General features: G+C 70.2%; 355 protein-coding genes, 16 pseudogenes and 2 riboswitches (1 of these 373 only partly in view). Of the genes and pseudogenes, 198 read left to right on the top strand and 173 right to left on the bottom strand.

The features are described 5' to 3' along the window. Nucleotides 1–146 precede the first annotated feature (146 nt). The 10 genes from ACFY9I_RS07850 (at nt 147) to ACFY9I_RS07805 (ending at nt 10430) form a co-directional block, all read left to right on the top strand. Entirely contained in the window at nt 147–755 is a 609-nt protein-coding gene (locus ACFY9I_RS07850) for a CDP-alcohol phosphatidyltransferase family protein (protein WP_390998043.1), read from the top strand. 114 nt (nt 756–869) lie between these two features. Then, a complete protein-coding gene (locus tag ACFY9I_RS07845) occupies nt 870–3365 on the top strand; it encodes a sugar phosphate nucleotidyltransferase (protein WP_390998040.1) in 2496 nt (831 codons plus the stop codon). Between the two features lie 101 nt (nt 3366–3466). Next, a complete protein-coding gene (locus ACFY9I_RS07840) occupies nt 3467–4372 on the top strand; it encodes a DUF881 domain-containing protein (protein WP_390998037.1) in 906 nt (301 codons plus the stop codon). Beyond that, nucleotides 4369–4701 carry a small basic family protein gene (locus ACFY9I_RS07835; protein WP_009343209.1) on the top strand — a complete coding sequence of 111 codons (333 nt, stop codon included), beginning with the start codon at nt 4369–4371 and terminating at the stop codon, nt 4699–4701. The genes ACFY9I_RS07840 and ACFY9I_RS07835 overlap by 4 nt, the downstream gene beginning before the upstream one ends. A 5-nt stretch (nt 4702–4706) precedes the next feature. After that, on the top strand, nt 4707–5582 hold the full coding sequence (locus tag ACFY9I_RS07830; RefSeq protein ID WP_390998035.1) for a DUF881 domain-containing protein: 876 nt from the start codon (nt 4707–4709) through the stop codon (nt 5580–5582). Nucleotides 5583–5643: 61 nt separating this feature from the next. Further along, nucleotides 5644–6615, top strand: a complete 972-nt coding sequence (locus tag ACFY9I_RS07825; protein WP_390998032.1) for an FHA domain-containing protein — start codon at nt 5644–5646, stop codon at nt 6613–6615. Nucleotides 6616–6658: 43 nt separating this feature from the next. Beyond that, the gene (locus ACFY9I_RS07820; RefSeq protein WP_390998029.1) at nt 6659–7414 is read left to right on the top strand and encodes a MerR family transcriptional regulator; all 756 of its coding nucleotides are present in this window, start codon (nt 6659–6661) and stop codon (nt 7412–7414) included. An 83-nt stretch (nt 7415–7497) separates the two neighbouring features. Then, entirely contained in the window at nt 7498–7971 is a 474-nt protein-coding gene (locus tag ACFY9I_RS07815; protein WP_005475662.1) for a bifunctional nuclease family protein, read from the top strand. A 464-nt stretch (nt 7972–8435) separates the two neighbouring features. After that, nucleotides 8436–8963 (top strand): MerR family transcriptional regulator, encoded by a 528-nt coding sequence (locus ACFY9I_RS07810; RefSeq protein WP_390998124.1) that lies wholly within the window; start codon nt 8436–8438, stop codon nt 8961–8963. Nucleotides 8964–9080: 117 nt separating this feature from the next. After that, nucleotides 9081–10430: a DNA polymerase IV gene (locus ACFY9I_RS07805; RefSeq protein WP_390998026.1), complete on the top strand. Its 1350-nt coding sequence runs from the start codon at nt 9081–9083 to the stop codon at nt 10428–10430. A gap of 137 nt (nt 10431–10567) precedes the next feature. On the opposite strand, the gene ACFY9I_RS07800 is transcribed toward ACFY9I_RS07805, so the two are convergent. Further along, complete coding sequence (locus ACFY9I_RS07800) at nt 10568–10936, bottom strand: PRC-barrel domain-containing protein (RefSeq protein WP_390998023.1); 369 nt, start codon at nt 10934–10936, stop codon at nt 10568–10570. Nucleotides 10937–11060: 124 nt separating this feature from the next. Next, nucleotides 11061–11157: riboswitch (glycine riboswitch) on the top strand. Nucleotides 11158–11329: 172 nt separating this feature from the next. Between ACFY9I_RS07800 and gcvP the strand changes: the two genes are divergently transcribed. Continuing rightward, complete coding sequence (gene gcvP / locus ACFY9I_RS07795; protein ID WP_390998021.1) at nt 11330–14215, top strand: aminomethyl-transferring glycine dehydrogenase; 2886 nt, start codon at nt 11330–11332, stop codon at nt 14213–14215. 116 nt (nt 14216–14331) lie between these two features. Here the strand turns inward: gcvP and ACFY9I_RS07790 are convergent, their stop codons facing one another. Both ACFY9I_RS07790 and ACFY9I_RS07785 read right to left on the bottom strand, forming a co-directional pair. Continuing rightward, entirely contained in the window at nt 14332–14538 is a 207-nt protein-coding gene (locus ACFY9I_RS07790) for a DUF5999 family protein (protein WP_390998018.1), read from the bottom strand. A gap of 400 nt (nt 14539–14938) precedes the next feature. Beyond that, nucleotides 14939–15523: a hypothetical protein gene (locus tag ACFY9I_RS07785; RefSeq protein ID WP_390998017.1), complete on the bottom strand. Its 585-nt coding sequence runs from the start codon at nt 15521–15523 to the stop codon at nt 14939–14941. A 571-nt stretch (nt 15524–16094) separates the two neighbouring features. Here ACFY9I_RS07785 and ACFY9I_RS07780 point away from each other — a divergent pair. Further along, the gene (locus tag ACFY9I_RS07780) at nt 16095–17609 is read left to right on the top strand and encodes a glutamate--cysteine ligase (protein ID WP_390998015.1); all 1515 of its coding nucleotides are present in this window, start codon (nt 16095–16097) and stop codon (nt 17607–17609) included. Between the two features lie 101 nt (nt 17610–17710). Further along, nucleotides 17711–18511 (top strand): type II CAAX prenyl endopeptidase Rce1 family protein, encoded by an 801-nt coding sequence (locus tag ACFY9I_RS07775; RefSeq protein WP_390998013.1) that lies wholly within the window; start codon nt 17711–17713, stop codon nt 18509–18511. On the opposite strand, the gene ACFY9I_RS07770 is transcribed toward ACFY9I_RS07775, so the two are convergent. From ACFY9I_RS07770 to ACFY9I_RS07755, 4 genes and pseudogenes are all read right to left on the bottom strand, one after another. After that, complete coding sequence (locus ACFY9I_RS07770) at nt 18501–19361, bottom strand: PhzF family phenazine biosynthesis isomerase (RefSeq protein ID WP_390998012.1); 861 nt, start codon at nt 19359–19361, stop codon at nt 18501–18503. The genes ACFY9I_RS07775 and ACFY9I_RS07770 overlap by 11 nt on opposite strands. Before the next feature lie 396 nt (nt 19362–19757). Beyond that, complete coding sequence (locus tag ACFY9I_RS07765; protein ID WP_390998011.1) at nt 19758–20537, bottom strand: SDR family oxidoreductase; 780 nt, start codon at nt 20535–20537, stop codon at nt 19758–19760. Between the two features lie 141 nt (nt 20538–20678). Then, complete coding sequence (locus tag ACFY9I_RS07760; RefSeq protein ID WP_390998010.1) at nt 20679–21275, bottom strand: hypothetical protein; 597 nt, start codon at nt 21273–21275, stop codon at nt 20679–20681. A 357-nt stretch (nt 21276–21632) separates the two neighbouring features. Continuing rightward, nucleotides 21633–22235, bottom strand: a pseudogene (locus tag ACFY9I_RS07755) (transposase); the annotation flags it as partial. Between the two features lie 439 nt (nt 22236–22674). Between ACFY9I_RS07755 and ACFY9I_RS07750 the strand changes: the two are divergent. Next, the gene (locus ACFY9I_RS07750) at nt 22675–23058 is read left to right on the top strand and encodes a hypothetical protein (protein ID WP_390998009.1); all 384 of its coding nucleotides are present in this window, start codon (nt 22675–22677) and stop codon (nt 23056–23058) included. A 762-nt stretch (nt 23059–23820) separates the two neighbouring features. Here ACFY9I_RS07750 and ACFY9I_RS07745 read toward each other — a convergent pair. Beyond that, nucleotides 23821–24186, bottom strand: coding sequence for a nuclear transport factor 2 family protein (locus tag ACFY9I_RS07745; RefSeq protein WP_390998007.1), 366 nt, complete (start codon nt 24184–24186; stop codon nt 23821–23823). 70 nt (nt 24187–24256) lie between these two features. Between ACFY9I_RS07745 and ACFY9I_RS07740 the strand changes: the two genes are divergently transcribed. Next, complete coding sequence (locus ACFY9I_RS07740; protein ID WP_390998005.1) at nt 24257–25132, top strand: LysR substrate-binding domain-containing protein; 876 nt, start codon at nt 24257–24259, stop codon at nt 25130–25132. Between the two features lie 14 nt (nt 25133–25146). Here the strand turns inward: ACFY9I_RS07740 and ACFY9I_RS07735 are convergent, their stop codons facing one another. Then, entirely contained in the window at nt 25147–26754 is a 1608-nt protein-coding gene (locus ACFY9I_RS07735; protein ID WP_390998003.1) for an ISAzo13 family transposase, read from the bottom strand. Between the two features lie 212 nt (nt 26755–26966). On the opposite strand from ACFY9I_RS07735, the gene ACFY9I_RS07730 reads away from it, so the two are divergent. Next, entirely contained in the window at nt 26967–27422 is a 456-nt protein-coding gene (locus ACFY9I_RS07730; RefSeq protein ID WP_390998002.1) for an SUKH-3 domain-containing protein, read from the top strand. A 358-nt stretch (nt 27423–27780) separates the two neighbouring features. Here the strand turns inward: ACFY9I_RS07730 and ACFY9I_RS07725 are convergent, their stop codons facing one another. The 6 genes and pseudogenes from ACFY9I_RS07725 to ACFY9I_RS07700 all read right to left on the bottom strand — a co-directional run bounded on the left by ACFY9I_RS07725 (nt 27781) and on the right by ACFY9I_RS07700 (nt 31611). Next, nucleotides 27781–28275: a GNAT family N-acetyltransferase gene (locus ACFY9I_RS07725; RefSeq protein WP_390997999.1), complete on the bottom strand. Its 495-nt coding sequence runs from the start codon at nt 28273–28275 to the stop codon at nt 27781–27783. A 537-nt stretch (nt 28276–28812) separates the two neighbouring features. Further along, nucleotides 28813–29463 carry an HAD-IA family hydrolase gene (locus ACFY9I_RS07720; protein ID WP_390997997.1) on the bottom strand — a complete coding sequence of 217 codons (651 nt, stop codon included), beginning with the start codon at nt 29461–29463 and terminating at the stop codon, nt 28813–28815. Between the two features lie 767 nt (nt 29464–30230). Next, complete coding sequence (locus tag ACFY9I_RS07715; protein ID WP_390997994.1) at nt 30231–30434, bottom strand: hypothetical protein; 204 nt, start codon at nt 30432–30434, stop codon at nt 30231–30233. A gap of 229 nt (nt 30435–30663) precedes the next feature. Continuing rightward, entirely contained in the window at nt 30664–30936 is a 273-nt protein-coding gene (locus ACFY9I_RS07710; RefSeq protein ID WP_390997992.1) for a hypothetical protein, read from the bottom strand. Nucleotides 30937–30956: 20 nt separating this feature from the next. Further along, nucleotides 30957–31279 (bottom strand): annotated as a pseudogene (locus ACFY9I_RS07705) (helix-turn-helix domain-containing protein). Further along, on the bottom strand, nt 31276–31611 hold the full coding sequence (locus ACFY9I_RS07700) for a type II toxin-antitoxin system RelE/ParE family toxin (protein WP_390997989.1): 336 nt from the start codon (nt 31609–31611) through the stop codon (nt 31276–31278). The pseudogene ACFY9I_RS07705 and the gene ACFY9I_RS07700 overlap by 4 nt, the downstream one beginning before the upstream one ends. Nucleotides 31612–31846: 235 nt before the next feature. On the opposite strand from ACFY9I_RS07700, the gene ACFY9I_RS07695 reads away from it, so the two are divergent. Further along, entirely contained in the window at nt 31847–32716 is an 870-nt protein-coding gene (locus tag ACFY9I_RS07695; protein ID WP_254875131.1) for a triacylglycerol lipase, read from the top strand. A gap of 94 nt (nt 32717–32810) precedes the next feature. On the opposite strand, the pseudogene ACFY9I_RS07690 reads toward ACFY9I_RS07695, so the two are convergent. Both ACFY9I_RS07690 and ACFY9I_RS07685 read right to left on the bottom strand, forming a co-directional pair. Beyond that, nucleotides 32811–32900: pseudogene (locus ACFY9I_RS07690) on the bottom strand (RidA family protein); the annotation flags it as partial. 37 nt (nt 32901–32937) lie between these two features. Continuing rightward, nucleotides 32938–34224 (bottom strand): ISAs1 family transposase, encoded by a 1287-nt coding sequence (locus tag ACFY9I_RS07685; protein ID WP_390997987.1) that lies wholly within the window; start codon nt 34222–34224, stop codon nt 32938–32940. Between the two features lie 484 nt (nt 34225–34708). On the opposite strand from ACFY9I_RS07685, the gene ACFY9I_RS07680 reads away from it, so the two are divergent. Beyond that, a complete protein-coding gene (locus ACFY9I_RS07680) occupies nt 34709–35599 on the top strand; it encodes a phosphotransferase (protein WP_390998122.1) in 891 nt (296 codons plus the stop codon). Nucleotides 35600–35709: 110 nt separating this feature from the next. Here ACFY9I_RS07680 and ACFY9I_RS07675 read toward each other — a convergent pair. The 3 genes and pseudogenes from ACFY9I_RS07675 to ACFY9I_RS07665 form a co-directional block, all read right to left on the bottom strand. Continuing rightward, nucleotides 35710–36943, bottom strand: a pseudogene (locus ACFY9I_RS07675) (IS3 family transposase). 752 nt (nt 36944–37695) lie between these two features. Next, a pseudogene (locus ACFY9I_RS07670) lies at nt 37696–38094 on the bottom strand (integrase); the annotation flags it as partial. A 50-nt stretch (nt 38095–38144) separates the two neighbouring features. Continuing rightward, nucleotides 38145–38666 carry a TnsA-like heteromeric transposase endonuclease subunit gene (locus ACFY9I_RS07665; RefSeq protein WP_390997984.1) on the bottom strand — a complete coding sequence of 174 codons (522 nt, stop codon included), beginning with the start codon at nt 38664–38666 and terminating at the stop codon, nt 38145–38147. Nucleotides 38667–38862: 196 nt separating this feature from the next. On the opposite strand from ACFY9I_RS07665, the gene ACFY9I_RS07660 reads away from it, so the two are divergent. Further along, nucleotides 38863–39222 (top strand): hypothetical protein, encoded by a 360-nt coding sequence (locus ACFY9I_RS07660; RefSeq protein ID WP_390997981.1) that lies wholly within the window; start codon nt 38863–38865, stop codon nt 39220–39222. 846 nt (nt 39223–40068) lie between these two features. On the opposite strand, the gene ACFY9I_RS07655 is transcribed toward ACFY9I_RS07660, so the two are convergent. Genes ACFY9I_RS07655 through ACFY9I_RS07645 form a run of 3 tightly spaced genes read right to left on the bottom strand, consistent with a single transcriptional unit; the run spans nt 40069 to nt 43804 of the window. Continuing rightward, nucleotides 40069–41088, bottom strand: a complete 1020-nt coding sequence (locus tag ACFY9I_RS07655; protein WP_390997979.1) for an AAA family ATPase — start codon at nt 41086–41088, stop codon at nt 40069–40071. Further along, complete coding sequence (locus ACFY9I_RS07650) at nt 41085–43145, bottom strand: Mu transposase C-terminal domain-containing protein (RefSeq protein WP_390997976.1); 2061 nt, start codon at nt 43143–43145, stop codon at nt 41085–41087. Before ACFY9I_RS07650 ends, ACFY9I_RS07655 begins: the two co-directional genes overlap by 4 nt. Beyond that, nucleotides 43133–43804, bottom strand: a complete 672-nt coding sequence (locus ACFY9I_RS07645; RefSeq protein ID WP_390997974.1) for a TnsA-like heteromeric transposase endonuclease subunit — start codon at nt 43802–43804, stop codon at nt 43133–43135. The genes ACFY9I_RS07650 and ACFY9I_RS07645 overlap by 13 nt, the downstream gene beginning before the upstream one ends. Nucleotides 43805–44081: 277 nt before the next feature. Here ACFY9I_RS07645 and ACFY9I_RS07640 point away from each other — a divergent pair, with 277 nt between their 5' ends. Next, nucleotides 44082–44720 (top strand): helix-turn-helix transcriptional regulator, encoded by a 639-nt coding sequence (locus ACFY9I_RS07640; RefSeq protein WP_390997971.1) that lies wholly within the window; start codon nt 44082–44084, stop codon nt 44718–44720. A gap of 116 nt (nt 44721–44836) precedes the next feature. Here the strand turns inward: ACFY9I_RS07640 and ACFY9I_RS07635 are convergent, their stop codons facing one another. Beyond that, nucleotides 44837–45265, bottom strand: coding sequence for an SRPBCC family protein (locus ACFY9I_RS07635; protein ID WP_390997969.1), 429 nt, complete (start codon nt 45263–45265; stop codon nt 44837–44839). Between the two features lie 235 nt (nt 45266–45500). On the opposite strand from ACFY9I_RS07635, the gene ACFY9I_RS07630 reads away from it, so the two are divergent. Together ACFY9I_RS07630 and ACFY9I_RS07625 are read left to right on the top strand one after the other, a co-directional pair. After that, the gene (locus ACFY9I_RS07630; RefSeq protein ID WP_390997967.1) at nt 45501–46046 is read left to right on the top strand and encodes a Clp protease N-terminal domain-containing protein; all 546 of its coding nucleotides are present in this window, start codon (nt 45501–45503) and stop codon (nt 46044–46046) included. Between the two features lie 60 nt (nt 46047–46106). Then, complete coding sequence (locus ACFY9I_RS07625; protein ID WP_390997965.1) at nt 46107–47117, top strand: EamA family transporter; 1011 nt, start codon at nt 46107–46109, stop codon at nt 47115–47117. Between the two features lie 161 nt (nt 47118–47278). On the opposite strand, the gene ACFY9I_RS07620 is transcribed toward ACFY9I_RS07625, so the two are convergent. After that, nucleotides 47279–47971, bottom strand: coding sequence for a pyridoxamine 5'-phosphate oxidase family protein (locus ACFY9I_RS07620; protein ID WP_390997962.1), 693 nt, complete (start codon nt 47969–47971; stop codon nt 47279–47281). A gap of 35 nt (nt 47972–48006) precedes the next feature. Here ACFY9I_RS07620 and ACFY9I_RS07615 point away from each other — a divergent pair, with 35 nt between their 5' ends. Further along, entirely contained in the window at nt 48007–49338 is a 1332-nt protein-coding gene (locus ACFY9I_RS07615) for an aminotransferase class I/II-fold pyridoxal phosphate-dependent enzyme (RefSeq protein WP_390997960.1), read from the top strand. 9 nt (nt 49339–49347) lie between these two features. On the opposite strand, the gene ACFY9I_RS07610 is transcribed toward ACFY9I_RS07615, so the two are convergent. Beyond that, nucleotides 49348–49557, bottom strand: a complete 210-nt coding sequence (locus ACFY9I_RS07610; protein WP_390997957.1) for a hypothetical protein — start codon at nt 49555–49557, stop codon at nt 49348–49350. Between the two features lie 38 nt (nt 49558–49595). Here ACFY9I_RS07610 and ACFY9I_RS07605 point away from each other — a divergent pair, with 38 nt between their 5' ends. Continuing rightward, nucleotides 49596–50501 carry a LysR substrate-binding domain-containing protein gene (locus ACFY9I_RS07605; RefSeq protein WP_390997954.1) on the top strand — a complete coding sequence of 302 codons (906 nt, stop codon included), beginning with the start codon at nt 49596–49598 and terminating at the stop codon, nt 50499–50501. A gap of 60 nt (nt 50502–50561) precedes the next feature. On the opposite strand, the gene ACFY9I_RS07600 is transcribed toward ACFY9I_RS07605, so the two are convergent. Then, nucleotides 50562–51029 carry a pyridoxamine 5'-phosphate oxidase family protein gene (locus ACFY9I_RS07600; RefSeq protein ID WP_390997952.1) on the bottom strand — a complete coding sequence of 156 codons (468 nt, stop codon included), beginning with the start codon at nt 51027–51029 and terminating at the stop codon, nt 50562–50564. Between the two features lie 106 nt (nt 51030–51135). Here ACFY9I_RS07600 and ACFY9I_RS07595 point away from each other — a divergent pair, with 106 nt between their 5' ends. After that, a complete protein-coding gene (locus tag ACFY9I_RS07595) occupies nt 51136–51870 on the top strand; it encodes an isochorismatase family protein (RefSeq protein ID WP_390997950.1) in 735 nt (244 codons plus the stop codon). A gap of 6 nt (nt 51871–51876) precedes the next feature. On the opposite strand, the gene ACFY9I_RS07590 is transcribed toward ACFY9I_RS07595, so the two are convergent. The 6 genes from ACFY9I_RS07590 to ACFY9I_RS07565 form a co-directional block, all read right to left on the bottom strand. Continuing rightward, on the bottom strand, nt 51877–52377 hold the full coding sequence (locus ACFY9I_RS07590; RefSeq protein WP_390997948.1) for a Rieske 2Fe-2S domain-containing protein: 501 nt from the start codon (nt 52375–52377) through the stop codon (nt 51877–51879). 300 nt (nt 52378–52677) lie between these two features. Then, nucleotides 52678–55125, bottom strand: coding sequence for a SpoIIE family protein phosphatase (locus ACFY9I_RS07585; protein ID WP_390997946.1), 2448 nt, complete (start codon nt 55123–55125; stop codon nt 52678–52680). 254 nt (nt 55126–55379) lie between these two features. Then, entirely contained in the window at nt 55380–56891 is a 1512-nt protein-coding gene (locus tag ACFY9I_RS07580; protein WP_390997945.1) for a family 43 glycosylhydrolase, read from the bottom strand. A gap of 43 nt (nt 56892–56934) precedes the next feature. Then, nucleotides 56935–57063, bottom strand: a complete 129-nt coding sequence (locus ACFY9I_RS07575) for a hypothetical protein (protein WP_390997942.1) — start codon at nt 57061–57063, stop codon at nt 56935–56937. A gap of 432 nt (nt 57064–57495) precedes the next feature. After that, a complete protein-coding gene (locus ACFY9I_RS07570; RefSeq protein WP_390997939.1) occupies nt 57496–59727 on the bottom strand; it encodes an alpha-L-fucosidase in 2232 nt (743 codons plus the stop codon). Nucleotides 59728–59987: 260 nt separating this feature from the next. Beyond that, nucleotides 59988–61094: a ricin-type beta-trefoil lectin domain protein gene (locus ACFY9I_RS07565; protein ID WP_390997937.1), complete on the bottom strand. Its 1107-nt coding sequence runs from the start codon at nt 61092–61094 to the stop codon at nt 59988–59990. 788 nt (nt 61095–61882) lie between these two features. Here ACFY9I_RS07565 and ACFY9I_RS07560 point away from each other — a divergent pair. The 7 genes from ACFY9I_RS07560 (at nt 61883) to ACFY9I_RS07530 (ending at nt 68021) form a co-directional block, all read left to right on the top strand. Next, on the top strand, nt 61883–62653 hold the full coding sequence (locus tag ACFY9I_RS07560; protein WP_390997935.1) for a HipA family kinase: 771 nt from the start codon (nt 61883–61885) through the stop codon (nt 62651–62653). Continuing rightward, the gene (locus tag ACFY9I_RS07555; RefSeq protein WP_390997933.1) at nt 62650–63060 is read left to right on the top strand and encodes a DUF3037 domain-containing protein; all 411 of its coding nucleotides are present in this window, start codon (nt 62650–62652) and stop codon (nt 63058–63060) included. Before ACFY9I_RS07560 ends, ACFY9I_RS07555 begins: the two co-directional genes overlap by 4 nt. A 145-nt stretch (nt 63061–63205) precedes the next feature. Continuing rightward, on the top strand, nt 63206–63967 hold the full coding sequence (gene fabG / locus ACFY9I_RS07550) for a 3-oxoacyl-ACP reductase FabG (RefSeq protein ID WP_215451095.1): 762 nt from the start codon (nt 63206–63208) through the stop codon (nt 63965–63967). A 10-nt stretch (nt 63968–63977) separates the two neighbouring features. Next, nucleotides 63978–64745: a glucose 1-dehydrogenase gene (locus ACFY9I_RS07545; protein ID WP_390997930.1), complete on the top strand. Its 768-nt coding sequence runs from the start codon at nt 63978–63980 to the stop codon at nt 64743–64745. Between the two features lie 188 nt (nt 64746–64933). Further along, nucleotides 64934–66514: an ABC transporter substrate-binding protein gene (locus tag ACFY9I_RS07540; RefSeq protein WP_390997927.1), complete on the top strand. Its 1581-nt coding sequence runs from the start codon at nt 64934–64936 to the stop codon at nt 66512–66514. Between the two features lie 139 nt (nt 66515–66653). Beyond that, on the top strand, nt 66654–67337 hold the full coding sequence (locus ACFY9I_RS07535; protein WP_390997924.1) for a uracil-DNA glycosylase: 684 nt from the start codon (nt 66654–66656) through the stop codon (nt 67335–67337). Between the two features lie 162 nt (nt 67338–67499). Continuing rightward, entirely contained in the window at nt 67500–68021 is a 522-nt protein-coding gene (locus ACFY9I_RS07530) for a hypothetical protein (RefSeq protein WP_390997922.1), read from the top strand. 97 nt (nt 68022–68118) lie between these two features. On the opposite strand, the gene ACFY9I_RS07525 is transcribed toward ACFY9I_RS07530, so the two are convergent. Then, on the bottom strand, nt 68119–68619 hold the full coding sequence (locus ACFY9I_RS07525) for a hypothetical protein (RefSeq protein ID WP_390997919.1): 501 nt from the start codon (nt 68617–68619) through the stop codon (nt 68119–68121). A 661-nt stretch (nt 68620–69280) separates the two neighbouring features. Continuing rightward, nucleotides 69281–69793 (bottom strand): DUF664 domain-containing protein, encoded by a 513-nt coding sequence (locus ACFY9I_RS07520; RefSeq protein WP_390998119.1) that lies wholly within the window; start codon nt 69791–69793, stop codon nt 69281–69283. A 73-nt stretch (nt 69794–69866) separates the two neighbouring features. Here ACFY9I_RS07520 and ACFY9I_RS07515 point away from each other — a divergent pair, with 73 nt between their 5' ends. After that, the gene (locus ACFY9I_RS07515; RefSeq protein ID WP_390997916.1) at nt 69867–70775 is read left to right on the top strand and encodes a Gfo/Idh/MocA family oxidoreductase; all 909 of its coding nucleotides are present in this window, start codon (nt 69867–69869) and stop codon (nt 70773–70775) included. Here ACFY9I_RS07515 and lnt read toward each other — a convergent pair. Both lnt and ACFY9I_RS07505 read right to left on the bottom strand, forming a co-directional pair. Then, the gene (lnt, locus tag ACFY9I_RS07510) at nt 70696–72261 is read right to left on the bottom strand and encodes an apolipoprotein N-acyltransferase (RefSeq protein ID WP_390997914.1); all 1566 of its coding nucleotides are present in this window, start codon (nt 72259–72261) and stop codon (nt 70696–70698) included. The genes ACFY9I_RS07515 and lnt overlap by 80 nt on opposite strands. Before the next feature lie 118 nt (nt 72262–72379). Then, nucleotides 72380–72874, bottom strand: a complete 495-nt coding sequence (locus tag ACFY9I_RS07505) for a nuclear transport factor 2 family protein (RefSeq protein WP_390997911.1) — start codon at nt 72872–72874, stop codon at nt 72380–72382. 239 nt (nt 72875–73113) lie between these two features. Here ACFY9I_RS07505 and ACFY9I_RS07500 point away from each other — a divergent pair, with 239 nt between their 5' ends. Further along, nucleotides 73114–73737 carry a DUF4291 family protein gene (locus tag ACFY9I_RS07500; RefSeq protein WP_390997909.1) on the top strand — a complete coding sequence of 208 codons (624 nt, stop codon included), beginning with the start codon at nt 73114–73116 and terminating at the stop codon, nt 73735–73737. Between the two features lie 69 nt (nt 73738–73806). Here the strand turns inward: ACFY9I_RS07500 and ACFY9I_RS07495 are convergent, their stop codons facing one another. After that, complete coding sequence (locus ACFY9I_RS07495) at nt 73807–74775, bottom strand: expansin EXLX1 family cellulose-binding protein (protein WP_390997907.1); 969 nt, start codon at nt 74773–74775, stop codon at nt 73807–73809. A 247-nt stretch (nt 74776–75022) separates the two neighbouring features. Between ACFY9I_RS07495 and ACFY9I_RS07490 the strand changes: the two genes are divergently transcribed. Next, on the top strand, nt 75023–75763 hold the full coding sequence (locus ACFY9I_RS07490; RefSeq protein WP_390997904.1) for an SDR family oxidoreductase: 741 nt from the start codon (nt 75023–75025) through the stop codon (nt 75761–75763). A gap of 3 nt (nt 75764–75766) precedes the next feature. On the opposite strand, the gene ACFY9I_RS07485 is transcribed toward ACFY9I_RS07490, so the two are convergent. The 7 genes and pseudogenes from ACFY9I_RS07485 to ACFY9I_RS07455 form a co-directional block, all read right to left on the bottom strand. Beyond that, the gene (locus tag ACFY9I_RS07485) at nt 75767–76357 is read right to left on the bottom strand and encodes an AAA family ATPase (protein ID WP_390997901.1); all 591 of its coding nucleotides are present in this window, start codon (nt 76355–76357) and stop codon (nt 75767–75769) included. Next, nucleotides 76354–76533: a hypothetical protein gene (locus tag ACFY9I_RS07480; protein ID WP_390997899.1), complete on the bottom strand. Its 180-nt coding sequence runs from the start codon at nt 76531–76533 to the stop codon at nt 76354–76356. The genes ACFY9I_RS07485 and ACFY9I_RS07480 overlap by 4 nt, the downstream gene beginning before the upstream one ends. 136 nt (nt 76534–76669) lie before the next feature. Next, nucleotides 76670–76801, bottom strand: a pseudogene (locus ACFY9I_RS07475) (undecaprenyl-diphosphatase); the annotation flags it as partial. After that, nucleotides 76792–77334 (bottom strand): hypothetical protein, encoded by a 543-nt coding sequence (locus ACFY9I_RS07470; RefSeq protein WP_390997897.1) that lies wholly within the window; start codon nt 77332–77334, stop codon nt 76792–76794. The gene ACFY9I_RS07470 and the pseudogene ACFY9I_RS07475, both read right to left, overlap by 10 nt. A gap of 849 nt (nt 77335–78183) precedes the next feature. Further along, nucleotides 78184–78471, bottom strand: coding sequence for a hypothetical protein (locus ACFY9I_RS07465; protein ID WP_390997894.1), 288 nt, complete (start codon nt 78469–78471; stop codon nt 78184–78186). Between the two features lie 43 nt (nt 78472–78514). Next, nucleotides 78515–79078 carry a helix-turn-helix domain-containing protein gene (locus ACFY9I_RS07460; RefSeq protein ID WP_390998116.1) on the bottom strand — a complete coding sequence of 188 codons (564 nt, stop codon included), beginning with the start codon at nt 79076–79078 and terminating at the stop codon, nt 78515–78517. Between the two features lie 425 nt (nt 79079–79503). After that, nucleotides 79504–80379, bottom strand: a complete 876-nt coding sequence (locus tag ACFY9I_RS07455) for an undecaprenyl-diphosphate phosphatase (protein WP_390997891.1) — start codon at nt 80377–80379, stop codon at nt 79504–79506. A gap of 488 nt (nt 80380–80867) precedes the next feature. Here ACFY9I_RS07455 and ACFY9I_RS07450 point away from each other — a divergent pair, with 488 nt between their 5' ends. From ACFY9I_RS07450 to ACFY9I_RS07440, 3 genes are read left to right on the top strand one after another with little or no spacing between them, the layout of a single operon-like run. Continuing rightward, the gene (locus tag ACFY9I_RS07450) at nt 80868–82100 is read left to right on the top strand and encodes a Gfo/Idh/MocA family oxidoreductase (RefSeq protein WP_390997888.1); all 1233 of its coding nucleotides are present in this window, start codon (nt 80868–80870) and stop codon (nt 82098–82100) included. Continuing rightward, on the top strand, nt 82097–83032 hold the full coding sequence (locus ACFY9I_RS07445; protein ID WP_390997885.1) for a DUF6807 family protein: 936 nt from the start codon (nt 82097–82099) through the stop codon (nt 83030–83032). Before ACFY9I_RS07450 ends, ACFY9I_RS07445 begins: the two co-directional genes overlap by 4 nt. Further along, the gene (locus ACFY9I_RS07440; protein WP_390997883.1) at nt 83026–83739 is read left to right on the top strand and encodes a cupin domain-containing protein; all 714 of its coding nucleotides are present in this window, start codon (nt 83026–83028) and stop codon (nt 83737–83739) included. The genes ACFY9I_RS07445 and ACFY9I_RS07440 overlap by 7 nt, the downstream gene beginning before the upstream one ends. A gap of 158 nt (nt 83740–83897) precedes the next feature. On the opposite strand, the gene ACFY9I_RS07435 is transcribed toward ACFY9I_RS07440, so the two are convergent. After that, nucleotides 83898–84365 (bottom strand): winged helix-turn-helix transcriptional regulator, encoded by a 468-nt coding sequence (locus ACFY9I_RS07435; protein ID WP_390997880.1) that lies wholly within the window; start codon nt 84363–84365, stop codon nt 83898–83900. A 91-nt stretch (nt 84366–84456) separates the two neighbouring features. On the opposite strand from ACFY9I_RS07435, the gene ACFY9I_RS07430 reads away from it, so the two are divergent. Beyond that, nucleotides 84457–85626 (top strand): acetyl-CoA C-acyltransferase, encoded by a 1170-nt coding sequence (locus ACFY9I_RS07430; RefSeq protein ID WP_390997878.1) that lies wholly within the window; start codon nt 84457–84459, stop codon nt 85624–85626. Nucleotides 85627–85770: 144 nt separating this feature from the next. Here the strand turns inward: ACFY9I_RS07430 and ACFY9I_RS07425 are convergent, their stop codons facing one another. Further along, complete coding sequence (locus tag ACFY9I_RS07425) at nt 85771–86553, bottom strand: VTT domain-containing protein (RefSeq protein WP_390997876.1); 783 nt, start codon at nt 86551–86553, stop codon at nt 85771–85773. A 513-nt stretch (nt 86554–87066) separates the two neighbouring features. Here ACFY9I_RS07425 and tuf point away from each other — a divergent pair. Next, complete coding sequence (gene tuf / locus ACFY9I_RS07420; RefSeq protein WP_390997873.1) at nt 87067–88236, top strand: elongation factor Tu; 1170 nt, start codon at nt 87067–87069, stop codon at nt 88234–88236. Nucleotides 88237–88349: 113 nt separating this feature from the next. Beyond that, a complete protein-coding gene (locus ACFY9I_RS07415; protein WP_390997871.1) occupies nt 88350–89195 on the top strand; it encodes a fused MFS/spermidine synthase in 846 nt (281 codons plus the stop codon). On the opposite strand, the gene ACFY9I_RS07410 is transcribed toward ACFY9I_RS07415, so the two are convergent. Beyond that, nucleotides 89157–90527: an MFS transporter gene (locus ACFY9I_RS07410; protein WP_390997869.1), complete on the bottom strand. Its 1371-nt coding sequence runs from the start codon at nt 90525–90527 to the stop codon at nt 89157–89159. The two genes, ACFY9I_RS07415 and ACFY9I_RS07410, sit on opposite strands and share 39 nt — an antisense overlap. Before the next feature lie 133 nt (nt 90528–90660). Further along, nucleotides 90661–91725, bottom strand: a complete 1065-nt coding sequence (locus tag ACFY9I_RS07405; RefSeq protein ID WP_390997866.1) for a hypothetical protein — start codon at nt 91723–91725, stop codon at nt 90661–90663. Nucleotides 91726–92043: 318 nt separating this feature from the next. Between ACFY9I_RS07405 and ACFY9I_RS07400 the strand changes: the two genes are divergently transcribed. Beyond that, a complete protein-coding gene (locus ACFY9I_RS07400) occupies nt 92044–92481 on the top strand; it encodes a DUF4442 domain-containing protein (protein WP_390998114.1) in 438 nt (145 codons plus the stop codon). A 541-nt stretch (nt 92482–93022) separates the two neighbouring features. Next, complete coding sequence (locus tag ACFY9I_RS07395) at nt 93023–93673, top strand: VTT domain-containing protein (protein WP_390997863.1); 651 nt, start codon at nt 93023–93025, stop codon at nt 93671–93673. Nucleotides 93674–93763: 90 nt separating this feature from the next. Here ACFY9I_RS07395 and ACFY9I_RS07390 read toward each other — a convergent pair whose 3' ends face one another. Next, complete coding sequence (locus ACFY9I_RS07390) at nt 93764–94306, bottom strand: DapH/DapD/GlmU-related protein (protein ID WP_390998111.1); 543 nt, start codon at nt 94304–94306, stop codon at nt 93764–93766. A gap of 150 nt (nt 94307–94456) precedes the next feature. Between ACFY9I_RS07390 and ACFY9I_RS07385 the strand changes: the two genes are divergently transcribed. Further along, the gene (locus ACFY9I_RS07385; RefSeq protein WP_390997861.1) at nt 94457–95203 is read left to right on the top strand and encodes a DapH/DapD/GlmU-related protein; all 747 of its coding nucleotides are present in this window, start codon (nt 94457–94459) and stop codon (nt 95201–95203) included. Between the two features lie 56 nt (nt 95204–95259). On the opposite strand, the pseudogene ACFY9I_RS07380 reads toward ACFY9I_RS07385, so the two are convergent. Then, a pseudogene (locus ACFY9I_RS07380) lies at nt 95260–95457 on the bottom strand (hypothetical protein); the annotation flags it as partial. A 69-nt stretch (nt 95458–95526) separates the two neighbouring features. Then, nucleotides 95527–96087, bottom strand: a complete 561-nt coding sequence (locus ACFY9I_RS07375) for an NAD(P)H-dependent oxidoreductase (RefSeq protein ID WP_390997859.1) — start codon at nt 96085–96087, stop codon at nt 95527–95529. Between the two features lie 118 nt (nt 96088–96205). On the opposite strand from ACFY9I_RS07375, the gene ACFY9I_RS07370 reads away from it, so the two are divergent. The 3 genes from ACFY9I_RS07370 to ACFY9I_RS07360 all read left to right on the top strand — a co-directional run bounded on the left by ACFY9I_RS07370 (nt 96206) and on the right by ACFY9I_RS07360 (nt 99617). Next, nucleotides 96206–96919, top strand: a complete 714-nt coding sequence (locus ACFY9I_RS07370; protein WP_390997856.1) for a TetR family transcriptional regulator — start codon at nt 96206–96208, stop codon at nt 96917–96919. 116 nt (nt 96920–97035) lie between these two features. Then, nucleotides 97036–98043 carry an AAA family ATPase gene (locus ACFY9I_RS07365; RefSeq protein ID WP_390997854.1) on the top strand — a complete coding sequence of 336 codons (1008 nt, stop codon included), beginning with the start codon at nt 97036–97038 and terminating at the stop codon, nt 98041–98043. Continuing rightward, the gene (locus tag ACFY9I_RS07360; RefSeq protein WP_390997851.1) at nt 98040–99617 is read left to right on the top strand and encodes a VWA domain-containing protein; all 1578 of its coding nucleotides are present in this window, start codon (nt 98040–98042) and stop codon (nt 99615–99617) included. Before ACFY9I_RS07365 ends, ACFY9I_RS07360 begins: the two co-directional genes overlap by 4 nt. A 21-nt stretch (nt 99618–99638) precedes the next feature. Here ACFY9I_RS07360 and ACFY9I_RS07355 read toward each other — a convergent pair whose 3' ends face one another. Continuing rightward, the gene (locus ACFY9I_RS07355; RefSeq protein WP_390997849.1) at nt 99639–100007 is read right to left on the bottom strand and encodes a VOC family protein; all 369 of its coding nucleotides are present in this window, start codon (nt 100005–100007) and stop codon (nt 99639–99641) included. A gap of 78 nt (nt 100008–100085) precedes the next feature. Between ACFY9I_RS07355 and ACFY9I_RS07350 the strand changes: the two genes are divergently transcribed. Continuing rightward, nucleotides 100086–101090, top strand: a complete 1005-nt coding sequence (locus ACFY9I_RS07350) for a universal stress protein (RefSeq protein WP_390997847.1) — start codon at nt 100086–100088, stop codon at nt 101088–101090. 32 nt (nt 101091–101122) lie between these two features. On the opposite strand, the gene ACFY9I_RS07345 is transcribed toward ACFY9I_RS07350, so the two are convergent. The 3 genes and pseudogenes from ACFY9I_RS07345 to ACFY9I_RS07335 all read right to left on the bottom strand — a co-directional run bounded on the left by ACFY9I_RS07345 (nt 101123) and on the right by ACFY9I_RS07335 (nt 102870). After that, on the bottom strand, nt 101123–102100 hold the full coding sequence (locus tag ACFY9I_RS07345) for a hypothetical protein (RefSeq protein WP_390998132.1): 978 nt from the start codon (nt 102098–102100) through the stop codon (nt 101123–101125). A gap of 16 nt (nt 102101–102116) precedes the next feature. Further along, nucleotides 102117–102350: pseudogene (locus ACFY9I_RS07340) on the bottom strand (FxsC protein); the annotation flags it as partial. A gap of 112 nt (nt 102351–102462) precedes the next feature. Beyond that, nucleotides 102463–102870, bottom strand: a complete 408-nt coding sequence (locus ACFY9I_RS07335; RefSeq protein ID WP_390997845.1) for a CoA-binding protein — start codon at nt 102868–102870, stop codon at nt 102463–102465. Nucleotides 102871–103138: 268 nt separating this feature from the next. Between ACFY9I_RS07335 and ACFY9I_RS07330 the strand changes: the two genes are divergently transcribed. The 9 genes from ACFY9I_RS07330 (at nt 103139) to ACFY9I_RS07290 (ending at nt 114132) form a co-directional block, all read left to right on the top strand. Continuing rightward, nucleotides 103139–103900, top strand: a complete 762-nt coding sequence (locus tag ACFY9I_RS07330; protein WP_390997843.1) for a hypothetical protein — start codon at nt 103139–103141, stop codon at nt 103898–103900. Continuing rightward, on the top strand, nt 103897–104451 hold the full coding sequence (locus tag ACFY9I_RS07325) for a histidine phosphatase family protein (RefSeq protein WP_390997841.1): 555 nt from the start codon (nt 103897–103899) through the stop codon (nt 104449–104451). The genes ACFY9I_RS07330 and ACFY9I_RS07325 overlap by 4 nt, the downstream gene beginning before the upstream one ends. Before the next feature lie 59 nt (nt 104452–104510). Then, complete coding sequence (locus tag ACFY9I_RS07320) at nt 104511–105137, top strand: YigZ family protein (protein WP_390997839.1); 627 nt, start codon at nt 104511–104513, stop codon at nt 105135–105137. 207 nt (nt 105138–105344) lie between these two features. Continuing rightward, entirely contained in the window at nt 105345–106508 is a 1164-nt protein-coding gene (locus tag ACFY9I_RS07315; RefSeq protein WP_390997837.1) for an exonuclease SbcCD subunit D C-terminal domain-containing protein, read from the top strand. Between the two features lie 52 nt (nt 106509–106560). Further along, on the top strand, nt 106561–109560 hold the full coding sequence (locus tag ACFY9I_RS07310; RefSeq protein WP_390997834.1) for an AAA family ATPase: 3000 nt from the start codon (nt 106561–106563) through the stop codon (nt 109558–109560). A gap of 1051 nt (nt 109561–110611) precedes the next feature. Continuing rightward, nucleotides 110612–110791, top strand: coding sequence for a hypothetical protein (locus tag ACFY9I_RS07305; protein ID WP_390997832.1), 180 nt, complete (start codon nt 110612–110614; stop codon nt 110789–110791). A 137-nt stretch (nt 110792–110928) separates the two neighbouring features. Continuing rightward, entirely contained in the window at nt 110929–112056 is a 1128-nt protein-coding gene (locus ACFY9I_RS07300; protein WP_390997829.1) for a pyridoxal-phosphate dependent enzyme, read from the top strand. A gap of 41 nt (nt 112057–112097) precedes the next feature. Next, nucleotides 112098–113345 carry an MFS transporter gene (locus ACFY9I_RS07295; protein WP_390998109.1) on the top strand — a complete coding sequence of 416 codons (1248 nt, stop codon included), beginning with the start codon at nt 112098–112100 and terminating at the stop codon, nt 113343–113345. 262 nt (nt 113346–113607) lie between these two features. Continuing rightward, nucleotides 113608–114132, top strand: a complete 525-nt coding sequence (locus tag ACFY9I_RS07290) for an Imm21 family immunity protein (protein WP_390997826.1) — start codon at nt 113608–113610, stop codon at nt 114130–114132. Between the two features lie 54 nt (nt 114133–114186). Here the strand turns inward: ACFY9I_RS07290 and ACFY9I_RS07285 are convergent, their stop codons facing one another. Beyond that, complete coding sequence (locus ACFY9I_RS07285) at nt 114187–115878, bottom strand: DUF885 family protein (protein ID WP_390997824.1); 1692 nt, start codon at nt 115876–115878, stop codon at nt 114187–114189. Nucleotides 115879–116147: 269 nt separating this feature from the next. Continuing rightward, entirely contained in the window at nt 116148–116639 is a 492-nt protein-coding gene (locus ACFY9I_RS07280; RefSeq protein WP_390997821.1) for an Lrp/AsnC ligand binding domain-containing protein, read from the bottom strand. Between the two features lie 60 nt (nt 116640–116699). Between ACFY9I_RS07280 and ACFY9I_RS07275 the strand changes: the two genes are divergently transcribed. Then, a complete protein-coding gene (locus ACFY9I_RS07275; protein WP_390997818.1) occupies nt 116700–117926 on the top strand; it encodes a PLP-dependent transferase in 1227 nt (408 codons plus the stop codon). Between the two features lie 356 nt (nt 117927–118282). Here ACFY9I_RS07275 and ACFY9I_RS07270 read toward each other — a convergent pair whose 3' ends face one another. From ACFY9I_RS07270 to ACFY9I_RS07250, 5 genes are all read right to left on the bottom strand, one after another. Beyond that, nucleotides 118283–119602 carry a GNAT family N-acetyltransferase gene (locus ACFY9I_RS07270; protein WP_390997816.1) on the bottom strand — a complete coding sequence of 440 codons (1320 nt, stop codon included), beginning with the start codon at nt 119600–119602 and terminating at the stop codon, nt 118283–118285. 135 nt (nt 119603–119737) lie between these two features. Beyond that, nucleotides 119738–122428 carry a DUF6493 family protein gene (locus ACFY9I_RS07265; protein ID WP_390997813.1) on the bottom strand — a complete coding sequence of 897 codons (2691 nt, stop codon included), beginning with the start codon at nt 122426–122428 and terminating at the stop codon, nt 119738–119740. Further along, nucleotides 122425–123897 (bottom strand): SWIM zinc finger family protein, encoded by a 1473-nt coding sequence (locus tag ACFY9I_RS07260; protein ID WP_390997810.1) that lies wholly within the window; start codon nt 123895–123897, stop codon nt 122425–122427. Before ACFY9I_RS07260 ends, ACFY9I_RS07265 begins: the two co-directional genes overlap by 4 nt. A 115-nt stretch (nt 123898–124012) precedes the next feature. Continuing rightward, nucleotides 124013–125608, bottom strand: coding sequence for an alkaline phosphatase D family protein (locus ACFY9I_RS07255; RefSeq protein ID WP_390997808.1), 1596 nt, complete (start codon nt 125606–125608; stop codon nt 124013–124015). Nucleotides 125609–126171: 563 nt separating this feature from the next. Then, the gene (locus ACFY9I_RS07250; protein ID WP_390997806.1) at nt 126172–127635 is read right to left on the bottom strand and encodes an aminotransferase class I/II-fold pyridoxal phosphate-dependent enzyme; all 1464 of its coding nucleotides are present in this window, start codon (nt 127633–127635) and stop codon (nt 126172–126174) included. Between ACFY9I_RS07250 and ACFY9I_RS07245 the strand changes: the two are divergent. Then, a pseudogene (locus ACFY9I_RS07245) lies at nt 127626–128471 on the top strand (EamA family transporter); the annotation flags it as partial. The gene ACFY9I_RS07250 and the pseudogene ACFY9I_RS07245 overlap by 10 nt on opposite strands. 87 nt (nt 128472–128558) lie before the next feature. Here ACFY9I_RS07245 and ACFY9I_RS07240 read toward each other — a convergent pair. Then, entirely contained in the window at nt 128559–129392 is an 834-nt protein-coding gene (locus tag ACFY9I_RS07240) for an alpha/beta fold hydrolase (protein ID WP_390997803.1), read from the bottom strand. A gap of 160 nt (nt 129393–129552) precedes the next feature. Here ACFY9I_RS07240 and ACFY9I_RS07235 point away from each other — a divergent pair, with 160 nt between their 5' ends. Next, entirely contained in the window at nt 129553–130437 is an 885-nt protein-coding gene (locus tag ACFY9I_RS07235; RefSeq protein WP_390997801.1) for an RNA polymerase sigma-70 factor, read from the top strand. A 125-nt stretch (nt 130438–130562) separates the two neighbouring features. Next, entirely contained in the window at nt 130563–131324 is a 762-nt protein-coding gene (locus ACFY9I_RS07230; RefSeq protein ID WP_390997798.1) for a GntR family transcriptional regulator, read from the top strand. A 587-nt stretch (nt 131325–131911) separates the two neighbouring features. Here ACFY9I_RS07230 and ACFY9I_RS07225 read toward each other — a convergent pair. After that, complete coding sequence (locus ACFY9I_RS07225; protein WP_390997795.1) at nt 131912–133069, bottom strand: ROK family protein; 1158 nt, start codon at nt 133067–133069, stop codon at nt 131912–131914. A gap of 258 nt (nt 133070–133327) precedes the next feature. On the opposite strand from ACFY9I_RS07225, the gene ACFY9I_RS07220 reads away from it, so the two are divergent. Further along, nucleotides 133328–133765, top strand: coding sequence for a hypothetical protein (locus tag ACFY9I_RS07220; protein WP_390997792.1), 438 nt, complete (start codon nt 133328–133330; stop codon nt 133763–133765). Between the two features lie 47 nt (nt 133766–133812). Here ACFY9I_RS07220 and mug read toward each other — a convergent pair whose 3' ends face one another. Beyond that, nucleotides 133813–134310, bottom strand: a complete 498-nt coding sequence (mug, locus tag ACFY9I_RS07215; protein WP_390997790.1) for a G/U mismatch-specific DNA glycosylase — start codon at nt 134308–134310, stop codon at nt 133813–133815. A gap of 44 nt (nt 134311–134354) precedes the next feature. Continuing rightward, nucleotides 134355–135797 (bottom strand): adenylosuccinate lyase, encoded by a 1443-nt coding sequence (gene purB / locus ACFY9I_RS07210; protein WP_390997788.1) that lies wholly within the window; start codon nt 135795–135797, stop codon nt 134355–134357. A 453-nt stretch (nt 135798–136250) separates the two neighbouring features. On the opposite strand from purB, the gene ACFY9I_RS07205 reads away from it, so the two are divergent. Continuing rightward, the gene (locus ACFY9I_RS07205) at nt 136251–136418 is read left to right on the top strand and encodes a hypothetical protein (protein WP_390997785.1); all 168 of its coding nucleotides are present in this window, start codon (nt 136251–136253) and stop codon (nt 136416–136418) included. 439 nt (nt 136419–136857) lie between these two features. On the opposite strand, the gene ACFY9I_RS07200 is transcribed toward ACFY9I_RS07205, so the two are convergent. The 7 genes from ACFY9I_RS07200 to ACFY9I_RS07170 form a co-directional block, all read right to left on the bottom strand. Next, nucleotides 136858–137625: an anti-sigma factor domain-containing protein gene (locus ACFY9I_RS07200; RefSeq protein ID WP_390997782.1), complete on the bottom strand. Its 768-nt coding sequence runs from the start codon at nt 137623–137625 to the stop codon at nt 136858–136860. Then, nucleotides 137622–138206: an ECF RNA polymerase sigma factor SigK gene (sigK, locus tag ACFY9I_RS07195; protein ID WP_390997780.1), complete on the bottom strand. Its 585-nt coding sequence runs from the start codon at nt 138204–138206 to the stop codon at nt 137622–137624. Before sigK ends, ACFY9I_RS07200 begins: the two co-directional genes overlap by 4 nt. A 155-nt stretch (nt 138207–138361) precedes the next feature. Further along, entirely contained in the window at nt 138362–139432 is a 1071-nt protein-coding gene (gene sbnA, locus ACFY9I_RS07190; RefSeq protein WP_390997777.1) for a 2,3-diaminopropionate biosynthesis protein SbnA, read from the bottom strand. 70 nt (nt 139433–139502) lie between these two features. Continuing rightward, the gene (sbnB, locus tag ACFY9I_RS07185; protein WP_390997774.1) at nt 139503–140573 is read right to left on the bottom strand and encodes a 2,3-diaminopropionate biosynthesis protein SbnB; all 1071 of its coding nucleotides are present in this window, start codon (nt 140571–140573) and stop codon (nt 139503–139505) included. Continuing rightward, the gene (locus tag ACFY9I_RS07180) at nt 140570–141577 is read right to left on the bottom strand and encodes a TauD/TfdA family dioxygenase (protein ID WP_390997772.1); all 1008 of its coding nucleotides are present in this window, start codon (nt 141575–141577) and stop codon (nt 140570–140572) included. The genes sbnB and ACFY9I_RS07180 overlap by 4 nt, the downstream gene beginning before the upstream one ends. 10 nt (nt 141578–141587) lie before the next feature. Further along, nucleotides 141588–144182 (bottom strand): amino acid adenylation domain-containing protein, encoded by a 2595-nt coding sequence (locus tag ACFY9I_RS07175; RefSeq protein ID WP_390997770.1) that lies wholly within the window; start codon nt 144180–144182, stop codon nt 141588–141590. A gap of 8 nt (nt 144183–144190) precedes the next feature. After that, entirely contained in the window at nt 144191–146746 is a 2556-nt protein-coding gene (locus ACFY9I_RS07170; protein WP_390997767.1) for a Pls/PosA family non-ribosomal peptide synthetase, read from the bottom strand. Between the two features lie 467 nt (nt 146747–147213). On the opposite strand from ACFY9I_RS07170, the gene ACFY9I_RS07165 reads away from it, so the two are divergent. Next, nucleotides 147214–147702, top strand: coding sequence for a 4'-phosphopantetheinyl transferase superfamily protein (locus ACFY9I_RS07165; protein WP_390997764.1), 489 nt, complete (start codon nt 147214–147216; stop codon nt 147700–147702). 154 nt (nt 147703–147856) lie between these two features. Here the strand turns inward: ACFY9I_RS07165 and ACFY9I_RS07160 are convergent, their stop codons facing one another. From ACFY9I_RS07160 to ACFY9I_RS07145, 4 genes are all read right to left on the bottom strand, one after another. Beyond that, complete coding sequence (locus ACFY9I_RS07160; RefSeq protein ID WP_390997761.1) at nt 147857–148639, bottom strand: GDSL-type esterase/lipase family protein; 783 nt, start codon at nt 148637–148639, stop codon at nt 147857–147859. A 198-nt stretch (nt 148640–148837) separates the two neighbouring features. Further along, complete coding sequence (locus ACFY9I_RS07155) at nt 148838–149854, bottom strand: CNNM domain-containing protein (RefSeq protein ID WP_390997758.1); 1017 nt, start codon at nt 149852–149854, stop codon at nt 148838–148840. Continuing rightward, nucleotides 149851–151188: a CNNM domain-containing protein gene (locus ACFY9I_RS07150; RefSeq protein WP_390997756.1), complete on the bottom strand. Its 1338-nt coding sequence runs from the start codon at nt 151186–151188 to the stop codon at nt 149851–149853. Before ACFY9I_RS07150 ends, ACFY9I_RS07155 begins: the two co-directional genes overlap by 4 nt. A gap of 393 nt (nt 151189–151581) precedes the next feature. Continuing rightward, entirely contained in the window at nt 151582–152001 is a 420-nt protein-coding gene (locus tag ACFY9I_RS07145; protein ID WP_390997753.1) for a GNAT family N-acetyltransferase, read from the bottom strand. Nucleotides 152002–152536: 535 nt separating this feature from the next. Between ACFY9I_RS07145 and ACFY9I_RS07140 the strand changes: the two genes are divergently transcribed. The 9 genes from ACFY9I_RS07140 (at nt 152537) to ACFY9I_RS07100 (ending at nt 169684) form a co-directional block, all read left to right on the top strand. Then, on the top strand, nt 152537–156199 hold the full coding sequence (locus tag ACFY9I_RS07140; RefSeq protein WP_390998106.1) for a LamG-like jellyroll fold domain-containing protein: 3663 nt from the start codon (nt 152537–152539) through the stop codon (nt 156197–156199). Nucleotides 156200–156402: 203 nt separating this feature from the next. After that, entirely contained in the window at nt 156403–162807 is a 6405-nt protein-coding gene (locus ACFY9I_RS07135; protein ID WP_390998103.1) for an RHS repeat-associated core domain-containing protein, read from the top strand. Nucleotides 162808–162814: 7 nt separating this feature from the next. Continuing rightward, nucleotides 162815–163279: a hypothetical protein gene (locus tag ACFY9I_RS07130; RefSeq protein ID WP_390997751.1), complete on the top strand. Its 465-nt coding sequence runs from the start codon at nt 162815–162817 to the stop codon at nt 163277–163279. A gap of 224 nt (nt 163280–163503) precedes the next feature. Continuing rightward, nucleotides 163504–164673: an MFS transporter gene (locus tag ACFY9I_RS07125; protein WP_390997748.1), complete on the top strand. Its 1170-nt coding sequence runs from the start codon at nt 163504–163506 to the stop codon at nt 164671–164673. Between the two features lie 36 nt (nt 164674–164709). Beyond that, a complete protein-coding gene (locus tag ACFY9I_RS07120) occupies nt 164710–165120 on the top strand; it encodes a hypothetical protein (RefSeq protein ID WP_390997745.1) in 411 nt (136 codons plus the stop codon). After that, on the top strand, nt 165117–166334 hold the full coding sequence (locus ACFY9I_RS07115) for an ATP-grasp domain-containing protein (protein ID WP_390997742.1): 1218 nt from the start codon (nt 165117–165119) through the stop codon (nt 166332–166334). Before ACFY9I_RS07120 ends, ACFY9I_RS07115 begins: the two co-directional genes overlap by 4 nt. A gap of 34 nt (nt 166335–166368) precedes the next feature. Beyond that, entirely contained in the window at nt 166369–167532 is a 1164-nt protein-coding gene (locus tag ACFY9I_RS07110) for an ATP-grasp domain-containing protein (protein ID WP_390997740.1), read from the top strand. 2 nt (nt 167533–167534) lie between these two features. Beyond that, nucleotides 167535–168479, top strand: coding sequence for a dTMP kinase (locus ACFY9I_RS07105; RefSeq protein WP_390997737.1), 945 nt, complete (start codon nt 167535–167537; stop codon nt 168477–168479). Further along, nucleotides 168476–169684, top strand: coding sequence for a hypothetical protein (locus ACFY9I_RS07100; RefSeq protein ID WP_390997736.1), 1209 nt, complete (start codon nt 168476–168478; stop codon nt 169682–169684). The genes ACFY9I_RS07105 and ACFY9I_RS07100 overlap by 4 nt, the downstream gene beginning before the upstream one ends. A 33-nt stretch (nt 169685–169717) precedes the next feature. Here ACFY9I_RS07100 and ACFY9I_RS07095 read toward each other — a convergent pair whose 3' ends face one another. Next, the gene (locus ACFY9I_RS07095) at nt 169718–170188 is read right to left on the bottom strand and encodes an NUDIX domain-containing protein (protein WP_390997733.1); all 471 of its coding nucleotides are present in this window, start codon (nt 170186–170188) and stop codon (nt 169718–169720) included. A 109-nt stretch (nt 170189–170297) separates the two neighbouring features. Here ACFY9I_RS07095 and ACFY9I_RS07090 point away from each other — a divergent pair, with 109 nt between their 5' ends. Next, nucleotides 170298–171056 (top strand): methyltransferase domain-containing protein, encoded by a 759-nt coding sequence (locus tag ACFY9I_RS07090; protein WP_390997731.1) that lies wholly within the window; start codon nt 170298–170300, stop codon nt 171054–171056. A 141-nt stretch (nt 171057–171197) separates the two neighbouring features. Here ACFY9I_RS07090 and ACFY9I_RS07085 read toward each other — a convergent pair whose 3' ends face one another. From ACFY9I_RS07085 to ACFY9I_RS07035, 11 genes are all read right to left on the bottom strand, one after another. Then, the gene (locus ACFY9I_RS07085; protein ID WP_390997728.1) at nt 171198–172349 is read right to left on the bottom strand and encodes an SRPBCC family protein; all 1152 of its coding nucleotides are present in this window, start codon (nt 172347–172349) and stop codon (nt 171198–171200) included. Beyond that, a complete protein-coding gene (locus ACFY9I_RS07080) occupies nt 172346–173032 on the bottom strand; it encodes a flavin reductase (protein WP_390997725.1) in 687 nt (228 codons plus the stop codon). Before ACFY9I_RS07080 ends, ACFY9I_RS07085 begins: the two co-directional genes overlap by 4 nt. Then, nucleotides 173016–174260: an aminotransferase class I/II-fold pyridoxal phosphate-dependent enzyme gene (locus ACFY9I_RS07075; protein ID WP_390997722.1), complete on the bottom strand. Its 1245-nt coding sequence runs from the start codon at nt 174258–174260 to the stop codon at nt 173016–173018. The genes ACFY9I_RS07080 and ACFY9I_RS07075 overlap by 17 nt, the downstream gene beginning before the upstream one ends. A 1-nt stretch (nt 174261) precedes the next feature. Then, nucleotides 174262–175992, bottom strand: a complete 1731-nt coding sequence (locus ACFY9I_RS07070; RefSeq protein ID WP_390997719.1) for an adenosylcobalamin-dependent ribonucleoside-diphosphate reductase — start codon at nt 175990–175992, stop codon at nt 174262–174264. After that, the gene (locus ACFY9I_RS07065) at nt 175989–176876 is read right to left on the bottom strand and encodes a hypothetical protein (protein ID WP_390997717.1); all 888 of its coding nucleotides are present in this window, start codon (nt 176874–176876) and stop codon (nt 175989–175991) included. The genes ACFY9I_RS07070 and ACFY9I_RS07065 overlap by 4 nt, the downstream gene beginning before the upstream one ends. A gap of 72 nt (nt 176877–176948) precedes the next feature. After that, entirely contained in the window at nt 176949–177965 is a 1017-nt protein-coding gene (locus tag ACFY9I_RS07060; RefSeq protein WP_390997714.1) for a polyprenyl synthetase family protein, read from the bottom strand. Nucleotides 177966–178013: 48 nt separating this feature from the next. After that, on the bottom strand, nt 178014–179198 hold the full coding sequence (locus tag ACFY9I_RS07055; RefSeq protein ID WP_390997712.1) for an argininosuccinate synthase-related protein: 1185 nt from the start codon (nt 179196–179198) through the stop codon (nt 178014–178016). Between the two features lie 126 nt (nt 179199–179324). After that, complete coding sequence (locus ACFY9I_RS07050; RefSeq protein ID WP_390997709.1) at nt 179325–180293, bottom strand: amidinotransferase; 969 nt, start codon at nt 180291–180293, stop codon at nt 179325–179327. A 241-nt stretch (nt 180294–180534) separates the two neighbouring features. After that, entirely contained in the window at nt 180535–181218 is a 684-nt protein-coding gene (locus ACFY9I_RS07045) for a YqcI/YcgG family protein (RefSeq protein WP_390997706.1), read from the bottom strand. A 990-nt stretch (nt 181219–182208) separates the two neighbouring features. Continuing rightward, nucleotides 182209–184779 carry an FtsX-like permease family protein gene (locus ACFY9I_RS07040; protein WP_390997703.1) on the bottom strand — a complete coding sequence of 857 codons (2571 nt, stop codon included), beginning with the start codon at nt 184777–184779 and terminating at the stop codon, nt 182209–182211. Between the two features lie 4 nt (nt 184780–184783). Beyond that, complete coding sequence (locus tag ACFY9I_RS07035; RefSeq protein ID WP_390997701.1) at nt 184784–185692, bottom strand: ATP-binding cassette domain-containing protein; 909 nt, start codon at nt 185690–185692, stop codon at nt 184784–184786. Nucleotides 185693–185914: 222 nt separating this feature from the next. Here ACFY9I_RS07035 and ACFY9I_RS07030 point away from each other — a divergent pair, with 222 nt between their 5' ends. Together ACFY9I_RS07030 and ACFY9I_RS07025 are read left to right on the top strand one after the other, a co-directional pair. Beyond that, complete coding sequence (locus ACFY9I_RS07030; protein ID WP_390997699.1) at nt 185915–186154, top strand: toxin-antitoxin system HicB family antitoxin; 240 nt, start codon at nt 185915–185917, stop codon at nt 186152–186154. A gap of 4 nt (nt 186155–186158) precedes the next feature. Continuing rightward, nucleotides 186159–186533, top strand: coding sequence for a fic family toxin-antitoxin system, toxin component (locus tag ACFY9I_RS07025; RefSeq protein WP_390997697.1), 375 nt, complete (start codon nt 186159–186161; stop codon nt 186531–186533). A 25-nt stretch (nt 186534–186558) separates the two neighbouring features. On the opposite strand, the gene ACFY9I_RS07020 is transcribed toward ACFY9I_RS07025, so the two are convergent. Then, the gene (locus tag ACFY9I_RS07020; protein WP_390997695.1) at nt 186559–187227 is read right to left on the bottom strand and encodes a methyltransferase domain-containing protein; all 669 of its coding nucleotides are present in this window, start codon (nt 187225–187227) and stop codon (nt 186559–186561) included. 128 nt (nt 187228–187355) lie between these two features. Next, a complete protein-coding gene (locus ACFY9I_RS07015) occupies nt 187356–188042 on the bottom strand; it encodes an alpha/beta fold hydrolase (RefSeq protein WP_390997693.1) in 687 nt (228 codons plus the stop codon). A gap of 169 nt (nt 188043–188211) precedes the next feature. Here ACFY9I_RS07015 and ACFY9I_RS07010 point away from each other — a divergent pair, with 169 nt between their 5' ends. Next, complete coding sequence (locus ACFY9I_RS07010; RefSeq protein WP_390997690.1) at nt 188212–190368, top strand: LuxR C-terminal-related transcriptional regulator; 2157 nt, start codon at nt 188212–188214, stop codon at nt 190366–190368. Nucleotides 190369–190406: 38 nt separating this feature from the next. Here ACFY9I_RS07010 and ACFY9I_RS07005 read toward each other — a convergent pair whose 3' ends face one another. The 4 genes from ACFY9I_RS07005 to bioB form a co-directional block, all read right to left on the bottom strand. Continuing rightward, nucleotides 190407–191141 carry a dienelactone hydrolase family protein gene (locus ACFY9I_RS07005; protein WP_390997687.1) on the bottom strand — a complete coding sequence of 245 codons (735 nt, stop codon included), beginning with the start codon at nt 191139–191141 and terminating at the stop codon, nt 190407–190409. Nucleotides 191142–191327: 186 nt separating this feature from the next. After that, entirely contained in the window at nt 191328–192053 is a 726-nt protein-coding gene (bioD, locus tag ACFY9I_RS07000) for a dethiobiotin synthase (protein WP_390998101.1), read from the bottom strand. Between the two features lie 30 nt (nt 192054–192083). Further along, nucleotides 192084–193373, bottom strand: a complete 1290-nt coding sequence (locus ACFY9I_RS06995; protein WP_390997685.1) for an adenosylmethionine--8-amino-7-oxononanoate transaminase — start codon at nt 193371–193373, stop codon at nt 192084–192086. Then, nucleotides 193366–194586: a biotin synthase BioB gene (gene bioB / locus ACFY9I_RS06990; RefSeq protein ID WP_390997682.1), complete on the bottom strand. Its 1221-nt coding sequence runs from the start codon at nt 194584–194586 to the stop codon at nt 193366–193368. Before bioB ends, ACFY9I_RS06995 begins: the two co-directional genes overlap by 8 nt. A gap of 203 nt (nt 194587–194789) precedes the next feature. On the opposite strand from bioB, the gene ACFY9I_RS06985 reads away from it, so the two are divergent. Continuing rightward, a complete protein-coding gene (locus ACFY9I_RS06985; protein WP_390997680.1) occupies nt 194790–195917 on the top strand; it encodes an aminotransferase class I/II-fold pyridoxal phosphate-dependent enzyme in 1128 nt (375 codons plus the stop codon). 57 nt (nt 195918–195974) lie between these two features. Here ACFY9I_RS06985 and ACFY9I_RS06980 read toward each other — a convergent pair whose 3' ends face one another. Beyond that, nucleotides 195975–196199: a DUF397 domain-containing protein gene (locus tag ACFY9I_RS06980; RefSeq protein WP_390997678.1), complete on the bottom strand. Its 225-nt coding sequence runs from the start codon at nt 196197–196199 to the stop codon at nt 195975–195977. A gap of 9 nt (nt 196200–196208) precedes the next feature. Continuing rightward, nucleotides 196209–197069: a Scr1 family TA system antitoxin-like transcriptional regulator gene (locus tag ACFY9I_RS06975; RefSeq protein WP_390997675.1), complete on the bottom strand. Its 861-nt coding sequence runs from the start codon at nt 197067–197069 to the stop codon at nt 196209–196211. A gap of 246 nt (nt 197070–197315) precedes the next feature. Here ACFY9I_RS06975 and ACFY9I_RS06970 point away from each other — a divergent pair, with 246 nt between their 5' ends. Beyond that, a complete protein-coding gene (locus ACFY9I_RS06970) occupies nt 197316–197774 on the top strand; it encodes an ATP-binding protein (RefSeq protein ID WP_390997672.1) in 459 nt (152 codons plus the stop codon). Here ACFY9I_RS06970 and ACFY9I_RS06965 read toward each other — a convergent pair. The 4 genes from ACFY9I_RS06965 to ACFY9I_RS06950 form a co-directional block, all read right to left on the bottom strand. Beyond that, on the bottom strand, nt 197746–198321 hold the full coding sequence (locus ACFY9I_RS06965; protein WP_390997670.1) for a DUF6328 family protein: 576 nt from the start codon (nt 198319–198321) through the stop codon (nt 197746–197748). The two genes, ACFY9I_RS06970 and ACFY9I_RS06965, sit on opposite strands and share 29 nt — an antisense overlap. 162 nt (nt 198322–198483) lie before the next feature. Then, nucleotides 198484–198957 carry an NlpC/P60 family protein gene (locus tag ACFY9I_RS06960; RefSeq protein ID WP_390997668.1) on the bottom strand — a complete coding sequence of 158 codons (474 nt, stop codon included), beginning with the start codon at nt 198955–198957 and terminating at the stop codon, nt 198484–198486. 3 nt (nt 198958–198960) lie between these two features. Beyond that, a riboswitch (cyclic di-AMP (ydaO/yuaA leader) is annotated at nt 198961–199172 on the bottom strand. A gap of 354 nt (nt 199173–199526) precedes the next feature. Then, nucleotides 199527–199844, bottom strand: coding sequence for a hypothetical protein (locus ACFY9I_RS06955; RefSeq protein ID WP_390997665.1), 318 nt, complete (start codon nt 199842–199844; stop codon nt 199527–199529). 7 nt (nt 199845–199851) lie between these two features. Next, complete coding sequence (locus ACFY9I_RS06950) at nt 199852–200493, bottom strand: ATP-dependent Clp protease proteolytic subunit (RefSeq protein ID WP_390997663.1); 642 nt, start codon at nt 200491–200493, stop codon at nt 199852–199854. 291 nt (nt 200494–200784) lie between these two features. On the opposite strand from ACFY9I_RS06950, the gene ACFY9I_RS06945 reads away from it, so the two are divergent. After that, a complete protein-coding gene (locus tag ACFY9I_RS06945) occupies nt 200785–201063 on the top strand; it encodes a type II toxin-antitoxin system prevent-host-death family antitoxin (RefSeq protein WP_390997661.1) in 279 nt (92 codons plus the stop codon). Nucleotides 201064–201280: 217 nt separating this feature from the next. Here ACFY9I_RS06945 and ACFY9I_RS06940 read toward each other — a convergent pair. Continuing rightward, nucleotides 201281–201745 (bottom strand): annotated as a pseudogene (locus tag ACFY9I_RS06940) (ABC transporter permease); the annotation flags it as partial. Nucleotides 201746–201810: 65 nt separating this feature from the next. On the opposite strand from ACFY9I_RS06940, the gene ACFY9I_RS06935 reads away from it, so the two are divergent. From ACFY9I_RS06935 to ACFY9I_RS06900, 8 genes are all read left to right on the top strand, one after another. Continuing rightward, a complete protein-coding gene (locus ACFY9I_RS06935) occupies nt 201811–201975 on the top strand; it encodes a hypothetical protein (protein ID WP_390997658.1) in 165 nt (54 codons plus the stop codon). Nucleotides 201976–202270: 295 nt separating this feature from the next. Beyond that, nucleotides 202271–202573 (top strand): urease subunit gamma, encoded by a 303-nt coding sequence (locus ACFY9I_RS06930; RefSeq protein WP_048819736.1) that lies wholly within the window; start codon nt 202271–202273, stop codon nt 202571–202573. Nucleotides 202574–202583: 10 nt separating this feature from the next. After that, entirely contained in the window at nt 202584–202895 is a 312-nt protein-coding gene (locus tag ACFY9I_RS06925) for an urease subunit beta (protein WP_390997656.1), read from the top strand. Then, a complete protein-coding gene (locus tag ACFY9I_RS06920; RefSeq protein ID WP_390997653.1) occupies nt 202888–204609 on the top strand; it encodes an urease subunit alpha in 1722 nt (573 codons plus the stop codon). Before ACFY9I_RS06925 ends, ACFY9I_RS06920 begins: the two co-directional genes overlap by 8 nt. Nucleotides 204610–204711: 102 nt before the next feature. After that, complete coding sequence (locus ACFY9I_RS06915) at nt 204712–205389, top strand: urease accessory UreF family protein (protein WP_390997651.1); 678 nt, start codon at nt 204712–204714, stop codon at nt 205387–205389. A gap of 299 nt (nt 205390–205688) precedes the next feature. Beyond that, nucleotides 205689–206375 (top strand): urease accessory protein UreG, encoded by a 687-nt coding sequence (gene ureG / locus ACFY9I_RS06910; protein WP_390997648.1) that lies wholly within the window; start codon nt 205689–205691, stop codon nt 206373–206375. Nucleotides 206376–206686: 311 nt separating this feature from the next. Next, complete coding sequence (locus ACFY9I_RS06905) at nt 206687–207454, top strand: urease accessory protein UreD (RefSeq protein WP_390998098.1); 768 nt, start codon at nt 206687–206689, stop codon at nt 207452–207454. Between the two features lie 173 nt (nt 207455–207627). Further along, nucleotides 207628–209217: an alpha/beta fold hydrolase gene (locus ACFY9I_RS06900; protein ID WP_390997645.1), complete on the top strand. Its 1590-nt coding sequence runs from the start codon at nt 207628–207630 to the stop codon at nt 209215–209217. A gap of 102 nt (nt 209218–209319) precedes the next feature. On the opposite strand, the gene ACFY9I_RS06895 is transcribed toward ACFY9I_RS06900, so the two are convergent. The 3 genes from ACFY9I_RS06895 to ACFY9I_RS06885 form a co-directional block, all read right to left on the bottom strand. Beyond that, nucleotides 209320–210345, bottom strand: a complete 1026-nt coding sequence (locus ACFY9I_RS06895; protein ID WP_390998095.1) for an NAD(P)H-binding protein — start codon at nt 210343–210345, stop codon at nt 209320–209322. 76 nt (nt 210346–210421) lie between these two features. Further along, complete coding sequence (locus tag ACFY9I_RS06890; protein WP_390997643.1) at nt 210422–211144, bottom strand: 1-acyl-sn-glycerol-3-phosphate acyltransferase; 723 nt, start codon at nt 211142–211144, stop codon at nt 210422–210424. 158 nt (nt 211145–211302) lie between these two features. Then, nucleotides 211303–211614, bottom strand: coding sequence for a hypothetical protein (locus ACFY9I_RS06885; RefSeq protein WP_390997640.1), 312 nt, complete (start codon nt 211612–211614; stop codon nt 211303–211305). A 520-nt stretch (nt 211615–212134) separates the two neighbouring features. On the opposite strand from ACFY9I_RS06885, the gene ACFY9I_RS06880 reads away from it, so the two are divergent. Further along, the gene (locus tag ACFY9I_RS06880; RefSeq protein ID WP_390997638.1) at nt 212135–212707 is read left to right on the top strand and encodes a sigma-70 family RNA polymerase sigma factor; all 573 of its coding nucleotides are present in this window, start codon (nt 212135–212137) and stop codon (nt 212705–212707) included. Then, on the top strand, nt 212691–213731 hold the full coding sequence (locus tag ACFY9I_RS06875; protein WP_390997636.1) for a hypothetical protein: 1041 nt from the start codon (nt 212691–212693) through the stop codon (nt 213729–213731). The genes ACFY9I_RS06880 and ACFY9I_RS06875 overlap by 17 nt, the downstream gene beginning before the upstream one ends. 247 nt (nt 213732–213978) lie before the next feature. On the opposite strand, the gene rocD is transcribed toward ACFY9I_RS06875, so the two are convergent. From rocD to ACFY9I_RS06860, 3 genes are all read right to left on the bottom strand, one after another. Further along, nucleotides 213979–215202, bottom strand: coding sequence for an ornithine--oxo-acid transaminase (gene rocD, locus ACFY9I_RS06870; RefSeq protein WP_390997633.1), 1224 nt, complete (start codon nt 215200–215202; stop codon nt 213979–213981). Then, nucleotides 215199–216029, bottom strand: a complete 831-nt coding sequence (ddaH, locus tag ACFY9I_RS06865) for a dimethylargininase (RefSeq protein WP_390997630.1) — start codon at nt 216027–216029, stop codon at nt 215199–215201. The genes rocD and ddaH overlap by 4 nt, the downstream gene beginning before the upstream one ends. Nucleotides 216030–216151: 122 nt before the next feature. Then, nucleotides 216152–216643, bottom strand: a complete 492-nt coding sequence (locus tag ACFY9I_RS06860) for an AsnC family transcriptional regulator (RefSeq protein WP_390997628.1) — start codon at nt 216641–216643, stop codon at nt 216152–216154. A gap of 91 nt (nt 216644–216734) precedes the next feature. Here ACFY9I_RS06860 and ACFY9I_RS06855 point away from each other — a divergent pair, with 91 nt between their 5' ends. The 4 genes from ACFY9I_RS06855 (at nt 216735) to ACFY9I_RS06840 (ending at nt 220997) form a co-directional block, all read left to right on the top strand. After that, the gene (locus ACFY9I_RS06855) at nt 216735–217499 is read left to right on the top strand and encodes a LytTR family transcriptional regulator DNA-binding domain-containing protein (RefSeq protein WP_390997625.1); all 765 of its coding nucleotides are present in this window, start codon (nt 216735–216737) and stop codon (nt 217497–217499) included. A 9-nt stretch (nt 217500–217508) separates the two neighbouring features. Continuing rightward, the gene (locus ACFY9I_RS06850) at nt 217509–217868 is read left to right on the top strand and encodes a hypothetical protein (protein WP_390997622.1); all 360 of its coding nucleotides are present in this window, start codon (nt 217509–217511) and stop codon (nt 217866–217868) included. Nucleotides 217869–217925: 57 nt separating this feature from the next. Next, the gene (locus ACFY9I_RS06845) at nt 217926–219671 is read left to right on the top strand and encodes a cation acetate symporter (protein WP_390997619.1); all 1746 of its coding nucleotides are present in this window, start codon (nt 217926–217928) and stop codon (nt 219669–219671) included. A gap of 93 nt (nt 219672–219764) precedes the next feature. Continuing rightward, on the top strand, nt 219765–220997 hold the full coding sequence (locus ACFY9I_RS06840; protein ID WP_390997617.1) for a histidine kinase: 1233 nt from the start codon (nt 219765–219767) through the stop codon (nt 220995–220997). A gap of 19 nt (nt 220998–221016) precedes the next feature. Here ACFY9I_RS06840 and ACFY9I_RS06835 read toward each other — a convergent pair whose 3' ends face one another. The 7 genes from ACFY9I_RS06835 to ACFY9I_RS06805 all read right to left on the bottom strand — a co-directional run bounded on the left by ACFY9I_RS06835 (nt 221017) and on the right by ACFY9I_RS06805 (nt 229275). After that, nucleotides 221017–221172: a hypothetical protein gene (locus ACFY9I_RS06835; protein ID WP_390997614.1), complete on the bottom strand. Its 156-nt coding sequence runs from the start codon at nt 221170–221172 to the stop codon at nt 221017–221019. 14 nt (nt 221173–221186) lie between these two features. Continuing rightward, nucleotides 221187–223097, bottom strand: coding sequence for a protein kinase (locus ACFY9I_RS06830; protein ID WP_390997611.1), 1911 nt, complete (start codon nt 223095–223097; stop codon nt 221187–221189). Nucleotides 223098–223131: 34 nt separating this feature from the next. Continuing rightward, nucleotides 223132–224709 carry a DUF6777 domain-containing protein gene (locus ACFY9I_RS06825; protein WP_390997608.1) on the bottom strand — a complete coding sequence of 526 codons (1578 nt, stop codon included), beginning with the start codon at nt 224707–224709 and terminating at the stop codon, nt 223132–223134. A 157-nt stretch (nt 224710–224866) separates the two neighbouring features. After that, a complete protein-coding gene (locus tag ACFY9I_RS06820; protein WP_390997605.1) occupies nt 224867–225811 on the bottom strand; it encodes a cytochrome c oxidase assembly protein in 945 nt (314 codons plus the stop codon). Between the two features lie 186 nt (nt 225812–225997). After that, on the bottom strand, nt 225998–227023 hold the full coding sequence (locus ACFY9I_RS06815; protein ID WP_390997602.1) for an ATP-dependent 6-phosphofructokinase: 1026 nt from the start codon (nt 227021–227023) through the stop codon (nt 225998–226000). A gap of 246 nt (nt 227024–227269) precedes the next feature. Further along, nucleotides 227270–227998 carry a type 1 glutamine amidotransferase gene (locus ACFY9I_RS06810; RefSeq protein ID WP_390997600.1) on the bottom strand — a complete coding sequence of 243 codons (729 nt, stop codon included), beginning with the start codon at nt 227996–227998 and terminating at the stop codon, nt 227270–227272. 38 nt (nt 227999–228036) lie between these two features. After that, nucleotides 228037–229275, bottom strand: a complete 1239-nt coding sequence (locus ACFY9I_RS06805; protein WP_390997597.1) for a MurT ligase domain-containing protein — start codon at nt 229273–229275, stop codon at nt 228037–228039. Nucleotides 229276–229427: 152 nt separating this feature from the next. Between ACFY9I_RS06805 and def the strand changes: the two genes are divergently transcribed. Then, nucleotides 229428–229967 (top strand): peptide deformylase, encoded by a 540-nt coding sequence (gene def, locus ACFY9I_RS06800; protein WP_390997594.1) that lies wholly within the window; start codon nt 229428–229430, stop codon nt 229965–229967. A 139-nt stretch (nt 229968–230106) separates the two neighbouring features. On the opposite strand, the gene ACFY9I_RS06795 is transcribed toward def, so the two are convergent. Further along, nucleotides 230107–230751 carry a TetR family transcriptional regulator gene (locus tag ACFY9I_RS06795; protein ID WP_390997591.1) on the bottom strand — a complete coding sequence of 215 codons (645 nt, stop codon included), beginning with the start codon at nt 230749–230751 and terminating at the stop codon, nt 230107–230109. Nucleotides 230752–230923: 172 nt separating this feature from the next. On the opposite strand from ACFY9I_RS06795, the gene ACFY9I_RS06790 reads away from it, so the two are divergent. Beyond that, the gene (locus tag ACFY9I_RS06790; RefSeq protein ID WP_390997589.1) at nt 230924–232150 is read left to right on the top strand and encodes an acyl-CoA dehydrogenase family protein; all 1227 of its coding nucleotides are present in this window, start codon (nt 230924–230926) and stop codon (nt 232148–232150) included. A 123-nt stretch (nt 232151–232273) separates the two neighbouring features. Further along, the gene (locus ACFY9I_RS06785) at nt 232274–232936 is read left to right on the top strand and encodes a transcriptional regulator (RefSeq protein ID WP_390997586.1); all 663 of its coding nucleotides are present in this window, start codon (nt 232274–232276) and stop codon (nt 232934–232936) included. A gap of 87 nt (nt 232937–233023) precedes the next feature. Here ACFY9I_RS06785 and ACFY9I_RS06780 read toward each other — a convergent pair whose 3' ends face one another. The 5 genes from ACFY9I_RS06780 to ACFY9I_RS06760 form a co-directional block, all read right to left on the bottom strand. Then, nucleotides 233024–233260, bottom strand: coding sequence for a DUF6213 family protein (locus tag ACFY9I_RS06780; RefSeq protein WP_390997584.1), 237 nt, complete (start codon nt 233258–233260; stop codon nt 233024–233026). A 25-nt stretch (nt 233261–233285) separates the two neighbouring features. Further along, the gene (locus ACFY9I_RS06775; RefSeq protein WP_390997581.1) at nt 233286–234671 is read right to left on the bottom strand and encodes an NADP-dependent succinic semialdehyde dehydrogenase; all 1386 of its coding nucleotides are present in this window, start codon (nt 234669–234671) and stop codon (nt 233286–233288) included. 66 nt (nt 234672–234737) lie between these two features. Next, nucleotides 234738–235205, bottom strand: a complete 468-nt coding sequence (locus ACFY9I_RS06770) for an NUDIX domain-containing protein (RefSeq protein ID WP_390997579.1) — start codon at nt 235203–235205, stop codon at nt 234738–234740. Next, nucleotides 235202–236740: an ATP-dependent DNA ligase gene (locus tag ACFY9I_RS06765; protein ID WP_390997576.1), complete on the bottom strand. Its 1539-nt coding sequence runs from the start codon at nt 236738–236740 to the stop codon at nt 235202–235204. Before ACFY9I_RS06765 ends, ACFY9I_RS06770 begins: the two co-directional genes overlap by 4 nt. Before the next feature lie 143 nt (nt 236741–236883). Continuing rightward, on the bottom strand, nt 236884–237813 hold the full coding sequence (locus ACFY9I_RS06760) for an FAD-dependent oxidoreductase (protein ID WP_390997574.1): 930 nt from the start codon (nt 237811–237813) through the stop codon (nt 236884–236886). A 78-nt stretch (nt 237814–237891) separates the two neighbouring features. On the opposite strand from ACFY9I_RS06760, the gene ACFY9I_RS06755 reads away from it, so the two are divergent. From ACFY9I_RS06755 to ACFY9I_RS06735, 5 genes are all read left to right on the top strand, one after another. Next, nucleotides 237892–238515: a cupin domain-containing protein gene (locus ACFY9I_RS06755; RefSeq protein ID WP_390997572.1), complete on the top strand. Its 624-nt coding sequence runs from the start codon at nt 237892–237894 to the stop codon at nt 238513–238515. A gap of 113 nt (nt 238516–238628) precedes the next feature. Then, on the top strand, nt 238629–239606 hold the full coding sequence (locus ACFY9I_RS06750) for a zinc-binding dehydrogenase (RefSeq protein ID WP_390997569.1): 978 nt from the start codon (nt 238629–238631) through the stop codon (nt 239604–239606). Next, nucleotides 239603–240784: an acyl-CoA dehydrogenase family protein gene (locus ACFY9I_RS06745; protein WP_390997567.1), complete on the top strand. Its 1182-nt coding sequence runs from the start codon at nt 239603–239605 to the stop codon at nt 240782–240784. Before ACFY9I_RS06750 ends, ACFY9I_RS06745 begins: the two co-directional genes overlap by 4 nt. Next, the gene (locus ACFY9I_RS06740) at nt 240781–241875 is read left to right on the top strand and encodes an acyl-CoA dehydrogenase family protein (protein WP_390997565.1); all 1095 of its coding nucleotides are present in this window, start codon (nt 240781–240783) and stop codon (nt 241873–241875) included. Before ACFY9I_RS06745 ends, ACFY9I_RS06740 begins: the two co-directional genes overlap by 4 nt. A gap of 213 nt (nt 241876–242088) precedes the next feature. Next, nucleotides 242089–242283 carry a hypothetical protein gene (locus tag ACFY9I_RS06735; RefSeq protein WP_390997562.1) on the top strand — a complete coding sequence of 65 codons (195 nt, stop codon included), beginning with the start codon at nt 242089–242091 and terminating at the stop codon, nt 242281–242283. Nucleotides 242284–242319: 36 nt separating this feature from the next. Here the strand turns inward: ACFY9I_RS06735 and ACFY9I_RS06730 are convergent, their stop codons facing one another. Next, entirely contained in the window at nt 242320–243492 is a 1173-nt protein-coding gene (locus ACFY9I_RS06730) for a phosphodiester glycosidase family protein (protein ID WP_390998092.1), read from the bottom strand. A gap of 114 nt (nt 243493–243606) precedes the next feature. Beyond that, nucleotides 243607–243741: pseudogene (locus tag ACFY9I_RS06725) on the bottom strand (DUF779 domain-containing protein); the annotation flags it as partial. A gap of 40 nt (nt 243742–243781) precedes the next feature. Here ACFY9I_RS06725 and ACFY9I_RS06720 point away from each other — a divergent pair. After that, nucleotides 243782–245410, top strand: a complete 1629-nt coding sequence (locus ACFY9I_RS06720; protein ID WP_390997560.1) for a recombinase family protein — start codon at nt 243782–243784, stop codon at nt 245408–245410. Here the strand turns inward: ACFY9I_RS06720 and ACFY9I_RS06715 are convergent. The 4 genes from ACFY9I_RS06715 to ACFY9I_RS06700 are packed head-to-tail and all read right to left on the bottom strand — an operon-like array spanning nt 245346 to nt 247154. Beyond that, entirely contained in the window at nt 245346–245882 is a 537-nt protein-coding gene (locus ACFY9I_RS06715; RefSeq protein WP_390997558.1) for a hypothetical protein, read from the bottom strand. The genes ACFY9I_RS06720 and ACFY9I_RS06715 overlap by 65 nt on opposite strands. Further along, nucleotides 245879–246349: a hypothetical protein gene (locus ACFY9I_RS06710; protein WP_390997555.1), complete on the bottom strand. Its 471-nt coding sequence runs from the start codon at nt 246347–246349 to the stop codon at nt 245879–245881. The genes ACFY9I_RS06715 and ACFY9I_RS06710 overlap by 4 nt, the downstream gene beginning before the upstream one ends. Before the next feature lie 18 nt (nt 246350–246367). Then, the gene (locus ACFY9I_RS06705) at nt 246368–247081 is read right to left on the bottom strand and encodes an NAD-dependent epimerase/dehydratase family protein (protein ID WP_390998089.1); all 714 of its coding nucleotides are present in this window, start codon (nt 247079–247081) and stop codon (nt 246368–246370) included. Then, nucleotides 247023–247154 carry a hypothetical protein gene (locus ACFY9I_RS06700; RefSeq protein ID WP_390998129.1) on the bottom strand — a complete coding sequence of 44 codons (132 nt, stop codon included), beginning with the start codon at nt 247152–247154 and terminating at the stop codon, nt 247023–247025. The genes ACFY9I_RS06705 and ACFY9I_RS06700 overlap by 59 nt, the downstream gene beginning before the upstream one ends. 153 nt (nt 247155–247307) lie before the next feature. Between ACFY9I_RS06700 and ACFY9I_RS06695 the strand changes: the two genes are divergently transcribed. The 3 genes from ACFY9I_RS06695 (at nt 247308) to ACFY9I_RS06685 (ending at nt 249334) form a co-directional block, all read left to right on the top strand. Next, nucleotides 247308–248561: a helix-turn-helix domain-containing protein gene (locus ACFY9I_RS06695; RefSeq protein WP_390997553.1), complete on the top strand. Its 1254-nt coding sequence runs from the start codon at nt 247308–247310 to the stop codon at nt 248559–248561. An 84-nt stretch (nt 248562–248645) separates the two neighbouring features. Continuing rightward, nucleotides 248646–249134: a hypothetical protein gene (locus tag ACFY9I_RS06690; protein WP_390997550.1), complete on the top strand. Its 489-nt coding sequence runs from the start codon at nt 248646–248648 to the stop codon at nt 249132–249134. Beyond that, nucleotides 249131–249334: a hypothetical protein gene (locus ACFY9I_RS06685; protein ID WP_390997548.1), complete on the top strand. Its 204-nt coding sequence runs from the start codon at nt 249131–249133 to the stop codon at nt 249332–249334. The genes ACFY9I_RS06690 and ACFY9I_RS06685 overlap by 4 nt, the downstream gene beginning before the upstream one ends. Nucleotides 249335–249634: 300 nt before the next feature. Here the strand turns inward: ACFY9I_RS06685 and ACFY9I_RS06680 are convergent, their stop codons facing one another. Continuing rightward, nucleotides 249635–249970 (bottom strand): helix-turn-helix domain-containing protein, encoded by a 336-nt coding sequence (locus ACFY9I_RS06680; protein ID WP_390997546.1) that lies wholly within the window; start codon nt 249968–249970, stop codon nt 249635–249637. A 130-nt stretch (nt 249971–250100) separates the two neighbouring features. On the opposite strand from ACFY9I_RS06680, the gene ACFY9I_RS06675 reads away from it, so the two are divergent. After that, a complete protein-coding gene (locus ACFY9I_RS06675; RefSeq protein WP_390998126.1) occupies nt 250101–250334 on the top strand; it encodes a hypothetical protein in 234 nt (77 codons plus the stop codon). A gap of 15 nt (nt 250335–250349) precedes the next feature. On the opposite strand, the pseudogene ACFY9I_RS06670 reads toward ACFY9I_RS06675, so the two are convergent. The 3 genes and pseudogenes from ACFY9I_RS06670 to ACFY9I_RS06660 all read right to left on the bottom strand — a co-directional run. Next, nucleotides 250350–250595 (bottom strand): annotated as a pseudogene (locus tag ACFY9I_RS06670) (DUF779 domain-containing protein); the annotation flags it as partial. A gap of 47 nt (nt 250596–250642) precedes the next feature. Further along, a complete protein-coding gene (locus ACFY9I_RS06665) occupies nt 250643–252118 on the bottom strand; it encodes an alginate lyase family protein (protein WP_390998086.1) in 1476 nt (491 codons plus the stop codon). A gap of 194 nt (nt 252119–252312) precedes the next feature. Next, nucleotides 252313–254367, bottom strand: a complete 2055-nt coding sequence (locus tag ACFY9I_RS06660) for a pectinesterase family protein (RefSeq protein WP_390997544.1) — start codon at nt 254365–254367, stop codon at nt 252313–252315. Between the two features lie 394 nt (nt 254368–254761). Between ACFY9I_RS06660 and ACFY9I_RS06655 the strand changes: the two genes are divergently transcribed. From ACFY9I_RS06655 to ACFY9I_RS06635, 5 genes are all read left to right on the top strand, one after another. Beyond that, the gene (locus ACFY9I_RS06655; RefSeq protein WP_390997541.1) at nt 254762–255772 is read left to right on the top strand and encodes a substrate-binding domain-containing protein; all 1011 of its coding nucleotides are present in this window, start codon (nt 254762–254764) and stop codon (nt 255770–255772) included. 300 nt (nt 255773–256072) lie between these two features. After that, nucleotides 256073–258616, top strand: a complete 2544-nt coding sequence (locus tag ACFY9I_RS06650) for a nitrate- and nitrite sensing domain-containing protein (RefSeq protein ID WP_390997538.1) — start codon at nt 256073–256075, stop codon at nt 258614–258616. Between the two features lie 45 nt (nt 258617–258661). Then, on the top strand, nt 258662–259090 hold the full coding sequence (locus ACFY9I_RS06645) for a roadblock/LC7 domain-containing protein (RefSeq protein ID WP_020114533.1): 429 nt from the start codon (nt 258662–258664) through the stop codon (nt 259088–259090). Between the two features lies 1 nt (nt 259091). Next, a complete protein-coding gene (locus ACFY9I_RS06640; protein WP_390997535.1) occupies nt 259092–259448 on the top strand; it encodes a DUF742 domain-containing protein in 357 nt (118 codons plus the stop codon). Continuing rightward, nucleotides 259435–260016: an ATP/GTP-binding protein gene (locus ACFY9I_RS06635; RefSeq protein WP_390997532.1), complete on the top strand. Its 582-nt coding sequence runs from the start codon at nt 259435–259437 to the stop codon at nt 260014–260016. Before ACFY9I_RS06640 ends, ACFY9I_RS06635 begins: the two co-directional genes overlap by 14 nt. A gap of 37 nt (nt 260017–260053) precedes the next feature. Here the strand turns inward: ACFY9I_RS06635 and ACFY9I_RS06630 are convergent, their stop codons facing one another. The 4 genes from ACFY9I_RS06630 to ACFY9I_RS06615 all read right to left on the bottom strand — a co-directional run bounded on the left by ACFY9I_RS06630 (nt 260054) and on the right by ACFY9I_RS06615 (nt 264992). Then, a complete protein-coding gene (locus ACFY9I_RS06630) occupies nt 260054–260659 on the bottom strand; it encodes a TetR family transcriptional regulator C-terminal domain-containing protein (RefSeq protein ID WP_390997529.1) in 606 nt (201 codons plus the stop codon). Nucleotides 260660–260688: 29 nt separating this feature from the next. Continuing rightward, a complete protein-coding gene (locus tag ACFY9I_RS06625) occupies nt 260689–262749 on the bottom strand; it encodes a discoidin domain-containing protein (RefSeq protein ID WP_390997527.1) in 2061 nt (686 codons plus the stop codon). Between the two features lie 280 nt (nt 262750–263029). Further along, a complete protein-coding gene (locus ACFY9I_RS06620) occupies nt 263030–264145 on the bottom strand; it encodes a substrate-binding domain-containing protein (protein ID WP_390997524.1) in 1116 nt (371 codons plus the stop codon). 400 nt (nt 264146–264545) lie between these two features. Continuing rightward, nucleotides 264546–264992: an anthrone oxygenase family protein gene (locus ACFY9I_RS06615; protein WP_390997521.1), complete on the bottom strand. Its 447-nt coding sequence runs from the start codon at nt 264990–264992 to the stop codon at nt 264546–264548. Nucleotides 264993–265082: 90 nt separating this feature from the next. Between ACFY9I_RS06615 and ACFY9I_RS06610 the strand changes: the two genes are divergently transcribed. After that, complete coding sequence (locus tag ACFY9I_RS06610; RefSeq protein WP_390997518.1) at nt 265083–265661, top strand: WHG domain-containing protein; 579 nt, start codon at nt 265083–265085, stop codon at nt 265659–265661. Between the two features lie 31 nt (nt 265662–265692). On the opposite strand, the gene ACFY9I_RS06605 is transcribed toward ACFY9I_RS06610, so the two are convergent. Further along, complete coding sequence (locus ACFY9I_RS06605; protein ID WP_390997515.1) at nt 265693–266721, bottom strand: substrate-binding domain-containing protein; 1029 nt, start codon at nt 266719–266721, stop codon at nt 265693–265695. A gap of 302 nt (nt 266722–267023) precedes the next feature. Between ACFY9I_RS06605 and ACFY9I_RS06600 the strand changes: the two genes are divergently transcribed. The 4 genes from ACFY9I_RS06600 to ACFY9I_RS06585 all read left to right on the top strand — a co-directional run bounded on the left by ACFY9I_RS06600 (nt 267024) and on the right by ACFY9I_RS06585 (nt 272433). Then, the gene (locus tag ACFY9I_RS06600; protein ID WP_390997513.1) at nt 267024–268340 is read left to right on the top strand and encodes an extracellular solute-binding protein; all 1317 of its coding nucleotides are present in this window, start codon (nt 267024–267026) and stop codon (nt 268338–268340) included. A gap of 51 nt (nt 268341–268391) precedes the next feature. Beyond that, nucleotides 268392–269354 (top strand): ABC transporter permease subunit, encoded by a 963-nt coding sequence (locus ACFY9I_RS06595; protein ID WP_390997510.1) that lies wholly within the window; start codon nt 268392–268394, stop codon nt 269352–269354. 58 nt (nt 269355–269412) lie between these two features. Continuing rightward, a complete protein-coding gene (locus ACFY9I_RS06590) occupies nt 269413–270234 on the top strand; it encodes an ABC transporter permease subunit (RefSeq protein ID WP_390997507.1) in 822 nt (273 codons plus the stop codon). Nucleotides 270235–270345: 111 nt separating this feature from the next. Further along, nucleotides 270346–272433, top strand: coding sequence for a beta-L-arabinofuranosidase domain-containing protein (locus ACFY9I_RS06585; protein WP_390997505.1), 2088 nt, complete (start codon nt 270346–270348; stop codon nt 272431–272433). 133 nt (nt 272434–272566) lie between these two features. On the opposite strand, the gene ACFY9I_RS06580 is transcribed toward ACFY9I_RS06585, so the two are convergent. After that, nucleotides 272567–272941 carry a hypothetical protein gene (locus ACFY9I_RS06580; RefSeq protein WP_390997503.1) on the bottom strand — a complete coding sequence of 125 codons (375 nt, stop codon included), beginning with the start codon at nt 272939–272941 and terminating at the stop codon, nt 272567–272569. A gap of 126 nt (nt 272942–273067) precedes the next feature. Between ACFY9I_RS06580 and ACFY9I_RS06575 the strand changes: the two genes are divergently transcribed. From ACFY9I_RS06575 to ACFY9I_RS06565, 3 genes are all read left to right on the top strand, one after another. Then, a complete protein-coding gene (locus ACFY9I_RS06575; RefSeq protein WP_390997500.1) occupies nt 273068–273496 on the top strand; it encodes an Ig-like domain-containing protein in 429 nt (142 codons plus the stop codon). Between the two features lie 50 nt (nt 273497–273546). Next, nucleotides 273547–275718, top strand: a complete 2172-nt coding sequence (locus tag ACFY9I_RS06570; protein WP_390997498.1) for a beta-L-arabinofuranosidase domain-containing protein — start codon at nt 273547–273549, stop codon at nt 275716–275718. A 131-nt stretch (nt 275719–275849) separates the two neighbouring features. Beyond that, nucleotides 275850–277523 (top strand): cellulase family glycosylhydrolase, encoded by a 1674-nt coding sequence (locus tag ACFY9I_RS06565; protein WP_390997495.1) that lies wholly within the window; start codon nt 275850–275852, stop codon nt 277521–277523. A 68-nt stretch (nt 277524–277591) separates the two neighbouring features. Here ACFY9I_RS06565 and ACFY9I_RS06560 read toward each other — a convergent pair whose 3' ends face one another. Next, on the bottom strand, nt 277592–280735 hold the full coding sequence (locus tag ACFY9I_RS06560; protein WP_390998083.1) for a glycoside hydrolase: 3144 nt from the start codon (nt 280733–280735) through the stop codon (nt 277592–277594). 219 nt (nt 280736–280954) lie between these two features. On the opposite strand from ACFY9I_RS06560, the gene ACFY9I_RS06555 reads away from it, so the two are divergent. From ACFY9I_RS06555 to ACFY9I_RS06545, 3 genes are all read left to right on the top strand, one after another. Further along, the gene (locus tag ACFY9I_RS06555) at nt 280955–281956 is read left to right on the top strand and encodes a polysaccharide lyase family 1 protein (protein ID WP_390997493.1); all 1002 of its coding nucleotides are present in this window, start codon (nt 280955–280957) and stop codon (nt 281954–281956) included. A 34-nt stretch (nt 281957–281990) separates the two neighbouring features. Further along, entirely contained in the window at nt 281991–282599 is a 609-nt protein-coding gene (locus ACFY9I_RS06550) for a hypothetical protein (RefSeq protein WP_390997491.1), read from the top strand. A 110-nt stretch (nt 282600–282709) separates the two neighbouring features. Continuing rightward, a complete protein-coding gene (locus tag ACFY9I_RS06545) occupies nt 282710–284440 on the top strand; it encodes a hypothetical protein (RefSeq protein ID WP_390997488.1) in 1731 nt (576 codons plus the stop codon). Nucleotides 284441–284571: 131 nt separating this feature from the next. On the opposite strand, the gene ACFY9I_RS06540 is transcribed toward ACFY9I_RS06545, so the two are convergent. The 6 genes from ACFY9I_RS06540 to ACFY9I_RS06515 form a co-directional block, all read right to left on the bottom strand. Then, nucleotides 284572–285213 (bottom strand): cutinase family protein, encoded by a 642-nt coding sequence (locus tag ACFY9I_RS06540; RefSeq protein ID WP_390997485.1) that lies wholly within the window; start codon nt 285211–285213, stop codon nt 284572–284574. Between the two features lie 151 nt (nt 285214–285364). Continuing rightward, nucleotides 285365–286594 (bottom strand): helix-turn-helix domain-containing protein, encoded by a 1230-nt coding sequence (locus ACFY9I_RS06535; RefSeq protein WP_390997482.1) that lies wholly within the window; start codon nt 286592–286594, stop codon nt 285365–285367. Nucleotides 286595–286716: 122 nt separating this feature from the next. Further along, entirely contained in the window at nt 286717–287748 is a 1032-nt protein-coding gene (locus ACFY9I_RS06530) for an alpha/beta hydrolase-fold protein (RefSeq protein ID WP_390997479.1), read from the bottom strand. A 15-nt stretch (nt 287749–287763) separates the two neighbouring features. Next, nucleotides 287764–292185, bottom strand: a complete 4422-nt coding sequence (locus ACFY9I_RS06525) for a beta-ketoacyl synthase N-terminal-like domain-containing protein (protein WP_390998080.1) — start codon at nt 292183–292185, stop codon at nt 287764–287766. Nucleotides 292186–292232: 47 nt separating this feature from the next. Further along, complete coding sequence (locus tag ACFY9I_RS06520; RefSeq protein WP_390997476.1) at nt 292233–293984, bottom strand: AMP-binding protein; 1752 nt, start codon at nt 293982–293984, stop codon at nt 292233–292235. A gap of 56 nt (nt 293985–294040) precedes the next feature. Then, nucleotides 294041–295543 carry a carboxyl transferase domain-containing protein gene (locus tag ACFY9I_RS06515; protein WP_390998078.1) on the bottom strand — a complete coding sequence of 501 codons (1503 nt, stop codon included), beginning with the start codon at nt 295541–295543 and terminating at the stop codon, nt 294041–294043. A gap of 441 nt (nt 295544–295984) precedes the next feature. Between ACFY9I_RS06515 and ACFY9I_RS06510 the strand changes: the two genes are divergently transcribed. Then, nucleotides 295985–296656: an expansin EXLX1 family cellulose-binding protein gene (locus ACFY9I_RS06510; RefSeq protein ID WP_390997473.1), complete on the top strand. Its 672-nt coding sequence runs from the start codon at nt 295985–295987 to the stop codon at nt 296654–296656. A 123-nt stretch (nt 296657–296779) separates the two neighbouring features. Next, on the top strand, nt 296780–297301 hold the full coding sequence (locus ACFY9I_RS06505; RefSeq protein ID WP_390997471.1) for a hypothetical protein: 522 nt from the start codon (nt 296780–296782) through the stop codon (nt 297299–297301). Nucleotides 297302–297329: 28 nt separating this feature from the next. Here ACFY9I_RS06505 and ACFY9I_RS06500 read toward each other — a convergent pair whose 3' ends face one another. After that, a complete protein-coding gene (locus ACFY9I_RS06500) occupies nt 297330–298433 on the bottom strand; it encodes an SGNH/GDSL hydrolase family protein (RefSeq protein ID WP_390998075.1) in 1104 nt (367 codons plus the stop codon). A gap of 322 nt (nt 298434–298755) precedes the next feature. On the opposite strand from ACFY9I_RS06500, the gene ACFY9I_RS06495 reads away from it, so the two are divergent. From ACFY9I_RS06495 to ACFY9I_RS06480, 4 genes and pseudogenes are all read left to right on the top strand, one after another. Beyond that, entirely contained in the window at nt 298756–299409 is a 654-nt protein-coding gene (locus tag ACFY9I_RS06495) for a DUF6629 family protein (RefSeq protein ID WP_390998072.1), read from the top strand. 362 nt (nt 299410–299771) lie between these two features. Next, nucleotides 299772–300287, top strand: a complete 516-nt coding sequence (locus ACFY9I_RS06490; RefSeq protein ID WP_390997468.1) for a hypothetical protein — start codon at nt 299772–299774, stop codon at nt 300285–300287. Between the two features lie 282 nt (nt 300288–300569). Then, nucleotides 300570–302632: pseudogene (locus ACFY9I_RS06485) on the top strand (glycoside hydrolase family 127 protein); the annotation flags it as partial. 142 nt (nt 302633–302774) lie between these two features. Continuing rightward, the gene (locus ACFY9I_RS06480) at nt 302775–303299 is read left to right on the top strand and encodes a MarR family transcriptional regulator (RefSeq protein ID WP_390997465.1); all 525 of its coding nucleotides are present in this window, start codon (nt 302775–302777) and stop codon (nt 303297–303299) included. 45 nt (nt 303300–303344) lie between these two features. Here ACFY9I_RS06480 and ACFY9I_RS06475 read toward each other — a convergent pair whose 3' ends face one another. Next, a complete protein-coding gene (locus ACFY9I_RS06475; RefSeq protein ID WP_390997463.1) occupies nt 303345–304094 on the bottom strand; it encodes a DUF4142 domain-containing protein in 750 nt (249 codons plus the stop codon). A 270-nt stretch (nt 304095–304364) separates the two neighbouring features. Here ACFY9I_RS06475 and ACFY9I_RS06470 point away from each other — a divergent pair, with 270 nt between their 5' ends. The 5 genes from ACFY9I_RS06470 (at nt 304365) to ACFY9I_RS06450 (ending at nt 312583) form a co-directional block, all read left to right on the top strand. After that, complete coding sequence (locus ACFY9I_RS06470) at nt 304365–305336, top strand: cyclase family protein (RefSeq protein ID WP_390997460.1); 972 nt, start codon at nt 304365–304367, stop codon at nt 305334–305336. 122 nt (nt 305337–305458) lie between these two features. Then, nucleotides 305459–308542: a SpoIIE family protein phosphatase gene (locus tag ACFY9I_RS06465; protein WP_390997457.1), complete on the top strand. Its 3084-nt coding sequence runs from the start codon at nt 305459–305461 to the stop codon at nt 308540–308542. A gap of 140 nt (nt 308543–308682) precedes the next feature. Beyond that, a complete protein-coding gene (locus ACFY9I_RS06460) occupies nt 308683–310236 on the top strand; it encodes an ATP-binding cassette domain-containing protein (protein ID WP_390997454.1) in 1554 nt (517 codons plus the stop codon). Then, nucleotides 310233–311345, top strand: coding sequence for an ABC transporter permease (locus ACFY9I_RS06455; RefSeq protein WP_390997452.1), 1113 nt, complete (start codon nt 310233–310235; stop codon nt 311343–311345). The genes ACFY9I_RS06460 and ACFY9I_RS06455 overlap by 4 nt, the downstream gene beginning before the upstream one ends. A 68-nt stretch (nt 311346–311413) precedes the next feature. Further along, nucleotides 311414–312583 (top strand): substrate-binding domain-containing protein, encoded by a 1170-nt coding sequence (locus ACFY9I_RS06450; protein WP_390998070.1) that lies wholly within the window; start codon nt 311414–311416, stop codon nt 312581–312583. A 73-nt stretch (nt 312584–312656) separates the two neighbouring features. Here the strand turns inward: ACFY9I_RS06450 and ACFY9I_RS06445 are convergent, their stop codons facing one another. Next, on the bottom strand, nt 312657–313889 hold the full coding sequence (locus tag ACFY9I_RS06445) for a SpoIIE family protein phosphatase (protein ID WP_390997449.1): 1233 nt from the start codon (nt 313887–313889) through the stop codon (nt 312657–312659). Nucleotides 313890–314255: 366 nt separating this feature from the next. On the opposite strand from ACFY9I_RS06445, the gene ACFY9I_RS06440 reads away from it, so the two are divergent. Both ACFY9I_RS06440 and ACFY9I_RS06435 read left to right on the top strand, forming a co-directional pair. Then, nucleotides 314256–314405 carry a hypothetical protein gene (locus ACFY9I_RS06440; protein ID WP_390997446.1) on the top strand — a complete coding sequence of 50 codons (150 nt, stop codon included), beginning with the start codon at nt 314256–314258 and terminating at the stop codon, nt 314403–314405. A gap of 314 nt (nt 314406–314719) precedes the next feature. Further along, nucleotides 314720–315115: a GNAT family N-acetyltransferase gene (locus tag ACFY9I_RS06435; RefSeq protein WP_390997444.1), complete on the top strand. Its 396-nt coding sequence runs from the start codon at nt 314720–314722 to the stop codon at nt 315113–315115. Between the two features lie 76 nt (nt 315116–315191). On the opposite strand, the gene ACFY9I_RS06430 is transcribed toward ACFY9I_RS06435, so the two are convergent. Then, complete coding sequence (locus tag ACFY9I_RS06430; RefSeq protein WP_390997441.1) at nt 315192–316874, bottom strand: PucR family transcriptional regulator ligand-binding domain-containing protein; 1683 nt, start codon at nt 316872–316874, stop codon at nt 315192–315194. A 253-nt stretch (nt 316875–317127) separates the two neighbouring features. On the opposite strand from ACFY9I_RS06430, the gene ACFY9I_RS06425 reads away from it, so the two are divergent. The 4 genes from ACFY9I_RS06425 (at nt 317128) to ACFY9I_RS06410 (ending at nt 323866) form a co-directional block, all read left to right on the top strand. Continuing rightward, nucleotides 317128–318393 (top strand): aminotransferase class III-fold pyridoxal phosphate-dependent enzyme, encoded by a 1266-nt coding sequence (locus tag ACFY9I_RS06425; RefSeq protein WP_390997438.1) that lies wholly within the window; start codon nt 317128–317130, stop codon nt 318391–318393. A gap of 26 nt (nt 318394–318419) precedes the next feature. Further along, on the top strand, nt 318420–321299 hold the full coding sequence (locus tag ACFY9I_RS06420) for an FAD-linked oxidase C-terminal domain-containing protein (protein ID WP_390998068.1): 2880 nt from the start codon (nt 318420–318422) through the stop codon (nt 321297–321299). After that, nucleotides 321296–322735: an aldehyde dehydrogenase family protein gene (locus tag ACFY9I_RS06415; RefSeq protein WP_390997436.1), complete on the top strand. Its 1440-nt coding sequence runs from the start codon at nt 321296–321298 to the stop codon at nt 322733–322735. Before ACFY9I_RS06420 ends, ACFY9I_RS06415 begins: the two co-directional genes overlap by 4 nt. A 159-nt stretch (nt 322736–322894) precedes the next feature. After that, nucleotides 322895–323866 (top strand): TIGR03557 family F420-dependent LLM class oxidoreductase, encoded by a 972-nt coding sequence (locus ACFY9I_RS06410; RefSeq protein ID WP_390997433.1) that lies wholly within the window; start codon nt 322895–322897, stop codon nt 323864–323866. A 194-nt stretch (nt 323867–324060) separates the two neighbouring features. On the opposite strand, the gene ACFY9I_RS06405 is transcribed toward ACFY9I_RS06410, so the two are convergent. After that, nucleotides 324061–324990 carry a sugar phosphate nucleotidyltransferase gene (locus ACFY9I_RS06405; protein WP_390997430.1) on the bottom strand — a complete coding sequence of 310 codons (930 nt, stop codon included), beginning with the start codon at nt 324988–324990 and terminating at the stop codon, nt 324061–324063. A 208-nt stretch (nt 324991–325198) separates the two neighbouring features. On the opposite strand from ACFY9I_RS06405, the gene ACFY9I_RS06400 reads away from it, so the two are divergent. Then, nucleotides 325199–325684: a VOC family protein gene (locus tag ACFY9I_RS06400; protein WP_390997427.1), complete on the top strand. Its 486-nt coding sequence runs from the start codon at nt 325199–325201 to the stop codon at nt 325682–325684. 159 nt (nt 325685–325843) lie between these two features. Here the strand turns inward: ACFY9I_RS06400 and ACFY9I_RS06395 are convergent, their stop codons facing one another. The 3 genes from ACFY9I_RS06395 to ACFY9I_RS06385 form a co-directional block, all read right to left on the bottom strand. Beyond that, the gene (locus tag ACFY9I_RS06395) at nt 325844–328045 is read right to left on the bottom strand and encodes a cytochrome P450 (RefSeq protein WP_390997424.1); all 2202 of its coding nucleotides are present in this window, start codon (nt 328043–328045) and stop codon (nt 325844–325846) included. Nucleotides 328046–328175: 130 nt separating this feature from the next. Then, nucleotides 328176–329258, bottom strand: coding sequence for an alcohol dehydrogenase catalytic domain-containing protein (locus tag ACFY9I_RS06390; protein ID WP_390997421.1), 1083 nt, complete (start codon nt 329256–329258; stop codon nt 328176–328178). A gap of 196 nt (nt 329259–329454) precedes the next feature. After that, nucleotides 329455–331674 carry a sulfatase-like hydrolase/transferase gene (locus tag ACFY9I_RS06385; RefSeq protein ID WP_390997419.1) on the bottom strand — a complete coding sequence of 740 codons (2220 nt, stop codon included), beginning with the start codon at nt 331672–331674 and terminating at the stop codon, nt 329455–329457. Between the two features lie 815 nt (nt 331675–332489). Here ACFY9I_RS06385 and ACFY9I_RS06380 point away from each other — a divergent pair. From ACFY9I_RS06380 to ACFY9I_RS06325, 12 genes are all read left to right on the top strand, one after another. Beyond that, nucleotides 332490–333938, top strand: coding sequence for an aldehyde dehydrogenase family protein (locus ACFY9I_RS06380; protein ID WP_390997416.1), 1449 nt, complete (start codon nt 332490–332492; stop codon nt 333936–333938). A 4-nt stretch (nt 333939–333942) separates the two neighbouring features. Continuing rightward, entirely contained in the window at nt 333943–335142 is a 1200-nt protein-coding gene (locus ACFY9I_RS06375; RefSeq protein ID WP_390997413.1) for a helix-turn-helix domain-containing protein, read from the top strand. Between the two features lie 234 nt (nt 335143–335376). After that, complete coding sequence (locus tag ACFY9I_RS06370) at nt 335377–336399, top strand: alcohol dehydrogenase catalytic domain-containing protein (RefSeq protein ID WP_390997410.1); 1023 nt, start codon at nt 335377–335379, stop codon at nt 336397–336399. Beyond that, nucleotides 336396–337775, top strand: coding sequence for an amidohydrolase family protein (locus ACFY9I_RS06365; protein WP_390997408.1), 1380 nt, complete (start codon nt 336396–336398; stop codon nt 337773–337775). The genes ACFY9I_RS06370 and ACFY9I_RS06365 overlap by 4 nt, the downstream gene beginning before the upstream one ends. Before the next feature lie 622 nt (nt 337776–338397). Further along, on the top strand, nt 338398–339489 hold the full coding sequence (locus ACFY9I_RS06360; protein WP_390997405.1) for a BMP family ABC transporter substrate-binding protein: 1092 nt from the start codon (nt 338398–338400) through the stop codon (nt 339487–339489). Between the two features lie 294 nt (nt 339490–339783). Next, nucleotides 339784–340077, top strand: a complete 294-nt coding sequence (locus ACFY9I_RS06355) for a hypothetical protein (protein WP_390997403.1) — start codon at nt 339784–339786, stop codon at nt 340075–340077. Between the two features lie 234 nt (nt 340078–340311). Beyond that, nucleotides 340312–341403 carry a BMP family ABC transporter substrate-binding protein gene (locus ACFY9I_RS06350; RefSeq protein ID WP_390997400.1) on the top strand — a complete coding sequence of 364 codons (1092 nt, stop codon included), beginning with the start codon at nt 340312–340314 and terminating at the stop codon, nt 341401–341403. Between the two features lie 29 nt (nt 341404–341432). Further along, nucleotides 341433–342989, top strand: coding sequence for an ATP-binding cassette domain-containing protein (locus tag ACFY9I_RS06345; protein ID WP_390997398.1), 1557 nt, complete (start codon nt 341433–341435; stop codon nt 342987–342989). Further along, nucleotides 342986–344164 carry an ABC transporter permease gene (locus tag ACFY9I_RS06340; protein ID WP_390997395.1) on the top strand — a complete coding sequence of 393 codons (1179 nt, stop codon included), beginning with the start codon at nt 342986–342988 and terminating at the stop codon, nt 344162–344164. The genes ACFY9I_RS06345 and ACFY9I_RS06340 overlap by 4 nt, the downstream gene beginning before the upstream one ends. After that, the gene (locus ACFY9I_RS06335; RefSeq protein WP_390997392.1) at nt 344161–345075 is read left to right on the top strand and encodes an ABC transporter permease; all 915 of its coding nucleotides are present in this window, start codon (nt 344161–344163) and stop codon (nt 345073–345075) included. The genes ACFY9I_RS06340 and ACFY9I_RS06335 overlap by 4 nt, the downstream gene beginning before the upstream one ends. Nucleotides 345076–345355: 280 nt before the next feature. Beyond that, complete coding sequence (locus tag ACFY9I_RS06330) at nt 345356–346237, top strand: SUMF1/EgtB/PvdO family nonheme iron enzyme (RefSeq protein WP_390997390.1); 882 nt, start codon at nt 345356–345358, stop codon at nt 346235–346237. An 85-nt stretch (nt 346238–346322) separates the two neighbouring features. Then, nucleotides 346323–347291 (top strand): bifunctional riboflavin kinase/FAD synthetase, encoded by a 969-nt coding sequence (locus ACFY9I_RS06325; RefSeq protein WP_390998066.1) that lies wholly within the window; start codon nt 346323–346325, stop codon nt 347289–347291. A gap of 136 nt (nt 347292–347427) precedes the next feature. Here the strand turns inward: ACFY9I_RS06325 and ACFY9I_RS06320 are convergent, their stop codons facing one another. Continuing rightward, the gene (locus ACFY9I_RS06320; protein WP_390997388.1) at nt 347428–348462 is read right to left on the bottom strand and encodes an aldo/keto reductase; all 1035 of its coding nucleotides are present in this window, start codon (nt 348460–348462) and stop codon (nt 347428–347430) included. A gap of 186 nt (nt 348463–348648) precedes the next feature. On the opposite strand from ACFY9I_RS06320, the gene ACFY9I_RS06315 reads away from it, so the two are divergent. From ACFY9I_RS06315 to ACFY9I_RS06290, 6 genes are all read left to right on the top strand, one after another. Then, nucleotides 348649–349101, top strand: coding sequence for a VOC family protein (locus ACFY9I_RS06315; protein ID WP_390997385.1), 453 nt, complete (start codon nt 348649–348651; stop codon nt 349099–349101). Next, entirely contained in the window at nt 349086–349481 is a 396-nt protein-coding gene (locus ACFY9I_RS06310) for a nuclear transport factor 2 family protein (RefSeq protein ID WP_390997382.1), read from the top strand. The genes ACFY9I_RS06315 and ACFY9I_RS06310 overlap by 16 nt, the downstream gene beginning before the upstream one ends. Nucleotides 349482–349628: 147 nt before the next feature. Next, nucleotides 349629–350489 carry a fumarylacetoacetate hydrolase family protein gene (locus tag ACFY9I_RS06305; RefSeq protein ID WP_390997379.1) on the top strand — a complete coding sequence of 287 codons (861 nt, stop codon included), beginning with the start codon at nt 349629–349631 and terminating at the stop codon, nt 350487–350489. Nucleotides 350490–350516: 27 nt separating this feature from the next. Next, nucleotides 350517–351680 (top strand): amidohydrolase family protein, encoded by a 1164-nt coding sequence (locus ACFY9I_RS06300; protein ID WP_390997376.1) that lies wholly within the window; start codon nt 350517–350519, stop codon nt 351678–351680. 25 nt (nt 351681–351705) lie between these two features. Continuing rightward, nucleotides 351706–352479, top strand: coding sequence for an aldolase/citrate lyase family protein (locus tag ACFY9I_RS06295; protein WP_390997374.1), 774 nt, complete (start codon nt 351706–351708; stop codon nt 352477–352479). Then, on the top strand, nt 352476–352832 hold the full coding sequence (locus tag ACFY9I_RS06290; RefSeq protein ID WP_390997371.1) for a cupin domain-containing protein: 357 nt from the start codon (nt 352476–352478) through the stop codon (nt 352830–352832). The genes ACFY9I_RS06295 and ACFY9I_RS06290 overlap by 4 nt, the downstream gene beginning before the upstream one ends. 124 nt (nt 352833–352956) lie before the next feature. On the opposite strand, the gene ACFY9I_RS06285 is transcribed toward ACFY9I_RS06290, so the two are convergent. The 3 genes from ACFY9I_RS06285 to fdxA all read right to left on the bottom strand — a co-directional run bounded on the left by ACFY9I_RS06285 (nt 352957) and on the right by fdxA (nt 355370). Further along, nucleotides 352957–353757: an IclR family transcriptional regulator C-terminal domain-containing protein gene (locus tag ACFY9I_RS06285; RefSeq protein WP_390997368.1), complete on the bottom strand. Its 801-nt coding sequence runs from the start codon at nt 353755–353757 to the stop codon at nt 352957–352959. A gap of 273 nt (nt 353758–354030) precedes the next feature. After that, the gene (locus ACFY9I_RS06280; RefSeq protein ID WP_390997366.1) at nt 354031–355041 is read right to left on the bottom strand and encodes an FAD-dependent oxidoreductase; all 1011 of its coding nucleotides are present in this window, start codon (nt 355039–355041) and stop codon (nt 354031–354033) included. After that, nucleotides 355038–355370, bottom strand: coding sequence for a ferredoxin (gene fdxA, locus ACFY9I_RS06275; RefSeq protein ID WP_390997363.1), 333 nt, complete (start codon nt 355368–355370; stop codon nt 355038–355040). Before fdxA ends, ACFY9I_RS06280 begins: the two co-directional genes overlap by 4 nt. A gap of 192 nt (nt 355371–355562) precedes the next feature. On the opposite strand from fdxA, the gene ACFY9I_RS06270 reads away from it, so the two are divergent. The 6 genes from ACFY9I_RS06270 (at nt 355563) to ACFY9I_RS06245 (ending at nt 361472) form a co-directional block, all read left to right on the top strand. Next, complete coding sequence (locus tag ACFY9I_RS06270; RefSeq protein ID WP_390997360.1) at nt 355563–356915, top strand: SRPBCC family protein; 1353 nt, start codon at nt 355563–355565, stop codon at nt 356913–356915. Further along, on the top strand, nt 356912–357439 hold the full coding sequence (locus tag ACFY9I_RS06265) for an aromatic-ring-hydroxylating dioxygenase subunit beta (RefSeq protein WP_390997358.1): 528 nt from the start codon (nt 356912–356914) through the stop codon (nt 357437–357439). Before ACFY9I_RS06270 ends, ACFY9I_RS06265 begins: the two co-directional genes overlap by 4 nt. 21 nt (nt 357440–357460) lie before the next feature. After that, complete coding sequence (locus ACFY9I_RS06260; RefSeq protein WP_390997356.1) at nt 357461–358672, top strand: Dabb family protein; 1212 nt, start codon at nt 357461–357463, stop codon at nt 358670–358672. Beyond that, a complete protein-coding gene (locus ACFY9I_RS06255) occupies nt 358669–359829 on the top strand; it encodes a hypothetical protein (protein ID WP_390997354.1) in 1161 nt (386 codons plus the stop codon). Before ACFY9I_RS06260 ends, ACFY9I_RS06255 begins: the two co-directional genes overlap by 4 nt. 219 nt (nt 359830–360048) lie before the next feature. Next, complete coding sequence (locus ACFY9I_RS06250; protein WP_390997351.1) at nt 360049–360825, top strand: 3-oxoacid CoA-transferase subunit A; 777 nt, start codon at nt 360049–360051, stop codon at nt 360823–360825. After that, nucleotides 360825–361472, top strand: coding sequence for a 3-oxoacid CoA-transferase subunit B (locus tag ACFY9I_RS06245; RefSeq protein WP_390997348.1), 648 nt, complete (start codon nt 360825–360827; stop codon nt 361470–361472). Before ACFY9I_RS06250 ends, ACFY9I_RS06245 begins: the two co-directional genes overlap by 1 nt. A 286-nt stretch (nt 361473–361758) precedes the next feature. On the opposite strand, the gene ACFY9I_RS06240 is transcribed toward ACFY9I_RS06245, so the two are convergent. After that, nucleotides 361759–362832, bottom strand: a complete 1074-nt coding sequence (locus ACFY9I_RS06240; RefSeq protein WP_390997345.1) for a TauD/TfdA family dioxygenase — start codon at nt 362830–362832, stop codon at nt 361759–361761. Between the two features lie 113 nt (nt 362833–362945). Continuing rightward, a complete protein-coding gene (locus ACFY9I_RS06235; RefSeq protein WP_020277398.1) occupies nt 362946–363086 on the bottom strand; it encodes a hypothetical protein in 141 nt (46 codons plus the stop codon). 291 nt (nt 363087–363377) lie between these two features. On the opposite strand from ACFY9I_RS06235, the gene ACFY9I_RS06230 reads away from it, so the two are divergent. Beyond that, complete coding sequence (locus ACFY9I_RS06230; RefSeq protein ID WP_390997343.1) at nt 363378–365300, top strand: ATP-binding cassette domain-containing protein; 1923 nt, start codon at nt 363378–363380, stop codon at nt 365298–365300. Nucleotides 365301–365638: 338 nt separating this feature from the next. Further along, the gene (locus ACFY9I_RS06225; protein ID WP_390997340.1) at nt 365639–366688 is read left to right on the top strand and encodes a substrate-binding domain-containing protein; all 1050 of its coding nucleotides are present in this window, start codon (nt 365639–365641) and stop codon (nt 366686–366688) included. Nucleotides 366689–366880: 192 nt separating this feature from the next. Here ACFY9I_RS06225 and ACFY9I_RS06220 read toward each other — a convergent pair whose 3' ends face one another. Continuing rightward, a complete protein-coding gene (locus ACFY9I_RS06220; protein WP_390998064.1) occupies nt 366881–367516 on the bottom strand; it encodes a VTT domain-containing protein in 636 nt (211 codons plus the stop codon). 485 nt (nt 367517–368001) lie between these two features. Between ACFY9I_RS06220 and ACFY9I_RS06215 the strand changes: the two genes are divergently transcribed. From ACFY9I_RS06215 to ACFY9I_RS06185, 7 genes are all read left to right on the top strand, one after another. Next, on the top strand, nt 368002–370326 hold the full coding sequence (locus tag ACFY9I_RS06215; RefSeq protein WP_390997338.1) for an FdhF/YdeP family oxidoreductase: 2325 nt from the start codon (nt 368002–368004) through the stop codon (nt 370324–370326). A 711-nt stretch (nt 370327–371037) separates the two neighbouring features. Continuing rightward, on the top strand, nt 371038–372792 hold the full coding sequence (locus ACFY9I_RS06210; protein ID WP_390997335.1) for a BCCT family transporter: 1755 nt from the start codon (nt 371038–371040) through the stop codon (nt 372790–372792). A gap of 224 nt (nt 372793–373016) precedes the next feature. Further along, nucleotides 373017–374105, top strand: coding sequence for an S-(hydroxymethyl)mycothiol dehydrogenase (locus ACFY9I_RS06205; RefSeq protein ID WP_390997333.1), 1089 nt, complete (start codon nt 373017–373019; stop codon nt 374103–374105). Next, entirely contained in the window at nt 374105–374734 is a 630-nt protein-coding gene (locus ACFY9I_RS06200; RefSeq protein ID WP_390997330.1) for an MBL fold metallo-hydrolase, read from the top strand. Before ACFY9I_RS06205 ends, ACFY9I_RS06200 begins: the two co-directional genes overlap by 1 nt. A 216-nt stretch (nt 374735–374950) precedes the next feature. Further along, nucleotides 374951–375313 (top strand): bifunctional 3-phenylpropionate/cinnamic acid dioxygenase ferredoxin subunit, encoded by a 363-nt coding sequence (locus ACFY9I_RS06195; RefSeq protein ID WP_390997327.1) that lies wholly within the window; start codon nt 374951–374953, stop codon nt 375311–375313. Next, nucleotides 375310–376473, top strand: coding sequence for an FAD-dependent oxidoreductase (locus ACFY9I_RS06190; protein ID WP_390997325.1), 1164 nt, complete (start codon nt 375310–375312; stop codon nt 376471–376473). Before ACFY9I_RS06195 ends, ACFY9I_RS06190 begins: the two co-directional genes overlap by 4 nt. A gap of 184 nt (nt 376474–376657) precedes the next feature. Beyond that, a complete protein-coding gene (locus ACFY9I_RS06185; RefSeq protein ID WP_390997322.1) occupies nt 376658–377788 on the top strand; it encodes an SRPBCC family protein in 1131 nt (376 codons plus the stop codon). Nucleotide 377789: 1 nt separating this feature from the next. On the opposite strand, the gene ACFY9I_RS06180 is transcribed toward ACFY9I_RS06185, so the two are convergent. Continuing rightward, nucleotides 377790–378536: an IclR family transcriptional regulator C-terminal domain-containing protein gene (locus ACFY9I_RS06180; protein WP_390998061.1), complete on the bottom strand. Its 747-nt coding sequence runs from the start codon at nt 378534–378536 to the stop codon at nt 377790–377792. 201 nt (nt 378537–378737) lie between these two features. Here ACFY9I_RS06180 and betA point away from each other — a divergent pair, with 201 nt between their 5' ends. Together betA and ACFY9I_RS06170 are read left to right on the top strand one after the other, a co-directional pair. Then, entirely contained in the window at nt 378738–380408 is a 1671-nt protein-coding gene (gene betA, locus ACFY9I_RS06175; RefSeq protein WP_390997319.1) for a choline dehydrogenase, read from the top strand. Between the two features lie 3 nt (nt 380409–380411). Then, the gene (locus tag ACFY9I_RS06170) at nt 380412–381248 is read left to right on the top strand and encodes a 5,10-methylenetetrahydrofolate reductase (protein ID WP_390997316.1); all 837 of its coding nucleotides are present in this window, start codon (nt 380412–380414) and stop codon (nt 381246–381248) included. Nucleotides 381249–381322: 74 nt separating this feature from the next. Here ACFY9I_RS06170 and purU (ACFY9I_RS06165) read toward each other — a convergent pair whose 3' ends face one another. Further along, a complete protein-coding gene (purU, locus tag ACFY9I_RS06165) occupies nt 381323–382195 on the bottom strand; it encodes a formyltetrahydrofolate deformylase (protein WP_390997314.1) in 873 nt (290 codons plus the stop codon). Nucleotides 382196–382413: 218 nt separating this feature from the next. Between purU (ACFY9I_RS06165) and ACFY9I_RS06160 the strand changes: the two genes are divergently transcribed. Genes ACFY9I_RS06160 through ACFY9I_RS06145 form a run of 4 tightly spaced genes read left to right on the top strand, consistent with a single transcriptional unit; the run spans nt 382414 to nt 388001 of the window. Beyond that, nucleotides 382414–383883 carry an aldehyde dehydrogenase family protein gene (locus ACFY9I_RS06160; RefSeq protein WP_390997311.1) on the top strand — a complete coding sequence of 490 codons (1470 nt, stop codon included), beginning with the start codon at nt 382414–382416 and terminating at the stop codon, nt 383881–383883. 20 nt (nt 383884–383903) lie between these two features. Continuing rightward, on the top strand, nt 383904–384992 hold the full coding sequence (locus ACFY9I_RS06155; RefSeq protein ID WP_390997308.1) for a betaine/proline/choline family ABC transporter ATP-binding protein: 1089 nt from the start codon (nt 383904–383906) through the stop codon (nt 384990–384992). Next, the gene (locus tag ACFY9I_RS06150) at nt 384992–387010 is read left to right on the top strand and encodes an ABC transporter permease subunit (protein WP_390997305.1); all 2019 of its coding nucleotides are present in this window, start codon (nt 384992–384994) and stop codon (nt 387008–387010) included. The genes ACFY9I_RS06155 and ACFY9I_RS06150 overlap by 1 nt, the downstream gene beginning before the upstream one ends. A gap of 13 nt (nt 387011–387023) precedes the next feature. Further along, nucleotides 387024–388001 carry a glycine betaine ABC transporter substrate-binding protein gene (locus tag ACFY9I_RS06145; protein WP_390997304.1) on the top strand — a complete coding sequence of 326 codons (978 nt, stop codon included), beginning with the start codon at nt 387024–387026 and terminating at the stop codon, nt 387999–388001. Nucleotides 388002–388352: 351 nt separating this feature from the next. Here ACFY9I_RS06145 and ACFY9I_RS06140 read toward each other — a convergent pair whose 3' ends face one another. Next, nucleotides 388353–388835, bottom strand: coding sequence for a hypothetical protein (locus ACFY9I_RS06140; protein WP_390997302.1), 483 nt, complete (start codon nt 388833–388835; stop codon nt 388353–388355). 295 nt (nt 388836–389130) lie between these two features. Between ACFY9I_RS06140 and ACFY9I_RS06135 the strand changes: the two are divergent. The 7 genes and pseudogenes from ACFY9I_RS06135 to folP form a co-directional block, all read left to right on the top strand. Beyond that, a pseudogene (locus tag ACFY9I_RS06135) lies at nt 389131–389406 on the top strand (ABC transporter permease subunit); the annotation flags it as partial. A gap of 171 nt (nt 389407–389577) precedes the next feature. Continuing rightward, nucleotides 389578–392016, top strand: a complete 2439-nt coding sequence (locus tag ACFY9I_RS06130) for an FAD-dependent oxidoreductase (RefSeq protein WP_390997300.1) — start codon at nt 389578–389580, stop codon at nt 392014–392016. 37 nt (nt 392017–392053) lie between these two features. Beyond that, on the top strand, nt 392054–392914 hold the full coding sequence (locus ACFY9I_RS06125; protein WP_390997297.1) for a bifunctional methylenetetrahydrofolate dehydrogenase/methenyltetrahydrofolate cyclohydrolase: 861 nt from the start codon (nt 392054–392056) through the stop codon (nt 392912–392914). A 70-nt stretch (nt 392915–392984) separates the two neighbouring features. Next, a complete protein-coding gene (locus tag ACFY9I_RS06120) occupies nt 392985–394217 on the top strand; it encodes a sarcosine oxidase subunit beta family protein (RefSeq protein ID WP_390997295.1) in 1233 nt (410 codons plus the stop codon). Between the two features lie 11 nt (nt 394218–394228). After that, a complete protein-coding gene (locus ACFY9I_RS06115) occupies nt 394229–397495 on the top strand; it encodes a sarcosine oxidase subunit delta family protein (protein ID WP_390997292.1) in 3267 nt (1088 codons plus the stop codon). Then, nucleotides 397488–398090 (top strand): sarcosine oxidase subunit gamma family protein, encoded by a 603-nt coding sequence (locus ACFY9I_RS06110; protein ID WP_390997289.1) that lies wholly within the window; start codon nt 397488–397490, stop codon nt 398088–398090. The genes ACFY9I_RS06115 and ACFY9I_RS06110 overlap by 8 nt, the downstream gene beginning before the upstream one ends. Before the next feature lie 198 nt (nt 398091–398288). Further along, nucleotides 398289–399116 carry a dihydropteroate synthase gene (gene folP / locus ACFY9I_RS06105; RefSeq protein WP_390998058.1) on the top strand — a complete coding sequence of 276 codons (828 nt, stop codon included), beginning with the start codon at nt 398289–398291 and terminating at the stop codon, nt 399114–399116. A 24-nt stretch (nt 399117–399140) separates the two neighbouring features. Here folP and ACFY9I_RS06100 read toward each other — a convergent pair whose 3' ends face one another. After that, nucleotides 399141–399965: an IclR family transcriptional regulator C-terminal domain-containing protein gene (locus tag ACFY9I_RS06100; protein ID WP_390997286.1), complete on the bottom strand. Its 825-nt coding sequence runs from the start codon at nt 399963–399965 to the stop codon at nt 399141–399143. A 102-nt stretch (nt 399966–400067) separates the two neighbouring features. Then, complete coding sequence (purU, locus tag ACFY9I_RS06095; protein ID WP_390997283.1) at nt 400068–400940, bottom strand: formyltetrahydrofolate deformylase; 873 nt, start codon at nt 400938–400940, stop codon at nt 400068–400070. Between the two features lie 450 nt (nt 400941–401390). On the opposite strand from purU (ACFY9I_RS06095), the gene solA reads away from it, so the two are divergent. From solA to fdhD, 6 genes are all read left to right on the top strand, one after another. Beyond that, nucleotides 401391–402539 (top strand): N-methyl-L-tryptophan oxidase, encoded by a 1149-nt coding sequence (gene solA / locus ACFY9I_RS06090; RefSeq protein WP_390997281.1) that lies wholly within the window; start codon nt 401391–401393, stop codon nt 402537–402539. Nucleotides 402540–402559: 20 nt separating this feature from the next. Continuing rightward, nucleotides 402560–403693, top strand: a complete 1134-nt coding sequence (locus tag ACFY9I_RS06085; protein ID WP_390997278.1) for an SRPBCC family protein — start codon at nt 402560–402562, stop codon at nt 403691–403693. A gap of 215 nt (nt 403694–403908) precedes the next feature. Next, a complete protein-coding gene (locus tag ACFY9I_RS06080; RefSeq protein ID WP_390997275.1) occupies nt 403909–405090 on the top strand; it encodes an FAD-dependent oxidoreductase in 1182 nt (393 codons plus the stop codon). A 268-nt stretch (nt 405091–405358) separates the two neighbouring features. Next, nucleotides 405359–406621: a serine hydroxymethyltransferase gene (glyA, locus tag ACFY9I_RS06075; protein WP_390997272.1), complete on the top strand. Its 1263-nt coding sequence runs from the start codon at nt 405359–405361 to the stop codon at nt 406619–406621. 67 nt (nt 406622–406688) lie between these two features. After that, nucleotides 406689–408071, top strand: coding sequence for an L-serine ammonia-lyase (locus tag ACFY9I_RS06070; protein WP_390997270.1), 1383 nt, complete (start codon nt 406689–406691; stop codon nt 408069–408071). A gap of 153 nt (nt 408072–408224) precedes the next feature. Then, on the top strand, nt 408225–409079 hold the full coding sequence (fdhD, locus tag ACFY9I_RS06065; protein ID WP_390997268.1) for a formate dehydrogenase accessory sulfurtransferase FdhD: 855 nt from the start codon (nt 408225–408227) through the stop codon (nt 409077–409079). 576 nt (nt 409080–409655) lie between these two features. Here fdhD and ACFY9I_RS06060 read toward each other — a convergent pair. The 4 genes and pseudogenes from ACFY9I_RS06060 to ACFY9I_RS06045 all read right to left on the bottom strand — a co-directional run bounded on the left by ACFY9I_RS06060 (nt 409656) and on the right by ACFY9I_RS06045 (nt 411769). Then, the gene (locus ACFY9I_RS06060; RefSeq protein ID WP_390997266.1) at nt 409656–410381 is read right to left on the bottom strand and encodes an FCD domain-containing protein; all 726 of its coding nucleotides are present in this window, start codon (nt 410379–410381) and stop codon (nt 409656–409658) included. Further along, nucleotides 410372–410667, bottom strand: a pseudogene (locus tag ACFY9I_RS06055) (aldo/keto reductase); the annotation flags it as partial. The gene ACFY9I_RS06060 and the pseudogene ACFY9I_RS06055, both read right to left, overlap by 10 nt. Further along, nucleotides 410633–410856 (bottom strand): annotated as a pseudogene (locus ACFY9I_RS06050) (Zn-dependent alcohol dehydrogenase); the annotation flags it as partial. The pseudogenes ACFY9I_RS06055 and ACFY9I_RS06050, both read right to left, overlap by 35 nt. A gap of 31 nt (nt 410857–410887) precedes the next feature. Then, nucleotides 410888–411769 carry a LysR substrate-binding domain-containing protein gene (locus ACFY9I_RS06045; RefSeq protein ID WP_390997263.1) on the bottom strand — a complete coding sequence of 294 codons (882 nt, stop codon included), beginning with the start codon at nt 411767–411769 and terminating at the stop codon, nt 410888–410890. 71 nt (nt 411770–411840) lie between these two features. On the opposite strand from ACFY9I_RS06045, the gene ACFY9I_RS06040 reads away from it, so the two are divergent. Genes ACFY9I_RS06040 through ACFY9I_RS06030 form a run of 3 tightly spaced genes read left to right on the top strand, consistent with a single transcriptional unit; the run spans nt 411841 to nt 414409 of the window. After that, nucleotides 411841–413046: an acetyl-CoA C-acyltransferase gene (locus ACFY9I_RS06040; protein ID WP_390997261.1), complete on the top strand. Its 1206-nt coding sequence runs from the start codon at nt 411841–411843 to the stop codon at nt 413044–413046. Beyond that, nucleotides 413043–413738, top strand: a complete 696-nt coding sequence (locus ACFY9I_RS06035; RefSeq protein WP_390997258.1) for a 3-oxoacid CoA-transferase subunit A — start codon at nt 413043–413045, stop codon at nt 413736–413738. The genes ACFY9I_RS06040 and ACFY9I_RS06035 overlap by 4 nt, the downstream gene beginning before the upstream one ends. Further along, the gene (locus ACFY9I_RS06030) at nt 413735–414409 is read left to right on the top strand and encodes a 3-oxoacid CoA-transferase subunit B (RefSeq protein ID WP_390997255.1); all 675 of its coding nucleotides are present in this window, start codon (nt 413735–413737) and stop codon (nt 414407–414409) included. The genes ACFY9I_RS06035 and ACFY9I_RS06030 overlap by 4 nt, the downstream gene beginning before the upstream one ends. A gap of 105 nt (nt 414410–414514) precedes the next feature. On the opposite strand, the gene ACFY9I_RS06025 is transcribed toward ACFY9I_RS06030, so the two are convergent. Continuing rightward, nucleotides 414515–417403: an RICIN domain-containing protein gene (locus ACFY9I_RS06025; protein WP_390997252.1), complete on the bottom strand. Its 2889-nt coding sequence runs from the start codon at nt 417401–417403 to the stop codon at nt 414515–414517. 674 nt (nt 417404–418077) lie between these two features. Next, entirely contained in the window at nt 418078–419553 is a 1476-nt protein-coding gene (locus ACFY9I_RS06020; protein ID WP_390997249.1) for a non-reducing end alpha-L-arabinofuranosidase family hydrolase, read from the bottom strand. An 868-nt stretch (nt 419554–420421) separates the two neighbouring features. On the opposite strand from ACFY9I_RS06020, the gene ACFY9I_RS06015 reads away from it, so the two are divergent. Next, nucleotides 420422–421852: an endo-1,4-beta-xylanase gene (locus ACFY9I_RS06015; RefSeq protein WP_390997246.1), complete on the top strand. Its 1431-nt coding sequence runs from the start codon at nt 420422–420424 to the stop codon at nt 421850–421852. A 100-nt stretch (nt 421853–421952) separates the two neighbouring features. Continuing rightward, nucleotides 421953–423254 carry an RICIN domain-containing protein gene (locus ACFY9I_RS06010; RefSeq protein WP_390998056.1) on the top strand — a complete coding sequence of 434 codons (1302 nt, stop codon included), beginning with the start codon at nt 421953–421955 and terminating at the stop codon, nt 423252–423254. Nucleotides 423255–423537: 283 nt separating this feature from the next. Here the strand turns inward: ACFY9I_RS06010 and ACFY9I_RS06005 are convergent, their stop codons facing one another. Further along, the gene (locus tag ACFY9I_RS06005; RefSeq protein ID WP_390997244.1) at nt 423538–424758 is read right to left on the bottom strand and encodes a metallophosphoesterase; all 1221 of its coding nucleotides are present in this window, start codon (nt 424756–424758) and stop codon (nt 423538–423540) included. A 189-nt stretch (nt 424759–424947) separates the two neighbouring features. Continuing rightward, nucleotides 424948–425768, bottom strand: partial view of an LPXTG cell wall anchor domain-containing protein gene (locus ACFY9I_RS06000; protein ID WP_390997241.1) — the final stretch only. 1507 nt of this gene lie beyond the right edge of the window; only the last 821 of its 2328 coding nucleotides appear in the window; the start codon falls outside the window, past its right edge; its stop codon occupies nt 424948–424950.

The raw sequence follows: 425768 nt of genomic DNA, 5'->3' as shown, positions 1-425768 counted from the left end.
TGGTACTGCAGGGGGGACCCTGTGGGAGAGTAGGACGCCGCCGAACAAATTGTGTGAGAGCCCCTGCCGGGTTACCGGCAGGGGCTTTTTGCGTTGAGGTAGGGTCAGGGAGCATCGTTGGCTCATTTCCCACAGGAGGCTCCCGGGTGGAGGTCCAGGAGACCCGTGTCCAGACGGACCGGGTCCTCACCATCCCGAACATCCTCAGCATGGCGCGGCTCGTTGGCGTGCCCGTCTTCCTGTGGTTGGTTCTCTGGCCCGAGTTCGGCGGCCCCAAGGCCGACGGCTGGGCGCTCCTGGTGCTCGCTCTCAGCGGCGTCAGTGACTATCTGGACGGCAAGCTGGCGCGACGCTGGAACCAGATCAGCAGCCTTGGCCGGCTCCTGGATCCCGCGGCTGACAGGCTGTACATTCTGTCGACTTTGGTGGGCCTCACCTGGCGCGAGATTCTGCCACTTTGGTTGACCGCTGCACTTCTCCTGCGGGAACTGGTTCTCCTGGTGATGGTGGGCATCCTCCGGCGGCACGGCTATCCGCCCCCGCAGGTGAACTTCCTCGGGAAGGCGGCTACCTTCAACTTGATGTACGCCTTCCCGTTGCTGTTGCTCAGTGACGGAAGTGGATGGATCTCGTCACTCGCTGCTATTTTCGGATGGGCGTTCGCCGGATGGGGTACAACCCTGTACTGGTGGGCAGGGATCCTCTACGTGGTTCAGGTCCGCCGTCTTGTCAGTGCGGACGCCATGGCCGATTGAGCCCGCTCGATTGGGCAGCCCTGGTGGCTCGATGGCCCGCGTGAGAAAAGTGCGGGACAATCCGGACGGGTGAAGTCGGCTAGACCGTGTCTCTTCAAGGAGGACGCTTCCGACATGAAGGCCGTCGTGATGGCCGGAGGTGAAGGCACCCGCCTTCGCCCCATGACCTCGAGCATGCCCAAGCCGCTCCTGCCCGTGGCGAACCGCCCGATCATGGAGCACGTACTGAGGCTGCTCAAAAGGCATGGGCTCAACGAGACCGTCGTTACTGTCCAGTTCCTGGCATCACTCGTCAAGAACTATTTCGGTGACGGCGAGGAGCTCGGGATGGAGCTCACCTATGCCAATGAGGAGAAGCCACTCGGTACTGCCGGGAGCGTGAAGAACGCCGAGGAAGCGCTGAAGGACGATGCGTTCCTCGTCATCTCCGGTGATGCCCTCACTGACTTCGACCTCACCGAGCTCATCAATTTCCACAAGGAAAAGGGTGCGCTGGTCACCGTCTGTCTGACGCGGGTGCCGAATCCTCTGGAATTCGGCATCACGATCGTGGACGAGGGAGGCAAGGTCGAGCGGTTCCTGGAGAAGCCCACCTGGGGCCAGGTCTTCTCCGACACCGTCAACACGGGCATCTATGTGATGGAGCCCGAGGTCTTCGACTATGTCGAGGCCGATGTTCCCGTCGACTGGTCCGGAGATGTCTTCCCGCAGTTGATGAAGGAGGGCAAGCCGGTCTACGGCTATGTCGCCGAGGGCTACTGGGAGGACGTCGGTACGCACGAGAGCTATGTGAAGGCCCAGGCCGATGTCCTGGAGGGCAAGGTCGATGTAGAGATCGACGGCTTCGAGCTCTCGCCCGGCGTATGGATCGCCGAAGGCGCCGAGGTGCACCCCGACGCCGTGCTGCGCGGGCCGCTGTACATCGGTGACTACGCCAAGGTCGAGGCCGGCGCCGAGATCCGCGAGCACACCGTCGTGGGCTCGAATGTCGTCGTGAAGAGCGGGGCCTTTCTGCACAAGGCCGTGGTCCACGACAACGTCTACATCGGGCAGCACAGCAATCTGCGCGGCTGCGTGGTCGGCAAGAACACCGACATCATGCGCGCCGCGCGGATCGAGGACGGCGCAGTGATCGGCGACGAGTGCCTCGTCGGCGAAGAATCGATCATCCAGGGGAACGTGCGCGTGTACCCCTTCAAGACGATCGAGGCCGGTGCTTTCGTCAACACCTCGGTGATCTGGGAGTCCCGAGGGCAGGCGCACCTGTTCGGTGCCCGCGGAGTCTCCGGCATCCTGAATGTGGAGATCACTCCCGAGCTGGCCGTGAGGCTGGCGGGGGCGTACGCCACGACGCTCAAGAAGGGCTCCACGGTCACCACCGCCCGTGACCACTCCCGAGGCGCCCGTGCGCTGAAGCGGGCGGTCATCTCGGCGCTCCAGGCCAGCGCCATCGACGTACGGGACCTGGAGAACGTACCGCTGCCGGTGGCGCGCCAGCAGACGGCGCGAGGCAGTGCCGGCGGGATCATGATCCGGACGACGCCGGGAGTTCCGGACTCGGTCGACATCATGTTCTTCGACGGACAGGGCGCCGACCTGTCGCAGGCGAGCCAGCGGAAGCTGGACCGGGTGTTCGCGCGGCAGGAGTACCGGCGGGCGTTCCCCGGCGAGATCGGCGATCTGCACTTCCCTGCGAGTGTGTTCGACTCATACACCGGGTCGTTGCTGAGGAACGTCGACACGACCGGCATCGCCGAGTCGGGGCTCAAGGTCGTCGTGGACGCGTCCAACGGCAGTGCGGGACTGGTGCTGCCGAGTCTGCTGGGCAAGCTGGGCGTGGACTCGTTGACGATCAACCCCGGCCTCGACGAGTCGAGGCCTACGGAAACGGGCGACATGCGGCGCTCGGGGCTGGTGCGGCTCGGCGAGATCGTGGCGTCCTCGCGGGCGGCCTTCGGGGTGCGCTTCGACCCGGTCGGCGAGCGGCTGTCGCTGGTCGACGAGAAGGGGCGGATCGTCGAGGACGACCGGGCCCTGCTGGTCATGCTCGACCTGGTGGCCGCGGAGCGGCGGAGCGGGCGGGTGGCACTGCCGGTGACCACCACGCGGATCGGCGAGCAGGTCGCGGCCTACCACGGCACTCAGGTCGAGTGGACGACCACCTCGCCGGACGACCTCACACGGGTCGGCGGGGACGAGACGACCATCTTCGGCGGTGACGGGCGCGGTGGCTTCATCGTGCCGGAGTTCAGCAGCGTCTTCGACGGCACGGCGGCCTTCGTACGGCTCATCGGACTGGTGGCGCGCACACAGCTCACGCTCAGCCAGATCGACGCGCGGATTCCGCGCGCACACGTCCTGAAGCGCGATCTGGCCACTCCGTGGGCGGTCAAGGGACTGGTGATGCGCCGGGTCGTGGAGGCGGCCGGGGACCGCTTCGTCGACACGACCGACGGTGTACGGGTCGTGGAGACCGATGGGCGGTGGGTCATGGTCCTGCCGGACCCGGCCGAGGCCGTCACCCATCTGTGGGCCGAGGGCCCGGACGACTCCTCGGCGCAGGCTCTGCTCGACGAGTGGTCGAGTGTCGTGGACAGCGCCGGCCGCTGAACGAACCGACCCGCACGCTGCGTGCCGGACAAGTGCCCCCAACGGGGCCTGTCCGGCACGCCGGTGGGGCCATTCGGAGGTAGCCGTCGCGACGTGCGACGATGTGCGGCATGCCGCAGCAGCCCCCCGTTCGGAGCACACCCGCGCGCCCGTCGCGTCCGGACGCTTCCATGTCGCTGCTCACCAACGTCATGGACCACAGCCTCGACGACGGGTACGCCGAGGCGGCCGCCCGCAAGAAGGCCGCGGGCACCGAGGGCATGCCGAAGACGGTGCGGGCCAGGCTGGGACTCGCGGTCGGTCTGGTGCTCGCGGCCCTGGTGGTGACGGTGGGTGCCGCGGAGGCGCGGATAAGCGCTCCCGTGGTCGCCAAGGAGCGCGAGGAGCTCATCGACCGCATCCAGGAGAAGACCTCGGCCGCGGACGAGCTCGAGGACTCCGTGGACGCACTCCGTGACGATGTGAGCGCACGGCAGCGCGAGGCGCTCAAGGACGACGGCGGCAGTGACGGCGATGACCTGGTGGGCATTCTGTCGGGCGCCGTGGAGGTGCACGGCCCCGGGGTGAGGCTCGTCGTCAACGACTCCAAGAACGCCAGTCAGGGCGGTGACGGAGACCCGCGTGAGACGTCCGGGTTCTCGGACACCGGCCGGGTGCGCGACCGGGACATGCAGCGGGTCGTCAACGGGTTGTGGGCGTCGGGAGCCGAGGCCGTCTCGATCAACGGGCAGCGGCTCACCGCACTGTCGGCGATCCGGGCCGCGGGCGACGCGATACTGGTCGACAACAAGCCGCTGGCGCCGCCCTACACGGTCCTCGCGGTGGGGGACGGCCGACGGCTGAGCACCAGGTTCCAGAACAGCCCCGACGGGCTGTATCTGCACGTCCTGCAAGAGAACTTCGGTATCCGGACGAGCATCTCCGCCGAGGACGACATCACGGTGCCGGCCGCGCCCAGCGTGATCGTACGAACAGCAGAACCGAGCACAGAGAAGAGCACATCGTGATCGCCGTACTGGGCCTCGTCCTCGGAGTCGTGGCCGGACTGTTGGTCCGGCCCGAGGTACCGGCGGTGGTCGAGCCGTATCTCCCCATCGCCGTGGTGGCGGCACTGGACGCCGTTTTCGGTGGTCTGCGCGCGATGCTGGACGGGATCTTCGACGACAAGGTCTTCGTGGTGTCGTTCCTGTCGAACGTGGTCGTGGCCGCCCTGATCGTCTTCCTCGGCGACAAGCTGGGCGTCGGCGCCCAGCTCTCCACGGGCGTGGTGGTCGTCCTAGGTATCCGTATCTTCTCCAACGCCGCGGCGATCCGCCGGCACGTGTTCCGGGCGTGAGGCCGATGAGCGACAGGGACGAGACACCGACGCCGAAGCCGAATAAGGGCGGGGCAGGGGACGACACACCGACGACCCGACTTCGTCGGGAACTCCCCCAGGAGGTTCCTCCCACGGCCTTGAAGAAGCCAGGCGAGGTGCCTCAGGACGAGAAGAACAAGCTGACCGGGCGGCAGCGGCTGGCTCAGGGGCTGTGGCCGCCGCGCTTCACACGGGCCCAACTCATCGTGGCCCTCCTGCTGTTCGGTCTCGGCTTCGGGCTGGCCATCCAGGTGGCATCCAACAACGACGACGGCGCGCTGCGCGGAGCACGTCAGGAAGACCTCGTGCGCATCCTCGATGAACTGGATGACCGAACTCAGCGTCTGGAGGAGGAGAAGCAGGGTCTCGAGGATCAGCGCACCGAGCTGGAGAACAGCTCCGACCAGGCCGAGGAGGCACGCAAGCAGACGGTCGAGAAGGAGCGGCAACTCGGCATTCTGGCGGGCACGGTGGCTGCGCAGGGACCCGGCATCACACTGACGATCGACGACACGAAAGGGACGGTCGAAGCGGACATGCTGCTCGACGCGATCCAGGAGCTGCGCGCGGCCGGCGCGGAGGCGATCCAGGTGAACGGCGTACGGGTTGTGTCGGGGACCTATCTGACCGATTCCGACGACGGAATCAGCGTCGACGGGAACAAGATCACCCAGCCCTTTCGTTTCAAGGTCATCGGCAACCCGCAGGACCTGGAGCCGGCTCTGAACATCCCCGGAGGCGTGGTGCAGACACTGGAGAAGGAGCAGGCCACCGTGACCGTGCGGCGGGCGGACAAGATCGTCGTGGACGCCTTGCGAGCGCCGAAGCGGCCTGACTACGCTCGGTCGTCCTCCCGGTGAACCGCAGGTGCATGGGGCCCGTCCGGCGAGGGCATGAGGTTGCGGGGGGTCGGCGCACCGAATGGGTGGTGCGTGGTGGAAACTGTCTGGTGGGTACGGACGTTGTGAGGTTGTCCGGCTCGGCCGGTGTGTTCAGTCAGGGTTCGTCCTGCCCCACGGGCGGGTCTGTTTCGGTCAAGGGGAATCGCCCGTGAAGTTGTTTGCGAAGTTGTTCGGCAAGAGCGCGCGAGAGGGCAGCGACAACGCGACCTCCCGCCACCGCGCGCAGCCTTCGGAAGCGGAGGGCCAGGGCGGTGAGCGCCCCATGTTCCGGGACCAGGTCGCTGGTCCGGGAGGTGACATTTCCGGAGGTCAGGGCGCGCCGTCTGTTGACCCTGCCCAGTCGGGCCGCATAGGTTTCGGGGAACCGTCAACCTCAAGTTCGGGTGGAGGGTTTACCCCGGACCCGTATGCGTCCCATGCCCCGGCGGGGCAGCCGCGGCAGGAGGATCCGTCGATGTCGGCCCTGGTGTGTACGAGGTGCGGTAACCGCAACGCGGAGAACAGCCGCTTCTGCTCGAACTGCGGTGCTCCGCTGCGCGCCGGCGCGGCCGCCGAGCGTCCGTCCGAGACGACCTCCACGATCTCCATCTCCGGCCTGGAGGCCTACGACTCCGAGGTCACCGGCCAGACCCAGCTGCCGGCGCTCTCGCCCGAGGCACAGGCGGCGGTCGACGCCCTGCCGCTCGGCTCGGCGCTCCTGGTCGTGCGCCGCGGCCCGAACGCGGGCAGCCGCTTTCTGCTGGACGGCGATCTGACCACGGCCGGCCGTCATCCGCAGAGCGACATCTTCCTGGACGACGTGACCGTGTCGCGTCGCCATGTGGAGTTCCGCCGCGGTCAGGACGGCTCGTTCACGGTCGCCGACGTCGGAAGCCTGAACGGCACCTACGTCAACCGGGAGCGGATCGACCAGGTCGCCCTGCACAACGGTGACGAGGTGCAGATCGGCAAGTACCGGCTGGTCTTCTACGCGAGCCAGCGGGGTTACTGACCCGCCTCCGGACTCTGTCCGGGGGGACCCCCAGGGAAGGTCCATGTTTCGAACAACGAGCGGTGGTGCCGACCACGGCACCGCCGCCGCGGACAGTGGCCTGATGAGCATCGGCACGGTGCTGAACGCGCTGCGCGAGGAGTTCCCCGAGGTAACCATCTCCAAGATTCGATTCCTGGAGTCGGAGGGGCTCATCGAGCCGCAGCGGACCCCCTCGGGGTATCGCAAGTTCAGTGCCGCTGACGTCGAGCGCCTGGGGCGCGTCCTCAGGATGCAACGGGACCACTATCTGCCGCTCAAGGTCATCCGTGAGTATCTGGAGGCCCTGGAGCGCGGCGAGGACGTGCGTCTGCCGTCCGTGGGACGTCAGCGGGACGTGGGTGGCGGAGAACGCCTGAGCGAGCTCCTCGGGGAGCCTGAGGAGCCCACGGCCGCCCGCATCGGGCGCGCCGAGCTGGTCGCCGGAGCCGGGATCGACGACGAGCAACTGGCCGAGTGGGAGTCGTACGGGCTTGTGGCCCCGTTGTCGGACGGGTCCTTTGACGCCGAGGCCCTCACGATCGCCACGCTTGTGGTGGAACTGGGGCGGTTCGGTATCGAGCCCCGGCATCTGCGGGTGATGCGCGCCGCGGCCGACCGTGAGGCGGGGCTCGTCGATCAGGTCGTGGCACCCCTGCGGCTGCACCGCAATCCTCAGACCAGGGCCCACGCGGAGGACCGCACGAGGGAGCTGGCGGGGCTCACGGTCAAGTTGCACGCCGCGCTCGTGCGGAGCGCGCTGGGTGTGCGCTTGCGCTGAGGCGCATGTTCGCCTGTGGCGGATCGGTCGGTCGATCTGTGCCCGACTACCCAAACATCCCGAGCACGGCCTAGGGTTGCTGTGTGAACGAGCTCGATGTCGTAGGTGTCCGGGTCGAAATGCCCTCCAACCAACCGATCGTGCTCCTGCGCGAAGTGGGAGGCGACCGTTACCTCCCCATCTGGATCGGGCCGGGGGAGGCGACGGCGATCGCTTTCGCCCAGCAGGGCATGGCCCCCGCGCGACCGCTGACGCACGACCTGTTCAAGGACGTGCTGGAGGCCGTCGGCCAGGAGCTCACGGAAGTGCGCATCACGGACCTGCGTGAGGGCGTTTTCTACGCGGAGCTGGTGTTCGCCAGCGGAGTCGAGGTGAGTGCCCGGCCGTCCGACGCCATAGCGCTGGCGCTGCGTACCGGGACACCGATCTTCGGTAGTGACGGCGTGCTCGACGACGCGGGGATCGCGATCCCGGACGAGCAGGAGGACGAGGTGGAGAAGTTCCGCGAGTTCCTCGACCAGATCTCGCCCGAGGACTTCGGGACGAACAGCCAGTGAAGCGGTGGCGGGCGGACATCATGCCGGTCGGTGGGGTTCGTGGCCGTGTGCGTGCCGACGGGTGCGCGGTTCGGCGCTGAGGACGTGGCGGTCCGTCGGCCTGCACCGCTGGTGTGAACCGCCGTTGGAGACAGATCAAGATCCTTCAGCGGGGTTCACGCATGTCATGGGCGAAGCCCGGTACCGGGCGGCCCTGTCGTAGCACATTCGGCTAGCCTTTCCCCGGGGAAGGGCACGGGAAACCACTCTCAGGGTGATTATCACTCGGCGTGGCGAGTGTGGCGGTCGTTGACGCACCCCTGGTGGCTGCCTACCGTCGAGAAGGCAGGTCAAGGACGGAGGTCGGCGTGAGAAGCAGCGGCGACGGTACGGCTGGGGGTGCCCCCGGACGCAGGCTGGGGGAGAACGGCCCGTACCCGCTTCACGGCAGCGCGGCCGGTCACGTCCCGCAGCGGCCCAAGGCTCTGCAGGACAGCGCGGAGGCGGCGCCCGAGCCGCACGAGAACGTCGGTTATCGCGGTCCCACCGCGTGCGCGGCAGCCGGCATCACCTACCGTCAACTCGACTACTGGGCCCGCACCGGTCTCGTGGAGCCCAGCGTGCGTTCCGCCCATGGCTCGGGGACGCAGCGGCTCTACAGCTTCCGGGACGTCGTCGTCCTGAAGATCGTGAAACGGTTCCTCGACACGGGAGTGTCGCTGCAGAACATCCGCACTGCCGTTCACCACCTCAGGGAGCGGGGCTTCAGCGATCTGGAGCGGATGACGCTGATGAGCGACGGGGCGACGGTGTACGAGTGCACCTCGCCCGACGAGGTCCACGCTCTGCTCCAAGGCGGCCAGGGAATCTTCGGCATCGCCGTAGGGGTGGTCTGGCGTGATGTGGAAAGCGCTCTCTCGCAGTTGCACGGGGAGCGGGTCGACACGGGGGAGACACTCGTGGGCCCCAATCCGGCGGACGAACTGGCGCGACGGCGCAACCGGGCGGTCTGAAGGCGTCCACCCTGTCGCGTGCGGCGGCGTAGTGCAGGCGCGGGGCGGCGTGGGGCGTGCCTGCGGACGGGGTCGTCGGCTTCGGCGATGTCAGTGGCGTAGGGCAGCATCGGAGATGTGAGAACCGCGCCCACGATCCTGCATCTCGACATGGACGCCTTCTACGCCTCGGCGGAGCAGGCGTCCAAGCCGAGTCTGCGGGGCAAGGCCGTGATCGTGGGCGGGCTCGGGCCGCGTGGGGTGGTCGCGACCGCCTCGTACGAGGCGCGGGTCTTCGGGGTGCACTCGGCGATGCCCATGGCGCAGGCCCGCCGGCTCGCGCCGAACGCGGCGTATCTCACGCCGCGCTTCATGTTCTACCGGGCGATCAGCGACCAGGTCATGGGGCTGTTGCGGAACCTGTCTCCGCTGGTGGAGCCGTTGAGCCTGGACGAGGCCTTTGTGGATCTGGAGGCCGGGGACGCGGCCTGGGACGAGGAGTCGGCGCGGCTGGCGGGAGCGCGGTTGCGCGCGGACATCCGGGCGGTGACCGGACTGACGGGATCTGTCGGGCTAGCGGCCTCCAAGATGCTCGCGAAGATCGCCTCCGAGCAGGCCAAGCCGGACGGGCTGGTGCTGATCGAGCCCGGGACCGAGCGGGCGCTGCTGGGGCCGATGTCCGTGCGGATCCTGCCGGGGGTCGGGCCGGCGACCGGGGACCATCTCCGGCGGGCCGGGATCACCACGGTCGAGGAGATCGTGGAGGCGGGAGAGGACGAGGTCGTACGGCTGCTGGGGAAGGCCCATGGGCACGGGCTGTACGCGATGGCGCTGGCGCGGGACGACCGCGCGGTGGTGGCCGAGCGGGACACGAAGTCGGTGTCGGTGGAGGACACGTACGACGTGGACATCCATGACCGGGTGCGGGTCCGGATGGAGGTGCAGCGGCTCGCGGACCGGTGCGTGCGGCGGTTGCGGGGGGCAGGGCTGTCGGGGCGGACGATCGTGCTGAAGGTGCGGCGGTACGACTTCTCGACGCTGACCCGGTCGGAGACCCTGCGGGGGCCCACGGACGACCCCTCGGTGGTGCGGGAGGCCGCGGCGCGGTTGTTGGAGGCCGTGGACACGACGGGCGGGGTGCGGTTGCTCGGGGTCGGGGTCAGTGGGCTCGCCGACTACACGCAGGAGGATTTGTTCGCGCAGGCGGCGGGAGAGCCGGCTCCGGTGGAGGAGGAGACGGCGGACGCGGAGGTGTCCCCGGTGGAGGAGACCGTGGGGCGGGAGCGGCACTGGAGTGCCGGGCACGACGTGCGGCATGCCGAGTACGGCCCTGGGTGGGTGCAGGGTAGTGGGCTGGGGCGGGTGACTGTGCGGTTCGAGACGCCGCACGACCGGGAGCCGGGGCGGGTGCGGACCTTCAGGACGGACGATCCCGCGCTGGAGCCGGCGGAGCCGCTGCCGCTGGTGCGGGACGCAGTACGGGGCTGAGGCTGTGGGACCGCCGGTCCGCGCCGTGTGGGCGGGCGCCGTCGCGGCGATGAGAGGAGGGCGGCGGAGGGGAGCGTGTCGTGCCTACGGCGGGTGAGGGCGGCGTAGGGGCTGGGGGCGGCGTGGGCCGACGCCGGTCACGGCTCGTCCTGGCGTGTGACCTTGCCGAAGTTGTGGTCGACGGGTGGGGGCGGGGCGATGTCCAGGCCGTAGTGGTGGTAGAGCTGCACTTCCTGTTCGGGGGAGAGGTGGCGGCCGACGCCGAAGTCGGGGGCGTCCTTGATGAGGGCGCGGTCGAAGGGGACGCGGAGGGTGCCTTCGATCAGCTCGCTGGGCTCCAGGGGGACGAACGCGTCGCGGCCGAAGAGGCCCATGCGTATCGCGGCCCACTCGGGGGTGCCGGTGGCGTCGTCGAGGTAGACCTCGTCGACGGTGCCGATCTTGGTGCCCTTGCGGTCGAACGCCTTGCGGCCGATCAGGTTGCGCGGATCGATGTCGGTCTGCACGGGCCCTCCAAGTGATGGCAAAGGGGTTGCACATCGTCTCTCACCACTACGAAAAGGCACATCGGGGGAGGCGGCCACTCGAAGACGCGTGCGTTGACCGCGCTGATACGCTGGCAGCGGCTGCTGACCCCGTGCGGGAGAGTCCTCCGGACACCATCCGGAGGCGCCGAAGGAGCAAATCCTCCCCGGAATCTCTCAGGCACACGTACCGCACGGACGAGGTCACTCTGGAAAGCAGGGCGGGTGTCACGGCTTCCGCTCTCACCGACGGTGAAAGCCGGTGCGTATCTGCACCGGTGAAGCTCTCAGGTTGAGATGACAGAGGGGGAGGCCGTCCGGGCACCCGTGCCGTGGTGCCCCTCGAAGGTCGCGTCAGACCAGGAGGCCTCCGCAATGACCGCCCATCGCACTCCGCTCTCCGAGCTCGAACAGGGAATCCCTTTCGAGCGGCGTCACATCGGACCAGACGTCGAGGCCCGGGCCAAGATGCTCGCGCACGTCGGCTACGGCTCGCTCGACGAGCTGACGGCCGCCGCGGTCCCCGATGTGATCAAGAACGCCGAGGCGCTGGATCTGCCGGGGGCGCGTTCCGAGGCCGAGGTTCTCGCCGAGCTGCGTTCGCTCGCCGATCGCAATCAGGTGCTCGGGTCGATGATCGGGCTCGGGTACTACGGGACGTTCACCCCGCCGGTGATCCTGCGGAACGTGATGGAGAACCCGGCCTGGTACACCGCCTACACGCCCTATCAGCCCGAGATCTCCCAAGGGCGGCTCGAAGCGCTGCTCAACTTCCAGACCATGGTCGCCGATCTCACGGGACTGCCGACCTCCGGAGCCTCCCTGCTCGACGAGGGCACTGCCGCGGCCGAGGCCATGGCCCTGTCCCGGCGCATGGGGAAGAACAAGAAGGGGCTCTTCCTTGTCGACGCGGACGCGCTGCCGCAGACGATCGCCGTCATCGAGACCCGGGCCGAGCCGACCGGCGTCGAGGTCGTCGTCGCCGACCTGAGCGAGGGGATTCCGGCCGACATCGCCGCACGTGAGATCAACGGGGTGTTGCTCCAGTACCCGGGCGCCTCCGGTGCCGTACGGGATCTCAAGCCGGTCATCGAGCAGGCGCACGAACTCGGTGCGCTGGTCACCGTCGCCGCCGATCTGCTCGCGCTCACGCTGCTCACCTCGCCCGGTGCGCTGGGCGCCGACATCGCGGTGGGGACGACACAGCGGTTCGGCGTGCCGATGGGCTTCGGCGGCCCGCACGCGGGCTACATGGCCGTGCGCGAGAAGTTCGCACGCAGCCTGCCCGGGCGGCTCGTGGGCGTTTCCGTGGACGCGGACGGGCACAAGGCGTACCGGCTCGCCCTGCAGACGCGGGAGCAGCACATCCGTCGGGAGAAGGCGACCAGCAACATCTGTACGGCTCAGGTGCTGCTCGCCGTGATGGCCGGCATGTACGCCGTCCACCACGGGCCGGAGGGGCTGCGGACCATCGCCCGGCGTACGCATCGGTACGCCACCGTGCTCGCCGCCGGGCTCGCCGCCGGGGGTATCGAGGTCGTGCACGGCGCCTACTTCGACACGCTCACCGTGCGGGTGCCGGGGCGGGCCGGCGCGGTCGTGACGGCCGCGCGGCAACATGGCGTGAACCTGCACCTCGTCGACGCCGACCTGGTGGCGATCTCCTGCGACGAGACCACGACGCGGGCCCAGCTGGGTGCCGTGTGGACCGCCTTCGGGGTGGAGGGCGAGGTGGAGGCCCTCGACGCCGCCGCCGAGGACACGCTGCCCGAGGCGCTGCTGCGGTCGGACGACTACCTCACACACCCGGTGTTCCACGAGTACCGCTCCGAGACCGCGATGCTGCGCTATCTGCGCCGGCTCGCCGACCGGGACTACGCGCTGGACCGGGGCATGATCCCGCTGGGCTCCTGCACGATGAAGCTCAACGCGACCACCGAGATGGAGCCGGTGACCTGGCCGGAGTTCGCTCAGCTGCACCCGTTCGCGCCCGCCGGGCAGGCACAGGGGTACCTCACGCTCATCCGTGAGCTGGAGGAGCGGCTCGCGGAGGCCACCGGGTACGACAAGGTGTCCCTGCAGCCGAACGCGGGCTCGCAGGGGGAGCTGGCCGGGCTGCTGGCCGTACGCGGGTACCACCGGGCCAACGGTGACGAGCAGCGGACCGTGTGTCTGATCCCGTCGTCCGCGCACGGCACCAACGCGGCCAGTGCCGTCATGGCGGGGATGAAGGTCGTCGTCGTGAAGACCGCCGAGGACGGCGAGATCGACGTCGAGGACCTGCGGGCGAAGATCGAGCAGTACCGCGACGAGCTGTCCGTGCTGATGATCACCTATCCGTCGACGCACGGTGTGTTCGAGGAGCACGTGGCCGACATCTGCGCCCAGGTGCACGACGCAGGCGGCCAGGTGTACGTCGACGGCGCCAACCTGAACGCGCTGGTGGGGCTCGCCAAGCCGGGGCACTTCGGCGGTGACGTCTCGCATCTGAACCTGCACAAGACCTTCTGCATCCCGCACGGCGGCGGCGGCCCCGGGGTCGGTCCGGTGGCCGTGCGCGAACACCTGGCGCCGTATCTGCCGAACCACCCGCTGCAGCCAGCGGCCGGCCCGGAGACGGGCGTGGGCCCGGTCTCGGCGGCTCCGTGGGGTTCGGCGGGCATCCTGCCGATCTCGTGGGCGTACGTGCGGCTCATGGGCGGTGAGGGGCTCAAGCGGGCCACGCAGGTGGCGGTGCTCAGCGCGAACTACATCGCCAAGCGGCTGGAGCCGCACTACCCGGTGCTCTACACCGGCCCGGGCGGGCTCGTCGCGCACGAGTGCATCGTCGATCTCCGCCCGCTGGCCAAGGCGACCGGGGTGAGTGTCGACGACATCGCCAAGCGACTGATCGACTACGGCTTCCACGCGCCGACGATGTCGTTCCCGGTGGCGGGAACCCTGATGATCGAGCCGACCGAGTCGGAGGATCTCGCGGAGCTGGACCGGTTCTGCGACGCGATGATCGCGATCCGCGTGGAGATCGAGAAGGTAGCTTCGGGCGAGTGGCCCGCGGACGACAACCCGCTGCGCAACGCCCCGCACACCGCCGCCGCGCTCGGCGGGGAGTGGGAGCACGCCTACACGCGCGAGGAAGCGGTCTTCCCGGCCGGGGTCTCGCCCGCCGACAAGTACTGGCCGCCGGTGCGCCGGATCGACCAGGCCTTCGGCGACCGGAACCTGGTCTGCTCCTGCCCGCCGCTGGACGCCTACGGGGAGTAGTCACCCCCGCATACGCGTCGGGGCCGGTGCGGAGAGTGTCTCTCCGGGCCGGCCCCTCGTCCGTCCGGGCGGGCGTCCTGTGCGGGGCGCTCGCCCTGTGCGCACGTGCGTGCGGCTCAGGCGGCGGTCATCACGGTGTCGGTGCCCATCGGGCGGTGCGGGGCGATGATCTTGCCGTCCGGCAGAAGCTCACCGGTGTCCTCGAAGAGCAGAACGCCGTTGCAGAGCAGACTCCATCCCTGCTCCGGGTGGTGCGCCACGAGCCGGGCACCCTCCCGGTCGGCGGATTCGGCAGTCGGGCACAGTGGCTGGTGCTGGCACATGGTTGTTGGGATCTTTCGCTTTGTCGTGTGGTCTGAGATGGCTGTTTTGTCCGACCCGTGGCTTGAAGCCTCGTTCATGGCCGACCCCCGTTGTGAATAAATCGGTCCGGTCCCAGTGTTGCCCCACGGGCGTCAATCCGCAGGCATTTCGCAGCACGGCTTCTTCACAGGTTGATGACGCATCCGTCGCGTGAACGGTTCATTCTCACCGTACTGTCCGTTCGGGTGGTTCCCTCTGGTCGGATGGGGCTAGTCCGATGGCGGGAGCGCGCATCAATTGCTCGTACGAGCGCATTGGTGCCCGAAGGAGCGGGTAATTCTCGAGGCGGGAAAGAAGTGCCCCGCCGCCGGGATATCGGCAGCGGGGCACGGTCGGTACGAACGCCGGGGCGGCCCTGAATCAGGCGGGCGATCCCAGCAGGGGTGCGGGCGTCAGCCGGGTGGTCAGCACCGGAAGGAGATCGGCGACCTGGTGCGGTCGGTGAGCCGCGATGCCGGGAGGCGCCGGTGCCAGTGGGACCAGCAGATCGGTCGGTGCCGGGTGGCCGGTGGCGCCGTCGGTGGTGGGGTCGGCGTGCAGCCAGAGCGTGAGCATGTACAGCTCGGGCACCGACAGCAGGCGTGGCTGGTAGGGCTGCTGCATGACCTCTGCCTGGCGCAGGGCGCGCTCGGTGGAGGTGATGTACGGGCCCTCGAAGAAGTGTGAGAACGCCCAGCCGTCCGGGGTCAGCCGGGTCTCGGCGGCGGCCACGGCGCGGTCGCCGCAGCGGATCAGGAACCGCCATCCGGTGAGCCGGGCGGTGCCCGTCCCCTCGGGTGTGATCCGGTCCAGTACGTGGACGGGCAGCGGGAGTTCGGGTGTGGCGGGACCCTGGGCGTTCTTCAGGGAAGGAGTTCGCGCCTCGTGGACGGCGGTGGGAGAACCGAGTGCCGTGAGGACGGTGCGCAGGGCGGGCGCGGGAGCCGGGGGGACATGCAGCGGCATGGTGGATCGCCTCTCAGTTCGACAGGCACGGTGGCGCGAGGGCGGGGGCGGACGGCGCTGTCAGCTCTCGGGAATCGGAGAGACGGGTGCCCGGGGTCCGGGTGCGTGGGTTGGGTCCGCCGCGCGTGGCAGGACGGCAGGACCGAGGACCGCGAGTGCCGGCTCTCAGCCTCGTTTGCGGAGTTTATACGACGCGTGTTCACATAAGGTTTCATCTAGCTGTTCGGGATATGAAGAGCAAGGCGGTATCCGGTCGCCGGAAGATGGGCATCGCCTCGTTTTTCCCTGAGGGTGCGCCGGTGACCTCGGATTACCGGCACGTAGCGGACGGCCGGTTCTCATCGGCACTTTTCACGAAAGTGCTCCGGACGGAAAGCGCATGCTCATTCATGCCCGCTGAATGTGCCAGAAGCACGCCGAGTGAATAAGGTCGAAGGTAGCCGCGCCCAGCCTAGCGTGCGCAGGTGGCGCGCGGGACGTTATCAGCGGCTCTACCGGGGCATCATCACCCGTGGACCCGGGACAGCAGGGGCCGGTTCGTCGGCCTGCCCATCCAAGGAGGGACCCCTAGATGGGAGAGAAGGTCGTGGCGGGGCCGTTCGGCCTATCCGATCGCCAGCAGTACCGCGACAAGCTGCGGCAGTGCCTGGCGGGGCTGGCGCGACTGTTGGAGGAGAAGAGGTTCGACCGCCCCAAGAACCTCATGGGTGTGGAGATCGAGCTGAACCTCGTCGACGGCGACGGTCTGCCGAGAATGATGAATGCGCAAGTACTCGAGCGGATTGCCAGCCGAGACTTCCAAACAGAACTCGCCATGTTCAATCTGGAAGTCAACATAGCTCCACACCGGTTGGGCGGTCGCGTATTCGACCAGCTTTCGGAAGAGCTGCGCACCTCCCTTGCCTACGCCGACCGGAAAGCGATCGAGGTGGGCGCGGGAATCGTGATGATCGGCATTCTGCCCACGCTGGACCGTGACGACCTCGTCTCCTCGAACCTCTCCGCCGGCGATCGCTACACCCTGCTGAACGACCAGATCGTCGCCGCCCGCGGCGAGGACTTCACCCTGGACATCGACGGGGTGGAGCGGCTGGTCTGCACCTCGAAGTCGATCGCTCCCGAAGCCGCCTGCACCTCCGTGCAGTTGCACCTCCAGGTCACGCCCGGCCGGTTCGCCGATGTGTGGAACGCGGCTCAGGCGGTCGCCGCCGCGCAGGTCGCCATCGGCGCCAACTCGCCGTTCCTGTTCGGGCACGAGCTGTGGCGGGAGTCGCGACCCCCGCTGTTCCAGCAGTCCACGGACACCCGGCCGCCCGAGCTGCAGGCCCAGGGGGTGCGACCGCGCACCTGGTTCGGGGAGCGGTGGGTCACCTCGGCGTACGACCTCTTCGAGGAGAACCTTCGCTTCTTCCCCGCGCTGTTGCCCATCTGCGACGTCGAGGACCCGATCGAAGTCCTCGACGCGGGCGGCGTTCCCTCACTCGCCGAACTCACCCTGCACAACGGCACGATCTACCGCTGGAACCGGCCCGTCTACGGTATCGCCGACGGGGTGCCGCATCTGCGTGTCGAGAACCGCGTGCTGCCCGCCGGGCCGACCATCACGGATGTGATCGCCAACGCGGCCTTCTATTACGGGGTCGTGCGCGCCCTCGCGGAGGAGTCGCGGCCCGTCTGGACGCGGATGCCGTTCGAGGCCGCCGCCGCCAACTTCGACGAGGCGTGCCGGTACGGCATCGATGCGCGTCTGCGGTGGCCGCGCGGACGCTACGGCGGGGTCGGCACGGTGGACGCGGTGAACCTCGTACGGGACGAGCTGTTGCCGCTCGCGGCGGCGGGACTGGACGCGTGGGGCGTCGAGCCGGTGGACCGGGACTTCTACCTCGGCGTGATCGAGGAGCGCTGCCGGCGCCGGGTCAACGGGGCGTCCTGGCAGGTGGAAACGTTCCACCAGGCGCTGACCAAGGGCCTCGGGCGGGACGCGGCACTGGCCGCCACGACACGGCGGTACTGCGAGCTGATGCACTCCGGGGAGCCGGTCCACAGCTGGCCGGTGGGACTGCCGGAGCCGGTGCCGCTGGGCTGAGGAGACCGGCCGTGACCGGCTGTGGGGTACGCCGCCGGAATGCCCGGCACCGCCGCGGGTGATGATGGACCCTCGGCGGGGCCGGACAACGGGAGGCGTGGGTGCAGGGGCAGGCGGAGTCGGTGGAGGGCGCGTTGCCGCAGGAGCGGCCGGGTCGGCGGATCCTGAGGGACGAGACACTGCTCGTGCTCGGGGTCTCGCTCGGCGCGAGCGGTGTCTCCGCGCTGATCAGTTTCATCGGATCGGTCACCAAGCCGGGCGGGCTGAAGGACCAGGCGGCCACCATGAACGCCTCGGCCGCGCCGGGCCGGCCCTGGCTGGACCTGGCCTGGCAGCTCTTCGGGATCACGACCGCCCTGGTGCCCGTGGCGCTTGTCGCGCACTTCCTGCTGCGCGAGGGCACCGGGCTGCGCACGCTCGGGTTCGACCGCACGAAGCCATGGACCGACCTCGGCCGGGGCGCGGCGATCGCCGCCGTGATCGGGAGCACCGGCATCGCCTTCTACCTGGCGGCCCGTGGCCTCGGCTTCAACCTCACGGTGGTGCCGGAGGCGCTGCCCGAAGTGTGGTGGAAGTATCCCGTTCTGATCCTCTCCGCGATCCAGAACGCCGTCCTCGAAGAGGTCATCGTCGTCGGATATCTGCTGCGCCGACTCCAGCAGTTGGGCTGGTCGCCGGGGAGCGCGCTGGCCGCCAGTTCGGTGCTGCGCGGCTCGTACCACCTTTATCAGGGCGTCGGCGGCTTCATCGGCAACATGGTGATGGGCGTGGTGTTCGTGTATCTGTATCGGCGGTGGGGGCGAGTGGGCCCGTTGGTGGTGGCCCACTCGCTGCTCGACATCGGGGCGTTCGTGGGGTACGCGCTGCTCGCGGGAAAGGTGGGCTGGCTGCCTACGGCTTGAGCGGTTCCCCGTCCGTGAGCAGTTCCCCGTCGATGACCGTGACCGCCCGGCCGGTCAGCAGGGTGCGGCGGCCGCGCAGCTCGGTGCGGACGAGGCCCGAGCGCGCGGACGCCTGGAGGCCAGTGAGGGTGGGGCTGCCGAGGCGTTCGGACCAGAAGGGCGCGAGCGCGGTGTGGGCGCTGCCCGTGACCGGGTCCTCGTCGATGCCGATGTGCGGGAAGAAGCACCGCGAGACGTAGTCGTGGCCGGCGGCGGGGTCGGCGGCGCGGGCGGTGGCGATGACGCCGCGCTCGGAGTGGCGGGCGAGGGCCCGGGCATCGGGGGCGAGGCCGAGGACCGTCTTCTCGTCGGCGAGTTCGACGAGCAGGTTGCCCACGTGAGGGCCGGTGTCGAAGGCACTGAGCAGTTCGGCTCCCAGAGCCTCGGCGATACCGTCCGGGACGGCCACCGGGGTGAGGGGCGCGGTCGGGAAGTCGAGGGTGAGGGAGCCGTCCGGCTGGGGTGTGGCGATGAGAACACCGCTGCGCGTGGCGAACCGTATCGGGCCATCGTGGGTGCTGGTGCTGGTGCTGGTGCTGGTGCTGGTGCTGGTGCTGGTCAGGACATGGGCGGTGGCCAAAGTGGCATGGCCGCACATCGCCACCTCGGCGACCGGCGTGAACCAGCGCAGCGCCCAGTCGGCCTCGGCTCCTTCGGGGAGGGGATGGGCGAACGCGGTCTCGGCATGGTTGACCTCCTGGGCCACGTTCTGCAGCCAGGCGTCGTCCGGGAAGGAGTCGAGGAGGAGGACTCCGGCCGGGTTTCCGGCGAAGGGGCGGTCGGTGAAGGCGTCGACGATACGGATGCGCATGGGACGACGCTAGGTGGTTGGCGAGGGCACGGGCCAAGGCCAATTCGCGGGTGGTGGACCTGTTTTCGGAGCCAGATGTGCGGCTGGATCGGAGGGTGGTCGCCGCGCGCAGCCTTCGGGACGGCGTCTGGGTGCCGCTGGTGGGTGCGTCGTGCGGGGCGATCGTGGCGGGTCGGTGTGCGGGGCAGGTGCTGTGGGGTGGGCTTTCGTACGGGTCAGGTGGGGCGGGCTCGGCGAGGGCAGAATCCTGGGGTGCGTCTGCGTCTGCGTCTGCGTCTGCGTGAGGGTGCGGGTGCGGGGTGGGTTAGGGGGTGTTTTGAAAGTCCAGTGCGGTGCCCGCGGTGTTCGGTGCGTGCCGGGCGCCGTGGGTGCTGTGCGCGACGTTCAAAACACCCCCTAGTGGACGGAGAAGCCGCCGTCGACGAAGAGCGACTGGCCGGTGATGTAGCCGGCGGAGCGGCCGGCCAGGAAGACCGCGGCTCCGGCAAAGTCGTCGGGCAGGCCGTTGCGTCCGGTCAGGGTGCGTGCGGCGAGTGCGGCCACCTTCTCCGGGTCGGACGACAGCCGGGTGTTGAGCGGGGTCGGGACGAATCCGGGAACCAGTGTGTTGCAGGTGACACCGTGGGGCGACCACTCCTCGGCCTGAGAACGGGCCAGTGACTCCAGGGCGCCCTTGGAGACGCCGTACGCGCCGCTTCGGACGAACGCTCGGTGCGCTTGCTGGGAGGTGATGTGGATGATGCGGCCGTAGCCCCGCTCGGCCATGCCGGGGCCGAAGCGCTGGCCCAGGAGGAAAGGCGCGTCCAGGTTCACGGCCATCGTGGTGTCCCAGTCGTCCTCGCTCAGCTCACTCATCGGCGGGCGCAGGTTGATCCCGGCGCAGTTGACGAGGATGTCGGGCTCGCCGAACGCCTCCACGGCTCGCTCCGCCGCCGCGCGCACGCCGGTCCGGGTGCTCAGGTCGCCGCTCACCCGAGCCACCCGGCAGCCGACCGCCGCCAGCTCCTCGACCGTGGCCATCAGCTCCGCCTCCTTGCGCGCGACGATCACCACGCTCGCACCCGCCCGTGCGAGTGCTCCGGCGATGGCCTTGCCGATGCCGGAGCTGCCGCCTGTGACCACGGCGACGCGGCCGTCCAGCGAGAACAGTTCGGAGAGGTAGCTGTGGGAGATCATTCCCGCACCCTAGAGGGGGTTGACGGCAGGAGCGTGGGGCGGGGGGACTCCGACGGTGTCCTGTCTCATTGCAGTTGCCCGTGCCGATGCCCATCGATGCCCATACTGGTGACCTGCGTGGACCGGAGAAAGGGGAGGCCTCTATCTCGTGGGCATGGCGGGGGTGGGGAGGTGAACTTCCAGCACAACTGCGGTGCCGGCCACGGTCCGGTCCTCGTGCATGTTGATCTGTTGGCCGGTTTGGACGTGCGCCCAGTGCGTGGGGGTGAGGGGAATGAGGCGGACAGTGGCTCGGCCGCCGGGCTCCAGAAAGGGCATGTCCTCGACCCAGAGCCCTGCGATGCTCACCGAGGAGCCCCCGGTGGGTGAGTGGTTCCCGATGTCCCACATGGGCCGCAGAACACCGTGACCGGGGATTGCGCTCTTGCGTCGGGCCTCCGTGGCTGGACGAAGCGTCAGATCGGCCAGGATCATTCCGTTTCGGATCTCGGAACACCGCCAGTGGCACCAAGCCGTGCTCCGCTCAAGGCCAAGTTGCTCAGCCGCCCTGGCAAGCCGCTCCCAGAACGCCAAGGGCAGTGGTTGCCCGTCTCCGAGCTCCTCGAGCAGGCTCAGAGCGGTCTGCCATTCGTCGTGGGCGAGATAGTCCCAGACGTCTTGCACCGAGATGTCGTTCTCGGTAGCGACCTCTTCCGGGACGAGGAGGGAAGCCGATTCGAGCAACTCAGTGACATCCATGCGGTCATTGTCGACCGCGTTGTCAGGCTTAGCCTCGATCGTTCATGAGTCCTCGTCGGTTTACTGACGGGGACTCTGCGTTTGCGCGGTGCGGTCTTTTCGGGGCTGGGGCAGGGCGAAGGCCCGGCTCTCGCGTCGGATGGGCGCCGGGTTCCACTTCACCGGTGGGCTGGTGCGGGTCGTGGGGGCGGTCGAAGTGGCTGGTCAACCGGGGTTCGGCAGGGCGTGGAGCCTGACGATCGCTTGGCTGATGACAGCGGTCCAGGGCCATCGGGCGGGCAGGCGGAGCCAGCGGCGACGGCCGGTGTTCATAAGCAGCGCGGCGGCGGAGAACAGCCACAGCCGGAGCTTCAACACGGAGCCCGCGTTGCCGGGCCGCAGCAGGGCGGCCACCGGCTCCCCGGATCCGGCTGGGCCGTGGTCGACGAACGCGACGAGCGGATGATGGATGATGGCCGAAGGTCTTCTTCCAGGTCGCGGTGGCATCCTGCTTCTCGGAGTGCGCGAGCACCAGCACCCCGCCGATGTCCACGGTCACCTGGCCGTCGGCGGCCGGATTGCTTGCCCCGGCCAACTCCCAGACCCGCGTACGTACTTCGGAACGTGCGCCCCGGATCGCCGCAAGAGCTTCGGGCCGGACGCGGCGAGCGCGTCGACGAGGCGGGAGACGGTCGGATCGGAGGCCACCGGGCCGAAGACATCCGGCTCGACCCGCAGCATGCCGATGTCGGCCAGGCAGTTGCCGCCGAGCACGACGGCCAGGGCCACATCCAGCAGGATCTTGCCCGGATCGTGCACCGCCCGCGGCTTGTGCCACGGCGCCAGCGCCGCGGATATCGCGGTGTCCAGGCCGGACTTGCGGATCGTGTCGGCCAGCAACACGGCCCCGGCCTGGGCAACAACTCCACGGCGGCCGCCCTCGACACGGACACGCGGGTACGACCCGCTACTCTTCTTCACCTGGAGAGTGCTTCTTTCCTTGCAGTGACAGGACCCTCGACAAGTCCCATCGTTGCAGGTCAGCAGCACTCTCCAGTCATTTGATCAAGACTCGGACAGACCCACTCGCGAAAGCGCGAGGTTAGCTAAGTGGCTGCCGTTTAGTGGCTGGGGCTGTGTGGGTTGGCTGTCGTGGGGGTGGCTGTTCCTACCCGGCAGGCTCCGTGCGACACGCGTCGTGGGCCACATGACCGTCCCGTGGTTCTTCCGCTCATGCCGGCGATGGACGACGAGGGTGGGTGCACGCTTCGAGCGCGAGGTTGCGGTCGTTGAGGAGTGCGGGGAGTGGTCCGGTGGGGCGGCAACACCACCTCCCGCACTTCCCGCGCTGTCATACGGAGCCGCCCCGAGACCGGTCCCCGGTGCACAGACCTCACTTCGCTACCGGAGGATCAACAGGATGGCCAAGCACCCGACCCGGCTCACTGCCACCGTTGTCGCCCTCGGGGCAGTCACGGCGGCCCTGTTCGGCTCCGTCGGCACCGCGCACGCGGGCGAGTCCGCGACTCGTGCCACGCTCCAGCCGCACAGCAATGTTCGCGAGATGGAGCACGCCGTAGGCATCATCAAGGTCAACACCGGTCCTACCGAAGGGCGGTTCTACCAGGACATCGACTGCTGGGCGCACGGCCAGCGCATCACGGCCGGCGGATACACGACCGACGTCTGGTACTACGGCATCGTCACCGACTCGGCCACCGGTACGAGGTACATCAGCTCGTGGCTCTGGGGCGGCAACGTAAATGTCGGCAAGGACCCCTCGCCCCTTGTCAGAGAGTGCTGAGCCCCCCGGCCTGCGAAACCACTCCACGACCGCTGCCCTTGACGCGGACACGCGGGTACGACCCGATACGCTTCTTCACCTGAGAAGTGCTTCTTTCCACGGCACGATCTGGACCCTCGACAAGTCCTATCGTTCCAGGTCAGGAGCACTTTTCGCGTTCGTGGTCAAGTCTCGGACAGATCACCTCGTGAAAGCCCGAGGTTAGGCCGTGTTTTTCAGGAGCGCGGGCGGGCCGTCCCTTGTTTGTGGTCGCGCGCCAGGTGGTCGAGGCCTCTCGACCTGATCGGGCTGAATGACAACGAACGTGTTGCCGGTATGCCCGGGCCTCGGGCGCAATACCCTCGACGGCGTGGAGACGGTCAGGGAAATGACCCTCCCGCGTGGAGTTGGGTGTTCGTCCCGAACCGGTTCCCGTGCAGGCGGCCGGTTACCAGCCGGCCCCGGTTCCAGGGAAGCGGCTTGGACCGCCCGGTTACCACCTCGCCTCGGTTGACCTGGAACCAGACCTCGCGGTGGTTGCCGAACAGCACGACACTCTCGCGGAGTCATGCACGTCGGTGTACACGTCGAAGTCCCGGTCACCCGGAGCTCCCCGAGGCGTAGTGCGCACGAAAGTGGTGCATGAACCGGCGCAGGTCGACAGCCGCGCCGAACGGAATCACCGCGTCGGCATAGGGCTCACCGGCAATGATGAATTCTGAACTCCAGGCCGTACAGCCGCCCGCGAAATCTTGACCAACGTGGCGCCCGGGCCTTGCTCGTTCAGTTCTGCGCTTCGAATCCCGCCAGGAGTTCCCGGGGGTCGAAGGTCACCCGGATCCGGGTGACCTTCCCGTCTTCCACATGCATCCAGTTCGCCGTCGGGGTGGGTGGCGCAACGCTTGTGCACAGGTCAAACCAGGTGATCACTTCACCACCTTCCGCCACCCGCGCCTTCACGTCGATATTCTCCAGTACCTGGCCAAGCCCCTTCAGTCCAGCGAGTGCCTCGTCTGCCCCCGACGCCGTTCCCAGCGCTCCGACGAAGTCGACATTGTCGGCCAGCACCCCCCGCAAGGTATCGAAATCGCCCGCCTCCCAGGCGGTGAAGTAGGTCTCGGCAAGCTCTCGCGAAGTCATCGTCGTCATGCCTTCATCGTGCAATCATCTGATCCATACGTCCAACAGATGAATCAGATGGCATCTATCATTATTGGGTATGGAGATGCATCAACTGCGCTACTTCGCCGCGATCGTGGACGAGGGCACCTTCACCGCTGCCGCCCATCGCCTGCACGTCAGCCAGTCCGGTATCAGCACCCAAGTGGCCAAGCTGGAACTGGAGCTGGGCCAACAACTGCTCGACCGCTCCGGTCGTCAAATCCGCCTCACACCGGCCGGCGAGGCCGTTCTCCCCCTTGCGAAAAACGCCCTCGCCACTCTCGAGGCCATCAAGCACACCGCCGCCGAGTTCGCCGATGCCGTCCGCGGTCGGGTCCGCCTCGGCATGATCATGGGCTGCTCGATCCCGGCCTTCCTCGACACCATCGCCGACCTCGGTCACACCCACCCCGGCATCGAGGTCAGCCTGCACGAGGGCTACTCCGACGACCTCCAGGCCCAGGTCCTCGCCAGCTCTCTCGACCTCGCCCTGATCGGCTACGCGAGCGGCGTCGCCCCTGGCCTGGAGGCGAGCATCGTCACCGACGAGCCGATCACCGCAGCCGTCCCTGCCGGGCACGCCCTCGACCGCCCGGAACTGCGCCTCGGCGACCTACGGGGCGAGAAGATTCTCTGCCTTTCCCCAGGCACCGGCATCCGCGCCGCCTACGAGGACTCCTGCCACAGGATCGGTCTCAACCCACGCGTGGACATCGACGCCAGTTCTCCGGTCACGCTGCTCCGCCTCGCTGAGCGCGGCGCGGGCGTTGCCGTTCTCAGCGCGTCCTCCACACAAGGCACCAGCCTGCAGACCATCCCGCTCACCGACGCCACCACGCACGCCCGGCTCGGACTCATCATCCGCCGAGGTCAACACTCCCCGGCCGTGCAGCTACTGCGAACCAGGCTCCTCGCCGCGCTGCTGGCTGGCTAAGGGTCTGCCGATCATTAACCTGTTGTCTTGATCTTGCTGTTGGGGCTGCTGCTTTGGGCGGCCACTCTGGCTCGAAGGGCTGCCAGGGCGGCCGGTGGCGTGGTGGCCGGCGAGATGGTGATGTCCTGTGCTTCGAGCAGGTGCCTGATCTTCAGCAGGGTGCGGTGCATTGCGGTGCGGCTGCTGTTGAAGAGCACGGCAAGAGGTTCTGCGGCCAGGTTGACGCGCATGTGGAGCACGGTGGCCAGGACCTGGTCGGCGAAGGTGAGCCGGGGTGGGCGGCCGCGCCGGGTGTCTCCTGCCGGTGTCAGGGTGTGGATGAGGTGCTGCAGCTGGTGCGGGGCCAGGCCGGTCAGTGCGGGGTCGGACAGCAGCTGCGGTGTCGGTGGCCGGCCGCTGCGGGCTGCCGGGTTCGGCTGGGGGTGCAGGGCATAGTTCCACTCGCCGTGGAAGGTGTGCCGGGTCAGTGGCAGGGCCGCCATTTCCGCGTCGCCCACACCGATGCCGGTGGGACAGGTGTTGGTGTCCAGCTCGGCCTTCACCCGCAGTCCGGTGCGGGTGGTGGTCGCGGCGATCGATTCGAGGATGACTTCGTGGCTGGTCAGGGGGCGACCGCGCCAGTTCATCGTGATGTGGGAGAAGAGCCGGTGCTCGATCTTGTTCCACTTCGATGTGCCCGGGGGCAGGTGGCAGACCGTGATGACCAGCCCGGTTTCCGCGGCCAGGCGGGCGAGGTGGAGTTTCCAGGCCCGGGGGCGATAGCCGTTGGAGCCGCCCGCATCCGCGGTGATCAGCAGCCGGGAAGCTTGCGGGTAGTCGGCCTGGCCCTGACCGTGCCACCAGCGGCGGATCGACTCCACTGCGAACGCGGCGGTGTCGTGGTCGGTGCCGACGTTGACCCAGCCGGTGTTGGCCGCCAGGTCGTAGATGCCATAAGGGATGGCCTTGCCCAGCTGTGGATCGGCGAAGTCGTGGACGCGGACCGGCACCGGATCGCCCGTGGGCCGCCAGGAGCGGCCATGGTTGTGGAAGTCGCCGACCAGCTCTTTCTTCTTGGTGTCCACGCTGATCACCGGCTGGCCGGCGTCCCGGTGATCGCGTGCTTGCTCGTTTGGATAGCGGAACTGGGCATCCCGGTCGGCATGCTGACTGCCCTCGAGCGTCTTGGCGTTGGCCTGCAGCCGGAACCCCTCCTGCCGCAGCAGGCCGGCGACGGTGTCCGCCCCGACCCGGTGCCCCTGACGGGTCAGCTCGGCCGCCAGCGTGCGGGTCGACTTCGTCGTCCACCGCAACGGCGACATCGGATCACCACGTTCTTCCGGCTCGACCAGACTCAGCAGGGCAGTCCGCAGTCCAGGGTCGAGGTCCGCGACGCGTTTGCGTCCGCCGCCCGGCCGCCGCACCCGTCCGGTCAGAAACTGGCCTGCGTCCAGGTCGGACATGCCCTTGCGAACCGTTGTCCCGCTCACCCCGGCCGCCCGAGCCACGGCTCGAATGCCGCCATGTCCCAGCCCTCGGGCCTCTGCGGCCATCAGCAGTCGCCGCTGCCGTTCGTCCAGATGCGGGAACAACACCGCGAACTTCACCGCGAGTTGATCACGAGTCTCGTCCGAGATGCGCATACGACACCAACGAGCCCCAGCTCTGAAAGCAGCACCTTGATGATCGGCAGGCCCTAAGGGCTGTCCCGTAAACGATCTCCGTGCCTTGCTCGACCAGTGGCCCTGTCTGCGGGTCCGGATGTGCGGCAGACTTCAGACAACAGGCGTGGCCGAGGGTAAGGGGAGGGCGCATAGAACACACCAGTGAGTCGTTGATGGGTTGTGGGCCGTCGGTGCTGGACGCACTCAGCGTTGCTGGGTGGACAGCAGGTCGCAGGACCGCCACTCGGGATTGGACAGAGCAACTGACATCTGCTGGGTTCAAACTCGACGACGCGGCGGTCGAGATCTGGGCCGAGTTCGGCGAGCTGACGATCGAGAGTTCCCCGGCACGCGTCCCCGCCTCGTCATTGCACATAGACCCCGTTGACGCCTGCGTCGACACCGCCGCGGAGGCGTCCACGCTGAAGTATCGGTATGCAGAGAACTACAGCCCGCTGGGTATGTGGTCTGTCCAATTCAGGTCGTATATCGCGACTAGCGGGCGCGTCGTCGCCGTGGGTCCGAACTGCCTCTGGTCACTGGGTTCGACCTTCGCGGAGGCGCTCGCCTACGTAGTAGATGGCGATGTCGGCGTTAATCGTGCAGAACAAGCAGACTGGCTGGATAACTGCCTCACCCGTAGGTGAGACGATACTTGCTACCGGGGGTCCTTGGTGTAGTACGCTGCGGCTTTTTCGCGGTTGCGTCGCTCGAGTTCCTTCAGGCGCGCCTCGCTCGTTCACCGTCAGTTCTGCATTGGGGGCCGGTTCCTGCTGCTTCTTTTAATTCTTCACCCAGCCGCGTAGCGTCTCCGAGTCAGATCAAGCTCCCGGGCGACTTCGGAGATCGTCTTGCTTGACCTCAACGCGATCTGGACGGATTTCTCGCGGAACTCCGGCGAGTACTTACAGGGTGGCGCCACTTCTTCCTCGTTTCCTTGTTCAGGACAACACTATTGGGTGCCTGTCCGGAAACTTCGTGGCCTCTCACTTTGCGGGAAATGCCTTAAATTGGGTCGAATGAGATCCAGACGTCGGGCGGCAGGTCTGGCCGATGCTTCACTGGCCTGCGCTCCTCTGTCCATGCGTCACCAGCGATCTCCCTGGCGACGCGTCGCCAGAAGTGGACTGCTCCCACGTTGGCGTCTTGAAAGGCGATTTCCCAGGGGCCATGGTGCCTGGCTATCACCTGTTGAGCAGCGTTTAGGCCGATTCCCGCCCTGCGGGCTCCACGAACGACGAAGAAGCTGTTCAGTACGCGCTTCGGACCGGTCAGACCCCGAACGAAGGCAAGACCCGCTGGGCGTGCGTCACTGGTCACGAGATAGGCCGCCCAGTCGGTGTCAGTGAGCACGATGTTGGGCCGATCGGCATAGAAGGTCCCGTCGATATCGGGAAGGACTTCATCGAATTCCGACAAATCATGGCGAAACATCAGCCATAGTCGCTTCACTGTGGGGCCGTCAGCAGCATCAGCCAAACGCACGGATACCTCTGGCATGGGGCTCCATTCAGTGAGAAACGCGGGCAGTCCGGATTTGAACATAAAAAGGAGTCTTTCCGTCGGAAAATTATCCGGCTGGAAAGACTCAGCTAATGCCGTGGAGCATAGCAGGCGCGATCGCCTGTGACGTCGGCGGCGACGCAAGGGGAGGGGGGTGATGCCGCCGCCGAACACGCGTTCATCGACTGCCGCCTGCCCGTGGAGTGGACTGCTGACTGGGCGTGATGTCGCGAAGTGACCGTCCCCCATGGGGCAGCCTTCACTGAGGGGCGCGACCCGTTCAAGCCGTTACCGGTCCAACTTCACTGTCGCGAACCATGCAGTGGCCCATCTTCGATGACATGGATGGCCATCCGTCCAACTTCGGTGACAGACGGTCCGTCTTCCCTGTCGCAGGTCAAACGGCTGTCCTGTCTCATTGGAGTTAGTCGTCTGCGTTGCGCTGACCTGCGCGGACTGGATTATGCGAGACGCGTGGACTGGGTTCGTTGGAACAAAACGGCAGGTCTCGGGGTGTGACGGGTTTGCGGGCGCCTATCCCGACGTTCTGATGGCGTGGTTGATCGCGGAGGCGACGTCCTCAGCGATGTGGGTGGGCTGATAGGAGTCCCGGGTCCAGACACGTCCGTCCGTCACCCACACGCTTCGAAGACCGAGTGTGTGGGCGCCTGCGATGTCGGCGTGGGGTGAATCGCCGATGACCCACGCGCCCGGGAGGGGGACACTGACGGCATAGGCTGCCGCTTGGAAGATCTCCGGTTCTGGTTTCTTGTGGCCGACTGCTTCGGAGATGACCCAGCCGTGGACGAGTTGGTCGAGTCCGGTCTTCCGGATCTTCGCTTCCTGCTGTGCGGTCCGCCCATTGGTGACGATGGCGCAAGTCCAGCCATCCGCCGTCGCTTTGCCCAGCGCCTCGCGGGCCGAGTGAGCCAGGACGACGCGGTCAGCGGCGCCGTTGTCGAGAAGGGCGCGGATGGCGGCGGTTGGCACGACGCCGCCGTATCGGTCGGTGAGGGCCGCGGCGACTTCGCAACGCGCGGTGTAGCCGCTTGCGTCGATCGCCATCACCCATGTGAGGTCGGATTTGGGCAGGTCGTGCTCGGCAAGAAAGTCGGCGACGGCGGCGCGGAAGGCCGCATCCCGGTCGACAAGGGTGTTGTCGAGGTCCAGCAGCAACAACGGCATGACCGGGAGTAGATCATGGAACCCCGTGCGAGGCAGGCCAGTTTCCGGCGGGCATCGGCACGAGGTCGGCGAAGCGGATGTTGTGAATCGTCAAGGACGGACTTCTCAGAGCCACTCAGCAGCGGTAGTAGGGGTGGAAACGGGCTCCACCGTGTTTCGGCGTCGGCTTCATCGGGCTGGCGTGGTGGCGGGATGGTTTCGCGAGGGAAGAACGCGTCGTAGATCCTCGGGCTTCGATGGAAGGCGACGAACTTGTGGGTGGAGAAGTGCTGCTCGACCCATTGGATCAGGAACTCCTTGCGGTCCTTGGGGACGTAGCCGAGAAGGACCTTGCGGAGTGTGATCTGTTCGACGAGCCAGGTGACGTGGCCGGTGGCGACCGCGCGGTGCTCCCATTCCCGGCTTGCGAGAAGTCCGGCGAGTGTCACGACTTGAGAGTGGAAGACCATCGTGAGCGTCAGGTCGGGAGAAGCGGGCTTCCCGGTGCCGTCGGTGAGGATGCGGCGTGCCGTGTCGAGCGAATCGAACGGGTCGGCGGTCTCTTGCAGCCAGGTGAAGTAGATCTTGCGCGCGGCCGGGCGAACGTAGATCGGCAGGCGGGGAGGCGGGACATTGATCATCGCTGCCTGGCCGGCTTCCGAGCGGGACGAACGGACTCCGCGGCGTGATCCAGGGGATGGCGTCGAGGCCTTCCTTGGTGACGCGCTCGATGCCGTTGAGGATCGCGTCGATCGCGGCGCCCCGGATGGCGTGGGACAGCGCGCCGATCATCCCGTCGGTGCGGTTGTGCAGGTAGCGGTCCAGTTTGACCAGGCTGCGCGGTGGATGTCGTGGAGGATCAGGGTCTCTTCCATGGTCGCGATCAGCCCTTTCCATTCGTCGCCGTAGGGGAACGGGCTGGTGGGGACGAGGGTGAAGCGGCCCGCGATCTGAGCGCCTCGCGTGCCGACCAGCAGTTCACTGGTTTCCAAGTCGATCCCGGCGTGGGCGAAGGTCGCGGGGATGCGCTCGGCGAAGCTCCACCCCAGCCGGTACAGCCATCCAGCACCCCCAGCGCGCTCAACCGCGCGACTAGGTTCGCTGAGACAGCAGGGCCCCGGGGAGAATCCCGTCGCTCCCGGTTTGACCGGTTGATCATCGATGCCCGGGCATGAGACGAGCACGGCTCTTGTGGATCACGGAGTTCTCTGACCGGAAAACTCAACGGTCAGGGTGCCAGACGGACACCAGGATGGAGCGGGCGACGGCGACCAGGGCTTTCATGTGGCCGCGGCGTTTGATGATCCTGCGGTAGCGGGCGCCGAGGAAGGTGTCGGCCCGTGCGGCGGAGATCGCTGCTTCGCCGAGGGTGCCGCGGAGCCAGGGGTTGCCCTTGCCGGTGGGGCCGGAGGTGTTCTTGTTTTCAGGACTGGAGGGTGCGTGGGGAGAGTGCCCCGCCCTGCTCCTCACCCCGACCGCGTTCGCGAGTTTCATCGCGCGGTTGTAACCAGGCTTCAGGCCGCGTGCGGAGTGAACGCGACCCTGGAGTCGCCCTCGTCGATGGCCAGGTTCAGAGTGCCGCCCAGGGCCTTCGCCAGGCGGCGCAGCAGCGGGAGGGTGGGGACGGTATCGCCGCCCTTCATCCGGGACACCTGCGGCTGAGTCATCCCGGCTCGTTCGGTCAACTCCGCCTGGGACAGGTCGAGTTCGATCCGGCGGTCGTAGACGGCCTGACCCAAGTCGCCGGCCAGCCGCGCGTCGACGTACTCCTGGTGTACTCGACCGCCTCTCCCGCAAGCTGCCGGGTCCGGCGCGTTCTCCACGTGCTGTGATTCATCGGCTCTCCCTACGCCGATCGTCGATGTGCTCGGCCCGGCCGTGCTCGGTCTCGCAGACCTTCTGGGCCTGATGTGCACGTTCGGCCTCTGCCGCCTCGCGCATCTTCGTCTTGCGGAACACCGTCAGCAGAACGATCCGCTGTCCTGGGGCGAGCCAGTACGGGATGCGTACAGCTTCGCCGTCCAACTCGAAGCGCAGTTCACGCAGCTTGCCGCCCAGGTGACGAGAGTACGGCTCACCGAGCGTTGTCGGCTCGTCCAGGAGATGGTCCGTCTTGTCCTCCACCCGCCGGTAGAGGCGCAGCGGAAGTAACTCCAGCCAGTTCCGCACCTCGGGCTCGATCTAATGGCATAGCGCAAGCTCGCGCGGACCTCGGATAGGTCGAGCGCGCGTTCTTTTCCCGCAGCCACGCCGTAGCCACCGACGCGCGCGGATCCCGAAGAACCCCGTTTCGTAACCCGAAGAGTTATAGGTACCCCTTGCGCCCGGCCCTCCCCATGCTGGTGATCGTCCTGCCGAGGGCAGGGCGGAGTGACAAGGTCAACGGGGAAACGGAGAGCGTGTGATGGGGATCAGGGCGAGGGTTGTGGCGACGGCTGCCACGGCGGTGTTCGCGGGGCTTGGTGTCGTGGCTACGGCCCTGCCGGCGGCAGCGGCGACCACGCCGAAGGGGAACAACAGCAGCAACGAGGACGTGCTGTTGGTGCACGGGTACGACCCGGTGTGGGAGGCGAAGTTCGACTGCAACGACTACTTCAAGGACATCCGCAAGGACCTCAAGGACTACCGGTGGAAGGGGAAGGTGCGGGGGGTCGCCTTCTACAAGGGTGACTGGAACTGTGACTTCCGGATCGCCAGTGGGGATCGGGACACCGGGCTGAAGGACCTGGGGAAGAAGCTCGCGAACAAGATCTACAAGGACTACACGGCGAAGGGGAAGTCCGTCGACCTCGTGGGACACTCCATGGGCGGCCTCATCATCCGCGCCGCGCTGACCGGCGTCGCCAAGAAGGAAGCCGGGTTCCCGAAGAAGCTGTTCGTCGAGGACGTGGTGACGCTGGGGACGCCGCACGCGGGGACCAACTGGGGCTGGGGGCACTCGTACCAGCAGACCAAGGACATGCGGAAGAACTCGTCGCTCATCAAGTGGCTGAAGAACAACCCGCAGTCCACGCAGCCCACCGACTGGACGGCGATCGGCAGTGACAGCGACGCCATCGTCTCGGAGTCGTCGGCGACCGCGGGCGGCTTCAAGCACTGGGTCCGCTACGACAACCTCCCGGGCAAAGACGACCACGCGGCCCTCAAGTCGGTCCGGACGGGGCTGCACAAGCTGAAGTACCGCAACTCGCCCTCCGCGGCGACCGGTTGGAAGACGGCCGGCTCTCCTGCCCCCTGGACGACCTCCGCGCTGTTCCACTACACAAAGTGGTGACACGCCGGCACCACTGACACCCCGCCACCACTGACTCGGGCGCCGTCGGGACCATCCCGGCGGCGCCCGCCGTTGCCTGAGAACGCCCAAAAAATCAGTCCAGTACGGCGACCGCCTCGATCTCCACCAGGTGCTCCGGTACGTCCAGCGCCGCCACCCCGATCAGCGTCGCCGGGGGCCGGTGGCAGGGCCCCGGGGAGAATCCAGTTCGCCCGTTTTGATCACGGGATGCCGTGCAGGTTGAGGGCGGCGTCGGGGCGGGTGTGAGCGCGTCGGCCGCTGGCGATGTTGGTCCAGCCGGCCCGATCGAGGGCCGTGCGGGTCAGGTCGCGCAAGGCGCTCATGACGGCCGGGGTGTGGTGACGTCGGACCTGGCTGGCGTCCTCGGCGAAGGTGACGTCCTTTGTCCAGTGGACGGTGTTCTCGATGATCCAGTGGCCGCGGGCCCAGGAAGCGATCTCGGCGGGGGATGCCTGGTGGGCGGGCAGGTCGGTGACTGCGTAGACCGTCTCGGTCTGCCACTTCTTCGCACTGAGGGACCGGCGTTTGCGGTGGATGCGAACGACCTGGCGGGCGTATGGGAAGAGCAGGCCGTCCACGGAGACTACCTTCACCTCCCGTACCTCCTCGCGGCCGTGCCCCCGGTCGCGTGAACGGTCAAGGACAGGTGCCTTGCCCCAAGGCAACTTCCTCAACTGCCCCGCGAGCGTGGGCTGGTTGTTCTTCACCGACAGCAGGTAGTGCGCGTGACGGTCCTCGACGAGGTAGCGGGCGTGACCCTTCTGCGCGTGCATCGCGTCGACCGTGATCACGGCCTCGTGCAGGTCCGAGTAGTCGATGGTGTCCAGGAGCGGGGCGAACTCAGGAATTTCGTTGCTCTTCGCGCCGATCTCGCGCAGGGCGGCCGTCAGTGCGTCGTCGTGACGGACGGCGGTCAGGACGAACATCCGGCTGCCGTCGGCGCGGACGGCTCCGCGCAGGCACTTGCCGTCCACGGCGAACGCCCGCCGCCTCAGCCGGACCGGGTCCGGGGCAAGCACGGCGGCTCGGTGGGCACGGCGCTGTTCGCGTTCGGGGACGCCGTCGGGGCTCAGCGGTCCGGTGGCGGGCGACGCCAGCGCAGTGAGCCGGGCGAAACCCGCGTCGGTCAGCGCGCCGGGATCCACTTTGGCGAAGGCGTCCCGCAAGGTCCGCTCGCCCGGAGCCCGATACCGGCCGGCGAACGGATCGAACGGGCAGCCCAGACGGGCCAGCACCTTCTGATCGCACCGACGGGCCCATTCCGCGATCGCAACCAGGGAGTTGTGCCCGGCCGCCGTCATCGCGCACACCCCGATCGCAAGCAGCGTGGCCAGCCGATATCGAACGCCCCGCGGATCACGCGGGTCGGGCACCTTGGCCAGTGCCCGGAGCAGCCCGTCCGCCGACACCTCCCCGACCGCACCGGTGGACGAGCAGGGCGACGTGCCCAGGGACACGGACATGAGGGAGGATGGAGCGACGAGCACGGCAGCCTTGCTGATCCGGGAGCGTAGAGAACTCCATGATCCACAAGAGCCGTGCTCGTCTCATGTCCGGGCATCGATGATCAACCGGTCAATCCGGGAGCGACGGGATTCTCCCCGGGGCCCCGGCTGAGACAGAAGCCCGAACGACTCGGTTCGTTGAGAAAACGACTCGATTGAGTGAGACAGGACAACGATGTCCTTTGACAGCGAAGTTAGTCGGTTGCGATGCCCTGACCTTGAGCGACTAGGTTCGATGGCAAACGACCGCTCTCCGTCGGTGCCTCTCGTGTCCCGTCTCAGGTGATCATGTCCGAAGCCGCAGCTGTGACCTGGGGCGACCGGAACGGTTGAGACACCTGGGTGGCCGAAAAAATCTCAGTTGATCTGGAACCTGGCGTCTGAATAACTGGCTGTCGTCTCAGTTGATCTGGACTGCTTCCGTCGTTTTCGAGCTGGGCCAGTGGAAGGGCCTGCGAGATTGATCATGCACGATGACCAAGTGGACGTGACCACCGACATCGTTGCGACTTTGATCCAAGAACAGTTCCCTCAGTGGAGCGGCAAGGCGATCCGACTCCTGCCGTCGACCGGGACGGTCCACGCCATTTTCCGCATCGGGGACGACCTCTCCGCGCGTTTCCCGCTGCGTCTGACCGGTGCCGCGGAGGCGCTGGCGGTTCTGGAACGGGAAGCCCAGGCGAGCGCGGAGCTGGCACAGGTGTCTCGGTTTCCCGTTCCGGAACCCGTCGCCCTGGGAAAGCCTGGAGCGGGTTATCCCATGCCGTGGTCGGTCCAGACGTGGCTGCAGGGAACGGTCGCCATCGATGCTGACCCGAGTGGGTCGGACGCTTTCGCCGAGGACCTTGCGGCCTTCATCGCGGCTCTACGGGAAGCCGAGACGCGGGGTCGGCTTTTCAGCGGCGACAATCGCGGCGGCGTTCTCGCTCACCACGACGCCTGGATGGAGAAATGCTTCGAGGCGAGCCAGGGGCTGCTCGAGGTGCCCCGGCTGCGCCGACTGTGGCGCCACTACCGGGAGTTGCCGCGCACGAGTGCCGACGTGATGAGTCACGGCGACCTGATTCCCGGCAATGTACTCGTCGCGGGAGACCGGCTCGGCGGCGTCCTCGACACCGGCGGATTCGGCCCGGCCGACCCCGCACTGGATCTGGTCAGCGCCTGGCACCTGTTGCAGCCGGGCCCACGGGAAGTGCTCCGGCGGACACTGGCCTGCGACGATCTGGAGTGGGAGCGCGGCAAGGCATGGGCCTTCGAACAGGCGATGGGGCTTGTCTGGTACTACGTCGAGAGCAATCCGACGATGAGCAGAATGGGGCGCCGGACACTCGACCGCATTCTGGAGTCGACGAAGTGATGCCGCCCCGGTCGTAGGCCGCGGCAGAGATGATCGCTTGTCGCCCCCGCCGACACAGCACCAACGCGAACAGGGGCCTTCCCCCGTGAAGGTGGGCACGCGGTTATTGATCACGCGGCGAGCGTGAGTTTAGCGGTGTGGTGTCGGTGTTCGTATTCGTTGGGGCTGAGGTGGCCGTTGGCAGAGTGTCGACGGCGGGTGTTGTAACGGGTCAGCCAGGCAAATACCGCCCTTCTGCAGGTGCCGGCGTCGCCGTAGTCGTGGGCGTCTTGGAGGGTCTCGCGTTTCAGGGAGGCGTGGAAGCTTTCGCAGGCCGCGTTGTCGGCGCTGGTGCCGACCGCGCCCATCGACCGGGTCACCCCGAATTGGTCGCAGAGATCGGCGAAGGCCCGGGAGCCGTACTGGGCTCCGTGGTCGGAGTGGAACACCGCCCCGCTGAGGCTGCCCCGGGTCCGGACGGCCATCCGCAGCGCGTCGGCGACCAGGTCGGTGCGCATGTGGTCGGCGATTGACCAGCCGACGACCTTGCGGCTGAAGCAGTCCAGCACGGTCGCGAGATAGAGGAACTCCCCGTTTTCCAGGGGGAGATAGGTGATGTCGCCCATGTATTTCGGGCCGGGTTCGGTGGCGGTGAAGTCCCGCTGGAACAGGTCCGGGACCGGTGAGGTGGCCGGGTCGGGGATCGTGGTGCCACGCGTCTGCGCAGGCGGATGCCGGTGATGGAGAACGTCCGCATGATCCGGGCGACCCGTTTTTCGTTGACCCGCCGCCCTTTCCCGCGGAGCTCGGCCGTCACGCGCGGGGAGCCGTAGGCGCCGCCGGACTCGCCGTGGATCTCGCGGATCTCCTCGGCCAGGACCCGGTCCTTGTGCTGCCGGGTGGCCCGGGCCTCGGCACCGGCGAGCCACTTGTAGTAGCTGGACCGGTTCACGTCCAGGACCTGGCAGAGCCGCTTCACCTCGTAGGTGGCCCGGTGGTCGTCGACGAACTGGAAGCGGCTCATCACCAGTTCGTCTCTCCGGCGAAATACTTGGCCGCCTTGCGGAGGATGTCCCCCTCGGTGGCGAGCTTGCGCTCACTCGCCTCGAGCTCGGCGATTCGGGCCTCCAGTTGCCGCACCCGCTCGTCCGGATCAGCGGACGGCACCTCCTTTTGAGGGGTGCCCGGCTTCGCAGCCGCGGCGGTGACGCCACGGCGTTCGCGGTCCCGCAGCACCCACTCCCGCAGGGTCGCCCGGTTGACGCCCAGGTCAGCGGCGATGCTCTTGTAGGTCGCCCCGGGTGTGGACTCGTACAGGGCCACGGCATCGGCCTTGAACTCGTCCGAGTAGTCCTTCATCGCCATCGGCGGTCTTCTCGCTTCCTCCGGATCAAGCAGATCCAGTATCAGCGTGTCCACCACTCAGGGGGAGGCCCCCAGATCTCGGCTGAGGCGGGATATCTCGGCTCGATTCAGGAATTACTGAAAGCGACCCTGCGGAGAGCGGGGGGGCCTCCTTTTGCGGCATTGTGCCGTGGAGGGCAGTACTGGCGAACGTAGTGGCGGAGCACCCTGTAGGACACGGAGGCTTCGTGGTCGTCCATGAACCTCAGCCATATCTGTTTCGGCCCGAGACCCTCATCTGCCATGGCCCGGATGTCCTTGATGAGGTCGTTGTCGAAGCCTCCGTACCTCCGGTCGACTCCTCGGGGAGGAGGTTGCACGGTGTCCCGGGCGAGGCGGACGAGACGTCGAGGGACTTGGTGCCGTAGGGCCAGGTTCTGAATGGTGTGACCTCTGCGGGCGTCGCTGTAGATGAGCAGGGGGAGATGGGGCTGGCCGGGGAACAGCTCTGTTCAAGATGTGCGTGGGTTGGGTTTCATGCGGCCGCGCGGGGAGCTGGCGTCAGCGAGTACCCGGTCCAAGGACTCCTCGGGGCGTCCGGAGACGGCGGCCAGACGGGCGAGTTGGGGCTTGCCGAACCAAAAGGGCGGTCCGTTGAGGAAACAGTGCAGGTAGCTCGGCTTGATGGTTCGCGCGGGCGAGGCGGCGGACGTAGGAGTCGGTGATCTCGCCGGCGCAGGGGCGTAGTCGAACCGGCAGTGCAGCAGCCAGATGACGATCCACTCGTCCAGCAGGCCCTGGAGCTCGGGCAGGGACCACAGCGGTTCGTTCTCCAGGCCACGGCCCCGGTGGTCCACCGAGCGGCCGGTGTAACCCGCGACGAACTGCGCGAACAGCGTCGCCACCGAACCCAGCGTCTTCTCGATCGCGCCTTTCTCGAAGGGCGACGCCTTGTGCGTCGGCTGGAGGCTGATGCCCAAGTAGCGGCAGGACGCACGGAAGTTGTTCGAGATGAAGACCTTGCCGTGGTCGCAGACGATCGTGTCCGGCACGATCACCGGCCTCGCAGCCGCGTACTCCAACCGCTCGTCCAGGGACAGCAGCCGCCGGTGCGGCAGCACTGATCTCGACATCCGAAGTGCGTCCGACCAACCAGGACGCATCATCGCCGGTCACCGGCCGCATCCGCGCCGGCCATCAACGGGACCGGTGTCGCGAAGACCTACCGGAGACGGTCCACGACCGGCCCGCGCCGGCACCGGGGATGCCGGTAACGCGACAGCCACCGCACATTCGCCAGCAACACCTCCTGCGGAACCCCGACCCGCTCGAAGCCCCACCCCGCCTGACGGCAGGCCCGGCGCGTCACCTCGAACGCCTCCGCGTCCCTCGGCCCGATCCGCTCGTCCGCACGGACATCGACGACCACCGCCGAGCCGTCCGCGCGGCGCACGAAGTAGTCCGGGGCGTGACGACGCTCCCGCTCGCCGTCACGCCAGTGCAGCCAGAACGGCTGCGAGCCAATGCCCACCACGTTCGGGTCGAAGTCCATCAGCAGCAGCCGGTCCCGCTCCAGCCGCGACTCCGGGGCCACGTGACGCCCGGTCGTCGCCGCGCAGTACCAGCCCGGGAAGTGACGCTCACCGCGCGACCAGCGGAACGTACGTACCGGAGCGGCATCCTCGAATCGGCCCGTCACGCAGTCCCGCAGCGGACGCCGACGGCGTTCGTGCACCGCGTCCACGTACGACAACTCGAAGCACGGCCCCGCCTGCTCTGAGTGAGACAGGACAACGATGTCCTGTGACAGTGAAGTTTGACCATCGTCAGCGAAGTTTGACCGCCAGCCATCCCGTGCCGCCAAAGGCGGTCGCTGTGGCTGTGGCCTGGGGACCGCGGAAGCACCGGTGCGTCAGCGGCAGACTCATTATGGTCGGTTCATGGCAGCCGACATCGAGCAGTTAGCGACACAGATACGTGATCTGCATGCCGCATTCGACATCAGCGAGTGGGAGCCGAGTCCGGCTGAGCACGCGTGTGCCATCCGCATCCTGGAAGCGGTCGCCGCGCGCCCTCTTGGTGAGGCGATCGTCCAAGGTATGAGGCCGGTGGCTCCCGGCGGAAGCTTGGCTGAGGACTCCCGTCTCGGGCCCGCTGCGGTCTCCTGTGCTGTCTACTTTCGGCGTTCGGCGGACCCGTTCTCCGTGGCTGGTGAACAGTTTCAAGGCAGCTTCCTCGATCTGCTTCGGAAGATCACGGGCCGTCCGGAGGAGGGCTCGGTGGTTGTGGGGCGTCGGTGACGTTCACGAGCAGGCGTGTGGCAGTCCCTTCTGCGGTGAGTGCTGATTTCCGCTGCCGGTATGCCTTCTGGCGGCAGCGCTGTGAGCATGTCCGGCGTTGTTGCTGGCAGGGCCCTGCTGGTAGTGGCCCTCCGCAGGTCTCGCAGGGTCTCGTTGATGCAGTGGGGGCTGGTTCGGGTGGCTGGGGTCGTGGTGCGGGCTGGAGTGTCGGCGATGTCACCGGCGGTGGAGAAGGTGGGTTCGCGGGAGGCTGCCTGAGCTGTTGGCGACGTGCTCGCTGGCGGCATCGGTCTGAGCATGTCCGGCGTGCTGCTGAGAACATCGGGCCGTCGCAGACCGGGCAGACTCGTGGTCCGGATGGATCAGCCGGGGCTGCCTCGGCCAACCACTTTTCTTCGTGCTTGAGGTAGTTGGCGCGTCGGCAGGCGGATGAACACAGGCGATAGCGCTGTCCGGGCTGGATCTTCATGCTCTTCCCGCACTCTCTGCAGGGGGCCTTCTGAACTGGAGCCCGCGGATGCCGTTTCCGGTATGCCTTCTCGCGGCAGGCCTGGGAACAGCGCAGGGCCTGGCGGCCGATGACGTCTGTGGGCGGTATCTGCGCGTCGCACTCCAGGCAGCGCCTCGTTTCCAGGGTGGCCACCAGCGTCTCCGGGGCGCGGCCGGTCGCGGCGGCCAGCCGTGTCCAGCTGGGAAGACCGAGTTGTTCGGGCGGTTCGCAGAGGTAGGTCCGCAGGTAGCGGGGCGGAAGATGGTTGGCGTGGGCCAGGCGGACGATGAAGGACCGGATGCCTTCGCCGGACCGGGGCCGGACCTGGAAGGGCAGGACGCGGACGTTCTCGTGGGTCATCGGGAGGATGTGGGCCTGCGGAAGTGAGGCGATTCGGCGGCGACGTCCAGCGGGACGGCCTTCAGCCCGGCTTTGGTGATCTTCTCGGTGCCGTTGTAAATAGCGTCGATCGCGGCTCCGCGGATCTGGTGGGAGAGGGCGCCGATCATGCCGCCGGTGCGGTCGTGCAGGTAGCGGTCCAGTCTCGCCAGGGTGCCGGGCCGGTGCTGCCGCAGGGCAAGGGTCTTCTCCATGGTGGCGACCAGGCCCCGCCACTCACTGTTGTAAGGGAAGGGGTGGGTGGGGATCAGCGTGAAACGGCCGGCGATCTGGGCTCCGCGGGTGCCCGTCAGCAGACTGCCGTGTTCGATGTCGATGCCCGCGTAGATGAACGTCGCGGGGATCCGCTCGGAGAAGTACTTGAGGGTGTCGGAGACTTCGGCGCCGTGCTGGGTGGTGAGCGAGATGTTGTGGAGTTCGTCGACCAGGATCATGCCGGTGCGGGCGTCGGTGCAGACACCGACGACGGACTCGATGAGGTCGGTGATGTTCATGCGGGCCATCACTGGCAGCCCGAGGAAACGGGCGAACTCGGCCGCGATCATGCGGGGTGTCGCGGCGGGCGGGACGGTGATGTAGATGACCGGTTTGCGGTCGGTGGCGGTGGGGTGCCGGGCCCGGTCCAGTAGTTCGTGGGACAGCCCGAGCTGGGTGATCGCGATGGTCTTCCCGGTGCCGGCGGGGCCGGAGACGATCAGGCCCCGGCGTGCACTGATCGCGTGCCGGTTCAGCACGACCAGGCGGCGTCCGGTGGCGACGGTGTGCCGGACGACGGAGGCGGCGACCACCAGCAGACGGCCGTGATGGTCAAGACGCGCTTCGTCGAAGGCCGCCTGGCCGGCCTCGCCCAGCGCGTCGTACTGAGTGTCGGTCAGCCGGGGCGGCGGACCCGGTGGGTATTCGACGAAGCGGCGCCAGCCGTCGATCGTGGTCAGGTGCCGCGGGGAGTCCTGGGGCAGAGCGGACGACGCCGTCATGAGCGCTTCCAGGGGTCTTCCAGCGGGTCGAACAGTCCGAGCGGGATCACCTCGGCCACAGACTCCTCGCCTTCGTCCGCTTCGTCGTCTGGCTCCGTTTGAGCACCGGCAACGGACGCCGGAGTAAGCGGACCTGCGGCTTTCGTGCGGGCCACCACCCGCCGGTCGCGCTTGCCGGGCCCCGGACCGGGCTCGGTGTGCGGGCCGCCGTGGGCTCGGGTGAGCAGGGCGGCGACCGCGTCAGCGATCTCCGCCTCGGTGGCGCGGGGCAGCTGGTGTCTGACGTGGTCCCAGGCCAGGTCACCGAAGGGAACCGGTGCCCGGTTCAGGTGCTTCCAGGTGGCCGGGACCCACTCGTTGTCACCGCGGTGGTTGCGTACCCAGATCCGGGAGACGTCGTAGGGGTCGCGGTGGATCTCCCAGAGGCCGCGTTTCGCCCGGACGCCGGAGTTCTGGCGGCGCATCGGCCCCAACGCCCGGCTGTCGTAGGTGCGGTTCTTGATCCGGATGCCGTAGTCGTTGACCACCCGCCATTCCGCGGGCAGGAGTTCGACGTAGTCGTCGCCGCTGAGTGCGACCGGGACGTAGCCGCAGGCCTCCACCAGGGCGGCGTACTTCTCGTTCGGCGTGAACAGCCGGCCTGGGTGGACCGGATCGCGCAGACCGTCGGGCCTGCGGTTCTGCCACTTCGCGACGATCCACTCATCCAGAAGCTCCTGCAACTCCAGCAGGGACCACACTCGTTCGCGTTCCAGGTTCCGGCCGCGGTGGTCGCTGCTGCGGCCTGTGTAGGTGGGCAGGAACTGGGCGAACAGCGTGGCCACCGAGCCCAGCATCTTCTCGATGTGTCCCTTCTCGAAGGGCGAGCCCTGGTGGGCCGGCTGCACTTCGATCTCTAGGAAACGGCAGGAGGAGATGAAGTTGCGGGAGAGGAAGGCCTTGCCGTGATCGCAGACGGTGATCTCCGGGACGATCACCGGCCGGGCCGCCGCATGGGCCAGCCGCTCGTCCAGGGCAAGCAGCCTGCGGTGCGGCAGCACCGAGCGGGACATCCTGAGCGCGTCCGACCAGCCAGGCCGCATAAGTTCGGGAGTGACGGTGCGGGCCAGCAGCACGCTGGCGTCCACGGCTTTCGTGGTCGGCCGCAGCACCGCCGCGGTCAGCGTCCTGGTCGCGACATCGATCATGGCGGTGAGCTCGACTCTGCCCGTGACGCCGTTGTCGAGGAGGACCAGCACGTCCAGCGGGGTGGAGTCGATCTGCATGACCTCGCCCGGTGCGAAGACGGGCAGTTCCCCGTGCGGAGTCGTGGCCCCGTGGGCCCTGGACCGGCGGGTCACCGCCGAGCCGGACGTGTGGGTGCCCGAAGTCAGCTTCGCCAGCAGCCGGTAGAGCGTCCTCTGTGAGGGAAGCCCAGCCCCCTGCCCGCCAGGTGTCTCTTTGAGGATCTCGCCGGTCCGCCACAAAATGAACGTCCCCGTGCGGGTCGAGGCGTCCACCGCTTCCTTGATCGCCTGCCGCATCGCGGCCACCACCGCATCGTCGACCTCCCCGAACTCGGCCGTCCTGCGGACCGGCCGGTGATCGGCCAGACCCAGCACCCCGCGTTCCTGGTAGCGACGCCTTCGGTGGGCGACCGTACTGGCAGAGACCTTGTGACCAGCGGCAGTCAGCTCAGCGGCCTTCGACCGCTGCCGGGCGGTCAAGGACCGCCCCGGCCCGTACTCAGGCCGGGCCGTCGTGCCGGGCTCGGCATCGGGCGGCAACCCGTGCAGGACCTCCAGAATGTGGCCCTCCCACCACAGGGCCTTCTCCACCTCCCGGGCGGGAAACGCCTCCAGCAGCGAGGCCGCCGGCAACGGCATCCGAACCGGGCTGCTCACGACCTCGAAATCGGCCGCCGCGAACAACTCGAGCAACGGCACGACCCGATACGGCTCCTCGCCATCCGTCAGCGTCACCGCCTGGGCGGCAACGGCGAGCACTCCGCGGATCCGGCCCTCGAACCGCACCCGGTCACCGACCGCGACTTGCCCCGGCCGCCTCATCCTGCCCATGCCGCCCGCCCCTCGGCCCAGACGAGACTGTCCGCCTGCAGCACCGCTGACTTCAGGTCCGTGCCCAGCCGCCCGGACCACAGCAGATGGAACAGCACCGGCAGGACCTGCAGCCGATCGCCCACCTGTCCGGCTCCCGACCACAACGGCAGCGGTTCCTCGAAGACCTCCACCAGCGAGGCCGCCAACCCCTCCGGGCGTCCCGAGCGGCTCCGCCGGTAGCGGGCCAGCCAGCGCATGTTCGCCATGAACACCGGCTCCGGCGTGCCCATCCACGCAAACTCCCAGCCCACCGCCTCACAGGCCCGACGCGCCGCCGCGAACGCCTCCCCGGTCCGCTCGTCCAGCCGGTCCGCGGACCGGACATCGACCACCCTCGCCCGCCCGTCAGCAAGGCGTACGAAGTAGTCAGGCGCATGGCGACGCTGTTCCGGACCGTCCGGCCAGTGCAACCAGAACGGCTGCGAGGCGATCCCGACCACCCTCGGCTCACGGTCTAGCAAGATCAGGCAGTCCCGCTCCAGCCACGACTCGTAGCCCACATGCCCGGCGGTCGTCGCCGCGAAGTACCAGCCCGGGAAGCTCTCCCCACCCTTCGCCCACCGGAACTCACGTACCGGCTGAACGCCCTCGAACCGCGTACTCCACAACTGGCCCAACGGCCCGCGGCAACGCTCACCAGACTCAAGAAAGTCGAGTTCAAAGGCGGATAACGACGGATCTCCGTACGCATGAGCCGGTGCCCCCACCACGCCTCCAACCGCAAGGGTCAAAGTTCGGTGGCAGGAACGTACCGATGGTCAAACTTCAGTGGCAATCGAACGAGATTCGCTGTCACAGGACATTGAATCGGCGCACTCGAGGATTGTCATGCGACAGGTTCCGATATATCGTTGAGACATCGCGACAGATCAACGATGGAATGGAGTGATTGCGATGCGTTCCCGTGGACAGGACTTCGGATTCGAGCGTGGGCATGGACGCCGTGGTGGGGAGCACCACCGCGGTCGAGGTGATGTCGAGGCGCTGCGCGCCGCCTTCGGGCCCTTCGGGCCGGGCCATGGTGGCCCCGGACCGTTCGGACCCTTCGGCGGTGGCCCCTGGGGTGGGCGCGGTCGTGGCGGACCCAGGGGGAGGGCGCGCCGCGGTGACGTACGCGCTTCGATCCTGGCCCTCCTCAAGGACAGGCCCATGCACGGCTACGAGATGATCCAGGAGATCGCCGAGCGCAGCGGCGGGGCGTGGAAGCCCAGCCCCGGTTCGGTTTACCCCACACTCCAGTTGCTGGAGGACGAGGGGCTGATCGCCAGTGCGACCGAAGGTGGCAAGAAGCTGTTCTCGCTCACCGAGGCCGGTCGCACCGCGGCCGACGAGGGCCCCGAGGCTCCCTGGGAAGAGGCCTCGCGTGGGGTCGACTGGGAGGCGCTGAGCGAGATCCGTCAGGCCGGCTTCGGCCTGATGGAGGCGTTCGGTCAGGTCTGGAAGACCGGTGACAAGGACCAGCGGGACAAGGCGCTGGCGGTGATCAACGAGGCCCGCAAGAAGATGTATCTGATCCTCGCCGACGAGGACTGACCGTCATTTGCAGGGCTGCAGGGCTGCAGGGCTGCAGGGCTGCAGGGCATGAGAGGGCGCCCCGCGAAGTTTTGGCGGGGCGCTTTCGCGTGGGCGCCGGCCGCCCGAGGGCCGCGTCACGTCACCAGGGCGCCCAGCCTGCGCAGGGACTCGTCGAGTGCGGCCGTGGCGGAGTCCCTGATCCTGCTTGCCATCAAGGAGACCGCCGCGCCCGTGAACCGGCCGTCGATGCGCACCGTGGTGGCGTCGCCGTCGGGGGTGAGGGTGTAGCGGGTGGCGAGGTCCACGGCCATCGGGCCCTTGCCGTGGATGGCCAGGGTCCGGGTGGGTTCCAGTTCGGCGATGGTCCACTCGACCTCGGCCGGGAAGCCCATGAGCTTGAGGTTCTCCTGGAAAGTGCCGCCCACTTCGAGGGTCTCGGGGCCGCCCGCGGGGAAGCCGGTGTGGGTCGTGTTCCAGTCGCCGTACGCGGACCAGTCGACGAGCCGGGCCCAGACCTGCTCGGCGGGTGCCTCGATGCGTGCCTCCGCGCTGACATCGGCCATGCGAAAACCCCTTCGGCTCGGACGGTGGTGTCGCGGAACGTAGCGGTGGGGCCCGGAACATTCAATACTGATGAAGCGTCAGGAACCGGCGCTCGTGTGTCCGTCGGGAGCGTCGGTCGTGCAGGGTACGAGTGGGGCGGTCGCGGGGCGGTTGGGCGTGATCTCATCCGTAGGGAGGAGACGGGACCCGTCCCTACGCAACCTGTGTCGGACCCGAAGATGCTGCCTTCTGTGGATGACTCGGGCCGCTGGGGCTGATGGGGTGGAGGGCGTGCGACCCCTTCCCCGGCAGTCGGCCGTAGACCGTCGTCCGAACCACGCGGAGATCGAGAACAGGCTCACCGAGGAGCTGGCCTCGGTGGTCGCCGGTGCGCGCAGACGGGCCCTCCGTGACGGGGACCGGCAGATCGACACGGCCCATCTCCTGCACACCCTCCTGGAGTCCGACCCCGAGGTCCGTGCCGTCTTCGCCGGCCCCCAGGTCGCCCGGCTGCTCGGCTACCTGGTTCAGCGCAGCATCGGCTACGGGCTGCGCTGGCAGGTCGGGGTCGAGGACGCCGGTGCCGCACCCGGCGTGCCGGGCACGCCCGGCTGGTCACCGGTGGCGGCCCGGTCCATGACGCAGGCGTACGCGTGTGCCGTGCGGCGGGGTGAGCGGCTGACCCATGGCGTCGATCTGCTCGTGGCGCTGGTCGCGGCCACCGGGTCGCGGGCCGTGGAAGTGATGGGCGCGGTGGGCATCGATGTCGGGGCGGTCGCGCGGCGGTTCGCGTCCGTCTGATGTCCAGCCGGTGAGACAGGTGCCATCGAGGATGACGCTCCTGTCGTCGGCTGCCATCATGTGCCGGTGCACACGTCTCAGGGGAGTCAGCGGCAACACGGGCGGAGTGTCGGACTGGGGCTCGCGCTCGGGTCCGCCGTCGCCTTCGGCGGATCGGGTACCGCGGCCAAGCCGCTCATCGAGGCGGGGCTCGACCCGTTGCACGTCGTGTGGCTGAGGGTCGCGGGCGCTGCTCTGGTGATGCTGCCGCTGGCCGTGCGCCACCGCGATCTTGTGCGCCGCCGGCCCGCGCTGCTCGCCGGGTTCGGGCTGCTGGCGGTGGCCGGAGTGCAGGCCTTCTACTTCGCCTCGATCTCCCGCATTCCCGTCGGGGTCGCCCTTCTCGTCGAGTACCTCGCGCCGGCGCTCGTCCTCGGTTGGGTGCGGTTCGTGCAGCGGCGGCCTGTGGCGCGGGCCGCCGCTGCCGGTGTCGTCCTGGCGGTCGGCGGCCTCGCCTGTGTCGTGGAGATCTGGGCGGGGTTGAGATTCGACGCGGTGGGGCTGCTGCTCGCGCTCGGCGCGGCCTGCTGCCAGGTCGGGTACTTCGTGCTGTCCGACCAGGGGAGCGACGCGGGCGCTGAGGCGCCGGAGCCGCTCGGGGTCATCGCCTACGGGTTGCTCGTGGGTGCGGTGGTGCTCACGGTGGTGGCCCGGCCATGGGGGATGGACTGGGCGGTGCTCGGCGGTGTGGCCCGGATGGACGGCACGGCGGTACCCGCGTGGGTGCTGCTCGCGTGGGTCGTACTGATCGCCACGGTGCTCGCCTACGTCACCGGGGTGGTGGCCGTGCGGCGGTTGTCTCCCCAGGTGGCCGTGGTGGTGGCGTGCCTCGAAGCGGTTGTCGCGACGGTGCTGGCGTGGGTGCTGCTGGGGGAGCGGCTCTCGGCGCCGCAAATCGTGGGTGGGGTGGTGGTGCTGGTGGGGGCGTTCGTCGCGCAGCGGTCCACACCGGCGAAGAGTGTGTCGCGGTCGGTGGCGTCCGGTGGGGAAAGGGCCGCACCTGCGCTGTCCGCGCGCAGTGGCCGCACCTGAGTGTCGGCGCGGAGTGGCCGGTGAAGCGGCGGGAAGTCCTGGTTGTTCGTGAACCGCCGGTTGCGGGTCGCTCGCGCGGTTCCCGCGCCCCTGACGGGCTGCGCCCTGACGGGCCGCTCGATGACGGGCTGCGCCCCTGACGGGGCGCGGCCCGGGGGCGGTCAGCGGGACAAGGCCTTGAGATAGTCGGGGATCTCCGTGCCGGGGGCCAGGTGCGGGTCCGGGACCGGGGTTTCATAGCCCTTGCGCAAAGGGAGGACGCCGGCCCAGTGGGGGAGGGCGAGGTCCTCGGGCTCGTCGTTGACGCCGCCGGTGCGGGTCTTGGCGGAGACCTCGTTCAGGTCGAGGCGGATCACGGCGGTGGCCGCGGACTCCTTGGGGCTGGCGGGCCGGGAGTCCCGCGAGCGGCCCGGCACGACCTGGTCCACGAGGGCGTCCAGAGCGATCCGCCGCTCCTCCGGGTCGGTGACCTGGTGGGCGGTGCCGTGCACCACCACCGAGCGGTAGTTGATCGAGTGGTGGAAGCCGGAGCGGGCCAGGATCAGGGCGTCCACATGGGTGACCGTCAGGCAGACCGGGAGACCCGGGTCGGCCCGGCCCGTCATCCGCAGCGGGCGTGAGCCCGTCGAGCCGTGCACATAGAGCGTCTCGCCGACCCGTCCGTACAGCGTGGGCAGGACCACCGGGGCGCCGTCCCTGACGAAGCCGAGATGGCAGACGTAGCCCTCGTCGAGTATCGCGTGCACCAGTGCCTTGTCGTACGCCGCCCGCTGCGGGGCCCGGGTCGGGACGGTGCGGTCGGTGGGGGTGTAGGCGGCGGAGGTCGATGGCGTCGGCTGCCAGGGTCCCGTCATTGCGCTCTCCCTTGCACTAGTGCATAATCTTGTTTGTGCTAGGAGAATACAGGATCACTGGGCGGCGTGCGGCTGAGATCGCGGCGAGCGTCGAGCAGGGGGTAGGGGCGGGCGAGCTGGAACCAGGGCAACTGCTGCCTCCCATGCGGGAGTTGGCCGAGCGGCTGGGTGTGAACCCGAACACCGTCGCCGCCGCCTACCGCACGCTGCGCGAGCGCGGGGTCATCGAGACCGCCGGGCGGCGCGGGAGTCGGGTGCGGACCCGGCCGGCCACGACGGGACGCGAGTACATCCGGGTGGAGGTCCCCGAGGGGGTCCGGGATCTCGCCGACGGCAATCCCGACACGACGTTGCTGCCGCGCCTCGCGGAGGTGTTCGCGGCCGCCGCCGAGCAGGGCGACCGCGAGCCCGTGCTGTACGGATCGGGTGCTGTGGAGCCCGAGTTGGCGCGGATCGCACGGGCAGACCTCGACGCGGACGGGGTGCCCGACGGTCCGGTCACCGTCACATCCGGGTCGCTCGACGCCATCGAGCGGGTCCTCTCCGTCCACCTCAAGCCCGGGGACGCCGTCGCCCTCGAGGACCCGGGGTGGGGCAGCGTGCTCGACCTCGTCCCGGCGCTCGGGCTGCGCGTCGTCCCGGTCGGCGTCGACGACGAAGGGCCGCTCGCCGACGACGTACGCAAGGCGCTGGAGGGCGGTGCACGGGCCCTGATCGTCACCGACCGGGCGCAGAACCCGACCGGTGCGGCCGTCAGCGCCCCCCGCGCGCGGGCCCTGCGGGCCGTGTTGGAGGAGTATCCGGAGACCCTGCTCGTCGAGGACGACCACGGCTACCGGATCGTCGACCAACCCCTCCATCCGCTGGCCGGTGTCACCCGCGGCTGGGCCTTCGTGCGGTCGGTCGCCAAGGCGTACGGCCCCGACCTGCGCCTCGCGGTGCTCACGGGGGACGCCGCGACCGTCGACCGGGTGCGGGGGCGCCAGCGGCTGGGGCCGGGCTGGGTGAGCCGACTGGTGCAGCGGGCCGTGGTGCGGTTGTGGACCGGCGGCACGGTGGACGCGGCGGCCGTGGCGGCGGCGTACGGGCGCCGGCGGGAGGCGCTGATCGGGGCGCTCGCCGAGCGCGGGGTCGAGGCGCACGGGGTCAGCGGGATGAACGTGTGGATCCGGGTCCCGGACGAGACCGGGGCGGTCGCCCGGCTGTTGCACGCCGGCTGGGCCGTCGCGCCCGGCGCCCGCTTCCGGATGAACGCCCCGCAGGGGATCCGGATCACCGTCTCCACGCTCGCGGAGGAGGAGATCGGGCGGGTGGCGGACGCGGTGGCCTCGGCCATCGGCCGGGTCCCGGCGGGCGGGTACGTGTGACCGTCGGTGTCAGGTGCGGGGCCTGGCCTGTGTCAGGGCCCGCGCCCGCCAGGGCGATCGCCGCGCCGACCGGGAGACGGAGAGGGCGGCGAAGCGCAGCCGCCAGGAGACGGCGGCGCGAGGACGTTCGGGGGCGGGGGCGGGGGCGGGGGCGGGGACTCGGGTGGACGCGGCGGCGGTCATGCCCGCGACGATCGCGCCGACAATCTCGTAGCACAAGCGAGAATCAGTGAGCTGATCTGCGTAGTGTTGCTTATGTGTTAAACCTTGAGCGCCTGCGCACCCTGGACGCCCTCGCCCGGCACGGCTCGGTCAGCGGCGCGGCCGACGGGCTGCATGTGACGACCTCGGCCGTCTCCCAGCAGATGGCCAAGCTGGAGCGGGAGGTCGGGCAGCGGCTCCTCGCCAAGAACGGGCGGGGCGTACGCCTCACCGACGCGGGGCGGCTGCTCGCCGAGCACGCCGCGCGGATCCTGTCCCAGGTCGAACTGGCGCAGTCGGATCTGGAGGCGCAACGGGGGCAGGTCGTCGGCGAGCTGCGGCTCGCAGCGTTCCCCACGGCCGTCCGAGGGCTGTTCCCCGCAGTGTTGCGCGCGCTGCGGGAGGACCATCCGGCGCTGCGCGTGCGCTCGAGGGAGCTGGAACCCCAACTCGCCATCGACGCCGTGGTCCGGGGGGATGCGGACCTGGCCGTCGTCCTCGACTGGTACGACAAGCTCCTGCCCGTGCCGGAGGGGCTCGCCAGGGCCGCGATCCTCGACGACCCGGTGGAGGTGGCGCTGCCGGAGGACCACCCGCTCGCCGGCCGGGACGAGATCGACCTGCGGGAGCTCGCGGACGAACCGTGGGTCGCCTGGCCCGAGGGCGAGTTCTGCCACGAATGGCTGCTCCACACCCTGCGCGCCAACGCCATCGAGCCCCACATCGCCCACCGGGCAGGCGAGCACCACACCCAACTCGCCCTGGTAGCCGGCGGATTGGGTATCTGTCTCGCGCCCCGGCTCGGCCGCGACCCGATGCCCTTCGGTGTGCGGACCGTGCCGGTGCGGCCCCGGGTCCACCGCAGCGTCTACGCGGTGTGGCGGGCGGACGCCGACCGTCGCCCTTCGATCAGGGCGGCGGTGGAGGCGTTGGGCGCGGCCGCCCGCGGGGCGCGGCGCTGATCAGCGGGACGGGGCCCACGCCACCGGCCTTGTCGTGCCCGACGTGCACGACGTGCCGGGTCACGGCGACCCCAGCTTGCGGAAGTCCCAGGACGTGATCGCACCCGGTGTGAGGCGCAGCCAGGCGTGCCTGCCGTCGTGGGGCATCTCGTCGAGGCCGAAGTTCTTGCGGGCGAACAATCGCTCCACCTCGGCGAGTTCGTTGTTCGGCTCGCCCGTGCGAGGTGCCTCGCCGATGAAATCGACGCTGCCGGACAGCTCGACGCCGCGCAGTTCGCCGTACTCCTCGCCCGCGTCGACCACGACGGCGCAGCGCGGATCGCGGCGCAGCGCGGCCCAGCGTTTGCTACGGGTGATCGAGTACAGCCAGAGCGAGGTGCCGTCCCAGACGAACCAGAGCGGGCTGACGTGCGGGGCTCCGTCGGACGAGACCGTCGCGACCCGGCAGGTCCGTTGTGCGCTCAGGAACGCGTCCAGTTCCGCGGGCTCCATCATGATCTTCCGGCCCCGGCGCTGAGTGACGGTCATGGGATCCCCTCCGCTGACGTGGCGTCAGAAGAGCATCGGGCGTCTTCCGTCCATGTGCAAGGGGCGTTACGCTCGCCCGCCCGATCGCCGACGACCAGGGGCCGCCATGCCGTCGTACGCGAGTGAGTCGAAGCCGAAGTCGAACTCGAAGTCGGAGCAGAAGTCGGAGTCGCAGTGGGAGTCGAGGTCGAGGAGGGAACGGGACCTGCGCGGGCTTCTCGATCCCGTCGGCACCGTCCTGCTCACCGTCGAGTGTCAGCGGGGCGTCGTCGGACCGGACGGCGCGCTGCCCGAACTCGCCCGGGAGGCCCGGACGTCGGGGGTGCTCGACAACGTGGCCCGGCTCGTCGCCGCCGCTCACGCCGGCGGGGTGCAGGTCCTGCACGCCATCGCCGAGCGGCGGCCCGACGGGCGGGGCGCCAACCACAACGCCCGCCTGTTCCGCGCGGCCGAACGGCTGCCCGTACGGCAGGTGACGGGCACCTCGGCCGTCCAGGTCGCGCCGCCCATCGAGGTCGCCGAGGAGGACCTGATCGTTCGGCGGCTGCACGGGCTGTCGCCGCTGGCGGGCACCGACGTGGACGCGCTGCTGCGCAATCTGGGGTGCCGCACGCTGGTCGTCGCCGGTGTCTCGGCCAACGTGGCCGTACCGAACGCGGTCTTCGACGCGGTGAACCTCGGCTACACGGTCGTCGTGCCCGCGGACGCCATCGCGGGGGTGCCTGCCGACTACACCCCAGCGATGATCCGCCACACCCTCGCGCTGGTCGCCACGGTCGCGACCACGGACGAGGTGCTGGCCTGCTTCGGCCCGCCGGAGCGGCGGGCCGCGAGTATCTGACGGACGTCAGGCCAGCATGATCGACTCGCCGGAGACGCTGACCTCCTTGGCCGGCAGCGCCTTGGTCGCCGGGCCGCTCTTCACGCTGCCGTCGGCGATCGAGAAGCTGCTGTTGTGACAGGGGCAGTTGATCACGCCGTCGGCGATCGACTTCACGGCACACCCCTGGTGGGTGCACACGGAGGAGAACGCCTTGTAGGTGCCCGCCTCCGGCTGGGTGACGACGACGCCCTCGCTCGCGAAGATCTTGCCGCCACCCTCGGGGATGTCCGACGTCTTGGCGATCGCCGTGCCGCCGGCGCCACCGGAGGTGGCACCGTCGCTCGCCTCGGCGGTCGGCTCACCGCTCGTGTCACCGCCGGCCCCGGCACCGGACGACACCGAGGTCGAGGAGTCGTCCTCGGACCCGCACGCGGTCAGCGCGACGGCGAGCCCCGTCACACCGGCCGCCGCCATGACGGTACGGCGGCCCGGGATCGACGAGGGTTTGATCGATTCGCTGGTCATGCTGACGGTTCCTTCCGAGATGGCCTTCGCACTTACGCCCATGGATACGGGCAGGCCCTGCTTGAACGTTCAGACAGGGTGCACATCTTGACCTGTCCGAGGTCACGATCGCGTCAAATGAAGCTGTCTTGGAGCTGTCAGTTGGCGGCGCCGCCGGACGGACCGCCTGGCCTCGGCCTCGATCGCGTCGGCCGGAGGTCGGACTGGGCCTGTCCGCGTGGATCGGACGGGGTCTGTCCGCGTGGAGGCGCGGGCCCCTGCCTCAGGAACGTGGAGCGGCGGGGCGGGGGCGACGACGGCTCAGTGCGGCTCGGGCTGGGAGAGGGTCTGAGCGCACCAGATCGTCTTGCCGTTGGTGGTGTGCCGGGTGCCCCACCCCTGGGTGAGCTGGGCGACGAGCAGCAGGCCCCGGCCGCCCTCGTCGAAGACACGCGCCCGACGCAGGTGCGGAGCGGTGTTGCTGGCATCGGAGACCTCGCAGATCAGGACAGCGTCACGGATCAGCCGTAGCCTGATCGGCGGTTCGCCGTACCTGATGGCGTTGGTGACCAGCTCGCTGACGACCAGCTCGGTGACGAAGGACGCCTCCTCCAGGCCCCAGGCGTCCACCTGGTCGACGGCGAACTTCCTGGCGAGCGGCACCTGGGCGGGGTCGGGCTCGACGTCGCAGTCGGCGACGTGGTCGGGATCGAGGCCATGAGTGCGCGCGAGCAGCAGAGCGGCGTCGTCGGTGCGGCGGTCGGAGAGCAGGGTGTCCATCACCGTGTCGCACAGGGCCTCCAGCGAGGTGACCGAGTGGTTCAGCACCTGCTGGAGTTGGGTGAGGCCCTGGTCGGCGTCGCGCTCGCGGCTTTCCACCAGTCCGTCGGTATAGAGGGCGAGCAGGCTGCCCTCCGGCAGCTCCAGCTCGGTCGCCTCGAAAGGCAGCCCACCGATGCCGAGCGGCGGTCCCGGCTGTGCGGCCACCGGGACCCTGGTGCCGTCCGGACGGATGATCAGCGGCAGGGGGTGGCCGGCGCTGGCCAGTGTGAGGCGTCGGGAGACAGGGTCGTAGACGGTGTACAGGCAGGTGGCGCCGGACTCGCCGGTCGGATGGAAGTGGTTGCCGGGTCGGAGGTCGCTCGCGAGGTGGAGGACCAGGTCGTCCAGGTGGGTCAGCAGTTCGTCTGGCGGCAGGTCGACGTCGGCGAGGGTGCGGACAGCCGTGCGCAGCCGCCCCATGCTGGCCGAGGCGTGCAGGCCGTGGCCGACGACATCGCCGACGACGAGAGCGACACGGGCGCCGGACAGCGGAATCACGTCGAACCAGTCACCACCGACCTCCGCGCCGGTTCCGCCGGGCAAGTAGCGGGATGCCACGTCGACCGACTCCTGGTTCGGCAGCCCCTGCGGCAGCAGACTGCGTTGCAAGGTCAGCGCGGTCGTGCGCTCGCGGGAGTACCGGCGGGCGTTGTCGATGGCCACGGCTGCCTTGGCGGTCAGCTCTTCGGCGAGGATCAGGTCGTCGGCGGTGAAGGCCTCGGGCCGGTCCATGCGGCAGAAGGCGACGACGCCGAGCAACGCACCGCGTGCCCGGAGCGGCACGGTGATCCGGCCGGTCAGCCCCACCGAGACGAGGGACTCGTCGATCACCGGGTTGCCCGGAGGCCAGTGGGCCGGGTCGGCGGCGAGGCCGGGCCCGAAGGCCCACTCGCCGCCCTGGCCGGGCGCGGCGGCGAGTTCCACCGTTGACCTACCGGTGGCCATGCAGCGGCCGGCGACCGATCCGGGAGCGTGCGTGACCGGTGTCGTGGGCCCGGGAGCCCGGTCGGCGTCCTCCTTCGTGCTGTGCTGGGCGGCACGGCTGAGCCTGATCGTCTCGCCGGGGGTGAACGCGGAGACCGAGGGCGGTTCCTCTCCGCGCAGAACCTCGTCGAAGAGATCCACGCTGACGAGGTCGACGAATCCCGGCACCGGGGTCCGGGCCAGTTCCTGGGCGGTGCCGATCACGTCGAGTGTCCGGCCGATGCCGCCGCTGGCCTCGTTGAGCATGAGCAGGCGTTGCCGAGCCCAGTACTCGGCGCTCATGTCGAATCCCCAGTTGGCCACCCCCCGGACCCTGCCTTCGCCGTCCCGGACGGGCCAGATGCTGGTGGCCCACGCATTGGCGTAGTCACTGCCGCGAGGCTGGAAAACGGTGATGAGACGCGCGGGCTCGCCCGTCCTCGCCACTTCGGCGAGCTTGTCGGTGTAGGGCTTGTCGTCCCTTTCGGGAAACAGTGTGCGGTCGAACTCGGGCAGCACCTCGCGGTACTTCCTGCCGAGCACTTGCTCCTCGGAGTGCGCTATCACCCGGCCCGAGGAGGCGTTGATCCACAGGAACCGCAGGTCGGGGTCGTAGACGCCCAGAGCGAAGGGGCACTGCTCGAAGGCCCGGTCGGCGATCACCGGGCGGCGTCCCCAACGCTGGAAGGTCACCACGTGGCCCAGTGCCCGCCCGTCGGGGCCGGACAGCGGTTGAGCCGTTACCACGGCGTCCACTGTGGAGCCGTCCCTGTGGCGCAGGGGGGTGAACTCCGTGGGGCCGACGCTGTGGCTCTCGGGGACGCCGGGGGGCGGGGGGTCGACCAGCAGGTCGGTCACCGGGCGGCCGACGGTGTCCTCCGCCGTCCAGCCCAGTAGCAGGCGGCCCCCCTCGCTCCAGCCGCTCACCATGCCGTCCGGGCCCACCACTGCGACGGCAGTGGGGGCGTCCCTTATGTCGGGCATCTCCACGCGCTACGCCTCCGTCCGGACAGAGCCGTACCGTCAGGCTGGTTTCCAGCGGCTGCTCCCAGCCTAGAGCGGCACCTGCGACACGGCGCTCCGGCCGGTGCGTTCGTGCGTTCGTGGGTGCTGGGTGCTGGGTGCTGGGTGCTGGGTGGCGGGTGCCGGGTGGCGGAGTGACTGGGGCTGGGGTTCGCGCTCCGCTCCACAGCGGCAGCAGTGCGTATGTGGTGCTCCGGACAGGGGAGTGGGCCGGTTCAGTGGTCCAGGGGCTCGTAGTCGAACCAGTCGAAGTGGACGGCGCCCTCGGCCGCGTACACGCCGATGACGCGGCCGGTGAAACCACCGGCGACCTCGGTCGACAGGTAGCGGCCGTCGAGTGCCGCGAGTTCGGTGAACGTGCCGTCGGACTGTTCGATGCCCAGGGAGACGGTGTCCGGTCCGGTGCACGGCCCGAGCGGAGGCGGTGGGTCCGTGATGGAGACGGCGAGGACCAGGGGCCCGGCGGGTACGGAGCGCTCGGCCACGACGGTGCGCAGGGAGCCGACGCGCGCGATCACCCGTACGTCCGTCCCGGATGCCTCGATCGCGTAGTGGTGCTGCTCGTCCAGCCGGACGGCGAGGCCGCCGCGCCCCCGCCCCGGGTCGACCAAGGTGCGTGCCCGGCAGGTCAGGTGCTGCTGACGGCGGCCGGTGAACACCACGTCGGGCTCGTCCAGGGAGCCGCCCCGCGCGCGGAGCGTCAGCCATCCGGGACGCTCCTTGGTGGTGCAGAGCTCGGTGGGGCGGTCTCGCACGGAGATCCAGGCCGGTCCGAGTTCGCCGAGCTCGAAGTCGTCGCGCCGTTCCTCGGCGGGGGCGGGGGAGAGCGGCCAGGGGAGTGTGGACAGGTCCATGGTGACCTCGCCGACGACCGGCCAGCCGTCCTCCCAGGTCACGGGAGCCAGGAAGGTCTCCCGGCCGAGCACGTGCCAGCCGGGGGTGCCGCCGCGCGGCCGTACGCCGAGGAAGACCATCCACCAGGAGCCGTCGGGGCCCTGGACCAGGTCCGCGTGGCCGGTGTTCTGCACGGGGTGGTCGGTGCCGCGGTGGGTGAGGATCGGGTTGGCCGGGCACGGCGCGAACGGGCCGGTCGGGGTACGGCCGCGGGCGATCGACACGCCGTGACCGCGCTCCGTTCCGCCCTCGGCGATGAGCAGGTACCAGTGGTCGCCGATCCGGTACAGGTGCGGCGCCTCCGGGGCCTTGGCGCCGGGGCCGCCGGACCAGAGCGGGTGCGGGGTCCCGTACGTCTCGCCGCTGGACGGGTCCAGGCGGACCTGTGACACCCCCGCGACCGTGCACCAGCAGGTGCCGTCCTCGTCCCAGACCAGGTCGGGATCGATGCCGGGCACGCCCGGGGCCCGGACGGGATCCGACCACGGTCCGGCGGGGTCGGTGGCCGTGACGATCAGGTTGCCGCCGCCCTCGCTGCAGTTGGTGACGATCAACCAGAAGCGGCCGTCGTGATGGCGCAGGGTGGGGGCGTAGATGCCGCCCGAGGACGGCATGGAGGACGGCAGGCGCAACTGCTCCGGCCGGTCCAGCACGTTGCCGATCTGCCGCCAGCGCACCAGGTCGCGGCTGTGGAAGATCGGTACGCCGGGGAAGTACTCGAAGCTGGAGCAGGCGAGGTAGTAGTCGTCGCCGACCCGGCAGATGCTCGGGTCGGGATGGAACCCGGGGATCACGGGGTCGGCGGCGCGGGCGGGCTGGTCCTGAGCGGGCACCCTCGGTCGTCCTTTCGTCGGGTGGGCGGCGGGGAAACGGCGCTCAGGAAGCGTCCGGCTCCATGCGGGTGTGGCGCGGCAGCGCCGCGGAGGGCACGGTGGGAAGGGTCATGGTGAGGTCGGTGGTGGCCGGGTGCCAGACGGCGACGGCCGGACCGGCGGCGTACAGCACCTCGGCACGGGCTGTGCGGCCACACGGTGAGGTAGGCGGTCGCGGGGGTGTGCGGGGCGAGGGCGATCCAGGGGTCGTCCCGAGCTGGAAGGCCAAGCCTCGGCGGTTCACCTGGTGCGTCATGGGGACGGCCCTTCCCTAAGAGTGTCGAAGCGCTTCACCTCGTTGGGGAAGTTAACGGACATGACTCGGGTGAAACAAGGGGGCAGCAAGGGGGTCGGACGCGAGAAAAGTTCCTTTGACCTGTTTCATGACAGTTTGGCGGCGGCAATGGCGGCGGCAATGTGGCGTCGATGCGCTTCGACACCTCGCTGCCCGTGACCGGGGAGTGCTGTGGGCGAGCCGAGCCGGGTGGCACCCGCCGGGCGACCACCTGACGGCTGCGGCGGCGTACGAGGAGTACGCCACCGCAGCCGCTCGCGCTATCGGGGATCAGACGGCCGTGAAGGTCCACAGCAGGTTGGCGCTGCTGCCGTACGTCCACTGCTTGGTGACTGAGCCCGAGTCGACGTTGCCGCCGCCGTCGAGGACCAGGCCGGTGGTGCGGTTGGCAATCGAGTAGCTGTTGCCGCCCCGGTGGGTGATCGTCCAGTGCTGGTTGGTGCCACCGTTCCAGGCGGCCTGTCTTGCCGCGGAGCCGTCGGCGGTGGCGCCCCAGCCGTCGGCGACCATGCCGTTCGTGCGGTTGACCAGCCTGTAGTACCCGCCTCCGACCGCCTCCGCCTGCCACTGCAGGTTGGCGTTGCCGTTCCAGGTCCACTGCTTGAGGTTGGACCCGGAGGCGACGTTGCCGCCGCTGTCCAGGGCGAGGCCGTTGGTGACGTTGCCGATCCGGAAGTACGTCGCCGGGTTGAACTGGACCCTCAGCGAGGTGATCTGGTCGTTGTTGCCGGTGACCCGGAGGTCGGGGTTGTCGGCGGTGAAGGTCCAGGAGGTGCCGGTGAAGTTGTCCCCGGAGTAACCGACCACCCGGTAGCCGGGGGCCGGCCGGAGGGAGGAGAGGGTGCGCGGGCCCGGACCGGCCGCGGTCAGGTCGGCCGCGGTGTAGTCGCCGAGGGGGAGTACGGCGTGGTCGCCGGCGTAGTCGACGTTCGTGAAGCCGATGGCGCCGGCGAGCGGCCGCAGGCCCGGGATCGTGCCGGAGAAGTCGAGCTTCAGGACGTAGGCGTTGGCGCTGTACGGCGCCGAGGACGGCAGGGTGACCGTGAGGCCGGAGGAGTTCTGGGTCGGTGTGGGCAGGTCGATGTAGGTGCCGGCGGTCGACCCGAGGAGCTTCACCGAGGACAGCGACGAGAGGTTGATCCGGTCCGAGCTGAGGGTTTTGATCGTCAGCGAACGGCCCGGCCAGCCCAGGACGGTGGCGTACAGGACGTTGTCGGCCTTGTCGCGGGTGAAGCGGATGTCCTGCGCCGTGCCTGCGTGCGGGGTGGTGAACGAGCCGCCGCCCATCTTCGTCGGGCCCTCGCCGTACACGGTCCACGCCCGGGTCGCGTACACCGACTCGCCGAAGCGCTTCAGGTGGTCTCCGATACCGAGCAGGATGTCTTTCTGCGCCTGGGGGATGGTGCCGTCGGCCATGGGCGCGATGTTCAGCAGCATGTTGCCGTTCTTGCTGACCCGGTCGATGAACGAGTGCAGCATCTGCTGGATGGTGTAGTAGCCGATGCCCTGGGTGTAGCACCAGCTACTGCTGGAGATGCTGTCGTCGGTCAGCCAGTACGGGCGGGTGAGGTCGGCCGGGCCGCCGCGCTCGTAGTCGAAGACCTCGCCCTTGCCGTTCATGCCGTCCTTGTACGTGGTGACGACCTCACGGCCCCAACTGTTCGCCTGGTTGTAGTAGTACGCCAGGAAGTTGAGGCGCTGTTGCTCGTCGACGGCGTCCAGGTTGAAGTCCTGCCACAGGATGTCGGGTTGGGCGCGGTCGATGACCTCCTTGAGCTTGTCGAACCAGAGCTGGTTCTCCGCGGCCGAGCCGAGCTGCCCGTAGAGCTTCTTGAGGCTCGGGTCCGTCTGGGCGGGGGCGAACTCGTAGAACCCGGTGAAGTTGTACGCGTGGTGCATGGCCACCAGCAGCTTGAGGCCCTTGGCGCGGATGGCCGTGGTGAAGAGCTTGAGCAGGTCCAGTCCTGGGCCCTTCCTCACCGAGTTCCACTCGTTGACCTGGCTGTCCCACATGGAGAAGCCGTCATGGTGCTCGGCGACCGGGCCGGCGAACCTGGCGCCGGCGTCGACGAACAGCTGCACCCACTCGTCGGGATCGAACTTCCCGCCGGCAGACTTCAGCTTCGGCGCGAACTCCTTGAAGTTGCCCGCCAGGTCCTGGGCTCCGTCGATGAAGTTGTGGTACGGCCATGCGGACGGCTGGCCGTAGGTCGCGATGTGGTGCTGGTTGGCGTTGTTGCCCGCCTCGTACATGTTGCGCGGGTACCACTCGTTGCCGAAGGCCGGGACGCTGAAGACGCCCCAGTGGAAGTAGATCCCGAACTTCGCGTCCTGGAACCACTCCGGGGCCGGCGGGTGCTGGTCGACCGAGTTCCAGTCGGGCGTGTACGTGCTGGGTGCCGCGTGGGCGACACCGGTGCTGAACAAACCTCCGGCCACGGCGGCCGCGGCCACAGAGGTGGAGCCGGCCAGGAAGTGGCGTCTGTTGATCGGACTAGGCATGGACACATCCCTGGTGCGAAGGAGGACAGGGGGCAGAGGACACGGGACGGCGTGGGCCGCTGTGCAGGGGGCGCCGCGTGTTACGCACGAAGGTCGGTCATGGCTCCCCGGGATGTCAACCAACGTGCAGGGATGAAAAGCGGTTTCCGGACCGCGAGTTCATCCCTTTCAGATACCTATTGATGCGAATCGTCACTGTCCAGACATCGTATGTCTGGTGAGCGCTCTGGCTGGTTCGAGTCATCGAGTGGGAGCGGAGGTCATCCGGCGGTCAGGGCAGTCCACTTCTGGTTGGAGCCGCCGTGGCAGTCCCACACCTGGAGCTGCGTGCCGTCGGCCGTGGAGAAGCCCGGAACATCGAGGCAGCGGCCGGAGGCGGGGTTGCGGTAGCCGCCGTTGTAGGGCTGCCATACCTGGTTGGCGCCGCCGTGGCAGGCCCAGAGCTGCACTTTGGTGCCGTTGGCGGTGCTCCCGCCGGCGACGTCGAGGCACTTGCCCAGGGAGCGCAGGGTGCCGTCGGTGTAGGCGGACCAGAGCTGGTTGGCGCCGCCGCCGCAGCTCCAGATCTGGACGGCGGTTCCGTCGGCGGTGCCGGCGCCGTTGACATCCAGGCACTTGCCGGCGATGCCGGACTGCACGCGCGCGGCGGCGGGCGCGGGGTTCTTCAACCACCCGGCACTGTCCGCGGACTTGATGCCGCGGTGGAAGGCGTCCGCCATCTTCTGGTAGCCCGTGTCGTTGGGGTGCAAGGCGTCGGCCAGGTCGGCCGTGGTCAGGCTGCTCATGTCCACGTACGCGACGCGCTTGCCCGCGGCCTGTGCCTCGCTGACGATTTGGGGAATGGCCCGGTTGTACGCGGCCCGGTACTGCTCCTCCGAGCCGCTCGTGGACACGACCAGGGAGGCCACGAGGACTGTTGTGTCGGGGACGTCGGCGGTGATCTGGGTGACCAGCGACTTCAGCCGGGCGGTGGCCGTGGGGACTTGGTAGGACTCGTTGAGGTCGTTGGTGCCGATCATCAGCGTCACGACGTTGGGCCGGTAGCGGGTCAGTGGAGGGCTGGCGAGTGCGGCGATCTGGTGGATCTTGTATCCGGAGTGGCCTTCGTTGTCGGGGTCGGACATCGAACCGCCCCGCACCGTGCCCACGAAGTCCAGCGGATGCCCGTCCGCCGCGAGCTTGTTCCACAACGGCCCCCGGTAGCCGTTGCCCGTACTACTTCCCACACCCCAGGTTATGGAGTCGCCCAACGGCATGACGCGCAAAGGTGTGTCGGAGGCGGCGGAAGCAGGGGTGATGCCTGCCGTCGTCACGCCGAGCACGGCAGCGACAAGCGAGATCAGGGGGAGAACCCAGGACTTTCTCATGCTGCGTCCTCTTCTGCGAGTGATTGCTGAACCAGCGGGGCTGATCGCCGTTCGTGTCAGCAGCTCGGCCGTAGCGCCTTCCCTTCGGCGTCGGCGGCCGCCTGACGTACTGGCAGAACGGGTTGATGGGGAGCCTCATGCGCTGTGAGCGTTGACAACACTCCCGGCGCGAACATCCCATGAATACCTGACATCGCGGATCGGTGACAAGGGGTGAGTCATGTGGGGTCTGACGCCAACGCCGCTGCTCCTGCTGTCAGTTTGCCGCTCGCTCCCTCGCCGGTCTCAGCTCGGGGACATCCTATGTCTGACCTGACCGTCGCCGTCCGCTCCAACGAGAGCGGCAGCGGCGAGCTCAGCTACCTCGTCACCGACCGGCACGGCACCGCGACCCTCGCCATCTACGCCGCGGACCAGGCGTACTCCCGCCACTACACGACCCGGTTCGGCGCGCCGAGGGCTACCACCACCGGAGCCGCCTGGCCTCGACGCCGCCCCCACGGGCTGGCTGAAGGCCGTGGAGGCGGGAGAGGCTGTAGTGAGCGTGGCGCGGTGGCTCGGGCACTCCTCATCGGTGATCACGCTCGGTTACTATGCTCACTTCATGCCGGAGGCCGGACGCAAGGGCCGGATGGCCACTGACGGACTGCTGGGGAGGCGCGGAGATCTGCATGCTGGTCGAAACTCCCCAGATTCTCCCCAGGGCTGATGACGGGTCAATCCAGCTGTTGGGGACCTCCTGGGGCAACCATGGATTGCGAGGACAAAGAAGTGGATGACCTGAGGAAATGTTGAGAGAGGTCGCCGCGACCCGCTATATCGCACCCCTTCGTGAGGGTGGCTCGCTCCCTGGACTCGTCGAGGCGGACGACCTGGGGACCTACGTCCTGAAGTTCACCGGAGCCGGTCAGGGCCGCAAGACACTCGTCGCGGAGGTCGTCTGCGGGGAGCTGGCCAGACGGCTCGGACTGCGCGTCCCCGGGCTGGTGGCCGTCGACCTCGATCCCGTCCTGGGACTCGGCGAGCCCGAGGAGCAGGTGCAGAAGCTGATCAAGTCGAGCGGCGGCACCAACCTCGGCATGGACTTCCTCACCCGCGCCATCGGCTTCGACCCACTCGCCTTCGAGGTGAGCCCCGAGGAGGCCGGGCGGATCGTCTGGTTCGACGCGCTGATCAACAACGTCGACCGCTCCTGGCGCAACCCGAACCTGCTCATGTGGCACGGCGAGCTGTGGCTCATCGACCACGGCGCCACCATGATCTGGCACCACCACTGGCCCGGCGCCCGCGCCTCCGCCGCCAAGCCGTACGACGCCGCCGACCACGCACTCGCCCGCTTCGGCCCCGATGTCGTGGCGGCCGCCGCCGAACTCGCGCCCCGGGTCACCGAGGAACTGCTCACCGAGGTGACCGCCGAGATCCCGGACGTCTGGCTGACCGGCGAGCCCGGATTCGAGACACCGGACGCGCTGCGGCGGGCGTACGCGCAACCGCTCCTCGCCCGCGCCGCCGGCATTCACGAACGCATCGAGGGGATCAAGATCGAGGGGATCAAGTGAGCGACCGCTTCCTGGGGACCGGGGCGACCGGGCAGGACGTCTACGAGTACGCGCTGCTGCGGGTCGTGCCCCGGATCGAGCGCGGCGAGTGCTTCAACGCGGGCGTCCTCGTGTACAGCCGCTCGCGGGCTCTCGTGTCGGCCCGCACCCATCTCGACGAGGCCAAGCTGCTCGCCCTGGACCCGGGGGCGGACGTGGCGGGCGTACGCGCCGCGCTGCGCGCCGTGGAGGGTGCGTGCGCCGGGGGAGAGGCGGCGGGACAAGCCGCTCGTGACGACGCCGGGCGGCGCTTCCGCTGGCTCGTCGCGCCCCGTTCGACGGTCGTGCAGGCGGGGCCCGTGCACACGGGGCTCACCATGGATCCGATGGCGGAAGCCGAGCGGCTGCTCGCTCTTCTGGTGAAGTGACCGGGCAGACGTAAGGGATCACACCGGGTGGAGCGTTGACACCGGGTGCCAGGACTTCTAGCGTCACGTGTACTGAAGGTACTAAGCGGTCGCTCACCGAAGAGGCGCCGCAGGAGCCGCATCCCAAGGGCGAGGAGAACCAGCAATGTCCACCACTGAGCAGCGTGTCGCCGTGGTCACGGGTGGCGCGCGCGGCATCGGCGCCGCGACCGCCGTACGACTGGCCGCCGAGGGGCGTGCCGTCGCGGTGATCGACCTCGACGAGGCCGCGTGCAAGGACACCGTGGAGAAGATCACCGCCGCCGGCGGCAGGGCGCTCGCGGTCGGCTGCGACGTCTCCGACGAGGCCCAGGTAGAGGCCGCCGTCACCCGGATCGCCGAGGAGCTGGGTGCTCCGACCATCCTGGTCAACAACGCGGGTGTGCTCCGCGACAACCTGCTGTTCAAGATGAGCGCGTCCGACTGGGACACGGTCATGAACGTGCACCTGCGCGGCGCCTTCCTGATGGCCAAGGCCGTCCAGAAGTACATGGTGGAGGCCAAGTTCGGCCGCATCGTCAACCTCTCCTCGTCCTCCGCGCTCGGCAACCGGGGCCAGGTCAACTACTCCGCCGCCAAGGCCGGTCTCCAGGGCTTCACCAAGACCCTCGCCATCGAGCTCGGCAAGTTCGGCGTCACCGCCAACGCCGTCGCGCCCGGCTTCATCGTCACCGACATGACCGCCGCCACCGCCGCCCGTGTCGGCATGGGCTTCGAGGACTTCCAGGCCGCGGCCGCCACCCAGATTCCCGTGCAGCGCGTCGGCCGGCCCGAGGACATCGCGGGCGCCATCGCCTACTTCACGGGTGAGGACGCCGGATTCGTCTCCGGTCAGGTGCTGTACGTCGCCGGCGGACCGCTCAACTAAGGGATCGAACATGACTTCGGTGGAACTTCCCGAGCTTTCGGGCAAGGTCGCCCTCATCACCGGCGCCAGCCGCGGCATCGGCTACGGCATCGCGGAGGCCCTCGTCGCGCGCGGTGACCGGGTGTGCGTCACGGGCCGTAACGAGGATGCCCTGAAGGAGGCCGTCGACAAGCTCGGCGCCGACCGTGTCATCGGCGTCGCCGGCAAGGCCCATGACGAGGCCCACCAGGCGCAGGCCGTCGAGCGCACCATGGAGGCCTTCGGCCGTGTCGACTTCCTGGTCAACAACGCCGGCACGAACCCGGTGTTCGGCCCGATCGCCGACATGGACCTGAACGTGGCGCGCAAGGTGTTCGAGACCAACGTCGTCTCGGCCCTCGGCTTCGCCCAGCGGACCTGGCACGCCTGGCAGAAGGACAACGGCGGGGCGATCGTCAACATCGCCTCCGTCGCCGGGGTCTCGGCCTCGCCGTTCATCGCCGCGTACGGCATCAGCAAGGCCGCCATGATCAATCTGACCGTGCAGCTCGCGCACGAGTTCTCGCCGGGCGTGCGGGCCAACGCGATCGCGCCCGCCGTGGTGAAGACCAAGTTCGCCCAGGCCCTGTACGAGGGCCGGGAGGCCGAGGCCGCCGCGGCCTACCCGCTCGGCAGGCTCGGGGTGCCCTCGGACATCGGCGGCGCCGCCGCGTTCCTCACCTCCGACCAGTCCGACTGGATCACCGGCCAGACCCTCGTGGTCGACGGCGGCATCTTCCTCAACGCCGGGGTCGGCTGACACGGCACGGCGGGCGCCGGTGGATGATTCACCGAATCGTTCCGGCGCCCGCCCGCACCCCTTACGGGGGCTCGACAATGCCGTCACAAGCGGACCGGTCGAAGGCTCTGCCAGCCGGGCGGGAGCGGCTCGAGGGGCCTGCGGTATCGTTCGGCCACTCTTGGTACGGCATTTCGAGGAGCATCCACGTGTTCAACCGGAACCGATACTTGCCGCCACTCGCGGTGATCGCGTCCATATCCATGGTCACGGGGTGTGGTGTGTTCTCCTCGGACACCGCCGAAGACGCGGACCCCATCATCGTGGGGACCACCAGTGGGCCGAGCACCCTGGATCCGGCGGCGGCCTGGGACAGCTCCTGGGAGCTGATGCGCAACGTCTTCCAGCCCCTGCTGAACTACTCGCCCGGCGGGTCCGAGCCCGAGCCGGACGCCGCCGAGAGCTGCGAGTTCACGGACAGCTCCAGCACCACGTACAGCTGCACGCTGCGGGAGGGCCTGAAGTTCTCCAACGGGCACACGCTGGACGCGGCGGCCGTGAAGTACTCGTTCGACCGGATCAGGAAGATCAACGTCAACGGTGGCCCCGCGGGGCTGCTGACCACCCTCTCCCGGGTGCAGACGAAAGGCGACCGCGAGGTCGTCTTCCACCTCAGCCAGCCCGACGCGACCTTCCCCCTCGTCCTCACCACGCCCGCCATGTCGATCGTGGACCCTGCGGACTACCCCGCGGACAAACTCCGCGAGGACGGGGAGATCACCGGCTCGGGACCGTACAACCTCGCCTCCTACGCGGAGGGCGAGAAGGCCGAGCTGGTCAGGAACGACACCTACAAGGGCATCGCGGAGCTCAAGAACTCCGCCATCACGATCCGGTACTTCCAGCAGTCGGACGAGATGGTCAAGGCCCTCAAGACCAAGGACATCTCGGTCATCTACCGCGGGCTCGGTGCCGCGGACGTCGTGGACATCCAGCAGAACCACGACGAGGAGGGGCTCCAGATCGTGGAGAACGCCACCACCGAGATCAGCTACCTGGTGTTCAACCCGAAGTACACCTGGGCCAAGAACCCGGCGGTCCGCAAGGCCGTCGCCCAGGTGCTCGACCGGCCCGCGCTCGCCCACAACATCTACAAGGACACCGTCGAGCCGCTGTACTCCATGATCCCCAGGGGCCTGGTGGGCCACACGACGGGCTTCTTCGACGACTACGGCAACCCCAGCGCGACCAAGGCGAAGGCCATCCTCACCGAGGCGGGCATCACCGAAACGGTTCCTCTCACTCTTTGGTACACCACCGACCGCTACGGCTCCCAGACGAAGCCGGCCTTCGAGGAGCTCAAGAGGCAGTTGGAGGCGTCCGGTCTGTTCAAGGTCACGCTGAAGAGCAGCCCCTGGAAGACCTACTCGCAGGGCTACCAGAAGGGCGAGTACCCGATCTTCGGGCGCGGCTGGAACCCGGACTTCAACGACGCCGACAACTTCATCGCCCCCTTCGTGGGCAAGCAGAACGCGCTCGGTACCCCGTACGACTCCCCCGAGATCACCGACAAGCTGCTGCCGAGGTCCCGCGCGGAGAGCGACCGGGGCGCCGTGTCCGAGGAGTTCGAGCAGGCCCAGCAGATCCTCGTCGACGACGCCCGACTGATCCCGCTGTGGCAGGGCAAGGCGTACACGGCCGCCAACGAGGAGATCGCCGGCCTGGAGAACGTCATCGACCCGGCGACGATGATGACGATGTGGCAGCTCTCCTGGAAGACCAGCTGGTAGTTCCGGGTGCGGGGCCCGATTGTCAGTGGGCGCCTGTAGGTTCTGTGCTCTGACGGCGGCCGCGTTTTTCCGCGCGGTCGTCCGTCCATGGCCGCATGTTCCGTGGCCGTGAAGTGAGCGCACACCGGAGGAAGTTGACGTGACCGACATCGCCATGCTGCCCGAGTCCTGGCGCGGGGTCCTCGGGGACGAGCTGCAGCAGCCCTACTTCAAGGAACTCACCGAGTTCGTCGAGGAGGAGCGTGCCAAGGGTCCCGTCTACCCTCCGCGGGAGCAGGTCTTCGCCGCCCTCGACGCCACGCCGTACGAGAGCGTCAAGGTCCTGATCCTCGGGCAGGACCCGTACCACGGCGAGGGCCAGGGCCACGGCCTGTGCTTCTCGGTGCGGCCGGGCGTGAAGACCCCGCCCTCCCTGCGGAACATCTACAAGGAGATGCAGGCCGAGCTGGGCACCCCGATCCCGGACAACGGCTATCTGATGCCGTGGGCCCAGCAGGGCGTGCTGCTGCTCAACGCGGTGCTCACGGTCCGCGCGGGTGAGGCCAACTCGCACAAGGGCAAGGGCTGGGAGAAGTTCACCGACGCCGTGATCCGCGCGGTCGCCGACCGTCCCGACCCGGCCGTCTTCGTGCTGTGGGGCAACTACGCGCAGAAGAAGCTCCCGCTGATCGACGAGACACGCCACGCGGTGGTCAAGGGCGCCCACCCCTCCCCGCTGTCCGCCAAGAAGTTCTTCGGCTCCCAGCCGTTCACGCAGATCAACGAGGCCGTCGCCGAGCAGGGCCACGAGCCCATCGACTGGACGATCCCGAACCTCGGCTGACCTGCCCCTCCTCCACTCACACCGGCCCGTCCGGCCATGAGCCGTACGGCTGCCGGGGCGCCCCCGCGGCCGTACGGAGCCGCCTGACCGGGATTGCCGGTGCCTGCCGTTAGCGTCGGGAGGGACAGGCGGGACAGGGGGCGACGAATGTGGAGGGACGCGGTGGTGGAGCGACAGGAGCAGATGGCACCGGACGCCATGATGACCCGGATCGGGCAGGCGGTCATGCTGCACCACGGCGGTGACCGCGAGGAGGCCCGGGACCGTCTCCTGAAGCTGTGGGCGGAGATCGGTGAGGATGGCCCCCCGCTCCACCGCTGCACGCTGGCGCACTACATGGCCGACACGCAGGACGACCCGGACGTCGAACTGGCCTGGGACCTCAGGGCGTTGTCGGCGGCCGACGAACTCTCCGACGGCCGGGCGACGGACCCCCACGACGGGCCCGCCGTGCGCGCCTTCTACCCCTCGCTCCACCTCAGCCTCGCCGCCGACTACGCCAAGCTCGCGCGCCACGACGCCGCGCGCAGCCATCTGCGCCTGGCGCGGTGCGCGCTCGGCTCACTGGGCGACGACCGTTACGGCGACGCCATCCGCGCCGCCCTCGCACGGCTGGAGGCGCGCCTCGACGAGGCGGACTCCTCCGGTGGGGAGACGCCGGGTCCGCCGAGACAGCGGCCCTGAGATCAGGTTCGGTCCGGCGGACGGCTTCAGCTCCGGACGGGCGTCAGCTCAGGGCCAGCTTCAGTCCGGGCGGCGTGCGCATCGGTGGGAGCAGTCATCAACGGCCGTACACGTCCTTGCAGATGGCCGCCTGTGGGGTGTCCTTGCCCCAGCCGCCGTACTTGTGACCGAGTGCGCACACATCGCCGTTCTGGGGCGGTTGCGTCGGGATCGTCTTGGGCAGGGGCGGGACCTCGACATGGGGGTGGGACTCGGAAGGCGGCGGCCCGTGCCGCTCGACGGGGGCCGGCCGTGCCTTCGTTGGCTTCGGCGCGGTGGGCGGCGGCGGGGGTGTGGTGGCAGAGGTCGACGGGGCGGCCTTCGGCTTGATGGACGCGCTCGGAGAGGGTTTCCGGGGCGGGCCGATCAGCTCCAGCGCCTCCCGCGCCGGGGCCTCGACGATCTGTGTCTCGGTCGTGCCGTCCGGGCGGGGCTGGGACGGCAGGGACGGGACGGGTGGTGCCTGGGGCGGGGACGGTTGTCGCGCGGTCACGCAGCCGGTGAGGGCCGAGACGGCCACGGTGACCAGGAGCGTTGCGGTGGTGGTCGGTCGATGCACGCGCGCAACTCTGCTGTGTCCGGGGCGCTTTGGGGAGGGGAGGGGCGAAGGATGCCCCCACATGGGTGACGCGCGGGCCCGCCTGCGACGCCGGGGCTACGCGAGGGTGCGCTCGGACACCGTCGGGCGCGTGGTCGCGCCGCGGCGTCCGAGGGGGTGTCGGCCCGGGGTGTCGCGCCGGGGCGTCCAAGGGGGCCTCGGCCCGGGGTGTCGCCCCGTTGCGGCGGCGCCGCTTGGGGCGTTTCCGGGCTGGTGGAGGTCTGGCCCGCGCACCGCCGGCTCGCCTCGCTCCCACTGCGCGCCGCCGACTGGTAGGACGCCACGCGTCGTGTCCGGTCCCCGGCTGACGGCCTCCGGCGAAGTCCTTGTGGGCCGGCCTTCGCTTCGTGGGCTCGGTCTGGCGGCCTCGTCTCGACTGCTTCCGCCTGATGGTTACCGCCTGATGGCTTCCGACCGATGCCCACCGCTCGACAGCGCAGGCGCCGCTCGCGGTGCGTGCCGCGCGGGCGGGCTGCCCGCCTTCGTCCGTCACCTCAGGTACATGGTCGCTGGGGCTGGGGCTGGGGCTGGGGCTGGGGCTGGGGCTGGGGCTGGGGCTGGGGCCGGGTGCGGGCGGGGGCCGGGTGCCCGGTGCCGCTGGGGATTCGGGCGCCCGTGGTCGTCAGTACCCCGTGGTGCCGTCGATCCGCTCCCGGAGCAGGTCCGCGTGTCCGTTGTGCCGGGCGTACTCCTCGATCATGTGGGTGTAGATCCACCGCAGGCTCGGCGCCTCGCCGGTCCGCCGGGTCTCCGCCTTGCTGACGTCGTCCAGCGCGAAGCCCTCCGCGTTGCGCCGGGCGACCGCGATCTCTTCCTGCCAGGTGCCGTACGCCTCCTGCCAGGTGTCCGCCTCGGTCAGATGAAACTCGCCGTCCGGGTCCGCCTCGCTGAAGTAGATCGGCCCCGCGTCTTCGTCCACGAGTACCTTGCGGAACCAGATGCGTTCGACCTCGGCCATGTGCCGGACCAGCCCCATCAGGGAGAGCTCCGAGGGCGGGACCGCCGCGGTTCGCAGCCGGGCGTCGTCCAGGCCCTCGCACTTGATCGCGAGGGTTTCGCGGTGGTAGTCGAGCCAGCCTTCGAGCATGGTCCGTTCGCCTGCGGTGACGGAGGGTTCGGTGCGCTGGATTGTCATGTCGGCCATCCTCGCAGTCCCCGTATGCTGCCGACGAGGCATTTTGACGGCACACCGCGGACGGGAGACCCCTGTGAAGGTCGGCTGCATCGGACTCGGCGACATCGCGCAGAAGGCCTATCTCCCGGTGCTCGGAACCCGCCCGGGGCTCGAACTCCACCTGCAGACGCGGACGCCCGCGACCCTCACCCGCGTCGCCGACAGCCTTCACCTCCCGCCCGGACAGCGCCACGCCGACCTGGACACGCTGCTGGCCGAGGGCCTCGACGCGGCCTTCGTGCACGCGCCCACCGGCGCTCACCCCGAGATCGTCGGGCGACTGCTGGAGGCGGGCGTGCCCACGTACGTCGACAAGCCGCTCGCGTACGAACTCGCCGACTCGGAACGGCTCGTACGGCTCGCGGAGGAGCGCAAGGTCGGCCTCGCCGTGGGGTTCAACCGGCGGTACGCGCCCGGATACGCTCAGTGCGCCGACCACCCGCGCGAGCTGATCCTTATGCAGAAGAACCGCATCGGCCTGCCCGAGCTGCCGCGCACGATGATCCTGGACGACTTCATCCATGTCGTCGACACCCTGCGGTTCCTGGTGCCGGGAGAGATCGAGGACATGACCGTACGGGCGCGGACCGAGGGCGGGCTGCTGCACCACGTCGTCCTGCAGCTCTCCGGGGCCGGTTTCACCGCGCTCGGCGTCATGAACCGGCTCAGCGGCTCGGCGGAGGAGGTCCTGGAGGTCTCCGGGCAGGACACCAAGCGGCAGGTCCTGAACCTGGCCGAGGTCGTCGACCACAAGGGGCAGCCGTCCACCAGGCGACGCGGCGACTGGGTGCCGGTGGCCCGGCAGCGCGGCATCGAGCAGGCGGTGCTCGCCTTCCTCGACGCCGTGCGCGCGGGCAGGGTGCTCAGCGCACGGGACGCGCTGGCGACCCATGAGCTGTGCGAGCGGGTGGTGCGGGCGGTGGAGGACCGGTCCGCCGCCTGAGCCGCACGGTCCGTACGCCCTCGAAGGCACTCCACACGAGCAGCACCAGCAGCGCCGCCTGGACCGGCCAGTCGCCGTAGCGGACGTAGAGGGTCGTACCGCTCGCCAGCGGCACCTCGTACACCGCCGTCGTGCTCTCGTCCGTGCCCAGCCAGGAGCCGACGCGTTCGCCGTCCGCTCCGTACACCGCCGAGACGCCGGTGAGCGTCGCATGGGCCATCGGGCGGCCGGTCTCGGCGGCTCGCAGCGCGGCCAGCGAGGCGTGCTGCTCGGGCGCCCAGCTCTGCTGGAACGTCGAGGTCGCCGACTGCGCGAGCAGCAACTCGGCGCCGTCCCGGGCGAGGTGACGGCTCATGTCGGGGAAGGCGGACTCGAAGCAGACCATGGGGCCGATCCGCAGCCCCGTCCCGGAGTCGAACACGACCTGCTCGGTGCCGCGCCTGCGGTCCTCGCCGGCGGCCTCGCCGACCGAGGTGGCCCAGCCGAGCAGGGAGCGCGCCGGGATGTACTCGCCGAAGGGGACCAGGCGCATCTTGTCGTAGCGGTCGCCGGTGGGGCCGTCGGGGCCGACGAGCACAGAGCTCTTGTAGATGCCGGGGCGGTCGGAGCGGCGGGCGTCGACGTTCACGAGGATGTTCGTGTCCGTCTCGCGGGCCAGCGAGGCGATCCGGTCGGCGAGGTCGGGTCGGTCGGCCAGGTCGTAGCCGACGCTGCTCTCGCCCCACACGATCAGGTCCAGGTCCTGTCCCACGAGGCGGCGGGTGAGTGCTTCCTCGCGGGTGAACCGGTTGTCGGGGCCTTCGGTGACACCGGGCTGTACGACGGCGATCCGCGCCTCGTCCCGGAGCTCGGGTCGCGGCGACCACAGCCATACCGCCGAGGTCACGACGGCCGCCGCGACCAGACCGGCGAGTGCGGGCGCCCGCGACCGGCGGACCGCGACCAGCACGGCGACCGCGACATTGACGGCCACGACAAGGAAACTGATCAGCCAGACCCCGCCGACCGAAGCCAGCCGTAGTGCGGGTGCGACCTGCCACTGGCTGGAACCCAGCAGGCCCCATGGGCCGCCGAGGCCCTGCCAGGAGCGGACGAGTTCGATCACGAGCCAGCCGGACGGCACGACCAGCAGGGCAGCGGCCACGCGTCCGGGGGAGGGCGTGCCGACCAGGAACCGGCGCACAAGCCAGGCCCAGGGGGCCCACAGCGAACCGAGCAGTCCGGCGATGACGAAGGTGAACACATGGAGGTTCGGCAGCAGCCAGTGGTGCATGGCCAGCATGAACCCGAAGCCGCCTATCCAGCCGTCGTAGAGTGCCCGGCGGCCGGTCGGAGCGGTGCGCACCACCAGCATCCACGGCACCAGTGCCACGTACGCGAACCACCACAGGTCCGGCGCAGGGAAGGCGAGCACGGGCAGAGCCCCGGCCGCGGCGACGACCACCCGCCGCCGCCATGGAGAGGCCACCCAGTCCGACGTCCTCATCCAGCGCCTCCCTCCCCGGCGATGCGGTCCCTCCAGTGTGCGCGCCGGGGACGATCTCCGACAGGGGGCGTGGGAGGGGGGCGGGGCCCGTGCCATTCCCGGTGACGGGCGCTGCCGCTCAGGTCGGGGACGGGTGAGGGGCGGGGGTGAGGCCCTCCGGGGCGCGGCGCCATTTCTCGTGGACGACCACTTCGTGGAGGCGCCAGCCGTCGGGAGTGCGGACCAGGGCGAAGGCGTAGCGGCCGCCGCAGACGAAGTCCGGGGCGGTGGATCCGCCGTCGTGCCCGGCGAAGCGCATCGGGTTGATGTAGTCGGCCTGGACCTGGGCCGTGTCACCGGTGTCCTGCTCCAGGTACCCGAACCGCACCCGCCGGTTGACGATCAGATGCTGCCGCGTCGGGAAGAGGTCCATGCTCCGCGCCAGCCACCCGGCGACCTGCGCGGCGTCTCCCTCGATGCCGCCGGCCGAGCGGTAGTCGGCGCGGCCGTCCGGTGCGAACAGTTCTCGGTACGCCGTCCAGTCGCCGTCGTCCACCGCCACCGCGTACTCGGTGATCAGGCCGTCGACGGCGAGTCGGTCCATCACGGTCGCGAGCTCCACGCGCTGCGTCATCGGCTCAGTGTTGGGGCAGAGAACGCGCCACGCCAAGGGGCGTGCAGGCAGATGGGGGATATTTCAGGGATCCCGGATGGTCACGGACGAGATCAGGTACGGGAGCACGGACGAGATCACGGACGACGTCAGGGGCGAGATCACGGACGTAACCACGGGAGGGATCAGGCCACCGGGCCCCGCGCACGGCCGTCGATATTCGCTGGCTCGGCGCGCGGTGATGATCGAACCTGGTCTCCGTGAGTGAGAGCGAACGCGAACGTCGACCAGCGCCGGAGCCCAAGTACCGGATCCGCGCCCTTCACACCGAGGACACGGTGACCGTTTACCAGGCGTACCGCCCGGAGATAGGAGGCCCGGCCGCGCGGGACGGTCGTTTTCCGGCCGTGTGGAAGCGCGACCGGATGACTTGGATCAAGCCGTCCTTCCTCTGGATGATGTACCGCTGCGGCTGGGCCCTGAAGGAAGGCCAGGAGACGGTGCTGGCCGTCGAGATCAGTCGCGAGGGCTTCGAGTGGGCCCTGCGCAACTCCTGCCTCTCGCACTACGCGTCGGAGCTGCACGACAGCCGGGCCGCCTGGCAGCGCGAGTTGCGGCGCTCGCCCGCGCGGGTGCAGTGGGACCCGGAGCGCGACCTGCGGCTGAACCCGCTGCCGTACCGCTCGTTGCAGTTGGGGCTGGCGGGCGAGGCGGCGGCCCGGTACGCGGACGAGTGGATCGTCGGCATCGAGGACGTGACGCCGCTCGCCAGAGAGGTGCACGCCCTGGTGCGGGCGGGGGACCTGGACGGGGCGGCTGGGCGGCTGCCCGGGGAACGGCCGTATCCCGTCGCGGACCATCTGCCGGCCCATCTGCCCCGCTGACGCTCGCACGGGGCATAGCCGTTCCCGGAGCCGTTCCCGGAGCCGGAGGCCTTGCGTGGCGTGGCGTGGTCAGTGGGCGGCGAACTGGACACCGGTCGGTTGCGCGACGTCCGGCCGTACGGTGATCCCCTCGACGGTCAGCCGCTCTCCGTAGATGTCGGTGATCCTGATCGCACCGCCGCACCCGCCGCCCTGCTCGGAGAGGAAGTAGTTGTATTCCGTACGGGGCAGTCTGGTCCAGCCGCCGCCGTCGCGGACCTCCAGCCGGGCGACCGGGTTGCGGTGGCCGATCACCTGGATGCCGCACCAGTACTGGCTCGACCCGGTCTTGTAGCGGATCGAGAGCTTGTCCGACGTGCTGGGACTCAGCAGGCTCCAGGTGATCGGTATCTCCCCGCGTGAGGGGGCGGCGAGCTTGGCGAAGGCCTGCGCGCTGAGGTCGAGTTGGCCGGGCCTGCAGGGGGAGGGGCATTCGTTGGTGATCCGTACGGTGACGGAGGCGCCACCCGCCGCCCGGACCTGTACGTACGCACCGCAGGCGCGGGAGACCTCGTAGTCGGTGGTGTTCATCGCCGCGGTCATCACGTCGTCGGTGGGGCCGAAGGAGCAGGCGCCGTCACCGTTCCCGGCGTCGTAGAAGGTGGCGACACCTTCGTACTCGACTCCCGCACGGATGCGCCCCGCCGACGACGCCGAGGCGGACCCCTCCTGGCGGGTGGTGGCGGGCGACGGCCGGGTGGGCGGCTCGGGGGTCGGGGTCGCCGCCGGGGTGGTCGCGGTGGCCGACGGGCTCGGGGACTTCGTGGGAGAAGCGGAAGCCTTCCGCTCCGGCGTCGCGGCAGCCCCGGTCGCCTCGGGGGTGGTCGCGACCTGTCGGGCTCCGGCGTTCCCGACGGCCTCCGCGTCGGTCTCGCGGTCGGTGCCGAGGGCCACGACGAGGGCCGCGGTGAGTCCGACGGCGGCTGCTACGGCCGCGACGGATATGAGGGTGGTGCGTCGCTGGGGCCGGCGGGAGGAGCGGTGGGAACGGGCTGCCACGGTCAAGTCCTTTGCGTCCATGCGTGGTTCGGGAGAACGCGTGCTGTGTGCTGCGTGTGCTGCGTGTGCTACGCGCGTGCTACGTGTGTTTCGTGTGGGGCTCGTGTGAAAGGAGCTTCCCACTCCTCTGTCGCCGCCGAGGCGGAAACGGTTGCCCTCGATGTGACGTGGCGATCCGAGTGTGATCGTAGGATGATCGATCATTATGTGGGGCTGCTGGGCCTGCGCCCGAGTTTGGGAGGTTGGGATGACACGTCCGGTCACCGTGGTCACGGGTGGGAGCAGGGGGATCGGTGCCGCGACCTGCCTGCGGCTCGCGGCCGACGGGCACGACGTGGCCGTGGGGTACGTGAGCGACGGGGCGGCCGCCGAGTGGATCGCCACGGGGGTGCGGGCGAACGGGGCGCGCTGTGTCACGGTCAAGGCGGACACGTCGGTGGAGGCCGATGTGGACCGGCTGTTCGAGACGGCGGCGGATCGGCTGGGACCGGTGACGGGGCTGGTCAACAACGCGGGCGTGACGGGGCCGTTCGGGAGGCTGGCGGACACCGACACGGAGGTGCTGCGGCGGGTGGTGGAGGTCAACCTCCTCGGGGTGCTGCTGTGTTCGCGCCGCGCGGCCAAGGTGATGGCGGCCTGGGGGAGCGGCGTCATCGTGAACGTGTCCTCGGCGGCGGCCACGTTGGGCAGTCCAGGTGAGTACGTGCACTACGCGGCGACCAAGGCCGCGGTCGACACGCTGACGACGGGCCTCGCGAAGGAACTCGGCCCGGACGGCATCCGGGTCAACGCGGTAGCCCCCGGGGTGATCGACACCGAGATCCACGCACGGATGGGCGATCCGGAGCGCCCCGATCGCATCGCCGCCTCCGTACCCCTCCGCCGCCCCGGCCGCGCCGACGAGATCGCCTCGGCCATCGCCTGGCTCATGTCCCCGGAGGCCTCGTACACGACGGGCGCGGTGCTCCGTGTGGCGGGAGGCCGTTGAGCGTCAGCCGCGTCGTCCGTCGGCCAGCCGTTGGAAGGCGGTCGGCGTGGGCCGCGTGGTCAGGAACTCCTTGATGCGCACAGCGCAAGGGAGCGGTTCCACCCGGCTCGTGTCGCATTCGATGTCGTAGAGCCGGTGTGTGTGCACCTGTTCCCACTGGCGCGCCGCGAGCCCCGGCGGCCGGTCTCCCCGCTCCCGCTCGCGCCGTTCGAGTTCGGTGCGGGGGCAGTGCACGCCGACGAACACGACGTCCTGCGGCACGAAGAGGTCGAGGCAGTCCCACAGCCGCCATTCCTCGCTCAGGACGTGGTCCATGACGACGTTGTTGCCCGCGGCGGCCATGCCGGCGATCGCGCGGTGGTAACCCCGCCACGTGCGGTGCAGCACGCTGGTGAGCCGGTCCGGCGGCATCTCCCGGCCCGTCCGCATGGCGTGGAACGCGTCGACAGGAATGTGGAAGTACGGCTCGTCGAGGATCTGGAGCAGTTCCTTGGCGATGCTCGATTTCCCCGAACTGGAGGTGCCGTTCAGGAAGATGATCAGTCCGCCGGGCGTGTGGGTCGACATGGCGGTGGCCGGGCCCGGCAGGGTCATGCCGCCTCGATCATGTCTCCGCGTATCGCCGCTGCCCATTCCACGACCAGTAGTTCGTACTCCGCGCGCTCCTGTGCCGACAGGGATCCGCCCGCGCGCCGCCACAGGGCTCGGATCTGGTCGTTTAAGTCGGCGGCAGAGCGCACGGAACCACGGGTGATGACTTCGGGGGACATGCGGACAAGAGTAGGCGCCCGGACTGACAGTGCGCTACTGGGCGGCTACGGATGCCGTATGTGGTTGGTCACGGAAGGGAGTTGGGGGGAGGGGGCCTTTCGCCGGGCGCGGTTCGCTGCGGTGCCCGGTCCTCGGTCAGCCCGCCGACTCGCCCGCGTGCGGGCTCAGCACGCCCATGGAGACCAGGACGATGATGACGATGCCGAGGGCGATGCGGTACCAGACGAAGGGCATGAAGCTTTTGGTGGAGATGAACTTCATGAACCAGTGCCTCGCGTCAAAGATTCAGCAGCCCTGACCTGCGAATTCATCCACTCTCGAAGATCAACAGGGAGAGGAGTGGGAGAGACGGGCTCCCAATCCGCCGGGAGCGTCGCCACGAACCGCAGCCAACGAGCCTGCAACGCGGCCATGATGCGCTTCTCCATGCCCACTGTCACGTTCGAGTACGGGCCCTCGACGCCGGCCACCTCGTGCCCCATCCGCGACTCGACCGCGATCCGGATCGGCACGTCCTCGTCCACCCACTCCTTGTGCCCGTGCCGGAGCAAGTACACCCGCTTACCAGCCCAGTTCTTCACCGGCTCCCAACCGGGCAGCCAACGACGCGAGGCCCCCTTGCCCTTGCCCACACCTGTGGACGGGGTGCGGCGTTCCTTCTGCCCGTCGGCGATCTTCCGCCAGTAGGCGTAGGTGAAGTTCGCCTTGGCGAGTTCTCCGCTATTGCTTGACGGAAACACGTAGTCAAAGTCGTGGGACTTCATCAGCAGCGACAGGAGCTCCGCGAGAAACGGCGGCACCCCGATCGTCCGTCGCGACTCGGGGAGCGGGAGGCGAAGGAGAAGCAGGAGGCCGAGTAGCGGGCGGCTGACCGGCGCGCCGCCGACCGCCGACTGATCTTCTCGGCGCTGATCGCCCCAGTGCTGATGCTTTTGCTGACCCTGTATCTCACCAGCCAGGGGACCGGGACATGACAGCGGACCATGCGAGTCAGGCGCAACGGCATCGGCAGGACGACGCCAAATTCGCGGTGTTCGCTGTGCTGGTGCTGGCGGGATTTGTGCTGCTAGCTCTGTGGGTGCAGGGGCTGGCGCAGGACCGGGATGCGCTGGCGCGGCAGGTGCAGCAGTTGGGGGGTACTCCGGTAGCGGGGCCCCCGAGTTTGCGTGGGGAGCCTGGCGAGCCGGGTGTGGGGGTGACGGGTCCGCCGGGTGTTCCGGGCCGGGACGGCGTTGGACGGCGCGGATGGGGCTGTGGGGAGTCCGGGCCCGTCTGGTTCGCCGGGGGGCGACGGGAGCGACGGGGCCGACGGTAAGCCGGGCGCGGTGGGCCCGTCGGGGGCGCCGGGTCCTGCTGGTCCTCCGGGTCCGCAGGGTGAACCAAGTCCTGCTGGCCCTCAGGGCGAGCCGGGCGCGGATGGGGCTGATGGGGTGAATGGCGAGGATGGGCAGTCGTGTCCGGACGGGTACTCGCTTCAGGCGCCGGCGTACGACGAGGAGGTGCTCGTCTGCCGGAAGGACCCGGCCCCGGATCCGGGGCCAGGCGAGGGGACTCCGCAGGCTGCGGGCGCGTTGGATCCGCAGCGGCGCGTGTACGCCTGACGTGGATCCACCGCCGGTCAGGCGCCGAGCGCGCGGCTCCGGTGTGTGTCAGACGGCGTGCTTCTGTTCGCGCTTGTGCTCGCGCAGTTCGCGGACGCTGGCGGTGAGGGTGCCTTCTTGCTGCTCGTAGTGGGAGAGGGCGAGGCCGAGGCCGAAGAAGGTGGGGGCCCATTCGCCGACGAAGATGCCCCACCGGTCGGCACGGGCGAGGCCGCCGACGGGTTCGGCTTTGAGGCTGGTGACCCAGGAGGCGACGGAGAGGCCGATCGAGGTGAGGGCGGCCACGTAGGCGTGTTCGCTGCGGATGCCCATGTCGTGCATCTTTTTGATGATCATGGTGTGCTCCGTTCAAGTAGCGGACATCAGGTGTCGAAGTGCCCTAAAGCGGGACAGTCACACCTCTGGTTCCGCCGCTGCTCGGCGCCCCCGCGTACGTGCGAGACCTGCGTCGAAACCCCCGGGGCCTGCCAAACCGCCGCCACCCTGCGGCAACTCGTACGAGAGCACAGCCGATGAGCCTGCCACCCGCCACCGAGCTGACCCGGCGGCATCGACGGCTGCGGCGCTGTGTACTTCCGCAAGCGGCCATGCCGGAAGCTGCCGTACCAGTCGGCCCCGGCCGTCCTCGACGGGCGCCTCCGGCGTTGAGATCCCCTCGGCGCCGGCTGGATCCCCGGCGTGCGAGGTGGCTGCCCCGATAGTTGTGCCGGGACGGGGCGGCCTGGGTGGGCCCGCCGCTGACGTCCCCCGTCGCGGCGGCGGGCTCACCGCACCAATCCGAGAGCGGCACACCGATCCCGTCAGCGAGTAGGACGAGGTCAGCGGTATCGGGCAGTCGGTGGCCGTTCTCCCACCGGCTGATGCTCTTCACATCGCAGTTGATGCGCTCCGCGAGCCGCTGCTGAGTAAGGCCGGCTTGTTCGCGGGCGTTGCGGAGTTGCATCCCGATGGCCCGGCAGCGGGTGAGGCCCCAGTCGGGTGGGGTACCCGGCACGAGCTGCATGTTTGTGCCAGTCAGGCCGTCCGTCCGTCGTGAGCACCCCCTCGTAGGCGGGCGGGCGGTACCTGTCCCTCTCCGCCCGCTTCTGATCAAAACCGCCCGATCGGGTGACACGCGTGACCGTGACATATGTATGACTCACGGAGTTGGATGGGGTGGCCAGGGCGGGGGATGCTCTCACCCTCCAGGTGGAACTAGTTCGCGAAGACGCCCCCGCAGGATCGTCCTGCGGGGGCTCTTTGGCGTCCCCGAATGGGAGAGTGGGAGACGAATGGGAGATGATCAAGGAAGTCGGGCCGGAAGTACCGCTAGTTTCCGCGAGTATCCGCTAGGTCGCGATAGCGGCAACCGTCGCCCGACCGACCCAATCAGCCCCCTGATTCACCGGCGTGAGGACTGATCACGCCCGTGCTGACCAGCGCAATGATGACGATGCCGAGGGCGATGCGGTACCAGACGAAGGGCATGAAGCTCTTGGTGGAGATGAACTTCATGAACCACGCGATGACCGCGTAGCCGACGAAGAAGGCGATGACCGTGGCGAAGACGGTCGGGCCCCAGGAGACGTGACCGCCCTCCATCGCGTCCTTGAGCTCGTAACCGCCGGAGGCGAGGACGGCGGGGATGGCGAGGAGGAAGGAGTAGCGGGCCGCGGCCTCACGCTTGTAGCCCATGAGGAGGCCGCCGCTGATGGTCGCGCCGGAGCGGGAGACACCGGGGATCAGGGCCATGGCCTGGCAGAGGCCGAAGATGAGGCCGTCCTTGACCGTGAGCTGGTCGAGGGTCTTGCGCTCCTTGATGGCCCGGTGCTTGCCACCCGTCTCGTCGCGCGCGGCCAGGCGGTCCGCGACGCCCAGCACGATGCCCATGACGATCAGCATGGTCGCGGTGATGCGCAGATCGCGGAACGGGCCCTCGATCTGGTCCTTGAGGGTCACGCCGAGGGCACCGATCGGAATCGAGCCGACGATTACCAGCCAGCCCATCTGGGCGTCCCGGTCGCCGCGCAGCTCCTTGTTGAACAGAGAGCGGGACCACGCCGAGATGATGTTGGCGATGTCCTTGCGGAAGTAGATGAGCACCGCGGCCTCGGTGCCGATCTGTGTGATCGCGGTGAAGGCCGCTCCCGGGTCCTCCCAGCCGGAGAACGCCGCGGTCAGGCGCAGGTGCGCGCTGGAGGAGATGGGGAGGAATTCGGTCAGCCCCTGGACGAGTCCGAGGATGAGAGATTCAAACCAAGACATGAAGTTACGTGGTCCAAGCGCTGATCGTGGAGGGCCGGCGGAGGACGTGCCGCGCCGCGGGGCGGGTGATCACAGGTGCTGGGGGCAGCCTAGCGCCCCTTGGGGACGGGGCCGTCACAGGGGTTTCCCAGGGCCGGCCGGGGGCGCGCGGCAGAGGGACGGAGGGCGCGCTGAGTAAAAACTCGAGGGCGCTCTGAGGAGGTGTGGAGGGCCGGTGGAGGGGAGGTGGGCGCCGTTACCCGAGGAGGGGCGGGCGTGTGCCCGGAAGAAGGGTGGATGGCCCGCGGAGGAGGGGGCGGGGGCGTACCGAAGGAGGGTGGCGGCCGGTGTTCCGAGGCGTGGAACGGCTGGATCCGCGGTGTTGACCAGTCACTATGTCCGCACATACGTTGCTGACGAGGGAAAGCGCTTGCCGTTGTGAGGGTCGCCGTTCCGCCGGAACCCCCGCCACCAGGCGTTGGCCAACGTCCGACGTCACGTTCGATGGAGTGCTGATCACGTCCATGTCCACACCCGGCAACGACCCGAGCCCGACTCCGGACCACCGACCGAACCGCCCCCCGGCCCCCCTGGCCGGCCGCCGCGTACGCGCCGCGATCATCGGCGTCGGCGCCATCGGCGGCGGCTCGCATCTGCCCGCGCTCGCGCGGCTCGCCGAGGAGGGCGAGACCGAGGTCGTCGCGGCGGTCGACATCGACGCCGACGCGGTGGCGAAGTTCTGCGCCGAGCACGGCATCCCGCACGGCTACACCGACCTGGACCGCATGCTGGCGGAGCAGCGGCCCGACCTGGTCAGCGTCTGCACCCCACCGACCCTGCACCGTGACCAGACGATCGCCGCGCTGCGGGCGGGCGCCTGGGTGTGGTGCGAGAAACCCCCGGTGCCGACGCTCGCCGACTTCGACGCAGTCGAGGCCGAGGAAGGCGCGGAGACCGGCGGGCCATACGCCTCGATCGTCTTCCAGCACCGTTTCGGCTCCGGCTCGCGGCACGTACGGAAGCTGCTCGCCGAGCGGAGCCTCGGACGCCCGCTCGTCGCCCACTGCCAGACCACCTGGTACCGGAACACCGCCTACTACGCCGTGCCCTGGCGCGGCCGTTGGGCCACCGAGGGCGGCGGTCCCGCCATGGGCCACGGCATCCACCAGATGGACCTGCTGCTCGATCTGCTCGGCCCCTGGAGCGAGGTCCGGGCGATGGCCGGGCGCCTGGTCCACGACGTGGAGACCGAGGACGTCTCGACCGCCCTCGTCCGCTTCGAGAGCGGCGCCCTGGCCACCGTCGTCAACAGCGTCCTCAGCCCCGACGAGGTCAGTCGCATCCGCATCGACTGCGAGCGCGCCACCGTCGAGCTGACCCATCTGTACGGCCACTCCAACGCCAACTGGTCCATCGTCCCCGTTCCGGGCACCCCGGAGGCGGACGCGGCGGCCTGGCGCGACTTCGGCGAGGACGTGCCCAGCTCGCACCTGGCGCAGCTCCGCGAACTCGTGGCGAGCATGCGCGCGGGCGAGCGGCCGCGCAGCAGCGGCGCCGACGGGCGTACGAGCCTGGAGCTGATCGCCGCGCTGTACAAATCGGCGTTCACGGACACGACCGTACGGCGTGGGGAGATCGGGCCCGGGGACCCGTACTACACGGCCATGCACGGAGGCGCCCCCGGCTGGGCGCCCGTGCCCGTCCAGGCGAGCGCCGACGCGACCGAGGAGATCTCCGCATGACCTTCCATGACGGGCTGCGCGTCGTCCACGCCCACGGGGACCGGATCACGGTCACCGAGCCCGGTACCGGCGTCGAGCTGTTGAGCTACGTCTACCGGCCGGAGGCGGCCTGGGAGGCCCCTAAGCCGTATCTGCACCCGGTCCGGACGCTGGCCGGGGACGTGGTCACCGACTTCCGCCCCAACGACCACCGCTGGCACAAGGGTCTGCAACTGACGGCCTCGCACCTGTCGGGCCAGAACCTGTGGGGCGGCAACTCGTACGTGCACGGCGAAGGCTATCTGCCCCTGCCGGAGCGGGTCGGCTCGATGGCGCACGCCGGCTTCGACGTCGTCGAGTCGGACGGGGAGCGGGTCGTGATCGCCGAGCGGCTGACCTGGCACCCGTACACCGGGGAACTGTGGGCCGACGAGGAGCGCCGGATCGAGATCCACGACGTGGACACCGAGTCGGGGTCCTGGGCGCTGACCTGGACGAGCGCGATCACCAACCGCCGCGAGGAACCACTGCTGTTCGGCAGCCCCACCACCGCCGGGCGCGAGATGGCCGGTTACACGGGCCTGTTCTGGCGCGGGCCCCGTGCCTTCCGGGACGGGCGGATCATCGGCCCCGACGCGGAGGGACCCGAGCTGATGGGCGAGCAGGCCCCGTGGCTCGCCTACTCCGGCGAACACGACGGCACCGACGGACACGCCACGCTCGTCTTCGCGCACGCCCCCGAGAACGACCACACGGGGGCCGGCGGCGCCCACCCCGCCCACTGGTTCGTCCGCAACGATCCCTTCGCCGCCGTCGCCCCCTCCTGGGCGTTCTTCGAGGAGTTGGAGCTGGCTCCCGGCGACACGCTCACCCGCCGCTACCGGGTGGTCGTGGCGGACGGGGCGTGGGAGCGGGAGGAGATCGCCAAGTACCTGGAGGCACACCCGTGGTGAACGGCTACGAGGGACTGCCGGGCGGCGTCGCCCTCTCGCACCTGTCCGTGTACGACTGGCCCGCCGCCGACGGGGTCTGCGGCGGAACTCCCCACATGCACCTGACCTGTTCGGAGGCGTACGTCGTCACCGGCGGGCGGGGCGCGGTGCAGACGCTGACGACCTCCGGGTACGAGGTCACGCCACTGGCGCCGGGGACGGTCGCCTGGTTCACGCCCGGCACCATCCACCGGCTGGTCAACGAGGACGACCTGCGCATCACCGTCCTCATGCAGAACAGTGGTCTGCCGGAGGCGGGCGACGCCGTGCTCACCCTGCCGCCCCCGTACCTGGCCGACCCGGAGACGTACGCGGCCGCCACCCGCATTCCGGTGGACGCGCCGGAGGAGGAGCGGGAGCGGGTCGCCCGGGCCCGGCGGGACCTCGCGCTGGAGGGGTACCGGGAGCTGCGGGACGCGTCCGGGCCCGAGCCGCTCGCCGCTTTCCACCGGGCCGCAGCGGCGCTCGTACGGCCACGGCTCGCGGAGTGGCGGGCGCGATGGGAGCGGGGGGCGCGGGCGGCTGCCGCCGCGACCGGGGAGCAGTTGGGCCGGCTGGAACGGGGGGACGTGTCCCATCTGGCCGATGCCGGGGTGTGGGCCGAAGAGCCCGTGGTGCGTGGGAAGTTCGGGATGTGTGGGCGGTTGGACGTCTATCAGGGGGACTGACGGCGGGGATCAAGGAGCCTCGTTCCCGGGGAGAACTGCGGTGGGGGCGGCTGCGGGGCGGATGTGGCTGGTCGCGCGGTTCCCCGCGCCGAGGTGCCGCGCCCCGGGGGAGGAAGCGGTGACCCCGGGGCGGCGGAGCGTGGTCACCCTGACGGGGCCTAGGTGGTCGGGCCTTTCACCGACCAGCCCGGGGACTGGGGACGGGCCTTGAGGTCCTCGTGGTGGATCTCGCCGCCGCAGGCCGTGCAGGTGACCGCCGGGACCAGTTCATTGCCGCAGTCGTGCTCGATCACCATGGGGCGATCGTCGTCTTTCCGGAGATGGCGGTCGCCCCACGCCATGAGCGTCATCAGGACCGGCTCCAGTTCGAGGCCCGCCTTGGTCGGCCGGTACTCGAAGCGCTGCGGGCGCTCGCTGTAGACGTGCTTCTCCAGGACACCCGCGTCCACCAGGCGCCTCAGGCGTGTCGCCAGTACGTCGCGCGGGGCGCCGATGTTGCGGACCAGTTGGTCGAAGCGGCCGTTGCCGAGGCAGACCTCGCGCAGGACCAGCAGGGAGTGCTTCTCACCGACGATCGCCAGGGCATCGGCGATGGAACAGGGGCGCGGGTCTCCGGAGGCGGGCATGGGCCCAGTCTAGGGGAGAGTTTGTTTTTCCAATCCATAAAGCTATGGTGAGTTTGGATTCCCTACTCGCTGGTGGTTAGTGGAGGCCGATATGCATGACGCCGTGATCGTCGAAGCCGTACGCACGCCCATGGGCAAGGGCAGGCCCGACGGGTCCCTCGCCCACATCCACCCCGTGGAACTGCTCGCCCACACCCTGCGCGGCCTCGTCGACCGCGCGGGCGTCGACCCGGCCCTCGTGGACGACGTCATCGGCGGCACCGTCGACCAGGTCGGCGAGCAGGCCATGAACACCACCCGGTACGCCGTCCTGTCGGCCGGCTTCCCGGAGACGGTGCCCGCCACCACCGTCGACCGACAGTGCGGCTCCTCCCAGCAGGCCGTGCACTTCGCGGCCCAGGGCGTCATGTCGGGCGCGTACGACATGGTTGTCGCCTGTGGGGTCGAGTCGATGAGCCGGGTGCCGATGTGGTCCAACGTCCCGCCGGGCAAGGACCCGTTCGGCCCCGGTGTCGCCGCGCGCTACCCCGACGGGCTCGTTCCGCAGGGCATCAGCGCCGAGCTGATCGCCGCGAAGTGGTCGCTCACCCGTGAGCGGATGGACGAGTTCGCGGTGGCCTCACATCGCAGGGCCGCGGCGGCGTGGGAGGGCGGGCTCTTCGACGCGGAGGTCGCGCCCCTGGACGGTGTGCCGAGGGACGAGTGCGTACGGCCCGGCAGTACCCCCGAGATCCTCGCCGGGCTGCGGTCTGCCTTCCACGACCCCGGGTTCGCCGAGCGTTTCCCGCAGATCGAGTGGAACATCACCGCGGGCAACTCCAGCCCTGTCAACGACGGGGCGGCGGCCGTCCTCATCACGTCCGGTGAGACGGCCGCCAGGCTCGGTCTGCGTCCCCTCGCCCGGTTGCACAGCTTCGCCGTCACCGGGTCCGATCCGCTGCTGATGCTCACGGGTGTCGTACCGGCCACGGAGAAGGTGCTGCGCCGGGCCGGGCTGACGATCGACGACATCGACCTGTTCGAGGTGAACGAGGCGTTCGCCAGCGTGGTTCTCGCCTGGCAGCAGGAGACGGGGGCCGATCTGGCGAAGGTCAACGTCCACGGGGGCGCCATCGCTCTGGGACATCCGCTGGGAGCGAGTGGCGCGCGGCTGACCACGACGCTGGTGCACGCCATGCGGGGGCGCGGCGCCCGCTACGGGCTGCAGACCATGTGTGAGGCGGGTGGCCTGGCCAACGCGATGGTGCTGGAAGCGGTCTGAAGGGCCGGGGAGGTCGTTCGGTGGGTGCGGGTGCGGGTGCGGGTGCGGGTGCGGGTGCGGGTGCGGCCGCGCGGCGGAGCCGCCCAGTGACACCGCCCCGCGCCGTGTGGGGACGGTCCTGAGGGCCGATCCCCCGTTCAGCCGTCAGCGGCCCCGCAGGTGGTGGCGCTTGCGCCAGGCCACCGCCGCGCCGATCAGCGCCGGGATCGCGATGCAGGCCATGGCGATGAGGAAGGCGGGGGAGGTCGGGGTCGAGGCGCGGGCGCCGGCCACGGCGTACGCGGCCGTGTTGGGGATCGAACCGAGGGCGGTGGCCAGGAGGAAGGGAAGGTAGCCCATGCGGGAGACGGAGGCGCAGTAGTTGGCCGCCCAGAACGGGACCCCGGGGAACAGACGGGCCGCCAGCATCGAGCGGAAGCCGTGGCGGCTGAGCTGGCCGTCGGCCGTCTTGAGCCAGCGGTGGCGCAGGAGGGGGCGGAGGGCGTCCTGGCCGAGGAGGCGGCCCAGACCGAAGGCCATACCGGCGCCGAGAACCGTGCCCGCGAGTGCCGAGGCCAGACCCCACTGGGAGCCGAAAAGGGCGCCCGCCGCGAGGTTGAGGATCGGACGGGGCACGAAGGCGACCGTGCACAACCCGTACGCCACCGCGAAGACCATGGCCGCCGCGGCCCCGTTCAGTTGGGGAGGCCAGCCTTCGGCGAGCAGCCGCTGCGGCTCGAACAGCAGCACCGTCGACACGGCGCCCAGGAGCAGCGCCACGAGCAGCGAGAAACGCGCCCAGGGCGAGAGCAGTACTCTGCCCCAACGGGCGGCACGTCCCAGCGGCACGGCTGCGACGGCGACGGGTGCGACGACGGCGAGCTCCGTGGCGGCGGTCCGGGGAAGGACCGTGGCGGTGCCCCCTGAGCGGGTGGTGGCATCGAGCATTCGACGACGGTAACCGACCCATGTGTGTGTATGCCGTACGGAACGTCTCACCGGCGTCACAGCAGGCGGAACAGCGGGCTCGCCGGGCACGGCGGACCAGGGGCTGTGAACGGCACCGCGCACCGTGCTGCCTGCGCCTTCCGGAACACGCACGGCGGCCCGACCCCGTTCGTCCCGTGCGTCCTCCTGTGAAGCATCTCTCTTCGGCCGTACCTGTGAACTCGCCCGTACCGAAAACCATTCGACGAGGGCCGGCACGTCGACGATGATCGACGTCATGTTCCGGCACGCCTTCGTTCTCGCTGCATCCGCGACAGTCGCGGATGCCCCGAAGGCTGCCCTTCTGATCGTCGTGGCCGCCGCAGACGGCGCCCGAAGCTGACCCTTCCCGGAGATTCCGGCGGACCCCGCAGGGGGAGGGTCGGCAAGTCCTTGGGGTCCCCGTCCCGGCCGCGCCCGTAGTCGCGCCGGGGCCATCACTCAGTACCGCTGAAGAGACTTCGAGGTACCGCCATGTCCAAGACGGCTTACGTCCGCACCAAACCGCACCTCAACATCGGCACGATGGGCCATGTCGACCACGGCAAGACCACCCTGACCGCCGCCATCACCAAGGTCCTCGCCGAGCGCGGGACGGGCACGTTCGTGCCGTTCGACCGCATCGACCGCGCCCCGGAGGAGGCGGCGCGCGGCATCACCATCAACATCGCGCACGTCGAGTACGAGACCGACACCCGCCACTACGCGCACGTGGACATGCCCGGTCACGCCGACTACGTCAAGAACATGGTCACCGGTGCCGCGCAGCTCGACGGGGCGATCCTCGTCGTCTCCGCGCTCGACGGGATCATGCCGCAGACCGCCGAGCACGTGCTGCTCGCCCGGCAGGTGGGCGTGGACCACATCGTGGTCGCCCTCAACAAGGCCGACGCGGGCGACGAGGAGCTCATCGACCTCGTCGAGCTGGAGGTCCGCGAGCTGCTCACCGCGCACGGGTACGGCGGTGACTCCGTACCCGTCGTCCGGGTCTCCGGGCTCAAGGCGCTCGAGGGGGACCCGCGGTGGACGGCGTCGATCGACGCGCTCCTGGACGCGGTGGACACCTACGTCCCGATGCCCGAGCGGTATCTGGACGCGCCGTTCCTGTTGTCGGTGGAGAACGTCCTCACCATCACCGGCCGGGGGACCGTCGTCACCGGTGCCGTCGAGCGGGGGACCGTCCACGTGGGCGACCGGGTCGAGGTGCTCGGCGCCGAGGTGGAGACCGTGGTCACCGGCCTGGAGACCTTCGGCAAGCCGATGAGTGAGGCGCAGGCCGGGGACAACGTGGCACTGCTGCTGCGCGGGCTGCCACGGGACTCCGTCCGGCGCGGGCATGTCGTGGCGGCGCCCGGCAGTGTGGTGCCCCGGCGGCGGTTCACGGCGCAGGTGTATGTGCTGTCGGCGCGCGAGGGCGGGCGTACGACTCCGATCTCGACCGGGTACCGGCCGCAGTTCTACATCCGTACGGCGGATGTGGTCGGGGACGTCGACCTCGGGGAGATCGCCGTGGCGCGGCCCGGCGACCGGGTCACGATGAGTGTGGAGCTGGGCCGGGAGGTTCCTTTGGAGCCGGGGCTCGGGTTCGCGATCCGTGAGGGCGGTCGGACCGTGGGTGCGGGGACCGTGACGGCCGTTCAGTAGGTGAGGTGCGGGGGTGTGGGGATCCGCGGGCCGGTCGTGCCTGGTCGCGCGGTTGCCCGCGCCCCTTCCAGGGGGCGCCCGCTGACCAAGGGCCCGCCCGGCAGAATGGGGCCGTGAACGAAGCCATACCCGTCTCCCGGGCCATCGACCAGGGAACCGCCAAGCTCATGCCCGACGTCGACCGGGACCGGGCCTGGCTGCTGACCGTGGACGGGGCGCCGCAGTCGTACGTCGATCTGGACGAGCCGACGCATCTGGAGTTCGAGTACGCGCGGCGGCTCGGGCACGTGCTGGACACGGTGGCGGAGCCAGGGCGGCCGCTCGACGTGCTGCATCTCGGCGGCGGCGCCCTCACGCTGCCCCGGTATGTGGCCGCCACTCGGCCGGGGTCCCGGCAGGACGTCGTCGAGTACGACCGGGGGTTGCTGGACCTGGTCGCCGAGCATCTGCCGTTGCCCCACGTCGCGGGCATCGGGTTGCACGGCGCGGACGCCAGGGAATGGCTCGAAGCCGCCCCCGCGGACTCCGTCGACGTACTCGTCGGCGACGTGTTCGGCGGCTCGCGGGTCCCGGCGCATCTGACGACCGTGGCGTACGCGCGGGCGGCCGAGCGGGTGGTGCGGGCGGACGGGGTGTACCTCGCGAACCTCGCCGACGCCGCGCCGTTCACGTTTCTGCGGTCGCAACTTGCCACGCTGAACACGGTGTTCGAGGAACTGCTGCTGATCGCCGAGCCGGCGGTGCTGCGCGGCCGGCGGTTCGGGAACGCCGTGCTGGTCGCCGCGCATCAGCCGCTCGACGTCGCCGCCCTGGCCCGGCGCACCGCCGCCGACGCCTTCCCGGCGAGGGTCGAGCACGGCCCGGCGCTGCGGGACCTCATCGGCGCCGCCGCCCCGGTGCGCGAGGAGGACGCCGTACCGTCACCCGAGCCGCCCGACGGGGCCTTCGGCATCGGCTGAGCCGGGCCCGGACTCAGGCCTGGAGTCAGGTTCAGAGTCAGGTCCGGAGTCAGGCCTGGAGTCAGGCCCGGTGCCGGACTCGGCGTCAGGGCCGGCGAGGGTCACCGGCTTGCTGTGCCGGGTCAGGTTCCGTACGTCCCGCACGCACAGGACCGCCGCCGTCGCCACCACGCACAACGCGGCGCAGCCCCACAGGGCGGCTGTACGCCCGAAGGCGCTCTCCGCCGGTCCGGCCAGCGCGGCGCCGAGCGGCACCATCGCCACCGAGCCGAACCAGTCGTACGCCGCGACGCGGGACAGCTTGTCCTCGGGGATCTCCTGGTGCAGCGCCGTCATCCAGGAGACACCGAACACCTCGATCGACACCCCGCTGACGAACATGGCCAGGCAGAGCACCTCGATCGGCACCGGCACGGCGAGCGCGGCGGAGGGCAGGGAGAACGGGAAGACGCAGAGGACGCCCACGAGGAGGAGGCGGCGTGGCTTCCAGCGGGCCATGAGCAGCGCGCCGACCGCGTTCCCGGCGCCGAACAGGGCCAGTGCCACGCCCCAGGGGCCGGCACCGCCGAGGCTGTCGCGGGCGACCTGTGGACCGTAGACCGAGTCGGCGGCGACGATGACCGCGTTCACGAGGGAGAACTGGACGACGATCGCCCACAGCCAGGTGCGGCCGGTGAACTCCCGCCAGCCGTCCCGCAGATCGGCGAGCAGTCCGCCGCCCGCCGAGCGCTCCGGTATGTGACTCACGTCGAGGAAGGCGCGCAGGGCGCCGGCGAGGGCGAACGCGGTGGCGTCCACCGCGAGCACCCAGCCGGGACCCATCACCGCGACCATCACGCCGCCGAGGGCCGCGCCGGTCATGGTCGCCCCCTGGGAGGCGAAGCGGAACAGGGCGAAGGCCCGACCCGCCTGCTCGGCGGTGACCGAGGACAGAAGCATGCCCTCGGCGGCCGGGTTGAAGAACGCCTGGCCGGTGCCGCCGAGCGCGGAGAGCAGCATCATCTGCCACAGGTGCGCCTCGCCGGTGAGCACGAGCACCGCGAACACGGCCTGGGACAAGCAGTTGAGGGTGTTGGCCGCGACCATCACGCGGTGCCGGGGCAGCCGGTCCGCGACCGCGCCGCCGATCAGCAGGAACAGCACCAGCGGCAGGGTCCGCGCCGCCGCGACCAGACCGACGTCGCCGCCGTCGCCGCCCGCCTCCAGGACCGCGAACGCGGCCGCGATCAGGGCGCCGTTGCTGCCCAGGTTGGTGACGACGGCGGCCGTCGTCAGCAGGGTGTAGTTACGGCCTGCCCAGGCGGGGCGGCGGAAGGCGGCGGGAGTCGTCACCTGCCGACTATCGCCGCCCCCGGTCCTGCTGCCAAACCGTTTCCTCGGGGCATACGGCCAGATCGGGCCAGGGGCACCCGGCCCCTGGGCACACGGCCCCCGGGCACCCGGCCCCTGGGTACCCGGTGGCGGCTCAGCCGCCCGTCGGGGTGCCGTACAGCCGCACCGTGCTGAGGATCTTCTTCACGGTCGCGTCCGGGACCTCGTCCTTGACGCCCTTGGCGCCGTGGAAGGTCCAGGAGACGTAGTCACCGGCCGAGTTCTTGAAGGCGAACGTGGTCGCCTTGCCGTCGGTGTCGCACTTGCCCTTCTTGGCGACACCGGTCGAGTACGTGGTCGCGACGCTGCCCTCGACACCGGACGCCGTGGTGTACGGCTCGGACTTGCCGATGGTCATCTTCTTCTTGGAGGCGTCCTTCTGGTCGGTGTAACCGCCGAAGACCCACCACGCCGAATCGTTGCGGGCGATGTCGTCGGGGCCCTTGGCGCCCTGCTGGCCCTTGGTGCCCACGCGGGCGAGGGAGGTCGTCTCCTCGTTGCCGTCCTTGTTCGTGTCGGACGTGCACCACTTCTCCTTGAGGATGGCGGGCGCCGACATGCCGATGAGGACCGACCCGTCCCCCTTCTCGGAGTCCTCGAAGCCGATGAAGGTGTCGGGCGACTGCACCTCCCACTCGGCGGGCACGTCGAAGGCCGTACCCCACTTGGGGTTGACGACGACCTTCCAGCCCTCGATGGTCGGCTTCGCCCCGGCGTCCTCGCCGCGCGGGTTGTCCTCGGTGCTCTCGGACGGCGTCGGTGAGGCGGAGACGGAGGACCCGGCCTGGGGCTCCGACTTGCCCTTGTCACCGTCGCCGCCGAGAACCAGGAAGCCCGTCACCCCGGCGGCCACGACGACCGCCGTCGCCGCCACGATCGCGACCAGCTTCGTCCGGTTGCCGCCGCCTCCGCTCGGCGGCACCGGCGGGCCCACCGGAGCCTGCTGGCCCCACTGCGGTTGCTGCCCGTACTGGGCCTGCTGGCCCGTGGACTGGTATCCGGGCTGCTGGTAGGGGTTGGGTTGCTGGTACCCCGGCTGCTGGTACCCCGGCTGTTGGTGTCCCTGGTGTCCCGACTGGTCGTACCCCGGCTGCTGGTACGGGTTCGGCTGCTTCGGATGGTGCTCGCCCCCGGGCGGCTGCTGCTGTCCTGGCCACATGGCTCGTAACCATAGAGGCGCCGGGGCGCGGGGTGCCACGGGCGTCCAGGAAGGCGCTTTGCACCAGGGACGAACATCGTCAAAACGCCCGCCGATGACGCGGTGGGCCCGCGCGCTGGAGCGTGGGCGCTTCCTCGCCGTGACCGTGCCCGGCGGCCTAAGGACCCACCCGAACTTGTTGGGCGCCCACTGGTCGGCGGCCCCTTCCGAGTCCTCCGCGCTTCTGGCGACCTGGCGGCACGACAACGACGATCACCCTGCCGTACCTGGTCACAGGGGCCTACTCATGGGTAACATCCGCATATGAGCGCAGACCAGATGTCGATCGGCGAGATGCTCGCCGCCACGGTTCCGATGGCCAGGACCCTGAACCTGGAATTCCTGGAGACCACGCCCGAGAAGGCCGTGGTGTCGCTGCCCGATCAGGGGGAGTTCCACAACCACGTCGGCGGGCCGCACGCCGGAGCCATGTTCACGCTCGGCGAGTCGGCGAGCGGGGCGATCGTGCTCGCCGCGTTCGGGGAGCAGCTCTCCCGCGCCGTGCCGCTCGCGGTCAGTGCGGAGATCGCGTACAAGAAGCTCGCGATGGGGCCGGTGACCGCCACCGCAACGCTGGGCCGTCCGGCGGCCGAGGTCGTCGCCGAACTCGACGCCGGCCGGCGCCCGGAGTTTCCCGTCACCATCGCCATCCAGCGCGCCGACGGCGCCCTGACCGGCGAGATGACCGTCGTCTGGACCCTGCGACCCAACGCCTGATCCGCCGCCCGGGACGGACTGCCCCAGGGGCCCGTGACCTGTGGCGCCTTACTGTCCGTGCAGCCGTCGCGGCCGTACGCCGAGGGGCGGCGGCCGACGCGCCCGCTCTTGAGGGCGCCGACCAGGACGAAGGCCGGCTTTTCGGCTTCGCCCGCGACGGGGTCGGCGTCCCGCTCTCGGTCCGCCGACCGCGATCTCCTTCTTCACCTCGTCTTCGCGACCTCGGCCCCGACTTTGGACTTCGGACTTCGGGCCTCGGGCTTCGGGCTCCGCGCCTCGGGCTTCGGGCTCCGCGCCTTGGGCTTCGGAGCGTTCCGCGCCGCTCGCGATCCCGGACGAGGCGGCGAGATACCTACCCCGGGACCGGTGGAGAGCGCGGCCACGCACTGAGCGCTTCCGTGCACGGTGAGCACCGGTGTGCCTGTGGGGCAACTTGTGGGGCTCCGTCGTCGTCCGAGTAAGCGGGTAGGCTGCCCCGGCGCGCGCTCCGCCGCGAGCGCGTGCCGGGGGCCCTAGAACCGCTACACGGGAGGAACCGGCTTTGCACGTCCAGGAGTGGCTCGAAAGCGTGCCCCCGCTCGCCATCTATCTGCTGGTGGGTGTGGTCATCGGCCTGGAGAGCCTGGGAATTCCGCTGCCGGGCGAGATCATCCTGGTCTCCTCCGCGCTGCTCGCCTCCCAGCACGGCGAGATCGACCCGTTCGTCCTCGGCGCCTGCGCCACCGCCGGCGCGATCATCGGCGACTCCATCGGCTACGCCATCGGCCGCAAGGGCGGACGCCCCCTGCTGGCCAAGCTGGGGCGGAAATTCCCCAAACACTTCAGCGAGAGCAACATCGCCGTGGCCGAGCGTTCCTTCGACCGGTGGGGCATGTGGGCGGTCTTCTTCGGCCGCTTCATCGCCCTCCTCCGCATCTTCGCCGGCCCCCTCGCCGGCGTTCTCCAGATGCCCTACTGGCGCTTCCTCGTCGCCAACGTCCTCGGCGGCATCCTCTGGGCCGGCGGCACCACCGCCGTCATCTACTACGTCGGCGTCGTCGCCGAGGCCTGGCTCAAGCGTTTCTCCTGGCTGGGCCTGGTCCTGGCGGTCCTGATCGGCGTCACCTCGATGCTGGTGATCAAGCGCAAGGCGAAGAAGGCGGCGGAGAAGGCGGAGGCGATCGAGGGGGACCTCGTGGCCGCCGGGGACTAGCTGGCTCCCGAAGGGGCGGTTGCCGACAGGGGAGGCCGTCCAAGAGGGCGCGGGACGGAGTGACCAGCCACGTCCAGCCCGCGGTTCGGCCTACACGCCGTACTCCTCCTGCGCCTGCCGGTGCGCCGTGGCCAGCTCCGTGTAGTGCGTCCCGTTCAACGTCACCAACTCGCGTTCTTCGTCGGTGAGGGGCCGCTTGACCTTCGCCGGTACCCCCGCGACCAGCGACCCCGGCGGCACCCGCATCCCCTGCGGCACCAACGCCTGCGCGGCCACCAGGGACCCCGCGCCGACCACCGCGCCGTTCAGCACGGTCGCGCCCATCCCGATGAGACAGTCGTCCTCGACGGTCGCCCCGTGCACCACCGCGTTGTGCCCGACGGACACCCGCTCGCCGATGGAAACCGGGAAACCGAGGTCGACGTGCAGTGTGCAGTTGTCCTGGATGTTGGAGTCCGCGCCGATCACGATCGGCTCGAACTCTGCTCGCAGCACCGCCCCGTACCAGACGCTCGCGCCGGGCCGCAGGGTCACATCGCCGATCACCACCGACGTGGGTGAGACGAAGGCGGCCTCCTCCACGTCCGGCTTGTTGCCGCCGAATGTCGTGATCAGGGCCCGCTGCCGGTTCATCGACGCCTCCTGGTGGTGGCCGTGGTGGCCGTGGTGGCCGTGGGGATCAGTCCTCACCCGCACCGTAAGCCATGGGGAGGGCATCGCGTGGGGTGAAGATCACAGCCGTGCGGCGTCATCCGGGTGCCGCCCGGTGAGTACGGTGAGCGGGTGCCGAAGAGTAAGAACACGTTCTCGTCCTGGCGGAGCCGCCTGGCGCAGCGGGCCGTCCACGCGGGCTGGGCGTGGGCGCAGCGCACGGGGTCGGTGACGGCCGAGCGGCCCGGTCGGTTCCGCTTCGGGGCGATGGGAACAGGTACCAGACTCGCGTTTCCGCTGGGCACGGTCTTCGGTGAGCCGTGGATCCATCTGGGCGCTCACTGCATCATCGGCGAACAGGTCACGTTGACCGCCGGGTTGATGCCGGACCTGGACCTGGGGGCCGAGCCGATCCTGCGCATCGGTGACGGGGTCGTCCTGGGGCGGGGAAGCCATGTCATCGCCGACACGACCGTCACCATCGGCAGTGACTGTTATGTCGGGCCGTATGTGTATGTGACGTCCACCAATCATTCGTACGACGATCCGCATGAGCCGATCGGTAAGCAGTGGCCGCGGATGGATCCGGTGTCCATCGGGCCGGGGTGCTGGATCGGTACGGGGGCGGTGATCCTGCCGGGGGCGCGGATCGGGCGGAACGTGGTGGTGGCGGCCGGGGCGGTGGTGCGGGGGGTCGTGCCGGATCATTCGGTGGTGGCCGGGGCGCCCGCGAAGGTGGTGCGACGGTGGGATCCGGTCGGGGGGTGGGAGCCGCCGATCCGGACGCCCGCGCCCGTACCGATTCCTGACGGGGTCACTCCGGAGCAGTTGGCGGCGTTGGCTGAGTGGGATGCGGAGGGAGCGGGGGAGTCCGCCTGAGGGGCGCGGATGTCGGAGGGGTCGACGCGTGCGGGTGGTGAGGGCTTGGCCCGGCGGCCCTTGACTCGCGGGCCGCCCGCGAGGACGCCCCCGACGGCCGCCAGGATGCCGACGAACTGCGGCAGGCCGGGCCGCTCGCCGAGGAGTAGGCCCACGCCCACGGGGACCGCCACGCCCAGGGAGCCGAGCGGGGAGACGACGCCCATTGGACCCAGGGCGAGCTCCTTGCGGAACGCGAGCATCGCGACCGGTCCGGTCGGAACGCCGCCGCCGGATCCCGGGCGTGTGGCCCGGAACCCGGCGATGTGTCGTGCGGTGCCGGCTCAGGCGGCGACGGTGCCCGCCTGGCTGGTCAGCTGCTTCAGGACCTGGGTAAGACCGGTGACGACCTCGGCGTCGTCGGCCGGGTGCGTCTCGGCGAAGCGGACCACGGAGCCGGGGACGGAGAGCTTGGCGTCCTCCAGGACCGTGCCACCGGCGATGCCGACGGCCTTGCGGGCCTCGTCCTGCGCCCACACGCCGCCGAACTGGCCGAACGCGGTGCCGACGACGGCGACCGGCTTGCCGGTGAAGGCGCCGGCGCCGTACGGGCGGGACAGCCAGTCGATGGCGTTCTTCAAGACCGCCGGGATCGTGCCGTTGTACTCGGGCGAGAAGAGCAGGAAGCCGTCGGCGCGGCCGGCGGCCTCACGCAGTCGAGCGGCGGTCGCCGGGAGGGCGGCCTCGGTGTCCGTGTCCTCGTTGTAGAACGGGACCTCGGCCAGACCCTCGTACAGCTCGATCTCGACGCCCTCCGGGGCGTGCTTCACGGCGGCCTCGGCGAGCTGGCGGTTGTGCGAACCGGCGCGAAGGCTACCGACGAGCGCGAGGATACGTACGGACATGAGCTGACTCCTAGCAGGGATGGGCGAAGGGAAAGCTAAACGGACCGGGGTCCGTTGAAATTTGTAGCACTTATACGGACCGCGGTCCACTTCGTGTGGTGAGCGTTACGCTCTTTTCATGAAAGAGTCGCTGCCGCCCTTCCCGGCGCCTCAGGAAACCGGCCCCCTCGACGGGCTGCTGAGCCTCGCCCCGACCGCCACCGACCGGCCCCGACTGCGCGCGGACGCGGCCCGAAATCGCTCCCGGTTGCTGGAGGTCGCCGCCCGGCTCGCGGCGGAGTGCGGGGCCGCGAACCTGACCATGGAGGCCGTGGCGACCGCCGCCGAGGTGGGCAAGGGCACCGTCTTCCGGCGCTTCGGAGACCGGTTCGGCCTCATGGTCGCGCTCCTCGACCACCATGAGCGGGAGCTCCAGGGCGCGTTTCTGACCGGCCCGCCGCCCCTTGGCCCCGACGCGCCGCCCGTCGAGCGGCTCCGGGCGTTCGGTGCGGCCGTGATCCGGCATGAGCACGCCCACCGCGACCTCTACCTCGCCGCCCGCGCGGACGTGTCGCGCCTGCACGCCAACCCGGCTGCCCAGCTCCGCCTCGCGCATCTGTGCATGCTGCTGCGCCGGGCCGGGATGACAGGCGACATCGAGCTGCTGGCGCAGACCCTGCTCGGCTATCTGGACATCAACCTCGTCGACCACCTGGTGGAGCGGCGAGGGATGTCGCTCGACCGGCTGGAGCTGGGCTGGGGGGACCTGGTGGAGCGGCTGCTCGCGGCACGCGACTCCGAACACGACTCCGAACACGACTCCGGAGGCGACTCCGGAGGTGCGCGTCGGTGACCGGGAGGGCGACCGTACGGCGGGATGAGCGGAGCGACAGAGTAAGCGAGCGCTTGGTAACTTGGAGGTGGGTGTCGGGGAGCGGCCTCGCACGACGTGCGTGAAGGAGCGGGGACATGAACGAGGGGACGGGCGAGGCAGACGGCGGGACGGGCGAGGCCGACGGCGGGACCGGCGGGACGGGTGCGGCTAGCGTGTCCGGCCGGGAAGCCGAGTCCGGCCGGGTCCGTGGAGCGGGCGTCGAGGGGCAGTCCGAGGCCGTCGGTACCGGGTTCTTCTCCTCCGTGGACGATGTCACCGCGCGGCTCGCCGAGGCGGGGTACCTGGCCTCCGCGGCCGTCGCCACCACCGTCTTCCTGGCCGACCGGCTCGGCAAGCCCCTGCTGGTGGAGGGCCCGGCGGGCGTCGGCAAGACCGAACTGGCCAAGGCCGTCGCCCGGGTCGGCGGCGCGCGTCTGGTCCGGCTGCAGTGCTACGAGGGCATCGACGAGTCCCGCGCCCTGTACGAGTGGAACCACGCCAAGCAACTGCTGCGCATCACCGCCGGGCGCGACGAGGCCTGGGACGAGACCCGCACCGACATCTTCAGCGACGAGTTCCTGCTCACCCGCCCCCTGCTGACCGCCATCAGGGGCGACGAGCCGACCGTGCTCCTCATCGACGAGACCGACAAGGCGGACGTCGAGGTCGAGGGGCTGCTGCTGGAGGTCCTGAGCGACTTCCAGGTCACCGTGCCCGAGCTGGGCACGATCACCGCCACCCGGCGCCCCTTCACGGTCCTCACCTCCAACGCCACCCGTGAACTCTCCGAGGCGCTCCGCCGCCGCTGTCTCTTCCTCCATCTGGACTTCCCCGAAGCCGAGTTGGAGCAGCGGATCGTACGGCTGAGGGTGCCCGGTCTCGACGGCACGCTCGCGGACTCCCTGGTCCGTGTGGTCGGCGCGCTGCGCGAGATGGAACTGCGCAAGGCGCCCTCCGTCGCCGAGACCATCGACTGGGCCCGCACCCTGCTGGCCCTCGGCGCCGACACCCTTGACGAGAGCGTCGTACGGGACAGTCTGGGCGTGATCCTCAAGCACCAGGACGACATCGAGAAGGCCACGCGGAAGCTGACGCTGGTATGACCATCGAAGCCCGTGGTGAGAGCGCCGGTGCCGCCCCGGGCTCGCCGTTGGCCGGGCGGCTGACCGCGTTCGTACGGGCGTTGCGCGGCCACGGGATACGGATCGGTCCCGGCGAGACCGTGGACGCGGCCGCCGTTCTGGAGGTGCTGGGTCTGGCCGACCGGGAGCGGATCCGGGAAGGGCTGGCGGCAGCGCTGCTGCGCGCCGACCGCCAGCGTGCCGTGTTCGACGCGGCCTTCGACCTGTACTTCCCGCTCGGCGTGGGGGAGTTGACGGCGGCGGGGGACGCGCCCGCCAGGGACCGCGACGAACTCCGCGAACGGCTCGCCGAGGCGCTGGCCGCCAATGACTCGGCCGCCCTCACCCGACTCGCCGGTGAGGCCGTGGACCTGCTGGGCCACTACGGCTCCCCGGGCTCGGACGGCTGGTCCGCCCACCAGACCCTGGACCGCCTCCGGCCACAGACACTGCTGGCGCGGATCCTGGCGGGTCTGGGCGATGTCAGGGAGGGCGACTTCTCCGGTGCCGGTGCCGGTGCCGGTGCCGGATCCGGTGAGGAATCGGCCGGTGGGTCCGGCGGTGGGTTCCGGATGGGATTCGGCGGCGGTCTCGCGTTCGGCTCGGGAGGGGGCTCGGGAACGGAGACCGGCTTGGGCTCTGGTTCCGGTCCTGGCTCCGGCTTCGGGTCGGGGGGGTTCACCGATCGGCTGGACGCCGACGAGATCCGGCGCCGTATCGAGGACTTCCGCAACCGGGTGCGCAGCGAGGCGCGACGGCGGGTCGCCGAGCGACGGGGAGCGGAGGCGATCGCTCGGCGGGGCATCGCGCCGAGCGCCGACCAGGTCGACTTCCTCATCGCCAGCCGCGAACAACTCGTCGAACTGCGCCGTACCGTCCAGCCGTTGGCCCGCAAGCTCGCGACCCGGCTCGCCGCCCGGCGGCGCAGGGCAGCGCGCGGCCAGATCGACATCCGGCGCACGCTGCGGCGGTCGCTGTCCACCGGGGGCGTTCCGCTGCGCCCGGCGTACCGGCGACACCGGCCCGCGCGGCCGGAGATCGTGCTGCTGTGCGATGTGTCAGGATCGGTCGCCGGGTTCGCGAACTTCACGATGCTGCTGGTGCAGGCGATGCGCGACCAGTTCAGCAAGGTGCGGGTCTACGCCTTCGTCAACCGTGTCGACGAGGTCACCCGGCTCGTCACCACGGGCGAGGCCGACCCCGCCGAACTCGGTCGGCGGATCGCCGCCGAGGCGGCCATCGCCGGATGGCACGGCAGCAGCGACTACGGGGCCGCGCTCGGGGAGTTCGCCGAACGCCACCTCGACGCGGTGGGCCCCCGTACGTCGGTGATCGTCCTCGGCGACGCCCGCACCAACGGGTTCGACCCCAACGCGGCGGCCCTGCGGCGCGTCGTGGCCCGTGCCCGCCGTGTCCACTGGCTGAACCCCGAACCGCCGGGCCAGTGGTCGACGGGCGACTCCGCCGCCCACCTGTACGCCGAGATCGTCGACATGCACGCCTGCCGGAACGCCCGGCGGCTGGGGGAACTGGTGACCCGGTTGCTGCCGGTGTGAGGTGCGGGGTGGCGCGCCCGGTCAATCCCGGCCGGTGTCGATCACACAGAAGAGGTTGCCCTCGGTGTCGGCGAGCACGACGAAGTCGGCGTCCTCCGGGTAACCGTCCCAGTCCACGCGGCGCGCTCCCAGCCCTGGAAGTCGCGCGACCTCGGCCGCCTGGTCCTCCGCGTCACCCGCGTAGAGGTCCAGGTGCACCCGCGGGCGCTCCTGGACCGGGGTCTCGCTGGAACCGAGCGAGATCTGGACGCCGGTCCCTCGCGGGTTCGCCAGGACGACCCAGTCGTCCTCCGGCTCCTCGCGCGGGACGTACCCGAGGGCCCGCGTCCAGAACGCGGTGGCCCGCCGTACGTCGGAGGCACCCATCACCACGGAACCGATGGTCAGCATGGTCCGATTCTCGCCCCTGCGGATCCGGTCCGCTGCGGAGATGCTGGAAGCAGACCTCGACCTCAGGAGGTGCGAACCATGTCCCGCACCGTCACCGTGGGCCTCGACGGTTCACGCGAGAGCCTGGCCGCCGCCGAGTGGGCCGCCCGGGAGGCACGGCTTCGCGCACTGCCGCTGCGGCTGGTCAATGTCTGGGAGCCGGTACCCGAGCCGATGGGGAGGGCGCCGATGCTGGGGGCGCCGACGTCGGGGGCGCTGGCGGCGACGTCAGGTCGGCGGGGGGAACAGGACGGGCCGGGCCGGGGTGCGCCCGGTGGAACGGGGGCGGGGAAAACCCTGACGGACGCGGCGGAAAGGATTCGGCTGCGTCACCCCGGTGTCGACGTCGGCGTCGAGCAGCTGACGGGACGGGCGTCGGAGGCGCTGGTGGACGCCGCTCAGGGGGCTGAGCTCCTGGTCCTGGGCTCACGGGGTCTGAGTGGGGTCGCCGGTTTTCTGCTCGGTTCCGTCGGACTGCATGTCGTCGCTCATACCGAACGGCCCGTCGTTCTCGTACGGGCCGGGCGAGGGGCCGGGGTGAGGGCCGCGGACGAGTATGCGCCCGGCCCGGCCGACTCCACGGTCGCCGACTCACCGGCCGCCGAGGCTCCGCTACGGCCCGTGGCGCTCGGCCTGGACACCGCGCATCCGGATCCCACACTGATCCGGTTCGCGTTCGAGGCCGCCGCGTCGCGGGGGACGGCGTTGCGGATCCTGCACGACTGGAGTCCGCCGGCCCACTCGGGTCTTCGGGAACGCCCCGGGATGGACGCCGATCTCGACGCCGACCTGGGGCGTGTGCAGGCTGTCGCGCTGACCGAGGTGCTGCAGCCGTGGCGCCGGGAATTCCAGGGGGTCGAGGTGGTGGAGGAGTCCCGGCGGGGCAAGGCGGTGGACCACCTGCTGGAGGCGTCCCTGGAGGCTTCCCTGCTTGTCGTCGGACGGCGGGTTCGCCACTCACCGCTGGGGGCGCGCATCGGTCCGGTCGTGCATGGGGTGCTTCACCATGCGCGGGTGCCCGTGGCGGTCGTCGCGCACGGCTGAGGCCAGGAGCCCGACGAACGCGCGCCGCACGGTCACAGCGGGTCCTCCTGTCCGGCGGCCGCCGCGTTGAGGATGCCGTACAGGTCGGGGAGGGCGGTCTCCCGCTCCTCCGGGGCGAGTTCGGCCATGACCACCCGTTGCACGAGACGGTGGACGCGGAGCGAGTCCCCTGCTGTGTCGATCTCGGCCAGACACAGCCTGGTCAACTCCGCCACCAGCCCGTCGAGTCGGGACACGTCGACGAGCGAGGCGTCGTAGGAGCGGAGCGTGTCGAGGGCCGCGCCACTCCGTATGGCGGTCAAGGACAGCGACAGCGGGGCGAAGCGGCAGCACAGTTGGAGCAGCCGGTGCGCGGCCGGGGAACTCTTCCGCAGGGCCGCCTCCGCGAACCGGGCGGGCCCCTCCGACGCGTCCGGCCCCGTGCCACCGGCCTCCCGGCCCTTCTCGCCGAGCATCAGCCCTGCCAGGTACTTCCCGACGGCATTCTCCGCCCCGGCACCGGCGAGCCAGCCGCCCGCCTGGTCCAGCGCCAGCGGGGGCACCTCACCGAGTGCCGTCGCAAGGTCGTCCGCAGCCACCGGGTCCAGTGACGGCACTCGGCCGAGGAGGAGTTCGGCGCTCTCCTTCGGCCCCATCCGTTCCGGCACCAGTGGATGCCCCAGCTTCTCCCACTTCGCGTCCCGCGCGGTGAGCAGGGTGCGGCCCGGCCCCGACGGGAGGAGCCCCGCGAGCGCGTCAGGGTCGGTGGCATCGTCGTACACCACGAGCCAGCGGCCGTACGGGGAGCCCGTTTGCAGGACACCGAGCGCGCGTTGGGCCGCCGCGTCGACGCCGTCCGTCCAGGGCAGCCCCGGACGGCGGGGGCAGTCCGGACGGCGAGCGAGACGGGCCAGCGCGGTCGCGGCGAGATTCCGGGTGACCGCCGGGACCCACCACACCAGGTCGTAGTCCGCGCGGAACCGGTGGACGTACTCGATCGCCAACTGCCGGCGGCCCATGCCCAGGGTCACGGAAGCGGACCTTGAAGTCCATGGAGCGGACGACGTCCTCGGCATGGTGGCCGAGTGGCACGGCCGACTTCGGGTGGCAGGGGTTCCAGCCACGGGGACGGTCCCCGTAGTAGTCGGGCTCCCGGCCCGGAGACAGGTCGGCCCGGGAACAGGCGATGACCGAGACGTCGAACAGTGGCCGCCTGTCCTCCGAACGGAACGCGCTGGGCAGTGACTCGTAGTCCGGGTGCGGGTTCCCTTCCTCCAGCACGGCCTCGTGGGCCACGCGCACGGTCCGCTTGGCCAGCAGGTACACCGCGCGCTCGTACTCGTCGCGGAAACAACGCAGTTTGGTCAGCCCGTTTGTAGAGGGGGGCCGTTCCTCAGCCCAGGCGCGGGATCTCGATGGCCGGGCAGCGGTCCATGACCATGTCCAGGCCGGCTTCGCGGGTGCGGTGGTAGGCGTTCTCGTCGATCACGCCGAGCTGGAACCAGACGGCCTTGGCGCCGATGCCGGTGGCTTCGTCGGCGATGGGGCCCGCCAAGTCGCTGTTGACGAAGACATCGACGACGTCCACCGGGAAGGGGATGTCGGAGAGGGAGGCGTAGCCCTGCTCGCCGTGGACCGTCTCCGCCTTGGGGTGCACGGGAACGACGCGCTTACCGTAGCGCTGGAGGACCTGCGCGACGCCGTACGCCGCGCGGTCGCGGTTGTTGGACAGGCCGACGACGGCCCAGGTGTCGCCGACTTCCGTGAGGATCTTGCGGATCGTGGCGGGGTCGCCGTACATGTGCCGTCTCCTCTATTCGTCCAGGGCCCCTGTTGCGGCCGCGGTCAAGACCCCGGCCGATGGGGGCTGCCTGCGGCAACAGCGGGGGACGCCGGGCGATTCCCGGCCGGTGCGCCGGATGCGCCGGATGCGCGGATGCGCGGATGCGCCGGATGCGGCGGATGGGGCGGAGGCCGTGACCCGTGCTCGGGGAGGCCGCCGATGTTCTGCTGCGCTGAATGGTGCCGTCAGTACTGCGTTCGGCCGTTCTCGCGCCTACGCTCACCCCGTGCTGCGTATCACCGACGCCCGGACCGGCGAGCCCGCCGAGATCCGCAGGGCGCTCACCCGGGTCCACGCCCATGTGCCGAGGAACGACGCCTCGGCCCTGCGTGTCCTGCTGGTCGCCGATGTCCTCGCCCGTGCCCTGGAACTGGGCGGGAGCCCCGTCCTCCTCGTCGCCGACCCGCCGAGCGCGTTGCGTGAGCGCGCCGACGACCTCGGTATCCGGCCGAGCGAGGCCGTGGGGACGAGGGGAGGGCAGCGGGTGCTGCATGTGGTTGGTGGTGGTTCCCGTTTCGGCTCCGGTTACGGCTCCGGCTCCGGTTCCGGGGCGTCCGTGGGTGATGACACCGCCGGCATCACCGACACCTCCGACACCGAGGTCACTGTCGAGGTCGCTCCCGTGGTCGGACCCGAGGAGTCGGCCGCGTCGGGGGCCTCTCTTCGGCTCGCCCTCCTCACGCGACCCCGCCGTACACCCGTGAACCTCGACGCCGCCGCCCTGGCGGAGGCCGTCGACGCGCTCGACCACTGGCGGAAGGCGGTGGCGGCCTGGGCGACGAAGCCGTCGAGGCCGGTCCCCGACGACGCGCGCCAGGCACTGCGCGCCGCGTGGGAGGACGACCTCGACGTGGTCGCGGTGCTCGGTGTCCTGCGGGACGTGGAGAAGGCGGAGGAAGTGCCGGACGGCGCACGGTTCGAGACGTACGCCTACGCGGACCGGCTCCTCGGTCTGGAGCTCACCCGCGAGATCGGAGCATCGGCATGAGCGCGCGCGCCGGAGTGGGCCCCCTGCGCAGACTGGTCGTCTTGCGGCACGCCAAGTCCGCCTGGCCGATGGGCGTACCCGACCACGAGCGGCCCCTGGCGCCGCGCGGACGCCGTGACGCCCCCGCTGCCGGGCGCGCCCTCCTCGAGGCGGACTGCCTGCCCGACCTGGCCGTGTGCTCCACGGCCGTCAGGGCCCGCCACACCTGGGAGCTGGCCGCCGCGCAGTGGGGCACACCACCGTCCGTACGGTACGACCGGCGGGCGTACGCGGCCGATGTGCCGAAGCTGCTTCGCGTGGTGCGCGAGGCCCCGGACGAGGTGCGGACGCTGCTGCTCATCGGCCACAACCCCGGTCTGGAGGAGCTGGTCCTAGACCTGGCCGGGGACGCCCTCGACGACGCCCTGGACGACGTACGGACCAAGTTCCCCACCTCGGCCATCGCCTTCCTCTCCTGGCGGGGCGAGACCTGGGCCTCGCTGGCTCCGGGCACCGCCCTGCTGACGGACATGATCGTGCCCAGGGGCAAGAAGACGAAGCGGAAGCAGTAGCAGCGGTCGGCGACGAGGCCGCGCGCGAACGGGCCGCGGCCTGCGCATAGGCTGGCCGGATGCAGGACGAGTACCGCACCGTCGCCCGGGCCGGCGTGCACGAGACCGAGGTCAACCGCTCCCGGTTCCTGTGCGCGCTCGCACCCGTGGCGAACGAGCAGGAGGCCCAGGAGTTCGTGGCGGCCGTCCGCAAGGAGCATGCCGACGCCACGCACAACTGCTACGCGTACGTCATCGGCGCCGACGCGGCCGTCCAGAAGGCGAGCGACGACGGGGAACCCGGCGGCACCGCCGGTGTCCCCATGCTGCAGATGCTGTTGCGGCGGGACATGCGGTACGTCGTCGCCGTCGTCACCCGGTACTACGGCGGGGTCAAGCTGGGTGCGGGCGGCCTCATCAGGGCGTACGGCGGTGCCGTGGGCGAGGCGCTGGACGCGCTCGGCGGCATCACGCGCCGGCGCTTCCGGCTGGCCACGGTGACCGTCGACCACCAGCGCGCCGGCAAGGTCCAGAACGACCTGCGGGCCACCGGCCGCGAGGTTCGCGACGTGCGCTACGGGGAGGCCGTGACCATCGAGATCGGACTTCCCGACGCCGACGTGGACGCCTTCCGCACCTGGCTCGCCGACATCACCGCGGGCACGGCCGGGTTCGAACTCGGTGGAGAGGCCTACGGGGACGCGTGAGACGTGAGGCGTGAGGGCGACGGCTGAGACGTGAGGCGTGAGACGCGACGGAGAACTCGTCGAGGGGGAGCCCTCGTCGGGTGAGCGAGCCCACACGGTTCGCGGGGCACGCGCGCGAGGAGTGTGGGTGGGGTGAGGGTGGCGTACTCGGGTCGGTTCGCCAAGGGCCGCCCGTGATGTCCGACCCGCCTGTTAGGTTCGGGGATCATGAGGCTGCTGCACACTTCCGACTGGCATCTGGGTCGGGCGTTCCACCGGGTGAACATGCTCGGTGCGCAGGCCGAGTTCATCGGTCATCTCGTCACGACCGTGCGGGAGCGCGAGGTGGACGCGGTGCTCGTGGCGGGGGACGTCTACGACCGGGCGGTGCCGCCCCTGGCCGCCGTCGAACTCTTCGACGACGCACTGCACCGCCTGGCCGACCTGGGCGTGCCCACCGTGATGATCTCCGGGAACCACGACTCGGCGCGGCGGCTGGGCGTGGGTGCGGGCCTCATCGGCCGTGCGGGTATCCATCTGCGGACGGCGGCCTTGGCGGCCGGGACCCCGGTGGTCCTGCCGGACGCCCACGGCGACGTCGCCCTCTACGGGCTGCCGTATCTCGAACCCGCCCTGGTGAAGGACGAGTTCGCGGTGGGGAAGGCGGGCCACGAAGCGGTCCTCGCCGCCGCCATGGACCGGGTCCGTGCCGACCTGGCCACGCGCCCGGAGGGCACCCGCTCCGTCGTCCTGGCCCATGCCTTCGTCACCGGTGGCGCGCCCAGCGACAGCGAGCGGGACATCTCGGTCGGCGGTGTCTCCTCCGTACCGGCCGGGGTCTTCGACGGTGTCGACTACGTGGCACTGGGCCATCTGCACGGCAGCCAGACCCTCACCGACCGCGTCCGCTACTCCGGCTCCCCGCTGCCGTACTCCTTCTCCGAGGCCGCCCACCGCAAGAGCATGTGGCTCGTCGACCTCGGCGCCGACGGCTCGGTGGACGCCGAGCGGATCGACTGCCCCGTGCCGCGCCCGCTCGCCCGGATCCGGGGGCGGCTGGAGGACCTGCTCGCCGACCCCGAGCAGGCGCGCCACGAGGAGGCGTGGATCGAGGCCACCCTCACCGACCCGGTGCGCCCCGCCGAGCCCATGGCCCGGCTCTGCGAGCGCTTCCCGCACACGCTCAGCCTCGTCTTCGACCCCGAGCGCGCCCCCGGCGACCCGGACGTCTCCTATGCCCGGCGCCTGGCCGGCCGTGACGACCAGGAGATAGCCGAGGACTTCGTGGCCCATGTGCGCGGCACCGGCCCGGACGAGCATGAACGGACCGTGCTCAGGGACGCGTTCGACGCGGTACGGGCCGACGAGACGGTCCGCGAGGTCGCCCGGTGAGCCGTTCGTACCCGTTGTGCCCGTTGTGTCGGCGCGGCATGGAAGAGGACCGATGAGACTGCACCGGCTCGACATCACCGCCTTCGGCCCCTTCGGCGGCGCCCAGAGCGTCGACTTCGACGACCTCTCGGCGGCCGGGCTGTTCCTGTTGCACGGCCCGACCGGCGCCGGCAAGACCTCGGTCCTGGACGCCGTCTGCTACGCGCTGTACGGCTCGGTGCCGGGCGCTCGGCAGAGCGGCCAGGGCATGACCCTGCGCAGCGACCACGCCGAACCCGCGACACGCACCGAGGTCCGCCTCGAACTCACCGTAGCCGGACGGCGCTTGGAGATCACCCGGCAGCCGCCCTGGGAGCGCCCCAAGAAGGGCAATCGCTCGGGCACGACGGTCGACAAGGCGCAGAGTTGGCTGCGCGAGTACGACGCGGTGGCGGGCTCGTGGAAGGACCTCAGCCGCTCCCATCAGGAGATCGGCGAGGAGATCACCCAGGTCCTGGGGATGAGCCGGGAGCAGTTCTGCCAGGTCGTGCTGTTGCCGCAGGGGGATTTCGCGCGTTTTCTGCGCGCGGACGCCGAGGCGCGGGGCCGGCTGCTCGGGCGTCTCTTCGACACCCAGCGCTTCGCCGCCGTCGAGAAGCGGCTCGCTGACAGGCGCCGCGCCACCGAGGCCCAGGTGCGCGAGGGCGACACGGACCTGCTCGCCGACGCCCACCGGATGCAGCAGGCGGCGGGGGACGCCCTCGACCTTGAGCTGCCGGGACTGGCACCAGCCGACCCCGGTCTCGCCGAGGCCGTGCTGGGCTGGGCCGCCGTCGCCCGCAGCACCGCCCGCGAACGGCTGACCATCGCCCACTGCGCACGGTCGGCGGCCGAGTCGGCGCGGGCAACCGCCGAGCGAGCTCTGGACGACGTACGCGAAGTGGCGCGGTTGCAACGCCGGTTCGACGAGGCCCGGGAGCGGGCCGCCCGGCTGGAGGAGGCGGCCGGGGCTCACCAGGAGGACCGGGCGCGGATGGAGCGGGCCCGCAAGGCGGAGGCCGTGGCGCCCGCGCTGGAGCTGCGGGACGAGGCCGAGGCCGCGTACCGCTGGGCGAGGGCGAACGAGGAAGACGTGCGTGCGCGACTGTCGGGGACGTACGCCGAGGCCGGTGCCGTCGGGCTCGCCACCGCCGCCCGCAAGGCGTCAGAGGAGCTGGGCGGCCTGGAGGCGGCCCGCCGTGCGGAGCGGCGGCTGGCCGTACTGCGCACCGAGCAGGCGGAGCTGGACGACGAGGAGCGCGCCGACGACGACGTCCTCCAGGACGCCGAGGGCTGGCTGGCCGAGTGGGAGACGACTCGGGCGGAGCTGCGGACGCGTATCGAGTCCGCCCAGGAGGCCGCCACCCGCGCCGAACAGCTCGCCGCGCAGCGGGAATCCGAGCAGAAGCGGCTTGGGGCCGCCCGGCAACGGGACCAGCTCGGACGGGACACGGAGGACGCCCAGGCGCGGGTGCTCCGGCTGGCCGGGCGAGCGGTCGACGCGCGCGCCCACTGGCTCGATCTGAAGGAGCAGCGGCTGACGGGCATCGCGGCGGAGCTCGCCGCCGAACTCGTCGAGGGGCAGCCGTGCGCCGTGTGCGGTGGCACGGAACACCCCGAGCCGGCCCGGAAGGTCGCCGGGCACGTCGACCGCGAGACGGAGGAGCGGGCGCTCGCCGCGTTCCAACGGGCCGACGAGGAGCGTACCGAGGCGGAACGGCGACTGGGCGTGGTACGGCAGGCGTACGCGGCCGCGAGTGCCGAGGCCGGTGACGTGCCGACAGCGCACCTCGTCTCGCTGGTGGAGGAGTTGGAGGGACGGTACGCCCGGGCGCGGGCGGACGGCTCCGGACTGCATAGCGCGCAGGAGGCCCTGCTGCACGCCGAACGGGAGCGCGACCGGCGGATCGCCGACCAGCGGGAGGCGGCGGTGCGGGCCGCGTCCCGCAACACGCGGCGGGATGCGCTGGATCGGGAAAGGGATGCTCTGGAAGGTGAGTTGACCCAGTCTCGGGGTGACGCCGAGAGTGTGGCAGTCCGGGCCGCGCAGCTGGAGCGGCTGGCCGCGCTCCTCACCGAGGCCGCCGAGGCCGTGCGGGTGGCAGACGACACCGCGCAGCGCCTCAAGGACGCCGACGCGCGTCTCGCCGACGCGGCCTTCCGCGCCGGGTTCGACACTCCGCAGGCCGCTGCCGCCGCCGTACTGGACGACACCGCCCACCGCGAGCTCCAACGCCGCCTCGACGCCCGCCAGTCGGAGGAGGCGGCCGTGCGGGCCGTCCTCGCCGAGGCCGACACGGCGGCAGCCGCCCAGCGGCCGCCCGTCGACCTCGAGGCCGCCGAACGGCGCGCGGCGGCAGCGGCCCGGCGGCTGCAGGACACCGTCTCCGCGTGGGACGCCGCCGAGCGGCGCGGCGCCGAACTGGACCGGCTGTCCGCGCGGGCCACCGCCTCCGTACGCCGGCTGGCGCCGCTTCGGGAGGAGTACGACCGCGTCGCCGGCATGGCGGGGCTGGCCGCCGGAACCTCCGCCGACAACGAGCGCAAGATGCGTCTGGAGGCGTACGTCCTCGCCGCCCGTCTGGAGCAGGTCGCCGCCGCCGCGACCGTACGGCTCCAGCGCATGTCCTCCGGCCGCTACACCCTCGTCCACTCCGACGACCGGGCCGGACGCGGTCGCAGTGGGCTGGGACTGCATGTCGTGGACGCCTGGACCGGCCGGGAGCGGGACACGGCCACGCTCTCCGGCGGCGAGACGTTCTTCGCCTCTCTCGCGCTCGCCCTCGGCCTCGCCGACGTCGTCACCGACGAGGCGGGCGGCGTACGCCTCGACACCCTCTTCATCGACGAGGGCTTCGGCAGCCTCGACGACCAGACCCTCGACGAGGTTCTCGACGTCCTCGACGCACTGCGTGAACGCGACCGCAGCGTCGGCATCGTCAGCCATGTCGCCGACCTGCGGCGCCGGATCCACGCGCAGTTGGAGGTGGTGAAGGGCAGGACCGGGTCCGTGGTGCGGCAGCGTGGTCAGTGATCGGGAGGCCGTCGGGGAGCGGTGAGGAGAGAGCACTCGCCGCAGCAAACAAGCCAATCATCTGACGAGTTGACCCGGTGTTCCGGCACCGGTGGTCGATCACTGCCCGTGGGCCGCTAGGATCACGGCATGGTTACGGCTTGGTCGCCCTGGCGCGTCGTCAGGACCTGCTCCGGTGCGGGTCCTCTGCTGCGTGTGTCGGCCTTGGCCGTGCTCCTGTTCGGCCTCCTCGTGACGCACGGCGTGCACGTGGAGGGTGTCAAAGGACACCTCTCCGTCGGCGCGACGGCCTTGACCGCAGCATCGGACGGCGGTGCCCGTCATGCAGTCGTCGAGCCTGCGGTGCTGTCCGCCGTGGATGCCGACGATCATCATGGGGGCCATGGGGGCCATGGGGCGTCACATCCCGGTGAGCACTGTGTATCCGGGCAGCCTCAGCAGGCTTCTGCGCTGGTAACGCCCTGCTTCGCGACGTCCGTTCGCGAATCGACCAGTTCCTACGACGCTTCCTCCCTCCGAGGGCCTGCCACTGGCGGTCCCACGGACGCTGAGTCTCCCGTGGCTCTCAGAGCAGCCTCCGTGATACAGCAGGTCTAGAGGTACGCAGTTCCTCCAACCGGCTTGCCGGATCTCCATGGTTCGGTTGGTCGGCTGGTATCGCGCGATGAGCGTTCTGCCCCGTTGTCGTGATGGGGCGTCACGTTCGTCGGAGCCGTCCTGACCCCACCCATGCCTGCGCCTCACGCCTTGCTCGCCGGAGACGTGGCAGCATCGCGGAGGACCTGTGTCGACCCGTTCCCGTTCGCTCGTGCATGCCCTATGGGCCCTGTGCGGCTCGTCGTTGTCCCGCCGATTCGTCTCGGCGATCCACGGCGCCCTCGTGATGGCGCTCGTGCTCTGCGCCGTCCTGCATGGCTTGTCCGAGGAAACGCACGAGTCGGTGACTGTGCCTGCGGCGTTGTCGGCGACGGCAACGGACCAGGACCCTCATGGGCTCCAAGCTCCTCATGGGCCCCACGCTCCCCATGGGACCGAGGAGTGCGCGGCGGACGTGATCGTGCGCACCGCTGCCCAGCCGGCCGAGAACCTGGCCCTCGGCGCGATGGCCGTCGTACTCCTTGCCGTGTCCACGGTGGTGGGGAGGCCCCTCGTACGGCGTGAACGCCGTAGACGTCGCAGCGCACGCACCGGCCGCGCGGCGCTCGTTCGTACGTCGCGGTGGCGGATATAGAGCACTCGCTCGCAGCCGACCGACTTCACGGCTGCCGCGTGCCCATGGCCTGGGCGCGGACGCATGGTCCGCCCTGTGGCCAGGACGCGCGAGATGAACCGCACCGGTATTCGTCGAGCGAGAGTGAACACACAGACATGCAGTCATTGACCAAGGCCGCGACCCCCTCCGGCCACTCCGCCTTGTCCGGGCTGGTGGGCAACACCCCGCTGCTGCGGGTGTCGGAGCCGCTGGCCCCGAGCGGGCGCGGCTTCTGGGCGAAGCTCGAAGGGTTCAACCCCGGCGGTATCAAGGACCGTCCGGGCCTGCACATGGTGGAGCGGGCCCGGGCGCGTGGCGACCTGCGGCCCGGCGGGCGGATCATCGAGTCCACCAGCGGGACATTGGGACTGGGGCTGGCTCTGGCCGGGATGGTGTACGGCCATCCGGTCACCCTGGTCACCGATCCCGGGTTGGAGTCGTCCATGACCCGGCTGCTCACCGCGTACGGCGCTCGGGTCAACGTCGTCTCCGAGCCGCACCCCACGGGCGGCTGGCAGCAGGCCCGCCGCGACCGCGTGCAGCGGCTGCTGGAGCAGCACCCCGGGTCCTGGTGCCCGGACCAGTACAACAACCCCGACAACGTCGCCGCATACACCCCCCTGGCTCTTGAACTCGCCTCCGAGATGGGCCACATCGACGTGCTGGTGTGCAGCGTCGGCACCGGCGGCCACTCGGCCGGCGTCTCCCGCGTCCTGCGCCAGCTCTACCCCGAGCTGATCGTCGTCGGCGTGGACACCATCGGCTCCACAATCTTCGGCCAGCCGGCCCGACCCCGCCTGATGCGCGGACTCGGCTCCAGCATCTACCCCCGCAACGTCGCCTACGAGAACTTCTCCGAGGTGCACTGGGTGGCCCCGCACGAGGCCGTGTGGACGTCCCGCCAACTGGCCGCCTCCCACTACGCCACCGGCGGCTGGAGCGTCGGCGCGGTCGCGCTGGTGGCCGGCTGGCTGGCCCGCACGATGCCGGCGGACGCACGGATCGTCACGATCTTCCCCGACGGTCCGCAGCGATACCTGGGGACCGTCTACGACGATGACTACTGCGCCGCCCACGGCCTGCTGGAGTCGCCCCCGGCACCCGAACCGGAGCTGCTCGGCCGCGTGGACGAGAAGGAGGTCACCCGCTGGACCCGGTGCACCACTGTCGTCGATCCTCTCACTCTGCAAGGCGCTCAGGACGCGTCGGACGTCGAGTACGACGCTTCGGAGGAGGACCGGTGAAGGGGCTGGTCCGGTCGTACGAAGGCAGCGTCCAGTTGTTGATGGTGAACCAGTTCACCATCAACCTCGGCTTCTACATGCTGATGCCCTATCTGGCTGCCCACCTCTCCGGCACCCTCGGGCTGGCCGGCTGGATCGTCGGACTCGTCCTCGGCGTACGCAACTTCAGCCAGCAGGGCATGTTCCTCATCGGGGGCACACTCGCCGACCGGCTCGGCTACAAGCCGCTGATCGTCGCCGGATGCGTGCTGCGCACCCTCGGCTTCACGATGCTCGCACTGGTCGATTCCCTGCCCGCCCTGCTGGCGGCATCCGCGGCCACCGGGCTGGCCGGGGCGTTGTTCAACCCGGCCGTGCGGGCGTACCTCGCGGCCGACGCGGGGGAGCGCAGGGTCGAGGCGTTCGCCTTGTTCAACGTGTTCTACCAGGCGGGCATTCTGCTCGGTCCCCTGGTCGGTATGGTGCTGACCGGGGTGGACTTCCGCATCACCTGTCTGGTGTCGGCCGGGATCTTCGCGCTGCTGAGCATCGTGCAGATCCGCGCGCTGCCCGCCCGGAGGCCGGCGGACGCCACGCGGCAGGACGCTCACGCCGGCCAGGGTGTGCTCGCCCAGTGGCGCGGCATCCTCGCCAACCGGCCGTTCCTGCTCTTCTCCGTCGCCATGATCGGCTCGTACGTCCTGTCTTTCCAGGTCTACCTGGCGCTGCCGCTGGAGGTACGTCGGCTCGGCGGCGACGGGGAGTTCGGCACGGCGGCGGTGGCGATGCTCTTCGCCGTCTCAGGGCTGACCACGATCCTCGGTCAGACGCGAGTGACCGCGTGGTGCAAGGCACGGTACGAGCCAGGGCAGGCGCTCGTGCGCGGGCTGGCGGCGATGGGACTCGCCTTCGTGCCCCTGCTCGTCGCCACCGCCGTGCCGGTACCGGAGTCCGGGGTCGGGCTGTGGCTGCTCGCGGCGGTTCCGCCGACGCTGGCCGCGCTGCTGCTGGCCATCGGCACGATGATCGCCTACCCGTTCGAGATGGACACCATCGTCCGCCTCTCCGGTGACCGCCTCGTCGCCACCCACTACGGGCTGTACAACACGATCTGCGGCATCGGTATCACCGTCGGGAACCTCGGCACGGGGGCCGCGCTCGACGCCGCCCGCGCGGCCGGGATGCCCGCGCTGCCCTGGATCACGCTGTGCGCACTCGGCCTCGCGTGCGCGGCCGCCCTGTACGGCCTGCACAGCACCGGCCGACTGGCGGCGCCGCCGACCTGTGCGCGGCCCGCCGCGACCGTCTGACCCACCGGCCCACCGGCCCACCGGTCCACCGGTCCACCGGTCCGTCGGCCCAGGGGCGGGGCACCACGCGGTGCCCCGCCCCTACCGGGCCCTTACCGGGTGTGTGAGGGCTTCGCGTACGAGACCTGGTGTGTGTGGCGCGGCGCGCGGTCAACTCGCTGACCGGCCCGATGGGCGCCGCGCCCCACTCTTGCTGACGCTCTGTCAAGAAGCCGTTGAGGGCGGCAAGTTCGTACGCACCGGCGCCGTGTAACTTCTGGGCATGGCTCGATATGCGGATGCAGTGGTTCCTGATGTGGTGCGGTGGGTGGAGTCGAGCGGCGGACCGCTCATCGTGATACCGGAAGCGGTGCTGCCGTTCTGGGCGGGCGCCGACGGTGACGAGACGTCGTCCGACTACGACCGGGCCTGTGACCTCGACGGATACGTCGGCCTCCTGCCGGTCGGCGACACCCGCGCACTGGTTCTCGGCCATGAACCCGCCTCCACGGCGTACCTGTCCGAGCACGGCACCTTCGTCCGCTGGTACGCGGCCGAATCCGAGGCCGAAATCCTCGAAGACGTACCGGCGGCGCTCGACGCGGCGGTGTGGGAGCCGGAGGTCGAGTGGCGGGTGCCCGGCCCCGTCGTGCTCTTCGACGCCGTCTGGCCCGGGGGCGCCACCGGACAGACGGACCATGTGCGGGTGGAGCTGGATCCCGGCCACTACGGGGTGCAAGCCGCGTACGTCTCCACGGGGCCGGAGACGTGGCTCGGGCTCGTGCGGATGAGACCTCTGACCGACTGAACCGGCATGGCGGCCGGGCCCTGTTCACGTGGCGGTGGGCCCGGCCGGTCCGGATCAAAGCTGGGACAGCTCGTCCACCAGGTCGTCCAGGCCGAGGGAACCCTGGGACAGTGCGGCCATGTGCCAGGCCTTGGCGTCGAACGCGTCGCCGTGGCGCCGCTTGGCGTTCTCACGGCCGAGGAGCCAGGCACGCTCGCCGAGCTTGTAGCCGATGGCCTGGCCCGGCATCGTCAGATAGCGCGTCAGCTCGCTCTCCACGTAGTCCGCCGGGCGGCTGCTGTGGAACCCGAAGAACTCCTGGGCCAGATCCACGGTCCACCGCTCGCCCGGGTGGAAGGGGGAGTCCGCCGGGATCTCCAGCTCCAGGTGCATACCGATGTCGACGATGACCCGGGCCGCGCGCATCATCTGCGCGTCCAGGTAGCCGAGCCGCTCCTCCGCGTCCTTGAGGAAGCCCAACTCGTCCATCAGTCGTTCCGCGTACAGGGCCCAGCCCTCGGCGTTGGCGCTCACGCCGCCGATCGTGGCCTGGTAGCGGGACAGGTCGTCCTTGACGTACACCCACTGCGCGAGCTGCAGGTGATGGCCGGGGACGCCCTCGTGGTACCAGGTGGAGACCAGGTCGTACACCGGGAAGCGGGTCGCCCCCATCGTCGGCAGCCAGGTGCGGCCCGGGCGGGAGAAGTCCTCCGTCGGGGCCGAGTAGTACGGGGCCGCCGCGCCGCCGGGCGGAGCGATGCACGACTCGACCTTGCGGACCGGCTCGGCGAGGTCGAAGTGGGTGCCGTCCAGCGCCTCGATCGCCTCGTCCATCAGCGACTGCAGCCAGTCGCGGACCTCGTCGACGCCCTCGATGTGCCGCCCGTGCTCGTCCAGGTGCGCGAGCGCCACCCAGGGCGTCTCGGCGCCGGGAAGGATCTTCGCGGCCTCCTGTTTCATCTCGCCGAGGAGCCGGTGGAACTCCGCCCAGCCGTACGCGTATGCCTCGTCCAGATCCAGGTCCGACCCCGTGAAGTAGCGGACCAGCTTGGCGTAGCGCTCCCGGCCGACCGTGTTCGGCGCGTCCTCGACGGCAGGGGCGTACATGTCCCGCATCCAGTCGCGCAGTTCGACCACGGCGCGGGTCGCCCCGCGCGCGGCCTCGTCCAGCTCGGCCCGCAGCGACTCGGGGCCCGCCGACGCGAAGTCCTCGAACCAGCCCCGTCCCGAACCGTCCGTGTCCGCCCACTCGGTGAGCTGGCCGATGAAGGTCGCGGTGGGGCGCGGACCCGCGTACAGCTTGCGCTCCAGACCGAGCGCGAGGGACTCGCGGTAACCGGCGTACGCCGTCGGCACCGCGCGCAGCCGCTCCGCGATCGCCGCCCAGTCCTCCTCCGTCTCGGCCGGAGTGATGGTGAAGACCTCGCGCACCTCGTGCGGCGGAGTGACCATGTTGCCGACCGCGCGCAGGCCCTCGTCCGCCTCGTGCACGGCCAGCTCAGCCGTCAGGCGCTCGCGCAGCAGGCGCGCGCACCGGCGCTCGGCGTCACTGTCCGCGCCCGGTCGCCGCTCCGCCTCGTCGAGCCGTGCGAGCGTCGTCCGGATCAGCTCCGCACGTGCCTCCTGGCCCGCCGGCGAGGTGTCCGGCAACCTGCTGGAACTCTCCTTCACACCCAGATACGTGCCGGTCACGGGATCGAGGGCGATGAGGTCGTCGACATACGCGTCGGCGACCTCGCGGGGCAGAGGGCTCTTGGTGTCAGACATGCGGACAATCTTGGTACGGCGGTGGGGGCACCGTCAGCGGCTTGACGGTGCCTTGGGCCTTACGTCGGCCGGATTCCGCTCAGGGCGTGACCCTGGGCGCGGGGGGCGCGGGGGCACGGGGGCACGGAACTCGGGTCTTGGGTCTCGGGTCTTGAACGTGGGTCTTGAACGTGGGTCTTGGGCTCGGGCCGCGATCCGTGTGCGGCGAGCCCAGTGTTTGTCGGCGTGTGTCGACGTTGGCCACCTGTGCGGCATCCGCGCGTGAGTGCTCAGGGAGCGGGCCGATCGGTCTCCGGTGGGAGCAGCGGCCCGCACTCCCACTGCTGGAAGATCAAACGGGTCTCCACGCGCGCCACCTCACGCCGAGAGGTGAACTCGTCGAGGACCAGCCGCTGCAGATCCGCCATGTCCGCGACCGCCACATGCACCAGATAGTCGTCCGGCCCGGTGAGGTGGTAGACGGTCCGAGACTCCGGCAGCGCCCGGATCCGCTCCACGAACGGCCCCACCAACTCTCTCCGATGTGGCCTGACCTGAACCGACAGCAGAGCCTCCAGACCACGCCCCAGTTTGGCCGGATCGAGTCGCAGCTGATGCCCGAGGATCACGCCCGCGCGCCGCAACCGTGTCACCCGGTCCAGGCAGGTCGACGGAGCGACCCCGACCCGAGCGGCGAGATCCCGGTACGTCGTCCGGGCGTCGTTCTGCAACAGCCGTAGCAGATGGAGATCCACCGGATCGAGTACGACGGATTCGGCCATTGTTCGAACGTAGCACGGCGCTAGGCCCCGGCAGACCGGTCGGTGTTCACTCTGACGCCCATGAACTCAGCGAGCACGCACGCGTACGACCACGCACGCACCACGCCGAGAGCACTGGCCACCGAGGCCGTGCACGCCGGCCGCGACGACCTCGCGCGCCAGGGCCTGCACGCCCCGCCGATCGACCTGTCGACCACCTACCCCTCGTACGACAGCCGGGGCGAGGCAGCCCGCATCGACGCCTTCGCCACCGATGGCGCCCAGCCGGAAGGGCCGCCGATCTACGGGCGGCTCGGCAACCCGACCGTCGCCCGCTTCGAGACCGCCCTCGCCCGCCTCGAAGGCACCGAGAGCGCGGTCGCCTTCGCCAGCGGCATGGCCGCGCTCAGCGCGGTCCTGCTCGTCCGCGCCTCGATGGGCCTGCGCCATGTCGTCGCCGTACGCCCCCTGTACGGCTGCAGCGACCACCTCCTCACCGCCGGGCTGCTGGGCTCCGAGGTCACCTGGGTCGATCCGGCCGGCGTCGCGGACGCGGTGCGCCCCGACACGGGGCTGGTGCTGGTCGAGTCCCCGGCCAATCCGACTCTCGCCGAACTCGACCTGCGGGCCCTCGCCCACGCCTGCGGTTCGGTGCCGCTCCTCGCGGACAACACGTTCGCCACGCCGGTGCTGCAACGGCCGGTCGAGCTGGGGGCCCGCCTGGTGCTGCACAGCGCCACCAAGTATCTCGGTGGGCACGGCGACGTCATGGCGGGTGTGGTGGCCTGTGACGAGGACTTCGCCGGTCGGCTCCGGCAGATCCGCTTCGCCACCGGCGGCGTCCTCCACCCCCTCGCCGGGTACCTCCTCCTGCGCGGCCTCTCGACCCTGCCCGTACGTGTCCGAGCGGCCTCCGTGACCGCCGCCGAGCTCGTCCGCCGTCTCGCCGCCGACCCGCGTGTCGCCCGCGTCCACTATCCGCGCATCGGTGGCGCCATGATCGCCTTCGAGGTCCACGGCGACCCTCACGAGGTCATCGCCGCCGTCCGCCTCATCACCCCCGCCGTCAGCCTGGGCAGCGTCGACACCCTCATCCAGCACCCGGCCTCCATCAGCCACCGCATCGTCGAGGAGACGGACCGCCGGGGCGCCGGGGTCGGCGAGCGCTTGCTGCGGATGTCCGTCGGACTGGAGGACGTGGACGACCTGTGGGCGGACCTGGACGAGGCGCTGGGGGAGAGCGCCGGTGCGGCACGGCGCGACGGGGCCGACGCGGCCCGACGAGAGGGTGCCGGTGCGGCACGGTGAAAGGGTGCCGATGAGATACCGGCCGCAGCCGCCGAGGCGTCTCCGGCCCAGCCCAGACGCCGCCCCGGCCCCTCGCTTCCGGTAGTCGGCTCGTGCGTCCGCACTTGGCGAGGGGCCAGGATTTGCTCGGGTCTTTCGTTTTCGGCGGTCGGCTCGTGCGTCCGCACTTGGCGAGGGGCCAGACCCTTCTCGAGCCCCTCGCTTCCGGTGGTCGGCTCGTGCGTCCGCACTTGGCGGCGGGACAGAACCCGCTCCGGCCCGCCGCTTCCTGGGGTCGGGCCAAGGTCCGCACCCGGCGACGGCCTCAAGCCCGGAGCGCACGCATCCCGCGATCGCCCAGGACCCGCCCGGTGGTGTTATTCGGTCATCCCGACCGGGCGTTCACGAAGACGTTCAGCGCGCGTCGAGGCGACCGCCGCCTCATCCAGCCGTGCCGTGATCACCAGCGTCCCCTCCTCGACCTGGTAGTCGAGCGGCAGCTCAAGGCCTCGCATGGCCGCGACCATCCCCGTGTTGGAGGACTGCGTCACCACATACACATGCGCGCACCCCGTCTCGACCGCCATCGCCACCAGCCTGCGCAGCAGTTCACTGCCGATGCCGCGCCGCTGCCAGTCGTCCTCGACGATCAGCGCGATCTCCGTCTCGTCGCCGTCCCACAGCAGATGACCGAGGCCGACGAGACGGCCGGAGGCCGTCTGCACGGCGAGCGTCCGGCCGAACCGGGGGCTCAGCAGATGCTTGAGATACCGGTCGGCGTCCCCCACAGGCCCGTGGTACCGCATGCTCAAGGTCCGAGCGGAGCACCGCTTGTGCATCGCCTTCGCCGCCCGCAGATCCCCGGCGTCGGCCCTGCGCACCATGATGTCGTCGCCCTCGGGCAATGTCAGTACATCCCGGCTGTGCGGAATCCGCGGCCCCAGCCGGGCGTCCAGCTCCACCAGCGCCCGCGCTCGCGCGAACTCCGTCGGTGTGAACGGCAGATACGGCCGCTCCACCGTGATCACCCCACCCTCCGGCGCCCGCAGCCGCATCACCGTGCCCTCCAGGGCCCCCTCGACCGGGGCGCTCTCCTGGGTCAGGCCCGAGCCGGGAGCGGTGGCGGGCAGCGAGCGGATGGTGCAGCGGCCCAACAACTGCCGCAGTGTAAGCGGGAGTTCCGCAGCGTCCAGCGCCGTACGCGTCGCCAGGCCGAGGATCCGGGTCGGCGCGTCCACCAGGTCGTGGGCGTCACCGCGCTCGATCCAGGTCGCGGCGCCGCCCGCGTCCGAGACGGCCCGGCCGATCTCGGCGGCCGGCAGTTCCTCGGGTGCCCGGAGCAGGAACTCGTCCACCGTGCCCTCGGCCAGCGGATGCGTCTGCAGACTCAGGATGTCGACCCTGTGCTCCGCCAGCGCCGTGCACAGTGCGGCCAGCGAGCCCGGCTCGTCCTTCACCGTCGTCCGCATCCGCCACAGCAGGGTCGCCCCCGTGGCCACCGGAACGACGGCCTCTGACGGCCCGGCCCGCCGCCCTTCGGTGCGCGGTGGCCGGGCGCCGGTATCACCCGTCGGCGGTGCGTGACCGCGGTGGCGTTGCCACCACTCGCGGAACCCGGCCGTGGCGGACAGCAGCCAGTGGTGACCCGGAACGCGACCGTCCCGCGCCCGTGTGGTGTCAGAGGTGTCTGAAGTCATGGGACCACTGTGAACGAACGGTGTTGCGTGATCACGAACGCTTTGTGACTGACCGGTAAAAGCATTGTTCCGCACCTTTTGTTGCTTTTGCGTGACTGGTGCCGGTCAGCGTGGTGCCACGGCTGACCGAAGGAGTCAGACAGCCGCTCCTTCCGTCAGTGCCACACGCAGTCGCCGGGCCTCGGTCACCAGCCGCGACGAGCCACCGCGCCCCACCGTCTGCGCCAGATACGGCATCTCCCCGTGTGCCCCGGACCGCTCCGCGCACTCGGCGGCGACGGCCACCAGATCCCCGAGGCCACGTGCAGGCTGCTTCGCGGACGGCCCTTCCCCCGCGAACTCGGCGAGCAGGTGCGGCAGCGTCACGCGCAGCACCGACCAGGCGGTGCCGTAGGCCCCGGTGGCCGCCGCCGTCCGTATCGCATCGGCCAGCCGCAGCGGCTTCACACACCCGGAAGCGGCCAGCTTGCCCACGTCGGTCCCCAGCTGCTCCGCGTCCAACTGCCCCCGTGCCGCCAGCACCAGCAGGGCGTCCACGGCGGCGAGCCGGTCCTCCGGGCGCCGCGCACCCAGCCCGTACGCGACGCAGAGATGGACGGCCGGGCCCGCTTCACCCTCCGCCTCGGCGAGCACCGGCAGGAACGAGAACCCGGTCCGGGTGTCCTCGATGGCTCCCTGCGACAGATCCCGCAGGACACGCCCCGCCACCAGCTCCGGTCGGCCCGGCACCACCGCCAGCCACTGCCACCACTCGCCATGGTCCCAGTGGGGGCAGTACCAGCGGCTCCTGTAGACGGACAGCGGGCGCCCCAGCCGACGGAACTCGGGTGGGAAGAACTCGCTCTGCAGCTCCGGGAGTTCACCGAACTCCACCAGCACTCTCGGCCCGGCCGTACGGCTCCGCCGGACGGGCTGGGACGGCACCTCGGTCAGCAGCCACTCGGAGAGCCGGTCGCCCTCCCTCGTACCCAGCTCTTCAGCCGCCACCGCGGCGGCCGCGAGTGCCTCAGGGTCGTCGCGCCGCACCCGCAGCAACGCCTGAGCGAAGTCGGCCTCACCCGGACGGGCATCCAGCCGCCGGTACGCCTCGAGCCGTGTCACCAGCTCGTCCGGCTCCAGCGATCCGGTGCTCCAGGTGGGTGTCGCCAGCAGGAAAGGCGGCGGCTCGGTTCGGATGCGGTTCGCCACCTCCCACAGCCGGGCGTCGAACGCCCAGGCCAGACCACTGTGCACACAACCGGCCCCCTCGGCGGCACCGCCGCGCCCCTGATGCGAGGTGGCGGTGCTCACCTGCTCGCAGAGGGTGGCGACGACGATATCCAGGCCATGCGGATCCCTGCGGAAGTGCCGGTCGACCGGCTCGGGGTCCATATCCGCCCACCAGCGTCGCTCCTTCACGGGTCCCAGCGCCTCCACCAGCGCGTCCCGGTCCCGGTGCGCGTGCCGTACGAGCCCGTCCAGCGCCCGTTCGAAAGCGCCGATGTCGCCGGCCTCGCTGTCCGAGGCCAGCAGCGCGCCGACCTCCTCGGCCAGTTCGGCGACCGTCTCCGGAGCGAGGGCGAGCCGCGTCGGCGGGGAGAGGGGCGGGAGCATCTCCTCGTGCACGTCGGGGGCGTCCTCCGGGCCGTCGCGGCCGAGGAGCCGTAGCGCACGGGCCCGCAGACCGGGGCTCAACTGGACGGCCGCGTCGGCGATCTCTTCCCGGGCACCGCTCGCGCCGCTGCCGCCGTCCCGGTCGCTGAGCCCGTCGAGGTCGCCGAGGTGCCGCTCCACCAGCTTCAGCGCGCGCTCTCGCACATCCGTGTCCTCGTGCCCGAAGGCCTGGGCCACCACGGGAAGCAGCACGGTCGCCGTGGACGGGTCCCGCTTGAGGGCCCTGGCCAGCAGGACGAGTTGGGCCCGGACGAGCTTCTTCTCGGTGCGGAAGAGCACCGCGCCGGACAGGTCGGCCAGTCTGCGCGACCCCAGCTCGCCGTCCAGTGCCAAGCCGGCGAGGACGGACTGGGCGTGTGCGGCCACCGTGGAGGGTGCGTCGGAGCACAGCGCGGTCCAGTCCGCGATCCGCTCGCGCTGTTCGTCGCGGGTGAGGTCGAGCGCGGTCAGCAGGCCCAGGAAGACCTTGTTGTCCGCCGTGGAGCCGCCGCCACGCAGCAGCCGGGCCACGCATCCGTCGACCACGGACTTGCGGTCGAGGAGGCCTTCGCTGGTGAGCTGGACGAGGGCGTGCGTCCAGTCGTTCAGCCCGTCGCCGTACCGCCAGTCGCTGCGGGCGCCGATCTCCTCGGTCTCGAACAGCGCGGCGACGAGCTGAGCGAGATGCGGGTCCTTGCGCAGGTTCCCGAGGGCCGTACCGTCCTTCCACCGCTTCCGGCCGATGTGGTCCATCCAGCCCCGCACATAGGTCTCCGACGTGGGCACCGGGCAGCCCGCGAGCTGGACGAGGCCGGCCATCAGCTCGTACGAGACGTCCGCCGAGGGCGGGCGCTCCGCCAGCCGGCGCACGACGTCGGCGAGCCAGTCGGGGTCACGGTCGCCGAGCACGTCGATCAGGACCGCCGCCGGTGCCTGCGTCCAGCGCAGCTCGGACCCGGTGAGCCAGGCGGCCACGGCGGCGGCTCCCGTCTGGCAGGCCGCGCCGGCCGCGTGCAGCGCCGGGTACGCCCGCTGGGCCCGCGGCCCCCAGGGCTCCGCCCGCAGTTCCTTGCGTACCTGCGTCAACGCCGGCATGCACGCGCGCCGTTCGGCGTCCGTCATGCCGTCCACCAGCGCGACGAGGTCTCTGAGGTTTCCCGACCGCACCGCTGTGATCAGCGCCTCCGCACTCACCGCACACCCCCGTCGATCCGTGCCCCGCCGCCCAGCAGCCCGGCGCTGCCGCGTGTTCCGTCCTGATCCGTCCCGACCCGCGCCCCGATGGGTTCGGGGCCGGTCGCCGTGGCGCGCCGGCGCACCATCCGCACCGCCAGGGCGTGCTTGCAGGGACCGCGGCCGCCCCGGTACTTCGCCCACCAGAGGCAGGAGCAGGTCAGGGTGCCCTTGTGGTCCCGAACCCGGTGGACGTGGCCGTCCTCGGCGGTCACGGAGCCGAGGTCGCCGTCCAGGGAGACGGACCCGGCGGCCACCAGGGCTCGGGCGGAGCGCAGCCGGGGATTGTGGCGCTCGACGCGGTCGGCGTCGTAGGGGAGTTCGCGGTGGAAGTAGGCTGCCTCCGCCGTGTCGTAGCCGACGCGTCCCGAGGTGCCCAGCCGGGTCAGCGCCGCCCGTACTCGGTCGGCCGGCAGACCGGAGGAGGCGGCCAGGTCGCCGATGTCGACGCGCGGCTCCCAGGCGAGGAGGACCGCGATCAGCTCCGCGTCCTCGGCGGCCTCGTCGGTGGCGAGGGCGTCCAGCACCCCGCCCTCGCCGGAGAAGCCGCGTGAGGCATCCGGGGACAGCGTCAGAGTCAGTCGCATGCCCGGGAGCACGACCTCCCAGGCGCTCGCCGATGCGGTGTCCCGGCCGAGGGGCGGGCCGTAGACCCGGAGCGCCGTCGCGTGGCGCAGCACCCGTTGCAGGGCGGCCAGCCGCTCCGGCCCGGGCAGACAGACCGCGCCCGGGACCGGACGTGAGGTCGGCCGTAGTGTGCGTCCGGCCGGTGCGATCCACTGGGCACCCCGCGAGGCCCCGCGTGAGCCACCGCGCGGCAGCGACCGCAGGAACCGCACGGCCTCGGCGGCGGACAGCTCGGCCCGCAGATCGAACCCGGCCGCGACCACCTGGGCTTCGGCGAAACCGCGCAGCCAGCGGTCCGGCAGCGGCACCTTCTTCTCCACCACCGGACCGTCCAGCGTGGTCACCGCCAACTCCTCCGGTCCCACCCGCAGGTGCAGCGGATCGTCCCCGCCGATCCGGGACAGCGCCTCACGCAGCGGGTTGTTGACGTCCACGTTGGTCGTGCCGTGCCCCACCTCGCCGCCGTCGAGGCCCGGCTCCAGCACGTCCAGTCGGGCGTAGACCCCGCCGCAGCCCGAGAACGACTCGAACCGCAGCCGGTCGCCGTTCCCGGTCACCACCGGATCCAGCGACGCCCGCAACTGCTGCTGGTAGTACCGCGCCGCCGCCACGTCCGCCACCGCCAGCAGTCCCGCCGCGGCCACCTGGGGGGACGTCAGGAAACCGGTGAAGAACCGCGGATGATCCTCGAAGCCCCTCGGGGTCGCACCTCGCGATGTCTCGAGACCCAGCCGGTGTCCGCCCGCCACGGACTCCAGCACGGAGGGTCGGGTATAGGCCACGGCCTGCAAAGATCGCGTCATGGGAAAACCGTAGGAGCGACCACTGACAATCGGCCCTGACCTGCCAAAACGCTATGCGGAGGGAAGAGCTGACGGGATTTCCGCGACTCTGGCCGGACGGTTCACGACAGGTTGGTCACTGTCCGACGAGCCCCGGCTGGAGCACCTTCGTGTACAGCACGGTCCCGTCCTGCTCCCGCAGCCGGACGGTCAACTCCCCACTGCCGCCGTCGATGTCGACCTCGCCGAAGAACTGGTAGCCGCCCGCCGGCGACACGTTCGCCGTGGTCGGGGCCTTGAGGAACACGCGTTCGGGACCGAAGGTGTTGTCCAGCGCGTTCGCCGGGAAGGCACCGGCGTTGAGCGGGCCGGAGACGAACTCCCAGAACGGCTCGAAGTCGGTGAAGGCGGCACGCGACGGCTGGTAGTGCTGTGCCGAGGTGTAGTGCACGTCGGCCGTCAGCCACACCGTGCCGGTGATCTTCCGGTGCTTGACGAACCGCAGCAACTCGGCGATCTGCAGCTCCCGGCCGAGCGGTGCGCCCGGGTCGCCCTGCGCCACGGCCTCGATGTTCGGCTCGCCGTCGCCGGTGTCCGGCACGACCAGGCCGAGCGGCATGTCGGAGGCGATCACCTTCCACACCGCGCGCGACCGCGACAGCTCCCGCTTGAGCCACGCCAACTGCTCGGCACCGAGGATGCCCACCGGGTCGGTGGTCTGCCTGCCGGGGGAGTTGGCGTCGCGGTACGTCCGCATGTCGAGGACGAACACGTCCAGCAGGGGGCCGTGGCGCAGCACGCGGTGCACCCGGCCCTCCCGGGCGCCCGGACGCAGCGTGGAGATCGGGAAGTACTCGCCCAAGGCCCGCCGGGCACGGGCGGCCAGCACGTCCACGCTCTTCTCGGTGTACCGGGTGTCGCTGAGGATCTCGCCCGGGTACCAGTTGTTGGTCACCTCGTGGTCGTCCCACTGCACGATCGACGGGACCTGGGCGTTGAACCGCTTCAGGTTCTCGTCCAGCAGGTTGTAGCGGAAGTTGCCCCGGAACTCCGCGAGCGTCTCGGCGACCTTGGACTTCTCCTCGGTGGTGATGTTCCGCCAGGTGCCGCCGTCGGGGAGTGCCGCCGTCGCCGCGATCGGGCCGTCGGCGTAGATGGTGTCCCCGCTGAAGAGGAAGAAGTCCGGGTCCAGCGCGCCCATCGCGTCGAAGACGCGGTAGCCGCCGCGGTCGGGGTTGATGCCCCAGCCCTGCCCCGCCAGATCGCCCGACCACACGAACCGCGCGCCGGAGCGCCGCCTCAGCGATGTCGTACGGAACGTACCGGTGACCGACTCGCCGGTGCGGCGCGGGTCGTCGGGGTCGGCCAGCAGTACCCGGTAGTGGATCTGCTCGCCCGCGGGGAGGCCGTGCAGCCGCGTGGTGCCGGTGAAGTCGGTGTCGGCGCCGAGCAGTGGGCCGTGCCATCTGCGCGGGTGGCGGAACGACTCGGTGGCGGACGTCTCCACGATCATCCGCGCCGGACGGTCCGACCGCACCCACACCAGCCCGGAGTGCGCCGTCACGTCCCCGGACTGCACACCCCAGCCGGCTTCGGGCCGCCCCGACAGGGCCAGCGCCGGTGCCGAACCGAGCGCGACGGAGCCGGGCAGCGCCAGCGCCGCCGAAGCGGCGAGCGAGCCGCGCAGGACGCTGCGGCGACCGGGCGGGGAACTCGGCGGACGGTGTGACATGAATGCGCCTCCAGCGACGGATCCGGCCAATGTGCACTGCCACACCTACTGGTGCGTCGCGGCGCACACGGAAACGACAAGTGAACAACCGATCGGGTGCTTGGGGAAGCGCCGACGCGGTGTGGAGAGCGCGGGGTGTTCGGTGCGGCGGCGGTCGCGTTGTTTCGTCGTTGCTCACGCGGTTCCCGCGCCCCTTGAGCGCATGCCGATCCGGTAGCCCCTCCCGCCCCGACGACCCCAGCCACCCCGCGCGCACCGCCCGGGGCTTCCCTTCTTCTGGGCGCTGACGCATGCCTTCCTGTTGCGGGTGCCGGCACTGGTCTTACCGTCGTTCTCGCGTACGCTGCCGCGTCCGACGGAGTTGTGGATCCGAAGGCGGCGGACCGGGACGGGGTGCCGCCCACGCCGTGACCTTCCTCAGGCATGCGGGCGTGTGACCTGTTGTGCAGCGCACCGGGCGCAGCCCAGAAGCGGGGCGGAGGGGCGGAGCCCTGGGACGGGACGGTACGGGCGGAGCCCTGGGACGGGACGGTAGGGGCGGCGCGAGGCGAAAGAACCGCGGGTCAGCCGACCGCCGACGCCAGCACGCCGACCCCCTCCCGGATCCGCGCGGGAGACAGGTGCGCGTACCCGAGAACCAGCCGCACGCCCTCGTCCGGCACACGCCCGTACTGCGCCAGCCCTCGCACCGCGACCCCCGCCGCCGCAGCCCGCTCGAGGAAGCGCTCCAAGGTCCCGTACCGACCCGGCAACGCGGCGATGACGTGCAGCCCCGCCGCGATACCCGAGACCTCCACGCCGGGAAAGTGCTCGGCGAGTGCGGCGACCAACGCGTCACGCCGCTCCCGATACGCCCGCTGACACCGCCGCAACTGCCGGTCGTACTCACCCCGCTCCACGAAGCGCGCGAACAGCGCCTGATCGAGCGTGGGATGCCCGAGATCCATGGTCCGTTTCCGCTCGACCACCTCCTCGGCCAGCGACGCGGGCACGAGGAGCCACCCCAGCCGCAACCCGGGCGCGAGGGACTTGCTGACGGACCCGGCGTACGCGACGCGCTCGGGATCGAGCCCCTGGAGGGCGCCCACCGGGGCACGGTCGTAGCGGAAGTCGCCGTCGTAGTCGTCCTCCACGATCAGCCCGTCCACCGCCCGTGCCCAGTCGAGCAGTTCGGCACGGCGCCGCGCGGAGTAGGCGATCCCCGACGGGAATTGGTGCGCCGGCGTCGTCACCACCGCCCGTACCCCCGACTCCCACAGCGGCCCGACGGCCAGCCCTTCCTCGTCCAACGGCAGCGCAACGGTGCCGAGCCCGGTGGCGGCGTACAGCGTTCCGTGCTCGGGGCTGCCCGGGTCCTCGACGCCGGCGAGGCGTGTCCCGCGCGCGTGGAGCACGGATCCGAGCAGGGTCGTCGCCTGTGCCACCCCGGACACGACCACGATCCGCTCGGGGTCGGCGACCACACCCCGGCGTCGCGCGAGCAGCTCGGCGAGCGCGGTGCGCAGCCGGGGCAGCCCGCGCGGATCGGGATATCCCAGTGCCTGATGGGGCAGCTCGGCGAGCACCCCGCGCTGGGCCGCCGCCCACGCGACACGCGGGAACAGCGACAGGTCCGGCGTCCCGGGAACGAAGTCGGCGCGGGCGCCGGGAGGACGTGGAGAGAGATCACGCGCGCGTGGGGAGGAGGCGCGGACGGCGGCACCCACCCACGTCCCCGCGCCCCGGCCGCTGCGCAGATACCCCTCGGCGGTCAACTGCTCGTACGCCTCCGTCACCAGCCCCCGCGACACCCTGAGATCGGCGGCGAGCTCCCGGCTCGCCGGCAGCCGCGTCCCCCGAGCGAGTCGCCCCGTCCGGATCGCTTCTCGCAGCGCGGCCTGCAACGTGCGTCCACGCGCGCGTGAGGGCGCGTCGGCGACGGGCAGCAGCAACTCCCACGCCGCGGCCCAGGGAACGGATCCGCGAGGTCCGGTGGGCCCGCCCTCCTCCCTGCCGCCGTCGGCCGGATTGGTCCTCGATGACGTCATGGAAGTGGACCTTAAACCGGGCCGCCGGCCTCCCTAGCGTCACCATCATGAACGCCACCACCACCCGAGGAGCCCTCCTCGCCGCCCTCGCCTGTGTGCTCGTCGGCGCCTCCTTCACCGCCAACAGCGTGCTGGGCGACTACCCGTACGCGGGCGGCCAGTTCCTCCGCTACGGCCTGGCTTGTCTCCTGCTGCTGCCGCTCCTGGGCAGGGGAGGCGCGGCACCCCTGCGCCGTCTCACCGCACATCAGTGGGCGCGGCTGGCGCTGCTCGCGGCCGTGGGCATGGTCGGCTTCAACGTCGCGGTGATCGCCGCCGAACGCTCCGCGGAACCGGCCGTACCGGGGGTGTTCGTGGGCTGCGCCCCGGTGGTCGTGGCCGTCCTCGTACCGTTGATGGAGGGTCGGCGCCCGCAACGGCTCGTCCTCTACGGGGCGTCGCTCGTCGTGGCCGGCGCGTTCACCGTCCAGGGGTGGGGCCGCACGGACGCCGCGGGGATCGCCTTCTCGGCGTGCGCGCTGGCGGGCGAGGTCGGGTTCGCGGTGCTGGCCGTGCCGGTGCTGCGGCCGCTCGGTCCTCGGCTGCTGTCGGCGACCGTGTGCGCGGTCGCCGCGGCGGAGTCGGCGGCCGTCGGCCTGCTCGTCGACGGCGGCGGTTGGCTGCCGCGCCCGGACGGCACGGAGACCGTCGCGCTGCTGTGGCAGGCGGCGGTCGTCACGGTCATCGGGTTCGTGTGCTGGTACATGGGCGTGCAGCGCATCGGCGCCGAGCGCGCCACCCTCTTCTCCGGCCTCATCCCGGTGGCCGCCGCCTGTACGGCGCCCCTGGTCGGTACCGGGTCCTACGGTGCCGCGCAGGCGGCCGGCGGCGCGCTGGTCGGCGCCGGAGTCGCCCTGGGGTCCGGGGCGCTCACCCGTCGCCGGTCAGCGGCCGCCGTCGAGGATGACGCGGGCGACCAGGGCGGGGTCGTCGTTCATGGGGCAGTGGCCGCAGCCGGGCAGCCGCACCAGACGCGCCCCGGGGATGATCCGCTTGGCCCGGACGCCCTGGCGGCGCACGAGCAGCCAGTCCCGGGTACCCCAGGCCACCGTGACCGGGAGCCCGGGAAGGTCGTCGGTGAACAAGACGCTGCCACCGGCACGGAGGGTGTCGTCGAACCCGGTGGCCCCGGCCAGCGCGAGCGTCTCGGCGACCACCGCCTCGGGTGAACGGCGGCCCGGACGGGCGTAGATGGTGCTCGTCAGGGCGGTACGGCCCGCCGCCGAACGGGACAACCTCTCGACCAGGGGCAGCGGCAGCCGCCGGGAGATGTGCCGCATGGTGAGCAGGACCCCGAAGGCGTAGCGCCGCTCGGCCTCGTTCCAGAACCCGGCCGGGGACAGGGCCGTGACGGACCGTACGAGCTTCTCGCGGCCCAGTTCCAGGGCGAGCAGACCGCCCAGCGAATTGCCCGCCACATGCGGGCGGTCGAGCTCCAGAGCCTCGCAGAAGGCGCCGAACACCGCGGACGTCGTGGGCAGGTCGTAGGCGAGACCGTCCGGCAGCGCGGGGGACTCGCCGAACCCGGGGAGGTCCACGGTGATGACCTCGCGCTCGGCCGCCAGGATGTGGACCACCGGGTCCCAGGCCTGCCGGTGGTGGCCGATTCCGTGCAGCAGGAGCAGCGGTTCACCGGCGCCCTCGCGCGCGTAGGAGACCGTCACCGGCCGCGGGCCGAGCGGGGAGGGGACCTGGAAGGAGACCGTGGCGGCGGACATGGTGCAGCTCCTCGTCTGGGGAGGGTGGGCGCGCTGTCGTACGGTGATCGTAGACAGCTTGTCAGCAAGTCCTACTGGCCGGTAGTCCTAGGGGGTAACAAGCGGCACGCGTCACCAATTCGCCTGGACAGCGTCGCGCCCCTCGGGATGGGATGGAACGGTGACGACCGACATCGCGACCGACGTCTTCGAAGAGCACCGCCCCATCCTCATGGGAGTCGCCTACCGCATGCTCGGCCGGGTCACCGACGCCGAGGACGTGGTCCAGGACGCCTGGCTGCGCTGGTCCGGCGCCGACCGGTCCGACGTACGCGAACCGCGCGGCTACCTGGTCCGCGTCACCACCCGGCTCGCCATCGACCGGCTGCGCCAGGTGCGCTCGCGCAACGAGGCGTACCCCGGCCCATGGCTGCCCGAGCCCTACGTCACCGACTACGGGGCCACCGTCCTGGACACCGCCGAACGGGCCGTCCTCGCGGATACGGTCTCGCTCGCCGTCCTCGTCGTCATGGAGTCCCTCTCGCCCCTGGAGCGAGCGGTGTTCGTGCTTCGGGAGGCCTTCGGCTACCCGTTCGCCGAGATCGCGGCCATGATCGACCGCTCCGAGCCCGCCGTGCGGCAACTCGCCGGGCGGGCGCGCCGGCATGTCGACGAGCGGCGCCCGCGCTACGAGGTCGATCCCACCGAACGCCGTGAACTGACCGAGCGCTTCCTCTCCGCCGCGGCCGGTGGCGACCTCGACGGGCTCATGTCGCTGCTGGCACCCGACGTCCGTCTGGTGGGCGACGGCGGCGGCCTCAGCAAGGCCCCGGTGCGCGTCCTGGAAACCGCCGGCAAGGTGGGACGGTTCATGCACGGCGCGGCCGGCAAGGGCCTCATGGACGCCTCGTTCCACTTCATGGAGATCAACGGCGGCTTCGCGGTGGCTCTGCTGTCCGGCGGCAAGGTCGACAGCGTGTTCCAACTCGATGTCGCGGACGGTCTCATCCGGTGCGTCTACATCGTGCGCAATCCGGAAAAACTGCTCTCCCTGCGCGTCGGCTGAGCGTTCGCTGATTGGTCTTGACCAAGGGTGGGGGCGGGCCTATGGTCGCAAGAAAGTGCAACAACCTTTAATAAACAAGGGCGCTTTAAACGCCGCCGGGCCACGGCGAAGCAGCGGAGGACAGGGTGGGGACCCAGCAGCTTGAATCGGTGCCGGAACCGAAGTACTGGCACCTGAAGACCGTGCTCAGTGAGGCACTGGACTCCGAGTTCTCGGTGGGCGAGATTCTGCCCAACGAACGCGATCTGGCGGCCCGCTTCGGCGTCGCCCGAGCCACCCTGCGCCAGGCGCTGGAACAGCTCGAACTGGAGGGCCGGCTGCAGCGTCGTCGCGGCGTCGGCACCACGGTGGCGCCGCCGCGCGTGGGCGTCGCCGTCGGCACCGAACAGGACGTGTGGCCGGGCACCGTCGGTGACGCCTGGCAGGCCGTCGACTGCATGGCCTCGGCACCGCCCGCAGCGGTCGCCGACATCCTGGAGACGGTGCACGGCGAGCAGGTTCACGTCGTGCGCCGGTCCCGTATGTCGCACGGCCAGCCGGTCGCCGCCGAACTCCTCTACGTCCCGGTGGCCTCGGTCCCCGCCCTCTCCGCCATCGACGCGCCCTCTGGCACCGCACGAGCGCGTGCGGTGCTGCGTGAGCTGCAGCGCCTGGAGCTGGAGGGACAGGACCGCTCCGTGGAACTCGGCTCGGCCCGCGCGGACGACGCCAAGGAACTCGACCGTCTGCCGGGCGCGCCAGTCCTCGTCGTCACCACGCGCTTCTTCGCCGAAGGACGCACGGCGGCCGTCTCCCTGGCCACGTACCGCGCCGACACGTGCCGCCTCACCTTCGGCGACTCTGGCGGAGTGGAGATCCACCACGGTCCGGAGCGCCGCGCTTCCTGACCCCGCCCACCCGCCCCCTGAGGCCGCACCCGCCCGCGCCCCGGAACACCGGGGCGCGGCGTTCTGCGAGGGCACGGAGCCGGCAGGGGTCGCCTGTGGAGTGAAGTGGAGGGGAGTGGAGGGGAGGGGAGGGGGAAGTAGTTCGGCCCCCGGCGCGCGAGGCCTTGCGAACCGATTGGTAACCGGCCTCTCGTCGGCGAAGCCGCCGAACGCCCACCGGTCCTTCACCAGCGGACAGCGACGACCCGAGAGGCCGGCGGCTGAGCGAGGCGGAGCCGGCGGCGCTCGCTCGGGCGTGAGATCCAGAGCGTCATTTGCGGCAGCACCGTCTACCGGTAACGGAGACGGAGGTCTCGGCGGAGCGGAGGTCAGCGAGCCGACGGGCAACAGGTGGGGGCTTCGGGGTGCCGGGGAAAGGTGTGGCGGCCGACGATGGACGTGGGAGCTTCGCGGCGCCGGGTCAAGCGTGGCGGCCGGCGCAGGAGGTGGGGGCTCAAGGGCGCTGAGACAAGCGTGTCGATCGGCGATGGAGGTGGGGGCTTCGGGGTGCCGGGGCAAGCGTGGCGGCCGGCACGCACGTGTGGGTCTCAGCGGCGTGCCGTCACCGTGCCCTCGACCGCGAAGAGCTGTTCCTCGACGTGGTCCAGGGCCAGTCGGAGCGCGCCCATGGCGACGGCCGACTCGCCCAGTCGGGAGAGGGTGACGCGCGGTGGGCGCAGACAGTAGCGGGAGAGTTCGTGGCGGAGGGGGTCGAGGACATCGTCGATTCCGGTCGCCCAGCCGCCGACGACGACGAGTTCGGGGTCTAGGGCGAGCACGAGGGCCGTCACGTCGTGGACGAGGCGCTGTATGAAGCGGTCGACGGCCTCACGGGCCCGCTCATCTCCCTCCCGCGCGTGCTTGAAAACCTCGGCGACCGCCTGCTCGTCCAGCGGATGCAGGGGCTCGCCCGTGGTCGAGAGCAACGCCTCCGGAGTGGCCTCCCGGCCCAGCAGATGCAGCGCGCCGATCTCCCCGGCCGCCCCGCCGTAGCCCCGGTGCAGCCGCCCACCGATCAGCGAACCCGCCCCCGGGCTCAGCCCCGCCAGCACGAGCACCACGTCGTCGGACTCGGCGGCCGCCCCCTTCCAGTGCTCGGCGACCGCGGCCGCGTTGGCGTCGTTCTCCACCAGGACCGCGCACTTGAAGGAGTGACTGAGCCGCTCGCCGAGGTTCAGCCCCGTCCACTCCGGCAGGGCCGCGCACAGCCGTACGGCACCGTTGGCCTCGATCACGCCCGGACTGCCCACGCCGACCGCGCGCAGCGAGCCCCGGGAGACGCCGGACCTGCGGAGCAGCTCCGCGACGGTCGAGCGCAGGCGCTCCAGCCGATCGTCCGCCGACGCCGACTCGGACACGTCCTTGGACAGCGAGCCCAGCACCCTCCCGTCGAGGTCGGCGAGCAACGCGTTCACCCGGTGCGAGCCCACGTCGAGGCCCAGCAGATGCCCGGCCTCGGCCCGGAAGCGGTAGTGCCGCGCCGGCCGTCCCTGCCGCCGAGCTGCGCCCTCCTCGGCGGCCTGCTCGACCACCAGCCCGGCCTCGACCAGCCCCTCGACGACGCCCTCGACCGTGGGCCGGGACAGCCCGGTGACCCGGGTGATCTCGGTGAGGGTCGCATGGTCGGTCGCCCGCAGCGCGTGCAGCACCACGGCCGAGTTGATTCTTCGGAGCAGAGAAGGATCCCCGCCGGTCAGCCGCCCCAACGCCCGTCCTCCCAGCTCGCGCCCGTGTCTGCCGGATGGTACTCGTCACGACGAACCCCGGCGAGTGCCTGGCGCCTCCGACCTGCGGAATCCTGACTCGTACGCCGTGCCCACGTCCGCGTGCCTGCGTGCCTGCGTGCCTGCGTGCCCGCGTGCCCGCGTGCCCGCGTGCCCGCGTATGATCCCGAGCCGCGAGCCGCGAGCCGCGGGAGCCTGACGCCACGCCAATTGTCAGTGGCGGGCGTTTTACTGGACCGCATGAGCATCACGCGGCACCTCGCGGTCATCGACCGGCTGTGCTCCGAGGACTTCCCGGCGGAGCCCGGCCGGTCCGACGTCGGAACGACCGGACCCGGCTACCACATCGCCGAGTTACAGACGAGCGCGGACTTCTGGGACGACGACGGCACGGAACGGGAGGAGACGGAGGACCAGTACGAGGCGGATCGGGACGCCCTCTCGGAACGGCTCGCCGAGCGCTGGGGGCCTCCGGTCGTCTTCAGTCTGTGGAGCGTGTCCAGCCGTCACCTGGAGGGCGAGGGCATACCGGAGCCCTGGGGACCGCTCAGTTCCCACGTCCCCGACATGCACCTCTGGCGAGCCGACGGCCGCTGGATCGCCCTCGGCGTCTCGCAGTGGGACAAGGAGCTGCCGTTCCAACTCGTCGCCCTGATAACGGCGATCGCCCCGCCCTGACGCACGCCCCGCCCTGACGCACCGCCCCGCACGCGGGCGGCCGACGGTCAGCGCTCCGCCGCCACCCGCAACCGCCCGAACTCCTCCGCCATCGTCGCCGCCGTCCAGTGCGCGTTCAGGCCGCTGGGATTGGGCAGCACCCACACGCGAGTGTCCCCGATCGTCCGTTCCTGCGGTCCGACGGCGGCCTTGTGGTCGGTGAAGGCTGCGCGGTACGCGGTCACGCCGACCACCGCGAGCCAGCGCGGCCGCAGCCGCTCCACCTTGGCAGTCAGCAGACGGCCGCCCTCCGCGTACTCCTCCGGCGTCAGCTCGTCGGCGCGTGCCGTGGCGCGGGCGACAACGTTCGTGATGCCGAGCCCGTAGGTCGGCAACTCGCCCTGCTCGGACGGCTTGAGGACGCGGGGCGTGAAGCCGGACAGGTGCAGGACGGGCCAGAAGCGGTTGCCGGGACGGGCGAAATGATGGCCGGTGGCCGCCGTCCTCAGCCCCGGGTTGATGCCGCAGAAAAGGACCCGGAGGCCGTCCGCGGTGACATCCGGCACCAGCCGGTCGCGGGCGGCCTCCAGCTCGGCCTGGGTGAAGCGGGTCAGAGGATCGCTCCCGGTGTGTAGCCCGCGGCCTCCGGACGCTGCTTCACGATCTCCTCGATCCGGCCGACGACGACGGCGACCTGGTCGGAGGCGGCACCCGTGAAGGAGAGCTTGTCGGCCATGAGCGCGTCGAGCTGGGCTCGGTCCAGCGGGATGCGGTCGTCGTCGGCGAGCTTGTCGAGGAGTTCGTTGCGCTCGGCGCCCTGCTCGCGCATCGCGAGCGCGGAGGCGACGGCGTTCTCCTTGATGGCCTCGTGCGCGACCTCACGGCCGACGCCCGCGCGCACCGCGCCCATCAGCACCTTGGTCGTGGCGAGGAAGGGGAGGTAGCGGTCCAGCTCACGCGCCACCACCGCCGGGAAAGCGCCGAACTCGTCGAGGACGGTCAGGAACGTCTCCAGCAGTCCGTCCAGCGCGAAGAACGCGTCCGGCAGCGCGACCCGGCGCACCACCGAGCATGACACGTCGCCCTCGTTCCACTGGTCGCCCGCCAGCTCGCCGGTCATCGACGCGTAGCCGCGCAGGATGACCATCAGGCCGTTGACGCGCTCGCAGGAGCGGGTGTTCATCTTGTGCGGCATGGCGGACGAGCCGACCTGACCCGGCTTGAAGCCCTCGGTCACCAGCTCGTGCCCGGCCATCAGCCGGATCGTCTTCGCCAGCGACGAGGGCGCCGCCGCCACCTGCACCAGCGCGGTCACCACGTCGTAGTCCAGCGAACGCGGGTAGACCTGGCCGACCGAGGTGAATGCCTGCGCGAAACCGAGGTGCCCGGCGATACGGTCCTCCAGCTCCGCCAGCTTGGCGGCGTCCCCGCCCAGCAGGTCGAGCATGTCCTGGGCCGTGCCCACCGGGCCCTTGATCCCGCGCAGCGGGTAGCGGCCCAACAGCTGCTCGACCCGGTCGTACGCCACGAGCAGCTCGTCGGCGGCGGTCGCGAACCGCTTGCCGAGGGTGGTGGCCTGCGCGGCCACGTTGTGCGAGCGGCCGGCCATGACCAGCTCGCCGTACTCACCGGCCAGCTTGCCCAGTCGTGCGAGTACCGCCACCGCGCGGTCGCGGACCAGCTCCAGGGAGAGCCGGATCTGCAGCTGCTCGACGTTCTCGGTGAGATCGCGGGACGTCATGCCCTTGTGCACGTGCTCGTGCCCGGCGAGGTCGTTGAACTCCTCGATCCGCGCCTTCACGTCGTGCCGCGTGACCTTCTCGCGCTCGGCGATGGAGGTCAGGTCGACGGTGTCGAGGACCCGCTCGTAATCGGTGAGCGCCTCGTCCGGCACCTCGATGCCGAGGTCCTTCTGGGCCCGCAGCACGGCCAGCCAGAGCTGCCGCTCCAGCCTCACCTTCTGCTCGGGCGACCAGAGCGTGGCGAGCTCGGCGGAGGCGTACCGTCCGGCGAGGACGTTCGGGATGCGGGGCTTGGCTGGCGCAGAAGTCACGTGGACGGAGTTTACCGGGCGTCCATACAGGCTCCGAACCGTCCACGTGATGTAGGAACGTACAGCTCAGGGGCTCCTTGGGCGTTCTTGCCACACCACGTGCGTGAGAAGCGTGTCAGACGTCGGTGCTGTCGGACGGAACCGAGTACAGGTCCCTGGGGACGGTTGTTCCTGTCAGGGTCCGGCCGTGGCCGGGGTAGCCGCGCATGGCCGGCCTCCTCCTCGGGACCGCGACCGGAGGCCGATGGTGTGATGCCGTTGGCTCAGGCGATTTATGCCATCTGCTGGCGTGCGGGTCTGGTGGGGCTGGCCCAAGCCCTCGATCCAGCGAGCGAGGGGGCCCGATGGAACGTGGGCGGCATCTTGACGCGGCGGACGCCGCTGCCAGATGCGAGGACCCTGACCGGATGCCAGTCTGGGCGGAGGACCAACAGCAATGACGGAGGTGCGGCCATGGGTGCAGACGAGATGAAGCAGCGGGCCAAGGACATGGCTGACAAGCTGCGGCACATGGGCCAGGGCGGGCAGAGCAGCAAGGCACGCCACAAGACCCAGGGACGCAGCAAACTGATCGAGGAGCAGATGAAGAGGCTGCAGGAGCGGCGGCACCGGCATCGGTGACCAGAAGGCAGCCGCGAGTGCCGGGCAGAACCTGTTCGTCACGCGCGCCCGGGCGTTTCCGCTACGCGAGTTTGCGTTGACGCCTCGCGACGGCAGCCGGTCTTGGTATCGATTCGGCAGCCAGGTCGTGCCACAGCACAGCCGTGCCACTCCAGCACAGCAGTGCCACTCCAGCACAGTCGTGCCACCCCGGCCCTGTGCCCCGGAGTCATCGCCACCAGCTCGGCGTAGAAGTCGGCGGTGGCCGCCGGTCCCATACCGCCCAGGACGCCGATGATCTCTTTGGTGTCGGCGTGGCCGGTGGAGCCGGTCCCTGTGGTGCCGTTCAACGGGGAGCTGCTCCCGGAACGTCGCCAAGGCCCTCTCCGCCGACGAGCGCCGCTTCCACGGGAAGGGCGTCAGCCCGGATGTCCTCCTGTCGAGTCGGCGCACCCGTCCGTCAGGAGGCGGAGAGGGGCCATGTGGCGAACGGGCGCATGGTGGGCTGGGAGGAACCCTTGCTCGGTTCGACGGTGATGGCGAGGGACGAGGCGGTGTCGGGCGGGGGCAGCGCCACGGCCTGGGCGTCGGCTGTGGAGGGGAGCAGTCCGGCGGAGCGGGTCTCGTCACCGGGGGCGACGTACCACAACTGGTAGGTCTTCCCGGAGGGCAGGGGAGCGAGGTTCTCGCAGAAGTAGGCGGCCTGGTTCAGGAGGGGGGAGACCGCGACGGTGCCCGTGCCGCCGTAGGAGATCGGCTTTGTGGTGAGGGTGGTGTCGGGGGCGGCAAGGAGCCGAGCGAGGGCAGCGGACTGGCTCTGGGTTTCTCGGCGTGTCTCCTGCTCCGCCTGGCGTGCTTGTGTTGCGGCCTGTTGCTGCCAGACCGTCGTGCCGCCGAGGGCGGCGGCCGCCGCCAGGCTGGCGGCCAGCGCGAGACGCAGCAACCGTGGCGGGGACCGGCGGCGCGGACGCCGATCCGCCTGGTCCGGGGCCGCCGCGGGGAGTTGGGGGGTCCGGGCGGCTTCGGCGAGGACACGTTCCCGCAATCCTGGCGGCGAAGTGTCGGCCACCGCCATGGCGAGGCGGGCCGCGACCTCCTGGTGGAGGGCGATCTCGCGGGCGCAGTCGGGGCACTGGGCGCAGTGCCGCCGGAATGTGTCCCGTTCCTCCGGGCCGAGAGCGTCCAGGGCGTAGGCGCCTGCGAAGTCGTGAGGATCGTCGGTTGTCATCGCACGGCTCCCAGGCAGTGCCGCAGGCGGGTCAGTGCTCTGCGCAGGCGGCTCTTGACGGTACCCAGCGGCAGCGACAGGACCGAGGCGATCTCGGCTTGGGTCATGCCCCGGTAGTAGGCGAGCAGCACGGGCCGGCGCAGATCGTCGCCGAGTTCCTTCAGACAGGAGCGGACCTGTTCGTGTTCTCCGAGCGCTTCCACCGTTTCCACGACGTCGTCGAAGGCCGGAGTCGCGTCCTGCCGGGAGACGACCCGCTCGCGCTCGGAGGATCTCTGCGCGGTACGGACGCTGTCCACGGCGCGGTGATGGGCGATGGCCATCATCCAGGTCATGGCGTGCCCTTTCTCCGGCCGGTAGCGGGGGGCGGTCTGCCAGATCTCCAGCAGGACCTCCTGGGTGACCTCCTCGGCGCGTGCCGGGTCCCGCAGGATCTGGCGCGCGACTCCGAAGATCGGGCCGGCCACCGTGTCGTACAACCGGGCGAAGGCGTCATGACTGCCATCAGCGACGGACACCAGGAGCCGATCCGTCTCGGATGCGCCGCTCCGCCGGGTATCGGGCGCCTGCCTGTCCGCCACACCCTCTCCCACCTGCGTGTCTGCCCCGGCCCACCGATGAGGCTCGCTTGTCGTCCTCCACAGTCTCCGAGGCGCGGCCGCGGTCCGCATCCCGCGGCGTGACGCGATGGGCTGTTCAGGAACCCGGCGCCGGCCGGCTGGGCTCCGTGCCGGCGTCACGGGCTTCTGCCCCCGTTCTCCTGACGCCGGTGACGCGCTTGCGGGCCGGGCGTCGGCGTCGGTGGCGGTGGCGGGTCGCCGGCCAGGGAGCCGAGGGCGCCGCCCGACTCGCTCGGGCCGAGCACGTCGTCGCCGTAGAGGGCCCGCACCCAGTTGGCCTGGTAGACCGTCTCCAGATAGCGCTCGCCGAGGTCCGGGGCGATGGCCACCGCGGTGAGGCCGGGCGAGTCATGCCGGGCCAGCCAGCCCATCGCACCGCTGACCACGGTGCCGGTGGAGCCGCCGAACAGGAATCCGCGTTCGGCCAGGCGGTGGCAGGCGCGGATGCTGTCCGCCTCCTCGACGTGCACCGCCTCATCGACGACGGACTCGTCGAGCAGCGGCGGATGGACGCTCATGCCCAGGCCGGGAAGCATACGGCGACCCGGAGCCCCGCCGAAGGTCACCGAGCCGGCGGTGTCCACCGCGACGATCCGGACCGGCCGGTGCCAGTGCCGGAAGTAGCGTGCGCAGCCCATCAGCGTCCCGGTGGTGCCGGCGCCGACGAACAGCACGTCGAGTCCGGGGAACGACCGGGCGATGGCCGGTGCCGTCCTGCGGTAGTGCGCCTTCCAGTTGCCCGGGTTGGTGTACTGGCTCAGCCAGACGTACCGGTCGTCGAGGGCGCACAGCGCACGGATGTAGTCGATCCGGGTACGCAGGAGGCCACCGTCGGCGCTCGGCTCGGTGACGACGTGCACACGTGCGCCCAAGGCCTCCATCAGCAGCCTGGTGGAGAGATTGCAGCGGGAGTCCGTCACGCACAGGAACCGGTAGCCCTTGCTCGCCGCGATCATGCTGAGGGCCACGCCCATGTTCCCGGACGAGGACTCCACGAGGACCGACCCCGGCCTCAGGAGGCCCGACCGCTCGGCGGCCTCCACCATCTCGGTCGCGGGCTTCAGCTTGATCGACCCGGCGAAGTTGAAGCCCTCGCACTTCAGGAAGACCCTGCGGCCCGTGATCGACCGCAGGTCGACGTAGAGATCCTCCTCGTTGAAGGTGTAAGGAGTGGATATGACGGACACGATGGCCTCCGCGGATGTGCGCAGCGGTGACTCGGTTACGGAGCGGCGTGGGTGGGGGGACGAAGGTAGTTCATCCGTACCTGCGCAGCTCATGGAAGAAGCCGTCGACGATGTGCAGTTCTCCGGAGCGGGCCATCTCGTCGTAGACGTACTTGCCGACCGCCAGGTCGAGCACCCCGAGCCCGAAGGGCGAGAACACCACCGTCTTGTCCGTCGGCGGCGTCACGAGTCCGGTCATCACCTCCTGTAGCGTCCCGGTCAGGAAGCCGCGGTCGCCCGTGAGTTGTTCTGCCAGGTGAAGAGAGGTCTGCGCCCTGAGGCAGTGCTCGACGTCGTCGACGATGTTGGCCGAGGCGAGCACGATCGCCGGGTCCAGGTCGCGCAGCGACACGTGCAGCGCGAGCGGACGGTGGGCGAACCACGACGGGTCGTGGATGTGCGGCCGGTCGGCGACGGTGGCGAAGACCACCATGTCGCTCATGCGAATCACCTGCTCGGGGCTGTCGTGCACGACGATCGGCCCGGGGGCACCCGACTGTTCCAGGTAGCAGCGGAAACCGGCCGCGCTGTCGGCGGACACGTCGTGTACCGCGACGGCGTCGAACGACCAGCCGGTCCCGGCCAGGAAGGTGTGGATGTACCGCGCGATCAGGCCGGTCCCCACGAACCCGACGGTCATGGGGCGGCGTCGGCCGCGCGTGAGCCGGTCCGCCGCCAGCGCCGCCGACGCGGCCGTCCTCGTGGCGCTGATGATCGAAGCTTCCATGCAGGCGTACGGATAGCCGGTGTCGTGGTCGTTGAGGATGAGCACGGCCGAGGCCCGTGGGATACCGGCCGTCACGTTCTGCGGGTAGCTGGAGATCCACTTCAGGCCGTCCACCTGCCCGTCCCCACCGATCGAGGCGGGCAGCGCGATCATCCTGGAGGAGGGGCGGTCGGGGAAACGCAGGAACACGGACGGCGGGTTCACCGAATGACCGGCACCGTGCAGACGGTAGGCGGCCTCGACCAGTTCCACGATCCGGTGCTCGCGCCCCCGCAGCGCTCGCTGGACCTGCTCCCCGGAGATCACGGCGAAGGGTGGCACGGTGATCGGCTCCGGCGGTGCCGACCGGGTCGGGAGGGGGCGGGTGGTGGTCATGCGACGGTCACCTCCACGGTCGGTGAGCAGTCGGCTGGCCGCACGGGGTCCGTCATCGCGACGAGCACCTCGCGCGGGCCTTCATAGGGCTCCCTGCTGTGGGCGGTACGGACGTTGTCGACGAGCATCAGGTCGCCGCTCTGCCACGGCTCGCGCACGGTGGTGGACTCGTAGACGTCGTTCAGCAGCCGTACGGTCTCCTCGCTGATGGGCGCGCCGTCGCCGTAGCGGGTGTTGAACGGCAGCCGGTCGGCGCCGTAGACGTCGACCAGGTATTCACGTATCTCGGGGTCCAGCGTCCACTCGTTGAGGAAGGCGATCTGGTTGAACCAGCAGGGCAGGCCGGTGACCGGGTGGCGCACCACGGCGCTGCGGCGCTGCCGGGTCCGCAGTCCGCCGTCCGCCTGCCACTCGAACTCGATGGCGGCCGCACGACAGTAGCTCTCCACCGCGCCGCGGTCGTCGGTGCCGAAGGCTTCGGCGTAGGACGCCCCGATGTCGTCGTTGTAGGTGCGGGTGAGCAGCCAGCCCTCTCTGAGGAACCGTTCGACGAGCTCGGTGGGCAGCCGGTTCAGCACGGTCGGCGCGTCGGCCAGTGCGGTCGCCCCTCCGACGGTCGGAGCAATGAGGCAGGCGAACAGCATCAGGCCCGGGAACTCGAGCGTGTAGCTCAGTTCGTGATGCATGCACATCGGCTGGTTCGGCGGCCACTTCGACGAGGAGTACACGCCGTAGGAATAGGTCTGCCGCGACGCGAAAGCCTCCTTCTCGGCCATCAGGCCGTCGTCGGCGACCTTGCGGAAGACGGCGGCGGCCTCGGCACCGTCACCCAGCCCGAGACCGCGGACGAGGACCGCACCGTGCTCGGCGACGACGGCACGCAGGGCCTCCCGGTGTTCGGCGGCCCAGCTCGCCGCATCACCGGTGGAGTCGGCACGCAGGATCGGGGGTTTGCCGGGCTGGAGGTCGACACCGGGCAGCGTCATGGGGGTCGAGGAGGGCATGTCAGTCTCCTTACGTTGTAGGTGGGTCGGTATCGGAGCAAGCCGGTGGCCGGCGGCCTGACGCGTCGGCGGCCGCGTCGGTCCGGTCGCCGGGTGATCGGTCGAGCAGCCGGGCCAGGTCCGCCAGGACCGGGTGACGTATGAGGTCCGGGATGTTCACCGCGCGGTCCAGGGCGATCGCGAGTCTCATCGCGGTGAGGGAGGTGCCGCCACGGTCGAAGAAGTGGTCGTGGCGTCGGATCCCGGCCTTCGGGATGCCGAGCACCCGCGCCCACTCGGCGGCCAGCCGCCGCTCGGTCGGTGTACGGGGCGCCTCGCGGTCCGCCTCGACCGTGCCTTCGGGCCCGTCGCTGCTCTGTCCGGCATCGGGTGCCGCGGCGTCGAGCCGTGCCGCCAGGGCGGTCAGTGCTTTCCGGTCGACCTTGCCGTTGGCGGTCACCGGCAGGCGCTCCCGCCAGTGGAACCGCGAAGGGACCATGTACGCGGGCAGCGAGTCGCCCAGCCGGTCCCTGAGCATGCCGTCCTCCAGCGGGGCACGACCGCAGTAACAGGCCACGAGGCGCCCGCCCTGGTCAGCCCCCGCCACGGCCACCACGGCCGCGTCGCGGACACCGGGCACCCCAAGCAAGGTGTTCTCGACCTCGCCGATCTCGATGCGGAAGCCGCGGACCTTGACCTGGCTGTCCCGGCGGCCGAGGAACTCCAGTTTGCCGTCGGGCATCCAGCGCCCCCGGTCGCCGCTGCGGTAGAGCCGTTCCCCGGGCCGGTGCGGATCGGTGGTGAAGGCGAGCCGGCTGCGTTCGGGATCGTTGACGTACCCCCGGCCGACGCACACCCCGGAGAACACGATCTCACCGGGCGCGCCCAGCGGCACCGGCCACAGATGATCATCGACGACGTAGACGTACACGTTGTCGACGGGGCGGCCGAGCGGAACCTGTTCGGTGTCGGGCACCCCGTCCAGCACCTCGTGGTTGGTGTCGTCCGAGGTCTCGGTCAGCCCGTAGGCGTTGACGAGCCGGATTCCCGGCTCGGCCGCGAACCAGCGCCGCACGAGCTCCTTCCTCAGTGCCTCACCGGTGACCGACACACACCGCAGGTCCGGCAGTTCGCGCGGGTGCCGTTCCAGATAGGACACGACGGTCTCGAGGTACGACGGCACGACCTGCAGCACGTGGACCCGGCCGCGGGCGATCGCGTCGACGAACCGCGGGACCTCCAGGATCGTCTCCTGCCCCACGATCAGGGTCCGCCCGCCGGCCACGAGGCCGGCCGTCAGTTGCCACAGGGAGATGTCGAAGCACTGGGGCGCGGTCTGGGCGACCACACTGCCCTCCCCGATGCCCAGGTCGTCGATCTTGGCGAGGAGATGGTTGAGCAGTCCGGCGTGCTCGCACACGGCTCCCTTGGGCCGGCCGGTGGAGCCGGAGGTGAAGTAGATGTAGGCCGACTGGTCCGGTGCGACGTCGACACCGAGGTCGTGGTCCGGCCGGCCCTCCGCGTAGGCCGCGTCGATGAAGAGCGTCCGGACCGCGGGCAGTGCCTCGAGGGCACGGTCGAGCATGGCGGTGCTGCCCGGCTCGGTGAGCACGAGCCGGCACCCGGCGCGGGAGAGCATGGCCGTGATGCGGTCGGCCGGGAAGTGCGGCTCGACGGGCAGGTACACCCCGCCGGCCTTGAAGACGGCGAGAACGGCGGCCGCCCAGCCCAGGTTCCGCTCGGTCACCACCGCGACGACGTCCTCGCGGCGCAGCCCACGTGCGAGGAGGGCCCGCCCCAACCGGTTGGCCCGCGCGTCGAGTTCCCGGTAGCTCCACCGCAGGTCGCCGCATTCGACCGCCACGGTGTCCGGGTGTGCCCGCACGCGCTGCTCGAACAGCTCGTGGAGGCGGTGCCCCGGCAACTTCCGGTGGGCGCCGGCGAGTCCTTCGAGCTGACAGCGGCGCTCCTCGGCGGAGAGCAGGCTCTGCCGTCCGTGCGTCGCGTCCGGGGCGGCGGCGATCAGCCCGAGGGCGGTGAGGTGATAGCCGATGATCCTGGTGGCGCAGTCCGCGTCGAGCGCCTCGGTCCGGTACCGCAGCCGCACCGCGCGCCCAGCGCCCCGTCGCGGGAACGCCACCCGCAGGACGGCGTCCTCGGCGAGCTCGCCGCCGTCACCGGTCGGATCGAACATGGCTTCGGTCGACGGTCCGGGCAGGCCCAGCTCGCGCCGGAGACGTTCGACCGGGAAGTCGTGGTGGAGCAGCAGTTCCGACTCGGCCCGATGGGTGCGCAGCACCAGCGTCCGCCACGAGTCCGGTTCGGTGGTCAACCGGCAGGGCAGCGGCCGACCACCCGGTACGGCGACGTAACCGGTGGTGACCTCGACGTCGCCGGACAGAGCGGCGAGCACCTTGGCGTGCGCGGCCAGCAACACCGAACCGAGCGGGACCGCCAGATCATCCGCGGTTCGGCGCAACACGGCCACCAGGTCCGCGGGCAGCGCCACCTCCTGCTCGGCGACGCGGGCCACCGGGGCCAGGGTCCACCGGGGGACCGTGGTGACCCCGCCGCCGGCGAGCACGCCCTTCCAGAAGCTCCGGTCGGCCGATGCACGCGTTTCCATGCGCCCTACTACCTCCTGTCCTGCCTCCCGCCGGGTGAGCGGAGCGGTCTGGCCGGGTTCCCGCCCCACCACGCCTCCCGCGGGACGACCTCGCCCTTCATGAGGAAGGTGTCGGGGGCGAGCACCGCGCCGTCGCCGACCGTCACGCCGTAGTGGACGAAGGCGCCGACACCGAGAGTGCAGCCGGAGCCGATCGTGCTGCGGTCGGACTTGAAAGTGCCGTCCTCCTGCGAGTGGCACTGGATGACGCTCCCCGAGTTGAGGGTGCAGTCGTCCCCGATGGCGGCCATGGCCCGTTCTGTCAGATAACAGCCGTCGTCGAAGACTCCGCTGCCGAGCCGGACCCCCAACAGCCGCCAGATCGTGTTCTTGAACGGCGTGCCGTTGAAGATCCGGAGGTAGGTCTCCGACGGCACCTTCCAGTACCGCTCTCGCCGCCAGAAACTCGGGTCGTAGATCGAGCAGAACAGCGGCCGCAGGGGACGCGACGCCGTGAGTGCACGCTCGACGAGTACGAAGTAGGCGACGGTGAACACCACGGCGACCACGTCTGCCAGCGCGATCGCCGAGGCGCCGAGCACGCCGTAGAGTTCCGCGGCCGCTGAGGCGATCAGGGCGAGACCGAAGGCGTACATCCACCGCGTCAGCAGGTACCACCCCATGGTCGCGGCGTTGTGCCTGTTCTTGGCCGCAAGGCCGCGCCGCAGCTCCTCGGGACTCTTGAATCGGTCGAACCCGCTGTCGCGCAGGACGGAACGGGGGATCTCGAAGCTGGGTGAGCCCAGCAGCCCGACGCCTTCGCGGACAGCTCCGTCGACCGGCACCATGACCTTCGTCGCGAGGAGGCAGTTGTCACCCGTTCTGCCCCGTGCGGGGTAGGCGACGCGGTTCCCGAGGAAATTGCGCGGCCCGATCGACGTCCGGGACACCCGGAAGGCGGTGCTGGAGAAGTCGGCGTTCACGATCGACAGCCCGTCAGCGACCATCGTTCCGCGCCCGACGGAACTCAAGAACGGCGTCTCGTGCTTCATCTCCGTGCCGAAGTTCGACCCTGTCTGCTCGACCCGGGACAGGTCGTACCCGAGGCACCGCAGGTAGTGGACGATGGAGGAGCTGTCACCGAACAGGCGCTTGAGGAACCTCCAGTTGGTCAGGAGCGCGATCGTCCGGTGCACGCCGTGGTGAAAGCCGTACAGGCAGTACACCCTCCCCGGCGAGACGGCCCGCCTGAGCAGACGGGGAACGGTAGCGAGCACGAGGAGACCGACGGGTACGGCACCGAAGACGAGGACGAAGGTGATCACCAGGGTCTCCAGGTAGAACGTACCGCCGGTGAGCACCGTGGTTCCCGGCTCCAGGGCCGTGCCCAGCCGCAGGACCTCGAAGAGCAGCGCGAACACGCCGCCGACCGTCAACGGCACGTACAGGGCCAGCGCGACCAGCATCTGCAGAACACTGTGGACCGCTCTGCGCACCGTGCCGCAGCGGGCCGACCCCACATCCAGGAAGTCCACGTCGGTGCGCTGTGCCGGAGACCCGTGCCAGTGCTCACCGTCGGGCACCGCCTGCCCGCGGTGCAGCGAGGACGCGTGGCCGAGCTGCGCCCCGTCGCCCATGGAGGTGTCGATGTCGAGCACCGTGGCCTCGCTGACCAGCACATCCCGTCCGAGGGTGACCCGTCCGGTCTGGATCAGCCCGGCGTGGGCCCGGTAACAGGCGAACGACGAGTCCTTGCGGACGACGGTGTGGTCTCCGATGGCGAGCAGATCGGTGCACACGGGCACGCTCCGGGAGAGGACCACGGCACCGCGCCCGACCCTGGCGCCCAGCGCTCTCAGATAGAGCAGGTAGAGAGGCGAGCCGCTGAACAGCACCAGCGGGTCCGAGCGGACCAGCGTCTTGACGATCCAGAAGCGGACGTAGGCGAGGCTCCAGACACGGATGTGCCGGGGCTTCCACCGGCCGATGAGTGTCCACTTCACGAGGACGGGAAGGGCGCACAGGCAGAGAAAGGCCGCACCGCCGAACAGCACCGACCGCAGGTACACGTCGAACACGCCGGATCCGGCAAAGATCCAGCCGTAGCCGTGTGCGGTGACGAAAGCGATCAGGCAGGAGTATCCGAGGAAGGCCAGGAACTGCAGCGCGCCGCACAGGACATGGCGCGGCACGCCCGCCGGGGACCGAGTCGGCACCGGGGCCGATGCCGGCGACGGTTCCAGGCCCGGGGCCTCGGCGGAAGGCTTGGCGGGGGGAGCGTGCGAGGCGTCCGTGAGCACCGCCGCCAGGCTCCTGATCGTCGGGTGCCGGTAGACGTCCTTCATCGACACCGACGGCAGGTCCGCCCGCTTCCTCACCCGTGCGCAGAACTGCGCCATCACCAACGAGTCAGCGCCCAGGTCGTCGAAGAAGTGACTGTCGACCGGTATCCGCTCGGCACGAACGACGTCGGCCAGCACGGCCGTCAGGATCCTCTCGACGGCGGCCGGGCCAGGGCCCTCAGCCACCGCAGCTGCGGATTCCCCTGTGCCGGAGGGCAAGGTTCCCACTGGCTTGTCCACCATGTCGGCTCCGTGGCAGGTTCCCATGAGACGCGGCAGGAGCTGACCGGCGCGTCGAACACGGGCACCTTCGAACAGGTCGGGATGCGCTTGGTGCGGGCCGTGGTCAGACCCCACGGTCTTGATTCGGTACCGGGGCACCGACGGATCACACACTCCGAATTTTTTTCGTACAAAGGAAAGGGCTTCTGCGCCCGAACGCTGTCGTACGTTGACTGGGAGACGGTGATCGAGGTGCCCCCTGAGCAGCAGCCCCGCGCAGGATGTCCCATCGGTGAACCGACCGGGTTCCGGCGAGCGCCGAGCGAGGGCATCACGGGTGGCGGCATGCTGTCGTGTGGCTTGTCGACGCGCTGGGGCAAGCGGAGCGCGCGGCTCGTCTCGCTCCTGACGTCCTTGAGCCGGCGGAGCGGCGGAGGGCGGCTGCCCTCAAGCGCCGTGTGGACCGTCGGTGATACGTCGTCGCGCATGTGGCACTTCGGGTGTTGCTCGGTGCTCACCTGGGAGTGGCCGCGGATGCGGTGCGGTTGTTCCGAGAACCCTGCCCTTCGTGCGGCGCCCTGCACGGAAGGCCCGCGGTTCACGGAGGAGGCGCGCACTTCTCGATCTCCCGCAGTGGCGAGGTCGTGTTGATCGGGATCGCCGATGTGCTGGTGGGGGTGGACGTCGAACAGGTTCCCCGGCCGGATGTGGTGGCGGAGCTATCGCCCTCTTTGCACCCGAAGGAAGCGGCGGAGCCGGCCGCTGAACCGGATCACGCCAAGTCGCGGGCGTTCGCGCGTGCTTGGGCGCGCAGGGAGGCATACCTCAAAGGAGTCGGCATCGGCCTCTCGCGGGAGCCGGCGAAGGACTACGTCGGTACCGGGCCAAGGCCCGGCAGCGGCCCCGAGGGTTGGCTTCTGAGAGATGTCGCCGTACCCGAAGGATACGAGGGAGCATGTGCACTGTGGGCGAGCTGAGTCGGCGATCTCCGATGGGTGGCCCCGCGTCCACGGTGCCCCTGCGGCCGGCGGGCGACACACCGGTCAGGCACACCACCCCATAGGAAGTCGCTGTTGCGGCCCGTCAGGTTGATCGCCGGTGGACACGCGGGCCTCCCGGTGCGGCGGATCCTTACGCTCCTGGCCCCTCGTACGGCAGTAATGTGGGTCGCTTCGCCGGCAGGCCGTCCCCCGAGGAGCGCCCGGTGAGGCGGCGGCCGATCCACGGGAGCAGGTACTGCCTGGCGAACCGTGCGTGGGCCACCTGACGCGCGGTCCATCCGGGCGGCGGTGCCACGGGCATCGGCGTCCGCCACTCCTCGTCCTCCGCCTCGTGGCCGAGCGCCTGCCAGACCGCCTCGGCGACCCGGCGGTGCCCCTCGGCGGTCAGGTGCAGCCGGTCCACGTCCCATATGCGGGGGTCGCTCAGCGACGGCGCCCCGTACAGGTCGACGACGAGGGCATCGTGCCGGGCGGCCAGCTCGTCGATGCAGGCGAACAGCTCCTCCATGCGCGGACGGAACCGCTCCAGGACGGGGCCCTGGCGACCCGGACTGCGCATCAGGACGAGTTGCTTGCAGGAAGGGGCGAGGCGTTCCACGGCCTCCTCCAGAAGTCCGCGGACCCGCCCCATGTCGCACTTAGGCCGGAGCGTGTCGTTCAGACCGCCGACCAGCGTGATCACGTCCGCCTCCATCGCGGCCGCCACGTCCACCTGCTCGGCGACGATCTGGCCGATCAGCTTTCCGCGCACCGCGAGATTGGCGTACCGGAAGCCGGGCGCCCGCGCGGCCATACGACCCGCGAGGAGATCCGCCCAGCCCCGGTACGTACCGTCGGGAAGGAGGTCGGACATGCCCTCGGTGAAGGAGTCGCCGACCGCGACAAGGCTGGAGTACGTGGGATTCGTCTGCATGGCGGCATCGATGCTAGCGCGTTCACATACCCAGCGGTCGGTCAGCCCCTCTCGTTGCGCGGCCCCTCCTACGGCCCCTCGTACGGCCCTTCGTACGAGTCGCACGACCCGCATGACTCGCACGAGTCGTACGACAATCCGACGCGGCACGTCGAGCGGTACCTCCCGCGCGGGCATCACGAACGGCCCGCCGGACGGTCACACGGCCGGCTGGCCGAACAGTTCTCGCAGTACATCCTCCATGGTCACGATGCCGGCCAGCCGCCCGTCCGCGCCCAGGACCGCCGCCAGATGGGTCCGGCTGCGACGCATCGCGGTGAGCACGTCGTCCAGCGGTGTGGTCTCCCGCACTCGGGCGATGGACCGCATGTCCCGGACGGAGAACGGCACATCGCGCGGGGCCGCGTCGAGCGCGTCCTTCACATGGAGGTAGCCCACGATCCGGCGCCCCTCGTCGACCACGGGGAAACGGGAGAACCCGGACTCGGCCGACAGCCGCTCCAGCTCCTCCGGGGTGACGCCCATGCCCGCGTAGACGACGTGCTCCAGCGGGAGCACGACATCACGCACCGGCCGGCGGCCCAGCTCCAGCGCGTCGCGCAGCCGTTCCTGGGCGCGGTCGTCGATGAGTCCGGCCTCGCTGGAGTCCCGGACGAGACGGGCGAGCTCGGTGTCCGAGAAGGTCGCGGTGACCTCGTCCTTCGTCTCGATCCGCATCAGCTTCAGCAGCGCGTTCGCGAAGGCGTTGACCGTGAAGATCACCGGGCGCAGTGCGCGCGACAGCGTCACCAGGGGCGGTCCCAGCAGCAGGGCGCTGCGCACCGGCTCCGCGAGGGCGATGTTCTTCGGCACCATTTCGCCGAGCAGCATGTGCAGATAGGTGGCGAGGGCGAGGGCGATCGCGAAGGACACCACGTGACCCGCGCTCTCCGAGACGCCGACCGCGTGGAACAGCGGCTGCAGCAGATGCTCGATCGCGGGCTCCGCGACCACACCGAGGACCAGGGTGCACAGCGTGATGCCGAGCTGTGCCGCCGCCATCAGCGCCGACACGTGCTGCAGGCCCCACAGCACACTGCGGGCCCGTCGGTCGCCCTGTTCGGCGTAGGGCTCGATCTGGCTGCGGCGTACGGAGATCAGCGCGAACTCGGCGCCCACGAAGAAGGCGTTGACGACCAGCGTCGCGAAACCGATCAGCAGCTGGACGGCGGTCATCGGGTCTCCTCCTCGTGCTCCTCGGGGGACGGGACCGGCGCGTGCAGCAGTACCCGTGCGGCCCGGTGCCCGGCGGCGTCCACCACGTCGAGCCGCCAGCCGGCGGTCTCCACGGTGTCGCCGACGGCCGGTATCCGGCCCAACTCGGCGGCGACGAGACCGGCGAGCGTCTCGTACGGCCCCTCCGGCGCGTGCAGGCCCACCCGGGCGAGCTGGTCGGTGCGGGCCGAGCCGTCGGCCGAGTACAGCTCGCGGCCGTGCTCGTCGGTGCCGACAGGGGCCAGGTCGGGTGTCTCGTGCGGGTCGTGCTCGTCGCGTACCTCGCCGACGACCTCCTCGACGATGTCCTCCAGCGTCACGACGCCGGCGGTGCCGCCGTACTCGTCGATCACGACGGCCATCGTGCGTTTGCCGGAGAGCCGGTCCAGGACGCGGTCGACGGTCAGGGACTCGGGGACGAGGAGCGGTTCGCGCAGCAGTTCCGCCACGGAGGTGCGCACCCGGCGTGCGGCGGGCACGGCGAGGACGTCCTTGATGTGCACGGTGCCGACGACCGAGTCGAGGCTGCCGCGGTAGACGGGGAAACGGGACAGCCCGGTGGCCCGCGTCGCGTTCGCCACGTCCTCGCAGGTCGCCTGGGCTTCCAGGGCGATGACCTGCACGCGCGGTGTCATCACGTTCTCGGCGGTCAGATCGGCCAGGTTCAGGGTGCGCACGAACAGCTCGGCGGTGTCCGCCTCCAGGGCGCCGGCCTTGGCCGAGTGCCGGGCCAGCGCCGCCAGCTCCTGGGGGCCCCGCGCGGAGGCCAGCTCCTCGGCGGGCTCGACGCCGAAGAGGCGCACGAGACGGTTGGCGGTGTTGTTGAGGTGGGTGATGAACGGACGGAAGGCGGCACTGAACCAGCGCTGCGGGTTGGCCACGTTCTTCGCCACGGGCAGCGGTGCGGAGATCGCCCAGTTCTTGGGGACCAGCTCGCCGACGACCATCAGCACGACGGTCGACAGGGCCGTGCCGATCACCAGCGCCACCGAACCCGACGTGGAGGCCGGCACACCGACCGACTCCAACGGGCCCGCGATCAGCTTGGCGATCGACGGCTCCGCGAGCATGCCGACGACCAGGTTGGTGACGGTGATGCCGAGCTGGGCCCCGGAGAGCTGGAACGTCAGATTCCGTACGGCCTTGAGGGCGCCGACGGCACCCCGCTCGCCCCGCTCCGCGGCCCGTTCCAGCTGGCCGCGCTCGACCGTGGTCAGCGAGAACTCGGCGGCGACGAAGGCGCCACAGATCAGCGAGAGCAGCACCGCCGCCAGAAGGAGGAGCACTTCGGTCATCGGGTCACCTCCGTCCCATGGTCGGACAGGGGCGGAAGGATCGCGCGATGTCGTGCACCGGCCCGCGTACGAGGTGTACCGGGTCTGATACTGGGAGGCTCGCCCATGGGCGGACGCTCACAACCTTTCCGTAGAGGTCGACTGGTCCACCCATGGTAAAGGATCGGCAAAGTCCTCTTTCGTCGCCTCGGTCCACCAGACTCTTCGCCCTCCGCCGTAAGTCCCCGGGCGGCTCCGCCCACCGCCGCCCCTTCTCCTCGGGCGCGTACCCGGCCGTCCGCCAGGCCATGTGGGGTGGTCTCGTGGTGGACGAGGGCCCACGCGGGCCGGTACGGATGGCAGGGTCGGCCGCCGCGTCCCGGCTGCTCACGGACACCCTGCCGCCGGTCGTGTCTACAGGGGCTTGACCCAGCGCCGCCAGTGGTCCTCGCGCTGGTAGCCGCCTGCCGCCCAGGTGTGGTGGGCCTGTTCGTTGGCTTCCAGAACCATGGCGTCGACGCGTCGCCCGCCGATGGCGGCGAAGCGTTGTTCGGCTGCTTCCAGTAGGGCGGTGGCTATGCCTTGCCGGCGGTGGTCCGGGTGCACGGCCAGACGGTAGGCGGAGCATCGCCATCCGTCGAAGCCGGCGATGACGGTTCCTGTCAGGAGGCCATCGCGCTCTGCGAGAAGCAGCGCTTGCGGGTCTCGTTCGATGAGTCGGGCCACTCCGTCGTGGTCGTCGCTGATACTCGTTCCTTCTGCGGCGCCGCGCCAGAACTCCAGCACGGTGTCGATGTCCGAGGGGGCGGCGTGGCGAATGCGCAAATCACTCATGGGGCGAGCCAAGCAGAGCGCCGTCTTGTCCGGCGAACGAGTTTTCGATACACCGGGCCAGGCCTGGGAAGCGGGGACCGTGGGTGAGTACGTGATGAACGGTGGCGGCTACTATCGGCCATTCTCCTGGCTCCTTCTCGGCGAACATCTCGACGCCCGTCACTGCGGCCCCTGCGTGAACAGGTGAGGTGATCGCAGCGCTGCACCGCGACCTCGTAGCGACATGGAGGGATGTGTCGGGACAGAAGGTCCGACGGATCGAGGGAGCCGGGGATAGGTGGGGGATCGCCGACGCAGGGGAACGGGGCCGGCGATCACTCGGCCGTCGGCCGCTTGGCCGGCCAAAGAATCGAAACGAGTCACCAGCGGGCCACCCCTGTTTGATGAAGCCTTGACCTTCCCCTCGGCGATCTTGTTTGGTGTGCGTCTTGTGAGAAAGCTGTGACACGGGGGAGTAATAGTGGAGTTGTCGCGGGGGCAACGCACAAACAGCGTGAAGGTGAGACGGTCGTTCGGGGGCGGAGCCGGCACGGTGATGGTCACCGCGGCGGCGCTGTTCGCGGCATTGCTGGTGCCTGGGACCCGGGCCGCGGCCGTGGAGGAAACTCCGGATCTGTCCGAAGGGCAGAGGGCGCTGGCTCATGCGCAGAAGTCGGGGGAGCGCGTCGAGGTCGTCAGTGAGCGTTCGGAGCGGGCCACGGTGTTCGCCAACCCCGACGGGTACACCTTCACGTTGGAGGAGTCGGCGGTCCCGATCCGGGTCGCGGCGGCCGACGGGGGCTGGCAGGCCCCGGATCCTGTCCTGGAAGTGCGCTCGGACGGCTCGGTGGCGCCCAGGGCCGCCGCCGTGGAGATGGTGTTTTCCGGAGGAGGGGACGGCGACCCTCTTGTCGAGATCTCCGATCAGGGCCGGACGCTGGCGCTCGGATGGCCGGGCAAGCTGCCCGAGCCGGAGTTGGACGGTGCCAGCGCGCTGTACAGCGAGGTGCTGCCCGATGTCGACCTGAGGGTGACGGCGTCGGCGGAAGGCTTCCAGCACATCCTGATCGTCAAAACGCCAGAGGCGGCGGCCGGCTCCTCCCTCGATCGGATCACCTACGATCTGAAGGCGACCGGTCTTGACCTGCACGAGGGCGCGGCCGGAAACCTCATGGCCGTGGACGGGGAAGGAAACACGGTCTTCCGAGCGCCACCGGCGCAGATGTGGGACTCGGCGGGCTCCGCGGCAACGCAGCGACCCGCGATGGTCCGATCAGCCATGGCTGCGGCCGAGGGCACGGACAGGAGCGGCATCACCCACAGGGTCTCGGATCCCCCACGGCGCGGCGGCGCGGCCGCGGACCGCGGCGAGCCCGCCCAAGGGGACAAGGTCGCCAAGATGGACGTCGAGGTGACGGACGACTCCTTGGCCCTGACCCCCGACGCGGACATGCTCACCAAGACCGCCCCGGCCGACTTCCCGCTCCACATCGACCCTAACGTCACATGGAGCGAGTCCGAGCGGACCCTCCTGCGCTCGGACGGCTACGAGGACTACGCCTGGGGCAATGGCGAAGACGGCCTGGGCAAAGGTGCCGGTCGATGCGGCACATGGAACAACTACTACTGCGGCCCCGGCTACACCCAACGCCTCTACTTCGAGTTCTCCCCGGCCTCCTTCAAGGGCAAGAAGGTACTGGACGCCACGTTCCGGATCACGGAACCGTGGGCGTTCCAGTGCGATCCGCGGTGGGTCGACCTGGTGCGAACCAACAACATCTCGTCGTCCACCACCTGGTCGTCGCGGCCCAAGCGGCTCGACCTCATGGGGGACAAGCACGTCTCGGCCGGTCGGGGTTCGTTGTGCGCCCCCGACTCGCCGGACGCCCAGATCGAGTTCAACGACAACCCGGCGGAGTCCGACGAGAACCTGACCTCGACCGTGCGGAACTTCGCGGCCGGCAAGTTCTCCCGGCTCACGCTGGAGATACGGGCGCACGACGAGAGCGACACCGCTGCTTGGAAGCGCTTTAAGAACGATGCCGTGCTCGACGTGGACTTCGTCGGACTTCCGGCCAAGCCGACCGGCGTCGGTATCGGTTCGAGCGCCGCCTGCGAGAAGGACGTGACAGACCCGGACGTCATCTCCACCCCGGAGCCGTCGCTCAGAGCCACCGCGCAGACCGCCGCAGGCGGCGAGAAGGAGGCTCAGCTACGCGTGGCCTTCGACGTCGACGTCCAGAACAGTGGTGGAACCTGGGCGGACGCACCCATCACCGAGGGCGCCGACCTGCGCCCCTCGACCGGCTACAAGGGCGACGGCACTGCGCTGACGATGATCTGGCCGAAGCTCACCGAAGGCAAGCTCTACCGCTACCGGGCCTGGGTCCGCTCGTACTACAACGGCGGCAAGAGCTACCTGTCGGGCCCATCGAACGCTTCCGTGACCGGCTGGTGCTATTTCAAGATCGACCCCACCGCACCCAAGGCACCCAGGATCAGTGTCTCCTCCCCTTACACCGAGTGCACGACCGCTGACTGCGTGCCGCACGGTGGACCGGGACAGAAGATGACGTTCACCTTCGCGCCCGGCGCCACTGGCGACACGAACATCGCCAGCTATTCGTACAAGTTGAGCACCGCTGCGGCGTGGTCGGCACCGATCCCGGCCTCCAAGCCGACGGCCACGATCGTTCCGAACAGGTCAGGCAGCTTCCGGATCTATGCGCGGGCCACCGACGACGTCGGAAAGGGCCGTGCGGGAGCCCAGAACGCCATCGACGTACTCGTGGACGCGGGCGAGGGAGCGATCGGCCGCTGGCACTTCGCCGAGGCCGGCGGCGCCGCCGTCGACTCGGCCACGGCGGGCGGAACCGCACGTCACAACGCGACACTCTCCGGCACCGCGACCCGTGACGACCGCGGGCGCCGAGGGCTGATCACACACGACGCGGCAGGCGTACCGCTTGAGAACCCTGTCACGGACCGTGGCCTGGCACTCGACGGCAGCACGGGATACGCCGCGACCGGCGGACAGGTGCTGGAAACCCGGTCGTCGTACACGGTCTCGGCCTGGGCGCGCGTGAATCCCGGAGCCAGCGGCACCGAGACACTGCTCGGCCAGGACGGCGGTGCCTACAGTCCCTTCTACCTGTCCTACAACGCGGACGGCGCGGGCGACTGGAGCATGCGCATGCTCTCGAAGGAAGCCTCCGGCAACACTTGGAACAAGGCGAGGGGCGAGCAGCCCAGTCCCAAGGGCGTATGGACCCATGTGGCAGCCGCCTATGACGCCGAGAGCAACGTGGCCAGGCTCTACATCAACGGTGCACTGCGGTCCGAAGTGAATGCCGGAACGCCCTGGTTGGCCACCGGAGGCCTGCAGATCGGCCGGACGAAGTGGAACAGCAACAACGTCGACCACTTCGACGGCTCCATCGACGAGGTCGCCGTCTGGCAGCGGGCCTTGGGGGACAAGGAGATAGCCGACGAGGCACAACTGGTCGTGTCCGAGGGACACACGGGCGCGGAGCTCGTCGCCGACTGGAACGCGGCCCGGGGCAGCGGCACCACCATCGCCGACACCATCTCCGGTTACGGCAGGAGCCTGACCCTGAACGGGGGCGCCTCGCTCGACGGTGAGGCGATCGTCCTGGACGGCATCGACGACTCCGCCACGGTCGGCGGACCGCTCGTCGACGACACCGGTTCCTTCACGGTGACCACGGCTGTGGAACTGGACGAGAGCAAACTGGTGGGCAAGTCCATCGGCTACACCGGGCAGATCGTGGGGCAGCGGACGAAGGACGGTTCGGCCTGGGGTCTGTGGTACGAACTCAGGGGCAAGGAGACGGTGCTGGACGAGGAGACGCTCGAAGAGCGCATCGTCCCCATCGGCAAGTGGCACTTCGGTCGGCTCGACGCTGACGGCACTTTCAGCTCCGTGCTCTCCGACGATTCGGCCGCGACGGACAGCGTCGTACGGCTGACCGGTGTATTCGACGCCCAGGCCGGAACGATCAGCCTGTACCTCGGCCGCAACCAGAACGGCGACGAGTCGATGTTCACCGCCAAGGCCGGATCCGGCGACCTCAGCCTGGGCAAGGGCTTCTCCGGCGGAACCGGTGAACATCACCTGGCTGCCCGGATCACCGAAGTCCGCCTGTGGGCGGGAGCGATGGCGGGGCCCGACCAGATCGATGCGCGCGTCGGTGACTGACGGCGTGTGAGTGCGCGGGCGGCGCCCAGGGGATGCCGCCCGCGCCACGAGATCACTGACTTCTCCTTCTCAACGGGCGGAAAATCATGAAACTTGGCATGGGCGCTTCATGGCGCCGTCGTGCCGCGTCGCGACACCGCGACGCACGGTTCCTGACAGGTGCGGTGTCACTGGCCTTGGTGATACCGCTGGGACTCGTGCCGATGGCCGAGGCCGCGAGCGGCACGCGTGGGCGCCCTGATGTGCCGGATCAGCGGGTGAGCAAGGTCAAGGAGATCGAGGGCCTCGGGGCCGAGAAGGCTCGTGAGAAGGCGGCCGAGTACCGGAGTGGCAACACCGGCCAGACGCGGCGCGCAGTGGCGGATCGACGAGCCACCTGGCCCGCTGCCGCCGACACCGTCGTTGACCTCGGTGTGAAACGCCAGGCTCTCGCGTCAACCTCCGGGGTGCCGGTGACGGTGGAGCCGCGCTCCAAGGCGTTGACCGAGGGCGGAGCGAAGGCCCGCATCGGGCTTCTGGGGCAGAAAGCCACGCGGAGAGCCGGAATCACCGGCCTTCTGCTCACAGCCGAGGCGGATACGGCCGGGCGCGCGAAAGTCAGCGTCGACTACGGCAGTTTCGCCAGTGCCATCGGCGGCGGCTGGGCCGGCCGTCTGCGCCTCGTACAGATGCCTGCGTGCGCGCTGACGACCCCGGACAAGGCCGAGTGCCGTCGTCAGACGCCGCTGGAGTCCACCAACCGGCCGGACAGCCAGACCGTGTCGGCCGTCGTGTCCCTCCCCGGGAACGGGGACCGAGGTGTGTCCGCACGGCGGGCGAATGCCGCCAAGGGGATGACCGTGCTGGCCGTCACGGCTCTCGCGGCAGGGGCCGGCGAGTCCCCCTCCGGAACCGGCGACTACTCGGCGACCGAACTGGCGTCGGCCTCTTCGTGGGAGGCCGGGGGCGGTTCAGGATCCTTCACCTGGAACCACAAGTTCCCGCTGCCACCCGCTGCCGCCGACCCGACACCCACCCTCAGCCTGACCTATGACTCCGGGAACGTGGACGGCCGTACGTCGACCACGAACAATCAGGGCACCGCGATCGGCGAGGGTTTCGGGCTCACCGAGTCCTACATCGAGCGGTCCTACGGCAGTTGTGACGACGACGGACACGCCGATGTCTTCGACCGTTGCTGGAAGTACGACAACGCACGACTCGTGCTGAACGGGAAGTCCTCGCGGCTGGTCAAGGACGACGACTCCGGACAGTGGCACCTGGAGAACGACGACGCCTCGAAGGTCATCCGTTCGACGGACGCGGACAACGGCGACGACAACGGCGAGTACTGGACCGTCATCACCGGTGACGGCACCAAGTACGTCTTCGGCCTCAACAACCTCGACGGCGCCGGCGACCAGCGCACCAACTCCACCTGGACCGTACCGGTCTTCGGTGACGACTCCGGCGAACCCGGCTACACCAAGGGCGACGCCTTCGCCGACCGCGCAGTGACACAGGCCTGGCGGTGGAACCTCGACCACGTCGAGAACACTCGGGGCAACGCCGCCACGTACTGGTACGCGAAGGAGACCAACCACTACAAGAAGAACAAGGCCGGCACGGCGAACACCTCGTACACCCGGGGCGGCTACCTCAAGGAGATCAAGTACGGTCTGCGCAGAGGTGCTCTGTTCACCGACGACGCGGACGCGAAGGTCACCTTCACGTACCAGGAGCGCTGCACCGTGTCCGACTGCTCCGCACTGACCAAGGACACGGCGAAGAACTGGCCGGACGTACCCTTCGACGCGATCTGCTCCGACGGGGACAAGGAGTGCAACTCCTCCGGCCCGGCGTTCTTCACCCGCAAGCGCATGACAACGATCAGCACCTTCTCCTGGTCGGCCGCCGAGACCACGTACAAGCCCGTCGACACCTGGGCGTTCACCCAGAAGTACCTGGACGGTGGTGACATCGGCGACAGCAGCGACCAGACCCTGGCGTTGCTGTCCCTGCGGCGCACGGCCAAGGCGGGCAAGGAGATCACGTCCGACCCGATCGGCTTCACCTACCAGATGCGGCCGAACCGCGTCGACGCGGCCGAGAACATCGTGCCCCTGCGCAGACCGCGGATCGCGACCGTCACCTCGGAGACGGGTGCGCTCACCACGGTGACACTCTCGTCACCGGAATGCGTGCGCGGCGCCGTCATCGACGCGCCGCAGGACACCAACACCCGCTCCTGCTACCCCCAGTACTGGAACATCAACGGCGCCGAGAACGCCTCCGTGGACTGGTTCCACAAGTACCGGGTCCTCGCCGTGACCACGTCCGACCCGGCCGCCGACAACGAACCGGTGGAGCACGCCTACGACTACGCAGGCGCTGCCTGGCACCACAACGACGACCCCTTCGTCCCGCAGGACGAGCGGACCTGGTCCGACTGGCGCGGCTACCGCCAGGTCACGATCCACAAGGGTGCGATCGGCACCACCCGCTCCAAGACCGTGTCGCTCTACTTCCAAGGTATGGACGGGGACAAGAAGGCGGAGGGTTCGACCCGCTCGGTCTCGGTGTCACCGCTTGCCGAACCCGGACTGGGTGTCACCTCGCTCACCGACAGTGATCAGTACGCCGGCCAGTTGCGCCAACAGGTCGTCTACTCCGGTTCGGCACCTGTCAAGGCGAGCGTGAGCCGCCCCTGGTCCAAGGAGACGGCCCACCAGACCGTGCCCGGCGCCCCCGACCACCGGGCGCGCTACGTACGCGGCACCGAAAGCACCACGTACACCTATCTGACGGCATCGAAGACCTGGCGTGCCCGTACGGTCGCCCACACCTATGACAGCTACGGCATGCCGGTGGCCGTCGAGGACTCCGGCGACGCGGGCAGGGGCGGCGACGAGACCTGCACCCGCACCTGGTACGCGCGCAATGCCGACGTCGGCCTGACCAGTCTGGTCTCCCGGGTCCGGACCGTGGGCAGGCCATGCTCCGTCGCCGACTCGGCCCTGGCGCTGCCGACGACGACCAAGACGCGCGGCGACCTTCTGTCCGACACCGCCTCGGTCTACGACGCTCCGCAGGCCACTACCTGGGACGCGGCGCAGAAGCCGGCCAAGGGCGAGGTCACCTGGACAGGGCGGGCCACAGGCTACGCGGCCGCCGCCGACGCGGAAGGATCGCGCAAGCCGTCCGCCTGGCAGACCATCAGCACCACGGGGTACGACACGCTCGGCCGCACCGTCAGGGTCACGGACGCGGGTGGCAACACGACGCGTACCGACTACACGCCGGCCGCTGCCGGTCCGCTCACCAAGACCGTCATCACCAACGCCATGCAGCACAGAACCACCACGTTCCTCGACCCGCGCCGCGGTGTCGCGGAGCGGACCTATGACGCGAACCTGAAGAAGACGGAGACCACCCACGACGCGATGGGGCGACTCACCTCGGTCTGGCTGCCCAACCGCAGCATGGCGGGTGGTGACGCACCGAACAGCACTTTCGCCTACAGCCTCAGCGCGAGCCGACCGTCCTGGGTGTCCACCTCGACGCTCAAGAAGGACGGCAGGACCTACAACACCACCTACGACATCTACGACGCGCTGCTGCGCAAGCTGCAGACCCAGTCCTCCACCCCCCAGGGCACAGGACGCCTGCTGACCGACACCCGGTACGACACCCGAGGACTGGTCCGCGAGACATACGCGGACATCTTCGACGACACCAGCGGCCCCACCAGCACCTACACGCGTGCCGAGCACGGAGAGGCCCCCACGCAGACCGCGATCACCCATGACGGAGCGGAACGGGAGACAAGTCGTACCGTCTCCTTCTTCGGGGAGGAACGCTGGACCAGCACGACCGCCTACACCGGAGACTCCGCCGCGACCTCGGCCCTGGAGGGCGGCTCCGCCAGGCGCATCATCAGCGATGCCCGCGGTCGCACCGTCGAGACCCGCGACTACGCCGGCTCCAGCCCGGCCGACAAACAGTTCGGCGCCTCCTCCGGAGCCACCTATACGTCAGTGCGCACCACTCACACACTGGACGACAAGGAACTGACCATCACCGGCCCCGACGGGGCGCGATGGTCCTATGTCTACGACCTGTTCGGCCGCCGCACGGATGTCGACGACCCGGACAAGGGCGACGCGCACACCGAGTACAACGCACTGGACCAGGCGACCAGCACCACCGACGGCAACCGCCGGACGACTCTGACTGAGTACGACGCGATCGGCCGCCTCACCGGAACGTGGGACGGCACGAAGACCGAGGCGAAGCGGCTCACCCAGCACACCTACGACGACGTCATCAAGGGCAAGCCCGCGTCCTCGACCCGGTACCTGGGCGGCACCGGAGGCCAGGCGATCACTCGGAGGGTCACGGAGTACGACAGCCTCGATCGTGCCGTGAACACCGAGATCGAACTCCCGGCCGATGACGCACTGCTGAAGGCCGGAGTGCCCCGGACGCTGAAGTTCAGCAGTTACTACAACATCGACGGAACACTGCAGAACACCGAGGAACCCGCCCTCGGCGGACTGCCCTCGGAGACGGTCGAGTTCGGCTACACAGGCCTCGGCCAGGTCAAGTCCGTCAACGGCAGCACCGGCTACCTCCTGGACACCGACTACTCCGCCCTCGGTCAGCCGCAGCAACTGGTCCTGGGTGCGGCCGACACCGAGGAGCACAAGAAGGCGTACGTCACCCACACCTACGAGGAGGGCACCGGGCGGCTGACACGCAGCCATGTCACCGACCAGACCCACGGCATGGTGCAGGACCTCAACTTCGCGTTCGACGAAGCCGGGAACGTGACGTCGATCGCCGACACGAGCACCGTCGGCGGGGCGGGCAAGCCCGACGCCCAGTGCTTCGCGTACGACGGCCTCCGCCGCCTGACCGAGGCGTGGACACCCGCCTCCCAGAAGTGCTCCGACGAGCGCGATGCCACCACGCTGGGCGGCCCGGCACCGTACTGGACCAGCTACACATACAACGACGCCGGACAGCGCCGGACGGAGACCGACCACAAGCGGGACGGCGACGCCACGACGACCTACTGCTACGAGGGGGACCAGAAGCACACCCTGACCGGGACCAGCACCAAGGCCGACTGCGCGAACCCGGAACGCGAGTACGAGTACGACGACGCCGGCAATACCTGGCACCGGCCGGGCGAGAACGCACAGCAGGAACTGACCTGGTCGGCTGAGGGCCGGCTCACCAAGCTCACCGAAGGCACGGAGGCCACCGACTACATCCACGACGCGGACGGCAATCTCCTCATCCGAGCCGACCAGAACGGTGAGCGAGTCCTCTACGCCGGGTCCACTGAGGTGCACCTCAGGAAGAACGGCAGTGTCTGGGCACAACGCCACTACGGCACCAAGGAACTGACGGTCGCCGTCCGGACCAATCGGAGCGGCACCAACAAGCTGTACTTCCTCGCCGGGGACCATCAGGGCACGGCGGGCCTGACCATTGAAGCAGGCACCCAGGCGATCACCAGGCGCTACCAGACCGTCTTCGGCGAAGCCCGTGAGGAGGGAAGCATCGGCGACTGGGTCGACGACCGGGGCTTCCTGGGCAAGACACACGACAGCGGCACAGGTCTGACCCACCTGGGGGCCCGTGAATACGACCCCGTCCTCGGCGTCTTCATCAGTGTCGACCCGCTGCTCGAACCGGAGAAGCACCAGTCCCTCAACGGATACGGATACGCCGAGAACAACCCGGCGACCCTCTCCGACCCCACGGGACAGAGCAACGAGTTCAAGTGCACCTTCGGTGTGGACTGCGGTGTCGACGACATGCTGGCGGATTTCTACGCGTCCCCCTCGTTCACGTCGGGCGGCAGCTCCGGTACGTCGTCGGCGACCGGCCCCGGCATCACCTCCCCCTACGCGCCTCGGCTGGCCCAGCCGCAGCCGCTGCTCATGGGTCCCGATCCGGTGCCGGTGATGTTCGGCCAGAGCCCGGAATCCCGACTTCTCCAAATCGTGGCCATGTACACCGTCGCCTCGAACCGCCCGCCTTCCGGTGAACTGGCGAACAAGGACTTCGGCGGCGACGGGAAAGTCAAGAGCGGTGGCCCCTGGAGCCTCGCCTTCCGCTGGATCTGGGGCAGCCCCGAGTTCAAGACCCGCACGAGCGACAGGTCCTACGACGGCGACGACGAGCTGACCCAGTACCTGATCAAGAGCTCCAGCATGGAGGACGCCCGCTGGGAAATCGCCTCCCTGTACGCGGAAACGGGCCGGAAGGAGGGCCGCCAGGACTACAGCACGACCAAGAACAGGGCCGGAGAAAATCTGAACGTCCTGCAGATGGTGGGCGTCTACGCCTCCGATCTCGGCGGGCTCGTCGTGGGCAAGGAGGACCGCAAGGCACAGGGCGTCCTGGGGTCCTACTCACTGGAGTACAAGATCAAGAAGACCAAGGGGGACACGTTGACCGTTGAATATCATGCGTGGACCGACATCGACAACGAGTCCCTCGTGCCGGGCCACAGCAAGTGGCAGGAAGCCATGAACGGCACCCCCCGCTACACCGGCGGCTACTTCGCCGGATTCCGGGTCGACATCCACTGGCAAGAGACGATCTACAAGTAGGCCCGAGGTGAGAATCCTGCGTGGCTGCGCGATAGCCGCCGCCCTTCCGGTGCTGATCCTTGTCGTTCTCTTCGCTCTGGAAGCAGGGGAGAACGACGAGAAGGCGCTCAGTTCGGCACAGGTCGTCGGAGTCTGGAAGGGCTCCGGCGCAGGCCGCATCGAGTTCCTGCAGGGTGGCCGTTTCGAGATGACTGGCATCCCGCGCAGCGCCGTCGTGTTCAGCTTCACCGACCCGCCTCCCGGAAACGGAGGCCTCTCCGGGAGCGGTGAGTGGAATCTCAAGGGAGATACCGGGAAGAGCGGCACCGTCGAGCTTCGCTTCGACGCGACCGATTCCTTCTCGGACGGCTCCGCGTCCGCCCTGCTCCAGGTACAGCGGACGGGTGACCAGCCGGAACTGTACTTCGATACGAATGTGGACAAGAGGTACGGCTACGAGATGCGGCGCATCACGGCGAAATCGCACGAGTAGTGCCTTTCGCCGCGATGAAGTGGGACGTCCTAGGGGTAATGGTGGTACGGCTCCGTTCACCCCGCAAAATGGACCCGTTGATCGACGAACAGGCGGTGTCATAGGATTGCCCATCGCACGGCCGCCCCACGGCTTGATGTCGCATATGGATCAAAAGCCATCGATGCGCGACGCTTGGGGGATTCAGCTCGAAATATTCCGGACGACGCGCAGGAGCCATATCCGTGAGTAACCCGCTCCGTGTCATCGTCACGGCGTCCATGATGGCCACACTTGCGAACTGGCAACTGGGAATCACTATTCCGCTTGTCGTGCTGGAGCAGTCGAACTCGCCGGCGGTTGCTCTGCTCACCTTCGCTCTGCGCGGAGCAGCGTACGCATTTTCCCCCTTGTTGGGTGCGGTGATCGATCGCTTCGACCAGCGCGCCGTATTCATTCTGGCCCAGTTCCAACAAGCGGCGTGCATCGCTCTGCTGGCGCTTTCCCCGAATGGCTGGGTGGGCGGAGGGCTCCTGTTGTTCTCGGGAGTAGGGGCGGTAGCGTCCACGATCACCAGCCAGTTCGTCCTGGTGCCGAAGTTCATCGACCCGGAGGGCAGGGACACGGCGGTCGCCAAGCTGATGGCAGCCCTGGAAGTGGCCAGGGTCGTCGGTCTGCTCGTGGGCGGCGTGGCGATCTCGTGGCAGGGGTCGACGTTCTCCCTGGTGACGGTCATCGGCCTGTACGCGGCCGCCGGGACGGTCGCCCTGCTGCTGCCCAGAGTCGTCACACCAGCACCGCAGGCAGGTCTCTTCGCGAGCCTCGGAGTCGGGTTCCGGTGGCTCCGCAAACCGGACCTTCTGTGGCTCGTGGTCACCATGGCGGCGGTCAACCTGTCCATCGGCCAGCTGGAGGCCGTCCTGGTGACGGTGTTCGACCAGAAGGGCCTCGCGGCGCTGGTCGTCTCCCTCCTGCTCGGCCTCGGCTTGGCCGTGAGCGCTGTGGCGAGTCGCCTGACTCCGGTACTCCTGCCCTCGTGGCCGGCGGAACGACGAATTCTTCTGAGTCAAGTCGCGGTGCTGGTTTCCATGGGTCTCATCGCCACTCCGCTGATACCGCTGACCGCCCTTGGGTATGTGATCCTGTCTTTCGCCACCGGATTCAACAATGTTGTCTCCATCACCTATCGGCAGAACCTGATACCGATAGACATTGCGGGCCGCGTAAACTCGGTGATCAGAATGATCATCACTGGTACGGTGCCCCTGTCCGGCTTCCTGTACGCATGGGCGAGCCATTTCGACGGCTTCCTCTTCTGGCTACCCGCTCTGTTGATTCTCGGTGTAGCTGTAGCCGCCTGGAGCGGGCACAGTTTCCGCTCCGCGGCGGATCCTATCGCACCCGTCGTCAAGTGAATCTGTCCGTACGGTACGCAGAGGAGTTGCATGCGCATGCCCCATACCGACACCACATCCGATGTGTCGGGTTCATCGCTCGTCATCATCGAGGCGAGCGTCGAAACCGCTGAGGCCGCCCAGGCGCTCGGCTACCACACCATATTCGTGCAACGACCAGGTGGCCTCGTCGAGGAGTTACTCGACGATCACGCACTGCTCCACTCGGTGGACTTGGGTGATGAGGACTTCCCCCGGTTCGTCGACCGCGTCCTGCGCCCCTTGTCGCCGACGGCGGCCGTCGCGCTTGACGAACCCGGTCGCGCGTCGGCCGGCATCGTGAACGAAATCCTGGGTGTCCCCAGCGAGGTAGCCGTGGAGTGCGCTCGCCGTCTGCGGGCGGCACGACGCGATCGGTTGGGACCGGGACCGGCAGTCGTGCGAAATCCCGGGGAGGTCGGACTGTGAAAGAGCAGGCGCTGTTCATCAACTTCCACCCTTACGGGTTTTTCACGCGACGTGGCAGGTCCGTGTTGCCGACCGAAGAGGTCGGCATTCATCTGGTGACCCGCAACCGCGCATTCGGCGGCGTGACGGGGGTGGAGCCCAAGGACTTCTCGCGTGTCACGGTGGTCGACGCCCGTTACGAGGATCAGTGGCGCGCCGCGTGCGACTGGGCACTCGACACTTACCCCATCTCACGCGTCATGGCCATCCATGAGCGGGCTGTCCTGTTCGCCGCCGAACTGCGCAGCAGATACGGGTTGGACGGCATCGACGTCGAGACCGCGAACCGGTTCCGGGACAAAGTCGCGATGAAGCGGGCCGTGGTCGCCGCGGGTGCGGCACAGGTCCCGGACTTCGCGCCACTCGACAGCCTTGAGGACCTCGTCGCCATCGACTGGACCGTCGGGAAGTGGGTCGTCAAGAGCCGCTGGGGCCTTGGTGCGAGCGAGGTCCACGTGGTGGACTCCTGGGAGGCCGCGCGGCAGGTCTGCCTGAAGCTTGACCTGGGCGGATCACAGTACGAGATCGAACGGTTCGTCGAGGGGGAGATCTACCACTGTGACGCCATCGTCCAGGACGGTGAAGTCAGCTTCGTGAACGTCGGTAGATACACGGCGAATCCGGCCGCCTACGGGCCCGGGACGACGTTCGGCACGGTGACGATCCTCGAGGGCGACCTGTACCGGCGCATCCTGGGACTCAACGCCCGCGTCCTCAGCGCTCTCGGCCTGCAAGAAGGCGTGACGCACCTGGAGTTGTTCCACACACCTGACGACGAGTTGGTGTTCTGCGAGGTTGCCGGCAGACCGCCGGGCGGCATCATTCCGCCAGTCATCGAGTGGCAGTTCGGCGTCAGCATGGTCGAGGCCTCCCTCCGGCAGCAGGCGGGACTCGCCCCGGTCCTCCCCACACCGCGAGCCGGGAACGGCGCCGGTGTCTGCGGGTTCGTGGCCTTCTACCCCGGGGACGGGCCGGAGCGCGGGATCCCTCCCGAACTCCAGACGGCGCTCGGCGTCCTGGAGCACCTCCACAACGGGTCGGCCGGCGATGGGCACGGGGGAGTACGACACTCGACGGACTTCCTGGATTCCTACGTCGTCAGGGCCCCGGACGAGTCCACTCTCAGACGTCGCCTCCAGGACATCCGGTTCGAGTACGACAAGGGCACCCGCTGAGCTCATCGCCATTCACCGAACGAAGGAACCCTGAGTGCTTGTCGTAGTCGGCCCTACTCACAACATCGCGCGGATCGCTCAACAACTGGACGACGACGTCGTATTCGTTTACGGGCAGGGACACCCGAAGCGCGGCACGATGCCGATGTCGGGTGAGGAACCCTTCACCGTCGACTTCGACGACGAAGCGGGGCTCACCGAGTTCGCCCGACGAGCTCTGCGACCGAGGGCGCCCCGAGCCGTCGTATCCGTCACCGAGAGGGGTCTGCTTCCGGCTGCTGTGCTGACTTCCGTCCTCGGCACCCCGGGCACGTCGCCTGACGTGGTGCGTGCGACCCGGGACAAGCGGGTGATGCGCGGGGTCCTGGCCGACAAGGCACCCCACCTGACGGTCCACTACGCCGACGCCCGCGACGAGGAACGCGTGACAGCTCTGCTTTCGGTTTGTGACCGGGCGGTGGTCAAGCCGGCGGACGGCACAGGCAGCGCCGAGGTGTCCGTGGTCCATTCACTCGCAGAGTTCCGTTCTCTTCCCCACCGTGAGGGATTCGTCGTCGAGGAGTTCGCCGGCGGAGATGAATACAGCGTGGAATCCTTCTCGACCAACGGTCGCCACGACGTCATCGGCATCGTGGAAAAGGGCACCGAGGGTTTCATCGAAGTCAGCCACATCATGCCGACGACCCTTCCCAGCAGACGGGTCGAGCTGATCACGCAGGCAGTGGAGGATCTGCTCGACGCCCTGGGGCTGGAGAACGGACCGGCGCACACCGAGGTCAAGGTGTCCGGCGACACCGTCAAGGTCATCGAGACGCACAACCGGCCCGGCGGAGGTTGTATAGCGGACCTCGTCACGATCGTCACCGGCATCGACTGGCGAGCCTGCTCCCTGGGCTGGCCGCTGGGCGTACGGCCGATCGCCTCGAAACCCCACGCGGCCGCCGCCGCATCCGTCTTCTTCACCGCTCCGCCCGGCCGAGTCACCCGGGTGCTCGACAGCCCGCCCGAACTGCCGGGTGCGACCGTCGAGTACTGGCAGGTGGATGTCAAAGTCGGCGACGTCGTAGGGGACCTACGCAGTTCGACCGACCGGTTGGGCACAGCAGTTCTGTCTGCGGCATCTGCCGACACATGTCGGCGTGCTGTCCGGGCACTGCGTGCGGAAACCGTCGTCACTACCGAAAGCGCTGGACAGTGAACATGTCGAGTACATCGGCGACCGAGAGCCGCGGCCTGCACATATCCTTCCTCGGCATCGACGGCATCGGTAAGTCGACCCTGGCCCAACACCTGACCGCAGAGCTGCGTGCGCGGGGTCTGACCGTCACACCGGTCTCCTGGCGCAGTTGCCTCGATGCGGAGCTGCCGGTCTGGCCGCAGGAAGCCCTGCGCACCATGTGGATGGACACCTTCAGGTTGCTGTTCGGGGGCGCCGTCCACCAGGGTCGCCCCGTCTCACTGCCGGAGCGGTACGCGGACTGGACGTCGCAACAGTCGGAGGAACGCCTCGGCGAACTGCAGGCCGCGGCCTCCTCGCCCAGTGGACCGCTCGCGGCGGCGCTCGTCGAGTTCGCCGGCAACCTGGTCCTTCACTCCGAAGTCATCCGTCCCGCCCTGGAGCGCGGCGAGACGGTGGTTCAGGAGACGTTCCCCTACAAGCACGTACTCAAGGAGTACCTGCTTGCTTCGGAGCTCGCCGACGGAGCTGATGCCGGCTCCTACACCCCTGGCGACGTCGACTTCCTTTTCAGCCCCATCGAGGAGTTCTTCGGCGGCGGCGCGCTCCGTCCGGACCTGGGCATCCTGGTCGACGGTCCTGTCGAACTGGCCCTGCAGAGACGGCTCGCGCAATCCGGCGCGGTCGGCGTCCTGGAGGATCTGCGCACCGTCGGCCGACACGGGAACGAGGGGTTCATCGCTCTCCAGTCCGCCTCAGCACAGCGTTTCCGTGCGTTCGCGCGGAAATTCGATTGGAGCGTGATCACCGTCGAGGACGCACCCGTGGAGGTGAATACTCGGCGCGGCCTGGACCTGCTGCTCTCGCGGATCGCCCGGGCGCGGCCGTCCTGGGACCTGGAGCAGCCCGGTGACGGGGCAGAGGCAGCACACATCGACATGGTTCCGGCAGAGAGGCTGGCACAGTGAGTTCCGTCAGGCGTTGGTTGCTGTTCGACGAAATCGGTCAGGGCTTCAAGAGCCTCCAGGTCTCCGCGTCGCGGCCCTTGGTCGCTGTTCGGCTGTCGGGCGCCGAGCGGCCGGTGGGCACGACCGAATGGCTGACCTACGACGAGGTGGTCGGTGACCGACTGCACGTGTGGAATCGGGCCACGGGGCTGGAGCACGAGGAGGTGTGCGAGCCCGCCGAGGCCTTCCACACACAACTGCCTTTCGATCTAAGAGCCGAGGCACGCGATCTCGCCCGAGACTTTCCCGGCTCGACCGGGCGCGGCCCCGTGCCCGTGCTGCTCGTGACAGAACGACGCCAGAACGGCACGGTCGAGCACGCGGTGTTCAGTTGCTCGCGGATCCGGGAGTCCGGGATGCTGTTCTCCCGCATCTGGGTCGGGACCCACCCGACCGGTCGGCCGCTCCCCGCCGTGGTGTCCCAGGCGTGTGAGGAGGGCAAGAGCCTTCACGAGCGTTTCAGTGACGAGTCGGCTCAGTACCGACAGTTCGAGGAGGGCGTCGAGATCGAGCTGAAGTTCACCCTGCTCGACGATCCTCATCCCTGGGTCATCGCGAGCGATCTCGCCCGGGCAGTCCAGCGCAGAGAGCTTGAGGGCTTCATCCCCGACCTGGGAACCGAGTTGCAGCGCTGGTCCTACGAACAGGACACCTTCGAGATCCTCAGCCCCGCTGACAAAGCCGGGTACGTGGCGTTCATGCGTTATTACGACGGCACCTACATCGTGAAGTACAAGTTCTTCGAGCAGGACACCCTGCGCAGGATCGAGCGCTTCGACGAGGGAGTGGTCCTGGAGCCCGAGGGCTTCGCCGACTACATCCGCTCGGCGATCAAGGATGCCGAGATCCGAGCCCTGCCACACATGACCCGAACCCGGTTCGACGTCAATGTCGAGTCCGCTCTCACGGGGCATTTCTTCGGTCTGGAGGTGGACGAGGTACGGGCCGAAGGGCGGGTACTGCGTCAGCTTGAGATCGAGTACCACAAATCTCGTGCCTGTCACGGTGTCACTGGAGAGACGATGGAACCGGAGCTGTTCCGGCTCGGCCAGGAGGCGGATCGTCTGCTCGCGGACTGGGGAGTCCGGGCAGAACTCGGTTACTTGTCCAAGCTGTCGTTCCTCAAAGAAGTAGCCGCGGGCACCATGGCGCCCACGGCGAGCTGAGGAGCCTCGGGGTTCCCGGAGCTTTCCGGAGTGTCAGGCGACGATCCCGGTGGCCCACGGACCGCCAGGAGCCAGCTCCGCCAATGTCTTGATCAGTTGCGGTGGCTCCACGGGGTCGGAAAGACTGTCGAGCGCGTTCCAGCGCACCCATTGGTAGCCCTGGAGCTGTTGTTCCTCGCTGGACGCAAGGCCGCCCGGACTGACTTCGGGGGGCGAGCCGAGAAGGCAGACGAAGAACGCCTCCTCGCCCTCGAAGTCGACTCCGTTCCAGCGCAGTTTCCGCCGCACGACGACAAAGCGGTCACCGATCTCGGTGCCCGGCAGCCCGGTTTCCTCCCACAATTCCCTCCGGGCCGCGGCGAGTGGCTCCTCATCCGCTTTGATGCCACCTCCCGGTGGCTCCCAGATACGCCTCCCGCTCACAGGGTCGCGCCAGCGGAGAAGCAGGATGCGCTGCTGCTCGTCGACGCAGATGACACGCACCGAAGGACGGGACGATTCCATGAGTTCAGCCTAGCGCTCAGGGGCTTACCCGCGCGGGGTGCGGCTTGCCGCGTACCGGCACACGGTGGGTCCGGCAAGGAAGACGAAGAGAGAAGGGAAGAGCGACATCATGCCCAACAAACAGGCCCAGCAATGGTCGACGACCGAGCAGTTCTGGGCGGAACTCCACGAGGTGATTTTCGACGAGGCCCGGATCCGTCGCGGCGAACGGGAAGCAGCCGAGCTCACACAGCTCGTCGGCCTGGACTCGCCCGCGCGGATTCTTGACGTGTGCTGCGGACCGGGTCGCCACGCCATTCCCCTCGCCGCTCGCGGGCACCACGTAACGGGAATCGACAGCACAGAGCGTTACGTGGAGATCGCACGCGAGCGGGCCGCCGACGCGGGGGTCGAGGCCGTGTTCGTCCACACCGACGCACGCGGCTACAGCAGCACCCCCCGGGTGGACGTGGTGCTCAACCTGTGGTCGTCCTTCGGTCACTTCGCCGACCCGGAGGACAACGTGGCGGTGCTCAGGCAAGCCCATGCCTCACTCCACGACGGGGGCACCTTCGTCCTTCACCTCCGGTCGAGGGAGACGTACAACGCCCGCCAGACGCCGGAACGTTCCTGGGCGGAGCACAAGGGGGCGCTCTACCTCGAAGAACGCTATGTGGCCGACGACTGGCGGCGCGTCCGAGGCCGCTGGGTCGTGGTCGACTCCTCCGGCCGGCGCGACTTCCCGTACGAGTCATGGCTGTACTCGGGTGAGGAGCTGACAGCGATGCTCCGCACGGTCGGCTTCCGGGACATCTCCCTCCACGGTGACTTTAGCGGTGCGCCGTACGGGCAGTTCTCCAAGCACCTGGTGGTGGTCGCGCACCGTTGAACGCCACAGTGATGTGACGCCGGCGTGCGAGGTTCCGGAACCACAGGGATGCGGGACCGGGTGCACGCCCTGTTCGTGGACGAGGACTCCGCCGCCTGACTGGTGTTTCGGGCGAACGGAGCCTCGTTCCATGGACTTCGACTACACGGACTGGCCGACGCTCTGTTCAATGGCCCGGCACAGGCTGTCGCGGAAGTAGTGCAGCCCCACCTCGTTGCGCCCGAAGAGCAGTTTCTGCGGTGCGGACGTCAGCCCCCGCTGGATCGACTCGGCCGCTGCCACGTCCTCGGAGAGCACCTTGGTGAACAGCGCGATGTTCTGCCGTAGCGTCTCAGGCCTGAGCAGGCCGTCCTGCCCGGCGATGTGGAGCACCCGGATCTCGCTCGTGTCAGGGGTCAGCGGGCTGATCCGCAGAGTCGTGACATGTCGCTTCTCCACGAAGACGAACGTGCTGGGGAAGACGAAGTACACCACCGTCACGAGTGGGCGGAGCACCCGAAGGCCGGCGGGGGTGTCACGCACTTCGCGGATCTCCCGCTTCGGCGCCACGATCCTCGCGTGTTCGCCGAGTTGGTCGAACAGGGCCACCTCGGGGACGAACACGTACTTCTTCATGTCCGGATGCAGGCTTCGGAAGTGGTAGACCTCCAAGAAGCCTTCCACCCCCAGCTTCCAGTTGAAGCGGCCGGTCAGGCGGTCCTCGCTCCAGATGGTGTCGTCCTCGAACCGATACCCGTCGAAGTCCTCGCCCAGCGGGTCCAGGTGAGCGGCGAGTCCCCTCCGCTCGCCATCGGCTGCGCCTGCCCAGATGAAGCCGTACTTCTCCTGCACTGGCACGGAGAAGAGATCGCGCCCCGCAAGGGCGGAAGGCGAGAAACAGCGTGCCTGGTCCGGCACATGGGCCAAGGCGCCCTCGTCGTCATAACGCCAGGCGTGGTTGCGGCAACTGAACCCGTTGACGCTGGTGCCCTGTTCGGACTCCACCAGCCTCGCACCCCTGTGGCGGCAGACATTGAGGAAGGCGCGTACGTCTCCCTTGCGGGTCCGAACGGCGAACACAGGGCGGCCATGGACCTCATCCGTACGGAAGTCGCCGGCTTTGGCCAGTTGGGAGGAGTGAGCCAGCAGCACCGGTCGCTCGAGGAACACCGACCGAAGCTCCTGCTCCAGGCGCACGGTCCCCAGGTAGTCGTCGGTCCCGACCGACCGCTCCGCCGCCGCGGTGTCGGTGGTGCCGTTCGCTATGTGGGCCAGGATGCGGTCGATCAGTTCCTGCTGTGTGGAGGGCTTCACTGTTCCCTCCCCCCCAGGCTCCGGTACTCGCGCATCTTGGCCTCGCGCTTGAGGGGGTCATCGGTGAATCGCTGAACGCCGAGATTGGTCCCCCGACTCGCGTAGACCCGGTTGAGGTAGACGAGGATCGGCATGTCCTCCAGCCGGACCTCGTCCTCGCCCAGCCATGCGTCGTCCACCGAACACTCCGTCATCCGGCCCAGAACGACCTGGTGCGACGGTGGCACGTCGAGCCCCAGTTCATGTCGGCCGAGATTGCCGACCAGAGTGCACGCCATGGAGATCGGGCAGCTCGGCAGGTACGGCAGGCCGCTCTCCGGGAGCCGGTCCACCACCAGCCCTGCCTTCTCCAGTTTCTCCGGTTCCTTGCGCCACGAACGTGTGCCCGTGTAGTCGGCTGCCTCCAGACCGTCCTGAAGCGGCAGGTTCACGACGAACGCGCCCGTGCGCCGGATGTTCTTGTAGGTGTGGCGACGTGGCTTGATACCCACGGCGAGAATGGGCGGGTCGAGGCAGACCACACCGACTGCCGACATCGCCGAGACGTCGACCACTCCGTCTTCGCTCTCGGTGCTCAGCAGGACGACCGGGGACGGCACGTAGAAGGCGTTGGGCGCGATCGAGGTGCGTCTCGACTCGCCGGCCGGGTCCTGTGTCCGGTTCTGCTCAGCGGAGGGTGCCACAGTTCTTCACCACCTTGAGAACACCTTGTGCGTACTGGTCGAGCAGGTCGTCGCACGGTTCGTGCAGATACGGGGCCGGAAAGCTCAGACACGCCTCGTAGTACGCCTCGGCGCCCGGCAGTTCACCCTGCTGGTAAAGAGGCCGGTCGACCCCGGGTCGGTAGTACGACGGCTCCAGGTGACGAGAGGTGAACATGTTCAGTCGATGCAGCGGGCGGTTCGACGGACGGTCCACCGCCAGGCCCTCTGCCTGGAGCGCCGCGATGAACCGGTCCAGTGGAAGACCCCCGAGCTCGTCTGCGTCGTACAGGGCCTTGTACCCGTACCAGCCACCGCGCGTGACATCGGCAGCCGTGGTCGGCGGGCGAAGCCCCGGAATCCCTTCGAGCCGATGGCTCAGACCCTCAAGGACCGAGGCCTTGACCGCGATCCGCTCGTCGAGGTCACGGTACTGCTCGGTGCAGACGACAGCGGTCAGTGGGCTGAGGTGGTAGTTGGCCCCGTAACCCACCGCGCTGTCCTGGGGCGGGAGCACCATCTGCGCACGTTCGTGGCAGTGCCCCAGCATCAGCGCGCGCTGGTACACCTCTTGTGCGGAGGTCATCATCACTCCGCCGGTACCGCCGGAAACCATCTTGCGGGCACCGAGGCTGAAGATGGCCGCGTCCGAGAAGGCTCCGACGCGTTTGCCCCTGTACCGGGCCCCATGGGCGTGCGAACCGTCCTCGATGACGCGCAAGCCGTAGCGGGCCGCCAACTCGGTGAGCCCGTCGAGGTCGACCGGATGCCCCCACATGTGCGTGACCACCACGGCCTTGGTCCGCCCGGTGATCCGACGCGCCGCGTCAGCAAGGTCGACATTCCCGGTGATCGGGTCCACGTCGCACAGTACGGGCACAGCGCTGAGCAGGAACAGCGGGGCGACCGTGGCGTGGAAACTGTAGCTCGGCACGATAACCTCGTCACCGGGTTCGATGCCGACGGCGTAGAACGCCATGTGGAGGGCGGCGGTTCCGCTGGCGGCACCCAGGACGTACGGTACGTCGTGGTAGTCCGCCACCACTTCCTCGAACTCGGCCATATGAGGGCCGAGCGCGTAGTCCGAAAGGCAAGCCGCGTCGAGCAAGACGTCGATCTGCCGCCGCGCCGGGCGGGACAAGTGGGGCCACGGTGCTGGCAGCGGTGTGGTGACGGCAGGAGCGCCGCCGTCAATGGCGAGCTGGGTCATGTCACAGTTCTCCGGCGAGTTGCTTACTCTGACGAGGCGGTTCGGGCTCACTCCCGACGTGCGACGTGAGCAAGTCACGGTCGCGGGAGCCTTCGCGGTAGATGGACAGACCCTTGCAGCCCAGTCTCCAAGCCTCGAAGAAGGCGTGGGACACGTCCGCGACCCCACTGGCGCGTGGCAGGTTGACCGTCTTGGACACCGCGTTGTCCGTGTACTGCTGCCATCGGGCGACGGTCCGTACATGCCATGCCGCCGGGATCTCGTGGGCGTATCGGTAGGGAGCCATGACGTGCGCCGGAAGGGGAAGCTCATCGAGGGGCTTGTTCCGGAGCAGTCTCAGAGCGTCGTCCCGTTCGAGTCCGGCATGCCGCCGCAGCTCGCCCACGAGGTCCTCGTCGGCGTAGACGATGCCGTCCGCCCTGATGACGTCCTTGTTCCACACCGGAGCGAACCTCGGCTCGATACCGCTGGAGCAGCCGGCGACCATCGAGATCGTCCCGGTGGGCGCGATGGTGGTGATGGCACAGTTCCGAGCCGGCGTACGACGTCCGCTGTACGGCCAGTTGGGGTAGGCGCCCCGCTCCTGGGCCAATCGCTCACTGGTGCTCCACGCGGCGTCCCGGATCACGCTCCCCAGACGATCGATCAGCCCCATGGCTGCCTCCGAGTCGTAGGGGATGCCGAGCGCGATGAGCAGGTCCGCGTAGCCCATGACGCCGAGTCCGAGGCGCCGGTTGGCCCGCGCCATGTCGGTGATGCGAGGCTCGGGGTACTGGGAGGCGTCGATGGCGTTGTCGAGCAGACGCACGGAGTCCCCGACGGTGTCACGCAGCAAGTCCCAGTCGAGATCGGACCGGTTCGGGAGCAGGAAAGCCGCGAGGTTGAGCGAACCCAGATTGCTCGCCTCGTACGGGTAGAGGGTCTGCTCGCCGCAGGGATTGGTGGTACGGATCGGTCCGAGGTGGTCCAGAAGGGGATTGGACCGGTTCATGGTGTCCACGAAGAGCACCCCGGGATCACCGGTCCGCCAGGCGTTCTCACAGATGCGCCGCCAGATGTCGACGGCGGCGATCCGTCCAGGGGCTCGTCCGGAGACCGGACTGACGAGTTCGATCTGGGTCTGCGACTCCACCGCCCTCATGAAGGCGTCGTCGATTGCCACGGAGATGTTGAAGGTGTGCAGTTGGCCGACGTCCCGCTTGGTGTCGACGAACTCCATGATGTCCGGATGGCGCACGGACAGAGAGGCCAGATTGGCGCCCCTCATCTTGCCGCCCTGCGCGACCACCGTGGTCTCCGCATCGAACAGACGCAGCCACGACACCGGGCCGCTCGCCCCGCCCGCCTCCGCGGTGCTGATCGGCGCGCCTCGCTCGCGTAAAGGACTGAGGTCGAATCCGGTACCGCCTCCGCTACGGTGGCAGGCGGCCGCGCTCTTGAGCGTGTCGAAGACACTCCCGAAGTCGTCGCTGAGTGGCAGGACGAAGCACGAGGCCAACTGGCCCTGCGGGGTACCGCTGTTGTTGAGGATGCGGCCCGACGGCCAGAACCGGTTCTCCTCCATGAGAGCCCGGAAACGCGCCGACCAGCGCCGCACTTGCTGGTCTCCGGCCCCGTACTGGCGCTCCACTTCGCCGAGTACGCGGGAAACCCGGTCCAGGAGTTCCTCGGTGGACTCGATCCATTGGTCCTGGCGGCGGGCGAGTTTCGCTCTCAGTACCTCGGAGTTCACGACACTGTCCTCACGGGCGCCTCGGGCGCCGACGGGGACTCCGCGTTCCCCAGCAGCGCACGGACCTTCTCGTGTTCGAGCAGGACGCGGAGCCCTTCCGCCACGGTCTCCGACTGGGGCCGACCGTCTACCTCAAGCACGTGCCAGCCCCATCGCTTCGCGGCGGTCCGGTACTCAGCCGCCAGCGCGCTCTGGAAGGAGAGATACGACTCGCGCCCGGGGCGACCGGCGAACTCCAGGTCCTCACCCGCACCCAGACGGCCGTTCTGGGCCATGCGCCACTCGTACGACAAGTGCGGGTCGGCGGCCAGCAGGAAACCCATGTCAGGTTGGAGGTACGGATCGGAGAAGACGCCCGTGACGTGCTCCGCCAGTCTGTGCAGCGTCTCCGACGGCACCTCTCCGTCCGGCATCTGCTGGGCGAGACGAAGACACTTGAGGACGTTCTTGAGACCGAAGCCGTCGTTCAGTGCCACGCCGCCGCGGGCGACGACCGGGGCGGTCACAGCGGTCTGCAGCAGGTAGTGGCCGGCCAGCTCGACCAGTGCGGAGGTGATCACACCGGACTGACGTGCCTGCCCTTGGGCCTCCCCGATACGGCGCGGAAGGTCCGACGCGCCGAAATCGGAGAAGAGCTGGGGCACGAGTTCGTCGATGGGCTGCTCGTCGATGGTGCGCCCCGCGTAGAAGAGCCGCCAGCCCTCCACGCCGAGTTGTTCGACGCTTGTCCGCGGGAATCCAGCCGGAAGGGTGGCGACGGCACCGGCCCACGTGACATCCGCGACCTCCAGGCCGCGAGCGCTCAGTTCCTTCCGGAAGGCCTTGGCGAGTGTTGTCTTGCCCGCTCCGTCGATTCCCATCAATGCGAGAGATATACCTGCCAACAGAGTCACCTGCGTCCACGAGTGAGAGTCAAGTCTGGGTGTGTGTCAGAGCTGCGCCGCGCACCACCGCGGTCAGCGGGAAACGTCGTCCGGGAGGCCCATGGCCGCCAGTTGGTGGAAGTGGTCGCGCACGTCGTCCGGGAGGTCCAGTTCGCTGATGGCCGCCGTGGCCTGAGCGACCATGCGCCGGGCCAGGCTCTCCGTCCATTCGCGGCCACCCGTGGCAGTGATCAGTTCGGACGCCCGCTCGACCTGCCAGTCGGCCAGCTCGCCCTCCTGGCCGAAGAGCTTGCGCAGATCATCGCCGCGGGTCTCGTCATTGAGCGCGACGGCGATCGGCAGGGTGCCCTTGCGTGCCTTGATGTCGAATCCACGAGGCCGACCACCCGTCTGATCGGGGGTGCCCCAGATGCCCAACATGTCGTCGCGGGCCTGGAACGCGACCCCGACGCACTGCCCGAAGTCGGCCAGCGTGTCGACGGTCCTGTCGTCGGCACCCACGAGGACGGCTCCGATCGACGTGGCGCACCGCATGAGCGAGGCCGTCTTCGACTGGGTCATCGTCATGGACTCGGCGACGGTGTAGTCGAAGCGCCGCTCGAACGTCATGTCCAGGGTCTGGCCCGCCAGCATCCGTGCCGACGTGTCCATAGCCAGATCCAGCGCCTTGAACCGCATCGGCGAATCGCTTTCCAGCAGTACCTGCTGAGCGAGTGTCAGCAGCGCTGTGCCTGCGCAGATCGCCTGTCCCTCACCGAACACGACCCATGCGGTTTCACGCTGACGCCGGAAGCGGTCACGGTCCATCACATCGTCGATCAGGAAGGCCCAATTGTTCAGGAACTCCACGGCCAGAGCGCCGGAGACCGCACCCCGGAACTCGCCCCCACCTGCCTGTGCCGACAGGAAGGCAAGTGCCGGCCTGACGGATTTGCTGCCGCGCCGCTGCACCGGCCGCCCATCGGCGTCCCGCCAACCCATGTGGTAGTCGACAACTCGCCTGATCTCCGGCGAGAGCCGGGAAAGGGCATCGGTCATGGCGGGTGTCACGAGTGTCCGGGCCTCGCCCAGGATTTCAGGAAGATTCATTTTTCATCACCTATGCATCATCTGCAGGGAAAATTCTACGAAGCAGGCTTACATCAGCTGACTCAGTTCAGCGTCGATGCAAGACCGCTCCCAGTCCTCACGGTTGCGTATGTATCGTGGGTTCGCCGCGACGATCGACGTCGTGCTCGCGTTGCCCGATGAGAAGAGCCAGCGAACCGTTCCGGTGACGGGAGGAGCGCAGGCGGCGATGAATGCCTGACAGGCGCTCCGTAGCTCCCCGTACCAGCGCCCTTCCAGTGCCTCACGCACCCACAATTGCTCGACATGCAGCTTTTCGCGGATGAGTTCGGCATCGAGAGTAGCTGTTTCCAGATGGCGATGAGAGCGCAGGAGAAGCCAGGCCGCAGGCGCTTCGCGGACTTCCATTACCTTCGTTCCGCAGGCGAGGTGTTCAAGGCCGGTGCTGCGTCCCAGTCCATGCCGACCGACTCGTTGATTCAACGTGGAGACGATGGAAGTGAGGGGCAACTTCTCATCGTTCACGGCCACGGGGAGGCCACCCTGGAAGGAGATGTCGATGAATTCTTCCCGAGCTTTCCCGGACGGGGCGGTCCAGCGATATAGATGCTCTGGCACCACGTGGGACTCGGGGTCGTCAAGCGTGCCTGACTCGAATTCGCGGCACCAGAGATTGGAGTCGCCGCTGACGGTGCGCTCAGCCACCTCACCCACATCAAGGTGTTGCAACTCCCTCATCTTGCATTCTCGGTCGACCGGATTCAGGTCGTACGGGCTTCCGTAGCGTCCTGAGAAACCGAGTAGCTCGAGGGCGCCGTTCAGTCGCCGCAGACTGTTCTGTGATCGATTGGCGGTGTGCAGTATCGTCACCGCGCCGATGTCACGGGCGGTTTCGACAGCGATCTTGGCGATCAGCGGGCGACTGAGTGACGAGCTGACTGGATGCGTGTCCAAATAGACCGCGTGCGCGGCGATGGCCGGAGCCACATACTCGCTCGCGAAGGCTGTCCGCGCATCGACCACATGGAGCTGGACACCGAGTCTGTCCGCGATCAGGGCGGCGGCGGCCGCGGTCTCATCGCCTCCCAGATCCACGTTCAGTGCATGAACCTGAGTCGCACCCGCCTGCTTCAACCGGTACAGCAGGTAGGTGCTGTCCAGTCCTCCACTGAAGAGTGCCACCACTGGCCGACCGAGGTCCACGCCTCCTTTCGTGATGTCCGTGAACGAGCGAATAAGTTGATTCTTCCGCAATGCGTATTCCTCGCCGAACAGGCACGCTTGACGTGCAGGAAAAGTCGCGGCCGACGAGGAAGGCAGCCCAGGAGAAACGAGGGTTCATTTCGCCGTTCGACTCGTCGGGCAATGAGTCGTCGTAGGTCACAGATAGGACTGGAGCGAGCCCCGACGACGGATATCGAGCGTGGCGCAGTGGAATGATCCGCCGAACGAGTTGAAGTGACGGAAACTGCAGGGGATCGGCGTGAAGCCGAACTGCTTCATCGCCTTGATCATCGGCTCGTCCTCGCGCTCGACGATGACTCGCTGCTCATCCAGCATGAGAATGTTCATGTTGAGCCACTTGCTGGTCATGTAGAGAGGGTGCGAGTCGGGTATGACCGGCTTGGGGGCACGCAACACGTCCCACCGCTTGAACAGGTCCGGCACCTCGGTCACGCGTTCGGGATGGATAAGCAGTTTTCCCGGAGCCAGCGGCACCAGGGTGGCATCGATGTGCATGGGGTGCCGGTCGTTGAACTCCAGGACGTGGATCTGATACTCGTCGCCCAGGTGTCGCCTCAGCCACTCGATGCCAAAGTCATTGGTGACGTTGCTGCGTTGGGCGATGATGTCACGGCCCAGGCGAGTGAAGTCCGCGGCGTCGAAGGTCGGCTCGAACTCGGTCACCACCAGCCGTGTCGGTCCGTCCTGACCCGGGTCTGTCCACTCCAGGTCGAACTGGTCATCCGTGAGTTCGGGCTTGGGGCCGGCGCTCCATCTGGCTCCGGAGCGGAAATACTCCTTGAGAAGGGGTCTGTAGGCAAGAGACTCGTAGTAGCGCGACCGCCAGGCCATCGGGCACTCGATGATCTCGTTGCCCACCACCAGCAGGGCGTCACGCGGCATGGCCGCATACAGGCCAGTGCTGGCCCAATCCAGGGTGCTGTACGTCTGGTTCTGCGGAATCGGCTGAGGGCGGCGTACGGTCACGCCCTCGCCTTTCAGGATCCGGACGAATTCCTCGAGTTCCCTACGCGCCGCCTCTACCAGGTGAGGTGGGAACGGGCGGCCCGCCTGCCGGCGGAAGGTCTCGTGCTGATTCGACGGCAGGACCGGTGGCAGGGACATGTGCCAAGTAGGGAAATGGGCCCCGTCGACGATTCCGACGATAACCTCCTCCAGCGGATCCCACTCGGTGAAGGAACTTACGGAGCTGGAGCGCTGAATTTGGGCAGCTTGATGCAGAGAATGGGGTGTCAAGATTCGAGATCCTTGCAGTCTTTTCTGGCGCGGCACTAAGCCTGCTCGCCGATGCCGGCAGCCGCTGTGCCCTGGGAAACTTTTGCCTCAGGATTCAGGAACGCCAGATTCAGGACTGTGTGACATCCAGCGGTTGATCCTCGTCCCCGAGGAAGAAGTGGAGTGCGTCATGCTCATCGGGGTGAAGGTGGTCACCCAGGCTCGGGTGGGGACGCACGGAGTCGTAGGACATAAGCCGTCGACGGATTTCGCCACGCGAGTGTGCGCTTCTGAAAAGGGGTTTGTCGAAGGAAGAACGCGCCTGCACTATCAGGGTGAAATGCGAACCGACGTTACGGCTGCGTCTTCTCTTGTGTCGCGGGGAACTGAAGTTAATAAAGAGTTCAGTGCGGTCCAGTCGCAGCCTCCAGTCCTGCTGCCCTGGCCTCGGAAACTCTGCGGAATTTCCATCCAATTCGTTCTGTTCCACGACAGATCGCACGATATTACGGGCGAGTTGGTAATCGTCCTCTAGTGTCGCTTCTCCCGACTGTGGGACAAAGATGACACCTACGGCGTCGGGTGCTTCCTCGAAGCGCCGGCACAACTCCTTGAGCAGGGAGACAATGGAACTCAAGGTCTCTTCTTCAGTCAGTCCGAAGAATATTTCCTGCCGCACGAAAGGGGCGGATGAGAATATGCAAGGAAATTCCGGACTATCCACGATGGAGCTGAAGTCGTGGGCGAGTTCATGCAAATCGCCCCGGGATGACGCATCCCCCCTGCGGAGCTGCTTGAGGCCATACAACATCATTCCCCCCGTGCCCATTCAAATGCATTGCATTGCAACGTCGCGGCGGTCAATCCGCTACATCCTGCATACCCAACCAGCCCTGCTCCGGGTGCGTCAAGGTTCGGCAATCGCGGTGCCGGACTTCCCAGAGAAGAGATGATCAAGGCGTAGATGAGCAGATCTTGCACTTCTTCCCGTTCTTTGTCTTTGGTCTGATTTGACGCCTATTGGGCTCGGCGGTGGACGTGCACATTTTTGTGCCGCGAGTTCCACCGGCTGGTAAAAAATGCGGAGATGAAATGTCAGGCGCTACACTGAGACCGTCGCATCGGCGGTGGGAAGGGGGAGACGGCGGACTGCTTTGATCCGCGACGACTCGAAATTCCACGCCTCACCGGCCACTCGGCGCCTCGACGACCTTGGCGGACGTCTCCCTGTTCGGCTCCAGGACGGTCAGGTACGAGTTCCTCGGCGGTGATCCCTTGCGTCCGGTCGCCGTTGGCGCCTATGAGCAGGGGCACCCGGCTCCCCGCGCCGGACGCGGCTCGTGTCCCTCGGTGGCCAGGAGCCGGTCCGACTCCCCGACGGTGCGTCGCAGACGCTCGACCCGCGCACCGGGCGTACCCCACGGCAGTCCGGCCTTGTTGTGCTTTGCCTGGGCGTACCCCGTGCCGAGCCCAGCTCCAGTGCATGGCCGGATGGTCCGGCGGGACCAGCGTCACGTCGTAACGGAGCTGCTCGGGCACTGCGGCACGTCGCGCGCCGCGCCTCCTCGGCTGGCGTGGGGCTGAGCAGATTGACTCCGAAGCGAGGCGGGCGCGGCGTGAACTCTCCTCACTTCAACGGGAATTGAGTCGACGCTCCGTCGAGTACGTCACCGGTCCGTGAATGTCGCCAGCACACGTACACGCCCACCACCACCACCGCTGCCGGCGAGCGTGCGGGCAGGGCGTCGCGACGCCGCCGAGGCCCCTCAGGAACGACCCCGGCGGCGCTCGCTCACCGGTCCGCTCACTCGTGGGCGATGGCCGCCAGCACGTTCATCCGGGACGCGCGCAGCGCGGGCAGCAGGGCCGCCACGACGCCCACCACGGCCGAGCCGATCACCACGGCGATGACCGTGCCCCACGGGATCGCCAGCGCCTTCATGCCCTGCAGTGCCAGCACCTGCTGCACACACACCCCCCAGACCAGGCCCAGCGCGAGGCCGAGCACGGCGCCGAACACGGCGATCACCACCGACTCCAGCCGGATCATCCGCCGGAGCTGTCGCCGGGCCAGCCCGATGGCGCGCAGCAATCCGATCTCCCGGGTGCGTTCGACCACCGACAGGGCGAGGGTGTTGACCACGCCGAGCACGGCGATCACGATCGCCAGGCCGAGCAACGCGTAGACCAGATAGAGGAGTACGGCGATCTGGCCACGCACCAGTTCCTTGTAGTCGGCCTGGTCGCGGACCTGTACCTGCGGATAGGTGTCCAGTGTCCGCTCCAGGTTCGCACGCAGTTCGTCGGCGCGGACACCGGAGCCGGCGTTGACGTACAGCGCCGAGTCCTGGCCGTCGGGCACGTACTTCTCGATGGTGCCCATCCCGAAGTACAGACCGCCCTGCATGCCGAAGCCGTCGGCGGTGTCCTGGTCGGTGAGCGCGGCCACCGTCAGTTCGGCGTCCCTCCCGGCCGGGAACCGCACCGGGATCGTGCTGCCGACCGTGACGCCGTGGTCCCGCGCGAACTCGACGTCCATGGCGATGGATCCGTCGGCCAGCGCGGCGGCGCTGTCGCCCTGGGCGTAGGTGACGTTGGCGACGTCGTCGAGCCGGGAGTCGTAGGCCGAGGCGGTCGTCTCGATCCGCTTGCCGTCGGGCAGTTCCACCGCGACCGGGGTGAAGCGCTGCCGTACGACGAGGCCGGTGCCGTCCGTGGCGCGAACCTTGTCGGTGACCTCCTGGGGGAACGGCATGAAGTTCTGGTTCTGGACGACGAAGTCGGCACCCAGGGTCTTGTCGATCTCGTTGTCGAACGACTTGGTCATCGAGGCGCTCGCCACGGACATCCCGCCGACCAGCGCGATTCCCACCATCAGCGCGGCGGCGGTGGCCCCGGTCCGGCGCGGGTTGCGCAGGGCGTTGCGCTGACTCATCCGGCCGACGGGGCCGAACAGCGCGGGGAACGCACCGCCGAGCACGCGGATCACCGGCCGAACGAGGAGAGGGCCCGCGACGACGGTCGCGATGAGGGTGAGGACCACACCGAGGCCGAGCAGCGTGGCCGCCGACCCCGTGTCCGAGGCCACCACACATCCCACCAGCGCGGCGGTCCCGGCCGCCCCGACGACCGCGCCGACCACCGCGCGCACCTTGAGCGGCCGCCCCACCCCGGCGATCTCGGCGTCCGAGAGCGCCGCCATCGGCGACACCGCCGCCGCCCGGCGGGCGGGCAGAAAGGCGGCCACGAAGGTGACGCCCAGACCGACGACGTACGCCGCGATCGGCGTCCCCGCGCCGATCACCATCTCGGTCGACTTCAGGTTCATGCCGAGCACGCCCATGAGTTCCAGCAGCCCGAAGGCCAGCCCGATGCCCACGGCGAGGCCGAGCGTCGACCCGACCAGACCGAGCAGCGCCGCCTCGGTGAGGACCGACCGCCGCACCTGCCGCCGGTCGGCGCCGAGCGCGCGCAACAGGCCCAGTTCGCGGGTGCGTTGGGCGATCAGCATGGAGAAGGTGTTGACGATGAGGAAGATCCCGACGAGCGTCGCGATACCGGCGAAGCCGAGCATCACGTACTTGACCACGTCGAGGAAGCCGCCGAGCGAGGCCGCCGCCGACTCGGCCTGCTCGTCGGCGGTCTGGTAGTCGTAGGCGCGGGTCCCCAAATCGTCGGCGATCCGCTGCTTGAGCTGTGCGTCGCTCAGGCCGGGCGCGGCGGTGACCGAGATGCTCGTGGCGGCGTCGGGGTCGCCCAGGAGCCTCGTCTGCGCGGTGGGGGTGTCGAGGAAGAGCAGCGCGGCGCCGGGGTTGGTGGTGGTGAAGGTGGCGATGCCGACGATCTCCACCTTGAAGGAGCCCGGCCGGGCGAGCACCGTCAGGGTGTCGCCGATGCTCACGCCCTTGTTCTCGGCGGTGTCCGCGTCGAGAAGCGCCTGGCCGGAGCCCTCCGGCACGTGACCGCTGGTCAGCTTCACCGGGCTGCGGTCGGTGAGGTACCAGTTGGTGGCGGTGGTGGGGGCACCCGTCGTCGGACCCACCGACTCGTTCCGGCTGTCGACGACCGTGATGTTCTCCACGGACGCGTCCACATGGGCGTCCGCGACACCGTCGATCTCCGCGACGCGCTGGGCCAGGGACGCGGGCACGGTTTCGACCGCCCCGGTCGGCAACTGCCCCTCCAGGTCGTCGTCCCTCGGTCCCACGGTGACATCGGCCGAGGTGGAGGCGAAGAGCCGGTCGAAGGTGCGGGCCACCGTGTCCGAGAAGATCAGACTGCCCGCGACGAACGCCACGGACAGGACGACCGCCAGCGCCGACAGCACCAGCCGCCCCTTGTGCGCGAGGAAACTCCGCAGGGTCGCCTTGAGCACGGTCTCAGTCCTTGTCGAGGTCGGCGGGCCCGGCTGTCCGTACGTCGGGGTCATTCGTCCGTACGTCGGGCCCGGCTGTCCGTACGCGGGGGCCGGCCGCGGGGACGTCACCGGCCGCGCCCTCCCCGTCGAAGGTCGCCCGGATCGTGTCGAAGCGCTTCATGCGCTCCAGCACGGCGTCGGCCGTGGGGCGTTCCATGCGGTCCACGATCCGTCCGTCGGCCAGGAAGAGCACCAGGTCGGAGTGGGCCGCGGCGCCGGGGTCGTGGGTGACCATGACGACTGTCTGGCCCAACTGATCGACGGCCTCCCGGAGGAAGCCCAGGACTTCGAGCCCGGCCCGGGAGTCGAGGTTGCCGGTCGGCTCGTCGGCGAAGATCAGCTCGGGGCGGGAGGCGAGTGCGCGGGCGCAGGCGACACGCTGCTGCTGGCCGCCGGAGAGCTGGGAGGGCCGGTGCCTCAGCCGGTCGCGCAGTCCGAGCGTGTCGATGACCTGGTTCAGCCACTTCTCGTCGGGCTTCTTGCCCGCGATGTCCATCGGCAGAGTGATGTTCTCGGCCGCGTTCAGGGTGGGAACCAGGTTGAAGGACTGGAACATGAAGCCGATCCGGTCCCTGCGCAGCCTGGTCAGATCGCGCTCCCTGAGCCCGGTGATCTCGGTGTCCCCGAGCCAGACCTGGCCGGCAGACACCGTGTCGAGCCCCGCCAGACAGTGCATCAACGTGGACTTGCCCGAGCCCGAGGGGCCCATGACGGCGGTGAAGCGGCCGCGCGCGATGTCCACGTCGACCGAGTCGAGGGCGAGCACCGTCGTCTCGCCCGAGCCGTACGCCTTGGTCAGGCCCCGGGCGCGGGCGGCGACGCCGTCGGCTTCCGCGTGGCCCGGGGTGTGCTCAGCGGCAGCAGTGGACAAAACGGCCTCCAGGTTCGAACCAGTTCGAATTCCGGGCGTTCTCGCGCGATCCTAGTGTGATCCAGCACACACCCGAAATCCCCCCGAGGTCCGAGGCCGTCTCCGCCGCAGGTCGGGTTCCCGATATCGATGTAAGGGGCACGCGTTTCCTGCCCCCTCAAGGGGTGGTACGAGAAGAAGGCGCCCTTGCCGCTGCTAGCACTCCGGCGCTAGCGTCGACTCATGGCCAAGACCCAGCTGAACGTACGGGTGGACGAGGGCACGGCCCGGGCCGCCCGGGAACGAGCCCTGGAGCGCGGGATGAGTGTGAACCGGTACATCGAGGAACTGGTCAGGCAGGACACCGGCGAAGCGGGCCACACCTTCGTCGAGTCGGCCGCCGACTTCATGAGGCAGTACGAGGCGGTCTTCGCCGAGGAGTTCGGCGCCGATCTCGAAGGCCGCCGCGAGGGACGTCACTGAGACCTTGAGTCAGCTCAGAATCGACCTCGCCTGGCTCCTGATGGTCGCCGAACGGAAGACGCCCGGAGATCCCCAGGTCACCGACTGGGGAGCCCTTGTCGCGGCCGTCGCCCGCCATGAGGCCGAGATATTCGGCGTCCCCGTCTACGACTCCCCGCAGGCCCGGGCCGCGTCCCTGCTTCACCTCCTCATGCATGTCCCGGCCCTGGAGCGCTCCAACGCGCTCTTCGCCTCAGCCGTCGCCTACGGCTACCTCGTAGCCAGCGGCGTCAAGGTCGTCACCACCGCCGAGCAGGTGCGCGAACTGGCCAAACTGGTCAAGAGCGGGGAGGCCGACGTGCACGACATCACCCGGGAGCTGCGCCAGTGGAGCCTGTGAACCAGCCGTCGTCCAGGTGGGGCCCTTAGTTCCCGGCGTCTCCCGGTCCGGGACGCAGGGCACGGCCCACCACGCAGTAGGAAGTGGGCAGGCGGGGCCCCGTCTCGGGCATCAGCAGCTCCCGGACCTCCTCGACCTCGAACCCGGCGGCCCGGATCGCGCCCACCGGATCGCGGGACACGTGGCAGCCCCCGAACAGCAGCGGCCACACCGTACGGTCCAGGGCCCGCTGGGCCGTCCGCATGGCGCTGCCGCCGCCCCGGCCGTGCTCGAAGAACCGCAGCTCACCGCCGGGACGCAGCACCCGCCGCACCTCGCTCAGCGCCCGCCCGACATCCCGCACGCTGCACAGCACCAACGACACGACGGCGGCGTCGAACGCCTCGCTCTTGACCGGCAGCGCCTCCGCCGCGCCGGGCACCACGTCCACGGGCACCTCGGCGCGCAGGGCGGAATCCCGCGCCAACTGCCGCAGGGAACGCTCCGGTTCGATCGCCACCACCTCCGCGACCGTGCTCGGGTAGCGCGCGAAGTTCAGGCCGTTGCCGGCGCCGACCTCGATGACCCGCCCGGAGAGCCCGGCGAGCAGTTCGTCGCGCACGGGCCCGATCCTCGGCTCCGCCGACACGCTCAGCTTGGCGTAGAACCGGGCGAAGACGGGGTGGTGCACGGCGTCCTTGGCGGCACGGGCCATGAGGACCTCCCGAGGAGGGCGGCAGATACCGCGATTGTCCCCCCGGAAGCACCGGCTCACCCGTCGCACGGCCGTGGGGAACGGCTGTGCGACGGGTGAGCTGTGAAGGCGCCGGGCCCGGTGCCGGATCAGGCGATGAAGGCCCGGACCTGCTCGTAGATGCGCTCGTCGTTGTTCATCTCGTTGTGCGCGACACAGCCGACCTCGACGTTCGTCGCGCCGCTGAGGATCGCGGAGGTGTCCGGGGTGAGCGCGTCGTCGCAGTTCGACCAGTAGCTGGCGTACGACACGCTGCCCGGTGTCTCGTCACCGGAGTTGAGCGCGGTCAGGAACGAGCTGCCGGTGTACATCTCGGAACAGGAGGTGTAGAGCCACCGGCACCAACCGGCGACAGTCGTCCCGTGGTTCACCCCGGCCGTCGAGACGAAGTCGTCCACGTACGACGTCCCGCCGAGGTTCTTGAGGTAGTAACGCGAGCTCAGCGCCCCCATCGAGTGGACGACCACGTCGACCTTCGACGCGCCCGTCGCGGCGCGCACGCTGTCGATCTTGGTCTTGAGCTGGGCCGCCGTCGTGGCGTTGGACTGGCCCCAGTCGTAGGACCAGGAGTACAGCTCCGAGGACGAGTAGCCGTCCGCCTTGAAGTACGCGATCCAGTCGTTCCAAGTGCTGGAGGAACTGCTCAGACCGTGGACGAACACGACGGGGTTGCGGGTCGCGGCCTGAGCGGAGGTCGCGGAGAAGGAGAGCGACAGAAGGAGCGTGGTGGCCACGGTCGCGAGGGCCGTGGCGGTACGGCGCATGCGGCGATGCATGGAGCCTCCTGATACGGGTGGGGTTGCCAGGAGTGTCAGGGCGGGTCTACGCGCGCCGCATCGGTGAAATCGCCGGTCTTTACTGGCCGGTTAACCCGCCAGTAACGTGATGGGCGTGGTGACTCCGGTGAACCCCCCACAACTTCCGCATCGCTCGCCACCGCCCCCCATGAACGTGTGGTCGAGCCCGAACACAGCGTCGGCCGCCGCGCCCACGCCGTCCGAAGGCGTGCGCGTACGCCTGCTGCACGCCGCCCACGGCGACCCACGGGCCGCCGCGGAACTCGCCGCCGCCCTGACCCCACGCCAGCTCAGCGGCCTCGACCCGCTCCCCGCCGACCCCCTGGCACTGGCCCCCGCACTCCTGCGGGCCCACCGCCGGGACGTACGGGCCCTGCCCGACGACGCCCGGTTCCTGCTGCTCCTCGCCGCCGCCGACCAGCACCCGGTCGAGACCCGTGCCTACGCGCGGGCCGTCACGGCGGCCCGGCTCGACACCCGCCCCCTCGACACGGCGGAGGCGGCCGGCCTCGCACACACCACGGCCCAGGGCATCGTCTTCCGCGACCCCTGGACACGGATCGCCGTGTACGAGTCCGCCTCCACGGCCGACCGGCGCGAGGCCCACCGCCTCCTCGCCGCCGTCCTGAGCGGCGAGGGCGAGAGACCCGGCCGCTCCTGGCACCGGGCCGCCGCCGCCCTCGGACCCAGCCGCCGCCTCGCCGCCGAACTCCGTCTCGCGGCACGGGTGGCACGTGCCATCGGCGATCCCGCCCTCGCCTCCGCCCTCGCCGAACGCGCCGCCGCGCTCACCCCCGAACCGGCCGAACGCAGGCCCCTGCTCGCCCACGCAGCCGCCGAGGCATGGCATTCGGGCGACGGCGACCGGGCCCGCCGCCTCGTCGCCGCCACCGACGACGACGCCCTCGGCGGTCTCCTCGCCCTCCGCGCCGGCAACGCCGCCGAATCCTTCGACGCCCTGCTCACCGCTGCGGTCCGGCACGTCGGCGACCACTCCTCGGACACCGCCGCCCATCTGCTGGCACGAGCCACCGAGGCCGCCATCTACACCGGCGATCTGCGCCGCTGCCGGGAGGCCGCCGCCGTCGCCGATGCCTTGGGCATCCTGCCGCCGAGCACCCTCGGCGCACTGGCCGCCGCGTTCGAGGGCCGGTACGACGACGCCCGCGACGTCCTCGAAGCCGCCGCCGGACGCTGCGGCCCCGGCGGCGACCCCACCCAGCTCATCCACTCCGGGATCGCCGCCCTGCTCCTCGGCGACCACACCCGCGCCTTCACCGCAACCGCCCGCGCCGCCGCCTCCGCGCGCGCCCGCGGCGAGACGGTGACCGTGCCTCAGGCCATGGAGTTCCGGGCGTACGCCGAGTTCTGGACCGGGCGCCCCAAGGCGGCCGAGGCCGCCGCCGTGGAGGCCCTGCGCCAGGCGTACGCCACCGGGCAGGACAACGGGGCCTGCCATCTCCAGGCCGCCCTCGCGATGTTCGCGGCCGTCACCGGTGACGAGCGGCTCTGCCGGGAGCGCGCCGAGTCCGCCCGCGCCCACGCCCTGGAACGCGGCCTCGGACTGCCCGCCGCACTCGCCATGTTCGCCCTCGCCTTCCTCGACCTCAGCACCGGCCGCTACGCCGCCTCGGCCGCCCGCCTCCGCGCCCTCGCCGGCTTCGGCCCGGGCCACGGGCACCGGGCCGTCCGCCACCTCGCCACCCCGCACTACGTCGAGGCGGCCGTCCGCACCGGTGACACCCGCGTGGCCCGCGCCGCGCACGCCGACTACGACCGCTGGGCCCGCACCGTCCGCAGCGCCGACGACCTCGCGCTCAGCGCCCGCTGCCGCGCCCTGCTCGCCACCGGGCCGGAGGCCGTCGAGCACTACCGCACGGCCCTCGACCTGCACGCCTCCGGCGCCCGCGACTTCGAACGCGCACGCACGGAACTCCTCTTCGGCAGCGCCCTGCGCCGGCTCCGCAACCGCACCGAGGCCCGCGACCGCCTCCACAGCGCCCTGGAGGCCTTCGACCACTTCGGCTCACCGCAGTGCGCGGCCCAGGCCCGGGCCGAACTACGCGCGTTGGGGGAGCGGGCCGAGTCCCGCTCCCCGGCCGACGACCTCGCCGCCCGCCTCACCGCCCAGCAACTGATGATCGCCCGGATGGCCGCCGAGGGCGCCACCAACCGGGAGATCGCCGCCCGACTGCTGCTCAGCCCACGCACCATCGACCACCATCTGCGCGGGGTCTTCGCCCGGTTGGGTATCCGGTCGAGGATCGAGCTGGTGCGGTTGCTGGGGGAGAACGGCGGAGGCTGAGCCGGGCGGGGAGAGCGGCTGGAGGAACGCGCCGTGCCTCAGCTCAGGTGCCGGGCGAAGAACCGTACGGTGCTGTCGAGTTCGAACGCCGGCATCTCGGCGTGCTTGCCCGGGTTGGCGTGCAGGGACTTCTCGGCCGAGGCGAACGCGTCGAACAGGGCCAGGCCCTGGGCACGGGGCACGCGTTCGTCGTCCCACTGCAGCAGGAACTCGATCGGGACGGTGATCCGCGCCGCGTCCTCGGCCGAGGCCAACGCCCCACCCAGGCCCAGCACCGCCGCGCGGACCCGGGGTTCGGCGGCGACGAACGGTACGCCGAGACCACAGCCGAGCGAGACACCCCAGTAGCCCACCGGACCGGTACCGACGTGCTCCAGCCGCTGGACAGCGTCCAGGACCGCTCGCCACTCCGGCACCGTCCGACGGGCCACGAGCGCCTGGAAGCCGGCGATCAGCGGAGCCAGTTCCTCCCCTGCCTCCGCGCGAGCCTGGTTCTCGGTCGCGAGCCGGTCGAACTCCTCGTCCTTCGGCCGGTCGCCGTGGCCGGGCACATCAACCGCCACCACCGCGAACCCGCACTCGACCGCGAGGCGACGCGCCCGCGCCACGATGCCGGGAGCCTTCTTGTGCTGACCGCCGCCGTGCCCCATCAGGACAAGAGGACGGGGACCGGTGGCCCCTTCCGGCGTCCACAGCACACCGAGAACCGGATCGAGGACGAAGAGCTGTTCGCAGACACCGTCGGACGACGACGTGTCGGAAGTGAAACGCATGGCGTGGAAGCCTTTCGGAATGCCTTACGCGGGCACTCCCCGGACCGTGCGAGAGAGGGAGCCCCGACCTGTCACAGCGTTGATCGGTCTCACCTCCTCGGGTCGTAGCGACGCACAGCGCGCCGAACGTAACACGAAGGGACGCGCTCGCGCCCGCACCATTGCCGCGGCCGGTCGCCCGGGGCCCTAACCCTTGGGGGCCGTCGCCCATGCCGTGAACGCCTCGCCGTCCCACGCGCCGCCCAGGCGCGGAGCCAGCCAACTCGCCGCCCGTGCGCGGAACTCGGCGGGCTCCAGGGCTCCCGCCCCCGCTGGTACCGCGCCCAGCAGCGGGACCCCGGCCACGACCGGCAGGTCCGCGAGATTGCAACGGGACGCCAGGTCGGGGGCGTCGGGCCAGCTACCGATCACCACTCCCGCCAACTCCAGTTCGCGCGAGCCCAATTCGCGGGCGGTCAGCTCGGTCGTGTTGAGGGTGCCGAGCCCGGCGGAGGCCACCAGGAGCACCGGGGCGCCCAGGAGCCCGGCCGTGTCCGCGAGGGTGCCGCCCGCCTCGTCGAACCGTACGAGCAGGCCGCCCGCGCCCTCGACCAGCACCAGGTCGTGTTCGACGGCCAGCTTGGCCGCGGCCTCGGCGACCTCCTCCGGGCGCACGGGGGGCAGACCCGAGCGGCGGGCGGCGGTCGCGGGGGCCAACGGCTCGGGGTAACGGGCGAGTTCGCGGGCGGTCACGGCGCCCGCGAGGCGGGCCACCTCGTCCGCGTCGCCGCGCTCGTCCGGCCGTACGCCGGTCTGCGCGGGCTTGAGGACGGCCACGGAACGACCGGATGCCACGGCCACCGCCGCGACGGCCGCCGTGGTGACCGTCTTGCCGACCTCCGTGCCCGTCCCCGTGATCACCAGGACCGTCATGCCACCCTCTTCCGTCATTCCGTCATTCCTTCATCCCGCCGTCGCCGCCGCGCACACCGCGCGCGCGATCCGCGCCACGTCCTCGTCGCCCGTGACGTACGGCGGCATCGTGTAGACGAGATCGCGGAACGGCCGCAGCCACACGCCCTCGCGCACGGCGGCCGCCGTGGCCGCCCGCATGTCCACCGCGTGGTCGAGCTGGACGACACCGATCGCGCCGAGGACACGGACGTCCGTCACCCCCGGCACCTCGCGCGCCGGTGCCAGACCCTCCCGCAGTCCCGTCTCGATCCGCTTGACCTCCGCGAGCCAGTCCTGGCCCAACAGCAGCTCGATCGAGGCGCAGGCGACGGCGGCGGCGAGCGGGTTGCCCATGAAGGTGGGCCCGTGCGCGAGGACCGGCACCTCGCCCCGTGAGATGCCGTCGGCCACGCGGGCGGTGCACAGGGCCGCCGCCATCGTCAGATACCCGCCGGTCAGGGCCTTGCCCACACACATCACGTCCGGCGTCACCGCCGCGTGGTCCGCCGCGAACAGCGCTCCGGTGCGCCCGAACCCGGTCGCGATCTCGTCGAACACCAGCAGTACGTCATGCGCGTCGCACGCCTCGCGCAGCACCCGCAGATAGGCGGGGGAGTGGAACCGCATCCCGCCCGCGCCCTGCACCACCGGCTCCACGATCACGGCGGCCAGTTCGTCCGCGTGCCGCTCGATCGCCGAGCGGAGCCGATCGGCGTACGACTCCTCGTAGCCGGCCGGCGGCGCGTCCACGAACACCTGCCGGGGCAGGACGCCCTGCCACAGCTCGTGCATCCCGCCCTCGGGGTCGCACACGGACATCGGCTGCCAGGTGTCGCCGTGGTAGCCGCCGCGCCAGGTCAGCAGGCGCCGCTTGTCGGGGCGGCCGAGGGAGCGCCAGTACTGCAGACACATCTTGACCGCGACCTCGACGGAGACCGAGCCCGAGTCGGCGAGGAAGACATGCTCCAGCCCCTCGGGCGACATGTCGACAAGATGCTTCGCCAGGCGTACGGCGGGCTCATGGGTGAGCCCGCCGAACATGACGTGGCTCATCCGCTCCAGCTGCTCGCGTGCGGCCTCGTTGAGCACCGGGTGGTTGTAGCCGTGGATGGCCGACCACCAGGACGACATGCCGTCGACCAGCTCGCCCGAGCCGTCCGCGAGCCTCAGCCTGACCCCGCTCGCCGACTCCACGACGAGCGGTTCCTGCCGGCCCGGCATGGGCCCGTACGGGTGCCACACATGCCTCCGGTCGAGTTCCAGCAGCTCGGGCACGGTCGGGTGGAGCGGCTCAGGCATTGGGCGCGAGATCCGTTCCGGCCCCCCGACGACGTACGGCGACGAGGTCCGTACGTGCCTCGCCCGCCGGGACCTCGCCGGCGGAACCGCAGACACCGCCCCCCGCGTGCGACCCGCAGCCCGCGCCCGCGTGCGACCCGCAGCCCCCGACCGCGCCCGAACTCTCGTGCGACCCGCACTCGGCGCCTTCCTGAGTCCCGCAGCCGCCGACGCGGTGCTCCGGCAGCGTCACCTGGTCCGCGCCCTCCACCTCGAACCCGGCGTCGGCGATCATCTCCAGGTCGGCCTTGCCCGCCTGGCCCTCGCTGGTCAGGTAGTCGCCCAGGAAGATCGAGTTGGCCAGATGCAGGGCGAGCGGCTGCATCGTGCGCAGATGGACCTCACGGCCGCCCGCGATCCGCACCTCGATGTCCGGGCAGACGAAACGCACCATGGCGAGGATCCTCAGGCACCGCTGGGGCGTGAGGTTCCACTCCTTGGCGAGCGGGGTTCCCTCGAACGGGATCAGGAAGTTGACCGGCACCGAGTCCGGGTCGAGTTCGCGCAACGCGAAGACGACGTCGACCAGGTCCTCGTCGCTCTCACCCATGCCCGCGATCAGCCCGGAACAGGCCGACAGGCCCGCCGCGTGCGCCTTCTGCACGGTGTCGACACGGTCGGCGTACGTGTGCGTCGAGGTGATCTCGCCGTACGTCGCCTCCGACGTGTTGAGGTTGTGGTTGTAGGCGTCCGCGCCCGCCTCGCGCAGACGTTCGGCCTGGCCGTCGGAGAGCAGACCGAGACAGGCGCACACCTCGACGCCCTCGTTCTGGTCCTTGATCGCCTTGATGGTGTCGGAGACCCGGTCGACGTCCCGGTCCGTGGGGCCACGCCCGGACGCCACCAGACAGACCCGCTTGGCGCCCCCGGCGAGCCCGGCCGCCGCCGCCTCGGAGGCCTCGTCGGGCTTGAGCCAGGTGTACTTGAGGATGCCGGCGGTCGAGCCGAGCCGCTGGGAGCAGTAGGAGCAGTCCTCCGGGCAGAGGCCGGACTTGAGGTTGACCAGATAGTTCAGCTTCACCCGGCGCCCGAACCAGTGCCGGCGCACCTTTCCGGCCGCGGCCACCACGTCCAACAGCTCCTCGTCTGAGGTACCGAGGACGGCGAGTGCCTCGGCACGGCTCAGCGGCTCGCGCCGCAGCCCCTTGTCCACCAGCGTGTTCAGCAGGTCCATGAGAGCCGATCCTGTCCTACGGGACCGCTCCCGGCCAAGGAGGCTTCGGACAACAGAGTCGGTTCGACGTGTGGGTATTGCCACATCGTGGGCGGCTGGTCGTCGGACTAGTGTCTGTGCACTGCCTACAAAAGCCCCCGCCCGCGGGTCCGTCCACGACGACCCCGGCGCCGCGGACTGCCCACACCACCCCCGGAGGACCCATGGCGTTCGGCTGGATCGACGAGCAGGCGTCGGCGCGCCGCCGGGCCGGGCTCGTACGGACCCTGCGCCCCCGTCCCGCCGACTCGCCGCTGCTCGACCTCGCGAGCAACGACTACCTCGGGCTGGCCCGCCACCCCGAGATCACCGAGGGCGCCGCCGAGGCCGCGCGCCGGTGGGGCGGCGGGGCCACGGGCTCCCGGCTCGTCACCGGCACCACCGAGCTCCACGGCGAACTGGAGCGGGAACTGGCCGACTTCTGCGGCTTCGAGGCCGCCCTGGTCTTCTCCTCCGGCTACGCCGCCAACCTGGCCGCCGTCACCGCGCTCGCGCCGCACGGCTCCCTGGTCGTCTCGGACGCGGGCAACCACGCTTCCCTCATCGACGGCTGCCGACTCGCGCGCGGCACCACCCAGGTCGTGGCCCACGCGGACCCGGAAGCCGTCCGGAAGGCGCTGAGCACGCGCCCGGGGCCCGCCGTCGCCGTCTCCGACACGGTCTTCTCCGTCGACGGCGACGCCGCCCCGCTGGGCCGGCTGGCCGCCGCCTGCCGGGAGTACGGCGCGGGCCTCGTCCTGGACGACGCCCACGGGCTCGGTGTCCTCGGCGACGGGGGGCGGGGCGCACCGCACGCGGCGGGCCTCGCGGGCGCCCCCGACGTCGTCGTGACGGTCACGCTGTCGAAGTCGCTGGGCAGCCAGGGCGGTGCCGTCCTCGGCCCGGCGCGGGTCATCGACCATCTGGTCAACGCGGCTCGGACGTTCATCTTCGACACGGGTCTCGCCCCGGCCGCGACCGGTGCGGCGTTGGCCGCGCTCCGGCTGCTGCGGCGTGAGCCGGAGCGTGCCGCGCGGGCCCGTGAGGTGGCCGGGGAACTGCACACACGGCTGACGGCGTCGGGCCATGAAGCGGTGCGGCCCGACGCCGCCGTGGTGTCGGTACGGGCGCCGTCTGCGGATCGGGCGGTGCGGTGGGCGGCGGACTGCCGTGCGGCGGGTCTCGCCGTCGGCTGTTTCCGCCCACCGTCCGTCCCCGACGGCGTTTCCAGGCTGCGGTTGACCGCCCGCGCGGATCTCACTCAGGGGCAGATCGACCGAGCCGTGGGGATCATCGGCGATACGCGACCGTGAGTCGGCGTCATGGCCGAACATCGCCGTAAGCGGAAGCACGGGCGCTGTCGGTGACGGTCACCGAAGCGTGGTGATGAATCCCTCCCAGGCTTCGGGGTCGAACAACAGGGCGGGGCCCGCCGTGTTCTTCGAGTCGCGCACGGCCACAAGTCCGGCCCAGCGGCCGGACCCGGGACGGGCCGTTTCCACGCAGTTGTTCATTCCCGTGCTGCGGCTGCTGCGCAGCCAGCGCACTCCGCGCAGTTCGGTACTGGTGGGTACGTTCCGAGGCGGTGCAGGCATGGTGCCTCCTTACGCGCCGGCAGCGAGCCCGGCGATGTAATCCAACGAGTCCTCGGGTGAAAGGGCGTGGATCTGAAGGGTGTTGAAGGCCTCGACATAAGCCTTGAGGTCTTCTTTCCGTTCGAGGTAGAGGCTACTCGTCAAGTGGTCGAGAACAACCACGTCCAGATCTGATGTGCTCCGAAATGAGAAAATTACGAAAGGACCGGTGATGCCGATGTGTGCCCCCGCAGTGAACGGCAGTACCTGTAGTCGCACCTGAGGCAGCCGTGCCGCCTCGACCAGACGGTCCAGTTGCCGGGCCATGGTCTCGGGGCCGCCCACCTCGCGCCGGAGAACGCCCTCGTCGAGCACGGCGCTCAGCTCCATCGGCGGTTCCCCGCGCAGCACTTCCTGTCGCGCGAGCCGCACTTCCACGAGCGCGTCGAGTTTGTCGTCTTCCAGCCCCTCCACCGCGGCCCGCGTCACCGCCCGCGCGTACTCCGGGATCTGCAGAAGTCCTGGCACCACCGAGGTCTCCAGCGTCCGCATCCCGCTGGCCTGTGACTCCAGGCTGATGAAGTCGCGGTACGTCGGTGGCAGTACACCCCGGTACGCGTGCCACCAGTTGTGCCGCCCACCGCCGTCCTCGGAGCCCGCCAGCGCCAGCAGCACCTCCCGTAAGTCGGTGTCCTCGACCCCGTACGCGTCCAGTAGCTTGCGTACGTCCCCGGCTCTGACCCCGCTGGCGCCCGTCTCGATCCGGCTCACCTTCGACTGGTGCCAGCCCACGAGATGGGCCGCCTCGATACTGGTGAGACTCGAACGGGTGCGCAGGACACGCAACTCGGCACCGAGTTTGCGGCGGCGCACCGCCGGACCGTACCGCATGGGTTCTCCTTCCGCCCGGCGCGCGACGTCGGGGTGACGACAGAGGATGGACGAAGACCCCACCCGAATACGCTCGGCCGTCGGAGAGTTCACCGCTTCGAGCGACAGATATATGCATATCTTGGTGGATCGCCACCCGTGACACCCCAGGTAGTGGCAGTCTGGCGCGAAGCACCAGTCCGGGACCGTAGTCGAACCATCCGCTCCCTGTCGGACACCGGTCCCGTGGGAAAGGGACGCCTCGCCATGGCAGATCACCAGGAAGCATCCGTCACTCTGCCGAGCGATCCCGCCTCGGTGTCCGTTGCCCGGAAATACGTCGCCACCGTGCTGGCCGAATGGGGCCTGCCGGGCGACACGGACATGGCGGACACCGTGCGCCTGATCGTGTCCGAACTCGCCACCAACGCCGTCCAGCACACGCTCGGTCAGTCGCCCACCTTCACCGTGGACATCGCCCTCGACCGGGACGAGCACCTGCGCATCGGTGTCACCGACAGTCATCCACGCTTTCCGAAACGCCTGCCCGCCGCCGTCCAGCAGGACAACGGCCGGGGCATGGTCATCATCCGCTGGCTGACCGCCGAGTGCGGCGGCAGGCTGAGCGTCAGACCCACCCGGGAAGGCGGCAAGACGGTGGCGATCGACCTGCCGTGGACGGTCTCCTCCCAGCCGGTCAGGGCAGGTGGTCCGCAGGAGCCGTGACGGAATCCCGGCCCGTGCCCACGGGGACCGCCTCGTCCTGACGGGGCGCCGAGCCTGCCGCGCCGCGGTTGCGGTCGGAGCGTCCCACCAGCTTCGGGAGCACGACCCACAGAAGCAGACACCCGAGGAACGTGCCGACCCCGGTCGTGATCCCGGCCGTCCGGCTGAGTGTCACATCGACGACGAGCATGACCGACCCGGCGAAGGCCGGCATCAGCACCGCCAGGCCCGCGGTGGCCAGCCGGGAGGAGACCCGCACGATGAGGGGCTTGGCGTTCTGCTGGAAGAGCAGGCGGTGCAGGGCGGCCGGTGCGGTGAAGAGCGCCGCCGCGAGGACCGCCAGCAGCAGGGTGCTGACATAGGTAGCGCGCTGGAAGGAGTCCAGGTCCGGGAATCGGGGTGTGAAGGCCAGTGTCAGCAGGAACGCGAAGAGGATCTGCACCCCGGTCTGGGTGACCCGCAATTCCTGGAGCAACTCGGAGAAGTTGCGGTCGGCTCGTTCGAGGGGGGTCTCGTTGCGCGCGAGGCGGGTGCGTTCATCGGCCATGGCTGAACGAGTAACCAGTTCGGCCCGTGGCACGCCTGCGGGGAGGGGCGCCGAAGAGCGGCCCGGGGGGTGGTCGAGAAAGCGGCCGGAGGGGTTGAGAAGCGGCCGGGGGGTGAGAAGCGGCCGGGGGGCGGCCGTGAGAACCGCCGCCCCCCGTGTGGGTCAGCGGACCCGGCCGTACCAGACGCTCTTCGTCCAGATCTTCTGCAGCCGGACGACGTCACCCGTCTTCGGCGAGTGCCAGATCTTTCCCTTCCCGGCATAGATACCGACGTGGTACACGCTCGATCCCGAGTGGAAGAAGACGAGGTCTCCGAGCTTGCGGTTGCCCGCGGAGATGTGCTTCGTCTTGTTGTACTGCTGCTGAGCAGTACGGGGCAGCTTCTTGCCCGCCTTCTTGAACGAGTAGAGCGTCAGCCCTGAGCAGTCGAACCTGCCCGGGCCCGTGGCGCCGTACTTGTACGGGGAGCCCTTCTTGGAAGCCGCGACCTTGAGTGCCTTCGACGCCACCGTGGCGGCCTCGGCGTCGGCTGCGACGCCCGGGACCACGATGCTGCCGCCCACGGCGGCGATGGTGAGAGCCGAGGCCGTGCCGGCCCGGGTCAACAGCGACGGGACACGATTCAGCGCAGTCATGCGCAACCCTTCGTCAGCCGCCTGTGAAGGATGACCTGTCGGATTCGGGCTGGCGAAGTTGCCCGGCCGCTGACGCGGCTTCACCCCAAGGGCTGCTCGGTGCGGTCATGGCTTGACCGTTCCGGCGACCCGTCGTGCTTGGGTCCTCCACTCCTGCCGATGCACTCCTGTCGACCGGTCATCCGGGCGGCGGCAGGACTCGGCGTCCACCCGGATCGCCCCGCCGCTGTGGCGGGGGCTTGTCGTCAGGAAGGGATCTTGACGCACGGAAGTCCGAAAATCCCAACGGAACCGGGGATTTGTGGTCTTACTCACCACTCACCCGTTCGGGTGGACAGGCCGTTTTCGGCTGTTGTGTCCACAGGGTCGAGGAGGCCCGCACCAGCACCGGAACGACATACTCCGGCCGTTCGTCAGGCATGTTGCGCAACTTCACAGGTCCTCCCGACGTATGGGCCGATGGGTTGATCGTGGTAGGCCGTCCGGAGGGCGCCGAACCCGGGCCGGACGCCCCGTCAGTAGTACGGCGACCGACCCGTGATCGGTTCAGGCGGCGAGCCCGGCCTGGTTCAGGCGGGTGAGTCCTCCGGCTCCGGCGGCAGTGCGACGCGGGCCGCCCGTCGCTCGCCGTCCAGGACCCGCAGCGCCCGTGCGAGGGTCGGGGCGTGCACCTCGTTCTCACCGCGCCTGTGCATCAGTTCGAGTGCGTCGCGCAGGGCGGTCGCCTTGGTGACGAGTGCCTGCGCCGCCCGCAACCCGCGATAGGTGTCACCGGGACGGGCGGGGTTGATGCGGCCGAGCAGGTCGACCACGTCGAGATAACGGTCGATCAGCTCCGCCTCGGCGCGGGTGAGCGCGGGCAGCGGCGGCAGTTCGGGTGGGAGCATCGACGCCTCACCTCGCTGCCGGGAGCGTGTCCGAGGACCTGCGGCTCGGGATCACCCGATCGGCCAGCCCGTACTCCACCGCCGCCTTGGCGTCGAGGAACATGTGCCGTTCGATATCGGCGCTGATCCGCTCCGGAGTCTGCCCCGTGTGCCGTACGAGCATCTCCTCCAGGCTCCGGCGGTTGCGCATCAACTCCTCCGCCTGGATCGCCAGATCGCTCGCCTGGCCCTCGACCGGATCGGTCAGCGCCGGCTGGTGGATCAGCACGCGCGCCCCCGGCAGCACGAACCGCTTGCCCGGCGTGCCCGCCGCGAGCAGCACCGCGGCGGACGACCCTGCCTGTCCCAGGCAGATCGTCTCCACATCGCAGGTGACGAACCGGATCGTGTCGTAGAGCGCAGTCATCGCGTTGAACGAGCCGCCGGGCGAGTTGATGTACAGCGAGATGTCCCGGTCCGGTGCCTGGTACTCGAGGTGCATGAACTGGGCCATGACATCGTTCGCCGACGTGTCGTCGATCTGTGTTCCGAGGAACACGATTCGCTCTTCCAGCAGCTTCGAGTACGGATCCGTAGTGCGGTGACCCGCACCAGTGCGCTCGGTGAACTGGGGCAGCACATGGCGGGCCGACGGTCGGTTCGCGGGCATGGGCGCGCCTCCTCTGAAATTGGTTCTGTACAGAACGTACAGTACGTACGGGTGGCGGGGAAGGAGTCCACGCCGAGAGCGAAACGGCCCCCTGGCCGAGTGGTCCGGGGCGCCGTTGTGGGCGGGCTGGGGCGATGGGATCAGTTGATGGCGACGCCGGACGCGGTGACTACGCGGGCAACCAGGACGCCGACACCGTTCGGGATGTCCGCAGTGAACAGGTATGTGTCCAGGACCCCCCCTGCTCACTGGCGAGGAACGGTGCGGGACACCCGGTCTAAGCTGGACTGCATGGCCTACGAGATTCCCGTGACGCAAGCCAGGGCTGAGCTCGCCGAACTGATCAACCGCGTGGTCTACGGCGGCGAGCGCGTGGTCGTGACGCGGCATGGAAAGCCCCTCGTCGCCCTGGTGTCGGCCGCCGATCTGGAGCAGCTCGAAGCCCTCCAGGAACCCGCGGAGGAGCCGGTGATCAGCGCGGTCTCCAGCGTCCGCGAGGCCGGATCGGTGCCGAGGGGGCAGCAGCGGTTCGGTATCGCGGCGGAGCATCGGGGACCGGGGGCTTCGTAGGGGGACCGTAGGGGTTTCGAGGGGTGGCGTTTCGGGGGCCGGAGCCCGGAGCCCCAGGGCCGCAGCGAGCCGGAGCCTCAGGGTCGCAGCGAGCCGGAGCCTCGGGGCCGCAGCGACCGGAGGCCGTGTGCCCCCGTACGCTACGGCGGGGGCACACGGCCGGTCTGTGTGGCTGGGCCAGGGGCGGTACGGGTCGGTCAGCGAGCCGGGTCCGGTTCGGCGCCGGGGCGGTCCGCCCGATGGGCCGGGTGCGGCGCTTGAGCAGGTCACCCAGAAGGACGGCTGCCAGGCCGAAGGTAACCCAAGCGGTCAGGACGAGGGTCGGGGCGAGGGCGGCGGCACCGTCGAAGAAGGACACCGAGTGCAGGAGGGTCGCCCCGGCACTCGGCGGCAGCAGTCCGCCGAGGGTGCCCACCGGTTCGGGGAGCAGCGGCGGTGCCGTGGAGGCGCCCGCGAAGGGGTTGCCGAGCAGGACGATCAACAGGGCGCCCAGGCCGATTCCCGCCGTGCCGAGCAGCGCCGCGAATCCGGCCGCGGTGGCGCCGACGGCCAGGGTCGCGAGGCTCAGCACGCCCGCCTCGGCCCACCAGTTCCCGTCGAGCACGCCCAGCCAGCTGTCCGCGATCGCGGTGGCGGTGACCCCCACCAGTACGGCGCAGTCCCGAGCTGCACGCCATCCTCGACGGCGGATTCGCCAAGGTCCGCAAGCCCTGGATCGAGATCGTCGAGGCTTACCAGGACGCCGGGATGACGCGGGCCGACATCCCCGCTGTCAGCGTCGCGCGGACGATGGTCGCGCTCGCCCAGGGGTTCGCGGTCCAGTACGCGCTCTTCGGTGATGTGCCGATCCAGGTGGTCGAGCTGGGTGTGAAGGCGCTGATGAGCATGGATGGCCCCGACGCCCGGGAGTGAGCGTCGGGAAGGGGGCGGCCGCGGACCGTGCAGACCGTGCAGACCGTGCAGACCGCGCGGACCGGGCAGGGCAGACCGGGCCTCCGCGGACTGGGCCTCCGCGTCGGACTGGGCCTCCGCGGACCGGGCGACCACGAACCGGGCGGCAGCGGATCGACGCGTGTCCGATCACGGTCCGGTTAACGTCGCTGAAACGCCGCCCAATTAGCCTGCGGCCACGCCACCAGCGATTTCGCCCGGTGGTCGCGGCAACCGGACCCCGCACGGTCCGGAGCGAGGATGTGAGGTGGACGCCGTGCAACTGACCCCGCACGAGCAGGAGAGGCTGCTGATCCATGTGGCGGCAGACGTGGCGGAGAAGCGCCGGGCCCGCGGGCTGAAGCTGAACCACCCGGAGGCCGTCGCGCTCATCACCGCGCACATTCTCGAAGGCGCCCGGGACGGCCGTACGGTGGCCGAACTCATGGCGTCCGGACGAAAGCTGCTCACCCGGGACGACGTCATGGAGGGCATCCCCGAGATGATCCACGACGTCCAGGTCGAGGCGACCTTCCCGGACGGCACCAAGCTCGTCACCGTCCACGATCCGATCGTCTGAGAGGGCCTCGATGATTCCCGGAGAGATCCTCTTCGCCGAGGACCCGATCGTGTACAACGAGGGCCGTGTGGTCACCCGGCTGACCGTCCTCAACGCCGCCGACCGGCCGGTCCAGGTCGGTTCCCACTACCACTTCGCCGAGGCCAATCCCGGCCTGCAGTTCGACCGCGCCGCCGCGCGGGGCAAGCGGCTGAACGTCGCCGCCGGCACCGCCGTGCGTTTCGAGCCCGGGATCCCCGTCGACGTAGAACTCGTTCCGCTCAGCGGCGCCCGTGTCGTGCCCGGACTGCGCGGGGAGACCGGAGGTGCTCTCGATGCCTGAGATCTCGCGTGCCGCGTACGCCGACCTGTTCGGCCCCACCACCGGTGACCGCATCCGGCTCGCCGACACCGATCTGCTCGTCGAGATCGAGGAGGATCGTTCCGGCGGACCCGGGCTCGCCGGTGACGAGGCCGTGTTCGGTGGTGGCAAGGTCATCCGTGAATCCATGGGCCAGTCGCGTGCCACGCGTGCGGACGGCACCCCGGACACGGTCATCACCGGCGCGGTGATCATCGACCACTGGGGCATCGTCAAGGCCGACATCGGTATCCGTGACGGTCGGATCACCGGCATCGGGAAGGCCGGCAACCCCGACACCATGGACGGGGTCCACCCCGATCTGGTCATCGGCCCCGAGACGGAGGTCATCGCGGGCAACGGCCGGATCGTCACCGCCGGTGCCATCGACGCCCACGTCCACTTCATCTGCCCGCAGATCGCCGACGAGGCACTGTCGTCGGGTATCACCACGCTGGTCGGTGGCGGTACGGGGCCGGCCGAAGGTTCGAAGGCCACGACGGTGACGCCGGGGCCGTGGCACCTCGCCCGGATGCTGGAGGCGATGGAGCAGTACCCGCTCAACATCGGATTCCTGGGGAAGGGCAACACCGTCTCGCACGAGGCCATGCTGTCCCAGATCCGGGGCGGGGCGCTCGGCCTGAAGCTGCACGAGGACTGGGGGTCAACCCCGGCCGTCATCGACGCCTCCCTGACGGTCGCCGACCTGACCGGCATCCAGGTCGCCATCCACACGGACACGCTGAACGAGGCCGGGTTCGTCGGCGACACGCTCGCCGCGATCGCCGGACGCGGCATCCACGCGTACCACACGGAGGGTGCGGGCGGCGGGCACGCGCCCGACATCATGACCGTGGTCTCCGAGCCGCACGTCCTGCCCAGCTCCACCAACCCGACCCGGCCCTACACCGTCAACACCGCCGAGGAACACCTCGACATGTTGATGGTCTGCCACCACCTGAACGCGGCCGTGCCGGAGGATCTGGCGTTCGCCGAGTCCCGTATCCGTCCGTCGACCATCGGGGCCGAGGACATCCTCCACGACCTCGGCGCCATCTCGATCATCTCGTCCGACTCCCAGGCCATGGGCCGTGTCGGCGAGGTGATCCTGCGGACCTGGCAGACGGCCCATGTGATGAAGCGGCGGCGGGGAGCGCTCCCCGGTGACGGGCGTGCGGACAACCGACGTGTACGTCGTTATGTCGCCAAATACACAATCAACCCCGCGCTCGCGCAGGGGCTCGCCCGGGAGATCGGGTCCGTCGAGAGCGGCAAGCTCGCCGACCTCGTGGTGTGGGAACCTGCGTTCTTCGGGGTCAAGCCGCATCTGGTGATCAAGGGCGGGCAGATCGCGTACGCGCAGATGGGCGACGCCAACGCCTCCATCCCCACGCCGCAGCCGATCCTCCCGCGTCCCATGTACGGCGCCATCGGGCGGGCGCCCGCCTCCAACTCGTTCAACTTCGTGGCACCGCTCGCCATCGAGGACGGGCTGCCGGAACGGCTCTCGCTGGGAAAACGGTTCGTCGCGATCGAGTCGACGCGGGGAGTCACCAAGGCGGACATGCGGGAGAACGACGCGCGGCCCGAGGTGCGGATCGACCCCGACAGCTTCGCCGTGCACATCGACGGGGAGTTGGTGGAGGCGGCGCCGGCAGCGGAACTGCCCATGGCGCAGCGGTACTTCCTCTTCTGATGGGAAGGGTGAGGTGGGTGGGCGCGTCGAGGTCCGTGGAAGTGCCGAGGTCCGTGGAAGTGTCGACGTGGGAAGTCCGGCGGCTGGAATCTGAGGTGCGGGATGTCTAGGGCCGCGCTTCTCGTGCTGGCCGACGGACGTTTTCCGGCCGGGGGGCACGCGCACTCCGGCGGGGCCGAGGCGGCCGTCAAGGCCGGGTTGATCACCGGGGCGGAGGGGCTGGAGGCATTCTGCCGGGGACGGTTGCACACGGCGGGGCTGGTGTCGGCGGCGTTGGCCGCCGCGGCGGCGCTCGGGGTGGATCCGTCGTCGCTGGACGCCGCCGCGGATGCGCGGACGCCGTCCGCCGCCCTGCGGGGTGCTTCGCGGAAGCTGGGGCGGCAGTTGATGCGGGCGGCACGGGCGACCTGGCCGTCGGAGGAGCTGGACGCGCTGGCGAGGGAGTTTCCGAAGGGGGCGCATCAGCCGGTTGTGCTGGGGGTGGCGGCGCGGGCGGCCGGGATCGGGCCGGAGGACGCGGCGTACTGCTCCGCGTACGAGAGTGTGAGTGGGGCGGCTGGGGCGACTGTGCGGTTGCTGAGTCTCGATCCGTTCGATGCTACGGGGGTGTTGGCTCGGTTGGCGCCGGAGATGGATGGGGTGGTGGGGGCGGCGGTTGCCGCGGCTCGGGGTGTGGTGGGGGGTGGTGGGCCGGGGGCTCTGCCTGCGGCTTCCGCGCCGTTGCTGGAGATCGGGGGGGAGGTGCATGCGGCTTGGCCTGTGCGGTTGTTCGCGTCTTGAGATTGTCGCCCCCGCCCGCCCCATCCCCAAGGGCTGCCGCCCCTTCGACCCCGCTTGGGCGCCTTGTGGGTCGGGGGTGAGGGGTCGCGGGCGGGGGCGGGTGAGTGGGGGTGCTCGCGCAGTTCCCCGCGCCCCTGCAAAGCAGGGGCTGCGCCCCTGCTTTTCGGCCCGCAGGGCCGTCTTTGAGGGGCGCGGGGAACTGCGCGAGCAACCACACGCCACCCGCACCGGCCAACGCACCCGAACCCCGAGCTTTCCCGCGCACTACGCCCGACCTAGCAGAACAAGGAGAAGCAGCCATGCATCTCGACCACTCCCACTCCCACGACGGCGGCCCCTCCGCCGTGAGCGCTGACGCGCGTCGGCCCGACGGAACCCGGCGGGCCCTGCGGATCGGGCTCGGGGGGCCCGTCGGATCCGGGAAGACGGCCACCGTCGCCGCGCTCTGCCGAGCGCTGCGGGACGAGTTGTCGCTCGCGGTGGTGACGAACGACATCTATACGCGTGAGGACGCCGAGTTCCTGTTGCGTGAGGCCGTGTTGCCGCCCGAGAGGATCACCGCGGTGGAGACGGGGGCGTGCCCGCACACGGCCATTCGGGACGACATCTCCGCGAACCTGGAGGCCATCGAGGACCTGGAGGACGAGGTGGGGCCGCTGGATCTCATTCTCGTCGAGTCCGGTGGTGACAATCTGACGGCGACCTTCTCGCGGGGGCTCGTCGACGCGCAGATCTTCGTCATCGACGTGGCCGGCGGCGACGACATCCCTCGGAAGGGCGGGCCCGGAGTCACCACCGCCGACCTGCTCGTCGTCAACAAGACGGACCTCGCGCCGTACGTCGGGTCGGACCTCGCCCGCATGGCCGCGGACGCGAAGGAGCAACGGGCCGCGCTGCCGGTGGCGTTCCAGTCGTTGAGGAGCGAGGCCGGAGTCGGGGACGTCGCCGCCTGGGTACGGGAGAAGCTCGCGGCGTGGACGGCATGACGACGACGGCGGCCGCTACGAGCATCAGCGGACGCCCGGCCGAGGACATGAGTGCCACCGGACGCCCGGCCGGAGACCCGACCTCTGCCGGACGCCCGGTCGGAGACCCGACCTCTGCCGGACGCCCGGCTGGGGGCCCGGACACCTCCGGACGCCCGCCGGTGGACCTGGACTCAGGTGGGCGCACGGCCGGGGACCGGGTCGCCTCCGGACGCCCGGCCGGGGCCCCGGACACCTCCGGATGCGCGGCCGTCGGTGGGCGTACGGGCGGAGATCTGACCGTCGCCGCAGATCCGACCGCCGCCCCACCCATGCCAACCGCCGGTGTCGCGGCCACCGCGCGGATCGTGGCCCGTGTCGATGGGCGGGGCGGTACGGCCCTGCCGGTGTTGGAGAGTGACGGGCCGTTGGCGTTGCGGCGGACTCGGGGGAGTGGTGACGAGGCGCGGGTGATGCTGGTCGGGGCGATGAGTGGGCCGCTCGGCGGGGACCGGTTCGCCGTCGAGGCGGCGGTCGGTGAGGGGGCCCGGCTGCGGGTGGGGTCGGCCGCCGCGACCATCGCGTTGCCGGGGCAGGCCAAGGGGGAGGCCCGCTACGACGTGCGGATCGAGGTCGCCGCCGGAGGCGAACTGCGATGGTTGCCCGAGCAGTTGATCTCCGCGAGGGGGAGCGATCTGCGGATGTCGACCCGGGTGGAACTCGCTGTGGGCGCGCGGTTGGTGTTCCGGGAGGAGCAGGTGCTCGGGCGGGCCGGGGAAGAGCCCGGACGGTTGGGTAGCCGCCTCACCGTGGTGCTCAACGGGCGGCCGTTGCTGGACCAGGAGGTGACGTGCGGGCCGGGGGCGCCCGGTGGTTGGGACGGCCCCGCCGTCCTGGGCGGACACCGTGCGTTGGGTCAACTCGTCGTCGTGCGACCGGAGTTCGCTGAGCGGACCCCGCCGCCGAGGGTGCTGGGGGAGTCCGCCGTGCTCACTCCGCTCGCCGGGCCCGCCGTACTCGTCAGCGCACTCGCCCCCGACGCGCTGCGGCTGCGGCGCGTGCTCGACGAGGTCCTTGTCGAGCTGGAGTCGGCTGCTTGACGATCGCTCCGCGCACGTGGAGAGGGAGATCCGCTGAACGGGACTTTCCGCACCGGTTATCGGATTGGCAAAGAACTCCGCGCTCCTCTGTTCGGGAAAGCCGCACAGGTACGAGGATCCCCGTGACCGTGTGAAGCTTCGAACGATGTACGGGGAGTTCCCTCTTGAGAGGTATGAGGCCGACGAGAAGGGCGGCAGCGTTCGGCTCCGCCGGACTGCTCGTCACGGCGACCCTGATAGCCGGTGCCGTCACCGCCCCCGTGGCCAACGCCGCGGGCACCGCGAGTGGACGGGACCGTGAGGCCAAGGGCGTTGCCGTCGCCGTCGCGAAGGCGGCGAAGAAGGGCGTCAAGTGGCAGGACTGCCCCGAGAGCTGGGGCCTGGAGAAGCCGATCCAGTGCGGCTGGGTCACCGTGCCGCTGGACTACGCCAAGCCGAACGGCAAGCAGATCAAGCTCGCCGTGGACCGTATCGGCAGTACCGGTACGAAGAAGGAGCGCCAGGGCGCGCTCATCTACAACCCGGGCGGTCCGGGCGGCTCGGGTCTGCGCTTCCCGCGCCGGGTCACCACCAAGGCCCCGCTGTGGGTCAACACGTCCAAGGCGTACGACTTCGTGGGCTTCGATCCGCGCGGTGTCGGCAAGTCCGCGCCCATCTCCTGCGCCGATCCGCAGGAGTTCGTGAAGGCGCCCAAGATGGACCCGGTCCCGGACTCCGAGGCCGACAAGCGCAAGCAGCGCAGGCTCGCCGCCGAGTACGCGGCCGGCTGTGAAAAGCGCAGCGGCGCGATGCTGCCGTACATGACGACGCCGAACACCGCGCGTGATCTGGACGTCATCCGGGCCGCCCTGGGCGAGAAGAAGCTCAACTTCCTCGGCGTCTCCTACGGCACGTACATCGGCGCCGTCTACGGCACCCTCTTCCCCAACCACGTGCGCCGCATGGTCGTCGACAGCGTGGTCAACCCCTCCCGCGAGAAGATCTGGTACCAGGCCAACCTGGACCAGGACGTTGCCTTCGAGGGCCGCTGGAAGGACTGGACGAAGTGGGTCGCGGCGAACGACGCGACCTACCACCTCGGTGACACCCAGGCGAAGGTGCAGGCGAACTGGCTGAAGCTGCGCGCCACCGCGAAGAAGAAGCCGCTCGGCGGGCTCGTCGGCCCGGCCGAGCTGATCTCCTTCTTCCAGAGCGCCCCGTACTACGACTCCGCGTGGGCGCCCACCGCCCAGGTGTGGAGCAAGTACGCCGCCGGTGACACCCAGGCGCTGGTCGACGCGGCCGCCCCGGACCTCACCGACACCGCGGGCAACGCCGCCTCGGAGAACGGCAACGCCGTCTACACGGCGGTCGAGTGCACAGACGCCAAGTGGCCCACGAGTTGGAAGAAGTGGGACCGCGACAACACCCGGCTGCACAAGAACCACCCGTTCATGACCTGGGCGAACGCCTGGATGAACCTGCCGTGCGCCACCTGGCGGTCCAAGCAGTACACCCCGGTGGACGTGAAGACCGAGAAGGGCCTGCCGCCCGTCCTGATCGTCCAGTCCGAGCGGGACGCGGCCACGCCGTACGAGGGCGCCGTCGAGCTGCACAAGCGGTTCAAGGGCTCGCGTCTGATCACGGAGAGGAAGGCCGGCTCCCACGGAGTCACCGGCTTGGTCAACCCGTGTGTCAACGAGCGTGTGGACACCTACCTGCTCACCGGCGAGGTGGGCAAGGCCGACGTGAAGTGCGCCCCGCACGCCACGCCGCAGCCGTAGGTCCCTGAGAGGAGGAAGGGGGGCACCGCGGAGAGCGGTGCCCCCTTCCTCATGCCCTACGGCCTGCTCGTTCCCGCCCCCACGGTCCGCTTTCCCGTGCGCTCACGCCGATCGCCCCGCCAGCCACGCGTCCTCCGCCGCGTAGTCGAAGAGGTCCCCGTACGCCGCGGCCATCTTCGGATACGCCTCCCGCCAGTCCCGACCGCCCGCCAGCCGGCCCTCGATCCACGCGACCGTCTCCGGCAGGGACTCGGCGTAGCGGATCACCGGACGGTAGCCCAACTCCCTTTCGGCGGCCGTCATGTCGCACACCACGGGCACCGGCACGGACCAGGGGGTGTCGCCCACGGTGGGCGCCGGGGCGGGGCCGTCCACCAGTACGTTCACCGGCTCGACGCCCATCACCGCGTCGATGGCGGCGGCGATCTCCACGACCGTGGGCGCGTCGGGGTCGACGGCGTTCAGGGCCCGGGTTCCCGGCCGTGCCGCGGCCAGGCGGATCAGCTCGGCGATGTTGTGGACGCTCGCCGGATGGAAGCGGCTCTCACCGGCGTACGAGAGGACACGGTGCGGGCGGCCGTCCAGGTTTCGCTTCACGAAGTACAGTTCGCGCGGCGTCCGGCAGTACGGGCCGTGGACGGCGCCCGCGCGCAGCAGGGTGGTGGGCAACCGGTCGGCCCCGGCGAGCAGTTCACGCTCCAGGCCCGCCTTGCGGGTGCTGTACGAGGTGTCGTCCGGCCGGATCGTGCGCTGGCTCTCGGGCAGGGGCACGGGGTACTCGGGGAAGCCGTCCGGCTCCGCCTGGGTGTCGAAGTTGCGGCCCTTGTCGTCCTCGTACACCGACACGCTGGAGACGACCACCGCCGAGCCGACCCGGTCGGACAGCGCGAGCAACTGCCGGGCGTGCTCCGGGCCGAAGGCGACCACGTCCACCAGCACCTCACAGCCGTCGCCGACCGCCGCCGCCAGCGCCGCGTCGTCACCACGGTCGGCCGGCACGGACCGCACGTCCTGCGGCCAGCCGTCGTCCCGGTCGCCGCCCCGAGAGACGGCCGTCACCGCCCAGCCGTCCCGCGCCAGCGCGCCCACGGCCACCCGGCCGATCTGTCCCGTCGCTCCGATCACCACAGCACGTCGTGTCATGTCCCGACCGTACGACGCCCATGACTGTTCTCCGGGGCCGCTCTGCTGTCGGCAGAACGCCTCAACTCAACGGCAGCCGCGGGAACTTGCGCTCCTTCGCCGCCGCCTCGGCCTCCTGGGCCTTCACGACGGCCGCGTACTGGTCGACGTACTCCTGCTCGGAGAGCGAGAGGATCGCGTACATGATCTCGTCGGTGATGGCGCGCAGGACGGCCTTCTCGTTCTCCATGCCCTCGTAGCGGGAGAAGTCGAGAGGCTCGCCGAAGCGGATGACGACGGGGTGGACGTTGGGGATGACCTTGCCCGGTGGCTGCGCCTCGAAGGTGCCGATCATCGCGCAGGGGACGACGGGCACCCGGGCCTTGAGAGCCATGACCGCCACGCCGACCTTGCCCTTGTAGAGGCGGCCGTCGTGCGAGCGGGTGCCCTCCGGGTAGATACCGAGGAGCTCGTCCTTGCTCAGCACCCCGAGCCCCTCGCGGATGGCGGCCTGACCTGCCTCCTTGCCGGAGCGGTCGACCGGGATCTGTCCGGCGCTGCGGAAGAAGAACGCCGTCAGTCGGCCCTTGACGCCCGGACCGGTGAAGTACTCGGCCTTCGCCAGGAACGTGATGCGCCGCTTGAGGATGGCGGGCATCAGGAAGTGGTCCGAGAAGGACAGGTGATTGCCCGCGATGATGGCCGCGCCCGACGACGGCACGTGTTCAAGGCCTTCGATACGAGGCCGGAAGACCAGTCTCAGCAGCGGACCCAGAAGCACGTATTTGAGTACGTAATAGAACACGGTGTCCCCTTGCCTCTACCGGAACGGCCCTTTTAGGCGTGTTCTGCCAGGTCACAGCGCACATCCTCGTGCACGACGAGCCTCGTCCCGCGATCTCGACGATTGATCGTAGCCCGACGAGTACCGCCAGGCGGAGCCCTCGAACTGCAGTCTTTGCCTCATCCGACCTCAACTCCCACAGGCTGCCGGTACGTCCACTGCGGGAAGTGCTGCCGCCTTAGCCGGCGCACGGTCCGGGTGGCCTCGCGGTCCTCGGTCGGGCAGCGGTGCAGCCGGGGCCCGCACCGGATCAGTGCCTCATGGGCCGGCTCCACCCGCCCGCGGTCCAGCGTCAGCGCGTGGCCGGGCCGTCGCCACCGAGTCCGGAGGAGCGCGTGCGACAGCGGCGGGAGCGCGCCCGCCTGGCCGTGCGCCTGCGCGACGAGCGTCGCCGGCAGCGCACCCTCGACAGCTTGACTGAACGTGAACAAGTCGCGCGCCCTCGCTCGCGCCCGATGGGTGCCCGAACGTGCGCCCGCCAGTCGTTCGTGTGCACGAACGGAAAGGCGTCAAATGCCGCTATACCGCCGTTTTCGGTTGGCGAGGCGTAGGCGGTGACCCTCGTCACATGTGGGTCGCCGCAGGGCTCGCCGGCCTCCGTCCAGTCGGTCCGGTTGTGCGGCCGTCGCGGCTGGTGGGCGGCGCGGGGGTGCGGCCCCTTGCCCGTGAGGGCGGGGTCGGATGTCCTCAGATGTGTGTCTGAGCGTAATCGAACGGATTCGTTCGGTAAGAATCCTGGTTCGGTGGATGCACGGTGGCGCACTCCGGCGCGCCATCAGGGGGAGAGGACGCGAACGGCGCTCCTCCGGGCCGTCTGGTAGGCCCGCAGTCCACGGGAGGGAGACGAAGGGCAGTGTCCTTTGAGCTACTTGATGAGGCGCTCCTCGCAGTGCTCGTCGCGCGGGTGTCCGGCCGCCGCGTGGCGGTACCGCACGGCGAGGACGGGCAGGCGTGAAGCGGGACGTTCCGAAACGCCGAGCCGATGCCGCGCCGATGACCGAACTGCCGTTGGACTTCGAGGCGTTCCACCGGATGCACCGGCCGGCGTACGTCGGCTGGGCGAAGACCTATCTGAACAACAAGGCCGACGCCGAGGAAGCGGTCGACTGCGCTTTCGAACAACTGCTCATAGCCTGGCCGGAGGTCCTGACGAAGGAGAGCCCGGCGGCCTACGCCTGGCAGGTGATGAAGAACCGCACCATCGACGCCGCCAGGGCCCGGGGCCGCCGCGAGGCGCTGATCGACTCCGCGGCCTTCGAGACCACGGCGCTGCGCGAGGCCGTCAACCCCATCGGGCAACTGGAGGAGAGCATCAACCTCTTCCAGGCGATCGAGGCCCTGCCCGAACGCCAGCGGGACGTCGTGGTGCTGCTCTACAGCCATGGACACTCCGCCCGCGAGGCCGCCGAGCACCTCGGCATCACCCCCGCCGCGGTGCGCTCCACCGCCCGCCACGCACGGCGCCGCCTGCAAGAAATCCTGGGACTGGCGAAGGAAGGGCAGGACGATGACGTCGCCCATTGACCAGCTCCTGGGGCGGGCCCGACTCGTCGACGCGTCCTACACCCCCGAGGAGATCAACGCCGCGGCGCAGCGCGTCGCCGCCCGGACGGCGGCCCGCCGCGCCGAGCCGCACACCGCCGAGGTGCCCGGGCCGATGCCCGAGGGGCCCAGGGAAGCCGCGGCGCGGGACCTGCGCACGCTGTGCGAGACGGCGGTCATGAGCCGTGGGGCCTTGGCGAGCCTCAAGCGGTTCGTGGCCCCCTCGCTTCCGGAACCGCCAGGGGCGCGCGTGCTGGGGTGCGTCCTGCAGCTCACCGAGCGGGAGGACTCCGCGCGCTTCTGGTGGCAGTACGCCGCCGGGGCCGGAGACGGCGCCGCCGTCCACTGCCTGTACCTGCAGCACCTGGCCCACGGCGAGGAGCGTGAGGCCCGTTGGTGGGGGGCGCAGACGATCGAGGCCGTCCGCGACCAGGGCCGACCGGGCGCGGAGCCCCGGGACCTCGGGGCGACGCTGCGCGTCCTGCGGGACCTGCGCGACCCACAGGGGGACGAGGCTCCCACCCAGGACCTGATCACCAGAGCGGCGCAGGTCGGCGCGGTCCTCACCTATGTGCCGGCGGCCGTCTCCTACCGTGACGACGACCTCGACCTCCCCCTGCCCGACGCCGACTTCGCCGACCACATCACCTCGCTGACCGCACCGTCCGTCCCGGGGGCCCACCCTCGACGCCCACGGCCTCCCGCTCTGCGGCCCGAGCCCCGCCCCCGTCCCGCCGCGTCGCTGATCGGCACGGTGACCCGCCCCTCGGGTCCTGCCCGGCAGCGGCCCGCGACACCGGCGACCACCCCGGCACGATGGACGTGGAACGACAGCGGGGGCGCATTCGGCCATAAGCAACGCGTCGGAATCGGAGACCTCGCCGAGGAGGCCCGCCGACAGCACGCGATGCAGGCCTTCTGGCTCCACTGCGAGGGGTGCGCCGACTGCGACCCGGCAGGAATCCCCTGCCCCGCCCACACCACCCTGTGCCCCGACCCGCCCTGACCGCACAAGACAGCACCCACGCCCGTCCCGTCGCGGCCTGAGGGCACATGTCCGACGCGGGGCCGGTTGCGGTTCCCGCCGGTCGATTCGTCCCCGGCACGAGACAGCACCACGCCCGTCCCCGCCTGTCCCGAGGCCACATGTCCGGTCCAGGGCCGGTCCAGGCCGCTCCGGGGCTGGCCCCGCCCGACCCCGTACACCCCAAGGTGAAAGGGTCGCCGCGCCACGCACGGCGACCCCTCGGCCCTCACGCGACCGTGAGGATCTTCTCCAAGGTGTCCAGCGCCGACCGTAGCTCCGTACCGGTGATGGTGAGTGGCGGGGCCAGCCGGATCGTCGAGCCATGGGTGTCCTTGACGAGGATGCCCTCCGCCATCAGCCGGTGGCTGATCTCGCGGCCGGTGCCGATCGCCGGGTCGATGTCGACCCCCGCCCACAGTCCGCGCGCCCGGAACCCGACTACGCCCTTGCCGACCAGCGCCGCCAGCCCTTCCCGCAGCACACCGCCCAGCTCGGCCGCCCGGAGCTGGAACTCACCGGTGCGCAGCAGTCGTACCACCGCCGAGCCGACCGCCGCCGCGAGGGGGTTGCCGCCGAAGGTCGACCCGTGCTCACCGGGACGCAGGACCGACAGCACCTCCCGGCGGGCGACCACGGCCGACACCGGCACGATTCCACCGCCGAGCGCCTTGCCGAGCAGCACGGCGTCCGGCAGGACGTCCTCGTGCTCGACCGCTAGCGTCCGGCCGGTGCGTCCGAGACCCGACTGGATCTCGTCCGCGATGAAGAGGCAGCCGGTGCGGCGGGTCAGCTCGCGGACCCCGCGCAGATAGCCGTCGTCCGGGATGAGCACGCCCGCCTCGCCCTGGATGGGCTCGATCAGCACCGCGGCCGTCGTTCCGTCGATCGCCGACTCCAGCGCGGCGAGGTCGTTGTACGGCACCACACGGAAGCCGGGAGTGAACGGGCCGAAGCCGTCGCGGGCCACCGGGTCCGTGGAGAAACTGACGATCGTCGTCGTACGGCCGTGGAAGTTGTCGGCGGCGACCACGATCGTCGCCTGGTCGGCGGGGACGCCCTTCACCTCGTACGCCCACTTGCGGGCCACCTTGATCGCGCTCTCCACGGCCTCGGCGCCCGTGTTCATCGGCAGGACCATGTCCAGCCCGGTCAGCTCGGCCAGCGACTCGGCGAACTCGGCGAGCCGGTCGTTGTGGAAGGCCCGCGAGGTCAGGGTGAGCGTGTCGAGCTGGCGGTGCGCGGCCTCGATCAGCGCCGGGTGGCGGTGGCCGAAGTTGAGGGCGGAGTAGCCGGCCAGCATGTCCAGATAGCGGCGGCCCTCGACGTCCTCGACCCAGGTGCCCTCGGCCCGGGCCACGACCACGGGCAGCGGGTGGTAGTTGTGCGCGAGGACGGGCTCCTCGGCGCGGATGAGGTCGGCCGACGAACGCGCGTGGACGGGAGCTGTCATGAGCGGATCTCCTGAGTGACGCACTTGATGCCGCCGCCGGCCTTCTGGAACTCCGACAGGTCGACGGGGACGGGGACATAGCCCTGCCGGGCCAGTTGGTCGGCGAGTTCCTTGGCGCGGGGCGAGATGAACACATGGCGGCCGTCGGACACCGAGTTCAGGCCGAACGCCATGGCGTCCTCGCGGGTGGCGACCAGCGCGTCCGGGTAGAGCCGGGCGAGCACCGCGCGACTGCCGGGCGAGAACGCCTCCGGGTAGTACGCGATGTTGCCCGCGGAGCCGTCGCTGCCGTCGTCGAGGACGAACAGCGCGGTGTCCAGATGGTAGAAACGCGGGTCCACCAGTTGGAGGCTGATCACGGGGACGCCGAAGAACTCCTGCGCCTGGCGATGGGCCTCACGGGTGGTGCGGAAGCCGGTCCCGGCGAGCAGATAGCGCCCGGCCGGCACCAGATCGCCCTCTCCCTCGCACACGGATTCGGACCGGAGCACCTCGTACCCGGCGCTGGCGAACCAGGCGTCGTAGGCGGTCGACTCGGGGCGCCGCTCGGGCGCGTGGAACAGCGAGCCGAGGACACGGCCGCCGAGGACGAGCGCGCAGTTGGCCGCGAAGACCATGTCGGGCAGCGTCGCCACCGGCTCCACGGTGTCCACGGTGTGACCGTGGTCCCGGTAGGCGCGGATCAGTTCCTGCCATTGTCGCTGGGCGAGGTCGACGTCCACGGGGGTGTCCGGGTGCATCCAGGGATTGATCGAGTACTGCACGGCGAAATGTCTGGGTTCGCAGACGAGAAAGCGCCGAAGGCGCGGCACACGGCTGTCGGGCACAGAGGGTCTCTCCGCTTCCTGACGGTGTCGGCTGGGATGACACCAAGGTAAGAATCGGGGTAGGCGCACGACAAGGAACGAACGTTGCGTGTTCGCGCAGTGATGCTGCGTGTTCAACCGGCTCAGCGCACGTTCGCTGCGTCCTGTGTCGCGCCGGCCTCCGGAGCCTCCGGCAGCAGATGCGAGAGCACCATGTAGCTGATCGTCTTCCGGATGAACGGCTCGGTGCGGATCCGCTCCAGCACCTCCTCGAAGTGCTCCACGTCGACGGCCCGTACGTGCAGCAGCGCGTCGGCGCCCCCGGTCACCGTCATCGCCGCCGTGATCTCCGGATGGTTGCGCACGACCTCAGCGAGCCTCCGGGGCGGCGCCGCACCCTCGCAGTACACCTCCACGTACGCCTCCGTGCGCCACCCGAGCGCCGCCGGCTGCACCGTGGCCGTGAACCCGGTGATCACCCCGGTCTCGCGCAACCGGTCCACCCGCCGCTTGACCGCGGTGGCCGAAAGACCGACGGCCGAGCCGATCTCGGCGAAGCTGGTCCTCGCGTTCGCCATCAACGCCGAGATGATCTTGCGATCGAGCTCGTCGAACGCCGCGGACTTGCTGTTCATGCGGGCACTGTATCCAGCGGAGCCCCTCCCGGGACCTCCTCCGGCGCACGCCCGTGTGCACACGTACGAATTGCTCCTACACTCCACATTCATGCTGCGCGCGCTCGCCGTCGATGACGAGAAACCCTCCCTCGAGGAGCTGCTGTACCTGCTGAACGCGGATCCACGGGTCGACAGCGCCGAGGGCGCGAGCGACGCCACCGAGGCACTGCGCCGGATCAACCGCGCCCTGGAGTCCGGCCCCGACGGACCCGAGGCGATCGACGTCGTCTTCCTCGACATCCAGATGGCCGGACTCGACGGACTCGACCTCGCCCGCCTCCTCACCGGCTTCGCCAGGCCCCCGCTGGTCGTCTTCGTCACCGCGCACGAGGGCTTCGCCGTCCAGGCCTTCGACCTCAAGGCCGTCGACTACGTCCTCAAGCCCGTCCGCCGGGAACGCCTCGCCGAGGCGATACGCCGGGCGGCCCAGCTCCGGGACACCGCCACGGCCCCGTCGTCGATACCGGTGCACGAACCCGACCCGGACCAGATACCCGTCGAACTCGGCGGTGTGACCCGCTTCGTCGCCGTCGACGACATCACCCATGTCGAGGCCCAGGGCGACTACGCCCGACTGCACACCCCCCAGGGCAGCCACCTCGTCCGCATCCCCCTGTCCACCCTGGAGGAGCGCTGGCGCGCACGCGGGTTCGTCCGCATCCACCGCCGCCATCTCGTGGCCCTGCGCCACGTCGGCGAGCTCCGCCTGGACGCCGGCACGGTCAGCGTTCTCGTCGGCTCGGTGGAACTCCAGGTCAGCCGCCGCCACGCACGTGAACTGCGGGATCTGCTGATGCGCCGGACCACGAGCTGAGGAGCCGACGTGCCGAACGACCCCACCGAACGCCGCGTCGTCGTCACCGGAGTGCCCCGCCGCACCCGCCGCGCACCCGGCTACCACCGCCCCCGTACCGAGATCGACGAACAGACCACCCTCGGCCACGCCTACGTCAGCTCCCTCATGCGCAGCCAGCTCCGCGCCGCTCTGGCCGTGGTCGTGGCGCTGGCCCTCCTGGTCGCACCGCTGCCCCTGGTCTTCGCCGCGATGCCGGACCACGCCGGCCTGGAGTGGGCCGTCCTCGGCTTCGGCGTCTATCCGCCGCTGGTCCTCCTGGCCCGCTGGCACGTACGCCGCGCCGAACGCAACGAGCAGGACCTCGTACGCCTCGTCGAGGACCGCTGAGACCCACCGTGACGAGCCGCTGAGACCCACCGTGTACGAGCAGACCGGAAGCAAGGCATGAACGAGAACTACGCCGTCCCCGCGGTCGCCCTCGTCGTCGTGGCGACCGTCCTCGTCGGCGCCTTCGGCCTGCGCATATCCCGTACCACCTCCGACTTCTACGTCGCCTCCCGCACCGTCGGCCCCCGCCTCAACGCGGCCGCGATCAGCGGCGAGTACCTCTCCGCCGCCTCCTTCCTAGGCATCGCCGGCCTTGTCCTGGTCCAGGGCCCCGACATGCTCTGGTACCCGGTCGGCTACACCGCCGGCTACCTCGTCCTCCTGCTGTTCGTCGCCGCCCCGCTGCGCCGCTCCGGCGCGTACACCCTGCCCGACTTCGCCGAGGCCCGACTCGCCTCCAAGACCGTACGACGCCTCGCGGGAGCCTTCGTGGTCGGCGTCGGCTGGCTCTATCTGCTGCCCCAGCTCCAGGGGGCGGGGCTCACGTTGAACGTGCTCACCGACGCGCCCGAGTGGCTCGGCGGGGTCATCGTCGCCGTCGTCGTCGCCGCCACGGTCGCCGCCGGCGGCATGCGCAGCATCACCTTCGTCCAGGCCTTCCAGTACTGGCTCAAGCTCACCGCCCTCCTAGTCCCCGCGCTCTTCCTCGTCCTCGCCTGGCAGGGCGACAATGCCCCCCGCCACGCCTTCGACGAACCGGCAAGGTTCCGCGAGCAACGTGTCGTCCGCATCGACGAGACCCTCGCCCTGAAGCTGGCGAGCCCGCTGACCGTCACCGCCTCCGGCACGATCGACGGCCGCCGCTACGACGACACGCGCGTCGACCTGCCCACCGGCACCCACCGCATCGCCCAGGGCACCCGCCTGACCTTCACGGAGGGCGACACCGTCCCCGTCGCCGACCGCGCCGGCAACGGGGGCATGTCCACCTCGCTCGCCGCAGGGCGCGAGGAACGCCCGCTGTACGCCACCTACGGGCTGATCCTCGCCACCTTCCTCGGCACCATGGGCCTGCCCCACGTCGTCGTCCGCTTCTACACCAGCCCGCACGGCGTCGCCGCCCGCCGCACCACGGTCGTCGTCCTCGGTCTGATCGGCGCCTTCTACCTCCTGCCGCCGCTCTACGGGGCACTCGGCAGGCTCTACGCCCCCGACCTCGCCCTGACCAGCGACGCCGACGCCGCCGTACTCCTCCTCCCCGACCGCATGATCGGCGGCCTCGGTGGCGACCTGCTCGGCGCGCTGGTCGCGGGCGGCGCGTTCGCCGCGTTCCTGTCCACTGCGTCCGGGCTGACCATGGCGGTCGCCGGAGTGCTGACCCAGGACGTGCTGCCCGCTCGCGGCGTACGGCACTTCCGGCTCGGTACGGCCCTCGCCATGGCCGTACCGCTCGCGGCGAGCGGCCTGGTCGGCGGGCTGCCCGTCGCCGACGCGGTCGGGCTCGCCTTCGCCGTCTCCGCCTCGTCGTTCTGCCCGCTGCTCGTTCTCGGCATCTGGTGGCGGCGCCTCACCCCGCCGGGCGCGGCCGCTGGGATGCTCGTCGGCGGCGGAGCGGCACTCCTCGCCGTCGCCGCGACCATGGCCGGATACCCCGGCACCGGTACCCTGCACGCCCTGCTGGCCTGGCCCGCCCTCTGGTCCGTACCGCTCGGTTTCCTCACGATGGTCCTGGTGTCCTTGGCCACCCCCGGCAAGGTCCCGCCCGAGACACCGGCGATCCTGGCCCGCTTCCACCTCCCGGAGGAACTGGTCGGCGGCCGGACACGTGCGGCGACCAAGGAGATCGAGCTGTGGCGGCGTTGAGGACCGGAACCCGGCGGAAGGGAACCCGCGGGCGGCGAGCGGTGTACCACTTGCAGGAGATGCCGCCGGTGCGGCACATGGGGGAGGTGAGTGATGAGCGCTGAGTCGAGTGGGTTCCTCGCGGGGTTCTTGGTGGCCGTGCTCCCGCTGCTCGCGGCCGGGTTCTGGCTCGGCCGGCGTACGGCCCGGCCACGCGACAGCCTCGGCGGGCTGGGCACACCCGTCGAACACGCCACGTTCCAGACCCTCCACACCGCGACCCTCGCCGCACCCCCGCTGCGCGCGGGCCTCACCGAGGAGACCGCCCGCAGATCCGCCAAACGGCTGCGCACCCTGCTCGGCACGGACGCGCTCTGCCTCACCGACCACGAGTCGGTCCTCGCCTGGGAAGGCGTGGCGGAGCACCACCGCGCGGAGATCATGGGCCGGCTGGCCGGGCCCCTGGATACAGGCCGGGGTGAGGCCTTCCGGCTGACCTGTGACATCCTCGACTGCCCCGTGCGCTGGGCGGTCGTCGCCCCCCTCACCGTCGACGACCGGGTCCACGGCGCGCTCGTGGCCTGCGCGCCCCGCGAGTCCGCCGTCCTCGTCCGGGCCGCCGGGGAGGTCGCCCGCTGGGTCTCCGTCCAGCTCGAACTGGCCGATCTCGACCAGTCACGCACCCGGCTGATAGAGGCCGAGATCAAGGCGCTGCGCGCCCAGATCTCCCCGCACTTCATCTTCAACTCGCTCGCGGTGATCGCCTCGTTCGTTCGCACCGACCCCGAGCGTGCACGCGAACTCCTCCTGGAATTCGCTGACTTCACCCGCTACTCGTTCCGCAAGCACGGCGACTTCACCACCCTTGCCGACGAACTCCACGCCATAGACCACTACCTGGCGCTGGTCCGGGCCCGCTTCGGCGACCGTCTCTCGGTCACGCTGCAGATAGCCCCCGAGGTCCTGCCGGTCACCCTGCCCTTCCTGTGCCTCCAGCCCCTGGTGGAGAACGCGGTGAAGCACGGCCTCGAAGGCCGGACCGTGACCGCCGCCGGCAAGAGCCACATCAGCATCACCGCTCAGGACGCGGGTGCCGAGGCCCTCGTCGTCATCGAGGACGACGGCGTGGGCATGGACCCCGCGGTGCTCCGCCGCATCCTCGCCGGTGAGACCAGCCCCTCGGGCGGCATCGGCCTCAGCAACGTCGACGAGCGGCTGCGCCAGGTGTATGGCGACGACCACGGCCTCGTCATCGAGACCGCGGTCGGCGCGGGCATGAAGATCACCGCCCGGCTGCCGAAATACCAGCCGGGCGTACACCCGGACGGTGGAATACCCCGAGCCTGAGGATCACCAGATGTGAGCCTCAGGTGCGTGACGCCACCATCCCCAGCGTCAGCAGACCCAGGACGACCCATCCGAACCACAGCCAGCCGTTGCTGCCGAGCGCCACCGTGTAGGCCGTCACCACGACCAGCCCACCGAGGGTGAGCACCCCCATGGCCTTCGTCGAACCGGGCATCGCAACACCCTTCCTCAGGCTTCTTCTCCCTCCATGGTGCCCCCACTGGCGGAAATGACGGTGCAGACGACGTAATGTGCGCCCTTTTTCCAGCCGTCCTCGCTGATCCAGAAGTCGGAGGCGGTGACGGCGGGCTCGTAGCCGTAGTCCTGCGGCCGTACGTGCTCCGCACAGGCGGCGTCCGCCTCGTCCTGTGCCCTGTCGTACGTGACCCCGGGGCCCATCCGGTGGAAACCGAGCACCTTGTGGCGGTGGCGGTCCTGGCAGGAGACCAGCCGGATCCGGTTGGGGGAGAGGGGGTCGAGGCAGTCCTGCTTCTGCATCGTCGCCGTGTCCTCGAGGATCGTGGTCCCCGGCCGGCGGTACGAGCCGATCGGTCCGTACACCGGGCGGCGCTGCCCCAGCAGCAGGCAGGCGACTCGGTGCCCGGCGGCGTCGAAGCCGTCGTCGGTCGGTACGACGGCTTGGGCACGGATGTCCACGAGCTTCTCACGGGCCTCCTGCGTGAGCTGCTCGCACCGGTCCGCCCCACCTGTTCGGGCGTCCTCGGCCGAGGACGCCTCGTAGGTGGTCATCACCTGCCCGTCCATCGTACGGCCCGAGCACCGGGGCACCAGCCGGAGCTGTGGCGCCTCGGTGAACGGGGTGCCCGGCCAGGTGACGTCGACGCAGTCGCCGTCCCTGAGCGGCTCGGTCAGACCGACCTGCTCGCCGTACGGGCGGCTGCTGTCGCCCGTCCCACCGCTGCCGCCACCGCCCAGCGTCCCCATCGCGTACCAGGCCCCGCCCACCAACAGGGTCAGCGCCAGAGTGGTCGCCACCCCGGCGAGCAGGGCCTTGCTCCGGTGGAACCGGTGCCGTGCCGTGGCGGCGGGGCGGGGAGAAGCCCCCGGGCCCCGGCCCGGGGAGGCCGGCCACCCGGCAGGACTCTCCGGCGCGTACCACGGTGTCTCGTGCGGTACCTGGGAGGCGAGGATCTCCGGCTCCGCCGTGTGCGTGGGCTGGTTGGCCCACTGCGGCTGCGAGCCCAGGTCGGGCTCGGTGCGGGGATGGGCCTGGGGCGTGACGATCGCGGAGAGTGCGGCCTCGGTCTCGGCGGCGGTGATCCGGTGCACGGGGTCCTTGGCGAGCATGGCGGCCAGCACCGGCTCCAGCGCACCCGCCCGCACCATGGGGCGCGGCTCCTCCAGGACGACAGCGGTGAGCGACGCGATCTCCGAGTCCCGGGCGAAGGGCCCGTACCCCTCGACGGCGCAGTACAGCGTGCAGCCGAGCGAGAACAGGTCGGACGCGGCGGTCGGCGGCCAGCCATGGGCTCGCTCGGGCGCCAGATAGCCGGCCGTCCCGACGAGCATGTGGGTACGGGTGTACCGGGTTTCCTGGGTGTCGGGCTGCACGGAGATGCCGTAGTCGGTGAGCAGCACGCGCGCGTACGGCGATCCGGTGCGGTCCGGGGCGAGCAGGATGTTGGCCGGTTTGACGTCCCGGTGCATGATGCCGCGCTCGTGCCCGGCGGTCAGCGCGTCCAGCACGGCGAGCCCGATGCGGGCGCACTCGGCGGGCGCGAGGGTGCCGCGCTGCGCGACGAGGGCCTTCAGATCGAGGGCGCCCGGTACGTACTCCATGACGATCCACGGCAGTTCGTCGTGCTCCAGGACGTCGTGCACGGTGACCACGTTCGGGTGGGCGCGGAGCCCGGCGGCGTGCCGGGCCTCGGCGCGGGCGCGGGCCACGCGGGCCGTGCGCTCCTGTTCGGCCTCGCCCGGACCGCGGAACACGATCTCCTTCAGCGCGACCTCGCAGTCCAGTTGCCGGTCGTGCGCCAGCCAGACATGGCCCATGCCGCCGCTGCCCAGACGGTTCAGCAGGAGATAGCGATCGGCGATGACGCGGCCGACTCCCGAATGCGGTGCTCCTGGCTGCATCGATCACTCCCCGGGTTCAGATCCATCAGAGCCGTCAGATCCATGCGTGCTGTTCGTGGGGCGACGAATCGCTGGGCGGACCGGGATGGGGATCGTGTCTCGTCGGGGTCTCGGTGGGCGGGTCGTTGTCCTCCGGCGGGCTGCTGGGGCCGGGGCCGGGAGGGGGCGACGGCAGGCTCGACCTGGAGGGGCTGGGCGGTGTCGAGGGAAGGGTGGGGGTGGTGAGGCTCGGGGACGGCTCCCTCGAGGTTTTGGACGGCGACGGTGCCAGTGATGTGCCGCCCGTCGATGTGGGAGAACTCGAGTCCGTCGGTGACGACCTGTCGTCCGTCGGAGTGGAGCCCCCGCCGGATGGTGTCGTGTCCTTGTCCGTCGGCGTCGACCCGCGGCCTGACGAGGAGCCGTCTGACGAGGAGCCGTCCGGCGAAGAGCCGCCAGACGACGAACCGCCAGACGACGAACCGTCCGTCTCCGATGGGCCAGTCGAATCGTCCCCCGATCCCGTCGAGCCGGAGTCCGCCCCGGATCCGAAACCAGAGCCGGATCCAGAGCCGGAGCTAGAGCCGGGCCCCGGCCCGGACCCGGACCCGGTCCCCGCCCCAGGATCCTCCGTGCTCGTGCCGGACGACGCCCCCGGCCAGTCCATGTGCAGCGCCACCGCCGTGCCGAACACCAACCGCGCACCCGGCCCGGGGCTCGACCCGGTCACCGGCGCGTCCCCCGGTGGCATCTCGTCCCCGGCGACCGTCACCGCCAGGCCCTTGTCCGCCATGGCAGCGCTGGCCTGCGCGAAGGTCATCCCTCGCACCTTCGGTACAGCCTGCCGCGCACGGGTGTCGAAGGTCGTGTCGGACTCGCCCGTGGTGCCGACCGCCCGGCTGATGCCCTGCTCCGGGTCCTCGACATCGACGAGCCTGATCTCCCTCAACTGCGCGGGCGCGGGCCTGACCACGACGATCGCGGACTCGGTGTAGCCCTTCCACCGGTCGTTGCCGCCGGCGAAATCCACCTTGATGCGTGTGGGGTCCTCGTCGAACGCGCGCAGGGGATTTCCGCAGCTGCACTTCACAGCGGGCAAACCCTGGTCGTCGACCAATACGGCGATACCGGCTTCCAGTAGCGCGTCGAAGGGGACGGCCTCGCCGTTCTTGTAGTCGTGGTTCTTCACCAGGGTGTCGTGGCGCAGGAGAACGGGAGTGAGCGCGTCGAGATAATCACCGATGCCCTCGACCTTGATACCGACGATCCGCGCCCATTCCTGAGCCTTTTGCTCGTTCTCGGGAGCGGTGAGGAAATATTCGAGCTTGCGGACGTCACAGACCTTCGGCTTCTGTGTGCCCCCGTACAGTCCGGGAGCGTTGCCCTGCTGCAGACCGCTGTGCGGCTCCAGGGACGTGAGGGCGGGTTCGTCCCGGCCCAGCCGTTCGCCCTCGTCGAAGAAGGGCGCGAGGGACGGCACCCCCGCTGCCACCGCCTTCACGGCGAGGATCGAAGGAGCGGAGTCGCCGCATCCGCTCAGAATGGCGACGCCCACCAGCAGGACGGCGATCCGGCGGGCAGCTGATTTTCCCGATTTTCGTAAACACGTTCGCAAGCATGCGTGAATGGTCAAGACCGCTCCCCCCGGCGGTTTCCCCCGTCACCCCGCAGAGCGGAAGCGGGGCTCACGCATCATGCTACTGAAAGGCAAAGCCTCTCGGGCAAGGGAAAAAGGAGGAGTCCTCTCCCGTGACCAAAGAAAGAACGGGGGCGCGACACATGAATGGGGCTCATCGACCGCGTGCGTTGAGTGAGGCCAGATAGGCGTTGTACGCCTCGAGCTCCTGGTCGCCGTCCCGGTCGGCCGCGCGGTCCTTGCGTCGGGCCTGGCGCTGCTCGGAGCCGTACCACTGGAAGAGCAGCGCCAGCAGCACCAGCACCGAGGGGATCTCGCTGAACGCCCAGGCGATGCCGCCGGCCGCGTTCTGGTCGGCGAGCGCGTCGATACCGAGGGAGGCGGGCGGGTTCTCGTACGTCTTCACCATCGGCGAGGACGCCATCATCAGCGCGATGCCGAAGAACGCGTGGAACGGCATGCCCGCGAACAGCTCCAGCATCCGCATCAGATAGCCGGGCCGGTGAGGCCCCGGGTCCACGCCCATGATCGGCCAGAAGAAGAACAGCCCGACCATCAGGAAGTGGGTCATCATCACGATGTGACCCGGGGTCGACCCCATCAGGAAGTCGAACAACGGTGTGAAGTACAGCCCGTACAGGCTCGCGATGAACATCGGGATCGTGAACGCCGGATGCGTCACGATCTTCATGTACCAACTGTGCAGGAACATCAGCAGCAGCTCACGCGGCCCCTTGCGCCCCTTGCCCGCCACCGGCAGCGCCCGCAGCGCCAGCGTGATCGGCGCACCGAGCAGCAACATGATGGGCGCCAGCATGCTGATCACCATGTGCTGCACCATGTGCACGCTGAACATGACCATGCCGTAGTCGTTCAGCCCCGTACACGTGACCAGCATCACGAGCAGCACACCGACCACGAACGCGACGGTCCGGCCCGCCGACCAGGTGTCTCCCCGCCGCACCAGCCGCACGACGCCCCAGCCGTACAGGGCCAGCCCCAGCAGGCAGGCGACGAGAAAGAAGGGATCGGCCGACCAGGCGAGCCCCCGCCCGAGGGTGAAGGGCAAAAGCCCCATACCGTGCCCGCTGTGATCCATCCGCCGGCTCCTGTTTCGTGGGGGTTGAGCGCTGTACGTCCGCCCCAAGACTAGAACCGCCCCCGGCCGCCGCTACGACCGGGGGCAGAGCAGCGCGCCCCTTCAGGGGCGCGGGGAACCGCGCGACAAGCCACGAACCGCACGCAGCCGACGAACCACCTGCTGAACCGAGCTCCTAGTCGGAACTCAAAGCACGCACTCCGCCTCGGCGTACCGCTCCGAAGGCACCGTCTTCAACGTCTCCACCGCCTCGGCCAGCGGCACCATCACGATGTCGGTTCCCCGCAGCGCGGTCATCCGACCGAACTCCCCCCGGTGCACGGCCTCCACCGCGTGCCACCCGAACCGGGTCGCCAACACCCGGTCGTACGCGGTCGGCGTACCACCGCGCTGGACATGCCCCAGGATCACCGGCCGTGCCTCCTTGCCCAGGCGCAGCTCCAGCTCGACCGAGAGCTGCCGCGCGATCCCGGCGAACCTCTCGTGCCCGTAGATGTCCTTGCCGCCCTCATCGAAGTCCATGGAACCGGCGCGCGGCTTCGCCCCCTCCGCCGCCACCACGATCGCGAACCGCTTGCCCGCCGAGAACCGCTCGGCGACCTTCGCGGTCAACTCCTCTATGTCGAAGGGCCGTTCGGGGACGACGATGGCGTGCGCGCCGGCCGCCATACCGGAGTGGAGCGCGATCCAACCGGTGTGGCGGCCCATGACCTCCACGACCAGGACCCGCTGATGGGACTCGGCGGTGGTCTTCAGCCGGTCCAGGGCCTCGGTGGCGACACCGACGGCCGTGTCGAAGCCGAACGTGACGTCCGTGACGGCGATGTCGTTGTCGATGGTCTTCGGCACACCCACGATCGGCAGGCCGTTGTCCGACATCAGACGGGCCGCCTTGAGCGTGCCCTCACCGCCGATGGGGATGATCGCGTCGAGGCCCAGTTCCTCGACATGGCCCTTGGCCCGTGCCACGCCGTCCCGCAGATGCGAGGGCTGGACCCGGGAGGAACCGAGGATCGTGCCGCCGCGGGCCAGGATGCCCGCCACCGCGTCCAGGTCGAGCTTGATGTAGTCGCAGTCCAGGAGACCTTTCCAGCCGTCCCGGAAGCCGATGACCTCGTCGCCGTGGTCGACGACGGCGCGGTGCACGACGGACCGGATGACGGCGTTCAGCCCGGGACAGTCGCCGCCGGACGTGAGGACACCAATGCGCATAGCCCGAATACCTTCTCAACGTGGGCCGGGGACCGGACCGCGTTGTCCGGCTGGAATCCCCGCCACCCTACCGGCGGCAGGGGGCGGGGCCGTAGCGGGCGTCCGCCTGCTGGACGGCCCCGCACAGGTGAGCGGAGACCTGGTCAGACGGGCTTTCACACGTGAGCGAAGGCCTCCTAGGATGGGCTTTCGTACGGGCACTGAGGAACCGTTTCTCAGGCTCCTCCGCCCGCCGGACGGGCCGTGTTACGCGGGCTGCGTCGCCGCGGAGATCCGCTCGTTGCGCAGCGCCTCGAACCAGCGGTCGTCGGTCGGCGGGAGCGCGTTCACGTCGAGCGCCAGCTTCAGCAGCAGGTCGGCGATCTGCGGGTTGCGCGCGAGCACGGGCCCGTGCATGTAGGTGCCGAACACGGTGTCGTTGTACGCGCCCTCCGTGCCGTCGCCCGTGCCGTTGCCCTTGCCGAGCCGCACGTTCGCGAACGGGCGGGCGGTCGGACCGAGGTGGGTGACGCCCTGGTGGTTCTCGAACCCGGTCAGCTGGGGCAGACCCAGGCGCGGGTCGATGTCCGCGAGGACGTCGCCGACGCACCGCTCGCCCTCACCGCGGGTCGTGGTCACGTCGAGCAGCCCGAGACCGGGCTCGCGCTGGCCGAGGTCGTTGACGAACTCGTGGCCGAGGATCTGGTAGCCGGCGCAGACCGCGAAGACGATCGCGCCGTTGTTCACCGCCTGGTACAGATGCCCGTCCCGACGCAGGCGCTCGGCGGCGAGCCGCTGCGGACGGTCCTCGCCGCCGCCGATCAGATAGATGTCGCCGGAGGTCGGGATCGGCTGGTCGCTGCGGACGTCCAGGCGCGCCACGTCCAGGCCGCGCTGCCGCGCCCGGCGTTCCACGACGAGGACGTTGCCCTGGTCGCCGTAGGTGCTGAGCAGGTCCGGGTAGACCCAGACGACCCGCAGGCTGTTGTCGCTCATGAAGTCAGTGCCCCTCAGAGTCGTTCGTGGTCGGGTGCTCAGTTGCCCACGCGGCGGCGCAGGTCCTGGAACGCGGTGTAGTTGGCGATGACCTCGATCCGGCCCGGCGGGCACATCTGCACCGCCTGGTCGAGGGTGTCGCAGACCTGGAAGTGCTGGTTCGCCACTTCGAGGCGTACGGCGAGGTCGAGCTTGCGGTCACCGAGCACGAAGATCGGGTGGCCGGTCAGCCGCGTGTAGTCGACGTCCCACAGCCAGGAGGTGTCGGTGCCGTCGGCGCCGCGCGCGTTCACCGACAGGATCACCGGTGACGGCGGCGGGTCGATCAGCGAGAACGTCTCCAGCCAGCCCGCCGGGTTCTTGGCGAGCAGCAGCCGCAGGTCACGCTGCATGAACTGCACCACGTCGTACCGTCCGGCCACTGCCTGCACCTGGTACATGCGTTCCAGGGCGACCTGCGGGGGTACACCGAAGACGGCGGCGGTGGCGGCCGAGGAGGCGGCGTTGGCCTTGTTGGCGCGGCCCGGGAGCTGGAGGTGGATCGGCCAGGCCGACCCGTGCGGGTCGAGGACGTGGTCGCCGGAGAGCGCCCAACTCGGCGTGGGGCGGCGGAAACCGCACTCGCCGCAGAACCAGTCGTCGCCGGGCCGCTGCATCACGCCACCGCAGGACGGGCAGGACCAGGCGTCGTCCTTCCACATCTGGCCGACCGCGACCCAGACCACGTTCGGTGACGACGAGGCCGCCCACACGATCAGCGGGTCGTCGCAGTTGGCCACGACGACGGCCTTGGTGCCGGCCAGGCCCTCCCGCCACGCCTCCGCCATCATGCGGGTCTCGGCGGCACGGTCGAGCTGGTCACGGGAGAGGTTGAGCAGCGCGATGCACTTGGGGTCGGTGTCGCGGGCGACACCGGCCAGGTACTTCTCGTCCACCTCGATGACCGCGAACTTCGCGTCCGAGTTCCCGGCGAGTGCCGAGGTGATGCCCGCGGGCATGTTGGCGCCGAGCGCGTTGGAGACGACGGGGCCCGCGGCCCGCAGTGCCTCGGCGATCAGCCGGGTCGTGGTGGTCTTGCCGTTGGTGGCGGAGACCAGGACGACGTCCAGGCTCTGAGCGAGCCGGGCGAGGAGGTCGGGGTCGAGTTTCAGTGCCACCCGGCCGCCGATCACAGATCCGCTACCGCGTCCTGCGGCACGCGATGCCGCCGCGACCGCCTTGCCCGCCGTCACGGCCAGCTTGGCCCGCGGCGTGAGCGGGTCCGAGTTGCCTGCCATCAGTTCTCGATCCTCCTTGCGTACGGCGCCGCGCCCAGTCCCGGCTACGTGTGGACCAAAGCCTATCGAGATCCACTCACGCGCCCGAATCCCGACGGGCCCGTAGCAGGGTCCGGACCGGCGATATCGGGTCCGAACGTACTCTTGCGGCCATGCGAAGCGGCTCGATTCCCGGCGCCCGAGGGCGCGTTCTCCCCATGACACTGCTCGGGGACCCCGGATTGCACGCGCCTTGTGAAGAGGTGACGCGGTTCGGGCCCGAACTGGTGCGGCTCGTGGAGGACATGTTCGCGACGATGTACGACGCGCGGGGGGTGGGGCTCGCCGCGAACCAGGTGGGCCAGGGGCTTCGGGTGTTCGTGTACGACTGTCCGGACGACGAGGATGTGCGCCATGTGGGTCATGTGGTGAACCCGCGGCTGGTGGCGGCGGAAGGGATTGTGCTCCGAGGGCCGGAGGGGTGTCTGTCGTTGCCGGGGCTGGAGGCGGGGGTGGAGCGGTACGACGAGGCCGTGGTGGAGGGGTTCACGGTCGACGGGGACCGGGTGCGGGTGCGGGGGAGCGGGTTCTTCGCGCGGTGCCTGCAGCACGAGTGCGATCACCTTGAGGGCCGGGTGTATGTGGACCGGCTGTCGGGGTGGCGGCGTTCTCGGGTGATGAGGAAAGCCGCGAGGGCGTCGTGGGGGGCATGAGCTCGTCGGCGGGCGCGGGTCCGGTGGGGGCTTCTCGCGCCCACGCGGTGGAACGCGCCCACGCGGCGGAAGCCGCGTATCGATACAGCCCCGCGCCCCTTGCAGGTGCGCTGATCACCGACTGCACCCTGAAGGAACCCTAGAAACCCGGGCCGCCCACCTTGTCGCCCGCCGCTGCCAGGCGGCCCCAGAGCAGGTCCGCGAGGCTGCGGACCAACTCGGACCTAGTGAGGGGGCGTTCGCCGAGCCACCAGTCGCCCGCGGCGTGCATCATGCCCACGATGCCGTGGCCCCAGACACGTGCCAGTTGGCGGCTGTCGGGGCCGAGGTCGAGGCGGTCCTCTATGACGGTGCCGAGCTCTTCGCCCATGCGGCGCAGCAGGGGGGCGGAGTGCTTGCCGACGTCGAAGCCCTGGTCGCCGGGCTGGCCGCCCTCGGCGGGATGCATGAGAAAGCGGTACACCTGAGGGCGGGCCTCGATGGCCGCCAGATAGGTGTCCAGGGTGGCCTCGACGCGTTCGCGGCGCTCGGCCGGCGCGTCCAGAGCGGCCCGCAAGGAGTCGAGGAGGGCGTCGGTGTGGCGCTGGGCGAGGGCGGCGTAGAGTCCGCCCTTGTCGCCGAAGTGGCGGTACAGGATCGGCTTGGTGATGCCGGCCTCGGCGGCGATGGCGTTCATCGACGCTCCGGGGCCGTCGCGGAGCACGACTCGGTCCGCGGCCTCCAGCAGCTCGCGCCGACGGCGGTCGGTGGACCGTTCCTGGTCGGTCCGCTGCGTGGTGTCCATGAGTCTTCCCCCAAATACTGATGACGGTGACGCCCTGCGCAAACTAGCACTGATTGGCACGTCCCGATCGAACGGGCTACCGAGCACGACGCGGGAGTTGACTTTTACTACCGACCAGTAACAGACTCGAGTTACCGTAGGTAACATCTTAGTGCAGTGCTGGAGGCGTGTCATGGCCGAGTTCACGATGGAACTCAACGAGGAACAGCGAGAGGTCCGCGACTGGCTCCACGGATTCGCCGCCGATGTGATCCGCCCCGCGGCCGCCGAGTGGGACGAGCGCGAGGAGACCCCCTGGCCGGTGATCCAGGAGGCCGCCAAGGTCGGCATCTACTCCCTGGACTTCTACGCCCAGCAGTACTTCGATCCCACCGGTCTCGGCATCCCCATGGCCATGGAGGAGCTGTTCTGGGGCGACGCGGGCATCGCCCTGTCCATCGTCGGCACCGGGCTGGCCGCCGTGGGCGTCCTCGCCAACGGCACCGAGGAGCAGATCGGCACCTGGATCCCCCAGATGTACGGCGACGCCAACGACGTCAAGGTCGCCGCGTTCTGCTCCTCCGAACCCGACGCCGGATCCGACGTGGCCTCCATGCGCACCCGCGCGGTGTACGACGAGGCCAAGGACGAGTGGATCCTCAACGGCACCAAGACCTGGGCGACCAACGGCGGCATAGCCAACGTCCATGTCGTCGTCGCCGTGGTCGACCCCGAGCTCGGCTCCAAGGGGCACGCGTCCTTCATCGTCCCGCCGAACACGCCCGGCCTGTCCCAGGGCCAGAAGTTCAAGAAGCACGGCATCCGCGCCTCCCACACCGCCGAGGTCGTCCTGGAGGACGTCCGCGTCCCCGGCTCCTGCCTCCTCGGCGGCAAGGAGAAGCTCGACGAGCGCCTGGCGCGGGCCCGCGAGCGGGCGAAGGCCGGGGGCGAGCGGGTGAAGAACGCGGCGATGGCCACCTTCGAGGCGTCCCGCCCGGCCGTGGGCGCCATGGCCGTGGGCACCGCCCGTGCCGCGTACGAGGTGGCCCTCGACTATGCCAAGAGCCGTGAGCAGTTCGGGCGGCCCATCATCGACAACCAGGGTGTCGCCTTCCAGCTCGCGGACATGAGGACCTCCGTCGACGCGGCGCGGCTGCTGGTGTGGCGGGCGTCCTGGATGGCGATCAACGGCAAGCAGTTCACCGCGGCCGAGGGGTCCCAGTCGAAGCTGTTCGCGAGCGAGACGGCGAAGAAGGTGACCGCGCAGGCGATCCAGATCCTGGGCGGCAACGGGTACACGCGGGAGTACCCGGTCGAGCGGATGCACCGTGACGCCGCGATCTACACCATTTTCGAGGGTACGAGTGAGGTGCAGCGGCTGGTGATCGCTCGGACCTTGTCGGGGATGCCGATCCGGTGACGCCGTGGGGTGTCGTGCGATGCGGGCCGCGGGAGCGGCGTGGTCGCTCGCGCCCGCGGCGGAGCCGCCCCTGAACAGGGCGTGGGTCACCAGCGACAACACGTGGACCGACGGGAGTGGTCGATGAGGCGCACGGCCGGAGAACTGCTGGAAGCGACGACCGCGCGGCTCGCCCCGGATCCCGGGGCCAACCCCCTGCTGCCCCTGATCGCCTCCGGTGCGGCCGGGCTCGACACCCTCGCCGTGCTCGCGCTGGAACAGCGGCTCGTCATCGCCGCCGACCTGCGCTCCTTCAGCCATCTGGCCGAGCGGTCGGCAACCGAGGAACCGGCGAGCGCCCCCTTCTTCGAGATGCTCGCGGAGGGGGAGGCCGTGGCGGCGGAGGCGCTCGGGGCGTACGCCGAGGCGTGCGGGGTGGATGCGGGACGGGCCGCGTCGTACGAGCCTCTACCAGGCTGTCAGGCCTACCCGTCGTACGTCGCCCGTCTGGCCCTGGGCGCGGCCCCGGCCGACGTGGTGCTCGCCCTGAGCGCCAACTTCTCGTCCTGGGGCGGCTACTGCGCGACGATCTCGAAGGCGCTCCGCGACCACCACGGCTTCACCGACCAGGCCCGCGCCTTCTTCGACTTCTTCGCCGAACCGTCACCGGAACTGGAGGAGAGGGCGAGGTCGGCGGTACAGGCAGGGTTGGATACCGGGCGGATCGACGAGGAGGCGGCCAACGGCTACGGCCGACTCCTGCAGAGCTACGAGTCGATGTTCTGGACCACACTGGCGCGCCCCTGAAAGGGGCGCGGGGAACTGCGCGACAAGCCACGGCGCACCCGCGGTCGCGCCCGACGGCAGCTCCATGGCGCTGGGGCGAACCGGCCTTCAGCCGGAGGCGGCTCCGCTGCTGTGCGCGATGCACGCCACGTCGATCCGGTCCGCCAGCTTCGCCAGCTCGATCGTCAGCGCGGCCACCGTGTCCTCGTCGAGCTCCGCACCCGCCTCCACCAGGTGCAGCCACCGTCCGCCTACCGTCCGCAGCAGCTTGCTCACATCGGCCGCAGACACCTGCAAGGTCCCGCGGTCGTCGACGATCAGAGGCAGAGTCACTTCGCGGTTCACAACGGGGATGTTAGCTGCGGAACGCTCACGCCCCGTGCCATACGGTGGTGATGTTGCAGAACTCGCGGATTCCGTGTCCGGACAGCTCACGCCCGTATCCGGACCGTTTGACCCCGCCGAACGGGAACGCCGGGTGGGAGGCGGTCATCCCGTTGACGTAGACCGCGCCGACGTCGAGGTCCCGGACGAAGCGGTCGACCTCGGCGGCGTCCCGCGTCCAGACGTTGGAGCTGAGCCCGAAGGGCGTGTCGTTGGCGATCGCGATCGCTTCGTCGAGGTCGGCGACCCGGTAGAGCGTGGCGACCGGTCCGAAGGTCTCCTCACGGTGGATGCGCATCTCCGGGGTGATGTCGGCGAGGACGGTCGGCGGGTAGTACCAGCCGGGCCCGTCGGGGCGCTCGCCGCCGCACAGGACGGTCGCGCCGCTCTCCACGGCCTCGTCGACCAGCTCCTCGAGGTCCTCGCGGCCCTGCTCGCTGGAGAGCGGACCGACCTCGGTGTCCTCCTCCAGTGGGTCGCCGACCTTCAGCGCGTTCATGCCCGCCACGAAGCGTTCGGCGAAGGCGTCGTACACGTCGGCGTGCACGATGAACCGCTTGGCGGCGATGCACGACTGGCCGGTGTTCTGCGCCCGGGCCGTCACGGCGACCTTCGCAGCCCGGTCGAGGTCGGCGGACGGGAGGACGACGTAGGGGTCGCTGCCGCCCAGTTCCAGGACCGTCTTCTTGATCTCGTCCCCGGCGACCGAGGCGACGGCCCGGCCGGCGGGTTCGCTGCCGGTGAGGGTGGCGGCCTTCACACGCGGGTCGCGCAGGACGTCCTCGACCGCGCGGGAGCCGATGAGCAGGGTTTGGAAGCAGCCCTCGGGGAAGCCCGCCCGGCGGAAGAGGTCCTCCAGGTAGAGCGCGGTCTGCGGGACGTTGGAGGCGTGTTTGAGCAGGCCCACGTTGCCGGCCATCAGGGCGGGCGCGGCGAAGCGGACGACCTGCCAGAGCGGGAAGTTCCACGGCATCACGGCGAGCACCGGGCCGAGCGGGCGGTAGCGGACCAGGACGCGGGAGGCGCCCGAGTCCTTCACGTCCGCGTCGGAGGGCTCCACGTCGGTGAGCAGCACCTCGGCGTGGTCGGCGTACCAGCGCATCGCCTTCGCGCACTTGGAGGCCTCCGCGCGGGCCTGTGCGACCGGCTTGCCCATCTCGGTCGTCATCACCCGGGCGACGTCCTCCGCGTCCTCGTCGAGGAGGTCGGCGGCCCTGTGCAGCAGACGAGCCCGTTCCGCGAAGGACGTGGTCCGGTACGAACGGAACGTGGAGTCCGCGGTCGCCAGGCGGCGCTCGATCTCCTCCTCGCCCAGGGCGTCGTACGTCTTGAGTGTCTCGCCGTTCGCCGGGTTCACCGTGGCGATGGGCATGGCTGGCCTCCTGAGGGACGGTGCACTTCGACCTTCCCGCGCCGTGGTGGGCACCGCAACGCGGGCTCAGCCCGAGTGCTCCGTGAGACGGTCGAGAAACGCGGCCTGCGCCGGCACGATCACCGCCCGAGCCCGCTCCAGGCCCAGCCACTCCACCCGGTCCAGCTCCGGGAACTCCTGGATCCGCCCCGACCTCGGCGGCCACTCCATGCGGAAGGTTCCCGGCACGACGGTCGCCGGGTCGAGATCCGCCTCGATCGCCCAGGCCGTGACGAGCTTGCCGTTCGCCTGCCGCACCTCGCCCAGCGGTACGGCCTCCCCGTCGGGCGGCGCCAGTCCCAGCTCCTCCTGGAACTCCCGGCGGGCCGCCTCCCAGGCGGGCTCGTCCGGCTCGTACTCGCCCTTGGGCACGCTCCAGGCCCCCGCGTCCTTGTGCGCGAAGAACGGGCCGCCCATATGGCCGAGCAGGACCTCGACGCCATGCTCGGTGCGGCGGTGGAGCAGCAGACCGGCACTGCGCTTGGGTGTGGTCAACGTGTCACCTCGGGGTGTGCGGCGAGCAGGGTTTCGACCGTATCGGCCTGTGCCGGGGACTTGTCCTCGCGATAGCGGATCACGCGGGCGAAGCGGAGGGTGACGCCGGCCGGATAGCGGGTGGAGCGCTGGAGGCCGTCGTAGGCGATCTCGACGACGAGTTCGGGGCGTACGGTCACGCCCCAGCCCTGCTTCTCCACGGCCAGGTCGCTCAGTCGTTCCGTCTGCCAGGTCAGCAGGGCGTCGGTCATGCCCTTGAAGGTCTTGCCGAGCATGGCGAAGGAGCCGTCGGCGGTGCGGGCGCCGAGATGGAGGTTGGAGAGCTTGCCCGCGCGGCGGCCGTGGCCCCACTCGGCGGCCAGAACCACCAGATCGAGGGTGTGCACGGGCTTGACCTTCAGCCAGGAGGCGCCACGCCGCCCCGCCCTGTAGGGGGCGTCGAGGGCTTTCAGGACGACGCCCTCGTGGCCCCGGGCGAGCGTGTCGGCGAGGAACGCCTCGGCCTCGGCGAGGTCGTCGGGTCCGTGCACGAGGGCGCGGCGGACCCGCATCGGCTCCGGGACGAGACGGGCCAGTACGGCGTGCCGGTCGGTGAAGGGCAGGTCGAGGAGGTCCCGACCATCCACCGAGAGCGCGTCGAAGAACACGGGGGAGACGGGCACCTGCTCGGCCGCCGTCGCCACGTCCAGCCGGGAGCCGACCCGCCCCGCCGTCTCCTGGAAGGAACGCGGCCGCCCGTCCTCGTCGAACGCGATCACCTCGCCGTCGAGGATGAAGCGCTCTCCCCGCAGCTCCGATGCGGCGTGGGTGAGTTCGGGCAGACGATCGGTGATGTCGTCCAGAGTGCGGGTGTACAGGCGTACGGCGTCGCCGTCGCGGTGGACCTGGACCCGGATGCCGTCCAGCTTCTCCTCGACCGCGCACGCGCCGAGCTTCGCCACACCCTCCGCGACGGACGACGCGCTGTGCGCCAGCATCGGCAGAACGGGCCGCCCGACGGTGAGCCGGAACCCTTCGAGGGCCGACGGCCCCTCAGTCAGCAGGGCCTGGGCCACGGTCTGCAGCGAACCGGCGAGCATCACCGCCCGGCGTACGTCGGCGGCGGGCGCGCCGGTGGCGCCGGCCAGTCCCTCCACGGCCAGCGCGTCCAGAGCGCCCTGCCGGACCTCGCCGGTGAGCAGCCCGAAGAGGAAGCGCTGCTCGTCGGCGGTTGCCGCCGCCAGCAACTCGCCCACCCGGCGCTTGCGTTCGGCTTGCGAACCGGTGCCGGTGACAGCGCCGATCGCCGTCAGCCGGGCGTCCACCTCGCGCACGGTGAGGGTGGGGTCGCCGGCGGGCGGGACGTGCTGGTTCAGGACCTTCCAGCCGATGCCGAGGCGGCCCTGAGGGAGGCGGCCGGCGAGGTAGGGGATGACGATCGGTACGTCCGCCGCCTCGGCGTCCCGGAACAGGTCGGCGAGCAGAGCGGTCTTCCGGGACCGGGCCGAGGTGGCGGCGACCTCTTGCGACACGCGGGCGAGGCGGGCGAAGAGCATGCGGCCATGGTCCTACGGAGTTCGGTCGGGCGCCCATTGGGGCGCTCATTGGATCGGGGGTGCGGGTGGATCGGCGAGTGGGGGTGCGTCGTGGCTTGTCGCGCGGTTCCCCGCGCCCCTCGATGGCCCTTCGGGCCGCTCGCTCATGCCGCGTCCAGGTCCGTCATCAGCAGTTCTCCGTTGATCGTCGCGCCCGCCCGGTAACCGGAGGACGCCGCGTTGATCACCTGTTCGGAGAAGCCCATGGCGTTGCCGGCGGCCCAGACACCGGGGACGGTGGTCAGGCCGGTGGGGTCGACCACCGGGTACGAACCGAACGGGGTCTCGTTCAGCTCGGCACCCAGCTTCTCCAGCAGGCTGGTCCGCGGGATCGGGCGGGGGGCCGTGAAGAGCACCGAGCGGGCGTGGGTCGTCCCGTCGGCGAGGGTGACGCCGGTGAGGCGGTCGTCCTCCACCAGCAGGCCCGCCACCTCCCCGGGGGCCACCGACACTCCGGCGGCGGCGAGGCGGCGCAGGTCTTCGTCGGAGAGTTCGTCCTCGGTGACGGTGTGCAGGAACAGGGTCACGTCCTTGGACCACTGGGAGACCATCAGTGCCTGGTGGACGCTCAGCGGAGAGGTCGCCAGCACGCCGAAGGGCTCGTCGCGGACCTCCCAGCCGTGGCAGTACGGGCAGTGCAGCACGTCCCGGCCGAAGCGCTCGGCGACGCCGGGAACGGACGGCAGCTCGTCCTTCAGCCCGGTGGCGACGACGAGGCGCCGGGCCCTCACCGCCCGGCCGTCCCCGAGGGTCACGGTGAAGCTCCGCCCGTCCACATCGCGGGTGACGTCCACCGCACGGCCACGGACCAGTTCGACGCCGTACCGGCCGATCTCCTCCCGGCCCACGGCCAGGAACTCCGCCGGGGACATGCCGTCCCGGGACAGATAGCCCTGCATATGGGCCGCGGGCGTGTTGCGGGGCTCGCCCGCGTCGACGACGAGGGTGCGGCGCCGGGCCCGGCCGAGGACCAGCGCGGCGGAGAGTCCGGCCGCGCCGCCGCCGACGACGATCACTTCGTACTGCTCGGTCATGTCTGACCACCTCCACGACGACAGTCCCCCGAGCGGTACGGCATTGACAAACGTCTTTGCCGAAACTGCAATGACTCCATGAGTGGGACGAGCGGGATGAACGACAAGAGCGGGGCGAGCGACGGGCCTGCCGGGACGGACGAGGTGCTGGCGGGTGTCGGGCCACGGCTGCGGCGGATCCGGAAGGAGCGGGGGGCCACCCTCGCCGGGCTGTCGGAGGCGACCGGAATCTCGGTGAGCACGCTCTCGCGGCTGGAGTCGGGCCTGCGCAAGCCCAGCCTCGAGTTGCTGCTGCCGATCGCGCGGGCCCATCAGGTGCCGCTGGACGAGTTGATCGGGGAGCCGCCGGTCGGGGACCCCCGGGTCCGGTCGAAGCCGATCACCCGGCACGGGCGGACGTACTGGCCGCTCACCCGGCAGCCGGGCGGCCTCCAGGCCTTCAAGGTGCTCGTGCCGCAGGGGAACCAGGAGCCCGAACCCCGCACCCACGAGGGCTATGAGTGGCTGTATGTGATGTCCGGCAGGCTACGGGTCGTGCTCGGTGAGCACGACCTGGTGATGACCGCCGGAGAGGCCGCCGAGTTCGACACCCGGGTCCCGCACTGGTTCGGGTCGACGGGGGAGGGGCCGGTGGAGTTCCTGAGCCTGTTCGGGCCGCAGGGAGAGCGGATGCACGTACGGGCGAAGCCCACGCGCGCGTGACGCACGCTACGGGCCCCCGACGGTTCCCCGAAGGGCAAGCGACCGCTTAGTATGCATACGACAGTCGACCCCGGTCAGACGAAGCAGTCCGAAGCAGTCCGTGGAGGCACCGCATGCAGGCATGGCAAGTGCACGAGAACGGCGAGCCGAGCGAGGTGATGCGGCTCCAGGACGTGGAGCGGCCCGCCCCCGGTGACGGCCAGGTCCTGCTGAAAGTGCGTGCCGCGAACATCAACTTCCCGGACGTGCTGATGGCCCGGGGCCACTACCAGGTCCGACCGCCGCTGCCGTTCACACCCGGCGTGGAAATCTGCGGCGAGACCGAGGACGGCCGCCGGGTCATCGCAACCCCCGCGCTGCCCCACGGCGGTCTCGCCGAGTTCGCGGTCGCCGACGCCGCCGCGCTGCTGCCCGCGCCCGAGGCGCTGGACGACGCCGAGGCCGCGGCCCTGCACATCGGGTACCAGACGGGCTGGTTCGGCCTCCACCGCCGGGCCCGGCTGGAGGCCGGGGAGACGCTGCTCGTCCACGCTGCCGCCGGAGGGGTCGGCAGCGCTGCCGTGCAGCTCGGAAAGGCGGCCGGGGCGACGGTCATCGGTGTCGTCGGCGGCGCCGACAAGGCGGCCGTGGCCCGGGACCTGGGGTGTGACGTGGTGGTCGACCGGCGGAGCGAGGACGTCGTCGCCGCCGTGAAGGAGGCCACCGGAGGCCGGGGCGCGGACGTGATCTACGACCCCGTGGGCGGCGAGGCCTACACGCAGTCGACCAAGGTCGTCGCCTTCGAGGGACGCATCGTGGTCGTCGGCTTCGCCAGCGGGACGATCCCCAGCCCCGGCCTCAACCACGCCCTCGTCAAGAACTACTCGATCCTCGGCCTGCACTGGGGCCTGTACAACACCAAGGACCCGAAGCTGGTGCAGCACTGCCACGAGCAGCTCACCGGGCTGGCGGCCCGGGGCGTCGTCAAGCCGCTGGTCAGCGAGCGGGTGCCGCTCGACGGTGCCGCCGCGGCCGTACAGCGCCTCGCGGACGGTGTCACCACCGGCCGGGTCGTCGTGGTGCCGTCGCTCAGGAACGGAGCCGCCGCATGACCGACGCAGCCGAACTCAGGCGCCGTGCGGCCGAGTTGCTCGCCGCCCATCCGCCCGCCGACACCGACCGTCTGGACTTCCTGCGCGCCCGCTTCGACGCCGGGCTCGCCTGGGTGCACTACCCCGAGGGCCTCGGCGGCCTCGGCGCCCCGCGCTCCCTCCAGGCCGTCGTGGACGCCGACCTGGAGGCGGAGGGTGCCCCCGACAACGACCCGCGCCGCATCGGCATCGGCCTCGGCATGGCCGCTCCGACGATCCTCGCCTACGGCACGGAGGAACAGAAGCGCCGGTATCTGCGACCGCTGTGGACCGGCGAGGAGGTCTGGTGCCAGCTCTTCAGCGAGCCCGGTGCCGGCTCCGACCTGGCCGCGCTCGGCACCAGGGCCGTAAGGGAGGGCGACGACTGGGTGGTCAACGGGCAGAAGGTGTGGACCTCCAGCGCGCACGTCGCCCGGTGGGCCATCCTCATCGCCCGCACCGACCCGGATGTGCCCAAGCACCGAGGTATCACCTACTTCATCTGCGACATGACCGACCCGGGTGTCGAGGTCCGGCCGCTGCGCCAGGTCACCGGTGAGGCCGAGTTCAACGAGGTGTTCCTCACCGACGTCCGCATCCCGGACACGCGGCGCCTCGGCGACGTCGGCGACGGCTGGAAGGTCGCGCAGACCACGCTGAACAACGAGCGCGTCGCCATCGGCGGTATGCGGCTGCCCCGTGAGGGCGGGATGATCGGCCCGGTGTCGAAGACCTGGCGCGAGCGCCCGGAGCTGCGCACGCACGACCTCCACCAGCGCCTGCTCAAGCTCTGGGTCGAGGCCGAGGCCGCCCGGCTCACCGCCGAACGGCTGCGCCAGCAGCTCGTCGCCGGACAGCCCGGCCCCGAAGGCGCGGGCATGAAGCTCGCCTTCGCCCGCCTCAACCAGGAGATCAGCGGCCTGGAGGTCGAACTCCGGGGCGAGGAAGGCCTGTCGTACGACGACTGGACGATGCGGCGCCCGGAGCTGGTCGACTTCGTCGGCCGCGACGCCGGCTACCGCTACCTCCGCTCCAAGGGCAACAGCATCGAGGGCGGGACCACCGAGGTCCTGCTGAACATCGTCGCCGAGCGCGTCCTGGGCCTGCCCGCCGAGCCGCGCACCGACAAGGACGTCGCCTGGAAGGACCTCGCCCGATGACAGCACAGCGCGCCCAGCCCGATCTGCTGTACTCGGAGGAGGAAGAGGCCCTCCGCGCGGCCGTCCGCGATCTGCTGGCCGACCACTGCGACGCGGCGGGCGTCGTCGCCCGCGTCGAGACGGACGCACCGCACGACCGCGAACTGTGGAAGCTGCTCTCCGACGGCATGGGCCTCGCCGGGCTGCTCGTCCCCGAGGAGCAGGGCGGCCAGGGCGCCACCCACCGCGAAGTCGCCGTTGTCCTGGAGGAGTTGGGGCGCGCGGTCGCGCCGGTGCCGTACCTCACGAGCGCCGTCGTCGCCACCGAGGCCCTGCTGGCCGGTGATGCCGGCGACCTGCTCGGCGACCTGGCCTCCGGCCGGCGAATCGGCGCCCTCGCGGTCGCGCTGAACCTGCCCGCCGGGAGCGCCTACAAGGTCGTACGGTTCGAGGACGGCGCTCTGCACGGCGAGTTGACCGGCATCGCGGACGCGGCCGTCGCCGATCTGCTGCTGGTGCCCGCCGACGACGGCGGTCTGTACGCGGTGGACGCCTCGGCGGCGACCGTCACCCCGCAGGTCTCGCTGGACCTGACCCGGCCGCTGGCGAAGGTGGTGCTCGACGGGGCACCCGGCCGTCTCCTCGGCGACGCCGAGCCGGCCGTACGGCGTGCCCTGAGGGCCGGAGCCGCGCTGCTGGCCTCCGAGCAACTCGGCCTGGCGGAGTGGACGTTGACCGAGACGGTCCGCTACCTCAAGGAGCGCAAGCAGTTCAACCGGCCCGTCGGTGGCTTCCAGGCGCTCAAGCACCGCCTCGCCCAGCTCTGGCTGGAGGTCGTCAACCTCCGGGCGACCGCCCGGAACGCGGCCGACGCGCTCGCCACCGGCAGCGACGACGCCGACCTCGCGGTGGCCGTGGCCCAGGCGTTCGCGGCGCCCGTGGCCGTCCACGCGGCCGAGGAGGCGCTGCAACTGCACGGCGGGATCGGCATGACCTGGGAACACCCGATCCACCTGTATCTGAAGCGGGCGAAGGCCGACTCGATCGCGTACGGCACGGCGGGCGCCCACCGGGCGGCAGTAGCCGAACTGGTCGACCTCCAGGCCCCCTGACCCACCACGCGGAAGGCCCGCCCCACCCGGGGCGGGCCTTTTCGCGAGCCCCGCACGGACGGTACGAGCGGGGGCGGCACTCCGGAGGGTGGGCGCTGGGCGGGTGCCCGACACCACCTGTTCGGCCGATACGTCAGCCGCACGGACGAACCGTTCGCTACGCCACACTTACGGCCGAATGCCGCGAAGTGGGCGTGGCGGAGGAGGTTGACGATGGCCGTTTCCATCTCTGTGGTGGTGTTGCTCGCGATCCTGACGGTGATCTTCATGCGCAACGGCGCGCTGAAGTTCTCGCACGCCGCGGTCTGTGTACTGCTCGGGTTCTCCATGGCCGGTACGAGTCTGGCGCCGACGATCCACAGTGGTCTCACGGCGACGGCGGACATCGTCGGTGATCTCGAGCCGTGAGTGGGTGAGTTCCCCGCGCCCCTGGAAAGCGGGTTCTCACGGCTTGGTGAACACGCCGATGCCGTTGGGGACGGCACGCTCCGCGCCGTCGGTCGGGTGGTTGCGTACGGTGACGGCGGTCGCGCCCGGTGCGCGGGCGACGAGGGTGGAGGAGCCCCCGCCGTCGAGGCTGAACGCGTCCACGGAACCCAACTCCCGCATCGCGGTGGCGACTTCGGCGATCGTGAGACCGGTGCGGTACGCGGCGGCCCCGTCCAGGGCGAGCAGGAACAACCGGTGGCCGTCGTCGGCGATGCCGGCGGCCGTGCGGACCGCCGAGGTCGTGGCGTCGAGGCCGGGGAGCGGGCGGCCGGCCCGGACGACGGGGTAGCCGCCGAGCGCGAACGTGTACGGGCTCGTGTCCGACGAGGGGACGAGGCGGTGCCGTACCTCGACCGTGTCGCCCGGGGCGAGTTTGCGCAGCCACTGGGCTCCCGCCTCACGGCCGACGAGGACGGTGGCACCGGGGTCGATGGGGCCGTTGCCGGGCGTGCCGGCCGTGCGGACCACACGGCCGTCCGCGACCAGCACCTCGTGGGTGTCGGCGCTGCACGGCGCCGCCCGGTCGCTGTCCGTGCCGCAGACGGCCCGCAGCCGTGAGATCTCCCCCCAGTCCGAGGTGAACGCCCCGACGGAACCGACCGGCAGGGCGTACTGGTTGAGACCGCCGAGCGGCACGACGCCCTCAGCGGTGGTGACGGAACCGTCGAGGGCGATGCTGTCGAGGCGGGCCCTGCCGTCGGCCGTGACACCGAGCACGTCCTTGGTGGTCGTGCCGGGCGGCAGGGCCGGGCCGAAGCGCTGGCCGTTCGGGACGGCGGCCTTGAGGGCGTGCCCGTCGGCGATCGCCGGGCCGACCGGGGCGCCCGTGGCCGCGACACCCGGGTGCTGGGTCTCGGTGATGTTGAAGAAGTCGCCGTTGACCCCGGCCACGGCACCCGCCGACGTCGCCAGCCGGGACACGGTCGCCCGTGCGGCCACCTTGCCCGGGTGGAGGAGTCCGACGCCGACCCGAGTGCTGCGCAGATCGACGCTCAGCACATGGGCGTGCGCCACACCCTTGGTCGCCCGGATGTCGAAGTGGGTGTACTCGACGCCCGGAGCGATGACGACGGCCCTGGGCGCGCCAGTGGCCGGGGCCGCCCCCACGAGGACCGCGCCGGCCAGCACACTCCACGCCGCGAGAACCGTCAGTACCGTCCTCGACCGCCCACCACGACGCGTCACGATGCCCCCTGATGTCTCGTCAACCGTTCCTGGACTCAGGGGAAGTGCACCAGACGACTACCGGCCGGGCGGCGGCTGAGCGTCGACGACGCGGGAACGGATGAGAAAACGCACTCCTTCGGGTGCTTCCAGGGAGAAACCGCTGCCCCGGCCCGGTACGACATCGACGATCAGCCGGGTGTGGCTCCACAATGCGGCTTACAGATTGCATTAACTCGCTAACATCACCCACATGCCCTACGCGCCCGAGTACCTGCACCTGGTCTTCGCCGGAGTCACCTTCGAAGCCCTCCTCTATGGCCGCAACAGCGACGACGCCGTAGGCAGCGGCGACTCAGTCGAAGCCCAGCTCGCCACCGGCCGCACCCTGTGCCACGACTACAACTGGGCCATCGCCCGCGAGTTCAAAGACACCGACACCTCGGCCAGCCGACACGGCAAGAAAGCCCGAACCGAATTCGAGGCCCTCCTCGCCACCATCACCGAAGGCACCGCCAGGCCCGGCGTCCGGCGCATCGTCGTCGCCTACAACGCCTCCCGGTACTACCGCGACTTGGAGGCGTACGTCAGGCTACGAAACGCCTGCCTGGCCGCCAACGTACTGCTCTGCTACAACGGCCAGGTCTACGACCTCAGCCGACGCGACGACCGCAAGGCCACCGCCATGCACGCGGTCGACGCCGAAGACGAAGCTGAAGGGCTACGCGACCAGAACTTGCGCACTGCCGGCCGCCAAGCACAGGCAGGCATGCCCCACGGAAAGTCGATATACGGGTACACGCGGACGTACCAGACCGTGAACGGACGTAAGCGCTGCACCGGCCAGAGCGAAGACGGCCGAGGCACGTACGTGTATCAGGCCTTGCAGCGCTTCGACTCAGGGCACAACCTGCGGGCGCTCGTCCGCTGGCTCAAGTCCGAGCCGGAAGCGGCCCGGCCGGACGGCAAAGCGTGGACAGAGCAGTACGTGCGGATGATGCTCTTGAACCGGGCCTACCTTGGCGAACGCCTCCATAGGGATTCGTACATCAAAGCCGTATGGGATCCGATCAAGAGGCTTGACACCCCTGAGGGCCGGGCCATGTTCAACCGTGTGACTGCCAAGCTCACCGACCCCGGCCGCAGGACGCAGCGAGGCACTGAGGTGAAGCACCTCCTGTCATACCTGGGCCTGTGTGGTGAATGCGGCGACCATGCAGTACTCCGTTACCTCGCCCCCAGCGGCAGGCGGAAGACGACGCTGGTCTGCAAGGAAAAGTTCGACACGTCCATCGTCGAGACGACGCTCGACGCCTACGTCGAGGAGGCGCTTCTCACCTGGTTCAGCGACAAGGAGAGCGCGAGAGCCGCCCTTGTACCGGCCGACGACAAGGTCAAGGAAATGGCGGCCGCCACGCAGAGGCTCATCAACGCCTACGAGGAGCAGCTCGACGAAGCCCAACGTCTGGCCCAGGAGTTCGACGACGAAGCGGGCCGATTCAAGCTGTCGCCCGCGTCGCTAGCGTCGATGGAATCCCGACTGGAGCCGAAGTTGGAGGCGGCGCGCAAGAAGTTGCAGAGCTTCACGGGGGTATCTCCGCTGCTTCTCAGGATGCTGGAGGCGAGGGATCCAGAGGTTGTGTGGAGTGGCCGTCCAGCGACCGAGGATGAGCCGGCGGTGCCGGGTCTCACGATTGAGCAGAAGCGGGAAGTGATCCGTAAGGTCGTAACTGTCCGGCTGTATAAGGCGCAGGGTTCTGGCCGGCGCTCGTTGGGCGATGGCCGTGTTCGGCTGTCGTTCTTCGGGGAGCCGGGGTTCAGGGACCGACCACTCCGTGTCCCCGAGGCTGCTTCTCTGGCTGCTGGTTCGGGAACTGGATGAGGGTGGCGCCGCGGCGTGTGTCTGGGGCGAACTCGCCGTTGTGGAACATGCGGACTGTGGCTTCCATCGTCTCGCAGATGAGGCTGGCGCTGCGCTCTTCGAACTCGGCGGAGAGCGCTTCGCGTTCCTGGGCGATGCCTTCCAGGAGTGCGGCTCGTTCTTCGTCGAGGTCGCGGCGCATGCGGGTGCGTTCGCCCTCCAGGGAGGCTTGGGCCGCGATATAGCGGGCCCACTCCGTTTGTGTCTCGTGCTGGGCTTGAGCGAGGAGGCCGCGTTCGGTGCGGGTGTCGGTGACCCACCGGTGGATGACGAGCAGCACCGCAGCGGTGAGGGCGACCATGATGGCTCCCACTCCGCCGAGGGAGTGGGAGACCTGGTCGTGGAGTATGCCGTTGAGGGCGAGCGCCACTCCTCCGAACAGGACGGTCGCCACCGTCGTGGAAGCGATTGCTGTGCCGCTCGCGAGTCTCATGCGCGCATCCCCCATGTCACATTGCCGGTGGCGTTCAGGACGAGGGCGGAGAGTCCGGCGTCCGGGGGCCCGTCAAGCTTGCGGTGGAGTGCTGCGAGTTCCCGCTGCCGCTCGCTGACTTGCTCGATGAGCTGGTGCCATGTCGTGTCCCGTGACAGGAGGAGGGCGTCGCAGAGGGCGAGCCGGGACCGCTCGTGCGCGTCGACGAGCTGGGCAGTCCCCGCGCGCTTCGGGTCCTCGACGACCTCGTTCAGGAACGGCGGGTCGTTGGCGGGGATGTCGATGGTCACCCTGTGGAAGTTGACTATCGCTCGGGCCCCGACCGCCGCGGCAAGCCCGTTGGTGGCGTCCTGCGACTGGAGGAACGCCTCCCGTTCGTCTTCTGTGATCTGGTCTACGACAAGGACGAACGGCGGCCGGTCGTCGCCTGTGCCTTCGGGGAGTTCGAGGATCTGCAAGCGGGCCACGACCGCCTCCTTCAGGTGTCAGGCGGCCAGGTAGCCGGGGAGCCATTCGGTGGCGTAGTAGTCGACCGTGCGCCGGATGCCCTCGTCGAGGGGCACGAAGTCGGCGGCCGTCATCCCGATCTGCGCGAGCGTGGACGTGTCGGAGGAGACGACCGCGTTCGGGACTTCGCCGGGCCGCATCGGCAGGTGCTTGACCCCGACCGGCTCCCGTGCGGTGATCTCGGCGGCGTAGTCGGCGACGAGGCGGGCGATGTCGTTGACGGTGACCGACGTGAGCGGGCCGACCTCGACGGGCCGTTCGGTGGGCCCGTGTTCGGCGGTGTGCTCCAGCGCTTCCACGAACGCGCGGGCGACGTCCTCGACGTACACGCAGTCGCTGATCTGGGTGCCGTCGCCGTACACCTCGATGTCCGTGCCGGTGAGCGCGCGGCAGGTCAGCGCGGGGAGGATCTTCCGCACCTTACGAGGACGCGCTCGTCTGCCGGAAGGACCCGGCCCCGGATCCAGGGCCGGGCGAGGGGACTCCGCAGGCTGCGGGCGCGTTGGATCCGCAGCGACGGGTGTACGCGTAGGCCTGGTTGTCGGTGGGCGGTCGTAGGCTGGTGGTATCCATACAGCGCATGCTGGCTGCGTGAGCTGAGCCCCGCCGGGTGTCCGGCGGGGCACTCGCGTCTCAGGCCGCTTCGACGACTTCGGCCCGTACAGCCTCCGCCCACTCCACGTACAACTCATCCCGCCGCGCCCGCTGCTCATCCGTCAACGGCACACGCGGATCCACCCACAACGCCCTGATCTCGGCGTTCACAGCCGCAGCAGAGCGCACAGGGCCAGAGGCCGGGGGTTCGGGGGGCATACAGTCAGCCTATCGAGCGACGCCCCCAAACACGCATGGCCGCCCACGGAAAAGGGCCTTGCCCATACCCTGACAGTGACGAGCTGTTCAGAGAGGGGCAAGGCCATGTCGCACTCCGATGCTACCCCGGACCCATACGCCGACCCGTTGCGCTTCGGCCAGCGGGTGCAGATTCTCCGCGAGCGCCGGGGCATGACCCGCGCACAACTCGCCGACCTGATCGGCGTCTCACCTCACACCCTGAAGAAGATCGAGAACGGGCAGCAGCAGGCACCCGGCCTCGACATGGTGATGCGGATCGCCGAAGCCCTCCGGGTCCGAGACCTCGCCGACCTGACAGGCCACCCCGACATGCACATCGACCTCTTCATCGGCCCCGGCCACCCCCGCCTCGCCGCCGTCAAGGCCGCCATCGACAACTTCTCCCTGTCCTCGAGTCTCGAGCCGCCACCACTCGCCCACCTCGAGGCCCGACTGCACGCCGCATGGAAGGCCCGGCACGCGGCGGAGAAACACCGCGAGGTCATCGGGAAGCTGCTGCCGGATCTGATCCGCGACGCGCAAGCCCTGGTGCGACACGCCGACTCGAGCAACGACCGCCGCCACGCACAAGCCCTCCTCGCCGAGACGTACTCGCTGTCGCAGTTCTTCATCGCCTACCAGCCCGACTCCAGCCTCCTGTGGCGCGTCGCCGAACGCGGCATGGTCGCCGCCCAAGACTCCGGGGACCCGCACGCCATCGGCGTCGCCGCCTGGCTGCTGGCCCAAGCCCACCGCGACTCCGGGCGCCGGCACTTCGACGCCGCCGACGCCATCAACCTCGAGGCCGTCCGCTTCCTCGAGCCACTCCTGCCCGATGCCGACGATGACGTCCTCGCGATCGCGGGCGCCCTCGAGTTCGAACTCGGCTACACCGCCGCACGACGGCGGGAGACCGGCACCGCGTGGCGGCACTGGGACAAGGCCCGCAAGATGGCCAAGCGGCTCCCCGCCGACTACTACCACCCGATCACCTCGTTCTCACGGGCCATCATGGGCGCCCACGCCGTCACCGTCGCCGTCGAACTCCACCAAGGCGGGGAATCTGTGCGTCAGGCGGCTCTGGCGAACAAGGCAGTCATCAAGTCGAAGCCCCGCCGGGCCCGCCACCAGATCGAGGAGGCGCGCGGCTACCAGCTGGACGGGCAGCCGGATGTCGCGATCGCCGCGCTCGAGAAGGCGCACAAGGCAGCACCGGACACGATCGCCTACAACGGGTACGCCCGCCGCATCATCCTCGAGGAGACGGAGTCAAAGCAGGCGGCTCGGCGCCGGCGCGCGTCGGAGCTTGCGGTGGAGGTTGGCATCCTGGCCGCGTAGGGGACCGGATTCCGGTCCTCGGTCAACTGCGGGCGCCTCTACGGTCACTGTGTGAGACGGATCACCTGTGGTCGTGGAGGCGCGATGGACCCGAGAACCCAGACCGGCACCACCCTGGAACTCGACGCGCTCGCCCTCCCCGACCCTGCTCGCCTTACGGAAGACCAGCGGTGTGGCCGCCACTGCCTGTGGTGCCCGACCCCGCTCACGGTGGAGACTGCAGTCGACCTCGGCGAGCGCCGCGACCCCATGCACTGGTTCCCCCGCTGCTGCGTCTCCTGCATACGAGCCGCCGACCATGCTCACGTCGGCATGTGCGAGACCTGCGTCGAAACCCCCGGCGCCTGCCAAACCGCCGCCACCCTGAAGCAACTCGTACGAGAGCACAGCCGCACCCCTCCACCCGGGCCCCGCCCCATCGCCTACTGCAACTGGCACCGCGGCCTGTCCGACACCGCACTCCTTGTCCGCATCACCGAAGAAGGCTCAGGCGGCGAGAACGGCATGCTGTACGCCTGCCAGACCTGCCGCACCCAACACGGCCTCACACCCCTGGCGGAGCACAGCCGATGAGCCTGCCACCCGCCACCGAGCTGACCCACGGCCAATACACAGGCTGGAACTGCGTGTGGTGCGACACACGACTCACCACCGGAGCCGTCAGCGCCGGAAAAGCCCGCGGCAGCAGCGGCGCCCACAACCTCGACACCGAGGTCTACGCCTGCCCAGACTGCGCGACCGCCCGCAACCTGGATAGCCGACCCAGAAGGTGAGGAAGCCGTGATCAAAATCTGCGGAGACTGCCAGCAGTCGATCCGGAACGGCGAGGAGTACCGGTCGTACCCCATAGACGCGGCATCGACGGCAGCGGCGGCTGTGTACTTCCACAAGCGGCCATGCCGGAAACTTCCCTACCAGTCGGCCCCGGCCGTCCTCGACGGGCGCCTCCGGCGTTGAGATCCCCTCGGCGCCGGCTGGATCCCCGGCGTGCGAGGTGGCTGCCCCGATAGCTGTGCCGGGACGGGGCGGCCTGGGTGGGCCCGCCGCTGACGTCCCCCGTCGCGGCGGCGGGCTCACCGCACCAAATCCGAGAGCGGGACTTCGAGAACGTCAGCGATCAGCAGCAGGTGATCGATAAGTGTTGCGGTCGCGCCCTGCTCGATCCGGTTGACGGTTTTCCGGTCGAGGTCGGTTAACTCGGCGAGTCGCTCCTGTGTGAGTTTCTGGCGCGTGCGTTCGGCCCGGATGTTGTCCCCGATGGCTCGACGTCTTTGCAGTACCCAGTCGGGCATCGGGTCGGTTGGCACGGGTACACGCTGATCAAGGCCGTGATCGATGTCTGTACCATCGATGGGACATTCACGGAACAGGCCCGGCTCGCCGCCGCAACCCAAGGCCGAATAAAACACTCGTTCGAGTGACGCCGTAGACTGACCGTTGTTCAGGCCAGAGGTTTACCTGACCATTACCTTCACCCCCCGCACCACCCCGCCCACCCGCGCCACCCCCACAGCGCCCGCACCAACAGGTGACCTCCACATGACCGAGCAGCCCGACCCCACGCAGGGCGCCTCCCTCACCCCAACCCAGGCCATCCGACGAGACTTCGCCCGCCAAGGCCTCGACGAGGCGCGCAATGCCAGGCTCGCCGACCTTGAGCCGCACCGACTCATCCTTCTCGTTGAACGCCTCACAGGGGAGCTGGACGCAATGCTGCACCTCGTCGACGAGATCACTGGCGCCACGCCGCGGTCGCCCAATGGCAACCCCTAAGCCACTTTGTGGTCTCCACACCTCGTACTGATTGCGGGACATCCAGAACCCGATCGACTCGTCGACCCCGTCGACCTCCAACTCCGCGAGGAGGACGTCCGAGTCACCCGTACGGAACTCGCCGTCCGGGTAGCACATGGGGGCGCTGCCGTCGCAGCAGCCCCCCGACTGGTGGAACATCAACGGGCCGTGGGCCGCCCGCAGCCGCCGTACGAGATCGGCGGCCGCGGGTGTCAGCTCTACGCGCGGGATCACATCCATGGCCGCAGTGAACGCCCCGGTGGGTTGCGAGGACGTTGCGTGGCCCGTCAGCTCTCCGAGGGGCCGCCCGAGCGGTTGCGGCGACGCAGCAGAAGCAGGCCGCCGGCGAGGGCCGCGACGCCGCCCGCGGCGGTCCAGGCGGGGAAGTCGGAGGTGCCGGTCGCGGCCAGGTCCTCGCCGCGTCCGCCCTGGGCGCTCGCGGCGGTGCCGGGGGAGGCCGCCGAGCCGCCCTTCTTCGAGCCGGAGCCGGAGCCCGCGCTCTCGCCCGAGCCGGACGCGGCGGTGTCGGCCGACCGCGGAGCGCTCGCCTCGGCGGCGGAGGCCTTGTCGCGGGTGAAGGTCAGGGTGCCGAAGCCCAGTTGGTCGTAGCCGCCGCTGTCGGGGCCGTAGTCGCCGCCACCGCCCTCCGGGGCCGACTTGGCCGCGATCCGGGTCAGGTACGAGGCGTCGAGGCCCCGGCGCTTGGTGTAGTGGTTGGCGATCATGGCCCAGATGGGGCGGGTCATGCCGGGGTCGACGCCGGCTGCCTCGGACGCGGTCTCCCGGCCGGACCAGCCGTTGATCGCGCCCTTGGCACGGGTGTTCTGGGTGTAGCCGACCCGGCCGCCAAGGCTCCACTTTGCCACGTACTGGGCGCCCTTGAGGAAGCGGTTGTCGTCGTAGCCGTACAGGTCGACGCCCTGGTTCCAGGCCATCTCGCAGAAGGTGCCCATGAGGCCGACGCCCAGCAGCGCGTGGCCCTGGTCGCGGCCTGCCTCGAGCCACTCGCCGAGACCGTCGTCGTGGACGACGGGGATCGCCTTCTTGACGGCGCCGAGGCCCTCGCCGTCCTTGAAGTAGTCGATCGCGCGGGCGACTTGGGCCTTGTCGTCGCAGAAGATGCCGGTGGCGAGGACGCAGGCCATGTTGGCGAGGTCCCAGTTGGGCCAGTAGTTGGTGACCACCGCGCCGTTGTGGTGCACCAGGAAGTCGTCGCTGAGCGGGGCGAAGACCTCGCTCAGCATGGTCTTGAAGCGGTCCAGCTCGAAGTCGGCGTGGTCGCGCACGAGTTCGGCGGCGTTGGCGAACTGGTAGCCGTACAGGCCCGCCGCGAGGAACCGGTCGGCGCTGCCCTGCACGCTGGTCAGCGTCCCCGACCAGGCGTTGAGGATCCGCACGGCGGTGTCGGCGTGCGCGCTCTCGCCGGTGATGTGGAAGCGCAGGGCGTTCTGGTAGGCGGCGTGGATGTCCTTGTAGAGCGCGGCGTAGTTCTGCGGGGAGCCGCCGCCCCGGTAGACCGTGGCGGCCGGGCGGGGTGTCCAGGAGGCCTGGGCGTGGGCGTTGGCGGTCAGTCTGGCGAAGCCCGCCTCGTAGGGCGCGGCGCCCGCCTTCACCTTGGCCGCCATACGGGCAAGGTCCGCTTCGGTGTGGAGCAGACCGGGGTGCGCGTAGGCGACACCCGCCGCCGCGGCCGGTGTCGCCACCGCGCCCGTGCCGACGCCGAGCCCGGCCGCACCCGCGGCGGTACCGGCGATCTTCAGCATGCTCCGGCGGCTGATCTGTGCTGTCACGATGGAGGTCCTCGGGTCTCGGGTACGGGAGGCGCAGCACGGTCCCGCGTCGGCCCGCGCGGGAGGCTGTGAACCGGAGACGCACCGGCCCCGGGGGGATAACAAAAACCCGGGGCGGTGCGTCCCCCGCCGTACTCGCGGTGCGTCCCTCGCCGTACTCGGTGGGGTCAGGTGCCGGGCGTCCAGCCGCCCAGCCAGTCCGCGACCTCCTGGTTCGCGGCCTGCGCGTCGGTCAGGTGCGGCCGGTCGGTGCTCTGGCCGCCCGCGCCCGGGCCCTTGTTCATGTACTCGGCGAAGCGGTCGTCCTTCCAGGAGAAGCCGCTCATGTCGGTCCACGGCGCGGTCCTGATGGCGGCGCTGAGCGTGGTGTTGCGGACCGTCGTCTGGGGGTCGAGGGAGGCGTCACCGCCCGCGTGCCAGGGGCGGCCGAGGTAGAAGGTCCGGTCGGAGACTTCGCCGTTGACGGTGGAGTTGATGATGAGGAAGCCCTTGCGGTTCGCGGCCGTGCTCGGGGCGGTGATGTAACCGGCGGAGGTGCCGTTCCAGCGCTTCTTCAGGGTGATGATCGACTTGTCGACGACAGCCGTGGCCCGGCCGAAGATGAAGTCGACGTTGCCGATGACGTAGGAGTTCGTGACGTACACCCGGCCGAGCTTGTCCTTGGCCGCCGTGTCCAGCAGGAGGGTGTCCTGGTCACCGGTGACGATGACACCGTCGAGGACCACCTTGTCGGCCGCGGTGCGCAGCGCGACCGCCTGGTGGTCCTTGAAGGACTGGTTGGCGGCCTCGTCGAAGTCGTTGGAGATGGTCAGGTTGCGTGCCTGGAAGTCGTCCGCCTCCACGGCGACGGTGGCGCTGCCGCCGGTGCCGTAGGTGCCGCCGCCCGGCTTGGGCGTGCCGGCCGCGTTGTTGTAGACGATCACCGTGTCCTTGCGGCTGCCGCCCGAGCCCTGGATGGTGACGTGCGGCTTGTTCGACGGGACCTTGACGAGTTCCCGGTACGTGCCCGGCTTGACCGAGATCACCACCCGCGAGGGGTTGTTCGCGGGCACCGCGTCGACGGCCTTCTGCACGGTGGTGAACTGGCCGCTGCCGTCCTTGGCGACGGTGATCGTGGTCGCCGCGGCGGCCTTGGTCGTCGCCGTCGTGCCGATCGAACTCCTCGGTCCTACACCGGACTTGAGCAGGGCGGGCACATCGGCCGCCTTGTCGAGGGTGTAGCTGTAGTACCTCTTGGGGTCGAAGGCCGTACCGCCGCTCTCGTTGCGGCCGGAGGTGCCGGAGAAGACGTTGCCGCGCTGGACCAGGGCGGCCGTGGAGTCCTTGGTGACCGGGTTCCTCATGCCCTGGAAGTAGCTGTTCTCCAGAACCATCTTGGTCTTGCCGCGCGCGTAGTTGCCGTACGACGAGGTGATGTCCGTGCCGGACACGTCCTCCAGGAAGTTGTTGTACAGGTGCGCGTGGGCCACGTTGTCGGTGGACGGGTTGCGCTGCTCGGTGTCGCGGAACCAGTTGTGGTGGATCGTCAGGTCGGCAGTGGTGTTGGTGGTCCAGCCGATGCCGAAGGTCTTGTTGTTCTGGCTCAGCTTGTTCCAGGACACCGTGACGTAGGTGGTGTCCTTGCGGCTGTCGATGAGGCCGTCCGCCATGTGCCGCAGGTCGTTGTGGTCGATCCAGACGTGGTGGGCGCCGTCCATCTGGATGGCGTCGAAGTCGTGGTCCTTGTCGTTCCAGGTGCCCTGGTAGGAGTCACGGATCGTCAGGTTGCGGATGATGACGTTGTGGACGCCCGACCCGAGGAAGAAGCCGCCGCCGACGATGTGCCCGGACGTTCCCGAGCCCACGATCGTCTTGTCCGAGGCGACCTTGATCTCCTTGCCCACCGGGTTCATGTTGATCGTCGCGGCCACGACGATGACGTACGGCTCGGGGGCGGTCGCGTACTTCTCCAGATCGGCCAGGGTCCTCACCGTGACCGTCCTGCCGTCACGGCCGCCGTAGGTCCCCTTCTGGCCGAGCGCGTCGACGGACGCGAACCCGTCGGCGGTCTCGGTGGCCCAGGACGGGGCGGCCGCCGCCGCCTGCGGCTGGGCGTCCTCGCCGAAGACACCGAGGACCGTGCCGTAGGCCATGGTTCCGGCGGCGGCCAGGGCCAGGGGGACACCGGCCACCAGTGCGGTCTTCCTTCTGCGGTGGCGGGCCTTGCCGTGGTTCTCTCTCACGTGTCGCTTCCGTTCCGTGCGGGGGGATGGTCGTCAGACGAGCAGTCGCCGCCAGGTGTGAAGAGGTTGCCGCCTTCCGGTACGAATTTCGGTCAGGACACCCGCACTTCGGAACAGGCCCATGAATGGCCGGGAATCGACGCTTACATGGGCCCGCTCAACGGTCTGTGGCTCACGTCCCGGGCCTGTGGCGGCCGTTGACACGTGCGCGCAGGCTGACGTCGGGCTGTCACAGCAGTACATCGATTTTGTTGTTCACTTGACTACCGGGCGTCACACGCGATTGGCTCCGCCCAGCGAGGGTCAGCCATCACCGCACGTCATCGCGGTGATGGCGGCAACTTCGCTTCCCCGAAGTCCCGCCCCCGGTAGCACAGTGAGGTGCCGCGCTCCCATGAACCCGCCCCCCGCGCCCCACAGATTCTTCGCAGCCTTCCGTGTCATGGCGCTGGCCGCCGTCGTCTGTCTGACGGCCACCGGTTGCTCGATGTTCGGCGGATCGGACAGCGATTCGGACAGGGGCCTGTCGGGTACGCCGGGCGGTGGGATGAAGGTCGCGCTGATCACGCACAGCGCCGAGGGGGACGCCTTCTGGGACCTGGTCCGCAAGGGCGCCGAGGTCGCGGCAGCCAAGGACGGCATCGAGCTGACATACGTCAGCGACCCCGATCCCCAGGGCCAGGCCGAGCTGGTCCGGGACGCGATAGCCGACAAGGTCGACGGCATCGCGGTGACCCTGGCCAAGCCCCAGGCCATGCGGGGCGCCGTCGCCGAGGCCCGCGCCGCGGGCATACCCGTGGTGGGCCTCAACTCCGGCATCGACGCCTGGCAGACGCAGGGGCTGCTGGGATTCTTCGGTCAGGACGAGAGCGTCGCCGGACGCGCGCTCGGCCAGGAACTCGACGCGCGCGACGCCCGGCACGCCCTGTGCGTCATCCACGAGCGCGGCAACGTCGCCGTGGAGGCCCGCTGCGCCGGCGTACGGAAGACCTTCGGCGGCCGGACCGACAACCTCTACGTCGACGGCACCGACATGGACGCGGTGACCGACTCGATCGCCGCCAAGCTCCGCCAGGACCCGACCATCGACCAGGTGGTCACGCTCGGGGCGCAGTTCGCGCTCGCCGCCGTGGACTCGGTCGACGACGCGGGCAGTGTGGCCGAGGTCGCCACCTTCGACCTCAACAAGGACCTGGTCGAGGCCGTGAAGGACGGCGACGTCCAGTTCGCGGTGGACCAGCAGCCCTACCTCCAGGGCTACCTCGCGGTCGACGGACTCTGGCTCTACCGGACCAACGGCAACGTCAGCGGCGGCGGCGTCGAGCCCGTGCTCACCGGTCCCGCGTTCGTGACCAAGAAGAACATCGCCGGGATCGAGAAGTTCGCGGCGAACGGCACCCGTTGACATGCCGTGCCCGCCCGCCCGTACGGCGATCTGTGACCGGTGGCCCCCGAGCCCTCGCGAACAGAAAAGCGGAACCTTCCGTTCGGGCACGACCGCACTCCGGAACCCAAGCATCCGGAACGGTCGTGTAACGGCGACCCCAAACTTCCGACCGCCCCTGCGACGTGCACTCACTTGTGCGGATAACATTTCGCGCATCCTCTGTGCGCCCTGCTGACAGGTGCCCACCCGTCCACACCCGGACCCTGTCACACCGTCCCCGATCCCTTCCGTTCCCCAGCCTCCCGCCCAAGGACGACGATGCCCCCATGGACCGGCGCCCGGCGCCGTCTCGGCTCCATACGTCTCTCGCTGATCCTCCTGGCTCTGATCCCCAGCGTCACGCTCGCCGCCACCTGGGCCGTGACGACCACCCAGATGTTCTCGGAGGGGCTGCGGCTGAGGGCGCAGACCGGACTGAGCAAGTCCACCGGTGCGATGGGAACCGAGGCGACCCTCGCCCTGCAGCGCGAACGAGCCCTGTCGGCCGCTTACATGGCCGCCCCCGGCAGCTCCATGGACGCCCTGTACCAACAGCGCCGGGCGACCGACAGGGCGGTCGCGAAGCTCGCCTCGCGCGCGGACGCCATGGAGGACGCCCCCGACCGCATCGGGCAGCGGCTGTACTCCGTGATGGCCGGCTCCGGCAGCCTGGAGTACTACCGGGAACAGGTGGACAGTCCCACCGACATCACACCCGAGCAGATCCTCGACCAGTACACCGAGATCATCGACGACCAGATCCACGCCTTCCAGGCGCTCTCCCAGGTCGACGACGGCGACCTCACCTCGCAGGCCGGACCACTCGTCACCCTGGAACAGGCTGCGGAACTGGTCTCCCAGGGCGACGCGATCCTCACCCTCAACTGGCCCTCGGGCGAGCTCGACCAGGCGAGTCGCGACCGCTTCGCCCAAGTGGTCAGCGCCCGGCGCTGGCTCGTCGACGACCAGCTCGTCCACACGGTGGAGGGCGAGGTGAAGACCAAGATCGAACGGATCGTCCAGGGCAAGGACTGGCAGACGCTGCAGGCCGTGGAGGACCAGGTCCTCTCGGCCCACACCACGGGCACCGGCGACGCCCGGAAGACCAGGCTGCCGCAGGCCCAGGCGCGCTGGAACGACGCGATGACGACACTGTCCGCCCAGTACGAACAGTTGATCCGGGCCCAGACCGAGGGGCTGCTCGACCGCAGTGGCGAGGAGGCGCGCGGGCTGCTGATCAAGGCCGGCTCGCTGAGCACCGCCGGGCTCGCCGCGCTGCTGATGTGCGTCGTGATGTCCTGGCGCATCACCCGCTCCCTGTCCCGCCGCCTCACCGGCCTGAGGACCGCCACCCTCAGCCTCGCCGAGGAGCGGCTGCCCGACGTGGTGGCCCGCCTCGACCGGGGCGAGAAAGTCGACGTGGACTCCGCCGCGGCCCCGCTGGACTACGGCACCGACGAACTCGGCCAGGTCGCCAAGGCGTTCAACGCCGCCCAGCGCACCGCCGTGCACACCGCCGTGGAACTCGCCGACATCCGGCGCGGTTTCCAGCGCGTCATCCTCGGCATCGCCCGGCAGAGCCAGAACCTGGTCAACCTCCAGCTCAGCAAGCTCGACAAGCTGGAGCGCCAGCACCAGGACCCGGAGATCCTCAAGGGCCTGTACGAGCTGGACTCCACCGCGAGCCAGCTCCGCCGCTACGAGGAGAACCTGGTCATCATCAGCGGCGAGCGGCCCGGACGCACCTGGACCCAACCCGTCGCTCTGATCGACATCCTGCGCAGCGCCGTCGGCGAGGTCGCCGAGTACCAGCGGGTGGAGGTCCACACCGACGACGACGTGTGGATCGCCCCACCCGCCGTGGCCGACGTCATCCACCTCCTCGCCGAGCTCATCGACAACGCCACCTCCTACTCGCCCGCACCCAGCCCGGTGAGCGTCCGCGCAGCGATCGTCGCCAAGGGCCTCGCCCTGGAGGTCGAGGACCGGGGCCTCGGCATGTCCGAGGAGGACTACGCCGCGTTCAACGCGCAGCTCGCGGTGGTCCCGAAGTTCGACGTGGTCGCGCTCGCCGACGACCTCCGGCTCGGCATGTTCGTCATCGCCCGCCTCGCCACCCGGCACGGCATCACCGTCACCCTGCGCGCCTCGCCGTACGGCGGCACCACGGCGATCGTGCTCATCCCCGACGAGATCGTGGTGCGCGAGGCCCCCGACGCCGAGGACGGCACCGACCCGGTCGAGCCGCCCGCACGGGCCTCGCGGGTGGCCGCACGGGTCGCCGCGGCGGGGCTCACCGCCGGGGCCGGACCCGCACCGGAGTCCGAGTCCGAGTCGGAGCCCGAGCCCGAACGGCAGGGCCCGGGCCGTACGCCGGAGGAACCGCCGACCACGAACGGACGGAGTCCTGAGGCCGTGACGGACGGGCTGGTCTCTGAGCCCGCCGCGAACGGGCGGGCCCCTGAGCCCGCCGCGAACGGGTCGACCCCCGAGGCCGCCCAGGACGGGAAGGACGGTCCCGGTGAGCGGGAGCGGGCACGGCCCGCCGCCCGGAAGCCCCTGGCCGCGAAGAAGGGTGGCCTGATGCCGTTGCCACGCCGCATCCCGCAGACCAGTCTGGCCGCCGAGCTGATGGAGGAGGTACCGGACCCCGACGGCGACGCCCTCGACGATTTCACGGCCGAACGCGCGGCCTCCTCGCTCGCCGGATTCCAGCGCGGAACGCTCCAGGCACGTGACGACGACGCGGAATCCGAGTACGCACTGGGAGAGGCATCCGTATCCCAAGACCCAGGAGACCGGATCCCCGCCTCCGGCACCTGACGTCCACCGACTCCCCACGCAGACCGCTCATTGAAGGACACACAGATGACACGCCCCATCCCCGCCACCCACAGCCAGCTCGACCAGCTGCTCACCGGACTGGTGGACCGGGTCGCCGAGGTCGATCACGCCGTCGTACTCTCCGAGGACGGACTGGTCGTCAGCAAGTCCACCGCGTTCCTGCGCGACGACGCCGAGCGGCTGGCGGCGACCGCGTCCGGGCTGATGAGCCTCAGCAAGGGCGTCAGCATGGACTTCCGCGGCGGCCCCGTGCGCCAACTGCTCATCGAGATGGGCAACGCCTTCCTGATCCTCACCAACGCCGGGCCCGGCGCCAACCTGGCCGTGCTGACCCGGCAGGGCGCGGACGTGGGCGTGGTGGCGTACCAGATGAACATGCTGGTGAAGAAGATCGGCGAGCACCTCAGCGCGGCACCACGTGCCGGTGTCGTCGCGGCCGACAGCGGCGAGTGAGGTGAACGGAGGCGATGCGGCGGGCCGGCTGGTTCGCCCGTTCACCCTGACGGGCGGCCGGACCCGGCCCGCCCGTGGCGACTTCACCCTGATCACCATGGTGGCGGCGGTGGACCCGCAGCCGGCCGGGGGCACCCGGCCACAGCCGGAGCACATCCGCATCCTCAAACTGAGCTCCAAGCCGATCGTGGTCGCGGAGCTGGCCAGCAAACTCGACCTCCCGGTGAGCGTGGTCGCCATCATGCTCTGCGACCTGCTGGAGGCGGGCCGGATCAGTGTCCGCCAGCCGCGGCTGATCTCCCGCGCCCCGGATCTGGACCTGCTGAAGAAAGTGAGGGACGGCCTTGGCCGGCTCTGACCCCACCCCCCAGGGCATCGCGGCTCCCGACACCGTGAAGATCCTCATCGCCGGGGGCTTCGGAGTAGGCAAGACGACCATGGTCGGGTCGGTCAGCGAGATCGTCCCGCTGCGTACCGAAGAACCCCTCACCATCGCCGGTCTCGGTGTCGACGACCTCGACGGCATCCCGGAGAAGCACGCCACCACCGTGGCGCTGGACTTCGGCCGGATCAGCATCGGCCAGGACCTCGTGCTCTATCTGTTCGGCACCCCCGGGCAGCAGCGGTTCTGGTTCATGTGGAACGACCTGGCGATCGGTGCCCTCGGCGCCGTGGTCCTCGTCGACGTGCGCCGCCCCGAGTCCAGCTTCGCCGCCATCGACTTCTTCGAACGCCGCGGGATCCCGTTCGTCATCGGCGTCAACGGCTTCCACGGAGAGCACCCCTACCCGCCCGAGGTGATCCGGGAGTCGCTTGCCCTGCCCGACAACACGCCGGTGCTCCTCTTCGACGCCCGCGAACGCACGTCCTGCCGTGACGTACTGATCGCACTGCTGGACCGGCTGATCGCCGCGTCGGCCCACTGAGGCCGGCGCCGGAGCCCTTCGCCGGCGCCGGAGCCTCTCACGGGCGGGCTTCCTCCCGCACGAGACCGGCCACGTGGTCGGTGATCGTGTCGAGGATGTCCGTCCACGCCGCGTCGTCTCCGAGGACCAGGAAGTTCAGAGTGAGGCCGTCGGTCATGGCGGCCAGGTAGCGGGCCAGTACGGGAACGGGGACGGTGAGCTCGAACTCCATGCTCCCGCGCAACTGTTCGATCAGTTCGGCGTAGGTCTCGCGGTACATCTCGTACTGCCGTCTGGCCAGGTGCTCGAACCCGGGCTCACGCAGGGCGTACTGGGTCAGCTCATAGGTGAGCATGTGTTCGCCCGGGTGGGCGGAGACATGGTCCCAGTAGGCCTGGAAACCGGCCCGGACGGTCTCCCTGAGGGTGTCCCGGGGCCGGATCGCCTCCCGGACGAGGGCGACGTAGTGCCCGGTGATGGTGGTGATCACGGACTCGAGCAGCTCCTGCTTCGACTCGAAGCAGTAGTGGAAGACGCTCAGTGACACGCCCGCCTCGGCCGCGATGGACCGGGTCGTCGTCCTGGGGACGCCGTCCCGGGTCATCGCGCGGATCGCGGCCTCGGTGAGCTGTCTGCGCCGCTCGGCCGACGGCAGGCGTGCCATGTGGTCCCTCTTTCCCCCGTGGTGTGCGGTCAGCCGCTGTAGACGCCGACCTCGTAGAGGGAGTAACCCCAGTCCGTGCCGCGGTCCGTCCCCAGCATCCGAACATATCTGGCTGTCACGGCGGAGAACGTGGCCGTGTCCAGGCCGCCGTCGCCCGAGGTCGTGGACCACACCGTCTTCCAGGTCGAACCGTCGGTGGAGACGTCGATCTGGTACGCCTTGCCGTAGGCCCGCTCCCAGTCCAGCGTGACCTTCTTGATCACACGGGAGGAACCGAGGTCCAGCTTCAGCCACTGGCTGTCGCTCCAGTCGCTCGCCCAGCGGGTTCCGCCGTCACCGTCCACCGCCCGGCCGGGCTGGTAGCTGGTGACGGGGTTCGACTCGGACGCACTGGCCGTCGCCGCCGCGCCCTTGGCGAGGTTCACGCCCGCCTGGTGGGCCTCGGACGCACCCCAGGTGCCCAGGTAGGACTCGGCGCCCTTGAACAGGTCGTCCACGACGCCCTGGCCGCCGACGAGCCGGATGTCCTCGATCCAGTCCGGGACCATGCCCACATGGGCGGCACCGTCGGTGTTGTAGTTCCAGGTGCGCTGACCCGTGGTCTGCTTGTCGACCGTCGAGCCGCCGTCGACGCTCTTGAAGGGGTACGACACCGGGTTGGAGGTGTTCGCGCCGCGCGGGGCGGGGTGGTCGCCGATGCCGTTGAAGTCCGTGCCGAAGCCGTAGCCGACGTCGTACTTGGTCCGCAGCGCGTCGGTACGCTTCGCCTCCTCGCTGAACTCCTGCGAGCCGTGCATGTACTGGGCGACGAAACCGCCGAGGGAGTAGACCCGCTCCGTCCAGTTGAGGTCCATCCAACTGTGCGAGGACAGCACGCCCGGGTAGGACGCGGCCTCGAACATGTCCAGGACCTGACCGGTGGCCTTGACGCTCATGTGGTCGATCTCGAGCATCATCTTGCGCTTCATCATGCCCTGCACGGCGTACTCACCGAGGTCGGTGAGCCCGCGCACGTTGCACTGCGCGTTCTCGTCGTACTCCGGCACCTCGGTGCCCGGCGGCAGATCCTCCTCGGCCTCCGTCGAGGCCCCACCGATCGGGTTGTCCTTCTGCGGACCCTTGCACTTCTCCGTCTGCCAGAACGTGCCCGTCGACAGGAACTGGCCGACGTTGATCGCGGTACCGAGACCGTGCTCGTCGAAGCGGACGCCGCACAGCGCGTTGTCGAACTTGTGGCACAGGAACATGCTGCGCACACCCAGGTCGTACAACTCGTCGAGACCCTTGTCGATGTCCGCCTTGCCGCACTGCGGGATGTCGAGGATCTGCTTGCAGCCGAACGGCTCGGAGGTCTCCACGCCCAGCACGACGGCGAGCTTGCCCTGCTTGACGACCTCACGGGCCTGCGCGCTGTCGGTGACGATCCGGAACCAGCCCTTGCCGGTGCCGCCGTACTGCGCGTCGATGTACGCCTGGAGGGCGTACGTCAGCTTCGCCTGGAGCCGGATCGAGGTCATCTCGTCACAACTGCGGTCCTTGAACGGGTAGATCGAGCAGATCATCCCGTTGGTGACCAGGTCGTTGACCAGCACCCGCTGGCCGCCGCGCCAGGCGCGTTCGATCCAGGCGTAGTAGTTGGCCTGGTGGGTCATCGAGTCGTACGCCGGCCAGTCCTTGAACGTCGGCCAGCCGACCGGGTCGTGCTTGCCGTCGCCGCCGTGGGTGATGTAGTCGAAGAGCGCGAGTGAGCCGTCGGGGTAGTGCTCGGGACAGTCCTTCAGCGCGTCCGCGACGCCGGACGTCGAGAACACCTTGCCGCAGATGAGCCGGCCACCGAACGCCTCGCCCGAGAACAGGTGGTTGTGCGCGTCGACGAACCCGCGCACGTCGCCCGCCGAGTCGGTCCCCTTGAACGGCTCACCCGTCACGTTGATCTGTGAGTCGGGCGACGGCCGTGAGGTGGGCAGCCACCATTCGCCGGTGGCGGCCGAACTCGACGACGGGCTGAGCAGCATGCCCATCGCGGTCAGGAACAGTGCCAGCACCATGAGGGGTCTGCGTCTGCGGTGGGCGCGTGGAGTCCTGGTCATCACTCACGTCCTCGGTCGGGGGGTGCGCGGTCGATCGGCCAGACCGTTCCGGGACGCGGTGAACACCCACGACGCCATAGTCCGTTTGTCATGGCTGGCACAAGCGATGTGACGAGAATCGCCACTGTGGTGATCCGAGTCAATAGTCCGGGACGCTTGACCTGATGGCGCCTTCGGCCCTACGGAGGGGTGACGCTCGGTCAAATACAACGCGCAGGCGGGGGTTGTCCCCAACCGCAGACAACCCCCGCCCCCACCGACCTGTGCGCACGCCGCACGTTCAGGGAAGCGTACGTACCGACTGACGGATCACCAGTTGCGTGCTCAGCACCACGTGGTCGTCGCCGCCGAGGCGCTCCTCGCGCTCCAGTGCCAGCCGGACCGCCGTACGTCCCAGATCCTCGTACGGCACCCGGACCGTGGTGAGCGCGGGGGAGAGGTCGGCGGCGAACGGCACGTCGTCGAACCCGATGAGGGAGACATCACCCGGGACGTCGAGACCGGCCTCGCGCAGCGCGGCCAGGGCGCCCGTGGCCACCATGTCGGTGCCCGCGAACACCGCCGTGAACTCCAGCCCGGCCGCCAGCGCCTCCCGCGTGCGCTGATAGCCCGACACGCGGGTGTACGGGCCCGGCTGGTCCAACTCCTCCACGTGCGCCACCCCGTGGGCGCGCAGTGCGTGCCGGAAACCGTCCCGGCGCTGTTCGGACGTGCTCAGTCCGGGGACCCCGCCCAGGAAGAGGATGCGCCGGTGCCCGGCGATGAGCAGATGGTCGGTGGCCTGGAAGGCGCCGCCCCGGTTGTCGTACTGCACCACCGTGACCGGCAGATCGCCGGGCAGCGGCGGGCGGCCCACGAGCACCAGTCGGGAGCCCGCGGCGTCCAGCGCCGTCGCGTACTCGGCCATGCGCCGCTGGTACGCCTCGTCCTCGGTCGCCCCGCCGACGAGGAGGACCGCGGCCGCGTGCTGCTCGCGCATCAACTGCACCAGGTCGTCCTCGCGGGCCGCGTCGTCGTGCGTGGCGCACACGAGGCTCAGCCGGCCCCGGTCGGCGGCCGCCTGCTCCACCCCGGCGGCGACATGGGCGAGCGAGGGGCCGGTGATGTCCCTGATGACCAGCGCGACGGGGCCCGCGACCCGACCGGAGAGCGCCTTGGCGTGCACGTTCACCACGTAGTGCAGTGACTCGACCGCAGCCATCACACGAGCCCGGGTCTCGGCGGACACCGGGTAGTTCCCGGCGAGCGTGCGGGAAACGGTTGCTACGGACACCCCGGCCTGCGCGGCGACATCCCGAATAGTGCTGGGCCGCTCGCCGCCCGTGGTGCTGCTCCGTCGACGCCTGGCCCCGTTGGGTTCGGAGCTGCTCCGGCGACCGTTTTCATTGACCGTCACGGTTCGACGTTACTGCATGGAAGAGTGTTCGCGGAGGGCGGATGGGGAACCGGGGTGCTCCATGATGGTAAGCGTTTACCCGCGCGGGGGCCCCGGCGGCTGGTTGCGACGCCTCGGGCGCGATGCCGCAGGGCCGATCAGGACGATCAGGCGCCCGCCGAAACGGTGGCTGTGGCTGTGGTTGTGGTTGTGACGTGGTGGTGCCGGCGGACGCGGGCCGGTGGTGACCGCGGGTAGGGGGAGTGGGGCCGGAGCGGTGGGTGGACGGCCGGGCGGACGGTTAGGGCATCCATGTGGGGCGTTGGGCTCGGGCTCGGGCTCGGGCTCGGCGTTGGGTGTCGTCGCGCTCGGCGCGGAGGAGCTGCAGGGCTGACCAGTGCCTGTCTGGGGGACTTCGGTATCAGGTGAGGGCGGCGACCAGCAGGGTGAAGGCGCCGATGATGACGGCGACGCGGACGTAGTGCCAGCGCTCCCAGCGGTTCAGCTGCTCCTTCCAGTCCTCGGGCCGGTTCTCGGCGGTCCACGTCTTGTTCCGGTTGTTGATCGGGACGAGCAGCAGAAGCGACATGACCACGCTGAGAATCAGCAGTCCGGCGGCGGTGACGACGAGTCCGGTGCCGTGGTGGTGCCATCCGGCGACGGCCCAGACCACGACCAGGACGAGCGAGCCGATGTACCAGACCGGCATGACGGCACCGAGCATCCGGCCGCCGTGGGCGTGGCCGAGTTGGCGGCTGTCCTCGGGGAGTGCGTTGAGGATCCGGTTCATGACGAAGGCGACGGAGAACTCCACCCCCACCATCACGCCGACGGCCACGGTGGTGAACACCTCGAGTGCGTTGAGCATGATGACCCTCCGGTTATCTAGTGTTGCTAGCTGATGAAGCAACGCTAGTACTGCTGCCGCTCTTTTGTCTAGCAGTGCTAGAATCGAGCCATGTCAGTACAGGAACGCAAGCAGCGCGAACGGGCGGAGCGCGAACGCCTCATCGTGGCGACAGCCCGGGAACTCGCCGAGCAACAGGGCTGGGACGCGGTCACCACCCGTCGGCTCGCCGAGCGCATCGAATACAGCCAGCCCGTCCTCTACAGCCACTTCCGCGGCAAGCGCGAGATCATCGGTGCCGTCGCCCTCCAGGGTGCCGCCGAGCTGGCCGTCGCGCTGCGGGCCGCGACCGCCGCCGGGGACGGTCCGCGTGCCCGGGTCGCCGCCCTCGCCCGGGGCTACCTCGACTTCGCCGAGCGCAACCCTGCGGTCTACGACGCCCTGTTCCAGCTCGACGGCGGCCTGGCGTACGCGCAGGACGACACCCCGGAGCCGCTGAAGGACGCCTTCGCCGCGCTGTTGGAGTGCCTCGGCGAGGTCGCCGGGGACGGCGTCCACCCGGGGCTGTTCACCGAGGTGTTCTGGGCGTCCCTGCACGGGCTCGCGACCCTGACCCGGGCGGGACGGCTGCCACCGGAGTACACCGAGCAGAGGGTGGAACTGCTGGTGGACCGCCTCGCCGTACTCTGACACCCCCGCGCGGGCCGGTCGTGTCCGCCCGTCAGGACAGGGGTGCGGTCGAGCCCCTGATGACCACCTTGCACGGAAGGGTCTCGGTACCGGTGCGGGGCGTTCCGGCGATCGCGGTGAACAGGGCGTGGGCGGCGACTCTTCCGACCTGTTCCAGGTTCATGTCGACGCTGGTCAAGGGCGGACGGGAACCGGCGGTCATGATCTGCCAGTTGTCGAAGCCCATGACCGCGATGTCGTCGGGGACTCGGTGGCCGCGTTCACGCAGGACGTCCATGACGCCGCGGGCGATCTGGTCGCTGCCGCACAGGACGGCGTCGAGATCGGGGTGGCGGTCCAGCAGCATCGCGGTGGCGGCCCGCCCCCACCCCTCCGACCAGGCGCCGAACCGGGGTTCACCGATCACGGCGAGGCCCGCGTCGGCGAGGGCGGCCGCCGCTCCCTCGGCGCGGTCCCGCGCCGCCAGGTAACCGGGGTCGCCGGTGATGTGCGCGATCCGGGAGCGGCCGCAGGCGAGGAGGTGGTCGACGGCGATACGGCCGGCGCCGATGTTGTCGGGGACGACGGAGAAGTCCTCCGGATCGTCGGAGGGGGCGTAGGCGTAGACGACCGGGACGGGCAGCTCGCGGCCCAGCGAGGGGCGGGGGTCGGTGCGGCTGCCGACGACGATGAGGCCGTCGACGCGGCGGCCCAACAGGGCGCGGAGATGGTGCTGTTCGCGGATCGCGTCCCCCCGGGCGTCGCACAGGAAGACCGCGACCTCGCCCGCGCCGAAGGCGTCCTCCGCGCCCATCAGGATCGGTATGCCGAATCTGCCCTCCAGGTCGCTGGTGAGCAGGCCCACGGTGCCGGTCCGGCCGGCGAGCAGACCGCGCGCCACCTGGTTGGGGCGGAACGACAGTCGTTCGGCGGCCTCGATGACCCGCTGTCTGGTCTCCGCGCGGACCTGGCTGCGCCCGTTGAGCGCCTTGGACGCCGTGGCGATCGAGACGCCCGCCAGCCGGGCGACGTCGCCGAGCGTTGCGGGCTGCGGACGAGAGGCGCGGGTGGCCTGTGCCATGGGTGATCTCCTGTCTCGCCACGCGTGCCGACCCCGCGAGGGTGGCACGCCCCACGCCTTCACCATACGCGGAAAGTTTCGGTCAGGATGCTGACACCGGTTTCTGATGTCTCCGACAACCGCCCGCTGCAAGGGGATTGACGGGTATTCGGGTGCGGCCTAGCGTCTCAGAAAGCCTTTTCGGCCTCTTTCGTCTCCGTACTCGGTTCAGTGCCACGCTCAGCAACACCGCTCAGCGTCACCACAGCCACGTCCCGACCGGCAGGCCCGCAGGGCTCGCCGCGACACAAGGGGGAGCGAACATGGGGAGCACGGTCGGACCGCGTGGCCGCGCGGGACGTCTCAGCACCGGGGCCGTCGCACTGCTCGCCGCCGCGAGCCTGGTCACGGCATGCGGGTCGGGGGACGGTGGCTCGGGCGGCGGCGGAGGGGGCACGGCGGTGAAGGCCGGGGGCGTCGACGACGGCGCCACGCTGACGATGTGGACGCGCGCGGCGACCCGCCCGCAGAGCGAGGCCCTGGTCGAGGCCTACAACGCGAGCCACAGGAACAAGGTCGAGCTGACCGTCGTCCCCACCGACGACTACCAGGCCAAGGTCGGTGCCGCCGCCGGGTCTCGGGACCTGCCCGATCTGTTCGCCTCCGACGTGGTCTTCGTCCCGAACTACACCTCCAGCGGCCTCTTCGCCGACCTCACCGAACGCGTCGAAGCCCTGCCCTTCGCCGAGAGCCTGGCCCGGTCGCACCTCGAGGCCGGCACGTACGAGGACAAGAAGTACGTGGTGCCGCACACCCTCGACCTGTCGGTGCTCTTCTACAACAAGGACCTGTACCGCAAGGCGGAGCTCGATCCCGAGAAGCCGCCCACCACCCTGGCCGAGTGGGACGAGCAGGCACGGGCCGTGGACGCGCTCGGCGGTGACGTCAACGGGACCTTCTTCGGCGGCAACTGCGGTGGCTGTGGCGTCTTCACCTGGTGGCCCTCCATCTGGGCCGCCGGCGAGGAGGTGCTGAACGAAGACGGCACCGAGGCACGACTCGCCTCCGCCACCGCCAAGAAGGTCTACGACACCTACCGGGGCTGGGTGGACGACGACATCGTGGCGCCCGGCGCGAAGGACGAGACGGGGACGTCCTGGACCGGAATCTTCCCGAAGGGGAAGGTCGGGGTCATGCCCATGCCGTCGACCACGCTGGGGCTGATGCCCAAGGACCTGGACCTCGGCGTCGCCCCCATCCCCGGGCCCGACGGCGGGAAGTCCACCTTCGTCGGCGGTGACGCCATCGGCATCTCCGCGACCAGCGAAAAGGCCGACCAGGCCTGGAACTTCCTCGCCTGGTCCCTCGGCGACAAGGCACAGGTCGATGTCGTCGCCGCCCACAAGGACGTCGTGGCCCGCACCGATCTGGCGTCCAACAAGCACTCCGCCGCCGACCCCCGGCTCGTCACCGTCAACGAACTCGTGGCCGAGGGCCACACCCCCTACGCGCTCAAGTTCGGCCAGACCTTCAACGATCCCAACGGGCCCTGGCTGACGCTCATGCGCGACGCCGTCTTCGGCGACGGGAAGTCCCTGGACAAGGACAACGAGGCGGTCAGCGAGTCCTTGGCCGACTGAGGCGCGCCGCCCACCACTCCCCACGTCCCCGTGACACGCCAGAGGAGAGGCATGCAGGTGAAGGTGGCCGAGCCCGCGCCGACCGCGCACCGGTTACGGCCCAAGGAGCGAGGCCGTCCGCCCCGTGCCTCCGCGCCGAGGTGGCGGTCGCGCAAGGCGCGGGGGCTCGCCTACGCGGCTCCCACGGCCGTGTTCGTCGGGGTCTTCTTCGTACTGCCGCTGCTGCTCGTCGGACAGATGTCGCTCAGTGACTGGCCGCTGCTCGCAGGCAACCGGGGCGTCAACGCCCCCGAGAACTTCACCGACATCACCGACGCCCCGCTGTTCTGGCCGGCCGTCCGCTTCACGCTCCTCTACACCGGCGTCGTCACCGTCGTGCTCCTCGGCCTCGCCCTCCTGCTCGCCCTGCTGGTGCAGGAGTCCCGGCCCGGCGCCGGCTTCTTCCGCACGGTCTACTTCCTGCCCAGCGCCCTCGGCCTGGCCTCCGCCTCCCTGCTGTTCTGGGGGCTCTACAGCCCGACCACCGGTCCCCTCAGCGGCATCCTGGAAGGGCTCGGCCTCGTCGACGACCCGGTGTCCTTCCTCGGCTCACCGACCGCCGCCCTGCTGTCGACGGTTTTCCTGATCGTCTGGAAGTTCGCCGGCTTCTACATGCTGATCCTCCTCGTGGGCCTGCAACGCATCCCGCACGAGGTGTACGAGGCGGCGCGCACGGACGGCGCGAGCCGGGGCCAGATCTTCCGCTCCATCACCCTGCCCCTGCTGCGTCCGTCCCTCTCCCTGACCCTGCTCCTCTGCGTGACCGGATCACTGCTCGCCTTCGACCAGTTCTTCATCCTCACCAAGGGCGGACCCGACAACAGCACCGTCACCGTCGTCCAGTTGATCTACCGCGAGGCCTTCCAGCGCCTGAACCTCGGCACGGCGGCGGCCCTGTCGATCATCGTGCTGGCCGTGTTGCTCATGCTCAACGCCCTGCAGTTCCGTGGCCTGCGCCACGCCGACGAGCCATGACCCCCACCGCCGCACCCGCCGCACCCGCCGCACCCATCCGAGGAGAAGGGACACCACGGTGCTCACCCGTGCCCTGGGCCGGACGCCCCACTACGTCGTCGCCTCAGGCCTGGCCGTCATCTTCCTGTTCCCCCTGCTGTGGAACGCCTGGGCCTCGGTCAGCGGACAGCCCGGCACCGCACAGGAGTCCGGCTACGGCCTCGGCAACTACCGGACGCTGCTCGACTACGACGCGGGCCTGTGGCGGTACCTCCTCAACAGCACGGTCGTGTCGGCGCTGACGGTCGCCCTGACCCTCGGCGTGTCCCTGCTCGGCGGCTACGCCTTCGCCCGCTTCGACTTCCCCGGCAAGAACGTGCTGTTCCTGCTGACCCTGGCCATCCTGATGGTCCCGTACGCCACTCTCCTCATCCCGCTCTACGTGCTGCTCGGCAGGCTCCACCTGCAGAACTCGCTCATCGGGCTGAGCCTGGTGCTGGCGATGTTCCAACTGCCGTTCGCCACCTTCATGATGCGGATCTCCTTCGAGGCGGTGCCGCGCGAACTGGAGGAGTCGGCCCTCGTCGACGGCTGCGGCACGGCGGGCGCGCTGCGCCGGGTGCTCCTCCCGGCGGTGCGGCCCGGGTTGATCACCGTGGGGCTGTTCGCGTTCCTCGCCGCCTGGAACGACTTCATCGCACCCCTGATCCTCATCTCCGACAGCGAGAAGGCACCCCTGCCGCTGGCCGTCGCCAACCTGCGGCAACAGAGCATGGGCGCGGTCGACTACGGCGCGACCGAGGCGGGCGTCGTCGTCCTCGCCGTGCCCTGCCTGCTCCTCTTCCTGCTCCTGCAACGGCACTACGTACGGGGCTTCATGTCCGGCGCGCTCAAGGGGTGAACCCCGGGGGGCGGACCCCGCGGGGTGAGCCCTCGGGGGGCGGAGCCCGCCGGCATCCCACCGACGACCGAAGGGACGAACCGAAGGCATGAACAGGTGAGGGAGAACGCGGTGACGTCATCCGTCCTGCCCGTGGCACCCACCCGGGGCCGGCTGCGGCCGCTCGGCCTCGACGAGGTCAGGATCACCGGCGGTTTCTGGGCCCGGCGACGGCACACCAACGCGACGGCCACGCTCGACCACTGCCGCGCCTGGATGGACCGGGTCGGCTGGACCGGTAACTTCCGGGCTGCTGTCGAGGGCCGGATCCACCGGGACCGGCGCGGCCGGGAGTTCGCCGACTCCGAGGTCTACAAGCTGCTCGAAGCCATGGCCTGGGAGGCGGCGAACGGCGGCGGCACCCCGCTGGACGAGAAGATCACCGCCCTCACCGACCTCGTCGCCCCCGCCCAGGACCCCGACGGCTATCTGAGCACCGCCTTCGGCCGCCCCGGACAACCGGCCCGCTACAGCGACCTCGAAGAGGGCCACGAACTGTACTGCCAGGGTCACCTCGTCCAGGCCGGCGTGGCCCAGGCCCGCGCCCGGGGTGAGGGCGAACTCACCAAGATCGCCGAGCGGGCCGCCGACCACGTCTGTTCGACCTTCGGGCCGGGCGGCGTCGAGGCCGTCTGCGGCCACCCGCAGATCGAGTCGGCGCTCGTGGAACTCGCCCGTCTCACCGGCCGGCAGCGCTATCTCGACCAGGCCGCGCTCTTCGTCGACCGGCGCGGCCACGGCACCCTCGCCGAGGGCGAGTTCGGCCGCGCCTACTTCCAGGACGACCTGCCGGTCCGCAGCGCCACCGTGCTGCGCGGCCACGCCGTCCGCGCCCTCTACCTCGCCGCCGGAGCCGTCGACGTGGCCGTGGAGAACGGCGACGACGACCTGCTCGCGGCGGTCGTACGGCAGTGGGAGGCCGCGGTCGCCCGCCGCACCTACATCACCGGCGGCATGGGCTCGCACCACCGCGACGAGTCCTTCGGCGACGACTTCACGCTGCCCCCGGACCGCGCCTACTCGGAGACCTGCGCCGGGGTCGCCTCCGTGATGCTCGGCTGGCGCCTGCTGCTCGCCACCGGCGAGTCCCGCTTCGCCGACCTCCTCGAGCGGACCCTGTTCAACGTGGTCGCGGCCTGCTCTGCCGAGGACGGCCGGTCCTTCTTCTACGCCAACACCCTGCACCGGCGGCAGCGGGGCGTCGCACCGCCGGCGGACCTCGACAGCCCGCGCGCCGACTCGGGGCTGCGCGCCCCCTGGTTCGCGGTGTCGTGCTGCCCGACCAATGTGGCCCGGACCCTGGCGCAGCTCCCCGCCTATCTGGCGACGGCGGACGACGAGGGGGTGCAGCTGCACCAGTACGCCGACGCGGACATCGCCACCTCCCTGCCCGGCGGGCACGGTGTCGCCCTACGGGTCCGCACCGACTACCCGTCCGGCGGGACCGTCACCGTACGGATCGGCCGCTCCCCGGCCCGCTCCTGGACCCTGTCCCTGCGGGTGCCCGCGTGGACGGCGGGCGCCACCGCGTGGCTGGTGGAGACCGAAGGCGTACGCCGCCCGGTCGCCCCGGGCACGGCGACGGTCACCCGCGTCTTCCGTCCCGGGGACGAGATCCGGCTCGAACTGCCCGTCGCACCCCGCTGGATCGGTGCCGACCCCCGCGTCGACGCCGTACGCGGCACGGTGGCCGTCCAGCGCGGGCCGCTGGTCTACTGCGCCGAGTCCGTCGATCTGCCGGACGGCCATGACGTCGACGCGCTCCGGGTGGACCCGTCCGTCGCCCCGCAGGACGGGCCGGGCGGACCGGTGACGGACACCCCGGGCACCGACACCGTCACCACCATCACCACCATCACCACCACCACCACCACCACCGTCGTCGTCGCCGGAGAGATCGCCGTACCCACCGGTCAGGGTGATGCGGCCTGGCCGTACGAGCCGCTGGGCCGCCCCGCGCCACGGCCCACCACCCCCGCCGGAATCGTCCTGGTGCCCTACTACTCCTGGGCGAACCGGGGGCCCTCGACGATGCGGGTGTGGCTGCCGACGACGGCGGAGGCCCGACCCGAAGGCCCGGACGGGGACGGGGACGGTGACGTGGACGTGGACGTGGACGGGAACGTGGACCGGGACAGCGGAACCGACACGGGGAGGTAGTCGTGCGCGGACCACGAAGACGGCACCACCGCGGAACCCTGGCCGGAGCGCTGGCCGTGGGGCCCGGGCTGCTCACCGCGCTCGTCGCCGTGGCTCCGGCCGAGGCGGACAACTCGGGGATCGGCTACCCGGTCTACCCCGGATCGGTAGAGCCCGTACCGGAGTTACCGGCGGGCTTCGTCTCCCGGGGCCGGGCCGTGTTCATGAAGGAGCACGACCCCACGCGGCTCGGCTTCGCGGGCAAGGTGGCGTACTGCGAGAGCATCGGCAACCGCTCCGCGTACACGGTCGACCTGGCCGTCGACGGGGAGGACCTCCCTCTGCGAGAGGACCTCGACTCCAGGAAGCAGACACCGAGCCACTGGCGCGGCGAGTTCACCCACGAGGACACCGGACTGACCGTCACCGAGACGAAGTTCATCACCGACACGAACGTCGCCGTGACGAACCCGGCCCTCACCGACACCGGCTCCGGGAGCCGCCGGAGCACCCTGCGCGGCCGGCTCACCGGACACCCGGACCTGGCCCTCGGCGTCCAGGAGTGGAAGGTGTACGCCGAGCCTCCCGAGTCCGTGCGCGAGGTCCACGTCCCCACCCCACGCGGCACGGTCCCGGAACCGCCCGATGAGGTCACGTGGTGTACGCGGACGGTTCCACCGCACGCTCGCCGGTGGTCTGGCCCGCTCTCACCGAGGCGCAGGTCGCCGAGGGCGGCACCAGCGTGCGGATCACCGGGATCGCCGACCGGGCCGCGCGGCCCGTCACCGCCACCGTGTGGGTGTGGCAGACCGACGCCGTCGAGATCACCAGCGTCGCCGAGGGGCGCGTCACCACCCTGGCCGGCCGGGCACCCACCGTCCCGGCCACCGTCGTCGCCACCTTCAACGACGGCTCCAGGGACGGTGGGACCGCGGTGCCCTGGGACCCGGTCGAGCCGGAACGCTACGCCGAGCCCGGAACCATCGAGGTGCGGGGGACCGTGGCCGGAACGACTTACCGGGCCAACGGCGGCGGTGACGGTGACCGGCCCGCCCTGAGGACCCTTCGCGCCTCCTCCGCTTGACCGGACGATCAACCCCCACCTCTACCCACCTGAGATCGGAGTCCGAGCGCATGTCCCAACCCCCCACCCGGCGACGGCTGTTGAGCTGCGCCGCCGGAGCCGCAGCGGCCACACCACTCGCACAGACGACGGTGCTCGCCGGCACCGCGCACGCGGCGGCCCGCCGGGCCCCGCAGGCGGTGAGCGGCCAGGCCGCCGCAGCCGCCCAGCCCGTCCCGGCCTCCTGGTCGGTACACCCCTTCCCCCTCGACCAGGTCACCCTCGGCGACGGCGTATTCCGCACCAAGCGCGATCTGATGCTCGCCTACGCCCGCTCCTACCCGGCCGACCGCATCCTGGCCGTCTTCCGCGCCAACGCCGGTCTCGACACCCGCGGCGCCCGGCCGCCCGGCGGCTGGGAGACCGCCGACGGCAACCTGCGCGGCCACTACGGCGGCCACTTCCTCACCCTCGTCGCCCAGGCGTACGCGGACACCCGGGAGGCCGCGCTCAAGTCGAAGCTGGACCATTTGGTCGGCGCGCTCGGAGAGTGTCAGACCGCCCTGGCCGAGCACGGTTCGCCGAGACCCAGTCACCCCGGTTACCTGGCGGCGTACCCGGAGACGCAGTTCATCCTGCTGGAGAGCTACACGACGTACCCCACCATCTGGGCCCCCTACTACACCTGCCACAAGATCATGCGGGGTCTCCTCGACGCGCACACGCTGGCCGGGAACGCGCAGGCCCTGACCATCGCCTCGAAGATGGGCGACTGGGTGCACAGCAGGCTGGGCGGACTGCCCAAGGCCCAGTTGGAGCGCATGTGGTCCATCTACATCGCCGGTGAGTACGGCGGGATGAACGAGGTGATGGCGGACCTGTACGCCCTCACGGGCCGGGCGGAACACCTCGCCGCCGCCCGCTGCTTCGACAACACCGCCCTGCTGGACGCCTGTGCCGAGGACCGGGACGTCCTCGACGGCCGGCACGCCAACCAGCACATCCCGCAGTTCACCGGTTATCTGCGGCTGTTCGACGAGACGGGAGAGGAGCGGTACGCCGAGGCGGCCCGCAACTTCTGGGGCATGGTCGCGGGGCACCGGACGTACAGTCTGGGCGGCACCGGGCAGGGCGAGATGTTCCGGGCCCGGGACGCCGTCGCGGCCACGCTCGACGACAAGAACGCCGAGACCTGCGCCACGTACAACATGCTGAAGCTGAGCCGGCAACTGTTCTTCCGGGAGCCGGACCCGGTCCACATGGACCACTACGAGCGGGGTCTGACCAACCACATCCTCGCCTCCCGCCGGGACACGGCCAGTACGAGCAGCCCGGAGGTCACCTACTTCGTCGGAATGGGGCCGGGGGTCGTGCGCGAGTACGGCAACACCGGCACCTGCTGCGGCGGCACCGGTATGGAGAACCACACCAAGTACCAGGACTCGGTGTACTTCCGCTCCGCCGACGGCGCCGCGCTCTACGTCAACCTGTACCTCGCCTCCACCCTGCGGTGGCCGGAGCGGGGCCTCGTCATCCAGCAGGCCGGCGCCTACCCGGCCGAGGGCGTGCGCACCCTGACCTTCCGGGAGGGCGGGGGCAGGCTGGACCTGAAGCTTCGGGTGCCGTCCTGGGCGACGGCCGGCTTCACCGTGACGGTCAACGGGGTGCGGCAACGGGTCGAGGCCGAGCCCGGTTCGTACGTCACCCTGAGCCGGAACTGGCGGCGCGGCGACCGGGTCGGGATCTCCGCGCCCTACCGGTTGCGGGTGGAGAGGGCCCTGGACGATCCCACGGTCCAGTCGGTGTTCTTCGGCCCGCTGCTGTTGGTCGCGCAGAGCCCGGAGACCGGGTTCCGGCCCTTCTCCTTCTACAAGGGCTTCACCCTGCGCGGCGATCTGGCCGACGTGATCCGTCCCGAGGGCAGGCCGCTGCACTTCACCACCCACGGCCTGACCCTCGCACCGTTCTTCATCGGGAACGACGTGCCCTATCACGCCTACTTCAGGCGTTCCGAGCCGGTCGTCGTGTTCGGCACGGCGGACTCCGGGGTCCCGAACCGGTCGCGCAGTGACGGCCTGACCTTCCTGGACGTGCTCTGGGCGCAGGCGCCCTTCACGACGTCCGAGACGTTCGTGCGGGCGGTGCGCACGCTCGCCGACGTCTGGGCGGCCGAAGGGCGGTTCTCCGGCGCCGAGCGGGACGCGGTCGTCGCGGCGGCGACGAGGGCGGGACTGCGGAGCTGAGCGTCGCGTCCTTCCCGATACCCGGCACGCACGAAGGGTTGACGTGTACGTGTCGAAATGAGTCCATGGGAGCGCTCCCATAATCTCCCCCCGCCCGCCCCTCTCGGCGCTCACCCCCACCTGGAGTCGCAGTGAGAACGACAAGCAGCACACAGCGCAGGAACCCCTTGAGAGCCCTCCTGGCCGGAGTCGCGAGCCTCATCGGGCTCACCCTCCTCGGAGTCCTCGCCCCGGCCACCGCCCAGGCCCGCTCGGCGCCGGAGGTCCGGGCGACCGGCCTGCACATCAGCGACGGCCGACTGCTGGAGGGCAACGGCAACGATTTCGTGATGCGCGGCGTCAACCACGCCCACACCTGGTATCCGGGCGAGACCCAGTCGCTGGCCGACATCAAGGCGCTGGGCGCCAACACCGTCCGTGTCGTCCTCTCCGACGGGCACCGCTGGACCGAGAACAGCCCGGCCGACGTGGCGAACGTGGTCGCCCAGTGCAAGGCCAACCGGCTCATCTGCGTCCTGGAGGTGCACGACACCACCGGATACGGCGAGGAGGCCGCGGCCGGGACACTGGACCACGCGGCCGACTACTGGATCGGCCTCAAGGACGTCCTCGCCGGCGAGGAGAACTACGTCATCATCAACATCGGCAACGAGCCCTGGGGCAACACCGACCCGGCGGGCTGGACCGCCCCCACCAAGGCCGCCGTGCAGAAGCTGCGGACCGCGGGCTTCGAACACACGATCATGGTGGACGCGCCCAACTGGGGCCAGGACTGGCAGGGCGTCATGCGCGCCAACGCCCGGTCCGTGTACGAGGCCGACACCACCGGCAACCTGATCTTCTCGATCCACATGTACAGCGTCTTCGACACGGCCGCCGAGATCACCGACTATCTGGGCGCCTTCGTGAACGCCGGACTGCCGATCCTCATCGGCGAGTTCGGCGGCCCCGCCGACCAGTGGGGCGACCCGGACGAGGACACCATGATGGCGACCGCCGAGCGGCTCGACCTCGGCTATCTCGCCTGGTCCTGGAGCGGCAACACCGACCCGATCCTGGACCTGTCGATCGACTTCGACCCCACGCGGCTCAGCGCCTGGGGCCAGCGCATCTTCAACGGCGCCGACGGCATCGCGCAGACCGCCGAGGAAGCCACGGTCTTCGGCGGCGGCAACCCGGGTGACACCCAGGCCCCGACGGCCCCCGGCGCTCCGCGCGCCTCGGCCGTGACGGCCACCTCCGCCACGCTGTCCTGGACCGCCTCCACGGACAACGTCGGCGTCACCGGCTACGACATCGTCCGGGTGACCGGCTCCACCGAGACCAAGCTCGCCGCCTCCACCACCAGCACCGCCACCCTGACCGGCCTCACCGCCGACACGGCCTACACCTTCGCCGTCTACGCCCGGGACGCGGCCGGCAACCGGTCGGCGCGCTCCGCCACCGTGAACGTCACGACCGAGGAGGGCGGCGGCACACCCGGCGGCGACTGCTCCGTCACCTACCGCGCCACCAATGCGTGGCCCGGCGGCTTCCAGGGCGAGATCGTCATCCGCAACACCGGCACCACCGCCGTCAGCGGCTGGACGCTGGCCTTCGCCTTCGCCGACGGCCAGACCGTCACCAACATGTGGGGCGGAACGGTCACCCAGAGCGGTGGTGCGGTGAGCGTGAAGCCCGCTTCCTACACCTCCACCATCCCGGCCGCCGGCTCCGTCACGGTCGGGTTCGTCGGCGCCAAGGGCAGCACCAACACCGCGCCGACCGCGTTCACGCTCAACGGAACCGCCTGCGCGAGCAGTTGACCGACGCCGTACGCGGCGACCGGCGGGGGTGGCCGATGCCCACCCCCGCCCGTCGCCTCACGCTCGCTTCAGCGTCGTACGAGTTGGATCCGGTACGTCCGCGAACGCGTGCCGTCCTCGCCGGTCACGGTGACGACGGCCGTGGTCCGGCCGCTCCGTTCCACGGTGACGGTCGCGTACGGGTCGCGGGCGGTGGCGGTGACCGCCGCGCGGCCCGGGTCGGCGGTCACGACCCGGTAGGCGGTGGTGTCGGGGTCGAAGGACGGGACCGGCTTTCCGCCCACCTCGACGGAGGAGGCGGCGGCGTCCGAGGAGACCCCCGGCGCCTTGGCGAACACCTCGATCTCACCCAGGGTGATGTAACCGCCCTGACGTGCCGTCATGACCACCCGCACCCCCGTCACCGGGCCCGCGTCGAGCGGGACGTCGATCACCGGTGTGCCCTCGGTGCCGACTGTGACGGGGTCGCCCGCGTCGGTCCACGGACCGTTCTCAGCCGCCTGGATTTGCACTTTCAGGCTCTCGGGGAAGGAGGCGTTGGTCCCGTCCCGGTGGAAGTGGGCGACCACACGGCTGAGGCCGCGGGCCTTCGGGAGCCCGAAGGTGATGGTGTCGGACGGGTTCTTGGTGCCCGACCTCCAGTTGGACCAGGCCTTCTCGGCGGTGTTGCCGTTGCGCAGGCGCTCGGCGGAGTAGCCGCTCTCGGTGAAGGTGGCGGCGACGGAGACGTTCGAGTCGGTCGCGATGTTGGTCTCCGTCGCTTCGGTCACCTGGACGCGGGCGGTCGCGCCGACCGTGCCGCCGTCGACGACCTTCGCGGTACCCGTCAGTGTGACGACACCGGTCTTGTCGAACGCTCCGTCGGGGGCCGCGTCCCAGGCCACCGGCAGGCTGGTCCGGCCACCGTGCCGGCCCACGCCGACGACCGTGGCCGGGAGCTCCGGCTCGCCGCGCACGAAGGTCTTCGCGCGGCCCGGGACGGTCGAGGTGATCGTGTCGACGGTGACGACGGCCTTCGCGGGGATCGTCCGGCCGAGGGCGTCGGTCGCCTCACCCGTCACCCGTACGGTCCCCGGCTTGCGCCACTTCCGGTCCGACGGCAGCTCCCACACGACGGGCAGGGCACCACGGGAGCCGTCCCGGAACACCGGCGTCACGGTCTCGGGCATCGTCGGCCGCAGACCGGGGACGGTGAACGCCTCGGCACGCTCGGTGCGCAGCACGGTCTCGTCGGACACGCTCCAGCGCTGGTTGGCCGCCGAGGTCGGGGTGTACGTCGACACCTTGGCGCCGTCCGCCGACGACTGCCCGGTGACGTCGACAAGGCGTCCGGTGGCGGCGTTCACGAACGTCCAACTGCCGTCACCCGTGGTCGACATGATCCACTGGGCGGCTGCCGGGACCTCGCCGTCGGGCCCCTCTTCGAGGACCGCCTGGTTGTCGCGTACGGCGAGCCGCCTGCCGGTCTCGGCGTTGGTGAGGGCGTAGCGCTCGCGGTTGTCGCTGCCGGGCGTCAGCTTCTCCACCGACCACAGCTGCCGGGCGCTGCTCGCGTCCGTCGTGCGGATGACGACGCCGGTGCCGTCCTCCGACGGGGCCAGCGACTTGCCGCTCTGCGCGCCCTGGAGGCGGTAGACGTGGCCGGGCTGGACGAGGGCGGCGTCCTTCGCCGCACCGCTGACGCCCTGGACCAGGAAGGTGGTGACGGACTTGGCGGGGACGTCGAGTGTGGCCGACTCGTCCTTCACCCGGACCGGCGTGCCCTCGACGAGGGCGCCGTCGGCGCTCGTCACGACCGGGGTGACGGTGGCGCGGGAGGAGACCTTCCCGAAGCGGGAGAGGTCCAGGGTCACGGAGCGCGCGGTCGTGCCGCTGTTCACATGGACGACGGTGGCCGCGCGGCCGGACTTCTTGACGGCGGCGACGCTGGACGGGTCGTCGACCTTCACGAAGTGGTCGCCGGGGCGGATGTGGTGGGTGAAGTTGCGGATGGTGTGGAACTTGGAGTTCGCCCGGATCGGGCAGGTCTCCAGGGTGTCCGTGGCCTTGCAGTTGAACGGGACGTGGATGCTGCCCCAGTTCTTGCCGGCCGCCGCCTGCGGGATCGAGTCCTCGATCGGCTGCCAGAACACCCAGGCGGAGGGCTCCAGTTCCCGCATGTCGTCGACCATGCGGGTGGCGATCCCGAGGCCCGGTTCCATGGTCGTGAAGTCGCTGCCCGTGCCCCAGGTGCCCTCGACCTCGCTCATCCAGAGCTTCTTGTCCGCGCCCTTGGCGATGTCACGGGCGCTGGTGCGCATCCCGGTGCCGTAGGTGTGCACGTTGAGCTGGGGGACGGCCGCCCGCGCGGCGGTGTCGTACGCGTTCCAGTTCTGGGTGAAGATCGTGGGGTTGGTCTCGTCCATCGCCGAGATCTCGGCGTCGGTCCTCGCCCCTTCCAACGCCTTGTCGAGCGCCAGGACGACCTTCTGTTGGAGCGCCGGTCCCGCGTGCGCGCCCTCCTGACGGCCGCCCGTCGGCTGGCCGTTCGCGCCGATCTGGGTGCCCCAGTAGTTGGTGTTGGGCTCGTTCAGCGGCGCGATGGTGTCGAAGTCGATGCCGTGCCGCTTCTCCAACTCCTCGGTCACCCGCACCAGGTACGTGGCGAACTCGTCGACGCGGTCCGCGCGGATCTGGTCCGTGTTGGCGTCGAAGCCGCCGGAGACATAGCCGCTGACGGTCTGGAACCAGGGCGGCGAGTTGCTGAACGCCTCCCAGGTGGTGATCTTGTCCTTGATCTGGTCCACCCACCAGCGCTGGCCGGAGTCGGCGTTCCAGTCCCAGTGGTCGCGGTTGTTCGGGTCCCACCACTCCATGTCCTGCCGGGTGGTTCCCTCGGGGGCCTTCCAGAAGCCCTCCATCGTCGCGCCGGCCTTCATGTAGTCCTTGCGGACGTCCGGGGCGTTGCCGCCGCCGATGTTGTAGCGCGCGATGTTGAGCTTCAGACCGTCCTCACCGAACAGCATGTCGACGAGCCGTCTTCGGACGGGCTCGGGGTAGTTGCCCGTGGCGTTGGCGAACCAGACGAGGCTCGTGCCCCACCCCTCGAACTCCTGCTGCTGGTACGACGGGTCGATCCGTACGGTGACCGCGCTCGGGGCCGCCGAGGCCGAGGTGTCCGCGGCCACCGCAGGCGTGGCCGTCAGACTCGCGCCGAGCACCAGGGGAACCATGGGCGCCACGGCCCGGACGATGCGATGTCGTGGAGTCACAACACTCCCTTTCACAACACAGAGGCCAACGCGTTTCGTTGACATGGCCAAAACACGTGCTTAGCATTCAGGAAACTGAAAGCGCTTTCTAGTCTCTGTGCGCTCGTTTGTGTGTTGTTTTGTGCGCTCGTTCTCGCACGGCCCAAGGAAGATCCGCCCACTCGCTCCGGGAGGAACCACATGAGGTCGTCGTTGTCACGCGCCGCACGCGGTGTTCCGGCTCTCACGCTCGCCCTGCTGCTCGCCGCGATCGCACCGGTCGAGGCGGAGACCGGGGCGGACATGGCCCCGTCGGCGGAGACCTCCCCCTCCGGCTTCGCCGCCGTCGACGCGCTCGGGCAGAACGGCACCACCGGCGGGGTCGGCGGACCCACCGTGACCGCCACCACCGCCGAGCAGTTCCTGGAGTACATCGACACCACGGGCCCGCTGGTCATCCGGGTCCAGGGCAGGATCGACATCACCAGCAAACAGGGTGTCCGGCCCGACAAGACCATCATCGGGGTCGGTTCCTCGGCCGTCATCAACGGCGGCGGCCTGGAGTTCCACCGCTCGTACAACGTCATCGTGCGGAACATCAGGTTCACGAACGCCGAGGACGACGCCATCAGCGTGGGCCGGGAGTCGCACCACATCTGGATCGACCACAACGAGTTCGTGACCCCGCTCGACGGGGCGGTCGACGTGGTCCGCGCCGCCGAGTACGTCACCGTGTCCTGGAACTGGTTCAACAAGACCGACAAGAGCATGCTGCTCGGACACTCCGACGGCAACGGCAGCCAGGACACCGGCAAGTTGAAGGTGTCGATCCACCACAACCTCTTCGGCGGCTCACGGCAGCGGCACCCCCGGGTCCGGTTCGGCGAGCCGGTGCACATCTACAACAACTACTACAAGGGGAACGCCGTCTACGGCGTCGCCTCGACCATGAACGCCGGTGTCGTCGTCGAGGGCAACCACTTCGAGGGCGTCCCCAACCCGTGCTACTCCGCGAGCGGTTACGACGCCTCCGGGCCGGGCCGGCTGGTCCAGCGGAACAACGTCTTCACCGGGTCCGGTACGTGCGAGACCAACGGCACGGTGACCGAGCCGCGCACGTACTACGGCTACACGCTGGACCCCGTGGCCAACGTCCCGGCCCTCGTACGGGCCGGGGTGGGCATCGGCAAGATCGGTGCCTGATCCTCCCCCCACCCATGCACAGGAGACCCCCCACATGAGTTCTCTGCGCAGGAAGACGGTCATGGCGGCCCTGGCTGCCGCGCTTCTGGCCGGACCCGGTGTCGCACAGGCGGCCCCCCAGGCATCGCAGTCCGCGCCGGTGCCCCGGGAGCGGGCTGCGGCGGCCACCATCACCTGGACCCTCGTCCGGGCGAGCAACCCCACCCAGGACCAGCAGACGGCGTACAACCTGATCACGACGGCCATGAACGCCGCGGTCGCCCGCTACAACAACCTCAGCGACCTGGGCAAGAACATCACCGTGCACTACAACCCGGGCGTCCCCACCGCCGACGGGAACATCAACGGGACCATCCGCTTCGGCAACCGCGGCTACATGAACGAGCGGACCGCGCTGCACGAGATCGCGCACACCATCGGGGTGGGCACCAGCTCCGGCTGGTCACGGCTGGGCGGCTCGGGCACCTGGACCGGTTCCCGCGCCACGGCGCTCGTCCGGCAGTTCGACGGGGCGAGCGCGAAGATCTCCACCGGCGGCGGGCACTTCTGGCCGTACGGGCTGAACTACGACAACGAGTACTCCGGTACGGCGGCCGACCGGCATGTCCGGATCGTCGCCGCCATGGTGAGCGACGGTCTGTAACTACCGGGCCGTTACCGGGAGTTGGTGCCTGATGACAAAGGTGCCGACAGTCGCTGCGAAGTTGTGAGCATGGGGCGGTGGGGCCGTTCTCGCGGTCCTACCGTCCCAGCATGAACACGAGTCGCAGCAGGAGAAGGACCCTGAGGGCGTCGCGAGGCGCCGCGCTGGCGGTGCTGCTGACCGTCGGGGCGCTCACCGGACCCACCGCGGACGCCCGGGGCGAGGACGAACGGACCGAGACCGCGGTGGTCTCGACGAGCCCGGTCGGCGGTGTGACCGAGACGATGGTGCGGGTCAAGGCGCCGCTGCCGGCGTCCTTCGGGGCGCGTCCGGCGGCGTGCGACTGGCTGTCGTACCTGCGCTACCGCTCCGCCGACGGTCCGGCGGCCTCGGCCGACGCCGACCGGATCCTCCTCGCCCAGCCGGGCATCCTGGAAGGCGCCGGAGCCTTCGACAGCGTTGCCCGCAACACCGTCACCCGTGCCGCAGAACAGGGCGAGCACATCGAGTTCTGGGCCCTGGACCGGCGCTCCAACTGCCTGGAGGACCGCACCGGCGTGGCCTCCGGCGACCAGCACACGGCCGTCGACTACTACTACCGGGACAAGGAGGTCGCGGGCCGCACCTTCGACGGGTTCGTCGCCAACGGTGACCTCGGCTGGATGGCGAAGCTCGGCATCGAGCGCACCGTCCGCGACCAGTACGACCTCCTCACCGCCGAACTGCCCGACCAGCGGGTGCGCAAGCAGAAGGTGCTGTGCGGCGGCCACTCGCTCGGCGGTGTCATCACCGGGTACTTCGCGACCGCCGACTTCGACGGCGACCGGGCCACCACGGCGGACGCCGGACACAACCAGTGCGCCGGCTACTTCGCCCTCGACACCACCGTCTCCACCTCGCTCGCCGACCTCAGCGGCAGCATCCCGGACGACACCAACCTGCCCGACGTGGGCCTCGGCCACGGCGCCGTCCAGGCCGGGCTCGACAGCGGCCTGCTGCCGCGCTCATTGTCCGCTCCGGTGCTCCTCAACCCCGAGATGATGACCCTCCTGGCCATCGCGGGCCTGGGCGCCCTCCAGGACCCGGGCGGCGAGGCCACGCTGCCGGGCTATCTGCCCCTCAACACCAACATCGAGGTCACCAACCGCTTCCTGTTCTCCGAGGACACCGCCACCTTTCTCAGTGGCACTCCGGCCGTGAAGGACTTCCGGCTCACCAACGAGGCGGTCCTCGGGGCGCTCATGGACGACCACTCCGTACCGCTGGCGTTCCTGCAGAGCAGCGTCGGGTTCTTCGACGGTGGGCCGATCGCCGACAAGAACTTCCCCGCCGCCAACGGCGGTGAGGAACTGCCCGCGCTGTTCGGCAGCGAGTACAAGGCGATCCCCGACCGGCCGGGCGGGCCGCTCTACACCTGGCGGAACTACGACCGCGTCGGCGACCCCGACGACCCCGGGTACCGGTCGGCCGACGGGACACCGTTCACCGCCGCCGGCAAGGAGGTCACCGACATCCAGGAGCTGGCCCGCAGCATGGCCGAGCAGCCGCTGGACTTCACCGAGCAGTACTTCCCGACCAAGCTGGTCACCGACCTCCAACTGGCCACCTCGCCCCAGGTGAAGCGGCTGGTCGTCCACCCGGACGGGCTCACCGCCAACCCGACGCTCACCGTGCTCGCGGGCGACGGACTCCTCGCGGGCCGTGTCCCGGCCGACCTGGACCCCGTGGTCGCCGACGGCTACCAGCACCTGGACGTGCTGACCGCCGCGCCCACGCAGAACGACGGCCGCCCCGAGCCGGTCTCCACGAGCCTGACGGAGTTCGCACGGGCTCCCGAATAACCCCTGGAAGCCACTGCCCCATGGAAGAAGGGCCCGGGAGGATTCTCCTCCCGGGCCCTTCGCCTTCCCGTACCGCTGGTCGCCTTCCCGTACTGCTCGGGTTCCTCCAGGTTCCTCTACGCCTGTGGGACTCAGACCTTGGTCGCGGCGAAGGCCGCCGCCGCGTCGGCGTTCGCGGTGTAGCCGAGGTGGGCGCCCACGTCACCGCCGCCGTTCTCACAGATGGGGTCGCCCGTCGCGCAGAAGTCGATCGTGCGGCTCTGGTAGGTGCCGGTGACGCTCTTGCCGAGGGCCCGGATCGGGTTGCCGAACAGCAGCACCGCGGCGACCTTCGGTTCGAGCGCGGCCGGAATGGTGGCCACGATGGGGCTGCCGACCACCGCGCCGGCGCTGCTGATGCCGATGGAGTTGTCGACGACGTTCGCGCCCTGTGAATAGCCGACGAGAACGAAACGCTGGTTCGGGCAGGCGGCGGCCTGGCTCCTGACGTGGTTCACCAGATCCGAGTTGCCCTGCGCGGCCGAGGTGAGGGAAAGGTCCGCGGGATAGTTCACCTTGTAGCTGGAGAGGGATTTGCCCGTGATTTTCTTCTGCAGCGCGGAATACACGGGGTCGCCGACGATGAAACCGAGATTGCCCGGCTCGAAGGTGCCGCGAGCCGCGACGACATCGACGTCCGTGCAGGCCGCGGCCGTGGCCGGGGATGCCGAGACGGTGGCCAGTCCGGCCCCGCCGGCCAGTGAGAGCGCGGCGAGGCACAAGCGGATACGCATGGGGATCCTTTGAGGGTGGGGCGCGAGGAGCGCCTGTGGAAAAGGACGTCCCGAAGGTATGCGCTCGGTAGGGCCGGGTGTTATGTACGGGAATTCAGTGTTCTCGTTTCTTTTTGCGCCCAAGTGAGTCGCTTTTCCGGAGGGCGATTCCTCATGCGGTGAACGTGTCGTCGTCCCGCAATGCGTCCGCGCGCAGGGCGAGGATGAGGTCGAGGCGGGTGCCGGGATCGTGCAGGGCGTCGCCGAAGAGTTTCTCCAACTGGCGCAGGCGGTAGCGGACCGTCTGCGGGTGGATGTGCAGCCGGGCGGCGACGTCGGGCACGTTGCTGCCGCTGAGCAGCCAGGCCAGCAGCGTCTCGGCGAGCCGGCCGCGTGGCCCTTCCGCCACCGCGTCCAGCGGCGCCAGCGCACGCGACCGGAGGTGGGCCAGCATGGGTTCGTCGCTGTGCAGCAGCAGCGTCGACAGATGGTCGGAGCAGCGCACCACGCCCTGCCGGGGCAGGATGCCCCGTCCCATCAGACCCAGGGCGCGGGTGGCCCAGTGCAGCGACCGGGCGGCCTCGGCGAGCGGGACCGTCGGGCCGACCGCGGCGGGACGGCCGCGCAGCGCGAGCGCGAACGCCCGGCCGCCGAAGCGGCTGGAACCGTCCGGGTCGGGCACCAGCATCCGCGGCGGCCGGGACTCCATGTCCACCAGCGCCCCCGCCGCCGCCAACGGCCGCTCCGTCTCCCGCTGGTCCGCGGTGGCCGCCAGCGCGACCACCGCGACCTGCCGCGGCACCGTCCACCGGGCGCCGTGCGCCAGATCCTGCACCGCCTCCGGGGCCACCGGCCCCTCGCCCAGCAGCAGATCGAGCAGCCGTCTGCGCCGCCGCTCCAACTCGTCCGTGCTGCGCAGCCGCGCCTCCGCGTAGCCGGCGGCTGCCGCCTCGGCCACCTCGTGCACCGTCTGGAACGCCAGTTCGCCGAGCATCGCCACCACCGAGGAGTCCAGCCCCAGTTCCTCCGCCGTACGGCCCATCAGCCGCCACGCGTGCAGGCCGCCGACCCTCAACGCCGACTGCAACGCGTCCAGGCCCCGGCCCTCCAGAGCCTCGCCACGCCCCAGTTCGTAGTACGTGGCGGTGATCGACGCACCCTGGCCGCACGGATCGGCGATGTGGTCGACGAACAGGGTCAACGCCTGGACGACCCCGGATCTCAGGTGTGCGCGATAGGCACCGTCGGCCGGGCGGGCGTACTCCGGCACCTGGCGGCGGACCTCCTCCTCGACCTCGTCGGCGACGGACTCCAACTGGTCGCGCAGCAGTTTGGCGAGTTCGGGCGGCACCGGGGCGCCGAAACCGTCCGGTACGCCGTGCGGCGGGGTGGGGGCAGCCACGGCGGACCCTCCTTTCACCCGGAAGCGGCTCACCCGCGGGCCGGTGCCCGTGGGGCGGGGGACAAGTCCTGAGTAGGACGCACGTCCCCCGCGCTCCGTTCCGTGCCCCGACGGCACCGGCCTCACTCCGGCACCCCCAGCGCACCGGCGAGCATCGGCCACGACGCGCCGAACTCCCGCTTCCAGTACGTCCAGCTGTGTCCTCCTCCCGCGTAGAAGTGGGTCGTCACCGGGACGCGCAACCGTGCGAGCGTGTCGGTGAACGCGTGCGCCGACGGCCACAGCGCGCTCTCCAGCGCCTCCGGCAGCCAGTCGCCGGTCCCGCCCACCACCCCGCTGCCACTGGACACGTACAGCGCGGTGCCGCGCAGCCCCGCCGCACGGTCACGCGGATTGAAGTCCCGCCAGGTGAGCAGATTCAGGATCGGGTTGCCCCACAGGGAGAGCGGCGCCAGGTTCTCGCGGGCGACGATGGCGTCCATCAGGCTGGGCACCCCGGGTGCCCTTGTGTCGAGGATGCCGCTGTACGAGGCCGCCGCCGCGAACACTCCCGGATGCCGTGCCGCGTGCGCCATCGCCCCGTAGCCGCCGGTGGAGACGCCGGCGACGACCCGGACCCCGGACGCCCGGTAGTCGCGGTTGAGCAGCGCCGGGACCTCGGTGAGCTGGAAGGTCTCGTAGTCCGGGCCGCCCCGCCAGGCGGTGGGAATGCCGGTGGGCCCCGCGTCCGGCATCGCCACGATCAGCTCCCGGCCCGCCGTGAACGCCTCGATGTCCGTCTCCCGCGTCCATGACGTGTAGTCGTCGTGGGCGCCGTGGAGGAGATACAGCACCGGGTACGTCCGGGCGGGCCGTGCGCCGAACGACGAGGGGAGGATCAGCCGCACCGGCGCGCTGCGGCCGAGGGCGGCGGAGGGGAGGGAGACGTCGAGGGTACGCGGCCCGAGGCGGGTGACGGTGGGGGCGGCCGCGGCTGTGGCCGCCGTCGCCCGGCCGGCGGGGCGGTCGGCGGCGCTCCGGGGGCCGGTGGGCGTTCGGCGGGTGGCGGCGCCGGCGGTGCCGGTGGCCGTGACGCCGAACAGGGCGGCCAGGCCGGTGGCGGCGGCCGCTCTGGTGGCGGCACGTCGGGACACTCGGGCGGTGCGGTCGGACATGACGGTCTCCTCGGCTCAGGTGCGACGTTGGTGCTGGGCGAGCTCCCACCGCAGATGGGTGGCGATCTCGTCGACGTACGGAGGGTCGAGCAGCGACAGATGGTGACCGGCGACCCGTACGACCGTCAGCCGCGGGCACACCTCGTCCCAGCCGAGCGCCTCGTCGTCGCGCTCGTACGCGGGGTCGCGCACGGTGTGCGGGGCAGGCTCGGTGGCCCGGTACAGGACCACCCGACCTTCGTGGCGGCCCGGTCTGTGGGCTTCGCCGATCCGCAGATCCAGATAGGAGGCGCGTTGGTGGTCGAGGGCGGCCCGGGGCACGTCGGCCGCCTCACGCAGGGCCCGCAGCACCGTGTCGACGCGCTCGCCGTCGTCCTGAGTCGCGGCCAACTCGTCGTATTGCAACCTTAGTTCGACCCCGTAGGTGTCGGCCGCATACCGCGCGAAGCCCGTGAAGTGGGCGCGGATCCGGTCGGCCGGTGTGCCCTCCGTCCGGGGGAGCGGTCGTACGGAGTCGATGAGCACCACCAGCTCCACGTTCCGCCCCGCCGCCGTGAGCTGCCGGGCGGCCTCCTGAGCGACGAACCCCCCGAACGACCAACCACCCAGCAGACAGGGCCCGTCGGGGTACACCTCGGTGACGGCCTCGGCATAGCGCCGGGCCTTCTCGACGACCGTGCGGGTCTCCTCCATCCGCTCCAGTCCGTACACCGGCCGCTCCGCCCCGAGCCGTTCGACGAGGGACCGGTAGACGTCGGTGGTGCCACCGGCGGCGTGCAACAGGAAGAACGGGGGTTGGGCGCCGGTGGGTTGGAGGAGGCGAAGCGGGGAGTCGGCCGGGAGGGACCGCAAGGGCCGCATGGGGCGAGGTCGGGCCGGTGGCAGGGCGTGCTCGACCGGCGTGCCCGGGGACGCCGTCGGGGAGTCTGCATCCACTGCCCGGGTCGACGCGCCGGTGTGCGTCGGCCCGGCCGGAGTCGGCCCGGCCGGAGTCGGATTGGCCGGATTCGGCCCGGCTGTCAGGGCCCGCTGCACGCGGGTCGCCGCCTCCTCGACCGTGGCGGCGCCCAGCAGGTCGCGCAGGGGCAACTCGATGCTGAACTCACGTTCGAGGGCGGCGCGGATGCGGACGGCCATCAGGGAGTCGAGACCCAGCTCGGCGAAAGCGGTGGACGGGGTGACACGGGTCGGCGGGTGACCGGTGACGGCGGCGATGTGGTGACAGAGGCGTGCGGACACCGAGGCTTCGTCCGCCGCGGGGTCTCCGCCCTGCGGGGAGCCCTGTCCCCGAGCGTCGCCCCCGTCCCCCGCGGACGCCGTACCGCCATCGCGGCCACCGTTGCGCACCCCGTCTCGCCCCGGAGCGCGGTCCCCTGCCACCACCTGGCGCCGTGCCGGTCCGTGGTCCGCCGCCGGACCTCCGCGCCCGTCCGTCCACCAGTGCCGCACATGCCGCCAGCGCGGTGCGGGCAGGTCGATGACCCGGCCCGGTGGTGGCGCCGGCGGCAACCCTGCGGTGTGGAGGGTGGCGAGCTGGGTGAGGAACCCGGCGGAGGTGTCGCCGCCGCGATGGAGAGTGGCGACGGAGAGGGTGCCAGGGGCCGTGTCGGTGACGGCTCGGGTGAGGACCGGGTGGGGGGAGACTTCGACGAAGGCGGTGTGGCCGTCGGCGGCGGCAGCGGCGACGGCACGGTCGAGGCGTACGGGCCGCCGCAGGTTCGCCACCCAGTGCGCGGCGTCGAAGAGGCACTCCCCTCGCGGGTCGTCCAGCACGGTGGAGTAGACGGGGAGGCGGGGGCGCACACCCCGGATGTCCGCGAGCGAGTCCGCCAACTCCTCCAGCAACGGTTCCACCTGGGGGGAGTGGCCCGCGCCGACCACCCGCATCGAGCGCGCGGCGCGCCCCTCCCCTTCCAGATGGCGCACGAGGCGGGCCACCGCGTCCTCCTCCCCGGTGACCACCTTCTGCCCCGGGGACGAATGCACCGCCACATGGACGCCCGGGAAGTCGCGTGCCAGCACGTCCAGTTCGTAGTCGTCGAGGTCCACCACCGCCATCGCCCCACCCCGCAACCCACTGAGCAGCCGGGCCCGTACGGCGACCACACGGGCCGCGTCCGACACCTCCAGCCCGCCCGCGCACACCGCCGCGGCCACCTCGCCCAGAGAGTGGCCGATGACGGCAACGGGCTCGACGCCGTACGCGCGCCACAGCTCGGCGAGGGCCAACTGAACCCCGAAGAGGACGGGTTGGGCGACCTCCAGACGGTCGAGGGCGCCACCGGAGGCGAGGTGGTCGTACAGGGACAGGCCGCACTCCGGGGCGAGCTGCGCGTCCAGCTTCTCCACGGCCGTGGCGAAGGCGGGCTCCTCGGCCAACAGCCGCCGCCCCATGCCGACCCACTGGCTGCCGTACCCGGAGAAGACCCATACCGGGCCGCGCCCGATCAGATCCCGGTCGCCGGTCACGACCCGGGCGTGCGGGCGACCGTCCGCCAAGGCGTGCAGCCCGTCCGCGAGTTCGGCACGGTCGGCGGCGACGACCGCCGCGCGCACCCGACCCCACCCGGCGCGGCCCGCCAGCGTGCGCGCCACGTCGTCGGGGTGCGCGGCGCCTCCCTCGGGCGTGCCGAGCCAGTCGGCCAGCCGGGCGGCGGTGTCGCGGACGCGTGCGGTGTCGGCGTCGGAGAGGAGGTGGAGGCGGGCGGGCGGCTCGTCGGCCGGGAGCCGTGGCAGGCTGCCGGGCCGCCATTCCTCCAGTACCGCGTGCGCGTTGGTGCCGCCGAACCCGAACCCGGAGACCCCGGCGGTGGCCGTACCGCCGTACCGGGGCCACGGCTCGGCCTCGGTCACGACCCGCAGCGGTCCGTCGCCGTCCAGGGCGCTGCCCTCGGCGCAGTGCAGGGAGGGCGGGATCAGGTCGTGCTGGAGTGCGAGCACCGTCTTCACGAGACCGGCGATGCCCGCGGCGGACTCCAGGTGGCCCAGGTTGCCCTTGACCGACCCGAGGAGCAGCGGCTGGTCGGGGTCGCGGCCCGCGCCGAGCACGCTGCCGAGGGCGCCCGCCTCGATGGGGTCGCCGAGCGGGGTGCCGGTGCCGTGCGCCTCGACGTGGTCGATGTGCGCGGGGGAGAGGCCGGCGCGTGCGTAGGCGGTGGTCAGGAGGGCTTGCTGGGCCACCGGGTTGGGGGCGAGCAGGCCGTTGGAGCGGCCGTCGGAGTTGACGGCGGTGGCGCGGACGACGGCGAGGACGCGGTCGCCGTCCCGTTCGGCGTCGGACAGCCGCTTCAGCAGCACGGCCGCGCAGCCCTCGCCCCGGCCGATGCCGTCGGCCGCCGCCGAGAACGGTTTGCACCGCCCGTCCGGCGCGAGCGCGCCCGCCCGCCCGAACGCGACGGTGACGGTGGGGGAGAGCAGCACATTGACCCCGGCGGCGATCGCGAGGTCGCTCTCGCCCGTGCGCAGACTGACACAGGCCTGGTGCACGGCGACCAGCGACGAGGAACACGCCGTGTCGACGGCCATGCTCGGCCCGCGCGTGTCCAGCACGTACGCCAGCCGCCCAGCCGCCACGCTCAGCGCGCCGCCGGCCGGTGCCCAGGGATCGACGGCGGCCGGGTCGGCGCCGGTGAGCTGGCCGTACTCCGGCGCGGAGACCCCGACGAAGACACCGGTGGCGCTGCCCGCCAGGGACGCGGCCGGGACTGCTGCGTGGTCGAGGGTCTCCCGCACGACCTCCAGGAGGATCCGCTGCTGCGGGTCCATCACCGCCGCCTCGCGCGGGGTGATGCGGAAGAAGTCGGCGTCGAACCCGGCGATGTCGTCGAGGTAGCCGCCGTACGGGAGTGCCTCGGCCGGCGGGTACGGGGTGAGGTCCCGCCACCGGTCCTCCGGGACCCGCCGGACGGCGTCGACACCGTCGAGGAGCAACCGCCAGTACTCGGCCGGGCCGTGCACACCGCCGGGCAGCCGACAACCGATCCCGATGACGGCGATCGGCTCACCGATCGCGGGTGTCGTCGCGGGTGCGGGTGCGGGTGCGAATGTCGTCGGGGAGAGGCCCGCGACTCCCGCCGACACCACTCCCGCGGGAAAGTCCCCCGTCGAAGAGTCCTCCGTCGAAGAGGCCCCCGTCGGTGAGGCCCCCGCAGGTGAGGCCCCGGTCAAAGCGACTCCCCCCGCAGCGCTGCCCGCGCCGGTCCCGCACAGGCGCGCCACCAGCGCATCCCCCGTGGACGCCTCCCACAACAGGGTGGCCGGCAGGTCACGCCCCGTCGCCCGCGACAACTCCCCGGACAGCACGACCGCGTCCCGCGACGACATACCGAGATCCGCGAACGGCCGGTCCATCGGTACGTCCTCGACGGTCCCACCGCTCCAGGCGGCCACGTGCTCGGCGACCAGCCGCCGCAGCACACCCTCGCCGGCCGCGCCCATCGGGCCGCCCGGCCGCTCCTCCTCGCCTTCGCCCACACCCACGCCTCTCATGCCACGACCCCCACCGCGTAGGCACCGGCCAGGTAGCGCTCACGGGTCAGCGCCCGCGACACCTTCCCGCTGGACGTGCGGGGCACCGTGCCCGGCGGCACGAGGACCACGTCGGACAGCCGCAGGCCGTGCCGGGCGGAGACGGCGGCGCGTACGGTCCGCACGAGAGCCGGTACGTCGATGTCGGCGAGCGACACGGTCCGTACGTGCTCCATGACGACCACCACCCGCTCGCCCGAGCCGCCCGGTACGCCGAACGCGGCGAGCCGGTCGCGCCGTACGGCGGGATGCGTGTCCTGGGCGGTGGCCTCGACGTCCTGGGGGTAGTGGTTGCGCCCGTCGACGACGATGAGGTCCTTCAGCCGCCCCGTGACGAGCAACTGGCCGTCCAGGACCGTCCCCAGGTCGCCGGTCCGCAGCCAACCACCCGGTCCCGCCTCGGCATCGGCGAGCACGGCTCCGAAGACGCGGCGGGACTGCTCCTCCTGATTCCGGTACCCCCGGCCCACATTCGGACCCTGCACCCAGATCTCGCCGACCTCCCCCTCGGCCAGCGCGACCCGCGACACCGGGTCGGCGATCCGCACCCGCTGGCCCGCCGGCGCGCCACAGCCCGCCAGGAGCACGGCCCTCGGATCGTCGGGTCGCGCGGACAGCGCCTTGCCGGTGGCCAGGGCGTCCCGGTCGAGTGCGAAACCGCGCAACGGCTCGCCGGGCCGGGCCGCGCTGACGAACACGGTCGCCTCGGCCAGCCCGTACGACGGACAGTGGGTCTCCGGCAGGAGCCCCTGCGCGGCGAACGCCGCGTGGAAACGGTCGGCCGTGCCCGGGCGGACCGGCTCGCTGCCGTTGATCAGCGCGGCGACGCCGTCCAGTCGCAGCCCCGCCTTCTGCTCCTCGGTGACCGTCGAGGCGCAGTAGTCGTAGGCGAAGTTGGGCGCCGCGCTCAGTGCGCGCGGGTGCGCGGCCAGCAGCCGTAGCCAGCGGACGGGTTCGTGCAGGAACGCCACCGGATCCATCAGCACCGACAGCAGCCCCCGCACCACGGGCGCCGCGACACTCAGCACCAGCCCCATGTCGTGGTAGAGCGGCAACCAGCCCACACAGGTCACCGGATTCGCGTCGGCACGGTAGGCGGACAGCGCCTGGCGGGCATTGGCGACGACGTTGGCGTGGGTGATCTCCACGCCCGCGGGGGTGCGGGTCGAGCCGGAGGTGTACTGGAGGTAGGCGACGTCGGAGTCGTCGAGCGCGGGTGGCGACCGCCAGTCGTCGGCGGCGGTGTCGGGCACCTGGTCCACGGCGACGACCTTCACCGCCCGGCTCTCGCACACCTTCCGCACCTCGGCGAGGGCAGGGCCCGTCGTCACGACGACCGTCGGGCGCGCGTCGTCCAGGACCGCCGACAGCCGGTCGTCCTGCCCGGGCAGACCGGGCGGGTACAGCGGTACGGCGACCAGACCGGCGGCGAGCGCCCCGAGGAACGCGGTCACGTACTCCGTCCCCTGCGGACACAGCACCGCGACCCGCGCCCCTGGCTCGGCCTCGGAGGCGAGCCGGGCCGCCGCCGCTCGCATCCGCAGGTCCAGCCGGCGCCAGGTCAGGGTGCGGTGGACGCCCCGTGAGTGCGGCGCGGGGTGATCGACGAAGGTGAACGCCCGGCGGCCGGGGGTGTGTTCGGCCCAGTGCCGCACATACTCCGGCAGACTGCGGAACGCGGGTGCGAGCGGGGGGCGGCGGCTGTCCATCGAGCAGGGCTCCTCACGTGCGGGACGGACGTCTAGCGGTCAGAGCGGTAGAACGGTCAGAGCGGGATGTTGCCGTGGCGGCGTTCCGGCATCGGGGCGCGCTTGCCGCGCAGGGCGCGCAGGGCGCGGCAGATATGGGCCCGGGTGTCGCGCGGGGCGATGACGGCGTCGACGTAGCCGCGCTCGGCGGCGAGGTACGGGGTGCCGTAGGTGCTCTCGTACGTGGCGACGAGACGGGCGCGCAGCGCCTCGGGGTCCGCCGCGGCGGCCAGTTCGCGGCGGTGCAGGACCCCCACCGCACCCTCGGCGCCCATGACGGCGATCCGGGCGGTGGGCCAGGCGAGGTTGACGTCGGCGCCCAGATGCTTGGAGCCCATCACCGCGTAGCCGCCGCCGTACGCCTTGCGCACCACCACGGTGACCTTGGGGACGGTCGCCTCGGCGTAGGCGTACAGGAGTTTGGCACCGCGTCGGATGATGCCGGCCTGCTCCTGGCGGACCCCGGAAAGATAGCCGGGGACGTCGGCGAAGGTCAGCAGCGGGATGCCGAACGCGTCGCAGAACCGTACGAAGCGCGCGGCCTTCTCGGAGGCGTCGATGTCGAGGACCCCGGCGGCGTGCAGCGGCTGGTTGGCGACGACCCCGACGGCGGCGCCCTCGACGAGCGCCAGCGCGCAGATGATGTTCGGCGCGAACAGCTCCTGGATCTCCAGGAGTTCGCCGTCGTCGACGACGGCGCGCAGGACGTCCCGCATGTCGTAGGCCTGACCGAGCCGGTCCGGCACCACCGCGTCGAGCCCCGCGCCGGCGGGCGCGGTCCCCGGCGCGTACTGCGGGGGCCGCTCCAGGTTGTTGGCGGGCAGGTACGACAGCAGGTCCCGCACGGTGTCGAGGGCGTTCACCTCATCGGCGGCGAGGAAGTGCGCGTTGCCGTTGACGGTGTTGCTGGTGCGGGCGCCGCCCAGTTCCTCGGCACTGGTGCGCTCGCCGGTGACCGTCTCGATGACGTCCGGGCCGGTGACGAACATGTGGGAGGCGCCGTCCACCATCACGGTGAAGTCGGTGATGGCCGGCGAGTACGCGGCCCCTCCCGCGCACGGCCCCAGGACGACCGAGATCTGGGGGATCACCCCCGACGCCCGCACATTGCGGCGCACCAGCTCGGCGTAGAGCGCGAGCGAGGTCACGCCCTCCTGGATACGGGCACCGCCGCCGTCGTTGAGGCCGATGACCGGGCAGCCCGTCTTCAGGGCGAGGTCCATCAACGCGATGGTCTTCTCGCCGAAGGCCTCGCCCATGCTGCCGCCGAACACGGTGGAGTCCTGGGCGAAGACACAGACCTGACGGCCGTCGATCGTGCCGTGTCCGGTCACCACGCCGTCGCCGTACGGGCGCTGGCCGCCGTCCCCGGTGGGCCGGGCCCGCACGAACAGGCCCGTCTCCGTGAACGAGCCCGCGTCCAGCAGCAGATCGATCCGCTCGCGGGCGCCGTACTCCCCACGTCTCCTCGGCCCGTCCGAAGTGACCGCCCGCGCCCGGCGGCTCTCCAACTCGGCGATACGGTCGGCCGTTCGGTCGACGGGGCGCGCGGCGACGCCGTCGGCGGTGCGGTCGACCGGCCGCTCGACGGTTCGGTCGGCGCTTCGTTCACGGACCGGCTCGGGTACCGGGCCGGCCGTCCGCTTAGCCGAGGGCTCGGGCGCACGGTCGGCCGTCCGCTTCGCCGGCTGCCTTGCCGGGAATGTCGTCACCTCTAGTGTCACAACCACCTCCGAAGTGGCTTCCGAATATGGCAGCGCCGGAGGGGTGGACCGGGTCGATCACCGTTCTGTTTGCGGGAGATGAGTCCCCCGGGGCCGGGGTTCGTCCGTGGGTGACAAGGTCCGGGTACGACACGGGGCGTTCGCGGCAGATGGCTGCAATCAGGCTTCACTTGATCTTTCAACAATGTCAGGATCGCTGCCCCCGAGCACGCCCCGCCGTCCTCGAAAGGCATTCGCATGCGCAGCCGACTCGCCCTCCTCGCCGCCGTCACGGCCTTCCTGACCATGGCCACGGCACCGGCGTACGCCAGTGTCCAGCCCGGTGTCACCTACTCCGGCGAAGGCACCTTCTACGGCGCTACCGGCGTGGGGAACTGCCTCTACGACGCCACCGCCGACATCGCCATCGCCGCCCTCAACCACACCGACTACGAGAATGCCCGGATGTGCGGGGCCTTCATCCGCGTCAAGGGCTCTCGGGGCGAGCTGACCGTGAAGATCGTCGACCGCTGTCCGGAGTGCCGCCCCGGCGACGTCGACCTCGGCCAGCAGGCCTTCGCCCGTATCGCCGACCCCGTGGCGGGCCGGGTGCCGATCACCTGGACCCTGGTGAGCCCGGACATCGGCGGTCCTGTCGCCTACCGCTACAAGGAGGGGTCCTCACAGTGGTGGTGCGGTATCCAGGTCCGCAACCACCGCAACCCGGTCGCCACCCTGGAGGTTCGCACCGGCACGACCTGGCGCCGGCTTCCGCGACAGGAATACAACTACTTCGTCTCGGCCGACGGCGCCGGCTGCGGCTCGGACATCCGCGTCACCGACATCTACGGCCAGACCCTCACCGACACCGGCATCACCATCACGCCCACGGTCGACCAGCCGGGCCGCACCCAGTTCGCCAAGCGCTGACCGAGTCGGTGGGACGGGGAGATGTGGCCCAGGACACGTCCGTTCCGTGGCCTGCGCCATTTCCGGGCCGACGGCACCCGGTTACGTTGTGCAACGCACTCCCCAGTACCCATGGACGGTCAAGTGCTCACAGATCTCTCCCCGCTCATAGCGGCGACCACCCAGTGGATGACCCGCGCCTATCCGGCGGGCGGCGGCGCGCTGGACGACGCGCTCTCCGAGGCGCAGGCCCGGCAGGCCGTCACCGTGGCGGCCTGGCTCCGCTATCCGACCGCGATGGACGCGGCGCTCGTCGGCATGGCGGGACCCGGCGGCTCCGCCCGGCTCGACTGGCTCACCGGCGCCGACGAGGACCGGACCCTGGACGAGTACGCCTGGCGGACCTGGGTGGACGAGGTCGTGGCCAGTTGGGCGGCCTGCCTCCTCGCCGACCCGGATCTGGCTCACGCCGCCGTGGCCGCCCTCACCGGCTCCCCGCACACGGCCGGTTCACCGGTAGCCTTCCGCCGCCTCCTTGAACCGGACGACCACGACCGGCGGGCGGCCGCACTGCTCCGCCACCCGGACCTCCTCGCACCCGTCGCGACACTGCACCACGCCGGCCTCCTCGCCGCGCTGGAGCCGGGTCAGTCCCTGACGGCCTGAGCCGGTACGCCGCCCCGCGAACGGCGGGTTACCAGCGCAGCGGCAGCCCGGCGAGGTGGTCGTCCAACAGCCCGGAGATGATCCGGTGGTCGTGGAGCGAGGGATGCCAGTCGCAGCCCAGGTGATCCAGACCGGGGTCGTCGTAGTACCAGTGGCTGACCCGGTCGTCTCCCCGCCGCCCGCGCTCCTCCACGATGCGCAGGGTGGCGTCCGTGAACGCGGTGGTGTTCCACAGCCGGGCGGCGGCGACCACCAGGAACGTCCTGGGCCCGTACCGGGCGCGCAGTCGGTCGAGGAAGCCGTGATAGGCGCTCTCGTAGTCCGCGACCAGGTCCTCGACCGTGCTCCAGCGCTCGCCGGGGTTGAGGGGCGTCGAGAAGTCGTTGATACCGAGCCCGATCACGACCACCTGCGGGCGCCAGCTCGCCGGTCTCCGCCAGACATCGCCCTCCACGTTCAGCAGGGCCCGGTCGTAGTACGTGCGGAAGTCGGTTCCCGGCTCCCCGCCGTTGTAGTTGCGGACCATGCCCCGTCCGGAGAAGGCGTTGGTCTGGTGGTCGGCGTCGAGTCTGCGGGCCGTGAGCGCGCCGAACGCGAGATCGGCGTTGCTGTTCCGGTTGACCCCACCGTTGCCCGAGCAGTCCCGGGTGTCGCTGACATTGCCGTATCCGGCGGTGAACGAGTCGCCGATGAACTCGATCTGCCGGCTCCGCGGCCGGGGCCTCGCGAGGATCGCGCCCCCGGTGGCGGCGACGAACCCGCCGAACCGGCCCGCCGCCCAGGGGCTCTCCGTCCGCTTCACGACCCGCACGGTGTGCCGGGCGTCGGCGAGCCCGTCGATCCAGGACACGGTCCGGCCCGGCGTCACGAGCGTGGCGACGGTCGTGCCGTCGACCTGGACGTCGTAGTCGTTGTGGGCGTCGTCGAGGACGATGCCCACCCCGGTCCCACGGAACCGTCCTTCGAAGCAGACGCCGGGCCAGCCGTACCGCACGAATCCGTCGGCGGCCCTCTTGACCCGGCCCACTGTGTGGAACCCCGCCGCCCGCCCACCGGCCGCCTCCGGCGGGGACGCCGCCCGCGAGGGGGCGGCGACGGCGCTGACGACGAGGCCGGCGGCGGCCGCGACCAGCGTTCTGCGGGGTAACCGGCGATGCGTGTGCACAGGAACCGTCCCTTCGACGCACGGGGGCAGGGAGATGGACGGCGGTCTCCTATGGGAGCGCTCCCATAGACGCCGTCCCATAGAAGGTGACCGCCCCACGCGTGACCGTCAACCCTTGTGACGACGTCCGTACCACCAGGGCCCGATGGGGTCGGCTGTGGTGTGCAGGCGTACGTACGCGTCGTAGCCACAAGATTCGCCACACCCCCGGCCTGAGGGCCGGAGCACTGCGAATGATGACCGGTAGCGTAGGTGGGCGTGCATCGACGGTCGATCCCATGGTGGCGTGATGTGTTGGAGTGCGACGGCCGATCTCGTGGCAGGTGCCGGTGTCGGTGCGGTCGGTGTGGTCTGTGTGGCGCTGGTGCGCAGCCGTCGGGACCTGCCGCTCGCCGCGCTGCCGTTGTTGCTCGGGGCGCACCAGGTCGTGGAGGCGGTGGTCTGGTCCTCGGACGGGGGCGGCGGACCGGCCACGGTCGCCTGGGTCGTCATCGCGCTGCCGCTGTTGGCCGTGTGGGTGCCGGCCGGCGTGCTGTGTGCCGCGCCGCCGCACGCCCGGACCCGGCTCGTCGTCCTGCTCGCGGTCGGAGTCATGACCGCCGTGCCGCTCGCCCACGGCCTGGTCACCGGCCCGGTGACGGCCGAGATCCGCGGCCGGACCGTCGGCTACGCGATCGACCTCTCCCACCCGCTCCTCCTCGTCGCGGGCTACCTCCTGGCCACCGTCGGCTCCCTGATCCTCTCCGGTGACCGTCGGCTCACCCTGTTCGGAATCCTCGCCGCCGCCGGTGCGCTGGTCTGCTGGACGCTGTGGCGCCTGGAGTTCATCTCGACCTGGTGCGCCTTCGCCGCCCTCTGCTCAGTGGTGCTCCTCGGCTGGGTACGCGCCCGGCCGACGGCTGCCTCACCGCCCTCACGCCGACCGACCGCACCGCGGCCGTAGCACCCCGAGCATCCCCGTGCGGAGCCGCCGGAAGGCGATTGACAGCACGTGCGCGTGTGCGAGACGTCTTGGGCATGGATGTGGACCGCTATGTCTTCCGCCCGTACCGCCGCAACGAGCACGTGCGCTTCCGCAAGCCGTTCGACGCCTGAGACCGACGGTCTGACGGCCCCGGGTGTCCGAGGGGGCCGCCGCCTCCTCCTCGGCACCTGGTGGATCATTCATCCACCCGTCCGTTGGCTTTCGGCTTGGTGAGCACCGCGGCGGACAACGCCGACCTGCTCCGACCTGTTCGACCGACCCCGCGCGATCCACACCGACCTCGCGGATCCACGCCGCCACAGCCCTCCGGGAGCCCCTGCATGACTGACCACTACCCGTACCGGATCGAGACGGCAACAGGCGACCTGACGCTGCTCTGGCGGGCCGGAGAGGGGGATGCCCACGATGCGTTCCTCGTCGACGGTGTGGGACGGCTCCTGGTTTTCCCCGACCTCGACCGGCTTCAGGGGCACTGTGAGCACCATGGCCGGACGCTCGTCCGGGCAGATGCGGTCCCTCTCGATCTGGACGCCGTGCGTGGGTGGGTCGAGCGCCCGCGGTGCGACTCGGTGTCGGCCGGGACCTTGTTGGACGCGTGGAACTTCTTTGACGATCTCGCCCACGGCCTGGGAGCCGAGTCGGCCCTTCCCCCGCAGGGGCCGGTTCACGACAGCGCGTACGAGAAGGTCTTCGGCGGCGAGGTGCTCGCCGGGGACGTCGGCGACGGAGCCTGGTCGGAGGAGGAGAGGGCGGCTGTGGGCGGGTTCCTCCGCGCGGGACTGAGGCTGTGGGACCAGGCCGTACGAGAGTCTCTTGCGACACCGGGCGAGGAGTGATTACGGTGAGAGCCTGGAGAGGGTAAACGTTTTCCTCCTTCTCCTTCTCCTTCTCCGAAGGGGTGCCCGAGGCGGTGGAGTTGACGCTGCCCCGGGCCGAGGGCAGGCCACGCGTGCTGCTCGAGGCGGGGGAGCGTACGAGACTCGACTGGGGCGAGCGCGGGCACACTCTGCGCGTCGTGCTGCCGACCGAGGGGTCTGCGGTCCTGATCGCCTTCGCGTCGGCTCCTTCTCATCCCGATAGATAAACGTTTACTGCTCCTCGTCATAAGGGAGGCTCCCCTGAGCGCCAGAGAATCCGTCGGACCCGTCCGCCCGCGCCCGGATGCCGCGGCAGCCCTGCGCCCCGCCGTTCTCGCCCGGATCGAGAGCGGGTTCTGGGCCCGGCGCCGCCGGGTCAACGCCGAGGTGTCCGTCCCGGAAGGCCCGCGACAGCTGGAGGAGGCCGGGAACCTCGCGAATCTGCGAGCGGCGGCCGCTTCCCTCACCGGCGAGGCACCGGCTTTCAAGGGTGATTTCCAGTTCCAGGACTCCGATGTCTACAAGTGGCTGGAGGCCGCCTGCTGGCAGCTCGCCGACGAGCGCGAGCGCCAGCCCGAGCCCGAGCCCGTGGCCGAGGCCGAAGCCGGTGCGAAGTCCGCGTCCGCGCTCGCCGCCGACGTGGAACGGATCGTGACGCTGATCGCGGAGGCCCAGCGGCCGGACGGCTATCTGCAGACGTACTACCAGCTCGGCGGCGGGGAACCGTGGACCGAGCTGGGCTGGGGTCACGAGCTGTACTGCGCCGGGCATCTGATGCAGGCGGCCGTCGCGCACCACCGGGCCACCGGCGGTCGGCGGCTGCTGGACGTGGCCTGTCGGCTCGCGGACCACATCGACTCCGTCTTCGGCCCCGGTAAAAAGGTGGACGCCGTGTGCGGGCACCCCGAGATCGAGACGGCGCTCGTGGAGCTGTATCGGGCGACGACGGAGCCGCGCTACCTGGATCTGGCCCGGTACTTCCTGGACCGCCGGGGCCACGGAACCGTGGCCGCGGGTGCCGACCGGGGACATGACCGCGACCCCGGCCCCGGCTACTGGCAGGACCACACGCCGATCCGCGAGGCGGACGAGGTCACCGGCCACGCGGTACGGCAGCTCTATCTCCTCGCGGGCGCCGCCGACCTGGCGATCGAGTCCGGCGAGGCCGAACTGTGTCAGGCCCTGGAACGGCTCTGGCACGACATGGTGACCACCAAGACCCATCTCACCGGGGGTGTGGGGTCCCGCCACGACTGGGAGTCGTTCGGCGACGCCCACGAGCTCCCGGCCGACCGCGCCTACGCGGAGACCTGCGCCGCCATCGCCTCCGTGCAGTTCGGCTGGCGGATGGCCCTGCTCACCGGCGAGGCCCGCTACTCCGACCTCGTCGAACGCACCCTCTTCAACGGCTTCCTCGGCGGGGTCGGCCTGGACGGGCGTACCTGGATGTACGTCAACCCGCTGCACCGCCGGGCCCGTCCGCACGAACGGCCCGGTGACCAGAACGCCCACCGGACGCCGTGGTTCCGCTGCGCCTGCTGTCCGCCCAACGCCATGCGTCTGCTCGCCTCCCTGCACCACTGCTTCGCCAGCGCGCACGCGGACGGCCTGCAACTGCACCAGTACGCCGGCGGCACCTATGGCGGCGCGGGTATGACGGTGCGTGTGGCCACGGAGTACCCCTGGCAGGGCACGGTGACGGTGACCGTCGAGGACGCCCCCCGCGCCGCCCGCACCCTTTCGCTGCGCCTGCCGTCCTGGTGGACGACCCCACCCTGACCGTCAACGGCACCCCCGTGCCCGAACCCACGTCACGGGACGGCTGGTGGCGCGTCACCCGGAACTTCCGGCCGGGCGACACCGTACGACTCGATCTCGCGATGCAGCCCCGGCTCACCGCCCCGCCCCCGGGCGTCGACGCCGTCCGCGGCTGTGTCGCCGTCGAACGCGGGCCGCTGGTGTACTGCCTGGAGCAGACCGACCAGCCGGACGGTTCGGACCCTGACGCACTCACCCTGGACGTGGCCGTTCCTCTCACCGAGCGGTTCCGTCCGGACCTGTTCGACCAGGTCGTCACGGTGCACGCCACGGGCCGCCGCCTCCTGCCTCCCGCCCCTCCCGAGCATGCCGGTCCTTCCGGTCCTTCCGGTCCTCCCGGCAGTTCCGGCCCCGCAGTCGCTCCCGACCGTCCTGGCTCCGTCTGGCCCTACCGGCCCTGGCGCCAGAGCCCCCACCGGTCGCCCACGACGACGATCGAGCTGACAGCGGTGCCGTACTACGCCTGGGCCCACCGAGGGCCGGGAGCCATGCGGGTGTGGATGCCGACGACGACCGGCCCGTCAGGCCCGGCGACCCCGACCGGATCCCAGGGCCTCGCCTACCCGGAGATCCCGTTCGGTCATGAGAAGGGAAAATCTCCTCGGATCCGCTGACTGCCGGGACAAGCCGCCGGGATAGAAAGGGAGCATGACTGAACGCGATGGTCTGGCACCTGGTGTGGACGATGTGGATGAGGTGACGCGCGCGGTGCTCACCGCGTCGCGGCTGTTGGTCGCGATCTCCGCACGGTCACTCGCCGCCGTCGAGGAGCGGGTGACGATTCCGCAGTTCCGGATGCTGGTGGTGCTGTCCATCCGTGGCGCCACCAAACTGGTCGTACTCGCCGAACAGCTCCAGGTCGCCCCGTCCACGGCCATGCGCATGGTCGACCGGCTGATCGCGTCCGGGCTCGCCGACCGGCAGACCAACCCCGACAACCGCCGTGAGACCCTGCTGCGGCTCACCGACGAGGGGCGGCGCGCCGTCGCCGAGGTCACCGCTCGACGGCGCGCCGAACTCGCCACGATCGTCGAACGGCTCGGCCCGCAGCAACGGGTGGCGCTCATCGAGGCGTTGAGCGCGTTCAACGAGGCGGGCGGGGAGCCCGTGGTCCCGGTGACCGACGATCCGGAGTCGTATCCGCTCGGCTGGGTGGACACCTCGGTGGGCTGAGCGGGCCGAGGGCGCCGGCCGGGACGACGCCCACCGCGTGGGCCCTCACCCCTTGCCGGCAGGGGGAGCGGGGGTGGCCGTCGGCGCGCTGGTCCTCACGTTCAGGTCCGGACGGGGGGTCAGGACGACCATCGGGGCTCCCGGCTGGGGCACGGGCGGGGTGACCTGTTCCTTGGGGAGCTTCGGCGGGTTGGTCTGCTGGTAGTTGACCTGGTCGTGGTTGACCAGGCCGGTCTTCTCCAGCACGGTGATGTGGTCGAGCACGGTGTCGTTGGCGAGGTCGGCCAGTTGGCGCACCAGGGTGTTGCGCGTACTGGCGCGGATCTTGGCGATGGTCGGGAAGATCTGGCCGTGTGTGACCCGCATGATGGTGACGGCGGTGGAGTCGAACTCCCGGCCGGTGGCGGCGTCGGCCGTCGCCACGAACTGCTGCTGCTGCGGGCTCGCCTGGTTGTTGAGCGTGATGCCCAGCTCGGGAGCGATCTTGCGGCACAGCTCGTCCAGGCCCGCGTGTCCGACGACCAGATGCTTACCGGCCTCCTTCATCTCCGGTGTCGTGCCGCGTTCCATGGCCATCTCGCCCAACGGGTACTCCCACAGCCCTGCGGCACGCACCTTGACGACGAAGTCCCGGTCGGCCTCGGTGAGAGGACCGAACTGGGTGTTGGCGATGATCCGCTCCGGGCCGGCGACGGTTTTCTCGACGCCCACCATGGCGGGGTAGGCGAGGGCGGCGACGGTCATCAGCAGACCGCCGCTCACGAAGATCGTGCCGATGCTCCATGTGCGACGCATGGGGAAGGTACCTCCTGGTGGCGAGTCGGTTGCCAAGAGGTACGGACGGACTCGACGAATGAATCATTGCGCCGGGTAAAATTTGCAGTGTGCTCGAATGGGCGGGGCCGGCTCAGGGCGGAGACGGCTCCGAGCGGCGACGGCGGCCGGGCGGAGACGGCGGCCGGGCGGAGACGGCGGCCTCACGTTTGTCAGGGCTCGCCGCACGGTACTTCTCGGGCGTCCTTCTTCCCCCGTGTGGCGCCGACAGTGAGCGAACGGTGAGTACGGATGAATGCGCATTCCGCTGATGCCCCGCGACCCGGGCCGCCGGCCGGCGCCGACAACGGGCCCGCTGTCTCCCGTGCGGAGTTCGACGCGCTGTTCGACGCGGTGCGTACGTGGGGGCGCTGGGAGAGGGCCGACCGAGGGGCCTGGAACCGGGTGACCGAGGACCATGTGCGGCGGGCGGTGGCCGGAGTGCGGTCCGGTGCGGTCGTCCAGATGGCGCGGCCCTGGAACACCCGGTCGGGCCCGGACAACCGGAAACCCGCCCTGCACCACATGACCGACCTGGGGGACGTGGAGAGCCCGGAACCCAGCACCCACAAGGACTTCATCGCCGCCGACTACCACGGCAAGGGCGTCACCCATCTCGACGCCCTGAGCCACATCGCCTATCAGGGACGGCTCTACGACGGTCGGCGGGCGCACGAGGCCGTGGGCGCGGCGGGCGCCCGGTTCGGCGCGGTGTCGGAGCTGGGGCCCCTCGTCACCAGAGGGGTCCTGCTCGACCTCCCCGCCGTCCTCGGTCTCCCCTGGCTGGAGCCGGGGCGGGCGGTGCGCGCCGGGGACGTCGTCGCGGCGGAACAGGCGCTCGGCGTGACGATCGGCGAGGGTGACGCCGTGCTGCTGCGCTCCGGACACGTCCGCCGCCGCGAGGAACTCGGAGCCTGGGATCCCGACACGGCGAGCGCCGGGTTCCATGTGAACGCCGTACCCGTGCTGGCCGAACGGGGGGTCGCACTGCTCGGTGGCGACGGTGACAGCGATGTGCGGCCCTCACCCGTGGAGGGTGTGCACTCGCCGGTCCACGCGCTGGCGGTGGCGGCGATGGGGGTGCCGCTGCTGGACAACCTCGACCTGGAGGCGCTCTCCGACGCGACCGCCGAGGCGGGCCGGTACGAGTTCCTCCTGGTCGTGGCTCCGCTGAACGTCCCTGGCGGGACGGGCTCGCCGGTCAACCCGGTCGCTGTCCTGTGACACCGTGCCTCACGGTGTGTGACGAGCGCTCCGCATCGTGACTCACGTGGCTGATGCCCGTATCCTCGTCAATGCCAGATATTTCCGATAAGCGGATTGTCCAGGGCGCGAGTGAGGCCAGCGTGGTGCGGTCCGAAGGAGAGCCGGTACTCACGGGACGTGCGACAGACGGCACGGGCCCCACCCTTTTTCGCGAGCGTTTTCTGCAGGGCGAGTCGCTGGAGACGGGCGTACGCGGCTCGATCCTGAACTCCTGGCAGCGCTGCCGGTCCCTGGGGCTCTCGCCGGACCAGTCCGACCTCCCCTTCCGGGACGACTTCGACCGGGACGACCGGATCGCCCGCGCGGCCGTACCGGTGCTCGACCGGCTGGAATCGAGGTTCGCCGGCAGCGCCATCAACATCTCCGTCGCCGACGAGAACGGCACGGTTCTCCTACGCCGCTTCGGTGAGGCGTCCCTGGCCAGAGGGCTCCCGGACATCCAGACCGTCCCGGGCTTCGTGTTCGCCGAGCGGTTCGCCGGCACCAACGGCATCGGTCTCGCCCTCGCGGAACGACGTCTCATCCGGGTGTACGGCGCCGAGCACTTCGCCGAACGCTCCCAGGCCAGCGCGTGCAGAGCCCTCCCCGTGCGTGACCCCCTCAGCGGCCGTATCGAGGGTGTTCTCTGCTTCGGGTACCCGCGCGGCTTCGAGCACCCGGCGCTGTCCGCCGTGATACGCAAGGCGGCCGCCGCCATCGAACGGCGGCTGCTGGGGCAGAGCTCCGTGCGTGAGCGTTCCCTGTTGCAGGCGTACCTGGACGCCGGGACCGAGGCAGGCGTGGGTCCCCACCACAGCGTCGGCGTGGACGAACTGGCCCTCGGACTGCGCCCCGGCGACCGGGCGACGCTCCTGGAGAAGGCCGCCGAACTGATCTCCCGCGCGCAGCGGGCCGCCGTCGACGTGCCCCTGACGGACGGGCGCATGGTCAGACTCGTGAGCCGCCTGATGACGAGCGCCTCCGGGGTGGAGGGCATCGCGGTCGAGGCCGTCCTTCCCGGCCCCCAGGCGCCTCAGCCTCTTGTCGTACCGCGCGGGCTGGAGGAGGGGGTGCGGGGCTTCCTCGACGGCTCCCCCGCGTCGCCTGTCGGACCGGTGGTCCCCGTCGGCCTCGTGGGCTCTGTCGAGCACGCAGACACCCCGCTGGGCCGGCGCTTCGAGGGCGCCCCCCTGGCTGCGAAGGCCGGCCCGCTGTCCGCGATTGCGGTGCCCGGCCACCAGCGCGACACCGCACACGGCGAGATCACCGGGGGCGTCGACGGCGCCGGGGCCGACGGGCTCCCTGCCGACGGCCTCACCGTCGACGGATATTCCCCCGCCACCGACATCACTCCGCCCACCCCGGGCATCGCTCCACATGCCGTCGGCGTCACCCCGCCCACCACCGCCGTCCCGCCCGGTGCCCAACCCACCGCCGCCGACGACGAGCCGGACGGCCGCCCCGTCACCCCGGCCCCCGAGAGAGGCCTCATCATGGTGGGCGAGCCCCACGTCGGCACCTACGCGCTGGCCGCCCGCCGTCGTCTGGAGCTGCTGTCCGAGGCCAGCACCCGTATTGGCACCACCCTGGACGTACGCCGCACCGCCCAGGAACTCGCCGACACGGCGGTCCCACGGCTGGCCGACTTCGTCACCATCGACCTGGCCGAACCCGTGCTGCGCGGCGAGGAGGCCGCCGACCCCCGCAGTGACCTGCGCCGTACGGTGGTCCACGGCATCCGTGACGACCTCCCCTTCAGCCCGGTCGGCAAACAGGTCGACTACGGCCCGACGGCGCCCCAGCTCCGCTGTCTGACCAGGGGAGAGGCACTGCTGGAACCGGATCTGAGGACGGCGGCCGGCTGGCTCGCGCAGGACCCCGAGCACACGGGACGGCTGCTGAGCCACGTGCACTCCCTCATCGCGGTGCCCCTGGTCGCCCGGGGTGTGGTCCTGGGCGTCGCCGCCTTCTACCGGGCCCAGGATCCCGCCCCGTTCGGGGACGACGACCGCTCGCTGGCCCAGGAACTCGCCAGCCGCGCCGCGCTCTCCATCGACAACGCCCGGCGCTACACACGCGAACGCACCATGGTCCTGGCCCTGCAGCGCAGCCTGCTCCCGCAGGGCCTGCCCGACCAGGACTCCGTCGAGGTCGCCCACCGCTATCTGCCCGCCGAGTCCGACGTCGGCGGCGACTGGTACGACGTCATCCCGCTCTCCGGTTCCCGGATCGGCCTCTTCGTCGGGGACGTCGTCGGCCACGGCATGCTCTCCGCCGCGACGATGGGGCGCGTCCGTACGGCCGCACGCAGCTTCGCCGAGCTCGACTTCCCGCCGGACGAGGTCCTCACCCACCTCGACAACCTCGTGGGACGACTGGACCGGGAGGACCCCGTCTCCGACGGTGGCGGCATCATCGGCGCGACCTGTCTGTACGCCGTCTACGACCCGACCTCCCAGCAGTGCACCCTGGCGCGCGCGGGCCACCCGCCGCCCGCGCTGGTCGGGCCCGACGGCGACGTGTCGTTCCCGGACCTGCCCGCCGGACCTCCGCTAGGACTCGGGGGGCTGCCGTTCGAAGCCGTGGACATACACCTCCCCGAGGGCAGCCAGTTGGTCCTCTACACCGACGGACTCATCGAGGACCGCAACCGCGACGTCGACGTGGTCCTCGACCAGCTCCGCGTGGCCCTGGCCCACCCCGAACGCACACCGGAGGAGACCTGCCGGGTGGTCCTGGACACCGTGGCACCCACACACCCGGGCGACGACATCGCCCTGCTCGTCGCCCGCACCCACGCCTTCGACCCACGGCGGATCGCCGCCTGGGAGCTGCCCTCCGACCCGGCCGTCGTCAGTGAGGTCCGCGCCGCGGCCCTACGGAAGCTGGCCGACTGGGGGCTGGACGAGGCCGCGTTCGCCGCCGAACTGATGCTCAGCGAACTGGTCACCAACGCCGTCCGTCACGGCGCCGGCCCCATCCGCGTACGGCTGCTGTATGACCGCTCCCTGATCTGCGAGGTCGCCGACACCAGCAACACGGCCCCCCATCTGCGCCGGGCGGCCACCACCGACGAGGGCGGTCGCGGACTGTTCCTCGTCGCCCAGCTCTCCCAGAGCTGGGGCACGCGCTACACCCCGGACGGCAAGGTCATCTGGGCGGAATGCGGGCTCGACGGCGGCTGACGCGACGGCCCTCGGGGCACTCCGCTCGTCCGTTGGGGTCAGAGATGGCGACGAAATGCCGTCAATGAAGTGATATGTACGGTTAGTATCACTGACGCAAGTCGGGAAGAACCCGCCAGTGCCGATCCCCGGAGCTGTCCGTGCACGACGCTCACGACACCTCTGCACAGCCGGCCCCGCCCGGCAGGGCGCAACCGTTGGTCCGTGTCCGAGGGCTCGTCAAACGGTTCGGCGGCACCCTCGCCCTGGCCGGGGTCGACCTCGACGTCCACCCCGGCAGCGTCCTCGCCCTCCTCGGCCCCAACGGAGCCGGGAAGTCCACGCTCATCAAGATCCTCGCCGGTGTCCACCACGCGGACTCGGGCACCGTCACGGTGGACGGGCACCCCCTCGGGAGTCCTGCCGCCTCCCGCCGCATGTCCTTCATCCACCAGGACCTCGGTCTGGTGGAGTGGATGACGGTCGCCGAGAACATCGCCCTGACCACCGGATACGCCCGCCGCGCCGGGCTGATCTCCTGGCGCCGCACCCGGGAGCGCTGCACCGAGGCCCTGGCACGGGTCGGCGGCCACCTCGACCCGGACGCCCCGATCACCCACCTCGACCCGGCCGAACGGTCCCTGGTCGCCATCGCCCGAGCACTGGCGGCACGGGCGCGGCTCATCGTCCTCGACGAACCGACCGCCCGGCTCCCGGCCGCCGACTGCGCCCGCCTGTTCCGCGTCTTGCACGCCCTGCGCGACCGGGGCCACGGCATCCTCTACGTCAGCCACCGCCTGGACGAGGTGTACGAGGTCGCCGACGCCTTCGCCGTCCTGCGCGACGGCCACCTCGTCAGCCAAGGCTCGACGGCGGGGCACAGCCCCATCCGCCTGGTGCGTGACATCACCGGCGAGGAACCGGCCCACCACCGACCCGCCCCCGCCCCCGCGCCGGCCGAAGGCCCACCGGTCCTGAACCTCGACGGCGTACGGACCTCCGGAGCGGGACCGGTCGACCTGGAGCTGAGAGCCGGGGAAGCCCTCGGCCTGGTCGGCCTCTCGGGCGCCGGACACATGGACCTCGGCCGGGCCCTGGCCGGTTCCCGGCCCTTCCGCGACGGAACGGTTCTGCTCGACGGCCGCCCCTACCGCCCCCGCACGGTCGCCGACGCCGTGGAACACGGTGTCGCCTTCGTCCCCGGCGACCGGCAGCGGGAGGGCTGCCTCGCCGAACTGACCGTCCGCGAGAACCTCCTGGCCAACCCTCGCGCCGGGGCCGGGCCGACACCCCGCTGGATCGGTCCCCGCCGCGAACGCGCCCACGCCGCCGCCCTGATCGAACGGTTCTCGGTGCGTCCCCGCGACAGCGAGGCCCCCATCGCCACCCTGTCCGGCGGGAACCAGCAGAAGGTCATGATCGGCCGCTGGCTGAGGACCGGCCTGCGTCTGCTGATCCTGGAGGAGCCGACGGCGAGCGTCGACGTCGGCGCCAAGGCCGCCGTCCACCGTCTGCTCGACGAGGCGCGCGCCGGAGGTCTCGCGGTCGTCCTCATCTCCACCGACTTCGAGGAGGTCGCGAGGGTGTGCGGGCGCGCCCTGGTCTTCGTCCGAGGCTCCGTGACAACCGACCTGAGCGGTCCGGCCCTCACCGTCGTCGGACTGACCCGGGCGGCTTCGGCCCTGCCCCCCTCCGGCACCGCGACGCACCCGTGACCGCCCCGCACCCCCCGCCCGCTCCGCGCCCACGCCGACCTGAACGGCCGCGTCGACCCCGCCCGCGCGGCGGGTTGGGCGGGCACCTCATCGGCGCCTACGGCCTCCTGGCCCTCACCGCCCTGCTCGTGGTGGTCTTCTCCTTCGCCCTGCCGCGCACCTTCCCCACTTCGGACACCGTCGACTCGATCCTCTCCACCCAGTCGATCCCGGCCGTCCTGGCCCTCGCCGCCATGGTCCCCATCGTCACCGGCGCGTTCGACCTCTCCATCGGCTACGGCCTCGGCCTGGCCCATGTCATGGTGCTGTACCTGATCGTCGAAGCCGGCTGGTCCTGGCCGCTCGCCTGTCTCGCCGTGGTCGTCGGCGGACTGGTCGTAGGTGTCCTCAACGGTGTCGTCGTCGAGTTCGGCCGGATCGACTCCTTCATCGCCACGCTCGGCACCGGCAGCATGATGTACGCCGTGACCGGCTGGATCACCGACGGAGGCCGGATCGTCCCCGGCGCCGGGGGCCTCCCGGCCGCCTTCACCGACCTCTACACCTCCACGTTCCTCGGCCTGCCCGTCCCCGCGTTCTACGTGCTGGTCCTCGCGGTGGCCCTCTGGCTGGTGCTGGAGCGGCTGCCCATCGGCCGGTACCTGTACGTCGTCGGGTCGAACCCACGCGCCGCCGACCTGGTCGGCATCCCGGTCCGCAAGTACACCGTCTGCGCCTTCGCCGCGTCGGGCCTGATCGTCGGCTGCGCCGGAGTGCTGCTCGCGGCCCAGCAGCAGATCGGCAATCCGAGCGTCGGCCTGGACTACCTGCTGCCCGCCTTCGTCGGGGCGCTCCTCGGCTCCACCGCGATCAGACCGGGCCGTCCCAACGCCATGGGCACCCTCGTCGCCGTCGCCGTGCTCGCGGTCGGTCTCACCGGCATCGCCCAGTTGGGCGCGGACTTCTGGACGGTGCCCCTGTTCCACGGCGGAACGCTGCTCCTCGCCGTCGGCCTGGCCGGCTACACCGCCCGCCGCCGGGTCCGCGACGGCGCCGTCGCGGACCGCGCCGCGTCCGCCCCCACGCCCGGCCACTCACCCGGCGCCGACACGACGGGCGGCCCTCCATGACCCACGCCGCGCGCGACACCGCCGACCCCGGCGGCGTCCTCCCGCTCGTCCCTCCGCGAGGAGTCCCCGTGCACCACCACCGCAAGGCCAACGCCGGAGCACACAAGGCCCGGTACGCGGCGACCGTTCTCCTGACCGCGACCGCCGTCCTCCTGACCGGCTGCGAACGCGGCTCGTCCGGCGATCCGGAGGGCGACGCCTCGGGTACGAGCGGTTGCCCCGAGGCCCACGCCGAGGCCCGCGCCGCCGTGGGCCGGGCGGAGCGGACCGACGTCCCGTGGAACGGCCCGACCACCGGCCCCGCGGCGGTCGCCGGGAGCCGGACCATCGTCTACGTCGCGCAGACCATGACCAATCCGGGAGTCGCCGGAGCCGCCGAGGGCGTGCGCGAGGCCGCGCGGGTCATCGGCTGGAACGTCCGGGTCATCGACGGCGGTGGCACCCCCGCCGGCATCCAGGCGGCGATGAGCGAGGCCGTGGCCCTCAGGCCCTCGGGCATCGTCATCGGCGGCTTCGACCCCACCGCGACCTCGCAGCAGGTCGCGCGGGCCGACGAGGCAGGCATCCCGCTCATCGGCTGGCACGCGGTCGCCGCCCCCGGCCCCAGCCGGCAGCCCCCGCTCTTCACCAACATCACCACCCGGGTCGAGAACGTGGCAAGGATCAGCGCGCAGTGGGTCATCTCGACGTCGAACGGCGACGCCGGAGTCGTCGTCTTCACCGACGCCTCGATCCCCTTCGCCAAGAACAAGTCCGACCTGATCAGAAAGGAACTCGCCACCTGCGCCGGCGTGCGCCTCCTGTCGTACGAGAACATCCCCATCCCCGACGCCAGTAGCCGTACACCCCGTGAGGTCTCCTCGCTCCTGTCCCGCTTCCCGGACCGGTGGACCCACTCCGTCGCCATCAACGACCTGTACTTCGCCGACGCGGCGCCGGCCTTCCGGGCGGCCGGCAAGGAGGGCTCCGGCCCGCCCTTCAACATCGGTGCCGGGGACGGGGACCCCTCCGCCTTCCAGCGGATCAACAACGAGCAGTACCAGGCGGCCACCGTCCCCGAGCCGCTGACGCTGCAGGGGTGGCAGATCGTGGACGAGTTCAACCGCGCCTTCTCCGACCGGCCCGCCAGCGGCTATGTGGCCCCCGTCCACATCAGCACAGCCGACAACAGCGAGGACGCCACGAGCTGGAACCCGTCGGGCTACCAGGAGGGCTACCGCAAGATCTGGGACAGGTGACAGTCGCCCGCCCGGGGCAGGGCGGCCGTCGGACCGGCGCGGCGCCGCAGGGCCGCGGTGGGGCCGTGACGGGTCACAGGCGCAGGACGATCAGCGCGGTGTCGTCGGTGTTGCCCGCCGCGGGCAGGAGATCGGCGAGCAGGGCGTCGGCCAGGGTCTCGGGGTCGAGCTCGCGATGGCGGGCGAGGGAGTCGGCGAGGCGCTCCAGACCGGTGTCGATGCTCTCGGTACGGCGCTCGATCAGCCCGTCGGTGTACAGGACCAGGGTGGCGGCGTCGACGAAGGGCGCGTGCGCCCGTGGGCGAGGGGCGTGGGTGGGCCGGGCGGCGAGCGGCGGGTCGGTGGCGTGGTCGAGGAAGACCACGGTGCCGTCGGGGTGCACCAGGGCGGGCGGTGGGTGGCCCGCGCAGCTGTAGGTGATGCTGTGGCTGTCCCAGTCGATGAAGGTCGTCACCACCGTCGTCGACTCGGCGCCGTCGACCGAGCGGGCGTAGAGGTCGAGGGCCTCCAGGGCTTGGGCCGGATCATGGGTGAGTCGGGTGGCCCCACTCAGCGCACTGCGCAACTGCCCCATGGCGCATGCGGCCGCCAGACCGTGCCCGACGACATCGCCCACGGCGACGGCGAGACCGCGGCCGGGCAGGGTGACCAGGTCGTACCAGTCGCCGCACACGTTCAGCGCGCCGACGGCCGGCCGGTACCGCACGGCGGCGCCGTGCGCGCCGGCCGGGCCGGGCGAGGGCAGCATCGCCGCCTGCAGGGCCAGCGCCACCTCGCGCTCGTGGGCGTGGGCCGATCGCAGCCGCTCGTTGACCTCCTGCAACTCACGGGCGCGGGTGTACAGCTCGGCCTCCAGCACCCGGGCGCGGTCGCCACCGCCGCCCGGCCCGCCGCGGGCGCGGATGAGTTCGGTGACCTCCTCGACCCTGTGCACGATCAGGGCCACCTTCCCGTCCGGGCCGAGGACGGGGGCGTTGACAGGGCTCCAGTAGTGCTCCTGCCAGCGGCCGGGCCGCTCCGGGTCCTCGATGTCGTAGCGGAGCAGCGCCATCGTGTCGCGCTCGCCGGTGGCCACCGTGCGCAGCATCGAGGCCTCGGTCTCCCGCATGCCCGCCGCGGAGGGTTCGTTCGGGTTCTCGGGGAAGACGTCGAAGATGTACCGGCCCAGCAACTGCTCGCGGGTGCGTCCGGCCAGACGCAGGAAGTCCTCGTTGGCGTCGACGTACACCAGGTCGGGGGTGAGCAGTGCCACCATTCCGGGCAGGGCCCGGAAAACCTCCGCATAGTCGATATGCGGTTCCCTCATGTCCAGCCCGCCTCGGCGCCGACCGTCAGTGTGCCGTTCCACGATAGGCGCGAACACCCCGCACGACCCGACGGTTCCGCGGCTTCCTCCCTCGAGGCCTTCCGGCCCCGCCGCTCCAGCCGCCCACGACGGTCCACCGGCACCGGCCTCCGCCCCTTCCTCCCACCCGGCCTCCGCCCCTTCCTCCCACCCGCGACCGACCGCCTGCCCCCGGACACCGGTGACGACCGAAAGAGTGAACCGTGACGCGGATGCACGCCCGTCGCGCCCGTGAGTGATGAAAGCGGAAGGTAAACGATTTCTACACCATGGGAGGCTGATGGCTCGTAGGGCAATGCTCAATGCGGGGTCGCCTCTCTCGTCGCCATGAACACCACCACCGACCAGACGTTCACCCTGCCCGCCCGGCAGCGGTTCGGCCCGGCCCGCGACCTCGCCGCCGGCAAGGTGATCGGCGCCGGTCAGCGGCCGAAGCTGGGCCCGCTCGGCACCTTGGTCCTGTACCGGGGCCGCTGACCGAGCGGGGGAACCGGTGCGGTACGGGGGACCGCACCGGCTCACCGCCCTCCCCGACCTTCCCGCACTCAACGTCGAGTGAAAGAGGACAGACCACCGATGGCAGAGCCGCACCCCCCCGTGACGCCCGGCCCACCCCCCAACCGCCGCCGCTTCCTCCGGATCACCGCCGCCGGGTTCGGCATGCGTCGTTCCCGACCTGCGCGGCCACGGCCGTTCCGAGGTACCGGACGAGGGCAACACACCCGCGTGAGGTGGCGGAGGACCTCGCCGCGCTGATCCGGCCCCTGGGCCTGGGGGCATACGATCGGAGGGTGACGATCACCTACGAATGGCGGGGCGACTTCGACAACGCGACCCTCAACGCGCTGCACGCCGACGGGTTCGGCCACCCGGTCGCTCGGACCGACTGGCGAGCACGGCTCGAACGCCACAGTCTCGGCTGGGTGTGTGCCAAGGAGAACGGCTCGTTGATCGGCTTCGTCAACGTCGGCTGGGACGGCGGAGTCCATGCCTTCGTCCTGGACACGGTTGTCGCGCCGAGTCACCGGGCGCGAGGTGTCGGCGCCGCACTGGTCGCCACCGCTGCTGACGAAGCCCGTGCCGCGAAGTGCGCGTGGCTCCACGTGGACTTCGCGGAGCACCTGCGTCCGTTCTACCTCGATGCCTGCGGCTTCAAGGAGACGGCGGCCGGCCTGCTGGCCCTCTGAGTCAGCCCGCCGCCGGCGGCGACCTCGGCCAGACCGATGAAGCGCACCAAGCCCGCGCTCAGTTCCGGCCGCGCCGTCACTCGGCTACTCCCCCCGGCCGTTCGGGAACGCGTGACCGCACAACGTCGAGCGCGGCCAGCGCCACATGCAGTTCGGTGCGCTGCTCGCCGGATTCGAGGTCGCACGACAGGAGGCGGTCGATGGTGCGCAGGCGCTGGTAGACGGTCTCGCGGGACAGACCGCCCCGGCGTGCGGTGGTGGTCTTGTTGCCGGCCGAGTCCAGGTAGTGGCGCAGGGTCGTCAGCAGATCCGTGCCGTGGCGGGTGTCGTGGTCGACGAGTCGCCCGAGCCGCCGTTCGGCGTACTCCTGGACGCGGACGTCCTCGCGGAGGGCGTACAGAAGGCGGCGCAGACCGATGTCGGCCTGCTCGTGGAAGGAGCGGCCCGGTGGAAGGGGCTGGCCGGGTGGGGTGGCCTCGGCGACACGGGCCGCCTCACGGAAGGAACGGGCCGTGTCATTGAGGTCCATGACCTCAGAGCCGACGCTCACCACCGCCTCCGGTGCCAAGTCCCTTGCCGTGACGCCAAGTTGCTCGACGACAGGCCGCCACTGCCGGGACGCGCGCAGGGCCAGCAGGATGCCGAGCCGGCCGGGGGCCAGCGCTCCGACCAGTGCCTGTGCCCCGGCGCGGCGCAGCTCCTGGGGCAGACGGGTCTCCAGCACCGAGCCGTCCTCGGCCGTGGAGAAGTCCACGAGCACCGCGAGGAAGCGGCTGTTCTCGGTGGGCAGCCCCAGTGCGGCGAAGCGGGCGCGGGCGTCCTCGGGCGAGCGGTGGCGCTGTCCCGTCAGGTCGCGCAGCGCGTTGCGGTGTGCGGTGTGCTCCCAGGGCGTGGGGTGGATGAGACGGGCGACGGTCAGGGCCATCGCCGTTCTCTCCAGGACGGTGAGGTGCTCCGGTGCGAACGACGGCCCGTCGGCCCGGTCCGGGAGCATGAGCACCCGTCCCCAGCGTTCACCCTGGTACTCCACGGGCGCGACCAGCCAGTTCACCGTGCCACGGGAGCCGGTGGGTCCGCCGTGCGCGACGCCCCTGGAATGCCGCTCCCAGTCGGCGAGCGCCGCTTCCATCGTGCAGCCGGACGGCTCGCAGATCAGGGCCTGGTGCATCAGGTTCTCCAGGACGACGGTGTGGCCGCTCATCTCCGCCGCCGCCCGCACCACGTCCTCCGGCCCCGCGCCGCGCAGCGTCAGCGCGGTGAACGCCTCGTGGATGCGCTGGGTCCGGCGCATCGCCTCGGCCTGGTTGCCGAGGATGAGGGCGTGGACGACCTGGGTGACCTCCAGGAAGTTGACGTCCCTGGCGAGGGTGATCAGGGGGAGGTCTCGGGCCCGGCACGCGTGGACGAGTGCGTCGGGCGGCCGGTGGTAGCGGCGGACCAGTTCGATGACCAGGGCCGCCGCATCGACGTCGGCGAGTTCGTCGACGTACCGGCGCACCCCCGCGGAATCGTCGGGCAGGGGCATGCCGGTCGTCAGGACCAGCTCGCCGCCCTTGAGGAAGGACGCGGGGTCCGTCAGCTCTGTGATGTGGACCCACCGCACCGGCCGGTCGAGATGAGGGAGACCCGTGACCACCTGGGGCTGCCCGGCGGCCAGGACGGGCAGGGCCAGGACGTCCGCGACCGTGGGCACACGGCCGGCGGCGGGGACGCGGTCGTCCGTCTCGGGTGGACGAAGCGTCGGGCGGTTGTCGTTCACGGTGTCTCCCTGGCGCCTTCCGCTCCGGTGGAGCCTAGAGCTCGGGGGCGCCCGGCCACTGTGACAAGTGGCGCTGACCTGCGCAAGAGCTGTCCACCGGCCGGCCCAGGAGCCGAGGGTTGACACAACGTCCGAACACCGCGCCCACGCTGGACAGATCACGCGTTGTCGCGGTCCCCGGCGGCCGGGATGCTCTAAAGGCCGGAGCGGACCACGCTCACGCAGCCCATCACACAACGGCCGGGAGACGAACATGACCGCACTGTCGCCGCACCTTCGCCAGGCCACGCCCGTGGTGGCGGTCCGGGGCGAGGGCGTCCACCTCTACGGCGAGGACGGCCGCCGCTACCTCGACTTCACCGCCGGGATCGGGGTGACCAGCACCGGACACTGTCACCCCAGGGTGGTGGAGGCGGCGCGGGAGCAGGTGGGCACGCTCGTGCACGGTCAGTACACGACCGTCATGCACCAGCCCCTCCAGCGCCTCGTCGAGAAGCTCGGCGACGTGCTGCCGACCGGTCTGGACAGCCTGTTCTTCACCAACTCGGGCAGCGAGGCCGTCGAGGCCGCGCTGCGCCTGGCCCGCCAGGCCACCGGCCGGCCGAACATCATCGTCTGCCACGGCGGCTTCCACGGCCGTACGGTGGCCGCCGCGTCCATGACGACCTCCGGCACCCGCTTCCGCTCCGGCTTCTCGCCGCTGATGAGCGGGGTCGTCGTCACCCCCTTCCCCGCCGCCTACCGCTACGGCTGGGACGAGGAGACCGCCACCCGCTTCGCCCTGAAGGAGCTGGACTACACGCTCCAGACGATCTCCTCGCCCGCCGACACGGCCGCGATCATCGTCGAGCCGGTACTCGGCGAGGGCGGGTACGTGCCCGCCACCCGCGCGTTCATGGAAGGGCTGCGCGAGCGGGCGGACCGGCACGGCTTCCTGCTGATCCTCGACGAGGTGCAGACCGGAGTGGGCCGCACCGGACGGTTCTGGGGCCATGAGCACTTCGGCGTCACCCCGGACATCCTCGTCACCGCCAAGGGCCTGGCCAGCGGCTACCCGCTCTCCGGGATCGCCGCGTCCGAGGAGCTGATGAGCAAGGCGTGGCCGGGCTCGCAGGGCGGCACCTACGGCGCCAACGCCGTGGCCTGCGCCGCCGCCTGCGCCACCCTCGACGTCGTACGCGACGAGCGGCTCGTCGAGAACACCGAGGCGATGGGCAAGCGGCTGCGCCAGGGCCTGGAGGCGGTGGCGGACCGGACGCCCGGCATCGGCGACGTGCGCGGCCTCGGCCTCATGCTGGCCACCGAGTTCGTCACCGAGGACGGCGCCCCCGACCCCGAGACCGCCGCCCGGGTGCAGCGCGCCGCCATCGACGAGGGACTGCTGTTGCTGCTCTGCGGCGCCTGGAACCAGGTCGTGCGGATGATCCCGGCACTCGTCATCGACGAGGCCGCGGTGGACGAGGGCCTCCAGGCCTGGGCGAACGCGGTCGAGACAGGCACCTCGGGAGCAGTGCGGTGACCACGCACACCACCGGGCGCGTGACGGTGCGGGGCGAGACGACCGCGAGCGTGGAGCAGCTGGTCGCCCGCCTCGCCGAGACCGCCCCCGGTCTGCGGGTGGAGACCGGGCCGGGCGCCGTCGGCCTCTACTCCTACGACGCCTCCAACTACCGGGTCCCGCCGCGCGCCGTCGCCTTCCCCCGGGGCACCGGCGACGTGGTCGCGGTGCTGCGGGCCTGCCGGGAGACCGGGATCCCGGTGACCGCGCGCGGTGGCGGCACCAGCATGGCGGGCAACGCGGTCGGGCCCGGCGTGGTCCTGGACTTCTCCCGGTACATGAACCGGATCCTGGGCATCGACCCGGCCGCCCGGACCGCGCGCGTCGAGGCCGGAGTCGTCCTCGACGCGCTGGGCAGCGCGACCGCTCTGCACGGCCTGGCCTTCGGCCCCGACCCCTCCTCGCACAGCCGCTGCACCCTCGGCGGCATGATCGGCAACGACGCGTGCGGCAACCGGTCGGTGCGGCACGGGCGGACCAGCGGCCACATAGAGGCGTTGGAGATCGTGACGGCCGACGGCGTGCGGGCCGTCGCCGACCGCACCGGGCTGCACCCGGTCGATCCCGCCGACGCGGAGCACGTCGCGCGCCTCGCGGCGGACGTACGACGGCTGATCGACGCCCATCTGGCGCCGATCCGCACCGAGCTGGGCCGGATCCCGCGTCAGGTCTCCGGCTACCAGCTCCACCACCTGCTGCCTGAGAACGGGTTCGACATGGCCCGTGCTCTGGTCGGCACCGAAGGCTCCTGTGCGGTCGTCACCGCCGCGACGGTCCGCCTGGTGGCGACCGCACAGGCTTCCACACTGCTCACCCTCGGCTACGACGACGTGGTCGAGGCGGCCGAGGACGTACCGGAGATCCTGCGCTGGAACCCCACCGCCGTCGAGGGCATGGACGAGGCGATCGTCGCCACCATGCGAGCCCGGCGGGGGCCCGACTCCGTCACCGGCCTGCCCGACGGGCGCGCCTGGCTGTACGTCGAACTCGACGGCGACGACCAGGACGCGGTGAACGCCCGCGCGGCCGAACTGCTCGACGTCCTCAGGACGCACGGCCGGATGACCGGCGGACGGGTCGTGGCAAGCGCCGCCGAGCGACGCTCGCTGTGGCGCGTCCGCGAGGACGGGGCCGGACTCGCGGCCCGTCTCGTCGACGGAGGGGAGTCCTGGCCCGGCTGGGAGGACGCCGCCGTCGCGCCCGAGAACCTGGCCGCCTATCTGCGCGACTTCCGCAAGCTGCTCACCGGCCACGGGCTGACCGGCGTGCTCTACGGCCACTTCGGCGCCGGCTGCGTCCACGTCCGCATCGACTTCGACCTCGCCACCGACGCCGGCCGGTCCACCACCCGCCGCTTCCTCGGCGAGGCAGCCGCCCTGGTCGTCGAGCACGGCGGAACCCTGTCGGGCGAACACGGCGACGGGCGGGCGCGGGGCGAGCTGCTGGAGGTCATGTACAGCCACCGGATGATCGGGGCCTTCGCCGCCTTCAAGAAGATCTTCGACCCCGAGGGCCTGCTGAATCCGGGTGTCATCGTGGCTCCGGCGCCGCTCGACGCGAACCTGGCGCTGCGTGAACTCCCGCTCGTGGACACCTCCTTCACCTTTCCGCACGACGAGGACGGTTTCGCGGGCGCGGTCCGCCGATGCGTCGGCGTGGGCCGCTGCCGCAGCGACGCCGGCGGGGTGATGTGCCCCAGCTACCGGGCCACCGGTGAGGAGAACGACTCCACCCGGGGCCGGGCCCGCCTGCTCCAGGAGATGGTGCGCGGCGAGACCGTCCAGGACGGCTGGCGCTCGACCGAGGTCAAGGACGCCCTCGATCTGTGCCTGTCCTGCAAGGCGTGCTCCAGCGACTGCCCGGTCGGCGTCGACATGGCCACCTACAAGGCCGAGTTCCTGCACCAGCACTACAAGGGACGGGTGCGGCCCCGCTCGCACTACTCACTGGGCTGGCTGCCCCTGACCTCCGCCCTCGCCGGATACGCCGCCCGCCCCCTCAACGCACTCCTGCGCGGCCCGGTCGGCACACTCCTCGCCCGCGTGGGCGGGGTGACGACGAAGCGGCGCATCCCGGCCTTCGCCTCCCGGAGGGCCCTGCGCAAGGTTCTGCGCAGGGAGAGGACCGGCGAACCGGCGAAGGCCCTGTTCTTCGTCGACAGCTTCACCCGCGCCTTCCGCCCCGAGGTCGCGGGTGCCGTGAGCCGTGTCCTGGCCGACGCCGGCCTCCCCTGCGCGGCCGAGGACGACCTGTGCTGTGGACTGACCTGGGTGAGCACCGGCCAGCTGTCCGTCGCGCGCCGCGTCATGGCCCGTACGGTCGCCCGCCTCGACAACGGCGACGACCGGCCCATCGTCGTGGCCGAACCCAGCTGCGCGGCGGCGTTGAAGCGTGACGTGCCCGAACTCCTCGGCACCGACGCCGCCCGACGTGTCGCGGCCCGGGTCCACACCCTCACCGGCGCTCTGACCGAACTGGCCGCGCCGGACTGGACCCCACCCGCACTGCCGGACAGCGTCGTCCTGCAGACCCACTGCCACGAGTACGCCACGTTCAAGAGCCGCCATCCGCGCGACCTGCTGCGCCGCCTCGGCGTGGGCGAGATCGACGAAGCCGAGGGCTGCTGCGGCCTCGCCGGGAACTTCGGCTTCGAGGAGCAGCACTACGACACCTCGATGGCCGTCGCCGACCTGGCCCTCAAGCCCCGCCTCGACGGCATCGACCAGGACGCGCCGAAGGTCGTCGTGGCCGACGGCTTCAGCTGTGCCACCCAGATCGACCATCTCGCCGGAGACCGAAACATCCGCGCCGTGCACCTCGCGGAACTGCTCGACCCGGCCGCCGAGCCCTCAGGAGAGACGCCATGACCGACACACCCACGCAGCTGTTCATCGGCGGTGCCTGGGTGGACGCCGTCGACGGTGCCACCCTCCCCGTCGACGATCCGGCCACCGGCGAGATCCTCTGCCACGTGGCCGACGCGGGCCCCAAGGACGCCCGTCTCGCGGAGGAGGCGGCCGTCGCCGCCCAGCACGACTGGGCCCGTACGGCGCCCCGGGTGCGCAGCGAGATCCTGCGGCGCGCCTACGAGATCATCCTCGAACGCACCGACGAGCTCGCGCACCTGATGACGTCGGAGATGGGCAAGCCGCTGGCCGAGGCCAGGGGGGAGGTGGCGTACGCCGCCGAGTTCTTCCGGTGGTTCTCCGAGGAGGCCGTCCGCATCGACGGTGGCTTCGGGACGCTGCCCGACGGCCGCAACCGCATGCTGCTCTCCCGCCGCCCGGTGGGACCCTGTCTGCTGATCACGCCCTGGAACTTCCCGCTGGCCATGGGCACCCGCAAGATCGGTCCCGCCGTCGCGGCGGGCTGCACGATGATCCTCAAGCCCGCCCCGCAGACCCCGCTCTCCAGCCTCGCCCTCGCCGCGATCCTCAAGGAGGCCGGGCTGCCGGACGGCGTGCTGAACGTCGTCACCACCTCCCGTGCGGGGGAGGTGTGCGAACCGCTCCTGCGCGGCGGGCGGATTCGCAAGCTGTCCTTCACCGGCTCCACGGGAGTCGGCCGGCTGCTGCTCGCCCAGTGCGCGGACACGGTCGTACGGACCTCGATGGAGCTGGGCGGCAACGCGCCGTTCATCGTCTTCGAGGACGCCGACCTGGACGTGGCCGTGGACGGTGCGATGCTCGCGAAGATGCGCAACATGGGGGAGGCGTGCACGGCCGCGAACCGCTTCTTCGTGCACAGCTCCGTGGCCGGGGAGTTCGGGCGGCGCCTCGCCGAGCGGATGGGCGCGCTCGTCGTGGGGCCCGGCACCCGGGACGGTGTCGACGTCGGCCCGCTGATCGACCGGGCGGGGCGGGCCAAGGTGGAGGAGCTGGTCGCCGACGCCGTGGAGCGCGGGGCGGAGGTGCTGGTCGGCGGCCGTACGCCGGAAGGCCCCGGCTGCTTCTACCCGCCGACCGTGCTCGCCGACGTGGACCCCGCGAGCCGGCTGATGGACACGGAGATCTTCGGCCCCGTCGCGGCGATCCTCACCTTCGACGACGAGGACGATGTCGTACGCCGCGCCAACGACACCCCCTGGGGCCTCGTCGGCTACGTCTTCACCGAGGGCCTCGACCGTGCCCTGCGCGTCAGCGAACGCCTGGAGGTCGGCATGGTCGGCCTCAACACCGGGCTCGTGTCCAACCCGGCCGCGCCCTTCGGCGGCGTCAAGCAGTCGGGCCTCGGCCGGGAGGGCGGCCGGGTCGGGATCGAGGAGTTCCTGGAGTACCAGTACCTCGCGGTGCCCGTGCGATGACGGCGGTCATGCCCTGACCGACGCCCCATCCCGCACCGCGCGGGCCGCCCCCGTGCCCGGTCACCCCCTATCTGGCCGGGCACGGGGACGACGGCCTTCTCTCTCCACCTCCGGTCGACCGAGCGTTTCCCGTGCGTCATGAGGGGGACCCGAAGCCGCATGGTGCACATCGGATACACGATGATGACCGAGCAGGCCGGCCCCCGTGACCTGGTGGACCACGTCGTCCGCGCCGAAGACGTGGGTTTCGACTTCTCGGTCGTCTCGGACCACTACTTCCCCTGGCTGCGCTCCCAGGGGCACTCCCCGTACGCGTGGAGCGTCCTCGGCGCGGCGGCCCAGGCCACGTCGCGCATCCCGCTGATGACGTACGTGACCTGCCCGTCCGTGCGCTACCACCCGGCGGTGGTGGCGCAGAAGGCGGCCACCATGCAGCAGCTGTCGGAGGGCAGGTTCCGGCTCGGGCTCGGTTCGGGAGAGAACCTCAACGAGCATGTGGTCGGGCGTGGTTGGCCCCCGGCCCGCGTACGGCACGAGATGCTCGAGGAAGCGGTGCACATCATCCGCGCACTCTTCGACGGCGGCCAGGTGACCCATCACGGCACCCACTTCCAGGTGGACTCGGCCCGCCTGTGGGATCTGCCCGACGCCCCGCCACCGATCGGCATCGCCGTCTCGGGCGCCCGCTCCTGCGCGCTCGCCGGGCGATCCGCGGACCTGGTCATCGCCACCGAACCCGAGAAGGAACTGCTGGACGCCTTCGACCGGCACGGCGGCACGGGCAAGCCCAGGGTGGGCCAGCTCCCGGTGAGTTACGACCCCGACCGCGACACCGCCGTCCACCGCGCCCACGACCAGTTCCGCTGGTCCGGGCTCGGCTGGAAGGTCAACTCCGAGCTCCCCCACCCCGATTCCTTCGAACAGGCGACCAAGTCCGTGACCCCGGACGACGTGGCCGCGGCCATCCCCTGCGGCGACGACCCGGACGACTTCGTTACGGCCGTACGGAGCTACGCCGACGCGGGGTTCGACGAGATCGCCCTCGTACAGATCGGCGGCGACTCCCAACACCAGTTCCTGGACTGGTCGGAGAAGACCCTGCTCCCCGCACTCCACGACGCCCTGGGCTGACACACCGGCGATGCCCGGCCGCACCGGCCTCCGGCCCGACCCGGTGGGCCGCCGCTTCACCGCCTCGTCCGGAACTCATCGGCAGCCCGGACGGTGCCCGGCCGGATTCGGCACCGAACCAGGCCGCCCTCCTCGCGGCGCACCGCGTCCTCACGGTGGAACGATCGGAGGGCGGCCCCAGTAGGGAACGGAGGTCAGGTGCCGGTGTCCGCCGCGTCGGAGGCGGCACGGTCGGCGTCGAGACCGGTGACCAGGCCGCGCAGGAGCGGGCCGTACTCCGGGTGGGCGAGGGCGAACGCCATCTGGGCGACCAGGTAGTCGGCCGGATTGCCGGTGTCGTACCAGCGGCCCCTGATGACCTGCCCGTACACCGCCCGGGTGGCGGCGTAGGCGTTGATGGCGTCGGTCAGATAGACCTCGCCGGTCCGGTGCTCGTACCAGCGGCGGGTCTGCTCTCGCAGCTCGTCGATGATGCCGGGAGTGACGACGTAGCCGCCGATGGCCGCGAACGACGACGGGGCGGCGGCCGGCTCGGGCTTCTCGACCAGGCCGGTGATGCGCAACTGGCCGTCGCCGAGGTCCTCCTTGACGATGGGTACCCCGTAGCGCTGCGACTCGGTGGGGTCCATCGGCAGGAGGGCCAGCACCGGGCAGCCGGTCTGCTCGTAGGCGCGGATCAACTGCTGGGCACGGGGGATCTCGGCGACGAAGACGTCGTCGGGCCACAACACGAGCACCGGCTCGTCTCCGAAGGCCCGTGCGGCGTTCAGCACCGGGGTGCCGTTGCCGTAGGGGCCGTACTGGTCGAGGTAGGTGATATGGCCCCGGCGGGCGAGTTCGGCGACCTCCTCCACGGCGTCCGCGTAGGCCGTCTTGCCGTCTTCGCGGAGCTGCCGGACGAGGGCGGGGTTGGGGCGGAAGTGGTCCTGGATGAGGCTCTTGCCGCCGGAGACGACGATGGTGATGTCGGTGATGCCGGAGTCCACCAGCTCGCGCACGGTGTGCTCGATGACCGGTTTGTCGCCGACCGGGAGCATCTCCTTGGGGGTCGCCTTCGTCAGGGGCAGCAGACGGGAGCCGAGTCCGGCGGCGGGGATCACGGCCCTGCGGATCGTCGGAGACATCAGGTCTCTCTCGGTCGGGATGGCCAGGTCGGTGGAGCTCAGCCGATCCTGCCACGTGGGCCGCCCGGTCGGCCGACCGGGCCGTCCGGCCGACCGGCCGGAGGGACGGGAAGCCGGGCGAAAGGCTCCGTCGCGGCGCTTCTAGGTCAGAAACAGACCTATACGCGCCGTAGCCTCGAAAGGAGCACATGGACTCGGGAGGCAGGCGATGACCGTGAAACCGATCCCCGACGGCTACCACACCGTCACGCCGTGGATCATCTCGCGCGACACGGCCGGACTGATCGACTACCTGAAGGAGGCGTTCGACGCCGAGGAGATCGCCCGGGTCGTAGGGGAGGACGGCCGGATCGGGCACGCGGAGGTGCGGATCGGCGACTCGGTCGTCATGCCGTTCGACGCGCCGGAGGGCTGGCCGCTGACGCCTGCCTTCCTCCGTCTCTATGTCGAGGACGCCGATGCCGCGCACCGCAGGGCCGTCGCGGCCGGCGGCACGTCCGTGACCGAGGTGACGCATCTTTTCTTCGGCGACCGGATCGGGCGGGTACGCGACCCGCTGGGCAACCTGTGGTGGCTGCAGACGCGGGTGGAGGACGTCAGCCCGGAGGAGATGCAACGCCGCCTCGGCGACCCGGGCTGGATGAAGGCGATGGCGTACGTCCAGGGCGCCGACTTCTTCCCGGGGGCCGACTGACCCCGTGCCTGCCGGTGGGGAAGTTGCGTGTTCGTCCCGTCCCGCTCCCATCCCCATCCCCATCCCCATCCCATCCCGTCCCGTCCCCGTCGCCCGAGCGGTGCAGGGCGGCGGGGACGGGACGTCCGGGGCGCCCGAGGGTCGGTCGGCGGCCGGGCGTCAGAGGTCGAGGACGAGGCGGTCGCCGTGGCAGCGGCCGACGCAGATCATCATCGTGCGTCCGGCGAGGCGTTCCTCTTCGCTGAGCACGGAGTCCCGGTGCTCGGGTGTCCCGGCGAGGACACGCGTCTCGCAGGCGCCGCAGTACCCCTTCTCGCAGTCGTAGGAGAGGCCGCTGACGGCATCGCGCAGCACCTCGACGAGGCGACGGTCCGGCGGCACGGTGAGGGTGACGCCCGTGCGCGCGAGCCGGACGTCGAACGCGCGGTTGTCGGCGGCGCCGAAGGCCGTCTCCAATTCGTCGCCGGCGGCGAAGCGCTCCAGGTGCAGCCGGTCTGTGAGATCGAGCCGGGCGCACTCGTGCTCGACCGCCGCCAGCATCGGCGCCGGCCCGCACGCGTAGACCGCTGTGTCCGCCTCCAGCCCGCTCAGCAGCCGGGGGAGATCCGGCAGGCCGGCCTCGTCCTGCGGGAGCAGGGTGAGCGCGTCGCCGGCGACGGCGGCGAGGTCGTCGGTGAACGCCATCGTCGAGCGGGTGCGGCCGCCGTACACGACGGTGAAGGGCGTGCCTCGTCCGGCGGCCTCGCGGACCATGGCGAGGATCGGGGTGACGCCGATGCCGCCGGCGATGAACAGGTACGACGGCGCGGGCACGAGCGGGAAGTGGTTGCGCGGCCCGCGTACCGAGAAGGTGGCTCCGGGGCGGGCGAGTTCGTGCAGCTCGACCGAGCCGCCCCGGCCCTGCGGCTCGTGGAGGACGCCGATGCGCCACGTCGTGGTGTCGGCGGGGTCGCCGCACAGCGAGTACTGGCGCAGCCTGCCCGAGGGCAGACGCAGTTCCACATGCGCGCCGGGCTGCCACGCGGGCAGTTCGCCTCCGTCCGGCAGGACGAGGTCGACGGCGACGACGCCGTCGGCCGCCGCGCGGACCTCGGTCACGCGCAGCGGCGTGGGTGTGGTCAGCGCGCGGATCGAGCCGGCCGCCGCGCTCGCCCGCGGGCCGGGCGTGAAGACCGCCGGGACCGCGTCCCAGCCGGACTGATTGCCGCGCGTCGGGTAGGGGACGAGCCCCTCCTCTATCACCCGGTAGTCGGGCAGGCGGGTCAGGACCTGGGTCATCATCGCGCGGAACATGGCCCGCGCGAGGTGCGCGCCGGCGCACCGGTGCGACCCGATCCCGAAGCTGAGGTGCCGGCTGGCGTCACGGTCCAGTCGTACCTGCTCGGGGTCGGGGAACACGGCGGGGTCGTGGTTCGCGGCGACCCACGGGATCAGCACCCGGTCGCCCGCCTGCATCGGGCAGCCCCCGACCTCGGCGTCCTGGGTGACGGTGCGCGCCATCGACTGCGACGGGGCGAACGCGCGGAGGAACTCCTCGGTCGCTCTGTCCAGCAGATCGGGGGAGTCGATCAGCTTCCGGCGCTGCTCGGGGTGGCGCGCGAGGTGGACGAGGGTCGAGCCGGTCAGGGAGGTGGTGGTGTCGACACCGCCGGCGATGAGCAGGCCGATCACCGACACCAGCTCGTCCTCGCCGAACTCGCTGCCGTCGGCGCGTCGGCCGGCCACCAGCGTGCTGACCCCGTCGGGCCTCGGCTCGGTCCGGCGTTCGGCGATCAGCTCACGGATACGCCGGTCCATGTAGGCCAGTCCGGCGGCCCCGCGCGCGGCGCGCTCGCTGCCGGCCGGAGCGGCGAAGATGTCGTGGATCGGCCCGGCCAGCTTCGCCCAGTCCTCCTCCGGGAACCCGAGCCAGTCCAGGGTCACCGCGGCCGGCAGCGGGTTGGTGAGGTCGCGGACGAGGTCGCAGGAGCCGTGCTCGATGAACTCGTCCACGATGCGGGCGGCGTGGCGCTCGATCATGGGGACCAGATGCTCGACCGCCTCCGGGGTCAGCAGCGGGTTGATCAGTTTCCGGTACTCGGTCGCCCGCGGCGGGTCGAGCTCGATCGGGTACTGCTCAAGTCCCGGCCCCTTGGGGATGACGATGCCGACCCCCTGGCCGCCGTGGTCGCTGCGGGCGGAGGAGAACGTCTCGTCGTCACGGGCGATGCGGGCCACGTCGGCGTACCGCGTCGTGTAGTGGAAGCCGCCGTGTGCAGCGGACCGCCCGACCGGGCAGGCCTCGCGGAAGCGCGCGTAATAGGCGACCGGGTCGGCGTTGGCCTCGTCGGAGTGGTGGTCGAAGTCGATGTCGGCGGACATGGTGGGCACGCTCCACGTGCTCGGACCTGTGCGCGGTGTTGTCCGGCCGCGCCACCGGATGCGGGGTGCCTCATCGGCGTCGGCCACCCTAAGGTGTCGCGCCGCCTGCGACAACGTCTCGGGAAGACGCTCAGAAGGTCAGTACGGCCTTGCCGACCGCGCCGGACCGGACCGCCGCGACGGCCTCGTTGATCTGCTCGAACGGGAAGAACGTGATCATCTTTTCGACCGGGAACCGGCCGTTGGCGTTGAGGTCGAGCAGTCGCGGCAGGAACAGCTGCGGCAGGCTGGACCCGCCGATGATGCCGGTGACGGTGCGCCCGTTGAGGATGCTGCGCCACTCGAAGCTCATCGACTCGCTCGGGCCGATGCCGATGACACCGGCGCGGCCGAGCGGCCCGAGAGCCTCCACCGCCGTGCGCAGGACGTCCTCGCGCCCGGTGGTGTCGATCACGAAGTCGAACCCCTCGGGCACGAGGGCGGCCAGCTGTTCGGCGGTGTTTCCGGCCGAGGAGTCGACGGTATGTGTGGCTCCGAAACCACGGGCCGCCTCGAGCTTGGCCGGGTTCACGTCGACGGCGGCGACGACATCGCAGCCGCTCAGTCCGGCGGCGATGACAGCGGCCACGCCGACAGCCCCGGCTCCGAACACCGCGATCGACGAGCCGGGGCGCGGCTGCAGCACGTTGAGCACGCCACCGGCTCCGGTCTGGAAACCGCAGCCGAAGGGGCCCGCCCGCAGCAGGTCCAGCGACGGGTCGATCCTGACGACCGCCCGCTCCGGTGCGACGACGTGGTCGGCGAACGACGACTGGCCGAGGAAGTGGGCGTTGACCTCTCGCCCCCGGTGGGTCACCGCGGTGGATCCGTCGGGCCGGCGACCGGAGAAGTTCACCGCGTCGAAGCCGCGGCAGTAGGCGGGCGAGCCGGTGCGGCACAGCGCGCACGTGCCGCACGACGCGAAGGACATGGCCACGTGGTCGCCCGGACGTACGGAGGTGACGTGCGCGCCGACCTTCTCGACGACACCCGCCCCTTCGTGCCCGAGCAGCGCCGGTGTGGGGAAGAAATTGGCGAACTCGAGGTCGGTACCGCAGATGCCGACGGCGGCGACGCGGACGAGCACCTCGTCGGGGCGGGGTTCGTCCAGGTCCACCTCGGTCAGGACGAACGGCTGTCCGGGCTGCTCCAGCAGAGCGGCGGTGGCACGCACAGGGCCTCCTTGGTGACTCGCATTGCGAGATAGCATATTGTCATGTGCGACATGGCCGGTCAAGGTTCGGCCTAGGACGCCCGGCGCGACCTGGTATGCCCCCAGGGCCTACTGCTACGACCGGACGCAGGCGCATCGCCATGCCGAAAGGAGTGGTCCCGCCGCTCACGCGGCGGGACCACATACCGGTCTTCGCTCAGTCGGCGGCCATCCAGGAGGCCATCAGACCGCCGTCGTCCGCCAGTGCCCCGTCGAGGTCCAGATCGAAGCGCACTTGGCCGAAGTGGCCCGGGTACGCCCGTCCGGCCGACGGTGCCGTCACCACCGGCGCCAGCGGATCACGTCCTACGCTGAGGCCGTTACCGCCCGTGTAGTACGGCACCACACGATCGATGGTCGCGCGTACCGGTGCCAGGCCGGGCGTGGACAGCTCCGCGCAGGCGCCGCCGGCGGTGGTGGGGCGGTAGAGCACGTTCAGATCGAGAGTGCCGGTCGGCAGCGGACCCAGTTCGAGTGTGTCGTACACCTCACCGAAGTAGTTGAAGTCCAGCCGCGCCGATCCGTCGGCGATGTGCAGGACGACCCCGCCGAACGACCCGCCGAAGGAGAAGATCGCGCCTTCCTGGCCGACGTGGTCGGTCAGCCTCGTGGACATCGTCCAGGCCGCACGGAGCAGGGCCGGGACGGCCGATTCCGCGATCCGCTCGGCCCCCTGGTAGTAGACGAGCGAGGGCTGCGGATCGGGGCGTGCCGAGCGCTCGACGAAGCGGTCGTCAAGGGGCAGCACACCGAACCGGTGCGCCTCGCGCCACCACGTGTCGACCATGTCCTTCAGACGCTCGGGCTTCTGGGCGGCGAGGTCGTCGACCTCGGAGAAGTCCGCGTCGAGGTGGTAGAGCTCCCACTCGTCGTCGGCGTACTTGACGCCGGTCTCGTGCAGGGTGACGGCCTTCCAGCCGTTCTTGTAGAGGCCCCTGTGCCCGCCCATCTCGAAGTACTGGGTGCGCTCGGCGGCCCCGTTCTCGCCCGCGAGTGAGAACGGCACGCCGTGGATCGGGATGTGGTCCTCACCATCGGGGACGCTGACGCCTGCCACTTCGAGCAGTGTCGGGGTGATGTCGATGGCGTGCAGGAACGCGTCGTGCACCCGGCCGGCCTCGCCGGTGCGGCCCGGCCAGTGGACGACGAGCGGGGCGCGGACGCCACCGCCGAAGGTGTAGTGCTTGTACAGCTTGCACGGCGTGTTGCCCGCCTGTGCCCATCCTGCCGGGTACAGCGGATACGTCGTGGGCGAACCCAGCTCGTCGATACGCGCGGCGGAGGTGTCGTCCACCGGCGGGAAGCCGTTCAGCGCGATCAGCTCGTTCCAGGTGCCCGATTCGCCGGCCTCTCCGGAAGCGCCGTTGTCCGACACGACCATGACGAGGGTGTTCTCGTCCGCGCCGAGCGCGGCCAGCCCGTCGAGGAACCTGCCGATCTGGGCATCGGCATGCTCGATGTAGCCGGCGTAGATCTCGGCGTAGCGCGCCATGAGTGGCTTCTGTTCCGCGGTGAGGTCCTCCCAGCGCGGAACGTCCGGGTTGGGTTCCGGCAGCTGGGTTCCGGGGGGAATGACACCGGTGGCGAGCTGACGCTGGAACACGCGGTCCCGTTCGACGTCCCAGCCCTCGTCGAACCGCCCGCGGTACTTGCTGCGGTACGGCTCGGGTACCTGGTGCGGTCCGTGGCCGGCGCCGAACGCCAGGTACGCGAAGAAGGGGCGGTCCGGATCTCCGGAACGATGATCCCTCACCATCTGCAGCGCGGCGTCCGCCAGGTCCTCACTCAGGTGGTACTTCTCGCGCGGCGGGTCGATGAAGTGGTTGTCCCGCACCAGGTTCGGCCTGTACTGGTCGGTTTCGCCGCCCAGGAATCCGTAGAACCGGTCGAAGCCCTTGCGCAACGGCCAGTGGTCGAACGGACCGGACGGCTTGATCTCCTTCATCGGAGTGAGGTGCCATTTGCCGATCGCGTAGGTGCGGTAGCCCGCCTGCTGGAGTATCGAGGGCAGCATCGGTGCACGGTGCGAGACCGACTCCCGTCCGTTCGGGAAGCCCGACGGGAAGCCGGCGAGCATGCCCATGCCGACCGAGTGATGGTTGCGTCCGCTGAGCAGGCAGGCCCGGGTCGGCGAGCACAAGGGCGTGACGTGCAGATTCGTGTATCGGGTCCCCTCGGCCGCGAGGCGGTCGATGGTCGGCGTCTCGATGGCACCTCCGAAGCACCCGAACTGCGCGAACCCCACATCGTCGAGGACGATCACTGCGATGTTCGGGGCCCCTGGCCCCGGGTGAGGTACCGGCGCCTGCCAGGGCGTCGATTCCGCGACCGTTTCGCGGATCACGCCGGCGAATTCCGGCTCGAACTCATTGCCCATTGTCTGCCTCGTTTCTTGGCCCGGAGTCCGATTGGCCCCCGAGTGCGCGGTCGCGCGCCATGTCGGGCGAGTGGCAGCCGAGGCGGCGGCCCATCGTTCGGAGCCCAGCGCGTTGGAATGCCTTCGCGGCCGATGTCCCATCCAGCGCTCTACCGTAATGCGAGATGATGTCTCGCTTCGCAATATGCGCGGTCATGGTAACGCATGCCCCTCGGTCGACCAAGGAGGCGACGGATGAGGGTTCCCTCTTGAGCGGCGTCAGTCACCTGGGCTGGGGGTCAGGGGTGGGATGTTCTGTCCACTGGTCGTCCGGCCGACCCTGTCGGGGTTGTCCACCATCATCCGGTCAGCGGCTGGTCCCGCGGTTCAAGGTGGGTGCGCTCGCGCCGCTCGACGTGTACTCCGCCTACGACGCGGCGGCCGCGCGGCGTCGCTTCGTAGGCGCCATAGGCTCCGCAGGCGTCTTAGGTGAAAACCTCAAGGCCGCAGGCGTGACCGACCCGCCGCCGATCGCCGGGCAAGACGCGCAGCTCTCGGCGGTGCAACCCCCTCAGCCACGCTCGGGTAGGCCTGTACACGCGCGTGATCTGTTCGCCGGTGCCGAGGTTCACCGCGCCGAGGGTGCGGCGGTGCATGGGCGTGCCGGTGCGGATGGCCGCGCACTGCCGCACGTGTGAAGGACGTGGTGACGTCAGGACGACCGGTTGTCCGGGCTGCCCCAGTAGAGCGGCGGCGGCGCGCATGCGGCCTGCTCGATACTCACAAAGCGAGATCGCATATTGACATGCGGGACAGGGTCGGTCAAGGTTCCCCCTATGGCGGCTGTTGACTTCCCTTCATCCCAGCACTTCATCAATGGCGAGTGGGCTACGGCCCGCGACGGCCAAACCCTGGACATCCTCGATCCGGCCACCCAACAGGTCATCACCAAGGTGGCCCGGGCCGGCGCGGCCGACGTCGACGACGCGGTCGCCGCGGCGCGCCGCGCCTTCCCTGCCTGGGCGGCGACCAACCCCAGCGAGCGCGGCGCAATGATCCGGCGCTGGGCGGACCTGATCATCGCCGAGGTCGAGGCCCTCGCGGCCGTCGAGGCCCAGGACGTGGGCAAGCCACTGTCCGGGGGCCGGACGAACATCTACATCGCTCACGGCATGATCGACTACTTCGCCGGCGCGGCCGACAAGCTCACCGGAGTCACGCTGCCCACCCGCAGCCCCGACTACCTGGGCTACACGGTGCACGAGCCGTACGGCGTGTGCGCCGTCGTCATCCCGTGGAACGTTCCCACCATCCTCACGGCCGCGAACGTCGCGCCGGCGCTCGCGGCGGGCAACACGGTCGTCCTCAAGCCGTCCGAGATCGCGCCGCTGGCCCCGTTCGCGCTCGTCGAACTCGCCCGTCGCGCCGGGTTCCCGCCGGGTGTGATCAACGTCGTCGCGGGCCTCGGCCCCGAGGCGGGCGTCGCACTCACCTCGCACCCGGACGTCGACCACATCAGCTTCGTCGGCTCCACCACCACCGGACGGGCGATCATGGCGGCCGCCGCACAGAACCTCGTCCCGGTGAAGCTGGAACTCGGCGGCAAGTCTCCCAACGTGCTCTTCGCCGACGCCGACCTCGACACCGCGATCCCGGCGATCGTCACCTCCATCACCGAGAACGCGGGGCAGAACTGCTACGCCGGTTCCCGGCTGCTCGTGGAGGCCTCCGTGCACGACGAGGTCGTGGAGCGGATTGCCGCCGCGATGGCCGACGTCAAGACCGGGCCCTGGGAAGCCGACCTGGACATGGGGCCGCTGGTCAGCGCGGCGCAGTTCGCCCGCGTCAGCGGTTTCCTCGAGGAAGCGCCTCGCGAGGGGGCCCGTCTGGTGGCGGGGGGCGCTCCCACCGGCGAAGGGTGGTTCGTCCGGCCGACCGTGTACGACCGTGTGGACGCCGGCATGCGCGTCGCCCGTGAGGAGGTCTTCGGCCCGGTTCTCGCCGTGCAGTCGTTCCGCGACACCGCCGAGGCGACCGAGCTGATGAACGCGACGGACTTCGGCCTGCTGACCTGCATCTGGACCAACGACGTCTCCCGGGCACTGCGGCTGGCGAAGGACGTCCGCTCCGGGCAGGTTGCGGTCAACCAGTTCCACGACGCGGGCGTGATCGGCTTCCCGTTCAACATGCAGAAGGACAGCGGTTTCAGCCGCGGCGGTGGGTACGCGGCGTTGCGCGAATATACCCAGGAGAAGGGCGTGGCCATCCGGCTGCTGGCCCGCTGAACCCATGAGTGGCACCGCCGGAGCGTGGTCCGGATCGGCTCGGGAAGGACCCGGGCCGGACACTGAGCCTGCCATTCTGGAGCGGGAGCTGACCGGGGCCGTCCTCGGGGGCGCCGAGCGCTCGGACGTGCTTCGCAGGCTCCGGGGGGCGACGGGAAGGCATGTGCGCCTGCTGTCCGCCCGGGGCGTGCCGCTGGCGACCACCGACGACGGCGCGGGAGTGCCGGCCGCGGTGGCGGGCGCCGTGCTCTCCGAGACGGGCGGATCGGCGGTCGACACGCTCGACGGGCTGCGCGCAACGGCGCTGCCCGTGCGGGCGGGGACGACGACGGCCGGTGTGCTGCTGACTGTCGGCCCCGGCGATCCCCGCGTGCAGGCGCTGGCCAGGGCCGCCGTCACCGCGCTGCTCATCGACGCCGTCCGCGCGGGGGAGCACTCCGCCGCTCCGCCGCAGCACACGCCGGCCGACGTCGTCGCCGCCCTGCGGTCCGGGACGGTGAGCCCCTCGGTGTGCGCGGCGGCCGCGGCACTGGGGATCGATCTGCAGGGACCCCTGGCCGGTGCCGTACTGCACTACAGCGGCTCCCGCCTGCGCGCCTGGTCCACGGCCCTCGCCTGGCTGGAACACCCGGTGCAGCAGGAGGGGCGCATCGCGTGGACGGTCGTGCCGGGCGAGGCCGTGCTGGCCCGCCTGCGGAACCGGCTGCGCCTCATGACGGGCGACGATTCCCCTGACCACGACGTCGTCGCGGCAAGCGGCTCCCACCCCGACTCACCGGGCGGCCTGGCCCGGTCCTTCACCGAGGCCGAGAGGCTGCTCCGGCTGGCCCGGACACGACGCGTCTCGCTGCTCACCTTCGACCGTTGCGGAGTCGTCCAGGTCCTCCTGCCCCTCCCGCCCGCGCGGCTCGAGGTGTACGTCGAGGCGCACCTCGGGCCGATCCGGCAGCGTACGGAGCTGATGGCCACTCTGCGTGCCTGGCTGGCCGAGAGGGGCAGCCGGCAGAGCGTCTCCGAACAACTCCACCTGCACCGCAACTCGGTGGGCTACCGGGTTCGTCAGATCAAGAGCCTCCTCGGCACGGACCCCTTGCTTCCCGCCGCCTCGGCGGAACTGCACTTGGCGCTCACGGCCCTGGACCTGCTCGCTGCCGACGAACAGTGGCTGCTTGACGACGACGAGCCGATGTCCGCCGGACGCTGAAACGGTCTGCGATGCGCGGCCGCCGGGCCCGGCGGCGCGCCTGCTCGTGTACCCGCTCCCGCGCCTCCCTCAGCGTGCCCGTGAGCCTTGCGACCTGGGGAAACGTCGGTGAGACCAAGATGTAGCGCAGGAGCGTTGACAGCACCGGTCGGCGGAGGCAGAGTACCTCGCAATACGTTCCACCGCCTCGCAATGCGAGACGGGTCAGAGTGAGGAGGCTGCACGGTGCGAGCCATGGTGCAGACCGATTTCGGCGGGCCCGAGGCCATGTTCCTGCAGGATGTCCCGGAGCCGGTGTGCGGACCCCGCGACGTCGTCGTCGAGGTCGCGTACTGCGGACTCAACTGGCTGGACCTGCAGCAGCTCAAGGGGCCGGCCGTGATCCCCGGTTTCCGCCTTCCGCACGTGCCGGGCATGGACTTCGCCGGAACGGTGGTGGCCACCGGATCCGCGGTCGGCTCGATCGTCTCCGGTGACAGGGTCATCGCCGATCCCACCCAGGGCTGCGGCAGTTGCCGGCACTGCGCGGTGGGCGATCGTGCCTACTGCGTCAGCCCGCGCATCCTCGGCGCCAACGCCCCCGGCGCGCTGGCCGAATATGTACTCGTGTCCGCGGACTCGATCGTTTCGGTCCCTGAATCCATGCCCCTCTCCGCGGCCGTCACCCTCCCCACCGCCTTCGCGACAGCTTGGTACGCGGTGCACACGGTCGGGTCGCTCGCCGCAGGTGAGACCCTTGTCGTGCACGCCGGTGCGAGCTCCATCAGCCTGGCGGCCATCACTCTGGCCAAGCGGGCCGGGGCCTCGGTCGTCGCGTTCGCCAGCACCGACGCGAAGCTGGACGCGGCCGGCGCGGCCGGCGCGGACCTGCTCCTGCGCAACGGGGACCCGGACGCCGTCAAGACGATCATGATCTTCACCGACGGCGCCGGCGCGGACCTGGTCCTGGACCACGTCGGTGCCGAAACCTGGCGCACCTCACTGGACTGCCTCGGCATCCGCGGGCGTCTGCTCCTGATGGGCAACACCAGCGGTGACCAGGTGTCGTTCTCACTGAGAGAGGTCTTCCACCGCGGCCTCAAACTGCTGGGTGTCGGCGGCTACACCTCGGCCGACTTCGTCGCCGCGATGTCAGCCTGCTTCGCGGCAGGCCTGCACCTGCCCACCGCCGCCCGGTTCCCGCTCGAGGACATGGCCCGAGCCTGGGACGTGTTCGGCGCCCGCGAGACCATGGGGAAGGTCGTGATCGAGCCATGACCGACCTGCTGATCGTAGGTGGCGACGTCGTCACGATGGACTCCGCTCGGCGGGTCCTGACCGGTGCGACGGTCGCCGTGTCCGGGGACAGCATCGCCGCGCTCGGCACGGCCGAGGACCTGCGCGCCCGCTTCCCGGGGGCGCGGGAGATCGACGCGTCGGGCTGTGTGGTGATCCCGGGCCTGGTCGACGCCCACCAGCACACCACCGTCGACCCCCTCGTGCGCAGCATGATCCCGGACGACATCGGTTCGCAGGAGTCGATATTCGACTGGATCGTCCCCTTGCACGCCCGCGCAGACGGTGACGATGACGAGCTGGCCGCGACCATCACGGCGGTCGACTGCCTGTCCCGGGGAATCACCACGGTGCTGGAACCGGGCACGGTGGCCTACCCGGAACGAGTCGCCGCGGGGCTGGGTGCCGCGGGCATCCGCGCCCGGGTCGGGGGCTGGGGCTGGGACGCCGAGGGTGTGCCGTTCGGAGCTCCCGCCGACGAGGTGCTCTCCAGGCAGGAGGACATCGTCCGGTCCTTGCCGGTCACGGGGCCGGTCACCGGGTGGGTGACGCTCGTCGGCCACGACCTCGCCAGCGACGAGCTCTTCGCCGGGGCGGCGAGCCTGGCCGAGCGGCTCGACACCGGACTGACCTGGCATGTCTCGCCGGGACCCGCCGACATCGAGGCGTACGCCCGGCGCTGCGCGCGCCGACCGGTGGTCCACTTCCGCGAGTTGGGAGTACTCGGCCCGCGCCTGCTGCTGGGGCACGCCGTGTGGCTCGACGACGCGGAGGTCGACGCCATCCTCGAGACCGGTACCGCGGTCGCCGCCTGCCCGGGGGCCTACCTCCGTCTCGCCCAGGGATACACCCGTGCTTCCCGCCACGCCGAACTCGTGCGGCGGGGCGGCCGGGTGGCACTGGGCTGCGACGCGCACAACGCCGGCGATGCCCCGGACGTCCTCCTGGCGGCCTACCTGCTCGTCGGCCTCGAACGGGACCGTGATCTGCCCGACCCGCTCCGCGCCGAGCAGGCGTTCGCCCTCGCGACGATCGACGGCGCCGGGGCGATCGGTCTCGGCGAACGGATCGGCTCGCTCGAGGTGGGCAAGGCCGCCGACATCGTCGTGCTCGACACCGCCGACCCCGCATGGGTGCCCCGTGGAGACCTCGCGCGCCAGCTCGTATGGGGCCAGGTGTCACGCACCGTCCGGGACGTGCTGGTCGACGGCCGCGTGGTGCTCCGCGACCGGCGGCCGACCGGCGTCGACCTCGAGGCCGTCGCCTCGGCTGCCGCCGAGCGGTCCGCCGCCCTCCTGCGGCGCGCCGGCATCACACCCCGCCCGACCTGGCCCACCGAGCCGGCAGCCACTCAGTAAAGGAGACCGGCAGTGCATGTCATCGTCATATGTGGACTTCCGCCGCCGGAGAGTCGAGGCATGCCGCCGCGGCCGGTGGTACCGCCGCCGCCCGCGACGAGCGGAACCCTCGCTCCGGCGGGAGGGCCGGTGTCACGCCGTACGGCCACGACATCCCGGTCAGCGGCGCACCGGCGATTCAGCCGTGAACGTCACGACGGTCGGGACCGCCGAGCCCGTCGAGGCGGTGGCCCGTGACGACCCCGGCGAAGCCGGTGCGATGACCTCGCCGACCGGCGACAGGTTGACCCCAGGTCGTGGACGCCGTCGCAGGCCCACCGCCTCGCCCACCTGAGTGCCTCGTGCACGAGACGACCGACCAGGGTGCCCACGCCCGCCGAGCCCGTCCGCGTCACCGCCGACCCCTCGGTCACCACCGCCCGGACCGCGTCGACCCCCCGCGCCCGAGCGGATGGGATCCCCGCCGCCCCTGGCCGCGGGTCAGGAGTCCCTGTCCCACCAGAACCGTGTCTCCCAGGCCGAAGCAAACCAACTCACCGAGACCTGCTCAACCGGCCACCACTTCCCCTGATCCACCACCGCCTTGTGGCGACGGTGCCACCCAGTGAATGGAACAACGCTCATGACCACAAAAGGCACGCTGTGGCGTCGTCGGGCCGCGGTCGGCCTCGCCCTCGCGGGAGCACTCGCGCTGTCCGCCTGCGCCGGCAACGCGGCGACGGCGCCCAAGGCGACCGACCAGGCGGCCGGCGGCAAGAGCCCGGCGCTGAAGGAGCCCGATGTCAACGGCGACGGCAAGGTCGTCATCGGTGTCCTCAGCCCCGGTGACATCAACGACCATGGCTACTACCAGAGCTTCGTCGACTCGGCGGACGCCTTCGCCAAGGAGAAGGGCTGGACGATCACCAAGCGCGGCAGTGTGTCCACGACGGACGCGCTCAGCGCGGCACGCGCGCTGTGCCAGCAGCACGTCGACCTGATCGCCCTCGGCGCGACCGAGCTCAAGAGCGCCATCCCGGCCTCCGAGGAACCGATCTGCGCCAAGACCGCCTGGTACATGCCGGCGGCGGCGGGCGTCGTCACCCAGACCCCGCGAATCCTGCTGTCCACCGACGATCCCAACCAGAGCCTGCTCGCCGCCGGCTACGCCGCGGGCCTGAAGATGAAGGCCGCCGGCCACACCAAGGCCGGGTTCGTCACCGGCAACAAGGCCTCCTTCAGTGTCCTCGCCGCCAAGGCCTTCCAGGCCGGGATCCGGGAGGTCGTCCCGAAGGCCACAGTGACGAGCACCTACACCGGCGATTTCAACGATTCGGCCAAGGCCAAGGAGGCCATGCAGGCGCAGATCAGCCAGGGCACCAAGGTCATCTACCCCTACCTGGGCGGCGCGACCGACGCCGCGACGCGGCTGGCGAACGCCAACGACGTGATGACCCTCACCCCGGGCACGGACCGGTGCGACTCGACCGACCCCAAGTTCGACATTTCGGTGATCTTCAACCCGGGTGACTACTTCCGCGCCGCTCTGGAGGAGTTCGCCAAGAACAACTTGAAGATGGGCACGACGCGCGTGTGGCAGCTCGGCGTCGATCCCTACCCGACGGTGAAGTTCTGCGACCCCGAGGGCGACGAGGCCAAGAAGCTGGCGGAGTTCATGAAGAAGATCGGCAACAAGGAGATCGATCCGACGGCGGAGGTCAAGCGCCTCGGCTGACCTGCCGAGCTCCGCTGACCTGCCGAGATCCACGAGAAGGTTCGGCTGACACCGACGACCTCAGCGGTTGGTCGGGCCGGGACGGGCGGCCGCCCGGCATCGACCTCGCGGCCAGCGCAGCGGCTGCCGCCGAGCGGTCCGGCGCTCTCCCGCTCTCGTCCGGAGCGTCGGAGCACCACGCCCCGCACGGCCCGCCCGGCCCGCCCGGCCCGGCGGACGGAGCCGACGGGCCGCGGACGGAGCCGACGGGCCGCGGACGGAGCCGACGGGCCGCCCAACAAGGGAGAACACCCGTTGCACGCCGTCGACACATCCGGGCTTGAGCCGGTGAAGAAGCGGGGCCTGCGGCCGCAGACAGTGGTCCCGCCGTTACGCGGCCTCGTCGCCTCCTCGAGTGGGCGGCACCGCGAGAACGCCGGGCGTCGTGCCCGGCGACCTGTCCTGTGCATCTCCCAGGTCGTCGACACGTCGTCGCCCGCCGACAGCCCCGCTCGCCCTGAGTGCCCCGTGCACGAGGTGATCGACCCGGGTGACCACATCACACACCACCTGCTTCTCGCCGTACACATGCTCGCTCAGGTCGTCTGAGTCACCACAGAACTCGATCACGTCCGTCTCAGGCCGTACAGGCCCCACTCGGGACACGGCGGTCGGGCGAACGGGGTGGTTCCCGTGGTCTTCGGCCGCAGTCGAGCAGCCCCTCCCACCAACCGTGTCTCCACGCACAACCCCATCCGGCCGGCTGACCCGCTGAACCGGCGACCACGCCTGATTCCACCCCGCCTCCACAAGGCGGTGCCACCCAGTGAAGGGATCACAGACATGACAACCACCAGTACCCTGCGGCGTCGTCGGGCCGCGGTCGGCCTCGCCCTCGCGGGAGCCCTCGCGCTGTCCGCCTGCGCCGGCAACGCGGCGACGGCGCCCAAGGCGACCGACCAGGCGGCCGGCGGCAAGAGCCCGGCGCTGAAGGAGCCCGATGTCAACGGCGACGGCAAGGTCGTCATCGGTGTCCTCAGCCCCGGTGACATCAACGACCACGGCTACTACCAGAGCTTCGTCGACTCGGCGGAAACCTTCGCCAAGAAGCAGGACTGGAATGTCATCAAGCGCGGCAGTGTGGACGCGACGGACGCGCTCAGCGCGGCACGCGCGCTGTGCCAGCAGCACGTCGACCTGATCGCACTCGGCGGGACCGACCTCAAGACCGCCGTCCCGGCCTCCGAGGAACCGGTCTGCGCCAAGACCGCCTGGTACATACCGGCGGCGAAAGGCGTCGTCACCCAGACCCCCAAGATCCTGCTGTCCACCGACAACCCCAACCAGACCCAGCTCGCCGCCGGCTACGCCGCGGGCCTGAAGATGAAGGCCGCCGGCCACACCAAGGCCGGCTTCGTCACCGGCCCCAAGGCATCCTTCAACGTCGCCGGCGCCAAGGCCTTCACGGCCGGCATCCGCGAGGTCATCCCCAACGCCAAGGTGCTCGTCACCTACACCGGCGATTTCAACGATTCGGCCAAGGCCAAGGAAGCCATGCAGGCGCAGATCAGCCAGGGCGCCAAGCTGATCTACCCCAGCCTGGGCGGCGCGACCGACGCCGCGACGAAGCTGGCCAACGCCAACGGCGTGATGACCCTCACCCCCGGCACCGACCGCTGTTCCTCCACCGACCCGAAGTTCGACATCTCGGTGCTGTTCAGCCCCGGTTCCTACTTCCTCGCCGCGCTGGAGGAGTTCGCCAAGAACAACCTCGAGATGGGCACGACCCGCGTGTGGCAGATGGGCGTCGACCCCTACCCGGCGGTGAAGTTCTGCGACCCCGAGGGCGACGAGGCGAAGAAGCTGACCGAGTTCATGAAGAAGATCGGCAACAAGGAGATCGACGCGGACGCCGAAGTCAAGCGCCTCGGCTGACGTACCGATACCGACAAGGAAGATCAGCGATGACAGCGACGACCTCAGCGGTTCCGGTGCTCGAACTGCGAGGCATCACGAAGGCCTATGGTTCCGTAACAGCCTGCGATGGCGTGGACCTCAGGGTCGACGCCGGAGAGATCCACGGACTCCTGGGTGAGAACGGGGCGGGCAAGTCCAGTCTGATGAAGGTCCTGCTCGGGCTGGTACGGCGAGACGGCGGCACCGTCCTGGTGCGCGGCGAGCAGGTGGCGCTGGACAGCCCGCAGGAAGCGGCCGAGTTGGGCATCGGCATGGTGCACCAGCATTTCAGCCTGATCAACAGGCTGACGGTGTGGGAGAACGTGGCACTCGGCGACACCGGCAGGGTGAACAAGCAGGTCCTCTGTGCCGACATCGCCGAGGTCTCCGCCCGGTACGGACTGCCGATCGACCCCGAGGCGCGTGTCGACGCCCTGTCGGCCGGCCAGCGGCAGCGCGTCGAGGTGATCAAGTGCCTGCGGCGTGACCCCCAGATCCTGATCCTGGACGAGCCGACCTCGGTGCTGACCCAGGCGGAGTCGGAGGAACTGTTCGCCGTACTCCGCCGGGTGGTGCGGGACGAGGGACGCGCTGTCATCCTGATCAGCCACAAGCTCGCCGAGATCGCCCAGGCCACGGACCGTGTGACGGTCCTGCGCAAGGGACGCGTCACCCACCGGACGGCCACCGTCGACACCACCGCGGCGGAACTCGCCAAGCAGATGGTGGGCAGGGAGGTGTCGCTGGGCGAGGAGGCCGCCGCCCTCGGCATGCTGCCGGTGCGGACCCCGAGCACCGGCAGCGGCGAGACCCGGGACCGGCAGCCGGCCGTCCTGCGTCTTGACGGACTCACCGTCGAGGAAGGCGGGGTGAAACTCCTCGACGGCGTGGATCTGACCGTGGGCGCGGGGGAGATCGTCGCCCTCTACGGCGTCGAGGGCAACGGCCAGGCGACGCTCGGTGATGTCCTGTCGGGTCTTGTCGTGCCGACCGCGGGGACCGTCGAGGTCGCCGGACAGAGCGTCGACGTGACCCGGCCCGGCGCGCTCACGAAGGCCGGTCTCGGCATCGTGCCGGAGGACCGGCACCAAAGCGGTGTCGTCCTCGACATGAGTATCGCCGAGAACCTGGCGATGAAGTCGCTGGCCAAGGTCAGTGGCCGCTTCCTGGTACGGCGGGCCGCGATGCAGGCCGAGGCACGCCGTCTCGCCAAGGAGTTCGACATCGTCACGCCCTCGCTGGACCTGCCCGTTCGCAGCCTCTCCGGCGGCAACCAGCAGCGGGTCGTACTCGCCCGGGAACTGTCCGATGACACCCGCGTCCTGGTGGCCGCGCAGCCCACCCACGGGCTTGACGTCGGCGCCATCGAAAGCATGTATTCCCGGCTGCGCAAGGCGGCCGCGGAAGGCGTCGGTGTGCTGCTCATCTCCACCGAATTCGAGGAAGTCATGGCCCTAGCGACCTGGATGGCGGTGATCTCCTCCGGGCGGATCACCGGACTGCTCCCCGTCTCGGAGGCGACCCCCGAGCGGCTCGGCATGCTGGTCGGCGGTGAGGCCGCATGAGCGCCGCATCCCTGCCCGGCCCGGACGAGCTCGGCCGTCGTCTCCTCGCGCAGCTCAGGCCCGGGCGCGGTGGCTGGATGACAACGGGCCTGACCGTCGTGCTCGTGCTCGTCGCCGCCGCCGTGTCCGCGCTGCTGCTCGTACTGACCGGTCTCTCGCCGAGTGCCGCGCTGGACGCGATCTGGCAAGGAAGTCTGGCCAACACTGGCGGATGGACGACCACGCTGCTCAACGCGGCGCCCCTGCTGCTGGTCGCGATAGGAATGTGCATCTGCACGACCACCGGCACGGTCAACATCGGCCAGGAGGGACAGGTACTCATCGGTGCTCTGGCCGGAGCATGGGTCGGGCTGAGACTGGCCCTGCCCGGCCCGATGCTGGCCGTCGTGGTACTGATCGCCGCGGCCGTCGGCGGTGGCGTCTGGGCCGGACTCAGCGCCCTGATGCACCGTTACCGCGGAGTCAATATCGCGGTGAGCACCCTGCTGATGTCGTTCGTCGCCGTCCAGGTCATCTCGTTCGCCGTCGGGACGCAGTGGCTGCTGCAGGAGACCGTGAGTGCCTCCGACTTGGCCGACGCGCAGTCCAACCCCCTGCCGGCCAACGCCCAGCTCGCCACCTTCGGACAGTACCCGTCGCTGCAGTTGAACACCGGCCTGTTCCTCGCGCTCATCGCCGCGGTCGGCGTCTTCATCCTCCTCACCCGCAGCCGCTGGGGCTTCAAGGCGCGCATGGTCGGACTCAACCCGATGACGGCCAAGCACGCCGGTGTCCGCGTGGGAGCGGTCAGCGGCCTCACCCTGGCGGTGTCCGGCGCCCTCGCGGGGCTGGCCGGCGGCCTGCTGGTGGCCAGCCCGATCGGCACCAACCGGCTGACGGCCGGCGTGTCGGACAACGTCGGCTGGGACGGTCTGCTCGTCGCGCTCGTCGCGCGCAACCGGCCCCTGGCCACCATCCCCGTGGCGTTCCTGTTCGGCGTGCTGCGCGCGGGCGGCAACTTCCTGTCCACCACCGGCGTGCCGTACTACCTGGTCGACATCGTCAAGGCGTTGCTCGTCCTCGCGTTCGTCGCGCCGCCCGTCCTCCTCGACCTCTGGCGCCGGCGCCGCGGTGCCGCGCCGGCCACGGCGCGCCCCGTGCCGGTTGTCCCGACCAAGGTGAAGGCAGCCTCGTGAGCGTTATAGAAGACACCACAACCATTCTCTCCAGCGGCGTCCGGCTGACCGTGCCGCTGGCGTTCGCCGCCTGCGGTGAGTACCTGGCCGAGCGCGCCGGCACGATGAACATCTCCGTCGAGGCGATGATGCTCGGCGCCGCGTTCACCTCGGTCGCCGCCGCCAGCGCGTCCGGCAGTGCCACCATCGGCCTCGTGGCCGGTGTCCTGGTCGGCCTGATCCTCGGTTTCGTACACGGCAACCTCTCCCACCGGGCGCAGATCAACACCTTCGCGGTCGGTCTTGTGCTGAACGCGCTGTTGCTCGGGCTGACGAGCTACCTGATCACCGCGGAGCAGTTCGCCTCGCACCAGGTCGCGGTGCTCTCGATCCCGCTGCTGCAGGACATCCCCCTCATCGGCGAGCCGCTGTTCTCCCAGCGCTGGCCCGCCTTCCTCCTCTTCGGGCTGGTGCCGCTCACCTGGTGGCTGGTGGAGCGCAGCCGATGGGGCCTGGAACTGCGGGCGGTCGGGGAGAATCCGCAGGCCGCAGACGTCACGGGCATCAAGGTGAACGTGCGGCGCCGGCAGGCCCTGCTGTGGTGCGGCGCACTGTCCGGTCTCGGTGGCGCGTACCTCGCGGTCGGCGAGGTCGGATCGTTCAACCAGGATATGACCGCAGGCCGCGGATTCATCGTCATCGCCGCGGTGATCTTCGGGGCGTGGCGGCTCGGCCGGGCCATGCTCGGCTGCCTGCTGTTCGGCCTGTCCGACGCGCTGCGGCTGGCTCTCCCCGCGCTCGGTATCACCCTCAACGCCGAACTGCTCGTCGCGGCTCCGTATCTGCTCGCGCTCCTCGCGATGGTGCTGTTCACCACCCAGCACCGGCAGCCCGCCGCGCTCTGCCAGCCCTTCCAGCGCGGGTCGATCTGAGCGCCGAGGATGCGGCAAGGACACCGGCGCCCGCCGCCACGGGGGGCGGGCGCCCGCCCGCTTCCGATCGAGATCACGCGATCGGTCGGGGGACGACGAGTTGAGGAGCGAGATCAGCCGCCGGGCACGCGGTCGGCCGGATCGATCGTCCACCGTGCCGGGGGTCACGACACCAGCGCCGGCCCGCGGCGCGCCCAGGTGGTCCGCGATCACAGCCGGGCAGGATCGAAACGGTGAGCCCGTTCCAGCGATGGACGGAAGCAGAGGGAGATGTAACGGAATGGCAGGGTGTTGCGCTCCAGGGCGTGGAGGCCATCAGGGCCGGGCCGAGCGAGTTCCTACGGACGGCCGCGACACCGGTGCGCTGATCGCGTTGCCCGGTGGGATCTTCCGGATGGGCACCGACGACCGCGACGGGTTTCCCGAGGACCGCGAAGGCCCGGTGCGCGAGGTGACCGTGGCGCCGTTCGCCATCGACGCGCACTGCGTGTCGAACGCGCGCTTCGCGGAGTTCGTCTCCGCGACCGGTTATCGCACGGATGCCGAGCGGTACGGGTGGAGTTACGTGTTCGCCAAGTTCCTGCCCGGCGAGCTGCGCAAGGTCTCACCACGCCCGCAGCAGACGCCCTGGTGGTGCGGGGTGTCCGGGGCCTACTGGGCGACTCCGGAGGGACCCGGCAGCGACTTGGAAGGACGCTGGGAGCACCCCGTCGTGCACATCTCCTGGAACGACGCCACCGCGTTCTGTGCCTGGGCCGGACGCCGCCTGCCCACCGAATCCGAGTGGGAGTACGCCGCACGCGGAGGGCTCGACCAGGCGCGCTACCCGTGGGGTGACGAACTCACCCCCGGCGGGCAGCACCGGTGCAATATCTGGCAGGGCCGCTTTCCGGCGCACAACACCGCCGAGGACGGCTACACCGGAACCGCCCCGGTGGATGCCTACGAGCCGAACGGATTCGGGCTGTACAACGTGGCCGGCAATGTGTGGGAGTGGTGCGCCGACCTCTTCGGTCCGGCTCACGCCGGCCGCGCGATGCGCGGCGGTTCCTACCTGTGCCACGCCTCGTACTGCAACCGCTACCGCGTCGCCGCGCGAACGAAGAACGACCCCGACAGCTCGAGCGGCAACGTCGGCTTCCGCGTCGCCGAGGACCTCTGACCCGGCCACCGGCATGGCAGGCAGCGTTGCGTATCGGCGTATCGAAACCCGGATATCAAGGACACAGACTCGAGGAGTGGACAGGTTGCAGCACTGGCATGGCTTCGAGGACATCCCGCAGGACTGGGGGCGCAGCGTCGTCACCATCGGCTCCTACGACGGCGTGCACCGGGGGCACCAGCTGATCGTCGGCCGAGCGGTGGAACGCGCCAGGGAGCTCGAAGTCCCCTCTGTTGTCGTCGCGTTCGACCCGCGTCCGCGCGAGGTCGTACGTCCCGGTCGCCGCCCCCCGCTGCTCGCCTCGCGCCACCGGCGTGTGGAACTGATGGCGGAACTCGGCGTGGACGCCTTGCTCATCCTCCCTTTCACCCTGGAGTTCGCGAGGCTGTCGCCCGAGGATTTCGTCGTGAGAGTTCTCGTCGACAAGCTGCATGCCAGGTGTGTCGTCGAAGGCCCCAACTTCCGCTTCGGGCACAAGGCCGCCGGCGACGTCGCCTTTCTCGCCGAGCTCGGCCACACCTACGACTACGCGGTAGAGGTCGTCGACCTGTGCGTACGTGGCGAGGCCGGCGGTGGCGAGCCCTTCTCCTCCACCCTGACCCGCCGCCTCGTGGCCGAGGGCGACGTCGAGGGCGCCGCCGAGGTCCTCGGCCGTCCGCACCGTGTCGAGGGGGTCGTCGTCCGCGGTGCTCAGCGCGGTCGCGAGCTCGGTTTCCCGACTGCCGACGTCGAGACGCTGCCGCACAGCGCCATCCCCGCGGACGGTGTCTACGCCGGTTGGCTGCGCGCCGGGGGTGAGGCGATGCCCGCCGTGATCTCCGTCGGCACGAAGCCTTATCCCGACGGTACGGGACGCTCCTTCGAGGCCCACGCCATCGACCGCGTCGGCCTCGATCTCTACGGCCTGCACGTCGCCGTCGACCTCCTCGCCTTCGTCCGCGGACAGACGAAGTCCGACCCGATCGAGGCCCTCCCCGATGCCGTCGCGAGCGACGTGAAGCGGTCACGGGAGCTCATCGAGGCGTACGAGGCGGTCTCGGGCCGGCCGAAATAGGGCCGGAGCGGCGGGACGGTCACGGCGGACCCGGCAGGCTGCCGGCATCCGCCGTGGAAGCGCAACGACGCCGCCCATGTGGCGGACGCCGTGCGTTCGGCGCTCGCCCAGGGGCCGGCCGTCGGTGATCCCGGTGTCACCGCCGGCGCAGCGCCGCGATCTCCAGCGCGGGCGGCGTGTGGCCGACGTCGCTCGGGTTGAGCACGCCGCCCGGTGAGACGAGAGCGTCGATCCGGTCCAGCGTTCCGACCGACAGCGGCCGGTCCACCGCGGTGAGCTGTGTCAGGAGCTGGTCGTGGGTGCGCGGGCCCATGACGGCCGAGGTGACGCCGGGATGGGCGAGCACGAACCGCAGGGCCAGCTCGACGAGCGTGCAGCCCTCGTCGGCGGCGAGGCGCACGAGCTCCTCGACAACCGAGAGCTTGCGTTCGCGTACCTGGTCGTCGGCGAAGTCGAAGTGGTCGCCGTGGGCCCGCGCGCGCGAGTCCGCCGCCGGTTCCGCGCCGACCCGGTATTTGCCCGTCAGCCAGCCGCCGTTCAGCGGGCTCCAGACCATGACGCCCATACGGTGCCGCTGCGCGGTGGGCAGGGCCGCGGCCTCCGCATGCCGGGCCAGGATCGAGTACGACAACTGTTCGACGGTGAACCGCTCGCGGCCGGCGCGCCGTGCCGCCCACTGCGCCTCCACGATCTCCTCCGCCGGGAAGCTCGACGTGCCGATCGCCCGCACCTTGCCCGTCCGCACCATGTCGCTGAGCGCACCGAGGGTCTCCTCGACGTCGGTCTCCGGATCGGGACGGTGGACCAGGTACACGTCGAGGTGGTCCGTGCCCAGCCGTCGCAGGGTGTTCTCCACGGCGCGCGTGATCCACAGCCGGGAATTGCCGCGCCGGTTGCGGTCCAGCGGATTTCCGGGCATCTGGTTGTGGAACTTCGACACCAGTACGACGTCGTCGCGCCGTCCCTTCAGCGCCCGGCCGAGGATCTCCTCCGACTCGCCGAACGCGTACACGTCAGCGGTGTCGATGAAGTTGACCCCGGCGTCCAGCGCCGTCGCCACCATGCGGTGACACTCCGCCTCGTCGGTGTTGCCCCAGGCGCCGAACATCATCGTCCCGAGGCAGAGCTCGCTCACCTCGATGCCCGTCCCACCCAGAATCCGGTAGCGCACGCTTTCCCCTTGCCTTCTTCGGCGACTCCTGTCGCTGTCATGCCGCAGGCTTCCATGGCGTCCGGCCCGGATCCGATGTCGCGCGGGGTCAGCGTTTCCGGCGCACTCGTTGTGTCCGCAGCACATCGACCTGCGGGGCACGCGGACATACGCTCGAGGAAAATCGCACCACTCAATGGAGGAACCGTGGCCACCGGTCTCACCTCGGCCCGCTGGACTCATGTCGCGCTGCCGACCGGCGATCTCGACAAGTCGATCGAGTTCTACACCTCGCTGACTCCCCTGGTCGTCGTCGAGCGGTTCAAGGACGCCGACGGCGAAAGCGTCTGGCTCTCCAACGACAAGCAGGTCGAGACCCCCTTCGTGCTCGTCCTGGTGTCGTTCAACAAGGACAAGGGCACCCAGCAGGGCCTGCTGCACCCGTTCGCGCACATCGGTATCGAGGTGCCGACGCGCGAGGACGTCGACGCACTGGCGGACAGGGCCCGTGCACTGGGCTGCCTGCACTGGGAGCCCATGCAGATGCCCGACCCCATCGGCTACATCTGCGCTCTGAAGGACCCCGACGGCAACGTCGTCGAGATCTCCCACGACCAGCGTGTCTTCGACACGGTGCGGCAGAAGTGGGGTTCGTCCTGAACTACACCCGCGCCGCGGTCGAGGCGTACCTGGCGGCGTTGAACGCGCACGACGCCGACGCCGTGGCAGCCTGCGTGTCCGAGGACTTCGTCAACGAACACACGTCGTCGACGGGGCGCAGCCGCAGGGGCCGCGCCGAGTACCGCGCGGCGCTGCCCGGGTTCCTGGAGAACTTCGGGGACCTGCACTATGCGCCCGAGCGCCTCCTCGTCGACGGCGAGTCGGCCGCGGTGCCGTACGTCATGACGTTCCGGATGCGTTCCGCGGGCGACCGCCCCGTGCGCGTCCGCGGGGTTTTCGTCTTCACCGTCACCGGCGGTCTCATCACGCGCCGCACGGACTACTGGGACAGCGGCGAGGTACAGCGACAGCTCGCCTGACACCCTTCGGCGGCACGCCCGAAACAGCCCCTGACCAGCACATTGACACCCCGTTCGACTGTTGTTCGGACGGGGTGTCGGCATGTCCGGAACCCTTGCTTTCGTATCGCTTGACACGACGCCATCTCGCATTGAAAGATGCTCGCCATGCGAGTAGTGACGACGGACGCCGGCCTGGGCCGGATCGAGGACGGGGCTGTCGCCCTGTTGGACACGGCTTTTCCCAACGTCGGTGCGGTCCTCGAGCAGGACGGCTCGCTGCGGGGACTTCAGTCCTGCGCGGTGCGCCGGCGCATCCCACTCGACGAGGCCACCCTCCTGGCGCCGCTGGGCCGTCCCCGCGCGGTGTGGGGCATCGGCCTCAACTACCTGTCGAAGGCGGCCCGGACCGGCCGGGGACTGCCCGAGCAGCCGATCCTGTACCTGGCCGCGTCGTCCGGTGTGCCGGCACCCGGCGCACAGGTGGAGATCCCGCAGTCCGTGACCGAACCCGACTACGAGGGGGAGATCGCGGTCGTCGTGGGACGCCGGCTGCACCAGGCGGCCGAGTCCGAGGTCTGGCCCGCGATCGCCGGCATCACCGCGGCCAACGACATGACGGCGCGGGATGTCATGCGCACCACGGGCACACCCGCCCTCGCCAAGAGCTACCCGGGCTTCACCCCGCTCGGCCCGTCGATCTGCACCCCCGACGACCTCGAGGACCGCCACGGGATCCGCGTACGGACCCGGGTCAACGGCGAGCTGGTGCAGGACGACACCAGCGACGGGATGATCTTCCCGGTCACGGATCTGCTCAGCCGGTTGTCGCGGTTCGCCGCGCTCGAACCCGGCGACGTCGTCCTCACCGGAACCCCGGCCGGCACCGGCCAGGACCGCGCCTGCTTCCTCGCCCACGGCGACGAGGTGCGCGTCGAGGTGGACGGCGTGCTGCCCCTCGTCACCCGCATCGTCCGTCCCGCGGACGCCTCACAGCGCGACAACCGGCTGACCGAACCGGTCAGCTGACCGTTCCCCATCCTGGAGCACACATCGATGTCCAACTCCTCCCAGCCGTCCTACGACCTTGTCCTGGCCGGCGGCACCGTCATCGACCCGGCGTCGGGCACCAACGCCCGGCTCGACGTGGCGGTCACCGGTGACCGCATCGCAGCGATCGGGGAGGGTCTGGCAGCGAGCGCGACCCGCACGATCGACGTCACCGGCTCCACCGTGCTGCCGGGCCTCGTCGAGGGCCACACCCACATCTTCCAGTACGTCTCCGCCGTCGGCGCCCCGGCCGAGGAGGCCCATCTGCGCCGCGGCGTGGTCGCCGCGGCGGACGCCGGAACGGCAGGCGCCTCGACGTTCGCGGCCTTCCGCAAGCTGGTGGTCGAGGCCAACCCGCTGCGCATCGTCAACTTCCTCAACGTCTCGGTGCTCGGCCTGATCGACTTCAGGTTCGGCGAGCTGCTCAACCCCGACACCCTGGTCCCCGAGGACGCGCTGGCGACCGCCGAGGCCCACCCGGACATCGTGCGCGGCTTCAAGATCCGCCTGTCCGAGGACGTCGTCGGCGAGAACTGGGAGTCGCTGCTGAAGAAGTCCGTGGCGCTGGCCGAGCAGGCCGGTCTCCCGCTGATGCTGCACATCGGCGAGACCTCGGAGCCGTTGCCCGTCGTCCTCGACCACCTGCGCCCCGGCGACATCGTCGCGCACTGCTACACCGGCAAGCCGTACGGCATCCTCGACGGCGACCGTGTGCAGCCCGCCGTCAACGCCGCCCGGGAGCGCGGTGTCCTGTTCGACTCCGCCCACGGCAAGAGCAACCTCAGCTTCGAGGTGGCGCGCCGGGCGATCGCCGACGGGTTCCTGCCCGACATCCTCAGCTCCGACACCAGCGCCCGTAACTGGCGGGGCCCGGTGTTCGACCTGCTCACCAGCATCTCCAAGCTGGTCGCGCTCGGCGCGCCGCTTGAGGAGTGCGTCCGGCGGGCCACCGTCACACCGGCCCAGCTGCTCGGGCTCGACGCCGAGGGCTACGGGCGCCTGGAGGTCGGCGGGCGGGCCGACGTCACGGTCGTCGACTGGACCGACGAGGTCACCCTGCCCGACGCCGCGGGCAACACGATCGTCGCGCCGCGCCTGGAGCCGACCGTGGTGCTGCACAGCGGCGCCGAGGTCGACATCGTGCCGTGGCGGGGCCTGAAGTCGGCCTGACGCGCCGCACATCCGGGAGGACGCGATGACCGTCGGTGACGTCCATCTGCTGCGGCGCCGACTGCGCGCGGCCCTGACGGCGGGGCCACCAGCCGTCGGTACGTTCGTCAAGCTGGCCTCGCCCGACGTGGTGGAACTGGCCGCCGAGGCCGGGTTCGCGTTCGTGGTCGTCGACCTCGAACACTCCACCCTCACCGAGCAGAACGCCGTCGACCTGGTCCGGCACGCCGACGCGTGCGGCCTGCCGGCCCTGGTCCGTATGCCCGAGGTGGACGCCGCCGCCGTCAACCGGCTGCTGGAGGCCGGGGCGGCGGGGATCCAGCTCTCCATGCTCACCCGCGTCACCCAGGCCGAGGCACTCGTGGCGGCGACCCGGTTCGCTCCGGGCGGTCGTCGGTCGGTGAGCCTGGCCAACAGGGTCGCCCGGTTCGGCGCGGCCCCGCTGGCCGGATTCCTGCGCGCCGAGCAGGACGACCCGCCGGTGCTGGTGGGCCAGATCGAGACGGCGCGCACCGATCCGCTGCCGGATCTTCTCGCCGCTCTCGACGTGTGCTTCGTCGGCAGTACCGACCTCGCGGTCGACCTGGGCCTCCCGGCGGATCCGGCGGTGTTGCGCGCCGCGGTGGACCGGGTGTGCGAGGCCGCCCGGTCCGCCGGGGTGGCGTTCGGAGGCTGGGCGCCGGCCAGGGGCGCCGCGGCGGACCTGGGCCTGGGCGAGGCCGACTACCTGGTCGTCGGTTCGGACCTGCAGATGTTGGCGGCCGGCCTGCGGGCGGCCGCCGGAGAGGAGAACCAGTGAGCACACGCAACGCAGCGCTGTTCGGCACCGTCGTCAACTGGGACGAGTTGCCGGTGACCCAGGTGCGGCCGGGAGTCCGCCGTCGCGTCTACGCGACGGACGAGGTGATGATCTGCCACCACGAACTCGAGGTCGGCATGACGCTCAACCCCCACCGGCACGAGGACTTCGACCAGCTGGTCCACATCGCCGAGGGACGGGCGAACTACTACGTGGACGGTGTCGCGCACGACATGCGCGCGGGATCGTTCCTTCTGGTTCCACGGGGCAGTGAGCATTACGTGGAGCCGACCGAGGCGCCATGCGTGAACATCGACTTCTTCGTCCCGCCGCGGGCCGACCTGCTGCCCTGACCGACGGACGGGCCTGCCGCTGCAAGGGCGGGCCCGTCCTCACCCGTACGTCCGACGGGTCCGCACATGACAATCGGCCCGCCGCCCTCAGGGCGGCGGGCCGATCAGCTCTCGACGCAAGCGCTCAGCCGGCGACGGGTGCGCCGTTCGAGTTGCCCAGCCGCTGCGACAACGCGCGGGTGGTCTCCAGCAGGGCCTGCGCCATCGGCGACTTGACGTCGTCGGGAACGGTGGCCGTGGTACCGACGATCGCGAGCGTCCCACTGATCTTGTCGCCCTCGAAGATCGGCGCCGCGATGGTGCGGACCCCGTTGACGGCGGGGGAGTTGACCGACAGCCCGTGCTGCCGGATCGCCTCGAGCTCCGCCAGGAGCTCGGGCGACTTGCGGACCGAGCGCGGCAACGTCGGTACCTGGTCCGGGCCCAGGAAGGCGAGGAAGACCCGTCCCTGCGCCGAGGACGTGAGCTGCAGGCGCGAGCCCACCCGGACGCTGATGCGCACCATGTGGTCGGTGTTGTCCACCGAACGCACAACGGTCGCCGACTCACCGTCCCAGACCGACAGCACGATCGTCTCGTCGATGCGCCGGACCAGATCCTCCATGTACGGCTCCGCGGCGGCGACGATCGGCAGGCCGGCCCGGGCGGCTCCGGCGAGCGTGAGCACCTGAGGGCCGAGGGAGTACAGGGAGGTGCGCTCGTCGTACCGCAGCAGGTTCGCCGCCCGCAGTGCCTTCGTGTAGCGGTGGGCGGTCGCCTTGCTCGCCCCGAGACATGCGGTGATCTCGTTGAGACTCATGTGCGGCTTGCCGACGGTGAACGAGCCGAGGATCAGCGCCGCACGCTGCACCGTCTGGATGGTCGGCGCGGTCCTCTCGGGAGGACCGTCCTGCTCGCCGGCGCCTCCTTGCGCCTTGGTGGCCATGGGTCACTCGCTCCTGTCCATGCTCAGCCGAGGTGGTGAGACCGCGGGGTGCTGACTCGTTGAATGAAACACTGTATTGGATAGTGTAATGATAATGGGGCGCGTGGTGGTGCGTGAAGAGTACTGGAACGCTCATCCGCTGTCGTCGCCGGTGGCCGAGGGAGCGGGGCGGGAAGGTCGTCCGGCCCGCCGGGAGCGGTCGGCCGCGGGGCCTTGCGGACCCGCGGCGCGGCTGAGGGGCGCCCGTTCAGAGCGCCCCTCAGTGGGGAGGCCTCACGCATCGGAGGAGTGCCCCGGCGTGATCGAGCGTGCCGGGTCGAGCAGCGCGGCGATGTGGTTGACGGCCAGGGCCGCCTCGCCGAAGCCGATGGAGATGAGGCTGACCTTGCCGTCGTAGTCGGAGATGTCGCCGGCGGCGAAGACGCGCTCCCGGTTCGTGCGCATCGTGCGGTCGGCGAGGATGCGCCGGCGGCGCAGCTCCAGCCGCCACTGCTCGATCGGGCCGAGATCGGCGATGAAGCCCAGCGCCGCCACGACGGACTGGGCGGGCAGGGTGACCCGGTCGCCGTCGGAGCTCGCGACCACGACCTCCGACACCGCCCCGTTCGCCCCGTCGCCGGAGATCTTCTCGACCTCGTAGGGCGTCAGGATCCGCACGGAGGAGGCGTGGACCTGCTCGACGCTGCGTTCGTGGGCCCGGAACTGCTTGCGCCGGTGCACCAGCGTCACCGACGAGGCGATGGGCTCCAGCGACAGAGCCCAGTCCAGCGCGGAGTCCCCGCCGCCCACGACCACGACGTCCTGTCCGGCGAGCTCGTCCAACCGCGGCACGAAGTACCGCAAGCCCCGGCCCAGGTATTCGGAGCCCACCGGCAGCTCGCGCGGGATGAAGTTGCCGATCCCGCCGCAGACGAGCACCGCGCCCGCCGAGATCCGCGCGCCGGCGTCGGTCGTGGCGACGATGCCCTCGCCCGTGTCGTCCACCGTGGTGACTCCGTGCCCGAGCAGGTACGTGGGGCTCCACCGTCCGGCCTGCTCGGCCAGCCGGTCCACCAGGTCCTGGCCGCGGACGGCGGGGAAGCCGGCCACGTCGAAGACGAGCTTCTCGGGGTACAGCGCGGCGATCTGGCCGCCCACCTCGGGCAGGGCGTCGGCGATCGCGACGCTCATGCCGCGAAAGCCGGCGTAGTAAGCGCCGTACAGCCCTGTCGGGCCGGCGCCGATGACGAGCAGGTCGACGGACACCTCGGAGCCGGCGCCGACGGCGCCCGCGGGGCCGGTCACGCGCCCACCTCCGGGTGGTCGTTGCCGACCCGGCCGACCTTGCGCGCACCGCCGGGCGATCCGAGCGGTTCGGTTCCGAGGGTGAAGAACTCGGCGTTGATGCGCTCGAAATGCTTGACCTCCGCCGGAAGGTCCTCGTGGTGGAAAATCGAGATCTGCGGGCAGACCGGTTCGCAGCGCCCGCACTCGACGCATTCGTCGGGCTGGATGTAGAGCATCCGGTCGCCCTCGTAGATGCAGTCGGCCGGGCACTCCTCCATACACGACTTGTCCATGATGTCGATGCATGCCTGAGTGATGACGTACGGCACGAGCTTGTTGCCCTTCACACGGGTCGCACAGAATGCGAGACAGTGTCTCTATTTATGAAATGTGATGATGGCGGCATCGGCTCAGGGTGTCAACCGTTCGACGGCATGCTTGACAGCGCGCGGGTGCTGGGTGACGCTGGTGCGACATACGAGACGGCGTCTCACGGAGTACGCCGCTCGGGTCGGGACTTGTGAGAGGCACATTCCGCAATGGGAAGCAAACCCCGGACCGCCCCAGAACCCATGATCGTCGAGGACTGGGACCAGCTCACCTTCCGGGTCAACCGCGAGGCCTACCGCAGCGCGGAGGTCTTCACCCGGGAACGCGGCTGGGTGTGGATGCACACCTGGCTCTACCTCGGCCACGAGACCGAGATCCCCAACCCCAACGACTTCAAGGTCCGCACCCTCGGTGGTCGGCCGCTGATCTTCTGCCGGGACAGCGCCGGCGAGATCCACGCGTTCCTCAACTCCTGTCCGCACCGCGGCACGGTTCTGTGCCGTGAGCAGGAGGGCTCCACCAGGCTCTTCCAGTGCTTCTACCACGCCTGGACGTTCCGCAACAACGGTGAGCTCGCCGCGATCCCCGATGTCGGCGCCTACGAGTCGGGCGACGCGTTCGGGACGTCGATGGGGCTGCGCAGCGTGCCGCGCCTGGAGATCCACGAGGGGTTCGTCTTCGTCTCCTTCGACCCCGACGTGCCGCCGCTGCTCGAGCACCTCGGCGACGCGGCCGACTACATGACGATGATCGAGCAGCAGCACGTCGGCGGCATGACCACACTGCCCGGCACACAGCTCTACAGCGTGCGCGGCAACTGGAAACTCGCCGTCGAGAACGCCATGGACGGCTACCACTTCGCGCCGACGCACAACACGTTCGTGGGCTACCTGCGCGAGAGCGGCTTCGCCGTCACCGACGACAACCAGTACGCCTACAACCTCGGCAACGGCCACGGGCTGCTGGTCCTGACCGGGCACGGCGGGCGGATCAGCATGGTCTGGGAACCGCGCTTCGGCGAGGACGAACGGGTGCGCACCGAGGAGCACCGAGCCGAGATGAACGTGCGGCTGGGCGAGAAGCGGGCGCACTACGTGGCCGACGAGAGCCACATCCTGTTCGTGTTCCCGAACCTGCTGCTGTTCGACATCGAGGGCCTGTCGATCCGGCAGCTGGAGCCGGTGGCACCCGACCAGACGGATGTGCGTGCCTGGCAGCTGGTCCCGCGCGACGAGGACCCGGACACCCGTGCCCTGCGCATGAAGACGGTCGTCAGCTTCGTCGGTCCGGGCGGGCTTGCCACGCCGGACGACATCGAGGCGTACGAGGCGGTGCAGCGCGGCATCCAGGCCACGGCGAACAGCGCCGCGCCCGAGCTGGACTACAGCGACATGTCGCGCGGCATGGCCGACGAGGTCAAGGGCGCGCAGGGCAGGTCGATCGACGAGGGCGCGATGCGGGGCTTCTGGCGGCATTGGATCGAAGCTGTCGGGCTCGAAGACGGCCTCGACATCCACGGCGAGCGACCGGCGTCCTTCCTGGTGGGGAGGGACGTGCGATGACCGCGATCACCAACAGCGGATCCGTGCGGTGCGCGGGGCGCACCATCACCCGGCAGGACGTGGAGGACTTCCTCTACGCCGAGGCCGACATCCTCGACCACTGGGACTACGACGGCTGGCTGGCCCTCTTCGAGGACGGCGCCCGCTACGAGATCCCCACCACCGACCATCGCCCCGGCTGGTCGCCGCACGAGACCGGATCGTTCGTCGACGACGACTGGGACCTGCTCCGGGCCCGGGTCAAGCGCCTGAAGTCACGCAAGGCACACGCGGAGAACCCGCACTCGCGCACCCACCGGCTGGTGTCGAACGTGCGGCTCTCCGAGGGAGACACCGAGGACCACTTCCGGGTGTCGGCGTCCTTCGTGATCCACCGCGCCCGCGACGGTCACTTCGACGCCTACGTCGGCTGGTACGACCATCTGCTGGTGCCGACCGAGGACGGACTGCGTTTCCGGTTGCGGCGCTCGGTCCTCGGCCATGAGTCGCTGGCGGCCGGCGCCCGGCTCAGCTTCATCCTCTAGCCGGCGACGGATGGTGACCCGATGATCCGACACACCCTGTCCTTCCGTTTCGCCGACGAGGTCGACGAGGCCACGCGGGAGTCCGTGCTGGCCGAGCTGCGTACCTTCCCGGGCCGTTACCCGGCCATGCGCGGCTTCGTCCTCGGCGAGAACATCAGCACCCGCGACCAGACCTTCACCCACACGATGGCCGTCGACTTCGACAGCCAGGACGACCTGCTCGCCTATCTCTCCAGCGAGTCCCACGAGAGCTTCGTGCGCACGCGTTGGCGGCCGGTCATCGCCCAGCAGGCCATCACCTCGTTCGAGTTCGCCGAGCGTCCCTCGCTCGCCGCAGGAAGGAAACCGCCGGTGAGCACCCGCCCGCACGGCCCGTACGGCATGGAGTACGCCCGGATCGAAGTCCCGGACATGCAGGCCACGATCGACTTCCTCCAGTACCACGTCGGTCTGCAACTGGAGCAGCGTACGGACGACTACGCCTACCTGCGCGCCGACATCGAGCATCACGCGATCGAGCTGATCCACGCCCCCGAGCGCACCGACGGGTGGACGACCGCGGTCGGCTACAGCGTCGAGAGCGAGGAGGTCCTCGAAGAGCTGCACAAGAGCGTCCTCGACGCCGGACTGGAGGTGCTCGAGCTGCAGGAGCGGCAGAAGGCGCTGTGCGACAACGGCTTCGCGGTGAAGGACCCCGACGGCCTTGTCGTCGAGCTGTTCACCGAGTTCCAGGAGTACGCCGAGCCGCCGCACCTCGAGATCCGGCCGCTGGACCTGGTGCACCCCTTCATCGCCACCGCGAAGTTCGATGAGACGGTCAACTTCTACCAGAACGTCCTGAGGTTCATGCCCTCGGACCACGTCGTCGGCTCGACCACGTTCTTCCGCTGCGAGGACCGCTACCACCACAGCCTCGCCATCCAGAAGAACACCGAGCACTACGTCGCGCACCTGTGCTTCGCCATGAAGAGCCTCGACCACGTCATGCGGATGCGCGCCCGCGCGCTGTACAAGGGCGCGCCGATCGCCTCCGACATCGTCAACCACTCGGCGTCGACGTCGATCGCGTTCTACCTGCACGACACCCGCTTCGGTCCGCGTTACGAACTGTGCGACCGCCACCGGGTGTTCACGCCGGAGGAGCACGAGACGCACCGGCCCCGCAGGATGCCGGCCGACCCCCGCAACATCGACGTGTGGCGTCCGGCCTCCGACGACTGGGGACGTTTTTGAGACAGCGGTTGCTCGACGTCCTGCGCCTGCTCGACGCGACCCCCGCCCCACGAGGCGGGGAGCGCACGGCGGCCCACCGGTTGCGCGCCTGGTGCGCCGAGCGGTGGCCGCACATCGAGTGGCAGGTGCTGGAGCACGGCTCCGCGGGCGGCAGCCTGGTCGCCGCCCACGGAGCCGGGCCGCTGCTGTACTCCCACCTCGACACGTCACTGGACGACGGTGGTGAGTTCAACCGGCTCGTCACCGGCAACGCCGCGCCGGTCGGTCCGCTCACCGTGGACGGCGACCTGGTGGCCGGTTTCGGCCTCGGGGTCGCCCGAGGCCCGGCGGCCGCCGCGCTGGTCGCGTTCGCCGAGGCGGGTGCCGGGCGGCTGCTGCTCGCCGGCTCCGGGACGCACCGCCGCGCGAGCGGGATCACCGGCCTGGAGGCGTACGCCGACACCTTCCCGCTGCCGCGGTCGGCGATCGTGGCCAAGTGCGGCCCTCCCACGCTGCTGTGGCACGAACCGGGCGCGTGCTACCTGACCGTCCGGGTGACCGGCCGCTCCGGGGCGGCGATGACGGCGGAGTCGGCCACGCCACCGGGCGGAGTCGTCGCCCATGCCGGCGTCGTACTGGAGGAGCTGGACGGCTGGCGCACGTCGTATCTGGCCGCCGACCCCAGGGCGGGGCAGACCGGCCGGGCGTGCGGTATCGGCGCGGTCAGCGGGGGGTGGCCGGACAAGCCGGACCTGCTGCCGGCCAGGCTGCGGATCGACCTGTACGTCGTCGCCGGTGACCAGGTGGAGCCGAAGGCGCTGGCGGCCGAGCTGACCGACCGGCTACGGGCGCGGTGCGCACGGTCGGCGCTGCGTGACTGCGAGATCGACGTGGAGGCCGAGCCGGTCGCCCCCGCCGTGGCCACGCCGGCCGATGCCCCGGTGGTGAGGGCCGCACAAGCGGCCTGGCTCGACGAGTTCGGTACACGGCCGCCGCCGGTCACCGGCTGGACGGGATCGACCGACGGCGTCGTCCTGCGCGCCCGTGGCGTCGACACCGTACGCCTCGGCCCGCGGGCGAGGCCGGCCACCGACGACCCCCGTCGCGATGTGCTGGCGCTGACGGAACTCACCGCCTTCGCACGCGTGTACCGAAGGCTCCTGACCGAACCGGCGTAGTCCGGGCGGTCGGCTCGACACCCGCTCGACACCCCCTCGACGTGAACCGGACGGCGTCGCCGTCCGGCCACCCGCTGCCGCAGCGGCACAGACCGCCGCCGACCACCACGTCGAGACGGTCGAGCGACGTAAGACACCCCGTGCCACCGGCGAACCGGAGTTCGCCGGTGCGCACCATCCATCGGGCACCCGATGCCCCTGAAAGGAAGTGGCGGGCGGATGGACAAAGTCGTCGCCTCAGCCTCCGAAGCCGTGGCGGACGTCTCCGACGGAGCCTCCCTGACGGTAGGAGGCTTCGGTCTGAGCGGAGTCCCGGACATCCTGATCCAGGCCCTGTACGACGCCGGCGTGACCGGACTGGACGTGTTCTCGAACAACTGCGGCGCTCTGGAGTCCGGCCTCGCCGTGCTGCTCACCGCCGGCCGGATCGCACGCGTGACCGGCAGCTACATCGGCGGCAACAAGGAGTTCGCCCGCCAGTACCTGGCCGGTGAGATCGAGCTGGAACTGATCCCCCAGGGCACGCTCGCCGAGCGACTGCGGGCCGGGGGCTGCGGCATACCGGCCTTCTACACCCCGGCCGGCGTCGGCACCCTGGTCGCCGACGGCGGGCTGCCGTGGCGGTACGACGGGGACGGCGGCATCGCCGTCGCCTCACCGCCCAAGGAGGTCCGCGAGTTCGAAGGCCGGGACCACGTCCTGGAACGCGGGATCACCACCGACTTCGCCCTGGTGCGGGCGGCGAAGGGCGACCGGCACGGCAACCTCGTGTTCAGCAAGTCCGCCCGCAACTTCAACCCGCTGGCGGCCATGGCCGGCCGCATCACGATCGCCGAGGTCGAGGAGCTGGTCGAGCCGGGCCGCATCGACCCGGACCAGGTCCATCTGCCGGGCATCTTCGTGCAGCGGGTGGTGGCCCTCACCGCCGAACAGGCCGCCGACAAGAAGATCGAGCAGTTGACCGTCCTCCGCAGGGACCCGGAGGTGGGGGCCTGATGGCTTGGACACGCGACGACATGGCCGCCCGCGCGGCCCGTGATCTCCGTGACGGCGAGTACGTCAACCTGGGCATCGGCCTGCCGACCCTGATCCCCAACCACCTGCCCGACGGCGTCCACGTCGTACTGGAGTCGGAGAACGGCGTCCTCGGCACCGGCCCCTTCCCCTACGAGGACGAGGTCGATCCCGACCTGATCAACGCGGGCAAGGAGACCGTCACGGTGCTGCCCGGCGCGGCGTTCTTCGACTCGGCGCTGTCCTTCGGCATGATCCGCGGCGGCCACATCGACACCGCGGTACTCGGCGCCATGCAGGTCTCCGAACGGGGCGACCTCGCCAACTGGGCGATCCCCGGCCGGATGGTGACCGGCATCGGCGGAGCGATGGACCTCGTCCACGGCGCCCGGCGGGTGATCGTCACCATGACGCACACAGCGAAGGACGGCAGCCCCAAGATCGTCCGGGAGTGCGGTCTGCCGCTCACCGGGAAGGGCTGCGTGGACCGGATCATCACCGACCTCGCCGTCCTCGACGTGACCGACGCCGGTCTGGTCCTCGTCGAGACCGCTCCCGGCGTCACCCACGAGGAGGTCGCCGAGAAGACGGCGGCGAACGTGCTCATCCCTCACGAGACCGCCTGCTGACCCTGCCGGACCTGCGTCGTCGACGCTGGCGGCACCCCGGCCCCCGGTACGGCGGCACGCTCCCTGCGGGCGCGCCGCCGTACCGGGGGCCTGCGTCGTGAGGTCGTGGGCCTCGGCTCGTGCAGCGTGAGGTCGTGGGCCCCCGACGCGTACAGCCGCCGCAGCCCTACGTCGGAAGGGCTGCGGCGGCTGTGGGAAACGCTCTGGTGGTGCGGACTCGGCTGATCCGCCCCAGGGGAACCACCCGCACCGGCCGTCACGCCGACGGCCGGTGCGGGTGGTGGTGTCACACTCCCCAGTCGTCGTTGACGGTGACCGCGTCGCCGATACGGAACCGGCCACCGGGCACCAACGGCTTCGTGGGCTCACCCAACTCGACGACGTGCTTGCCGAACTTGGGAGCCAACGGACGGCCGACGTCCCGCTTGAGCCACAGCCGCAGCAGGTGCCGACGGCGCTCCGGCTCCGGGTGGTCGACGTAGCTGGTGCGCGAGTGCAGCGCCGCGTAGTTGAGCAGCCACTGCACGTCCCCCGGCTGGAAGTCCATGTCGATCGGCAGACCCTGTTCCTGCGAGATCTCGTCGAAGAGGTTGATGGCCGCGACCTGGTCCGGCGTCAGTTGAGGGACACCCGGGTACTCCTGGGCACTGAAGATCATCGAGTTGCCCGCGTAGGTGCTGAAGACGCCGTCGACGTAGCCGATGATCGGCGAGGTGTACGTCAGTTCCGGGGAGTCGGGGTCCTGGCGCCGCCAGTCCCAGTGGTACGTGTCGAAGAGCCGAGGGGCGAGGTCCGGCCGACGGCGCAGCATCTCGTTGTAGATCGTGGTGCCGCTGACCAGGCTGGAGGCTCCGCCCTCCTTGGCGCCGCGCAGGCACATGAGGGCGACGACGTCGGAGCTGTCCGAGTGGAACGGAAGCCGGTCCCGTACGCGGGAGGGCAGCGCCCCCTCGTCGGACAACGTCTTGTTCGACGTGGCGATCACGTGGTCCAGCAGGTCGCCCCGCTGGTTCTGCCCGATCGGCTGGCCGAGGTGCAGGCCCATGATGAAGAAGATGGCGGCGGCCATCGCGTCGCCGTACTCCTCGGTGCGCAGGCCGCGCACCAGGACGAAGCCGCGGCCGGCGTCCATCTGGACCGCGCACTCGTTGTTGAGCGCGCGGCAGGCGTCGAACGGGTAGTCGGCGGCGGTGACGGTGCGCAGGTCGGGGTTCTCGGCGACGAAGCGCCGTCCCAGTGCCTCCAGCTCGGCGCGCTCGGCGTCGCTGAGCACGTAGATCCATTCGGTGGACTTCGACAGCTCGTCGCCGCGCCAGGCGGACGGTCCGGAGATCGGCTGGAGGCCGACAGAGGTGGTCATGATGATGCGCTCCTCGAAGAATGCGGTGATGCCCGTGGGTGCGGACCCGACGGACGACGAAGGTCTCCGTGCGGCGGGCGTTCGTCGGTCGACGACGAACGGCCTCGGAACACTCAGAACGGGGTCTGAGGCTCGCCGGCGGCCGTACCCGGGCGCAGTCCTTCCCTGGGAGGGAAGTAGCTGAGCGGCTCGTCATAGGTCCGGCGGCCAGCGCACGACACGAGCAGAACGCCGATCAGGGCGACTGTCTCCATGCTGGTCCCGTCCTTTCGAGAAGTGCCTCAACCATAGAGGAGGGCGGAATGTGGGTCAATGGGAGTGATGCTGTCTCGTATTACGGTACCAGGGCATGGTGGACACGGTCAGGGCGACGCCGAAGCCGAGCAGTGTGGCTCGTCGGTGGGACGCTCACCCATTCGCCTCGGTGCGGGCACCGTCAAGGACCATGCGCGGCGGTGTCCGGTTCTCGCCGGTCCGCGGTAAATGCCTGGACTGAGAACCTCCCCGGACGGGACACTTCCGACTTCCGAACCTCCGGGAGTGTGATGGGGACAAAAGAGACGCGAGGGTCCACGCCGGACAGGAGTGCGGTCGTTCTGGCACTGCGCCGCTACTGCCGGGAACTGCTGCGACTGCGACGGCTGGCCTTACCCGCGCTGCTGTTGCCGGCCGTGGGCAACATCGGCATCCGCTACGTCGCCCCCCTGCTGATCGCCAAACTGGCAGCACAGGCGGCCGGCGGCGGCGGTCTCACCCTCGGCTCGGCGCTGCCGTACGTGCTGGGCTTCGGCGTGACGCTGCTGCTCGCCGAGGTCGTGTGGCGGATCGGGCAGCACTGCCTGAACCGGGTGGACGCCCTCGGCATGGAACACCTGTACGTGAGCGGCATGGATGAACTCCTCGCCAAGGACGCGGCGTTCTTCCACGACAACTTCGCCGGGTCCCTGACCAAGCGGGTGCTGAGCTTCGGCAAGCGCTTCGAGGACTTCGTCGACACGGTGACGTACCGGATCGTGGGCAGCCTCGTCCCGCTGGTGTTCGGTGCCGTGGTGCTGTGGAGCTACGAACCGATGCTCGTCGTCGGCCTCGTCGTGATGATCGCGCTGACCGTGGTGGCCGCGACGCCTCTGATCCGTCGTCGGCAGAGGCTCGTCAACGACCGTGAGGCGGCGGTCGCCCGGGTCTCCGGCCATGTCGCCGACAGCCTCATGAACATGGAGACCATCCGGGCGTTCGCGGCCGAGCGGCGGGAGGCCGACGAACACCGCAGCCGGGTCGCGGACTCCCGGCGCCTGACGCTGCGGTCGTGGGACTACGGCAATCTGCGCGTCGACACCCTGATCGCCCCCATGTCCGTGCTGACCAACGTGCTGGGTCTGCTGGTCGCCATCGCCTTCGGTGGCTCCGGCCAGGGAGTCGAGGAGATCGTCGTCGCCTTCACCTACTACTCCAACGCCACACAGATCATGTTCGAGTTCAACCAGATCTACCGGCGGCTGGAGAGCTCGATGACCGAGGCCGCGCAGTTCACGGAGCTGCTGCTGGACCCGCCCACCGTGCTAGACCCGATGGAACCCGACCCGCTCGCCCCGCGGGACACCGGCATCCGCTTCGAGGCGGTGACCTTCGCCCACGCGGGCGCGAAACCGATCTTCCAGGGACTGGACCTGGACGTGCCCGCAGGCGCACGCATCGGTCTGGTCGGCAGGTCCGGCGGCGGCAAGACCACACTCACCCGGCTCCTGCTGCGGATGTCGGACATCGGCGCCGGACGCATCCTGATCGGTGGACAGGACATCAGCCGGCTGCGCCAGACCGACCTGCGCTCACTGATCGCCTACGTCCCACAGGAACCCGCCATGTTCCACCGCAGCCTGCGGGACAACATCGCCTTCGCCCGGCCCGGCGCTACCGACGAGGAGATCCACGCGGCGGCCGCGGCCGCGCACGTCACGGAGTTCGCCGACCAGCTCCCCGACGGCTTCGCCACTCTGGTGGGGGAGCGAGGAGTCAAACTCTCGGGCGGCCAGCGCCAGCGCGTCGCCCTGGCCAGGGCCATCCTGCGCGACGCCCCGATCCTGCTGCTCGACGAGGCGACCAGTGCGCTGGACTCGGAGAGCGAGCTCCTCGTCCAGGACGCCCTGTGGCGGTTGGTGGACGGTCGTACGGCCCTCGTGGTCGCCCACCGTCTGAGCACCGTCGCCGGCATGGACCGTCTCGTCGTCCTCGACCGTGGGAGCATCGTCGAGCAGGGCACCCACGAGGAACTGCTCGCGGTGGAGGGCGCCTACGCCAAGCTCTGGCAGCACCAGTCGGGAGGCTTCCTCGGCGAGAGCGCCGAGGAGCCGGCCCTCGGACCCCCGGTCCCAGGAGCCTGTCCCGGCGGGCTGCCCGGACCGGCCGACCCGGCGCCGGACGGAGGTCACGGAACGTGGTCGCACGCTCGTACGGGCACCGGGTCCACCTGACCGGGTCCACCTGACCCAGTCGGTTCCGGGAGACCCTCGACCGTCGGTCACATCACCCTGATACGTCCGTCGCGTGCTTCGCGTCGGTCGTGTCGGTCGCGTCCGTCGCGTGCGGCGATCGGCGACACGCCCGGGACGCGGATGGCTTCACCCGTGGTGTCCGTGTGGCCCCGAGACACCGGCCGGGTCCCCTGACGCGTCGGGGGCCCGGCCAAGGCGAAGCGACGGCACGCGTGACTTCGTCGAACCGGTTCGCCGGAAGTCGGCGCCGGGCATTGACAGGGGGCGGGGCAGCTTCTAACTTCCCACCACGCGAACCGGTTCGACGAAGGAGTGCCGTGAACATCGGGGAGATCGCCGAGCGGGCCGGTGTCTCGCGGAGCACCGTGTCGTACGCGCTGAGCGGTAAGCGCCCGGTGTCGGAGGAGACCCGGGAGAAGATCCAGCGGGTCATCGACGAGCTGGGCTACCAGCCCAACGCGAGCGCCCGCGCCCTGGCCAACGGCCGGACGAGCACGATCGGCCTTGTCTTCCCGCCGGCCGGCAACCACTACACCGGGATGCAGCTCGACTTCATCGGCAGTGTGGTGGAGGCCGCGGCGGCGCACGACTACGACGTGCTGCTGTCTCCCAGCGGCGCGGACAGCGACCGCTCGTTCCAGCGGCTGTTGGGGGAGCGGCGTGTCGACGGGGCGATCCTGATGGAGATCAGGCTGGCGGACGACCGGGTCGATCACCTCGCCGAGCTGGACTTCCCGTCCGTCGCCATCGGTCGTACGGCGCACCCGGAGGGCACCTGGTGGGTGGGGCTGGACCACACCGCTCTGACGGCGGCCTGTGTCCACCATCTCGCGGACCTGGGTCACCGCAGGGTCGCCTTCGTCAACCGGCCGCAGCAGCTCCTGCGGGCCGGGTACGAGTCGGCGCACCGGGGCCTGGACGGTTTCACCAAGGCCGCGGCCGAGCGAGGGCTGACCGTGCGGACGTACTGCTGCGGTGACGACGCCGCCTCGGGTCAGGCCTGCCTGGAGCAGATTCTGCACGAGGACCCGGCCACCACGGCCCTGGTCACCCTGAACGAGGCCGCGCTGGGCGGCCTCTACCGAGGGCTTGCCCATGCGGGCCGCCATGTGCCGCGCGACTTCTCCGTCACCGGAGTCGTGGCGTCCCGGTGGGCGGAGACGGTGACCCCGCAGCTCACCGCGGCGGACGTACCGGCGGAGGAGATGGGCCGCCATGCCGTCGACCTCCTCATCGAACGCCTCGACCACCCCACTGCCTCACCTCGGCACCACCTCCTCGCCCCGCCGATCTCCCTGCGGGCCAGTACCGGGCCCGCGGGCGGCACGCCCTTCGCCGAAGTCCCGGACTCCGGTGCACCTCATTAGTACGCCTGACTCCTGAGACCATGAACCCGCCATGCGGACAACCATCCGACGCCGTTGCGCCGGCCGCCGTCTCACCGCTGCGGCCCTGACCGCACTGGCCGTGGCCGTCAGCGCCACCGCCTGCTTCTCCGGCTCGGGCGGCTCCGGACCGAAGGACGCCGCCGGCGGTCCGTACCCGTGTCGCGACGGACGTCAGCGGTGGCGTCGCCTCGTGCGGCGTGCTTCGGTCAGCAGGGGGAGCAAGGGCAGGAGGGAGACCACGACGACGAGGGCGACGAGCGACGGCAGGTAGTCGTCGATGTCGGGAACGGAGGCCCCGAGGGTGTACCCGGCCAGCACGAGACTCTGTGACCAGAGCAGCCCACCGACGATCTGCCAGACGGTGAACGTCCGCGTGGGCACGCCCAGCGCGCCGGCCGCAGGGTGCAGAACCGTGCGCACCATCGGGACGAAACGGCCGATCACCAGGGCCTTGCCGTAGCCATAGCGAGCCAGGAGCCGCTCCGCCCGTTCCGCCGTCCTCCGCACGCCCGGTTTGGAGGTGCGGGCCAGCACCGCCCGCCCGCCGTGCCGCCCGAGCAGGAACCCGACCTGGCCTCCCGCCACGGCGCCGACGCCGGCGCACAGCAGCACCTGCCACAGCACCAGCCGTGGCGCCTGCTCGGCAGTCCCGGCGCACAGCACACCGGCCGGGAACAGGAGCGAGTCACCGGGCAGGAAGAAGCCGAAAACCAGCAGGCCCGACTCCGCGAAGATCACCACGAGGACGCCGAGGGCGCCGAAGGCGGCAAGCACCGAGGCGCTGTCCGTCGGGTCGACGGCGATCACCGTACTCACCTCCTGGTCGTCCTCGCCGGGTCGCCACCCACCCAGCATCCCAGCATCCCGTGGCCTTGGCGCATGCGCCTGTCCCGGCCGTGCGCGCACGGGCGACCGGCCGACATCTTTCCTGTTCGGAGACCTGTCGCCGGTCGTCTCAGGTGGGTCGGTCGGGCAGGCCGGTTGGTGTCCTCGTCCGGTGGCCGGATCCGGGGGCGCGGGCACGCGGCCGGGTTCGGAGGTACGGGTCGGGAACGGGACGACCGCCGGCCGGGCCGCGAGTCGGCGCGGAGGCCGGAGCCCGGCCTCCAACGTGGGCGAAGCAGCGGCCTTGACAGGAGGACGCGAGTCGGGCTTCCTTAGACGCGTTGCGCATGGCGATACTGTTGTGTAATTCGAAACCGCATGGTCTCCGGTGGGCGGCCCCGCACGACGGGCCGCGACGCCCGGCGATGAATGGCTCTGATCCCCTACACCGCGGAGTGGCGCTTCAGATGACTCGCAAGGCACCTGCTGAGGACCCCGGCGACGCCCGTCTGCGGGTCGGTCCCCCGAAGGAGTACGCCGCCGGCATACCAGCGGTCACCTCCTCTCTCCGGCACGCCGGCGAGCAGATGGGGGCCCGCCGCAGCCTGCTCACGCTGCTCCAGGTCAACCAGAAGGAGGGCTTCGACTGTCCCGGCTGTGCCTGGCCCGAGCCGGAGCGCCGGCACCGGGCGGAGTTCTGTGAGAACGGGGCCAAGGCCGTGGCCGAGGAGGCCACCGTACGCCGGGTCACCCCCGAGTTCTTCGCCGAGCACACCCTGGAGGATCTGCTCCCCCGTACCGACTACTGGCTCGGGCAGCAAGGGCGCCTCACCCACCCCATGTACCGCCCCAAGGGCAGCGATCGCTACCGACCGATCTCCTGGAACGACGCGTTCGCCGTGATCGCCCGGGAACTCGCCGCGCTCGATCATCCCGATCAGGCCGCGTTCTACACCTCCGGACGGGCGAGCAACGAGGCCGCGTTCGCCTATCAACTCTTCGTCCGGATGTTCGGCACCAACAACCTGCCGGACTGTTCCAACATGTGCCACGAGTCCAGCGGATCGGCCCTGACGGAGACCATCGGCATCGGCAAGGGCAGCGTTCGTCTGGACGACCTCTACGAAGCCGATCTCATTCTCGTGGTCGGCCAGAACCCCGGCACCAACCATCCCCGCATGCTCTCCGCACTGGAGCAGGCCAAGCGACGGGGCGCACGCGTCATCGCCGTCAACCCCTTGCCCGAGGCGGGGCTGCTCCGCTTCAAGAACCCCCAGCGGCCCTCCGGCATCCTCGGCGGCGGCACCCGGTTGACGGACCAGTTCCTGCAGATCAGGCTGGGCGGAGACCAGGCGCTGTTCCAGGCGTTCAACCGCATGCTGCTGGAGGCGGAGGACGAAGCACCCGGCACCTGCCTGGACACCTCTTTCATCGACCGGTACACCCACGGCTTCCAGGAGTTCGCCGAGCACGCCCGCAAGGCGCCGTGGGACGACGTCCTAAAAGCCACGGGCCTGCCCGAGGAAGAGATCCGGGCGGCGTTCCGCCAGGTGCTGGCCGCCGAGAAGATCGTCGTCTGCTGGGCGATGGGTCTCACCCAGCACCACCACTCGGTACCCACCATCCGGGACGTGGTGAACTTCCTCCTGCTGCGCGGCAACATCGGCCGCCCCGGCGCCGGCCTCTGCCCGGTGCGCGGCCATTCCAACGTGCAGGGCGACCGGACGATGGGCATCCACGAGAAGCCGGACGACGCGTTCCTGGACGCGCTCGGTGCCGAGTTCGCGTTCTCGCCCCCGCGGCACCACGGTCACGACGCGGTCGAGAGCATCCGTGCCATGCGTGACGGCGACGTCCGGGTCTTCGTCGCGCTCGGCGGCAACTTCGTCGCGGCGGCCCCCGACACCGAGCTGACCGAGCAGGCGTTGCGCGGGTGCCGGCTGACCGTGCAGATATCGACCAAGCTCAACCGCTCCCATGTCGTCGCCGGGGAGCAGGCACTCATCCTCCCGTGTCTGGGCCGGACCGAGGCCGACGTGCGGCCGACCGGGCCCCAGCCGGTCACGGTGGAGGACTCCATGGGCATGGTGCACCTCTCGCAGGGGCGTCTCGCCCCCGCCTCCGAGCACCTGCTGAGCGAGGTCGCGATCATCTGCCGGATGGCACGGGCCACACTCGGGGAAGCGGACGCGCACGTGCCCTGGGAGGACTTCGAGGCGGACTACGACAGCATCCGCGACCGCATCGCACGCGTGATCCCCGGTTTCGAGGACTTCAACGCCCGGGTGCGACGGCCGGGCGGTTTCGCACTGCCCCACCCGCCCCGCGACGAGCGCCGGTTCACGACCACCACCGGCCTGGCCAACTTCACCGTCAACCCGCTGGAGTGGCCGGAGGTCCCGCCGGGCCGACTGCTGCTGCAGACGCTCCGCTCCCACGACCAGTACAACACGACCGTCTACGGCCTGGACGACCGCTACCGCGGCATCCACCAGGGCCGCCGGGTCCTCTTCCTGCACCCCGACGACCTCGCCGACCGAGGCCTGGCCGCAGGGGACCTCGTCGACATCGTCAGTGAGTACGGGGACGGCGTGGAGCGGAGGGCGCCCGCCTTCCGCGCGGTGTCGTACCCGACACCCCGCGGATGCTGCGCCGCGTACTTTCCCGAGACCAACGTCCTGGTACCCCTGGACTCCACCGCGGCCGTCAGCAACACGCCCACGTCCAAGTCGATCGTCGTCCGGTTGGAACCGGTCGCCGCCCGCGCGGACGCGAGTCCCGACCTGCGATGAGCGGAGCCCGCCCGGACACCCGGACGTCCCTCGACCGGGCCGCCCACACCGCCATGGGTCCGGCGCATACGCGAGCCGCGCCGCCGCCCGAGCCATCAGAGCGCGCACCTCGGCGCCCTGATCGCCCTGGCGCGCCGTGGGCAACCGTGCGTTCCGGATAGACCGCACCGCTCCCGACCGCACCGCTCCCGACCGCACCGCTCCCGACCGCACCGCTCCCGACCGCACCGCTCCCGACGGCCCGCTGCCGCGGTTCGGTACGGTGGCCGGCATGACGTGGGACCCCGACGCCCACGTGAGCGGGCCGAGACGGAGCTGAAGACGCTCCGCCTGCCCGCGGTGGCCTCTGGTCCGCACCCGGCGAGTGGTGCTCCGGTCCGAGCCCGAGGGCGGGTTCCTCCGTGCGCGTGCTGTGACTCCGTGGCGAGTGGCTCCGGCTGCTCGGTTGCGGTCGGGCAACGCTCCTGAACGGGGTCTTGACAGCCTTCCTGAAGCATCGGACTGTTGTTGCCCATCGTGAATAGCGATGCGTTATTTGCAACGATGTCCCCTGGTGACAGCTCCATCTCTTCCCTCGCCGATCTCCCACCCGATCCGTGTGCCGGTAGCCCACAGCGGAGGGCGCGGCCGGCGAGGGCGACACCGATGCCGCGACCGCGATGCAGTCGGCCGCGACAGGTAGTCCACCGCCGTCTGTGGAAAGGACGAGCCATGAACAGAACCCGCGAACGGGACGGGAGTCCAAGCCATCCCGTCGAGGCGGATCTGCCGGGAAGCCCGGCGACCACGGCAGGTCCTCGGACGGACCGTGTCGTCTTCGGTGTCGCCGCGGTGATCACTCTCGCCTTCGTCGTATGGGGAGCCTCGGCGACCGACAGTCTGAAGAGCGTTTCCGGGACGCTGCTGGACGGGACCATCCGCAACGGCGGGTGGGCGTTCGTCCTCGCCGCCTCGGGTTTCGTCGTCTTCGCCCTCTGGCTGGCGATGAGTCGTTACGGGCGGATCACCCTGGGGGAGGAGGGCGAGCAGCCCGAGTTCCGCACCGTTTCCTGGATCGCCATGATGTTCAGCGCGGGCATGGGCATCGGCCTGATGTTCTACGGCGTGAGCGAACCGCTGTCACACTTCACCACGCCTCCCCCGGGCACGGACCCGGCCGATGCCGCCCAGGCCATGGAGACCGCCATGGCCACCACCCTCTTCCACTGGACGCTCCATCCGTGGGCGATGTACGCCGTGGTGGGCCTGGCCATCGCCTACAGCACCTTCCGGCGCGGACGCCGACAGTTGATCAGCGCCGTGTTCACCCCGCTGATCGGTGAGAAGCGGGCGAACGGCTGGGGCGGCCGGGTCATCGACATCCTCGCCATCTTCGCCACGCTCTTCGGCTCGGCCGCCTCTCTGGGGCTCGGCGCCCTGCAGATCGGCAGCGGCTTCACCGAACTGGGGTGGATGGGATCGGTCGGCACCGGCCTGCTGGTCGCCGTGATCGCGGTGCTGACGGTGGCGTTCGTCGCCTCGGCGGTGTCCGGGATCGCCAAGGGCATCCAGTGGCTGTCCAACATCAACATGGTGCTGGCCGTGACCCTTGCGGTCTTCGTGTTCCTCGTCGGGCCGAGCATCTTCATCCTCGACCTGCTGCCCACCTCCGTCGGCGCCTTCCTCGGCGACCTGACCCAGATGGCGGGGCGTACCGAGGCGTCGAGCGGTGAGGGAGTCGCCGACTGGCTGGCCGGCTGGACGGTCTTCTACTGGGCCTGGTGGATCTCCTGGACGCCGTTCGTGGGGATGTTCATCGCGCGCATCAGCCGCGGCCGGACCATCCGGCAGTTCGTGGGCGGAGTCATCCTGGTGCCCAGCACCGTCAGCCTGCTGTGGTTCGCCGTCTTCGGCGGCTCGGCGATGCACCTCCAGGACGAGAAGCGCCTGAGCGATGCCTCGACCGCCCAGGGGCAGCTCTTCGACGTGCTCCAGCAGTACCCGATCGCCACCGTGACCAGCGTGGTCGTGATGATCCTGGTCGGGATCTTCTTCGTCTCCGGCGCCGACGCCGCCTCGATCGTGATGGGCACGCTCTCGCAGCGCGGGTCCCTGGAACCGACCCGGGGCGTCGTCGTCTTCTGGGGAGTGCTGACCGGGGCGGTCGCGGCGGTCATGCTGCTCATCGGCGGCGGCAAGGGCGACGCGCTCACCGGGCTGCAGAACCTCACCATCCTCGCCGCGGCCCCCTTCACCCTGGTGATGATCGGCCTGTGCGTCGCGCTCACCCGTGATCTGCGCCACGACCCGCTCATCATCCGCAGGAGCAAGGGCAAGGAAGCCATCGAGACGGCCGTCATCGCCGGCCACGAGAAGTACGACGGCGACTTCGAGATCCGCATCGGTCCCTGTGAGTCCTCCGACGGCACGGAGCCCCAGCGGCCCCAGTCGTCCGAGCAGCCGACCGCCCCCTCCTCCGCTCACTGAGAGCGGCGGCACCCGCGCCCGGCGGGGTCGTGGCACCGCCCTGTGCGGCCACGACCCCGCCGGGCGTTCACGTTGCCGTCCCGCGCTCCCGCCCGGCGGAGGAGAACCCTCGTCGTGCTGCTTGACCCGCGGTCGGCGCTCCACGATGCTGTGTTGCGACACGTGAGATGTGTGCCGTAATGAGCAACATCTGATTCAAGTCTCGAACCAGCCGAGGAGTGGCCATGACGCACCAGGTCCGTGCTGTCGTCGCGCGGGGCAAGGGCGCCCCCGTCAGCCTGGAAACGATCATCGTGCCCGACCCGGGTCCGGGTGAGGCGCTGGTGAAGATCGAGGCCTGCGGGGTCTGCCACACCGATCTGCACTACCGCGAGGGCGGCATCAACGACGACTTCCCCTTCCTGCTGGGCCACGAGGCCGCGGGAGTCGTGGAGTCGGTGGGGGAGGGGGTCACCGAGGTCGCCCCCGGCGACTTCGTCATTCTCAACTGGCGCGCGGTGTGCGGTCAGTGCCGGGCCTGTCTGCGGGGACGGCCCTGGTACTGCTTCGCCACCCACAACGCGAAGCGGAAGATGACGCTGGCGTCGACCGGGCAGGAACTCTCGCCGGCCCTCGGCATCGGCGCCTTCGCGGAGAAGACCCTGGTGGCCGCGGGGCAGTGCACGAAGGTCGATCGGACCGCGTCGGCCGCCGCCGCGGGTCTGCTGGGGTGCGGCGTGATGGCGGGCATCGGCGCGGCCATCAACACCGGGAACGTCGGCCGCGGTGACTCGGTCGCGGTGATCGGCTGCGGCGGCGTCGGTGCCGCGGCGATCGCCGGGTCGAACCTGGCGGGCGCGGCGAAGGTCATCGCCGTCGACATCGACGACCGCAAGCTGGAGACCGCCCGGAAGCTGGGCGCGACCCACACCGTCAACTCCAGGGAGAACGACGCGGTCGAGGCCGTCCGCGAACTGACCGGCGGCCACGGCGCCGACGTCGTCATCGAGGCGGTCGGCCGCCCCGAGACCTACCGGCAGGCCTTCTACGCCCGTGACCTCGCCGGCACGGTCGTCCTGGTCGGTGTGCCCACCCCCGAGATGAAGCTCGAACTGCCGCTGTTGGACGTCTTCGGCCGCGGCGGCTCCCTGAAGTCCTCCTGGTACGGCGACTGCCTGCCCAGCCGCGACTTCCCCATGCTCATCGACCTCTACCTCCAGGGCCGCCTGGACCTGGACGCCTTCGTCACGGAGACCATCGCACTGGACGACGTGGAGAAGGCCTTCGAGCGGATGCACCACGGCGACGTCCTGCGCTCGGTGGTGGTCCTCTGATGGCCGCCCGCATCGAACACCTCGTCACCTCCGGGACGTTCTCGCTGGACGGCGGCACCTGGGAGGTCGACAACAACGTGTGGATCGTCGGCGACGACACCGAGGCGATCGTCATCGACGCCGCGCACGACGCCGAGGCCATCGCCCGAGCCGTCGGCGACCGGCGCCTCATCGCGATCGTGTGCACGCACGCGCACAACGACCACATCGACGCCGCGCCCGAACTAGCCGACCGCACCGGCGCCCCGGTCCTCCTCCACCCGGACGACCTGCCGCTGTGGAAGCAGACCCACCCCGACCGGGCGCCGGACGCCGAACTCACCGACGGTCAGGGCCTCGCGGTGGCCGGCGTCGGGCTGACCGTGCTGCACACGCCCGGCCACGCCCCCGGGGCCGTCTGCCTGTACGCACCGGCCCTGGAGGCCCTCTTCAGCGGCGACACCCTGTTCGCCGGCGGGCCGGGGGCGACGGGACGGTCGTACAGCGATTTCCCGACCATCGTCGACTCGATCCGGGACCGGTTGCTGACACTGCCGCCGGAGACCGTCGTGCACACCGGACACGGTGACACGACCACCGTCGGCGCGGAGGCCCCGCACCTCCAGGAGTGGGTCGACCGCGGTTTCTGACGCCCACCGGCGGCCCTTGAACGCCCGCCGTACCGGCTCGCCGCCATCGCGAGCCGATACGGCGGGCTGCTGTTGTTCTATATGAGTTCAGTTTCTTATGGTGCAATGAAATCGACGCCTCAGAGCGCCCTCTGGATGCCTTGACAAGGGTTCGGGCCGACCCCAGACTGATGTTGCGCTTACCGCAATCCGTTTCGCTATACGCACCGAGGTGTCATGATGATTCCCGCGTGCCGTCTCGAGGAGCTCCCCCGAGGCGAGGCATTCCGGCTCGATATCGATCCGCCGGTTTCGGTGTTCCACACGGACGACGGCGAACTCTTCGCCATCGACGACACCTGCACCCACCAGGACGCGTCGCTCGCCGACGGCTGGCTGGAGGGCTGTGAGGTGGAATGCCCGCTGCATGCTTCCAAGTTCGACCTCAGGACCGGCGCGGTCGACTCCCCGCCGGCCAAGCTTCCGGTCCGGACGCACGAGGTCGTCGTCGAGGACGGCGTGATCCACGTCCGCCTGTCCACTGAGGCGCCGAACCTGCCGCCCTGTATCTCGGCCCGGCTCGCCGGGGGCCTGGCGTGAGGACCGTCGCCGTGGTGGGCGCCTCGCTGGCCGGGCTGTCGGCGGCGCGCTCACTGCGCAAGCAGGGGTACGACGGACGGCTCGTTCTCGTCGGGGACGAGCTCCACCGTCCGTACGACCGGCCCCCGCTGTCCAAGGAGTTCCTGTCCGGCACTCTCGGCGAGGCCGAACTCGCTCTGGAGACGGACGAGGAGGACCTCGGGGCGGAGTGGCTGCTCGGCGTCCGCGCCACCGGACTCGACCACGCGCGACGTGTCGTCCGGCTCGGCGACGGACGGGAGGTGCGGGCCGACGGGGTCGTCATAGCGACCGGCGCCGCGGCGCGCTCCCTTCCCGGCTCCGAGGGGCTGGCCGGAGTCCACACGCTGCGCACCCTGGACGACGCCCGCGCCCTGCGGGACGAACTGGCCGGGGGCGGACGGCTGGTCGTGATCGGCGGCGGGTTCATCGGCGCCGAGGTCGCCTCCACCGCGTACGCCCTCGGACTCGACGTGACGGTCGTGGAAGCGGCGCCCGCACCGCTCGCCGGACCGCTCGGCGAGACCATGGGTGCCCTTGTCTCCGCCCTCCACGCGGACCACGGCGTACAGCTGTTGTGCGGCGTGGGTGTCAAGGGGCTGAGCGGGGAGACCCGGGTCGACGCCGTGCTGCTGGAGGACGGGCGCGGCATCCCCGCCGACATCGTCGTGGTCGGTGTCGGCGCACGCCCGAACGTCGAGTGGCTGGAAGGCTCCGGCATCGCACTCGACAACGGCGTCAAGTGCGGCGCGGACGGTCGCACCAGCCTGGCCGGCGTGGTCGCGGTCGGCGACTGCGCCAACTGGTACGACCCGCGCGCGGGATGTCATCGCCGCGTCGAGCACTGGACCGGTGCGCGTGAACGCCCCGACGCCGCGATCGCCACGTTGCTGGCGGGTGGCGCGGTGGAACCGGGCGTGCCCCGGCCGCCGTACTTCTGGTCCGACCAGTACGGCGTGAAGATCCAGTTCGCCGGTCACACGGCCCTGGCGGACAGCGTGGCCATCGAGGCGGGCACCGCGGACGGCCGCGACGTCCTGGCCGTCTACCGGCGGGCCGGGAACCCGGTCGCCGTGCTCGGGATGAACCAGGCACGGCTGTTCACCCGCTGGCGCAAGCAGCTCGCCACCATCGCGCCCTGACGCCGCCCGCCACCTGACACCGCCCTTCGTCTTTGAAACCACCCTCGTCTTGACACCAGCCCAGCGGCATCCGATGCTGCGGTTGCGTATCGCACGCAGGGTTGCTCCCTACACAACGCCGTCCGGAGTCGCTCTTCCCGGCGCGTGACAGTCCGATCCACGACGTTCCCACGAGGAGTGCACCGTGACCTCGACCAGCCTGCCGGACAGCCTGATCGCCACCCTGCCGGGCTCCTCCTACACGGATCCGCAGATCTTCGCCCAGGAGCAGGAGCGCATATTCGAAACCACGTGGTTCTGCGTGGCGCGCGCCTCCGAACTGGCGAAGCCCGGTGCCTTCCGCACCGTGGACGTGGGCCGCGAGAGCATCCTGATCGCCCGCGCCCGGGACAACTCGGTCCGCGCCTGGTTCAACGTCTGCCGGCACCGCGGCGCCAAGCTCTGCACGGAGGAGACCGGCGAGGTCAAGCGTGCCTTCCAGTGCCCCTACCACGCCTGGACGTACGACCTGAACGGCAAACTGGTCGCGGCGCCCAACCTCACCAAGATGCCCGACGTGGGCCGCACCGAGTACGGCCTGGTGAGCGTGGCCGTCCGGGAGTGGCTCGGGTACGTGTGGGTCTGCCTGGCGGAGAACCCGCCCTCCTTCGAGGAGGACGTCATCGGCGCGGTCGTCGAGCGACTCGGCGACATCGAGTCGATCGAGCGCTACGACATCGACAACCTCTCCGTCGGCAAGCGGATCGTCTACGACGTGAAGGCGAACTGGAAGCTCATCATCGAGAACTTCATGGAGTGCTATCACTGCGCCACCATCCACCCCGAACTCACCGAGGTGCTCCCGGAGTTCGCGGACGGTTACGCGGCCCAGTACTACGTCGGCCACGGCGCCGAGTTCGGTGAGGAGGTCCAGGGCTTCACCGTCGACGGCTCGGAGGGTCTGGACCGCATCCCGGGCGTCGCCGAGGACCAGGACCGCCGCTACTATGCGATCACCGTCAAGCCGCAGGTCTTCATCAACCTCGTGCCCGACCATGTGATCTTCCACCGGATGTATCCGGTGGCCGTGGACCGCACCGTCGTCGAGTGCGACTGGCTCTACCTGCCGCACGTCGTGGAGAGCGGCAAGGACGTCAGCCGGTCCGTGGAACTCTTCCACCGCGTCAACCAGCAGGACTTCGACGCCTGCGAGCGCACGCAGCCCGGAATGAGCTCACGCATGTACGCCAAGGGGGGCGTGCTGGTGCCCAGCGAGCACCACATCGGCGCGTTCCACGACTGGGTGAACGAGCGCCTGGGCAACCCCCAGGGATGACTCAGCCCAGGTAGCCCATGCGGTGGCTGATCTCCTCGGCGCCCTTGAGCAGCACCGGGGAGAGCTCGTGCAGACGCTCCTCGGTGAACCGGTAGGAAGGACCCGAGGCGCTGAGCGCCGCGATGACCTCGCCGTCCCGGTTGCGGACCGGGGCGGCCATGGCGTGCAGACCGAGCTCCAGTTCCTCGAGAGTGAAGGCGTAGCCGGCCTCCCGAGCCTCGGCGAGGTTCTTCTCGAGTTTGGTCTTCGCGGTGATGGTGTGCGCGGTGACCTTCTTCATGCCGACGGCGGACAGCAGCGCGGCGCGCTCCTTCGTCGGCAGGTGGGCCAGCAGGATCTTGCCGCTCGACGTGGCGTGCAGCGGGGTCAGTTGGCCCACCCAGTTGTGCGCGGTGACCGCTCCGGGGCCACGTACCTGGTAGAGGTTGATCGCGTACTGCTCCTGCATGACGGCGACGTTGACCGTCTCCCCGATCTCCTCCGCGAGGCGCTCGCAGATCGGACGGCTCTGCTGGGTGATGTCGATACGGCCGGTGACCGCGCCGGCCAGTCGTACGATCCCGAAGCCGAGCCGGTACTTGCCGCGCTCACCGGCCTGTTCCACCAGACCGCGTGCCTCCAGGGCGCCGAGCAGGCGGAAGGCGGTGGACTTGTGCACATCGATCTCGGCGGCCACCTCACTGACGCCCGCTTCGCCACGCTGGGCGAGGATCTCCAGAACGCTGATGGCGCGGTCCACCGACTGCACTCCGCCGGACTGCGAGTTCGCCGTATTGGTGTCTTGGTTGTGGTTGCTCACAGTGAAACTATACGCGTAGTAAACAACATCACTGGAAGTAAGGCCGTCGCAGTCAAGATCCGGAAGTTGCGCTGTTCGCAACCTGGTGCGCATGGCGCTACCGGGTCTAGCATGCCTCGCGTATCTGAGGCGCGAGCGAGACGAGGCACCATGGCTCCCCTGCACTACGACTTCGTCATCGTCGGCGGCGGATCGGCCGGCAGCGCACTGGCGAACAGGCTCTCCGCGGACCCGGCGAACCGGGTGCTGGTCCTGGAGGCCGGCCGGTCCGACTACCCGTGGGACGTCTTCATCCACATGCCCGCGGCGCTGACCTATCCGATCGGCAGCCGGTTCTACGACTGGAAGTACGAGTCCGAGCCCGAGCCCCACATGGGCGGCCGACGCATTTACCACGCGCGCGGCAAGGTGCTGGGCGGCTCCAGCAGCATCAACGGCATGATCTTCCAGCGCGGCAACCCCATGGACTACGAGCGTTGGGCGGCCGACGCCGGTATGGAGAGCTGGGACTACGCGCACTGCCTGCCGTACTTCCGGCGGATGGAGAACTGTCTCGCGGCCGACCCGGACGACGAGTTCCGCGGCCACGACGGCCCTCTCGTCCTCGAACGCGGTCCCGCGACCAACCCCCTGTTCAGCGCCTTCCTCAAGGCCACCCAGGAGGCGGGCTACGCTCCGACCGACGACGTCAACGGCTACCGGCAGGAAGGCTTCGCCAAGTTCGACCGGAACGTCCACCGCGGACGCCGCCTCTCGGCCTCCAAGGCCTATCTCAAGCCCGCCATGAAGCGCCCCAACCTCACGGTCACCACCCGCGCCCTCGTCACCCGTGTGCTGTTCGAGGGCAAGCGCGCCGTCGGCGTCGAGTACCAACGCGGCAAGGGCGCCCTCCAGCAGGTCCGCGCCGGGGAAGTCATCCTGTGCGGCGGTGCGATCAACTCCCCGCAGTTGCTCCAGCTCTCCGGTGTCGGCAACGCCACCGAATTGGCCGCCCTCGGCATCGACGTCGTCCACGACCTCCCGGGCGTCGGTGAGAACATGCAGGACCACCTGGAGGTCTACATCCAGTACGCCTGCAGACAACCCGTCTCCATGCAGCCCTACCTGGCCAAGTGGCGCGCCCCGTTCATCGGCCTGCAGTGGCTCTTCCGCAAGGGGCCCGCCGCCACCAACCACTTCGAGGCCGGCGGCTTCGCCCGCAGCAACGAGGACGTGGACTATCCCAACCTCATGTTCCACTTCCTGCCGATCGCGGTCCGCTACGACGGCTCGGTGCCCGCCGGCGGCCACGGCTACCAGGTCCACGTCGGGCCCATGTACTCCGACGCCGTCGGCTCGGTGAAGATCAGGAGCAGGGACCCGCGCGAACACCCCGTCCTGCGCTTCAACTACCTCTCCACCGAGCAGGACCGCCGCGAATGGGTCGAGGCGATCCGGGTGGCCCGCAAGCTCCTCAACCAGCCCTCACTCGCCCCCTACAACGGCGGGGAGATCTCACCCGGACCGTCCGTCGAGACGGACGAGGAGATCCTGGCGTGGGTCGCCAAGGACGGCGAGACCGCCCTGCACCCGTCCTGCACCTGCAAGATGGGCACCGACGAGATGTCCGTCGTCGACCCCGCCGACATGCGGGTGCACGGCCTCGACGGACTGCGCGTGGTGGACGCGTCGGTGATGCCGTACGTCACCAACGGCAACATCTACGCCCCGGTGATGATGATCGCCGAGAAGGCCGCCGACCTGATCCTCGGCAAAGAGCCGCTCGCACCGTCGAGGGCCGCGTACCACCGCCACCGTGACGCCGAGCAGCAGGCCGGGTAGACGTTGGCTGCCACAGGGCTGCGCGAGCTGCTGCGCGGCGTCCGTTACGAGGTGCTCCCCGCGAAGGCGACCGAGGACAAGGTCCTCGCCCATGTTCCGCGCGACGTCGTCGTCACCGTGACGGCGTCGCCGGTCAAGGGCCTCAAGCCCACCCTCGACCTCACCACCCGACTGGCGGCGCACGGCTACCACGTCGTCCCGCACGTGCCCGCGCGACTGCTGCGGGACGACGCCCACCTCAAGGAGGTCGTCGACCGGCTGCGCGAGGCGGGTGTGGACGACGTCTTCGTCCCGGCCGGCGACGCCGACCCTCCGGCCGGGATCTACGACGGTGCGCTGCCGGTGCTGCGCGGGCTGAGCGAGCTGGGCAGCCCCTTCGCCGGCGTCGGCGTCACCGGCTACCCCGAGAGTCATCCGCTCATCCATGACGACGTCACCATCCAGGCGATGTGGGACAAGCGGGAACTCGCCACCTACGTCGTGAGCAACCTGTGCTTCGATCCACGTGTCCTCGGGGAATGGATCGGCAGGGTCCGGAACCGGGGTGTCGGCCTGCCCGTCTACGTGGGTGTGGCCGGGCCCGTGCAGCGGGCGAAGCTGCTGACCATGGCGACGAAGATCGGGGTGGGGGAGTCGACGCGCTTCCTGGCGAAACACGCCTCGTGGTTCCTGCGGTTCGCTGCCCCGGGCGGGTACGCACCCGAACGGCTGCTGGCCCGCACCCAGGAGGCCCTCACCGCGCCCTCGGCCGGGGTGGCCGGTCTGCACCTGTTCACGTTCAACCAGATCGCCGAGACGGAGCGGTGGCGCCGCGCGCTGCTGGACCGGCTGGGCGGCTGAACCGGGAGAAGGATGGCAGACCACCACGACAGGGGCGGGGCCGAATCCGGCCCCGCCCCGTGATCGCGTGTCGCTCAGCGAAAGACCACCGTGCGGTTGCCGTCCACCATCACGCGGCTCTCGCTGTGCCACTTCACCGCGTGTGCGAGCACCTGCGCCTCCACGTCCCGCCCGACGGTGACCAGCTCGCCCGGGTCGAGCGAGTGGTTCACCCGGACCACGTCCTGCTCGATGATCTGTCCCTCGTCCAGGTCCGAGGTCACATAGTGCGCCGTCGCGCCGACGAGTTTCACTCCGCGCCGGTAGGCCTGGTCGTAGGGGCGGGCGCCCTTGAAGCTGGGGAGGAAGGAGTGGTGGATGTTGATGGCGCGGCCCTCCAACTGCTTGCACAGGTCGTCGGAGAGGATCTGCATGTAGCGGGCCAGCACCACCAGGTCGATGTCCAGTTCGCGGACGAGCTCCAGCAGGCGTGCCTCGGCCTCGGCCTTGGTGTCCCTGGTCACCGGGATGTGGTGGAAGGGGACGCCGTAGGTCTTGGCGAGGCCCTCGAAGTCACGGTGGTTGGAGACGATCGCGGGAATCTCGATGTTGAGGGCGCCGGTGCGCCGGCGGAAGAGCAGGTCGTTCAGGCAGTGGCCGAACTTCGACACCATGATCAGGGTCCGGGTCGGCGTGGCCGCCTCGCTCAGGTTCCAGGAGATGCCGTAGGCCTGGGCCACGGGACCGAACCGGTCACGCAGATGCGCCATGTCGGCGTCCGGATCGGAGACGTCGAAGTGGACCCTCATGAAGAAACGACCCTGAAGTCGGTCGTCGAACTGCTGGCTCTCCAGGATGTTTCCGGAGTTCCTGACGAGATAGCCGCTCACGGCGTGAACCAGCCCGGCGCTGTCCGGACAGGAGAGAGTGAGGACGTACTCGCGGCCAGGTTGCGGGCGAGGGGACATGGGCGGCCTCCGATGGTGCGTATTGCACAACATGGTGAGCGATACGCAACATGGTCGGCTCGGTGTCGCTCGTGGTCAAGGGCGGGAGGGTAATGGGGCGCATGGCGAAATCGTCATCAGCCAGCCTCTTGACGCAGGTCGGTCCATTCGACACTGTGTTCCACCACAAGCAATCGGGTGCACGATGCGCAACGAATTTCCATGAAAGGGCTCGTCGCGTGGCAGACCTGTACATGGATGGTGAATGGCGGGATCCGGTCGCCGGAGGGCGCCGGGAGATCCGCTGTCCCGCCGACGGCTCGCTCGCGGCGACCGTCTCGGAGGGGACACGCCCCGACACCGAGGCCGCGATCTCCGCGGCCCGCCGGGCCTTCGACGCGGGGCCATGGCCGAAGACCCCCGAGCGTGAGCGCGGCGCGCTGCTGCTGCGCACCGCCGACATCATCGAGCGCGACGCCGAGGACTTCGCCCGCGCCGAGTCGCTGGACACCGGGAAACGACTGGTGGAGAGCGCGTACGACATCGCCGATGTCGTCTCCTGCTTCCGCTACTACGGCGGACTCGGCGGCACCGACGCCGGCCGGGTGATCGACACCGGACGCGACGACGCCGTCAGCCGCGTCGTGTACGAGCCGATCGGTGTGTGCGCACTGATCACGCCCTGGAACTATCCGCTTCTGCAAGCCAGTTGGAAGGTCGCCCCGGCGCTGCTCGCCGGCAACACGATCATCCTCAAGCCCAGCGAGCTCACCCCCTCCACCTCCATCCTGCTGATGAGGGCGCTGGAGGAGGCCGGACTCCCGGCCGGCGCCGCGAACCTCGTCCTGGGCACCGGCGTCGAGGTGGGCGCACCGCTGTCCGAGGACCCGGCCGTGGACATGGTCTCCTTCACCGGAGGCCTCCAGACCGGCAAACGGATCATGGCCACCGCCGCCGCGACCGTGAAGAAGGTGGCGCTGGAACTCGGCGGCAAGAACCCCAATGTCGTCTTCGCCGACGCCGACTTCGAGACGGCCGTGGACTTCGCGCTCACGGCCGTGTTCCTGCACTCGGGACAGGTCTGCTCGGCCGGTGCCCGGCTGATCGTCGAGGACTCCCTGCACGACGCCTTCGTCGACGAGGTCGTCCGACGGGCCCGGCGGATCCGGCTCGGTGGCCCCTTCGACCCCGAGGCCGAGACCGGGGCGCTGATTTCCGCACAGCACCTGGACAAGGTCGAGGCATATGTCGCCGCGGGCCTCGCCGAGGGAGCCGTACTGCGCTGTGGCGGCGCACGGCCCGACGACCCGGCGCTCGGATGCGGCCACTACTACCCGCCGACCGTTCTCGACGAGTGCCGGCAGGACATGCGCGTGGTGCACGAGGAGTCCTTCGGGCCCGTGCTGACCGTGGAGCGCTTCACCGACGAGGACGACGCCGTACGCATCGCCAACGACACCGAGTACGGACTCGCCGGAGCCGTCTGGACGCAGGACGCGGGCAAGGCCCAGCGGATGGCCCGGAGGCTGCGCCACGGCACGGTGTGGATCAACGACTACCACCCCTATGTGCCGCAAGCGGAATGGGGTGGCTTCGGGCATTCGGGCGTGGGCCGCGAGCTGGGACCGACCGGCCTCGACGAGTACCGAGAGCCCAAGCACATCTGGCAGAACATCCAACCCCGGCCGCAGCGCTGGTTCAGCGGCTGAACGCCGAAAAGAGGTCGATCGTGACCCCAGTAAAGATCGAGGTGCCGCAGCGGCGCGGCACACCCCAGGACTCGGACGGCACGCCGGTCATATCCGTGCGCGGGCTGTGGAAGGTGTTCGGGCCGAAGGCCGAGCAGGTCCCGGAATCCGAGGAGTTGTGCGGGCTCACCCGTCGTGAGCTCATGGACCGCACCGGCTGCACCGCCGCCGTACGCGACGTGAACTTCGAGGTCGCGCCCGGCGAGGTCTTCGTCGTCATGGGCCTGTCCGGCTCCGGCAAGTCCACGCTCGTGCGATGTCTGACCCGGCTGATCGAACCCACCGCCGGTGAGATCGTCTTCGAGGGCGAGAACATCCGCGACGCGGACGCGGGACGCCTGCGCGAACTGCGCCGCCGCAAGTTCTCCATGGTCTTCCAGCACTTCGGGCTGCTGCCCCACCGCCGGGTCATCGACAACGTGGCCTTCGGCCTGGAGATCCGCGGCATGAGCAAGGCACAACGCGTCCAACAGGCCCAGGAGGTAGTGGAGTTGGTCGGCCTCGCCGGCTACGAGAACTCCTACCCCGACCAGCTGTCCGGCGGTATGCAGCAGCGTGTCGGCCTCGCCCGGGCGCTGGCCGGCGACCCCGACGTCCTCTTCTTCGACGAGCCGTTCTCCGCGCTCGACCCGCTGATCCGCCGGGACATGCAGAACGAGGTCATCCGCCTCCACCACGAGGTCGGCAAGACCATGGTGTTCATCACCCACGACCTCTCCGAGGCCCTCAAACTGGGCGACCGCATCCTGATCATGCGCGACGGCAAGATGGTCCAGTGCGGCACCGGCGACGAGTTGGTGGGCGCCCCGGCCGACGACTACGTGCGCGAGTTCGTCAAGGACGTACCGCGCGGTGAGGTGCTGACCCTGCGGTGGATCATGCGCCCGGCCGCGCCCGACGACGCTTTGGACGGCCCCGAGCTGGGCCCGGACGTCGTGGTGCGGGAGGCCACCCGGGCGGTGCTCGCGGCCGAGAAGCCGGTGAAGGTCGTAGAGAACGGCAAGCTGCTCGGCATCGTCGGCGACGAGGAGATCCTCGCGGTGGTCGCCGGGCAGGAAGGCGACGTGTGATGGCCGCCGTCGTAGAGAAAACGGATAAGCCGGATAAAGCGGTCGAGTTGGCGAAGGTGCCGGAACCCGCGCCCGTCGCCGGGGTACGCAAGGTCAGCCGTGGCATGGTCGTGGGCGCGATCCTTCTCGTCTGGCTGGTGTTGTTCGCCGTGCTGCGCGGGAAACACACCCTGACCCTGGCGGCGGCGGACCTGACCGACCTGCACCGGTGGTTCAACGACGTCAATGACTCGATCGGCGCGAACCGCAACTCCAACCCGCTCTTCCTCTACTTCTTCAACGAGATCCGCCTGGTCATCGACACCCTGGTGACCTTCGTCCAGGAGCTGATCTCGCAGCCGTCCGGGGACCGCCCCGTCCCGCAGATCGGCTGGCTCGGTGTCGTCGGCATCGCCGGCTATGTCTCCTGGGCCGTGGGCAACTGGAGGGTCGCGCTGCTGGCGGTGGCCGGCTTCACCTTCCTCGGGGTGCAGGGCCTGTGGCAGGAGAGCATGGACACCCTGGCGCTCACCCTCTCCGCGGTCTTCGTGGCGCTGCTGTTCGCGATCCCGCTGGGCGTGTGGGCGGGGCTGTCCGACCGGTTCAACCGGATCGTGACGCCCTTCCTGGACTTCATGCAGACGATGCCGACCTTCGTCTACCTGGCCCCGCTGACCCTGTTCTTCCTCATCGGCGGCGCCTCCGCCACGATCGCCACCGTGATCTACGCGGCTCCACCGGCGATCCGCATCACCGCGCACGCCATCCGCTCCGTGCCCGCGACCACCGTCGAGGCTGCCGACTCGCTGGGTGCGACGCGGCGGCAGGCACTGCTGAAGGTCCTGCTGCCGATGTCCAAGCGGACCGTGGTGATGGGCGTCAACCAGTCCATCATGGCCGCCCTCGCCATGGTCACCATCGCCGCCCTGATCGGTGCGCCCGGCCTCGGCAGGACCGTCGTCCAGGCCCTGCAGTCCCTCGACGTCGGTACGGCCTTCAACGCGGGCCTCTCCATCGTCGTGATGGCGGTCGTCCTGGACCGGGTCACGACCGCCGCCAGCACCCGCGCGAAGGCGGGCAGAAGTTCGAAGAATCGCTTCCTCGCCTGGCGGCGGCGCCTCCTGGGCGCCGGCGCGGTGGTCACGGCGGTCCTCGTCTACTTGTCGCACACCTACGTCTGGGCGGCCGAGTTCCCCGGCGAGGGCGGCGCGGGCAGCTCCATCGCGAGCGCGGCCGACACCACGACGACCTGGGTGCAGGACGAGCTCTCGGGCTTCACCAACGCCGTCCGTGACACCCTCACCAACGGCCTCCTGAACCCCTTCCAGTCGCTGCTCACCGACTCCCCGTGGTGGCTCGTCGGCGCGGTGCTGATCGCTCTGGGCGTCGTGTTCGGCGGCTGGCGTGCCGGGCTCACCACGGCCGTGTGCGTGGGCCTGCTGGTCGGCACCGGTGTGTGGTCGGACGGCATGACGACGATGGCGTTGAGCCTCGTCGCCACGGTGCTGGTGATGCTGATCGGCGTCTTCTTCGGCGTGTGGATGGCACGCAGCGCGCTGGTCGACCGGCTGCTGCGCCCCACTCTGGACGCGGCCCAGGTCATGCCGCCGTTCGTCTATCTCGTCCCGTTTCTCGCGCTGTTCGGCCCGACCCGCTTCACCGCGATCGTCGCCGCCGTCGTCTACGCGGCCCCCGTCGCCGTGAAGATCATCGCGGACGGGATACGGAACGTCCCCGCGACCACCGTGGAAGCGGCCACCTCCGCCGGGTGCAACACCTGGCAGATCATCACCAAGGTCCAGCTGCCGATGGCACGCGGTGCCCTGACTCTCGCCACGAACCAGGGTCTCATCTACGTGCTGTCGATGGTCGTCGTGGGCGGTCTTGTGGGCGCCGGGGCCCTCGGCTACGACGTCGTCGCCGGCTTCTCGCAGGGGCAGCTGTACGGGAAGGGGCTGGCCGCAGGGCTGGCCATCGTCCTTCTCGGAGTCATGTTCGACAGGATCACTCAGGCAGCGGCGCGGCGTGCCGGCGCATAAGGAGCTACGGACCATGGCAGGACACGTAAAACACTGGAGAGTCGGCGCGGCCGGCATAGCCGTCCTCGCACTCGCCCTCACGGCCTGCGGAGGGGCCAAGGTCGGTGACGACTCCTCGGTGTCCGACAGCTCGGGAGGCTCCGCCGAGTGCGGCACCTTCAACCTCGCGGTCAACCCGTGGGTGGGCTACGAGGCCAACGCGGCGGTCATCACGTACGTCGCGGAGAAGGACCTCGGCTGCAAGGTCGTCAAGAAGGACCTCAAGGAGGAGATCGCCTGGCAGGGCTTCGGGACGGGCGAGGTCGACGCCGTCGTCGAGAACTGGGGCCACAACGACCTGAAGAAGAAGTACATCACCGACCAGAAGACCGCCGTCGAGGCCGGCTCCACCGGCAACGAAGGTCTCATCGGCTGGTACGTGCCGCCGTGGCTGGCCAAGGAGCACCCGGACATCACCGACTGGAACAACCTGAACAAGTACGCGGACAAGTTCAAGACCTCCGAGTCGGGCGGCAAGGGGCAGCTGCTCGACGGCGACCCGTCGTTCGAAACCAACGACGAGGCCCTGGTGAAGAACCTGAAGCTGGACTACAAGGTGGTGTACGGGGGCAGCGAGACCGCGCTCATCCAGGCCTTCCGCGACGCGGAGAAGAACAAGAAGTGGCTGATCGGCTACTTCTACGAGCCGCAGTGGTTCCTGGCCGAGGTGCCGCTCGTCAAGGTCAAGCTGCCCGACTACAAGGCGGGCTGCGACGCCGACGCGGAGAAGGTCGCCTGCGACTACCCTGTGTACAAGCTGGACAAGATCGTCAGCGCGAAGTTCGCCAAGTCGGGCAGCCCGGCCTATGACCTGGTCAAGAACTTCACCTGGACCAACGACGACCAGAACGTCGTGGCGAAGTACATCGCGGTGGACAAGATGACGCCCGAGGCGGCGGCCGAGAAGTGGGTCGAGGCGAACCGGGACAAGGTGAAGGCCTGGATCAAGTAGCAGCGGAGGCCGGACGCCAAGAACCGGTCGACCGCGCCCGGTGCGGTGCGCATCCCGTGCGCACCGCCCACCGGGCATCGCTGTGTTCAGGCCCTCTTTCCGGTCCCTTTCCCGGACGTGGTCGGACTACTGAACGCGAACGCACAGCTGTCACCTGGATCGCGACCGCCAACGAAATACTCGCGAAGGTCCGACTCATCGAGACCTGGGTGAAGAAACTCGTCAGTAATAACTCGAAGTAACGCGAACCGGGTCACGAGACACTGATGGGGGGCCGACAGCGAGCTGTCGGCCCCCCATGGGGCATTGTGCGTCGGTCAGACCGAATGAGTCAGTGCGCGACAATCCACATCAGCCATTGAAGGGGCACTTCTTGATGATGAAGAATGCTTTTCCGGGCTGGTCCACACCAAGAACTCCCTGGTTGCCGGGCCTTGAGCTGCCGACGACGAGGTCCGCGCCCTTGAAGTACTTGGTTTTGGAGTGCCACAGGACCCGGCCACCGGAATACTGGTAGAATCGCACATCGCCGTTCTTGGCGACCTGTACGTACGCGGACGGGCCGCTGAGGTGCCCCTTGGCCTTGTATATCGTGCAGGTCAAGGCCTTGTAGGTCATGTAGATGTTGTAGTTCTTCCCGACACAGAACCTGGCCTTCCGCGACGCGGGACCATCGGTGATGCACTTCCCCGCCTTGAGCTTTTTGCCATTGGCCAGGCGATTTTTCGGCGCCGCGCTTGCAGGGCTGGCCGCGCCCAGGGCGACCGCAACCGCGACTGCGAAGACGGCCGCGTGACGCACGGGCCGGTAGCTGATTCTGAAATTACGCGCCATGGCGCATTCCTCCCCGTTGACGAATGGAACTCAGTCAATTTTACCGTGTTCCCATTCCGGGCAGGATCTTATCCCAAGGGTGCATTCGCTGGATGCCCCCGAGATCTTTTTGCAGTATCTTCACAATTCACTTGTCAAGACTTTTCGTGAGGGTTCGCCCATCTCTCTGATGGGCCGCTTTGGCTGTCCGGGCTGAGGGTGGGCATCCCGGCGGTCCGGCTGTCACGTCGGTTGGGTACCGGGTTCCATATCGGCGCGAACCACAACTCCCACCCGCTCTTTTTCTCCTTCTTCAGCCATGCCGACCTTCGTCTGTCTGGCCCCGCTTATCCTGTTCTTCCTCATCGGCGGCGCCTCCGCCGCGTTCGCCCTGGTGATCTACGCGGCCCCGCCGGCGATCCGGATCACCGCGCACGCCATCCGGTCCGTGCCCGAGGCCACGGTCGAGGCGGCCGACTCGCTCGGCGCGACCCGGCGGCAGTCCCTGCTGAAGGTCCTGCTGTCGATGTCCAAGCGGGCCATGGTCATGCGCGTCAACCAGTCGATCATGGCTGCCCTCGCCATGGCGTCGCGGACCGTTTCCCGGGCCGCTCGGAGGCTCGTTCTCCCGGCCGTTCCCCGACGTCATGGACCCCCTTGACACCCACCTGCACGGAAGGCACATTGTGTTGCGCAACCTGAATCATGTTGCGTGGACAGCAACGTGATCGGCTCGACTGGTTTACAAACCGGAGGTGCGGCGATGGCGGGACCCCGAGTGGTCATCATCGGAGCGGGCGTCGTGGGCGCGGCACTCGCGGACGAGATCTCCGCGCGCGGCTGGACCGAAGTGACCGTGGTCGACCAGGGCCCGCTCCCGGCCACCGGGGGCTCGACCTCGCACGCGCCGGGACTGGTCTTCCAGACCAACTCCTCGAAGACCATGACCGAAATGGCGCGCTACACCGTCGAGAAGTTCTGCTCCCTCGACGTCGACGGCAAGCCCTGCTTCCTCCAGGTCGGCGGGCTGGAGGTGGCGACCACCCCCGAGCGGCTCACGGAACTGCGCCGCCGCCACGGCTGGATCACGGCCTGGGGCATCGAGTCCCGGCTGCTGACCGCCGAGGAGTGCGTCGAGCAGCACCCCCTGGTGAACCCCGACAAGGTCCTCGGTGGCCTCCTGGTCCCGACGGACGGGCTCGCCAAGGCCGTCCTCGCCGTCGAGGCCCAGATCCGCCGGGCAACCGAGCGCGGCGTGCGCTTCCTCGCCCGCCACGAGGTCCTCGACGTACAGCACGACGAGGGCCGCGTCACCGGTGTCCTCACCGACCAGGGTGAGATCCCCGCCGACATCGTGGTGTGCTGCGCCGGCATCTGGGGCCCGAAGATCGCCCGCATGGTCGGCATGAACCTGCCGCTCACCCCGCTGGCCCACCAGCTGGCCTGGACCGGCCCCGTCCCGGCGCTCGCAGGCCAGACGGAGGAGGCGGTCCGCCCGATCCTGCGCCACCAGGACGCGGACCTCTACTACCGCGACCGCTTCGACGGCCTGGGCATCGGCTACTACGGCCACCGCCCGATGCCGATCTCCGCCGACGACATCCTCTCCGTGGACGAGGCCGACGATATGCCGTCGGTCCTGAAGTTCACCGAGGAGGACTTCGAGGACGCCTGGACCGAGACGCAGGCTCTGCTTCCCTCCACCCGGGAGGCGAAGGTCGAGGAGGGCATCAACGGCCTGTTCTCCTTCACCACCGACAACTTCCCGCTCCTCGGCGAGTCCCAGGACGTCAAGGGCTTCTGGGTCGCCGAGGCCGTGTGGGTCACCCACTCCGCGGGCGTGGGCCGCGCGATGGCCGAATGGCTGGTCGACGGCTACTGCAGCTCCTTCGACCTGCACGAGTGCGACGTCAACCGCTTCGAACCGCACCAGCTGTCCCCGGAGTACGTCCTCGCCCGCGACTGCCAGAACTTCGTCGAGGTCTACGACATCCTCCACCCCCTCCAGCCGACGGGTGACCCGCGCCCGATCCGCAAGAGCCCCTTCCACACCCGCCAGGAGGAGCACGGCGCCTTCTTCCTGGAGGCGAACGGCTGGGAGCGCCCGCACTGGTACGAGGCCAACGCGGGCCTCGTCGAGGGCCGCTCCATCCCGACCCCCAACGACTGGGCGGCCCGGTTCTGGTCGCCGGTCGTCGGCGCCGAGGCGCAGGCCACCCGTGAGACCGTCGCGATGTACGACATGACGGCGCTCAAGCGCCTGGAGGTGACCGGCCAGGGTGCGGCCGACTTCCTGGAGAGCCTGACCACCAGCAAGGTGGCCAAGTCGGTCGGCGCGGTGACGTACACCCTGCTCCTGAACCACGACGGCGGCATCCGCAGTGACATCACCGTCGCCCGCCTCGCCCGCGACCGCTTCCAGATCGGCGCCAACGGCAACGTGGACCTCGACTGGTTCACCCGCCACCTCCCCGCCGACGGCACCGTCCAGGTCCGGGACATCACCCCCGGCACCTGCTGCATCGGCCTGTGGGGACCGCTGGCCCGCAAGGTCCTCCAGCCCCTGACGGACGAGGACTTCTCCAACGACGGCCTGAAGTACTTCCGCGCCAAGCAGGCCTACATCGGCTCGGTGCCGGTCACCGCGTGGCGGCTGTCCTACGTCGGTGAACTCGGCTGGGAGCTGTACACCACCGCCGACCAGGGCCTGAAGCTGTGGGACACCCTGTGGCGGGCGGCCGAGCCGCTCGGCGGCGTCATCGCCGGCCGCGGCGCCTTCAACAGCCTCCGCCTCGAGAAGGGGTACCGCTCCTTCGGCACCGACATGACCTACGAGCACGACCCCTACGAGGCCGGTGTCGGCTTCGCCGTCAAACTCGACAAGGGCGACTTCATCGGCAAGGCCGCCCTGGAGCGCCGCAGGGAGAACGTACGGCGCAAGCTGACCTGCCTCACGATCGACGACCCGCGGTCGGTCGTCCTGGGCAAGGAGCCCGTGTACGACGGAGACAGCGCGGTCGGCTACGTCACCAGCGCCGCCTACGGCTACACGATCGGCAAGGGCATCGCCTACGCCTGGCTCCCGGCCGAACTGGCCACCCCCGGCACCCCGTTGACGATCGGCTACTTCGACCAGCGCGTCGAAGCCGTCGTCGCCGAGGAGCCCCTGTTCGACCCCACCATGTCCCGCCTCCGTGGCTGACACCCCCGCGTCGACTCCGAGAGAAGGAACACCGCCGGTGAACGCACAGCTGCTCGACGGCAAGGCGACCGCCGCCGCCATCCGCCGCGAACTCGCCGAGCGCGTGGCCAAGTTGACGGCCACCGACGGCCGCCCGCCGGGCCTCGGCACGGTCCTGGTCGGCGACGACCCGGGCAGCCACGCCTACGTCGGCGGAAAGCACCGCGACTGCGCCCAGGTCGGCATCGCCTCCATCCGCCGGAACCTGCCGGCCGACGCCTCCCAGCAGCAGGTCGAGGAGACGATCGACGAGCTCAACGCCGACCCTGCCTGCACCGGCTACATCGTCCAGCTACCGCTCCCACCCCACCTGGACGCGAACGCCGTACTGGAACGCATGGACCCGGCCAAGGACGCCGACGGCCTGCACCCGGTCAACCTCGGCCGGCTCACCCTGGGCGTCGAGGCCCCGCTGCCCTGCACCCCACGCGGCATCGTCGAACTGCTCCGCCGCCACGACGTACCGCTCGCGGGTGCGCGCGTCTGTGTGATCGGACGGGGCATCACCGTGGGCCGCCCCATCGGCCTGCTCCTCACCCGCCGCTCCGAGAACGCCACCGTCACCCTTTGCCACACCGGGACCAAGGGCCTGGCCTGGCACGTCCGCGAGGCGGACATCGTCATCGCCGCCGCCGGCTCACCCGGGCTGATCACCAGGGACATGCTCCGCCCCGGCGCGGCCGTCCTGGACGTCGGTATCACCCGCACCGACCAGGGTCTGGTCGGCGACATCCACCCGGACGCCGCCCAGGTGGCCGGCTGGATCGCGCCCATGCCCGGCGGTGTGGGCCCCATGACCCGAGCGATGTTGCTGGCCAACGTCGTCGAGGCCGCCGAGAGGAACGCCACCGTCGTATGAACGCGCACGCCCCCGAGCCCCCGCGGTATCCGCACCTCGCAGAAGCCCTGTCAGAAGACGGAGACGTCCGATGAGCCCCCGCACCCCAGGCGCCGACCTCCCCGAGCACCCCGACTGGCTGTGGCGCGATCCCGAGCCCGCGAAGTCGTACGACGTAGTGATCGTCGGCGGCGGAGGACACGGCCTGGCCACCGCCCACTACCTCGCCAAGAACCACGGCATCACCAACGTCGCGGTCCTGGAGAAGGGCTGGCTCGCGGGCGGCAACATGGCCCGCAACACCACGATCATCCGTTCCAACTACCTGTGGGACGAGAGCGCCGGGATCTACGAGCACGCGCTCAGACTCTGGGAGGGGCTGGCGGAGGAGCTCGACTACCCGATCCTCTTCTCCCAGCGCGGCGTGCTGAACCTCGCGCACAGCCTCCAGGACGTCCGCGACAGCGTGCGCCGCGTCGAGGCGAACCGCCTCAACGGCGTGGACGCCGAGTGGCTCGACGCCGACGGCGTCAAGGACGTCTGCCCGATCGTCAACATCTCTCCGGACGTGCGCTATCCGGTCCTGGGCGCCACCTACCAGCCTCGCGCGGGCATCGCCAAGCACGACCACGTCGCCTGGGGCCTGGCCCGCTCGGCGGACGCCGCGGGCATCGACATCATCCAGAACTGCGAGGTCACCGGCCTCGACGTGGTCGGCAACCGCGTCATCGGCGTCCAGACCACCCGCGGGCCCATCGCGGCCGGCAAGGTGGCGCTCTGCTCGGCGGGCCACACCTCGGTCCTCGCCGCCATGGCGGGCATCGAGCTCCCCATCCAGAGCCACCCGTTGCAGGCCCTGGTCTCCGAACTCCTGGAGCCGGTGCACCCGACGGTCGTCATGTCCAACGCGGTCCATGTGTACGTCAGCCAGGCGCACAAGGGCGAGCTGGTGATGGGCGCGGGCATCGACGCGTACAACTCCTACACCCAGCGCGGTGCCTTCCACATCATCGAGGAGCAGATGTCGGCGGCCCTGGAGCTGTTCCCGGTGTTCGCCCGCGCCCATGTGCTGCGCACCTGGGGCGGCATCGTCGACGTCAGCCCCGACGCCTCACCGATCGTCGGGCTCAGTCCCGTCGACAACCTCTACCTCAACTGTGGCTGGGGAACGGGCGGATTCAAGGCCACCCCCGGCGTCGGCTGGGTCTACGCCCACACCATCGCCCACGACACCCCGCACGCCCTGAACGCCCCCTTCTCGCTCGACCGTTTCACCACCGGCGCGCTCGTCGACGAGCACGGCGCGGCCGCGGTGGCCCACTAGGGAGCCGAACCATGCTGCTCATCCCCTGCCCGTGGTGCGGGCCCCGCGACGAGGCCGAGTTCCACTACGGCGGCCAGGCACACGTGCCGTACCCGCAGGACCCGGCGTCCCTCTCCGACGAGGAGTGGGCCCGCTACCTCTTCTTCCGCGACAACGCCAAGGGCCCCTACGCCGAGCGCTGGAGCCACGCCGCGGGCTGCCGCCGCTGGTTCAACGCGGTACGGGACACATCGACGAACGAGATCCTTACGGTGTACAGGACAGGAGAGGAACGCCCGACGACATCGGAGCCGCGCCCCCTCACCTCTCACCCCAGCCCGGCACAACCAGCCCGTCCGGCGTTCGAGGACGAGGCCTCTTCAGGGCCGACGGGGGGCCGGGGGGCGGAGCTTTCCGGCGGGGTCGAAGGGGCGGAGCCCCTTCAGGATGGGACGGGTAGGGGCGGCGGGGGCGAGACAACCCAGCCGTTGCGCCACCCCACCCGCGGCAGAATCGACCGCGACACCCCCCTCACCTTCACCTTCGACGGCACCGAATACCAAGGCTTCCGAGGCGACACCCTCGCCTCCGCCCTCCTCGCCAACGGCGTCATCCACACCGGCACCAGCATCAAGCTCGGCCGCCCCCGCGGTATCTTCTCCGCCGGCGTCGAAGAGCCCAACGCCGTCATCCAGATCGAGGAACCCTTCCCCGAGCCGATGCTCCCCGCGACGACCGTCGAGCTGTACGACGGCCTGGTCGCGACCAGCCTCCCCGGCCAGGGCCGCCTGGCCACCGAACCGGACCCCGCCCGCTACGACGCCGTACACGCCCACTGCGACCTGCTGATCGTGGGCGCCGGCCCGGCCGGCCTCGCGGCAGCGGCGGCGGCAGCGAACAGCGGCGCCCGTGTCATCCTCGCCGACGACCAGCCGGAACCCGGCGGCAGCCTCCTCGGCACGGCCGAGCACCTCGACTGGGTGCGGGAGGTCCGGGAGCAGCTCGACGCCGCTCCCGAGGTCCGCGTCCTTCCCCGCACCACCGTCTTCGGCTACTACGACGACAACCACCTCCTCGCCGTCGAACGCCGCACCAACCACCTCGGCGCCGACGCCCCCGAGAACGTCGCCCGTGAACGCGTCTGGCGCATCCGCGCCCGCCGCGTCGTCCTCGCCACCGGCGCCCACGAGCGCTCGCTGGCCTTCGCGGACAATGACCGCCCCGGAGTGATGCTGGCCTCCTCGGCCCGCACCCACGTCAACCGCCAGGGCGTCCTGCCCGGCCGCCACGCGGTCGTTCTCACGACGAACGACAGCGCGTACGCGTCGGCGCTGGACCTGGCCTCGGCGGGCCTGACCATCGCGGCGATCGTCGACACCCGCCCCGAACCGGGGGAGTGGGCCGAGCGTGCTCGGGCGGCCGGCATCGAGGTGCTGGCCGGACACGCCGTCATCGGCACGGAGGGCGAGGCCCGCCTCACCGCCGTGACCGTGGCGCCGTACGGAGAGTCCGCGGGAGGCCGGGAGTTCGCGGCCGACCTGCTGCTGGTCTCCGGCGGCTGGAACCCGGTGGCGCACCTGTTCAGCCAGGCGGGCGGCAAGCTGCGCCACGACGACACACTCGGCGCGTTCGTCCCCGACACCGCCCGCCAGGCGGTCGAGGTCGCCGGCAGCGCGAGCGGTGCCCTGGACCCGGCCACGGTCCTGGCACAGGGCGCGGCAGCCGGTGCCCGCGCCGTCGAGGCCGAGGGATACACACCCGGGACACCGCGCCTGCCACAGGTGCCCGCGCAGCCGCGGCAGACGCCGCCGATGCACGTGTACGTCGTCCCGGGCGCCTCGGACGGCCCCCGTTTCGTCGACCTCCAGCGCGACGTCACCGTCGACGACCTGGCCCGCGCGACCGGCGCCGGTCTGCGATCGGTCGAGCACACCAAGCGCTACACCACGGCCGGTACCGCCAACGACCAGGGCAAGACCTCCGGCGTCCTGGCCGGCGGCGTCGTCGCCGAACTGCTCGGCGTGGACATCTCGGCGCTCGGCACGACGACCTTCCGTCCGCCGTACACGCCGGTCTCCTTCGCCGCCCTCGCGGGCCGCGACCGAGGAGCGCTGAGCGACCCGGTCCGCACGACCGCCATCCACGAGTGGCACGTCGCGCACGGCGCCCTGTTCGAGAACGTCGGCCAGTGGAAGCGCCCCTGGTACTACCCGCGGGACGGCGAGGACATGGAAGCCGCCGTGCTGCGCGAGTGCGCCGCGACCCGCGAGGGCGTCGGCTTCATGGACGCCTCCACCCTCGGCAAGATCGACGTGCAGGGCCCGGACGCCGGCGTCCTCCTCGACCGGCTCTACACCAACATGATGAGCACCTTGAAGGTCGGCATGATCCGCTACGGCGTGATGTGCCGCCCGGACGGCATGGTCTTCGACGACGGCACGGTCATCCGGGTCGCTCCTGAGCGCTTCCTGGTCACCACGACGACGGGCAACGCCGCCGCCGTACTGGACTGGATGGAGGAGTGGCTGCAGACCGAGTGGCCCGAGCTGAGGGTCCATTGCACCTCGGTGACCGAGCAGTGGTCGACGGTCGCCCTGGTCGGCCCCAAGTCCCGCGCGGTCCTCGCCGCCCTCGCGCCCCGACTGGCCGTGGGCAACGACGACTTCCCGTTCATGGCCTGGCGGGAGACGACCGTCGCGGGCATCGAGGCCCGGGTCTGCCGGATCAGCTTCTCCGGCGAACTCGCCTACGAGATCAACGTGTCACCGTGGCAGGGCCTCGCCCTGTGGGAGGCCGTGTACGAGGCCGGCGCCCCGTACGGCATCACCCCCTACGGCACGGAGACCATGCACGTCCTGCGCGCCGAGAAGGGCTACCCGATCATCGGCCAGGACACCGACGGCACCGTCACCCCCCAGGACCTCGGCATGAGCTGGGTGGTGTCGAAGAAGAAGCCCGACTTCATCGGCAAGCGCTCCTACGCCCGCGCCGACACCACCCGCGCCGACCGCAAGCACCTCGTCGGCCTGCTCCCGGAGGAACCGGACACCTTCCTCCCCGAGGGCACCCACCTGGTCGCCGACAGCGTGCTGCCCGCCCCGCCCGTCCCCATGCTCGGCCACGTCACCTCCAGCTACCGCAGCGCGGCTCTCGGCCGGACCTTCGCGCTCGCCCTGGTCAAGGGCGGCCGGGACCGCATCGGCGAGCGGCTGTACGCCCCCGTCGGCGACCAACTGGTCCCGGTGACCGTCGCCGGCCCCGTCCTCTACGACCCCGAGGGAGCCCGCCGCGATGGCTGAGACCGCCCTGAACGCCCCGCGCCGCAGCCCGCTGTCGCAGGTCGCGGACCGCCTGGCCGCCGTGACCCACGCCTCCGGGGGCGCGATCCGGCTGACCGAACTGCCCTTCCTGGCCCAACTGAACGTACGCCTGGACGCCAAGGGCGCGGCGGCGGATTCCGTCGGGCTGGCACTGGACCTGCAACTGCCGCTCCAGCCGAACACCGTCGCACGCGCGGGGGAGCTGACCGCGCTGTGGCTCGGCCCGGACGAGTGGCTGCTGGTGGGACCGCCGGGCAGCGAGCGGGACCTGGAGGGCCGGATCCGGGAGGCGGCGGGGGAGGAGCCCGTCTCCGTCACCGATGTCTCCGCGCAGCGCACCACACTCCTCGTCACGGGCCCCCGCGTCCGCGACCTCCTGGCTCACGGCTGCTCCCTGGACCTGCATCCGCGCACCTTCGGTGCCGGCCGCTGCGCTCAGACGACGCTGGGCCGTACCCAGGTGATCCTGGTCGCCAGGGACGAACCCAGGGCGGGATTCTGGGTCCTGGTGCGCTCGACGTTCGCCGGCTATCTGGCGGACTGGCTCCTCGACGCCGCGACGGAGTACGTCTGAGCGGCATGGACGGAATCGTCCCGTCACCCCTGTGGGAGCTCCGTCGAGGGGCCCCACAGGGCTTCGCACACCGAGTTCCGCGCCACCCGTCGAAGGCTGGACCCTGTGACCGTCACGGCTGACACCACCACCCCCGCGCGTCCGGGGACACCCGACCTCCACCCGCACGCGCTGCCACGACCCGGTCGGACGCTGGTCATGGGCGTCGTGAACGTCACCCCGGACTCGTTCTCCGACGGCGGGCTGTCGTTCGCCGCGGACGCGGCCGTCGCGCACGGGCTCGCACTGCTGGAACAGGGCGCGGACATCGTGGACGTGGGCGGCGAGTCGACCCGCCCCGGCGCGGCCCGCCCGACGGTGGAGGAGGAGCTGCGACGGGTCCTGCCCGTCGTCCGGGACCTGGCGGCGGCGGGCGCGGTCGTGAGCGTCGACACGATGCGGGCCGAGGTCGCCGCACGCGCCCTGGACGCGGGTGCGTGGCTGGTCAACGACGTCTCCGGCGGCCTGGCCGACCCCGCGATGCTGCCGTTGATGGCCCGAGCGGGGACGCCGTACGTCCTCATGCACTGGCGTGGACACTCCGCCGGCATGCGGGCGAACGCCGTCTACGACGACGTTGTCCCCGATGTGCTCGACGAACTGCGCCTGAGGATCGACGCCGCGTTGGAGGCGGGAGTGGCGCCCGGTTCTCTGGTCGTCGACCCCGGGCTGGGCTTCGCCAAGACCCCCGACCACAACTGGGAGCTTCTGGGGCGCCTGGGGGACGTCAAGGCCCTGGGCCACCCCGTGCTCGTGGGCGCGTCACGCAAGTCGTTCCTGGGCAGTCTGCTGGCGGACCGGGAGACGGGACAACCCCGCCCCGCGCGGCAGCGCGATGCCGCGACCACCGCCGTGTCCGTGCTCGCCGCCGCGCAGGGCGTCTGGTGTCTGCGCGTGCACGACGTCGCCTCCACGGCCGACGCGGTGCGCGTGACGGCCCGCTGGGGCGCCGAGGCGGCGGCGTCGGCGCGGTCGTCGCCGCGCTGAGTGCGCTGAGTGCGCTGAGGAACGCTACGTGGCTGAGCGCTCCCGCAGGGCTCGGCCCAGGTAGCCCATCCGGCGGCTGATCTCGTCCGCGCCGCTGATCAGCAGGGGTGCGACCGCGCTGATGCGTTCCTCGGTGAAGCGGTAGGTGGGGCCGGAGGCGCTGAGCGCCGCGATGACCTCGCCGTCGCGGGAGCGGATCGGCGCCGCGACGGCGTGCAGTCCGATCTCGAGTTCCTCCAGCGCCACCGCGTACCCGCGTTCCAGCGACGCGGCGAGGTCCTTCTCCAGCCTCGTCCCGGTCGTCAGGGTGTGCGGCGTCAGCTTCTGCACACCCGATTCCGCGAGCACGCGGGCGCGTTCCTTCCGCGTCAGGTGGGCCAAAAGGATCTTGCCGCTCGACGTGGCGTACACGGGGGTGAGCTGACCGACCCAGTTGTGGGTGCCGACGGCGCCGGGACCGCGTACCTGGTACAGGTTGACCGCGTAGTGCTCTTGCAGGACCGCGATGTTGACCGTCTCGCCGATCTCCTCGCTGAGCCGCTCGCACACCGGGCGGCCCTGCTGGGTGATGTCGAGGCGGCCGGTGACGGCGCCGGCCAGGCGCACGATCCCGAAGCCGAGCCGGTACTTGCCCCGCTCCGCGGTCTGCTCGACCAGACCGCGTGCCTCCAGTGCCCCGAGCAGACGGAACGCGGTGGACTTGTGCACGTCGATCTCGGCGGCCACCTCACTGACGCCCGCCTCGCCACGCTGGGCAAGGATCTCCAGGACGCTGACGGCGCGGTCGACGGACTGCACCCCGTTCACCGCGGGTCCTGCTGTTGCGCTCTCTGCGGTGTAGTTGCTCATGGTGCAACTATACGCGTGGTGTCGATGGGCCGAAGGGGGCCGTGACGGACGGCGCCGGGCGGCCGGATCCGGCCGCCCCGCATGGTCGCACGGCCCGCCCGGTCAGCGGAAGACCACGGTGCAGTTTCCGTTCACCAGGACACGGCTCTCGCTGTGCCACTCGACGGCGCGGGCGAGCACCTGTGCCTCGACGTCACGGCCGATGGTGACCAGCTCGTCGGGGTCGCGCGAGTGGTCCACGCGGACGACGTCCTGCTCGATGATCGGGCCTTCGTCGAGGTCGGGCGTGACGTAGTGGGCCGTGGCCCCGACGAGCTTCACGCCGCGCCGGTGCGCCTGGACGTACGGCCGGGCCCCCTTGAAGCTCGGCAGGAACGAGTGGTGGATGTTGATGGCCTTGCCTTCGAGCTGCTTGCACAGGTCGTCGGAGAGGATCTGCATGTAGCGGGCCAGCACCACGAGGTCGATGTCCAGCTCGCGCACGAGCTCCAGCAGGCGTGCCTCGGCCTGTGTCTTGTTCTCCTTGGTCACCGGGACGTGGTGGAAGGGGATGTCGTACCTCTGCGCCAGGGGCTCGAAGTCGCGGTGGTTGGAGACGATCGCGGGAATCTCGATGTTGAGCGCGCCCGTGGACTTGCGGAAGAGCAGGTCGTTCAGGCAGTGGCCGAACTTGGACACCATGATCAGCGCGCGCGTCGGGGTCGAGGCGTCGTGCAGCTGCCAGGTGATCCCGTACGCCTGGCCGACCGGGCCGAAGCCGGTGCGCAGGTCCTCCAGAGAGATGCCGGGGTCCGACACGTCGAAGTGGACCCGCATGAAGAAGCGGTCCTGCAGTCGGTCGTCGAACTGCTGGCTCTCCAGGATGTTGCCGGAGTGGCTGATGAGAAAGGTGGTCACGGCGTGGACGAGACCGGCCTGGTCGGGACAGGAAAGGGTGAGGACGAACTCACGGCCGGGCTGCGGTCGAGGGGACATTGCCTTCCTCCGTCGTCAGGTGGTGCGAAGCGCTGTTTCTCTATGCAGAACGTCATTCGCAATGTGCAACATCATGCGGACGGGGTGAGGCGCCGTCAAGGGCCCCGGGGGTCGTGTGTGCCGAGTGCCCGGGGTGGGCGGCGGAGTCCCCTTTCCGGCGGGACGGCAAGTTCGCGCGACCGCCCCCTTGACAGTGGATGTCCGCAGGGAGACAGTTTCGTCGTTGCTTATAGCGATGACTGTTGCGTAATCCACAACACTGCTGGGGCTCGGCTCGGCCCGCCGGGGCTTTCCGAAGATCCCGAAGATCGCATTCGGCAGTCCCCTCGACGGGGCCGTCACCGCCGCCGAGCCCCTGTCCGCCCCCGAGACGCCGCGCATCCGGCGCTGAACCCGGCCCCGGCCCCAGCGGCACGAATCCCTCATCGGCAAGCTTCCCAGGAGATGGACATGGCCTCTTCGTACGACGTGATCGTCGTCGGCCTGGGCGGGATGGGCAGCGCGGCCGCCTGTCACCTCGCCGCCCGTGGTCAGCGGGTGCTCGGCCTGGAGCGCTTCGGGCCCGCCCACAACCTCGGCTCCAGCCACGGCGGTTCCCGTATCTACCGGCAGGCCTACTTCGAGGACCCGGCCTACGTACCCCTGCTCCTGCGCGCCCACGAACTGTGGGAGAGGCTGGCCGCCGACTCCGGCCGCGAGGTCTTCACCCGGACCGGCGGTCTCATGATCGGCCGTGAGAACAGCGAGGCCTTCGCGGGCACCCTGCGCAGTGCCCACGAGTGGGGGCTGGACCACGAGGTCCTGGGCGCCGCCGACATCCGGCGCCGTTTTCCCACCTTCAACCCCGCGGCCGAGGACGTCGCCTTCTACGAGCGCGAGGCCGGCATCGCCCGTCCCGAGGCGACCGTCGCCGCCCACCTGGACCTGGCGCGGGCCCACGGCGCCGACCTGCACTTCGCGGAACCGGTCCTCGGCTGGGAGGCCGACGGCCCGGGCGGCCGGGCCTGGGTGGTGACCGACCGGGGCACCTACACGGCCGACCGGCTGGTCATCGCCCCCGGGGCGTGGGCGCCGAAGCTGCTCTCCGACCTCGGTGTGCGCGTCACGGTGGAGCGCCAGGTCATGTACTGGTTCCAACCCGAGGGCGGGACCCGTCCGTTCAGCGCCGAACGGCACCCCGTCTACATCTGGGAGGACCCCGACGGCACCCAGATCTACGGCTTCCCCGCGCTCGACGGCCCCGACGGCGGCGCCAAGGTCGCCTTCTTCCGCAAGGGCGTTCCCAGCGACCCCGACACCCTCGACCGGAAGATCCACCCGGACGAGATCGCGGCCATGGCCGACTACCTGCGCCCGCGAATCCCCACCCTGCCCGGCCGCTTCCTCAAAGGCGCGGCCTGCATGTACGCCAACACCCCGGACGAGCACTTCGTCCTCGCCCGGCATCCCGAGCATCCGCAGGTGACGGTGGCCTGCGGATTCTCCGGCCACGGGTTCAAGTTCGTGCCCGTCATCGGCGAGATCCTCGCCGACCTGGCAACCGAAGGCACCACCGAGCACCCCATCGCCCTGTTCGACCCCCGCCGCGTGCGCGTCTGACATCCTCCGAAGGTGACGAGATGACCCTTACGAACCTGCCGCCCAGCCTGATCCCCACGCTGTCCGGCGAGTACTACACGGATCCCGAGGTCTTCGCCCTGGAGCAGGAGCGGGTCTTCGAGGCCATGTGGTTCTGCGTGGCCCGCGCCGCCGAGCTGGACAAGCCCGGCGCGTTCCGCACCTACCAGGTGGGCCGCGAGAGCGTACTGATCTCCCGCTCGCGGGACGGCTCGATCAAGGCGTTCCTGAACATCTGCCGGCACCGCGGCGCCAGGCTGTGCACCGAGGAGTCCGGGGAGGTCAAGCGCGCCTTCCAGTGCCCGTACCACGCCTGGACCTACGGACTGGACGGCAAGCTGGTCGCCGCGCCCAACCTGACCTCGATGCCGGACATCGACCGGACCGAGTACGGCCTGATCAACGTCCAGGTGCGGGAGTGGCTCGGCTACGTGTGGGTGTGCCTCGCCGACGAGCCGCCGTCCTTCGAGGCGGACGTACAGGGAGCGGTCGTCGAGCGGCTCGGTGACCTGCGGTCGATCGAGCGCTACGGCATCGACGACCTGAAGGTGGGCCGCCGTGTCACCTACGACGTCAAGGCCAACTGGAAGCTCATCATCGAGAACTTCATGGAGTGCTACCACTGCGCCACCATCCACCCCGAACTCACCGAGGTCCTGCCTGAGTTCGCGGACGGCTACGCGGCCCAGTACTACGTCGGCCACGGCGCCGAGTTCGGCGAGGAGGTCCAGGGCTTCACCGTCGACGGTTCCGAAGGCCTGGACCGCATCCCGGGCGTCGCCGAGGACCAGGACCGCCGCTACTACGCCATCACCGTCCGGCCGCAGGTCTTCATCAACCTGGTGCCCGACCATGTGATCTTCCACCGGATGTACCCGATGGCACCCGACCGCACGGTGGTCGAGTGTGACTGGCTGTACCTGCCGCACGTCGTGGAGAGCGGCAAGGACGTGGACCGTTCGGTGGAGTTGTTCCACCGGGTCAACCAGCAGGACTTCGACGCGTGTGAGCGCACCCAGCCGGCGATGAGCTCACGGGCGTACGCCAGGGGTGGCGTGCTGGTGCCCAGCGAGCACCACATCGGCGAGTTCCACACCTGGCTGCAGAACAAGCTCGACGTGCGGCCCACGCACTGACCCTCCCTCACCCCCGGTACTGCCCCTCCACCTGCTGTCGCGGCCTCTGCGGCAGGTGGACGGGCCGTCGAGATGCGTTGCGATGGGCGCAACCGAGTGCGCGAAAGAGAACTCGGATGCGGTCCCTCCCCTTGACACCCCCGAATTCCATCGAAACCATGTTGCGCATAGCGAGTGTCGTTGTGCGATATGAGACACCACTGTCTGGAGTCGGCATGAGGAGCATCACCGTCGTCGGAGCGTCGCTGGCAGGCCTGAGCACGGTCCGCGCGCTGCGCGCAGAGGGCTACGACGGCGAGCTCGTCGTCGTGGGGGAGGAGCGCCACACCCCCTACGACCGACCGCCGCTGTCCAAAGCCTTCCTCAAGGGCGACATCGACGCCGACGCGCTCGCGCTCGGTGACGCGGACGAGTACGAGGCCCTGGACGTGCAGTGGCTGCTCGGTGAGCGCGCGGTGCGGCTCGACCCCGTCGCCCGCACTGTCACCCTGACCGGAGGACGGCACGTGCGCACCGACGGGGTCGTCGTCGCCACCGGCGCGAGTCCCCGGGCGCTCCCCGGCACCGACGGGCTCGCGGGTGTCCACACCCTGCGCACCCTGGACGACGCCCAGGCCCTGCGCGCGGAACTGCTGGACGGCCTGCCCCGGGTCGTCGTCATCGGCGCCGGCTTCATCGGCGCCGAGGTGGCGTCCACCGCCCACCGGCTCGGGCTCCACATCACCGTCGTCGAGGCGCTCGATGTACCGCTGGAACGCCAACTGGGCCGCGAGATGGGACTGGTGTGCTCCTCGCTCCACCGCGATCACGGAGTTCGGCTGCTGTGCGGAACCGGTGTGAGGGAACTCCTCGGAGAGGGCCGCGTCACGGGCGTACGGCTGGCCGACGGGCGGGTGCTGCCCGCCGACATCGTCGTGGTCGGGGTGGGCGTCCGGCCCAACACCGACTGGCTCGCCGGTTCCGGTGTGCGGGTGGACGACGGCGTGGTGTGCGACGCGGGGTGCTCGACCGGTGTCCCGGGCGTGGTCGCCGTCGGTGACGTCGCCCGCTGTCCCCACCCGTTCACCGGACGGCACGCCCGCATCGAGCACTGGAGCAACGCCACCGAGCAGGCGAAGACCGCCGCCCGAACGCTGCTGACCGGTGTTCCGGCCCCCGCCCCGCTCACCGCGCCGTACTTCTGGTCCGACCAGTACCAGGTGCGCATCCAACTCGCCGGACACGTCACCCCCGGCGCCGAGCCCCAGGTCGTCGAGGGCGATGTCGACAGCCGTTCCTTCACCGCCGTCTACCGGCACGAGGGCACCCCCGTCGCCGTGCTCTCCCTCAACCAGCCCAAGTACTTCAACCGGCTCCGCCGCACCCTCGTCCCCGCCGCCGCGGCCGCCGTCTCATGAGTCCGCCGCCTCGACCCGCCCCGCGCTCGGTACGGCGCACCGGCATGAGCGTCCGAGACCGGGTCACTGACGGTTGTCAGCGGTCCCCGCGCCCCCGCCCCGGGCCGGGCCCCGGAAGCCGGCCCACGCCGGCCGACGACCCGGGCACCGTCGACGCCGCTCTCCGCACCGTCGGTCGGCTGTTCGGGCGACTGCGCGGGAACACCGCCGGCGCCCTGTCCGCAGATGCCGGTGCCGCCCACCGCGCCCACACCCAAGGAGACCGCCGATGACCCTTTTCAACCAGTCCCTGCACGAGCTGGACCCGGCGGTCGCCGCCGCGGTCGACGCCGAGCTGAACCGTCAGCAGTCCACCCTGGAGATGATCGCCTCGGAGAACTTCGCTCCGGTCGCGGTCATGGAGGCCCAGGGCTCGGTCCTCACCAACAAGTACGCCGAGGGCTATCCGGGCCGCCGCTACTACGGCGGCTGCGAGCACGTCGACGTGGCCGAGCAGATCGCGATCGACCGGGTCAAGGAGTTGTTCGGCGCCGAGTACGCCAACGTCCAGCCGCACTCGGGCGCTTCCGCCAACCAGGCGGCGCTGTTCGCGCTGGCCCAGCCCGGCGACACCATCCTCGGCCTGGACCTGGCGCACGGCGGCCACCTCACCCACGGCATGAAGATCAACTTTTCCGGCAAGCAGTTCCATGTGGTCCCGTACCACCTGGACGCCGACACCGGCCTGGTCGACATGGCCGAGGTCGAGCGGCTGGCCGAGGAGCACCGCCCGAAGGTGATCATCGCGGGCTGGTCGGCGTACCCGCGGCAGTTGGACTTCGCCGCCTTCCGCCGGATAGCCGACGCGGTCGGGGCGTACCTGTGGGTGGACATGGCGCACTTCGCGGGCCTGGTCGCGGCGGGCCTGCACGAGAACCCGGTGCCGTACGCCGATGTGGTCACGTCCACCACGCACAAGACGCTCGGCGGCCCGCGCGGCGGCATCATCCTCGCCCGCGGCAAGGACTTCGCCAAGAAGCTGAACTCGTCCGTCTTCCCGGGCTTCCAGGGCGGTCCGCTGGAGCATGTCATCGCGGCGAAAGCGGTGTCCTTCAAGGTCGCGGCGAGCGAGGAGTTCAAGGAGCGGCAGCGCCGCACGGTGGAGGGCGCGCGGATCCTCGCCGAGCGGCTGACGGCCGCCGACGCCCGTGAGGCCGGCGTGAACGTCCTGTCCGGCGGCACGGATGTCCACCTCATCCTCGTCGACCTACGCGACTGCGAGCTGGACGGGCAGCAGGCCGAGGACCGCCTCCACGAGGTCGGCATCACGGTCAACCGCAACGCCGTCCCCAACGACCCGCGTCCGCCGATGGTCACCTCCGGCCTGCGGATCGGCACGCCCGCCTTGGCCACCCGCGGCTTCACGGCCGAGGACTTCGCCGAGGTCGCGGACGTCATCGCCGAGGCGCTGAAGCCGTCCTACGACGCCGAGACGCTCAAGGCCCGGGTCAAGGCCCTGGCCGACAAGCACCCGCTCTACCCCGGCCTGTGACCGACACTCTTCCGCAGGGGCGCGCCGTGACAGCTCGGCACGCCCCGCCAATCCCACGGAGCATGGCGTGGCAATCAGCGTCTTCGACCTGTTCTCCATCGGCATCGGGCCGTCCAGCTCGCACACGGTCGGCCCGATGCGCGCCGCCGGGATGTTCGTCGCCCGGCTGAAGCAGGACGGCGTGCTCGCCCAGACCTCGGCGGTACGCGCGGAGCTGTTCGGCTCCCTCGGTGCCACCGGCCACGGCCACGGCACTCCCAAGGCGGTACTGCTCGGCCTGGAGGGCAACGAGCCCCACACGGTCGACGTCGCCCGGGCCGACCTGGACGTCGAGCGGATCCGCGGCACCGGGCGCATCCGCCTCCTCGGCGCCGAGATCGGCCCGGCCCACGAGATCGGTTTCGACCTCTCGACCCAACTGGTGCTGCACCGTCGGCGCTCGCTGCCGTACCACGCCAACGGCATGACCCTCTTCGCGTACGACGCCGACGGAGTGCCCCTGCTGGAGAAGACGTACTACTCGGTCGGTGGCGGTTTCGTGGTCGACGAGGACGCCGTCGGCGCTGACCGGATCAAACCCGACGACACGGTGCTGGCTCACCCGTTCCGCACGGGTGACGAACTGCTGCGGCTTTCCCGGGAAACCGGCCTGTCGATCTCCGCTCTGATGCTGGAGAACGAGAAGGCCTGGCGCACCGAGGAGGAGATCCGCGCGGGTCTGCTGGAGATCTGGCAGGTCATGCGGTCCTGCGTCTCCCGCGGCCTGGGCCGTGAGGGCATCCTCCCCGGCGGCCTGAAGGTCCGTCGCCGGGCCGCGGCCGCGGCCCGCGCGCTGCGCAGCGAGGGTGACCCGGCGGGCCGCGCGATGGAGTGGGTGACCCTCTACGCGATGGCGGTGAACGAGGAGAACGCCGCGGGTGGCCGGGTCGTCACCGCCCCGACGAACGGCGCGGCGGGCATCATCCCCTCCGTACTCCACTACTTCCTCGACTTCGTGCCGGGCGCGGACGAGGACGGCGTCGTCCGCTTCCTGCTCGCGGCGGGCGCCATCGGCATGCTCTTCAAGGAGAACGCCTCCATCTCCGGCGCCGAGGTCGGCTGCCAGGGTGAGGTCGGCTCCGCCTGCTCGATGGCCGCCGGTGGTCTCGCCGAGGTACTCGGTGGCTCCCCCGAGCAGGTGGAGAACGCCGCCGAGATCGGCATGGAGCACAACCTGGGCCTCACCTGCGACCCGGTCGGTGGCCTCGTCCAGATCCCGTGCATCGAGCGCAACGGCATGGCCGCCGTCAAGGCCGTCACCGCCGCCCGCATGGCCCTGCGAGGCGACGGCCGCCACCACGTCTCCCTCGACAAGGTCATCAAGACCATGAAGGAGACCGGCGCCGACATGAAGGTCAAGTACAAGGAGACCGCGCGCGGCGGCCTCGCCGTCAACGTCATCGAGTGCTGAGGAGACGGGGGAGCGGGAGGGAACCGGTGCGGCCTGCGCCTCATACGCACCGCATCCCCGACGAGGGCCCGCTGCGGCCGTGCAGTAGGCGTCTGCGGCCGCCATCACGACATCCACAGACAGAATCCACAGACAGAAACCGGGAGTGAGGCCGTGGGACGGGTCACCGAGCGACGGCGCGTGCTGCGGATCCGGGACGGTGCGCTGAGCACGCGCCCGGACACGCTGGTCGCGGAGGAGCCACTGGAGATCCGGCTGGGCGGCAAACCGCTGGCGATCACCATGCGCACACCCGGGGACGACTTCGCGCTCGCCGCCGGGTTCCTGGTGAGCGAGGGCGTCGTGCACCGGGCCGAGGACGTGGCGCACATCGTCTACTGCGACGGTGCCACGGAAGACGGTTCGAACACCTACAACATCGTCGACGTGCGCCTCGCCCCCGAGGTGCCGCTGCCCGACATCACGCTTGAGCGGAACGTCTACACGACGTCGTCGTGCGGCCTGTGCGGGAAGGCCAGTCTGGACGCCGTACGGACGACGGCACGGTGGCCGATCGCCGACACACCCCCGGTCAGGGTCGCCCCCGAGCTGCTGGCGGTCCTGCCCGACCGGCTGCGGGCCGCGCAGCGGGTGTTCGACCGGACCGGGGGCCTGCACGCGGCGGGTCTGTTCTCGCCCGAGGGCGACCTGCTGGACCTGCGGGAGGACGTCGGCCGGCACAACGCCGTCGACAAGCTGATCGGTCGCGCGCTCCGGTCCGGTGAACTGCCGCTGTCCGGGAGGATTCTGCTGGTGTCCGGGCGAGCGTCCTTCGAGCTGGCGCAGAAGGCGGTCATGGCGGGCATCCCGGTGCTGGCGGCGGTCTCGGCACCGTCCTCCCTAGCCGTGGACCTGGCGGCGGAGACCGGGCTCACGCTCGTCGGCTTCCTGCGCGGCGGCTCCATGAACGTGTACGCGGGCGAACAACGCCTCGACCTGCGAGTTGGGCGCGGGGGTACGGCGAGGTAGCGGGCGATCAGGGCCCTGGTGGCCCTGGCGGCCCTGGGTGACAGCTCTCGCCGAGGAAGCCGCCGGCCCCGGCCCAACGTCAGGCCGCCGGCGAAGCTGCGGCGCATTCTCGCCGCTGCGCGAAAGAGGTGCAGGCCCGCTGCGAGGCGAGCAACCCTGGTTAGCGGACATGTCCGGTCCGATGGTGTCTCTGTTGGTGCGGCTCAACGCGACCGCCGTGCGCGACAGCCTGCCTCCCTCTCCCTCCACGCTCACGGAAGGTTCCTTTGCCATGAAGCTGCTCATCCCCGGCGAGGGGTAAGGGCGAAGCCCCGCGCCGCGGGTCCGAAGCCCGCGGTGTGGAAGGTCACGCCCTGGTGTGTGGCATGCCGCAAGCTTCGGCGCGGGGTCCGCTCCGAGTCCATGGGTAGCGATGGCCTCGTCGGGGCCGCGGTGGCGTCCGTCCTCCGCGAGGGCGGACTCGTACGCTGCCGGGCCCAGAGCCCGAACGATCTCCTTCTCGCACCGGTCGTGCTGCTCGGCCTTGTGCGGTCCCAACCCGGAGGCGTGAATGTCCGTGGCGCCGGGTGGCGTCGACTACCCTTCGCGCGCCGCCTCCTCGAAGGGGAGGGCGTCGGCCGAGCGCAGGTGCTCCCTCAGCCACTGCTCGGTGTTGCTCACGTGCAGCAGTGCCGCGGCCTGGCTGAGGGCGGCGTCTCGGTTGGACAGGGCGTTGAAGATCGCCTCGTGCTCGGCGAGGGTGCGTCCCGCGGCGTGGGTGTCGACGAGACCGCGCCAGATGCGGGCGCGCAGGGTGCGGCCGGAGATGCCCTCCAACACGGCGAGGAGGCTGTCGTTGCCGGTGGCCGAGACGACGGCGCGGTGGAAGGCGGCGTCGTGCTTGTTGAGTAGTTCGACGTCGTCGCGGGCGTCGCGCATGGCTTCCAAGTGGCCTTTGACTTCTGCCAGTTGCTCGTCGGAGATCCGGGTGGCGGCCAGTGCCGTGGCCACCGGTTCCAGGAGCCGCCGTACCTCCATGAGGTCCTGCAGGGCGGTCGAGTCGCCCTGCAGCAGTTCCACCGCGCCGCCGAGTCCCTCCAGGAGCAGGCTCGGCTGGAGGCTGGTCACATAGGTGCCGTCGCCTCGTCGGACCTCCAGAATCCGCGCGACGGCCAGTGCCTTGACCGCTTCGCGGGCGAGGTTGCGGGACAGGCCCAGTTGGGCGGCCAGGTCGGGCTCGGGGGGCAGCTTGGAGCCAGGAGGCAGGGCGCCGGTCCGGATCAGCTCACGGATCTGCTCGATGGCCTTGTCCGTCAGAGACAACGCGACTCCCTCCCACGGCGTGCCCCCTCGGGCACGTCCGACCTGATCAGTCCCTGAGCGCGCGGATCGTCCCAGAGACCATCGGGGACGTGCTGACCATGCAGTTCCACGTTCCGTACGACCTGTTCCGGAGCCCGCATACCGAGGGTGACCTTGATGATAGTGGGCTGGGTGCGGGGGAACCCATGGCGGCGGCGGGCAGGGGCGTCCCATGCGCCGCGCAGACGTCGGCGATCGCCCGGGCACGGGCGAGCAGAGGCGCGGGGGCGTCCTGGTAGTCGTACGACGCGGACTTCGGCGCCCGAGGCCCGTGCGACCAGCGCGATCAGGACGCCGACCGGCCCGCCGCCGACCACCGCGACCTCTCGCCCGCGGTGACCTCGGCCCGGCCCACGTCGTGCCCGGCGACCGCGGTCGGCTCGACGAGCACGGTCGGCTCGACGAGCGCGGCCCGGTCCAGGGGGCGGGGGGTTGGGCAGGCGGATGCACCGGCGTCGGTGGGTGTCTCAGAACATCGCCTCGATGATCCCGACGGTGCGCGTCAGGTGCGGCTCGGAGCGGTCGGCGCGGTGGGCGACCGCCAGCTCCACGCGTGCGTCGGCCCCGGCCAGCGGCAGGTAGGCGACGCCGTCGAGCGCCAACGCCGTCACGGGCTCGGGCACGACCGCGAGGCCGAGGCCGCCGGCCACGAGCGTGATCAGTGTCGAGGTCTCACCGACCTCATGACGGACCCGCGGCTCGACACCGGCGTCGCGCAGGAGGCCCACCACGACGTCGTACATCACGGACCGGCGGTCGGCGGAGTGCACGATCAGGTCGGCGCCGGCGAGGTCGGAGGCACGGAGCCGTTTCCGGCGGGCGAGCGGGTGGTCGACCGGTGTGGCGACGACGAGCCGGTCCCGGCGCAAGGTGTGCACGGTGAGGGAGAGATCGGCCGCCGGAGGGCGCAGCAGGGCGACGTCGATCGCGCCGGTGCGCAGCGCCTCGACCTGGTCGGGCGCGAGCATCTCGCCGCGGAAGGAGAAGTCGACGCCGGGAAGCTTCTCCGAGAGCCGCCGCGAGAGCGCGGGCAGAAGACTGTACGTCGCCGAGCCCACGCACCCGATCGCCAGGTGGCCCACCGTGCCGGCGGCGACGCGCCGTGCTTGGTGCGCGGCCTCGTCGACGTCGGCGAGGATCGCGCGCGCCCGTACGAGGTAGGCACGGCCGGCCTCGGTGAGGTCGACGCGGCGGGTGGTGCGGCGGAGCAAGTCGACGCCCAGTTCGGCCTCGAGCCGGCGGATCTGCTGGGAGAGCGGCGGCTGGGCCATGTGGAGCCGCTCGGCGGCACGGCCGAAGTGGCGCTCCTCGGCCACCGCCACGAAGTACCGCAGGTGACGCAGATCCATATGCTGTCCATATCAATCACTTGGGATATGCGTACTTCAGAATATCGCGGCCCGGAACTAGCGTCGCTTCCATGAGTGCTTTCCTCTATGCCGCGACGCGAACGCCGTTCGGCCGCTTCAACGGCGCGCTGGCCGGCGTCCGCCCCGACGACCTCGCCGCCGCCGCGATCACCTCCACGCTCGCGAAGGTGCCGGGCCTCGACCACGCCGCTGTCGACGATGTGGTGTGGGGCAACGCCAACGGCGCCGGGGAGGAGAACCGCAACGTCGGCCGCATGGCGGCGTTGCTCGCCGGCCTCCCGGCGAGCGTGCCCGGCACCACGGTCAACCGCCTCTGCGGATCGAGCCTCGACGCGGCGATGATCGCCGCCCGGACCATCGACTCCGGTGATGCCGAGGTGGTGCTGACCGGCGGTGTGGAGTCGATGACCCGGGCGCCGTGGGTGCTGCCCAAGTCGGCGAAGGCCTTCCCGGCCGGCGACGTCACCGCCGTCTCGACCACACTCGGCTGGAGGCTGGTCAACCCGCGGATGCCGAAGGAGTGGACGGTCAGCCTCGGTGAGGCCAACGAGCAGCTCCGGGAGCGCTTCGGCATCTCCCGTGAGCGGCAGGACGAGTTCGCCGCCCGCTCCCACCGACTCGCCCACGCCGCTTGGGAGTCGGGCTTCTACGACGATCTGGTGGTTCCGGTCCAAGGCGTCGACCTGCCCCGTGACGAGAGCATCCGAGCCGGGTCCACGCCGGAGGTGCTGGCCGGGCTCAAGCCGGTCTTCCGTACACCGGAGCAGGGTGGCACCATCACCGCGGGCAACGCCAGCCCGCTCAACGACGGCGCCTCCGCCGTGCTGTTGGGCAGCGAGAAGGCGGCGGCCACGATCGGGGCCGACCCCATCGCCCGCATCGCGGGCCGCGGCGTGATGGCGCTGGAGCCGCAGGCCTTCGGCTACGCCCCGGTCGAGGCCGCGAACCGTGCGCTGGCGCGGGCCGGCATCGGCTGGGACCAGGTGGGCGCGGTCGAGCTCAACGAGGCGTTCGCCGCGCAGTCGCTGGCCTGCCTCGACGCCTGGAAGATCGACCCGGCCATCGTCAACCAGAAGGGCGGCGCCATCGCGATCGGGCACCCGCTGGGCGCCTCGGGCGGTCGTGTCCTCGCCACGCTGGCCAAGGTGCTGCGGGAGACGAAGCAGCGCTACGGCGTCGCCGCGATCTGTATAGGGGTCGGCCAGGGTCTGGCCGTCGTATTGGAGAACTGCGGCGTGACGGGGGCGGCCGAGTGAGCCGGGCGGAGATCGTCGAGAGTGCCGACGCGGCGGTCACGGGGATCGAGGACGGATCCACCGTCCTCGTGGGCGGCTTCGGTCTGGCCGGGATGCCGTTCGACCTGATCGACGCCCTCATCCGGCAGGGTGCGAAGGACCTCACGATCGTGTCCAACAACGCGGGCAACGGCGATGTCGGACTGGCCGCGCTACTGGCCGCCGGCCGGGTGCGCAAGGTGCTCTGCTCCTTTCCGCGCCAGGCCGACTCGTGGGTCTTCGACGACCTCTACCGCGCGGGGAAGATCGAGTTGGAGGTGGTGCCGCAGGGCAACCTCGCCGAGCGGATGCGCGCGGCCGGTGCCGGCATCGGCGCGTTCTACTGCCCGACCGCGGTCGGCACGCCGCTGGCCGAGGGCAAGGAGGAGCGGGTGATCGACGGTCGCACGTACCTGCTCGAGTACCCGATCAAGGGCGATTACGCGCTGATCAGCGCGCACGTCGCCGATGCGATGGGCAACCTCGTCTACCGCAAGACGGCCCGCAACTTCGGGCCGGTCATGGCCACGGCCGCTACGACGACCATCGTCCAGGTCGACCAGGTCGTCGAGCTCGGGAAGCTCGACCCCGAGGCCGTCGTCACCCCGTCCATCCACGTCGACCGGATCGTCCGGGTCGACGCCCGCCGCTACACCGTGCAGGGGGCACGATGACCACCACCTCCAGCGACCAGGCACGCACCGACCACCGGCTCTCGATGGACGAACTGGCCGCCGTCATCGCCCGCGACATCCCGGCCGGCGCCTTCGTCAACCTCGGGATCGGGCAGCCGACCAAGATCGCCGACCATCTGTCGGCCGACTCCGGGGTCGTGCTGCACACCGAGAACGGCATGCTCAACATGGGGCCGAAGGCCGAGGGCGACGCGGTCGACCCCGATCTGACCAACGCGGGCAAGGTCCCCGTGACCGAACTGCCGGGGGCCGCGTACTTCCACCACGCCGACTCCTTCGCGATGATGCGCGGCGGACACCTCGACGTCTGCGTGCTCGGCGCCTACCAGGTCGCCTTCGACGGCGACCTCGCCAACTGGCACACCGGCGAGCCCGACGACATCCCCGCCGTGGGCGGTGCCATGGACCTCGCCATCGGCGCCAAGGACGTCTACGTGATGATGACGCTCTTCACCCGCTCCGGTGAACCCAAACTCGTGCCGCGGTGCACCTACCCCCTCACCGGCACCGGCTGCGTCAGCCGCGTCTACACGGACCACGGCGTCTTCGACGTCGGCCCCGACGGCGTACGCATCCGGGAGACGTACGGCATCGGCACGCACGAACTCGCGGAGCGCCTCGGCATCACGCACCGCCGCGCGCCGGCGTGACGTCGTGATCGATCTCGTCCGATCCGGATCAGCATGCCGGCGCAACGTCCGGATGCGGCGCCTCCTCGTGCCCGCGGAGGCGCCGCATCCCGCGACGCCGGGCCGTCACAGCCCGACGATCTCCCATTCCTGGTTGGTGCCGGTGCCGACGGGCCACTGGATGACACGGCCGCCGTCGGCGGTCGAGCCGCCCTCGACGTCGACGCACCAGGTGCCGTTGCGGACGTTGACGATGCGGTAGCGGCCGCCTCCTGCGTCGACGAGCTTCCACCGCTGGTTGTCGCTGTTGGTGTCCTGCCACTGGTCGAGCCGGCCGCCCTGGGCCGACCCTCCCGGGCTCTCCAGCAGGAGGCCGCTGTGGCGGGCGGCTATACGGAAGGTGCCGTCGGCGTTGGGCAGGAAGCGCCACTGCTGGTTGGTCGCGCCGGACGAGGCGTACTGGATGATCTTCGCGCCGTTGGCGGTGCCGGCGCCGGCGACGTCGAGGACCTTGCCGCTGCGCCGGTTGACCAGCTTGAACCAGCCGGTGAGCAGGGAGATGGTGATGTCGGTACGCTGCCCGGCCACCAGGGACACCTTGCGGGCGTGGGTGCCGAGGGGTGAGGTGGCCACCGTCGCGGTCGTGGTCACCGTTGTCATGCCGCGTCGGCTGATGAGGGTGACGGTCTGGTTGACGGCGGAGGTGACGGAGAGAGTGGCGGTGCGGGCGGTCAGGTCCCAGTCGAAGGTGTGGACACGGATCCGGCCGCGTGCCCGTACGCCGGTGATGGAGCCCTTGGCGAGCTGGTCGGGCAGGGCGGGGAGGACCTCCAGGACGCCGGGGCGGGAGTAGATCAGGGCCTCGGCCAGGACGCCGGGCAGGGCGTTGGCGGCGTCGGCGTTGTAGATGTCGAGGTCGGGGTTGTGGGAGGTCATCAGCGACTTGAAGACCATGTTGTTGCCGATGATCTTCTTCAGGTTGTCGTAGACCTTGGCGCCGTCCTTGAGCCGGGCGCTGGCCAGGGCGCGGTGGAGACTGCCGTGGGCGGAGATGTTCTGGTCGCCGCGCTTTTCGAGGGCCGTGAGGGCAGGGCGGACAAGGGACGGCTCGTCCTCGGGGTTGATCTCGTGGAGCGGCCAGGCGCCGTACAGGTGCTGGATGTGCCGGTGGTTGTAGCGCTCGGTCAGGGTGGGCCAGGACCACTCGGCGAGCGCGCCGTCGCCGTTGACGCGGTAGTCGGGGATCTTCTGCAGCAGCGCGGTCCAGCGGGCAACACCCTGGCCGCTGCCCTGCTCGACGCCCAGGGTGTTGGCGGCGTCGATGGCCGCCCGCAGCGCGTGCTTGCCGGCCATGATGTCGCCGGTGGCGTTGATCGACAGGCACACGCCGGTGTTGCCGGGGGAGTTCTCCATGGAGAAGGACGGCACGAAGACGGCCTTGCCGCTCGCGTCGGTGCGGGTGAGGAAGTCCTCGTAGAACAGGGCGAGTTCCATCAGGGCCGGGGCCAGCTTGGTGCGGTGGAAGTCGCTGTCGCCGGTGACCTCGTAGTACTCCAGCATCGGGTAGAGCAGCCAGTCGGCGCCGCCGGTCCAGGTGTGGCCCGGGAAGGAGCCGTTGTTGAAGTGGAGCATGTGGCCGTACTCACCGTCGGTGCGGGACGGGGCGAGGAAGCCGCGGGCGCCGTAGAGATTGGTGGCGTTGGTGCGCCAGTCGTCGAGCTGGTCGAGGATCAGGTCGAAGTAGCCCTGCATCGCCTCGGTGGTGTCGAGGATGTTGCCGCCCGCGACCTGGAGGTTGATGTTGGCGTCGGTGGTGAAGTCGTCGGCCCAGGCACCGTTCCAGGAGCCCGTCCAGATGCCGGTGAGCCGGGGCGGCAGGACGCCGCTGGAGCTGATGAAGAGGTAGCGGCCGGAGTCGTACAGCCGCTCCAGCAGGGCGACGTCGATGACGCCGCGGTTCGCGTTCTGGCGGGCGATGAGCTCGCTGACGGAGAGCCCGCGGTCGGCGGCGGAGACGTTCAGATCGAGGCGGGAGCGGTCGTACAGCTCGGTGTGGAGGGCGGTGTGCGCTGAGCGCAGGGCCGCGTAATCGGTGCCGAGCGTGGCCAGTTCGGCGTGCAGCGGCTCGGAGATCCAGGCGGTGGAGGACTCGTAGCGGTCCAGCTTGGTCAGCAGGATCACCCTGGTCGCCTTGGCCACCACGATGGTGGAGCCGCTGACGCTGACGGAGGATCCCGTTCCCGTCGCGACGACACGGGTGACGCCCTCGTAACCGAAGGCGCCCTGCCCCGAGGGGTAGGTTCCGCGCAGGTTCAGGTAACCGTTGCCGTTGCTCATGGTGGCCCGGGTGGTGAAGCTCAGGCTGGTGGGCAGCCCCTCGAGCGCGGTGTTGACGCTCAGTGTGGTGTCGACCGTGCGGCCGGTGGCGGGGATCAGCTCGTGGACGATCACGTTGTCCGCACGGGAGACGAACGCCCGGCGCGTCCACGTGCCGTACTGGTCGGTCCAGCTCGAACTGACCTCGCCGGTACGGAAGTCGGTGACCCGGCCGTAGTCGTTGACCGTGGTCATGCCGGGGGTGCTGATGCGCAGTTCGTACGCGGGGTGGTAGGTCTGCGTCCAGCGCAGCGACCACCCCGACGCGAAGTCTCTGTTGGCGCCGGAGTAGTCCCCGGCGAGGGCCTTGTCGCGCACACCCTCCAGACGGCCGGAGAGTACGGGCGGTTTCACGGTGCGTGTGCCGTTGGGCAGTACCAGCCGGTGGTAGTTGAAGACCACTTTCTCCAGCGTGGCCGCCCCGTGGAGGATGGCGCCGTACTCGCCGTTGCCGGTGAGGAAGCCGTCGGTCCAGGAGGAGGCGGGGGCGGTGTCGTAGATGCCGCGGTCGGGGAGAGTGATCTGCGGCGGTACGGCAGCCGTGGCCTTCCCCGGGAGGAAGACGCCGGGGAGAGCGGCCGCCCCGGCGGTCAGCGCGGCGGCGGTCAGGAAGTGTCTGCGGTCCATGGGGATGTCCATCACGCACACTCCTGCCTTCGCGGCCGGCGCATGCCGTCGAGTTCCGGCGAGGTCGGGAACCGTACGTCCACCGCTTCGACGGTGCTGATCAGTTCAGTCATGGTGCTGCCCGGCAATCTCGACCCAGGGGCCGCGGTGTCGGTGCGGGGTCATAACAACCACCTGTCGTCATGTGACTCTGGCATGCCCGCTGTGCAACAAACAGGTTTCGGACATGGGATGGATTTAAGGGTGGGGTCGGTGGCTGTGTCTATAGCTGACACGAACATTTTTACTGATATCCATGTCTAGCTGTATCGATGTGATTCTCTGCCGATGTGGGCTCCAGGGTGGGTCATCCACTTGTCTCTAGGCATGGGATGTATTGCTACGGTGCTGCTGCACACGCAACTGATGTGGGCACGGCCACGGTTGTTGTGTTGACCGAGAAGGCCACCGACCGCATCAGGGCGCCGATCCACCGGACGCACTGGACGCACTGGACGCACCGGGCGGGGGGGGGGGGGGGGCCCGCGCCCCCCCCCCCCCCCCCCCCCCCCCCCCCCCCCCGCGCCCAACCCCCCCCCCCCCCCCCCCGCCCCCCCCCCCCCCCCCCCGGCCCCGGGGGGGGGGGGGGCGGGCCCCCCCCCCCCGCCACGCCGACTCCCTATCGGAGCCGGACCGATGTCATACCGTCAGCGCCGCAGTGTCAGCAGACCCGGACGGTAGGGCCAGAAACCGTACTCGCCGCCTGAGTTGGGGCTGCGCCCCTGGTACAGCAACTGCAGATTGCAGGGATCGACGGTCATGGTCTGATCAGGGCTGGTGCGGATCAGTTCGCCATGGCTGATGTCGTTGGTCCAGGTGGCGCCACTGTTGGCCTTGCCGGCGAAGGGATTGCTCTCGGTCGCGGCCTGGGGTGTCCATGAGCCGTTCAGACTGGTGGCCGTGAACGAGCGGAAGTAGCGGCCCTGCGAGCCGATCGCCTCGACGATCATGAGGTAGCGGTTCTGGCCCTGCAGCTTGTAGACCTGCGGGGCTTCGAACAGGTTGTCCCTCGTGTCGCTCATGATCACTGTCGAGTTCGAGCCGAAGCTGCCCGGGAAGTTCCCGATCGGCATACTGGCCCGGTAGATCTTGCCGTTGTCACCGGCGAAGAACAGGTACATGTTCGTCCCGTCGGCGATGAGCGTCTGGTCGATGGGTCCGGTTCCGGAGTCGGAGATGCTTCCGGAGAAGAGCGGCTGCTCGGACGACCAGCCATTCGGGTTGGTGGGGTCGCTCGACGTCCGGTAGACGAAGGCGGTCCTGCCCCACTGGTAGGCGAGCACCCAGATGTTCTTCGGCGCGAAGTAGAAGAGCGTGGGCGCGACCGTGGAGTTCGACATCGTGTTCTGGGCGGCCGAGGCCATCTCCGACCAGTTGGTGAACGGGGTGAAGTTCATCGAGCCCCAGGCCCTTCCCGTTCCCGCGGCGCCGTGCGTCGTCGCATAGACGAGCTGCTTGCCGTTGTAGGGGACGACGGTGAAGTCCTTGAGCGAGGCCCACCCCGACTTGGGCTGCGCCAGCGCGCCCGTCGACGTCCAGCGGTATGTCGACGGAAGACCGCACGGGCCGGGGTTGTCGGCGCCGACCTTGACGAGCTGCCACTGCTGGTTGGTGCCGCCCCAGTCGTCGTACTGGACGATGTTCGCGTTGTCGGCGGTGGAGGCGCCCTGCACTTCGAGGGCCTTGTTGCTGTGGCGCGAGATGAGCCTCACGTAGCCGTCCGCACTGTCGGCCAGCCGCCACTGCTGGTTGGTGCTGTTCAGGTCGGCCCACTGGACAATCGAGCCGCCGTTCGCGGTTGACCGGTTGTGGACGTCCAGCACCTTGCCCGAGTGCCGGGACTTGATGCGGTAGTAGCCGCCCCCGGAATCGACGAACTGCCACTGCTGCTGGTTCTGATCGTTCCTGGACCACTGGGTGATGCGGGCGCCGTCGTTGGTCGCCATGTTGTAGACGTCCAGGGCTTTGCCGCTGTTGCGGTTGACCAGCACATAGGAGGCGTTGGGGTCTACGGTCGCCGCGCTGGCGGGCTGGGCACCGAGGAAGGTGGCCACCAGCAGCAAGGGCGCGAGGACGGCGAGTAAGCGTCTTGGACGAACCGGGGACAGGTGGCGAAACCGCATCAAAGGGCCTCCTTGTGAGCGGGGTGGGGGTGACGCCGATGAACCGCGGCGCGGCTTTCCCGGGGAGAGGTTGGTTCGAAACTTTCGAAGGGATCACCGAACCTTTGACGCCACAAGCTAGGAATGTGGGGGCCTCCGGTCAAGGTCTGTCGCCGATCTGTCCACAAACAGGTCCTACCCTTTTGGGTTCGGCAAGCCGTCGCGCCGATCAGGAGTGATCCGGAAGCGTGCGATCGGCGCGCTGGTCAAAGGGTTTGTGCAAGGGCGAGACGGGGAGCAGGAGGCGTCCGCGCCCTCGTCCTGGTCCTGTCTGAGGCTCGACCCGATTTCGAAAGAGTCGGTCGACGCACGGAAACTTTCCCTGCGATGAGTCTTGACGATTACCGTCAATCCCTCAATCATCCCTTCACTGAGTGGCCGACCATAGTCCGAGATTTCGATCACGTCGGCGCCGCCCCGAGTGAACCGTGCCGCACGGCAGATCCATGCACCGTCGCACCGCAGATCCGCCCACCGAAGCACCTGTGCCACCCCGTTTCGTTCAGGTGAGGTTCGCACCAGCGCATCCCGGGCTCTTCGTCGCAGTCGGAGAGGTACGCGACGCCGCGTGACGATCCCCCGGCTGAACCGCGAGGGAGTACCCCCGTGCCTGTGCCGCAACACCGCTGCCACCCGCCCTGCGTCACCCGGCGGCCAACCCGGCTGCCGTCCGGGCCGGTTGAGATCGTCCCGGTCCCATGACAGCGGTGTCCGGTGGTTCGTCGTGCTGCCCGGGTTCGGCCCCGCCCGTCCGTCTGCCGAATGGGAGCGAACGTCCCTTTCCCCTGCGCTTCAGTCATTCCGTGATGTCTACCTTGGAGGCACAGTCATGGGCTTGTATGCCCTTCCCAGAGCCGCCGTCCGCCGTAAGATCCGCGGCCTGCTGCCGGCGCTGGTCGTCGGCGTCCTCGCTGCGGGCGCCACACTGGTCGCGCCACCGGCCGCACACGCCGCCGAGAGCACGCTCGGCCCAGCGGCGGCGCAGAGCGGCCGCTACTTCGGCACCGCCATCGCCTCGGGCAGGCTGGGCGACTCGGCGTACACGTCGATCGCGAGCCGTGAGTTCAACTCGGTGACGGCCGAGAACGAGATGAAGATCGACGCCACCGAACCGCAGCCGGGCCAGTTCAACTTCTCCGCCGGTGACCGTGTCTACAACTGGGCGGTGCAGAACGGCAAGCAGGTGCGGGGCCACACCCTGGCCTGGCACTCCCAGCAGCCCGGCTGGATGCGGAGCCTCAGCGGCAGCAACCTGCGCCAGGCGATGATCCGCCACATCAACGGCGTGATGGCCCACTACAAGGGCAAGATCGTCCAGTGGGACGTCGTGAACGAGGCCTTCGAAGACGGCAGTTCGGGAGCCCGGCGCGACTCCAACCTGCAACGTACCGGCAATGACTGGATCGAGGTCGCCTTCCGCACCGCCCGCGCCGCCGACCCGGCCGCCAAGCTCTGCTACAACGACTACAACGTCGAGAACTGGACCTGGGCCAAGACCCAGGCCATGTACAGGATGGTCCGCGACTTCAAACAGCGCGGCGTGCCGATCGACTGCGTCGGCTTCCAGGCCCACTTCAACAACGGCAGCCCGTACAACAGCAACTTCCGCACCACTCTGCAGAGCTTCGCCGCCCTCGGCGTCGACGTGGCCATCACCGAGCTCGACATCCAGGGCGCCTCGCCCACGACCTACGCCAACGTGACCAACGACTGCCTGGCCGTCCCGCGCTGCCTCGGCATCACCGTCTGGGGTGTGCGCGACTCCGACTCCTGGCGACGGGAGCACACGCCGCTGCTGTTCAACGACAACGGCAGCAAGAAGCCCGCCTACACCGCCGTCCTCAACGCACTCAACGGCGGCTCCACCACGCCCCCTGCGGATGGCGGAACGATCAAGGGCGTCGGGTCGGGCCGCTGCCTGGACGTGCCCAGCGCCAGTACCACCGACGGCACCCAGCTCCAGCTGTGGGACTGCCACAGCGGCACCAACCAGCAGTGGACGTCCACCGCCGCAGGTGAGCTCAGGGTCTACGGCAACAAGTGCCTGGACGCCGCCGGCACCGGCAACGGCACCAAAGTCCAGATCTACGGCTGCTGGGGCGGCGACAACCAGAAGTGGCGCCTCAACTCCGACGGTTCCATCGTCGGCGTCCAGTCCGGCCTCTGCCTCAGCACGGCCTCGGGCGGCACCGCCAACGGCGCCCTGATCCAGCTCTCCTCCTGCTCGAACGGCAGCAACCAACGCTGGACCCGAACCTGATGGGACCTGCCACAGACGAAAGGGTGAATCGATGAAGCCCTACGGTGCGGCTTCCCCCGCCGCTCCACGAACTCACCGCTGGTGGTCCCGGGTCGCCGCGGTGGTGGCGGTTACCCTGGCGATCGGCATGCTCGCCGCGGTGAACCCGGCGCCCGCCGAGGCGGCGACGGTGGACACCAATGCCTGGTACGTCCTGGTCAATCGCAACAGCGGCAAGGCACTGGAGGTCTCCGGCGCGTCCACCGCCGACGGCACGCGGGTCAGCCAGCGGACACGCAACGACGGCACCAACCAGCAGTGGCGGTTCGTGGACTCCGGCGACGGCTTCCACCGTCTCAGGGCCCGGCATTCGGACAAGGTGCTCGACGTGGCCGGCGCCTCGACCGCAGACGGTGCGGCGCTGCAGCAGTGGTCCGACCACAGCGGGGCCAACCAGCAGTTCCGCCTGGCCGACTCCGACGCCGGCCACGTCCGGCTGATCAACCGCAACAGCGGCAAGGCGGTCGAGGTGCAGGGTGCCTCCACCGCCGACGGCGGCAACGTCGTCCAGTACACCGACTGGGGCGGCGCCAACCAGCAATGGCAGATGATCAAGCTGTCGTCCGGCGGCAACGGCGGATGCGGCAGCGCCCCGACTCTGGCGAGCGGTACGCACACGATCCAGAGCGGCGGCAAGAGCCGCAGCTTCATCCTCAGGGTTCCCGCCAACTACGACAACAGCCGCCCCTACCGGTTGATCTTCGCGTTCCACTGGCGGGGCGGAACCGCCGGCGACGTCGCCTCGGGCGGCACGAGCGGCAACGCCTGGTCCTACTACGGCCAACAGCAGCAGTCGAACAACAGCGCGATCCTCGTCGCTCCCCAGGGCCTCGGCAACGGCTGGGCCAACGGGGGCGGTGAGGACGTCACCTTCGTCGACGACATGATCCGGCGCATCGAGGGCGGCCTCTGTGTCAACCCGGCACAGCGTTTCGCCACGGGATTCAGCTGGGGCGGCGGCATGAGCTACGCGCTCGCATGCAGCCGGGCGAACGTCTTCCGGGCCGTCGCGGTCATCTCCGGCGCTCAGATCAGCGGGTGCAGCGGCGGCAACCAGCCCATCGCCTACTTCGGAATCCACGGCATCAGCGACTCCGTCCTCAACATCGGGCAAGGACGGTCCCTGCGCGACAGGTTCGTCGGCAACAACGGCTGCACCCCCCAGAGCCCGCGCGAGCCCGCGCCGGGCAGCCGAACGCACATCACCACCACCTACTCGGGCTGCCGTGCCGGGTACCCGGTCCAGTGGGCCGCGTTCGACGGAGGCCACATACCCGGTCCGGTCGACGGCTCCTCCGGCGAAAGCGGCGTCACCACCTGGACCAAGGCAGAGATCTGGAGGTTCTTCGCACAGTTCCAGTGACCCGCCCGCACCACGGAGTGGAGCCAGGAGGACCCTGGCTCCACTCCGCCGACGTCCCTGCACGCAACGGGGGCGACGTCGGCAGTGATCTCGGCGTCCTCTTCCCAGAGACGGCCGGGGGAACGGAACGCTACGGGTGGCAGAGCGCGGGGACAGGTGGCCGGAAGCACACCTCGACGCCCCGCCTGGGCCGCGTCCCCGCAGACGCCGCCGCGCCGATCGAGCCTGGCAACCGCCGCGGACCAGGATGCGGACCGCACCCGAGCGGTCGGCCCGCCGACTGCTACGGCGAGGCGGGCAGGTGCGGGCTGCGGAGCACGAGCAGGGTGATCTCGCTGGGGGCGAAGACGCGGAACGGCGGGCCCCAGAAGCCGGTGCCGCGGCTGGTGTAGAGGAGGGTGCGGGTGCCGTGGTGGCTGAGGCCGGCAAGGGCGGGCTGGTCGATGCGGACCAGGTGGTGGAAGGGCCAGATCTGGCCGCCGTGGGTGTGGCCGGAGAGTTGGAGGTCGATGCCGGCGGCTGCCGCCCGGTCGATGAACTTGGGCTGGTGTGCCAGGAGCAGGACGGGCAGGTCGGGGTCGGCGCCGTGCAGGGCTCCGGTGAGGTGGGCGCGGTGGCCTGCCAGGCCGGAGGACTCGGCGGTGACGTCGTCCACGCCGGCGACCACGAGGGTGTCGCCTCCGCGTTCGAGCAGGAGATGGCGGTTGCGCAGTGGTTCCCAGCCCAGCTCGTCCATCAGGTCGACCCAGCCCTGGGCTTCGCTGTAGTACTCGTGGTTGCCGGTGACGTAGACACGGGCGTGGGTGGCCCGCACGGTACCGAGTGGGACGGCCTGGGCGCGGCGGCGTTCGGCCGTGCCGTCCGCGATGTCGCCGGTGTGGCAGACGACGTCGGCCTCCAGGGTGTTCACGGTCTCGCACACCCGCGCCGACCAACGGGCGCGATCGAGCGGGCCGTAGTGGGTGTCGGTGATGAGGGCGACCCGAATGCCGTCCAACCCGGCACCCAGTCGCGGTAGTTGCACGTCGAGTCGGCGCACACGTGGCACGCGGCGGGCCTCGGCGTACCCCCAGGCGAGCAGTACGGCGGTTACACCGAGGACGGCCCAAGTGACGATTCGGGCCCGGTCCTGACTCTCGCCGACCTCGGCCACGGTCAGGGCGAGCCGCAACAGGACGCCGAGCAGAACGGACCAGGTGAACAGGACCCAGCTGGCGCCCAGCAGGGTGTCCCCGACGATCGCCGCCCGGTCCTGCTGGCGCCGGCCGTGGCCGCGCCCCATCGCGAGCGGCATACCGACGAGGCCGAGGGCGAACAGGGCGGTGCCGACCAGCGTGACGGGCAGCGGCCAGTGCTGGCCGCTGTACAGGAGTACCCAGCAGGGCACGGTCCACAGCAGAACGGGGGCGATCAGGGGGAGATAGCGCATCAGGCGGTGCAGTCGGCTCTGCCGCGGCGCTTGCGCCTCACCCTCGGCGGGCCGGGTGCTGCTGGTGTCGGTCACGCTTCCCCTTCCGGCCGAACTGCCGTCCCGCGCACTGTATCCGGTCGTTCTCGGGCCGACCGGACCGGCGTTCATGGGAGCGGCCCATGCGGAGCTCGATCCATACCGGCGGTCGCCGCCCACCGAGCGACCCGAACGCGACAGCGCCCCACCCCCTGCACGCTTGGGGGTAGGGCGCCGTCGTGTGCGTCAGCTCCCGGCGCCGGCCCTGCGCCGGCGCCACCAGACGAGTGCGGCACCGGCGGCCACCGCAGCCGCGGCGAGGGCGGAGATCAGCCCCACGGGGGTGTCTGATCCGGTGTCGGCAAGGTTGCCGTCAGGGTCCGGGGTGTTGTCGTCGGGCTTACCCGGTACGGTCCCGGTCGGCGTCGGATCCGGCTCCGAGCCGGTCGGCGTCGGTGTCGGGGTGGGGTCCGGCTTCCCGGAACCGGTCGGCGTCGGCGTGGGCGTCGGCTTGGGATCCGGCTTGCCGTCGCTGGTGTCGGCGGCCCCGTTCCCGCCCAGGAACGCGGTATCGGTGTCGCGGGCCGAGGTCTCCGCGCGCACGGAGTCCTTCGTCGTACGAGGCAGCTCGCGATGCTGGAGCTGGAACTCCGCACCGGAGATGTTCCGCTTCGGCGCCTTCGCGAAGTCGACCCCACCGACGAAGAAGGTGTAGATGCGGCCGTCGGCGAGAGGCCACTCATACGTGAAGTCGCCCTCGGTGAACGACTTCCGCATCTCGTTCCACACGGTCCGCTTGTCCCAGTCGGCGTTCTCGCCGCGCAGCGGCCACCGCTTCAGGTTGTTGCTGTTGATGATGGGCCGGAAGTCGGTTGCCTTCTTCGCGTCTTGGATGCGGATCCACTCGGCCGCGACGCGGGACTTGTAGACGCGGCGCAGGTCGGCGTACTTCTTCTCGGTGTTGATCTGCTTCTGGACGTGGGGGACGAGGTAGCGGTCGATCAGCCGGTGGCTGTACTCCTTCTCCTCCTTGGTCAGCTTCTTGGAGCAGTCCTCACCCTGAACGG

It is taken from the genome of Streptomyces sp. NPDC012510 (genome assembly GCF_042955065.1).
Classification (GTDB): Bacteria; Actinomycetota; Actinomycetes; order Streptomycetales; family Streptomycetaceae; genus Streptomyces.
The sequence above is the reverse complement of the archived record's forward strand: the minus strand, read 5'-3'. Positions and strand labels throughout refer to the sequence as shown.

Bases quoted from the DNA above. Each gene is read 5' to 3' on its own strand.
- ACFY9I_RS07845 (WP_390998040.1), top strand. From the start codon at position 870: ATGAAGGCCGTCGTGATGGCCGGAGGTGAAGGCACCCGCCTTCGCCCC.
- ACFY9I_RS07840 (WP_390998037.1), top strand. From the start codon at position 3,467: ATGTGCGGCATGCCGCAGCAGCCCCCCGTTCGGAGCACACCCGCGCGC.
- ACFY9I_RS07830 (WP_390998035.1), top strand. From the start codon at position 4,707: ATGAGCGACAGGGACGAGACACCGACGCCGAAGCCGAATAAGGGCGGG.
- ACFY9I_RS07825 (WP_390998032.1), top strand. From the start codon at position 5,644: ATGGGTGGTGCGTGGTGGAAACTGTCTGGTGGGTACGGACGTTGTGAG.
- ACFY9I_RS07820 (WP_390998029.1), top strand. From the start codon at position 6,659: ATGTTTCGAACAACGAGCGGTGGTGCCGACCACGGCACCGCCGCCGCG.
- gcvP (WP_390998021.1), top strand. From the start codon at position 11,330: ATGACCGCCCATCGCACTCCGCTCTCCGAGCTCGAACAGGGAATCCCT.
- ACFY9I_RS07790 (WP_390998018.1), bottom strand. From the start codon at position 14,538: ATGTGCCAGCACCAGCCACTGTGCCCGACTGCCGAATCCGCCGACCGG.
- ACFY9I_RS07785 (WP_390998017.1), bottom strand. From the start codon at position 15,523: ATGCCGCTGCATGTCCCCCCGGCTCCCGCGCCCGCCCTGCGCACCGTC.
- ACFY9I_RS07780 (WP_390998015.1), top strand. From the start codon at position 16,095: ATGGGAGAGAAGGTCGTGGCGGGGCCGTTCGGCCTATCCGATCGCCAG.
- ACFY9I_RS07770 (WP_390998012.1), bottom strand. From the start codon at position 19,361: ATGCGCATCCGTATCGTCGACGCCTTCACCGACCGCCCCTTCGCCGGA.
- ACFY9I_RS07765 (WP_390998011.1), bottom strand. From the start codon at position 20,537: ATGATCTCCCACAGCTACCTCTCCGAACTGTTCTCGCTGGACGGCCGC.
- ACFY9I_RS07760 (WP_390998010.1), bottom strand. From the start codon at position 21,275: ATGGATGTCACTGAGTTGCTCGAATCGGCTTCCCTCCTCGTCCCGGAA.
- ACFY9I_RS07750 (WP_390998009.1), top strand. From the start codon at position 22,675: ATGGCCAAGCACCCGACCCGGCTCACTGCCACCGTTGTCGCCCTCGGG.
- ACFY9I_RS07745 (WP_390998007.1), bottom strand. From the start codon at position 24,186: ATGACGACGATGACTTCGCGAGAGCTTGCCGAGACCTACTTCACCGCC.
- ACFY9I_RS07740 (WP_390998005.1), top strand. From the start codon at position 24,257: ATGGAGATGCATCAACTGCGCTACTTCGCCGCGATCGTGGACGAGGGC.
- ACFY9I_RS07735 (WP_390998003.1), bottom strand. From the start codon at position 26,754: ATGCGCATCTCGGACGAGACTCGTGATCAACTCGCGGTGAAGTTCGCG.
- ACFY9I_RS07725 (WP_390997999.1), bottom strand. From the start codon at position 28,275: ATGCCAGAGGTATCCGTGCGTTTGGCTGATGCTGCTGACGGCCCCACA.
- ACFY9I_RS07720 (WP_390997997.1), bottom strand. From the start codon at position 29,463: ATGCCGTTGTTGCTGCTGGACCTCGACAACACCCTTGTCGACCGGGAT.
- ACFY9I_RS07710 (WP_390997992.1), bottom strand. From the start codon at position 30,936: ATGAAACTCGCGAACGCGGTCGGGGTGAGGAGCAGGGCGGGGCACTCT.
- ACFY9I_RS07695 (WP_254875131.1), top strand. From the start codon at position 31,847: ATGGGGATCAGGGCGAGGGTTGTGGCGACGGCTGCCACGGCGGTGTTC.
- ACFY9I_RS07680 (WP_390998122.1), top strand. From the start codon at position 34,709: ATGCACGATGACCAAGTGGACGTGACCACCGACATCGTTGCGACTTTG.
- ACFY9I_RS07660 (WP_390997981.1), top strand. From the start codon at position 38,863: ATGGCAGCCGACATCGAGCAGTTAGCGACACAGATACGTGATCTGCAT.
- ACFY9I_RS07655 (WP_390997979.1), bottom strand. From the start codon at position 41,088: ATGACGGCGTCGTCCGCTCTGCCCCAGGACTCCCCGCGGCACCTGACC.
- ACFY9I_RS07650 (WP_390997976.1), bottom strand. From the start codon at position 43,145: ATGGGCAGGATGAGGCGGCCGGGGCAAGTCGCGGTCGGTGACCGGGTG.
- ACFY9I_RS07640 (WP_390997971.1), top strand. From the start codon at position 44,082: ATGCGTTCCCGTGGACAGGACTTCGGATTCGAGCGTGGGCATGGACGC.
- ACFY9I_RS07635 (WP_390997969.1), bottom strand. From the start codon at position 45,265: ATGGCCGATGTCAGCGCGGAGGCACGCATCGAGGCACCCGCCGAGCAG.
- ACFY9I_RS07630 (WP_390997967.1), top strand. From the start codon at position 45,501: ATGACTCGGGCCGCTGGGGCTGATGGGGTGGAGGGCGTGCGACCCCTT.
- ACFY9I_RS07620 (WP_390997962.1), bottom strand. From the start codon at position 47,971: ATGACGGGACCCTGGCAGCCGACGCCATCGACCTCCGCCGCCTACACC.
- ACFY9I_RS07600 (WP_390997952.1), bottom strand. From the start codon at position 51,029: ATGACCGTCACTCAGCGCCGGGGCCGGAAGATCATGATGGAGCCCGCG.
- ACFY9I_RS07595 (WP_390997950.1), top strand. From the start codon at position 51,136: ATGCCGTCGTACGCGAGTGAGTCGAAGCCGAAGTCGAACTCGAAGTCG.
- ACFY9I_RS07590 (WP_390997948.1), bottom strand. From the start codon at position 52,377: ATGACCAGCGAATCGATCAAACCCTCGTCGATCCCGGGCCGCCGTACC.
- ACFY9I_RS07585 (WP_390997946.1), bottom strand. From the start codon at position 55,125: ATGCCCGACATAAGGGACGCCCCCACTGCCGTCGCAGTGGTGGGCCCG.
- ACFY9I_RS07570 (WP_390997939.1), bottom strand. From the start codon at position 59,727: ATGCCTAGTCCGATCAACAGACGCCACTTCCTGGCCGGCTCCACCTCT.
- ACFY9I_RS07565 (WP_390997937.1), bottom strand. From the start codon at position 61,094: ATGAGAAAGTCCTGGGTTCTCCCCCTGATCTCGCTTGTCGCTGCCGTG.
- ACFY9I_RS07560 (WP_390997935.1), top strand. From the start codon at position 61,883: ATGTTGAGAGAGGTCGCCGCGACCCGCTATATCGCACCCCTTCGTGAG.
- fabG (WP_215451095.1), top strand. From the start codon at position 63,206: ATGTCCACCACTGAGCAGCGTGTCGCCGTGGTCACGGGTGGCGCGCGC.
- ACFY9I_RS07545 (WP_390997930.1), top strand. From the start codon at position 63,978: ATGACTTCGGTGGAACTTCCCGAGCTTTCGGGCAAGGTCGCCCTCATC.
- ACFY9I_RS07520 (WP_390998119.1), bottom strand. From the start codon at position 69,793: ATGACAATCCAGCGCACCGAACCCTCCGTCACCGCAGGCGAACGGACC.
- lnt (WP_390997914.1), bottom strand. From the start codon at position 72,261: ATGAGGACGTCGGACTGGGTGGCCTCTCCATGGCGGCGGCGGGTGGTC.
- ACFY9I_RS07505 (WP_390997911.1), bottom strand. From the start codon at position 72,874: ATGACGCAGCGCGTGGAGCTCGCGACCGTGATGGACCGACTCGCCGTC.
- ACFY9I_RS07490 (WP_390997904.1), top strand. From the start codon at position 75,023: ATGACACGTCCGGTCACCGTGGTCACGGGTGGGAGCAGGGGGATCGGT.
- ACFY9I_RS07485 (WP_390997901.1), bottom strand. From the start codon at position 76,357: ATGACCCTGCCGGGCCCGGCCACCGCCATGTCGACCCACACGCCCGGC.
- ACFY9I_RS07480 (WP_390997899.1), bottom strand. From the start codon at position 76,533: ATGTCCCCCGAAGTCATCACCCGTGGTTCCGTGCGCTCTGCCGCCGAC.
- ACFY9I_RS07465 (WP_390997894.1), bottom strand. From the start codon at position 78,471: ATGATCATCAAAAAGATGCACGACATGGGCATCCGCAGCGAACACGCC.
- ACFY9I_RS07460 (WP_390998116.1), bottom strand. From the start codon at position 79,078: ATGCAACTCCGCAACGCCCGCGAACAAGCCGGCCTTACTCAGCAGCGG.
- ACFY9I_RS07455 (WP_390997891.1), bottom strand. From the start codon at position 80,379: ATGTCTTGGTTTGAATCTCTCATCCTCGGACTCGTCCAGGGGCTGACC.
- ACFY9I_RS07445 (WP_390997885.1), top strand. From the start codon at position 82,097: ATGACCTTCCATGACGGGCTGCGCGTCGTCCACGCCCACGGGGACCGG.
- ACFY9I_RS07435 (WP_390997880.1), bottom strand. From the start codon at position 84,365: ATGCCCGCCTCCGGAGACCCGCGCCCCTGTTCCATCGCCGATGCCCTG.
- ACFY9I_RS07430 (WP_390997878.1), top strand. From the start codon at position 84,457: ATGCATGACGCCGTGATCGTCGAAGCCGTACGCACGCCCATGGGCAAG.
- ACFY9I_RS07425 (WP_390997876.1), bottom strand. From the start codon at position 86,553: ATGCTCGATGCCACCACCCGCTCAGGGGGCACCGCCACGGTCCTTCCC.
- tuf (WP_390997873.1), top strand. From the start codon at position 87,067: ATGTCCAAGACGGCTTACGTCCGCACCAAACCGCACCTCAACATCGGC.
- ACFY9I_RS07405 (WP_390997866.1), bottom strand. From the start codon at position 91,725: ATGTGGCCAGGACAGCAGCAGCCGCCCGGGGGCGAGCACCATCCGAAG.
- ACFY9I_RS07400 (WP_390998114.1), top strand. From the start codon at position 92,044: ATGTCGATCGGCGAGATGCTCGCCGCCACGGTTCCGATGGCCAGGACC.
- ACFY9I_RS07390 (WP_390998111.1), bottom strand. From the start codon at position 94,306: ATGAACCGGCAGCGGGCCCTGATCACGACATTCGGCGGCAACAAGCCG.
- ACFY9I_RS07375 (WP_390997859.1), bottom strand. From the start codon at position 96,087: ATGTCCGTACGTATCCTCGCGCTCGTCGGTAGCCTTCGCGCCGGTTCG.
- ACFY9I_RS07370 (WP_390997856.1), top strand. From the start codon at position 96,206: ATGAAAGAGTCGCTGCCGCCCTTCCCGGCGCCTCAGGAAACCGGCCCC.
- ACFY9I_RS07365 (WP_390997854.1), top strand. From the start codon at position 97,036: ATGAACGAGGGGACGGGCGAGGCAGACGGCGGGACGGGCGAGGCCGAC.
- ACFY9I_RS07360 (WP_390997851.1), top strand. From the start codon at position 98,040: ATGACCATCGAAGCCCGTGGTGAGAGCGCCGGTGCCGCCCCGGGCTCG.
- ACFY9I_RS07355 (WP_390997849.1), bottom strand. From the start codon at position 100,007: ATGCTGACCATCGGTTCCGTGGTGATGGGTGCCTCCGACGTACGGCGG.
- ACFY9I_RS07350 (WP_390997847.1), top strand. From the start codon at position 100,086: ATGTCCCGCACCGTCACCGTGGGCCTCGACGGTTCACGCGAGAGCCTG.
- ACFY9I_RS07335 (WP_390997845.1), bottom strand. From the start codon at position 102,870: ATGTACGGCGACCCCGCCACGATCCGCAAGATCCTCACGGAAGTCGGC.
- ACFY9I_RS07325 (WP_390997841.1), top strand. From the start codon at position 103,897: ATGAGCGCGCGCGCCGGAGTGGGCCCCCTGCGCAGACTGGTCGTCTTG.
- ACFY9I_RS07320 (WP_390997839.1), top strand. From the start codon at position 104,511: ATGCAGGACGAGTACCGCACCGTCGCCCGGGCCGGCGTGCACGAGACC.
- ACFY9I_RS07315 (WP_390997837.1), top strand. From the start codon at position 105,345: ATGAGGCTGCTGCACACTTCCGACTGGCATCTGGGTCGGGCGTTCCAC.
- ACFY9I_RS07310 (WP_390997834.1), top strand. From the start codon at position 106,561: ATGAGACTGCACCGGCTCGACATCACCGCCTTCGGCCCCTTCGGCGGC.
- ACFY9I_RS07300 (WP_390997829.1), top strand. From the start codon at position 110,929: ATGCAGTCATTGACCAAGGCCGCGACCCCCTCCGGCCACTCCGCCTTG.
- ACFY9I_RS07295 (WP_390998109.1), top strand. From the start codon at position 112,098: ATGGTGAACCAGTTCACCATCAACCTCGGCTTCTACATGCTGATGCCC.
- ACFY9I_RS07290 (WP_390997826.1), top strand. From the start codon at position 113,608: ATGGCTCGATATGCGGATGCAGTGGTTCCTGATGTGGTGCGGTGGGTG.
- ACFY9I_RS07285 (WP_390997824.1), bottom strand. From the start codon at position 115,878: ATGTCTGACACCAAGAGCCCTCTGCCCCGCGAGGTCGCCGACGCGTAT.
- ACFY9I_RS07280 (WP_390997821.1), bottom strand. From the start codon at position 116,639: ATGGCCGAATCCGTCGTACTCGATCCGGTGGATCTCCATCTGCTACGG.
- ACFY9I_RS07275 (WP_390997818.1), top strand. From the start codon at position 116,700: ATGAACTCAGCGAGCACGCACGCGTACGACCACGCACGCACCACGCCG.
- ACFY9I_RS07270 (WP_390997816.1), bottom strand. From the start codon at position 119,602: ATGACTTCAGACACCTCTGACACCACACGGGCGCGGGACGGTCGCGTT.
- ACFY9I_RS07260 (WP_390997810.1), bottom strand. From the start codon at position 123,897: ATGACGCGATCTTTGCAGGCCGTGGCCTATACCCGACCCTCCGTGCTG.
- ACFY9I_RS07255 (WP_390997808.1), bottom strand. From the start codon at position 125,608: ATGTCACACCGTCCGCCGAGTTCCCCGCCCGGTCGCCGCAGCGTCCTG.
- ACFY9I_RS07250 (WP_390997806.1), bottom strand. From the start codon at position 127,635: ATGACGTCATCGAGGACCAATCCGGCCGACGGCGGCAGGGAGGAGGGC.
- ACFY9I_RS07240 (WP_390997803.1), bottom strand. From the start codon at position 129,392: ATGTCCGCCGCCACGGTCTCCTTCCAGGTCCCCTCCCCGCTCGGCCCG.
- ACFY9I_RS07220 (WP_390997792.1), top strand. From the start codon at position 133,328: ATGAGCATCACGCGGCACCTCGCGGTCATCGACCGGCTGTGCTCCGAG.
- ACFY9I_RS07205 (WP_390997785.1), top strand. From the start codon at position 136,251: ATGGGTGCAGACGAGATGAAGCAGCGGGCCAAGGACATGGCTGACAAG.
- ACFY9I_RS07200 (WP_390997782.1), bottom strand. From the start codon at position 137,625: ATGACAACCGACGATCCTCACGACTTCGCAGGCGCCTACGCCCTGGAC.
- sbnB (WP_390997774.1), bottom strand. From the start codon at position 140,573: ATGACCACCACCCGCCCCCTCCCGACCCGGTCGGCACCGCCGGAGCCG.
- ACFY9I_RS07180 (WP_390997772.1), bottom strand. From the start codon at position 141,577: ATGCCCTCCTCGACCCCCATGACGCTGCCCGGTGTCGACCTCCAGCCC.
- ACFY9I_RS07175 (WP_390997770.1), bottom strand. From the start codon at position 144,182: ATGGAAACGCGTGCATCGGCCGACCGGAGCTTCTGGAAGGGCGTGCTC.
- ACFY9I_RS07170 (WP_390997767.1), bottom strand. From the start codon at position 146,746: ATGGTGGACAAGCCAGTGGGAACCTTGCCCTCCGGCACAGGGGAATCC.
- ACFY9I_RS07160 (WP_390997761.1), bottom strand. From the start codon at position 148,639: ATGCAGACGAATCCCACGTACTCCAGCCTTGTCGCGGTCGGCGACTCC.
- ACFY9I_RS07155 (WP_390997758.1), bottom strand. From the start codon at position 149,854: ATGACCGCCGTCCAGCTGCTGATCGGTTTCGCGACGCTGGTCGTCAAC.
- ACFY9I_RS07150 (WP_390997756.1), bottom strand. From the start codon at position 151,188: ATGACCGAAGTGCTCCTCCTTCTGGCGGCGGTGCTGCTCTCGCTGATC.
- ACFY9I_RS07145 (WP_390997753.1), bottom strand. From the start codon at position 152,001: ATGAGTGATTTGCGCATTCGCCACGCCGCCCCCTCGGACATCGACACC.
- ACFY9I_RS07140 (WP_390998106.1), top strand. From the start codon at position 152,537: ATGGTCACCGCGGCGGCGCTGTTCGCGGCATTGCTGGTGCCTGGGACC.
- ACFY9I_RS07135 (WP_390998103.1), top strand. From the start codon at position 156,403: ATGGCCGAGGCCGCGAGCGGCACGCGTGGGCGCCCTGATGTGCCGGAT.
- ACFY9I_RS07120 (WP_390997745.1), top strand. From the start codon at position 164,710: ATGCCCCATACCGACACCACATCCGATGTGTCGGGTTCATCGCTCGTC.
- ACFY9I_RS07105 (WP_390997737.1), top strand. From the start codon at position 167,535: ATGTCGAGTACATCGGCGACCGAGAGCCGCGGCCTGCACATATCCTTC.
- ACFY9I_RS07095 (WP_390997733.1), bottom strand. From the start codon at position 170,188: ATGGAATCGTCCCGTCCTTCGGTGCGTGTCATCTGCGTCGACGAGCAG.
- ACFY9I_RS07090 (WP_390997731.1), top strand. From the start codon at position 170,298: ATGCCCAACAAACAGGCCCAGCAATGGTCGACGACCGAGCAGTTCTGG.
- ACFY9I_RS07075 (WP_390997722.1), bottom strand. From the start codon at position 174,260: ATGACCCAGCTCGCCATTGACGGCGGCGCTCCTGCCGTCACCACACCG.
- ACFY9I_RS07060 (WP_390997714.1), bottom strand. From the start codon at position 177,965: ATGAATCTTCCTGAAATCCTGGGCGAGGCCCGGACACTCGTGACACCC.
- ACFY9I_RS07050 (WP_390997709.1), bottom strand. From the start codon at position 180,293: ATGTCCCTGCCACCGGTCCTGCCGTCGAATCAGCACGAGACCTTCCGC.
- ACFY9I_RS07045 (WP_390997706.1), bottom strand. From the start codon at position 181,218: ATGATGTTGTATGGCCTCAAGCAGCTCCGCAGGGGGGATGCGTCATCC.
- ACFY9I_RS07030 (WP_390997699.1), top strand. From the start codon at position 185,915: ATGGCCAAGACCCAGCTGAACGTACGGGTGGACGAGGGCACGGCCCGG.
- ACFY9I_RS07020 (WP_390997695.1), bottom strand. From the start codon at position 187,227: ATGGCCCGTGCCGCCAAGGACGCCGTGCACCACCCCGTCTTCGCCCGG.
- ACFY9I_RS07015 (WP_390997693.1), bottom strand. From the start codon at position 188,042: ATGCATCGCCGCATGCGCCGTACCGCCACGGCCCTCGCGACCGTGGCC.
- ACFY9I_RS07010 (WP_390997690.1), top strand. From the start codon at position 188,212: ATGAACGTGTGGTCGAGCCCGAACACAGCGTCGGCCGCCGCGCCCACG.
- ACFY9I_RS07005 (WP_390997687.1), bottom strand. From the start codon at position 191,141: ATGCGTTTCACTTCCGACACGTCGTCGTCCGACGGTGTCTGCGAACAG.
- bioD (WP_390998101.1), bottom strand. From the start codon at position 192,053: ATGACGGTCCTGGTGATCACGGGGACGGGCACGGAGGTCGGCAAGACG.
- ACFY9I_RS06995 (WP_390997685.1), bottom strand. From the start codon at position 193,373: ATGCCTGAGCCGCTCCACCCGACCGTGCCCGAGCTGCTGGAACTCGAC.
- bioB (WP_390997682.1), bottom strand. From the start codon at position 194,586: ATGGACCTGCTGAACACGCTGGTGGACAAGGGGCTGCGGCGCGAGCCG.
- ACFY9I_RS06985 (WP_390997680.1), top strand. From the start codon at position 194,790: ATGGCGTTCGGCTGGATCGACGAGCAGGCGTCGGCGCGCCGCCGGGCC.
- ACFY9I_RS06980 (WP_390997678.1), bottom strand. From the start codon at position 196,199: ATGCCTGCACCGCCTCGGAACGTACCCACCAGTACCGAACTGCGCGGA.
- ACFY9I_RS06975 (WP_390997675.1), bottom strand. From the start codon at position 197,069: ATGCGGTACGGTCCGGCGGTGCGCCGCCGCAAACTCGGTGCCGAGTTG.
- ACFY9I_RS06970 (WP_390997672.1), top strand. From the start codon at position 197,316: ATGGCAGATCACCAGGAAGCATCCGTCACTCTGCCGAGCGATCCCGCC.
- ACFY9I_RS06965 (WP_390997670.1), bottom strand. From the start codon at position 198,321: ATGGCCGATGAACGCACCCGCCTCGCGCGCAACGAGACCCCCCTCGAA.
- ACFY9I_RS06960 (WP_390997668.1), bottom strand. From the start codon at position 198,957: ATGACTGCGCTGAATCGTGTCCCGTCGCTGTTGACCCGGGCCGGCACG.
- ACFY9I_RS06955 (WP_390997665.1), bottom strand. From the start codon at position 199,844: ATGCTCCCACCCGAACTGCCGCCGCTGCCCGCGCTCACCCGCGCCGAG.
- ACFY9I_RS06950 (WP_390997663.1), bottom strand. From the start codon at position 200,493: ATGCCCGCGAACCGACCGTCGGCCCGCCATGTGCTGCCCCAGTTCACC.
- ACFY9I_RS06945 (WP_390997661.1), top strand. From the start codon at position 200,785: ATGGCCTACGAGATTCCCGTGACGCAAGCCAGGGCTGAGCTCGCCGAA.
- ACFY9I_RS06935 (WP_390997658.1), top strand. From the start codon at position 201,811: ATGACGCGGGCCGACATCCCCGCTGTCAGCGTCGCGCGGACGATGGTC.
- ACFY9I_RS06925 (WP_390997656.1), top strand. From the start codon at position 202,584: ATGATTCCCGGAGAGATCCTCTTCGCCGAGGACCCGATCGTGTACAAC.
- ACFY9I_RS06920 (WP_390997653.1), top strand. From the start codon at position 202,888: ATGCCTGAGATCTCGCGTGCCGCGTACGCCGACCTGTTCGGCCCCACC.
- ACFY9I_RS06915 (WP_390997651.1), top strand. From the start codon at position 204,712: ATGTCTAGGGCCGCGCTTCTCGTGCTGGCCGACGGACGTTTTCCGGCC.
- ureG (WP_390997648.1), top strand. From the start codon at position 205,689: ATGCATCTCGACCACTCCCACTCCCACGACGGCGGCCCCTCCGCCGTG.
- ACFY9I_RS06905 (WP_390998098.1), top strand. From the start codon at position 206,687: ATGCCAACCGCCGGTGTCGCGGCCACCGCGCGGATCGTGGCCCGTGTC.
- ACFY9I_RS06900 (WP_390997645.1), top strand. From the start codon at position 207,628: ATGAGGCCGACGAGAAGGGCGGCAGCGTTCGGCTCCGCCGGACTGCTC.
- ACFY9I_RS06875 (WP_390997636.1), top strand. From the start codon at position 212,691: ATGACGTCGCCCATTGACCAGCTCCTGGGGCGGGCCCGACTCGTCGAC.
- rocD (WP_390997633.1), bottom strand. From the start codon at position 215,202: ATGACAGCTCCCGTCCACGCGCGTTCGTCGGCCGACCTCATCCGCGCC.
- ACFY9I_RS06860 (WP_390997628.1), bottom strand. From the start codon at position 216,643: ATGAACAGCAAGTCCGCGGCGTTCGACGAGCTCGATCGCAAGATCATC.
- ACFY9I_RS06855 (WP_390997625.1), top strand. From the start codon at position 216,735: ATGCTGCGCGCGCTCGCCGTCGATGACGAGAAACCCTCCCTCGAGGAG.
- ACFY9I_RS06845 (WP_390997619.1), top strand. From the start codon at position 217,926: ATGAACGAGAACTACGCCGTCCCCGCGGTCGCCCTCGTCGTCGTGGCG.
- ACFY9I_RS06840 (WP_390997617.1), top strand. From the start codon at position 219,765: ATGAGCGCTGAGTCGAGTGGGTTCCTCGCGGGGTTCTTGGTGGCCGTG.
- ACFY9I_RS06835 (WP_390997614.1), bottom strand. From the start codon at position 221,172: ATGCCCGGTTCGACGAAGGCCATGGGGGTGCTCACCCTCGGTGGGCTG.
- ACFY9I_RS06830 (WP_390997611.1), bottom strand. From the start codon at position 223,097: ATGCAGCCAGGAGCACCGCATTCGGGAGTCGGCCGCGTCATCGCCGAT.
- ACFY9I_RS06820 (WP_390997605.1), bottom strand. From the start codon at position 225,811: ATGGATCACAGCGGGCACGGTATGGGGCTTTTGCCCTTCACCCTCGGG.
- ACFY9I_RS06815 (WP_390997602.1), bottom strand. From the start codon at position 227,023: ATGCGCATTGGTGTCCTCACGTCCGGCGGCGACTGTCCCGGGCTGAAC.
- ACFY9I_RS06810 (WP_390997600.1), bottom strand. From the start codon at position 227,998: ATGAGCGACAACAGCCTGCGGGTCGTCTGGGTCTACCCGGACCTGCTC.
- ACFY9I_RS06805 (WP_390997597.1), bottom strand. From the start codon at position 229,275: ATGGCAGGCAACTCGGACCCGCTCACGCCGCGGGCCAAGCTGGCCGTG.
- def (WP_390997594.1), top strand. From the start codon at position 229,428: ATGCGAAGCGGCTCGATTCCCGGCGCCCGAGGGCGCGTTCTCCCCATG.
- ACFY9I_RS06795 (WP_390997591.1), bottom strand. From the start codon at position 230,751: ATGGACACCACGCAGCGGACCGACCAGGAACGGTCCACCGACCGCCGT.
- ACFY9I_RS06790 (WP_390997589.1), top strand. From the start codon at position 230,924: ATGGCCGAGTTCACGATGGAACTCAACGAGGAACAGCGAGAGGTCCGC.
- ACFY9I_RS06785 (WP_390997586.1), top strand. From the start codon at position 232,274: ATGAGGCGCACGGCCGGAGAACTGCTGGAAGCGACGACCGCGCGGCTC.
- ACFY9I_RS06775 (WP_390997581.1), bottom strand. From the start codon at position 234,671: ATGCCCATCGCCACGGTGAACCCGGCGAACGGCGAGACACTCAAGACG.
- ACFY9I_RS06765 (WP_390997576.1), bottom strand. From the start codon at position 236,740: ATGCTCTTCGCCCGCCTCGCCCGCGTGTCGCAAGAGGTCGCCGCCACC.
- ACFY9I_RS06760 (WP_390997574.1), bottom strand. From the start codon at position 237,813: ATGACCGAGCAGTACGAAGTGATCGTCGTCGGCGGCGGCGCGGCCGGA.
- ACFY9I_RS06755 (WP_390997572.1), top strand. From the start codon at position 237,892: ATGAGTGGGACGAGCGGGATGAACGACAAGAGCGGGGCGAGCGACGGG.
- ACFY9I_RS06750 (WP_390997569.1), top strand. From the start codon at position 238,629: ATGCAGGCATGGCAAGTGCACGAGAACGGCGAGCCGAGCGAGGTGATG.
- ACFY9I_RS06745 (WP_390997567.1), top strand. From the start codon at position 239,603: ATGACCGACGCAGCCGAACTCAGGCGCCGTGCGGCCGAGTTGCTCGCC.
- ACFY9I_RS06740 (WP_390997565.1), top strand. From the start codon at position 240,781: ATGACAGCACAGCGCGCCCAGCCCGATCTGCTGTACTCGGAGGAGGAA.
- ACFY9I_RS06735 (WP_390997562.1), top strand. From the start codon at position 242,089: ATGGCCGTTTCCATCTCTGTGGTGGTGTTGCTCGCGATCCTGACGGTG.
- ACFY9I_RS06720 (WP_390997560.1), top strand. From the start codon at position 243,782: ATGCCCTACGCGCCCGAGTACCTGCACCTGGTCTTCGCCGGAGTCACC.
- ACFY9I_RS06715 (WP_390997558.1), bottom strand. From the start codon at position 245,882: ATGAGACTCGCGAGCGGCACAGCAATCGCTTCCACGACGGTGGCGACC.
- ACFY9I_RS06705 (WP_390998089.1), bottom strand. From the start codon at position 247,081: ATGAGTTGTACGTGGAGTGGGCGGAGGCTGTACGGGCCGAAGTCGTCG.
- ACFY9I_RS06695 (WP_390997553.1), top strand. From the start codon at position 247,308: ATGTCGCACTCCGATGCTACCCCGGACCCATACGCCGACCCGTTGCGC.
- ACFY9I_RS06690 (WP_390997550.1), top strand. From the start codon at position 248,646: ATGGACCCGAGAACCCAGACCGGCACCACCCTGGAACTCGACGCGCTC.
- ACFY9I_RS06685 (WP_390997548.1), top strand. From the start codon at position 249,131: ATGAGCCTGCCACCCGCCACCGAGCTGACCCACGGCCAATACACAGGC.
- ACFY9I_RS06675 (WP_390998126.1), top strand. From the start codon at position 250,101: ATGACCGAGCAGCCCGACCCCACGCAGGGCGCCTCCCTCACCCCAACC.
- ACFY9I_RS06665 (WP_390998086.1), bottom strand. From the start codon at position 252,118: ATGCTGAAGATCGCCGGTACCGCCGCGGGTGCGGCCGGGCTCGGCGTC.
- ACFY9I_RS06655 (WP_390997541.1), top strand. From the start codon at position 254,762: ATGAACCCGCCCCCCGCGCCCCACAGATTCTTCGCAGCCTTCCGTGTC.
- ACFY9I_RS06650 (WP_390997538.1), top strand. From the start codon at position 256,073: ATGCCCCCATGGACCGGCGCCCGGCGCCGTCTCGGCTCCATACGTCTC.
- ACFY9I_RS06645 (WP_020114533.1), top strand. From the start codon at position 258,662: ATGACACGCCCCATCCCCGCCACCCACAGCCAGCTCGACCAGCTGCTC.
- ACFY9I_RS06630 (WP_390997529.1), bottom strand. From the start codon at position 260,659: ATGGCACGCCTGCCGTCGGCCGAGCGGCGCAGACAGCTCACCGAGGCC.
- ACFY9I_RS06625 (WP_390997527.1), bottom strand. From the start codon at position 262,749: ATGACCAGGACTCCACGCGCCCACCGCAGACGCAGACCCCTCATGGTG.
- ACFY9I_RS06615 (WP_390997521.1), bottom strand. From the start codon at position 264,992: ATGCTCAACGCACTCGAGGTGTTCACCACCGTGGCCGTCGGCGTGATG.
- ACFY9I_RS06610 (WP_390997518.1), top strand. From the start codon at position 265,083: ATGTCAGTACAGGAACGCAAGCAGCGCGAACGGGCGGAGCGCGAACGC.
- ACFY9I_RS06605 (WP_390997515.1), bottom strand. From the start codon at position 266,721: ATGGCACAGGCCACCCGCGCCTCTCGTCCGCAGCCCGCAACGCTCGGC.
- ACFY9I_RS06600 (WP_390997513.1), top strand. From the start codon at position 267,024: ATGGGGAGCACGGTCGGACCGCGTGGCCGCGCGGGACGTCTCAGCACC.
- ACFY9I_RS06595 (WP_390997510.1), top strand. From the start codon at position 268,392: ATGCAGGTGAAGGTGGCCGAGCCCGCGCCGACCGCGCACCGGTTACGG.
- ACFY9I_RS06570 (WP_390997498.1), top strand. From the start codon at position 273,547: ATGTCCCAACCCCCCACCCGGCGACGGCTGTTGAGCTGCGCCGCCGGA.
- ACFY9I_RS06560 (WP_390998083.1), bottom strand. From the start codon at position 280,735: ATGGTTCCCCTGGTGCTCGGCGCGAGTCTGACGGCCACGCCTGCGGTG.
- ACFY9I_RS06555 (WP_390997493.1), top strand. From the start codon at position 280,955: ATGAGGTCGTCGTTGTCACGCGCCGCACGCGGTGTTCCGGCTCTCACG.
- ACFY9I_RS06550 (WP_390997491.1), top strand. From the start codon at position 281,991: ATGAGTTCTCTGCGCAGGAAGACGGTCATGGCGGCCCTGGCTGCCGCG.
- ACFY9I_RS06545 (WP_390997488.1), top strand. From the start codon at position 282,710: ATGAACACGAGTCGCAGCAGGAGAAGGACCCTGAGGGCGTCGCGAGGC.
- ACFY9I_RS06540 (WP_390997485.1), bottom strand. From the start codon at position 285,213: ATGCGTATCCGCTTGTGCCTCGCCGCGCTCTCACTGGCCGGCGGGGCC.
- ACFY9I_RS06530 (WP_390997479.1), bottom strand. From the start codon at position 287,748: ATGTCCGACCGCACCGCCCGAGTGTCCCGACGTGCCGCCACCAGAGCG.
- ACFY9I_RS06525 (WP_390998080.1), bottom strand. From the start codon at position 292,185: ATGGGCGCGGCCGGCGAGGGTGTGCTGCGGCGGCTGGTCGCCGAGCAC.
- ACFY9I_RS06520 (WP_390997476.1), bottom strand. From the start codon at position 293,984: ATGGACAGCCGCCGCCCCCCGCTCGCACCCGCGTTCCGCAGTCTGCCG.
- ACFY9I_RS06510 (WP_390997473.1), top strand. From the start codon at position 295,985: ATGCGCAGCCGACTCGCCCTCCTCGCCGCCGTCACGGCCTTCCTGACC.
- ACFY9I_RS06495 (WP_390998072.1), top strand. From the start codon at position 298,756: ATGTGTTGGAGTGCGACGGCCGATCTCGTGGCAGGTGCCGGTGTCGGT.
- ACFY9I_RS06490 (WP_390997468.1), top strand. From the start codon at position 299,772: ATGACTGACCACTACCCGTACCGGATCGAGACGGCAACAGGCGACCTG.
- ACFY9I_RS06480 (WP_390997465.1), top strand. From the start codon at position 302,775: ATGACTGAACGCGATGGTCTGGCACCTGGTGTGGACGATGTGGATGAG.
- ACFY9I_RS06475 (WP_390997463.1), bottom strand. From the start codon at position 304,094: ATGCGTCGCACATGGAGCATCGGCACGATCTTCGTGAGCGGCGGTCTG.
- ACFY9I_RS06470 (WP_390997460.1), top strand. From the start codon at position 304,365: ATGAATGCGCATTCCGCTGATGCCCCGCGACCCGGGCCGCCGGCCGGC.
- ACFY9I_RS06445 (WP_390997449.1), bottom strand. From the start codon at position 313,889: ATGAGGGAACCGCATATCGACTATGCGGAGGTTTTCCGGGCCCTGCCC.
- ACFY9I_RS06440 (WP_390997446.1), top strand. From the start codon at position 314,256: ATGAACACCACCACCGACCAGACGTTCACCCTGCCCGCCCGGCAGCGG.
- ACFY9I_RS06425 (WP_390997438.1), top strand. From the start codon at position 317,128: ATGACCGCACTGTCGCCGCACCTTCGCCAGGCCACGCCCGTGGTGGCG.
- ACFY9I_RS06415 (WP_390997436.1), top strand. From the start codon at position 321,296: ATGACCGACACACCCACGCAGCTGTTCATCGGCGGTGCCTGGGTGGAC.
- ACFY9I_RS06410 (WP_390997433.1), top strand. From the start codon at position 322,895: ATGGTGCACATCGGATACACGATGATGACCGAGCAGGCCGGCCCCCGT.
- ACFY9I_RS06405 (WP_390997430.1), bottom strand. From the start codon at position 324,990: ATGTCTCCGACGATCCGCAGGGCCGTGATCCCCGCCGCCGGACTCGGC.
- ACFY9I_RS06400 (WP_390997427.1), top strand. From the start codon at position 325,199: ATGACCGTGAAACCGATCCCCGACGGCTACCACACCGTCACGCCGTGG.
- ACFY9I_RS06395 (WP_390997424.1), bottom strand. From the start codon at position 328,045: ATGTCCGCCGACATCGACTTCGACCACCACTCCGACGAGGCCAACGCC.
- ACFY9I_RS06385 (WP_390997419.1), bottom strand. From the start codon at position 331,674: ATGGGCAATGAGTTCGAGCCGGAATTCGCCGGCGTGATCCGCGAAACG.
- ACFY9I_RS06380 (WP_390997416.1), top strand. From the start codon at position 332,490: ATGGCGGCTGTTGACTTCCCTTCATCCCAGCACTTCATCAATGGCGAG.
- ACFY9I_RS06375 (WP_390997413.1), top strand. From the start codon at position 333,943: ATGAGTGGCACCGCCGGAGCGTGGTCCGGATCGGCTCGGGAAGGACCC.
- ACFY9I_RS06370 (WP_390997410.1), top strand. From the start codon at position 335,377: ATGGTGCAGACCGATTTCGGCGGGCCCGAGGCCATGTTCCTGCAGGAT.
- ACFY9I_RS06365 (WP_390997408.1), top strand. From the start codon at position 336,396: ATGACCGACCTGCTGATCGTAGGTGGCGACGTCGTCACGATGGACTCC.
- ACFY9I_RS06360 (WP_390997405.1), top strand. From the start codon at position 338,398: ATGACCACAAAAGGCACGCTGTGGCGTCGTCGGGCCGCGGTCGGCCTC.
- ACFY9I_RS06350 (WP_390997400.1), top strand. From the start codon at position 340,312: ATGACAACCACCAGTACCCTGCGGCGTCGTCGGGCCGCGGTCGGCCTC.
- ACFY9I_RS06345 (WP_390997398.1), top strand. From the start codon at position 341,433: ATGACAGCGACGACCTCAGCGGTTCCGGTGCTCGAACTGCGAGGCATC.
- ACFY9I_RS06340 (WP_390997395.1), top strand. From the start codon at position 342,986: ATGAGCGCCGCATCCCTGCCCGGCCCGGACGAGCTCGGCCGTCGTCTC.
- ACFY9I_RS06330 (WP_390997390.1), top strand. From the start codon at position 345,356: ATGGCAGGGTGTTGCGCTCCAGGGCGTGGAGGCCATCAGGGCCGGGCC.
- ACFY9I_RS06305 (WP_390997379.1), top strand. From the start codon at position 349,629: ATGCGAGTAGTGACGACGGACGCCGGCCTGGGCCGGATCGAGGACGGG.
- ACFY9I_RS06300 (WP_390997376.1), top strand. From the start codon at position 350,517: ATGTCCAACTCCTCCCAGCCGTCCTACGACCTTGTCCTGGCCGGCGGC.
- ACFY9I_RS06295 (WP_390997374.1), top strand. From the start codon at position 351,706: ATGACCGTCGGTGACGTCCATCTGCTGCGGCGCCGACTGCGCGCGGCC.
- ACFY9I_RS06285 (WP_390997368.1), bottom strand. From the start codon at position 353,757: ATGGCCACCAAGGCGCAAGGAGGCGCCGGCGAGCAGGACGGTCCTCCC.
- ACFY9I_RS06270 (WP_390997360.1), top strand. From the start codon at position 355,563: ATGGGAAGCAAACCCCGGACCGCCCCAGAACCCATGATCGTCGAGGAC.
- ACFY9I_RS06265 (WP_390997358.1), top strand. From the start codon at position 356,912: ATGACCGCGATCACCAACAGCGGATCCGTGCGGTGCGCGGGGCGCACC.
- ACFY9I_RS06260 (WP_390997356.1), top strand. From the start codon at position 357,461: ATGATCCGACACACCCTGTCCTTCCGTTTCGCCGACGAGGTCGACGAG.
- ACFY9I_RS06250 (WP_390997351.1), top strand. From the start codon at position 360,049: ATGGACAAAGTCGTCGCCTCAGCCTCCGAAGCCGTGGCGGACGTCTCC.
- ACFY9I_RS06245 (WP_390997348.1), top strand. From the start codon at position 360,825: ATGGCTTGGACACGCGACGACATGGCCGCCCGCGCGGCCCGTGATCTC.
- ACFY9I_RS06240 (WP_390997345.1), bottom strand. From the start codon at position 362,832: ATGACCACCTCTGTCGGCCTCCAGCCGATCTCCGGACCGTCCGCCTGG.
- ACFY9I_RS06235 (WP_020277398.1), bottom strand. From the start codon at position 363,086: ATGGAGACAGTCGCCCTGATCGGCGTTCTGCTCGTGTCGTGCGCTGGC.
- ACFY9I_RS06230 (WP_390997343.1), top strand. From the start codon at position 363,378: ATGGGGACAAAAGAGACGCGAGGGTCCACGCCGGACAGGAGTGCGGTC.
- ACFY9I_RS06215 (WP_390997338.1), top strand. From the start codon at position 368,002: ATGACTCGCAAGGCACCTGCTGAGGACCCCGGCGACGCCCGTCTGCGG.
- ACFY9I_RS06210 (WP_390997335.1), top strand. From the start codon at position 371,038: ATGAACAGAACCCGCGAACGGGACGGGAGTCCAAGCCATCCCGTCGAG.
- ACFY9I_RS06205 (WP_390997333.1), top strand. From the start codon at position 373,017: ATGACGCACCAGGTCCGTGCTGTCGTCGCGCGGGGCAAGGGCGCCCCC.
- ACFY9I_RS06200 (WP_390997330.1), top strand. From the start codon at position 374,105: ATGGCCGCCCGCATCGAACACCTCGTCACCTCCGGGACGTTCTCGCTG.
- ACFY9I_RS06195 (WP_390997327.1), top strand. From the start codon at position 374,951: ATGATGATTCCCGCGTGCCGTCTCGAGGAGCTCCCCCGAGGCGAGGCA.
- betA (WP_390997319.1), top strand. From the start codon at position 378,738: ATGGCTCCCCTGCACTACGACTTCGTCATCGTCGGCGGCGGATCGGCC.
- purU (WP_390997314.1), bottom strand. From the start codon at position 382,195: ATGTCCCCTCGCCCGCAACCTGGCCGCGAGTACGTCCTCACTCTCTCC.
- ACFY9I_RS06150 (WP_390997305.1), top strand. From the start codon at position 384,992: ATGGCCGCCGTCGTAGAGAAAACGGATAAGCCGGATAAAGCGGTCGAG.
- ACFY9I_RS06145 (WP_390997304.1), top strand. From the start codon at position 387,024: ATGGCAGGACACGTAAAACACTGGAGAGTCGGCGCGGCCGGCATAGCC.
- ACFY9I_RS06140 (WP_390997302.1), bottom strand. From the start codon at position 388,835: ATGGCGCGTAATTTCAGAATCAGCTACCGGCCCGTGCGTCACGCGGCC.
- ACFY9I_RS06130 (WP_390997300.1), top strand. From the start codon at position 389,578: ATGGCGGGACCCCGAGTGGTCATCATCGGAGCGGGCGTCGTGGGCGCG.
- ACFY9I_RS06120 (WP_390997295.1), top strand. From the start codon at position 392,985: ATGAGCCCCCGCACCCCAGGCGCCGACCTCCCCGAGCACCCCGACTGG.
- ACFY9I_RS06115 (WP_390997292.1), top strand. From the start codon at position 394,229: ATGCTGCTCATCCCCTGCCCGTGGTGCGGGCCCCGCGACGAGGCCGAG.
- ACFY9I_RS06110 (WP_390997289.1), top strand. From the start codon at position 397,488: ATGGCTGAGACCGCCCTGAACGCCCCGCGCCGCAGCCCGCTGTCGCAG.
- folP (WP_390998058.1), top strand. From the start codon at position 398,289: ATGGGCGTCGTGAACGTCACCCCGGACTCGTTCTCCGACGGCGGGCTG.
- ACFY9I_RS06100 (WP_390997286.1), bottom strand. From the start codon at position 399,965: ATGAGCAACTACACCGCAGAGAGCGCAACAGCAGGACCCGCGGTGAAC.
- purU (WP_390997283.1), bottom strand. From the start codon at position 400,940: ATGTCCCCTCGACCGCAGCCCGGCCGTGAGTTCGTCCTCACCCTTTCC.
- solA (WP_390997281.1), top strand. From the start codon at position 401,391: ATGGCCTCTTCGTACGACGTGATCGTCGTCGGCCTGGGCGGGATGGGC.
- ACFY9I_RS06085 (WP_390997278.1), top strand. From the start codon at position 402,560: ATGACCCTTACGAACCTGCCGCCCAGCCTGATCCCCACGCTGTCCGGC.
- ACFY9I_RS06080 (WP_390997275.1), top strand. From the start codon at position 403,909: ATGAGGAGCATCACCGTCGTCGGAGCGTCGCTGGCAGGCCTGAGCACG.
- glyA (WP_390997272.1), top strand. From the start codon at position 405,359: ATGACCCTTTTCAACCAGTCCCTGCACGAGCTGGACCCGGCGGTCGCC.
- ACFY9I_RS06045 (WP_390997263.1), bottom strand. From the start codon at position 411,769: ATGGATCTGCGTCACCTGCGGTACTTCGTGGCGGTGGCCGAGGAGCGC.
- ACFY9I_RS06040 (WP_390997261.1), top strand. From the start codon at position 411,841: ATGAGTGCTTTCCTCTATGCCGCGACGCGAACGCCGTTCGGCCGCTTC.
- ACFY9I_RS06030 (WP_390997255.1), top strand. From the start codon at position 413,735: ATGACCACCACCTCCAGCGACCAGGCACGCACCGACCACCGGCTCTCG.
- ACFY9I_RS06025 (WP_390997252.1), bottom strand. From the start codon at position 417,403: ATGGACATCCCCATGGACCGCAGACACTTCCTGACCGCCGCCGCGCTG.
- ACFY9I_RS06020 (WP_390997249.1), bottom strand. From the start codon at position 419,553: ATGCGGTTTCGCCACCTGTCCCCGGTTCGTCCAAGACGCTTACTCGCC.
- ACFY9I_RS06015 (WP_390997246.1), top strand. From the start codon at position 420,422: ATGGGCTTGTATGCCCTTCCCAGAGCCGCCGTCCGCCGTAAGATCCGC.